376 protein-coding genes, 3 tRNA genes, 1 pseudogene and 1 riboswitch (1 of these 381 only partly in view) are annotated in these 461373 nt (G+C 50.9%); of the genes and pseudogenes, 156 read left to right on the forward strand and 224 right to left on the reverse strand.

Features of this window, described 5'->3' with window-relative positions:
* From EDC56_RS09110 to pgi (EDC56_RS09145), 9 genes are all read right to left on the reverse strand, one after another.
* Window positions 1-1242, reverse strand: partial view of a mechanosensitive ion channel family protein gene (locus tag EDC56_RS09110; protein ID WP_211333628.1) — the 5' portion only. 318 nt of this gene lie to the left of the window's left edge; 1242 of the gene's 1560 nt are visible here — the first part of the coding sequence; it begins with the start codon at window positions 1240-1242; its stop codon lies off the left edge, out of view.
* A 500-nt stretch (window positions 1243-1742) separates the two neighbouring features.
* On the reverse strand, window positions 1743-3176 hold the full coding sequence (gene pyk / locus EDC56_RS09115; protein WP_123712866.1) for a pyruvate kinase: 1434 nt from the start codon (window positions 3174-3176) through the stop codon (window positions 1743-1745).
* Between the two features lie 103 nt (window positions 3177-3279).
* On the reverse strand, window positions 3280-4311 hold the full coding sequence (gene gap / locus EDC56_RS09120) for a type I glyceraldehyde-3-phosphate dehydrogenase (protein ID WP_123712210.1): 1032 nt from the start codon (window positions 4309-4311) through the stop codon (window positions 3280-3282).
* A 166-nt stretch (window positions 4312-4477) separates the two neighbouring features.
* Window positions 4478-5113, reverse strand: coding sequence for a bifunctional 4-hydroxy-2-oxoglutarate aldolase/2-dehydro-3-deoxy-phosphogluconate aldolase (locus EDC56_RS09125; RefSeq protein WP_123712211.1), 636 nt, complete (start codon window positions 5111-5113; stop codon window positions 4478-4480).
* Entirely contained in the window at window positions 5110-5244 is a 135-nt protein-coding gene (locus EDC56_RS19945) for a hypothetical protein (protein ID WP_281273345.1), read from the reverse strand. Before EDC56_RS19945 ends, EDC56_RS09125 begins: the two co-directional genes overlap by 4 nt.
* 55 nt (window positions 5245-5299) lie before the next feature.
* Window positions 5300-6001, reverse strand: a complete 702-nt coding sequence (gene pgl / locus EDC56_RS09130) for a 6-phosphogluconolactonase (protein WP_123712212.1) — start codon at window positions 5999-6001, stop codon at window positions 5300-5302.
* Window positions 6001-7473: a glucose-6-phosphate dehydrogenase gene (gene zwf, locus EDC56_RS09135; RefSeq protein WP_123712213.1), complete on the reverse strand. Its 1473-nt coding sequence runs from the start codon at window positions 7471-7473 to the stop codon at window positions 6001-6003. Before zwf ends, pgl begins: the two co-directional genes overlap by 1 nt.
* A gap of 96 nt (window positions 7474-7569) precedes the next feature.
* Window positions 7570-9378, reverse strand: coding sequence for a phosphogluconate dehydratase (gene edd / locus EDC56_RS09140; protein WP_123712214.1), 1809 nt, complete (start codon window positions 9376-9378; stop codon window positions 7570-7572).
* Window positions 9379-9486: 108 nt separating this feature from the next.
* Entirely contained in the window at window positions 9487-11142 is a 1656-nt protein-coding gene (gene pgi, locus EDC56_RS09145) for a glucose-6-phosphate isomerase (protein WP_123712215.1), read from the reverse strand.
* Window positions 11143-11581: 439 nt separating this feature from the next.
* On the opposite strand from pgi (EDC56_RS09145), the gene EDC56_RS09150 reads away from it, so the two are divergent.
* The 5 genes from EDC56_RS09150 to EDC56_RS09170 all read left to right on the forward strand — a co-directional run bounded on the left by EDC56_RS09150 (window position 11582) and on the right by EDC56_RS09170 (window position 16501).
* The gene (locus tag EDC56_RS09150; protein ID WP_123712216.1) at window positions 11582-12607 is read left to right on the forward strand and encodes a LacI family DNA-binding transcriptional regulator; all 1026 of its coding nucleotides are present in this window, start codon (window positions 11582-11584) and stop codon (window positions 12605-12607) included.
* A gap of 277 nt (window positions 12608-12884) precedes the next feature.
* Window positions 12885-13949, forward strand: coding sequence for an SIS domain-containing protein (locus tag EDC56_RS09155; RefSeq protein WP_211333629.1), 1065 nt, complete (start codon window positions 12885-12887; stop codon window positions 13947-13949).
* Window positions 13949-15091: an N-acetylglucosamine-6-phosphate deacetylase gene (gene nagA / locus EDC56_RS09160; RefSeq protein WP_123712218.1), complete on the forward strand. Its 1143-nt coding sequence runs from the start codon at window positions 13949-13951 to the stop codon at window positions 15089-15091. The genes EDC56_RS09155 and nagA overlap by 1 nt, the downstream gene beginning before the upstream one ends.
* Before the next feature lie 88 nt (window positions 15092-15179).
* Window positions 15180-15461, forward strand: a complete 282-nt coding sequence (locus EDC56_RS09165) for a hypothetical protein (RefSeq protein ID WP_123712219.1) — start codon at window positions 15180-15182, stop codon at window positions 15459-15461.
* 101 nt (window positions 15462-15562) lie between these two features.
* Window positions 15563-16501 (forward strand): dihydroorotate oxidase, encoded by a 939-nt coding sequence (locus EDC56_RS09170; RefSeq protein ID WP_123712220.1) that lies wholly within the window; start codon window positions 15563-15565, stop codon window positions 16499-16501.
* 139 nt (window positions 16502-16640) lie between these two features.
* Here the strand turns inward: EDC56_RS09170 and EDC56_RS09175 are convergent, their stop codons facing one another.
* The 9 genes from EDC56_RS09175 to EDC56_RS09215 form a co-directional block, all read right to left on the reverse strand.
* Window positions 16641-17711, reverse strand: coding sequence for an acyltransferase family protein (locus EDC56_RS09175; RefSeq protein WP_123712221.1), 1071 nt, complete (start codon window positions 17709-17711; stop codon window positions 16641-16643).
* 122 nt (window positions 17712-17833) lie between these two features.
* Window positions 17834-19669 carry a sodium:solute symporter family protein gene (locus EDC56_RS09180; RefSeq protein WP_123712222.1) on the reverse strand — a complete coding sequence of 612 codons (1836 nt, stop codon included), beginning with the start codon at window positions 19667-19669 and terminating at the stop codon, window positions 17834-17836.
* 91 nt (window positions 19670-19760) lie between these two features.
* Entirely contained in the window at window positions 19761-21983 is a 2223-nt protein-coding gene (locus EDC56_RS09185; RefSeq protein WP_162844135.1) for a glycoside hydrolase family 20 protein, read from the reverse strand.
* Window positions 21984-22118: 135 nt separating this feature from the next.
* On the reverse strand, window positions 22119-23036 hold the full coding sequence (gene nagK / locus EDC56_RS09190; protein WP_123712224.1) for an N-acetylglucosamine kinase: 918 nt from the start codon (window positions 23034-23036) through the stop codon (window positions 22119-22121).
* A gap of 330 nt (window positions 23037-23366) precedes the next feature.
* Window positions 23367-26177 (reverse strand): TonB-dependent receptor, encoded by a 2811-nt coding sequence (locus EDC56_RS09195; protein WP_148059365.1) that lies wholly within the window; start codon window positions 26175-26177, stop codon window positions 23367-23369.
* Between the two features lie 299 nt (window positions 26178-26476).
* On the reverse strand, window positions 26477-27367 hold the full coding sequence (locus EDC56_RS09200) for an acyltransferase (RefSeq protein WP_123712226.1): 891 nt from the start codon (window positions 27365-27367) through the stop codon (window positions 26477-26479).
* 156 nt (window positions 27368-27523) lie between these two features.
* A complete protein-coding gene (locus tag EDC56_RS09205) occupies window positions 27524-28102 on the reverse strand; it encodes a heme-binding beta-barrel domain-containing protein (RefSeq protein ID WP_123712227.1) in 579 nt (192 codons plus the stop codon).
* A 93-nt stretch (window positions 28103-28195) separates the two neighbouring features.
* Window positions 28196-29425, reverse strand: coding sequence for a multidrug effflux MFS transporter (locus EDC56_RS09210; RefSeq protein WP_211333630.1), 1230 nt, complete (start codon window positions 29423-29425; stop codon window positions 28196-28198).
* Between the two features lie 116 nt (window positions 29426-29541).
* Window positions 29542-31062, reverse strand: coding sequence for a succinylglutamate desuccinylase/aspartoacylase family protein (locus EDC56_RS09215; RefSeq protein ID WP_245980674.1), 1521 nt, complete (start codon window positions 31060-31062; stop codon window positions 29542-29544).
* A gap of 140 nt (window positions 31063-31202) precedes the next feature.
* Here EDC56_RS09215 and EDC56_RS09220 point away from each other — a divergent pair, with 140 nt between their 5' ends.
* Window positions 31203-31703 (forward strand): NUDIX hydrolase, encoded by a 501-nt coding sequence (locus EDC56_RS09220; protein ID WP_123712229.1) that lies wholly within the window; start codon window positions 31203-31205, stop codon window positions 31701-31703.
* 24 nt (window positions 31704-31727) lie between these two features.
* Here the strand turns inward: EDC56_RS09220 and EDC56_RS09225 are convergent, their stop codons facing one another.
* Window positions 31728-32669: a hypothetical protein gene (locus EDC56_RS09225; RefSeq protein WP_123712230.1), complete on the reverse strand. Its 942-nt coding sequence runs from the start codon at window positions 32667-32669 to the stop codon at window positions 31728-31730.
* A gap of 270 nt (window positions 32670-32939) precedes the next feature.
* On the opposite strand from EDC56_RS09225, the gene EDC56_RS09230 reads away from it, so the two are divergent.
* Window positions 32940-34028, forward strand: a complete 1089-nt coding sequence (locus EDC56_RS09230) for a metalloprotease (protein ID WP_123712868.1) — start codon at window positions 32940-32942, stop codon at window positions 34026-34028.
* Window positions 34029-34129: 101 nt separating this feature from the next.
* Window positions 34130-35647, forward strand: coding sequence for a TrkH family potassium uptake protein (locus tag EDC56_RS09235; RefSeq protein ID WP_123712231.1), 1518 nt, complete (start codon window positions 34130-34132; stop codon window positions 35645-35647).
* 89 nt (window positions 35648-35736) lie between these two features.
* Here EDC56_RS09235 and EDC56_RS09240 read toward each other — a convergent pair whose 3' ends face one another.
* Complete coding sequence (locus EDC56_RS09240; protein WP_123712232.1) at window positions 35737-36411, reverse strand: DUF2959 domain-containing protein; 675 nt, start codon at window positions 36409-36411, stop codon at window positions 35737-35739.
* 196 nt (window positions 36412-36607) lie between these two features.
* Here EDC56_RS09240 and EDC56_RS09245 point away from each other — a divergent pair, with 196 nt between their 5' ends.
* The 5 genes from EDC56_RS09245 to EDC56_RS09265 all read left to right on the forward strand — a co-directional run bounded on the left by EDC56_RS09245 (window position 36608) and on the right by EDC56_RS09265 (window position 41549).
* Window positions 36608-37666 carry a patatin-like phospholipase family protein gene (locus tag EDC56_RS09245; protein ID WP_123712233.1) on the forward strand — a complete coding sequence of 353 codons (1059 nt, stop codon included), beginning with the start codon at window positions 36608-36610 and terminating at the stop codon, window positions 37664-37666.
* Between the two features lie 409 nt (window positions 37667-38075).
* Window positions 38076-38831, forward strand: coding sequence for an acetoacetate decarboxylase family protein (locus tag EDC56_RS09250; protein WP_123712234.1), 756 nt, complete (start codon window positions 38076-38078; stop codon window positions 38829-38831).
* 104 nt (window positions 38832-38935) lie between these two features.
* Window positions 38936-39736 (forward strand): hypothetical protein, encoded by an 801-nt coding sequence (locus EDC56_RS09255; RefSeq protein WP_123712235.1) that lies wholly within the window; start codon window positions 38936-38938, stop codon window positions 39734-39736.
* 103 nt (window positions 39737-39839) lie between these two features.
* The gene (locus EDC56_RS09260) at window positions 39840-40580 is read left to right on the forward strand and encodes a hypothetical protein (protein ID WP_123712236.1); all 741 of its coding nucleotides are present in this window, start codon (window positions 39840-39842) and stop codon (window positions 40578-40580) included.
* Window positions 40581-40697: 117 nt separating this feature from the next.
* On the forward strand, window positions 40698-41549 hold the full coding sequence (locus EDC56_RS09265; RefSeq protein ID WP_123712237.1) for a hypothetical protein: 852 nt from the start codon (window positions 40698-40700) through the stop codon (window positions 41547-41549).
* Between the two features lie 20 nt (window positions 41550-41569).
* Here EDC56_RS09265 and EDC56_RS09270 read toward each other — a convergent pair whose 3' ends face one another.
* The 4 genes from EDC56_RS09270 to EDC56_RS09285 form a co-directional block, all read right to left on the reverse strand.
* Window positions 41570-42745 (reverse strand): lipid-transfer protein, encoded by a 1176-nt coding sequence (locus tag EDC56_RS09270; RefSeq protein ID WP_123712238.1) that lies wholly within the window; start codon window positions 42743-42745, stop codon window positions 41570-41572.
* Between the two features lie 2 nt (window positions 42746-42747).
* A complete protein-coding gene (locus EDC56_RS09275; RefSeq protein WP_162844136.1) occupies window positions 42748-43158 on the reverse strand; it encodes a Zn-ribbon domain-containing OB-fold protein in 411 nt (136 codons plus the stop codon).
* A 236-nt stretch (window positions 43159-43394) separates the two neighbouring features.
* On the reverse strand, window positions 43395-43856 hold the full coding sequence (locus EDC56_RS09280) for a DUF6491 family protein (protein WP_148059366.1): 462 nt from the start codon (window positions 43854-43856) through the stop codon (window positions 43395-43397).
* 135 nt (window positions 43857-43991) lie between these two features.
* Window positions 43992-44888 carry a LysR family transcriptional regulator gene (locus EDC56_RS09285; protein WP_162844137.1) on the reverse strand — a complete coding sequence of 299 codons (897 nt, stop codon included), beginning with the start codon at window positions 44886-44888 and terminating at the stop codon, window positions 43992-43994.
* Window positions 44889-45044: 156 nt separating this feature from the next.
* On the opposite strand from EDC56_RS09285, the gene EDC56_RS09290 reads away from it, so the two are divergent.
* On the forward strand, window positions 45045-46796 hold the full coding sequence (locus tag EDC56_RS09290; protein WP_123712242.1) for an FAD-dependent oxidoreductase: 1752 nt from the start codon (window positions 45045-45047) through the stop codon (window positions 46794-46796).
* Window positions 46797-47399: 603 nt separating this feature from the next.
* Here EDC56_RS09290 and aptA (EDC56_RS09295) read toward each other — a convergent pair.
* The 5 genes from aptA (EDC56_RS09295) to galU all read right to left on the reverse strand — a co-directional run bounded on the left by aptA (EDC56_RS09295) (window position 47400) and on the right by galU (window position 54282).
* Window positions 47400-48704 carry an omega-aminotransferase AptA gene (aptA, locus tag EDC56_RS09295; RefSeq protein ID WP_123712243.1) on the reverse strand — a complete coding sequence of 435 codons (1305 nt, stop codon included), beginning with the start codon at window positions 48702-48704 and terminating at the stop codon, window positions 47400-47402.
* A gap of 24 nt (window positions 48705-48728) precedes the next feature.
* Entirely contained in the window at window positions 48729-49931 is a 1203-nt protein-coding gene (locus tag EDC56_RS09300; RefSeq protein ID WP_123712244.1) for a CaiB/BaiF CoA transferase family protein, read from the reverse strand.
* 42 nt (window positions 49932-49973) lie between these two features.
* The gene (locus EDC56_RS09305; protein WP_123712869.1) at window positions 49974-51176 is read right to left on the reverse strand and encodes an acyl-CoA dehydrogenase; all 1203 of its coding nucleotides are present in this window, start codon (window positions 51174-51176) and stop codon (window positions 49974-49976) included.
* Between the two features lie 668 nt (window positions 51177-51844).
* Complete coding sequence (gene pgi / locus EDC56_RS09310; protein WP_123712245.1) at window positions 51845-53365, reverse strand: glucose-6-phosphate isomerase; 1521 nt, start codon at window positions 53363-53365, stop codon at window positions 51845-51847.
* Window positions 53366-53412: 47 nt separating this feature from the next.
* A complete protein-coding gene (gene galU, locus EDC56_RS09315; RefSeq protein ID WP_123712246.1) occupies window positions 53413-54282 on the reverse strand; it encodes a UTP--glucose-1-phosphate uridylyltransferase GalU in 870 nt (289 codons plus the stop codon).
* Between the two features lie 194 nt (window positions 54283-54476).
* Between galU and EDC56_RS09320 the strand changes: the two genes are divergently transcribed.
* Entirely contained in the window at window positions 54477-55358 is an 882-nt protein-coding gene (locus EDC56_RS09320; protein WP_123712247.1) for a LysR family transcriptional regulator, read from the forward strand.
* Window positions 55359-55467: 109 nt separating this feature from the next.
* Window positions 55468-56301, forward strand: coding sequence for a helix-turn-helix domain-containing protein (locus EDC56_RS09325; RefSeq protein ID WP_123712248.1), 834 nt, complete (start codon window positions 55468-55470; stop codon window positions 56299-56301).
* A gap of 71 nt (window positions 56302-56372) precedes the next feature.
* On the opposite strand, the gene EDC56_RS09330 is transcribed toward EDC56_RS09325, so the two are convergent.
* Both EDC56_RS09330 and EDC56_RS09335 read right to left on the reverse strand, forming a co-directional pair.
* Window positions 56373-57383, reverse strand: a complete 1011-nt coding sequence (locus tag EDC56_RS09330) for a Kelch repeat-containing protein (RefSeq protein WP_148059367.1) — start codon at window positions 57381-57383, stop codon at window positions 56373-56375.
* Between the two features lie 179 nt (window positions 57384-57562).
* Complete coding sequence (locus EDC56_RS09335) at window positions 57563-57850, reverse strand: ArsR/SmtB family transcription factor (RefSeq protein ID WP_123712250.1); 288 nt, start codon at window positions 57848-57850, stop codon at window positions 57563-57565.
* Window positions 57851-57895: 45 nt separating this feature from the next.
* Between EDC56_RS09335 and EDC56_RS09340 the strand changes: the two genes are divergently transcribed.
* Complete coding sequence (locus EDC56_RS09340) at window positions 57896-60385, forward strand: ATP-binding protein (protein WP_123712251.1); 2490 nt, start codon at window positions 57896-57898, stop codon at window positions 60383-60385.
* A gap of 23 nt (window positions 60386-60408) precedes the next feature.
* Here EDC56_RS09340 and EDC56_RS09345 read toward each other — a convergent pair whose 3' ends face one another.
* Window positions 60409-61599, reverse strand: a complete 1191-nt coding sequence (locus tag EDC56_RS09345) for a type III PLP-dependent enzyme (RefSeq protein WP_123712252.1) — start codon at window positions 61597-61599, stop codon at window positions 60409-60411.
* A gap of 287 nt (window positions 61600-61886) precedes the next feature.
* Here EDC56_RS09345 and EDC56_RS09350 point away from each other — a divergent pair, with 287 nt between their 5' ends.
* Window positions 61887-62306 carry an Lrp/AsnC family transcriptional regulator gene (locus EDC56_RS09350; RefSeq protein WP_123712253.1) on the forward strand — a complete coding sequence of 140 codons (420 nt, stop codon included), beginning with the start codon at window positions 61887-61889 and terminating at the stop codon, window positions 62304-62306.
* A gap of 77 nt (window positions 62307-62383) precedes the next feature.
* On the opposite strand, the gene EDC56_RS09355 is transcribed toward EDC56_RS09350, so the two are convergent.
* A complete protein-coding gene (locus EDC56_RS09355; protein ID WP_123712254.1) occupies window positions 62384-63766 on the reverse strand; it encodes a glutamine synthetase family protein in 1383 nt (460 codons plus the stop codon).
* Between the two features lie 206 nt (window positions 63767-63972).
* Here EDC56_RS09355 and EDC56_RS09360 point away from each other — a divergent pair, with 206 nt between their 5' ends.
* The gene (locus tag EDC56_RS09360) at window positions 63973-65337 is read left to right on the forward strand and encodes an aspartate aminotransferase family protein (RefSeq protein ID WP_123712255.1); all 1365 of its coding nucleotides are present in this window, start codon (window positions 63973-63975) and stop codon (window positions 65335-65337) included.
* 110 nt (window positions 65338-65447) lie between these two features.
* On the opposite strand, the gene EDC56_RS09365 is transcribed toward EDC56_RS09360, so the two are convergent.
* The 7 genes from EDC56_RS09365 to EDC56_RS09395 all read right to left on the reverse strand — a co-directional run bounded on the left by EDC56_RS09365 (window position 65448) and on the right by EDC56_RS09395 (window position 74460).
* Window positions 65448-66200: a dienelactone hydrolase family protein gene (locus EDC56_RS09365; protein ID WP_123712256.1), complete on the reverse strand. Its 753-nt coding sequence runs from the start codon at window positions 66198-66200 to the stop codon at window positions 65448-65450.
* 120 nt (window positions 66201-66320) lie between these two features.
* Window positions 66321-67319, reverse strand: coding sequence for an ABC transporter ATP-binding protein (locus EDC56_RS09370; protein ID WP_123712257.1), 999 nt, complete (start codon window positions 67317-67319; stop codon window positions 66321-66323).
* A complete protein-coding gene (locus tag EDC56_RS09375) occupies window positions 67316-68353 on the reverse strand; it encodes an ABC transporter ATP-binding protein (protein ID WP_123712258.1) in 1038 nt (345 codons plus the stop codon). Before EDC56_RS09375 ends, EDC56_RS09370 begins: the two co-directional genes overlap by 4 nt.
* Window positions 68353-69759 carry an ABC transporter permease gene (locus EDC56_RS09380; protein ID WP_123712259.1) on the reverse strand — a complete coding sequence of 469 codons (1407 nt, stop codon included), beginning with the start codon at window positions 69757-69759 and terminating at the stop codon, window positions 68353-68355. The genes EDC56_RS09375 and EDC56_RS09380 overlap by 1 nt, the downstream gene beginning before the upstream one ends.
* Complete coding sequence (locus tag EDC56_RS09385) at window positions 69759-70691, reverse strand: ABC transporter permease (protein WP_123712260.1); 933 nt, start codon at window positions 70689-70691, stop codon at window positions 69759-69761. Before EDC56_RS09385 ends, EDC56_RS09380 begins: the two co-directional genes overlap by 1 nt.
* Before the next feature lie 3 nt (window positions 70692-70694).
* Complete coding sequence (locus EDC56_RS09390; RefSeq protein WP_148059368.1) at window positions 70695-72434, reverse strand: peptide ABC transporter substrate-binding protein; 1740 nt, start codon at window positions 72432-72434, stop codon at window positions 70695-70697.
* Window positions 72435-72648: 214 nt separating this feature from the next.
* Window positions 72649-74460 carry a DUF885 domain-containing protein gene (locus tag EDC56_RS09395; RefSeq protein WP_123712262.1) on the reverse strand — a complete coding sequence of 604 codons (1812 nt, stop codon included), beginning with the start codon at window positions 74458-74460 and terminating at the stop codon, window positions 72649-72651.
* Between the two features lie 331 nt (window positions 74461-74791).
* On the opposite strand from EDC56_RS09395, the gene EDC56_RS09400 reads away from it, so the two are divergent.
* The 9 genes from EDC56_RS09400 to EDC56_RS09440 all read left to right on the forward strand — a co-directional run bounded on the left by EDC56_RS09400 (window position 74792) and on the right by EDC56_RS09440 (window position 88836).
* Window positions 74792-75292: an RNA polymerase sigma factor gene (locus EDC56_RS09400; RefSeq protein ID WP_123712263.1), complete on the forward strand. Its 501-nt coding sequence runs from the start codon at window positions 74792-74794 to the stop codon at window positions 75290-75292.
* Window positions 75293-75488: 196 nt separating this feature from the next.
* Window positions 75489-76541 carry a FecR family protein gene (locus tag EDC56_RS09405; protein WP_123712264.1) on the forward strand — a complete coding sequence of 351 codons (1053 nt, stop codon included), beginning with the start codon at window positions 75489-75491 and terminating at the stop codon, window positions 76539-76541.
* Between the two features lie 103 nt (window positions 76542-76644).
* Window positions 76645-79635: a TonB-dependent receptor gene (locus EDC56_RS09410; RefSeq protein WP_123712265.1), complete on the forward strand. Its 2991-nt coding sequence runs from the start codon at window positions 76645-76647 to the stop codon at window positions 79633-79635.
* 333 nt (window positions 79636-79968) lie between these two features.
* The gene (locus EDC56_RS09415) at window positions 79969-82836 is read left to right on the forward strand and encodes a TonB-dependent receptor plug domain-containing protein (RefSeq protein WP_123712266.1); all 2868 of its coding nucleotides are present in this window, start codon (window positions 79969-79971) and stop codon (window positions 82834-82836) included.
* A gap of 66 nt (window positions 82837-82902) precedes the next feature.
* A complete protein-coding gene (locus EDC56_RS09420; RefSeq protein WP_123712267.1) occupies window positions 82903-83352 on the forward strand; it encodes a hypothetical protein in 450 nt (149 codons plus the stop codon).
* Window positions 83353-83435: 83 nt separating this feature from the next.
* Window positions 83436-84026 (forward strand): MarC family protein, encoded by a 591-nt coding sequence (locus EDC56_RS09425; RefSeq protein WP_123712268.1) that lies wholly within the window; start codon window positions 83436-83438, stop codon window positions 84024-84026.
* Window positions 84027-84655: 629 nt separating this feature from the next.
* Window positions 84656-87451 (forward strand): TonB-dependent receptor plug domain-containing protein, encoded by a 2796-nt coding sequence (locus EDC56_RS09430; RefSeq protein ID WP_123712269.1) that lies wholly within the window; start codon window positions 84656-84658, stop codon window positions 87449-87451.
* A gap of 66 nt (window positions 87452-87517) precedes the next feature.
* Window positions 87518-87976: a hypothetical protein gene (locus tag EDC56_RS09435; RefSeq protein ID WP_123712270.1), complete on the forward strand. Its 459-nt coding sequence runs from the start codon at window positions 87518-87520 to the stop codon at window positions 87974-87976.
* Window positions 87977-88245: 269 nt separating this feature from the next.
* Window positions 88246-88836, forward strand: a complete 591-nt coding sequence (locus EDC56_RS09440) for a MarC family protein (protein ID WP_123712870.1) — start codon at window positions 88246-88248, stop codon at window positions 88834-88836.
* An 81-nt stretch (window positions 88837-88917) separates the two neighbouring features.
* Here the strand turns inward: EDC56_RS09440 and EDC56_RS09445 are convergent, their stop codons facing one another.
* Both EDC56_RS09445 and EDC56_RS09450 read right to left on the reverse strand, forming a co-directional pair.
* On the reverse strand, window positions 88918-89397 hold the full coding sequence (locus EDC56_RS09445; RefSeq protein ID WP_123712271.1) for a peroxiredoxin: 480 nt from the start codon (window positions 89395-89397) through the stop codon (window positions 88918-88920).
* 101 nt (window positions 89398-89498) lie between these two features.
* Window positions 89499-89825 carry a DUF6804 family protein gene (locus tag EDC56_RS09450; RefSeq protein WP_148059369.1) on the reverse strand — a complete coding sequence of 109 codons (327 nt, stop codon included), beginning with the start codon at window positions 89823-89825 and terminating at the stop codon, window positions 89499-89501.
* 701 nt (window positions 89826-90526) lie between these two features.
* On the opposite strand from EDC56_RS09450, the gene EDC56_RS09455 reads away from it, so the two are divergent.
* The gene (locus EDC56_RS09455; protein WP_123712273.1) at window positions 90527-93055 is read left to right on the forward strand and encodes a TonB-dependent receptor; all 2529 of its coding nucleotides are present in this window, start codon (window positions 90527-90529) and stop codon (window positions 93053-93055) included.
* A gap of 629 nt (window positions 93056-93684) precedes the next feature.
* Here EDC56_RS09455 and EDC56_RS09460 read toward each other — a convergent pair.
* The 6 genes from EDC56_RS09460 to EDC56_RS09485 all read right to left on the reverse strand — a co-directional run bounded on the left by EDC56_RS09460 (window position 93685) and on the right by EDC56_RS09485 (window position 102116).
* Window positions 93685-96738 (reverse strand): efflux RND transporter permease subunit, encoded by a 3054-nt coding sequence (locus EDC56_RS09460; RefSeq protein ID WP_123712274.1) that lies wholly within the window; start codon window positions 96736-96738, stop codon window positions 93685-93687.
* 9 nt (window positions 96739-96747) lie between these two features.
* Window positions 96748-97836 (reverse strand): efflux RND transporter periplasmic adaptor subunit, encoded by a 1089-nt coding sequence (locus EDC56_RS09465; RefSeq protein WP_123712275.1) that lies wholly within the window; start codon window positions 97834-97836, stop codon window positions 96748-96750.
* A 494-nt stretch (window positions 97837-98330) separates the two neighbouring features.
* Entirely contained in the window at window positions 98331-99608 is a 1278-nt protein-coding gene (locus EDC56_RS09470; RefSeq protein ID WP_123712276.1) for a TRAP transporter large permease, read from the reverse strand.
* Window positions 99605-100090 (reverse strand): TRAP transporter small permease, encoded by a 486-nt coding sequence (locus EDC56_RS09475; protein WP_123712277.1) that lies wholly within the window; start codon window positions 100088-100090, stop codon window positions 99605-99607. Before EDC56_RS09475 ends, EDC56_RS09470 begins: the two co-directional genes overlap by 4 nt.
* Window positions 100091-100145: 55 nt before the next feature.
* On the reverse strand, window positions 100146-101171 hold the full coding sequence (locus EDC56_RS09480) for a TRAP transporter substrate-binding protein (RefSeq protein WP_211333632.1): 1026 nt from the start codon (window positions 101169-101171) through the stop codon (window positions 100146-100148).
* 78 nt (window positions 101172-101249) lie between these two features.
* Window positions 101250-102116 carry a TRAP transporter TatT component family protein gene (locus EDC56_RS09485; RefSeq protein WP_211333633.1) on the reverse strand — a complete coding sequence of 289 codons (867 nt, stop codon included), beginning with the start codon at window positions 102114-102116 and terminating at the stop codon, window positions 101250-101252.
* Between the two features lie 211 nt (window positions 102117-102327).
* On the opposite strand from EDC56_RS09485, the gene EDC56_RS09490 reads away from it, so the two are divergent.
* The gene (locus EDC56_RS09490; RefSeq protein WP_123712279.1) at window positions 102328-102543 is read left to right on the forward strand and encodes a hypothetical protein; all 216 of its coding nucleotides are present in this window, start codon (window positions 102328-102330) and stop codon (window positions 102541-102543) included.
* Window positions 102544-102548: 5 nt separating this feature from the next.
* On the opposite strand, the gene EDC56_RS09495 is transcribed toward EDC56_RS09490, so the two are convergent.
* Entirely contained in the window at window positions 102549-102797 is a 249-nt protein-coding gene (locus tag EDC56_RS09495; protein ID WP_123712280.1) for a hypothetical protein, read from the reverse strand.
* A gap of 138 nt (window positions 102798-102935) precedes the next feature.
* Between EDC56_RS09495 and EDC56_RS09500 the strand changes: the two genes are divergently transcribed.
* Entirely contained in the window at window positions 102936-104636 is a 1701-nt protein-coding gene (locus EDC56_RS09500; RefSeq protein ID WP_123712281.1) for an amidohydrolase, read from the forward strand.
* 284 nt (window positions 104637-104920) lie between these two features.
* The gene (locus EDC56_RS09505) at window positions 104921-105118 is read left to right on the forward strand and encodes an Rmf/CrpP family protein (protein ID WP_123712282.1); all 198 of its coding nucleotides are present in this window, start codon (window positions 104921-104923) and stop codon (window positions 105116-105118) included.
* A gap of 101 nt (window positions 105119-105219) precedes the next feature.
* Here EDC56_RS09505 and EDC56_RS09510 read toward each other — a convergent pair whose 3' ends face one another.
* Window positions 105220-106629, reverse strand: a complete 1410-nt coding sequence (locus EDC56_RS09510; protein WP_123712283.1) for an APC family permease — start codon at window positions 106627-106629, stop codon at window positions 105220-105222.
* A gap of 215 nt (window positions 106630-106844) precedes the next feature.
* Window positions 106845-108308, reverse strand: coding sequence for an NAD-dependent succinate-semialdehyde dehydrogenase (locus tag EDC56_RS09515; RefSeq protein ID WP_123712284.1), 1464 nt, complete (start codon window positions 108306-108308; stop codon window positions 106845-106847).
* 102 nt (window positions 108309-108410) lie between these two features.
* On the opposite strand from EDC56_RS09515, the gene EDC56_RS09520 reads away from it, so the two are divergent.
* Window positions 108411-109334, forward strand: coding sequence for a LysR family transcriptional regulator (locus tag EDC56_RS09520; protein ID WP_123712285.1), 924 nt, complete (start codon window positions 108411-108413; stop codon window positions 109332-109334).
* A gap of 208 nt (window positions 109335-109542) precedes the next feature.
* A complete protein-coding gene (locus EDC56_RS09525) occupies window positions 109543-110094 on the forward strand; it encodes a DUF4136 domain-containing protein (RefSeq protein ID WP_148059370.1) in 552 nt (183 codons plus the stop codon).
* Between the two features lie 87 nt (window positions 110095-110181).
* On the opposite strand, the gene EDC56_RS09530 is transcribed toward EDC56_RS09525, so the two are convergent.
* Both EDC56_RS09530 and EDC56_RS09535 read right to left on the reverse strand, forming a co-directional pair.
* Window positions 110182-110781: a DUF4136 domain-containing protein gene (locus EDC56_RS09530; RefSeq protein ID WP_162844138.1), complete on the reverse strand. Its 600-nt coding sequence runs from the start codon at window positions 110779-110781 to the stop codon at window positions 110182-110184.
* Between the two features lie 128 nt (window positions 110782-110909).
* On the reverse strand, window positions 110910-112280 hold the full coding sequence (locus EDC56_RS09535; RefSeq protein WP_123712288.1) for a sigma-54-dependent transcriptional regulator: 1371 nt from the start codon (window positions 112278-112280) through the stop codon (window positions 110910-110912).
* Window positions 112281-112707: 427 nt separating this feature from the next.
* Between EDC56_RS09535 and EDC56_RS09540 the strand changes: the two genes are divergently transcribed.
* From EDC56_RS09540 to EDC56_RS09575, 8 genes are all read left to right on the forward strand, one after another.
* A complete protein-coding gene (locus EDC56_RS09540) occupies window positions 112708-114207 on the forward strand; it encodes a WecB/TagA/CpsF family glycosyltransferase (protein WP_148059371.1) in 1500 nt (499 codons plus the stop codon).
* Window positions 114208-114390: 183 nt separating this feature from the next.
* Window positions 114391-115680, forward strand: coding sequence for a glycosyltransferase family 4 protein (locus tag EDC56_RS09545; RefSeq protein ID WP_123712290.1), 1290 nt, complete (start codon window positions 114391-114393; stop codon window positions 115678-115680).
* Between the two features lie 67 nt (window positions 115681-115747).
* A complete protein-coding gene (locus EDC56_RS09550; protein ID WP_123712291.1) occupies window positions 115748-116920 on the forward strand; it encodes a glycosyltransferase family 4 protein in 1173 nt (390 codons plus the stop codon).
* A 107-nt stretch (window positions 116921-117027) separates the two neighbouring features.
* Window positions 117028-118188, forward strand: a complete 1161-nt coding sequence (locus tag EDC56_RS09555) for an alkaline phosphatase family protein (RefSeq protein WP_123712292.1) — start codon at window positions 117028-117030, stop codon at window positions 118186-118188.
* A gap of 12 nt (window positions 118189-118200) precedes the next feature.
* The gene (locus tag EDC56_RS09560; RefSeq protein ID WP_123712293.1) at window positions 118201-120192 is read left to right on the forward strand and encodes an exopolysaccharide transport family protein; all 1992 of its coding nucleotides are present in this window, start codon (window positions 118201-118203) and stop codon (window positions 120190-120192) included.
* On the forward strand, window positions 120170-121273 hold the full coding sequence (locus tag EDC56_RS09565; RefSeq protein ID WP_123712294.1) for a polysaccharide biosynthesis/export family protein: 1104 nt from the start codon (window positions 120170-120172) through the stop codon (window positions 121271-121273). The genes EDC56_RS09560 and EDC56_RS09565 overlap by 23 nt, the downstream gene beginning before the upstream one ends.
* A 28-nt stretch (window positions 121274-121301) precedes the next feature.
* Entirely contained in the window at window positions 121302-123092 is a 1791-nt protein-coding gene (locus EDC56_RS09570) for an O-antigen ligase family protein (RefSeq protein WP_123712295.1), read from the forward strand.
* Window positions 123089-124639 carry a polysaccharide biosynthesis C-terminal domain-containing protein gene (locus tag EDC56_RS09575; RefSeq protein ID WP_123712296.1) on the forward strand — a complete coding sequence of 517 codons (1551 nt, stop codon included), beginning with the start codon at window positions 123089-123091 and terminating at the stop codon, window positions 124637-124639. Before EDC56_RS09570 ends, EDC56_RS09575 begins: the two co-directional genes overlap by 4 nt.
* Window positions 124640-124671: 32 nt before the next feature.
* On the opposite strand, the gene EDC56_RS09580 is transcribed toward EDC56_RS09575, so the two are convergent.
* Genes EDC56_RS09580 through EDC56_RS09595 form a run of 4 tightly spaced genes read right to left on the reverse strand, consistent with a single transcriptional unit; the run spans window position 124672 to window position 128812 of the window.
* The gene (locus EDC56_RS09580) at window positions 124672-125550 is read right to left on the reverse strand and encodes a glycosyltransferase family 2 protein (protein ID WP_245980695.1); all 879 of its coding nucleotides are present in this window, start codon (window positions 125548-125550) and stop codon (window positions 124672-124674) included.
* Between the two features lie 17 nt (window positions 125551-125567).
* Complete coding sequence (locus EDC56_RS09585) at window positions 125568-126410, reverse strand: polysaccharide deacetylase family protein (RefSeq protein ID WP_123712298.1); 843 nt, start codon at window positions 126408-126410, stop codon at window positions 125568-125570.
* A gap of 16 nt (window positions 126411-126426) precedes the next feature.
* Window positions 126427-127644: a hypothetical protein gene (locus tag EDC56_RS09590; RefSeq protein ID WP_123712299.1), complete on the reverse strand. Its 1218-nt coding sequence runs from the start codon at window positions 127642-127644 to the stop codon at window positions 126427-126429.
* On the reverse strand, window positions 127634-128812 hold the full coding sequence (locus EDC56_RS09595) for a glycosyltransferase family 4 protein (protein ID WP_123712300.1): 1179 nt from the start codon (window positions 128810-128812) through the stop codon (window positions 127634-127636). Before EDC56_RS09595 ends, EDC56_RS09590 begins: the two co-directional genes overlap by 11 nt.
* Before the next feature lie 104 nt (window positions 128813-128916).
* Here EDC56_RS09595 and EDC56_RS09600 point away from each other — a divergent pair, with 104 nt between their 5' ends.
* Window positions 128917-129537, forward strand: coding sequence for an AAA family ATPase (locus tag EDC56_RS09600; protein ID WP_211333634.1), 621 nt, complete (start codon window positions 128917-128919; stop codon window positions 129535-129537).
* Here the strand turns inward: EDC56_RS09600 and EDC56_RS09605 are convergent.
* The 5 genes from EDC56_RS09605 to EDC56_RS09625 all read right to left on the reverse strand — a co-directional run bounded on the left by EDC56_RS09605 (window position 129467) and on the right by EDC56_RS09625 (window position 133104).
* Window positions 129467-129910: a PEGA domain-containing protein gene (locus EDC56_RS09605; protein ID WP_123712302.1), complete on the reverse strand. Its 444-nt coding sequence runs from the start codon at window positions 129908-129910 to the stop codon at window positions 129467-129469. The two genes, EDC56_RS09600 and EDC56_RS09605, sit on opposite strands and share 71 nt — an antisense overlap.
* 147 nt (window positions 129911-130057) lie before the next feature.
* Window positions 130058-130666 (reverse strand): YajG family lipoprotein, encoded by a 609-nt coding sequence (locus EDC56_RS09610; RefSeq protein ID WP_123712303.1) that lies wholly within the window; start codon window positions 130664-130666, stop codon window positions 130058-130060.
* A gap of 32 nt (window positions 130667-130698) precedes the next feature.
* The gene (locus EDC56_RS09615; protein WP_123712872.1) at window positions 130699-131745 is read right to left on the reverse strand and encodes a DUF2333 family protein; all 1047 of its coding nucleotides are present in this window, start codon (window positions 131743-131745) and stop codon (window positions 130699-130701) included.
* Between the two features lie 106 nt (window positions 131746-131851).
* Window positions 131852-132301, reverse strand: a complete 450-nt coding sequence (locus tag EDC56_RS09620; protein WP_123712304.1) for a copper chaperone PCu(A)C — start codon at window positions 132299-132301, stop codon at window positions 131852-131854.
* Window positions 132302-132360: 59 nt separating this feature from the next.
* Window positions 132361-133104, reverse strand: a complete 744-nt coding sequence (locus EDC56_RS09625; RefSeq protein ID WP_123712305.1) for a hypothetical protein — start codon at window positions 133102-133104, stop codon at window positions 132361-132363.
* Between the two features lie 215 nt (window positions 133105-133319).
* Between EDC56_RS09625 and EDC56_RS09630 the strand changes: the two genes are divergently transcribed.
* From EDC56_RS09630 to coq7, 12 genes are all read left to right on the forward strand, one after another.
* A complete protein-coding gene (locus EDC56_RS09630) occupies window positions 133320-135083 on the forward strand; it encodes a protein-disulfide reductase DsbD family protein (RefSeq protein ID WP_123712306.1) in 1764 nt (587 codons plus the stop codon).
* Between the two features lie 271 nt (window positions 135084-135354).
* A complete protein-coding gene (gene aroQ, locus EDC56_RS09635) occupies window positions 135355-135795 on the forward strand; it encodes a type II 3-dehydroquinate dehydratase (RefSeq protein WP_123712307.1) in 441 nt (146 codons plus the stop codon).
* Between the two features lie 41 nt (window positions 135796-135836).
* Complete coding sequence (accB, locus tag EDC56_RS09640; RefSeq protein WP_123712308.1) at window positions 135837-136292, forward strand: acetyl-CoA carboxylase biotin carboxyl carrier protein; 456 nt, start codon at window positions 135837-135839, stop codon at window positions 136290-136292.
* Window positions 136293-136319: 27 nt separating this feature from the next.
* Window positions 136320-137660 (forward strand): acetyl-CoA carboxylase biotin carboxylase subunit, encoded by a 1341-nt coding sequence (gene accC / locus EDC56_RS09645; RefSeq protein ID WP_123712309.1) that lies wholly within the window; start codon window positions 136320-136322, stop codon window positions 137658-137660.
* A 184-nt stretch (window positions 137661-137844) separates the two neighbouring features.
* On the forward strand, window positions 137845-138753 hold the full coding sequence (prmA, locus tag EDC56_RS09650; protein ID WP_123712310.1) for a 50S ribosomal protein L11 methyltransferase: 909 nt from the start codon (window positions 137845-137847) through the stop codon (window positions 138751-138753).
* Window positions 138754-138870: 117 nt separating this feature from the next.
* Entirely contained in the window at window positions 138871-140040 is a 1170-nt protein-coding gene (locus EDC56_RS09655) for a DUF3426 domain-containing protein (RefSeq protein WP_162844181.1), read from the forward strand.
* A gap of 194 nt (window positions 140041-140234) precedes the next feature.
* Complete coding sequence (dusB, locus tag EDC56_RS09660; RefSeq protein WP_123712312.1) at window positions 140235-141206, forward strand: tRNA dihydrouridine synthase DusB; 972 nt, start codon at window positions 140235-140237, stop codon at window positions 141204-141206.
* Window positions 141207-141216: 10 nt separating this feature from the next.
* Window positions 141217-141531, forward strand: coding sequence for a DNA-binding transcriptional regulator Fis (gene fis, locus EDC56_RS09665; protein ID WP_123712313.1), 315 nt, complete (start codon window positions 141217-141219; stop codon window positions 141529-141531).
* A gap of 110 nt (window positions 141532-141641) precedes the next feature.
* Window positions 141642-143210, forward strand: coding sequence for a bifunctional phosphoribosylaminoimidazolecarboxamide formyltransferase/IMP cyclohydrolase (gene purH, locus EDC56_RS09670; RefSeq protein ID WP_123712314.1), 1569 nt, complete (start codon window positions 141642-141644; stop codon window positions 143208-143210).
* 121 nt (window positions 143211-143331) lie between these two features.
* The gene (purD, locus tag EDC56_RS09675; protein WP_123712315.1) at window positions 143332-144627 is read left to right on the forward strand and encodes a phosphoribosylamine--glycine ligase; all 1296 of its coding nucleotides are present in this window, start codon (window positions 143332-143334) and stop codon (window positions 144625-144627) included.
* Window positions 144628-144707: 80 nt separating this feature from the next.
* Window positions 144708-147488 carry a response regulator gene (locus tag EDC56_RS09680; protein ID WP_123712316.1) on the forward strand — a complete coding sequence of 927 codons (2781 nt, stop codon included), beginning with the start codon at window positions 144708-144710 and terminating at the stop codon, window positions 147486-147488.
* A gap of 40 nt (window positions 147489-147528) precedes the next feature.
* Entirely contained in the window at window positions 147529-148170 is a 642-nt protein-coding gene (coq7, locus tag EDC56_RS09685; RefSeq protein ID WP_123712317.1) for a 2-polyprenyl-3-methyl-6-methoxy-1,4-benzoquinone monooxygenase, read from the forward strand.
* Between the two features lie 53 nt (window positions 148171-148223).
* Here coq7 and EDC56_RS09690 read toward each other — a convergent pair whose 3' ends face one another.
* Window positions 148224-148643 (reverse strand): OsmC family protein, encoded by a 420-nt coding sequence (locus EDC56_RS09690; RefSeq protein ID WP_123712318.1) that lies wholly within the window; start codon window positions 148641-148643, stop codon window positions 148224-148226.
* 390 nt (window positions 148644-149033) lie between these two features.
* Between EDC56_RS09690 and crp the strand changes: the two genes are divergently transcribed.
* Window positions 149034-149663, forward strand: coding sequence for a cAMP-activated global transcriptional regulator CRP (gene crp / locus EDC56_RS09695; RefSeq protein ID WP_425452460.1), 630 nt, complete (start codon window positions 149034-149036; stop codon window positions 149661-149663).
* A gap of 76 nt (window positions 149664-149739) precedes the next feature.
* Here the strand turns inward: crp and trpC are convergent, their stop codons facing one another.
* From trpC to EDC56_RS09735, 8 genes are all read right to left on the reverse strand, one after another.
* The gene (trpC, locus tag EDC56_RS09700) at window positions 149740-150534 is read right to left on the reverse strand and encodes an indole-3-glycerol phosphate synthase TrpC (RefSeq protein WP_123712319.1); all 795 of its coding nucleotides are present in this window, start codon (window positions 150532-150534) and stop codon (window positions 149740-149742) included.
* 23 nt (window positions 150535-150557) lie between these two features.
* Complete coding sequence (gene trpD / locus EDC56_RS09705; protein WP_123712320.1) at window positions 150558-151595, reverse strand: anthranilate phosphoribosyltransferase; 1038 nt, start codon at window positions 151593-151595, stop codon at window positions 150558-150560.
* A gap of 71 nt (window positions 151596-151666) precedes the next feature.
* On the reverse strand, window positions 151667-152260 hold the full coding sequence (locus EDC56_RS09710) for an aminodeoxychorismate/anthranilate synthase component II (protein WP_123712321.1): 594 nt from the start codon (window positions 152258-152260) through the stop codon (window positions 151667-151669).
* Window positions 152261-152283: 23 nt separating this feature from the next.
* Window positions 152284-153765 (reverse strand): anthranilate synthase component I, encoded by a 1482-nt coding sequence (trpE, locus tag EDC56_RS09715; RefSeq protein WP_123712322.1) that lies wholly within the window; start codon window positions 153763-153765, stop codon window positions 152284-152286.
* 230 nt (window positions 153766-153995) lie between these two features.
* Window positions 153996-154673 carry a phosphoglycolate phosphatase gene (locus EDC56_RS09720; protein WP_211333636.1) on the reverse strand — a complete coding sequence of 226 codons (678 nt, stop codon included), beginning with the start codon at window positions 154671-154673 and terminating at the stop codon, window positions 153996-153998.
* A 2-nt stretch (window positions 154674-154675) separates the two neighbouring features.
* Window positions 154676-155344, reverse strand: coding sequence for a ribulose-phosphate 3-epimerase (gene rpe / locus EDC56_RS09725; protein WP_123712324.1), 669 nt, complete (start codon window positions 155342-155344; stop codon window positions 154676-154678).
* Window positions 155345-155478: 134 nt separating this feature from the next.
* Window positions 155479-156147 carry an N-acetylmuramate alpha-1-phosphate uridylyltransferase MurU gene (gene murU, locus EDC56_RS09730; protein ID WP_123712325.1) on the reverse strand — a complete coding sequence of 223 codons (669 nt, stop codon included), beginning with the start codon at window positions 156145-156147 and terminating at the stop codon, window positions 155479-155481.
* Window positions 156144-157145 carry an aminoglycoside phosphotransferase family protein gene (locus tag EDC56_RS09735; RefSeq protein WP_162844139.1) on the reverse strand — a complete coding sequence of 334 codons (1002 nt, stop codon included), beginning with the start codon at window positions 157143-157145 and terminating at the stop codon, window positions 156144-156146. Before EDC56_RS09735 ends, murU begins: the two co-directional genes overlap by 4 nt.
* Window positions 157146-157322: 177 nt before the next feature.
* Between EDC56_RS09735 and EDC56_RS09740 the strand changes: the two genes are divergently transcribed.
* The 10 genes from EDC56_RS09740 to EDC56_RS09785 all read left to right on the forward strand — a co-directional run bounded on the left by EDC56_RS09740 (window position 157323) and on the right by EDC56_RS09785 (window position 171076).
* Entirely contained in the window at window positions 157323-160076 is a 2754-nt protein-coding gene (locus EDC56_RS09740; protein WP_123712327.1) for an LPS-assembly protein LptD, read from the forward strand.
* The gene (locus EDC56_RS09745; protein ID WP_123712328.1) at window positions 160066-161376 is read left to right on the forward strand and encodes a peptidylprolyl isomerase; all 1311 of its coding nucleotides are present in this window, start codon (window positions 160066-160068) and stop codon (window positions 161374-161376) included. Before EDC56_RS09740 ends, EDC56_RS09745 begins: the two co-directional genes overlap by 11 nt.
* Window positions 161377-162369 (forward strand): 4-hydroxythreonine-4-phosphate dehydrogenase PdxA, encoded by a 993-nt coding sequence (gene pdxA, locus EDC56_RS09750; RefSeq protein ID WP_123712329.1) that lies wholly within the window; start codon window positions 161377-161379, stop codon window positions 162367-162369. It abuts the gene before it with no gap.
* A gap of 70 nt (window positions 162370-162439) precedes the next feature.
* A complete protein-coding gene (gene rsmA / locus EDC56_RS09755) occupies window positions 162440-163273 on the forward strand; it encodes a 16S rRNA (adenine(1518)-N(6)/adenine(1519)-N(6))-dimethyltransferase RsmA (protein ID WP_123712874.1) in 834 nt (277 codons plus the stop codon).
* 68 nt (window positions 163274-163341) lie between these two features.
* A complete protein-coding gene (gene apaG, locus EDC56_RS09760) occupies window positions 163342-163713 on the forward strand; it encodes a Co2+/Mg2+ efflux protein ApaG (protein WP_123712330.1) in 372 nt (123 codons plus the stop codon).
* Between the two features lie 20 nt (window positions 163714-163733).
* Complete coding sequence (locus EDC56_RS09765; RefSeq protein WP_123712331.1) at window positions 163734-164546, forward strand: symmetrical bis(5'-nucleosyl)-tetraphosphatase; 813 nt, start codon at window positions 163734-163736, stop codon at window positions 164544-164546.
* Between the two features lie 407 nt (window positions 164547-164953).
* Window positions 164954-166876, forward strand: coding sequence for a PrkA family serine protein kinase (locus tag EDC56_RS09770; RefSeq protein WP_123712332.1), 1923 nt, complete (start codon window positions 164954-164956; stop codon window positions 166874-166876).
* A gap of 13 nt (window positions 166877-166889) precedes the next feature.
* Window positions 166890-168188 (forward strand): YeaH/YhbH family protein, encoded by a 1299-nt coding sequence (locus EDC56_RS09775; RefSeq protein WP_123712875.1) that lies wholly within the window; start codon window positions 166890-166892, stop codon window positions 168186-168188.
* Between the two features lie 41 nt (window positions 168189-168229).
* Window positions 168230-169747: a SpoVR family protein gene (locus EDC56_RS09780; RefSeq protein ID WP_123712333.1), complete on the forward strand. Its 1518-nt coding sequence runs from the start codon at window positions 168230-168232 to the stop codon at window positions 169745-169747.
* Window positions 169748-169834: 87 nt separating this feature from the next.
* A complete protein-coding gene (locus tag EDC56_RS09785; protein ID WP_123712876.1) occupies window positions 169835-171076 on the forward strand; it encodes a multifunctional CCA addition/repair protein in 1242 nt (413 codons plus the stop codon).
* On the opposite strand, the gene EDC56_RS09790 is transcribed toward EDC56_RS09785, so the two are convergent.
* From EDC56_RS09790 to EDC56_RS09800, 3 genes are all read right to left on the reverse strand, one after another.
* Window positions 171073-171828, reverse strand: coding sequence for a TSUP family transporter (locus EDC56_RS09790; protein WP_211333637.1), 756 nt, complete (start codon window positions 171826-171828; stop codon window positions 171073-171075). The genes EDC56_RS09785 and EDC56_RS09790 overlap by 4 nt on opposite strands.
* Window positions 171829-171968: 140 nt before the next feature.
* Window positions 171969-174872, reverse strand: a complete 2904-nt coding sequence (locus EDC56_RS09795) for a hybrid sensor histidine kinase/response regulator (protein ID WP_148059372.1) — start codon at window positions 174870-174872, stop codon at window positions 171969-171971.
* Window positions 174873-174956: 84 nt separating this feature from the next.
* Entirely contained in the window at window positions 174957-175985 is a 1029-nt protein-coding gene (locus EDC56_RS09800; protein ID WP_123712335.1) for an AI-2E family transporter, read from the reverse strand.
* A 361-nt stretch (window positions 175986-176346) separates the two neighbouring features.
* Here EDC56_RS09800 and EDC56_RS09805 point away from each other — a divergent pair, with 361 nt between their 5' ends.
* From EDC56_RS09805 to EDC56_RS09830, 6 genes are read left to right on the forward strand one after another with little or no spacing between them, the layout of a single operon-like run.
* Complete coding sequence (locus EDC56_RS09805) at window positions 176347-176502, forward strand: periplasmic nitrate reductase, NapE protein (RefSeq protein ID WP_123712336.1); 156 nt, start codon at window positions 176347-176349, stop codon at window positions 176500-176502.
* 29 nt (window positions 176503-176531) lie between these two features.
* Window positions 176532-177071 (forward strand): ferredoxin-type protein NapF, encoded by a 540-nt coding sequence (napF, locus tag EDC56_RS09810; protein WP_123712337.1) that lies wholly within the window; start codon window positions 176532-176534, stop codon window positions 177069-177071.
* Window positions 177058-177393 carry a chaperone NapD gene (locus tag EDC56_RS09815; RefSeq protein ID WP_123712338.1) on the forward strand — a complete coding sequence of 112 codons (336 nt, stop codon included), beginning with the start codon at window positions 177058-177060 and terminating at the stop codon, window positions 177391-177393. The genes napF and EDC56_RS09815 overlap by 14 nt, the downstream gene beginning before the upstream one ends.
* Before the next feature lie 2 nt (window positions 177394-177395).
* Window positions 177396-179906 (forward strand): nitrate reductase catalytic subunit NapA, encoded by a 2511-nt coding sequence (napA, locus tag EDC56_RS09820; RefSeq protein ID WP_123712339.1) that lies wholly within the window; start codon window positions 177396-177398, stop codon window positions 179904-179906.
* 10 nt (window positions 179907-179916) lie between these two features.
* Window positions 179917-180357 (forward strand): nitrate reductase cytochrome c-type subunit, encoded by a 441-nt coding sequence (locus EDC56_RS09825; RefSeq protein ID WP_123712340.1) that lies wholly within the window; start codon window positions 179917-179919, stop codon window positions 180355-180357.
* Entirely contained in the window at window positions 180357-180944 is a 588-nt protein-coding gene (locus EDC56_RS09830) for a NapC/NirT family cytochrome c (protein WP_123712341.1), read from the forward strand. The genes EDC56_RS09825 and EDC56_RS09830 overlap by 1 nt, the downstream gene beginning before the upstream one ends.
* A gap of 410 nt (window positions 180945-181354) precedes the next feature.
* Here the strand turns inward: EDC56_RS09830 and EDC56_RS09835 are convergent, their stop codons facing one another.
* Window positions 181355-182845, reverse strand: coding sequence for an oligopeptide:H+ symporter (locus tag EDC56_RS09835; RefSeq protein WP_123712342.1), 1491 nt, complete (start codon window positions 182843-182845; stop codon window positions 181355-181357).
* A gap of 798 nt (window positions 182846-183643) precedes the next feature.
* Here EDC56_RS09835 and EDC56_RS09840 point away from each other — a divergent pair.
* Genes EDC56_RS09840 through EDC56_RS09850 form a run of 3 tightly spaced genes read left to right on the forward strand, consistent with a single transcriptional unit; the run spans window position 183644 to window position 186176 of the window.
* Window positions 183644-184528 (forward strand): radical SAM protein, encoded by an 885-nt coding sequence (locus tag EDC56_RS09840; protein WP_123712343.1) that lies wholly within the window; start codon window positions 183644-183646, stop codon window positions 184526-184528.
* Between the two features lie 3 nt (window positions 184529-184531).
* Window positions 184532-185743: an MFS transporter gene (locus tag EDC56_RS09845; RefSeq protein ID WP_123712344.1), complete on the forward strand. Its 1212-nt coding sequence runs from the start codon at window positions 184532-184534 to the stop codon at window positions 185741-185743.
* 52 nt (window positions 185744-185795) lie between these two features.
* Window positions 185796-186176, forward strand: a complete 381-nt coding sequence (locus tag EDC56_RS09850; RefSeq protein WP_162844140.1) for a PPOX class F420-dependent oxidoreductase — start codon at window positions 185796-185798, stop codon at window positions 186174-186176.
* 243 nt (window positions 186177-186419) lie between these two features.
* On the opposite strand, the gene EDC56_RS09855 is transcribed toward EDC56_RS09850, so the two are convergent.
* Window positions 186420-187301, reverse strand: a complete 882-nt coding sequence (locus EDC56_RS09855; RefSeq protein WP_123712346.1) for an ATP adenylyltransferase family protein — start codon at window positions 187299-187301, stop codon at window positions 186420-186422.
* A 306-nt stretch (window positions 187302-187607) separates the two neighbouring features.
* Between EDC56_RS09855 and cmoA the strand changes: the two genes are divergently transcribed.
* Both cmoA and cmoB read left to right on the forward strand, forming a co-directional pair.
* Window positions 187608-188339 carry a carboxy-S-adenosyl-L-methionine synthase CmoA gene (cmoA, locus tag EDC56_RS09860; RefSeq protein ID WP_123712347.1) on the forward strand — a complete coding sequence of 244 codons (732 nt, stop codon included), beginning with the start codon at window positions 187608-187610 and terminating at the stop codon, window positions 188337-188339.
* Entirely contained in the window at window positions 188336-189310 is a 975-nt protein-coding gene (gene cmoB / locus EDC56_RS09865) for a tRNA 5-methoxyuridine(34)/uridine 5-oxyacetic acid(34) synthase CmoB (protein WP_123712348.1), read from the forward strand. The genes cmoA and cmoB overlap by 4 nt, the downstream gene beginning before the upstream one ends.
* Window positions 189311-189758: 448 nt before the next feature.
* On the opposite strand, the gene EDC56_RS09870 is transcribed toward cmoB, so the two are convergent.
* A complete protein-coding gene (locus EDC56_RS09870) occupies window positions 189759-190799 on the reverse strand; it encodes a phospholipase A (protein ID WP_123712349.1) in 1041 nt (346 codons plus the stop codon).
* A gap of 143 nt (window positions 190800-190942) precedes the next feature.
* Between EDC56_RS09870 and EDC56_RS09875 the strand changes: the two genes are divergently transcribed.
* The gene (locus tag EDC56_RS09875) at window positions 190943-191668 is read left to right on the forward strand and encodes a GntR family transcriptional regulator (protein WP_123712350.1); all 726 of its coding nucleotides are present in this window, start codon (window positions 190943-190945) and stop codon (window positions 191666-191668) included.
* Window positions 191669-191689: 21 nt separating this feature from the next.
* On the opposite strand, the gene EDC56_RS09880 is transcribed toward EDC56_RS09875, so the two are convergent.
* The 19 genes from EDC56_RS09880 to EDC56_RS09970 form a co-directional block, all read right to left on the reverse strand.
* Window positions 191690-192637 carry a LysR family transcriptional regulator gene (locus tag EDC56_RS09880; protein WP_123712351.1) on the reverse strand — a complete coding sequence of 316 codons (948 nt, stop codon included), beginning with the start codon at window positions 192635-192637 and terminating at the stop codon, window positions 191690-191692.
* Window positions 192638-192891: 254 nt separating this feature from the next.
* The gene (locus EDC56_RS09885) at window positions 192892-193044 is read right to left on the reverse strand and encodes a DUF2986 domain-containing protein (protein WP_123712352.1); all 153 of its coding nucleotides are present in this window, start codon (window positions 193042-193044) and stop codon (window positions 192892-192894) included.
* 103 nt (window positions 193045-193147) lie between these two features.
* On the reverse strand, window positions 193148-194380 hold the full coding sequence (locus EDC56_RS09890; RefSeq protein WP_123712353.1) for a beta-ketoacyl-ACP synthase: 1233 nt from the start codon (window positions 194378-194380) through the stop codon (window positions 193148-193150).
* An 85-nt stretch (window positions 194381-194465) separates the two neighbouring features.
* A complete protein-coding gene (locus EDC56_RS09895) occupies window positions 194466-195194 on the reverse strand; it encodes a 3-ketoacyl-ACP reductase FabG2 (RefSeq protein WP_123712354.1) in 729 nt (242 codons plus the stop codon).
* Window positions 195191-195658: a hotdog family protein gene (locus tag EDC56_RS09900; RefSeq protein WP_123712355.1), complete on the reverse strand. Its 468-nt coding sequence runs from the start codon at window positions 195656-195658 to the stop codon at window positions 195191-195193. The genes EDC56_RS09895 and EDC56_RS09900 overlap by 4 nt, the downstream gene beginning before the upstream one ends.
* Window positions 195655-196875 carry a beta-ketoacyl-ACP synthase gene (locus EDC56_RS09905; protein WP_211333638.1) on the reverse strand — a complete coding sequence of 407 codons (1221 nt, stop codon included), beginning with the start codon at window positions 196873-196875 and terminating at the stop codon, window positions 195655-195657. Before EDC56_RS09905 ends, EDC56_RS09900 begins: the two co-directional genes overlap by 4 nt.
* A 20-nt stretch (window positions 196876-196895) precedes the next feature.
* A complete protein-coding gene (locus EDC56_RS09910; protein ID WP_123712356.1) occupies window positions 196896-197459 on the reverse strand; it encodes a DUF3261 domain-containing protein in 564 nt (187 codons plus the stop codon).
* On the reverse strand, window positions 197459-199801 hold the full coding sequence (locus tag EDC56_RS09915) for an MMPL family transporter (RefSeq protein ID WP_123712357.1): 2343 nt from the start codon (window positions 199799-199801) through the stop codon (window positions 197459-197461). Before EDC56_RS09915 ends, EDC56_RS09910 begins: the two co-directional genes overlap by 1 nt.
* A complete protein-coding gene (locus tag EDC56_RS09920) occupies window positions 199794-200441 on the reverse strand; it encodes an outer membrane lipoprotein carrier protein LolA (RefSeq protein ID WP_123712358.1) in 648 nt (215 codons plus the stop codon). Before EDC56_RS09920 ends, EDC56_RS09915 begins: the two co-directional genes overlap by 8 nt.
* Window positions 200441-200860, reverse strand: a complete 420-nt coding sequence (locus EDC56_RS09925; RefSeq protein WP_123712359.1) for an acyl-CoA thioesterase — start codon at window positions 200858-200860, stop codon at window positions 200441-200443. The genes EDC56_RS09920 and EDC56_RS09925 overlap by 1 nt, the downstream gene beginning before the upstream one ends.
* A 2-nt stretch (window positions 200861-200862) precedes the next feature.
* Window positions 200863-202398 (reverse strand): HAL/PAL/TAL family ammonia-lyase, encoded by a 1536-nt coding sequence (locus EDC56_RS09930; protein WP_123712360.1) that lies wholly within the window; start codon window positions 202396-202398, stop codon window positions 200863-200865.
* Window positions 202391-204085, reverse strand: coding sequence for a glycosyltransferase family 2 protein (locus EDC56_RS09935; RefSeq protein WP_123712361.1), 1695 nt, complete (start codon window positions 204083-204085; stop codon window positions 202391-202393). The genes EDC56_RS09930 and EDC56_RS09935 overlap by 8 nt, the downstream gene beginning before the upstream one ends.
* Entirely contained in the window at window positions 204082-204432 is a 351-nt protein-coding gene (locus tag EDC56_RS09940; protein ID WP_123712362.1) for an ApeI family dehydratase, read from the reverse strand. The genes EDC56_RS09935 and EDC56_RS09940 overlap by 4 nt, the downstream gene beginning before the upstream one ends.
* Window positions 204433-205800 carry an AMP-binding protein gene (locus tag EDC56_RS09945; RefSeq protein ID WP_123712363.1) on the reverse strand — a complete coding sequence of 456 codons (1368 nt, stop codon included), beginning with the start codon at window positions 205798-205800 and terminating at the stop codon, window positions 204433-204435.
* 71 nt (window positions 205801-205871) lie between these two features.
* Window positions 205872-206444 (reverse strand): COG4648 family protein, encoded by a 573-nt coding sequence (locus EDC56_RS09950; protein ID WP_211333639.1) that lies wholly within the window; start codon window positions 206442-206444, stop codon window positions 205872-205874.
* Between the two features lie 8 nt (window positions 206445-206452).
* Window positions 206453-206698 (reverse strand): acyl carrier protein, encoded by a 246-nt coding sequence (locus tag EDC56_RS09955; protein ID WP_123712365.1) that lies wholly within the window; start codon window positions 206696-206698, stop codon window positions 206453-206455.
* A 1-nt stretch (window position 206699) separates the two neighbouring features.
* Complete coding sequence (locus EDC56_RS09960; RefSeq protein WP_123712366.1) at window positions 206700-206954, reverse strand: phosphopantetheine-binding protein; 255 nt, start codon at window positions 206952-206954, stop codon at window positions 206700-206702.
* Between the two features lie 12 nt (window positions 206955-206966).
* On the reverse strand, window positions 206967-207773 hold the full coding sequence (locus EDC56_RS09965) for a lysophospholipid acyltransferase family protein (protein WP_162844141.1): 807 nt from the start codon (window positions 207771-207773) through the stop codon (window positions 206967-206969).
* Window positions 207763-208455, reverse strand: a complete 693-nt coding sequence (locus tag EDC56_RS09970; RefSeq protein WP_123712368.1) for a beta-ketoacyl synthase chain length factor — start codon at window positions 208453-208455, stop codon at window positions 207763-207765. The genes EDC56_RS09965 and EDC56_RS09970 overlap by 11 nt, the downstream gene beginning before the upstream one ends.
* Before the next feature lie 220 nt (window positions 208456-208675).
* Between EDC56_RS09970 and EDC56_RS09975 the strand changes: the two genes are divergently transcribed.
* The 13 genes from EDC56_RS09975 (at window position 208676) to EDC56_RS10030 (ending at window position 221066) form a co-directional block, all read left to right on the forward strand.
* Entirely contained in the window at window positions 208676-209737 is a 1062-nt protein-coding gene (locus tag EDC56_RS09975; protein ID WP_211333640.1) for a methyltransferase, read from the forward strand.
* The gene (locus EDC56_RS09980; protein ID WP_123712370.1) at window positions 209722-210498 is read left to right on the forward strand and encodes a 4'-phosphopantetheinyl transferase family protein; all 777 of its coding nucleotides are present in this window, start codon (window positions 209722-209724) and stop codon (window positions 210496-210498) included. Before EDC56_RS09975 ends, EDC56_RS09980 begins: the two co-directional genes overlap by 16 nt.
* Before the next feature lie 126 nt (window positions 210499-210624).
* Complete coding sequence (locus EDC56_RS09985; RefSeq protein WP_123712371.1) at window positions 210625-212007, forward strand: YecA/YgfB family protein; 1383 nt, start codon at window positions 210625-210627, stop codon at window positions 212005-212007.
* 212 nt (window positions 212008-212219) lie between these two features.
* Complete coding sequence (locus EDC56_RS09990) at window positions 212220-213674, forward strand: DEAD/DEAH box helicase (protein WP_123712372.1); 1455 nt, start codon at window positions 212220-212222, stop codon at window positions 213672-213674.
* Window positions 213675-213834: 160 nt separating this feature from the next.
* Complete coding sequence (locus tag EDC56_RS09995) at window positions 213835-214314, forward strand: acyl-CoA thioesterase (RefSeq protein ID WP_123712373.1); 480 nt, start codon at window positions 213835-213837, stop codon at window positions 214312-214314.
* A 315-nt stretch (window positions 214315-214629) separates the two neighbouring features.
* Complete coding sequence (locus EDC56_RS19595; protein ID WP_162844142.1) at window positions 214630-214794, forward strand: PA1571 family protein; 165 nt, start codon at window positions 214630-214632, stop codon at window positions 214792-214794.
* A 196-nt stretch (window positions 214795-214990) separates the two neighbouring features.
* Window positions 214991-216019 carry a DUF2804 domain-containing protein gene (locus EDC56_RS10000; protein ID WP_123712374.1) on the forward strand — a complete coding sequence of 343 codons (1029 nt, stop codon included), beginning with the start codon at window positions 214991-214993 and terminating at the stop codon, window positions 216017-216019.
* Window positions 216020-216112: 93 nt separating this feature from the next.
* Window positions 216113-217849, forward strand: a complete 1737-nt coding sequence (aceK, locus tag EDC56_RS10005; protein WP_245980675.1) for a bifunctional isocitrate dehydrogenase kinase/phosphatase — start codon at window positions 216113-216115, stop codon at window positions 217847-217849.
* Window positions 217850-218259: 410 nt separating this feature from the next.
* A complete protein-coding gene (locus tag EDC56_RS10010; RefSeq protein WP_162844143.1) occupies window positions 218260-218988 on the forward strand; it encodes an AsmA family protein in 729 nt (242 codons plus the stop codon).
* A 96-nt stretch (window positions 218989-219084) separates the two neighbouring features.
* A tRNA-Asp gene (locus EDC56_RS10015) sits at window positions 219085-219161 on the forward strand.
* Window positions 219162-219246: 85 nt separating this feature from the next.
* Window positions 219247-219323 (forward strand) — tRNA-Asp (locus EDC56_RS10020).
* Window positions 219324-219503: 180 nt separating this feature from the next.
* A complete protein-coding gene (locus tag EDC56_RS10025) occupies window positions 219504-220346 on the forward strand; it encodes an MmyB family transcriptional regulator (protein ID WP_123712376.1) in 843 nt (280 codons plus the stop codon).
* A gap of 33 nt (window positions 220347-220379) precedes the next feature.
* Entirely contained in the window at window positions 220380-221066 is a 687-nt protein-coding gene (locus EDC56_RS10030) for a class I SAM-dependent methyltransferase (RefSeq protein ID WP_123712377.1), read from the forward strand.
* Between the two features lie 120 nt (window positions 221067-221186).
* Here the strand turns inward: EDC56_RS10030 and EDC56_RS10035 are convergent, their stop codons facing one another.
* Both EDC56_RS10035 and EDC56_RS10040 read right to left on the reverse strand, forming a co-directional pair.
* On the reverse strand, window positions 221187-221474 hold the full coding sequence (locus EDC56_RS10035) for a DUF6388 family protein (RefSeq protein WP_148059374.1): 288 nt from the start codon (window positions 221472-221474) through the stop codon (window positions 221187-221189).
* A gap of 252 nt (window positions 221475-221726) precedes the next feature.
* Entirely contained in the window at window positions 221727-223487 is a 1761-nt protein-coding gene (locus EDC56_RS10040; RefSeq protein ID WP_123712379.1) for an acyl-CoA dehydrogenase, read from the reverse strand.
* Between the two features lie 522 nt (window positions 223488-224009).
* Here EDC56_RS10040 and EDC56_RS10045 point away from each other — a divergent pair.
* The 5 genes from EDC56_RS10045 to dxs all read left to right on the forward strand — a co-directional run bounded on the left by EDC56_RS10045 (window position 224010) and on the right by dxs (window position 230806).
* Window positions 224010-226466, forward strand: a complete 2457-nt coding sequence (locus tag EDC56_RS10045; protein ID WP_123712380.1) for a DNA polymerase II — start codon at window positions 224010-224012, stop codon at window positions 226464-226466.
* Between the two features lie 187 nt (window positions 226467-226653).
* Window positions 226654-227106, forward strand: coding sequence for a hypothetical protein (locus EDC56_RS10050; protein ID WP_123712381.1), 453 nt, complete (start codon window positions 226654-226656; stop codon window positions 227104-227106).
* 530 nt (window positions 227107-227636) lie between these two features.
* Window positions 227637-227879, forward strand: a complete 243-nt coding sequence (locus tag EDC56_RS10055; protein WP_123712880.1) for an exodeoxyribonuclease VII small subunit — start codon at window positions 227637-227639, stop codon at window positions 227877-227879.
* Window positions 227876-228793, forward strand: coding sequence for a polyprenyl synthetase family protein (locus EDC56_RS10060; RefSeq protein ID WP_245980677.1), 918 nt, complete (start codon window positions 227876-227878; stop codon window positions 228791-228793). Before EDC56_RS10055 ends, EDC56_RS10060 begins: the two co-directional genes overlap by 4 nt.
* 141 nt (window positions 228794-228934) lie before the next feature.
* Complete coding sequence (gene dxs, locus EDC56_RS10065; RefSeq protein ID WP_123712382.1) at window positions 228935-230806, forward strand: 1-deoxy-D-xylulose-5-phosphate synthase; 1872 nt, start codon at window positions 228935-228937, stop codon at window positions 230804-230806.
* A gap of 60 nt (window positions 230807-230866) precedes the next feature.
* Here the strand turns inward: dxs and ribA are convergent, their stop codons facing one another.
* On the reverse strand, window positions 230867-231457 hold the full coding sequence (ribA, locus tag EDC56_RS10070; RefSeq protein WP_123712383.1) for a GTP cyclohydrolase II: 591 nt from the start codon (window positions 231455-231457) through the stop codon (window positions 230867-230869).
* A gap of 101 nt (window positions 231458-231558) precedes the next feature.
* Entirely contained in the window at window positions 231559-232230 is a 672-nt protein-coding gene (locus tag EDC56_RS10075) for a retropepsin-like aspartic protease family protein (protein WP_123712384.1), read from the reverse strand.
* Between the two features lie 152 nt (window positions 232231-232382).
* Here EDC56_RS10075 and EDC56_RS10080 point away from each other — a divergent pair, with 152 nt between their 5' ends.
* Together EDC56_RS10080 and EDC56_RS10085 are read left to right on the forward strand one after the other, a co-directional pair.
* Entirely contained in the window at window positions 232383-233306 is a 924-nt protein-coding gene (locus tag EDC56_RS10080; RefSeq protein WP_281273351.1) for a lysophospholipid acyltransferase family protein, read from the forward strand.
* Between the two features lie 303 nt (window positions 233307-233609).
* Window positions 233610-234245, forward strand: coding sequence for an outer membrane beta-barrel protein (locus EDC56_RS10085; protein ID WP_123712386.1), 636 nt, complete (start codon window positions 233610-233612; stop codon window positions 234243-234245).
* 104 nt (window positions 234246-234349) lie between these two features.
* Here EDC56_RS10085 and thiE read toward each other — a convergent pair whose 3' ends face one another.
* The 7 genes from thiE to EDC56_RS10120 form a co-directional block, all read right to left on the reverse strand.
* Window positions 234350-235864 carry a thiamine phosphate synthase gene (gene thiE / locus EDC56_RS10090; protein ID WP_211333641.1) on the reverse strand — a complete coding sequence of 505 codons (1515 nt, stop codon included), beginning with the start codon at window positions 235862-235864 and terminating at the stop codon, window positions 234350-234352.
* A 28-nt stretch (window positions 235865-235892) separates the two neighbouring features.
* Window positions 235893-236693 carry a thiazole synthase gene (locus EDC56_RS10095; RefSeq protein ID WP_123712388.1) on the reverse strand — a complete coding sequence of 267 codons (801 nt, stop codon included), beginning with the start codon at window positions 236691-236693 and terminating at the stop codon, window positions 235893-235895.
* 1 nt (window position 236694) lies between these two features.
* The gene (gene thiS / locus EDC56_RS10100) at window positions 236695-236904 is read right to left on the reverse strand and encodes a sulfur carrier protein ThiS (protein ID WP_123712389.1); all 210 of its coding nucleotides are present in this window, start codon (window positions 236902-236904) and stop codon (window positions 236695-236697) included.
* Window positions 236905-236925: 21 nt separating this feature from the next.
* Complete coding sequence (gene thiO / locus EDC56_RS10105; RefSeq protein WP_123712390.1) at window positions 236926-238041, reverse strand: glycine oxidase ThiO; 1116 nt, start codon at window positions 238039-238041, stop codon at window positions 236926-236928.
* 90 nt (window positions 238042-238131) lie between these two features.
* The gene (gene thiC / locus EDC56_RS10110; RefSeq protein ID WP_123712391.1) at window positions 238132-240036 is read right to left on the reverse strand and encodes a phosphomethylpyrimidine synthase ThiC; all 1905 of its coding nucleotides are present in this window, start codon (window positions 240034-240036) and stop codon (window positions 238132-238134) included.
* An 87-nt stretch (window positions 240037-240123) separates the two neighbouring features.
* Window positions 240124-240247: riboswitch (TPP riboswitch) on the reverse strand.
* Window positions 240248-240317: 70 nt separating this feature from the next.
* Window positions 240318-241346, reverse strand: a complete 1029-nt coding sequence (locus EDC56_RS10115; protein ID WP_123712392.1) for a DUF2955 domain-containing protein — start codon at window positions 241344-241346, stop codon at window positions 240318-240320.
* 9 nt (window positions 241347-241355) lie between these two features.
* Window positions 241356-242423 (reverse strand): HlyD family secretion protein, encoded by a 1068-nt coding sequence (locus EDC56_RS10120; protein ID WP_123712393.1) that lies wholly within the window; start codon window positions 242421-242423, stop codon window positions 241356-241358.
* Between the two features lie 130 nt (window positions 242424-242553).
* Here EDC56_RS10120 and EDC56_RS10125 point away from each other — a divergent pair, with 130 nt between their 5' ends.
* On the forward strand, window positions 242554-243414 hold the full coding sequence (locus EDC56_RS10125; RefSeq protein ID WP_123712394.1) for a LysR family transcriptional regulator: 861 nt from the start codon (window positions 242554-242556) through the stop codon (window positions 243412-243414).
* 630 nt (window positions 243415-244044) lie between these two features.
* Here the strand turns inward: EDC56_RS10125 and EDC56_RS10130 are convergent.
* From EDC56_RS10130 to EDC56_RS10180, 11 genes are all read right to left on the reverse strand, one after another.
* Entirely contained in the window at window positions 244045-244596 is a 552-nt protein-coding gene (locus EDC56_RS10130) for a ProQ/FINO family protein (protein ID WP_162844145.1), read from the reverse strand.
* Between the two features lie 107 nt (window positions 244597-244703).
* Window positions 244704-245210 carry a phosphatidylglycerophosphatase A family protein gene (locus EDC56_RS10135; RefSeq protein WP_123712396.1) on the reverse strand — a complete coding sequence of 169 codons (507 nt, stop codon included), beginning with the start codon at window positions 245208-245210 and terminating at the stop codon, window positions 244704-244706.
* 16 nt (window positions 245211-245226) lie between these two features.
* Entirely contained in the window at window positions 245227-246186 is a 960-nt protein-coding gene (gene thiL, locus EDC56_RS10140; RefSeq protein ID WP_123712397.1) for a thiamine-phosphate kinase, read from the reverse strand.
* Between the two features lie 109 nt (window positions 246187-246295).
* On the reverse strand, window positions 246296-246757 hold the full coding sequence (gene nusB, locus EDC56_RS10145) for a transcription antitermination factor NusB (RefSeq protein ID WP_123712398.1): 462 nt from the start codon (window positions 246755-246757) through the stop codon (window positions 246296-246298).
* 57 nt (window positions 246758-246814) lie between these two features.
* Window positions 246815-247288 carry a 6,7-dimethyl-8-ribityllumazine synthase gene (gene ribH / locus EDC56_RS10150; protein WP_123712399.1) on the reverse strand — a complete coding sequence of 158 codons (474 nt, stop codon included), beginning with the start codon at window positions 247286-247288 and terminating at the stop codon, window positions 246815-246817.
* Window positions 247289-247336: 48 nt separating this feature from the next.
* Window positions 247337-248467 carry a bifunctional 3,4-dihydroxy-2-butanone-4-phosphate synthase/GTP cyclohydrolase II gene (gene ribBA, locus EDC56_RS10155; protein WP_123712400.1) on the reverse strand — a complete coding sequence of 377 codons (1131 nt, stop codon included), beginning with the start codon at window positions 248465-248467 and terminating at the stop codon, window positions 247337-247339.
* 141 nt (window positions 248468-248608) lie between these two features.
* On the reverse strand, window positions 248609-249268 hold the full coding sequence (locus EDC56_RS10160) for a riboflavin synthase (RefSeq protein ID WP_123712401.1): 660 nt from the start codon (window positions 249266-249268) through the stop codon (window positions 248609-248611).
* Window position 249269: 1 nt separating this feature from the next.
* Window positions 249270-250442: a bifunctional diaminohydroxyphosphoribosylaminopyrimidine deaminase/5-amino-6-(5-phosphoribosylamino)uracil reductase RibD gene (ribD, locus tag EDC56_RS10165; RefSeq protein WP_123712883.1), complete on the reverse strand. Its 1173-nt coding sequence runs from the start codon at window positions 250440-250442 to the stop codon at window positions 249270-249272.
* Between the two features lie 10 nt (window positions 250443-250452).
* Window positions 250453-250926 (reverse strand): transcriptional regulator NrdR, encoded by a 474-nt coding sequence (nrdR, locus tag EDC56_RS10170; protein ID WP_123712882.1) that lies wholly within the window; start codon window positions 250924-250926, stop codon window positions 250453-250455.
* Window positions 250927-251094: 168 nt separating this feature from the next.
* Window positions 251095-252354: a serine hydroxymethyltransferase gene (gene glyA, locus EDC56_RS10175; RefSeq protein ID WP_123712402.1), complete on the reverse strand. Its 1260-nt coding sequence runs from the start codon at window positions 252352-252354 to the stop codon at window positions 251095-251097.
* A 160-nt stretch (window positions 252355-252514) separates the two neighbouring features.
* Window positions 252515-255886: a bifunctional diguanylate cyclase/phosphodiesterase gene (locus tag EDC56_RS10180; protein WP_123712403.1), complete on the reverse strand. Its 3372-nt coding sequence runs from the start codon at window positions 255884-255886 to the stop codon at window positions 252515-252517.
* Window positions 255887-256267: 381 nt separating this feature from the next.
* Between EDC56_RS10180 and ettA the strand changes: the two genes are divergently transcribed.
* On the forward strand, window positions 256268-257932 hold the full coding sequence (ettA, locus tag EDC56_RS10185) for an energy-dependent translational throttle protein EttA (protein WP_123712404.1): 1665 nt from the start codon (window positions 256268-256270) through the stop codon (window positions 257930-257932).
* A gap of 14 nt (window positions 257933-257946) precedes the next feature.
* Here ettA and EDC56_RS10190 read toward each other — a convergent pair whose 3' ends face one another.
* Entirely contained in the window at window positions 257947-259041 is a 1095-nt protein-coding gene (locus tag EDC56_RS10190; protein ID WP_123712405.1) for an NAD-dependent epimerase/dehydratase family protein, read from the reverse strand.
* A gap of 84 nt (window positions 259042-259125) precedes the next feature.
* Window positions 259126-260496 (reverse strand): DNA repair protein RadA, encoded by a 1371-nt coding sequence (gene radA, locus EDC56_RS10195; RefSeq protein ID WP_123712406.1) that lies wholly within the window; start codon window positions 260494-260496, stop codon window positions 259126-259128.
* 286 nt (window positions 260497-260782) lie between these two features.
* Here radA and EDC56_RS10200 point away from each other — a divergent pair, with 286 nt between their 5' ends.
* The 6 genes from EDC56_RS10200 (at window position 260783) to EDC56_RS10220 (ending at window position 267412) form a co-directional block, all read left to right on the forward strand.
* Entirely contained in the window at window positions 260783-262147 is a 1365-nt protein-coding gene (locus EDC56_RS10200; protein WP_123712407.1) for a DnaT-like ssDNA-binding domain-containing protein, read from the forward strand.
* Window positions 262053-262733 carry a replication protein P gene (locus EDC56_RS10205; RefSeq protein ID WP_245980679.1) on the forward strand — a complete coding sequence of 227 codons (681 nt, stop codon included), beginning with the start codon at window positions 262053-262055 and terminating at the stop codon, window positions 262731-262733. Before EDC56_RS10200 ends, EDC56_RS10205 begins: the two co-directional genes overlap by 95 nt.
* 308 nt (window positions 262734-263041) lie before the next feature.
* On the forward strand, window positions 263042-264514 hold the full coding sequence (locus EDC56_RS10210) for a NarK family nitrate/nitrite MFS transporter (protein WP_123712409.1): 1473 nt from the start codon (window positions 263042-263044) through the stop codon (window positions 264512-264514).
* Window positions 264515-264822: 308 nt separating this feature from the next.
* Window positions 264823-265005 (forward strand): hypothetical protein, encoded by a 183-nt coding sequence (locus tag EDC56_RS19445; RefSeq protein ID WP_148059376.1) that lies wholly within the window; start codon window positions 264823-264825, stop codon window positions 265003-265005.
* A gap of 43 nt (window positions 265006-265048) precedes the next feature.
* Window positions 265049-266263, forward strand: coding sequence for an alginate export family protein (locus EDC56_RS10215; protein WP_123712410.1), 1215 nt, complete (start codon window positions 265049-265051; stop codon window positions 266261-266263).
* A gap of 216 nt (window positions 266264-266479) precedes the next feature.
* On the forward strand, window positions 266480-267412 hold the full coding sequence (locus tag EDC56_RS10220; RefSeq protein ID WP_123712411.1) for a hypothetical protein: 933 nt from the start codon (window positions 266480-266482) through the stop codon (window positions 267410-267412).
* A gap of 141 nt (window positions 267413-267553) precedes the next feature.
* Here the strand turns inward: EDC56_RS10220 and elbB are convergent, their stop codons facing one another.
* The 5 genes from elbB to EDC56_RS10245 form a co-directional block, all read right to left on the reverse strand.
* On the reverse strand, window positions 267554-268213 hold the full coding sequence (gene elbB / locus EDC56_RS10225) for an isoprenoid biosynthesis glyoxalase ElbB (RefSeq protein WP_123712412.1): 660 nt from the start codon (window positions 268211-268213) through the stop codon (window positions 267554-267556).
* Between the two features lie 100 nt (window positions 268214-268313).
* Window positions 268314-269120 carry a helix-turn-helix transcriptional regulator gene (locus EDC56_RS10230; RefSeq protein ID WP_123712413.1) on the reverse strand — a complete coding sequence of 269 codons (807 nt, stop codon included), beginning with the start codon at window positions 269118-269120 and terminating at the stop codon, window positions 268314-268316.
* 205 nt (window positions 269121-269325) lie between these two features.
* Entirely contained in the window at window positions 269326-270318 is a 993-nt protein-coding gene (locus tag EDC56_RS10235; protein WP_123712414.1) for a porin, read from the reverse strand.
* A 143-nt stretch (window positions 270319-270461) separates the two neighbouring features.
* Window positions 270462-274814: an AMP-binding protein gene (locus tag EDC56_RS10240; protein WP_211333642.1), complete on the reverse strand. Its 4353-nt coding sequence runs from the start codon at window positions 274812-274814 to the stop codon at window positions 270462-270464.
* A gap of 377 nt (window positions 274815-275191) precedes the next feature.
* Window positions 275192-275746 (reverse strand): YbhB/YbcL family Raf kinase inhibitor-like protein, encoded by a 555-nt coding sequence (locus tag EDC56_RS10245; RefSeq protein ID WP_123712416.1) that lies wholly within the window; start codon window positions 275744-275746, stop codon window positions 275192-275194.
* 271 nt (window positions 275747-276017) lie between these two features.
* Here EDC56_RS10245 and EDC56_RS10250 point away from each other — a divergent pair, with 271 nt between their 5' ends.
* On the forward strand, window positions 276018-276758 hold the full coding sequence (locus EDC56_RS10250; protein ID WP_123712417.1) for a 4'-phosphopantetheinyl transferase family protein: 741 nt from the start codon (window positions 276018-276020) through the stop codon (window positions 276756-276758).
* Between the two features lie 895 nt (window positions 276759-277653).
* Here EDC56_RS10250 and rbsK read toward each other — a convergent pair.
* Genes rbsK through rbsD form a run of 5 tightly spaced genes read right to left on the reverse strand, consistent with a single transcriptional unit; the run spans window position 277654 to window position 282409 of the window.
* Entirely contained in the window at window positions 277654-278568 is a 915-nt protein-coding gene (gene rbsK / locus EDC56_RS10255) for a ribokinase (protein ID WP_123712418.1), read from the reverse strand.
* Window positions 278568-279488, reverse strand: a complete 921-nt coding sequence (gene rbsB / locus EDC56_RS10260; protein WP_123712419.1) for a ribose ABC transporter substrate-binding protein RbsB — start codon at window positions 279486-279488, stop codon at window positions 278568-278570. Before rbsB ends, rbsK begins: the two co-directional genes overlap by 1 nt.
* Before the next feature lie 34 nt (window positions 279489-279522).
* Entirely contained in the window at window positions 279523-280491 is a 969-nt protein-coding gene (gene rbsC, locus EDC56_RS10265; RefSeq protein WP_123712420.1) for a ribose ABC transporter permease, read from the reverse strand.
* 20 nt (window positions 280492-280511) lie between these two features.
* Window positions 280512-282002 carry a ribose ABC transporter ATP-binding protein RbsA gene (gene rbsA, locus EDC56_RS10270; RefSeq protein WP_123712421.1) on the reverse strand — a complete coding sequence of 497 codons (1491 nt, stop codon included), beginning with the start codon at window positions 282000-282002 and terminating at the stop codon, window positions 280512-280514.
* Complete coding sequence (gene rbsD, locus EDC56_RS10275; RefSeq protein ID WP_123712422.1) at window positions 282002-282409, reverse strand: D-ribose pyranase; 408 nt, start codon at window positions 282407-282409, stop codon at window positions 282002-282004. The genes rbsA and rbsD overlap by 1 nt, the downstream gene beginning before the upstream one ends.
* 588 nt (window positions 282410-282997) lie before the next feature.
* Between rbsD and EDC56_RS10280 the strand changes: the two genes are divergently transcribed.
* Window positions 282998-283615, forward strand: coding sequence for a LysE family translocator (locus EDC56_RS10280; RefSeq protein WP_123712423.1), 618 nt, complete (start codon window positions 282998-283000; stop codon window positions 283613-283615).
* Between the two features lie 79 nt (window positions 283616-283694).
* On the opposite strand, the gene dnaB is transcribed toward EDC56_RS10280, so the two are convergent.
* The 7 genes from dnaB to rnr all read right to left on the reverse strand — a co-directional run bounded on the left by dnaB (window position 283695) and on the right by rnr (window position 291118).
* Window positions 283695-285077, reverse strand: coding sequence for a replicative DNA helicase (gene dnaB, locus EDC56_RS10285; protein ID WP_123712884.1), 1383 nt, complete (start codon window positions 285075-285077; stop codon window positions 283695-283697).
* Between the two features lie 283 nt (window positions 285078-285360).
* Entirely contained in the window at window positions 285361-285807 is a 447-nt protein-coding gene (gene rplI, locus EDC56_RS10290; RefSeq protein ID WP_123712424.1) for a 50S ribosomal protein L9, read from the reverse strand.
* Between the two features lie 67 nt (window positions 285808-285874).
* Window positions 285875-286753, reverse strand: a complete 879-nt coding sequence (locus EDC56_RS10295) for a hypothetical protein (protein ID WP_123712425.1) — start codon at window positions 286751-286753, stop codon at window positions 285875-285877.
* A gap of 45 nt (window positions 286754-286798) precedes the next feature.
* A complete protein-coding gene (gene rpsR, locus EDC56_RS10300; RefSeq protein ID WP_123712426.1) occupies window positions 286799-287029 on the reverse strand; it encodes a 30S ribosomal protein S18 in 231 nt (76 codons plus the stop codon).
* A 49-nt stretch (window positions 287030-287078) separates the two neighbouring features.
* Window positions 287079-287504, reverse strand: a complete 426-nt coding sequence (gene rpsF / locus EDC56_RS10305) for a 30S ribosomal protein S6 (protein ID WP_123712427.1) — start codon at window positions 287502-287504, stop codon at window positions 287079-287081.
* Between the two features lie 240 nt (window positions 287505-287744).
* The gene (gene rlmB, locus EDC56_RS10310) at window positions 287745-288482 is read right to left on the reverse strand and encodes a 23S rRNA (guanosine(2251)-2'-O)-methyltransferase RlmB (protein WP_211333643.1); all 738 of its coding nucleotides are present in this window, start codon (window positions 288480-288482) and stop codon (window positions 287745-287747) included.
* The gene (gene rnr, locus EDC56_RS10315; RefSeq protein WP_123712429.1) at window positions 288482-291118 is read right to left on the reverse strand and encodes a ribonuclease R; all 2637 of its coding nucleotides are present in this window, start codon (window positions 291116-291118) and stop codon (window positions 288482-288484) included. The genes rlmB and rnr overlap by 1 nt, the downstream gene beginning before the upstream one ends.
* Window positions 291119-291654: 536 nt before the next feature.
* Here rnr and EDC56_RS10320 point away from each other — a divergent pair.
* The 3 genes from EDC56_RS10320 (at window position 291655) to EDC56_RS10330 (ending at window position 296837) form a co-directional block, all read left to right on the forward strand.
* Window positions 291655-293121, forward strand: coding sequence for an MFS transporter (locus EDC56_RS10320; RefSeq protein WP_123712430.1), 1467 nt, complete (start codon window positions 291655-291657; stop codon window positions 293119-293121).
* Between the two features lie 569 nt (window positions 293122-293690).
* Entirely contained in the window at window positions 293691-295379 is a 1689-nt protein-coding gene (gene leuA / locus EDC56_RS10325) for a 2-isopropylmalate synthase (protein ID WP_123712431.1), read from the forward strand.
* A 165-nt stretch (window positions 295380-295544) separates the two neighbouring features.
* Window positions 295545-296837, forward strand: coding sequence for a cation:proton antiporter (locus EDC56_RS10330; RefSeq protein ID WP_123712432.1), 1293 nt, complete (start codon window positions 295545-295547; stop codon window positions 296835-296837).
* Window positions 296838-297252: 415 nt separating this feature from the next.
* Here EDC56_RS10330 and EDC56_RS10335 read toward each other — a convergent pair whose 3' ends face one another.
* The 3 genes from EDC56_RS10335 to EDC56_RS10345 form a co-directional block, all read right to left on the reverse strand.
* Window positions 297253-298836 (reverse strand): isocitrate lyase, encoded by a 1584-nt coding sequence (locus EDC56_RS10335; RefSeq protein WP_123712885.1) that lies wholly within the window; start codon window positions 298834-298836, stop codon window positions 297253-297255.
* 212 nt (window positions 298837-299048) lie between these two features.
* Window positions 299049-300128 (reverse strand): patatin-like phospholipase family protein, encoded by a 1080-nt coding sequence (locus EDC56_RS10340; RefSeq protein WP_148059377.1) that lies wholly within the window; start codon window positions 300126-300128, stop codon window positions 299049-299051.
* Window positions 300129-300240: 112 nt separating this feature from the next.
* Window positions 300241-300720: a hypothetical protein gene (locus EDC56_RS10345; protein ID WP_123712434.1), complete on the reverse strand. Its 480-nt coding sequence runs from the start codon at window positions 300718-300720 to the stop codon at window positions 300241-300243.
* 277 nt (window positions 300721-300997) lie between these two features.
* Here EDC56_RS10345 and EDC56_RS10350 point away from each other — a divergent pair, with 277 nt between their 5' ends.
* Window positions 300998-301741: a pteridine reductase gene (locus EDC56_RS10350; protein ID WP_123712435.1), complete on the forward strand. Its 744-nt coding sequence runs from the start codon at window positions 300998-301000 to the stop codon at window positions 301739-301741.
* Here the strand turns inward: EDC56_RS10350 and folK are convergent.
* From folK to tsaD, 3 genes are read right to left on the reverse strand one after another with little or no spacing between them, the layout of a single operon-like run.
* Window positions 301738-302250 (reverse strand): 2-amino-4-hydroxy-6-hydroxymethyldihydropteridine diphosphokinase, encoded by a 513-nt coding sequence (gene folK, locus EDC56_RS10355; RefSeq protein WP_123712436.1) that lies wholly within the window; start codon window positions 302248-302250, stop codon window positions 301738-301740. The two genes, EDC56_RS10350 and folK, sit on opposite strands and share 4 nt — an antisense overlap.
* Window positions 302251-302607: a dihydroneopterin aldolase gene (folB, locus tag EDC56_RS10360; RefSeq protein WP_123712437.1), complete on the reverse strand. Its 357-nt coding sequence runs from the start codon at window positions 302605-302607 to the stop codon at window positions 302251-302253.
* A gap of 24 nt (window positions 302608-302631) precedes the next feature.
* Complete coding sequence (gene tsaD / locus EDC56_RS10365; protein WP_123712438.1) at window positions 302632-303678, reverse strand: tRNA (adenosine(37)-N6)-threonylcarbamoyltransferase complex transferase subunit TsaD; 1047 nt, start codon at window positions 303676-303678, stop codon at window positions 302632-302634.
* Window positions 303679-303913: 235 nt separating this feature from the next.
* Here tsaD and rpsU point away from each other — a divergent pair, with 235 nt between their 5' ends.
* From rpsU to EDC56_RS10390, 5 genes are all read left to right on the forward strand, one after another.
* The gene (rpsU, locus tag EDC56_RS10370; protein ID WP_123712439.1) at window positions 303914-304129 is read left to right on the forward strand and encodes a 30S ribosomal protein S21; all 216 of its coding nucleotides are present in this window, start codon (window positions 303914-303916) and stop codon (window positions 304127-304129) included.
* Window positions 304130-304241: 112 nt separating this feature from the next.
* Window positions 304242-304688: a GatB/YqeY domain-containing protein gene (locus EDC56_RS10375; protein ID WP_123712440.1), complete on the forward strand. Its 447-nt coding sequence runs from the start codon at window positions 304242-304244 to the stop codon at window positions 304686-304688.
* Window positions 304689-304694: 6 nt separating this feature from the next.
* Window positions 304695-306791 carry a DNA primase gene (gene dnaG, locus EDC56_RS10380; RefSeq protein WP_123712441.1) on the forward strand — a complete coding sequence of 699 codons (2097 nt, stop codon included), beginning with the start codon at window positions 304695-304697 and terminating at the stop codon, window positions 306789-306791.
* 143 nt (window positions 306792-306934) lie between these two features.
* Window positions 306935-308734 (forward strand): RNA polymerase sigma factor RpoD, encoded by a 1800-nt coding sequence (rpoD, locus tag EDC56_RS10385; protein ID WP_123712442.1) that lies wholly within the window; start codon window positions 306935-306937, stop codon window positions 308732-308734.
* A 111-nt stretch (window positions 308735-308845) separates the two neighbouring features.
* A tRNA-Ile gene (locus EDC56_RS10390) sits at window positions 308846-308922 on the forward strand.
* Window positions 308923-309305: 383 nt separating this feature from the next.
* Here EDC56_RS10390 and EDC56_RS10395 read toward each other — a convergent pair.
* The 3 genes from EDC56_RS10395 to kynU all read right to left on the reverse strand — a co-directional run bounded on the left by EDC56_RS10395 (window position 309306) and on the right by kynU (window position 314629).
* On the reverse strand, window positions 309306-311621 hold the full coding sequence (locus EDC56_RS10395) for a TonB-dependent receptor (protein ID WP_123712443.1): 2316 nt from the start codon (window positions 311619-311621) through the stop codon (window positions 309306-309308).
* Between the two features lie 287 nt (window positions 311622-311908).
* Window positions 311909-313285: a sodium-dependent transporter gene (locus EDC56_RS10400; RefSeq protein WP_123712444.1), complete on the reverse strand. Its 1377-nt coding sequence runs from the start codon at window positions 313283-313285 to the stop codon at window positions 311909-311911.
* 99 nt (window positions 313286-313384) lie between these two features.
* A complete protein-coding gene (kynU, locus tag EDC56_RS10405) occupies window positions 313385-314629 on the reverse strand; it encodes a kynureninase (RefSeq protein ID WP_245980680.1) in 1245 nt (414 codons plus the stop codon).
* Between the two features lie 333 nt (window positions 314630-314962).
* Here kynU and EDC56_RS10410 point away from each other — a divergent pair, with 333 nt between their 5' ends.
* Entirely contained in the window at window positions 314963-315874 is a 912-nt protein-coding gene (locus tag EDC56_RS10410) for an acetaldehyde dehydrogenase (acetylating) (RefSeq protein ID WP_123712445.1), read from the forward strand.
* 37 nt (window positions 315875-315911) lie between these two features.
* Complete coding sequence (gene dmpG, locus EDC56_RS10415; RefSeq protein WP_123712446.1) at window positions 315912-316940, forward strand: 4-hydroxy-2-oxovalerate aldolase; 1029 nt, start codon at window positions 315912-315914, stop codon at window positions 316938-316940.
* Between the two features lie 109 nt (window positions 316941-317049).
* Here the strand turns inward: dmpG and EDC56_RS10420 are convergent, their stop codons facing one another.
* The 7 genes from EDC56_RS10420 to EDC56_RS10450 are packed head-to-tail and all read right to left on the reverse strand — an operon-like array spanning window position 317050 to window position 323973.
* Complete coding sequence (locus EDC56_RS10420) at window positions 317050-318807, reverse strand: LVIVD repeat-containing protein (protein WP_162844146.1); 1758 nt, start codon at window positions 318805-318807, stop codon at window positions 317050-317052.
* A gap of 35 nt (window positions 318808-318842) precedes the next feature.
* Window positions 318843-319841, reverse strand: coding sequence for an amidohydrolase family protein (locus tag EDC56_RS10425; RefSeq protein ID WP_123712448.1), 999 nt, complete (start codon window positions 319839-319841; stop codon window positions 318843-318845).
* Window positions 319842-319844: 3 nt separating this feature from the next.
* Entirely contained in the window at window positions 319845-320360 is a 516-nt protein-coding gene (locus tag EDC56_RS10430; RefSeq protein ID WP_123712449.1) for a 3-hydroxyanthranilate 3,4-dioxygenase, read from the reverse strand.
* A 25-nt stretch (window positions 320361-320385) separates the two neighbouring features.
* Window positions 320386-320820, reverse strand: coding sequence for a RidA family protein (locus EDC56_RS10435; RefSeq protein WP_123712450.1), 435 nt, complete (start codon window positions 320818-320820; stop codon window positions 320386-320388).
* Window positions 320821-320851: 31 nt separating this feature from the next.
* Window positions 320852-321634: a 2-keto-4-pentenoate hydratase gene (locus EDC56_RS10440; protein ID WP_123712451.1), complete on the reverse strand. Its 783-nt coding sequence runs from the start codon at window positions 321632-321634 to the stop codon at window positions 320852-320854.
* 20 nt (window positions 321635-321654) lie between these two features.
* On the reverse strand, window positions 321655-322440 hold the full coding sequence (mhpD, locus tag EDC56_RS10445) for a 2-keto-4-pentenoate hydratase (protein WP_123712452.1): 786 nt from the start codon (window positions 322438-322440) through the stop codon (window positions 321655-321657).
* Between the two features lie 27 nt (window positions 322441-322467).
* Window positions 322468-323973 (reverse strand): 2-hydroxymuconic semialdehyde dehydrogenase, encoded by a 1506-nt coding sequence (locus EDC56_RS10450; RefSeq protein ID WP_123712453.1) that lies wholly within the window; start codon window positions 323971-323973, stop codon window positions 322468-322470.
* A 228-nt stretch (window positions 323974-324201) separates the two neighbouring features.
* Between EDC56_RS10450 and EDC56_RS10455 the strand changes: the two genes are divergently transcribed.
* Window positions 324202-325167: a LysR substrate-binding domain-containing protein gene (locus tag EDC56_RS10455; protein WP_245980681.1), complete on the forward strand. Its 966-nt coding sequence runs from the start codon at window positions 324202-324204 to the stop codon at window positions 325165-325167.
* A 17-nt stretch (window positions 325168-325184) separates the two neighbouring features.
* On the opposite strand, the gene EDC56_RS10460 is transcribed toward EDC56_RS10455, so the two are convergent.
* Window positions 325185-325817 carry a pyridoxamine 5'-phosphate oxidase family protein gene (locus tag EDC56_RS10460; RefSeq protein ID WP_123712454.1) on the reverse strand — a complete coding sequence of 211 codons (633 nt, stop codon included), beginning with the start codon at window positions 325815-325817 and terminating at the stop codon, window positions 325185-325187.
* 325 nt (window positions 325818-326142) lie between these two features.
* Here EDC56_RS10460 and EDC56_RS10465 point away from each other — a divergent pair, with 325 nt between their 5' ends.
* Window positions 326143-327636, forward strand: a complete 1494-nt coding sequence (locus EDC56_RS10465; RefSeq protein WP_211333644.1) for a phospholipase D-like domain-containing protein — start codon at window positions 326143-326145, stop codon at window positions 327634-327636.
* Window positions 327637-327727: 91 nt separating this feature from the next.
* On the opposite strand, the gene EDC56_RS10470 is transcribed toward EDC56_RS10465, so the two are convergent.
* The 4 genes from EDC56_RS10470 to EDC56_RS10485 all read right to left on the reverse strand — a co-directional run bounded on the left by EDC56_RS10470 (window position 327728) and on the right by EDC56_RS10485 (window position 333596).
* Entirely contained in the window at window positions 327728-329851 is a 2124-nt protein-coding gene (locus tag EDC56_RS10470; RefSeq protein WP_123712456.1) for a PGAP1-like alpha/beta domain-containing protein, read from the reverse strand.
* Between the two features lie 572 nt (window positions 329852-330423).
* Window positions 330424-331368: a hypothetical protein gene (locus EDC56_RS10475; RefSeq protein ID WP_123712457.1), complete on the reverse strand. Its 945-nt coding sequence runs from the start codon at window positions 331366-331368 to the stop codon at window positions 330424-330426.
* A gap of 85 nt (window positions 331369-331453) precedes the next feature.
* A complete protein-coding gene (safD, locus tag EDC56_RS10480) occupies window positions 331454-332824 on the reverse strand; it encodes a sulfoacetaldehyde dehydrogenase SafD (RefSeq protein WP_123712458.1) in 1371 nt (456 codons plus the stop codon).
* A gap of 22 nt (window positions 332825-332846) precedes the next feature.
* Window positions 332847-333596, reverse strand: a complete 750-nt coding sequence (locus EDC56_RS10485) for a sulfite exporter TauE/SafE family protein (protein WP_162844147.1) — start codon at window positions 333594-333596, stop codon at window positions 332847-332849.
* Window positions 333597-333792: 196 nt separating this feature from the next.
* On the opposite strand from EDC56_RS10485, the gene aptA (EDC56_RS10490) reads away from it, so the two are divergent.
* Window positions 333793-335097, forward strand: coding sequence for an omega-aminotransferase AptA (gene aptA, locus EDC56_RS10490; RefSeq protein ID WP_123712460.1), 1305 nt, complete (start codon window positions 333793-333795; stop codon window positions 335095-335097).
* A 124-nt stretch (window positions 335098-335221) separates the two neighbouring features.
* Here the strand turns inward: aptA (EDC56_RS10490) and EDC56_RS10495 are convergent, their stop codons facing one another.
* On the reverse strand, window positions 335222-336361 hold the full coding sequence (locus EDC56_RS10495; protein ID WP_123712888.1) for an aminotransferase-like domain-containing protein: 1140 nt from the start codon (window positions 336359-336361) through the stop codon (window positions 335222-335224).
* A 145-nt stretch (window positions 336362-336506) separates the two neighbouring features.
* Here EDC56_RS10495 and EDC56_RS10500 point away from each other — a divergent pair, with 145 nt between their 5' ends.
* A complete protein-coding gene (locus EDC56_RS10500) occupies window positions 336507-337379 on the forward strand; it encodes an AraC family transcriptional regulator (protein WP_123712461.1) in 873 nt (290 codons plus the stop codon).
* A 114-nt stretch (window positions 337380-337493) separates the two neighbouring features.
* Here the strand turns inward: EDC56_RS10500 and EDC56_RS10505 are convergent, their stop codons facing one another.
* The 12 genes from EDC56_RS10505 to tauA form a co-directional block, all read right to left on the reverse strand.
* Complete coding sequence (locus EDC56_RS10505) at window positions 337494-339491, reverse strand: LamG-like jellyroll fold domain-containing protein (RefSeq protein ID WP_123712462.1); 1998 nt, start codon at window positions 339489-339491, stop codon at window positions 337494-337496.
* Between the two features lie 46 nt (window positions 339492-339537).
* Entirely contained in the window at window positions 339538-343281 is a 3744-nt protein-coding gene (locus EDC56_RS10510) for a hypothetical protein (RefSeq protein ID WP_123712463.1), read from the reverse strand.
* Window positions 343278-345524: a hypothetical protein gene (locus EDC56_RS10515; RefSeq protein ID WP_123712464.1), complete on the reverse strand. Its 2247-nt coding sequence runs from the start codon at window positions 345522-345524 to the stop codon at window positions 343278-343280. The genes EDC56_RS10510 and EDC56_RS10515 overlap by 4 nt, the downstream gene beginning before the upstream one ends.
* Window positions 345525-345539: 15 nt before the next feature.
* On the reverse strand, window positions 345540-348416 hold the full coding sequence (locus EDC56_RS10520; RefSeq protein WP_148059378.1) for a DUF6603 domain-containing protein: 2877 nt from the start codon (window positions 348414-348416) through the stop codon (window positions 345540-345542).
* A 914-nt stretch (window positions 348417-349330) separates the two neighbouring features.
* Window positions 349331-349720, reverse strand: coding sequence for a VanZ family protein (locus tag EDC56_RS10530; RefSeq protein ID WP_123712467.1), 390 nt, complete (start codon window positions 349718-349720; stop codon window positions 349331-349333).
* Window positions 349721-349771: 51 nt separating this feature from the next.
* Window positions 349772-350176 (reverse strand): MAPEG family protein, encoded by a 405-nt coding sequence (locus EDC56_RS10535; protein WP_123712889.1) that lies wholly within the window; start codon window positions 350174-350176, stop codon window positions 349772-349774.
* 513 nt (window positions 350177-350689) lie between these two features.
* Complete coding sequence (locus tag EDC56_RS10540) at window positions 350690-351598, reverse strand: DMT family transporter (protein ID WP_123712468.1); 909 nt, start codon at window positions 351596-351598, stop codon at window positions 350690-350692.
* Window positions 351595-352308: an SDR family NAD(P)-dependent oxidoreductase gene (locus EDC56_RS10545; RefSeq protein WP_162844148.1), complete on the reverse strand. Its 714-nt coding sequence runs from the start codon at window positions 352306-352308 to the stop codon at window positions 351595-351597. Before EDC56_RS10545 ends, EDC56_RS10540 begins: the two co-directional genes overlap by 4 nt.
* Complete coding sequence (locus tag EDC56_RS10550) at window positions 352298-352990, reverse strand: 2OG-Fe dioxygenase family protein (RefSeq protein WP_123712470.1); 693 nt, start codon at window positions 352988-352990, stop codon at window positions 352298-352300. The genes EDC56_RS10545 and EDC56_RS10550 overlap by 11 nt, the downstream gene beginning before the upstream one ends.
* A 915-nt stretch (window positions 352991-353905) precedes the next feature.
* Window positions 353906-354820: an ABC transporter permease subunit gene (locus EDC56_RS10555; RefSeq protein ID WP_211333645.1), complete on the reverse strand. Its 915-nt coding sequence runs from the start codon at window positions 354818-354820 to the stop codon at window positions 353906-353908.
* A gap of 2 nt (window positions 354821-354822) precedes the next feature.
* Window positions 354823-355662, reverse strand: coding sequence for a taurine ABC transporter ATP-binding protein (locus EDC56_RS10560; RefSeq protein WP_123712471.1), 840 nt, complete (start codon window positions 355660-355662; stop codon window positions 354823-354825).
* A gap of 39 nt (window positions 355663-355701) precedes the next feature.
* Window positions 355702-356724: a taurine ABC transporter substrate-binding protein gene (gene tauA, locus EDC56_RS10565; RefSeq protein ID WP_211333646.1), complete on the reverse strand. Its 1023-nt coding sequence runs from the start codon at window positions 356722-356724 to the stop codon at window positions 355702-355704.
* Between the two features lie 329 nt (window positions 356725-357053).
* On the opposite strand from tauA, the gene pdxR reads away from it, so the two are divergent.
* Entirely contained in the window at window positions 357054-358538 is a 1485-nt protein-coding gene (gene pdxR / locus EDC56_RS10570; protein WP_123712473.1) for a MocR-like pyridoxine biosynthesis transcription factor PdxR, read from the forward strand.
* Window positions 358539-358607: 69 nt separating this feature from the next.
* Here pdxR and EDC56_RS10575 read toward each other — a convergent pair whose 3' ends face one another.
* A complete protein-coding gene (locus tag EDC56_RS10575; RefSeq protein WP_123712474.1) occupies window positions 358608-360233 on the reverse strand; it encodes a phosphoethanolamine transferase in 1626 nt (541 codons plus the stop codon).
* A 547-nt stretch (window positions 360234-360780) separates the two neighbouring features.
* Here EDC56_RS10575 and EDC56_RS10580 point away from each other — a divergent pair.
* Window positions 360781-361350: an outer membrane beta-barrel protein gene (locus EDC56_RS10580; RefSeq protein WP_123712475.1), complete on the forward strand. Its 570-nt coding sequence runs from the start codon at window positions 360781-360783 to the stop codon at window positions 361348-361350.
* A gap of 70 nt (window positions 361351-361420) precedes the next feature.
* On the opposite strand, the gene EDC56_RS10585 is transcribed toward EDC56_RS10580, so the two are convergent.
* The 12 genes from EDC56_RS10585 to glpD all read right to left on the reverse strand — a co-directional run bounded on the left by EDC56_RS10585 (window position 361421) and on the right by glpD (window position 372264).
* Complete coding sequence (locus EDC56_RS10585; RefSeq protein ID WP_123712476.1) at window positions 361421-362308, reverse strand: LysR family transcriptional regulator; 888 nt, start codon at window positions 362306-362308, stop codon at window positions 361421-361423.
* An 83-nt stretch (window positions 362309-362391) separates the two neighbouring features.
* Window positions 362392-363318, reverse strand: coding sequence for an alpha/beta hydrolase fold domain-containing protein (locus EDC56_RS10590; RefSeq protein ID WP_123712477.1), 927 nt, complete (start codon window positions 363316-363318; stop codon window positions 362392-362394).
* 71 nt (window positions 363319-363389) lie between these two features.
* Complete coding sequence (locus EDC56_RS10595) at window positions 363390-363728, reverse strand: YkvA family protein (protein WP_123712478.1); 339 nt, start codon at window positions 363726-363728, stop codon at window positions 363390-363392.
* A 136-nt stretch (window positions 363729-363864) separates the two neighbouring features.
* Entirely contained in the window at window positions 363865-364839 is a 975-nt protein-coding gene (locus tag EDC56_RS10600; RefSeq protein ID WP_123712479.1) for an XdhC family protein, read from the reverse strand.
* Between the two features lie 355 nt (window positions 364840-365194).
* Window positions 365195-365344 carry a hypothetical protein gene (locus tag EDC56_RS19600; RefSeq protein ID WP_162844150.1) on the reverse strand — a complete coding sequence of 50 codons (150 nt, stop codon included), beginning with the start codon at window positions 365342-365344 and terminating at the stop codon, window positions 365195-365197.
* A 350-nt stretch (window positions 365345-365694) separates the two neighbouring features.
* Window positions 365695-365841: a hypothetical protein gene (locus tag EDC56_RS19605; RefSeq protein WP_162844151.1), complete on the reverse strand. Its 147-nt coding sequence runs from the start codon at window positions 365839-365841 to the stop codon at window positions 365695-365697.
* A 220-nt stretch (window positions 365842-366061) separates the two neighbouring features.
* A complete protein-coding gene (locus EDC56_RS10610) occupies window positions 366062-366379 on the reverse strand; it encodes a hypothetical protein (protein WP_123712481.1) in 318 nt (105 codons plus the stop codon).
* Window positions 366380-366498: 119 nt separating this feature from the next.
* Entirely contained in the window at window positions 366499-367080 is a 582-nt protein-coding gene (locus EDC56_RS10615) for a TetR/AcrR family transcriptional regulator (protein WP_162844152.1), read from the reverse strand.
* Between the two features lie 80 nt (window positions 367081-367160).
* Window positions 367161-368705: an SMP-30/gluconolactonase/LRE family protein gene (locus EDC56_RS10620; RefSeq protein ID WP_123712891.1), complete on the reverse strand. Its 1545-nt coding sequence runs from the start codon at window positions 368703-368705 to the stop codon at window positions 367161-367163.
* A gap of 126 nt (window positions 368706-368831) precedes the next feature.
* On the reverse strand, window positions 368832-369434 hold the full coding sequence (locus EDC56_RS10625; protein ID WP_123712483.1) for a pentapeptide repeat-containing protein: 603 nt from the start codon (window positions 369432-369434) through the stop codon (window positions 368832-368834).
* 144 nt (window positions 369435-369578) lie between these two features.
* Window positions 369579-370607 (reverse strand): hypothetical protein, encoded by a 1029-nt coding sequence (locus EDC56_RS10630; protein ID WP_123712484.1) that lies wholly within the window; start codon window positions 370605-370607, stop codon window positions 369579-369581.
* A 157-nt stretch (window positions 370608-370764) separates the two neighbouring features.
* Window positions 370765-372264: a glycerol-3-phosphate dehydrogenase gene (glpD, locus tag EDC56_RS10635; RefSeq protein ID WP_123712485.1), complete on the reverse strand. Its 1500-nt coding sequence runs from the start codon at window positions 372262-372264 to the stop codon at window positions 370765-370767.
* A 169-nt stretch (window positions 372265-372433) separates the two neighbouring features.
* Here glpD and glpK point away from each other — a divergent pair, with 169 nt between their 5' ends.
* The gene (gene glpK, locus EDC56_RS10640) at window positions 372434-373912 is read left to right on the forward strand and encodes a glycerol kinase GlpK (RefSeq protein WP_123712486.1); all 1479 of its coding nucleotides are present in this window, start codon (window positions 372434-372436) and stop codon (window positions 373910-373912) included.
* Window positions 373913-373946: 34 nt separating this feature from the next.
* Here the strand turns inward: glpK and EDC56_RS10645 are convergent, their stop codons facing one another.
* Window positions 373947-375329, reverse strand: a complete 1383-nt coding sequence (locus EDC56_RS10645) for an MATE family efflux transporter (protein WP_245980682.1) — start codon at window positions 375327-375329, stop codon at window positions 373947-373949.
* Window positions 375330-375994: 665 nt separating this feature from the next.
* Between EDC56_RS10645 and EDC56_RS10650 the strand changes: the two genes are divergently transcribed.
* On the forward strand, window positions 375995-376897 hold the full coding sequence (locus EDC56_RS10650) for a DMT family transporter (RefSeq protein WP_123712487.1): 903 nt from the start codon (window positions 375995-375997) through the stop codon (window positions 376895-376897).
* Here EDC56_RS10650 and EDC56_RS10655 read toward each other — a convergent pair.
* Window positions 376887-377444 carry a PadR family transcriptional regulator gene (locus EDC56_RS10655; RefSeq protein WP_211333647.1) on the reverse strand — a complete coding sequence of 186 codons (558 nt, stop codon included), beginning with the start codon at window positions 377442-377444 and terminating at the stop codon, window positions 376887-376889. The genes EDC56_RS10650 and EDC56_RS10655 overlap by 11 nt on opposite strands.
* 137 nt (window positions 377445-377581) lie before the next feature.
* On the opposite strand from EDC56_RS10655, the gene EDC56_RS10660 reads away from it, so the two are divergent.
* Both EDC56_RS10660 and EDC56_RS19450 read left to right on the forward strand, forming a co-directional pair.
* Entirely contained in the window at window positions 377582-379207 is a 1626-nt protein-coding gene (locus EDC56_RS10660) for a phytoene desaturase family protein (protein ID WP_123712488.1), read from the forward strand.
* Between the two features lie 172 nt (window positions 379208-379379).
* Complete coding sequence (locus EDC56_RS19450) at window positions 379380-379607, forward strand: hypothetical protein (RefSeq protein WP_148059379.1); 228 nt, start codon at window positions 379380-379382, stop codon at window positions 379605-379607.
* A gap of 71 nt (window positions 379608-379678) precedes the next feature.
* Here EDC56_RS19450 and EDC56_RS10670 read toward each other — a convergent pair whose 3' ends face one another.
* Window positions 379679-380107 carry a secondary thiamine-phosphate synthase enzyme YjbQ gene (locus EDC56_RS10670; protein WP_123712490.1) on the reverse strand — a complete coding sequence of 143 codons (429 nt, stop codon included), beginning with the start codon at window positions 380105-380107 and terminating at the stop codon, window positions 379679-379681.
* Between the two features lie 168 nt (window positions 380108-380275).
* Here EDC56_RS10670 and EDC56_RS10675 point away from each other — a divergent pair, with 168 nt between their 5' ends.
* Window positions 380276-380809: an SRPBCC family protein gene (locus EDC56_RS10675; RefSeq protein WP_123712491.1), complete on the forward strand. Its 534-nt coding sequence runs from the start codon at window positions 380276-380278 to the stop codon at window positions 380807-380809.
* A 39-nt stretch (window positions 380810-380848) separates the two neighbouring features.
* On the opposite strand, the gene EDC56_RS10680 is transcribed toward EDC56_RS10675, so the two are convergent.
* The 6 genes from EDC56_RS10680 to EDC56_RS19610 form a co-directional block, all read right to left on the reverse strand.
* A complete protein-coding gene (locus EDC56_RS10680) occupies window positions 380849-382006 on the reverse strand; it encodes an acyl-CoA dehydrogenase family protein (RefSeq protein WP_123712492.1) in 1158 nt (385 codons plus the stop codon).
* 89 nt (window positions 382007-382095) lie between these two features.
* Entirely contained in the window at window positions 382096-384108 is a 2013-nt protein-coding gene (locus tag EDC56_RS10685) for an acetyl/propionyl/methylcrotonyl-CoA carboxylase subunit alpha (protein ID WP_123712493.1), read from the reverse strand.
* The gene (locus EDC56_RS10690; protein ID WP_123712494.1) at window positions 384105-384950 is read right to left on the reverse strand and encodes an enoyl-CoA hydratase/isomerase family protein; all 846 of its coding nucleotides are present in this window, start codon (window positions 384948-384950) and stop codon (window positions 384105-384107) included. The genes EDC56_RS10685 and EDC56_RS10690 overlap by 4 nt, the downstream gene beginning before the upstream one ends.
* Window positions 384951-384988: 38 nt before the next feature.
* Window positions 384989-386605, reverse strand: coding sequence for an acyl-CoA carboxylase subunit beta (locus EDC56_RS10695; protein ID WP_123712495.1), 1617 nt, complete (start codon window positions 386603-386605; stop codon window positions 384989-384991).
* A 4-nt stretch (window positions 386606-386609) separates the two neighbouring features.
* Window positions 386610-388439 (reverse strand): acyclic terpene utilization AtuA family protein, encoded by a 1830-nt coding sequence (locus EDC56_RS10700; protein WP_123712496.1) that lies wholly within the window; start codon window positions 388437-388439, stop codon window positions 386610-386612.
* A gap of 24 nt (window positions 388440-388463) precedes the next feature.
* Complete coding sequence (locus tag EDC56_RS19610) at window positions 388464-388631, reverse strand: hypothetical protein (RefSeq protein ID WP_162844153.1); 168 nt, start codon at window positions 388629-388631, stop codon at window positions 388464-388466.
* Between EDC56_RS19610 and EDC56_RS10705 the strand changes: the two genes are divergently transcribed.
* Window positions 388630-389259 (forward strand): TetR/AcrR family transcriptional regulator, encoded by a 630-nt coding sequence (locus tag EDC56_RS10705; protein WP_123712497.1) that lies wholly within the window; start codon window positions 388630-388632, stop codon window positions 389257-389259. The genes EDC56_RS19610 and EDC56_RS10705 overlap by 2 nt on opposite strands.
* Window positions 389260-389486: 227 nt before the next feature.
* Window positions 389487-390200, forward strand: a complete 714-nt coding sequence (locus tag EDC56_RS10710; RefSeq protein ID WP_123712498.1) for a glutamine amidotransferase-related protein — start codon at window positions 389487-389489, stop codon at window positions 390198-390200.
* 87 nt (window positions 390201-390287) lie between these two features.
* Here EDC56_RS10710 and EDC56_RS10715 read toward each other — a convergent pair whose 3' ends face one another.
* Window positions 390288-391049 (reverse strand): SDR family NAD(P)-dependent oxidoreductase, encoded by a 762-nt coding sequence (locus tag EDC56_RS10715; protein ID WP_123712499.1) that lies wholly within the window; start codon window positions 391047-391049, stop codon window positions 390288-390290.
* A 109-nt stretch (window positions 391050-391158) separates the two neighbouring features.
* Here EDC56_RS10715 and EDC56_RS10720 point away from each other — a divergent pair, with 109 nt between their 5' ends.
* Complete coding sequence (locus EDC56_RS10720) at window positions 391159-391497, forward strand: winged helix-turn-helix transcriptional regulator (RefSeq protein WP_123712500.1); 339 nt, start codon at window positions 391159-391161, stop codon at window positions 391495-391497.
* A 111-nt stretch (window positions 391498-391608) separates the two neighbouring features.
* Entirely contained in the window at window positions 391609-392034 is a 426-nt protein-coding gene (locus EDC56_RS10725; protein WP_123712501.1) for a DUF3010 family protein, read from the forward strand.
* 423 nt (window positions 392035-392457) lie between these two features.
* Here the strand turns inward: EDC56_RS10725 and EDC56_RS19795 are convergent, their stop codons facing one another.
* Window positions 392458-393297 carry a hypothetical protein gene (locus tag EDC56_RS19795; protein ID WP_211333649.1) on the reverse strand — a complete coding sequence of 280 codons (840 nt, stop codon included), beginning with the start codon at window positions 393295-393297 and terminating at the stop codon, window positions 392458-392460.
* Window positions 393298-393479: 182 nt separating this feature from the next.
* Between EDC56_RS19795 and EDC56_RS10735 the strand changes: the two genes are divergently transcribed.
* A complete protein-coding gene (locus EDC56_RS10735) occupies window positions 393480-394361 on the forward strand; it encodes a PA4780 family RIO1-like protein kinase (protein ID WP_123712502.1) in 882 nt (293 codons plus the stop codon).
* 143 nt (window positions 394362-394504) lie between these two features.
* On the opposite strand, the gene EDC56_RS10740 is transcribed toward EDC56_RS10735, so the two are convergent.
* The 5 genes from EDC56_RS10740 to EDC56_RS10760 form a co-directional block, all read right to left on the reverse strand.
* Entirely contained in the window at window positions 394505-395299 is a 795-nt protein-coding gene (locus tag EDC56_RS10740; RefSeq protein ID WP_123712503.1) for a PhzF family phenazine biosynthesis protein, read from the reverse strand.
* A 101-nt stretch (window positions 395300-395400) separates the two neighbouring features.
* Window positions 395401-395916 carry an RNA methyltransferase gene (locus tag EDC56_RS10745; protein WP_123712504.1) on the reverse strand — a complete coding sequence of 172 codons (516 nt, stop codon included), beginning with the start codon at window positions 395914-395916 and terminating at the stop codon, window positions 395401-395403.
* 185 nt (window positions 395917-396101) lie between these two features.
* Entirely contained in the window at window positions 396102-396668 is a 567-nt protein-coding gene (locus tag EDC56_RS10750; RefSeq protein WP_123712505.1) for a DUF1415 domain-containing protein, read from the reverse strand.
* 373 nt (window positions 396669-397041) lie between these two features.
* On the reverse strand, window positions 397042-398082 hold the full coding sequence (locus tag EDC56_RS10755) for a DUF7802 domain-containing protein (RefSeq protein ID WP_123712506.1): 1041 nt from the start codon (window positions 398080-398082) through the stop codon (window positions 397042-397044).
* Window positions 398083-398159: 77 nt separating this feature from the next.
* Window positions 398160-398972 carry a sterol desaturase family protein gene (locus EDC56_RS10760; RefSeq protein WP_123712507.1) on the reverse strand — a complete coding sequence of 271 codons (813 nt, stop codon included), beginning with the start codon at window positions 398970-398972 and terminating at the stop codon, window positions 398160-398162.
* Window positions 398973-399166: 194 nt separating this feature from the next.
* Here EDC56_RS10760 and EDC56_RS10765 point away from each other — a divergent pair, with 194 nt between their 5' ends.
* From EDC56_RS10765 to EDC56_RS10830, 14 genes are all read left to right on the forward strand, one after another.
* Window positions 399167-399835 (forward strand): TetR/AcrR family transcriptional regulator, encoded by a 669-nt coding sequence (locus EDC56_RS10765; protein WP_148059380.1) that lies wholly within the window; start codon window positions 399167-399169, stop codon window positions 399833-399835.
* A 76-nt stretch (window positions 399836-399911) separates the two neighbouring features.
* On the forward strand, window positions 399912-400235 hold the full coding sequence (locus EDC56_RS19455) for a hypothetical protein (RefSeq protein WP_148059381.1): 324 nt from the start codon (window positions 399912-399914) through the stop codon (window positions 400233-400235).
* Between the two features lie 322 nt (window positions 400236-400557).
* The gene (locus EDC56_RS10775; protein ID WP_123712510.1) at window positions 400558-403143 is read left to right on the forward strand and encodes an MFS transporter; all 2586 of its coding nucleotides are present in this window, start codon (window positions 400558-400560) and stop codon (window positions 403141-403143) included.
* 407 nt (window positions 403144-403550) lie between these two features.
* Window positions 403551-404273, forward strand: a complete 723-nt coding sequence (locus EDC56_RS10780) for an outer membrane protein (RefSeq protein ID WP_123712511.1) — start codon at window positions 403551-403553, stop codon at window positions 404271-404273.
* A 634-nt stretch (window positions 404274-404907) separates the two neighbouring features.
* The gene (locus EDC56_RS10785; protein ID WP_123712512.1) at window positions 404908-405537 is read left to right on the forward strand and encodes a porin family protein; all 630 of its coding nucleotides are present in this window, start codon (window positions 404908-404910) and stop codon (window positions 405535-405537) included.
* A gap of 334 nt (window positions 405538-405871) precedes the next feature.
* Complete coding sequence (locus EDC56_RS10790) at window positions 405872-406498, forward strand: porin family protein (RefSeq protein WP_123712513.1); 627 nt, start codon at window positions 405872-405874, stop codon at window positions 406496-406498.
* Between the two features lie 317 nt (window positions 406499-406815).
* Window positions 406816-407442, forward strand: coding sequence for a porin family protein (locus tag EDC56_RS10795; RefSeq protein WP_123712514.1), 627 nt, complete (start codon window positions 406816-406818; stop codon window positions 407440-407442).
* A 334-nt stretch (window positions 407443-407776) separates the two neighbouring features.
* Window positions 407777-408406 (forward strand): porin family protein, encoded by a 630-nt coding sequence (locus EDC56_RS10800; RefSeq protein ID WP_123712515.1) that lies wholly within the window; start codon window positions 407777-407779, stop codon window positions 408404-408406.
* A gap of 405 nt (window positions 408407-408811) precedes the next feature.
* Entirely contained in the window at window positions 408812-409474 is a 663-nt protein-coding gene (locus EDC56_RS10805) for a porin family protein (RefSeq protein ID WP_123712516.1), read from the forward strand.
* Window positions 409475-409638: 164 nt separating this feature from the next.
* The gene (locus EDC56_RS10810) at window positions 409639-410073 is read left to right on the forward strand and encodes a hypothetical protein (protein ID WP_148059382.1); all 435 of its coding nucleotides are present in this window, start codon (window positions 409639-409641) and stop codon (window positions 410071-410073) included.
* Between the two features lie 340 nt (window positions 410074-410413).
* Complete coding sequence (locus EDC56_RS10815; protein ID WP_123712518.1) at window positions 410414-412147, forward strand: hypothetical protein; 1734 nt, start codon at window positions 410414-410416, stop codon at window positions 412145-412147.
* A gap of 71 nt (window positions 412148-412218) precedes the next feature.
* The gene (locus EDC56_RS10820) at window positions 412219-412944 is read left to right on the forward strand and encodes a hypothetical protein (protein ID WP_148059383.1); all 726 of its coding nucleotides are present in this window, start codon (window positions 412219-412221) and stop codon (window positions 412942-412944) included.
* Between the two features lie 372 nt (window positions 412945-413316).
* Window positions 413317-414063 (forward strand): hypothetical protein, encoded by a 747-nt coding sequence (locus tag EDC56_RS10825; RefSeq protein WP_123712520.1) that lies wholly within the window; start codon window positions 413317-413319, stop codon window positions 414061-414063.
* 377 nt (window positions 414064-414440) lie between these two features.
* A complete protein-coding gene (locus tag EDC56_RS10830; protein WP_123712521.1) occupies window positions 414441-415070 on the forward strand; it encodes a porin family protein in 630 nt (209 codons plus the stop codon).
* A gap of 53 nt (window positions 415071-415123) precedes the next feature.
* Here the strand turns inward: EDC56_RS10830 and EDC56_RS10835 are convergent, their stop codons facing one another.
* Window positions 415124-417580: a beta-1,3-glucanase family protein gene (locus EDC56_RS10835; RefSeq protein WP_123712522.1), complete on the reverse strand. Its 2457-nt coding sequence runs from the start codon at window positions 417578-417580 to the stop codon at window positions 415124-415126.
* Between the two features lie 1017 nt (window positions 417581-418597).
* On the opposite strand from EDC56_RS10835, the gene EDC56_RS10845 reads away from it, so the two are divergent.
* From EDC56_RS10845 to EDC56_RS10865, 5 genes are all read left to right on the forward strand, one after another.
* Window positions 418598-419893: a dicarboxylate/amino acid:cation symporter gene (locus tag EDC56_RS10845; protein WP_123712524.1), complete on the forward strand. Its 1296-nt coding sequence runs from the start codon at window positions 418598-418600 to the stop codon at window positions 419891-419893.
* Between the two features lie 192 nt (window positions 419894-420085).
* The gene (locus EDC56_RS10850) at window positions 420086-420574 is read left to right on the forward strand and encodes a nuclear transport factor 2 family protein (RefSeq protein ID WP_123712525.1); all 489 of its coding nucleotides are present in this window, start codon (window positions 420086-420088) and stop codon (window positions 420572-420574) included.
* Between the two features lie 320 nt (window positions 420575-420894).
* Window positions 420895-421383: a nuclear transport factor 2 family protein gene (locus EDC56_RS10855; RefSeq protein ID WP_123712526.1), complete on the forward strand. Its 489-nt coding sequence runs from the start codon at window positions 420895-420897 to the stop codon at window positions 421381-421383.
* 200 nt (window positions 421384-421583) lie between these two features.
* The gene (locus EDC56_RS10860; RefSeq protein WP_211333650.1) at window positions 421584-422342 is read left to right on the forward strand and encodes a helix-turn-helix domain-containing protein; all 759 of its coding nucleotides are present in this window, start codon (window positions 421584-421586) and stop codon (window positions 422340-422342) included.
* A gap of 110 nt (window positions 422343-422452) precedes the next feature.
* Window positions 422453-423643: a multidrug effflux MFS transporter gene (locus EDC56_RS10865; RefSeq protein WP_123712894.1), complete on the forward strand. Its 1191-nt coding sequence runs from the start codon at window positions 422453-422455 to the stop codon at window positions 423641-423643.
* 74 nt (window positions 423644-423717) lie between these two features.
* Here the strand turns inward: EDC56_RS10865 and EDC56_RS10870 are convergent, their stop codons facing one another.
* The 4 genes from EDC56_RS10870 to EDC56_RS10885 all read right to left on the reverse strand — a co-directional run bounded on the left by EDC56_RS10870 (window position 423718) and on the right by EDC56_RS10885 (window position 426515).
* Window positions 423718-424392: a hypothetical protein gene (locus EDC56_RS10870; protein ID WP_123712528.1), complete on the reverse strand. Its 675-nt coding sequence runs from the start codon at window positions 424390-424392 to the stop codon at window positions 423718-423720.
* Between the two features lie 153 nt (window positions 424393-424545).
* A complete protein-coding gene (locus tag EDC56_RS10875; RefSeq protein WP_123712529.1) occupies window positions 424546-425007 on the reverse strand; it encodes a chorismate--pyruvate lyase family protein in 462 nt (153 codons plus the stop codon).
* Entirely contained in the window at window positions 425007-426182 is a 1176-nt protein-coding gene (locus tag EDC56_RS10880) for an MFS transporter (protein ID WP_123712530.1), read from the reverse strand. The genes EDC56_RS10875 and EDC56_RS10880 overlap by 1 nt, the downstream gene beginning before the upstream one ends.
* A gap of 63 nt (window positions 426183-426245) precedes the next feature.
* Window positions 426246-426515: a hypothetical protein gene (locus EDC56_RS10885; protein WP_123712531.1), complete on the reverse strand. Its 270-nt coding sequence runs from the start codon at window positions 426513-426515 to the stop codon at window positions 426246-426248.
* Window positions 426516-426529: 14 nt separating this feature from the next.
* Here EDC56_RS10885 and EDC56_RS10890 point away from each other — a divergent pair, with 14 nt between their 5' ends.
* Window positions 426530-427435 carry a LysR family transcriptional regulator gene (locus EDC56_RS10890; protein ID WP_123712532.1) on the forward strand — a complete coding sequence of 302 codons (906 nt, stop codon included), beginning with the start codon at window positions 426530-426532 and terminating at the stop codon, window positions 427433-427435.
* An 82-nt stretch (window positions 427436-427517) separates the two neighbouring features.
* On the opposite strand, the gene EDC56_RS10895 is transcribed toward EDC56_RS10890, so the two are convergent.
* From EDC56_RS10895 to EDC56_RS10960, 13 genes and pseudogenes are all read right to left on the reverse strand, one after another.
* On the reverse strand, window positions 427518-428891 hold the full coding sequence (locus tag EDC56_RS10895; RefSeq protein ID WP_211333651.1) for an MFS transporter: 1374 nt from the start codon (window positions 428889-428891) through the stop codon (window positions 427518-427520).
* A 765-nt stretch (window positions 428892-429656) separates the two neighbouring features.
* Window positions 429657-430388, reverse strand: coding sequence for a glucose 1-dehydrogenase (locus tag EDC56_RS10900; RefSeq protein WP_123712534.1), 732 nt, complete (start codon window positions 430386-430388; stop codon window positions 429657-429659).
* Between the two features lie 100 nt (window positions 430389-430488).
* Window positions 430489-432420, reverse strand: coding sequence for a hypothetical protein (locus tag EDC56_RS10905; RefSeq protein ID WP_123712535.1), 1932 nt, complete (start codon window positions 432418-432420; stop codon window positions 430489-430491).
* Window positions 432421-432518: 98 nt separating this feature from the next.
* Window positions 432519-434735, reverse strand: a complete 2217-nt coding sequence (locus EDC56_RS10910; protein WP_148059384.1) for a hypothetical protein — start codon at window positions 434733-434735, stop codon at window positions 432519-432521.
* A 175-nt stretch (window positions 434736-434910) separates the two neighbouring features.
* Window positions 434911-437832: a LamG-like jellyroll fold domain-containing protein gene (locus tag EDC56_RS10915; protein WP_123712537.1), complete on the reverse strand. Its 2922-nt coding sequence runs from the start codon at window positions 437830-437832 to the stop codon at window positions 434911-434913.
* A 45-nt stretch (window positions 437833-437877) separates the two neighbouring features.
* Window positions 437878-441894, reverse strand: a complete 4017-nt coding sequence (locus EDC56_RS10920; RefSeq protein WP_123712538.1) for a hypothetical protein — start codon at window positions 441892-441894, stop codon at window positions 437878-437880.
* Window positions 441891-444248, reverse strand: a complete 2358-nt coding sequence (locus EDC56_RS10925) for a hypothetical protein (RefSeq protein WP_123712539.1) — start codon at window positions 444246-444248, stop codon at window positions 441891-441893. The genes EDC56_RS10920 and EDC56_RS10925 overlap by 4 nt, the downstream gene beginning before the upstream one ends.
* A 91-nt stretch (window positions 444249-444339) precedes the next feature.
* Complete coding sequence (locus tag EDC56_RS10930; RefSeq protein ID WP_123712540.1) at window positions 444340-447564, reverse strand: DUF6603 domain-containing protein; 3225 nt, start codon at window positions 447562-447564, stop codon at window positions 444340-444342.
* 605 nt (window positions 447565-448169) lie between these two features.
* Window positions 448170-448892 carry a hypothetical protein gene (locus EDC56_RS10935; protein WP_148059385.1) on the reverse strand — a complete coding sequence of 241 codons (723 nt, stop codon included), beginning with the start codon at window positions 448890-448892 and terminating at the stop codon, window positions 448170-448172.
* A 617-nt stretch (window positions 448893-449509) separates the two neighbouring features.
* Entirely contained in the window at window positions 449510-450433 is a 924-nt protein-coding gene (locus EDC56_RS10940; protein WP_162844154.1) for an alpha/beta fold hydrolase, read from the reverse strand.
* Window positions 450434-450631: 198 nt separating this feature from the next.
* Complete coding sequence (gene truA, locus EDC56_RS10945; RefSeq protein WP_123712543.1) at window positions 450632-451417, reverse strand: tRNA pseudouridine(38-40) synthase TruA; 786 nt, start codon at window positions 451415-451417, stop codon at window positions 450632-450634.
* A gap of 51 nt (window positions 451418-451468) precedes the next feature.
* Window positions 451469-451858 (reverse strand): annotated as a pseudogene (locus EDC56_RS10950) (N-acetyltransferase family protein); the annotation flags it as partial.
* Between the two features lie 686 nt (window positions 451859-452544).
* Window positions 452545-453351, reverse strand: a complete 807-nt coding sequence (locus EDC56_RS10960; protein ID WP_148059387.1) for a hypothetical protein — start codon at window positions 453349-453351, stop codon at window positions 452545-452547.
* 608 nt (window positions 453352-453959) lie between these two features.
* On the opposite strand from EDC56_RS10960, the gene EDC56_RS19460 reads away from it, so the two are divergent.
* Window positions 453960-454304, forward strand: coding sequence for a hypothetical protein (locus tag EDC56_RS19460; protein WP_148059388.1), 345 nt, complete (start codon window positions 453960-453962; stop codon window positions 454302-454304).
* 16 nt (window positions 454305-454320) lie between these two features.
* Here EDC56_RS19460 and EDC56_RS19950 read toward each other — a convergent pair whose 3' ends face one another.
* The 6 genes from EDC56_RS19950 to EDC56_RS10995 all read right to left on the reverse strand — a co-directional run bounded on the left by EDC56_RS19950 (window position 454321) and on the right by EDC56_RS10995 (window position 461140).
* Window positions 454321-454443: a hypothetical protein gene (locus tag EDC56_RS19950; protein WP_281273358.1), complete on the reverse strand. Its 123-nt coding sequence runs from the start codon at window positions 454441-454443 to the stop codon at window positions 454321-454323.
* A 51-nt stretch (window positions 454444-454494) separates the two neighbouring features.
* Window positions 454495-455028 (reverse strand): GNAT family N-acetyltransferase, encoded by a 534-nt coding sequence (locus EDC56_RS10975; RefSeq protein ID WP_162844155.1) that lies wholly within the window; start codon window positions 455026-455028, stop codon window positions 454495-454497.
* Between the two features lie 93 nt (window positions 455029-455121).
* Entirely contained in the window at window positions 455122-456576 is a 1455-nt protein-coding gene (locus tag EDC56_RS10980) for a protein adenylyltransferase SelO (RefSeq protein ID WP_123712550.1), read from the reverse strand.
* A gap of 273 nt (window positions 456577-456849) precedes the next feature.
* The gene (locus EDC56_RS10985; protein WP_123712551.1) at window positions 456850-457536 is read right to left on the reverse strand and encodes a lytic polysaccharide monooxygenase auxiliary activity family 9 protein; all 687 of its coding nucleotides are present in this window, start codon (window positions 457534-457536) and stop codon (window positions 456850-456852) included.
* A 519-nt stretch (window positions 457537-458055) separates the two neighbouring features.
* The gene (locus EDC56_RS10990) at window positions 458056-460224 is read right to left on the reverse strand and encodes a S8 family serine peptidase (RefSeq protein WP_162844156.1); all 2169 of its coding nucleotides are present in this window, start codon (window positions 460222-460224) and stop codon (window positions 458056-458058) included.
* Between the two features lie 283 nt (window positions 460225-460507).
* Window positions 460508-461140, reverse strand: coding sequence for a DUF4136 domain-containing protein (locus tag EDC56_RS10995; protein WP_123712553.1), 633 nt, complete (start codon window positions 461138-461140; stop codon window positions 460508-460510).
* Between the last annotated feature and the right edge of the window lie 233 nt (window positions 461141-461373).

The raw sequence follows: 461373 nt of genomic DNA on the forward strand, positions 1-461373 counted from the left end.
GCGACGCCCTTCAATAGTCCGGTTATTAATCGTGTCACACCAAATTCTATTATTGGGGATAATCAATCGCTGATTATCGAGCGTCTTTACAATGGTTGAAACTAAACTCATATGGCTGACAACGCCTGTGACACCACCGGTACTGATCAGGTCGCCAACATCATACGGGCGATAGATTAATATCATCAATCCCGAGGCGAAATTAGCCAGCGTATCCTGCAGGGCAAAGCCAATAATCACACCGACCACACCGAAACCGGCGAGCAACGCCCCCATCTGAATACCCAACTGAGAGAGGGCGACCAGAGCGCCGATCACCAGCACAATCTTGCGCGACAGCGAAACGATAAACTCTACCAGCAAGCGGCTGAGTCTCATTTTGGAGTGGCCAACCACCACACGAACCATTTTCCCGACACCTTTACTCAACAAATAGGTGGCAAAGAGGATCGAAATAAAGACAAATAATTTAAAGAGCGCATCGGGGCCATGCTCTATTAATAGCGTTGAAAGCGAATCCAGCCAACCATCAGCAAGGCCTTTAACAACCTTAACGTTCAATACGTCTTGCGTAATTTCGCCCGAGGCGCTCAACAAGGCCTTCTTTAACGCCGAGGTATCTTTGTCTGAATCATCAAGCAGATCGATCACAAGACTTAAGCTGGCACTGGTCTGTGCCAAGCGCTTGGTCAACTGTGCCACCAGCGTCCGCTGTGCATCTGTCGCCTTTTCCCCGGCTTTACTCAGCTCTTTGGTCGCTTCCTTGAGCTTTTCTTGGGTAAAGCGTGCCATGCTGCTGAATCTATTACCTCGCCGCATGAGGGTGGTTGTTAGTCGCTCGGTTTCGTCGCCGACCTCAACACCCAGCTTGCCAGCCCACTCCAGGGCAGCGTATCTCGCGCTATAAATCACATCTCGCCGCCCCTCAAGCGTCGATAGCTGCATCATAATATCGGCATCGTCGGCCTGACCACTATTGATACCGAGCTGTTTTCTCTGCTCCCAATAATAATCATTCACTTTCTTGAGCTGTGCGAGATAGCCACTCACCAGAGGCATCAACAACTCTTTATTCTGATGTTTCTTATTCATCAGGTCTTTTAGCTGGCTGTGGAAGCGATTGACATCACTATTCAGGCGGTACTCCGCAAAGCTTGCCAACTCTCCCTTCTTAACCCCCAACGTTTCTAAGTCATTGGTTATCGACCTCTGCAACGTCGCCGCCTCTGCGAAATCCTCCATCGTGTCCGCTTGAACCGATGAATTATTAAACAGCAAAGTAAACAGAAGTAAGCAAGAAAACAGACGCAGCATAGATAAGCCCCTAATAAACGACAAAGTGCGGCGGAATATTACTGGATTTGCTTGTCATCATATCCAAACCACCTCAACGAACCGGCAAATAATGTCGACCGCGCCCTCGTCAACCCGGGCTACAGCCGTGCCTTCACCTGTCGTGAAACAGCTAATCAGTGACAGACAGTTCACTATAAGCCTAGCAAGTTCAGAGAAACCTATAAGCCAACACAGCAATCACCGGCATCAGCAGGCCTTGCGAGTTAGTCCATACTCGCAACGCTTGTAATAGCGGCTATTAGCTCGCCAAACGATCAGCACAAACACCTGAAACATAGGAAGAAAAAGAGGAGACAACAAGACATTAAAAAGCCCTCCTCCCTAGGTACGGTAGCAACCTAGAGAAGAGGGCCAAGCAAATTAACGAGACAAGATGGGTTATAGCATTAAAGGCGAATAATACTCATCGTATTCGTACCGCCATGACAATGATCATTATGTCCGTTAGCGACGATCACCAAGTCGCCTGCGCTCGCCGTGCCGAGCCGCTGCAGTGTCGCACTCACCCAACGCTGCAACTCTTCCGTAGAGCTTGATAGCATATCAGCATCAACCGCTTGCACGCCGCGGCACAGCGCCAGTTGATGCCGAGTACGTGCGTGACGAGCAAAGGCAAAAATGGGTAGACGAGAACTGATACGTGACATGATTCGAGGCGTGAAACCCGACTCTGTCATGCAGACAATCGCCTTGACGCCCTCGAGATGATTGGCCGCATACATCACCGACATCGCAATCGATTCGTCGACACGGCTGAACCCCTGATGCATCCTGTGGCCAGACTGCCCTACCGCCGGGTGCTTCTCCGCACCGAGAATAACCCTGGTCATCGCCTCGACCGCCTGCACCGGATAGGCTCCCGCCGCCGATTCCGCCGATAGCATCACCGCATCGGTACCGTCGATTACGGCATTCGCGACATCAAACACCTCCGCCCGCGTCGGCATCGAATTTTCGATCATCGACTCCATCATCTGCGTCGCCGTGATGACCATCCGATTCAAAGTACGAGCACGGGAGATGATGTGTTTCTGTACACCAATTAACTCTGCATCGCCGATCTCGACACCCAAGTCACCACGCGCCACCATCACCGCGTCAGAGGCTAGAATAATCTGATCGAGCACATCATGATCGTTGACCGCCTCAGCGCGCTCCAGCTTCGCCACGATCAAGGCGGCGCTGCCTGACCGACTAAGGTGTCGGCGAGCAATCTCGATATCTTCGGCAGAACGGGGGAACGACACTGCTAAATAGTCAACATCGATAGCGGCGGCCAAACAAATATCCGCCAAGTCCTTCTCCGTTAACGCCGGCGCCGATAAACCTCCCCCCTGACGGTTGATCCCCTTGTTATTCGAGAGCGGACCGCCGACAGTCACCCGGCAGTCAAGCCGCCCAGCATCGATCTTCTCAACCACCAACTGCACTCTGCCGTCGTCTAACAATAAGGTATCACCCAGCACACAGTCATCAGCTAATGCCGCATAATCTATCCCCACTTGCCGCTGGTCACCCATCGTCCGATCGAGGTTCGCGTCCAAGCTGAACTGATCGCCACGAGTGAGCTCAATACGCTGTTCCTTGAAACGTGCCACACGAATCTTCGGCCCTTGCAGGTCACCCAACACCGCTACAAATTGACCGAGCTTTGCCGCCTCTTCTCGCACTATCTGGGCACGTAATGCGTGCTCCTCAGCACTGCCGTGGGAGAAATTCAAGCGCACGACGTTAACGCCGGCGCGAATTAAATCGCGAATCACCTCACGCGATTCGCTTGCCGGTCCCAAGGTAGCGACGATTTTACTGCGCTTTTGCAGCGCCTGTGGCTGCATTCTAGTCGCGGTTAACTCCTGCTCAATCACCGTCACCTCTGCGCTCGTCGCTACTGCGTTAATAGGGGCTGCGCTATCTTCTGAAGCATTATGCTGCTGCATCGTTAGCCACCGCTGCCGAGGCCATCAGAGCCAGTGTCGTATCGAGCATTCGATTAGAAAAACCCCATTCATTGTCATACCAAGACATCACCTTGACCCAGCGCCCGTTGACCACGGTCTGGGTGGCGTCAAAGTTTGACGAAGCACTGGAGTGATTGAAGTCAATCGATACGAGGGGCTCGGTATTATAATCCAACACCCCCTTAAGCTGCTGTGTCGAGGCCTCCTGCATCAGCCGGTTAACCTCTTCCACCGTCGTATCGCGACTGGCAATAAAGTGAAAATCAACCAGCGATACATTGACCGTCGGTACCCGCACCGCCATACCATCGATCTTGCCCTGTAATGCTGGTAGCACCAGACCGACAGCGCTCGCCGCACCAGTTTTTGTTGGGATCATCGACTGCGTCGCCGAACGCGCACGGTAAATATCTTTATGGCTCACATCGCTGAGGTTTTGGTCATTGGTGTAAGCGTGAATCGTCGTCATCGCCCCTTGTTCAATTCCAATACCCTCATCTAAAACTTTCGCCATGGGGGCTAGGCAGTTTGTCGTACAGGAGGCATTAGAGATGATCCGGCTAGATGAGGAGAGCTCTCCTTGGTTGACGCCAAAGACGATAGTCGCATCGGCATCAGCCGCCGGCGCGGAAATAACCACACGCTTTGCGCCTGCCTCAAGGTGCTGTGCCGCCTGCTCTCTGCGCGTAAACAGCCCGGTACACTCAAGCACCACATCCACCTCGAGTTCAGCCCAGGGCAGCTGCTTCGGATCACGCTCCGACAACATCTTCACCGCATCCCCCATGATCATCATTTCACTGCCTTCATAGCAGACTTCACCGGGGAAACGACCGTGCACCGAATCGTATTTCGTTAGGTGGGTTGCCGTCTCCGGAGAGCCCAGATCATTGATAGCGACGATTTGTACACGTTCACGGTAATTGTTTTCATAGAGAGCACGAAGAACATTACGACCAATTCGACCATAACCATTAATTGCAACTTTAATAATCATTTTACAATCCTTTATTACTCTGACGTTGTTATTTTCAATGCCCGAGCAACCAGCGCATAAGCTCAGGCAAAATCGCGGGTGAAGAGAGGCCACCCTCGGACATCTCAACGATGCCCGCCTAAAAAATTAAATTCTTTTTTTCGTTTACTAGCGCTAAAAAACTGAGCTAGTTCTTTAATGCAACCGCTGCCGCACTATCGGCACTGATCTTTTGCCACTGTTTCTCTGCGACCAGCGCTCCCGATGCCATCCAGGAGCCACCAATGCAGGCAACATTATCGAGCTGCAAATAATCACCGGCGTTAGACGGGGAGATACCTCCAGTTGGGCAAAAACGTAACTGAGGAATAACAGCACCGACCGTTTTAAGAAACTTTGCACCGCCGTTAAGCTCTGCCGGAAAGAACTTCAGTGTTTGATAGCCTCTGGCCAACAGGGCCATCATTTCCGATAGCGTGCTAGCACCAGGCAACAGCGGCACGTCATGTTTCTCCGCTTCCTGCAAAACTTCTTCACAGACACCAGGGCTGACAATAAACTGGCTACCTGCCGCCACCGCTTGGCGATAGTGTTCAGAATTTAAAATAGTACCTGCCCCAATAATTAACTCGGGGCAAGCTGCACGCAACTCGGTGATTGCCTGCAATGCCGCCTCGGTACGCAGCGTCACCTCTAACACTTTTAACCCGCCCGCGCTCAGCGCCCTGGCTAACGGTAGCGCATCTTCAATGTTATCGATCACCAGTACAGGTATGACTGGGCTTATCGCCAATACTTCATCCAATCCATGTTGCACGCTCATTGCTTTCTCCTCTTACCGTCGGCAGGATCACCCCCGACATTCTTATCTCGTTTAAACAGTACCCTCTTGTCATGACGCGATAACGTCGCCGATACTGCCTCGTCACCAACAGTCAGTGTACTGTCGATCACTGAATAAAAAGCCTCGCTTACCCTGGTAGACGAGGTAAACCTAGCGGCACCAACGCTAGGGGGACCAATACACATGTACATCGGTGTGCTGCTGCTGTAACACTGCCGCCACCGGCGTTTCTATACTATCCGCAGCGGACTTTGCTGCTTGATAAACGGCGAGCTTCTCCTCTCCGGTGATTAATAAAATAAGATTATTGCTATCAATAATGGCGTTGATGCTCAATGTTGCCCGCTGCACGTGGCTGCCGGTCACAGCAGACGGTCTCGCCTCGATCGCGCAAACACGTTGCTCGCAGTCATCGGCCAGGGCCTGCTTCAAGCCTGCGGCCTGCGGAAACAACGAGGCTGTATGGCCATCGGGCCCCATACCTAAGATACATATATCGGAGCGAGACTTTACCGCTTGATATGACGCCTCAAGTTCGCGCAAACCTGCCGACGGATTAGGCTGAGAATTTTTCATTCCCCGCAACGCGAAGCCGCTAGCGCTACTAAAACAATCGTCGATAAAACGCTGGTTGCTCGCCTCGTGCTGATAGTCAACCCAGCGTTCATCCACCATCAACCAATCGATAGCAGAAAAATTAAGCGGCGAGTTAGCCAGAATCTGATAGAGCGGTTTCGGTGTACTTCCCCCCGAAAGAAACACCAAAGCTCGATCAGATTCCATGTTCTGACTAATCGCCTTAAGACAGTGCCGTGACAGCGCATCAAACAACTGTGCTCTGCTGGCATAAAAATGTTCATGTAGCATTAACGTTCTCCACCGCAGTACCAGCGTCGACCATCATCGAGTATCAACTTGTCGGCGGCGCTCGGGCCCCAACTACCGGCACGATAAAGATCTGGGCTATGGTCTGTTTTCACCCATTGCTCGATGATTGGGTCAATCCAGCCCCAGGCACAATCAACCTCATCACGATGAATAAATAGCGCGGGATTGTTCGCTGCCACATCAAGCAACAAACGCTTATAAGCATCACTCTTAAAGTCCTCGTAGGTATCGGAGAAATCTAAGTTAAGACTGACAGGCTTAAGCTTGGTCTCGAGGCTCGACAGGTCTTTAGTCATCATAGTCAGCTTAATATTCTCATTCGGCTGCAGACGAATAATCAGCTTGTTCGGCGCAAGTGCACCTACCGAATCATCATAAACATGGTGCGAGACATCTTTAAACTGAATAACAATCTCTGCACTGCGGCTACGTAAACGCTTTCCCGTACGCAAGTAGAACGGTACCTTCGACCAGCGCCAGTTATCGATTTGGGCTTTGATGGCTACAAAGGTCTCAGTATTGCTATGCGGTGCTCCGAGCTCCTCCAAATAGCCAGGGACTAGGTCATCACCGTGTGCCCCCGCCACATACTGACCACGAACAGTATGCTTTTCTACATCCTCACCAACCAGTGGCCGAAGAGCTTCTAACACTTTGAGTTTCTCTGCTCGAATACTATTGGCATCCAGCTTGTTCGGCGACTCCATTGCGACCAAGCACAGTAGCTGCAACAGGTGGTTTTGCACCATGTCACGCAACGCACCCGCGCCGTCGTAAAAGCCAGCTCGCCCCTCTAAGCCCACCGTCTCTGAAATACTGATCTGCACATGATCGATCGACTTCGCATCCCACAGCTGCTCAAAAATCACATTAGTGAATCGTAGCGCCATCAGGTTCTGTACCGTCTCTTTACCAAGGTAATGGTCGATACGATAAATCTGCTGTTCCGTAAAAAACTCCGCCACCGCATCGTTAATCTGCGCCGCCGTTTTGCCGTCATAACCGATCGGCTTTTCCACCACCACACGGGCACTGTCATTAATCAAGCCTTGCTTCGACAGATGCTTACAAGCCACCCCGTAGATCGCTGGCGCAACGGCCATATAGAAAATACGCGACTGATGATCCGCCGCAGAGAGCGTGTCGGCCAGCCCTTGCCAGTGCTTATCATGCTTGGTGATATCGACCACACAGGGCCTCACCAACGCAATGAACTTCTCAACCAGTGCCTCGTTGTACTCATCGGCTGAAAGATGTTGCTTCAACGCCACCGTCAATGTCGTCGTGAAGCCGTCCACATCTTTTTTATTACGGCAGGTGGGAACAATGCGACAATCATCGCTATAGCTTCCCTCCAGGTAGCCTCGGTATAGTGCCGGCATCAGCTTGCGTAGCGACAGATCGCCGCAGCCGCCGAAGATTACTATGTCAAACGCCTCTACTTTCGCCATATCTATACTACTTATTCTGAGAGTATTGAGCCCTTGGCTAACACTCAGTTTTAATATTGATGTTTCATTATCAGCGCCTGCTTCGGCGCCCAATCGCTACCAACGGAAAATCGTCGCGCCCTGCTCAGCACCATTCATCAAGCTGCGCATGGGCGCAAATAACTCTCGCCCCATACCTGTATTGTTCGACACTAAATCTGGGTGTTTAACCTGACGTTCAGCCAACTGTTCTGCTGTTACCTCTATATTTAACTGCCCGTTCGCGGCATCGAGCGTTACTAAGTCACCCTCTCGAATCTTGGCAATCACACCACCGGCAAGCGCTTCCGGTACCATATGCATCGCCGCCGGCACCTTGCCCGAAGCACCCGACATGCGACCATCGGTGACCAATGCAACCTTGTGTCCAGCATCCTGCAACGCTCCCAACACTGTCATCAACTGATGCAGCTCTGGCATACCGTTAGCTTGCGGCCCCTGATAACGCACCACAGCAATAAAGTCACTATTCAACAACCCCTGCTCGAAGGCATCTTTCAGCGCCTGCTGCGACTCAAAGACCTTCGCCGGCGCCGATACTCGATGATGCTGTTCCGCTACCGCCGACAGCTTGATCACACTGCGGCCAATATTACCCTCGAGTAATTTCAGTCCACCACTGCTGTCAAAGGCCTCTGCTACCGTCGTCAGCACCGCCTTATCGGCACTCTCTGCAGCAACCGGTTGCCAAACTATTTTGTCCGACGGACCGACACTAGGCTGCTGTCGATAGGCATCTAAACTCTCGCCTCGGACAGTCTGTACGTCGTTATGCAATAGACCGTTGTCTACCAGCTCACGCATCAAGAACGGCATACCACCGGCCTGCTGAAAATGGTTAATATCGGCAGAGCCGTTAGGGTAAATTCGACAAAGCAGAGGGACCGCAGAAGAAAGCTCGGCAATATCCTGCCAATCAATCTGAATGCCGGCGGCAGCAGCGATCGCCACCATATGAATCAGGTGATTCGTCGAGCCACCTGTGGATAACAGCCCGATGAGGCCGTTAACAATCGTTTCTACACCGACAATCTCGGCGAGAATACGGTCGTTCTCGATATTTTCTAACAACTGCTCTGTCGCTAAGTCTGTCAGCAGAGGTCGTAACTCCGAGACCGGCGACACAAATGAACTACCCGGCAATTGCAGCCCCATAATCTCCATCAACATCTGATTACTGTTGGCTGTGCCGTAGAAAGTACAAGTACCTGCGGAGTGATAAGAAGCCGCCTCCACTTCCAGCATTCGCTCCTTGCTCACTTCACCTTTAGCGTACTGTTGACGCACCTTTGCCTTCTCGGCATTGGGGATACCCGAACTCATCGGCCCTGCAGGTACAAAAATCGTTGGTAGATGACCAAAAGACAGCGCCCCCATCAACAACCCTGGGACAATTTTATCGCAGATACCCATCATCATCGCGCCATCAAACATGTCGTGAGATAGGGCAACCGCAGTCGCCATCGCCACCACTTCGCGGCTCATCAGCGACAGTTCCATACCGTCACGCCCCTGCGTGACACCGTCGCACATCGCGGGTACGGCTCCGGCAAACTGACAACTGGCACCATGCTGCTGTGCCACCCGCTTGATCTGCTCAGGGTAATCAAAATAAGGTTGGTGGGCCGAAAGCATGTCGTTGTATGCAGAGACTAAGCCGATGTTGGCCGCACGGTTCACGGCCAAAAGTTCTTTCTGCGGCTCTGCGCAGGCAGCAAAACCGTGGGCAAGATTACCGCAGGATAAACGCTCACGGCTAACGCCGCTATGACGCGCTGCCTGCACCTTCTGTCGATAGCGCTCCAGAGTACCCTCACTACGCTGTGCTATGCGTTTGGTCACTCTATCTATCGTTGTATTCAACATCTCGAAAACCCCGTATTCTCGCTATTAATCGGTGTGTATAATCATACACCGAGTACCATTACCGTTGTTTTTCACAGCACCTTTCACGCTGTTAATTTTAGCTAACCCCTATTTCTTAGCCTCGCCCTTCACTCGTTTATAACGATCGATCAGGTTACGCGTCGAGCTATCGTGATCGGGGTTTAGAGTCTCATCATGCAGCTCTTTTTCGATGCGCTTGGCTAACATCTTACCGAGTTCCACACCCCACTGATCAAACGAGCACACCTGCCAGATAACACCTTGAACAAAGATCTTGTGTTCATACATTGCCACCAGCGCACCGATCGACTCCGGGGTGATCTTATCCAGCAAAATCGTGTTTGAGGGGCGATTACCTTGATGCACTTTATGGGTCACCAGCTCAGCAATACGCTCCTCCTCTGTACCACCGGCACGCAGCTGATCAGCCACCTGGCGTTCATTAACGCCATCCATCAGCGCTTGCGTCTGGGCAAAAAAGTTCGCCATCAACAGGTCGTGATGACCATCGACCGGATCAACACTTTCAACCGAGCCAATAAAATCTGCAGGGACAACCTGTGTCCCTTGGTGCAACAACTGATAAAAAGCGTGCTGACCATTAATGCCAAGCTGCCCCCAAAGAATCGGGCAGGTCGAGTAGTCGACTTTCTCACCACTCCAGCGCACAGACTTGCCGTTACTCTCCATCTCCGCTTGCTGAAGGTAGGCGGGTAACATATGCAGCGATTGATCGTAGGGTAAAATAGCGTGACTGCCTCGTCCCAAGAACGTGCTATTCCAAATACCCACGAGTGCCAACATCACCGGCGCATTCTCGGCAAACGGCGCCGTCTGAAAGTGCTTGTCCATCATGTTGGCACCGTCGAGTAAACGGGCAAACATATCAAAGCCAAGCTCCAGCGCTATTGGCAAGCCAATAGATGACCACAGTGAAAAGCGCCCACCCACCCAGTCCCACATACTAAAAATATTATCGGCGCTAATGCCAAAGCGAGTCGCTCGTGCTGCATCAGCGGTGACGGCGACAAAGTGATTTTTGATGTCGCCTTGATTCGCACCACACTGTTCCAACCAATGCTTGGCCGTATTGGCGTTGCGCATTGTCTCGGCAGTAGTAAACGTCTTCGATGAAATAATAAAAAGCGTGGTATGCGGGTTTAGTGTCGTTAATGCATTGTTTATCTGCACACCATCAGCATTAGAAACGTAGTGCACCTGAAACCGATTATCGCTATACCCACGCAGCGCTTCACTGATCATCTGCGGCCCAAGGTTTGAGCCCCCTACACCGAGGGTCACTACATCGGTAATCCATTTTCCGGTGTAACCACGCCACTCACCGCTGCGAACTTGACGAACAAAGTTCTTCACCGCGGCGAGCTCGTTATTCACCAGCTCACTAATATTATCCTCATCGATGCGCAACGACTCATCGACGCTGCCACGCAGAGCCATGTGCAGTACCGGACGTTGTTCCGTCTTATTAATCGACTCCGCATTAAAGAAACGACTGCGCCATTTAACTAGGTCCGACTGCTCGGCCAACTCGATTAACCGCGACTTGACCTCGTCGTCGATACGGTTCTTCGAGTAGTCCAGCAACATATAAGGCAGCTCAATAGCATACTTATCGAAACGCTCTGGATCCTTCTCAAACAGTGAAGACAGCGACACATCGGCCGATTTCTGCGCTAGCACTTCTAGCGCCTTCCAACTGGATAACTGACTGGGACTACTCATTAAGACTCTGATAACCTCGCTGTTGTTGTTATGGCGACAGGTAACATAAGTTCAACAATAAGCCCAAATGACAACGCTGTCAACCGCAAATGACAACGCTGTCAAAAAGCCTTTGCCGCCTCGCTAGGCGCTCACCATCAACACTGTGCCCCACACAAAGCTTTTGTTAGAATCACGAGGTTAATATTGACGGCGATAAGTTTATCGTTCATAAATATGCCTGATGCGAGCCCGCCAAACATCTAACCGCGCGCTAATTTATGCCTCTGCATAGCATATCGTAATGGTGCTGCGATTATTACACGCAGTGCCGGCGACAAGGCATTAACGAATCATCATCCGTCGGCTATTGGAAGCAAAGCCGTACGAAGACACCGGGTAATTGACTCACCCTCATCTCGACCGCTAGCGGATAATACCGGTAGACAATAGGAATAGAATGAAAGCGACTATCAATGACGTAGCAGCCCTAGCCGGCGTATCGATCAAGACCGTTTCACGGGTCATCAATAAAGAACCTACCGTCCGCAAGCAGACTGCCGATAAAGTCTGGGTCGCAGTCAAAGAGCTCAATTACCAACCCAACTTAGCTGCACGCAACCTAGCAGGCAACAAGTCCTACGCTATTGGCTTCATCTATGACAACCCCAACGCCTACTACGTCATCGATATGCAGAACGGCATCTTAAACGAGTGTAAAAATAGAGGTTATGACCTCATCATTCACCCCTGTAGCGCGCGCTCGGAAACGATCATTGATGAACTCAAAGAGATGGTGCGCTCCTCCCGTGTGGCCGGCCTAGTACTCACGCCGCCCTTCTCTGAATCCCCAGATATTCTCAACGCCCTAGAGCAACTCGATGTCGAGCTCGTACGCATCATCTCGGGCGATGCTAAGACGCACCCGCATATCGCCCACATTTCCATCGACGATGCCAAAGCCGCCAGCAACATCACCGAGCACATGATCAACTACGGTCACGAAAGAATTGCCTTCATCTCTGGCGACAAAGGCCATAAATCTACCGGCGAGCGCTTCAAGGGCTACCAAGCCGCCCTCAAACAGAACCACATCCGCTACGACAAAAAGCTCGTGATAGAGGGCAGCTATTCCTTCGAGTCCGGTGTCGAGGGTGCGAAGCAATTGCTCTCTGGCAAACAGAAAAAACCCAGCGCCATCTTTGCCTGTAACGATGAGATCGCTGCTGGCGCCCTCTTCGCCGCCCGTTTAATGGGTGTCGAGGTGCCAGAAGAGGTCTCCATCGCCGGCTTCGAGGATAGCCCCTTCTCCCGACAGACCTGGCCTAAGTTAACGACCGCCCAGCAGCCCAATAACGAGATTGCCCAGCTTGCTACCTCAATGCTGATCAGCAGTCTTCGTCGCACCGCAAGTGGCAAAGAGCAGCCAGAGAACCGCCACTTCGAACCACAAATCGTTGTACGCGACTCTACCGCCGCTCACTAAGCACTTACTACGCTTAAAAACATGCTATAACAATAGCCTAGCAATACATATCAACGTCAGAGATCGCCACCATAGCGAACTAATCAACAGTCATTTGCATCTTTCGACTTTACAAAGCAGCAATAAAAAGCCAAAATGACAGCGCTATCATTTTGGTTTTGTCGTTACTTTCGCTATGACTCTCCAACGATAGCAACGAGGCAAGACCTCGAGCACTTATAAGAATTATTGCGGCGACTAACTCGCCCCCAAATCTTGGCCAATGGAACCTACTACGATGTCAGTTACTAGCACCCACAGCTCAGCCCCACTCGCGGCCGAAGATACGCTCATGTACCAAGAGGCCGCCTCCGCCGCCGCCGTCGTACAGCGTCAGCTCGCCGCAAACCAAACCGCGATTGTTGCCGCCGTCGAGCGACTTAAGGCCCTAGCCCCACGCGCTATCGTTACCTGTGCCCGCGGTAGCTCTGACCACGCGGCGACCTACGCCAAATACGTATTCGAGTCCCAGCTGGGTATACTAACCTCCTCGGCTTCACCCTCGATCAGCTCCGTCTACGGTTCTAAGCAGAACTTAGATGGGGTGCTATATATCGCCTTTTCCCAGTCCGGCGCCAGCCCCGACCTGTTACACAATGTCGATCAGGCACGCGCTAACGGCGCCACCATCCTCGCCATGGTCAACGTCGCTGACTCACCGCTTGCTGAGCGAGCCGACATTTTAATTCCGCTGCACGCCGGCCCAGAGCTCAGTGTCGCCGCGACTAAGAGCTATATCGCCACACTCAGCGCCATCATGCACCTCGCCTCAGTCTGGTCTGATAACACCGAGCTACAAGAGCACTTACACGACCTGCCCGCACAGCTCAGCAAGGCCTGGCAGCTCGACTGGACACCCGCCCTCGCGACGCTGCAAGATGCCACCAACATGTTCGTCATCAGCCGTGGTTTTGGCTATGGCATTGCTCAAGAGGCCGCCCTAAAGTTCAAGGAGACCTGTGGCCTACACGCCGAATCTTTCAGCTCTGCCGAGGTCAAACATGGCCCGATGGCCATCGTTAATGAAGGCTTCCCGATTCTGATGATGTCCCAGGAAGACGAAACCCAGTCAGGCATGCACGACCTGGTCGAAGACTTCCTCGCCCGTGGCAGCAAATTACACATCGCCGCACGTGGCGAGCCAGCCCCTTGGCGCCTACCCGTTGTCGGTGACTACCACCCCGCTATCGAGCCCATCTTACTGGTGCAAAGTTTCTACAAGCTGGTCAACGCATTGTCCGTTGCCCGCGGCTATAACCCAGATACCCCACCACACCTCAACAAGGTGACGGAGACGATGTAATGAAACAGGCCTTTATCAACGGCGCCATCTTCACCGGCGACGAGGTACTGCATGGCTACACGCTCTACTGTGAGGGCGAGCGTATCAGCGCCCTCACCAGCGGTGATCCTGCTTCTGAATACGACGGTGAGATCATCGACCTAGACGGTAAGCGCCTCGTGCCCGGCTTCATCGACCTTCAGGTCAACGGTGGTGGTGGCGTGTTATTCAATGACGACACCAGCGCCGCAGGCATCGAAGCGATCGTCAAGGCGCATCAGCCCTACGGTACCGTGGCAATGCTACCGACGCTGATCAGTGACAGCCATGATAAAATCGCCGCGGCAGTACAGGCTACCGACGATGCGATCGAGCAATCGGTTGCCGGCGTACTCGGTGTCCATCTGGAGGGCCCTTTCCTCAACCCCTGTCGCAAAGGGGTGCATAACCCTGATTATTTCTCAGCGTTAGAACACGACTTTGTCCCCATGCTGAGCGCCCTGCGTCATGGCCGGACGCTGGTGACAATGGCACCTGAACAGTCCGAGCTTGCCGTTATCCGACAGCTTACTGAACGTGGTGTGCTGGTCTTCGCCGGTCATACCGGCGCCGACTATCAACAGACCAAGGCCGCCCTCGAGCAAGGCCTCTGTGGTTTTACCCACCTGTTTAACGCCATGACACCGATGCAAAGCCGTGAGCCCGGCGTCGTCGGTGCCGCCTTAGAAGACAAACACAGCTGGTGTGGCCTGATCGTCGATGGCTATCACGTCAGCAATGCCACGCTCAAAGTCGCTATTGCCGCCAAACAGAACGGCAAAATGGTGCTGGTTACTGATGCAATGCCCAGTGTGGGCGCCGAGAGCAAGAGCTTCACGCTCAATGGCGAGCTGATCACCGCCAGCGAAGGGCGCTGCGCCACCGCAGCAGATACGCTCGCAGGCTCGGACTTAGATATGATCAGCGCTGTACGCAACTGTGTGCAATGGCTCGATCTTGACTGGCAGGAGGCTATTCGCATGGCCAGCCGCTATCCAGCGGAATGCCTAGGCGTACAAAATGACTACGGCTCGATCCGTGCCGGCTTCAAAGCCTCTTTTCTCTGTGTCGACGAACAACTGAACATCTCAGGGGTATGGGTCGAGGGCAGCCGCGTCAGCTAAAACCTTTGCTGCGCGGACATGATCGGCTATCATTCGGCCAACAACGGTCTCAGCACCGTACATGTCCGCCTCTACCTAGGATCAAGCCATGCTCGTCATCCAACATTTCGGTATGGAATTCCCCCGCCTCGCCAGCCACCTCAGTACCGAACTACTGCTCGACATCGCTGAGGCGATTGACTGCCAAGATTTTGCCTACATCCATTTTGAAAATAAAAAGAAAAAAAAGTACTACCATAACAAGGCATCGCTAATTCGTGCCGTGCGCCACAGTTACCACGAACACAAACGCTGTCGAAACATCATCTTAGAGCAGCTACTAAACAACAAAGAACTTATTAAACAATCAATTAGGCGTGGAAAGAAGTAATTCAGCAGACTGCATTCCTGCCCTACATCATTCTTCTCCAGCGGTGAATAGACTAAAATTGCTTCTCAGGCATCCCCCTTTTACCGCGCGAGAACTCTGCTATGACACGCCCCACCACGCTGCAATCCAGCATCGGTCAAGTTACCCTAGACAGCTACGTCATGAACGCCTCTGGACCACGCTGCAGCAGCGCCGAAGAGCTGCACCTGATTGGCCGTAGCAATGCTGCCGCCATCGTCACCAAGTCCTGTACCATACTCCCCCGCGAAGGCAACGCCGAACCACGCTATCGCGACCTCGAGCTCGGTGCCATTCAATCAATGGGCCTACCGAACCTCGGCTATAACGCTTATCTCGATCTCGTTCCAGAACTGCTCGAGCATAACAAGCCCGTCGTTGTTAGCATCTCCGGCCTCAGCCTCGCCGATAACGAGACCATGGTAAAAGCCTTCGATGGCAGTGACGCCAGCCTCTTAGAGGTCAACTTTTCCTGCCCCAATATCGCTGGCAAGCCACAGACGGCCTACGACTTCGAGCAAGTTGAAAACTCGCTAACCCGCCTCTGCTCACTGACCGACAAGCCACTGGGTATTAAGCTGGCCCCCTATTTCGATATGTCGCACTTTGACTCAATGGCCGAGATCCTCAATCGCTTCCCCATTGCCTTCATCAGCACCATCAACTCTATCGGCAATACCCTCATCATCGACCCGCAGACCGAGCGTGCGGTGATTAAGCCTAAGGGCGGCTTCGGCGGGCTCTGTGGCCAATACGTCAAACCGATTGGTCTAGCTAACGTACACGCCTTCAGACAGCGTCTACGCGACGATATCGATATTGTTGGGGTTGGTGGTATCTACAACGGTACCGACGCCTTCGAATACGCCCTCGCCGGCGCCAGCGCCGTACAGGTCGCCACCAGCTTCCAGCAACAGGGTGAAGGCTGTTTTCAGCGTATCAACGATGAGCTCGCAGCGCTATTAGAGGCTAAAGGTTATGCGTCAATAAAAGAGGTGATCGGTCAGCTCAAGGCCTTTTAAAAGCCTCGACCGCCCTCCTTTCAATCCAGCACTCCGCGAGGCTAACACTCACCAGCCTCGCTTTGCTGCATCTCCTCCCCTCTTTCATCGGCATAAAAAAGACGGCCTCAGCCGCCTTTTCCTGCTAATACGCACGAGCCTAAATCTTAATAAAAATACCGCGTCGATAGAGCCATCTCGCCAATACGCCAAATAAGGCAATATGCGCCATGGCAAATAGCAGCGAAGCGAGATAAGGGTCTGCTATCATTGCATTAAAACAAGCGTATAAGTAATCATAAAACGGCTGACCCGCAATGGAGAACTTATAATACGTCACTGTCCAGGCCCAGGAAATCACATACAACGCCATCGGATTGGCGCCAAACCACAGCAGCGGTCGCCCCCAGCGCTGTAGGCCGAGCACATCCACCAGTAAAACGAATACAGCCAACACGGCAATCGCCCATGCACCGCTGATTAACACATACGATGGTGTCCACAGGTTCTTATTGATTGGTACCGAGCTCGCCACCACATAGCCCATCACCAACATCACCAGTGCCGATGCTAACAAGACCATTACTGCGCGCAGGCGGTCGCTGGAAACACTCAAATAGTACGTTGTTTTATAGCCAATAATTATCGTCGCGATCACCGGCAAAGTACTCAGCAAGCCCTCCGGATCAAAGGCTACACCGTCTTTCTGCCACATATGTGCCGCCCCCAAGATATAGCGATCTAACTCAGCAACAACATTGCCCGATAAACTATAGGGGTCGTCAGAGCCTAGCAACATTAACGAATAAGCCAGCAGAATAATAATCGACATTAACGCTGCCCGACGGTGATCCAGACAGATAATTAAACTTCCTGCCAGCACGTAGGCTAAACCTATACGCTGTAAGACCCCCATAATACGTAACGAGGAAAAATCAAATCCACTCGCATAAAAGTGCAACGCTAGACCGATGGCAAAAATCTTTGCACCACGGGACCACAGCTTCTTCAACCTCAGCACCTTACTGCCAGTGTCACGCGACATCGACAGGCACATCGCCGAACCAACAATAAAAAGGAAAAATGGAAAGATCAAATCAGTAGGGGTATAACCATGCCAAGAAGCATGTGACAGTGGTGCGTAAACGTAATCCCACGAACCCGGTGTATTCACCAAGATCATCGCTATCACAGTCAAACCACGCATAATATCGATCGAAAGATAACGCATAAAAAACCATTTATTATTTCAATACAAAATTTACAACAACAAATTGACCAACTTTAAAAAAACCATATGGCCAATATCAACCAAGGCCTACTATACGCAGGCCTTGTGCTTTAAGAAGATCGTTAGTCCTGCAATCTGTCCCACCAGAACTTTTTCAACGACAGGGAACATAGCCCAAATACCAAGACACTGATCGCCAAACTATCGTAACTCCTAATCACCAAGAACATGGGGATCACCACCAGCGTCATTTGCCAGGTGATGCCCACGGCAATATTAAACATGTCTCGCCCGAAGTCATTATTCTTCACGAAGCTAGGGTCATCTGCCATCACCTTATCGTGTATGGGGCCCCAGAAGCCCCAAGGGCGCGTCTGCTTATAGAAGTTCTTCAACACCTGCTCATCATCGGCCGGCGTCAGTAGGCAGCCCGCTAGCGAACCTACAATTGAGAAGGCGAATAAAATCGGGAACTGCTCTATCGCCAGTAGGTTAAGGTCTAACAGTGTCATGATCTCTGGCAGAATCGCCACACCCAACATCCCAGAGAGCATGCCAAAGAAGAAGCCGTAAGCATTAAAGCGCCACCAAAGCCACTTCAACACATTCGAAGCCACATAGCTGCCGTACAATAAGCCGACAATCCAGTCGGTGCGCCCCTGGATGTTGCCACCCAGCAAGCCAAAGCTAACACCGACAATCACTAACGCCGCGGTGACGATATAACTCATACGCACATAACGCTTATCTGGTGCGGCATCGTTAATATACTTGCGATAGATATCGTTGACGATATAAGCCGAGCCGGCGTTGATGAAGGCGGCAAAGGTCGACATAAACGCGGCCAGCAGGCCAGCCAACAGCAAGCCCTTAAAGCCCGGACCAACGTATTCACTAATCGCAAATGGCAGCACTCGCTCGAAGTCGATCTTCCCGTTGCCCTGCACCAACTCCGCCGGATCCATATAGACCAGAGCCAAAACGGTAATACCGGCGATCATGAAGTAGCGCGGGAAAGACAACACCATCGGTGTCAAACCGAACATCTTAGCCGCTTCACTCGGTGACTTAGTACCGAGGATTCTCTGCATATCATAACTCGGCACCGGGCCAGCCAAGCTGGCGAAGACGCCTTTGAACAGCATTAGCATGAAGAGGAAACCAAACATCTCATAGCCGTCGTCCTGAATACGCTCGGCAGCGGCCGGCAGTTTGTCAGACCAATCGATACCAATTTCCCAGCCAAACCAAAGACTGTCCCAGCCGAGTGGCACCGCCGCCTGAATCTGTTCGGCAGAGGTCGAAAAGAAAGCGATGAAACCTACAATCAAACAGGCAACCGTCATAATAAGGAACTGAATCACCTCTGTACCGACGACACTATAGAAGCCGCCCTTTAAGGTATATAACGTGGTCAGGGCAATAATAATCAGCGCATAGCTGTCCTCACTGGCCAAGGTGTGACCGGCGATGGTCACCGCCAAATCCCAGGGGAGGAACTCTGTCGCAAACTTGCCTATTCCCTCTACAAAGTAAGCCATAAAAGCAATAACGATAACGACGGCGAAAACCACCGTGACAATATGCGAAACCTTACCGCCAAGACTCTCACCAAAACGGAAGGTGATCCACTCTGCCCCCGTCATCACATTGGAGCGTCGCATCCATATTGCCAAAAAAACCATCATGAAAATTTGGTTCCAGACTGGCCATAGCCAGGGGATCCAGGCACTCTTAATGCCATAGACAAAAAGCCAAGCAACTGCAATCATCGTACCTGACACATCAAACATTCCCGATGCGTTAGATAAGCCTAGGTAGTACCAGGGAATATCGTTGCCGGCGAGGAAATAACTCTGCATATTTCTCGTTGCTAGCTTGGATAGCCAGAGCCCCACGCCAACAGTAAGCAGGATAAAGACCGCGATAATCACTATATCTATTGTTGCAAGCTTCATAATTTGACCACTTGTTATTTTTTGATGCCCGTACCAGATAGCAAATATTTAATATCGACCAACCAGTATTAAACCAAGGTGTTTCTAGTTATTAATGCAACACCAGCTCATCGATATGAACAGTCATTGCGATCTCTCGCTTCTCTTCAGCACTATAATCACGGTTATTGTTTTCGGCGACAACACGTACATAGCGTGCCGTTAACAACGGCCATTTTAAAGTTAACGATCTGTCAGCTAACAGAATCGCCTCATTCGTCGCTGCAGCGACTTGTTGCCAATCCTTTTCATTATTAGATATATAAACGGTTATCGCCGTCGGGCGGTAAAGACGGCGATGCAAGCCGGTATCAAAACCAATACGTAAACTTTGCACAGTCGTTGGCTCTTGTAGATCGATAGACGCATCCATCCCCCGCTCATCGAAGCCCCCCCACTCGTGATATTGAAAGATTCGATCGGTCGCTAGCATACCGCTCACCAGCAGCTGCCCACCAAGCGGATTGCCGGTGACCTCTGGCGTATTCAAGTAACGTACGGGCTTTGCCAGTGCCTTATGCGGCTCCACCGAGACGACCTCATGACCAAAGCGCTCACCGCTATCACGATTGATTCCGACCGCATAGTAGGTCTCCGCTTTGGTAGCCAAGATAGGCTGGCTATAAAGCTTCTCCGGCGTGTGATCGGTCCATACATAAATATCGATGTTAGGGCTATCGACAGAAAAACTCACGACAATACGCCCCTCGCTATCAACCGTCGTCATCGCTAACGGTTTAAAGCGCGCTGGTGACACCTGATAACCCTGCTGTTCTAGCTGCGAGAGAAAGGCGGGTAGGCGACGGCTAAAGTCATCCCAGTCTTTGTTTTCATCGCGGGACCACAGCGCCTCGGCTAGCGCTGTCATTCGTGGCAAGATCGCCGTCTCGACGCTCGCCTCTGTTGGCAAATATTCCGTCCACACATTACCCTGACCGCCCTTAATAAACTTAGCCTCGGTAGGACTTAGCACCTCTGGGGTCAACTCAAACTGATACACCTTACTCAGCGGTGTCAGGCCGTGAATCCGCTGCGGCGAATCCAACGAGGTCGATTGATAAAAATCGAAATACACATGACTCACCGGCGTCATCACCACATCATGCCCGGCCTTGGCGGCAGTAATCCCCCCCTCCATACCGCGCCAAGACATGATGGTGGTGGAGTTAGCCACATCACCTTCTAACACTTCATCCCAGCCGATGAGCTTCTTACCATATTTCGCCGCGGTCTCACCGATACGCGAGACAAAATAACCCTGAATTTTACGTAGACTGGTTAAACCCTCACGCTTCATCAATGCCTGACAGGCATCACAGTCGCGCCAGTGATCTGTCTTCACCTCATCGCCACCGATATGCAGGTAGGGGCCGGGAAACAGAGACGACACCTGCTCTACAATATCGTCGATCAGCGTAAACGTCTCTTCCGTCGGGCACAGCACATCGACGAAAATGCCGAAACGCGTCTGCGCCTTATACGATTTTTTCAGGCAGCCATATTGTGGATAAGCCTCCAGCAACGCAGAGACATGACCAGGCACATCGATTTCAGGAACGATCAATATATTTTTATCTTGCGCGTAAGCGACAACGTCGCGAATCTGTTGCTGTGTGTAATAACCACCATGACGCTTACCATCGTAGACTGGGTTTTTATTCGAGGTATGACCTACCACAGTCTCATCGCGATATGCCGCCACACTGGTCAGCAAGGGGTAACCTTCTATTTCAATACGCCAGCCCTGATCATCGGTAAGGTGCCAATGAAAGACATTCATCTTGTGCATCGCCATCAGATCGATGAAGCGCTTGACGAAGTCGACGCCGTAGAAGTGTCGACTCACATCCAACATCATGCCTCGCCACGGGTAACGCGGCGCATCGTGCAAGGTTAAATACGGCAGACTAAGCTGTTGCTTCTCTGCCTGCACGGCAAGCTGGCGCAGGCTCTGGTAAGCGTAATAAAAGCCCGCCCCCGAGGAAGCCCTGACGGTTACTCCATATTCGTCAACGAGCACGCTATAAGCTTCGGCGGCCAACTGCTGATCAAGCGCCAGCAGCACACGGTTCGCATTAACAGGGTCATGCTGACTCTGTCGTAACAGCAGGCTTTGCTCGACCAGCAACCAGCTGCGGACCTCCTGTGGCAGGGTAGCCAACACGTCAGTGTTGGCTACAAGCGCCGTATCTTTATTAAAAACAAAAAAACCGTCGCCGAGAGTTATGCTCTCGGGCGACGGTATCAGATTATTTTTACTGTTTATATTCGCCATCGTATTATTCACCGCTACCATCAGGACTATAAAAAGAAAAAGGTATTTAAAACTTAATATTTGTCCCCTAGCTGTAACGATGCTACCTCTGTTAGTCGAGTTCATTGTATGGTGAGCTTACGCTAAGCACTCATATTATGATAATTGCTTTCGCCATGTCGCCGAAGAGTTTTTAGCAAAATAAATGCCGCCAAACTCCGGTTGAGCAACAGGATCGACCACCTTCTCTTGCACCTCTGGCGATAGTAGTGGGCGGATTTTTTCCGCCACTCCGCCAATCAGCGCAAGTTTAGGTGGATTTTTATCCAGCAAACATTTCGCCAACGCATCAATATAAGCAACTCCGTCCTCAATAATGCGGCAGGCAACAGGGTCTCCGGCCTCCGCCGCCTGAAAGACACTGGGCGCAAGACGTGCATAAATCGACGACGGCTTAGCTGCTACCCACTCGATTAGCGAGACGATATTACCGTTGAGCTGATAAAACTCATCAACCAGATCAGTCAGTAAAGTCGAGGGGCCTAAGTGGTCGTGGGCCAGCAGTACCGCCTTAATCGCCTGTAAGCCGATCCATGCACCACTGCCCTTATCGCCATAGGGAAAGCCGTGGCCTCCAAGCATCGATTGCTCTCCAGCAACACTGACAAAACCACAGGAGCCGGTACCGACAATGATCACCGCACCATCCTCACCACTATGTGCACCGAGACAGGCGATATGCAGGTCAGTCGTTAGGAACATTTTACAAAAAGGGTGTGCCCAGTCATTCATCTGTTCATAGTAGGAAGGCACATTGACACCGGCGAGGCCAACGCCTGCAACTAGGTCAGCGATGCGTTCTGGCGCCAGATTCGCGTCATCTAACGCCTTTAAAGTCGCATCTTTAATCGAATAAACCGTTTGATCAAAGCCATGCACTGGGTTGGCGGGACCTGAGATACCCTCGCCAAGCAACAGGTTGTCAGCACTGACTATTCTTGCGCGACATTTACTGCCGCCACCATCGATACCTAGGTACAGTGTTTTATTATTATCAACAGGCCTTGTAGGCATTACTTAGTCCTCACTCGGTACACGCTAGCCAAATAGGCTACGGAGTTTTCACAGTTAAGACATTATAGGGTTTAATTAGGCAAATGACAACGCTGTCATTGATTATTTTTGAGGCTAGAAAAAGGAGGGAGGTAAAGAAAAAAGGCGGAACGTACCACACGCGATAGACAGTGCCAAAATTGGATCGCTGTCCGCCAAAGGGTGTTAGAGAATAAATCCACCCAACCCAGGGAGGGTTAGGGAGAGAAAAACATAACCGAGATAATAAGGGCCTCGACACACGGTATCGTGGTGAGGCCTCAATCCATCAGGTTATTACTGTACTAACTACTAGAAGGTGTAGTTCACACCCAACAACCAGCGTGCACCGTTATCATATTCCGAAGACTTGCGGTCTTTATCGATGTGGTACATATCGAGAGATTCTTCAAGAATATTTACCCCCTCTAACGTCACGCTCAACCCCTCGACACCAGGAATATAGATCGACGCACTCATATCAACCTGACCATAGTCGTTGATATACTCCTCAGAGCCAAAATCACTCAAACCGGCGTAGTACTCGGTACGGTAGTTATACATTAAGCGAGCACTAAACCAATCGTTCTCGTAGTAACCCGTCAGGTTAGCCATGTGATCTGAGCTACCAGCAACCAAACCAGAACCTGGATTATTTACTGCATCACGGTCATCTTTACTTTTTGCATCAGTATAAGTGTAGTTAGCAATCACACCAAAATCACCGAAGGCCTGTTGATAACTAACCTCCAGACCGGCAATTGAAGAACCATCACCGTTTTCAAAAGAAGTGAATGGTATCATAATCGTGGAGTTACTGGCCGGATCGATGACTTCGTAATCCTTGACTGTATTAACAATAGTGCCGTCGATATCCTTATAAAATAGCGCCGCAGAGACCAGCGATTGATCAGCAAAATACCACTCCCATGAAGCATCTATCTGGTTCGCGTATTCTGGGTCCAACTTAGCATTACCGACAGAGCCATCGAACGCAGTATTCTGCCAGTGCGTATTAGCTAAGCGAGAATAATCGGGACGCGCCATTGTACGAGCGATAGAGCCACGAAGAACCTGATCGTCAGTTAAGTCATATGCAACGTTCAAGTTAGGCAGTATCGAGGTGTAACTATGATTTTCAGTTTCTTCACGTAGATTCGAATCAACAGGGTTCGCACCTACAGCACCGACCCACAAATCATAGCCGCCCTGCTGTTGAACAATTGCCCCAAAGGCATCGCCCTCATACTGATAGCCTGTCGACTCAGACTCTGTTTGGACGACACGCACACCGACATTACCGCTTAAGCGATCAATCTCAAAGTCGCCGCTGAAGTAGGCCGCATAAATACGCTCCTTCACGTCCCAAGTCTGTGATGGATCCATCACAGTGATTGTCGGATAGGCATAGGCAGCAGCCGGGTAAATATCGGGATTCATCGCATCCGGATCAACGACAGGGAACGGGGCGTTGTTACCATCAGCCAAATAATCCCGCATCTGCTGCGACTTCATCTGCCCCGGCCACGACAACCAAGTAGGGAAGCCGTTTGCTTCAACATCGTAGTTATCATTCATTACGCCCCACTTACCAGCATTTCCACCCTCGTGTTGGCCATCCGCCAGAAGATGGAAACGAGTCGAGGTGCCCTCTTGACTCTTCTGGTGGTCACGCGCCATCACACCGGTTTTAAAGCCTGTAAACACGCCAACTTCTGCCGGGATATCAAAATCAACCATGGCATAGTTTTCACTATCTTCCATGGTGCGACTCCCCTCCTGAATCCAACCAACACTTCGGCCCAACAAATCGTCTGTTGTTTCAACAGCACCATCATTAGTACGCACTACATTTAAATCTTCATCGAAGCTCGCAGAGCCAGCTCGTGTATCAAAGTTATAATGACGGTCATTACTGGTACCACCATCAGCGTTAGTATGGCCTACATTAACAGCCATATTGAAGGTATCGAACTCTTGATCAAACTCGAGGTTAATCGACTCTGTGTTAGAATTTGACTGTCGATCAATAACATAGTACTCAGAGTAAGCATTTAAAGCCGTGCCTGCAACGACACCGCCTCCAGAAAAGGTTGCCGAACCATCAATCACACCTTTCTCAAGAGCCTCATTGTCAGCCGTTTTTGGATCATCATCAGCGCCTGTATTCTTTGTATCCAAGAACCAACTATAATTACTTATATTGGTGTTATTAGCACCGAGGCTTGAATTCAAGTAGTTCAATGTGATTTCAGAGCGGTCACTTGGACGCGCTTGCGCAGTGAACATGTAAGTCTCACGCTCACGCTGTTGCTCAAAGTAAGCGTCACCCATGGCGCGTGGCGCCCAAACATCTTGACCATCGATTTCCTGTTGGCTAAAACCGTAAACTTCTTTACCACTACGAACTAGGTTACGCTCTTGATAGGTGTATGAGCCCATCAAACCAAAGGTTTCGTCGTCATTCTTCCAGGAGTACATACCGCTGAACTGAGGGTCTGTCTCTTCCGACTCAGTTGAGTACTGCCCCTGAGCATTAATGTTACCCGAGTTTGCTTCCATCTCTAAAGGTTTGCGAGTACGGATGTACGTGGTACCGCCGATAGAGCCTTCTTGAATTTGCGCCTGCGGTGTCTTGTAAACCTCTAGCGAAGAGACAATAGCAGAAGGGAGTAGAGAGTAGTTAAACGCACGCGATGGCGTATCAAGTACAAACCAGTCGGCAGAAGCGACGGCATGGCCGTTTAACAAAGTACGATTCTGGTTAGGCGAGGTACCACGCACGGCGATTTTCTCACCTTCACCAAAGCCTCGAGTGATCGACACACCGGTAATACGTGCAAGGGAGTCAGCCACGTTCTTATCAGGAAACTTACCTAAGTCTTCCGCGTTAATCGCATCAACGATTGATGTTGCATTTCGCTTAGTCTCGAGCGACTCCTGCAAACTTCCACGAATACCCGTAACGACGACCTCTTCCAGCGTACCCGCATCGGCTGTTTCTGCATCAGCCTGAGCCATCACCCCATTAGTCATTGACATCAGAGCGCACATCGCTACCGACTTTGACAACAATCCATGACGATTCACTACACGAACCATATTTCTGATCTTATTAGACACGACAAGCCCCTTGTTGGTCTGATGTTGTTATTGTGAGCGGTACCACTTACCACTTTTGCAACCGAGGTTGTCCTTTAAAATGACACCGCTGTCATCAAAATTTAACAAAAGTTTGACAACGCTGTCAATTGTGTAGGAAAAAATACTTACTACCAGATGGTAATTGAGGGGATTTCACGTATAAACAAATGAGCTAGAAATATTCGCAAGGCCTTGCTTTTTAACGGGAGAATTCGCTTTTTAACAATAAAAAAAAGAGGCTCAAGGCCTCTCTCTTTTACTTTTATTGCAATGTCGCATTAATTCAATTCTTGGCGTAATGTAATTAAACGTTCATCCTTTTGTTGCCAAATTTCATTCAACCAAGACTGAAATTCGACCCGAAACGCCTTGTCTTCACTGTAGTCACCGGCACAGATATAAGCGGGAATCGGCTTGTGCTGAATATCGATGATGACGCGGTCGATACGGCCGCACAACATATCGATGAAGCTCGGTACTTCACCGTCTCGATAGGCAATAGAGACATCCAAGATTGACTCAAACTGCCCGCCCATCGCCGCCAAAACAAAGGCAATACCACCCGATTTTGGCTTTAACAGCGTACGATATGGCGACTGAGTTTTTTGGTGCTTATCCGCACGAAAACGCGTGCCCTCGACAAAGTTCATCACCGATACCGGCTGCGTTTTAAACTTCTCGCAGGCCTTGCGTGTCAGCTCCAAATCCTTACCTTTAAGGTGGGGGTTCTGCTTGAGGAACTCTTTCCCATAGCGACGCACAAACGGATAGTCCAGCGCCCACCACGCCAAGCCGAGTAACGGCACCCAGATCAGCTCCTTTTTTAGGAAAAACTTAAAGAAAGGCGCCCGCCCAGTAAACGTCTGTAACAGCGCAGGGATATCCACCCAGCTCTGATGATTCGCCAAGACTAAATAGGAGTGCTTTTTGTCTAAGTCGCCGAGCCCACGTACATCCCAAACCGTGTTGGTGGTGGTGGCAAAGATAAGCTTGTTGATCGTCGCCCAAGTCTCTGCAATCCAGGTTAACGAGAGGCTGCAAGCATGCTGTATAGGGCCGATACGCAGCAACACCTTCACCAATGCGATGAACATCAGCGGTATCACAAAGATCACGGTATTAAAAAAAAGTAGTAGAAAACTCGCTACACCAGTCACAAATGCTTTCATCTGACAACTCAACAAATTCTCCGGCCTTCGACAGCCGTGGTAAGTAGGTTAACTGCCTTATAATAACACAGCAGAATTCTCTAAATACAACAGAGCCGGGACTTGCCCGGCTCTGTATCAAGTGCAGTAGATTAACAACACCTATATCCGCGGCGACTAGCCCACCACACGTGTCAGCCTGTTACGGTCGGTGTGGTCGTATTCCTTGTTATAGATATCGAGCATCGTCGACTCAGAATAGACCATCTTATCGCCCTCAACACTCACCGTGTGGCAGAAAGATAAGGTCTTTGCATTCTTCTCCATAAACGGCTGCTGCACGATGCCGAAGGTCGTTTCACCGGCTGTCGCCTTCACCTCGAGTACGATCTCTTTGCTGGTATCAAACTCAGTGACCGAACCACCGGCCAACAGCGCTACGCCACGTGGAATTGACAACGACTGCATGACGGTGCCCGTTGCAGCATCCCACATCCAGTAACCCGTCTCGTTGTGAAAAACCTCGTCATTGCTCTTACGACTGACCACCTGGTGATAACGCAATACCGCCAGATTCTGAGTCTCAGCATTATCGACATCGCCGATAGCCTCATAGATGATTGTCTCGTAATAGAGATTCTTCTCTTCGCCATCGGGCTCGGGAGCCTTATCTACGCCCTTGTCACCCTTCCAGGTACCCACTAGCGCCGCGAGAGGACCGTAATCTATGCCATCGATAACGTTTACATCACTCATAATCTTTTCCCTATATTCTCAGTTTTAGCAGTCAACAACTGTCGCGGCACACTCTAACCTGTAAGCCCGCTTTTCTTTACTGCGCCATATCAATTAATTACCGTGAGAGGCGCTTTTTCCCTCTTGTATGGCACCACGATAGTCCGCATAAGCAGCGACAAGCCGTGCCAGCAGACAACATACCGCCATCGCCACTACCACATGCGTCACACCTCCCTCGTATTGTCGGCCAACCGTGACCCCGATGGGGATAGAGATAAACATACTCAGCGCACCGACAATGCCTGCGCCAATGCCCGCGACATGCCCTAGCGGTTGCATCGCCAAGCTATTAACGTTGCCAAAAAGTAAGCCAATACCAAAAAAGGCCACTAATAAATATAGCATCGTCAAGCTCAGCGGCGGCACACCGGAAAAATAGTAACAGACAGGCAAAAATAGCAGAGACCACACCCCCACCCCCGTCATGGCACTGCCTGAAAGCTGCCGCATACCGTAGCGCATCACCAGCCTCGAGTTGACCAGCGATGAGAAGCCAATAGACAGCGCCACGGTGGCAAAATACACCGGGAACATCTCGGCGAGACCATAAGTGTCCTGAAAGATCTGCTGTGATGTCGTTAGATAACCGAGAAAAGCCCCGGTAAAAATCCCTGTCGCAATGGTATAGCCTAAGGCCACTGGTTCCGACACCACTATGACCGTGTTGCGCCAAATAACGGCCAACGATAAAGCGTGACGATTTTCGACCGCTAAGGTCTCATGCTGACGCACTGCAAACCAAATTAAAGTCATCAAACCAAAGGCGATAAAAACCAAAAAAATTAGCCGCCAACTGCCCGTAAACAGAATCAGTTGGCCGAGCGTGGGCGCCACCACCGGCATCAAAATAAACACCGTCATCACTAACGACATGACCTTCGCCATCATGACCCCTTCATATTGATCACGAATAATCGTCGTGGCCAATACTCTCGGCGCGGCAACACCAAACCCTTGTAAACAGCGCCCCAATAACATCACCGTCATATCTTGGGCCATGTAGGAGATAAGACAGCCGATAATAAAGAGTACAAAGCCGAGATAGACCACCGGTTTTCGCCCCCAGCTGTCCGCGAGAGGACCATATATCAGCGTGCCGAAGGCAAGGCCGAGGAACAACGCCGAGACAATAAACTGCGTATCATTGGCATGGGCCGCGGATAAATCACGGCCAATCTGCGGCAGCGCTGGCAACATGCTATCAATGGATAGCGCCACCACCGCAATCATCAGCGCCATTAAAATTACTGTCTCAACAAAACCCATACGTTGCTGTGTCATTACTACTGTCTTTATCTAACTAACATACATTTCAGCCATAAATGGCACTGCGAAGAATCTCGCTCGCTCTGCCCTTTACTGCACTTTTCTATCCGCGATTGACGACCAGCCGCTGACTATTTACTACTTTCCACGGGCGCTTCTTCCACCTTTTTGGCGGCCTGTGTCTCTACCGCTCCAGACACCGTCTCAACCTCATCCGCCGACTGAGCGGACTCTGCAGGCTTTGCCTCCTGGTGATGAATAGTGACGGGGCTCGGTTTACTTACCTGCTCTTCTGGTGCCTGAATCCCGACGTGGTAAGCAGCAAAGCCAGGCTGCACCACCTGATTGAGCGCAATGCCTAGCACTCGCCCGTGATGTTTCGATAAAATTTCCGAACGCACATTGGTAATCGGGTCGGTGATCACTCCCAATAGCTGCCCCTCTTTCACTCTCGCGCCTAGCTTAACGCGACTGAATAAAATACCACCCTGCTCTGCCCGCTCCCATACCGAATTATAATAAACGGGCTCAGGATCCCCCCAAAGACTGAACTGTTTCAACATATCCAACTGATTTAATAACGTCCTAATCGCCTTGACCCCATGACTCACCGAACTCTCATCCAGTAACATCGGCCCACCCGCCTCGAGTGTCACCGTCGGGATGCCCACAGCGACGGCTTCGTGGCGCAAGGTGCCTGAAGACCCCTCACCGTGGAGAACGACCGTCGAACCAAAGCCTTTGGTCAGCTTAACCACCTGCGGCTTAGTTAGGTCGGCGCGTAGCTGCGGCAGGTTGGTCCGGTAAAATGAGCCGGTATGCAGGTCCACCACAGCATCACAATGGGCAATTACTTCATGAAAGAAAGAATAGGCAATTCGAGCTGCCGAGCTGCCGGAAGGATCGCCAGGGAAGTAACGATTGAGGTCTCTACGATCCGTCAGGTAACGCGTTCCGCGATGAAAGCCCTGCAAGTTAACGATGGGGACACCGATCACCGCCCCCCTTAACTCATCCGCATCAAGGCTGTACATCACACGCCGTACCATCTCAATACCGTTTAACTCGTCGCCATGAATGGCTGCAGTCAAACAGAGTGTCGGACCATTATGGGCACCATTGACCACCAGCACGGGTGTCGGGCTATAGAGTCCTGCAAAGCCCTGACTTGGCGACCACATCAAGCGCGTCGAGGTCGCAGGCGGTACCTCGGCTCCGAGCAACACTAAAGGATTCGCTAACTCAGATGCAGCTGTCGCAACCTCCTTAGCTGCCGGTGCGCCCTCATGCCCCGCGTCATCGCCGCGACCTTGCTGGTTTTCTGCCTCGGCATTAACCGCCTTAACCTTCATCGCACCGAGCTGACTCTCCACATGAGGACGAGCCTTCACTGAGCTGTCACCCTTTTGTATAGCCGGCTCAACCTCGGTTAGGGGTTTGCCCAGGTCAATACTCTCAGCCCTCTGTAAAACGGCATGCTGCTCAGCAGCTGTCAACGTTACCGGTGCAGCAGCATCCTCACCATTAGCTGTCGTCGATACCACTACTGCCTGCTCGTCATCAAGGGGTTCTGCCGCCTGCGCGTTAAGTAATGGCAAAAGGGCGCAGGACAACAAAGCCGGCATGCAATATGACTTTAGTGGTATTTTCATCAAGATAAGTCCTAGCAAAAACAAACAATCAATAAAAAGCGGTTAGAATATCCAGCTTACAGGCGGAGAGTATAACGTTATTCGCCTAACCAAACAGTGATTTCAATATGTTAGCAATGATCTAAAGGGATTTATCAACAATGTTTAATGGATTTGGCCAGGCAACTCAGCAGAATAAGGCGAAAAATAATACCGCTGCGATAATGACACTGCTATTACTCAGCGGCTGTAAAGGCAGTATCGAGTGCAACACGACTAGCGCCCCTGCCTTAAATGGCAACGCGGGATGCCTCAGCGTGCAAGACGGAAAGATTCTGTTGGTTAAGCAGCGTAGTGGGAAATACTCGATTCCGGGTGGCACTCAATCAGGTGACGAGAGTGCACAGTGCACAGCAATGCGGGAAACCGCAGAGGAAACCGGTCTCACTCTCGCAGTGGGGGAGCTGCTCACTCAGTTCGACAATGGTTTTTACCTGTTCCAATGCACCGCTACTGACGACACCGCTCCCTTCGCCAACGACCTCCTCGAAGTCTCTAAGGTTATGTGGCTCGATATAGACGAAGTACCCAGTGAAAAGTGGCGCTATCAAGCTCAATGGCCGATTATCGAAACGTTAGCGCGTAAGCTAGACCGCCCTTAACTTAGCGCGCCCCAAGAGAAAGAGTTAGGCACAGAACTCTTCTTTCACGCGTAGCGCATCTGCCGTCAATGTTAGCCCGCGTATTTGCGCATGATGATAAAGCGCCTCACCACCGGCGCCATAACACACTTCTCCAGCAGCCAATAATCGACGACACAGCGCTGCGGTGTGCCGATCTTGGTCAGAGCTATAAGGCGCTAAGCTATAGAGTGACAATGGCCCTCCCCAATATTTAAACAAATACTCTAGACACTCACGCCAAGGTAACTCTCTCACGCGCGCCGCTGCTAAGTCCTTCCAGTCAACCTCCGACGGCACCACAGGCGCCATATCGTATGCGGCTCGCACCTCCTCCCGACGACTATGGCACTGGTAGATATGACGCACCACCTCATCGACGCTCATGCCGCGCCCGCCGAGAAACATATTTTTCGCGTACCATCGAAACATCGAAAAACGCTTACTCGCTAATGCCGCCAGCAATCCCTGACGCTCACCATACTCGTCAACATCAAGACTCATGGCCTGATGGATATAGTCTGCACAATCAATATCACCTCGCTCCATCATCGCAAACAGATGAGCGTGGCGCAGACGCGCTCCCTGGATCACAAAATCCCCTAACAGATTGCGCTTTTGTTCACCGCTAAGTAAAGCAAACAAGCTCAAAGCAACCTTAATACGAAGAATCTCAAACTCACTGTAAGCAACACCGTGCTCATCCGTTGAAAAGTCATAATACCAGTGCCGCGCACTGGTTTGTTCTGGAAGCTTCTCCGCTAACAGCAAGTAATCTAGTAGTGGAAAGAGCAGACACCCCTCCTCGGTAACCTCCTGGTAATGCCCTTTTAAGGCCTCAGTATAGTCCGCTAGTGGTGCCGTTTTTCCACACCGCACGGCACGCTCAATAACTAATATAGCCCTAGGAACGATAATCCTGCGCACAATAACACTGTCATTTTCCATAATATTCACCTTCGATATGCGGCCATGCCATCTGAGCAACCTGCTTAACCTTCCCCTGATAAGCGTTTGTTGTTCGAGTGCGACGTATTATGCCAATCAGTCAACCAAACAACCTCCCCTCAAATGAGGGGGGGAGTACTGGGCGAAGCGCCCACAGGGTTGATGCAGATCATTAAAAATGGATTCGCACACATTTCACTCTAACCATGGGATAATGCGCCCTCCACTCGTATGCAAACGTTAGCTTTCAACGCATTAAAGAGATCGCCTGTGCAAATACTTTGTTTGAGCCTCTATGGCCGCCCCCTAACACTAGAAGCCTCTATGGCTGGCTGGCAACAACTCAGCTGGGGTAGCGACATTGTCAGTCAATTACATACTGATACCGCCAGCAACAACAAGGGCCAATGCGAACATAGCTTTATCCTGCAGAACAGCAGCACGAACATCACCTGCAAGCTGATTATCGATTATCAGTGGCGACCGATGTGCTTCAACTATCGACTGCTAGTAGATGAGCAAGAGGTCGACAACGGCAGCATAGAACAGAGCGCACTTGAGCAAGTACCCAGCCAGCCCCGTCCCGCCGAAAAAACGAAACCGAGCTTCATCGGCCTCATCTCGCTAGCCTTCAAACTATTAAAAAGTGCCAAGGTGATTAAAGTCGTGCTCGCCGGGGCCAGCCTAGCGGCATACTCCTGGCTGTTTTCTATTCAATTTGCACTCGCGCTTATTGCCTGCTTAGTTTTTCACGAGTACGGGCATGTACGAGCCATGAAGCATTTTGGTATGCGCACCAAGGGTATCTACCTTATTCCCTTCATCGGCGGCCTTGCTGTTAGTGACGAGAAAATAAGCAGCCGCTGGCAAGATGTCGCTATCTCGTTAATGGGGCCGGTTTTCGGTCTAATTATGTCTATTGCCTGCCTACTGCTTTACTGGCTAACAGATAATTTATTCTTTGCTGGGCTATCCACCTTTAGTGCTCTGCTCAACCTCTTCAACCTGCTGCCTATCCTACCGTTAGATGGGGGGCATGTATTAAAAAGCATCAGTTTTTCTCTACATAGCTATACCGGCTTAACGGTCTGTATTATTACCGCTCTTGCCGGGGTTTTACTGAGTCATCAGCTAGGGCTTCATTTACTGACCTTCTTACTCATCATCGGTAGCCTCGAAATTCTGCTAGAGTGGAAAAATCGTTATCACAGCCACCTTATCCCCCTCGACCGTTATGGGCAGTTATTCTCAGCATCGTGGTATTTTCTCACCGTCGCAGGCTTGGTCGGAATTATCTATTACTTTGCCGGTAGCGGTGATGCCATCCTAGGCCTACCGTTACAGGTTTTACAGAGTTAAGGGTAGGTCAAAAACACCAGCGCTATAGTTATAGTCCGCTATTTACCTAGGCCTCAATTAAGCACTACACTATTGATTAATCTATAAAGATACCCGACACAATGCAGCACGCGCCTCCAGAACTGTTTCGAGCCCCCAGCCATGCGACCAAAAAGCGTCACGTACGCCATAGCCGTAGGCGCGCTCTGCTATTTTTACAATCTATTCTGTTATACAGCATCACTATCGCCGCTTTCATACCATCGGTTATCCTCTATTTTGAAGGAGATGCTGACTGGCAAGGCTTCTTATACTCCTCGGCGATCACAGGCTTCATTGCCACAACGTGTTACATCGCTAGTCGTGGCGACCACCACCCACTGCAGCCGAAGCAGATGTTTCTAGCGACAACACTAAGCTGGCTAAACATTAGCTTCTTCGCCTGTCTACCCATGGTGCTTGGCAGTAGCCATATGAGCTTCACCGATGCGGTGTTTGAGTCAATCTCCGGCATCACTACCACGGGCGCCTCTATTGTCTCAGACATTGACGGGCTCTCCATGGGGATCAAACTGTGGCGTGGCATTCTGCAATGGATCGGCGGAGTCGGCATCATCGTGATGGCCATCGCTATTCTGCCGTTCCTGCAGATCGGAGGCATGCGTATGTTCAAGACTGAATCGTCTGATACCTCTGACAAAGTACTGCCCCGCGCAGGCAGTGTCGCCATCGCCACGTCCATCGTCTATGTGATTTTAACGGCTGCCTGTATATTCTGCTACTGGATCGCCGGCATGCTGCCCTTTGACGCTTTAGTACACGCCATGACGACGGTCTCCACCGGTGGTTTTGCCAACTATGGCACCTCCTTTGCCATATACGATCAAACCCCTTGGATTCTCTGGCTGAGCTCAGCCTTCATGATCATCTCAGCGCTGCCCTTCGTCCTCTATATCCGCTTCTATCACGGTGATCGCACCTCGCTATTCAACGACATGCAGGTGAGATCTTTCGTCAGCTTCATCGCCATTATTACCCTCATCCTAACGACTCAACTCTGGATGACGACTGACCGTAGTTACTTCAGCAGCCTTACCCACACCCTGTTCAACCTCGTCTCCGTGATTACTACCAGCGGCTACGCCAGTGAGGATTACACACAGTGGGGGTATTTCGCCCTTATAATCTTCTTTTACATTACTTTTATCGGTGGCTGCTCAGGTTCAACCGCTGGCGGTATAAAGGTTTTTCGTTTTCAGTTGGCCCGTATCATCATCAAAAACCAGCTGCGAGAACTCGGCCATACTAGCGCCGTCGTACCCTATCGATATAATGGCAAGACGCTCGACGACAGTTCTATACGCTCGACTATCGCCTTCTGTGCACTCTTCTTTGCCACTATTGCTGTTCTCGCCACACTGCTCGCCCTGGTCGGCCTAGACCCCATCACTGCCTTAACCGGAGCTGCCACCGCCGTTGCCAACGTCGGCCCCGGCCTCGGTGACGTCATCGGCCCTGCAGGCAGCTTTGCCAGCCTACCCGATGTTGCCAAATGGTTGCTCTGTATCGGTATGTTACTGGGTCGCTTAGAGATTATTACTGTACTCATCCTATTCACCCCCTACTACTGGCGGCAATAAGCTTAATCGCTAACATTAAAAAACCCAGCAACTATGGCTGGGTTTTTTATGACGGATCTTAGCGCGTTAGCAGTCGCGAAGGGCTTCTACTAACTTGACTGCAGATGATTAATAAAGGACTGCGACTCCTTGATCGAGTCCTGCATCCGACGATTCAACACCTCAACATCACTCTTTATCGCCGCAGCCTCGCCTTTCAACGCACTGATCGCATTCGCATTGAGGTTATGCTTTAGATACAAGACTTGATCATGCATCGCCGATAGCACTGGCTTAACTGAGGCTTCCGAGCGTCGCATAGACGCCATCAGCTTAGTATATTTTGCCTTCGTCGCTGACAATTTACGACGACTATCTGCACGCAGGCTAGCACTACCGTACAGCTCTAACTCTTCTTCCCACTCACTAAACAGCGCCTCTGAGACATTCTCAACGGCGTCAATACGTTCGCTAATTTCTGCGGCCGCCTCGGCGCTATCCTCATACTCATCTGACAACCCATCATAAACCGACTGTAATTCAGAGGGACCTACCTTTACGATGCTAGAGAACTGCTCAAGCGCCGAGCTAAACTGCTCCTGCCCTTCGGTCTGCGCCTCTGTAACGCTTTCAATGCGATCGACCATGATATCGCGTTTGTGCACACCAACCTTCTCCATGGCACCATAATAGGCACTCTGGCAACCTAGCAACGTCGTCAATAACGCCCCCGCAGCCAATGCCTTCACTGTTGTTCTTGTCGGTATAAGGCTACGATGGCCCATCACGCTTCCCCTTCATCCAGTTAAAAAGCCAGATTAGCACGACTATCGCCCCGCAAGCATTAGTGTATAAAAATTATCTATAAATCAACTCCCATCAATGATATACCACAAAAGATCACAAGGACTTCTAAGCTGCTATCTCGAACGATAAAATAGCCCTACCATTAAGGCGCCAAGTGACTATTTAAGAGGCTTCATGTCGACTATCTACCGTGTGAACAAAAACAGCATTACCGTCAAACGTCCACAGCGACAGCTGCCGAGGAAACTCAAAATAGCACTCGTAGCAGAGGGTGGCGGACAGAGAGGCATCTTCACCGCCGGCGTACTCGATACTTTCTTAAAGCATAACTTCACCCCCTTCGATACTTTGGCCGGCACCTCTGCTGGCGCGCAAAATATTACCAGCTATTACCTGCGACAACATGGCTACGCTCGCCGAGCAATACGTGAGCTCAGTACTCAGAAAGACTTTTTTAAACCGACGAATTTGTTAAGAGGTGAGAATAGCTTAGATTTAGACTGGTTCTTTAAGCATGCCAACGCAGATGGTTACCAGCTACCACTGGAGAACCTTGAGCACGCTAGCGCAGAAGAGCTGCTCATTGTTGCTTCGGATAAAAACACGCTAGAGACTGTCTGTCTTAACCCGAGCAAAGACAATATCTTTGAATTTCTCAAAGCTTCGAGCTCTATTCCCTACCTCTATCAAGGCGTAGAGTATCAAGGACGACACCTAGTCGACGGCGGTCTAACAGCGCCAATACCGTTAGAAGAAGTGCTTAATCAAGGTGCCAACCTGGTGCTGATCATTCGCACAGTGCCGAGCAACAAGGCTAGCGAATCGCTATGGAAGCAAAAGGCTGCTGATAGTATTCGTGAGATGTTACCTGAAAATATTGGTGAGAGTTTCGCCATGGCGGTCAACGATCATCTCAACTTACTCCCTAAAGTCATCAAAAATAAAATCAGCAAAAGTAAGCTATCAAATCCACTTCATACTTTTTATGATCGCCACCCCCAATACAAAGAAATGTACGCCCTGATGAAGCACCATGATAAGCAATACGCAGAGACCTTGAGACTGATCGACACGCCACCTGAAGATACCGTCATCGTAGAACTCTCGCCTGTAACGGCACTAGCCAGTCATTCCCTTGGCAGCAGCTTCAAATCACTCGATGAAGATTACCGTCTTGGCAAACAGACGGCAGAGTTTTTTCTAAAAAACTTTCGCAATTTTTTCATCTGCTAAGTTAACACTAAAGGCCAAAAAAAATCGCTAATGATACAAACTATAAAATATACGCCTCGATAAATATCAGTAAACCGAGCATCAAGATTCCTGTTTTTATTAAGCACTCAGAAGACTTTCTTGTCACCATGATTTTTATCACCTCCAGACGCAATGATAACACTCATGTTACAACGCTTAACTTCAACGACAAAGCTCACGAGCCTTACCATAAAGTTAACTTCCTGACCTTGAATCACAAGCTTAACAAACAAACTCAGTCGTCACCGTAATGTGTGAGGACGATAAATTAACAAAGCTGTAAGAATAGGTAGGACTAATCTGGCGACTTAAAATGAGCTACGCTGATTTCACCTGTTCATCAGACAAGTGCTGAGAATAATAACAACATACATGAAAGGAGTTTACGATGGGCCCCCAAACCAACCCCGGCGAGATTTGCCAATGGCCAATGCTGAAGATAGCCTACCGCACCGATGCAGACAAGATTGCCGCATTGCTACCCGCCGGTATTGAGCCTGGCGACAACCCCAACGTCTACATCACCATCTACAACTTCCCCGTAGGTGGCGAGCCCGAGTACGGTTATGTTGTCAACGTCGAAGCAAAGTATCAAGGCATAGCAGGTGAATTTACCCTTGCTATCGGTATCGACCAAGAAAACGCCGTGCACATCAGCCAAGAGCGCTGGGGGCAACCAAAGTTCGTTGCCGAAACACAGTACTATCGTCTCGGCAATATGGTTAAAGCCAAGCTGAGCCATCAGGGTTATACCTTTCTTGAGTTCACCGGTGAAGTGACTGACGTTCTTCCTAACGGTGACGAGTTCGAGCAAAACGAGTGGTGGATCAAATCTTCACGTGCTGTCGATGGCACCCCCGAGAAATATGATTTCCCTCCTCACGTTGTTCGCGTTTACAGTAAGTATGGCACTCAATATCAAGAGGGCTTAGCTGGCGAGCTCAAGTTAATGGACAGCCCCTGGGACCCAATTGCCAACTTGCTACCAATGCGTGAGCAACTCTCAGCCAAGCTCTGGAGCCCAATATTCCTCGACCGTCGTATCACCCTCGAAGGCGAGCTCGATGGTCAGGCCTTCTGGCCTCACGCCGACACCATTGGCGGCTCTCGCTGGCCCGGCACCGATGGCGGCCCAAAGAAGTAAGCCAACAAGCTCATAGAGGGCCCCCTCTATGAGCAATACCATACTGAGCCACTATTTGTTACTATTCTCGACCGCCTGCCTCAACCCCCCCAGTCAGCACCATTATGTCCAACAACGACAATTCACTTCGCTATCGACGTATTCACGCCTGTCTTGCCGAGTTTTTTCATACTTGTTACTACTGCGGTGATATTGCCAGCACTGATGACTTCATACCGCCAAAGACACGCAGCCAAACAAGCGGCAGCTACCCCGACGGCCAGTTTTTCATTGTCCCCTGCTGCCCTGAATGTAAACGGCTAGGTGGTGATCAACCACACAGCCACATTGAAACCAGGAGCGAGTATATTCGTAAGGCGTTGCGCAAGAAGCATTACGCTACCTTTAAGAAGACGCAGCTATGGACCCAAGAAGAAGTTGCACTACGTATCGAAGAAGATGGCCTAACCAGTATCAACCGATCATTGCTCGCAGTGCTTAACGCTGAACAAGACCTCACCAGCCGCCTCAATTTCACTGGCTATGACTTCGAGGTGGATGGTAGCCGCTACCAAAGCGTCATAGAGGAAAAGGGACAAACAAGCGTTTTTGGCCAACTTTACGACAACCCAAAGCAGGCGCTACACGCTGTTGCCAAACAATATTCACTAAAAGTTGCCGAGCTACACCAACAAAGCGAAATCCACAATGGCAATATTGAGTTAGCCGCTGAAACTCTCATTACAGAACATCGACAACGCCAGCAAGAAAAACAGTTAAAAGAGTTAGCCACAGAGCTTTCCGTGCGTTATAAGCAACCAAAACAATGGCTAATTAGAAGCCTGACCAGCTTGGCAAAGCAGTCACCCGACGCTAATTTAGAAATGATTAGTAAAATATTGATCGAGCGCTATTTTTCTCGTTAACTTTGAGTAAATAGCCGTACTCCATGCTTCTTAATTAGATATATTCTCTAAAGGGTTATATTCTAGCTCTTTAACCCTTTCCCCAAAGCGTCCTTAGGTTGTCATGTTTAATCGCCCTAACAACAAAGCGGCCCTTATCCTTGCCGTCTTCCTCATCACAATATTTTCCGTTATCGCCCTTTTACTTACCTCAAATAAGGCGGTGAACACATTCGCTAAACTGGCGATGTACAACACACAACCCAACTGCTCCGACACGATCAAATCACAATATCTACGCCGTATATTGCACGAACATAGCCAAGGGAAACCGTTAACCTGGGAACATTACCGTGACAGTCTCTCCACTCTGACACCACGTACCACACGTACCCTACGACTTTATTTAAATGAAAGAATACACCACTTTGGCAGCCACCAGGTGGTCGATGCAAGCGAAGACAAGATGCTCTGCCTGCTCGATAGGATCTATGACAGTAATATTGACTTCGATGGTATCGCCAGTCACAGAGAAAGCGACCAATCCGCGCTACAGCTTGCCTTCGTCAATCCAACCAACCAGTACCCAGCACTGCAGGGAAAGCAATACGGCTACCCCAAAACTGATAAACGCTGCCCACAGGCCGACCGTGACTATCGACAAAATGAATGGGCGCTCAATCAGTTACTCACTGGCGAATCGACTTGGTCAACTTGGGCCGAGATAGCTCCTTTACTCAGTCATCGCAATAAAGCAGAGATTCAGCAAGTCATTACGCAGGCGAAAACACGCATACCGGTGCTTACAAATACCCCCCAACAAATTGAAACGCTCACATGCTTGTTTGCAGCGAACAAAAGCTGATCCAGATCAATATCATAGATGTTTCTTCCCCCTTACTTAACAATCCTTTGAATTCACACGGATGAAATAATGTTAATCTTCTCAGTAACTTCGCTAAGCATTTAAACGACTTAATTGATGGACAACCCTAAAGACAAAACACATAGTAAGTCGAGAACCCTTGTTCTCACCTCTCTATTTGCCTTATTGCTCGTGATAATTGCCCTAATCAGCTTGAGTCTGTGGCTGTCAACAGCAGGAAAGAAAATAGCTTTCACCAACTTTGCCGCCATGCTCTACACAAACAGCGCTTGTGACACCAGCTCGTACTCCTACCAAGAGTTTCAGCAAATCTTACACCACTATTCCAAGGGAGAGCCCGCCACCTGGAATGATTATCGCGACGCCGTTGACCTGCTCCCTATTACCACCGGCGCACCGATACGCTTCTACCTAAACATGATGATTCACAACCACGGCGCCGATCAAGTTGTGGCACTTGATGAAGAGACCATGCTCTGCCAACTCAGCCATATGCAGGATGAATACATCGGCTTTCAGGGCATCGACATTCATAATGATCCCGCTCTCGAACATTTATTGCGCGAATACATAGCCTATAGCCGGCAATATGCAGAGCATCACGGTAAAGAATTTGGCTACAAGATTGATAAAAATTGCCCAAAAGGGGGGGTAGGGTTACACCAGGTAGTCTGGAATGTTACTCAACTGACCAAAAACCACACCCATAACTGGGAGATGTGGAGCGCTATCAGCGAGCTGTGGAGCCACAACGGTGTTCCTATATTGCAAGCTCAAATTGAGGCTAACAAGAAGGCTGGAGTCGTCATAAACAACAGCCCTGAAAGCATTTATAAAACCGCCTGCGACTTACTCTCCTCGACCTACGAGAACGCAGGTGAAGTTTATGGCGACCTCTACGATGAAATCGAGCAGGAGCTAAAAGAAAGCAGCAGCAAGCAGCAATAGTTCACAGCCTCTCCAGGTCGTTAGTCGTCAGCACCCAAGATTAAAGCCCCTGTTGGCACCCCAACGCCGCTAGAGACAAGCGCATGATTAATAGGCTTCGGGGGCTGACTTGTCGATGTACCGCGGATTAGCCTTACACCCTCCGCTATATTATTCACGCCGTGAATATACGCCTCCGATAACAATCCCCCATGGGTATTGTTAGGTAACCTACCATCTATACGCAATGCTCCCTCTTGTACAAAGTCTTTCGCCTCACCACGGCCACAAAAACCAAAAGACTCTAACTGCATTAATACTTCAGGCGTAAACGCATCATAAAGACAACTCGCATCGATATCATCGGCACTGAGACCAGACATTTCATAGACTCGGCGCGCTGCTAACTCCATCTCCGGCAGGGAATTTAGATCATCGCGATAAAAGCTCGTCATCTGTTCCTGCCCCCGTGTCGAAGCCTGCGTCACCGCACGAACAATCGCCGGCTTCTGCCGTAAGTCTCGAGCACGCTCCGGCGTGGTAATTAACAGGGCGACACCACCGTCTGTCTCCTGACAGCAATCGTATAAGCGCAGAGGTTCGGAGATCATCTTAGCGTTCATATAATCATCCATCGTCAACGGCTTACCAAAGCCTGCTGCTACAGGATTATTTAATGCGTAGTTACGTTGTGCTATCGCTATTTCGGCCAAGTGCTCACTACCAGCACCATACTCCGCCATATAGTTACTGGCAATCAGTGCCACCCATGATGCAGGCGTGAGCATGCCGTGGGACATGTACCATGACCAGTGAATCAAATCACTACTGATAATCTCTCCCGATACCCCTTGGCCCATGCGTTGACCTGAGCGGCCATTCATCGCTCGCCACACCACAACATATTTGCAAACTCCGGTCGCCACAGCCATTGCAGCTTGCTGAATCAAGCCCACCGCAGCGCCACCACCGTAATTAATTTTTGCAAACATGTGCAAATCACCAAGACCAACCGCGCGCGCGAGCTCTACCTCATCGGTAGAATCAAGAGTAAAGGTAGAAAGCCCATCCACCTCAACAGGATCTAAACCCGCGTCATCGAGGCAGTTTTTTACTGCCTCGGCTGCCAGTGCCAGCTCAGAAACACCGGAGTTTTTACTGAACGCCGTCTGGCCAATACCGACGATTGCCGCCTCATTATGTAGTGTTATCGCCACCGTTATTCGCTCCCAGTTGCCGGTCGAAAAACCGGTATCTTAAACCCATCATCATCCGTCTGCGTTGTTACTTGCAGCCTCATCCCTCTGGTAATACGCTCAACATCACAGTCGATAAGCTCGGCAATATAACGCGTCCCCTCAGCCAGCTCAGCTAACACGATAGGCAAGGGGTAACTATAACCAGGGAACTTGGGGTGATGTAAGACAGTAAAGCTAATGACCTTAGCCTCACCTTTGGCAATAATAAAATCCCACTCCATAGAGCGACATCGATCACACATAGGCCTAGGCGGATGACGCAACACCTGACAGCCACTACAACGCTGTATTGCAAGCTTATCTTCGGCAGCCTGCTGCCACCACCATGCGTTATCATGCCCCATAGGAGGTTTTATTCGTCCTGGTTTCATCGTCATTTCTCTATAATTATTATGACTAACCTAACAGTTAAAGCGACAACCAACGCCATTCTTTTGGGCGAAAGATAATCATTTTTTATGAGAAGAGAATAACAGGAAGCTTAAGCGCTATGCCAGATACATGCAGCTGAGGATAGAGAATTATACATAAAGTTAATTTAACTAAGCGAGAAAAATATGCCCCTAGCAACCTAGTAATCTAAGGGCATAGATAAGTTTTCGGTCGCCTAATTAGCGGGGGCTAACTGCTGCTGAAAAAGCTTTGTCCTGTTTTCAATCTCTGCCTTCACCGCTTTCTCCTCGTCACGACTACTGATTTTATAAATCGCCGATATGGGCACGGGGATATTTGTGGCACTCTTGCTGACGACCGATACAGTATCAAAGTTAGCGTTAACACTTCCCGCCGTAGAGCTAATCATAAGCGCATCATTAAAGCGCAAATCGGGGTTCGGATAAGCCAGTACCATAAGGTAGGACTTACTTGGAGAAGAACGTACGATAAGCGATCGATTGTCAATTTTAACCCAGCCATCTAGACGAAAGTTATTAACACTTTTCACCTGCTCTAAATTATCAAACAGGTATACAGAATCGGGGATTTTCGGGGTCGAACTACAGCCAGACAACACTACTGCGATGAATAAAGTGGCGATTATAACCGGGTTAAAAGCATGTTTAATCTTCACACGACTCTCCTTAAATACTGCATGATTAAATAGAAAACAATCCATTTCACTTATCACAAGCACGGCACCTCCTAAACATAGCAGCAAACAGAAAGCACAACATCGGTAATACTGCCTATCAGGCAACAAGCAAAATCACACCGTATCACCTAAGGCTTCCGCCATATAACGCATGAAAGCGTTGACCCGTTCAGAGTGGCGAAGATCACGATGCGTTAACAACCATAAGCCTGCCCGCTCAAGTCTCGCCTCCGCCACCAGGCTATCAAAAGGCATTAGCACTAACTCCTCATATTCTCTCGCCGTCTGATGCGAGAGCAGACCGACACCAGCCCCAGTGCGCAACATCGCCAACACCTCCGCCATGCTATTACTGCTCAGCGTAACTTTAAGGTCTGGCACCACACGACGTAATAAATTAACCGGTTGATTAACCTCTGGTTTCGGGCTGGCATCGCTACCGCTCCATAAAACCCACTCACAGCTCGCAGCCCCCTCCCCCTTCGAGGCAAGCCAGTGCCGCTTATAATCGACATGCGCATAAGCGCCAAAACCGACGTCACGAACACACTTACCAACCAATAACTCCGGCGGTTCGTTAGTCAGGCGCATGACGACATCAGCCTCTAGCCTGGCCATGTTAGTAATTCTTGGGGTCGATAACAGCTGCAAAAGGACCTGGGGATAAGTCTCTCGGAAACCTTTTAAAGCGAGGCTCATATCAATAAAGGCGCTTTCAGGCATAGAAACCTTTAATACCCCTGCCGCGACATCCACACGACTCTGTGCTACACGAGAAAAACTTAACGCTGCCGCCTCCATCGCCTCAGCCTCTGGCACGAGCATCTGCGCAGCCTCCGTCACCCTGTAACCGCTCTGTAAGTGGTCAAAAAGACGCACCGACAAGTTCAGCTCAAGCTGCTTAATACGCCTGATTACTGTCGCATGATTCACATCGAGGGTCTTCGCCGCCCCCGTCGCGGAGCCATTACGAACAACCGCGAGAAACACCCTAATCAAATCCCAATTCATATTTTTATCACCACATGAGCGGAGCATATGTGCACAGTCATTGTGCTATTTCGCACAAGTAATCATCGCTAACAGTTGTTAGAATGTCTAGCCATAAGATGATTGATCAGCACAACTCGATTAATAAAAAGCAGCATCATTCAGGAGAAAATAATAATGTCATGGGATCATGAAGTTGATGTATTAGTCGTCGGTACTGGCAATGGTGCCATGACTGCCGCACTCAGTGCCTACGAGATGGGCTTACAAAACGTCCTTTTACTCGAAAAAGCCGCTAAATTTGGCGGCACCAGCTCCGTCTCTGGCGGCGGCATCTGGATTCCCAACAGCCACTTTTCCAAGGCTGCAGGTGCTAGCGATAGCTTAGAGGACGCCCGCGCCTACCTAAAAGATACTATTCCTGCAGATGAGGTACCCTGGCAGCTGGTCGATAATTATCTACAGAACGCCCCAAAGATGCTCAAATTCCTCAGTGAACGCAGCTCACACATCGACTATATCTCGCTTGGCCACTACCCTGACTACTACATGCAGAGCCCCGGAGCCCGAGACGGTCATCGCTCCCTAGAGCCTCAGCCCATTAATAAGTCAGATCTTGGCGAAGATATGCACGACCTTGTCGACACCCATCACATGATCTATATGATGGACCGCATCGGCATGACTCAGGAAGAAGCACAGATATTAATGACTCGCGCCAAGGGCTGGATCGCCCTCACGATGAAACTGTTTGCTCGCTACCTCACCGACTTCGGCTGGTTATTTAAGCACAAACACTCACGCCGTATTACCTGCGGCAGCGCCGGTGTCGCCCGGCTTTTCCTTTCCCTGAAAGATCGTAACATCCCAATTTGGCTCAACACGCCAATGCAGGAGTTAATTGAGGAAGAGGGTAAAATCGTTGGTGTCATTGCAGAAAAGGATGGCAAACCCTTCCGAATTCATGCCAAAAACGGCGTCGTACTCGCCGCCGGCGGCTTCGAGCACAACCAACAGATGCGTGATCAATACCTGCCAAAACCTACCAATACTGCGTGGTCCGGTGGTGTCAAAAGCAATACTGGTGACGCACACCAAGCAGGCATGAAGGTAGGTGCAGACACCCGCCTGATGAATTCTGCTTGGTGGTGTACGACGATATCGGCACCAGACGAACCTTCCCCTCGCTTAGCCATTATCGAGAAATCAATGCCGGGATCATGTGTCGTTAACATGCGCGGGGAGCGCATCGCCAACGAGTCGCAAAACTACATGGCCTATCAACGCGAGCTCTTTGAAAAACATTCCGACGACACTGCGCAAGTTCCCGCCTACATGATTTTCGATAGTCGATTTCGCAAGGAATATGTCGTGGGCCCACTATTAACCAAAGGTCTACGTCCAGACAGTAAACTCCCTGAAAGTTATTTTGAGAACGGCTTTATGGCCATCGCCGATAGCATTGGTGAGCTCGCTGATAAATTGGGAATCGACAAAACTAACTTGGGCACAACAGTCGCGAACCTGAACCAAGACTCGATCACAGGCAAAGATCGCGAATTTGGTCGGGGCGACACCGCTTATGATCAGTATTATGGTGATGCTGCGGTAACCCCAAATCCCTGCCTTGCCCCGATCGATGAAGGCCCGTTCTATGCGATTCGTATCGACCCAGGTGATTTCGGCACCCATGGTGGATTACAAATTAACAGTAACGCCCAGGTTCTTCGCGCCGATGGAAGTAATATCGAGGGGCTTTATGCCTGCGGTAACTGTGCCGCGGCAATCTTACCCACCTATCCTGGCCCCGGTTCAACCCTCGGCCCTGCCATGACCTATGGCTGGCTAGCAGCCAAACACATGTCAGGGATTACAAACGATGCGGCATTAGCAGAGAAGACAGACGAAACTGAGACAGCTACCGCCTAACTACCCTCCCTGAATAAAGCGGCATATTATCTATATAATATGTCGTTTTTACTTTTAATAATCCCGCCCTTCCAGGGCAATAAAAATAATTTAGCCATCTTAGGGTAAATTACATTTACGACAAACAAGAATTACAACCCACTATTAAACTAGCTGCATAAAAACAAAAACCAGCACAAGGCTGGTTCATATCATAAAATTAAAAACGACTATACTGCACAGTCAGATTAAATTATTACTCAGTAAATTGAGGAATATAATTTAGTAAATTAGCTGCGCGCCCACTCAAAACAAGAGATACCTAGTGAGCATAAATGATTATAAAAACGATGCTGCTCCATTGCGCTACGGAATACGCGTGTGACGGGGGTAAGAGTCTGATCGGTAGATACAAAATACATATATTTACTCCATAATTCAGCTGTGATTATATTTTTAAAGACATCTACTATTGCTAAGCAGTGCAGCTATATTAATGACTAAACTGTCATAATATAATCGGGAAAATTACCTAGACGCCTAGTCTAACGATCACCTAGACGGAGTTTGGAGTTTTTCCTTAAGGAAAAGCCGCTCTAGAATGCGGCTTCAAGCAGCTTTCACCTACAGAGACTCATGTAAAACCTTTCGAACTTTTTTCACAATCAGGTCGATATGGGGCTCTTCTACGATTAATGGCGGCGACATGGCGATACTGTCGCCCAACCCTCGCACCATCACCCCCGACTCCCAAAGCTGCTGCATTACCTGCCCCCCTTTGGTGCCATCACCGCGCAGTTGAATAGCCCCCATTAAACCGTAATTTCTTACATCAATGACCTGCTCTATATCTGCCAGGCTGTGAAGCGCCCGCTGCCAATACTCACCAATACCGCCAGGTTCCGAAGCTCGAGTTAGCAACCCCTCTTTCTCATAGATATCTAGAGTCGCCATACCCGCCGCACAAGCCACTGGATGGCAGGAATAGGTATAACCGTGATAAAGCTCCACTGCAGATTTAGCGCCCTGCATACAGCGCTGATAGATTTCATCATTAACAAATACCGCAGAGAGCGGTACGGATGCATTCGTTATCCCCTTAGCCGACGTTATCATATCGGGCGTGACACCGAATTCAACTGCCGCAAAAGCACTGCCGGCCCGCCCCCAGCCAGTTATCACTTCATCGAAAATCAATAAAACGGAGTACTTATCACAAATAGCTCTTATTTTCGCTAAGTAGCCCTCCGGTGGCGGGATAACACCTCCGGCACCGACAATAGGCTCTATAATGACCGCAGCCACCGTCTCTGCGCCATGAAACTCAAGCAGCTCCTCTAGCTCATCGGCCCACTCCGCGCCGTAGCGGGGCAGCCCTTGACTAAAGGCGTTGCGTTCAATATCGAGAGTGTGCCGCAAGTGATCTACCATCAACCACTGGCCAAAGGGCTGGTGATTATTGGTGAGGCCGCTCATCGCGACACCACCAAAATTAACACCATGATAACCTTTCTGTCTCGAGATAAAGCGTTTACGCTGGCCTTCCCCCCTCGCATTCCAGTATTGCATCGCGATTTTGAGCGCTGTATCTACCGCCTCACTGCCTGAATTGGCAAAGAACACATGATCTAACCCCGTCGGGGTGTGTTCAACCAAACGCTCGGCATAGGCAAAACCTAGGTCATGGGCAAAGTTAAAGATCGAAGAGTAATCGAGCGTCATCAGTTGCTCGTGAACCGCATCGGCAATTTCCCGGCGGCCATGCCCTGCGTTGACGCACCACAAACCCGCCGTAGCATCGATCACCTCCCGACCGTCATTCGTCGTCAGCATCATTCCCGACGCAGACTTAATCATCCTCGGGGCTTGTTTAAAATCTCGGTTCGCCGTAAACGGCATCCAAAAAGCGTCACTAATTGGCTGACTCATATTATTATCCTCTATCAACAGCGCTCAAGACTGAGTTTTATTTATTGATGATAGTGCTGACAGCACCGTATCGCTATGTTCACCTAGGCGTGGCGGTGGCCGGGAATATCGAATCGGCGTTCGAGAGAATTTAATTGGGTTGGCAACCAGTTTTAACGCGCTGCTCTCCGGGTGCTCCATCTCAACGACCATTTCCCTTGCCTTTATCTGCGGGTTTTCAAACACCTCATCAATGTTATTAATAGGGCCGGCCGGTACTTGCACCTGCTCAAATAAAGCCAACCACTCATCTCGAGGCCGCTCTAACATCGCTCGCTGTAATTTCGGAATCAAACGATCACGGTTAAGCACACGCTGAACATTACTACGATAACACTCTTCCTCAGCGAGCTCAGGCAGACCTAGTACATCGACGAAGCGAGCAAACTGCTGATCATTACCTACAGCCACAATGCAATGACCATCGGCAACGACGAAACTCTGATAAGGGACGATATTAGGGTGCGCATTACCTAAGCGCTGAGGAATTTGGCCCCCCACTAGATAGTTGCTCGCCTGGTTAGCCAGTGTCGCCACGGTGACATCAAGTAAGGCCAAGTCCACTTGCTGCCCTTGCCCCGAGTGAAGCCTTTCTGACAGTGCCGCTTGAATACCAATCGTGGCATATAAGCCAGTCATTATATCGGTCAGCGCCACACCGGCTTTCTGTGGTCCGCCGCCCACTTGTTCACCGCTAGCATCAGGCTCACCGGTCACACTCATTAAGCCGCCCATCGCCTGAACGAGGAAGTCATAACCTGGCCGATCAGCATAGGGGCCGGTCTGCCCGAAGCCTGTTATTGAGCAATAAACAAGCCGAGGGTTTATTTTTGCAAGACTCTGATAATCTAATCCGTACTTTGCCGCACCACCCACTTTAAAATTCTCAATAAGCACATCACTGTCGGCAGCTAACTGACGAATCTGCGCCTGTCCCTCTGGTGTCGTCATATCGATACAGACCGACTGTTTACCGCGATTGGCGCATAAATAATAGGCCGATTGCTCTGTCTCCTGCCCCGCATCATTGGCTAGATAGGGAGGTCCCCAGTGCCGGGTATCATCACCGGAAAGGGGGCGCTCGACCTTAATCACCTCGGCACCAAGGTCGGCTAAAATTTGTCCTGCCCAAGGCCCCGCCAAGACCCGGGATAAATCCAGTACCTTCACTCCACTCATTGGCATCATCACAGCCTCCTTCTACTCATCTCGCGCCCTCAAATCAAAGCGCTAAAATGCGGCAATATCTGTCTGGCTACGACCAAGTATCAAGCCGTGTATGTCATGGGTGCCCTCATAAGTGTTAACCACCTCAAGGTTATTCATGTGGCGCATGACTGGGTACTCATCGGAGATACCATTCCCCCCCAGCATATCCCGTGCGACGCGCGCGATATCTAGCGACTTGCCACAAGAATTACGTTTTATCATAGAGATCAGCTCGGGGGAGATGTTGCCATTATTCATCAACTCTCCAGCACGATGACAAGACTGTAACGCAATGGCAATCTCTGTCTGCATATCAGCCAACTTCAACTGTACCAACTGTGTCGCAGCAAGCGGCCGGCCAAACTGTTGGCGGTCTAGAGTATACTGTCTCGCCGTGTGCCAGCAGTCTTCAGCTGCTCCCAGTGCTCCCCAGGCAATACCGTAGCGAGCGTTATTCAAACAGCCAAATGGCCCCTTTAGGCCAGAGACATTAGGCAGCAAGTGCTCATCCGAAACGAATACCTCGTCCAGCACAATCTCACCGGTTACCGAGGAGCGTAGCGCCTGCTTACCTAAGATTTTAGGTGTCGATAATCCCTCCATGCCACGCTCTAGAATAAAGCCTCGTATCGCCCCGTCATCAGTCTTCGCCCACACCACCAGTACCTCGGCAATCGGGCTATTAGTAATCCACATTTTAGCGCCGCTAAGACAGTAGCCTCCCTCAACGCTGCGTGCTCGCGTTATCATGCCTCCAGGGTCAGATCCATGATCGGGCTCGGTTAAACCAAAGCAGCCAATCCACTCACCACTCGCCAACTTTGGCAGATATTTCTGGCGTTGATGCTCACTACCGTAAGCATAAATAGGGTACATCACCAATGAGGATTGCACGCTCATCATCGAACGGTAACCGGAGTCAACACGCTCGATTTCACGGGCCGCTAAACCATAACTGATATAATCGATGCCGGGACAGCCATAGCCCTCGATAGTCGCGCCCAACAGCCCCATCTCGCCCATCTCCCGAAACAGTACTGGGTCTGTCTGCTCATCTCGATAGGCTTGGCGAACTCTAGGGGCTAATTTATTCTGTGCGTATTGCCTGGCAGTATCACGTACCATGCGCTGCTCATCCGTCAGCTGTTGCTCGAGTAAAAAAGGATCCTGCCAATCTAACTTAGCCCATTTTCTTGCTGTTGCTGTTGCTGTTGCTGTTGTCATCATTGCTACCTTATCGATAAGACTTATCCTATCGATAAGGTAGCAAACAGCCTTGGATTGATAAAATATATATTTTATTAAAAAATCATATATTTTTTATATACCAACTTTATCTCCACCTATTGCCTCTCCCCCTTGTCGCCGGCTCCAAACCGTTGACACCCAGCACAGTAAGCCCCCGACACAAACACCGGCAAGATTAGCTAAAACGTCATAAGAATCAAAGCGCCGATGTGGCAACAATATCCCCTGCATATATTCCAGTAATATGGCGAGTAGCAACCACAGCAGCCAGTAGACAAGCCTACGTCGGGCAGGAATAAGACTCCCTCCAAGTAGAGAGACTGTTGCGAATGCAATAACGTGCTGATATTTATCAAGGTGACGCAGAGAGCCTAGCAACGGTTCTGGGCTAAAAAGCCCCCAGAGCATGAGCAATAACGCAACAAAGAAAAAATAACCTCGGGAAAAACAACGTTGTAACACAAGAAAGACCTAAGCTAGTGACTTCTTCAGGGCAATGCCGAGACAGAAAAGCACATGCTAACACTGAAAGATCCACCAACTTAATCGAATGTTGACACTGTGACTAAAGTTTCACCTCTGCCACAAAGCATGCGACAACTCACCGGGGACGATAAATATGCCATTATAAGTAAGAACAGTGATTAAAACTCACTATTGGCCAGGCTCTTACCGAGCTCTACTCCGTATTGATCAAAGGGGTTAATGTGCCAAATGACCGCCTGAGCATAAACCTTATGCTCATAGAGCGCGATAAGCGCCCCAAGCGCCTCCGGCGTCAGCTCCTCGAGTGTAATCAAGCTTGCCGCCTTCGAGCCCGCCACTTCCCCATACCCTTCAATATCACGCTGCTGAAAAGTTCCCACGCGCAGTGCAGTCATCTGCCCTTTCAAGTTAGCATTTAACCACTGATGATGATCATACAACTCCCGCTCTGCTTGCTCGATGCACACAAACTCAATTGGCATCTCTTGTGTACCCTGATGCAATAACTGAAAAAAGGCATGTTGACCGAGCGTGCCAACCCCACCCCAAACACTACAGGCTGTTTGATAATTCACCGGGCGACCATTGCGGTCGACTGACTTACCGTTAGACTCCATCTCCAACTGTTTCAAGTATTCACTGAAAGCCCCCAGGCGGTGGCTATAGGGCACGACGGCTCGCGTCGTCATACCACGATAATTAATATTCCAAATATCGACAAGGGCCAATAGTACCGGCATATTTTCCGCGTGTGGCGCCTCGTAAAAGTGCTCATCCATACTGTAGGCACCCGCTAACAAGGCATCAAAAACCTCGCTTGAGGTTGCCAGCATCAACGGCAAGCCGATAGCAGACCACAATGAAAAGCGTCCACCAACCCAGTCCCACAAAGAAAAGATATGTTCATCTACAACGCCAAAATCACGTGCTTTTTGTTTGTCCGCTGTCACCGCGACCAAATGTCTACTAAGGGTCTCCTCAGTCACTCCACCCTCGACTAGCCACGCCCTTAAGGCTGTCGCGTTCTTCATGGTTTCAAGCGTCGTAAAAGTCTTCGAGGCCACGACGACAAGCGTCCTCTCCGGGGCGAGCCCATCGGTCAAATCATAGAACTCACAGGGGTCAAGATTCGCTAAGAAGTGCAGTTTAATCGAGCCATGATGATAAGGTTTGAGTGCCTCATAACAAAGCTTAGGGCCAAGATATGAACCACCAATGCCTACCAAAACAACGTCTGCGAAACCTTCTCCACGATGATTACAATAGTCCTCAGACTGAAACTGCTGACAGAACTCTTTCATGCGAGCCTGCTCAAGCTTGGCTTGTCGGATATACTCCTGAGGAATAGGCAAAGCAGTGTCTAAGGGCGCCCGTAAGGCCATGTGAAGGGCCTCCCGCTGCTCCGTGTTATTCACTTTCTTACCAGAGAACAACGATTCGATCGCGCCGGAAAGGTCGGCTTCCGCGGCGACTTGCTGTAATTGCTCTAATACCGACTCATCGATACATTGCCCCGAGAGATCGAGTTTTAGCTGCCTATATTGGAAAGAGAAGCGCGCCTGGCGTTGTTGGTCCTGAGCAAAGACCTCGCTCAAGTGATAACTCTTCCAACGTCTGACTTCCTGCAGCAGACCTTCATCTAAAGCACTAAAGGGGAGTCCCTGTTCCACATTAAGCATCCACAAACCTCATATACCTTATCCCCCCAAACTATAACGGCACTCGTTTATTGTGACAGCTCCTTCAAATAAACCTCAAGCGCGCTACCAATCTCACTATGGCGTAGCCCATACTCAATATTAGCTTTCATATGCCCTAGCTTACTGCCGCAATCGTAGCGAGTGCCATCAAACTTATAACCTAGCACATCTTGTTCATTAAGCAGTTCAGCAATCGCATCGGTTAGTTGGATTTCACCACCTGCCCCTCTAGGCGTCGATTTTAGCAACTCAAATATTCTCGGCTGCAGGACATATCGCCCCACGATGCTGAGGTTAGAAGGGGCATCTTTAATCGCCGGTTTCTCTATAACACCTTTCAGTTTGTAGACAGTGTCACTCTGCTGCACAGGGTCAATAACACCATACTTATTCACCCGTTCCATCGGGACTTCTTCGATAGCGACCACAGAGGCGCCAGAAGCCGCCATTTCGACCATAACGTTTAAAGCAGGCTCTTTTGGGCTATAAATCATGTCGTCTGCCAGTAAGATCGCGACAGCCTCATCACCAATAATATCCTTAGCACATAGTACTGCATGCCCCAAACCTAAGGCTTCAGGCTGACGCACATAATAACAATTCACATGCGAGGGGATAATCCCCTTAACCAACTCAAGAAGTTCCTGTTTACCTGACTCATTAAGCTTATACTCGAGCTCAAAGTTCTTATCGAAGTGATCCTCAATTGCACGTTTCGTCGATGAAGTGACAAAGACTAAATCAGTAATACCCGCCGCCACAGCCTCTTCCACGGCATATTGGATCAAAGGCTTATCGACCACCGCCAACATCTCCTTCGGACATGCTTTTGTTGCAGGCAGAAACCGTGTCCCCATACCCGCCACTGGAAAAATGGCTTTCTTGATAGGTTGCATAAAGCGGCTCTCTTTTCATTACAGGTAATAATATAGGACAACAAACTTAGGTTAAATTAGGCTGAAATGATACAGTAATTCTCGAATAGGCCAAGTACCCTCTATTCAGTAACCCCTTAATTTGCAAGCAACAACGATAACATTGCCAATTTAAACCACTAAACGAGCTCATAGAATACGGCCAAAGGGCTTCAATGGACCTTCGAAAGCTACAGATTTTTCTTGTTGTCGCCGAGCAGCTCAGCTTTAGTGCTGCCGCCAAACAGCTGCACATGGCACAACCGGCAGTCAGTATTGCCATCAGAAAGCTAGAGGAGGAGCTTGGTACCCTTCTACTCGAGCGTGCTCATCGTGGCATCCGCCTCACAGAGGAAGGCCTTGTCACACAGGCTCGTGCTCGCGACATTCTGCAACAGGTCAAAGAGCTTAATCATTGCGTGGGAGAAATGGCTAACCTATTACGGGGGGAGGTTCGTATCGCCTGCCCCTCTATGGTGGCTACGTACTTGCTGCCTGAACTGCTTGGTGACTTCCTGCTCACTCATACTGGCCTCACCGCCTCTGTTACTCAGAACGGCACTCAGCACATCGAACAGATGCTTCTCGATGACCAAATCGAGCTCGGCGTAGTCACCATTACAGACGGGCAAGAAGGGCTTGAAACACAACCGCTCATTGAGCAAGAGGTACAGCTCTGCGTTGCCTTAGACCATCCGTTAGCAAAACATCAGGTCATAGAGCTCCCCCAACTGAGCAACCTCGCCATGGTCATCTACGAATCTGACTACTATATCCGTAAGCTACTTGACGCAGCATGTGCGACCCACAAGGTCAGCCCGGATATTCGCCTACAAACTAACTTTCTCCCCCTAATCAAAGGCATGGTTAAGCGCGGTATCGGAGTAACTGTAGGGCTAAATATGATGGCAGAGCAAGAAGATAGCCTAGCTGGAATACCGTTTCAGCCCCCCATACATATCCAAATGGCCATTGCCAAGCGTCGTGGCCGTGTCATCTCACGAGCCAACCAGGCACTGCTCGACTGGCTCGCTCACGCGCCACATGTGGCGCCATAATGGTACATCGCATAATGTATGCGCACTAAGCTGTACGACTTAATGTTGAAATAGAGGGGGATATGACTATTATTGGAGCGCCTATCATCATGGAGTGTCGAGTCAGTATATGTCTACCCTTGCCAATTTTAGTCAGCACCTTAGCAACGTACTGCCCTCCATACAGAGTAAACACTTTGCACCCGCGCTGGCATCACTATTGCGAAGCCTGGTAGAAGCAGACGACCTCACCTTTATTCTCTACCTCGGTCATCAAGCGCCAAAGATTGACTACTTCATGCAGCCTGATGAACGCGAGAGCAAACTCCAGTTATTTCAACAGGGAGCCTTCTTAGTCGATCCTTTTTATCTAGCGGCAACGAAAAGTGAGAAAAAAGGCTTTTTCACCCTCAAAGAGCTCGCCCCCGAAGGCTTTAAAAATAGTGAATACTATCGTAACTGGTATCGCCTTTCCGGTTTGCAAGATGAGTGCGGCTACCTCATAGACATTGCCAATGGCTTCATCAACATTTCACTGGGCCACACTGCCAATGTGGCAAAACTTAACAAGAGCCAACGGCAATCGCTGCGCGACATTGAACCAGCCATCGTCACACTTTGTCAGCAACACTACGGCAGCCCTGATAGCAACGTCGCACTCCCCTCCGCCAATAAGGCGGATGAAACACTACGATTACAACTGCAAACAGCCCTAGACAGCTTCGGCCGCACAGTCTTGACTGATCGCGAATGCCAGGTCATTAATATGCTCATGCATGGCCACTCCACCAAATCAATTGCCGAACTATTGTGCATATCAACAGAGACCGTCAAGCTGCACCGCAAGAAAAGCTATGCCAAGCTCGACATCAACTCTCAATCTGAACTGTTTTATTTATTTATCGACTCACTCATGAGCGTCAAGGATTACAAGAGTGGTGATACCTTGAGCAACTACTTATAAGCAGAGGCACGGTATAACCCTCCAGTCCGCTCACCACAAGACTATCAGCTCTCATACATCTCGTTGGCTTGCTACTTTCCCTCCGGGTGATAGACACTATGCCGAGTCGAGACTTTTGCACTACCGGCCTTTTCACTGCCGCCGACAAGATGAATACCATCAACCATACTGACAGCGCCCAGAGCATGACGCGGCACAGGCATTGGCGGCATTGACTGCCAACGATTCAAGCTAGGGTCGTACTGCCAAACCTCTTTTGAAACACGTCGAGGAGCAATAACACCCTCACCACCGAATAGATAAATCATCCCCCCATACACTGCTGCCGCACAATCCGCATGTGTTTGAGGCAATGGCGCTAGGCGATACCAGCGTCCACTCTCAGGGTCGTATACCTCGTGATCAACGAGATTGCGCAACCTCTCCTCACCCTTTAAAAACACCTGTTGCCGACCACCAATAACATGCATTCTTCCCTCTAGCACAACGGTTGCACAGTGGCTCCTTGGAGTAGGCATCGGCCTAGCCGCATGCCAATAACCGGCATAATAAACAAATGTTTCTGCCGCGTTAACATAGCGCGGTAGCAAGTCAACATTACTCACCATCAACTTTCTACCACCACTAATGATGAGTCGACTATCGATCGCAGCCGCTGCAAACGCCGCTCTCGCTTCTGGTAGCTCTAGATAACGTTGCCAGCGAGCAGATAAGCTGTCGAGGCTGAGAACCTGTCGAACACTCCCCTCGGTTTCATGGTAGCCACCAATAGCGAGTAACTTCTGTTGGTAATTCACTAGATAAGGACGCGACAACGCCGAAGGTAACGCAGGCCCCACACGCCAACTATCCTCACGCAGACTATAAATGTAGCTGTGGTTGCTCGAGGCTGGCTGTAACTCTAAAGAGACTCCCCCCCCACAGACAATCAACTCACCCTCAAACAGCGCTGGGTAAATACCCTGTAACGGCTGTGTTAATGGCGCCCTTAATCGATAGAGCCCCTTTCTCTCTGCTCGTGCAGACACCCAAGGGCAAAGCGCCAGCATCGTCATAGCGCCAACAAATTCTCTTCGTCTCATGAGCCGACTTTCAGCTGCATTTTCATTGACCTCCCTGACAATGACGCCGCCCACAAATGCGCCTACTTTTTACTCTAGTCACTGAGACAAGTTTCACAAACCTGCATCAGATCGCGCCCCCTCTCTAAAAGGTTATCCCTCCTCGGAGCTAAACACTAAAAGCGCGAGCTGTTAAAGCATTATATAGTCTGCAGTAACATGATAATTTCCCTTACCTCCGGCCTACTAAGACGGTAATACACGACCTGAGCTTCCCTTCTCGTCGTCACAATGTCGTGCGCCCTCAAAATCGCTAGGTGCTGCGACAGCGCCGACTGCGATAAAGGCAGCTGTCTGTTTAACTCCCCTACTGACAACTCATCGAACAACAAGAGATAGACGGCAAGTAATCGATGAGGGTTCGACAAAACCTTCAGTAGCGCAGCAGCCTCGCCGACATTCAGCTTTCGCGTTTCAATAGCAGGCATCGCCCCCTCCAATAATCGCTCATATATGGCTAAAGATTAACCGATATGACAAACCGTTTGAAGCCGCTCCTTCTCATCACAATGAACGGTCTCGCTTACTCATACCGACAGAACGATATGACCTACAATAAAAAGATATCTAACGACAGCCGGTACTGCAGAAATATGCCCTCCACAGGCTCCATTCAATCGCCTCATCACAGCTTGCCAGTATGGCTGACTACTGCCTTCATCCTTGCCTGCCTACTCCCCACCCTACTAGCCATCACTGATATCGTTATTCCTTCGCAATTTATTCCTGTGCTGAGCAATCAAAGTCACGCAACGCCACACCCAGGCCTTTTTCAACAATATATACTGATACTCTGGGTGGTTTTTCTTGTTGCACTTTTCACTACTATTATTGCCATTAACCGTTATTTGCTGATCCGTGATCTAAACAGCATTCTACTCGCCGCCGCGCTATTAATAGCCGCTAGTTTCAGCATCATCTACTTATTTATCGGTGAGAGAGTAACCTCGCAACAACTCCCCAACCACGCCGTCGCCACCCTATCTTGGAGTCTAGAACGTAGTTTCAGTGCCGTTGCTCTCATCACTGCCGCCACCCTTATTTTGCACAACAAACTCTCCTGCCAACTTAATAACGGTTCTACAGCAACGCAGAAAATAAACAACAGACAATTATTCAGCACCCTCTGTTTCATCACTATTATTATCGGCTATCTTCTTGCCAGTCACAGTACTAATGTGACTCAGTGGTTAATAGAGTCACGTTATAGCAGACGTTTTTTTTCCTTACTACCTCTACTACTCTACGTTGTTGCTGGTCTTTACCTATTGCCACAGATCTACCGTAAGCAACACTCGATATTCGTCCAGACCTTAGTCATCTCGATGCTGGCCCAAGTGCTCGCGGAGCTGCACATGAGCTTTGCCAGTCGGGAACTATTCGATAAGCATTACAACACCGCCTACTTTTTAAGAGCCTTCGCCTTTACCCTTCCACTCTTCGGGCTACTATTCGATCACTTTCACCTCTATAAAAACATGGCAGGCGAACTGATCCTGCGACAGCGAGCCGAGCAACACATGCAAGATGAGATTGCAGAACATGAGCGTACCGAGGCGCGCTTGATCAAAGCACAGACAGCCGCAGAGCAAGCCTCCAGAGCAAAGAGTAACTTTTTAGCCACCATGAGCCACGAGATCCGCACACCGATGAATGGCATTCTGGGCATGAGTAAGTTATTGCTACGAACCAACTTAGACCACACACAAAAGGGCTTCGTCACGACGCTCGCCGAGTCAGGCAATGGCTTAATGATGGTGCTCAACGATATCTTAGATATCTCCAAGATTGAGGCCGGGCGCATGGAGTTATCACACGCCCCCTTTAATCTTCAGCAACTCGGCCGCAGCGTCTATCGTTTAATGCTATCAAGTGCCGAAGATAAAGGCTTAAAGTTCAACTACCACTTCGACAATAACTGCCCGCAAGAGCTGCTCGGTGATATCGGTAAAGTTCGGCAAATGATGATCAACCTGCTGAGCAATGCGATTAAATTCACCGACGAAGGCAGTATTCATTTTTCAATTCGCGGCCGCCCCCTGGAAGACAGCAAGCAACCTCTGCAAACCATCATTATCGAAGTGAGCGATACCGGCATCGGCATCGACTCTGATGCTATAGAACAGCTTTTTAAATCCTTCTCACAAATCGACAATAGCTCAACGCGTAACTATGGCGGTACTGGTCTTGGCCTTTCTATCTGTCAAAAGCTCGCGCATTTAATGCAAGGGGAGATTCGTGTCGACAGCCGCAAAGGGGCGGGTTCAACATTCACCATCGAAGTGAATATGACGCTTGCCTCAGTGAATGATGTCATTGCTAACGCAACCAAAACAGGCGCTACCCTCAACCCACACAACATCAACCTCTCCCCGTTGATCGATCCCACTCACCTCGTCATGCAGGAGTTGCAGCAGAGCGCCGCACAACAGGCCGTTTGCCAACCGAACACTAGGCTACCGCCGACCGAGAAAAGCCCCGAACGTTTTAACTGCGGCAACAACCAATGCAGTGATCGACTGCACCTTCTACTGGTGGAGGACACCGTCATCAACCAGCTCGTCGCAAGTACATTATTAGAGGATGAAGGTTACATCGTTGATGTTGCCAACAATGGCCTAGAAGCACTCGATATACTCAGTCGACAGTTTTACGATCTGGTATTAATGGATTGTTTGATGCCCGTGCAGGATGGCTATGAGACCACGCGTGAGATCAGGCGTATTGAGTCATCGCTGCAGCTAAGCCCTGTTCCTATCATCGCACTCACTGCCAGCGCACTCACTGAGACGCGTGAGCGCTGCCGCACCGCCGGTATGAATCGCTATGTTTCGAAGCCCATCGATGAGGCCGAACTACTCATGCTAATTAATGAACTATTGACCGAACACCCCGCCAGACCCGAGGCCCCCGAGCTGCAGGCAATGCTAATCGCCAACACCACCAACCCATCAAACCACTAGCAAAAACACCGTAACTCAGCATGCTATTCCATTACCACCTTTGGCAGCGGAAAGCCGTTGAACTCGCACGCACAGGCGTTACTATAGGCCCCTGCACACCCCACCATCACCCAATCACCGGCTTGCAGGCTCGCAGGCAACCTATACTGATCACTACAAATATCGATAGAGTCACAGGTGGGGCCAGCCAACACCCAGCTCTGCTCAGGGCCACTGGCAAGCGTGGTAATCGGGTACTCCAAACCCTCCTTAATTTCCAGGAGTCCGCCATAGAAACCGGCATCTAAATAGAGCCAATTCTGCTGATCTCGCCGACTCGCCGCAACTACCTGACAAACAAACAGCCCCGCTTCTGCGACAAGAAAACGGCCAGGCTCTGCGATCACCGTTATATTGCCAAACTCTACTAGTAGCGGCTGTAGGGCACTGTGAATCACCTGAGCGATCAACTCCAAGCTCGGCGCCGCCTGATCAATACTCACCGGATAGCCACCACCAAGGTCGAGTAGTCGTGGCTCGAGCCCTGCTCGGTGCATCTCTCCAAATATCTCCGCTGACCTTTCGATGCCTAAACGCCAATTATCAACGTTGCAACATTGCGAGCCAACATGGAAGGTCACGCCTGCTAAGTCAGCGCCCAGCGCTGCCGCTCTTGCGATCACCGCACTAACATCTTCTCGGCTCGCACCAAACTTGGCAGAGAGTTCAATAGAAGAACCTTTATTCGAGGTATAGATGCGTAAATAAAGCTTGGCAGCCGGTGCGATACGATGAATTTTCTCCAATTCCTCAACGCTATCGAGGGCAAACCACTCCACCCCCATGCTTGCTGCATAGGCGATGTAGTGTGGGGATTTGACCGGGTTACTATAAAACACCTTGCTTGCCTGCACGCCCATCGCCAGCAGTTGATCCAGCTCTGCCTTCGACGCCACCTCAAAGCCCGTTCCGGCCTCCATCAAGCAACGCAACACATCGGGATGAGGATTCGCCTTAACGGCAAAATGAGGGGCTATCGTCGGCAGCGCAGCCTGAAAGCGAGCCACCTGACGCGCCAATATCTGTCGACTCATCAAGACCAAAGGCTGTTGATAATGTGCCTGCAGGCTAGGCAGTAACTGTTGTAGCTTGTCTCGCTGTGGCGATGAGAACGTATGTAATGTTGCCCCCTTCGCTGCCACTTGCTGCACGCTGTGCGCGTAATTCTCTGCCATGTGTCCTCCCGACCCACTCGCTGCTGATGGGCGAATCTATTTTATTAATGAATATTTTTTATCCCGCTAATATTCATTATTCTAGGGAGTGACATATAAATATTGAATATCTACAATGTATATAATGATAGTTATTTTTTTACATAAAGATAAAAAATACATACATATTGATAAGTAGCATTCGAACCAACCTGGTCGTCGATAAATAATATGACACGCTGTCTCCGCTATAGCAGGCGAGCAGTGTCAACACTCAGCAAATACGCAGACAACAGGAAGAGCCTGCCATGAGCATCAACAGCCGTTTACTCGTTTTATTGCAACAGAATAGTCGCGCGACAGTGACCGAGTTAGCCAGCCAGCTGGGGGTCAGCCGCATCACTGTAAAAGAACATATGCAACGCTTAGAAAAAGAGGCTATCGCCAGCTATACGGTAAAATTGAAAGACGAGATTACCGCCCAGCAAGTCCGTGCACTGGTACTCATTGCCGTCGATCAAGGCATGATGAAGCAGCTGAGCAGCCAGCTGCGGGGTATCCACTCTGTCGTTGCCCTGCACTCGATCAGCGGTGAATACGACTACGCCGCGACGCTTTGCGCCGATAATACCGCCCTTCTCGACCAAGATATCGACAGAATCAGCGAGACCGAGGGTGTCCTGCGGACGATGACCTCGGTGATCCTCTCTACGAAATTCTCCCGTTAAAGCCTGCTGCCCAAACGAACGCCTGTTAACCACCCTGCCACGACGCTAAAACAGGGCAATAACGGCTAACTCGGCAACTACAAGTAACTGTCGTATTCGAGTGCCGTCACCTGTCGATCAAACTCCGCCAACTCCTGGCGTTTGACGACGGCAAAGTGACGATAAAAATTCGTCCCGAGATAATTTGGTAGAATTTTCGAGTTAGCAAAGCGCTCAATGGCATCCGGAAGGTAGCGTGGCAGGGTTGCCGTTAACTGATCGTAGGCATTGCCCTCGATTGGCGCGGCCGACGCCAACTTATTCTCGATACCGTAGAGCATGCCGGCCAAGATCGCACAGATCGATAAGTAAGGGTTCGCATCGGCTCCGCCAACGCGATGTTCAATACGCATCGCTTTCGTCGATCCCGCTGGTATACGCAACGCGCAGGTGCGGTTCTCATAACCCCAACTCGGTGCGAGCGGCGCGTGTGAGCCACACTGGAAGCGACGATACGAGTTAACATTAGGGGCAAACAACAACATTGACTCTTCCATCACAGCCATGCAACCCGCGACCGCATGGCGCAGCAGCTCACTGCCCTGCTCGCTGCCATCATCGAAGACATTATTCCCCTGCTTATCTAGCAGGCTGCAGTGTACATGCATACCGTTACCTGCCTGCTCGCCAAACGGTTTGGCCATAAAACTGGCACTGTAGCCATGCTCCCTCGCCACACCTTTAATCGCACGCTGTAACAACACTGCCTGATCGGCAGCCAGAAGCGCATCGGGCTGATGGTAAAGGTTAATTTCGTATTGTGAGGGGCTGGCCTCTTTAATCAAGGTATCAATGGGTAGCTGCTGCTCGACACAGGCATCTCGTACGGCGTGCATAAAATCCGCCATCTCCTGCATCGCATCGATACCATAAGTCTGCCCGGCTTGAATGCCCTGTAGCCGAGTATTGCCCTCGGTATGACGCGGCGTACCATCGCCATCACGCTCTTGCTGCAGCAAAAAAAACTCCATCTCAGTGGCGAGTACCGGAGTCAAACCCTGCTGTTTAAAGCGCTCTAATAGTGAGGCCAGCATCGTTCGTGGGTCGTAGTCACAATCGTCACCATCAATGTCGCGCAACGAGATTAGCAGTTGCGCTGTCGGACGCTTCAGCCAAGGCACCAACGACAAGGAACGTATTGATGGCACAGCAATACCGTCCTCATCGCCGTGTTCAAAGACACTGGCTTCAGGGTCTCGTCCCCAAATATCGAAGAGTAAGGTGCTCAGAGGCAGCTTGAGGCCACCACAACAGAGTTTGGCAATGTTGGCGCGCTCGACCCACTTACCCCGCAGACCACCGCTGACATCGACCAGAATAACCTCAAACACATCAACCTGTGGATTTTTCTCCAAAAACCGGGCTAAAAGTGCCGAATCTTGGATACTACAACTGCTCTCTGCCACGCCATCAACTGCCATACCAAGCTCCTGTTATTCTATTTTATATCAGCTTAACCTAGCGCCAACGTAAAGGTAACTCCCCCTAAAGGGTAAAAATAATTACTGCCGCCCACTCTCACGCACCGTGCAAAACACCCCCATCGGGGTAAACACTATCATTGTGGGCTGTGCCAAACTGGCAACATGCTCAACAATTCATTCACCCTTTGTCCGGGAACGCGTTTATGACCAAAGTAACCACTGCTCAATTGCAACAATTTGACCGCGCTCATCACCTGCACCCGTTCACCGACTTCAAGCAATATCAAAAACAGGGCGGACGCATCGTCTCACGCGCCGAGCATATCTATATATACGATCACGACGGCCAACAGATTCTCGACGGCATGTCTGGTCTCTGGTGTTGCAATCTAGGTTATAGTCAACAGCGCATTGTCGAAGCCGTTAATAGCCAGCTGCAGCAACTGCCCTACTACAATAATTTCTTCAATTGCTCTAACCAACCCGCCGCAGAGATGGCTAAGGCACTGGTCGATATCAGCCCCGACGGCTTCAACCATGTCTTCTTTACCAACTCTGGTTCCGAGGCGAATGACACCAACATCCGTTTAGTACACCGCTACTACGACCTACTCGAGCAACCACAGAAAAAGCTCATCATCAGCCGGCACAACGGCTATCACGGCTCCACCATCGCCGCCGCCAGCCTCGGCGGCATGAGCTTTATGCACGAGCAGTTTCGTGGCATCGACTATGTCCATCATATTGACCAACCACACTGGTATGCCGAGGGTGGCGATAGCGATCGCAACGAGTTCGGCCTACAAGTCGCCCGTCAACTCGAAAAGAAAATCGACGAGCTCGGCGAAGAAAATGTCGCCGCCTTCATCGCCGAGCCCATTCAGGGTGCCGGTGGCGTCATCGTCCCCCCAGAGACATACTGGCCAGAGATCCAGCGGATCTGCGACGAGCGCGATATCCTGCTGATCAGTGACGAGGTAATCTGTGGCTTCGGCCGTACCGGCGCTTGGTTTGGCTGTGAGACCTTTAACTTTAAACCCGACCTGATCACCTTTGCCAAAGCGGTCACCAACGGTTATCAACCGCTAGGCGGCGTCATGGTCGGCGACAAGGTCGCCAGCGTGCTGCTCGGTGGCGATGGCGAGTTTGGTCATGGCCTTACCTACTCCGGCCACCCCGCCAGCTGCGCTGCCGGCATAGCCACCCTGGCGATCATGAAGGAGCAGCGCATCATCGAGCGTACCGCCTCTGACATCGCACCCTATCTGCAGCAACAGTTGCGCCAATTTGAGGACCACCCCTGTGTCGGCGAGGTACGCGGCAGCGGCATGGTCGCCGCCCTTGAGCTGGTCGGTGATAAACACAGCCGCGCTAAGATTGCCGACAACTCTGCGGCCGCCACCTTCTGTCGTGACCAAGCGATTGCCAACGGCTTAATGGTTCGCGCTGTCGGCGACGCCATGGTCACCGCGCCACCAATGGTCTGTGATCGAGGCGAAATTGACCTACTCGTCGACCGCTTAGGCCGTGCCTTGGATGCCACTGCGAAAGAGTTTGCCGTCAAGTAGATATACTTTAGCCAGTAAAAAAGCCCTCACGGCACTGCCGTCGAGGGCTTTTCTATATCTTGCAAGCACGCGCAAACAGGCGACAACGATAAAATTAAAACGATGGGGAGTTAGTGGATGTGGTGATCGTGTCCACACTCGGGGCCACAGCTGGTTACAAACGCATCGAGTAAAAATAACTGCAGCGCCTCCCAAGCCTTGCTCGCCACCGCTTCACTGTAGAGGAATCCATTTTCCTCATCATCGGCCTCCGGGTTCATAAAGGCGTGATAAGCCTGTGCGTAGACCGTCAGCTGCCAATCAGCATTCACTGTATTCAGCTCATCCCGTAAGCTGGCGACATCTTCGAAGGGGACCTGAGTATCACGATCACCATGTAGCACTAAAATAGGAGCTTTGATCTCTGTCGCCGGCACCGCCGCACTGGCGTTGAGCGCGCCGTGAAAACTCGCCACCCCCTGTAGCGTCGCGCCGCTGCGAGCCACGTCTAACACCGTCATGCCTCCAAAACAGAAGCCAATCGCAACGATATTATCGGCATCGATACAGTTCAACGCCTTGGCAGCGCTAATCGCCGCCTCGCTGATCGACAGCAGGCGGGCACGATCATCGACAAGCGGCTGCATTAATGCGAGTTTATCCTGTTCAGTGTCTGCTACTTTTCCGTCACCGTAGAGATCTACCGCGATACCGGCAAAACCAAGTTCTGCGATAGCTGCCGCATAGTCCGTCGCCATGCTATTACAGCCACTCCAATCGTGAAACACCAGTACCGCTGGCGCGCCCCTCGAGTAACTCTCTTCCGGCAGTACCAGCTTACCCTTAAAGAGCTGGCCGTCGACGCTATAATTGAAGTCTTGCATGATGGTCTACCTATATCGCATTGCTCGAGATGCCGTAGCATAGCGATATTTTACTTAGATCGGCCAGCGTTTTACTCGACAATCAGAAATAAAACGCATCCGACTCACTCAAGTAATAGATCAGTCAAACAAGTGACAGGCAATGCGGCGATTATCCACTGCCACTAACGTTGGCGTCTGATCCTCACACTGAGGCATCACCTTCGGGCAACGCTTGGCAAAACGACAGCCCGGCTTGACGTTAATCGGCGAACTGACCTCACCGATAATAGCGTCGTGCTCAAACTCGCGCTCACGCTTCGGGTCCGCCACCGGATTCGAGGACACCAACAACTGGGTATACGGGTGCTGCGGATTAAAGAACAACTCGTCCGCCGGTCCCTCTTCCACCATCGCCCCCATGTACATGACAATAATACGATCGGAGATATAGCGAACCATCGATAGGTCGTGGGCAATGAACAGCAAGGTGAGATCCATTGAGTCTTTCAACTCGCCCAACAGATTCACCACCTGTGCCTGCACCGACACATCGAGTGCAGAGATTGGCTCGTCACAGACGACAAACTCAGGCTCAACGATCAATGCTCTGGCGATACCGACACGCTGTCGCTGTCCACCGGAGAACTCGTGTGGATAACGCGACATATGATCGGCCTTCAAACCAACCTTCTCCAGCCAGCTGGCGACCAACTCTCGATCCTTGGCAATATCTCTACGCCCTTCACCCTGTAGCATCAGCGGCTCACGAATGATATCGAAGATGGTCATTCGCGGATTGAGAGAGGTATAGGGATCCTGAAAGATCATCTGTATCTGTTGCGAGAAGCGCTTGTAATCATTGCCGGTATATTTTGCCGGCAGCATCTGCCCCTGGAATAGCGCCTCACCGGCAGTCTTAGGCGTCAAACCGACGAGGGTCTTACCGAGAGTCGACTTACCAGAACCACTCTCACCGACCAAGCCGACGACTTCACCCTTATAGATCTCAATATCCATTCCATCGACGGCATGTACCATGCGGCCGCCACCGATATTAAAATGTGTCTCCAGCGCCCGGGTCTCGAGGATGACCTCTCGCTGCTCAGTCGTTGCTAACTTTTCTGCTTGCTGATTCATGGCGCTACCTCTACCGCTGTCTCGTCTCGCTGGGCACTCTTATAATCATTATCTGGGGCATTCTCATGCTGCAACCAACAGCGTGACTGATGTCGCTCTGCCACCGAGAAAACCGGCGGTAGGTCCGTGGCACAGACACTCATCGCGTGTGGACAGCGAGCACAATAACCACAGCCGGCAGGCGGTTTAAACATGTCTGGCGGTGAGCCCTCGATCGCCATCAACGGCACATCATCGCTCTGCTCCATCGCCGGCATCGAACGCTGCAGGCCAACGGTGTAAGGGTGTGATGGTTTATAGAAGACATCGTCCACTGAACCACTCTCAACGATCTGTCCGGCATACATCACCGCCACATCATCGGCCATGCGCGCCACAACACCGAGGTCATGGGTGATCAATACAATCGCCATCCCCTCATCACGCTGAATCTCGCGCATCAGCTCCAACACCTGATTCTGAATAGTGACATCCAGTGCCGTCGTCGGCTCGTCGGCGATCAATAACGTCGGCTTACAGGCCAGACTCATCGCAATCATCACTCGCTGTAGCATACCGCCGGAAAACTCGAACGGGTACTGATTGGCCCGCTGCTTTGCCTCGGGGATATGGGTCCGCTCCAACAGGCGTATCGCCTCTTGCAACGCCTCTTGTTTACCCATGCCACGATGTACACGCAGCGATTCGGCAATCTGCACACCGACCTTGGTCGTGGGGTTCAGGCTGGTCATCGGATCCTGAAAGATCATCGCCATCTTGTTGCCGCGCAGCTTGTTCAGCTCTGCCGTTGATAGGCCAATCAATTCCTGACCACAAAGTTTGGCCGAGCCCCCGACAATGCGTCCCGGTGGCGTCTCAATCAGCCCCATAATGGCCTGTACGGTGACAGACTTACCACTGCCGGACTCGCCGACCACGGCAAGCGTCTTGCCCGCTTCCACCTGGTAGCTCACACCGCGTACCGCATGCACGGTACCGCCGTGGGTAGCAAAATCGACTTGTAAGTTATCGACCTCTAGAATGACTTCGCTCATTACTTTTGCCCTCTCATTTTAACATCCAAGGCATCGCGCAGACCGTCACCGAGTAGGTTAAACGCCATCACAGTAATACCAATTATCGCCGCTGGGAATAATAACTCATGCGGGTGGGTCAGCATGGTGCGCATACCGTCATTACACATCGACCCCCAAGAAGGTGTTGGTGGCGATACGCCCATGCCGATGAATGACAGGAAGGCCTCGGTGAAAATCGCCGAGGGAATGGCAAAAGTTAACGACACCAATAATACCCCCATCACATTCGGCAACATATGGCGGAAGATGAGGTAGCTGGGGCGCGCGCCCATGAGCATCGCCGCCTGCACATAGGGCTCCTCACGAATCTGTAGTACCTGGCCACGTACCAGACGCGCCGTGCTCGGCCAACTGAGTAGAACCAAGGCGATGAGCATCGGCATAATACCGCTCTCACCTGGGCCGATACCAAAGCCGACCTTGAACAAAATCATGAAGAGTAGGAATGGCAGGGCAATAACGAAATCGACGAAGCGCATCATCACTTCATCCGTTTTACCACCGACATAGCCGGCGATACCACCGTAGACGAGGCCGAGACCAACAAACAATAGTGGAGAAATAACGCCGATAAAGAGTGAGGTCTGCGCCCCTACCATCAGCCGAACCAACATATCACGCCCGAGATAATCCGTGCCTAACAAGTGACTGTGCATCGTAATTTCAGTGCCGATGGCCGAGGTATCGCCTGGCTCGATCAAACCGTAACGCACCGCATCTGCATAGGTAATCGCCTGCTCAACATCGACCGCTAACGTGGTGTATTTCTCTGCTTCTACACCATCAAAGATCGCCACTACCGAGTAGTAGTAACGAATAGACTCAAGTTTCAAACCATCGAGGTAACTGACATTCTCAGCACCTGCAACCTCGGCTAACGGTACACCTAAATCATGGCGTCCGTGCGGCTGATACTCGTGACGATAGATGGCATAGCCTTCACTGCCGGCGACAGGCTGCCACTGCAGCTGTATCGACTCAGTATTGGCGGGCTTGATCAATGTAAAACCGGTGGGGGCAACACCGGGTTGCGGCGACCCTCTAGGTACGGCAACCACCGGTGTATAAGCAACGGTGTCATTGACCAGCTCGGCCTTAGGCTGCCAGCTAGGTCCACGGGAGATCTGACTCAAGTCTTGGCTCGAGGGGTCAACCCCTATCAGACTAGGGCCTGCCAATGTGAACACCATCAAGCCAATGACAACCCACAACGACACTGCCGCACTGCGATTGGCGATCAAGCGACGCCAGGCATCCTGCCAGTAAGACAGTGAAGGACGCACCACCTCGTGGCCACTATCGCGTTGCAATAGCGGGGCAAAATCGGCGGCCGTTAAATCTTTACTACTATTTACAAAAGCCATTATTTTGCCACCTGTATGCGCGGATCAATAAAACCGTAGAGAATATCTACCAGAATCACCATCAAGACCAAGAAGGCCCCATAGAAGACTGTCGTCCCCATGATCACGGTGTAATCGAGCTGCTGTACCGCCTGTACAAAGTAGCGGCCAAGACCTGGGATGGCAAAGACCAGCTCAACCACGAAGCCACCGGTGGTAATCGCGGCGATAGCGGGGCCTAGTACGGTCACGACAGGCAAAATGGCATTACGTAACTGATGACGCCAGAAGATCCGCTGCATCGACAAGCCCTTGGCTCGCGCAGTACGAATATAATCAGCCCCGGTCACCTCCAACATCGAGGAGCGCATTAATCGGGTTAAGTAGGCCATCGTGCCCAAACCGAGCACCAGCGACGGCACGATCATATGACCAATTGTTCCCCAACCGGCAATAGGGATGCGAGTCCCGAACAAATCATTGAAATGCATGATGCCCAGCTGGCCAAAGGCGGCAAAGACAAAACTTGGCACCGAGACGCAGAGCACCACGACAAACATCGTCACATAATCCGGCCAACGATTACGATACAGCGCAGTGATAGCGCCAAACACCACACCACCGATGGTGGCAAAGATCACCGCCAACAGCCCTAGCATCGCAGAAACAGAAAAATGCTCCTTGATAATATCGTTAACCTTGCGATTTTCCTGGGTAAAAGAGATACCAAAGTCGCCCTGCGCCATATTGGTCAGGAAGATCTGATACTGCTTCAACAAAGGCTTATCGAGGCCGTAACGCGCCTCAAGGTTTGCGCGTATTTCCGGGCTGACGGCCTTATCTCCCATCAACGGATCACCGGGTACGGCATGCATGCCAAAGAAGGTCACCGTGGCGATAAACCAGATCGTCACGAGGCCTGAAAACAGGCGTTTCAGTGTATATTTCAGCATCGGCTACTTCTCCTGCTCTTCTTCAATATAGGCGTATTTAAAGACCGGGTCGCCGCCAAATATTCGTCTCACCACACCTCTGAGGTGGGTATTCTGCAGGTAAACATAGCCACGCTGGTACTGATTAATGATCGCCGCGTCGTCGATCAACAACTGCTGTAATTCACCAAAGGCATGCGCGCGGGTTTTTGGGTCGGTTGTCGACTGCGCCAATCTAACCAACCGGTCATATTCTGGGTTACTGTAGCGTCCACGATTATTCTTATTCCAGGAGGCAAACAGCTCCGCGAAGGTCATCGCATCATTAAAGTCTGGCCCCCAACCTGAGCCCACCAGATCAAACTCACCGGTGCCCATCTTGGCGAGACGCTGCTTGAAGATCTGTTTATCAATCTTAATATCCAAGCCCAAGGTACGCTTGAGTAAGCTCTGCACGTACTCTGATTGCTTATTAGCACCAGGGGAATCTGTCGACAACAAAATAAGCGGCGGAATCTGCTCTAAACCCAGTTCCTGCTTGGCCTTTTCCAAGTACTCACGAGCGAGCTTTTCGTCATTAGCAGGAAACTTCGGCGGGTATTCTTTATAAAGAGGCTGTTCGGCGCCTCGAACCCAGTCGGGAAACAGGCTGTAAGAGGGCTTGTTGCCTGGGCTCGCAACGACCTTATTAGTAAACAGTTGCTGATCAAACACCAGCTGTATCGCCTTACGCAGATTGCGGTTACTGGTCAGGCGATCTGGACGATGATTAAACTCCATATAAAAGTTGCTGCCGTCATTAAACTTTCTCATCGGCAGGTGATCAGCCAACGCCTTCTTAATGGTATCCGGACCGATACCGGGCACCACCTTCATGGCAATTTCACCATCCTTAAATAAGTTATACAGCGCAGAGGTATCGGAGGTGATGTAGGGGACATCGATTTCCTGTAGCTTTACGACCTCTTTATTCCAATAATGCTCGTTCTTTTTCATATTGAGTGAAGCGCCGTGCACCCACTTGGTTAACACGAACGGGCCGTTATAGAGCATCTTGTCAGGGTCTGAGGCGTAAGCACGGCCGTACTGTTTAAAAAACTCTTCTTTTACCGGGCGATAACTGATGAAAGCGGTTAAGTCGAGGAAGTAAGCACAGGGCTGAGTAAACGTCACCTCTAGGCGATAGTCGCCCACCGCACGCACACCCAACTGATCACTGCTCAATTCACCCTTGTTCACCGCCTCGGCATTCTTAATCGGATAGAGAATGAAGGCGTATTCCGATGCCGTCGCGGGCTTTAATACCTCTCGCCAAGCGAAGACGAAGTCGTGCGCCGTCACCGGGCTACCATCGCTCCACTTGGCGTCTTTACGCAACCAGAAAGTAGCGCCATCGTCGCGCAACTCCCAACGCTTTGCGATAGCACCAGTCAATGCGTTATTTTTGTCGTAGCCCATCAACCCTTCGGTTATATGATCGATCAGCCAAAAACTCACTTGATCCGTTCCCAATAGCGTACTCGCCGAGGGGGGCTCTGAAGTTAATGCCAATGTCAGTGTTTGTGTCTTTTCATTGACAGCGCCCTGAGCGCTTGCCTGAGAAGGGGCCAAAAGTATCGCCAAGCTGAACAGTGACGCCAGCGCAGATCGTCCGACCAGCGCCCGCAGCCGCCCAGGCCGCTGCAACCGTAAGGGTAATGTCTTCCACAACATAAGGTATAACTCATCAATAATTGTTATTGTCGGTGACTGTTGTTTAAGCACAACTATTCCCACCTAGCTACTTATTTAACACGACCGAACAGGCAGACCCCTCAAGTTTTATTTTATCGGTGCCGTCGATCCACAACGCCATCATAGACTGTAGATCGACTAGAGAGAAAGCGAAAAAAACAATATTACCGAGCCGTAAGAAAGCTCTAAATGCGCTCTCTCCTTGAGCGCAAACGGCACAATAAAACCACAACACCTCACACGATTAACGCTGTCGCTCAACCCAACGCCTAACCTTATGCTCCAGCATCGGCAACGGCAGAGCACCATCGTTCAATATCTGGCTGTGGAAGGCACGAATATCAAACTTATCTCCCAGCGCCTCTTGCGCCTCGTCACGCAGACGCTCAATGGTCATCGCTCCGATCATATAAGACAGTGCCTGACCGGGCAGTACAATATAGCGTTCCACTTCCGCCACCGCATCGGTCTTCGACACCGGCGCATAGGTCATCATCCAGTCGATCGCCTGTTGACGCGTCCAGCCATAGTGATGGATACCGGTATCTACAACCAAACGGTTAGCACGCCAGATAGACAGATAGAGCGAGCCGAAGTACTGATAAGGGTCGGTATATAATCCTAGCTCATCACCCAAGGATTCCGCATAGAGCGCCCAGCCTTCGGTATAGGCGGTGTAGTGCCCCCAGCGGCGAAAGGCAGGCAGCTCACCCTGCTCCATGGCGATACTGATCTGAAAATGGTGCCCGGGCTCAGCCTCATGCAACGACAACGCTTCACGCTCAAAGTTGGGCCGCGACGGTAAATCGTAAGTATTCACATAGAAAACACCGGGGCGCGAGCCGTCAGCTGATGGCGACATGTAGCTCGCTGCTGCTGCCGACTTTTCTTGGAACGACTCAACGGGCTTCACCTCATAGCCCGCCTTCGGGATATGCTCGAACAGATCCTCTAATCTCGGCTCTAACACCGCCTTCAAGTCTCTGTAACTATTGAGCAGCTCTTCTCGTGTCTGGTAGTAGAATTGCGGGTCGGTGCGCACGTAGTGGAAGAAGGCCTGCATATCCCCCTCAAAACCCACCTGCTGCTTCACTTTTTCCATCTCCGCAAACAGGCGTTTTACCTCGCGCTTACCCAGCTGATGAATCTGCTCCGCCGTCATATCCGTTGTGGTGTAATCTGCAATCAGGAAACGGTACCAGGCATCGCCGTTAGGCAGTGCGGAATAACCAATACTCTCTCGACTGTTTGGGCGATACTCGTCACGCACAAACTCATACAGCTTCTTATATGTAGGCTGCAACGTCGTGGTGATCATCTGCCGGTACTCTACTGTTAAACGTTTCCGGTCTGCCTCGGCAAACGTCTCGGGCATATTGACAATAGGCTGATAGAAAAGGCTCTTGTCGACATCGCCAGCAACAAACGGTGCCAGCTGCGGCAACATCTTATCGACGATAATGCGTGGCTGCACGACACCCACCTCGATACCACGGCGCATATTAGCAATAGCCTGATCAACCCAAACTGGAAAACGATCGGCACGCTGCCGCCAGTTGTCATAATCTTTCACCGTGTCAAAAGGTTGAGCACTCTCACCACTGCCTAACTGCGCGATCATGCCGGGAAAGCTAAAAAACTGACTAAAAGGCAGCATTTGCTCCTCTTGAACAAATCCCTCGTCGTACTCCCGCAGCGACATATTCATCTTGTAACGAAACAGCGCATAGCTGGTGTGGTCTTGCTCACTAAGCACCGCTGGATTAATCGCCAGCAGCGCGGCCAACGACTTTTTTTGCAGCTCATAATGGCTACGCGCATACTCCTCACTGATGTCGATCGCCAAACGGTCGTTAAAGCTATTATCACCACGAAACGTCGCCGCTAACGGATCCAACTCAAGCTCCGCCGCATCATAGTCGGCAAAAAGGCTGTGTAATTGCTCAGCCGCTCGCTCGGAGTGACTCTGCCCGGGTAATAGCTGACAACCCGCTGAGAACAGTCCAGCGATGACTAGGCCGATAGCAAAAATCATCGGGGGGTAATTAGACTTCATCGTTCATAGATCCCTTATTGTTGTATTGCTACTACAACGATTGAACGCACCCCCCCCTCAAGATAAACACAGACAGAGCGAAGCTTTCAGCCGCCAAAGTCCTGCGAAAAAACACGAACTCAAGGCAAAGGCGAGTACTTGCTAGCCAGCAACCACAGCAGCTCTCATTACTGCAAAGCATCGACAAACATTACGCTCTGATGACAGCACCCCAGCCAATACGCTATTATTGCGCCCATTGTGTTATATTTCACTCGACTAACCGGACCGTTTAAGAAACTAGAATTCTTTGGCTCCCCCTAAACTAGCTAAGGTTATAACTCACGGCTCGATGACAAAAGCAAATATGAAGTGGCTGGAACACCTGATTCAGCAACACGGCACCGCTCTCGAACGTTTTTTGACACGCAAACTCAATAACGCCGAAGACGCCGCCGAGGTTGCCCAGGAAACCTTTCTCAAGCTGCACAACCTAGAGCACGCCAACGAACTCGATGACGCCAAAGCCTTCATGTACCGCATGGCGGGCAACATGGCTATCGATCAGATCCGTCGTCGTGATGTACACGACAAATATATTAGCTCGGAGATGCATGACGAGAGTAAATACCACGACACCTCGCCAGAACAACTCATCAGCGCCCAACAACAACTGCAACGAGTCGAGCAGGCAATGAACGGCATGTCAGTCAAGGCCCGCCAAGCCTTCCTATTACATCGAAAATCCGGCTTAAGCTACGCACAGATCGCCGAAGAGATGAACACTTCTGTCAGTAGCGTCGAGAAGCTTATCATTCAAGCACTCAAACATTGCCGGCAGGCTGCAATCTAACGGTAACAGAAATTGGATAGGGTGACTGTCAGACAAAAACTGTTACAATTACATAGCACTAAACTAGGAATAGAAGTCCGCCAACAAGCTTGATGCTCAAACATAGGATTATTGTTAACTATATTTGAGGGACTCGCGGCATCATCCGTGTTAATGGGTAGAGCGCGCTAACGCGCCCTATCGGCGAGAGAGAAAGATGGATAAGCAAGATAACGAGCAGATTGCAGAGCAATACCTTGAGGCCGCCGAGGCCTGGGTCGCACGCCTGCAATCACAACAGGTCAGCGAGCAGGACTTGCAGCAGTTCAGCCTGTGGTTACAGCAGAGCGAACAGCACCAGGCAGCCTACGACCAGACCGTAGCGCTCTGGCAGACAATGGGTCTGGTCAAGTTTTTAGACGAACAGCCCAGACAGTCGACACCCGCAGAGGCACTACCCACGGCAGCCAGTAATGATGCAGGCCCCTCTATGCCTGCGCGCAGCGAACAGCCGGCAAGGTCACGACGCAACCGCCGCCTCGGTCTCGCCGTCGCCGCCTCCGCCTTGATGCTAGGCTTTTTTGTCAATCAACAGCTGCGCACCGCCGACGACGATAACGTACAACATTACGCCTCTGCTGTGGGCCAACTCAAGAGTATCGATCTTGCCGATGGCTCACGTATCGAGCTCAACACCAACAGCCGCGTCGAAGTACGTCTAACAGCGGGTCGTCGCGACATCAACCTCGTGCAAGGCGAAGCCTATTTCGACGTCGCCAAAGACGCTGAGCGCCCATTTATCGTCAGCTCCTGCGCCAGCGAAGCCATGGCCGTTGGCACCGAATTCAGCGTACGCTGTAGCGGTGACGAAGGGACGGTCACCGTCACCGAAGGCATCGTTCAGGTCTCCCGCCACATCGATAGTGAAGGCAGAACCAGCCAACAGAACGTTGTTGTCGGCGAACAAGTACACACCGACCCCGTCATCGGCGTCACCCTGCCGGAGAAGATCGATGCCGCGCTCAGCACCAGCTGGCTGAAAGGTGAGATGGTCTTCGATAACACTCCACTCGCCGATGTCGTTAGTGAAGCCAACCGCTACAGCCGTCACCCGATCATCCTCGGCAGTGAACAGCTGGCATCGCTTCGCGTCTCCGGGCTCTTCACTAACAACGACACCAAAACCTTAATCAGCGCCCTCGAGCGCAGCCTGTCGCTCCGCGCCGAGAAACAAGATGATGGCAGCACGGTATTGAATCCTGCCCCATAATAGGCGTAAACTGACCGTACTATAATTAAATAACGGTTGCGAAGGAGCGGCGCCAGGCTTAAGCGACGCTACTTCACCGTCACTCTCGAGCCGGCATCGCCCCATGATGTCGATGACTTCTTTATCTTCATACCAACGCATGCGTCAAGCGATGCATTGCATAAAGTTTCTACCCTGGGTCTTCGCCAGCAACCTACTGCTGACGCTGGACAGCAGCACCTGCCACGCCGAAACAGTTAAAAAGATCGCCTTCAAACTGAGCCCCTTACCACTCAACCAGGCGCTGATCGAGCTCGGCAAACAAGCGGGCCTACCCATCATCTTTGCACCGGAGATGGTGGTAGATAAGTTCTCACCAGAGCTTACCGGAACAATCTCCCTCGCGGACGCCCTCACCACCCTTCTCACCAACAGCGAGCTGGCCTACGAGGTGGTCGAGTCACGCTTTATCGTTATCACCGAGGCTGCCAACAAGGCTGAGGAGGTCGTCGATAACCGCCGTAACGCCCCTCAGCCCCTGGAAAACATCTATGTTTACGGCAACTATGTCACCGGCTCACGCATTCGCCGCTCCGATTTTGAAGGCTACAACCCCGTCGACATCCTCGACCGCAGCGAACTCAACCTGATCGGCACACCGACCGTCTCGGCACAACTAAGATCGTTGCCGGCAGTCACCGGCAAGCCCAGCAGCAGTGCCGTCACCAACGGCGGTGACGCCAGTGCCAACGTCACTTTACGCGGCCTACCAGCCAACAACACACTGGTGTTAGTCAACGGCCGCCGAGTCGCCAACAACGGTCTCGACGGCGACTCCGTCAACCTCAACACCATCCCTAACGCCGCCATTGAACGCATTGAGGTATTAAAAGACGGCGCCTCAGCAATCTATGGTGCCGACGCCATCGCCGGCGTCGTCAATATCGTGCTACGCGAGCAGTTCGATGGCCTAGAGATCAGCACCTACGGCGGTCAAACAGGCCAAAACGACCTGCAGACACTGAACACCGAGCTACTATGGGGCAAGAACTTCGACCGTGGCTCCATCGTTTTTTCTGCCTCGCTATTCGATCAGCAGGGCATCATGAGCAGCGATCGAGACTATGCCGCAAACAGCGATGGTCGCTCCTGGGGCGGTAGTGACCAACGCTCCGCGGCCACCCCCGCTGCGCGCATCAAACTGAGCGACGGTCGAGTAGTTACCGCCAACAACGTCGGCAACGCCAACAATTTGGCTGGCTACCGCCTCGCCGAAACAGAAGACCTATACAACTATAGCGAGCAGACCAGCGCCTATCGGCCGCGCCAGCAGCAGAGTCTCTACAGCCACATGCAGCTCGACCTCAGCGATCAGCTCACTGCCTTTATCGAGCTTGGCTACGACAGCACCGAGAGCGAAAATCAACTGGCGCCGACACCGATATTCACCAAGTTTGAAACCCAGCGTACGGTCGTCGCCGCCGACAACCCCTATAACATCTTCGGCGAAGAGCTCGACGATGTGCGCCGTCGCATGACCGAGCTAGGGCCTCGCCAACAATACGACAGAGAGATCAGCAAACGGTTCAGCACCGGGCTCAGGGGACAGAACGGCAGCTGGCTGTGGGATGCCGGGTACAGCTGGAGCCGCTCCGACGCCGAACAGCAATTCCACAATCTCGTCGATGGCGAGCGCCTGCGCAGAGGCCTAGGCTCGGCAGCACAGTGCACTGGCGACTGCATTCCAGTTAACCTGCTAGGACCTGCTGGCAGCCTCTCTAGGGCTGAGTCCGACTACCTGAGAACAACCGCTCGCAGTGAAGGCTCCAGTAAAATCGATAGTCTAACAGTCAACCTTTCTGGGCCTTGGTTTAAGCTGCCCGCGGGCACCGTCGACGTGGCAGCGGGAGCTGAGCTGCGCAACGAAGCCATCGATAAAACGGCTGACCCGCTGAGTAGTCGAGGCGGCGTCATAGGCGGTAATAACTTCGTCGGCGCCAAAGGCCAGCGCACTATCCAAGAGTTCTATGTCGAAGCCAACCTGCCAATATTAAGACACCAGCTCGGCCTACAAAGCCTCGAGCTACAGACCGCTGCCCGCCACTCTTACTACAGCGACTTCGGCGCCACCACTACGCCGAAGCTAGGCCTTAAAGCACGCATCAATCCCAGCTGGTTATTGCGCAGCACCTACTCGAAAGGTTTTCGCGCCCCCTCACTGAAACAAATGCATCAAATTGACAGCCAAGACTACGTGTCGTTTACCGACCCCTGCGCCGAGGCAGCGAACGTCGGTCGCCTGCCGGGCTGCCAACAGCAGGCCGACGGCAGTCGCAAGCAGTTTCTCGCGCTGTTCGGTGGCAACCCACAACTCAAACCGGAGACATCGACCAGCTACACCTTCGGCGTGGTCTACACCCCCACCTACCTGAGTGGACTACAGGCTGCCGTCGACCTCTACCACATCAAGCAACGCGATGTCGTCGACGCCAACGCCATGTATATCGCCTACAGTAACGCCGAGACCGGGGCCTTTAATGAGCTAGTGCAACGCGACGAGAATGGCGACATAAAACAGATCATCGCTCGTTACAATAACGCCGGCAGCCGCGATGTGTCCGGCCTCGATATCAGCACCCGCTACCGCTGGCCTGAGACATCTCTCGGTAACTTCGCGATCAACCTAGATGCCTCACATATCCACCGTTTTGAGCGCCAGCTTTTCGCCAACAGCCAAAGCCGAAATATCGCCGGCAGCTTCGTCGACGACGCCACCAACGGCCTCGGCGCCCTGCCCAAATGGAAGGGGAGAATAGGCGCCAGCTGGCAACACCTTGCCTGGCAGGCCAATTACACCCTGAACTATGTTGGTCACATGACGGAGCTGCACCCCGACGGTGAAACAGAGCGCGAGATAGAAGCCTGGACCACCCACAACCTCCAGCTCAGCTACACCTTGCCGGTCCTGGCTGGCTTAAAGCTGCTCGCAGGTGTCGACAACCTATTCGATGAGAAGCCCCCCCTCATCGCCTCAGCGCTAAACGATAATATCGACGCACGCACCCACAATCTTAAGGGTAGATACTTCTATCTGAGTGCCACTCAGCGGTTCTAGTCAATAAAATTAATAACGTTCTAACTGTACTTCCCCCACCCGCTTTTTAGTCTTTCGAACTGAAAAAAAATCATCTACCCTAAAAAATAAAATCAGTCACATGAATCATGAGTAATATTTATGATGAATAATATTTATATTCACATACTTACAATATAAATGCCGTTCTAAAGCATTAAGATTCTAGAAGTCCTTAAACAATCATTTGTTAAATTAATTTAACTTTCTTTTGAGGGCAATCTAAAGGCCTACGTCTAATAGATAAGAGCTACAAAATAATAAGCTCATAATTTAATAAAATGACCAAAAAAAAGACCTCTAGAGGACCTACGGATGATTGCACAAAGACCCCTGGTGCGCGCAGTTAAGCTTGCCTTAAGCAGCGCCTTTATCACCGGCGCCACCTTGCCCATGCACATGGCTAACGCACAAGAAGAACAAGCCATCGAAGAAGTTGTTATTACCGGCTCTCGTATCTCGCGAGACGAATTCTCCTCCTCCAGCCCGATGGCCGTCTACGATGCCAACGACCTAGCAAACTCCAATGCCTCTAGCATTGATGAGTTCCTAATGAAAACGCCAGAGTTTACAGGCTCCAACTTGGGCGGCAGCACCAATAATGGAGGAAGCGGCGGCAAGATGGTCAACCTACGGGGACTCGGCTACAAGCGCACCCTGATTTTGATCAATGGCCGCCGCCAAGTCAGCAGCTTTGTTGGTGGCGCTAGCGACCTCGGTGCCGTCGACCTAAACACCATTCCTATGGGCATGGTCGAAAGAGTAGAAGTTCTTAAAGATGGCGCATCAACAGCCTATGGTTCGGATGCTATCGCTGGTGTTGTAAATATTATTCTACGCAAACGTTTTGATGGCGTGAAATTAACTGGCGGCAGCGGTGCTGGCACCGAAGACTGGGACGGTAAGAACAAAGATCTATCTTTCTTAATGGGTACTTCTAGCGATCAAGGCGGCATCGTCTTTGGTCTTGAATATCACAAGCAAGAGGAGATCATTCAAGAGGCTCGTAAATGGGGTAAAAACGCCACCTGGGCTGTTCGCAATGAAGCGGGGCAGTTTATAGACGAAAATCAAGGCTCATCCAATAGCCGAAAAATTAGTGTCGGCAAAGATGCAGCCGCACAAATCGTCGCCCAAGATCCTTCCTTGCAAGGTAGCAAATACATTGTCGACGCGGGTACCGGACAAGCACGCGCTTTCACCGGATCTGATACCTATAACTATGCCCCCGTCAACGCCCTGATGACTCCCAATGAGCGCTGGCAGATGAGTGCCGCTGGTGATCACGAACTATTTTCAGATAGCATCATCGGTCAAATTAACACTCACGCCGAACTCTCCTACACTAAGCGTACCTCTCATCAACGATTGGCCCCAGACGCCTCTTTTAGTGTTACTGATTACGATGGTAACCCCAATGAGTTCGTACCCGCATCAAACCCTTACAACCCGTTTGGCGATAACGCCAGCAACCCTTGGGGCGTCAGCGGTGAAGATGTACAAATTAACCGCCGGTTTGTCGAATCAGGTGGGCGAGTTTTTAACCAGAACGTTGATACCTTCCGTATGAATCTCGGTTTTGATGGTGAACTAGATAACGGCATCAACTGGGACGTCAATTATGTCTTTGCAGACAATAGTGAGATCTATGAAACTCAGGGCTATCATCGCTTTGATCGCTGGGCCACTGCCGTCGACCCCGACAAGTGTGCAGCTGACGCAGCCTGCGCAGCAGCTGGCGTCTTAAACCCCTTCGGTGATTACGGTTCCATCAGCAGCGAGCAGATGGCCTACCTAACAGCTGGCTCACTCAAAGATCAGTATGACACTCGTATGGAGCAGCTCGCCTTCAACATCAACGGCGAAATGCCTGGACTACCCGCTGGCGATATCGGCTGGGCAGCTGGTGCCGAGAAGCGGACCGACTCTGCCGAAATTAAGCCGGATGAATTCTCTGCCGGCGGTCTTACTACAGGCGGCGCAATCGACGCGCTCAAAGGCGAGCAAAATGTTAAAGAGTTCTACGGTGAATTATTAATACCCCTTGTTTCTGATCTCCCCCTAGCGCAACAGGTGAACTTAGAAGCCTCTGTTCGACACTCAAGATACGACACTAGTGCAGGTGACAATACATCGTACCGCCTCGGTCTAGACTGGATGTTCAACGAAGACTTACGTGCCCGTACAGTACTGTCTACCGGCTTCCGCGCCCCCAACACTGTTGAGTTACTTACCCAAGCTGTTGGCTTTCCCGTCGCAGAAAACTGGTGTGAATTCACCGATCTTCGTAACGATATCAGCGACACAGCCAAAGCTAACTGTGCCGCCCTTGGCTACGATGGCATGTATCAGCAGGGTTTCCAATATCAGCCAAGCATCGAGCAACAAGAGGCCGTCAATAACCTTGGACCGGAAGAGTCAAAAACCTTTACCTTCGGCCTAGTCTGGACACCGGAGGCAGTTGAAAACTTACGCCTAAGCGTTGACTATTTTAATATCGAAATCGATTCATATATCGAGCTACCCGATATCAATGCAATGTCGCTAACCTGTCTTGAGTCGGAAAACTTCTCTGCACCCGCCTGTAGCAAATTCTACTCAGCCTACGGTGGCGCTCCCGCGACCGGTATTGATGACGCCGATGTTGGGGTCACTCAGATGGCCACAACACCGTTAGGTAACTTAGGCTTACTAACCACCTCAGGGCTCGACTTTGCAGCCGATTATGCCATGGATGTAAACTTCATTTCGGCGCACTCTCTGCAATTCGGTCTCGCGGGCACCTGGTTACACGAGTATAAGAAAGACTTTGGCGAGCTTGGTAGCATCGACTATGTTGGTACTGCAGGCCCACAGGATGTTTTCCCTGAGTTCCGTATCAATACTAGTGTAGGTCTCATCTCAGATGATTGGTCGGTGCAGTGGATGATGCGTTGGATGGATGAGTCGAAAGACCTCTATCGTCCCGCCTCAATCACGACCGATGCGGTTGCTGAAGCTGTTCTTTACCACGATCTAGTCGCGTCTTACAGCTACAAGAACCTTGACCTAAGCGTCGGCGTCGACAACCTCACGGATGTTGCGCCTCCGCAGTATCACAGTGGCTTCGCCATGCACACGGCCCCGGGTGTTTACGACACCATAGGTCGTCGCGCTTGGTTCAAGGTAGGGATGAACTTCTAATAATAAGCTCCGTACACCGTTACAGCGCAAGCTGTAACGGTCACCAACAACTAAACGGTGAATACCATGCATCGATTATTGCTCGCTATATCCATAGCTCTAATGACTTCGCAGCAGCTCGTTGCCGACACGACAACAAGGCTACAAATCTGTCAAACCATCGCCAACGACAGCGAGAGACTAGATTGCTATGACGCAATAGCAGCAAGCCCAAAAAACACAGAACAGCAGAACCTCAAAACAGAACTTCAGAAGCAGGATTTCGGAAAAGAAACCTGGTCAAAAGATAATGACAAGATCACACAAATCACAGCGACAATTGAAGCCGTCAAGAAATCCAACTATGGCAAACAAATCATCAGCCTGAGCAACCAACAAACCTGGAAGCAGCAGGCAAAAAGCAACTTCAAATTACGAGTTGGCGACAAGATTACCATAGAGAGAGGTAGCTTAAACGCCTTTTTCCTCAGCAAAGATAGCTCATCAAAGAAAGAAAAGTTTATACGTGTTCATTGATATCGACACTGTCGACAAAGTCATTCTTTGCCTGTCACACTGACAGGCTTTTTTTTACCCGCTATATATAATAGGTAACGCCCATGGATCCCATCTCAGCCTTCTTTACCCTGTTATTTGTGATGGACCCACTGGGTAATATTCCTGTCTTCCTCTCCGTGCTGAAAGATGTTGACGAGAAGCGGCGAATGAAAATCATCGCCCGTGAGATGCTGTTTGCCCTCTGCATCATGCTTTGCTTCCTGTTCTTCGGTAGCCATTTTCTCGGCGCCCTGAACCTCGACCAGCAAGCGGTACAAATTAGCGGTGCAATTGTCTTGTTTCTGATTGCCCTGCGGATGATCTTCCCGCAAGAAGGCGGCATCATGGGTAGCCACAATATTGGTGGCGAGCCCTTCATCGTGCCATTAGCGATTCCCTGTGTCGCCGGTCCCTCTGCTCTCGCCATCCTGATGTTGATGACCCATAACGAAAATGAAAGCATGTGGGTCTGGAGCGGCGTGATGATCAGCGCCTGGCTGGTCTCATCCTTCGTCTTTCTACTGTCACCCTTCTTTTATAGGCTATTACAGGAGCGTGGCCTCATCGCCATCGAACGCTTAATGGGTATGATTCTGGTGATGATCTCTGTACAGATGGGCCTTGAAGGGCTGAAAAGTTTTCTCAGCATCTAAATCGACGACTAAAAGATTCCGCAAGATCGTTAGGCGCATCCAGAACAATCAAGGCGACATAAACTAAATTCGTTAGGCAAAAAATACAGACCTATATTGTTATAGACAACAAAGACGACTGCACTCAACCTCGAACCTCTCCCGCAGTGGCAACAAAAAATAGCTGTTGCCACGAAGTTAATCCCCCTAAATGACCCGTTTGTGCCGCCAACTACCGCAGCTAACATAGTTTGCCATTAAAAAAACTAGCGAGAAGTAGAGCATGGGGTCTGCTTATAGACCGACAGAAGAAGCTTGAAAATAAGAAAATAATAGAGCCAAATGCCGAACAAAGACGATCTTGGCGCTCTCCCAAAGGTTAAAAGTAGGCGAACAAAACACTAACAAAGATGGTCTTACGCATTACACTTTATTCATTAAACAAAGGTAATAGTTACGTAGTAATGCCTACAACCCCCGTCCTAAAGCCCTCGAATAAAACCCGCAAAAATAACTACGAAGAAAATTCAAAACAGAGTGGAACTTTTTTTTGAGGGCAATAATGCTGGCCGCGTCTGTATTGGTAAGAGCTAAATAATAATACGCTCAGAATTTTAAGAAACGACCAAAAAAAATTAGAGGACCTACGGATGACTGCACAAAGACCCCTGGTGCGTGCCATTAAACTCGCCTTGAGTGGCGCATTTATCGCTGGCGCAACCCTGCCGATGCATGTAGCTAACGCGCAAGAAGAAAAAACAATGGAGGAGGTCGTTATTACTGGCTCTCGCATCTCAAGAGATGAGTTCGCCTCCTCCAGCCCAATGGCCGTATACGACGCCACTGACTTAGAAAATTCCAATGCCTCAAGCATTGATGAATTCCTGATGAAAACACCGGAGTTCACAGGCTCAAATTTAGGCAGCAGCACCAATAACGGCGGCAGCGGCGGCAAGATGGTCAACCTACGCGGCCTCGGTTACAAGCGTACGCTTGTATTGATTAATGGCCGTCGTCAAGTCAGCAGCTTTGTTGGTGGCCCAAACGACTTAGGGGCCGTCGACTTAAACACCATACCAATGGGCATGGTTGAGAGAATAGAAGTTCTTAAGGACGGTGCCTCAACCGCCTACGGCTCTGATGCAATTGCCGGTGTCGTCAATGTCATCCTGCGCAAGCGCTTCGACGGCGTCAAACTCACCGGTGGTGGCGGTGCTGGCACCGATGGCTGGGACGGTAAGAACAAAGACCTCTCATTCTTGATGGGCACCTCAAATGACCAAGGCGGCATGGTCCTTGGCTTGGAATACCACAAGCAAGAAGAAATCATTCAAGCAGATCGCAAGTGGGGTGAGTACTCAACCTGGGCAATACGTGATCCTGATACAGGCCGCTTCGTTGACGAAAAACAAGGGTCATCTAACAGCCGCACAATTCTCCCTGTAAGTGGCGGTGCATATGTTGTCGACGCTAAGACAGGAAGTGTACGTCCATTCAACCCTGCCACAGACACCTATAACTATGCCCCGGTTAACGCACTGTTAACGCCCAATGAACGCTGGCAGATCAGCGCGGCTGGCGATCATGAGCTATTTAGCGACAGTCTCGTCGGCCAAGTTAATGCCCATGCCGAATTGAGCTATACCAAGCGCACCTCTCATCAACGCCTAGCCCCTGACGCATCATTTGGCAAAGGGTCTTATGCTGACAAGGCTAGCAACTTCGTACCTGAAGCGAACCCTTACAACCCTTTTGACGAGGACGTCACAGTGCGTCGTCGGTTCGTTGAGTCTGACGGCCGTGTCTCTAACCAAAGTGTCGACACCTACCGCATGAACCTCGGCTTTAATGGTGAGCTAGATAATGGTATCAACTGGGATGCTAACTACGTACTTGCCGATAACAGTGAGATTAAGGAATACAAAGGCTCACACCGTTATGACCGTTGGGCCACCGCAGTCGACCCTCAGAAGTGTGCCGCCGACGCAAACTGCGCAGCAGCAGGCGTCTTAAATCCTTTCGATGATTTTGGCTCAATTACCGGCCAACAGATGGACTATCTGTTAGCGAATTCACTGAAAGATCAGTACCACACCCGCATGGAGCAGTTAGCTTTTAACGTTAACGGTGACCTGCCTGGTTTACCTGCCGGTGATATCGGCTGGGCCATCGGTGCCGAGAAACGTACCGATTTTGCAGAGATCAAGCCCGATGAATTCTCCGCTGGCGGCCTCACAACTGGCGGTTCCGTCGCACCATTGAGTGGCGAGCAGAACGTTAAGGAATACTATGGCGAACTGTTGCTGCCGTTAATTTCGGACCTACCACTGGCACAGCAAGTAAACCTAGAGGCCTCAGTACGACACTCGAAATATGACACGAGCGCCGGTAGCAACACTTCATACCGTGCTGCTGTCGACTGGATGTTCAACGATGACTTCCGTGCACGTACAGTGCTATCGACGGGTTTCCGCGCACCCAATACTGTCGAATTACTCAGCCAAACGGTCGACAATCCAATCGTAGAAAACTGGTGTGAGTTCACCGATCTACGTAACGACATCAGCGATACAGCCAAGGCTAACTGCGCCTCCCTCGGATACGGTGGCATGTATGAAACAGGCTATCAGTATCAGCCAGAATATGCTCAAACAGCATCAACTGGCAAGCTAGGACCAGAGGAATCTAAAACTTTCACCTTTGGCTTAGTCTGGACTCCTGCGGCGATCGAAAACCTCCGCTTCAGCGTTGACTATTTCGACATTGAAATCGATTCATACATCGAGAAACCCGACATCAACGCAATGTCACTCACCTGTCTTGAGTCGGAGAACTTCTCATCACCCGCCTGTAATAACTTCGCTACAGATAAGGTTCAAGGCACTGGCATTGGCAATAAAGAGACATTGGGCGTAACTCAGGATGCGACCTCACCTCTGGCCAACCTTGGTACGCTCACCACCTCTGGCCTCGACTTTGCAACCGACTACGCGATGGATATCAACTTCCTTAGCGCTCATACGCTGCAAGCTGGCCTTTCTGGAACATGGTTACGCGAATACAAGAAAGACTTCGGTGACCTAGGTAGCGTCGATTATGTTGGTACAGCTGGTTCGTCAGATGTATTCCCCGAGTTCCGTATTAACGCTAATATAGGCCTCGTCTCCGACGACTGGTCGGTACAATGGATGATGCGCTGGATGGACAAATCGGAGGATCTGCTGCGCCCTGCTGCAATCACCACCGATGCTGTTGCTGAAGCTGTTCTTTACCATGACCTCGTGGCAACTTACAGCTACAAGAATCTTGACCTCAGTGTTGGTGTAGATAACGTTACTGATGTTGCACCTCCGCAATATCACAGTGGCTTTAACATGCACACGGCTCCTGGCGTCTACGACACCATCGGTCGTCGCGCATGGTTCAAAGTCGGCATGAATTTCTAATCCGACTATATACGAACAGTTACAGCGCAAGCTGTAACTGTTTTATAAGCCAAAAGGGGAGCTATCATGCACCGACTATTGATCATTGTATCCATGCTGCTAGTAAGCTCACCACAGTTAAAAGCTGACACGATAACAAAGCTACAGGTCTGCCAATCGATCACCAGCAACAGCGAGAGATTAAGATGCTTTGACAAGCTTGAACTAGGTAAAGCCTCATCAATTAACGCAGAGCAAGGTAAGCTAAAAAGAGCGTTTCATAAACAAGAGTTTGGTAAAGAGACTTGGTCAAAAAGCAGCGATAAAGTAGATGAAATTATAGCCACCGTTGAAAAAGTACAGAAATCCAGCTACGGCAAGCAAATAATCACACTAAGCAATCAACAGACTTGGAAGCAGCTGGCAACTAGTCATTTCAAACTACGAGTTGGCGATAGAGTATCTATTGAAAGAGGCAGTTTGAACTCTTTCTTCCTCAGTAAGAGCAACTCATCAAAAAAAGAAAAGTTTACACGTATCAACTAGCACTAGAGGCAGCAACACTGAACAGCACAATATCTCGCTTCGACAGCTACACGGGACAGCCGAACCAATAGGTAGCCTGTGTTATTCCCAACAGCTCATTCAATGATTCTAGTAAACGATCAAAAGAGTCACTAATTCCACTCACTAACCCCCCCTTTGAACGAACGGGGCATAGTCTGTAAGTCGTTTGACGCAGTTGCACCCCCCCCTAAGATTAACTATTTTCTGTCTTTATGGCGGATTTTAATGTGCTTCAAGCAGGTAAACCCATGGATCCCATCTCAGCTTTCTTCACCCTATTATTCGTCATGGACCCGCTGGGAAATATCCCCGTTTTTCTCTCCGTATTAAAAGATGTCGACGAGAAACGTCGCAGCAAGATCATCGCCAGAGAGATGCTCTTTGCCCTCGGCATCATGCTCTGCTTCCTGTTCTTCGGCAGCAATTTTCTCGACGCCCTGAATCTCAATCAGCAGGCAGTACAGATCAGCGGCGCGATTGTGCTATTCCTCATCGCCCTACGGATGATCTTCCCCCGCGAAGGCGGCATCATGGGCAGTCATAATATTGGTGGCGAGCCCTTCATCGTGCCGCTGGCCGTGCCCTGTGTCGCCGGTCCCTCAGCCCTCGCCATCTTGATGCTGATGACCCATAACGAAAATGAAAGTATGTGGGTCTGGAGCGGCGTGATGATCAGCGCCTGGCTGGTCTCATCGATCGTATTCTTGCTCTCACCGTTCTTCTATAGACTACTGCAGGAACGCGGACTGATCGCTATCGAACGCTTGATGGGCATGATCTTAGTGATGATCTCAGTGCAGATGGGCCTAGAGGGGGTGAAGAGCTTTCTCGGCCTCTAACCGCCCAAAAAAAAGGGCGCCAAGATGGCGCCCAAGAATTATAAAAAGACTGATAACAAGCGGTATAACAATAGTTACATACTACAATAAGGTGAGGATTTTCTCCGCCGCCGACACATCGATACCACCTTTTGGCTCGACCGCAATATGTGTCACCACGCCGTCCTCGATAATCATCGCGTAACGCTGGCTGCGCGCCCCCATCTGATAACCACTGGCATCCATGGTCAAGCCCATCGCCTCCGTTAACTCGCCATTACCATCAGCCAACATGATCAGCGCCTCAGCATTCTGCGCCTTACCCCAGGCACCCATCACAAAAGCATCGTTGACCGAGAGGCAAACAATGTGATCCACACCCTTAGCCTTAATCTCATCGGCAAGTACCACATAACCCGGTAGATGGGTGTTCGAACAGCCCGGTGTAAAGGCACCTGGTACGGCAAACCAAACAACTTTTTTAGCCGCTGTAATCTTCTCGATACTAATTTCTTCTGGCCCCTGATCGCCCATCACCTTCAAGGTCAAATTAGGTAGCTTATCCCCGACATTAATCTGCATGTGTTCTCCTGTTTATTCGTTCATGCTAACTGTTTTGTTCATGCTATAGAGCGCTATCGCCTTGGATGATAGCCGAAGCAGAAGACAAAACAAGATGCTAGCTAAGTATCTAAACAGCGACGCAACACCACTATCTTCCTTTTGCAAATTTTATGATGACTGACAACTAATAGTACCAGGGCAAAGATGTCGATGAAGGAGCGAGAAAGGGCATAAAATTGCTCACTCACCGCAGGGACAAATAATAGCGCCACAGCAAGAAAGGCCCAATACATCTCAGAGTAACCGTTATGCTTGGCGGCAACGGCCGCCCAAACAAAGCCGGCAATCACTAACAGCCTAGCGACCAAGAGGCTTTCGTAGTAACCCTCAAAACAGGCCATCACCAATAGCAGCAGTAACAAGCTTATTAATATTATACGCGCCAAAACATTCCCAACCTTAGTCAACTAACTCGCATGACCCGATGTAGTTACAATAGCGATCACCGAGAGCTGTAGGTAGTTATACCTACTAGTCAGCTCCGCGTCTATTACAAACTAACAGTGCGAGACGCCTTTTAACAAAAGGATAGTGACAAGAAAGCGAAAGCCATATCCCCCGCAGGCTAATGACTGCGCTGTCATTACAATATGGCAAGGTGTGACATCAATGCTTTTGGCGTCATTATTGCGTGGATCTAAATCACTGCGTTAGATGATATAAATCAACAATCTTACGGTGAGCGCACACTCGCTTTAGCAACTTCACCCTTCTTTCGGCAGCCATATCAGAAAACTCTAGCCATCAGCTCTAACGAAATAAGAAAACACAGCTGAACCTCGTCTTGCGAAAAGATAACAAAATCACTGCGTCGCATTAATTCAATACGAAGATAGACCGAAAATCTATGCGATTTTTAAATTATATCTCGCATTGAATTCCGCATTGAGAAACGAGAATAAAAAGGTATTTTTATAGCCGCGTCCATTATATATTGAGCAACAGCTATAAAATAATAATATTTACTACCGCCCCTCATTGAGGCGGAGCAGCATGATACCGGAGTTGTTATCAGCTGAATAAGAATCATAGCCTCGCACCGATTCTGCCTTAAAAATAAAAAATAAATACTTAGGGACATTTAGATATGATATCGACGAGAAAACAGCACCTGAGCACAGGTTTCTACTTCGCGGCACTCCCCTTGGCTATTGCCGCAGCCCTGCCCGTCAGCGCCAACGCCAATAGCGGCGAAGAAGTTGTGCTCGAAGAACTGATCGTCACCGCACGTAAACGCGTTGAGAACGTACAGGAAATCCCCATCGCGGTATCGGCCTTTAGCGCCGACAAACTCAATGAAGGTGGCATCACTAATCTGGCCAACTTCGGTGATCGTGTACCTAATATCGAACTTGAGAACGGTAACGGCAGTACCGGCGACGCCAATGTCTATATTCGCGGTGTCGGTCAGCGGGAAACAAAATCCAATCTCGACTCCGGCGTGGGAATTTACTTAGATGGCGTTTACATCCCTCGGGCTTCCGGCGCCCTGCTCGACCTCAACGATGTCGAGAGTGTGCAAATCCTGCGCGGGCCTCAGGGCACATTATTTGGCAAGAACACCACCGGTGGCGCACTGGTCATTACCACCAATAAGCCCGACGATCAGCTCGGCGGCACAGCGATGCTACGCGCCGGCAACTACGACCGCCTCGATTTCCAAGGCACCATTAATGCGCCACTGATCGAGGACAAGCTGCTCTCGCGCGTCACCTACTCCAGCATCAACCGCGACGGCACGACAGAAAATGTCTACGACGGTAAGGATTATAACGATGAGAGTCGTCAGGCCGTGCAGGTACAACTACGCTGGCTCAACAGCGAGACCATCACCACAGACTTCAACTTCACCTACACCAAGACCGACCAGCGTTCTCGTGGCGGTCCCTGCGTCTACTCCGGCACAACGCCTGGCTCCAGCCCACAGGAGCAGTCGCTGCTATTAATCAATAACGGCCCTACGCCTCAAGGCCTCGCACCCGGTATCACAGCAGATGGCCAAGCCATGAACCTCTACGATGCCTGCAACCAGTCGAGCGGCGACGCACTCGATGACTGGCAGTTCGCCTCCGATGCCGTCGGTGGCTACAACACCTCCGCCTTCGGTGCCTCAGCCACTGTCGAGTGGGAAGTTAACGACAATCTCACCTTTCGTTCGATCAGTGCCTACCGCTCCCTCGATGAAAAGGTTCGCGATCAGGAACTCGACTTCACGTCCCTGCCCATACTCAGCCGCCATAACACCGCCCCTACTACCAACCAATACATCAGCCAAGAACTTCAGTTAATCGGCGATCTATTTGATAACAAGGTGCAGTATGTAACCGGTGTCTTCGCCTTCAAAGAGCAGGGCAAAGAAAACTATAACAGCACCACCGGCCCTAGCTTCGGTAACTATCTGCTTAACCCCAACGATGGCAGCCTCACCGATATCAACGCTATCCCTGGATTGGAAAACGCCAATGCAATGCTACTACTTGACGCCGAGACGCGACTAAAGACCGATCACTTGGGCGGCGCCATTTTCGGTCAGGCCGACTGGCGAATCACCGAAAACCTGACCCTGACAGCCGGGGCACGCTATACCTATGAGCAGCGCAAATTAGCGTTGAGCAAGTCGTCTCCTAATGTCACCGACTTCGGCATGTTTGTGCAGGATATGAATACTTTCAACCCCGCTATACCAGCCAATTTAATCTATATTGATCCACTCGGTAGTGGCTTCAATACCGACAACTACGGCTATGGCACCGACGCCTATCAAGTCAAAGACAGCATTACCGATCACGCCGTCACACCGATGGCGAGCATCCAATACGCCTTCAGCGAAGAGGGTTTAGCGGGGCTGCACATCGATGCCGCCAACACTTACTTGTCGGCAAGCAAGGGCTTTCGCGCCGGCGGTCTCAACGAGGGTGTCGATCAAGACCTGCTCGACTTTGACCCAGAGACTGTCGTTAACCTCGAATGGGGACTTAAGATCGATGCCCTCGACCGGCGCCTGCGCGCCAACCTAGCGGTCTTCCACATGAGTTATGACGACATCCAGCTGACCAGTATTCGTACCGGTGGCGGTGGCCGTCCGGCGCCAATTACGATCAACGCCGCCGGCGCGCAACTACAGGGTGTCGAGCTGGAGCTAACGGCGATCCCCTTTGCTAACTTTGAGGTGAGCTATTCCGGCGCTTTCCTCGATGGCGAGTACGACGATTTTAACGATCTCGACAGCAGCGGCCAGGCCATCGACCGCTCTCATGAGGATATGGTGCGAGCCCCCAACTACAACCACTTCCTCAGCGCCCAGTACTTTATCCACAGCGCCCTAGGCACCTTTGTCCCCAGGGTCGAAGTACAGCGCAAGGGCGAAACGGCCTACCACCTCACCGCCGAGGGCTGGGATAGCGGCCTGTGGAATTCCGGCTCCGCCACTATTTATAATGCGCGCCTGAGTTGGAGCAATATCGATGACGACCTAATGGTAACACTGTACGGCCGCAACCTCGGCAACACCTATTACGTCACCGGCGGTACCGATGTCACCAACATGCTAAATGTCGGCAACCTCACCTATGGCGATCCTCGCACTTACGGTGTTGAGGCACACTACAGCTTCTAAGCTCAAGCAACAACACGTAGCCACCACAGCATCACCCCGTCTAAGCGGCGGGTGTGATGCTCGACCTCTATTCTTTATAGCCCCTATCTCTACGTTACCGTGCCACCCAATTCTCCGCGCCAACGTCACGCTTGCAGCGCCAAAAGTAACAAAAACCTCCCCCCCACAGCCAAGTCAAAAAAACATTCAAATAACATTTGCAGAGCAAAAAAAAGCGTATATAGTCGGAGTCAGTTACATAGGTACATATACCTAGATAAGGCCTCAAGGCCAATAATAATAAGCCGGATAATAACAATAATAACGGCAACACTAGGTTAGACCCTGCGTTATGTAACGATGAGAGGTACCGTTTAAAAGACAAAATTATCCGCAGAGGTAATGTAGCTTGAACGGTAATGCGACCAACATAACAATAATAAACGGCCGACCTCTCTACTATTTTTTCTTTCCTTAAGCGGCAACCTCCAGTCAACTCCCTGTAGTTTATCACTACGTTCCTACTATCTTTCTAGCTCATCATAGCATCACCCCTAACGCCATCACTGAGTGACTTGCAGCAATTTCTGACAAAAAAAATCCCGCCTCAGAGGGCGGGATTCGTCACTCGTGAACTCACACGGCTAACACTAATCAAACTCCGCTATTTGATGCGAGCCTTGACGCGCCATCAGCGAGTACATTACAGGGACTACAAACAGCGTGAATAGCGTTCCCACCGTCATGCCGACAGTGATCACGAGACCAATGTTAAAGCGTGACTCAGCACCGGCGCCAGTGGCCAATACCAGCGGCATCACGCCCAACACCATCGCCGCCGTCGTCATCAAGATTGGCCTCAAGCGCAGTGCTGCTGCCTCGATCACAGCCTCTGTACGCTGACGCCCCTGCTCCTGCAACTGATTGGCAAACTCGACAATCAAGATACCGTGCTTCGAGATCAACCCCACCAAGGTGATCAAGCCCACTTGGGTATAGATATTGAGCGTGGCCACACCGAGAAACAGCGGTACCATTGCCCCGAAAATCGATAAAGGCACGGTAATCAACACCACCACGGGGTCTCGGAAACTTTCAAACTGTGCCGCCAAAACAAGATAGATGACCACCAAGGCTAACAAGAAGGTCGTCACCATCGCCGAGCCCTCCTGCTCAAACTGACGGCTTTGACCGGCGAAGTCGAAGCTGAAGTTGTTGCGATTTAACTTCGCCAGCTCCTCTTCTAGAAACTTATGCGCATCAGCCACGGTAGCGCCACCGGGCATTGGCATTGCCTCAATTGTCGCGCTGTTCAATTGCTGGAACTGCGACAAATCATTAGCAATCACCTCTTGCTTTAAGGTGATTACCGTCGATAACGGCACCTGCTGGCCGCTCGCCGTGGTCACGTAGTAATTATTAATGTCTTGCTGAATCGTACGGAAGCGCCCCTCTGCCTGGGCAACCACCTCGTAACTACGTCCTTTGATATCGAAGTAGTTAGTGCGGAAGTCCCCCAGCTGTGTCGCCATTGCCGAGCCGATCGAGGCCATGCTAATCCCCAACTGCCCTGCTTTATCACGATCAATCTGCACATCAATCTGCGGCTTATTCATCTTCAGACTATTATTGACGATAAGGAACATACCGCTATCTTCAGCCGCCTTACGCAACTGCTCCGCCACGGCAAAGAGCTCGTCGTAACCTTCTGTCGTGGTCAAGACAAAATTAACGGGCAGGCCATTCGCTGTGCCAGGTAGTGGCGGCGGATTAATCACATAAATATCAAAGCCGGCAATTTTTCGTGCCTCGTTCTGCAGGTAGGTCTGTATCTCTAGCTGTGAGCGCTCACGCTCAGCCCAAGGCTTGAGAATCAAACCCGACATCATGCCACTCTCACTGGGCATACCGGTGAACATAAAGTTCTGATCATACTCCGGCAGCGCCGACATAACCTCTTGATATTGCTGGGCGTACTTCTTCGAGAAGTTGATGCCAGCATTCTCAGGGCCAGAGGCGATATTGAAAATAAAGCCCTCATCTTCAGTGGGCGCTAACTCGGTACGCGTCAGCATGAACATCGCTCCGATTACCACTAACAACAGCGCTGCCGAGATAGCCACACCTAGGCGATAGCCCTTTAACACTTTGTGTAAAAGCGCCTCGTAGCGGTCTTTCAGTCCATTAAACACCTTGTCGATACGCTTGACTAACGGCGCATCAAGGGCTGACTTATTCAGCAACGCACCGCTCATCATCGGCGACAAGGTCAAGGCAATAAAACCAGAGATCAATACTGCGCCCGCCAGAGTGAAGGCAAACTCACTGAACAAGGAGCCTGTTAACCCCCCCATAAAGCCGATCGGCGCATAGACAGCCGCCAACGTAATCGTCATCGCAATTACCGGCGTCGCAATCTCTCGGGCACCCACCACCGCCGCGCGTATCGGCGTCAGCCCTTCCTCAATATGACGGTGCACATTTTCCACCACCACAATGGCGTCATCAACCACCAACGAAATCGCCATCACCATGGCAAGCAAGGTTAATAAGTTAAACGAGTAGCCCATCATCAACATAAACAGACAGACACCGATCAACGACAGCGGAATTGTAACGATAGGAATCAACACTGAGCGCATGGAACCGAGGAATAAAAACACCACCACGATCACAATCGCCACAGCCTCGATCAACGTACTCACCACCTCGTCAATCGACTCTTGAATGAACTGCGTACCGTCGTAGCTCAACACCTGCTTCAGGCCCGGGGGCAGCCCTTTCGCGATCTCTGGCAATAACTTATGCACATCCTTCGCGACATCTAACGGGTTGGCGTCGGGGGTGCCATTGATAACAATGAATATTGCGTGCTGGCCGTTGGCACTTAACATCGATTTATCGTTCTTTACGCCCAGCTTAATGCGCGCAACATCACGTAGACGTACGACCTGCTCACCGGTTGTCTTCACGGGAATATTACCGAAGGCATCGGCATTTTGCAGCGATGTGCTAGCGCGGATCGGTGTCACGGTATAGGAGTCTCGCACCTCACCGGCAGCGGATTGAAAGTTATTCTTCGACAGCGCATTATTAATATCGTCGGTAGTAATATTGAAGGCGCGCATCTCTACCGGATTGAGCCAAATACGCATCGCGAACTCTTGTGCCCCAGCCAACTCTGCCTCGGCAACACCGTCGACTTCATTGAGCTTCGGTTGTACCACTCGACGCAGATAATCGGTAACCTGTGGCCCGCTCATATCTTCGCTGATATAAGCCATATACATGATGGCATCGCCGCCCGCCTCTGACTTGGCGATAATCGGATCGTCGATATCCTTCGGTAGCCGCCCCTTAACCGCGCTAACCTTGGTGAGGATCTCGGCCATCGCCACATTGGCGTCGTAACCGGCGTTAAGATGAATTTCGATCTGCGACGTTGAAACCTTAGAGCTTGCCGTCACATAATCGATGCCCTCGGCACTCGATATCGCCTCCTGAATTGGCGTGGTGACGAAACCCTGCACCAGTTCAGCATCAGCGCCGGGATAGACCGTCGTGATATTGACCTGACCGGTTTCGATCTCCGGGTATTGACGCACCTGCAAGTCGCCGATGGCGCGCGCACCAAAGACCACGATAACCAGGTTAACCACGATCGCAAGAACGGGGCGGCGAATAAATATATCGGTAAATTTCATCGCCTAATCCTATTTATCACTAACGATAACGGCCGCGTTATTGCTCAGTTTCTGTACCCCTGCATCAACCACTAAATCACCCGCGATAATGCCCGACGTTACCGCCACATAATCGCCACGGCGCTCGCCTAGGCGTACAAAGACCTGTCGCACCTTCTTACTAACGCTACCGTCCTCTGCCTTTTCGCCATCCTCGACAACAAACATCGAGTCACCGAACTGGCTATAACTCACCGCTGTCGAAGGCACTACGACTACCGCCTCACTCTCGCGCATCAACAGTTTAATGTCGGCGTACATGCCTGGGCGCAACGTACCAAATTTGTTATCCACATCCGCACGCACGGCAATATTACGAGTACCCTCATCGATTTTAGCTTCTATCGCTAACACTTTACCGTGAAAGACGCGGGCACCGTAGGCTGTCACTTTGAACTCGACATCTTGACCGACATAGAGCCGTGGTAAATTCTGCTCTGGCACAGAAAAGTCAACATACAGTCTCGATGAGTCCTGCAGCGTTACCAGCTTAGTGCCGCTACCGACATAGTCACCGACATTCACCTTCCAAATACCTAACGTGCCACTAAAGGGGGCTAAAATATTCTTCTTGGCTATCGCCGCCTCTGTCTGCAACACACCCGCCTCGGCTACGGCCAAATTTGAACGCGCCTCATCGAAGTCAGTCTCGGAGATATTACGCTCTTTGTACATTTTCTTATTGCGAATAAATAGCGTCCGAGCTAACTCTGCCTGAGCCTCAAAGCTGACTAAGTTAGCCTGTTCCATCTCATCATTAAGCTCAACTAACAGCTGCCCCTTCTCCACCTTATGGCCAGAGGCAAAGGGTAACGATTCAATAATACCTGAGACTTCATTTGAAAGATCAATCCCCTCGCGCGCCGTCAACGTGCCAACCGTCGACACCATCGGTCGCCAAGCCTCTTGCTGGACAACAGTAGCCGTCACTGTCGCAACGGGCGGAGCAAAGTTCGCCAACTGCGCTTTCCCCGCTTTTACTTGGCCGTAGAAGAAGAATCCGATAACGGCAAGGATGACAAGCAGTCCGCCAACCACTAACGCTGTGCGTTTAAACATAACTCTGAGACCTACTGAAAGACTTTAAAAAGTGAATAGTCAGTCAATAAAAACCATCCACTGGGCATAGCCGAGCAATTCGCAACTGAGGCAAACTAATCGGTTTATTTTGTTAATGCTAGTTGAATCTCACACTGAAACAGCTCAACCCTGACCACTATATACTGTTATTTATTGCTATAGAGGCGCCTATAATAACGCCATTCTACATCCTGAGTTTTGACCGAAGGCAACCCCATGCGCGAAGCCTACACAAGCCATTCAAACAAGCAAAGTGAATAATAGTTAACAAAATAAAGGCTTATATTTAGAGGGGTTATTAACTGAGCGTGCCGAAACCACTGCCTCGCTACTTGTTTGGAGCAGCATCGACGGCCGCTGCAGCACACCCAGTATTGATGTCGCTATTGGCAGCCTGATTTAAAACAAATGAACGAAAACGAACGATCGACTATGCCGCTCCGCCGATGCCCAAGCACCGGCAGAGAGCAAGACTATAGCAGCGCCAAGGTAATGGCAGGGATATAAGTAATCAACAACAGCGCAAAGATCAGCACCGCCATAAAGGGTAGTGCTGCGCTATACAGCTCGGTAACCGGCTTGTTAAACCGGTAACTCGCGATAAACAGGTTCATCCCTACAGGCGGTGTGAAATAACCGATCTGCATATTGGCGAGGAAGATAATGCCAAGATGCACCGGGTCAATGCCATAGGAGATCGCCACCGGCAAGATGATCGGCACCATGATGACAATGGCCGAGAAAATATCGAGTACAGCACCGAGTAACAACAAAAATATATTCAACAAGATCAGAAAGGTATATTTGCTGTCGACATGCGACTTGATCACTTCGAAAATGCGCGTAGGTATCTCTGCATCGATCAGCACGCCAGTCAACGCCAGCGAAACCGCCAGAATCAAGATAATGCCACCCACCATCGTCATTGCCTGACGAATGATCTGCGGCAACCTGCGCAGAGGGATTTCGCGATACAGCACTACCTCGACTAGCAGCACATACAAAACGATCACCGCCGCCATCTCCGAGACAGCAAAGTAACCACCGTAGATACCGCCAATCACGAAGAGCGGCATCGGTAACTCCCAACGCGATTGCCAAAGGGCACTCTTCAGCTCTTGCAGATCGAAACTCTGCATGGCGATAGGTCGGTTGCGATTACTCCAGAGGCTGTAAAAGGCCAACAGCGATATCATCAACAGCGCCGGAAAGATGCCCGCGAGAAACAGGTCTTTTATCGTGAACGGGTTATCGAGATTCATCTGCTGCGCAATGATGCCATACAGGATGAGCGGCAGAGAAGGCGCCAACAACAAGCCTAGGCTACCGGAGGTTGTTACCAAACCAAGGCCGAATTTTTCACTATAGCCCACCTGTTTAAGGGCGGGATAAAGCAGGGCACCGACAGCGACAATGGTAACGCCACTCGCCCCCGTAAAAGCAGTAAACAGCGCACAGACAATCAGCGCAATGATCGACAGGCCACCGGGCAACCAGCCAAACAACGCCTGTGTCAGCCGCACCATACGCTGTGAGGTCTGGCTCTCGGCCATTAAGTAGCCACTCAAGGTAAAGAGCGGTAACGCCAGCAACAATGGCGTTTCACTGATGCGATAGAGCTCGATGCCGATGACCGTCAACGGCACATCGGCAATATAAAAGCCCAACATCGAGGCGGCGAGTATCACCGCAAAGATCGGTGCGCCGCTAACCGCCATGACAAAGATCGCAGCAAACATTAAGGTCGTCATTTCGCTTCCTCCTCCGGCACACCCAGCACCATTTGTGCTAGACGGAACAGAAAACGCACGCCGATAATAAACAAGCCGATAGGGATAATAATCTCGCACAACCAAGCAGGCACCTTGGCAAACGCGTAATAGCTGTCCTCCATCTCGAGGGCTACAAACTGCCAGCTGTACCAAGCGCCCGCTAGACACACTGCCGCCGTCATAGCGCTGGCAATGATGGCCATCACTTTCTGCGCGACACCACGCAAGTAATGGCTAAGTACGTCGATGGCGATATGGCTATGCTCACGCGTCGCAATCATCGCCCCGAGCATGGCCAACCACAATACCATCACACGCAGTGCGTTGTCGGCCCAATAGATGCCGCTATCGTTGACATTACGCAGCCAGATTTGACTGACGCTCAAGCCAATCATAACCAGCACCAGCAACACCAAGGCACTATCTTCTAAGCGATGTATAAACTTTAAAATTGCCGACATTACAGTGTGCTATTCCCCGCTAACTGGCGATATAAAAAGGCGCTCGTCATCGCGATCAATGACTCGCGACCGTGCCGCGATACTCCGTCAGCAAGCTATCGACCTTATCGGCCATCTCCTGTGACACGACGCCTTTCTTAATAATGGTCTGCTCCGCATCGGCGGCTAATTTATACCAGCGCTGACGCTCTTCGGCTGACAGTTCTATGATCTTCACCCCCTGCCCCTGTAAGGCATCAAAGGCGGCAAGGTTATCCTTACGGTTAGCACTATCGATACGCTTGAAAGCCGCCGTCATCACACTGTCGACAATTTTCTGGTCGGCAGCACTCACGCGCTTATAGGCCTTCTTATCAATAGCCAAGACCGCATAGAAATACAGCATAGGTACGTCTGTCATGGTCGAGATCTGTGTGTGCCACTGTAGCGCGATCGCGCCGATCGGAGAGGTCGCCACCGTATCGACAAGGCCGGTTTGCAAACCTGCAAGGACATCGGCAACCTGTAGCGGAATAGGTGCAACACCAAAGGCATCGGTCGCCTGTTGAGCTCCCTTGTCATCATTGGGGATCCATACTTTGCTGCCCCGCAGACTCTCTACACTGTCGATGGGGTGCTTTGACATTGTATAAGCCAAGCCTCCCTCCGCCAAGCCGAAGGTGACGAAACCACCTTCGTGGATCTTCTGCTCAATGACGGGGTCAAGACGCTTACGCACATAATCGACCTCATCGAAGGAGCGAAATTTCAGCGGCAGGTTATAGGCCTGTGAGTCAGGGGCAAAACGCGACAGACTACCGCCAGTCATGGCGCCACCGTTGAGCTGGCCAATGCGAATCTTGCGTAGAACCGCATCGTCACTGCCCATCACCCCACCCGGGTAAAACTTAAAAACGACTCGTCCGTCGGTCTGCTGCTTGATGTCTTTGCCGGCTTGGCGCATCTCACGCATCCACGCCGAGCCATCGGGTGAGAGCGTCGCGATTTTCAGCGTCGTCGCTCCAGCAGCACCCACCCATAACGTCGCAGAAGTCACAGCCATCGCGCCGACAAACAGCGACTTTTTAATCCAGTTGAACATAAATTACGTCCTTCGTTAAAAGAGAGTCTCGCGGTGTAGGCTAACCGACAGACGTCGATCGCCCCTCACTGACGAGTTCTAGAAATAATCGGCTTCACTGGCGAGCAAGGCTGTCGCCTGCTGCTGCGCCACAGCATTAATCAACACGAAGCCCTCACTGTTCGGGTCGGCCTCGAGTACCTCTGTAAGCAATCGGTGATGCAGTTCTTGATCAAAGACTAGGCGAGCATACTGCTGCGCATAGACGACCTTCGCCATGAGGTTTTTACCCTCACTGAGGGCGATAGCACGCTCGAAATGCTCTCGTCCAACATCGGGCTTGCCACCCAGTGCTGGCGGCAGCAATGTCGCGATACCACCGAGATAGAGGTGCGCCATGCCGTGATCATAGCCATCGTCGAGTTCGACCACACGTTCCAACAATAGTTGCGCCTTAGGTAGTTGAGCAACCGCATTCCAGTCGCCACTGTGCACCTGTAACCAACCCAGCCAACTGACCCCCAGCGTATAAAGAACAGGAAGATCATCCGCATCAGTCTCAGCAACCACGCGGCTAAACTCATCGAATGGGCGCTGATCTAGAGCACAGAGACTGTCCGACTGAGCACAGGCCGCACGCAACGCATAGGCACGACTCTTATTCACCAAGCGCTGCTTTCGCGCCATGTCGTCGACACTGACAAAATTGGCCGCCATCGCACCATTCAACGAAGCACCGGTACTCAACAAGCCAACACTTTCCGGGCTACCCTCAATAAGGCCGTCAACCATCACTATAAAGGTCGGTAGTGCCGTCTCAACCGTCGCGAGGTCATCATTGTTATAAACAGCGTTCGACAAGTTATCGGCCAACTGAGAGGTCTGTGATTCGATGAGCGATGAGCACCCGGCTAAGGTGGTCAAACCCAGCACGACAAAAATACGAAACATTCTATAGATCAACAAGTTAATGTCACCTTTTAGATTAAAAAGTAATCAAATGAAATAAAGTGCTGCGCATTATACCTTAACTTATCGGTAAGGTGTTGCGATGAGACAGGGGCTGCCTCGATTTGGCTGCGATCAGCAGCCACGAGGTCTGTAGCGATAAGACTGAAAAAGCTGGCTATAATTTAAGCGACATAAAGCAATAAACAGAACCTGCAGCGGGGGAAACGTGATCGCGCCAATAACACTCTATATCGGCGGTAAAAGCATCGATGGTAACCTCCTCTGCTTACAGCTGGACGTTGAGATCAACCAATTGCAGAGCTTGATTAGTAAGCTACTCAAGCAGCAACTGTGTCATCGTCGTGAGCTCCCTCACATCAAACAATTGCAACGGCAGCTCTCACTGCGCCGCACACTACGGTTTTGGCTGGCGAGCCAATAGGGACTTTAGGGCTGGTCATTCATCTGCTGCTGCGCTGCTAGGTCACGCTGGCAGCTGCGTAACTGATAATCAAGGTCGGCTACTTTCTGCTTATACTCGGCCTCCATCTTTTCCGTCGCTTCCAGCTTGCCCTGCTGCTGCGCCATCAACTCCGATGCCTCAGAAAGCGCCAGGCGCACCTTTCTGCGCACTAAAAGCAAAGTAACCATTGCACTCAACAGCGCCGCCATTGCAGCAACAAGCAAATATATCATCTGTCTCCCCCGTAAAGACTCATTGTTATCGATGATGGAAACACGATGTTTCTTGCCTCACCAACGAACTATTTGACGATACAATACCCTCCTACAAGAAAAATTTCACGCTGCGCAAAAGCCTTGAGATTAATAATAATGAAAAAAGTCGCCCTTGCTCTAACACTATTCCTATGCATCTTGATTGCCGCTTTAGCCTGGTTAGCCCACCCCATACAACCCCCGGCTAAGCAGGTGTTCATCAACGGCAATATATTGTCGATGAACAACACCAACGCAACCTTCGATGCCGTCGCCGTCGCCGGCGACACCATTGTCGCCACGGGTACTAACGAGCAGATCAAACAACTCATCGATCAGGACACCGTCGTTCACGACTTAGCTGGACAGACACTACTACCTGGCTTCATCGATGCCCATAGCCATTTTCCAGGCTCCGGCATGCAGAGCCTCGGCGCTGATGTGAACAGCCCCCCCATCGGCACGGTTACCAGCATGGAGCAACTGCTCAACAACGTCGCAGAACAAGTTGCCCGTACACCGGCGGGAGAGTGGGTACTCGCTTTCGGCTATGACGATACCTTGCTCAGCGAACAGCGCCACCCCACACGCAAAGAGCTCGACGCCATCTCGAGCGAAACGCCCATTTTTGTCTGGCATGTCTCGGGCCATATGGCCGTCGTCAACTCCAAGGCCTTAACGCTCGCGGGCATCACCGACAGCAGCAAGCCGCCCCTCGGTGGCCACTACGGTCGCGACTCAGAGGGGCGACTCAATGGCCTGATCGAAGAAAACGCCGTCACCCCTTTACAAATACTCGCCCTGGACTTTTCTCCCTGGCAGTTCCTGCAGATGATCGAGCAGGCTAACTTGGAATACCTTTCCGCCGGCGTCACCACCGCTCAAAGCGGTGCCGTCGATAAAAAGATGAGCCTAGGCATGAAGCTAGCATCCCTTTTCAACAGGACGCCACTACGACTCGAGCTATGGCCGATCTTCGACAGCTACGGTCGCGACCTGCTTGAGGGCAACGAGAGCCGTAGCTCGATAAATGGCGAGCGGGTGCACGTCGGCGCCATCAAACTCTTCTCCGATGGCTCTATCCAAGGCTTCACAGGCTATCTCAACCAACATTATCATGCGCCCTATCAGGGCAAAAAAGACTTTCGTGGCTACCTGCGTTTCAGCCAACAGAAACTCACTCAGCAGATCGTCAACTTCCATAAAGCCGACATGCAAATCGCCGTGCACGCTAACGGCGATGGCGCCATCGATGCCGTCATCAACGCCTTCCGTGAAGCGCAGCGACAACACCCAAGGGCGGATCCTCGGCTCATCTTGGTGCACTCACAAATGGCGACAGCCGCACAGCTGGCACAGATGAAAGAGCTGGGCATTACACCGAGCTTCTTTTCCGCCCATGTCTACTACTGGGGCGACCGACACCGCGATATTTTTCTCGGCCCCGAACGAGCGGCTCGCATTAGTCCCGCGAAGAGCGCGGAAGACATTGGCCTACGCTATAGCCTGCATCTCGACACACCTGTCGTGCCGATGGCGCCTCTCCTCGCTGCCTGGTCCAGCGTCAACCGCCAAACCTACGGCGGTAGCGTACTGGGCCCAGCAGAGCGTATCAGCGTGATGTCTGCGCTTCGCGCCATCACCATTGATGCCGCCTGGCAAGTTTTCCAAGAAGGTAACCGCGGTTCCATCGAGGCAGGCAAACTAGCCGATTTCGTCATCCTCAAGCAGAACCCACTAGAACATGCCGAGACACTGAACAAACTCATCGTCCAGCAAACGATTATCGGTGGTGTCAGTCAATATAAGCGCCAGTAACCCGCCCTCCTCCGCGTTCAAATAGCCGCCGCTGACAACAGCGGCAGCCATTCAGCCTGCTCGATATAAAACCCAGTCACACCGCAGCCCCACCACCAATACCCAAAGTCTATGCGTAACCATGACAGAGGCCGATGCTCTATATGGATACAACCATACTGGCTCTCTGCGATAGTGCTTCAGCAATCTTTTCAGACTGACCATGGCAGGAGAAGGATTTGCATCACAGCACCAAATACTGTATAAATAGCCAGTATCAACATATTCCACTAACAGAGAGTTTGATGAAAGCTAAGTATGATCACCATAGAAGTGGTGCTGACGTGCCGGCTGCAATGCTCGCCTACTACAATGCGGGGAGTCTCGCCGCACGACGCGGAGAAACCACGGCGAGCTGCCCCTATGAACTCGGGCAATTTAAAACGTTTTGGCTGGTCGGCTTTACTGACACCGCCTTAACCTTGCAGCAGCAACTCATTTAAAATAACAAAAAAGGGGAGCCCAATGGCTCCCCCTCTTATTTATAGTCACGCTTGCCTAACCGTTATCAAGACTCAAACAGGCGCACCATGACAAGCACAAACTACTCACTAGCTGTGGTTTGGGTTATCCGTGACGCTGCAACCTCGCTATGTTTTTTACTCTCCTTATTCAGTGCCAACAACAACCCGCCTAGGCCAAACCAAGCGGCAACCATCGCCCACTCTTTAGCCGACAGTGCGGAAGGACTGAACGGCATATAAAGCAGCAACATCCCCGCAGAACATGCTAACGCGAGCCAAGCAACGGCCTTACCATAAGCCACTTTGAAAGGGCGTTCCATCTCGGGCTCTTTATTGCGCAAGACAATAAAAGAATAAACCACAAAGATGTAGGCGATGATAATCCCCACGCCACTGGCATTAACCAACCAGACTAAGGACTGTCGCCCCATTAATGGCGCCAATGTTGAGAAGGCGCCAATCAATAAAATAGCATTTGTCGGCGTTTTATATTTCGGGTGTAGCTTAGCAAAACAAGCTGGTAAATCGCCCGATTCTGCCAATGCATAGATGGCACGACTACCACCAATAAAAAAGGCGTTCCAGCTGGTAATAATACCGGCGATTCCAGCAAACACGATCAATGTCCGCCCCCATTCAGCACCGACTATTTCACGCATAGTGTCGGCCACCGCCAAACTTGACCCCTTTAGAGCCTCGGTATCAAGCACCATAGCAACAGCCAGCGATAAAAACATGTACCACAAGATTGCCACGACAACGGAGATAACGAGCAGTTGGCCAATTTTCTTTTTCGGCACATCCATCTCACCGGCAGCTTGCGGAATAACGTCGAAGCCAATAAACAAAAATGGGATCATCAGTAACACACTAAACGTGCCGCCAAAACCATTGGGTAGAGGCGATTCAATCGTCGCAATGCTGCCCTGGAAAAACGAGCCAGTAATTAACATCACACCGGCTACCAAGATGAGCAATGTGACCGTTTTCTGAAGCAGTGCCGCTGTCTGCACCCCGATATAGTTTATCCACGTCATCGCGATGGAGCCGATAACACCCACCATCACCCAGCTAAAATAAACATCCCAGCCAGCAATGGTCCACAGGTAGCCGACGCTATATGAAGGCAGAATATAATCCACCACCGTCGGTAGCGCTACCGCCTCAAAAGCGACCACCGAGACATAGCCAAAAATGATCGCCCAGGTACAGATAAAAGCTGGCTTACGCCCCAAAGCACGATAGCTATAGACATGCTCACCACCGTTTTCCGGCATTGCCGAGGCCATCTCCGCATAAACCAATCCAATCATTATCACCACAGCACCGCCGACGAGGAAGGCTAACAGAGTGCCTACAACTCCAGCCTGCAATAACCACCCCCCTGCCAGCACGACCCAGCCCCAGCCAATCATCGCGCCAAAAGCCAACGCCAATATATCTTTAGTTTTTAAACTCGCCGTGGGTTTTTTCGCTGTTGATGTACTCATAAAGGTACCTGCTCTTATTTTATTTGCATTACCAGAGCTAATCACTAGCTCCTTGTTTATCAATTGACATCGCGCTTATATTTATCGTTTTACGCCACCCTGTAAGCACCTGTGCGAGGCAGCCAAAAGCTGCCTGCAATCAGAGTGACGTCACCGTTTGACAACGACATCGGAGGCGATTTCAATCTATCAGATGCGACCTACCACTTTCTAAATTAGGCTGATAGCCCCCCCATACAGAGATATTTCACTTCCAAATAATCATCTAAGCCGTATTTAGAGCCCTCCCGACCGTTACCCGATTGTTTAACCCCGCCGAAGGGCGCTGCTGCATTGGAGATAATCCCCTCGTTAATCCCCACCATGCCGAAATCTAATGCCTCGGCTACGCGCCAAATACGGCCAATATCACGGGTATAAAAATACGCCGCTAAGCCATACTCAGTATCGTTCGCTAGCGCGATAGCCTGTGCCTCATCCTCAAAGCTGATAATGGGGGCGATAGGAGCAAAGGCTTCTTGATTGGCAACGGCCATCTCGTTGGTCACCTGCGTCAATATCGTCGGCGGATAAAAGCACTCCCCTTGCGGCGAAGCACTGCCTCCCAAGAGCAGTTTCGCACCAGCGGCAACCGCCGCATCAACGCGTCGCTGCGTCGCCCGCACTGCCGAGGCACTAATCATGGGACCAACATGCACCCCATCATCTAGGCCGTTACCAAGAGTCAGCGCCTCTACAGCCTGGCTAAACTTCTCAGTGAACTGCTCGAGCACACCGCTCTGCACCAGAATACGATTGGTACAGACACAGGTTTGCCCTGCATTACGGAATTTCGAGGCGATGGCGCCGGCAACAGCCGCATCGATATCGGCATCGTCAAAGACGATGAACGGTGCATTACCGCCCAGCTCCATTGAGACTTTCTTCACCGTCGTCGCGCATTGAGAGATCAAGGTTTTGCCAACGGCCGTTGAGCCCGTAAAGGTGAACTTGGCGATATCAGTATGATCGGTCAACACCTTGCCCATGGCGATCGCGTCTTGCCCAACAATGACATTAAACACCCCGGCAGGAATACCGGCACGCTCGGCCAACTCCGCCAGCGCCAAAGCCGAGAGCGGCGTCTCTAAAGCCGGACGTACTAGGAACGTACAACCCGCAGCCAGGGCAGCCGCCGCCTTACGTGCAATCATCGCATTCGGGAAATTCCAAGGAGTAATCGCGGCAACCACGCCGACCGGTTGTTTGATGACAATAATACGTTTATCTGCAGCGGGGCTGGGTATTGTGTCACCGTAAACACGCTTGCCCTCTTCAGCAAACCACTCCACGAAGGAGGCACCGTAGGCAACCTCACCCTTCGCCTCTGGCAAGGCTTTGCCCTGCTCTAGCGTGAGAATACGCCCCAAATCCTCTTGATGCTCCATGATCAAATTGAACCAGTTGCGCATCAGCTGTGAACGCTCTGCCGCAGATTTAGACGACCACGCCGGCAGGGCATTGTTAGCCGCTTGCACAGCTAGCTCAACTTCCACCACCCCAGCGTTACTCACTTCGGCGATCGACTCGCCAGTTGCGGGGTTAACAACGGCCACACGTTCGGAGCTACGCTGCCACTGCCCATTGATATAGGAATGTTGCTTTAACAACGCCTCATCGCGTAACGCAAAGTCTGTCATCTCTACCTCGGTATAATCGTTATTGTTAGGTTGATTAGATAACAAACTGTCTTTAAGATAAATATCAAACTTTCAAACTAATGTTAAATAAAATTAAAACTTATGAAAGCTTCATCGATCATTCCAAAGCCGGTAGCAGAATACGACCTACGACTACTCAAAGTCTTCATGGCCGTCGTAGAGAACAGTGGCTTCGCGGCCTCCGAGCAGGCATTAGGGGTCGGCCGGTCAACAATCAGTATTCACATGTCTAATTTAGAGAACCGTTTGCAGCTAAAACTATGCTCACGCGGCCGCTCTGGTTTTGCCCTCACCGATGACGGGCAAGCGGTCTATCTCGCCTGCAAAGAGTTATTCAACTCATTGAACGACTTCTCTCTACTGGTAGGCTCGTTATCAGAGCGACTCAGTGGCGAGATTGTGATCTTATGCTCCGATCAGGTCATCAGCCCGCAGATGCAACAGCACTACACCCAGGCAATTAGCTATCTGCACCAGCAGGCTCCTGACCTGCATATCGTTTTTGATGGTGATTCGATAGACAATATTGAACGTATGCTACTAAAGGAGAAGGCCCATATTGCCATCTACCCTTATTATCGCCATATCGAAGGTTTGGAGCAGCAAGTCGTATACAGCGAGAAGATTTATCTCTGTTGTGGCAATAAGCACCCCTTCTTCTCCCTGACAGACGAACAGATTAGCGATAAACAACTCGCCAGCTCTGCCGCCATTCATCCGGGCATGGATATCGGTACACTGGGCAAGGAACAGTTAAGCAAACTTAACCTCGCCGCCAAGTCCTATCAATTCAGTACACGTAAATCAATGATCATGTCAGGCAGCTACATTGGCTATATGCCCGGCAGCTATATCCAAACGGAGATAGAGCAAGGTGAGATTCGCATCATTAAACAAGACTCGCTCAGCTACCCGTTCAACCTGTACGTCGTTAATAAAAAGAACGCCAGAGAGCATAATAAAGTTGAATTAGCGAAAGCCTCTTTTATTAAGCCATTACAATAACCAACAAAGCTAACGCTACTTTTTAATCGATTTCTTTGTGAGCGATGCTTTTGTAAGCGATGCACAGCGCAACCACCGACAAAAGAGCGTCAGTCGATATTTCACCGTCAATCTATTAAGCTGCTATAGCCTACTCTTTATTCGCATCATAAAGCGTCTAGCAGCTGGTGCTCGCAGTGAGCAGCACCTCCCTAACCGAGGATCAAGCATGAAAACACCTGTTCTAAAGCGCCTTCCCAGCAGCGCGATATACTGTGCAGCCATTATCACCAGCCTGCTATTAAGCGCCTGCGCCAGTAAGCCATACTACGACTACGACCAGAGCGTCGACTTTAATCACTTTGAATCATTTAGTATTCAGGCAGCAGACAACAAACACCCACTGATGGCTGAGCGTATCGACGAAGCAATAGAGGAGCAGTTGGTTGCCAAAGGCTTGGTGGTGGCCGACCCCGTGAACGCCGATATCAACATCCGCTATCAAGTCGAACGCGAAGCAGTACCCAGTAACAACAACGGCGTTCAGTTGGGCTTAGGTGGTGGTAGCGGCGGAGTTGGCGGGGGGATCTCCATCCCGATCGGTCAGTCGAGCAGACAAGTCAGCATCATCCAGGTCGATATATTTCAACACAGCGATGGCAAGCTGGTCTGGCGAGGACGCAGCTCACTGATGGACGAGGAGGATGCAACAAAAAGACAACAGGTCATTTCAACCGTGATCGAAGAGATTCTCGCCAACTACCCCCCGGCGACACCCTAGACGCTCAATAAAAAGGGGCGCGCGCCCCTAACAACAAAAGCCCCCGCAGGAAGCGATCCTGCGAGGGCTCTAGTCGATCAAGATTAGCTACTTAACCGCGTCGGGAAACTCCCCGAACAATGTATCGATCGCTGCGCTCACATTCTTCTCGACATGATCCAGCGAAGAGGATTCATCGCTGACCGTTTGCTTAGCCACACCCTCCCAGACCATGCGCTTACTCGCGGTATTAAGCACCGAGAAAATGATACCTTCGACACGAACCGTATCTGATGTTGGGTGGTTATAGAACGCTGTTTCAGACTCGTTCAGCCCTACAGAGGTATCAAAGGCGCGGTCCATATAATCACGCGGCGAGTTAGATTCTTTATTGTTCATATGTGACTCGCTACCAAAGCGATAGTCAACACTGATATCACCTGGGGTGCCCGCCGCACTCAGTTGATAGCCTTTCGCCGCCATCTTCTTATCGACCGTTGACCTTAACCAAGCATCAAAGGTGACGAGATTCGCCGCAATATTCTCTTTCGCCACAATCGGCTCCGATGTCCAGCTGTAAGTTTTCCAGCCACCCATCGCCGCCTCATCATGAACATATGTCTTGGTCTTCATACCGCTACAGGCAGACAGCGCCACTAGCGTCGTTACCATCACCAACCTTAAACACCAGTGTCGATGTATTCTCATTCTATGCATCCCCTCAACTAACAATTTATTGCTATAAGTTATTGGCTATCGATTTTTCTCGAGTGTAACACGCTGTTACTAATCGGCTCCATCTTTCACTGGATAAGCTCACGCAACTCTACGTTAAATCAACATGGCAGCTCTCGAGACGCCCAAGCTTGTTTTTTCCGGTAAATAGTCGAGGCACTCACTTCAAGCATCGCCGCTGCCTTAGGGATATTACCATCGCACTGTGCAACCGCCCTTTCTATATAGTCCTTCTCCATCAGCCACAGCGGCCTTAAGCTATCATCCTCATCATCAACGGCAGTCACTGTAGCCTCTCCTCGCAACACCGATGAGCCACTACGTACCTGCGCTGGTAACATACCTGCCGTTACCTGGCCCGACACATTCAAGACCACCATCTGACGAATCCAGTTTTGCAATTCACGGACATTACCCGGCCAACCATAAGCGCTAAGTAGCTGCATCGCATCAGACGAGATAATGCTAAAGTCTTTTCCCTCTTCACGCGCATACTTAACCAAGAAGTACTCTGACAGCATCGCAATATCATCGCCCCTTTCTCGCAGCGGTGGCAGGTGCAGTGGAATCACATGTAGACGATAATATAAGTCTTTACGGAACATGCCTGCCTGTACCTGTTCAAGCGGGGTGCGATTACTGGCACAGACTATGCGAACATCGACCTCCTGCAGATCGCCCGAACCTACACGATGAAAGTTACCCGTCTGCAAGAAACGCAGTAATTTCACCTGTAAATCTAGGCTCATTTCACAGACTTCATCCAAAAATAAAGTGCCGCCATCGGCCTGCTCTACCGCCCCCTGACGATGATGAATCGCGCCAGTAAACGCCCCTTTAACATGACCAAAAAGCTCGCTCTCCATCAAATCCTTTGGAATCGCACCACAATTAATCGCGACGAATTCCCCCTGTTTATTACGTCCACTCTGCCGATGTATCGCCAGCGCACAAACCTCCTTACCAGTACCGCTCTCACCGGTAATAAATACCGTCGCCTTACTCTCAGATGCACTCTCTACCACACGGTAGACATTCTGCATGATTTTACTACTGCCAATAAAACCATGAAAGCGGCCGGCCAGTACATCGATCGTTGAAGACTCGTCCGTAGAGCCAAGACGTGACAGACGCTGTACCGCAGCACGAAGGTGGCGACCATCATAGGGAGGCGTAATATACTCGGCGACGCCCAGCCGCAGCATATCCATTTTGTTAGGCTCGATACTTTCACGACTAAAGAGCATTATGGCGGCATTTAGCTGCTGTCGTTGCAGCGCTCGTAAAATCTCCATCGCATTTGCCAACTGCAAATCGAGCAAAATAACATTCGCCTGAAGCAATGCATTAACACGTAGAGCCTCCGCCCCGGTGGTAACCACCACCAAGTGATACTGATGCGGCAGGGCTGCCTTGCGCCACAAAGCGGCGATGACACCCGTTGCCTCGACTAATAAAACCTCGACTGCCATACGACTGCCTCACTGCATGATGAGGATAGCTGAGCGTGATGGAAATTTTGCGCAGCACTACTCTAAACGTCATAACCATGCGCCAAATATATTCCCCGACAACTTCAGTATAGTCTTTTTGCATCGCAGATGAAGAACCGTCTCATCATGAGCTTAGCAAATAAAAAATGATGGATAATATCAAAAGGATAAACACTATTTTCACGCTTCGTCGCAGCATCAGAAATTGCAAATCGCAAAATCAATTTTGCAATTTGCAATAAGCTACCGAATAGAAATATAAATATTGAATAAAGACCCACTAAGCTGCTGATTAAAGACTTAGATGCATACAAAATCAAGGTATCGATCTTGCTTGAAAAAGTAGAGTGGTGAGAAGGTTTAGAACTAGTTAACACGTTGTTTTTTCATCAAGGGAGCATCCCGTTTGAATATACACAAGACCAGGCAACAGCATGATACACCGCATAAGCAGCTTGTAATGAACTACCAGCAGCCGAATAGCACCTACCGTCAAGAACAGGCCAGCGAGCGAGGCTTCGAGCTCTTCGGGGTGCACATCGACAACGTTAGTGAAAGCGAGGCCCTCGACTGGACCCTACAATCAGCGGCAACGGGTGATAAGCGCAGCGCCTATTTCGCCAATACCCATCTGCTCAATAATGCCTATCAAGATCCTAGTTTTGTCGAGATCATCAATAGCGCCGACCGTGTTTTTGCCGATGGCAGCGGTGTTAGAGTCGCGGCGAAGCACCTACGACAACCGCTGCAAGATAATATTAATGGTACCGACCTTTTCCCTGAATTATGCCGCCGTGCTGAACAGCAAGGACATAGTATTTTCTTTCTAGGCGCCACACAGACAATACTCGATGATCTGGTCAAGCACATTAAGCAACAGTATCCAAACATTTGTATTGCCGGTACTCAGCAGGGCTACTTTAATCATCAACACTGTGACGAGGTTATTCAACGCATCAACGATAGCCATTGTCGGATTTTATTAGTCGGTTTTGGCGTCCCCTTACAAGAGCGTTGGCTAGCACTTAACCGGTATCGCTTGGCCGTCCCTGTCACCCTTGCCGTTGGCGGGTTATTCGATTTTTATTCTGGTCGTATCAGCAGAGCGCCCAAACAGCTCCGTCAGCACGGTACAGAATGGCTATGGCGTTTAGCGATGGAACCAAAACGGTTATGGCGTCGATACCTTATCGGCAACCCCCTATTTATCTATCGCCTTTATACTAGACCGATGGGCAGCAAGAGCGGCACAGGCTTAACGGTAAGGCCCCGGCAGCACAGTGGCTGGTGGCTTGGAGCGAGTAGGCGCCACCCCCTGATCAAGCGCAGCTTCGACCTCAGCGTTGCCGCTATCGGTCTTGTCGTCAGCATGCCACTCCTCATACTCATCGCCCTCGCCATCAAGTTCGACAGTCGTGGCCCCATTATTTACCGTCAACAACGAGTGGGAAAGAAAGGGCAACTATTTACCATGTACAAGTTTCGCACTATGTTCAGCAACGCCCAGCGTATTGCGATTCGTCAGCGTAACGAAAGCAGCCGACAGGGGCTCTGTTACAAATCGAAATCAGACCAACGTATCACCCGTGTAGGCCGGTGGCTGCGACGCAGCTCTCTGGATGAACTACCACAGCTCTGGAACATCTTGCGCGGCGAGATGACTCTCGTAGGGCCGCGCCCCGCCCTACCACAGGAGGTTGATAAATATGGTCAATTAGCTAAAACTCGCCTATGCATGATGCCTGGCCTGACCTGCTATTGGCAGACGCAAGGCCGCGCTGAACTCTCTTTTGATGAACAGGTACAGCTCGATATTAAATACCTCGCAGAAAGATCTCCCATGACGGACCTAAAAATAATCGCTAAGACCATATCTGCCGTTATCACCGGTAAGGGAGCCTATTAAACCCGCTTCAAACACGGCTCTCTGAAAGTGATTTTTCTTAGCAAAGAGAGCCCTTACGGCAAAAACAGGCTTATAGATCGTCGACAGACCAGCAACAACCACTAATATAATAATAAGAGAGTGTTTTTTATCAAACTCTTGAAAGTTTTAGTTTACCGTTAGTGTCTAGACGTAATCGAATTTATGGCAGATGTCTTGAGGCGAAAAGCAACAGCAAAAACTGTTATTCATGTCATTAGGCGCTTTGTTTTTGCAAAGTGGGGCGGCACCGAGTCCGTCGTTTGGCACAGTATCGAACGACTAAAAAAACACCAAATACCGAGTCAAATTGTCGCCACTGCCGCTCTCGATAAGGCCGGCAAAGAGGTTATCGATGGCTGCGAAATTTATCGCTACCCTTACTTCTACCCTCATTTAGGTCTACGCGCCGCTGACCGTCTCAACCTCGATTACAAAGGAGGCAACCCGTACTCTCTGTCAATGGCACAACACCTGAGAAAGGCTGACTGCCGTCTCATCCACTGCCACTCAATGCAACGTGTTGCTGCAATCTGCCGAATTATCGCCAAAAGAAAGGGGATTCCTTATATTATCTCGCTACATGGGGGGTATTTTTTAGTACCACAAAGTGAGGTTACACAGATGTGTCGGCCACTCAAGTTCACCTTTAACATCGGCCGACTACTCGATGCTTATACACGCCCAGAAAATATATTGGACGATGCCTCCGGTATCATCTGTGTCGGCGACGACGAGCATCAACTGGCCTGTAAACACTACCCATCAAAACCTATCCTGCGACTCCCTAACGGCGTCGATATCGCCGCCTTTAAGCATGGCGATGGTAATCACTTTAGGGAGCTATATGGCATCCCCAAAGAGCAACATCTGCTGATGTCCATCAGTCGTATCGACCCACAAAAAAACCAACTGCTTGTACTACAGCTACTATTAAAGCAACGTCAAGAAGGTGCCTGTAAAGTTCATGCAGCCATCATCGGCCCTGTTACCTCCGACGAATATTACACTGAGCTAAAAGATTTCTGTCGTCAGCACCAGCTCATCGAGCAAGTCACATTCATTGAAGGGATTGCACCAAACTCCCAAGAACTTGTTGATGCTTATCATGCTGCCGATACCTTCATCCTAGCCTCGATCCACGAGCCTTTCGGTATCGTCGCACTCGAAGCCTGGGCCTCTAGCACCCCTATCATCGCCACACGCGTCGGTGGTCTAGGCCTACTGATAAACGACAACGTTGACGGTTTACTCTTTGAGTCTGGGAATTTAGAGCAGCTCAGCACCCTTTTCGACCGTTTGCGCAACGATCAGGCTCTGCACGACAGGCTCTGTAAACAAGCACTTGAACGAGTAAGCTCAGAGTTTTCTTGGGATCACATGGTAGAAAAGCTCATTGCTTTCTATGATCAAGTCGAGGAGTTTTACTATGCCGACAAACAAAAAAAGCCATAGCGACTTATAACAAGCAAATAAATAATCTTATTTCAATGTTACCAACATTCATCTCAGGGCGCGGAAGATGAGAGAAGTCCAGCGGCGAAAGAGCAGCACAGACAGACTTAAACCGATTTTTATTAGCGCCTTCGCCTACGATAACGGGCACTCCGGGATTGCAGAATACATCCGGCAAATATGCCTTCACCTAAGTAAGTTCAGCGATATCACCATCGCTGTCACGGCGCAAGAAAAAAGTCTTTTAAAAAAGCACCTGCGTGGTAATAGCCACTTACAAATTCGTTACATTACCGCCCCCAGCTACTGCAACACCCCCCTGGGAAGCATCTTTTGGCACACTGTTATCCTCCCCTTATTCACACCTTGGAAAAATTACCGCTGCATTATCTTGCCCGCCGCAAATCGACGTTTATTTTGCTTTTATCCGCTATTAACCATTGCCACTGTTCACGATCTTGCGCAATACCATGTTGACTGTAAGTACGACTGGAAAAGAAATTATTACGTGAAACGTCTATTACCAAAGTTGATCAAAGGCGTTGATCAAATCATCGCGGTGAGTCATTCCAGCCGTCGAGACCTGGAGCGCTATTGGCATATCGACAGCGAAAAAATTCAAGTTGCTTATAACGGCTATGACCAGCTACGTTTTAGGGATAGGTCGCCTGAAAACATGCTGCAAGTAAAAAATAAATATAAGCTAAAGAAGGCCTTTATCCTCTATGTCGCAAGGATCGAGCACCCTGGTAAAAACCACGTCAAACTCATCGAAGCCTACGAGCGTCTACCTCAGGCAATCCAACAGCACTATGACCTCGTATTCGCCGGTAGCCCATGGCTCAACGCCGAAGTTGTCACCACAAAAGTTGCCAACAGCCTAATCCGCGAAAATATTAAGCTGCTGGGGTTTGTTGCGGCCGATGAGTTACCCGCCCTCTATCACCTGTGTAGCCTGCATGTGATGCCATCACTCTACGAGGGCTTCGGCATCCCGATTGTCGAGGCCTTTGCCTGCGGCACACCGACCATTTGCTCGGCCAACAGTTCACTCAGCGAGATAGGTGGTGATGCTGTTCTTACTTTCGACCCCCTAGATACCGACAATATCAGCGCGACAATAAGGCGTGTTCTACAAGACCCGCAGCAACGTCACATCATGATAACGAAGGGTTTACAGCGCTGCGCACTCTTCGACTGGCGGCACCATACCGACAAGATATTAAAACTCATACACTGAGAATAACTCACTCTGTTATAGAAAGCTGTCGGCCAACCCGAGACCGTCTATAGTATATATAGGCTGGTCGCGTGCCAAAGTTGTAAACGGATTTAGGTTGTCATCATATGGAAAACAAACCGTTAACTAAATATAAACGTATCTCCATTTTCACTTTTGTCGATGCTTTCGGCTGGGAGATCTATCGTCATTACGACTTTATGAACGACCGGTTACCCCACGCTAAAAGACTTAATACAGTATTTGGCTACTCCTCTGCCGCGCTACCTTCAATTCTTACCGGTCGCTACCCTCGTGAGCACAAGCACTGGTCCTCATTTTACTATGCTCCGAAGAGCTCCCCCTTCAAACATCTTCGCTGGTTATCGCCTCTACCAGCATTTCCTTTCAATAACTGGCGTGTGCGTAATTTGCTCAGCCGCTGGGTTAGCAAACGAGAGCATTTTACCGGTTATTTTGAACTTTATAACATTCCCTTCAAGAAGTTACCCTACTTCGACTACGTCGAGAAGAACGACTACTTCCAACCCGGTGGCATCGTCAAAACAGACACTATTTTTGACTGGTGCGAAGAGCATGATATTCACTATTACTGCGCCCATTGGTCAACACCTGAACAACAGGTCATTGACAGCAGTATCACTTATTTCGAAGCAAGAGAGACTCCCTTTATCTTCCTTTATCTACCTAAACTTGACGCTGAACTGCATCGTTACGGTACTCGCCATCAAAAAATAAAAGAAAAAATTAGCTTCATCGAACGTAATCTTAACCAGCTAATCAATCGCGCCGAAAATCATTATGAGGAGGTCAATGTCTACACTTTCTCAGATCACGGCATGGCCGATGTTACTACCAGCATCGACCTAATCAAAGATATTGAGACACTAGGCTTAGTTTTTGGCGTTGATTACGCCGCGATGTACGATTCAACGATGGCACGATTCTGGTTTTTAAACAAAGTAGCAGAACGCTCTATCTTGCAGCACCTCAAAGGCCGCGATGATGGCGGTATAGTCAGTGAGGAGCAAGCTTGCGATTGGGGAGTCAACTTCGATGACCACCAGTTTGGAGACTGTATTTACCTACTTAAGCCAGGTTCAGTTATTTGCCCGAGTTACATGGGCAAAAAAGCATTGGCAGGCATGCACGGCTATCACCCGGACGATAAAGACTCCTATGCCTTTATCTGCTCCAATCTTCCGTTACCAAAGCATGTAGACTCGATTACCGATATACGTAGTCTCATGCAACAACACTTGCAATAGCTTCAACACGATATGTCAAACGACGACGAAGATGACAAAGGATTCGACTTCGACCCACGTACCCTCTGGTTAGAGATACGCTTTAAGCTTCTCATCGCCCTGATGGTAGCCGCTTTCGTTACCGTACTGCTCAACTATTTCATACTCAAAGACGCACTACCAAAATACTCTGCAATGGCCGTGATCATTCGTCACCAAAAAAATATGGGTTACACGCAGAACATTCCCTACCTCTATCTTCAGCTTGACGCTAGCACCGTGATAGAAACCTTTCTGGTCGAGCAGAATGTGCGCCGTATTGCTGATCGGTTAGGTGAGCAATATAGTGCAGAAGCGCTAATCGGTAAAATCAAGGTAGAAAATGTTGGTCGCTCCGCCATTATTAACGTCAAGGCTAAATGGCACACCGCACAAGGAGCTGCTGACATAGCCAACGCCATTTCTGAGATTTTTCTAGAATCCTACCGAAAAATACAGAATGCCTCAGCAGAAAAAATACGTCACTATTATCAACAAGAGCTGATTATTGCCAAAACAAACCTCAGCAAACTAAACCAAAACATCGACAAATTTAAAAAGAAAAATAATATTTACTCCTACAAAAACAAAGTAGCATCGTTATACGAAAAGCGCACCGAACTAGAAATAAAGCTTGTTAAGCTAAAACTAACCAAGACAGAGATGGAGGAGAACACCAAGGGCATTGCTCTTAAACTACAAGGACTTCCTGAGATAGTAGTGATATCCACCCTGAACCGCTCCAACGACGAAGAGCTGATGGCAAGCCTCCGAGATGAGCTCGACACAATCCAACATCGCTACACGCGAGAAAACCCAAAAGTACAAAACCTGCTAAAGAAAATTGAGCTTTTTGAACAACAGCTGCAGCAGCGAAAAGAAACAAAAAACGACAACAAGAAAGCCTCTATCCAACACACCACTGGCAAAAATGACCTATACCTCGAGCTAGAGGTGCAGCAAATACGCTATCAACTCGCCCTCGAGGCCGTTTTACTACAAACAGAGCAGCTCACCAATGAAATCGACAGCATAAATTATGAGTTGAATAAAATAAGCAGTCTAACTGAGCAATACGATAACCTGGTTATTCTTGTCGAAAGCGCTAAAAGACATGTCATCAGTATGGACACCCGGCTGACGGAGGCCAAAATCGCCATCGAGGCTAACACCAGCGACTACGACATCCTAGAGCGTGCCAAACCTTCCGCTGAAACTGATTTATCACTCCGTTCCTTTCTCGGTCTTACTGGCGGTATTGTCTTTGCCCTCGGCGGCTGTGTCATCATCGTGTTGCGTGAGGCACGCAACAGCACAGTGAAAACCAATTTTGAGCTCAACCGCCACCTGGCTGTAGAATCATTCGGGACACTACCAGACAAGAGCACTGTGGATATCACTACTTTCTACAGCCACTTCCAACTGATATCAGAGGCGATACAACAGCGATTGGACAGCACAGAAAACCACCTCAACCTGATTGCAAGCCTCTCTGGCGGCGAAGGGAAAAGCTTTGTCATAAATGAGCTCGCAGAAGCCTATAGTCGCCAACAAAAAAAGATACTCATCATAGAGACCCTTTACGAGCAAAATACACAAGAAGAACAGTATTCAATTAACAAGGCTCTTTATAGTCTTGATCGGCAGCAAAAGTTACACTTTATCAACCTTAGCAGCCAAGCCGACAAAGGCTACTTTCATTTCGATCAGGCCGTTTTTCTCGATACGCTCGATCACGAACGTATTGCTTTTTTCATCAAAAAAATGAACCAGCATTACGACATGATTCTTTGGGAATGCTTTATTCCCACTAATCATCTACAGCTATTCTCTAGCTTGTGCCGCCACGCTGGCGTCATCACTTTAATCGCCAAAAGCCGATCCACCGAACGGGATGATATTAACCGCCTCTACAATCACCTACAGGCCAACGATGCGCCTCAACTCGGAGTAATCGTCAATCATGTTAAAAAAGACTATCTCTGAAGGCTCAATTATCAACCATAACGGCAGTAAATTTCACCTCAGGGTCTGCCTGTTTCAGCTCAGTACCTTTCTACTTTTGTTCGGCTGTAGCGCCAACATCAAACAGGTCACAAGCGACGAGCCACCAACCCGTTTCATTCCCGATGCCGTTGTCATTGAGCAGGTTAATATTGACGATAGTTCAATTAAGAAGCGTCTCGCCGAACTGCAGATGGTCAAGAGAGAGACCTATAGAGTCTCCCCCGGTGACAAATTTAACATGGACGTCTACGGCGAAAAGGACCTCGAGATCAAAGAGATCATTGTAAAGTCTGACGGCACTATGAGCTTGCCATTAATCGGTGATATCAACGTTGCTGAACTCTCGATACCTGAGGCTGTCGCCAGTATTGAAAGCGCATATAGAAAGTATATCTATTACCCTAAGGTCACTCTGATGCCTTACGAGATGAAGAACTCTCGTTTCACCATCATCGGCAAGGTGGTCATGCCCGGCGTCTACTACTTCGACGGAAAAATACGTGTACTCGATGCTATCGCAAAATCCAAAGGTTTAGCGACCGGTCTCTTCGATTCAAACACCGTCGAGTTAGCCGACCTAGAACACAGTTTCATTAAACGTGGATCCGAGCTATTGCCTGTCGATTTCGCCGAACTTGTTCATCGTGGCGGCATGCTGATGAACATTCCTATTATGGACGGGGACTACATCTACATCGCCTCCGCTGTTAACCGTGAGTACTACATGCTCGGTGAACTCAGCGATCCCGGCTACTATGGTTACATCGAGGGCTTAACTGTCAGCAAGGCAATCGCCAAAGCCAAAGGAGTGCTTCGCTCCGCCTCCAAACAGCTGGTTGTCATACGCGGTAGCATCACTCACCCACAAGTCTACAAGATCGACTATAACCGGATTTTATCGGGTGAACAGCGTGATTTTCAGCTCAATGCCTCAGACATCGTCTACATTCCAAAATCAAACTTTGCTAAATGGAACGACATTATGATTCAGCTCATGCCAACCTTCTCCAACCTGTTCTTTGCTGCCTCTATGTTCGATGCGCCAACGCCGGAAGAATAGCTCAAGCAGGGCCATCTAGTGATGCCTTATGTCAGAGTTTAAATACGTTATTTTCTTCTTCACCTTATTTGTCGCGGTACCGGCCGGATACCTCCTTGCGAGCCAATCAAAGGTTGTCGAACGGCTCGTTATCTTTTTCTATGTTTTCTTCGGCTGCCATATGGCCGACATCAACTTCATCTCACTGGAGGCCTATCGCGGGACTTCCAAGGGTTTTGAAATCGGCATGATCGACATGGTCATGTACATATTGGTACTGTTGGTCATTAAACGAAAACAACAATACCCCATCGTCTGGCTACCACCGGGATCAATACTCTATTTCATTTACTTCTTCTTTAGCTGCCTTTCAACAGTTAATGCGGAAGAACCTATTTACTCCGCCTTCGAAATGTTCAAAATGGTTCGCATGTATATCTACTTCTGGGCTTGGTACAACTACTGCCAGAGTGAGGAGCAGCTAGACACGCTGTTACACAGCTTCGGTGCCATCATTTTTTACACTTGGTTTGTTGTCGTACAACAAAAATACCTTCATGGCGTTTTTCAGTCGTCTGGCCCCTTCCCGCACCAAAACACATTAGTTCTCTATATGGCTACCCTCGGCTCCGTCGCCCATGCCTTAATACTCAACCGTCGTTCGGCAAGACCTCTTTTATGGTTCGTTTTATTTGCCATGTGCGGTTTCTGTGTGGTCGCCACACTCTCGAGAGCCGGGCTCGCGCTATTCTTGCTCAATGCCGCTATTATTTTCACTATCTCAATATTTATCCGTAATCGCGGTAACAAGCAGCTCAGCAAACGAAAGACTGTCTTTGCCATTCTCATGCCCATCATCGGCATTTTAGCGCTATTTAAGGCGGCCGATAGCATAATAGAAAGGTTCGAGACGGCACCTGAACAGTCGAAGCAGACACGGATTTTGCTCGCAGAAGCCGCCATCAAGATGGCCAACGATAAAACGATGGGCGTAGGCTTGAATAACTTTGGTCTTGTTATCAATCCTCCATACTCCTACGGTAGCCACATACCGATGATCAACGAAGACGACCTCTATGAGACTCACGGCCTCGTTGAAACCGCCTACTTACTAGTAGCCGCAGAAACAGGCTGGCACAACCTCGCCGTATTCGTCACAATGCTATTTTACTTCTATTATTTAAACATCAAGAACTTCTTCCGCTATAAGGGTCAAGAGTACCGTTTTTTAACGATTGCTTTTATAGGCTGCCTAAGCCAAATTTATCTGCAATCAACACTCGAGTGGGTGCTAAAACAGACCAATAATTTTTTTCAGATCATGTTAGTTTTCGCCACTATCGGCGTCATGCAAAAACTCTGGCTGAGACAAGAGTCCATGCGAAAAAGCCTACAACACACTAAAAACCTACTACCGCCTATCGCTCCACCGAAAGTATCAGCGAAAATAAGTGTGCACAAAGAACTGTCGCCAACTTCCATAAAAATTAACAATCAAGAGATCAAAAAGAACGATATCAGCAGATATAAGGAGCTAATTTTTAGCTATTGCAAGAGCTTATCACTCACCCAAGTACTCAACACCCCATCAACAAAAAGATATTCTCGCAATACAATGCTATTCTTTAAAAAAATCACTAAGCCTTCCCGTAATCAACAACAAGCTAACAGCCATCAAAAACGATTAATAAAAGACCGCTATCCATTGCGTAAAATAGCTTCAACACTGCTTTTTCTGGCCGCCGCCATCATATTCATGATCACCTGCTATCAGCTACTAAAGAGTTCTAATATAGAGTTCATCAACCTTCTCTATAACACCCTGCCATTTCAACAATGAAAAAGTATAACCTTCATCGTCTAGTAACAGCCGCCGCATCAAATTACAGCGCCTTTATTATTCGCATGTTAATCATGGTCTTTCTGACACGCCTGTTGTTTCTGGGACTAGATACTGAGGACTACGGCTTTTGGGCGCTACTATGGTCGATTTTTGCCTATTCACTTCTGCTTGATTTCGGTTACGGTACAACACTAATGAAAGCAACCAGTGAGGTCACTGTTCTCCAGCATTGGCAGCACTACAATCAACTATTGAGCACTGTGCTCATCAATTACCTACTGATCGGGCTGATCATCGCTGTAGCCAGCGTGTTGCTCAGCTGGCAGCTGCCTCGGCTATTTAACTTCGACGCTTCAGCAAACGAGGACTATTACCGACTCGCCCTACTCGTCTTCGGTTGCGGTACCGGCCTCGTCTTCCCCTTCGGTGTGTTCACTGAAGTATTGCGTGGCCTGCAGAAATTCCACCTGCGCAACGCGCTATTGACGCTACGTGAAGTATTAAACTTTATTGGCATGTTCTACGCCATCAGGCAGGAGAATCCGCTTGTCAGCATGGCCATCGTCGCCGTTGCCAGCCAACTTATCTGCAACCTGCTCATGGCTATTGCCTGCTTCAAGGCAATGCCAAAGCTGTCCGTTTCGGTGAGGCTATACAGCACAAAAATCAATCGTTCAATTACTCGCTTCTCCCTACTCGCCTATATCATCACCTTGGCCAGTCTGATCTGTTACAAGAGTGATCAGATTGTCATCTCAGTCTTTTCTACCTTTACTGTCGTCGCCTTCTACCATGTTGCCCTACGCTGGTCAGAGATATACCGAATGTTAGCATCACAAATGCAAGACATTCTCGCACCGATGGCCGCTGCGCTGAACAGTGAGGGTAGCGTTAATGAAAGCCAGCAGTTGATCGTTTTTTCCAACAAAATCATCACAGCTATCGCCACCGCCTTTGTCATCCCCATTACTTTTTTCGCTCAACCGCTACTGTTTATCTGGCTAGAGATCGATAATAAAGATACGTTAATATGCAGCTATATATTGTTGTTCTGCACTTGGTTCACTGTAGTTTTTCGTCATACTTCGGCACAGATATTACTCGTATCTGAACACCAGAAGTCACTAGCTATCATCGCCGCCGTCGAGTGTACGAGCAACTTATTACTAAGCATTTACCTCATTCACCTATATGGAATCATCGGCGTGGCCATCGGTACCTTGCTGCCTAGCTTACTACTCGGTCTGCTGGCAAACATCCCTCTCGCCGGTCGTTTTTGCCACCTCAGCATAGCTCGCTATCTTCAACTAAGCTTCCTCAGCCCAATCATTACTGGCTTAATCACCGTTACTCTGACGTATGGCCTTATCTACACCTTCGAGCCTCAACACTTATCGTCTATTATTGCCTGCAGCCTCATAGCGATAGTATTTTATGTCGCGCTATTCTTCTTTATGGGCTTCAATCAACAAGAACGAAACAGTGCCCACCATGGACTGCGAGACTTTATTCGAAGCACCCATCGCTCCTCCTCTAAAAGATAAAAAACAACTCACCACGACAATAATTATATGGCTTATTTTTGATAACGTTTCAAGGCTTCGCGCTGACCGTACTTAGCATCTTTAACATCGCCTCTTTGTCTCTGCCACGCCAAGCGCTGGCCACTATAGTATGCCCAATGATAAACCCATGCTTGCGCGGGAATCATAAAAAGCTCTCTCCACGCTCGCCCAAGAAAACAGCAGAAAAAATCCTTAACACACTTTTCTAATATTCTTTTAATTGTTTCAAAAAGAGAGACCTTACTTCTATCATAAATGAATAAATCGGCCTCTCCCTCGACAAATCTACGGCCATAAAGCTGACTTAAGGTATAGTTGTGCGAGTGCATCGCCATCGCCTCGGCAACATATTTTACTTTATAGCCATTCCTTTTCGCCCACTGCCCCCACTCAGTATCTTCAGACGCCCAAGCCTCCGTATAAAAGCGGTGTTGCAGCCAAGCACTACGCCGAACGGCTGCCAACGGCAGCGATAAACCTATCCAGCAAGGGGGCGGGCCTTTGTCTGGAAAACTCAACTGATAATCACGCTTCACCCAAGCTTGCGCCTCCGGACGCGCTAGCTGCCGCCCCAACACAGCACTAACCTCTGGATCATCAAAAGCGGCAACAATTCTGCCCAAGCTAGTTGGTGTTAATAACACGGCGTCAGAATTAATAAAAACAATAATATCTTCATTACATCCTTCGATGGCGTTATTTAAAACTTCGCCTGGAAAATAACTCTCAGCTGAAATAGTTAATAGCGTGGTTGCAAACGGCGCAGCCATCGCCTGAGTAGAGTCCGTCGACGAACAGTCGACGAGATAAAGATGATAGTCACAAAACTGTTGTGAATCGATCGCGGTCAGCGCTTGATCGATCACCCAGGCACTGTTCCGTGAGCGCATAATAATAGCGACAGCCACTAGTGCAGCATCCGTGAATTAAGACGCTGTTGCTCACTCATCGCGCGAACCTCACGTACCCATACTGTTTCACACTGGGCGATAAAGGCCAGAATATCTTCAAACCGTTTCAATCGATCACAGAGATGCAAAGTAATAGGGTGAATAATCAGGTGTGATAATTCACCGTTTGCCTCTCGCATCGACAGTTCCTCCAGCACTTTATCCGTCCACTCATCAATATAGTAGGATTCTGTACCGTAATCATCCCTCCACTGATAGCGTTGCTGCCACTGTTCAACCCATTGTTCAGTGCGCTCGGCATGGTAGAGGTGCTCGTGATCGGGCATGATATTAATCGGAAAATTATAGATACCCTCTCGCTGCCAATACATACCACGGCCCTGACGACTGACACCGTCACAACAACTCTTCAAGCCACAGTCTGCCAACACCTGCTCTGTATGCGGTCCATGCATATACATATGATTACGCCAGCTCTCAATTCTATAGCCCGTATAGCGTTCGATTATCTCGATCGTCCTCATCGCATCTCGACGCTGATACCATTGAGGACCGTTGTAACTATTACAGAGTTTCTGACAGATTCGGTGCCACCATACCGGTGTCAACGCGGAGTAATTATGACCGGCAATTTCCACCAATGGGCTCTGACAGATCGAGCGAATATCAGCCCACTCGTCATGGAAACAGCGGCCGGTAAAAAAAAAAGTCGCCTTAACGCCCACCTCTTGTAGCCTCTGCGCATACGCCGCCGCGATACGACATTCGCTATGGTAGGCATGCTGCTGATTACCCGTTTTTAAACCGGCATGATGCACATCTGTGGTCAAACAAATCATCGACGTCACCTCTTAATCATAAGATACCGTACCGCTCGAACACCTTAATCGCATTGCCATCAAAGTTCTTCGCCCAGGCTCGAAGATAAATTCGCCGCGCCGCCGCCATATCGTCGACACCGACAATTCTCCGCGCCTGCCGTTGCAGCTCATCCGCAACAAATGGGTACACCATCCCCGGAAACAGTAACGGTACCAACCGCCTCTCGGAAAGTAGTCGTTGTCGAAACCCCAGTGCAGAGTAATTCAGCAGCTCGTTAGCACTAAAGCTTTTGGCGAAGGCCAACAGGGCTGCCATTGTTTGCCGATAACCATCCCGCAAACAGCTCCTCTGCTCTCGCCTCACCGCATATGGCCAATACTCCAACCAGCTCAGCTCACTCCGCCCTAGGCGGCGACGCTCACACTGTAGGTGAACATCTGCCAATAGACCCAAAATACCTGCCAGCCAATGCGCAAGCCCTTCTGCGGGGTAACGGTGATAATCTGGTTTAAAACGAAACTCTATCGCTTCATCATAGAGCGACTTAAAGGTATCACTCACCACTGCAAGTTGGCGCATCCTGCGCTGTTTTTCTAAATACGACCAATGGTAATTATTACAGCTATACAATAATGCATCGCCATAGCCAATAACGGCCTTCATCGTATGCTTTATTAACAGCCCGGTATTGAGCAACGCTCCCTCTTTCCGCTCTAGCAATATCTGGTTGATCAATAATAATGTGCCACGATTAACCAATAAGTTACGCATATCCCAGTCGGGAATAGCGTCTAAGCACTGCCGCCGTAAACCACGCACAAAGCTCGCATCACCAGCGATTGTTTTATGCCCGTAACGCATATCATACCAAATGAGCCTAGGCTCACTGCGCGATAAATGTCTCGCATCAATCACCGACAGGTCGAGGCCCACCACCGTCGAGGACTCAATTGACAACATCTCTGCCGCCAGTGCCGACTCTAACCGGCGCATCTGTTCATCACTCAATGACTCCGTAATTAAAAGGAAGTCGAGATTGTTGTGCGGTCGCTGTGCGTTATCGACCAACTGCACCCCTCCTTCACCCCGACCATAGCCCCCTAACATTACTAGAGCGCGAGTGTGGCGCGCGCAGCCAAGCTTTGACCACGCCGCTACGACGCGACGCACCAAGGCGGTAATATAACGTTCGACAGAAGCATCGCCATACGCGGTAAAGCGCCCCCAAGCCCCTCTATTATCATTGCCCATCAATCAACCTAGTAAAATAAGCGAGCAGGTGCTCTAAATGATACTGCGGCTTAAAACGCTCTAAGTAGCGCTGTCTAGCACAGCCACCGAACCGCTCAAGCTGCGCTCTATTTGCAACTGCTGAATCTAAAGCAACGGCCAATGCTCGCACATCACCCGCCTCAACTTGAAAACCATTTTCTCCATTCACTAACCAATCAGGTATGCCCCCAACAGCGGTGGCTACCACGGCCAGACCATGGCTCATTGCCTCTATGCCAACGAGCCCAAATGTCTCTGGCGTTCGTGCCGGTAAAATTAAACAGCATGCCCGCGCATAAGCATCGTCCAATAACTCCCCAGATAACCTACCCAAAAAGTGGACTCTGTCGGCAACGCCCAGCTTCATTGCCATTGCCTGCAGTGATCGCTTGGCATCGCCATCGCCACAAATATCGAGCTCCATTGGCTGGCACATCTTCGACATTGCCTTCAAGAGAAGATCAACGCCCTTGCCGACTTGCAACTGCCCAACAAAGAGAAAGTTACCCGCCTCCGCCAGGCTTCTTGTTGCAGCCACCTGCGCAAATCCCCCCCCTGGATAAGGGTCGCGACAATACAGTGGTATCACCTCGATCATTGCCGCATCAAAATGATGAGCAATCACGTGTCGACGCATATAAGTAGAGCCCACAACAATCCCCTGCAAACGTCGATTCAATTGCAGCAGCTGATTCGCCCTTGCTAAGCTATTCAGTTTTACCCCTGGCCATTGATTGCTCTTATTGATAAAGCCCAAGCAGCTATAGCAGTGCTGACCTATCGGTCTGTTACAGCTTTGGCGAGTAATCGTGGTGTATTTATGCTCGCGCAAACAAAATAATTTATGGTCGTGAAAAAAGCGCACGCAAACAACACCGCTAGCAATAAATTCATCAACTACCGCCTCGTCAGTGAGCCGATGAATATAGATAAGATCCGGTGCTAACTCCGCTACTTGAGCTGCTATATCGACGAGGGGGAAGCTATGCGTAAAAGGCTGGCAAAAAACCCTTTCAACACGACTCTTCACGCTATAGAGCAAGCTGTTGACAACACCTTCTTGCTGTAGCATCGCCGCCGTTTCGCTGACATAACGCTCGCAACCACCGACGCATTGAGCCCACTCGTTCACCCATAAAACATGCATGAAATTGCCTTACGAAATACTCTGCGATCATTTTCTTAAATATTTTTGAGCACGAAAAAAAACGACTATAATCGAGTATAGACCAAACAATGATGGTTAATACTATGCCTATCACCGTTCTCACCGGACCGCCTTGTAGTGGAAAATCGACGCTCTGTAATGCGCTGCATAAGGCCGGCTACAATGTCGTAGAAGAATCAGCATTAGCGGTGATTCGCTCGCTCTGCCAACGTCTCGGGATCACCGAGCAACATCAATGGCAACAACAGAACCCACTAGCCTTCCACCAACTTATTCTCGAGCAACAGGTCTGCAGTGAACGGCAGGCCCTACAGCGTAAGCCTTCATCGACGCGAATTCTCGATCGCAGTCGCCTCGACATACTGGCTTACTTACGCCTAGCTCAATGCCGTCCCAGCAAAGAATTTCTTCGCCTAGCACACGCACAACAGTACGATCAGGTGCTCTTCCTCGAGGCGCTACCACGTTTTATCGATCGTCATGACAGCGGACGCACGGAGGATAAAGATAGCCAGTCGAGGATCGCCGATCAACTACAGCTGGTCTATCAGGAGCAGGGCTACCACCTCAATTACCTTCCTGCCTCAAGCCCCCGACGCCGTCTTGAGCAGGCCCTAGCAGTCATTAACCAGTTCACTGCTGACTCCCCTCTTGCTGCCGCTGTAGGTAACTCTCTACGGATTCCTCCACCACGCCACTGTTGAGCTGCTCCCGCTCTAGCGTCGCCTTGGCACCCTCGATATCACTCAAATCGATTGCCTCTTTGAAGCTCATGTCGATAGTGATTAATTCGGGGATATCCGGTGTTTGAATCTGAATATCCTGCCGATTCTGCCCCGCATACATAGGCATCGCCGTAATAGTGATTTTTTCATTGCCCTGATAGGCTATGTCGATGGTAAATGGCGTGTTCGACATTTTCACCCCATCAATATAAATCATTGCCGAGGTCGGCACCGAGCGGATCTCGATCACATCAAACGACTTACCATAGGGTATATCTGGGCGTATATGCTTACCGCAAGCTGACGGCAACATCAGCGTTAATAGCAACAAACTCCTGCCTAAAGCGTTCATACAACTCAGCGCTCCTATCGGCTCTCTGTCTATTCAGTGTAGTTTGAATAGCGTTGCGTGCGTCAGCACGGCCAAAACGCTATCGTTAACAGCAAAAAAAAAAGCCCTGCGATGCAGGGCTTTTTCCATAACAATAGGCTCACAAATTTAGCCAGCGACAATAAACTGATTCAAGCCCTCATCGACCACCGCTCGCCGAAGTAGTTCATTAAACAAATCGTCGACCAGTGCCTGGTTTTTACTGTCACTAGGGACCTGAGGCAGCTTATGTGTCTGTGTCACAGAGTAACGATAGGTTCGCTTCTCTCCACCCCTAACCGCCTCAATAGAGATCTGTGCACTGTAGCTAATCTCAGGAAGTACACTGCGTTCCGGTGTCGAGATAGCAAACTTATTCAAGGCAACGGTAATCTGTAGAGGCGCTTCTGCTTGCAAACTGACAGCACCACTTTGTTGTAAGGCCGTCGCATAGGCATCGGCCAATCGTTGCGCAAAGTCGTCTGGTGTCGTAATCAGACTCGATTGCTTATAAACACCGCCTCTAGAACCGACCGTTTCTGTGCCTCGATCATCACGACTATGTACGGTAGCAACAACGGCAGCATTCGCCAGCGCCACGGCTGCCACATCAGGGTTCAGTGACAGCTGCTGTGGGCTCTGTGCACACCCCGTCAGCAACACTGTACAGACAGCTAAAAGAGGTAGGCATTTTTTAAGGTGGTAATAAAATGCCCTGTGCTGATTTTTTCTACTCATATCAAACCTACTCTATCATCGTGTAAAACTAACTAACCGCGATTCATCAGATCCTGCAGGTCGATAATCGCTGCATTTGCGCGTGTAATATAAGAGGCCATTGCCAGCGAGTGGTTCGCCATCAAGCCAAAGCCACTGCCGTTCAAGATAATCGGGCTATAGATGGCGCCCTGAGTCTCCTCCAACTCTCTAATAATCTGACGCAGACTTACCGCAGCATTCTTCTTCGCCAAAACTGGCGCAAAGTCACGCTCGATAGCTTTGAGGAAGTGCAGTAATGCCCACGACGTGCCCCTCGCCTCATAGAAGATATTATCAATCTCGGTCCAAGGCGTTTTTACAAACACCATGTCACCGCTCGCAGTAGACTGGGTCGCTTCACTATCACCTTGTAGCGAGGTATCGATTCTCGTTTTCACCACACTCGCACTCAAGCGCTGCGACAAGCTACCTAGCCGGCTAGAAACCATCCCCAACCAAGCGACCAAGTTATCAGAGCGAGCGTAAAACTGCGCATCCTTACTCTCGCTGTCAACCAACCGCTGTTGATAATGCTGCATCAGCCGTACGCCTTCTCGGTACTCTGACTCAGTCGAAGGTAATACCCAGCTGTTCGGCTGAAAGTTAAACCTCGGCTCCGCATGTATCAGGTCTTGGTCTTCGCGTGACTGTGATTGTGAGCGACTAAAATACTCCCGCATCGCTCTCGATAGGTCTCGTACTTGGATCAAAACGCCGTATTCCCAGCTCGGCAAGTTGTCCAGAAGCACACCGGGGGGCATACGATCATTACGCAAATAGCCACCTGGCTTATTCAACACAACCTCCATCACCTCAATCAAGGCGCCACTGGTTGCTGCACCAGTCACCTGCTGCTGCTCCGGCGACAGGTTCGAGAGACTCTCCTCTATGGTAAACGTCGCCGGCTCCCGACTCCAATACCAACCGATCATCAGCATCACTACAAGGAATAAAATAACGAGCCATTTAAGAGCACCGAAGAAGTGGCTTTCCGCAAGCCAATCCTGCATCCCCTCTCGCCAACTGCCGAACTGCTGGCCTATCTTTCCAGAATTCATAATCATCTCTATTTTGTTTGTCTTATACCAAAGTCAGCTTAGCCTGATGTCGGGCACCGAAACACTGCGCCCAGTATATAATGAATGTGTGTACAGGTCGCCGACATTAATAACCTTGCACAGGAAGGAGCCGTTTCACAACTTCACCATTAGCAAGCTGCAGCTGCAACGCTAACAATTGCCCCACCGACGCCTGTTTCACGCCTATTAACATCACATGATAACCACCAGGGGCAAACTCAAAGCGCTCGCCAGCAGCTATTGTTACCTTGTTTACTGCCTCCATTGTCATACCTTGCGGGCGATGAAGGTGCTGATGTAGCTCGACACGCTCGACCCCTGCTGCCGTCACCGCGAGTATGACTTGTTCCTGATCCGTGTTATTTACCAGCGTCATAAACGCGGCGGTATTGTGCTGACCGGGAATGAGCTCGCGTACATACCCGTCCTCAACCAGCACTGCTGACGCTGGCTCCGCCAATATCGGCATCGACAGCAATAGCAGCAATAAAGCAACACTGAGCCGTCCAGGCCTGCGAATCAATTTACTCATCATAATCGGTTACTCCATTAACGCCACTTGCTTTAATCTACTAGCCAGCACCACACGCACGATCACTGCAGCGGCTGGTCCAGCAGGACAATTCTAGGGGGCTGGCCATGCTCGATATTAGCCCGGAAGCGATAGCCATCGGCCATCTCTTTCAGTTGTTGATAAATCCATCGCCCCTCGGCATCGTTACGACTCACGATCAGCAGGCGAGACTGCCATTGACTCGCCAGGGCTGCAATCTTTTCGAGAGAAACCTTGATCGCATCATCGCGCGCAGTCAATTCGGTGACCTCAAGCAAGTATTCGTTGGCCGCCACACTCTTATGATGAGCAAAGTATCGAGTCATTGCAGCCGCACCAACATAATCGGGCTGCAGCGCTTTCGAGCGCGCCAGAAAATCCTCTGCCCGCGCATAGCTACCATGGTCGAAGGCCTCTTTCGCCAACACGAGGTATCGACGACTAATACGTTTCACGCCAATCTTTGCATCGGCATTATCCGGTGCAATATCTAGGATTTCACGATAGCGGGAATACGCATTATCCTCTTTCGGACGCATCAGGCGATTGCTCACCAAAGCCATTTCCGCCTCCGCTAACGTATTATTGATCCATACATTCTTTCGCCGCTCAGCCAATTCCGCTGTCGAAACGGGCGCCTTATCAGTCGCCTCGACAACCGGCTCCCCCATTTGATTCTTCGGCAACCAACTGCAGCCTGGGAGCGCTAGCGATAGCACAAACCCGCCGACGACAAGGCTGAAAAAACGATATCTACGCTGCAATCGTCTATGATTGACCTTCATTTAATGCCCACCTCATCGCTCTTCATAATAATTGACAATACCTCTTTAGCGCACTGCCGGCATAGACGAGATCTGGTACTATTACCGGCTGAATCGTGCAGTTGCATACATTAACAGTTTAACCGACTTCGTTGTTTTATCATCGTTTTGGGAATGTTTTTGCGAGCACGTGGTCATATTTCTACCGGCCGCAATTAAATACAGGATCCGTTATAATGCATTTGGCTCGACTCTCCCTCTTATTACTCTGTCTTATCTCCTTCGATACGGCCTATGCCAGTAGCGATCCCTTTACCAGCGGCAATACTTTTTCCAACAGTACAGCGAGTGGCTTTAGCAACAACACGACTGCCGAGTTTCTCACCGTCGATCAGGCCTACCAACTCAGCCCCGTTATCACCGCCCCTGAATCGCTGCGCCTCGAATGGCAGATGGTTGATCACTACTACCTTTATAGGCATGCCTTTAAGGTTCTCTTAGATGGCCGAGACGTCACCACAGAGACGATGATGAATGAGGGCTTGAACAAACACGACGAGTTCTTTGGCGATGTCCAAGTGTATTACCAAAACCATGACATCTTGCTCGACAATATGGCTCCCGGCGCACACAAGCTAAGCGTGACCTATCAAGGCTGTGCCGATGCGGGGCTCTGTTATCCACCGAAGACCGTGCACTACGATATCGACAGCAATAACAACACGGTGAGTGCCGCCGCGCCTTCAAGCAAGAGCGCGTTACCTAACAACGGCCTAGTTCTACCTCCCCAGCTCGACAGCCAGCAACCCGGTGCCTCGTCTCTCATCGTGATCTTATTCTTCGCCCTCGCCGGCGGCCTGATCCTCAACCTCATGCCCTGCGTATTACCCGTACTGTCTCTAAAAGCACTGTCGATCAACAACCAAAACATTCACAAGACTCGCGTACAAAGTTGGTACTATACCCTGGGCGTGGTCTGTAGTTTTGTCGGTATCGCCGCCTTACTGGTCGCACTTCGCGCCGCGGGTGAAGCCATCGGCTGGGGCTTCCAGCTACAGTCCCCCTGGTTCGTTGCCATTCTCGCCTACTTATTCTTACTCCTTGGCCTCGCTATGTCGGGCTATACCGAACTCGGTTCCTCCTTAATGGGGGCCGGCCAATCCCTCACTCAGGGTAACACTAACCACAGTGCCTTTTTCACCGGCGTACTAGCGACCGTCGTCGCCAGCCCTTGCACGGCTCCCTTCATGGGAGCGGCTACCGGCTATGCGCTCGGCCAACCTTCTGCCGTGACCTTTCTTGTCTTCGCCGCACTCGGTTTAGGCATGGCACTACCTTTCTTACTAATCGGTTACATCCCTGCTCTACACAACCTGCTACCCAAACCTGGGAATTGGATGGTTCGCTTCAAGGAGTTTCTCGCCTTCCCGCTCTACGGCACCGCCCTCTGGTTGCTCTGGGTCGTCGGGCGGCAGGTTGGTATCGACGCAGCCATGATCATTCTCGGTGGCGGTATTCTCATCGCCTTCGCACTCTGGCTCTGGCGTGGCGGCAGACTTGCCAAAGTACTCGGTGTCATTGCCATTGCCACTGCTATTAGTTTCTTAAGCAGTCATAGCCTAAAACCCAACAGCACCACTAGTATTTATCAAGAGGATGGCTACCAGCCCTATAGCGACGCACTATTAACAGACCTACTACAGCGGGATGAGGCTGTCTTTGTCAATTTCACCGCAGATTGGTGTATCACCTGCCTCGCCAATGAAAAGACCACTCTCCACAGTGTCGCGACGCAACAGCTGTTTGAGCAAAACAATATCAAGCGCTTGAAAGCGGACTGGACCTCCTATAACCCTGAAATCACCGCGGCCCTAGGCAAGCATGGCCGCAGCGGCGTCCCTCTATATTTATATTATCCTGCCGGTAGCCAAAGCCCCATCGTCTTGCCGCAGATCCTCACCAACAGCATCATGTCCAACGCCATAAAGGGTTCACCGTAAACATAGGGCAAAAAAATAGCGTCTAACTTCGATGAAAACCTCGAGACTTTGTCGCTATTTTCGATAAACCTTCAGAATAACTATTTTTTAGTTGCAAAAACCCTAAAAAATGGGGCAAAATCGCTGCATCATGTCAAAAACGCAGAATTGCGAGGCTTATTTCGCGAATTCTTAGAAGATAGCGACTTAATTAAGTATTTTAATCTGCTTTTTTGATCTAACTCCAAACTTGACGAGCCAGAAACTGCTCGTCTTGCCCAAGAGGTTCGCGATGGCAAAAATTCTCTTACTGAACGGCCCCAACCTAAACCTATTGGGCACACGTGAACCGGAAATTTACGGCAGCACCACCCTCGCCGATATCGAGCAACGACTCGCTAAGCAAGCTAATGCGGCAGGCCACCAGCTCGACACCCTACAGAGCAACGCAGAACACCTGATCATCGAGCGAATTCACGCCGCCAGAGATGAAGTTGACTTCATTATTATCAACCCCGCTGCCTTTACCCACACCAGCATTGCCATTCGCGATGCGCTGGCCGGCACCGCCATCCCTTTTATCGAGATACATCTCTCAAACGTGCACGCACGTGAACCTTTCCGCCAACACTCCTACCTTGCCGACATCGCCACTGGCGTCATCTGTGGCTTAGGTGTGGATGGCTACGATCTTGCGCTCCAGGCCGTCATCAGACGTCTCGAGCAACACTAAACTGCGGTACATTCATCGCCAATAACCATAGGTAATCTTTCATGGATATCAGAAAAGTAAAAAAACTCATTGAGTTGCTAGAAGAGTCAAATATTGACGAGCTTGAGATAAAAGAGGGTGAAGAGTCGGTTCGCATCAGTCGCCGTGGTTCTGCCCCTGCCGCTCCTGTCTATAGCGCGCCCGTCGCTCCCGCACCTGTTGCTGCCGCCGTTGCACCCGCAGCAGCCGCTCCTGTTGCTCCTTCTGCCCCTGCGGCACCGGCAGGCCATAGCGTTAACTCTCCGATGGTAGGCACCTTCTATCGCTCTCCTGCCCCAGGTGCGTCGGCGTTTGTTGAAGTTGGCCAACAAGTTAAAGAAGGCGATGTCATCTGCATCGTCGAGGCAATGAAGATGATGAACCAGATCGAGGCCGACAAGTCCGGCACCGTTCAAGCGATTCTTGCCGAAGACTCTCAACCTGTCGAATTCGATCAGCCACTCATCACCATTGGTTAATCGGTAGATACAACGAGGATCTCCACCATGGAAAAAGTTGTTATTGCCAACCGCGGCGAGATTGCACTGCGCATACTCCGCGCCTGTAAAGAGTTGGGCATTAAAACTGTCGCTGTACACTCTACCGCCGACCGCGATCTGAAGCACGTTCGTCTAGCCGACGAAGCCGTTTGCATCGGACCCGCTCAGTCGACGGAAAGCTACCTCAACGGCCCACGTATCATCAGTGCCGCAGAAGTCACTGGCGCCGACGGCATCCACCCTGGTTATGGCTTCTTAGCCGAAAACGCGGAGTTCGCCGACCAGGTTGAAAACAGCGGTTTCACCTTCATCGGCCCCACGGCGGACACCATCCGCATCATGGGCGATAAGGTTGCTGCGATCCGCTCGATGATCAAGGCTGGCGTCCCCACCGTACCGGGTTCCAACGGCCCCCTGACCGAGGAATCTGACCGCTCGCTACGCATCGCTCGTGAGATTGGCTTCCCCGTCATCATCAAGGCGGCAGCAGGTGGTGGCGGCCGCGGTATGCGCGTCGTCAACGAAGAAAACGACCTACTGAGCTCAATCCAGCTCACTAAGTCCGAGGCGCGCATTGCCTTTGGTGATGACACGGTTTATCTAGAAAAATTTCTCGGTAACCCCCGCCACGTCGAAATCCAAGTGCTGGCCGATGGCCAGGGCAATGCCGTTCACCTCTTCGATCGCGACTGCTCACTACAGCGCCGCCACCAAAAGGTTATCGAAGAGGCACCGGCACCGGGCATTCCCGACGATATTCGCGAGAAAGTGGCGATGGACTGCGTAAAAGCTTGCGTCGAGATCGGCTACCGTGGCGCCGGCACCTTTGAGTTTCTCTACGAGGATGGCCGCTTCTACTTCATCGAAATGAACACCCGCGTGCAGGTAGAGCATCCTGTAACCGAGATGATCACCGGTGTCGACATCGTCAAATGGCAGCTTCGCATCGCCAGTGGCGAGAAACTGACCTTGAAGCAGGAAGATATTAAAATCAACGGCCACTCCATCGAGTGTCGCATCAACGCCGAAGATTCCAAGACCTTCATGCCAAGCCCAGGTATGGTCACACACTATCACGCCCCAGGCGGTAACGGCATCCGTGTCGACTCCCACCTGTACAGCGGCTATAGCGTGCCACCACACTACGACTCACTCATTGCCAAGCTCATCACTTACGGTAGCACTCGTGAAGAGGCGCTAAACCGGATGAATAATGCGCTCGACGAGATGGTCATAGAAGGTATTCGCTGCAATGCTGCTCTGCACAAAGAGCTCATTAACGACCCAGGTTTCCGTCGTGGTGGTGTCAATATTCACTACCTAGAAAAGAAGCTTGGACTGCAGTAACCGCTAGAACGCACCAGTGTTTACTCCCCAGCCCTGCGCTGGGGAGTAACACCTCCCTTTTCTTCTCCAAGCTTATTCTCTGTCAGTAACAACATCATCCTCGCTAGATTCGATACGGATTCATTTGCCTTTTACACCCGGCGCTATAGAATCGCACCCACTCTCTCTGCTAGCGGATATCTCCATGCCTTGGATTCAGATCAACTTCGACACCGACCCAGAACACGCCTCAGGCCTCGAAGATGCCTTACTAGAGGCTGGCAGTGTCGCCGTTACCCTGCAAGACAACGCCGACCAACCGCTATTCGAACCCGCCCTCGGTGAAACCCCACTGTGGTCACAGACACGAGTAACAGCACTATTCGATGCAGAAGTTGATCTACAGATGGCGCTGCGTATGATCGAAGCCTGCTATCAGCAACCACTACCACCACATCGCAGTGAAATTCTCGAAGACAAAGACTGGGAACGCGAGTGGATTAAAAGCTATCAACCAATGTGCTTTGGTGACCGCCTGTGGATTTGCCCGAGCTGGATTGAGCCCCCCGAGCCTACAGCCGTCAATATTCTACTCGATCCCGGCCTCGCCTTCGGTACAGGCACCCACCCAACCACAGCCCAGTGTTTAGAGTGGCTTGACGCCGCCGAGCTGAAGGACAAGGTGGTCGTCGATTACGGTTGCGGCTCCGGCATCCTCGCTATTGCCGCATTATTACTCGGAGCTAGTAAAGTCATCGGCGTCGATATCGACCCTCAAGCCCTGCTTGCTAGCCGCGATAATGCCCGCCGTAATAACATCGAAGACGAGCGCTTCGAACTCTATTACCCCACACAAATGGCCGAGCACCACCCCGACCTAAAGGCTGACCTCGTGCTCGCCAATATCCTTGCTGGCCCTCTCGTTGAGCTCTCGGACACCCTCATCGAGCTAGCCAAACCTGGTGCCGACATCGTTCTCTCCGGTGTACTCGACGTACAGGCAGACAGCATTCGCGAGTGCTATAGCAAGCGTTGCGAGGTACTCAAGATCGTCAACCAGGAGGAGTGGATCCGTGTCGATGCCAGAAAACCAGCGGACACATTGCCCAAGTAGCGCACAAAGCAAACACGAAGCACTGGAAGTCAACGAAGCTTAACGTGATAATGAAGGCTTCGACCTTATTTTATCACTCTACGTACGAATTATATGGATCAGGATACTAGCCTCACTATGGACACGAAGGTCACTCAGTGCCCCAACTGCCAAACCGCCTTTCGAGTGACCGGTCAACAACTCACGCTCGCCGCTGGCAGTGTGCGCTGCGGCTCGTGCCTGCATATATTTCAAGCTGACACTCACTGGCTGGACGAGGAAGGTAACGCCCCTCTATTAAGCAACGACAGTGATAAAGACGACCCACTATTTGATTTCAAAATTGGTGACGACACGGTTATTCCCGACCACCTTAGTCACGAGTTCGCATTCGATGATGACGAAGACGCCGCCGAGGATAAGCCGAGCCAGTTTAGCGATAGCTTCATCAATCTAAAGGGCATCGGCGAGAGCCACAGCTTTAACGATATCGACGTCTTCGAAAGCAACAGCGACAATGAGGACGAAGGCGATGAAGACGAGGCTTGGGCGAAGGCCCTACTCGAGGAAATCGAGCAGAGTAGTGCAGAGGAGTTGCGTGCAGAGAATCACGTCGCCCCTCCCAGCACCCCCCCACCCGCTACCGCTCAAACGAGCAACAGCAGCAATATCGCACCAGCGCCAGAAGGGGGAAAAGAAGAGGGAAAGGAAGCAACTTGTGACAATAGCCTGCTCAGCGCCAGCGCCCCGATCAGCGAGCGCCAAGCATTAGTCAATGCTATTGAGAGCGAACCATTAGAGCTACATCACAGTCGGGAGTCACGGTTCCCTCAGGCTATCTGGGGTGGACTCAGCATCCTCGCACTCGTTGTACTGCTCTTTCAGTACGCCTGGTTCAATATGACAGAGCTCGCCCACAATCCCAAGCTGCGCCCCTGGTACCAGCAAGCCTGCTCCTTCATCGGCTGCGAGCTACCTCGCCTACAAGACACGAATAAAATAGCGAGCCACAACCTCGTGGTTCGCCCCAGTGCCGACAACCCGAAGCTATTAAACCTGGACATGATCATTATTAATAATGCTACATTTGCTCAGCCCTACCCCAATATCCGCATAACTTTCAGCGACATGAACAACACCCTTGTCAGTAGTAGAGCGCTGTCACCGGGTCAATACTTACGCGGTGAGCTCGACGGTAGTCGCACCATGCCACCACAGCGACAAATTCACATTGCGCTCAAGATCATCAGCCCCAGTGATGACGCAACCAATTACCGAGTCAGCTTCGAACCGACAGAAAAGAAATAAGCAAGCCCCTAAACGGAAAAAAACGTACAAAAAAACACCAACTTTTCCCCCTTAGAGTCTTTTACCTCCCTGTCGGAAACGGTATCATAGCGCCCTCCTAAACAGCCTTGACCTCCCTAACACTAACAGAGTCGCTCTGCGACGCTTTGTTAATGCTGTATATGTCCTTAATCGACGAGTAAAGGTAGTTGTTGATGTATATCGGCACATACAAAATTGACGGGAAGGCGGTGCTTGCGCCGATGGCTGGAGTCACTGATCGCCCATTTCGGCAGCTCTGTAAACAGCACGGTGCCGCGCTTGTTGTATCGGAGATGGTCACTAGTGATACGCGATTATGGAACACCCGAAAGTCTAAGCTGCGCTTAGATCACAGTGGAGAAATCGCACCACGAAGCGTGCAGATTGCTGGCGGAGACGCCGCCATGATGGCCGACGCTACACGCCAGAATATCGCTCTAGGTGCTCAGATTATCGACATCAACATGGGCTGTCCGGCAAAGAAAGTGTGTAAAAAAGCGGCTGGCTCAGCGCTATTAAAAGATCAAGGGTTAGTGCAAGAGATTTTGCTTGCATCCGTTGAGGCGGCAGGGCCCGTGCCTGTCACACTAAAGATACGTACCGGCTGGTCTCCTGAGCATCGCAACGGGGCAACCATCGCCCGTATCGCAGAGGATTGTGGCATCAGCGCGCTGGCGGTACACGGTCGTACGAGGAGTGACGCCTACAAGGGCGAAGCAGAGTACGACACTATCGCCGCCATCGCCGCCAGCGTCGACATCCCCGTCTTCGCCAACGGTGACATCGATAGCCCGGAGAAGGCCGCACAAGTGCTGGCTTATACCGGCGCCGACGCTGTCATGATCGGGCGAGCAGCACAAGGCAAGCCTTGGCTGTTTGAACAAATTAATCAATACCTTAGCCAAGGGATAAAGTTGGCCGATCCTACTAAGGATGAGATTTTTAATATTATGAGCGGCCATATCCAGCAGCTCTATGCCTTTTACGGCGAATACATGGGGGTACGCATAGCCCGCAAACACGTGGGCTGGTACTTACAGCAACACCAGATTAACCGTCAACTCAAGCAACAATTTAATCAGCTTGAGAGTGCCAACGAGCAGCAGAGGCTACTGGCACATATTTTTGACGTCGAACTAAGCTAGGAGCAACAGCATGACCCAAACAGATTCTCCAACTCTCACACCAGAGAGCCCTGGTAACGAACTGAAGAACAACTTTACACAGGCCCCCGTTGCCTCTGCACAGACTCTACGCGACAGTGTCGAGACGGCGCTCAACAACTACTTCGCTCACCTCGATGGGCAGCCAGTAACTCAAGTCTACGACATGGTATTAGCCGAAGTAGAGGCACCACTGCTTGAGCGGGTGATGAAGTACACCCGTAATAATCAGACTAAGGCCTCCGTCATCCTCGGCCTAAATCGCGGCACCCTGCGCAAAAAACTCAAGCAGTACGACCTGCTTTAACAGATAGAGAGGCGAGCCTAGGCTCGCCTCTTTTGTAACTAATTATAGAAAGTAGCACACCTACTCGCCCCACTGTTCCACATAACAAACTCCTGCATAAGAGATTAGCCATGAGCAACCTACATCCCGTTAAACGCGCATTAATCAGCGTTTCCGACAAGAGCGGAATCGTCGAATTTGCCACTGAACTCAGCGCCCAAGGCGTCGAGATCCTCTCGACTGGCGGCACTTATAAGCTCCTCAAAGAAAACAATATCAATGTTGTCGAAGTCTCAGAGTACACCGGCTTCCCCGAAATGATGGATGGCCGCGTCAAGACATTGCACCCGAAAGTGCACGGTGGCATCCTCGGCCGTCGCGGCACCGATGAGCAAATAATGAGCGAACACGGTATCGACGCGATCGACATGGTCGTAGTGAACCTATACCCCTTCTCCGCCACCGTCGCCAACCCTGACTGCTCGCTCGAAGACGCCATAGAAAACATCGATATCGGTGGCCCAACCATGGTACGCGCCGCGGCCAAGAACCATGCGCACGTCAACATCGTCGTCAACGCCGGTGACTACACCGCCATTATCGCCGAGATGAAAACTAACGACGGCGCTACCAGCCTAGAGACCCGTTTCGATCTCGCTATCAAAGCCTATGAGCACACCGCCGCATACGATGGCGCCATCGCCAATTACTTCGGCAAGAAAGTACCCGGTGGTAACGAGAACTTCCCGCGTACCTTCAACAGCCAATTCATCAAAGCGCAGGACATGCGCTACGGTGAGAACCCACACCAGAACTCGGCCTTTTATGTCGAAGCCTCTCCGCAACAAGCCTGTATCGCCACGGCGAAGCAGCTGCAAGGTAAGGCCCTATCCTACAACAACATCGCCGATACCGATGCAGCCCTTGAGTGCGTTAAGAGCTTTGATGCGCCCGCCTGTGTCATCGTCAAACACGCCAATCCGTGTGGTGTTGCCGTTGCCGACAACATTCTAGATGCCTATAACCTCGCTTTCGCCACCGATACCGAGTCCGCCTTCGGTGGTATCATAGCCTTCAACCGCCCCCTTGATGCCGCCACGGCACAGGCCATCGTCGAGCGCCAGTTCGTCGAGGTCATTATCGCCCCTAGCGTCTCTGCCGAGGCCATTGAGATTGTCACCGCTAAAAAGAATGTGCGCCTACTCGAGTGCGGTCAATGGGAAGAGGCAACTCACTCCTTCGACTATAAGCGCGTCAACGGCGGACTATTAGTGCAAGACCGCGATCAAGGCATGGTAATCGGTGCCGACTTAAAAGTCGTCAGTCAACGCCAACCTTCAGAAGAAGAGATCCGCGACCTGTTATTTGCTTGGAAGGTGGCCAAGTTCGTTAAGTCTAACGCTATCGTCTTCGCCAAGAATTGCCAGACTGTCGGTGTCGGTGCAGGCCAGATGAGCCGTATCAACTCCGCGCGCATCGCTGGCATCAAAGCCGAACACGCTGGTTTCGAAGTAGCTGGTTCAGTCATGGCATCCGACGCCTTTTTCCCCTTCCGTGATGGCATCGACAATGCCGCACAGTCGGGCATCAGTTGCGTGATTCAACCCGGCGGCTCTATGCGTGACGAAGAAGTCATTGCCGCAGCCGACGAAGCTGGCATGGCCATGGTCTTCACCGGTATGCGCCACTTCCGCCACTAAATCGCCCACACTGAATGATCTAGCCACCATAGCGTCTAGCGAAACACCGCTGGCGCTATGGGCAGGGTGCGGCCAGCCTCGTAGCGCGACCGCACCTAGGCAATGACACGGAGTTATAACCATGAATGTACTAATAATCGGTGGTGGTGGACGCGAGCACGCCCTCGCCTGGAAGGCCGCTCAATCACAAGACGTCGACACCGTCTTTCTAGCCCCCGGCAACGCCGGCAGCCTGGCAGAAGCTAAGCTAAAAAATGTTGATATCGACGTGATGGACTTTACCGCCCTCGCTGATTTCGCCGAGAGCAACCATTGCGCGCTCACCATTGTCGGCCCCGAGGCCCCCCTCGTCGAAGGTGTCGTCGACTATTTTGCAAGCCGCCAGTTACGCTGCTTTGGTCCTAGCCAAGGCGCCGCTCAACTCGAAGGCTCTAAAGCCTTTACCAAAGACTTTCTACAGCGCCATAACATCCCTACCGGTGCCTATCAGAACTTTACCGAAGTCGAGCCTGCCATCGCCTATCTGCGCCAGATGGGTGCCCCGATTGTAGTCAAGGCTGACGGTCTTGCTGCCGGCAAAGGCGTCATCGTCGCCGAGACCTTAGAGCAAGCCGAAGAAGCGGTCCGCGACATGCTTTCCGGCAACGCCTTCGGCGATGCAGGCTGCCGCGTCGTCATCGAAGAGTTTCTCGCCGGCGAAGAGGCGAGTTTCATCGTCATCGTTGACGGTGAAAACGTTCTCGCAATGGCTACCAGCCAAGACCACAAACGCGTTGGTGAAGGTGACACCGGTCCCAACACTGGCGGCATGGGCGCATACTCACCAGCCCCTGTGGTCACTGATGTTATCCATCAACGCATTATGGATGAAGTCATCTACCCAACCGTTCGCGGCATGGCTAGCGAAGGCAACGACTATACCGGCTTCCTCTATGCCGGCTTGATGATCGACGCCGACGGCACACCAAAGGTAATCGAATATAACTGCCGCTTTGGCGACCCCGAGACCCAGCCCATCATGATGCGCCTGCAGTCCGATCTCGTCGCACTGTGCAACGCCGCCCTCGACAAGAAACTCGACCAAACCACAGCGCAATGGGATCCTCGCCCCGCTGTCGGCGTTGTTCTCGCCGCAGGCGGCTATCCCGCCGCCTACGACAAAGGCGACATCATCAGCGGTCTCGATACAATCGATGAGAGCATTGGCAAAGTCTTTCATGCTGGCACCAAGCTGATCGACGACAAGGTGACCACCTCAGGCGGTCGTGTACTCTGCGCCACAGCCCTCGGCCAAGATGTCACTACTGCACAGCAACAGGCTTACCGTCTCGTCAAGCAAATTGACTGGCCGGGCGTATACTACCGCACCGATATCGGTTATCGTGCTATTAAACGCGAATCAGCCTCTAAAAAATAACAACCAGCAACTTTAAGCAAGGCCGCCATCGACGGCGGCCCTGTCAGCCCGTTAACTGCTGGATTCAGGGAGAATGCAGCTTGAACCGGCTTCCAACGATCATCGCCACTCTTATCATCAGCACAATTTTCTTCCTCAGCCAAACGATTGCCTCGCCACATGTCGAGTTGAGCAGCAAGCAACAAAAAGTCGACCTAAAAAGCTATATCGACCTCTTCTTCGAGACGGGCACCCCGTTAGCCGTAAACGAATTACTGTCCCCGGAGATTCAGCAGCAATTCACGCCGTTCAATGGCTCTACATTACGCTTATCCTCACCAGACGAAACGCTTTGGCTACGCTTTAGTGTCCACAATCCCGGCAGCAACCACCACGTCGTTCTGCAGTTACTTCCCGACACCGTTAGCTACTATTCACTTTATCGTCTCGATAACAATCAACCGGTCCTTATTGGCCATGGTGGTGTCGCCACCCCTTTTCACCAACGAGCCATTACCATCCCGCCGCTACTGGAAAATATTTACCTCGACGAACACAGCCAAAACGACTTTCTTATACGCCTACAATCAGATCAACCCAGCGATATTCATCTGCTGCTACACGATGGCAACGCACTGTATCACCACCTTTCATATCGAAGCTGGCTAACCGGAGCCACACTCGGCATTTTTATCGTACTGCTCATCGCCAACCTCATATTCGCCCTACTACGTCGCAGCCCAATCTACCTTTTACACACTGGCTATATTTTTAGTCTAATAGGTCTGCTCAGCTCACAGTGGGGGTTTGGTTATTACCTCTACGGCCAAAACAACGACGGCTACTATAATAGCTTTATCTTCTTCGCTTACGTTGCATTCATACTCACCCTAGAGATGACACTGTTCATCTGCCGCCTACCGAGAAGATGGGGGTACAATGCTCACACGCTGATCAGAGGCCTACAGACAGCGAATATTACCGCCTTCCTTAGCTTACTCCTCTTCGGCCACACCGCCACCATAAGCCTTGGTTATCTGCTTGCAATTATTACCTCCCTTAGCATTATCCTTGTCTGCCTAACCAGCTATATTCAACAACAGAACCGCTACGCCTTATTTTTTGCCATCACCCGCCTACTCAATATCTGCGCTATCATCATCTACGCATTCAACAACTCATTAAATAGTGACGCTTATTTTGCTGGCGGCCTGATCATTGCGTCGATTGCACTAACTGAGATTTGCCTGATCAATACCACCTTGCTCACCCAATCCTTTCATCGTCTACGCCGCGACACCGCCCACGAAATAAACCGCGCCGTGCTCTACAACCAAAAGCAACAGCACAATATGTTACTGGGTGATATCAACACGCAGATAGGCACCCCCTTGAGCGATATGATGGCCATGGCAGGGCTATTACGCAAATCAACACTCAACGAACAACAGGATAGCCTACTCGCTCAATTACAAAACAATGTTCAAGCTCTACTCAACAACCTTGACGAGGTCATCGACGACAGTCGTATCAATAACGGCGAGATCTATCTCAATGACGACATTTTCGAGCTCAACCAACTCATCGAGCAATGCTGTGAAGGTTACCAACAAACTGCTGAACAGAAGCGTATTGAGCTGATCGCCAACACCCAACAAGCTTTCGCTCTACGCTGCCAAGGCGATAGGCATAGAGTACGGCAAATTTTACTCATCCTAATCAGCAACGCCATCAACAACACTGAGAATGGCGAGGTAGTCGTCAGCTGCAAGACCGCTTTTGTTGACGACGATAACGCCAATATTGCTATCACCATCAAGGACAATGGCCGCGGACTCAGCTACAACCAACAAAGGCGACTCTTTCAGCACACCAGCCCCTCACAGTATGACGCTCCGCTAGCAACAATTCATCGACTAGCCGAACTCATGGGCGGTAAGCTAAGTGTGCAGAGTCAAATTGGTAGCGGCTGCATCTTCCATCTATCACTACAGCTTCCTGCAAAGGCTTATGAAATCGATACCAGCGAGGCCACCAACAGTCTTTATGGTATCAAAGCCCTACTCGTCGACGACAACGAAAATAGCCGAGCTATCATGACGGACCTACTGCGTAGCTGGAATGTGCAAAGTGACTGGGCCAGTAATGCTAGTGAAGCCTTGGCTAAACTACGTAACAAAGCCAATATTCAAGACCACTACAACCTTATCCTAATCGACTACGACCTGCCTTCACTGAACGGCCTACAGCTCGCCGAACGCATCAAAGACGACCCTCAGCTAAATCAGCTCGATCACATCTCCCTCTTACTGACCTCGCCGCTGATAACGATCGAGGTAAGCCGCTACCGGGAAGCAGGTATCAGCCGTCGTATCGAAAAGCCCTTCGACCCACTGCAACTAAAGCTACTCCTCGCTGAGTTGATAAGGAAGCAAAATGCCATACGCGCAGACATCCAGCGAGCAACGTTGCAGCAGAATCATTTTGATAGTGAAAAAATCAATGTATTAGTCGCCGAAGACAATATTGTTTCTGCCAAAGTCATGTTGGGCATGTTGAAAAAGCTACAGGTCAACTGCCAAATCGTTAGCAACGGCCAAGAGGCGGTCGACAGCATAACTAACGGGCACTATCACCTAATTTTTATGGATTGTGAAATGCCCGTTATGGATGGTATCGCTGCGACGCGACGCATTCGTCAATGGGAGCACAAAAACGCGTTGCCGGAAATCCCCATTATCGCACTCACCGCCCACGTACAGAGCCACTATAAACAAGATAGCTTGGATGCAGGTATGAACGACCACCTTGCTAAGCCGGTGGACATACATCAGCTCCAACTCACGCTCAAACACTGGGCACCACTATTAGTCAATGACTGATATAATAGCCCCTCACCTCGCCCAACTAACAGGTATCAGTATGAGCCAGCGTCACTTTTCATTACTCGACAGACTCTGCATGGGGGCGGATACTGCGTTGCGCACTATCACTCCTGGCGCAGCCAAGGCTTTCCGTCATAACCCTGCCGATACAGCCAGCGAAGGTATCTCCGAAACGAGCCGTCAACATACTGCTGGCCTAATGCGCATCAACCATACTGGCGAGGTCTGCGCCCAAGCGCTCTACCAAGGCCAGGCCGCGACAGCAAAGCTTGTCGAGGTACGAGAATCAATGAATCAAGCTGCCGAAGAAGAGATAGACCACCTCGCCTGGTGCGAACAACGCGTACGTCAACTCGGCAGCCGCCCCAGTCTGCTCAACCCGGCCTTCTACGGTCTATCATTCACCATCGGCGCACTCGCTGGCATCGCGGGAGACAAGTACAGCCTTGGTTTTGTTGCTGCGACAGAGCAGCAAGTCTGCAAGCATCTCTCAGACCACCTCAAGCAGCTCGATGACGATGATCATAAGAGCCGCGCCATCCTCGAACAAATGCTCATCGATGAGGGGGAGCATGCTACCAGTGCACTCGAGGCCGGTGGTATCGATTTCCCGCAACCAGTAAAAAAGCTCATGAGCCTTACCGCCAAAGTCATGACAGCAACCACATACAGAATTTAACGCACTGACTTATCGAGCTTCAGCACGGTCTGCCGCATCTGAGCCCAGCGGCGCTAAGCCTCATGCATTTCATAGTCGTGACTAATCTCGACACCCGCAGCCTCAAGCATGATCGACGCCGAACAATATTTTTCTGCCGATAGCTGTACCGCGCGCTTCACCTGACTCTCCTTTAACGCCCTGCCTGTGACGATAAAGTGTAGATGCATCTTCGTAAACACAGCAGGGACTGCGTCGGCCCTCTCGGCTTTGATCTCCACTTTACAGTCAGTCACCTGCTGGCGTGACTTCTTCAGAATACTGATCACATCGTAATTAGAACACCCCCCCACCCCCAACAACAACATCTCCATTGGGCGAAAGCTCATATTACGACCACCATGATCTTCCGGGCCGTCCATTACTACGCTATGACCACTGCCGGACTCTCCGACAAACATCGCCCCATCGACCCACTTCACCATTGCTTTCATTATTTATACTCTTATCGAGACTGTATTATTCTATGCCTATTAACAGCTTACTAAGCCTGCCATTGACACGGCCATCATTAGCTGGGGATTAGTATACGAAAATCCGCAGCAGGAATCACAAGCAATCGCGCCAAAAGATCAACCCAATCACAGCAACCATCGCAGTGATGAAGTGAACAGGCAAAAGATGAAGGGGGTCACACTTCAACAAAACGTCACCCACATAACGCCCATCACACCTGTTTTTACTGGAAGAGTGGTGTATATTGGAGACAATACGGGGGAGGCAAGCAACCCTACTTAGTGTGCTAAATAACAATAAGAACGGTGCTAAGAGACACTATGTCCTCTATTTTGTAACCTATTTTTTTAAGGTTGATGTTTTTGGTTATGCTAGCTTTACAACCCGATCTACAACATCTCGATGACTTTCTACAACACTGCCATAAACGCCGCTACCCTGTTCGTAGCACGATTATATATGCCGGTGATAATAGTGACTCACTCTACTTCATCATCAGCGGCTCGGTCACCGTGGCGATCGAGGACAACAGCGATGGCCGCGAAATCATTGTCGCCTACCTTAACAAGGGAGACTTCTTTGGTGAGATGGGACTGTTCGACCAAGACTCGCGCAGCGCTTGGGTGCGCGCCAAGACAGAATGTGAAGTAGCGGAAATCAGCTACGCCAAGTTCAACGAACTTCGTGATCGCTACCCGGACATCCTCTTCGCACTCAGCAGCCAGATGGCCGAGCGCTTACGCTATACCACACGCAAAGTTGGCGACCTCGCCTTCCTTGACGTTACAGGTCGCGTTGCCCGCGCCCTACTTGACCTGAGCAAGCAACCCGACGCCCTCACTCATCCGGACGGCATGCAAATCAAGATCACTCGCCAAGAGATCGGCCGCATTGTCGGCTGTTCTCGCGAGATGGTCGGCAGGGTGTTAAAAACACTGGAAGAGCAAGGCCTTGTCCATGTGAAAGGCAAGACAATGGTGGTCTTCGGTACCCGATAGGCGACCACTTAAGACAAAAAAGCCGCCACAACGTTGTTATGGCGGCTTTTTTTATCCTAATTCACAATAGCTAAGACTAAAAGAATAAGCGCATCAACTGCTCACCCGGGTCGTCTGCGCGCATGAACGACTCTCCAACGAGGAAGGCGTTAACATCATGCCCCCGCATCGCCATCACATCGTCGATACTATGAATACCGCTCTCCGTCACGATAATACGATCGTCAGGAATCTCATCTAATAGATTGTAAGTATTGTCGAGACTGCATTCGAAGGTATGCAGGTTACGATTATTGATACCGATTAGACGCGTATTCAACGGTAGCGTGCGCCGTAACTCTTCTAGGTTATGCACTTCGATCAGTACATCCATACCCAGCTCTGTAGCCAAGTCAGCCAAGCGCCTCATCTGCCCATCAGACAGACAAGCGGCAATCAATAAAATACAGTCAGCGCCGATCGCCCTCGCCTCCACGACTTGGTACTCATCGACAATAAAGTCCTTGCGAATAACGGGCAGATCACAGGCATTACGCGCTATCTGTAAATACTCATTGCTGCCCTGAAAGAAGTCTGTATCAGTCAATACCGACAAGCAGGCCGCCCCCCCTTTCTGGTAGCTCTTGGCAATCATTTCCGGGTAGAAGTCTTCACGAATAACCCCCTTTGAGGGCGAGGCCTTCTTGATTTCAGCGATTACGGCGGCCTCACCAGCAGCCAGTCGTGCCTCCATGGAGGCAATAAAACCTCGCGGCTGCGACACCTCTACAGCCACTTCCTCCAGCTCGCGATAACTGCGCACAACCTTACGCTCTGCGACCTCTTCATGTTTTCGCTGAACGATAGTTTTTAAAATTGTCGGTGTACTCATAATATCCTCGGGCTCTCGGCCACTCAATGTTGGGCCTCAGCCACCTTTAGCGCCTGTGTAAACGTGACCAATTCGTCGAGTTTGCAGCTTGCAGCGCCACTACCGATGGCATCCTGAGCCATCAGCACACCCTCCGCTAAACTATCCGCTATATTGGCACAGTAAATAGCCGCACCGGCATTAAGCGCCACCATATCTGTCGCCGTGGTATTCTGCTGTTTGAAAGCAGAGCGGATCATTGCCAGACTCTCTTCCGGCCCACTGACGACGAGATCTGTTAAACTACCTCGCTGTAGCCCAAAGTCTTCTGGCGTAACACAATACTCACTAATAACACCGTCTTTCAGCTCTGCAATATAAGTCTTAGCGCCGATGCTGATCTCGTCCAAGCCATCTTCTGAGTGCGCAACCAGCACATGCTCAGCACCCAGCGCCTGCATCGCCTCTGCATAAGGGCGAACCCACGCCTTGGAGAAAACACCCAGCGATAAGTTACTCACCGCTGCCGGGTTAGTCAGTGGGCCGAGCAGATTAAAAATTGTTCGCGCCTTCAACTCACGGCGCGCTGCAATAGCATGCTTCATGGCGCTATGGTGATTAACCGCAAACATGAAGCCGATACCGACGGCCTGTACAGACTGCGCAACCTGCTCAATATTCAAGTCGAGACGAACACCTGCCGACTCGAGCAAATCCGCACTGCCTGAGCGTGAAGTTACCGATCGATTGCCGTGCTTCGCCACTCTAGCGCCGGCCGCCGCGGCAACAAAACTCGACGCAGTAGAGACATTAAACAAGCTCGATGCATCACCACCTGTGCCGACGATATCAACAAGATTATCACCGCTGAGTTCCACCTTAGAGGACAGCTCCCGCATCACGGAGGCAGCACCGACCAGCTCATCAACCGTTTCGCCTTTCATACGCAAGGCCACTAGCAGCCCACCTATCTGAGCGTCAGTAGCCGCCCCAGTCATTACTAGACGCATCACATCGGTCATTTCTGCCGTGCTTAAGTCCTCTCGCTCCATCAACCTGGCAATGGCTTGCTGTAAATCCATACTGCCTCCTAAAAGTCTATCTCGGTTATCGACACCGCTTCGGCATCATAATAAAACACGCTCAGCCGCAACTAGCGTCGGCCGCCCTTATAGCGCAGAAAGTTTGCCAGCAAATCATGCCCCTGCTCGGTCAGTATCGACTCGGGGTGGAACTGCACCCCCTCAATCTGTAGCTCTCGGTGCCGAACCCCCATGATTTCCTCGACACGACCATCGTCGTATTCTGTCCAAGCCGTCACCTCCAGACACTCAGGCAGCGTCTGCTGATCAATCACCAACGAGTGATAACGGGTGGCATTAAAAGGGTTGCTCAAACCAGTAAAAACGCCTTGATTATTATGTTTTACTGGTGATAGTTTGCCGTGCATAACACGACCGGCGCGAATCACATCGCCACCAAATACTTGACCAATACTCTGGTGCCCCAGGCAAATCCCCAGAATAGGCAGCTCTCCGGCAAAAGCTTCGATCACTTGCATCGAAACCCCGGCCTCGTTCGGCGTACAGGGACCCGGGGAGATCACTATTTGCTCGGGCGCTAACGCACGTATCTGCTCTACGCTAATTTCATCATTGCGGTAGACCACGACCTCGGCACCAAGTTCGGAGAAATATTGCACGATGTTGTAGGTAAAGGAATCGTAGTTGTCGATCATTAATAGCATGGCTTTATCCTCTGGCGGTGGGGTTATTGTGGTTGGGCCATAATGGCTGCGCGCATCACTGCACGTGCTTTATCCATGGTTTCCTTCCACTCCAGCGCCGGCACAGAGTCGGCAACGATGCCCGCCCCCGCCTGGACATTGAGAATGTTATCCTTAATCACCGCTGTACGAATCGCAATCGCGGTATCCATGTTACCGTTCCAAGACAGGTAGCCTACGGCTCCGCCGTAAACACCGCGCTTCACCAGCTCAAACTCGTCGATGATTTCCATCGCACGAATCTTTGGCGCGCCACTCAACGTTCCCGCGGGCAGTGTCGCCCTCAGTACATCCATCGCTGTCAGCCCTTCTTTTAACTGACCTGTCACATTAGAGACGATATGCATGACATGGGAATAGCGCTCTACCACCATCTGCTCTCCCACGTTGACACTACCAGTCTGCGAGACCCGACCTGCATCGTTACGCCCCAGGTCAATCAACATCAGATGCTCGGCAATCTCTTTCGGGTCGGCAAGTAAGTCCTTCTCTAAGGCAAGATCTTCCTCTTCATTGTGACCGCGCCTGCGCGTACCAGCAAGCGGGCGCACCACCACCTCACCATTCTCAAGTCGCGCTAAAATTTCCGGCGACGAACCCACTATATGAAAATCGCCCATATTTAAGAAAAACATATAGGGCGAGGGGTTTAGCCGACGCAGAGCACGATAAAGGTTAATCGGTTGCGCCGTAAACGGCGCACGCAGGCGCTGTGATGGCACCACCTGCATCACGTCACCAGCGTGTATATACTCCTTAATACTTTCAACCGCCTGCTCGAACGCTTGCTGACCAAAAACAGAGGAGAAATCGGCTTCACTCAAATTCCCGCCGGCACAGTCATTGACCGCCAGCTTATCGAGTTTTGGCCCCGGCTGTGGCAGTCTATTTTCCAGTTCATCAAGACGCTCTAATGCACGCTGATAAGCATCTGACTCCTCGGGGTTGGCGTGAGTAATCAGGTGTAAGATACCAGAGAGATTATCGAAGATAAGCACATCTTCCGACACCATCAATAGGATATCCGGCGTGCCAATCTGGTCGTCAGGGCAGCTGTCACGCAGCTTCGGTTCAATATAGCGCACCGCATCGTAGCCGAAATAACCCACTAAACCGCCATTAAACATCGGCAAGCCTTCGAGAGTAGGTACCCTATAGCGCTGCTGAAATTGCTCAATAAATTCGAGTGGGTCGATACAAGTCTGTGACTCAACGACCTCACCATCTGTGACGACCTCAACCAGCTGGTCGGTCACCCGCAATAACGTTCGACAAGGAAGGCCAATAATAGAGTAACGCCCCCACTTCTCACCGCCTTGAACAGACTCGAAGAGGTAAGAATAGGTGCCGTTAGCCAGCTTTAGGTAGGCGGATACTGGCGTATCCATGTCGGCTAAAACTTCACGTACCACTGGGATACGGTTATAGGACTGAGCGGCGAGCTCAGCAAATTTTTCTGGTGTCATGGGTGTTCCTATTAGCAAGATATTAATCGCAATGTTCTATTGCCTGTGCTGTACACAAGCCTTGAGCATTACCATCGCCAACAAGTTATATCTCGCATCGATTGAGCCACGTTTAGCCCACCTGTGGAAAACACCACCCTAGTCACCTTCAATTCTAATCATTTATGTTGCGGCTATTGTACCCACGCTCTTGTTACCAATACAAGCCCGGGGGCCTCAGCAGAAAGACTTCAAGACCAGTCCGCCACCAGCTCAAGCAGGTTATCCGCCACTCTATCGGGGTTATCCTGCGCGATCGGTCTACCGTGGTTATAACCATAGGTTAAACCGACCACCGGCATCATGGCCGCTCGCGCCGCTTTGATGTCATTGCAGGAGTCACCAATCATTAAACTGTCCGTCGCTGCCACACCCAGCTGACGACAGGCTTCTAGTAGCATTTGAGGGTGCGGCTTGCCATTGGCAACACTATCACCGCCGAGCACTACGGAGAAATACTGCTCAATCTTGAAACTCTTCAACAACGCAGGCACAAAGGCGATCGGCTTGTTCGTCACGATAGCCAGCGGCACCTTGCGAGCCTGCAACCAAGGAAGAAACTCCGCCACTCCGGGATAGAGCACACTCGCAGCGTTTAGGTAGCGACTATAGGCTGTCTCGAAAAGCGCTAGCGCCGCCTTGACCTCACCCTCAACAACCTCATATTCCTCTGCATCGCGCGCGTCCGCTAGGGCACGATGGACAAGAACATAGGCGCCCTTGCCAACCCATAAACGCACCTTATCCTCCCCCGCCGCGGCAAAGCCTAGCTGCTGCAACATGGCGTCAACGGCCATCGCCAAATCGGGCACGCTGTCAACTAGCGTGCCGTCTAAATCAAATAATACTGCCTTCGGTAATGTCTGCATTATCATACTTTTGCCAGCTCGCTGCGCAGTGCGTCAATAGCCTGTTTATAATCTGGCTTATTAAAGATGGCCGAGCCCGCAACAAAAGTGTCTACACCGAGCTCGGCAATTTCACGAATATTATCGGCACTAACACCGCCATCAATTTCCAGGCGAATATCGAAACCACTAGCATCGATAAGCTGGCGTACCTCGGCAATCTTCGGCAGTACGCTAGGAATAAACTTCTGCCCGCCAAACCCTGGATTAACCGACATCAACAAAATCATGTCCAGTTTATCCATCACATATTGCAAGGGCTCTAGCGACTCCGCAGGGTTCAGCACCAAGCCAGCCTTGCAGCCCAGTTCTTTAATCAGTTGTAATGAGCGATCGAGGTGCTCACTGGCCCCCGGGTGAAAGGTGATGTAGGTCGCCCCCGCCTTGGCAAACTCAGTAATCAAGCTATCGACAGGGCTGACCATCAAATGCACATCGATAGGGGCCATAACGCCGTAGTCACGCAACGCCTTACACATCATCGGACCAAAAGTCAGGTTCGGCACATAATGGTTATCCATCACATCAAAATGTACGATATCTGCTCCCGCCGCCAGCACATTACTAACATCTTCACCCAGGCGAGCAAAGTCTGCTGAAAGTATTGAAGGAGCTATTTTATAGTCGGCCATGTAAACCTCAAATGTGAACAGTGTAATGGGCAGCGCCCGAGCAATGATGAAATTTTCAGCGCAGTTTACTCCTCTCCACTGAAGAGTTCACCCACCCCCTAACAAATAACCCTGTAGAACTTTTCTACTTAAGCTTAAGCGTCGAGCAACCGATTCAACTCTTCTAGGCGCTGTGGCGTGCCAATATCATACCAGCGCCCCCCATGTCGCTCACCGCTCACCCGCCCCTCGGCTATCGCTTTGCGCAACAACGGCCCCAGCGGTCCTGTCGTTGACGACAAGCCTGAAAATAGCTCCGGTGAGAGTATGCTAATACCAGAAAACGTCAGACTAGCCCCTACATTACCGATCGTTCCATCATCAGCGAGTCGGAAGTCACCAAGCGGATGCTGCACGGGGTTATCGACAAGAACTAAGTGCGCTAATTCACCCTCCGCCAATGAGCGTCGGCTGATCACCGACAGTGAATAATCGGTCCAGATATCCCCATTAACAACAATAAAGGGGTGATCACCCAATAACGGCAATGCCTTTAGAATACCGCCCGCTGTTTCCAGCGGCGTCCCCTCATCAGAGTAATGTAACCTCACGCCCCATCGCGCGCCGTCACCGAGAGTCCGTGGAATCTGCTCACCAAGCCAGCCAAGGTTAATCACAATATCGCTGATGCCCGCTGCCGCCAACGCCTCGACGTGATATTCAATAAGCGGCTTTCCCGCCACCTGCAACAAAGGTTTGGGGCGATGTAAGGTCAATGGCTGCATCCGTTTGCCAAAGCCCGCAGCTAAGATCATTGCCCTCATGAGCGCTGAAACCAAGGTTGTTGCTCGGCCAGCGGCAGAATAGTTTCGCTAAACCACTTCGAGAAACTCTCAAGCTCCGGATAGAGGCCCGCTACCTCTTCGACATAGGCAATAACGCGGGGCAGGTCGACTAGATAAGCTTCCTTGCCATCGCGCAGCCACAGCCGGCAAAATATTCCTAGCACTTTTATATGGCGCTGCAGGCCCATCAAGTCAAACCAACGCAACCACTGCCCAGTATCAAAACTCTGGCCTGTCAGAGCTTGATAACTTAAGCGGTACTGCTCAACCCACGCGACCACCTGCTCCCTTGGCCAGCGCACATAACAATCCTTCAGTAACGACACCAAATCGTAACTAACGGGACCTAATACCGCGTCCTGAAAGTCAATGACACCCAGTTGCTTGCCAACAATCATGATATTTCTCGCATGATAGTCTCTATGCACGACGACCTGAGGCTGCTGCTGGGCGGAGGCAACCAGGATGTCATTCAGTGACGCCAGTAAGGCACTCTCCTTTGCACTCAGCGTATAATCCAACTCACGACTGACGAACCACTCGGCAAACAAGGCGAACTCGTTGCTTAATAACGATACTCCATAGACTGGCAAGTCACTTAGCGCACTCTGCGACAGCCTCAGCATCGAATCCATCGCCTGCGCATACCAGCCATCAACATTGCCCTCATTGAGCAGGGGTAACAACAGTTGGTCACCCAAGTCCTGCTGTAGAATAAAGCCCTGCTGGTAGTCAACGGCAATAATCTCGGGAGTCAAAACACCCGAGGCTCGCAGACCGTCGGCGATGGCGACAAATTCGTGATTCTTCTCCTTCTCCGGAGGCGCAGAAACTACGATATAGCTGCGCCCATTACTTTCTAAGCGATAATAATGACGAAAGCTAGCATCGCCGGAGACTGCCGCCCAGCAGTAGTCATCATTTGCTCCTATATTTAACTGAGCTAGAGTCCAATTTAATAGCTTGGCAACAGACAAATTGCGCCTCCGACGATTTCGCTTGTGGGAACAACGACAATAATGCTTTATTATCGACCATTTAGATGATTACAAATTGCCGAAGGTGTCGCTGCCGTGTTTCGTGTTTCAATATGCGTCACACCATAAAGCAGTGACGGCCCAGACTTCAATCAGAACTTGGATATTTTATTAACCATGGTGTCGAACACCCCACCCCGGTCAAAATTACGTGCAGGTAGCCCTCTTCATCCTGGCTTCCAACGACATCGACTTGCCATCGCAGTCAGCCTCACTCTCCTCTCCTCCGGTGCCAGCACGGCTTTCGCCGCAACACCGGCCAGTGCTTGGCAATGCCAGGCCGATGGCCACGGTGGCTGGCAGTGCGATGGGGCTAACAGCAAGGCTTCTCTAACGCCCACTAAGCCAACCGCTAAAGCAACGGCTTCCTCAACGGTAGACGCCTCCAACAAAGGGTCCTCAATAGAGAGTAGCTCGCCCGTTAACGAGACTCCACTAAGCTCAGCTGTCGAAGCTGCTCCTACACGCTCTTTAGCGACTGCACCTGCTGCCGTGCCCCCTGCAAGCGCTGCAGAAGAAGAGCCCTCTAACTCCAGTTGTGGCAACAATCGAGAGCTGGACTGGGTGCCGGCCTCCGAGCTCACACAGGCGCAACTGGCGACAGTAAAGCGTGGCTGTAACGGTATGTATGTTGAGCCTGAGAACGATTCCCCCGAAGCCGACCTAAAACCAGAAGAGTCTCCCATCCGTGCCAGCGCCAATAGCTCCGAGACCGTGCGTCGCAACCGTACCCGCTTCACCGGCGACGTTGCCATCAGCCAGGGGAGTCGCCGTATCTTTGCCGACTCCGCAACTGCGGAGAGAGATCAGCAGCTACTTGAACTCGATGGCAATGTCGTCATTCGCGACAACGGCGTACTCATGCGCGGCGACAGCGGCTCCTTCAATTCCGCCGACGGTACCGGCAGCCTAGACAATGCCGAATTTGTTATTCACGAGGTCAGCATCCGTGGTGATGCCAACCTTCTGACCAAAAGTGGCGAGCAAACAATCGAGCTCTACGATAGCCGCTATACCCGCTGCGCCCCCGGCAATAGCGATTGGTATCTACAGGCTAATGAGATCGACCTCGACCGGGAGGAAGGCTTTGGCAGCGCCAAACATGCTAAGATTTACGTCAAAGATGTGCCCATTGCCTATGTGCCCTACATGACGTTCCCCATCGACAATCGTCGCCGCTCCGGCTTGTTGCTACCCACCCTATCAACCTCTAAAACAGGCCGAGGGCTCGATATCACTCAGCCCTATTACTTTAATTTGGCTGAGAATTACGATGCGACGCTCTCCCCTCGCTATATTGGCGGGCGAGGTCTTGCCACAGAGTTAGAGTTGCGCTATCTGAACCAGTATAGCGAGTGGCGCCTCAGCGGCGCACAGATCAATGACAAATACGAGGGCGACGAGGACGAGGGCGAGGGCGAGAAGAATGAAAAAGGCGAAGAGATAGTCAACCATCAGGGTAAGCGCTGGCTGGTTGGGGTCAACGAAGAAGGAGCTATTGGCCGTGTTGGTCATAGAATCGACTATACCAAAGTTTCAGACAACGACTACCTCAACGACATCAGTGCAGAGAGCCTTGATGTACAACGTCAAACCCACCTCGATCAGAAAGCTGAGTTTTGGACCAGCGCCGCTGGCTTTACTTATCGCGGTGAAATCCAACAGTACCAAACTATTGACGACACCGTAGCAACGCCTTATCAGCTGCGTCCTCGCTTAGAGATGGAAAAGAGCGGCCTAGAGCAGAGCAACCAATTCAACCTACTCTTCCTATCTGAGTACAGCGATTTCGTCCACCCTGACGATAAGGTTCAGGGGCAGCGTATCTATCTCGAGCCTGGCATTAGTTACCCTCTGGAGTCTCGTTGGGGCTTCCTAACCACCACAGCCAAAATGCGCGGCATATACTACCAACTTGACGAAGACCGCGGCCCCGAACTCGACAACACCTCTCCTTCGACAACCTCGGCCATGGCCAGTGTTGATGCAGGGCTATTTTTTGAACGCGACCTCGAGCTGTTTGGCGGCAGTTTCACACAGACACTTGAACCACGTGTTTTCTACCTCTACAGCCAATATCAAGAGCAAGATGAGAACCCACTCTTCGACACCGCTGAGCTGACTTTCTCTTACAATCAATTGTTCCGCGATACTCGCTTCAACGGCCACGACCGTATCGATGATGCCAATCAAGTCTCAACCGGCATCACAACCCGCTTTATCGATAAAGCAACCGGTGTTGAACGCGCCAGCTTCTCGCTAGGACAAATTAATTACTTCGACGACCGCAAAATTGGCATCAGTGAATGGAACGAAACTGACTATGACACCAACAGCAGTCATTCGGATATAGCCTCAGAAGTAACCTATCGCCTCAATGAAAGCTTCCGTATGAGTGGCGACATACTCTGGGACAATGAAAACGATGAAACCAAACAAGGGAGTCTGACCCTCCGCTACAACAACGATGGCAAGCTCATCGTTAACGCCAGCCTTCGTAAGTCACAGAGTGCCGACATCTATGCCGAAGACATTAATGGTAACCCTACAGACGAGATATTATGGAAGGGGGATGTTAACCAGAGCGACCTCTCTGGCGTAGTCCCACTCAACGATCGCTGGGCACTGATTGGCCGCTATAACTACGACCATACGAATAATCGTTCTCTCGAGGAGATCGTCGGTATAGAATACAACAGTTGCTGCTGGAAGACCCAACTGGTCTATCAAGAAGGCATCGACGGAAACAACGAGAGAGAGCATGGCTTATATCTCTATTTTCAGCTGAAGGGCTTAGGCGGTGTCGATAACGGCCTAGACCTCGACGACAGTATTGTTGGTTATAAAGAGCGTGAACAAGATGACAGATAAAACCCTGCAACTAACGCAGCGATTCATTCAAAGCGTAAAGCGCTGCACTCACATTGCAGCGCTTAGCCTGCTCCTCCTACCCGGCTATAGTCAGGCAGAGGTCAAAATAATCGACAAGGTCGTCGCCGTCGTCGATGATGGCATCATCATGGAGAGCGAACTCGACGAGCGCATCGAGCAGGTCCAGTACAACATCAAGTCTCAAGGGCGCCCATTACCTGCCAAAGACACCTTGCGCAAAGATATTCTCGACACGATGATCGTCGAAAATCTTCAGCTGCAAATGGGGCAACGCGCTGGCGTACGTATTTCTGATCAACAGCTCAACCAAGCAATGGCGACAATAGCCAAGCAAAATGGCATGCAGCTTAAGCAATTCCGCAAGGCACTCGAGAAAGATGGCTTAAGCTATAAAGCCACTCGCGAGCAGATCCGACGTGAGATGATCTTACAGCAGGTGCAAGCAGGTAATATCAATAACCGTATTCAGATCACTGATCAAGAGGTTGAAAACTTCCTCACCTCGAAACAAGGCAGCGCATTGACGGCTACCCAGTATCACCTCGCCCACCTCTTCTATAGCCTTGAAAACGGCGGTAAAAAAGAGGCTGGTATGGCAGCGTTGAACAAGGCCAAACGAGCGATAGAAAAGGGCCAGAAGCTCGGCGCTTGGCAGAAAGCGCACAGTGAAGCTGGGCGTATTCAGGGCGGAGATTTAGGCTGGCGACGCAGTGAAGACCTTCCCGGGGTCTTTGCCGAAGTCGCTCCCACACTCAAGGTTGGCCAGGTCTCCGCACCATTCGCCAGCGAGAGTGGTGTCCACCTCGTTCAACTGCTTGAGAAGCGTGGCGCTGGCAAAATGATAGAGCAGACTAAGGCTCGTCATATCCTGCTCAAAACGTCTGCAATTCGCAACGATCAGCAAGCGCAAGATCAGCTCAACAAGCTTCGTCAACGCATCCTCGACGGCGAAGACTTCGCGGCTCTAGCCAAGAAATACTCTGAGGACATCGGAAGCGCAAGCGAAGGTGGTGACCTCGGCTGGTCACAGAAAGGGCAGTTCGTTCCAGCTTTCGAGAAAACGATGGCGGCCAGCGCTCCTGGAGACATCAGCAAGCCCTTTAAGTCTCAATTTGGCTGGCACATTCTGCAAGTCGAAGAGCGCCGCCAACACGACGCTAGTAGTGACCAACAACAGAGAGCCGCACGTAACTATATTCATCAGCGAAAGTTTAAAGAGGAGCTCGATGCCTGGCTACTGAAGATTCGCGATGAAGCCTATATCGATATCAAATCCTAAATGAGTAAAACTGAACTGCGCATAGCAATAACGCCCGGCGAGCCCGCCGGGATTGGGCCTGAGCTAGTCGTTGCTCTCGCCCAGCAGTCTCTCACAGTAGAACTTGTCGTTATCGCCGACCCTGCTCTGCTGCGGCAACGAGCCGAACAACTTGCACTTCCCTTACAGCTGCATGACTTCTGCAATGAGCACTTTCGCGTCAGCGGTAACGGTCAGGTCAGCATACTACCCTGCAATCTTGTGAACGACTCTATTGCTGGCACACTCGACCCCGACAATGCTGCTTATGTCTTACAGACCCTAGAGCTCGCTATCGACGGCTGTATCGGCGATGATTTTCAGGCGATGGTAACCGCTCCCGTGCACAAAGGGGTGATCAACGAAGCGGGTATCGAGTTTAGCGGACATACTGAGTTTCTTGCGACAAGAACCCGCAGCGATAAGGTGGTAATGATGCTGGCTAGTGCGGAGATGCGTGTCGCTCTAGCCACCACCCACCTCCCTCTCAGGGACGTTGCCGACGCCATTACACAGCAATCTCTGCGGCGCGTCATCGAGGTTTTGCATCGCGACCTAGTCAATCACTTCTGCATTACTAAGCCACGCATCATCGTCGCGGGCCTCAACCCCCACGCAGGGGAAAGCGGGCACATGGGTAGGGAGGAGATTGATACCATAGAGCCTGTCTTAGCCACCCTAAGACAAGAAGGCATGGACCTTATCGGACCACTACCTGCCGACACCTTGTTTACCCCCAAGTATCTCGATGACTGCGATGCCGTATTGGCGATGTACCACGATCAAGGCCTGCCCGTACTGAAATACCAGAGCTTTGGCCAAGGCGTCAATATCACCCTCGGCCTGCCTATCATCCGTACCTCTGTCGACCACGGCACCGCCCTCGACTTAGCAGGTACCGGTCAAGCGAGTGCCGACAGCTTACGCGTCGCACTTGATTACGCCATTTCCATGGCGGAGAATCGTACCCAATAGTTCGCCGTTTAGCGTATAATCCGCCGCAGCGCCCAACGGCGCACCTCCTCACGTGCAAATTGAGAGCGATATGTCCAAGTCTGACAAACCCAATTACGGTCACCAGGCCAAAAAACGTTTCGGCCAAAACTTCCTAAGTGATCCCTCTATCATCAATAATATCATCGCCTCTATCCGCCCTAAGACTGATCAGCACCTGGTGGAAATTGGTCCTGGACAAGGTGCCCTGACCGGCAGCCTGCTCGACAGCGGTGCCCGCTTAGATGTTATTGAGCTCGACAACGACTTGCTACCGATCCTCAAACTCCACTTCGGCCTCAAGGAAAACTTCACCCTACACCATGCCGACGCCCTACGCTTCGACTTCAACGCCTTAGTTGATGACGAAAAGGATTTACGCGTTGTCGGCAACCTGCCCTACAACATCAGCACACCGCTGATCTTTCACCTACTGCAACACTGTCACAACATCACTGACATGCACTTTATGCTGCAGTATGAGGTCGTCAAACGCCTCGCCGCTAGCCCCGACAGTAAAGCTTTTGGCAGGCTGACCGTAATGACGCAATACTATTGCGACGTCGAACAACTCTTTATTGTCCCCCCGGGCGCCTTCCGACCGGCACCAAAGGTCGACTCTGCGATCGTCCGCCTAGTTCCGCATAAGCAGCTGCCCTATCCTGCCCATGATGTGAAACTGCTCGAACACGTCGTCGGCACAGCTTTTCAGCAACGTCGCAAGACGCTGCGTAACACCTTAAAGAAGCTTTGTAGCGAAGCATTTATCGTAGCCCAGGGCATTGACCCGAGTGATCGTCCTGAGAACCTGAGTCTAAAGGAGTATGTCATTCTAGCTAACGCCATCTTTGAAGCACGTAAAAACGATGAAGATGTCTTCGCCTAAGACCAAATACAGCCTTTAACCGGTGGCGACAAACAACATTTGTCTATACCCATAACGATACCGACACCATGAACTATCCTATTACTATTGAGGTCATCAGCGAGTTCCTCACCGAACAATCCGATCCTCGACGACAGCGCTTCGCCTTCAATTATCAAGTAAAAATCACCAACAATGGTGATGAGTCCATTCAGCTATTGTCACGCTATTGGCAAATTACTGATGGTAACAACAGTATTAAAGAGGTTCACGGTAGCGGTGTCATCGGTCTACAACCCTACATCGCCGCCGGGGAGTCCTTCGAGTACATTAGCGCAGCCACTCTCGACACAGAAGTAGGCAGTATGCAGGGTTACTACCAAATGATCACAGACTCTGGACAGTGCTTTGACGCACCGATTAGCGCCTTTCAACTCGCCGTCCCCATGGCGGTTCACTAAGCTCTATAGGTGCTCCTGTTGTGTCTCACTATGCCGTCGGCGATATTCAAGGCTGTTTTTCTGCTCTACAGCGCTTACTTGATAAGGTTGGCTTCAGCGCTAGCCGAGACACACTATGGGTTGCAGGCGACCTCGTCAATAGAGGCCCCGAATCACTTGAGACACTGCGTTTTATCCACAGCCTCGGCAGCTCCTCCCGTTGCGTCTTAGGCAATCACGACCTACACCTCCTCGCCATAGCCCACAGTGACCGACTGCCTAGTGAATATGACACCCTCGACGACGTCCTCAACGCCCGTGACTGGCCTACACTCGAACGCTGGCTGCGGCAACAGCCATTAATGCAACATCATAGCGAGTACAATATCGTCATGGTTCACGCAGGTATCGCACCGCAATGGCACACACAGCAGGCCCTGCAGCTCGCAGATGAGGTTCACACGACCCTAAGCAAAGGGGATTATCGCAGTTATTTTGCCGCCATGTATGGTAATCAACCCGCCTGCTGGGATGACGCCCTCTGCGGGCAAGACCGATTACGCACAATCACCAACTATTTCACCCGTATGCGTTTCTGTAACAATAACGGGAAACTCGACTTAGAAGACAAGGGACATAAAACCAGTCAGCGACCGGGTTACCAGCCATGGTTCGAATTTCACCAGCAAATGCAACCGAATAGCCCGGAAATCGTTTTCGGCCACTGGGCCGCACTCGAGGGCGAGAGTAACAACTCACATTACCATGCTCTTGACACGGGCTACGTCTGGGGCGGTCGCTTGACACTGATGGAATTAGAAACAAAAAAAAGAGTTTCAATAAGTAACACGTAAAGCACCCCCCATACTCCTGCCACCATACCCGTTTGTTTTCTAAAGCGAGTTATCACCCTTCGGATGAAAAAAAAAGCTATTAAAATTGCTTTTTATCTGGCCTCAAGCGGCAGAGATACTATGCTTCATACAAAGCAAAAAGACAGTATCGTCATAACTAACAAGATAATAAGCTGTTTGATACACGCCTAAGTGCAGTATTTTTTGCGAACACGGTCTCCTAGCCTTATTCCGCCACGCTATCACGGGCCTGCCATCATCAGCATAATTTTCTAGCTATGACTCACTAGGAGTAGCAGGCGTCGACAAGCGCCTTTAGCTCCTGATGCTACCACTCTATATTTATTCGTGGTGCCAAGCCCGCCACCGCAAAGCAATACGCATGGAATCGCCAGCAGGGAGATGAGATGAGCATTTTCAATCAATTTCAAGACCGTTACAGCAACACTAAAGAAGAGGAATACACCCTGCAGGAGTATCTAGATCTCTGCAAGAGTGATCCAAGTATCTATGCCACTGCTGCGGAGCGCCTGCTACTGGCGATAGGCGAGCCCGAGCTGGTTGATACTTCACAAGACCCACGTATTAGCAGAATTTTCTCCAATAAAGTCATCAAGCGCTACCCCGTCTTCGACGAATTCTTTGGCATGGAGGAGGCGATTGAGCAGATGGTGTCCTTCTTCCGGCACGCTGCACAAGGCCTCGAAGAAAAGAAACAAATTCTCTATCTACTGGGCCCTGTCGGAGGCGGAAAATCTTCACTGGCAGAGAAGCTCAAGCAACTGATTGAGCGAGAACCGATTTACTGCATAAAAGGCTCTCCCGTGTTTGAGAGCCCACTCGGCCTCTTCGACCCTGATGAAGACGGTCAGATCCTAGAGGAAGATTATAATATCCCTCTTCGTTATATTAAAAATATCATGTCCCCATGGGCTGTGAAACGGTTACATGAGTTCAACGGTGACGTCAGCCAATTTAAGGTCGTCAAGGTTTATCCCTCGCGTCTAGATCAAGTTGGCTGCGCCAAAACAGAGCCTGGTGATGAGAATAACCAAGACATCTCCGCTCTTGTCGGTAAAGTTGATATACGCAAGCTTGAAGAGCTGCCGCAAAACGACCCAGATGCCTACAGTTACTCCGGTGCCCTGTGCCGTGCCAACCAAGGCATCATGGAGTTTGTGGAGATGTTCAAGGCCCCCATTAAGGTATTACACCCGTTGCTCACCGCGACCCAGGAGGGGAATTACAACTCAACAGAAGGGCTCGGTGCCATCCCCTTCGACGGTATGATTCTCGCTCACTCCAATGAATCTGAGTGGCAGTCCTTCAAGGCCAACAAGAATAATGAAGCCTTTATCGATCGTGTCTATATCGTCAAGGTTCCCTACTGCCTAAGGCTACATGAAGAGGCTGAGATTTATCAGAAGCTACTTACCCACAGTTCACTGATTGATGCCCCCTGCGCACCAGACACACTGTCTATGCTGGCGCAGTTCACGGTATTGTCACGCCTAAAGGAACCCGAAAACTCAAACATCTATTCTAAGATGCGCGTCTATGATGGCCAAAACCTCAAGGACACCGACCCGAAAGCCAAGTCGATGCAGGAATATCGTGATGCGGCCGGCGTTGACGAAGGCATGGATGGACTCTCCACTCGCTTCTCTTACAAAATACTCTCTAAAGTATTCAATTTCGACCCAACTGAAATTGCTGCTAACCCAGTACACCTACTCTATGTACTCGAACAGCAAATCGAACAGGAACAATTTCAGCCCGAGGTTCGTGACCGCTATCTACGCTTTATCAAAGAGTACCTAGCACCACGCTATGTGGAGTTTATCGGCAAAGAAATTCAAACCGCCTACCTCGAGTCTTACTCTGAATACGGTCAAAATATCTTCGATCGTTATGTCACCTATGCCGACTTCTGGATTCAAGACCAAGAATACCGTGACCCTGAAACCGGCGAGATCCTCAATCGCGCCTCAATCAACGAGGAGCTCGAGAAAATAGAAAAGCCCGCCGGCATCTCGAACCCTAAAGATTTTCGTAATGAAGTCGTTAACTTTGTACTGCGTGCTCGCGCCGGCCACAACGGTCACAATCCCGCGTGGAATAGTTATGAAAAGTTACGCAGTGTGATCGAGAAAAAGATGTTCTCGAACACAGAAGACTTACTCCCGGTAATCTCCTTCAATGCCAAAGCCTCTAATGAGGATCAAACCAAGCATAACGACTTTGTCGACCGCATGATTGAGCGGGGCTATACCGACAAACAAGTTCGGTTACTTTCAGAATGGTATCTGCGAGTAAGAAAATCACAATAAAGAAGAGGTGCCTGTGAGCTACATCATCGATCGTCGCCTCAACGGCAAAAACAAGAGTACGGTGAATCGGCAGCGCTTTCTCAAGCGCTACCGAGCTCACATTAAACGCGCGGTTGCCGAAGCGGTAACTAAGCGATCAATCACGGATATAGAAAAGGGCGAGCAAATCAGTATTGCTGATAGCGATATCGAGGAGCCTATTTTCGGGCATGGTAAAGGGGGGCGACGCACGGTTATCCACCCCGGCAACAAGGAGTTTGTGGCCGGTGATAGAATCCCTCGCCCTTCTGGTGGCGGGGGCGGCGGGGCTGGTGAGGGTAATGCCAGTGACAAGGGCGAAGGCGAGGATGACTTCGTCTTTCAAATCACCCAGGATGAATTCCTCGAGTTCATGTTTGATGATTTAGAATTGCCCAATTTAGTCAAACGTCAATTAGCCGGATCAGAGTCCTTCACCTATCGCCGTGCTGGCTACAGTTCCGTTGGCACACCGAATCAAATTAACATTGTCCGCTCATTACGCAGCGCACATGCTAGGAGGATCGCACTTGGCGCCTCCAGTAAGCGGCAGCTAAAAATTCTACTGGCAGAACAACAACAACAACAACAACAGCAGCAGAGCACGGGCGATCTGCTACGAGACAACGAACGTCTCGAAATTCTTGAGCAAGAGATTACTCGGCTAAAGAAAAAAATTCATAAAATCCCCTTCATCGATGACTTCGATATACGCTATAACCTGCATGTCAAAACACCACTGCCCAGCTCTAAAGCCGTCATGTTTTGTATCATGGACGTATCTGGCTCAATGAACCAAGCAACCAAAGATATGGCCAAACGATTTTTCATTCTGTTATATCTTTTCTTACAACGAAATTACGACCACACCGAAGTCGTCTTTATTCGCCACCACACTAGTGCCAAGGAGGTCGATGAGCAAGAGTTTTTCTACAGTCGAGAGACCGGCGGTACAATCGTTTCCAGCGCCTTAAAATTAATGAAAGAAATTATTGAGGAGCGCTACCCAACCTCCGACTGGAATATTTACGGCGCCCAAGCTAGTGACGGAGATAACTGGAACGATGACTCATCAACCTGCTACAAACTGCTCACCGATGGCATCATGAAATATGTTCAACACTATTCCTACATTGAAATTACACCCCGCGAGCACCAGGCACTATGGCGCGAATATGAACAGGTTGCCAGTGACTTTCAAGAAACTTTCGCGATGCAACAGATCATCAACGCCAGTGACATCTACCCAGTATTCAGAGAGCTATTCAAGCGCCGGGTTAGCCAACAACCCTAACAAAAATTTCAACCTTTTATCATGACTGCGAGGTAACTAACATGGCACGTCAGCCTCTATCGATTGATTCAGAGTGGACCTTTGAGCTTATTCAGGAATATGAATACGAAATTGGCAAGCTAGCTGCCGAGTTCGGCCTGGATACCTACCCCAACCAGATAGAGGTCATCAGCTCAGAGCAAATGATGGATGCCTATGCCTCACACGGCATGCCCCTTGGCTATTCACATTGGTCATACGGTAAGCACTTTCTAGGTATTGAGCGCAACTATCAGCGCGGCCAAATGGGACTCGCCTACGAAATAGTGATCAACTCTGACCCCTGTATCTCCTACTTGATGGAAGAGAACACCATGGCCATGCAGGCCCTCGTCATTGCCCACGCCTGCTTTGGCCACAACTCTTTCTTCAAAGGGAATTACCTATTTAAAACTTGGACCGATGCCGGCTCAATCATCGACTACCTACTCTTCGCTAAGAATTACATCACCAAGTGCGAAGAACGTCACGGCCTCGAAGAGGTCGAGAAAACTCTAGACTCCTGCCATGCGCTAATGAACTACGGTGTTGACCGCTACAAAAGACCTGCGCCGATCTCCGCCGATAGAGAACGTGCACGACAACAGGAAAGGGAGAAGATTTTACAGCGGCAAATTAACGACCTGTGGCGTACTATCCCTCGCCGCCAGACCGAAACAGAGGAGGAAAACATACGCTTTCCTCCCGAGCCACAGGAAAACCTACTCTACTTTATGGAGAAAAACTCTCCGTTACTGGAGCCGTGGCAACGCGAGATCATTCGCATCGTGCGCAAAATTGCTCAGTACTTCTATCCTCAGCGCCAAACTCAGGTCATGAATGAGGGCTGGGCCTGCTTCTGGCACTACACGTTACTCAATGAGATGTATGACCGCGGCTTAGTCAACGAAGGGCTAATGTTTGAGTTTTTGCAGTCGCACACTAGTGTTATCCATCAGCCTGACTTCGATAGCCCGCACTACAGTGGCATCAACCCTTATAGCTTAGGCTTCAGCATGATGATTGATATCCGTCGTATCTGCGAACACCCGACAGAAGAAGATAAATACTTCTTTCCCAGTTTCGCTGGCAGCGACTGGCGACAGACTCTACAGTTCGCGATGAGAAACTTTAAAGATGAAAGTTTTATCATGCAATTTCTTTCACCTAAGGTGATGCGCGATCTAAAGCTATTTTGTGTGCTCGATGATGACGATAGAACCGATATTGAGATCGAAGCGATTCACGATGAGCAGGGCTACAAAACAGTGAGAGAAACCCTAGCCGGCCAGTACAACCTGGGGGACCGTGAGCCCAACATACAAATTTGCAATGTCGATCTGCGCGGCGATCGTGCGCTATACCTGCGTCACAGTCAGCACAGTCGTAAGCCTCTCGATAAACACACGGACGAGGTTCTCAAACATCTGCAGCGACTATGGGGCTTCGATGTTCATCTAACCACGATAGGCATCGACAACGAGACGAAGAAGGAGTTTCACTACAGCGCTCCGCAAAATACTGCCGCCTTCAAGCCCTGAGCGTAAACAAAGGCTGAATTATTTGTTCATACAATACTGTTTTTCAGTATCATAACCGCCTATTTAATAGCAATGACAGACGGTACGATGGATATTTACAGTGTAGGCGGCGCAGTCAGAGACAAACTATTAGGCTATCCGGTCAAAGATCGGGACTGGGTCGTGGTCGGTGCCACCGCGCAACAACTGCTCGAACAAGGCTTTCAGCAGGTCGGCAAAGACTTTCCTGTCTTTCTTCATCCCGAGAGCAAGGAGGAATACGCGCTCGCTCGCACAGAGCGTAAGCTCGGTCACGGCTATACAGGCTTTAACTGTTATGCCGCTAGCGATGTCACCCTTGAGCAAGACCTATTACGCCGCGATCTGACTATCAACGCTATGGCCGAAGATGCCGACGGACAGATATACGACCCCTACCATGGTCGCGACGACCTTGATAAGCGCCTCCTGCGCCATGTCTCTCCCGCCTTTGCAGAGGATCCACTGCGGGTGCTGCGTATCGCCCGCTTTCACGCACGCTACGCCCACCTTAACTTTAAAGTAGCCGATGAGACCATGCTTTTAATGCGTGAGATGGTTGCACAGGGTGAGCTAGAGCATCTCGTCAAAGAGCGCATCTGGCAGGAGAGCAGTCGCGCGCTGCTAGAGAAGACGCCTAGCATCTACTTTGAAACCCTGCGCGAGTGCGGCGCACTCGCCGTTATCATGCCTGAGCTGGACGCCCTGTTTGGCATCCCACAACCACCGCAACACCATCCCGAGATAGACTGCGGCATACACAGCTTGATGGTGCTGCAACAGGCAGCAAAAATGAGTGAAGAATTGTCGGTTCGCTTCGCCGCCCTCTGTCATGACCTTGGTAAGGCCCTGACACCCGAACAGAAATGGCCGCAACATATTCAGCACGAAACACTCGCAAAAGCTCCCATTCAGGCACTCTGCCAGCGCCTTGGCGCACCCAATGAATGCAGAGAGCTCGCTCTCATCGCGGCCGAACAGCACACAAATATCCACCGTACCCACGAGCTACGAGCAAACACCGTCGTCAAAATCCTCGAGAAGACCGATGCCTTCCGGCGTCGTGAACGCTTCCATCAACTTCTCGTAGTCTGTGAGGCCGACGCGCGTGGTCGATTAGGCTTCGAAGATAAAAACTATCCACAACGACAATTGTTCAGCACACTCCTTACAGCCTGTGCACAAGTCAACCCCAGACCCTTTGTCGAAGCGGGCCTCAAAGGACAAGAAATAGCCGTCGCTGTACGTAAGGCACGGGTCGAAGCCGTCAAGCAGCTTCAGCAAACACTCGATGAAAACGGATCGTGTTAGAGTTGTTTATAAATTAGGCTGACACTCATCGCCACACAAACGACGACGGTGATGATACGAACAAAGCTGGCGCCTTTGTTGATCACCATACCCGCACCGATACGGCCACCGAGAAATGCACCGATGGCCATCACGATACCAACCAACCATAATACCTTACCGCCCACCACGAACACCGTCAGAGCGGTAATATTCGAAGTGAAGTTAAGCACTTTCGCATGTGCCGTGGCCCGCACAAACGCCATCCCCTTTAGCTTCACGAAGCTGATCGCCAGAAAGGTGCCCGTTCCAGGGCCAAAAAAACCGTCGTAGAAGCCAATTGCGGGGGCCGCAGTGACACTAAATTGACGATCAGTCAGCTTCGCCGCCGTCTCCGTCTTACCCAACCCCTTACTAAAAAACGAGTACAGTGCTATCGCGATTAAACCAATAGGCATCAACGTCATTAGGAATTGATTATCGACACGCTGTACCGCCCAACTTCCTAGTGCCGCAGAGAAAAATACAGTCGTAATCATCAGCGGCATACGTCGAATATCCAGCATGCCACTGCGTAAGAAATGAAATGCTGCAGAAAAAGACGCAAAACTACCCTGCAATTTATTCGTTCCCAACGTCTGCACCGGAGGCACACCAGCGAAAATCAAAGCTGGGATAGTCAGCAACCCACCGCCGCCAGCAACCGCATCAATAAAGCCGGCTAACATAGCAACGGCAAACAACAACACCAGCATTTCAACCGCAATATCCATAGACAACAACCGAGAATAAAACTAGGGGAATAAAGATCGCATGGCGATCGTCAGGTTAAGCATAAGTATACCTCGATCCAGTCACCCATCATGCCTATATAATCAACACTAGACCTATCTAAACATTATTTAACTTATTGCTATTGCTGTTTACCGTAACGAGCAATTGCTTTTGCCAGAATGCCTAACGATACAGGCTTACTCAGATGATCATTCATCCCGACATTAAGCGCATGTTCCAGTTGTTCTGGCAGGGCATGGGCTGTCAAAGCAATAATTGCAATAGTATTAGTACCCAAACAAAAGCGCTCTTCCAAATCACGAATAGCATGGGTTGCGCTATAGCCATCGAGCACAGGCATTTCACAATCCATAAAGACTAAATCGAAGGGGTCAACATCACTATCAATATTAGCCTCTTTAAAAGCCCTCATTGCCTGTTGGCCATCGTTCACAATCACACAACGCTGCCCCAAACGCGCTAACATTGCCTCGATTACACGACGATTAACCTGATTATCTTCTGCCACCAAAACACGATTAACTGCCAACCGCGCCAACGGCTCTGCTGCTATCTGTGCCTGCTGCAAACTTGGCACTTTCTGATCAGGCAGAAGCAATCGATTGAGTAGCTCACCTATCTCATAGCTATACAACGGGCTCCGCACCGCGACGACACTGTACCGACTCTCTATCGACTTCAGCGTACTGCTTTTAGCTGTTTTGAAAAATAAAATCACACGAATTTTTGCCGTCAAAAAGGAGCATATATCATTCTCCAATAACTCTAGAGCCTCTTCTTTACATCCATCGATACAAAGAAAATCTAGTTTATTGCCTTTATTTACACAGCAATCTAACGGCTCTACACAAGTTAACCAATGGTGAAATTTCACCCCCCATTTTTCCATCTGAGAAGCGGTAAAACGCGCCATAAGATTATTAGCGGTAACCAAGCCTACTCGCACGCCCTGTAGCTGAGGCCAGAGCAAACCCTCGATTTCACGCTCTTTCGCCACCGGCAATGACAGCTTAACAATAAACGTCGAGCCAATACCGAGTTCGCTCTCAACAGAGATACTGCCTCCCATCAACGTTACCAGCTGACGACTAATAGCCAGGCCCAGCCCCGTCCCCCCGTAACGCCTAGAAATGGAGTTATCTGCCTGCTGAAAAGACTCAAACAGCTTATCCAGCTGTTCCTTCGAAATACCGATGCCAGTATCTTGCACGGTAATTCGAAGCTCATTCTGCTCGGCATCCTCGCTAATCAACAGCAGAACCTCGCCCTGTTCTGTAAACTTCAGCGAGTTACTGAGCAGGTTTATAATAATCTGCCGCAATCGTAACGGATCGCCAATGTAACATTGGCCGCGTGTTGAAATATCACAGTAGAGGTGAAGATCCTTATCTTGCGCGCGGAAGCTAAACAACGATACTGTTTCGAGCGCCAAACTATCGATATCAAACTCGACCGACTCCAGTGACAACTTACCTGCCTCAATCTTCGAGTAATCCAAAATGTCATTAATAATTTTCAATAACGACTTTCCTGAGTTGTATATGATGTCATTATATTGCTGCTGTTCCTTCGTCAATGGTGTATGCGATAACATCTCCGACATCCCAAGAACCCCGTTCATCGGCGTTCTAATTTCATGACTCATCTTGGCAAGAAATTCACTCTTCGCACGATTCTCATTGACTGCTCTCTGCTCTTTTACGCGTAACAGGTTTATACGGTTACCCAGCGACACAGAGATCAAGGTTACCTGCAGAAGGTAACTAACCTCCATGTAATAGCCGTGATAGTAGCCCCAAATCATCACATCCAACATCACCACAACCCCAGCACCGAGCAATATTAGCCAGGAAATAAAATAGATCTTTGCGCCTGTTACGCCTGCACGCCACAACCTTAAGCTGTGCCACAGAATCACAGCAAACATCACCAGGCTGACAGAAAAACCAACATACAAACCCACGCCAGTAGCCAGATCGATTGAGAAGAAGCTGACCAGTGCCAAGAGCAAAAGGCCATAACACAGAACACGAATATACTGGTAAACCCTTGGCTGACGTCTCTCTAACTCAAGAAATGCAATACTAAAAAAACCAAATATTCCCAACAACACATAAGCAGAAGGCAGTAATATATGTGAATCAAACCAAGTAAACCGCCCCCATATTAGCTGCGATCCATAGCCATCAACAGCGAATAAGTTAAAAATTACAGCACAAATAAAGGCAACGTAGAGACTGTATATCCGCTCGCGTGTGATCACATAAATAATTAAGTTATAAAACATCATCACCATCAAAACACCAAAAGTGAACCAGTCAAACCAGGCGCGATGGCTAGGAAATTTTGCTAGCAGGTGATCAGTTGTGACATCGGTTCGCTTGAAAACATACTGTGGCCTTCCGACCACTTCAATCAAAACCGCAACGCTCTGCTCTGGACGCAGCGGGAAGCCAAAACGGTAATGGCGATGATCATAGTCACGGCTACTAAAAGGCTGACTATTCCCTGTCATTCTCTTATAAAGCAGCCCCTCCTCAGCAATAACATAGACATTTAAAACCTTTTGATAATGATCCTTATAATTAATCGTGACTCGTTCAATATCCTTCTGATCATTCTGTAGTGGAAAGAAAAACCAGAAACTGTAGTGGCTAAACCCTGGCAGGTTGGTCTTTAGCCCAGGCCGACGCCAAAAGTCTTGAGCTGCGATTTCAGCAGGTGAAAGAGGGAGAAAAAATGACAAGTCTAGCTGATGCTTAGGGTCAGGGAAAAAGCGCAGACCGGAATGCTGCGACAACCGTATCGTTAACTCTGAGACCTTAACCGGTTCCGTGGCATTTCCATAGCCGCTAGCATTCTCGGCGACGCATACCGTCGCCGTTACGCAATACCAAGCTAGGAGCAAAGAAATGAGTAAGCCTTTGCAGCAACTTCGCCCACAGCAGGTACTTATAGCATGCCACAGCATTACTGACAGCAAGGTACTTCCCGCTAACCGCGTCTCTAAAATACGAGCCAACTGATATCAGCCCGTCACATCTATTTAGTGTAGCCGCTAGCACTATCATCGCCCACAACAGTAGCAAGTCCCTGCTTCTCCTACTCAATCCTCGCAACCGAGTAGGTCGGCCAACCAACGGGATTTTTCATCTGTCTCTGCCGCAATCTTCACAGTCATCGTCAAGGGCACTGAAAGAAACATACCAATAGGCCCCAATAGCCAACCCCAGAACACTAAAGAAACAAAGACAACGAGTGATGAGAGCCCCAAACTACGCCCCATCAGTTTGGGCTCAATAATATTACCAACGATATTATTCACCCCGAAATAAACAGCAATCAATATCCCTGCGGCATCTGGCCCGTGTTGAATCAACGCCAACAATACAGCAGGGATAGCGGCCACAATAGAGCCGATATTGGGAACGAAGTTAAGCAGAAAGGCTAAAATTGCCCACATCACAGGATAGTCGACATCGAGAATCAGCAATGCCGACAACACCACCAGCGCGGTCAGTAAGCTCATCATCGACTTGATGACAATATAGCGATTCAGTGTGCTCGAAAAGTGCTCAAAATGGGCGAGAGCGCTGACCGGAGAACGGGATATTTTCATCACCTTGGTCTTAAAACTGCCCAGTTCCATCAGTATGAAGGCAACCGTCAGTAGGATAAGAAAGGTGTTCGCCAAGGTGCCTAAGACACGATTAAACGTGCTACCGACAAGGCCCATCACCGCGCTCAGGTCGAGCAATCGTTTCAGCTCTGAGGCCTCCACCGTAATACCATGCCCCGATAGGAAACCGACCAACTGCACGCTAATACCAGTCAGCCGCTGCTGATACAGCGGTAAGTTCTTGCTGAAGCCATCTAAGGAGGCCCCCATCATCGATGACAGCAGCAGGCCAAAGGCCACGATCACAAGCATCACAATCAGTAGAGCCAACCCCTGCGGCACACGGTAGTCCGTCAATATAAACATCAACGGCGCGCTAATCGCCGCAATAAAGATAGCAATCAAAAACGGGGCCACCACTGCCTCGGCAGTTTTCACTCCCGCAAGAATAATAATAAGGGCAGCCAATGCTACTAGGGTTCGGGTCGCAGTCGCCTCTGCTGGTAAGCCGGGCATAGTTCAATCCAATGTTATGAGTGCAGTGATGAATAGTATGATGATTGCCAATAAAAAACTACGCTGTGTTAAACAGCTCGCACTTACATCATAACGATTATGACGCATCAAGGCTTATCACTAATTATAGATGGCAATACTATAAATAAAGATCGAAACAATATTAAGCAGCCTTCAATATCGTAACTATGATCTCCTAACAGGACTAAAATCGAGCTCCTAAAAACAGCCGAATGCCAATCATTCTCGTTTAAATATTTTCGTATAAATCAACACTTTTTCACAAACATTGATCTAGTCTCTGCGTGCATTACAAGCAATAGCCCTATAATAGTAGGGTGATTAACCACGAGTGAGCGTAATGAAAGAGCAAATTGATAGTTCAAGGACCGAAGAGCTTGGTCTTTTCTTTATAACAACAGCTATTGTCGCCCCATTGTTGACCGTCATGATTGTGGCTGGTTACGGTTTCACCGTCTGGATTTCACAGCTATTAATGGGCCCACCTGGCGTTTAACCTAGTTTCCTGGAAGTTACGTTATTGCAATGAAAACTGAGGATGTCGATCTCAACCGCCGCTCTTTCGTGTCGGGTAAGCTTAAAGAGATTGCGACAACAAAAACGGTAACACCTCCTCGCCCTCCCTGGGTGACGGAGTCGAGCCTGTTGGATGCCTGTAGTCGCTGTGGCGACTGTATTACTGCCTGCCCCGAAAAGATCATCGTACACGGTAACGACCAATATCCAGAGCTCGATTTTACACGATCTGGCTGTGACTATTGCGGTGACTGTGCCGCCAGTTGCCAGCAGGAAGTGTTTCTACCACAGCAACAGCGTCGCCCAGCTTTAGCGTGGCAGCAACGCGCGGTACTCAACGAACGATGCCTGAATTATAACCAGGTGATGTGCCAAAGCTGCCAGGACAGCTGTCAGACAGAAGCTATTCATTTTAGCTATCAAGACCGTATACCTCGCCCTGTGATCAACCTCGAGCGCTGTGACGGCTGCGGCTTCTGTCTCTCTGTCTGCCCCACTCAAGCCATCGACCTACTCAACCCCGAAGACGTCGCCTATGAACACCTTTGAACACATCCCCGCCGAACAGCAAGAGTGGCACATTGCCAGCCTGGTTGTACAAGGCCTACCCAAGGATCTAGACAGGCTCCAGGCGACGCTGAATAACTTAGCCAACGCCAGTGTCGCCGCTTGCGACGGCGAGAAGGGAAAGATCATCGTCATCGTTGAGGCCGATAACGCCAAGGCCCTAGCCAACACGACAGACCAGATCCGCATCACCGAGCACGTCCTTGATGCTCACCTGGTCTACCACCAGATCGCCGATAAGAACACGCTCGATGATGTCATCGATGATACCGAAATCTCACTTCCTACTGACCTACTGGAATAGCCATGAAACTAGATAGACGCCAATTTATTAAGGCCCAGGCCGCTGCCACCGCCGCTGCCGCTGCAGGTCTCAGCCTGACGAGCCAAGCGAGTAACTTGATCACCAGTTCGAAGGACACCGACCTCGAGTGGAACAAGGCGCCCTGTCGATTCTGTGGTACCGGCTGCTCTATTCAGGTCGCAACCAAGGATGGCAAGGTCGTCGCCACCCACGGTGACATCAAGGGTGAAGTCAACAAGGGCTTAAACTGCGTAAAAGGCTACTTCCTCTCCAAGATCATGTACGGCAAAGACCGACTCACTACGCCCATGCTGCGTATGAGCAACGGCAAATATGACAAGAACGGCGACTTCACCCCGATCAGCTGGGACGCCGCCTTCGATATCATGGCAGAAAAGTGGAAAGCTAGCATCGCAGCCAATGGACCGGAAAGCATCGGCATGTTCGGCTCGGGCCAGTGGACTGTCTACGAAGGCTACGCCGCCTCTAAGCTGATGAAGGCTGGTTTCCGCTCAAACAACATCGACCCTAACGCTCGCCACTGCATGGCGTCTGCCGTCGGCGGCTTCATGCGTACCTTTGGTATCGATGAGCCCATGGGCTGCTACGATGATTTCGAGCACGCCGACCGGTTCGTACTGTGGGGCTCCAACATGGCTGAGATGCACCCCATCCTATGGACGCGCATCACCGACACACGACTCAGCAACCCCGACACCCGTGTTGCAGTGCTTTCAACCTATAAACACCGCAGCTTTGAGCTCGCCGACACACCGATCGTGTTCGAGCCACAGACCGATCTAGCGATACTCAATTTCATCGCTAATTACATCATTAAAAACGGTAAGGTCAACAAGGACTTCGTCAATAAGCACACCCGTTTCCGCGTCGGCAACACCGATATTGGTTACGGTCTGCGTCCTGAGCACCCATTGCAGAAGGCGGCTAAGAACGCTGGCAATGCAGGCGGGTCAGAAGCCACAACCTTCGAAGAATACGCCAAGTTCGTCAGCACCTATACCGCAGAGTATGTCTCCAAACTCTCCAAAGTGCCTGTCGATCAACTCAATGAAATCGCCAGCTGGTACGCCGACCCTAAGCTCAAGGTCACTTCACTCTGGACCATGGGCTTCAATCAGCATACCCGCGGCGTCTGGGCGAACAATCTCGCTTACAATATTCACCTGCTTACCGGTAAAATTTCTCAGCCTGGCAACAGCCCCTTCTCGCTGACAGGCCAACCCTCAGCCTGTGGCACCGCACGCGAAGTCGGCACCTTTAGTCACCGCCTTCCTGCCGACCTTGTCGTCGCCAACCCCGCACACCGCAAGATCGCAGAGAAAATCTGGAAGCTACCCGCCGGCACGATTCCCGCCAAGCCAGGACTACACGCTGTCGCTCAAAACCGAGCACTAAAAGATGGCAAAATTAACGTCTACTGGGTACAGTGCAACAACAACATGCAAGCTGCCGCCAATCTCAACGAAGAGACCCTACCCGGCTACCGCAATCCCGATAACTTCATCGTTACCTCGGACCCTTACCCAACAGTTACCGCGCAAGCCAGCGACCTGATTCTACCGACAGCGATGTGGGTCGAAAAAGAAGGCGCCTACGGTAATGCCGAGCGACGCACACAGCTTTGGCACCAACTCGTCGACGCCCCAGGCGAAGCCAAGTCCGATCTATGGCAGCTCGTCGAGTTCTCTAAGCGTTTCACAACCGATGAAGTCTGGGATGCCGAGATTCTCAAGGCCAACCCTGAGTACAAAGGTAAAACACTGTACGAAGTACTTTACAAAAACGGTCACGTCAATGAGTTCCCTCTGACTGACATGACCGAGAAGTACCCCGGTTACAACAACCCCGAGTCCGAAGAAGCCGGTTTCTACCTGCAAAAAGGCCTATTCGAGGAATATGCTAGCTTCGGCCGTGGTCATGGCCACGACCTCGCACACTTCGACCACTACCACGAGGCCGATGTCCGTGGGCTACGCTGGCCTGTCGTCAATCGACAAGAGACACGCTGGCGCTTCAAAGAGGGATCTGACCCCTATGCCAAGCCGGGTACTGACTTTGACTTCTACGGCAACAAAGATGGCAAAGCCGTAATCTGGTCACTGCCTTACGAGCCTGCCGCCGAATCACCTGACGAAGAGTTCGACATGTGGTTGTGTACTGGCCGAATTATTGAGCACTGGCACTCAGGCTCGATGACACAGCGCGTACCCGAGCTACATAAAGCGTTCCCCAACGCCGTCGTCTTCATGCACCCTGATGACGCCAAGAGCCGAGGCCTGCGCCGCGGCGACGAAGTGAAGGTTGTCACTCGTCGCGGGGAGATCAAAACTCGCGTTGAGACTCGCGGCCGTAACAAGCCCCCCATCGGCCTGGTCTTTGTACCCTGGTTCGACGCCAGCCAGCTCATCAATAAATGCACCCTCGATGCCACCGACCCGCTATCTAAGCAGACCGATTACAAGAAATGCGCCGTTAAGATTGTCAAGGTGTAAGGAGAGTACTATGAAAAAAGCCATCATCTTTATCTGCGGCGCGCTATTGAGTTCACTCCTGCTAGCCGACACGATTACGACGCTACGTTCTAGCCCGATCGATCAAGAGGCAACGCCACCGGCGCTTGGCAACTACGTCAACGACGACAGCAAACAGCACCGTAACTATCCGATGCAACCCCCTATCATCCCGCATCACGTCGATCATTATCAGACCGACCTGTTTGCTAACAAGTGCCTATCTTGCCACGCGCGCAAACGCACCTCAGAGTCACAAGCGCCTATGGTCAGCGTCACCCACTACATGGATCGCTTCGGTAACTTCAGAGCCGACGTATCTCCACGTCGCTACTTCTGTCGACAGTGTCACGTACCGCAAACCAGTGCCGACGCTACAGTTGAGAACACCTTTATCGATATGGACGACCTACCCAGCAACGAGGCCAAGTAATGATCGATAAATTAAAACGTTATTGGCAAATTTTCTGGCGGCCCGCCAGACACTTCAGCTTCGGTATTATTATCGTTGGCGGCTTCATCGCAGGCATCATCTTCTGGGGCGGCTTCAACACCGCACTGGAGTTTACCAGTACAGAGAAATTCTGTACTGGCTGCCACGAGATGCAGGACAATGTGTTTGCCGAGCTAAAATCGACTATTCACTACAGCAACCGTTCCGGTGTCCGCGCCATCTGCTCTGACTGTCACGTTCCTCACAACTGGACAGACAAGATTGCACGAAAGATGCAGGCATCAAAAGAGGTTTACGGAAAAATCTTTGGCACTATCAATACACGCGAGAAGTTCCTTAACAAGCGTCGTGAACTGGCCGAACACGAGTGGAAGCGCATGAAATCCAACGATTCACTGGAGTGTCGTAATTGTCACCAGTTCGACTCGATGGACTTCACCCGTCAAAGTCCACGCGCCGCCGCCCAGCACTCAACGGCACTCGCCAGCGGCGATAAAACCTGCATAGACTGTCACAAAGGGATTGCACACCAGCTCCCTAACATGGACGGCGTAGAAGGCTGGTAACGACTGCCTTCACTATCAAAAAAGGCGCTACTGTCTCAGTAGCGCCTTTTTTATTGCTGATGATTTCAGCATCGACAGCTCTTAACCACGCCTTCCTTCACCCGCCACTCTTTCGCCCAACAAGAAACGTCGTTCTGAAGCAACGTATTCTATGGCTGATGGCTACCTTAAACTTATGCGTGCCGAGCAACACCATCTCCCCTCATTGCACAACTGGGTGAAGGACCTTGACGAAAGCCTGAACAGTCAGTCAGTCAGTCAGTCAGTCAGTCAGTCAGTCGGGCTAAGATTACTACCTCACCCCTCAGCTACAATGATATTTTTCTCTGCAACGACCACAAAAAAGCCCGCCTCCCAATCAGCAATCTGACAGGGAAGGCGGGCCAGAAACGACCGACTATTGTCGAGAGTTAAGCGATAGCAGCCTCTGGTTCTCCAACTGGCACATCTGCATTGATATAACGCGTCAGTATCGGTGCCGCCATAAGAGTGATAATGGCAATCACAAACGATGCCACACCAATTTGTAGGAAGACATCAGAATACAGAGGCAGAGTCTGCAGCGGATCAGTGACGCCTTTAGGCGCCGCAGTCATCGACGAAATATAACCACCGATGACTGCCGACACGGCCGATGTCAGGAACCACATACCCATAACTAAACCCATTAGGCGCTGCGGTACTAGCTTAGCGACCATCGACAGACCAAGACCACTAATCATTAACTCACCAACGCTCTGCAAGAAATAACTTAAGATAATCCAGTTTGACGAAACAATCCCCTGCGAGTTAGCGTAATGAGCACCTAACGGTAAAACTAAGAAGGCAAAAGAGCACAAGAACATGCCTACAGCAAACTTAAAAGGCATCGATAAGTCTTTGCCCTGTGAGCCAAAGTGAGAATAGAAAAACACCAAAACGGGGCTCATTACCACAATCCAGAAGGGGTTCAGCGCCTGAAAAGATACAGGGTTGATGCTATAGCCTAGAATATTGTGTTCTACGTTATTAATCGCAAAGAAGTTCAGCGACATAGGCATCTGTGCATAGAGCACAAAGAACACAACGCCCACCAACATCAAAATAAACGCAACGATCATCTTGGCTCGGTAGCCTGTATCATCGCGCGCTACTTCGTAAAAATAATAAGCAACCACACTGACACCGATAACAACCAACGTCCAGTGAGCGATCGATAGATTCTGTATCAAAAAGGCTGCAACAAAGGCCCCAATAGCAGTACCGATAATAACAATGGCGTACTTAACAAAACCTGGGGAAGCTCCGCCCGCCTCAGAAGCAATGTGCGCAACCCAGCTACGGCAAGCATAATAATTTAGAATGGCACAAACTAGACCGATACCACACACTAGATAAGCGACACTCCAGCCATAGTGTTCATGAACGGCAGGTACAAAAGCTGTTGCCAAAAAAGAACCGATGTTAATCGACATATAATAGAGTGTGAAAGCACCATCTAGCTTCGGGTCTCCCTCCGCATAGCACTTTGATAATAAGCTCGATGGATTCGCCTTGAATAAGCCGTTACCGATACAGATAGTACCCAACGCAATATACACAAAATCCTGATGATCGACCGAGTAAGCTAGTAAGAAATAGCCCGTTGCCAGGACCGCCGCGCCCAGAACCATCGTCCGCTTCGCACCTAGCACACGATCGCCGATGAAGCCTCCAACGCTGATTAAAGCAAACGCAAGAGCCATGAAAGCCGCTGTCGTGCCGAATGATTGGTCCTCACTCATTCCTAGAGCTTTAACAAAGTACAGCGAAAGCAGAGCCTGAACACCGTAGTAACCAAAGCGCTCCCACATTTCTATAAAGAAAATCATATAGAAAGGTTTCGGCTGTTTAAAATTATCCAACATTGAAGGAGACGTCATAAATACAAATACCTATTTTTCACATAGATGCAAAGATCTTCGGAGTTCTACTCCAACCACGCAGGGGCATGATCACGAGCCAAACGATAAACTATATTCGAGCAGCTGCCGTATTATGGGTTTAGTGAAGCTAATAAGCATTGACTAAGCAGAGGAGCATGTTAATTGAGCGCTCTAACTCAACCCAGTTCAATTCATTTCAGGGGCTTATTTGCTATTACGTCACAGCTAGAAGTAGGGGTGCTTAATCACCATAACCCAGGAAACGCAGAATAAATAACGGCAAAACCAAGCGGTTAAGAACTCACCGCTTAACTGTAACTTATCACAATGATGCGATGAAGATTAGTAATTAATCTCCTCTCAATTAGAGGCAAATTAGACCAGCCGGCAGTGTTTTTTGTCGCCTTGACCCCAATCAAAACTACCGTGTTAAAATTAAAGAAAAATAGCTGTTCGATCAAAAAACAGTCAGTAGAAGATTTCTTTAATTAATTGTAATAAAGCGAGTCGCCCTAACTAACAAGCGAGCTGTTGCACATTGTCCAGCACAATAATGGTCACATTTAACGGTAGAAAAACTGTAGAAGCTATTTTTGTTCGCCATCCGTTCAGCTTTAAATGGCTAGCTAACAATAAAAAATTGATGCTTAACAAGTAACAAAGCCTGAAAGCAATACTCACGCAAACGACCTAAAAACGGTCTCGCATCACTGCCAAAGGCTGCGCTACGGCTATTGCATACCAAGGAAACACGCCAAACCTGATATAATTAGCCTCCCTTTACTAGGTACCGCCATGTTCAACTATATCGAGCCCGTCTTTCGCCCCCCATCAGAAGCTAACTCGCTGATCTTACAGGTTACAAACGGTTGCTCCTGGAATCAATGCAGCTTCTGCGAGATGTATAGCGAGGCACAGAAACGCTTTTCCGTGACAGCCAGCGACATTGTCGAGCAACACATTATTGCCGCCAGTCAATCTGGTCGACGTATCGATAAGGTCTTCCTCGCCGATGGTGACGCCATGGCACTCTCCTTCAGGCGACTAGAAGAGATCTTGCTGCTCATCCGCCAATACTTACCCACTGTGCGACGTGTCTCTAGTTACTGCTTACCACGCAACCTACTGAAGAAGACGCCCGAGCAGCTGAGCGTGCTCAATTCGCTCGGTTTACAGTTGATGTATGTCGGCTGTGAGAGTGGAGACGACGAGATTCTCACGTTGATTCACAAGGGCGAAACGCTACAGTCCTCTATCGACGCCCTCGTAAAGATCAAACAAGCCGGCATGAAGGCTTCCGTAATGATTCTCAATGGCATGGGTGGTGCTCACTATAGCGAGCAACACGCTCGTCACTCCGCCGCACTCGTCAACGCAACTCAGCCCGAATTTCTCTCCACTCTGGTACTATCATTCCCCTGCGGCCCAGAGCGTTACCAAGAAAGCTTTAAGGGAAGATTCATCGCGCTAAGTCAACAACTGCTATTCAACGAAATCCGCCTTTTCTTGAGTCTGCTCGAACTTGAGAAGACCGTCTTCCGCAGCGACCATGCCTCCAACTACCTGGTGCTAAAAGGGATCCTCGGCCGTGATAAGAGCAAGTTACTTCACACAATTGACCAGGCGATTGCTCACCCTGATCGTACCCCGCTCAGAGAAGAGTGGCAGAGAGGCTTATAGTCGGTGAGCAAAAAAGATCTAGCTTTGAGTGAAAATACGCTCATCTGGCTACTAGCCGCTGTTCAGTTCATCAATGTCATCGACTTCATGATGATCATGCCCCTTGGCCCCGACCTCGCCAAAGGGCTCGGCATGAACAGCAGTGATATTGGCTCTATCACCGCCGCCTACACCTTTTCTGCTGCCACTGCTGCGATCTTAAGCGCTAGGTTCATCGATCGATTCCGTCGCAAAGCCGTCCTCACCTTTACCTTGCTGGGTCTCTCCATCGGCACCCTCGCTGCCGCCTTCAGTCAAAATACCGAGCAGCTCATCGCCTGCCGGGTTATCGCGGGTGGGTTTGCAGGCCCAGCCACCTCCATTGCCATGTCCCTGCTGATCGATCATATCCCTGTCGAGCGCCGTGGCCGCGCCATGGGAAAGGTCATGGGTGCCTTCTCTGTCGCAGCCGTATTGGGCGTACCTACGGGTATGCAGTTGAGCATCTGGTTTAGTTGGCATGCGCCTTTTCTACTCATCGGCAGTATTGGCCTCATCGTCAGCCTACTCATTTCACTGATACTGCCCAAGGGAGAGCGGCCCGCAACGAAAGAGCAGGCCGTTTCACTGCCAACCCTGCTCGCTCATCCAGGTGTGATGATCAGCTATCTGATGACCGCTGGCGCGATGTTGGCTGGCTTTCTTTTAATTCCGAACTTTTCTAGTTACTTTCAGTTTAATCTGGGCTTTCCCCGTGAGGATATCGGTAGCCTTTATCTTGTCGGCGGCATCGCCAGCTTCTTCAGCATGCGTATCGCCGGTCAAATGGTCGACCGTTTCGGCTCTACTCCTATCGCCTGGGCTGCTTGGTTGAGTAGCGCCAGCATCGTCTTTGTCGCTTTCATACTGCAATTACAGGTGCCATTATGGCTTGTTTTCATCATTTTCATGTCGGCCAATGCCACCCGTAATGTCGCTATTCAAGCCCTCGCCAGCCAAGTTCCGCCCGCCGCTTTGCGGGGCGCCTATATGTCACTACAATCAGCGACCCGGCATATCTCTACCGGCCTCGCCGCCTCAATCGCCAGCATGGTACTTAGCAGCGGGCCCGACGCCCGCCTACAACACTTCGACAGCTTAGCTTGGCTCACCATCTTCATTTCAATCCTCGTCCCTATTGCCATGCACTTAACACAACATGCATTATCACAGCGCAAAAGCCACCCTCTACAATAAGAGTTATCTCCCCTTATGCTCGGCCATAATAAAAAGACTGAAGGTAAATACGATGCCCTACTCCCCTGAATTAAACAACGCTCAATATATGAGTTTCACCACCTATCGTAAGACTGGCGTTGCCGTTTCAACCCCTCTCTGGTGCGCAGGTGATGGCCATCATTATTATATTTTCTCGGCAGCAAACGCTGGCAAGGTCAAGCGTTTAAAAAATAGTACAAAAGCAGCACTAACCCCCTGCAACTTCAAAGGTGACACCTACGGCAACACGCTACCAGCTAGCGCCGAACTCATTTCAGAAAAAAGTGATATTCTACGCGCCCAGCAAGTCCTACTAAAAAAATATGGCTGGCAACTGCGCCTCACCGACCTGTTATCGCGTCTATCCGGCAAGTACCATAAGCGCCAATACATTCGCGTCACTATTAATTAAACGGCGAATAATTAATGACGTAAAACGCTTTTTCAGCACGCCTGTACGGAGCAAAACATAAACAGCAGACGATAAAAAGCCAGCATTAAGCTGGCTTATAAAGAGCAACATCCTCTGTCTTGGTCACATCCTGTAACCATTCGCATCATCCTAATGCGTAGTAACATTATTCATTTCTTTAAGGCCGTTGAACAGACGCATAAACCTAGATGTCTGTAGGACATATCCTACGTGAGCGCCGTATTACTTCGCTGCTTGTCGCAACAGCGCCGACACGCCTATGCGTTTCAATGTTTGCAGCTGCCCACGATCCGTCAGCAGTATCGCACCAGCATACCCCAGCGCATTAATACCAATACCCTCTACCTCTGCCGTAGTACGCGGCACCAACCATAGCCAGTCACGATTAATCAGTAGGTTATAAGGTGGCAGGGCACCGTTGATATCGCAGATCAAACCTAACCGAGCGACCATACGTAAGTACAATTGATAAGCTGATTTGGCACGCTCTGCCACTGTCGCCATCTTCGGTAACCGCACCACCAAGTTATCAAAGGGCAGCTCAGCCACACAATCAATTCCCTCTACAGGGCCATATTTCTCTAGGATATTGAGGAAGGGGAAATCTCCGTGGTCACCGAGAGGAGAAGCAATCAGCTGCAAGTGTTTGTGATTAACACTGGCGCCTGCCTGCGCTGATGAGTTATAAAACCCTAAACCGCCCAGCGCGCCAATAGTAAAGCAGAAAGCATGAAAATCGGCCGGAGTGAGGGGCATCGCCTGCGCCTCCTCATGTTTTGCAACCATCAAGACATGACGAGGCATCACATTGTATTTGTTTAATAGGCAAACATGTGTCGCCGATATATCCCCGACACAGAGCCCTTCATCATAGGGCAAGAAAGGATTGCCAGACTCTACGCCAGTCGACGAGCTTCGTTGCCGCTGTTGTTTGCACACACGAATCAATACCGGCAAACCATCGGATTGCGCCATGGCTCCGGCGGTAGCAATTGTCTTTAAGGCTTTATGGTGCCGGGCATAGGCAACACTCTCCTTCACCCTGTCAGACATATCGTCAAGAGACAGCGGTAACGCTACTTGTTTTCCCTCAATCACAGCCATAAACAACCAATACCATTAAGTTTTATTATTTCGGATCATTGTTTGCGTTGCCCCCTTTCGCCACCACCAAGCCTTAACAAGGGTCATATATATTCAAGCACATAGCAACAATATTCAATGCTTATCTAAACTCTGTCGGGATAATTTACGACACGACAAGCAGCTGAATAGTGACAATGGCACGAAACCAACAGCTAGACCCCTCCCGACTCCCCCTAAAGCGATTAAGTCGATGCGCAATAGTACGAGCATACCGAGACGAAAAAGCCTGTATAATGGCCCAAAGCACTCATTTGAGCCTATGTGATGACGCCAAAAACAGATCAGATATACGCCGCGGCTAGCGGCAGGCCTGCCGACTTTCGCTTCGATAGCAAAGTCGCCCAAGTCTTTGCCGATATGATCGCTCGCTCCGTACCCGGTTATGGACTCACCCTCGACATGATTGGCGTCATCGCCAAGCACTACGTAACCGATGGCAGCCAGTGCTACGACCTCGGCTGCTCACTGGGGGCTTCTACTCTCGCTATTCGCCACAATATTGTCGCCAAAGACACTCACATCATTGGCATCGACAATTCCTCGGCGATGATCGATCAGTGCCGTCAGAATATCGCCGACAACCCCGAGCTTCCGACCGTCGAACTGAGAGCCGAAGACCTTTTAGACAGTCAGTTCGGCAACGCCTCATTGGTGACCATGAACTTCACCTTGCAGTTTATCGCCGCCGAACAGCGTCCTAGCTTACTCAAACGCATCGCAGACGGCATGAATGAGGGCGGGGCAATGATCCTGTCAGAAAAAATAGCGCTTACCGGCAGCATGGAGCAGGAGGTCATGACCGACCTTCACCACGGTTTCAAGGCCGCCATGGGCTATAGCGAAATGGAGATCGCTCAGAAACGCCAAGCTATCGAAAACGTCCTCATCCCGGACACCGTCGACACCCACAAAGAGCGTTTACACGACGCAGGCTTCAGCCACGTCTACCTCTGGTTCCAGTGTTTTAACTTTGTCTCATTATTGGCGATAAAATGATCGATTTACACTCTTTCTACCAACATATATCCAACCCCGATCATCCCCTTGAGCCCTATGTCGAGGCGCTACGCAAAGCTATCGAGCAAAGTTACACGCCCAACGCACACGGCGATGAAAAGATCTGGCAAAGCATCGTAGAGCAGCTACCCTCGCTCAGCGGTAGCACCGACCTCAGTGGAGATACCGTCAGCGTGCGTGGCGACTGCAACATCGAGCAGCGACAAGCACTCAAGCAGACGCTGCTACAGCTGCACCCCTGGCGCAAGGGACCCTTCGAACTGTTTGGCATGCACCTCGATACTGAATGGCGCTCCGATTGGAAGTGGCAACGCGTGCTACCTCACCTCGGTGAGCTGCGCTATAAGAATATACTCGATGTCGGCTGCGGCAGCGGTTACCACTGTTTGCGCATGGCAGGCGCAGGTGCCAACAGCGTCGTTGGTATCGACCCATCGCTCAAGTTTCTCTATCAATTTAAGGCGATCAACCACTACGCTAAAGTTGATAATGTGCATCTGCTGCCGCTGAAGAGCGAACAGCTCCCCGCGCGCATGCAATGCTTCGACACCGTCTTCTCGATGGGCGTGCTCTACCATCGTCGCAGCCCCTTCGACCACCTTGACGAGCTCAAGTACGCCCTCAAACCCGGCGGCCAACTGGTACTCGAAACTCTTGTCGTCGACGGCGATGAGCATACGGTGTTAGTGCCTGGTGATCGTTATGCGCAAATGCGTAATGTCTGGTTCCTACCCAGTGCCAAGGAACTCCTACGCTGGGTTGAGCGAACTGGTTTTATCGACGCAAAGATTGTCGATATCGATACCACACAGCTAGAGGAGCAACGCAGCACAGAGTGGATGCACTTCCAGTCACTAGTGGACTTCCTCGACCCAGATGACAACAAAAAGACTGTTGAAGGCTATCAAGCCCCCACTCGCGCCACCATCATTGCCACTCGCGGCCGCTAGTATCTATTCCGTGCAGGGACGCCGGATTTGCTTCATCGAAAAAGCTCTGCTAGGGTGTCTAAACACTACCCGCTAAAGTAAAGTGCGTAGAAACAACAGGGTAGCAACAATAATTTTTAAATTAATCGCGCCATAAAGAAAAAATAAAGATTAGATTTGTAGGATTTACCATGGGCGCATAACCCTGCGTCAGCTAACGATTCCACTGTACACGGAGCGACTCAGTCGGGGTAGCAACGGAGACCGGCAAGCTCTTGTCCGCATACAAGGAGAAGCACCATGAAAGACCAGCAAGGCTCAATCATCATCAATATCTTCGCCGCCCTATTTGTTATTAGCCTATCAACTGTCTGGGGGCTAGCCTTCTTATAGAGGATCGTAGCAGTGCACAGAGCGAAACCCTCTGCTCAGCACAGAGGGTTTTCTTGCTAGACTCTAACGAACTGCCTTATAGCCAGTCCGTTAGCATCACACCGACACTCAAGCGATTCGTATAGTTATCATAATCGATTAAGCTTTCGCCATAGCCGTTATAAAACTGCACATACCCTTTCAATCGCCCTGGTATTGGGAAGGTGTAATCCACCTGCACCGCCCCTTTATTTTCCGACTCCAAGTTATTACGCAACATCACCGTCACCGCCTGCTCGTTATCAAACTGATAACGTCCCGAAAGCTCACCGTAACCCATGTATTTATACAGATCCGGGTTATCGTCTCCCTTACTCGACCCCGGCTTCTTTTCGTCTTCAGGTAATCGGTACCAAGGACGTACCGATAGGTAGAAGGGACCGTTCTCAAAGATAAAGTCAGCAACAATGCGGTTCCAACTTCTCGAGTTGCCGCCGTCACGACCATTCGATTGATGGTTAAAGCCAAAGTTCACCAGCTGTAAATTCCAATCCCCGATACTATAGTCCGTGCGAAACGCAGCCCACACCTCAGGCTCATGGTTAATCTCACGAAAGGGCGCCGAGGCTTTATTGTTGTAGGCCTGCCACCAAGAGACAGAAGTATAGCCAACATACAAACTGCCTCGATCACCAATCAGGCCATCGATTAAACGCGCCTTCAAGCTAACCTGAAACTTCACCTCAGTATTGTCCACCGCATCTTCATCTAGATTCTCTGTTCTGTGCGGTGGTCTCATATGACTGTTGTAGCTGACAGGGAGAATATAGTTCGGCTTGTGCGGCAAGATCACATATTTATCATCGGCGAGACGGTCCTCCTCGACAATGCGCTCTTTCACAGCATATTTCTTTCCTTCGACTTTGGACAATTTACCCTTGCCAATAATCTTCTCTTCATCGCCTAAGAGGCTAGCCTCACAGTGTTTTCTAACCTCAATCAACGTCGTCTCCGAGGATGCGTGACGCATTTGATCTAATAGGCATTCGTCATAAGAGGCGTCTGCAAAAGAAGATAAACTAATAAGAAGCCCGGGAATTAACACCCAGCACTCACGACTAGTTAATTGATTTTTCATTATTTTAACTTTCCCATTCAGTAGTACACAACATCGATCTACTTGCACATTTCACCATCTATGCCATAACAAATATAGCCCCAACGGTTATTTTTCCATCACATTTTTGTCGCTTTGTTCCAAAAGTCGTAGTGAGTATCCCCATGGACGCGAGTAACACCCCCCACACACAAGCCCAGCCACACAGTGTACGAAGAAACACTGTAAACCATATCTATCAGGAGCTTAAAGAGCAAATATTGCGCTTTGACATCCCCCCAGGAGCTCGCCTCACGGAAGTCCAAACCGCACAAAAGTTTGGCGTCAGCCGCACCCCTATCCGGCAGGCATTGCAACATCTAGAAACAGACGGTCTATTGGTTATTCGCCCAAAGCAAGGTTGCTTCGTGCGCAGCGTCGAATTAGATGCCATTAAACATTACTATCAACTGCGAGAATACCTAGAACAGATGGCCGTTCGCACCGCCTGCAAAAACATGAGTGACCAGGCGCTACAAGCTCTCGCTAACCAATGGCAACCCAATACACTGGCTCTACGCAACTCCGACACACTGCTAGAGCAGGATGAGCGATTTCACTTACAGCTAGCTCGAGGCGGCGGCAACAAAGTCTTACCGAGATACCTGCGTGAAATTAACGGTCACATACGACTTATTCGCCTCGGTCTACTCCAGCAGGATCAACACCCCGATGACATGGCCGAGGAACACTTTGCCATTATTCAAGCCCTGCTCCAGCGCAATGAAGAGCTCGCCTGCCAAAGAATGGACAGGCACATCAATACAAGGACTCTCCTGCTCGACAGTCTTGATCTGACGACCATCACTCAGAGCCATACAGTGACAACACCGCCCAATACCTTCAACTAAGGAGCCCAATAACAGTCAGCATTACTGACCGTAACCTTCTGCCTCAGCAACCAATGTCATCTGTTCACGCAGCCAACGGTGATCCGGGCTGTAGTGTAATAACGGGCTCCACACCATCTTCAGCTCAAAGGGCGGTATCGCAAAAGGCACCTGCCGAACCACAAACATCGGTGAATCCGCGTACACCTTTGCTAGCTTACGCGGTAGTGTCGCCACCAGATGCGTCTGTGCCGCCAACAAGCCTGCTACCTGATAATGACGGGTGAACACCGATATTTTTCGCTCCTTCCCCATCTGTGCTAACGAATCATCGACACGCCCGAGACGCTGTAATTCACGAGGATTCATCCCCATGCCCTTGCCGATACCAGTCTTACTCACCCAGATATGGTGGGCCGATAGATAGGCTTCAAAACTAAAATCCTCTGCCAGCGGATTGTCTTTATGCATCAGGCAGACAAAATTGTCATACCACAGCGCCTTCTGATAGAAGGCGTCGGGCAGGCTGCTGAAACGGTTAATCGCCATATCAACCTTACCCTGCTCTAGGTCGCGAATACTCACGTCCGAGGGAGTCATGATATCGAGGCTAATATCAGGTGCTACCTTGTGCAGATGGGCACAGAGCCGAGGGAGTAATGTCGCCTCTCCGTAGTCACTGGCCATAATACGGAACACCCGATCACTGGTCGCACCGTCAAAGCCTTCTGCCGGTTGCACGGTTTTTTCCAGCATCGTCAGCGCCTCCCTGATAGACGGCTGAATCTGCTGCGCCCTCTGTGTCGGCTGCATCCCCTCGCTGGTTCTGACCAATAACGGGTCGTCAAACCAGTCCCGTAAACGACGTAGACTATTACTCATCGCCGGCTGAGTGATACCTAGCCGCTCGGCAGCGCGTGTAACACTGCACTCATCCAATAAAACATCGAGGTAAACCAATAAGTTGAGATCCATCTTTTGGACATTCATATAGATGATACCTGTAATGAAAAATATAAACTTTATCAATCATATCAGAATCTATAAAGTTGGCACCAGTTACTTTGGTCACCCTCTTCTGAGTAGCTCATTGATAAGCTGTGCTTTTACACGGTGATCATATCGTCTCACTCTGCCGGGCTTTCGAGCCCTTCTGCCATCGCCTTGTGCGATGGTTTTTTACTCTATCCCTAACCCACTCGCTCTCACTCTGAAGACAGCAACAGGCGTGTTAACGCGGATAATTATACTGGCTCATCCGACGATTTTGGCTCCACGACCTCGAGCTTCAGTCTATCTGCTTTACTAATGTACTTTGGCTTATTGCTGTTCTGGGCAGCCTTGCCACGTGCATCTTTACGTTTAATAATCTGTTTTAACTTCTTACGTCTATTCATCAATAGCCTCTCAAACTCATATCACAAGCTTCATATCACACAGAGCTGAGACGAGGGAGGCTGTACGTGTAAAAAGCCGCGACAACCTCGATCTCTCATGCCTTTAATCCTTCACTCGACCAAAGATCAACGAAGTATTAATGCCACCGAAGGCAAAATTATTATTCATCACCACATCAGTTTCCAGCTCACGCCCCTCCCCCATGATGTAATCAACCTCACCACAGTTCTCGTCAACCTCACTGAGGTTAATGGTAGGTGCAAACCATCCGCGGCGCATCATCTCAATACTCAGCCAAGACTCTACCGCCCCACAGGCACCTAAGGTGTGACCAAAATAGCTCTTCAGGGAACTCATCGGGGTCGTGTTACCAAATACCGCTGCCGCCGCTTGACTCTCGGCGATATCGCCCTTATCGGTAGCCGTGCCATGGGCGCAAACATAACCGATATCATCAGCCTCAAGGCCCGCCTCCCTCAACGCCATCTCCATGGCGATCTGCATGGTCTCTTTACGCGGCTGCGTCACATGGGCCGCATCACAGTTGGTGCCAAAACCAAGCACCTCCGCATACATCGTCGCCCCACGCGCCTTAGCGTGCTCATACTCTTCTAGAACCAGCGTGCCAGCCCCTTCTCCGATTACCAAGCCATCACGGCTCGCGTCGAAGGGGCGCGGGCTTGTCTTCGGCTCCTCATTATATAAGCTGGTTGCATAAAGCGTATCGAAGACGGCAGACTCCGAGGGACATAACTCCTCTCCGCCGCCCGCCACCATGATCGTCTGCTGACCGTACTTGATCGCCTCATAGGCATAACCGATCCCCTGGCTGCCAGAGGTACAGGCGCTGCTCGTCGTAATCACCCGTCCTCGTAGACCGAAGAAAAGGCTGATATTGACCGGGCTCGTGTGGGCCATCATTTTAATATAGGTCGACGAGGTAATCGCCTTGGTCGTAGACTCCGCCAACATCGTTCCAAAGGCCATAACCGCATCCGTTGACCCCGTAGATGAGCCATAGGCGACACCGACCTCACCACTTTCGAGAATAGGGTCATCAAGCAGACCGGCATCGGCCAGGGCTGCCTCTGAAGCGACAACAGCCATCTTCGACACTCGCCCCATCGAACGCACCTTCTTGCGAGGGTAGTGCTTAGGCAGCTCAAAGTCTGTTACCGGTGCCGCCAAGCGTGTGTTCAAACCATCAAACCGATCCCACTCATCCATCCTAACGACGGTATTTTCGCGTGCTCGCAAGCCCTGCTCGATCGATGGCCAGTCATAGCCCAACGAGGTCACACCAGACATCCCAGTGACAACGACCCGACGTTTCATGCTAAGCCTCCATTGACAATAAAAAGGCGCTCTACGAAAAATTCAGCACAGCAATATAGTCCATCCGCCAAAATACTCTCCCAACTCATACCATGCCACCGTTTACCGAGATGACCTGACGTGTGACATAAGCCGCAGTATCCGACATTAAATAGCTCACCAATCCAGCCACCTCTTCAGGTTGCCCCATACGGCGCAGCGGAATCATGCCCATTGCCGCATCCTTAACCTCATCATTAACCATACCGGTGTCAATCAAACCAGGAGCGACGCAATTAACCGTGATCTTACGTTTAGCAAGCTCTAAGGAGAGCGCCTTCGTCGCGCCAATTATCCCGGCCTTGGCCGCGGAGTAGTTCGTCTGTCCACGATTACCGGCAATACCAGAAACCGAGGCAAGTGTGACAATACGCCCCCCCTTACGCCCTCGCACCATCGGCATTACACAGGGGTGAATAACATTATAAAAACTATCTAAATTGGTATGGATCACCGAGTCCCAGTCATCCCCTGTCATCATAGGAAAGGCTGTATCCCGTGTGATTCCCGCGTTACTGACCAAGCCATAATAATAACCGTGCTGCTCTAGGTCGGCCTCAAGGGTGGCTCGACATTGCTCACGATCACTGATATCAAACTGTATAATATCGGCGCAACCTCCTGCCTCAACAATCTCCGCCCGCGTCTGCTCTGCTCCGGGTTTATCCCCCATATAATGCACTACAACACTAAAGCCATCACGGCCTAACTGTATAGCAATAGCGCGACCAATCCCCTTGCTCGCACCCGTAACTAAGACTCTTCGCTGTGTCATCGATCATCTCCATCCAGCATCTGCTGTAATTTTTCATCGGGGGGTAGATAAGCCGTTAGCTTCGCTTCAGCCAACACCGCCCCAGCGCAACTTATGCGACAGTCAAAGACCGACATATCATCACTATTTAACACCTCTTCACCACTCACTTCGAGCTGGCTCCCCAGTGCAAAGTAGTCACAACAACTATGATACTTACGTGTACCGAGCAGGAAGCCGATGCGCACAGGCTCGCCACGCTGCAGAGCACGAGCCCCTGACCACGCCGCGACAGACTGTGCCATTAACTCGATGCCAACCCAGGCGGGAAGGCCCTGCTCATCACTGAAACTTAGCGACTCTCGTACACTTACCGCACAGCTTACTCGTGTCTCAGAGACGGCGTCTAAGCTATCCAATAGAATCATTGGCGCACGGTGCGGCAAGACCTGCTCTAGACTAAAAGGCTGTATTACATCACTCACGCCTCATTTCTCCCCAGTAATATACTGATATTATTGCCGCCGAAGGCAAAAGAATTCGATAAGTAAAAACGCCCTGCCGTCGACTCTGCCGTCGCTAACCGCACCGGTGCCAACGCGGCATCAACAACACTCTCCTCTGGCCAGTGATGTGTAGGGGCGTAGGGCTGTTCATCCATCATCGCCAAATAACATAACACCAGCTCTTGAGCCGCCGCCGCACCCAGCGTATGACCAATAAGCTGTTTGGTAGACCCCACTGGGACTCGGTCCTCCACCAACCGATAGACAGCGGCAGCCTCCATCGCATCATTCAGTGGCGTAGCCGTACCATGGAGGTTGATATAGTCAAGCTGTGAGGCAGTGATGCGCGCCTGCTCCAACGCCTTCCTCATCGCAACTTCCGCACCACTACCTTGCGGACATGGCGCGGAGATATGATGCGCGTCAGAGCTATCACCGACGGCCAATACCGCACAGGGACTAGGCTCACGGCTCAACAACAACAGAGCTGCACCCTCGCCAATAGAGATACCGTCACGATCGGCACTCAGTGGACGACAGCGACGACGCGATAATGAGTCTAGGCTATCAAAACCATTGAGAGTTAACCGACACAGGCTATCAACGCCTCCGACAATAACAACGTCGACCAAGCCCGAGGCTAATAAACGTTGTGCGCTCAACACAGCTCGGCCACTCGAAGAACAGGCAGTTGAAATCGTATAAGCCGGCCCCGCCAGCCCGAGATAGCGCTGAATAAATATCGACAGGCTACCAATCTCGCACTGGCGGTAGTGAAAATCATCCTCCACATCGCGATAGAGTTGTTCCGCACGATCGATGCCTGAAGTGCTTGTGCCAACCACCACCCCGACTCGGTCCGCTCCGTAGCGAGCGATTGCATGATCTATCGGCTGCCTCATCTGCTCTAGCGCTGCCAAAGCCAAACGATTATTTCGGCAGTCAAAATTAGCGAATTCAGTTGGTAAAGTAGGGAGTTCAGCCGTCACTCGACCAACAAAACAGCGTTCATTTTGTAATAATAATGTCGCATCTTGCGTCAACGATGTGGGATCACCACTGCGCAAACGACTCGCCACCGATGCAGCATCATTACCCAACGCATTGAGCACTCCCACTGCGTGAATATAGGCTGCCGGCATTGCCTCAGTCGCATCTATAATCTCACCTTCGCTCTGAGTTTTCTCATTAGCCATAGCATCCCCTCTCAATGAATTCATTTCTTTGCGTTATCAAGTGGGGTGATTTGCAACTGATAACCATAGCGAAGATTGTGCAATGTTAACGTGCGGTACCAGGGATCGGTAGCTTTGCCTTGGTAGTCGATCTGATAAATGAGCTCGCCTTCACGGGTCAAGAGCTTACGCTGATCCTTGGTATCAACCAAGTACTGCTTACGCGGAAGCAACAATGGCTGCCAGCTCGTCGCCGGCCAGTAAGCCATCATGATATCGTTCAGGACTCGCTCCGGTGTAACAGGAACACCCGGCAGCGGCAGACTACTGGTTACAATCTTTTCGCCATCGTAACTGGCGGACAGTAGACGCACCCCGCTCGGGTGCATAATGACTACCACTAGTTTTTCCGGACTCAACTCCAGCTGTGCCAACAAAGGCTGCTCGCGCCCATCGTAACTTGCAGTAATTAGTTGACTAAAGCTCGCCGTCAGTGCCGCGGCAGAGGGCTCAGGTAACGGCAAATTCGCAGGCAAACGCGACTCTGTTGCACAAGAGGCAAGTAACAAAAGCAGCAAGCCTGTGGCAAAAAACCTACAACTCATCAAGCGTCCTGCCCCTGCTGAGATTGCGAGCGATTAACGACCGCAGGGCTAATCTGCTTGGCCGCCATTGGCGAAAATAGCCAGGCAACAACAATACCCAGCGCTACCGTTAAGCCGAAGTGACTGATCGCAGCCGTACTGCTTAAGGCTAACAATCCAAAAGACAATAATGTCGTTATCGCCGCCAACGTTGTTGCCACCAACGTCGACAGCTCCAGCTTCTTCGTCTCAGCAAAAAATAGTGTGTAGTCAATGCCGATCCCCAGCACCAGTATCAGCGCGAGAATTGTAAAGGCATTCACTTCAACACCCAATATGACTAAACACGCCAAAGCAATCGTCGAAGAAGCCACTGGCGCTAGCATCAGTTGCGGCAAACGTGAAAGCCCATAGCGCCCCGCTAACACCACCATCACAATGGCATAAGCCACACAGAGCAGCCCTGTCACTAAGGTGCGTACACGATGCAACATATCTGACAGCGAGCCCGCTCGATCAATCAGCGTCACCCCGTCAATATCACTATCGACATACTCTAACCAAGTTTTATTGTCGACACCGTATAACTGAATGACGCTGTATACCGTCTCACCACGTGCCAATTCCTCGTCCGACAACCACAACTGACGCCAGCTCTCCGAATTAGGGTGCGCCAACCAACTCTGCAGCAAGACCGGTGCATTACTCCGCGACACTCTCAAACTTTCAAGGCCTAACTGATCCATTACAGAAGTAGATTCTGCGGCATAGAGCTGCTGTTGTAATTGATAATTCTCTTGCTGACTCATTTGCGAGGGCACCGGTAGCGCACGAAAGCCCTGCAATTTTCCCTGCTGCTTTAGTTTCAGCAGCGCTGCAACGGCAAGTTCGTTGCGCTGCAACATCTCTTCCGTGCTCTCTCCTGCAACCAAAAAGAACATAGTAGAGATACGGCTACCTGTAGCAGCAGCAATCACTTTCTCCTGCTGGCGTAACTCTAACGACGGACTCTGCAACGCACGTACGTCATCATTAACATGCCAGCCCGGAAACACGGTAATAACAACCACCGCTAAGGCAGGCATCAACCATAGCCAGTGTCGAAGCTGAGCGACAAAACCACACCAACGCAACCATCCTAGTAACAAGCGCTTAAATGGCACTCCGCTGCTGCTCGGCTGAGTCACCCAATAAGGAAAACAACAAACGACCGTCACCCAGGCGCTAACCAGACCCACTACGGCAAATATCGCCATCTGCTTGATCCCTGGTAGGGGCGTAAGCACTAATGAGAAATAAGCCAAAGCACTCGTCAGTAATGCCAAGCTAATTGCGGGATAGATGCCGCGCATCGCACGCTGGGGCTGCCAATGCTCATCCCCACACTGGCGATCGGCGAAGTAATGGAACGCGTAGTCAATCGACACACCAATAATTCCCGTGCCGAATACCAGAGCAAAGATATGAATCTGGCCAAACACTAATACCGTCACCGTTAATGCCATAACAAAACCGACAGCGATGGCAACTAAGCCACAGGCTATCGGCATCAACGACCTAAACGCCACTAGCATTAACAAGATAATACCCAGTAAAGAGCCTACCCCGATACGACTAATATCGTGCTGCCCCGCCGCCATCCCCGTAGCGGTGTAAAAGAACAGACCACTCATGCTTAATTGATTAGCAGGATAGCGTCCAGCCACCTCGGCAACGGCGGCATCAATATCATCCAGCGCCTGCGTTGAGTTTAATAGCGAGGGTGCCGCCGCCATGTGCGCGCGCATCAACACCCAATATTTATTGTCATAGTGCGCAGTCAAATAACCATCATTCCAACGAATCCTTCCTCCCCCCTGATAGGAAGATTGAATGAAATCTCTGAACAACAGAAAGGGGTCTCCTTCTAACTCTCTGCCACCCACCCCCGTAAAACCAGAGTAAGTCTTGGCAACCGCCGACTGCGCCATTTCTTTAAAGCGCCCGTCACGCAGTGACTCTCGCTGCTCCGGTGTCAGCAATAAGCCTCGATAGGGGTACCAAAACTCATAGTTACTCACCTGCTGATCGATCGACCAAGTCAATTGTATCTGCTCAAACCAGGGGGTTTTCATCAACGATTGTCGATAAGCAGCTGCTGCTGCCTCGGCCTGCTCCAAGCTATCACCGGAGACAATCATCACAGCCTCTGGCGTCACGTTGTCGTTGTAGTGGTCTATTGCCTTGTTAATGACCGCGCTATCCTGATCTTGAGGCAGTAACGCAAATAAGTTGCCCTCGATAGGCAGGCCTCTTACACAGAGTACGATCAAGACCAGCAGCGTCGTAGCCACCACTGCCAACCACAGCCTCATCTTACTCATCACACCAACCCAATACCGCCGGCGGCCACTGCTCTGCGATCAATTTATTACTGTGAACGAGCTGACTAAACTCAATAATACTCTTATCGCCTCGCACCTCGTGCAACGCCAAACGACGCATCGACTGATCATCACCCTCGACAACAATATCGGTAAATATAGCGTTCAGCGGTGCCTGTTTAGGGATTAGACGCAACCGCCAATCAGCTTTTTCTAAGGTTTCAAAACGGGGACTAAAACTCTTTTCCAAAGTCGCCATATCCCCCACCATGATGGCGGAGAATAACTCAAGAATATTAAACATCATGGGGTTTTGTGCCGCCGCCTGTGTTTTTATCTCGCCTTCACCCAACTGCTCTTTCATGTTGTCGTCACGTATACAGAGCTTATTCTCAAAAGGTATCTGTTGATGCCAATAAAAACGCCCATCCTGAGCAACGTAGAATTCGCCCTCGGTAATAAGTGGTTTCGACAGCATCGCGATCCAGCGCGTCTGTTGAAAGTGTCCTGCCAATGGCAGCTGACTCGCCAGCCGCGCAGAGACCTGCGCCAAACCAGGCTGAGCAGCCTCGTTATCGTTAGCTTGCACCGAAGCCGATAGGACGGCTAACGCCAACCATAGTACTAATAACCGCAACATCAATAGAGCTCCTCTAGACCGAGACGCTCAAACAGCACCTTAGGCGAACGAAAACACATCTCGCTGGTCGCATTATTCACCGCAACCTGAATGGTGTAGCCCTTCGTAATCACCTCACCACTCTCCGCATCACTGACTAAATAACTCAGCTTCAAACGATTCTCGTACTCATCCAGCGTCGCTAACACACGCAGTGACTGCTCAAAGACCGCCGAGCGAATATACTTCACCCGTGTATCAACGACCGGCCAAGTATAACCAGAGTCCGTCATCGAGCGATAATTGTAACCGATCGAGTCGAGCAGCTCACAACGAGCTACTTCAAAGTAACGAAAGTAATTGCCATGCCACACCACCCCCATAGGGTCAGTATCGTGAAAAGGCACTTTAATGACGACTTCGGCACTGCGTTTTTTCATCGCTAGTAAAGCTCCCAGTGCTGCTGCTCAATCTGCTCAGCCAGCTGTTTCAGCTCATACTCTAATGGGCGATCCTCCGTGATGAGTTCGTGCTGAACACGTAGCTGATGATAGAAGTCTCTCACCTCTACGGTCAGCTGTGATTCATCAAGCTCGCCCTGGTTTATTCGCAATTCAAAAGCCTGCCTGACCGCCAACAGCTGAGCCGCAGCAACCTGCTCTGTTAGCTCTAACACCCTTAGACAATCTCTGGTGGAGATGGTGCCCATCGACACCTTGTCTTGGTTATGGCACTCCGTCGAGCGCGAGAACACGCTGGCCGGCATGGTGCCCTTAAGTGCCTCTGCCGTCCAAGCACTCGCGCCGATCTGCACCGCCTTCATGCCGTGATTAATCATCGCTCGTGCTGGTTCAGAACCACTCAGGTTCGACGGCAGGCCATTGTTGTAACGGGTATCCATTAATAGCGCCATCTGCCGATCAAGCAAGTCAGCTAGGTTAGCAACGGCTGTTTTCATGCTATCCATCGCCATCGCAATATGACCACCATAGAAGTGGCCACCGTGCATCACATGCTCACCTGGACCATCGATAAGCGGATTATCGTTGGCGCTGTTAATTTCGTTTTCAATCATCGAGCGAAACCAGGGTAGACTATCCTCCAACACGCCAATCACATGTGGCGCACAGCGAATCGAATAGCGATCCTGTAACCGGCTACTATTACGCGGCAGCTCTTCGGTGTGAATATCTTCACGAATGCGCTTGGCTATCTGCTGTTGGCCCGGATGAGGCTTGGCCTCGAATAGCTTCTCATCGAAATGAAAAGCATTACCCTGCAGGCCGATACATGCCATCGCGGTGATCCGAGAACAAAGCTTTGATAGATAATCGGCGCGGCTATACGCCAGTGCCGCCAAGCCTGTCATTACCGCAGTGCCGTTCATAATTGCCAACGCCTCTTTAGGGCGTAGCGTCAACGGTTTCAAGCCCTTATCAGAGAATGCCTGCTGAGTCGGCTGCCAGCGTCCACCGTGCCAAACCTCTCGCTCACCGATCAGCACTGCCGCCAAGTAACTGAGCGGCGTCAGGTCACCGCTAGCACCTACCGAGCCTTCACTGGGAATTCGCGGCGGAAGGTTCTCCACTAATAGCGCGACTAATAGTTCCAGCAACTCCATGCTGACGCCAGAATACCCCTGTGTCAGCGAAGCCAGCCGTGTCGCGATGACAGCCCGAGACTGCTCGAGACTAAGATCAGCCCCCATACCGCAGCCGTGAAAACGCGACAGATGAATAGGCAGCTCATGTACCAAGGAAAGCGGCACCTCGACGACACAGGAGTCACCATAGCCCGTCGTCACACCGTAGATGACACCATCCTCGTCCAGCAGGCGCTCAAGAAAACGGACTCCTTGAGAAATCTTTTGCTCAAACTCGGGCGCAGTATTTAACTTTGGCTCGAACTTACCTTGGGCTAACGCGACAATATTTTCAATGGTGATTCGCCCTGCACCAAAACATATCTGCTCAGTCATCTTTACTGTTACTCAATTTCCAAAAATCAAAAAAGTTAAACCATTGCAACGGGGCTTGCCGGCAATGGTGTTCTAATCTCGCCGCATAGCGTGCGGCAGCTTCACTCAACGCTTGCTGGCGCGTCGCTCTAGGTAATACTAGAGGGTCGGCAAAACGCTCAAAGCTCAACTGATAGCGCTCTCCCTGCTTTAAACCGAACATCAGATAGACAGGACAGGCCAATAACGAGGCCAATATAAACGGTCCCTGGGCAAACGGGGCAGGCTTACCCAGAAAGGACTGCCAAACCATCCTCGATGCCTTCGTTGTCGAGGTGCGATCTCCCACAATCACCACCCACTCACCTGCATCGACCTTCTGCTTCAACAAAATAATTGTCTCTGGGCCGATATCACTCACTGGCAACAGGTTGACGCTTGAGTTCGCATTAACCTTCTTTAGTACATTATTAAAACTCTCTGCATGCTCGGTAAAGACAACCGCATTCACCACTGCTCCCCGATGATTCTCCGACAGAGCGCGGCACACCTCTATATTCCCGAGGTGCGAGCCCAGCAACAACAAGCCCTCTTTCCTATCCACATGCGCTAAAATTTCATCTCGCACCAACGGCGTCATAATATCGACTTCGTAAAAACTAAGCTTGCCTGACCATGCCGCTAACTTATCAAGCATAGCCTCACCGAATGCGAGAAAGTGGTCGAAACTACTGAGCGCTCCCTGCCCAGGGTCATAACGTTGTAATTGCGCTATATAGTCTTTCGACGCACTGCGTGCAGTCTTTGAGGTTAAGTAATAATACCCCATCACAGGCTTCAAAAAGTAGGAAAACACTTTGCGGCCAAACAGATTATACAAGCCCAGCATCATGCGTATTCCCCAGGCGCTACCGCGTTCCGCCATACGCGACCAGTGCTGGGTTTCCTCCACATGGCTCGTCTCAGAACGCCTGCGCCATAGTAGGTAAGGCAGACGCGGTAACATGCCAAAAAACAGCCGGGTATGCATTCGACTCACCTGAATGTTGTCACGCACGACATCAAAATGAGAAAGGCCATCTTCAGGGTAGGTTACTCGCGTAGGCATAAAGACCGTATCGACGCCCTGCCAATAGAGTTTCACTAACACCTCGGTGTCGAAATCCATCCGACTACCTAAGCGCTGAGTATCAAGCAACAGTTCTATCGCGGGCAAGGGATAGACCCGAAAACCACACATGGTATCTTTCAGAGCAAGGGAGAGTGTCTCTATCCACACCCAAACATGGGTAATATAACGGCCGTAGAGCCGACTCTTCGGCACCGACTCGTCATAGATAGGTCGTCCTGACACGACCTGCCCAGGGTGCTGCTGCGACATTTCAATCAATCGCGGAACGTCATCGCTATCATGCTGACCATCGGCATCTATCTGTATCGCATGGCTATAACCCAGACTGCGCGCATGGCGAAGCCCTGTCATTACCGCTGCACCTTTGCCGCTGTTTTCCACTAGGGTTAACAGTTTAACGCGTTGATGACGCGCATTCAGCTCAGCTAATACCACTCGCGTCGGCTCACTAGAGCCGTCATCGACGATAATGACCGACAAATCAAACGCCAGTACCGCATCCACGGTCGCCGCTATCGTCGAGCCATGATTATAAATTGGGATAACGACACAGTAGCCGGCGTAATCAGCGCTCATGACGCTGCCAAGTGAATACGGCCACTGCTAAACACGGCATCACCATCAACATATCGAAAACGCAGCTGTCGCTTCGCCTCAAGCCACTCTAGCGTCAATTGACAATGCATACCGGGACGCAATAACTGCTGGAACTTGATCGCATCCATACCGGCAAAACGACCTTGCAAGGCAAGTTGTCGCCTCGCCAGCTGCATCACCCAGTCCACCTGAGCAACACCGGGAACGACACTAATATCCGGGAAATGCCCCTGCACGCAGGGAATATCCATATCGATGGCTAGAGCAAGGACTACACCGCCATCGACCTCGTCGCACGAGATCACCGTAGGTAATTGATTAATCATTTAAAATAGGTCTATTAAAAACTGTTTAGATAGTTTGCCTTGGCTATTGTACGGCAATGACGCCAGATAGCGAAAACGTCGTGGGATAATCGCAGGTTCTAAATGCTCACGCAGGGCCGCACGCAGGGCTCGAGCCAACAAATTTTTGCCTGCCTTAGCCAACTGCTCACGCCCTTGCTGACTCAACACGAGCACAGCAACGACCTCATCGCGCTCCCCCTCTAATAAGGCAATACTGTATGCCTGCTCAACCTGCTCTAAAGCATTCAATCGATGATTGATATCGAGTAACGAGACCCGTTTCTCGGCAATTTTCACCACACTATCACTACGCCCACAATGCTTAAAATGCCGATCATCGACTAACTCGATCAAATCATCTAGCAGGCGCGGGTTATCCTCTTCGGCAAGATAGGGCGAGTTCAATAGGAGTCGTCCATCTTCTGCTCTAGCGACTGTCAGGCCCGCAAAGCAGCGCCACGGCTTCCCCTCAACATCACTCTGACGCCAAGCGATACCGCCCGTCTCACTACTACCAAACACCTCTACCGGACGCGTGCCTAATGCTACCAGCGCTTGATCACTAGCTCCCTTCGCGAGAGGCCCGCCTGAGCTAAACACGCAAGTGAAGCCTTGCTCACTCACCCCGCCCTGCAGGCGAGACAGCAGGGCCGGGCTCGATACCAAAACGTGTCCATTACCACAAGTCTGCAGCTGCTCCGGGTAATTGACATTATGACGATGAAAAACACGACCAGCAGTCAGCGGCCACAGCAAACGAAAAAGCAAACCATAGACGTGCTGAGCGCTGACCGTGCTAACAACCGCACGGTCTGCCAACAAACCGCCCCACAGCAGCTCCAAATCCTCAACCTCGTACAATAATAACGCTAAAGGTTTATCGATAGGTTTCGGCTTACCGGTAGAGCCAGAGGTAAACAACCGCAGTGGCGGCGCCTCCACTCTTTCAGCCAACAGGCTCCGCAGCCAAGCGACGCTCGTCGAGTAACTGCCGCCCGCAAGCATCGGCAGCTGCAACGTCACGCCCCCCCGTAATGCTTGGTCGGTGATAACACCATCAATTTCAGGTTTCAGCTCATCAATACCACCTTGACTCGCATTGACCGGCAAGACCAGCGTCCCTGTATCTATCGTCACAGCTAACAACGCCACTAAAAAATTTACACTATCATCACAACTCACCAGCCAGCGCCCTGCCGTCACTGTCTGGCGCTGCTGTTGAATAAGCTGCACCACTTGCGGCCATAACTCGTCATAACAAAACTGACCGCCCTCAGCGTCTGTGGCGATCGCTTGTTCTGCTGGACGGGAAAGCAAACCCATTAACCAACGGCTAACAATATTCATAGTGTTCTGATTACTCTGTAAAGAACTCACCAAATAGGGGGGGGACAACGAAACCTAGAAGACCGCAAAGCTTAATCGTGCGTTCGGCGATACCAGCCCCGGACCAGCCACTCGCAGACAAACAACGTGCCCATTAATAAATAGCTGAGCAAGCCGTTATATAGCGTCCAAACCGACAGACTAGCCCATAGCGCAGTATAAAGAGCAACCGCGCCATTAATCGCAAAGAAGACAACCCAAACCTTAGTAACGGCACGGGTATAGACAACACCACTCTCAGGTAACTCAGCCTCATGTAGGCGTGCCAAGCGCTCAATAATAGGAGGGCCATGTCTCAAGCTGTGGATAAACACCGCCGCCATCAACCCGTTGACCAGCACCGGGTAATAGCGGAAAAACACACTGTCATTAAACAGGTAGCCGAGTAACGCAAGACTCGCTCCTAGGCCTGCGGCCAACACCATGACGGATAATAACGGCGAGGTGGTGTTATCAACAGACCGATCTAACCGCAACATTAGCAGCCGAGCCGAAAATAAAACGGCCAGCACCAAGGCCACCCGTTCAATACTCCCGTGCTGTAGACCAAAATAAATAGCTAGCGGATAGAGCAAGATAAACACTGCTCCTACGATCGACAACACAACTCGCATCACTCTGCCAGTAACGCCTTGATGGCCTCGACCACATCGGCAACCGTACGCACTTGTTTAAACGCTTCCGGTTGAATTTTTTTACCCGTAATATTCTGCAGCTGTACAACCAGGTCGACCGCATCAATACTGTCGAGATCAAGGTCTTCGTACAACGAGCTCTCTAGAGTAACGTCATCGGCATCAACTTCGAATAATTCGACCATGATGGCCCGTAGCTTTTCAAATATCTCTTGCTCGGTCACGTTAGTTACTCGCTGTAATTAATTGAGCTAGACTATGCACACTGGCAAAATGCTTGCGACTTTCTGCATCATCAGCATTCAATACAATGTTGTACTTTTTCTTCAGCGCCAAGCCCAGCTCTAGCGCATCAATAGAGTCTAACCCTAGCCCATCACCAAATAACATTTCCTGACTGTCGATATCACTAACTTCAATATCTTCCAGGTTCAAACACTCAATGATCAGTGCTTTAATTTCTTCTTCAAGCTGTTGCATCTAATACCTACATTATTTATCGGTCACACCCGGCGCAATACCACGCTGCAAATGCTCGGCGAACTGTCGTGTTAACTGCCTCGCCCCAACGGTTAACGGGGCCTGCGGGTCGACCAACGCCGAGACATCTAAGGTTTCACCTATTCTAACATTAAACGTAGACTTAGTTTTAGGAACATAATACCAGGGGTCGGTTTTCGCCAACATTCGAGGCACAACGGTGATATGGCACAACACAATCTGCGGCTGCACCCGCATCGCGACATTGCCTGCCCCACGCTGTAGGGTCATCGCCTCGCCTTCTCGCGAACGCGTTCCCTCGGGAAAGATCAGTAAGTTATCACCTGCCGAGAGCGTCCGGCGACACGCCTCCACCATCGTCACCCCCTCGTCATTCGCGATATAGCCCGCTGCACGCACCACACCACCGAGAAATGGATTCGACCACAGTTGGCGCTTAACGATGCAATTACAGTTAGGAAGTTGCGAGGCGATCAGGACATAATCAATTAACGACGGGTGATTACCGATGACCATCACACCACGCTGTTGACGTAGCTTCTCGAGCCCCTGCCAGCGCACCTCAATCACACCCAACAAGCGCATCATGCCAACAAAGGCTCTGAATGCCAGCTGAATGCAACGGCGCGCTCGATTGATGCCGTGCGAAGAACTACTCAAACGTGCAACAGGCAGTATAAACAAGGCCAAAAACAGCCCACCCAAACCAAAACAGGCGAAACTTACCGCTGTGCCACAGAGACGCCACAACCGACTAGCATATGAGCAGACAGCGCTGAAGGACGCATTAACAGGCATTTTCATTCCCCGGACACACCTCAACACTAAAAACCCCCGCTTCCCCCGTCAGCAACAACTGCCGTATCACTTCTGGAAGGTCCTCGTCGTTACGGTAGGGCAGCGACGGCGATTCCATCGCTGGCGACGCTTTTACCAATAGACCGAGCGCTAACGCCTCCCCTGGCTGCCGACAAAATGCTGATAACTTCTCAGGGACTGGCTCATCAAAATACTGCAATAAAACCGTCGCATGAGGGTGTTGACGTAGATAAATAAACGCCTCTAGCCAAGCTTGAGCAAAGCTTTGCTTACCTGCCGCCATCGAACTAATCGGAAGTTTCTGCTGACTAATAATCGTATGCAAGCCTGCCGCCGTGTTATGCACAGATTGGGCAAACCCCATCGGCGATAATAGATCATCATCTGCTAGGCTCTGCAACAAGCCTCCCGTACGCTGCAACTCGCCATGGCGGCTGGCAAAGACGGCATAATCGATATGTTCTGCTCGCTGCGCCAGACTCAGCGAGCAGCGCAAGGTCAGCTTAGTCAAGCCGGACATTCGTCGCCGCATCATTGCAGGCAGTATGACCACCTCACCCTCTTCCCGAGTCGGCAGGGAAAACTTCTGTCGCCAGGCGTTGCGATCATCACATTCTGTAGAGAGTGCGAACCAGTCCGCTATTGATAGGGCCACTTTCATCGTATTCTTTCGCACTCAACTTTTATTAACGATCTAAATACCGGGCGGGAATTGTAATCAATCCATGCTCTTTTTGCACAAACTTCTCAGAAAGTAACGCTTATTTATGTTAGCGCGTCAGGAATCATTGCTTGCAAAACAATTCATTGCTAGCTTAGTTCGCTGCGTTCCCCCTATTCCCACCATTCCACCTATTCCCCCTACACGAGGAGAGTCTCAGTTGTACGATTCCGATACGATGACGGCGTTAGAAGCGAAATCTCATAGCCAGTGGCTAGCCTTTGGCCCCATTCTCTTTCAGGCCGCCCGAGCAATGAGAGATCTCGGTATCTTGACCACTCTAGACAAGGCGCCAAAACGCAGCGCCAGCATCGAGCAGATTGCCGAGCAGTGTCGACTCACTATTTACGGCGTCTCCGTTCTCCTGGATGTCGGCTTAAGCGCCAAGCTTGTCTACCTCCGTGACGACCTCTATACACTCACCAAGGCCGGCTATTTTATGCTGCACGACACCATGACGCAGGTGAATATGGACTTCACCCAGGACATTTGCTACCGCGGCATGGACCATCTTCAGACAGCAATCACCGAAGGCCGTCCCGCCGGCCTTTGTGAGCTGGGCGAATGGGAAACCATCTACCCGGCTCTCTCTCTGCTGACGGCGCAGCAACAGAAAAGCTGGTTTCGCTTTGACCACTTCTATTCCGATCAGGCCTTCCCTGAATTGCTGCCGCTCGTCTTTGCCAGCCAACCGAAGAAAATCTACGACCTCGGTGGTAACACCGGCCGCTGGGCTGAACAATGCGTGCGCTATGACGAGCAGGTTGAGATCACCATCATCGACCTTCCTGAGCAAATAGCTCTAGCAAAGAAAAACGCCCTCGATAAAGGCCTTCAAGATCGTATCCTCGGACATGCCACCGATTTACTCGACCCCACCCGCACCATCCCCGGCGGAGCCGATATCTACTGGATGAGCCAGTTTCTCGACTGCTTCAGCGACGACGAGATCGTTAGCATTCTCAGTCGTGTCGCCAGCGCGATGACAGAACAGGCCGCCATCTACATCTTAGAGCTATTCTGGGATCGCCAACAATATGAGGCCGCCGCACTTAGCCTCAACTGTACCTCGCTCTACTTCACTGTACTGGCTAACGGCAACAGCCACTTCTATCATTCCAAGAAAATGATCGAGCTGATTCATCAGGCCGGCCTGAAGGTCGTCGAAGAAGTCGATCAAATCGGACTGGGCCACACCCTATTAAAATGCCAGCGCGTGTAGTGCGACCGCATATCGACACCTGGCTACTGCGACTCTCGCAAATTGAGTCGCTGACCGACCAGGAGCTACTCAACGGCTGCAGCCCCGCCGAGCGGCAGCGAGCCCAAGGCATTCGCACAACAGCTAGAGGCGACCACACAAAGCGTGCATCTCCACGCCGCCAGTTTCTCGCCGGTCGCTGGCTGGCCCGCCGACTCGTGAAAAACACACTGCAACAGGCCACCTCTACATCACCCCCGACAATCAACATCGCCGCTCAAGGCAAGCCCGAGGTCATCAGCCATCCCAAAGCAAAACTAACGATTAGCCATAGCGGTGACCACGTTATCGCCAGCTGCGGCCTACTAACAGATGCCGATATTGGTGTCGATATCGAGGTGCTTCAGGAGAGGGACACTATTGCCCTAGCGGAGCAGTTCTTCCACCCCGAAGAGCAGCGCTGGCTCAAACAGCAAGTAAACCATACTCCGCTATTCTATCGATTGTGGACCGCTAAAGAAGCCTACTTGAAAGCTGGCGGCGGTGACGATTTATTGAGCACCTTACAGCGACTCTACTTCATCAACAGCACGCCTCCTGAGGCATACTCACACCTTCCCGGCTACCTGTACCAGAGCGAAATCGACAGCAATCCCATCAGCCTCTGCCTGCTTGGTGATTATTCAACGCCCCCCAGTAACCTCGTTCTCGATTACATCGAACAGCGGCAGCTCCCCGTCAGCACGCTAAGACTGCTACCAACAACCCCATGCAATTACTAGTAACCAGCTCACAATTTCGAATACATCAATATTTTCAACACTTCCTCTAAAAGCCTGCACATAGGCTACAACCACCATAAGCTTTAGGATAGAATTGCGCGTTTTTTATCCAACGCAGAGGGTGTCATGTCAGAATCCAGTGTCACAAAACTTAACGCAACAGAGGCCCGCCAGCTGGGCGCTTACCTCCGTTCAAAACGTGCACCCAGCGGCAGCCTCAGTCTGAACGGTTTGAAAGGCTATCTCTTTGCCGTCTGCGCTTGTCCGCAGAGCACCCCTAGCGAACAATGGCTACCCGCGATCTTCGCTGGCGAGATGCCCAGCTTCGCCGACAAAGACCAGACGATTCTCCCCCTCATCGACCAACTGATGCGGCACACCCAGCAAGAAGTTAATAACGCCGAATACAAGCTACCTGCCAACTGCAGTTTTAAGAAAGATGATATCGAGAGTAATTTCCTCGCCGGTAGCGCCCTGCACGAGTGGTCGGCGGGATTCACCCTCGCCCTGCAGGCGAACATAGAGAGCTGGCGCAGCTTCGCCGACAGTGACGCGGAGCTGAAACAAGAGCTGCTTTCACTGTGGAGCTATCTCACCTTCTTCGGCAACCGTGAAGCCGCAGCACAAAGCGCTAAGGATAATAAGGCCGAAGACTTCGCCCGCTTCGCCTACGAGACTCGCCAACAACTCACTACGGTCATCAAACAGTACGCGGCGCACGCCGTACAACGACAAGGTCAGAGCACTACGGCGGAGAACCAATCGGTCGAAAACACCGACGAAGGCCTCGATGCCGTCGACAAGTTACTCGCGCGCGCAGCCCAGGCGAGCAGCAGCGCCGAAGTCGTCGAGTTGGCCACCGAAGCGTTGGCTATCGATCCTGAACGCGTAGACACACTGCTTTTACTAGCGCGCTACACCGCCAAAAACGTCACCGACTACATCACCAAGCTACGCGTCGCAGTGATCACCGGCGAGAAGAATCTCGGCGATGCCTTCTTCGACCAACACAGCGGCAATTTTGGCAGCCAAACACAGAGCCTAGATTACCTTGAAGCCCTTAGCAGTCTGGCCAATGCCTATATCATGGACAAGCAAATTGAAGAAGGCATTGCCACATACGAGCGCTGCCTCAGCCTCAACAACGACGATCAACACGCCAACCGCTACTCATTGATCAACCTCTACCTCGGCCAGCAAGCCATCGACAAGGCCGAGCAACTCCTCGGTCGCTACCCCGATGATGACAGCGCCTTTTTTAATTACAGCCGCACACTGCTGAGCTTCATGCGTCACGGCAATAACAGCGATAGCCGAAAGCTAAAAAAGGCGGCAATCAAGAGCAACAAATACGTGGCAAAATATCTCAGCGGCCGCAACAAAGTGGCGAAACAGATCCCACAACAATTCACCCGCGGCGACAGGGATGAAGCAATGATTTACTGCTTCGAGACCCAATCCACCTGGCGCAAAGCTGCAGGTTCCATCCCCTGGTTGCTAAAAAAGTAATCACCGCAACTCAATACGGGGATCGTCCCTGCTCCGTATTGAGCCATTACGCTCCGCCCCGATTCGGCTAGACTCTATTAAGACCCGCACTTGTAACCAAGCGCAGGTTAAGTACCTCTGAAGCTAGTCCATGGTACTTGCGTGCTAATTCGGGTAAGATGCACGCCCGCCAAAACTGGCGGCTCTATTTCCGCGCAATCACGAGATAATCTATGAGCTTTGCCGACCTGGGCCTTTCGGCCCCTATCCTGAAGGCCGTTGCCAAACAGGGCTACGACACCCCATCCCCGATCCAAGCTGCGGCCATCCCTGCCGTACTAGAGGGACGAGATGTCATGGCCGCGGCACAGACCGGTACGGGGAAAACGGCAGGGTTCACCCTGCCGATCCTAGAAAAGCTATCCACAGGCACTAGCGCCAATCCCAACCAAGTTCGAGCGCTAATCCTGACCCCGACTCGTGAGCTAGCGGCACAAATTGCCGAAAACGTCGAACAGTACGGTGCCAACCTAACGCTACGCTCAACCGTCGTCTTCGGCGGCGTCAAGATCAATCCGCAGATGATGAAGCTTCGGCGCGGTGTCGACATACTCATCGCCACTCCAGGCCGTCTACTCGACCTCTACAACCAGAAAGCGGTACGCTTTGATCAACTTGAGATCCTGGTCCTCGATGAGGCCGATCGCATGCTCGATATGGGCTTTATTCACGACATCAAAAAGATACTCGCCGTACTGCCGAAGCGCCGACAAAACCTATTGTTTTCCGCCACCTTCTCTGACGACATCCGCAACCTTGCACGCGGTTTAGTCAACGATCCTGTCGAGGTCTCTGTCGCTGCTCCCAACAGCACCGCCGACCGTGTTGAACAGTGTATCTACCCTGTGGATAAAAAACAGAAGACACGACTGCTGATCAAGCTAATTCTTGATAATGAATGGCAGCAAGTACTGGTCTTCTCGCGCACTAAGCATGGTGCCAACCGCATCAGTAAGACGCTAGAGGAAGCCGGCATTAGCTCCGCTCCCATCCACGGCAACAAGAGCCAGGCAGCCCGCACCAAGGCACTGGCCGGTTTCAAATACGGCAAAGTCAGAGTCCTGGTGGCCACCGACATCGCCGCCCGCGGCATCGACATTGACCAACTGCCACAGGTCGTCAACTTCGATCTACCCAACGTTGCCGAAGATTATGTTCATCGCATCGGCCGTACAGGCCGTGCTGGTGCCAGCGGCTGTGCCGTCTCTCTTGTTTCTAACGACGAAGAGCAGCAGCTCAGCGATATCGAGCGCCTGCTCAAGCGCCACCTAGAACGGCATATTATCGACGGTTTCAAGCCGGTACAGGAGGTCGCCGAGACCAACCTCAGCCGCAGACAAAAAAAGCCCAAGAAGGCCAGGACACCCAGAGAGCATCACGACGGCCAACGCAGTACCGGCAGCAGCAACCAACGCTCCCGTCACGCCAATGAACGCAGTGATGGCGGCCAGAGAGGCAGTGACCGACGCGGTAACAGTAGCGATGGCGAGTCAGGCGAAGGCAAACGCCCCTCACGAGCCCAGCAGAACCGCCCCGGTAATCGTAACGGCCAAAAACGTCGTCGCCCCCAGGGCGGCGGCAATCAGAGTAGCAGCCGGTCTGACAACAGCCCAAGCGGTAATCGTTAACAGCCGCTCTTCATTTAGCCTTAAGAAGCTCCTAATAAGAGCTGCCCTTTAAGGCTAAACTTTCCAGGTTCGATAGAGTACAGAGAGCCGATAGGCCCGCTGGCACACAGCATTGCAGCTTAATGCCGCCAAGCCCTCCCACTGAATAAGGCACTTAATCATGGATACACCACAACGCAGTATTACGCTAAGATTCTTAGCCGAGCCACAAGATGTCAATTTTGGCGGCAAGGTGCACGGCGGTGCCGTAATGAAGTGGATCGACCTAGCCGCCTATGCCTGTTCCGCAGGCTGGAGCGGCCGCTACTGTGTCACCGCCTATGCCGGCGGCATCCGCTTCATCGCTCCCATCCATGTGGGCAACTTAGTCGAGGTGGAAGCCAAGGTAATCCATACCGGTAATTCCTCAATGCACATTGCCATCGAGGTCAATGCCTGCGACCCGAAGTCTCTGAACAAACGCCAAACCACTCAGTGCATCGTTATTATGGTCGCCGTCGATGAGAGTGGCGAGAAAATCAAAGTCCCAACCTGGGTGCCTGAGACCGAAGAAGATATCAAGCAACACGAGACGGCGATCAAGTTAATGGCTATGCGTCAAACCATTAACGAAGAGATGGAAATATTCAGGGATAAGTAACGCCCTTTACCAGGCCCGACAGGGCCCTTTCTCCGCTGTAAAAGTATCTCCCCATAGCTCACCTGGCCATCACGTTACCGTTAGTATCATCATATTAGCTTTCAGCACACCATCTGACCGAAATTTACTCATTTATTCAAAAACGGTTACGTCGACCGTTTTTTCATCGTGAAACTCTTGTCCCAGAAATCATTTCATAGCAAGATGAAACCACATTGAGACGAGCGAATAACAACAACATTAAGCCTCGACCTCTCTGTCAATACCGTTGAGTATTTGTCGTAATAATTACAATAATTGATCGGGGAAATCATCATGGGAATACAGCAACAGAACTACGAAAAACTTGATGAAAACTTTATCTATCGCGCTACTGTTATTGATCAGCACGGCAATGAAGTTAGGATCACCAGCGCGATGATAGACGACGCCTGCAACAAGCTTATCGCTGCCGACAAGCAAAATAGCCAAGCCCGTTAAAGCCCTGCTTACTTATCAGCAAAACTAACACTGTATCGCCCTCCCTAGATACAGTGTTGCTCCTGCTCACGCAATCGCCACGAACAACCGCTGCAATAATCCCTCCCCATAGACACTATCTATGTTGGCACTGCTTTCATTGTTTATAACGTCACGATAAGATAATCGAAACGTATAAATAATAACGACACCCAGCATGCATAACAAAACGCAAAAAGCGCCAGACAGCCTCATCGACTCGTCGGGAAACCCCCTCTTTGGCTTCTTTGATGCCCCCATCGCAAACTTAGGTATCGATCGCTTTGCCTATACCGATGCCATGGACAAACCCGCTGGCGCAATCAGCAAATATTTCCATTACAAGCAGTTCCAGTTTGTTTGCATCAACACCGGCGATTTCCTCATTGGCTTAGCGGTTGCGGACATACGCTATATCGGCACGGCTTTCTGTTATCTCTACGATCTCAGCAACAACCAACTAGTTGAGCAGAGTTGGCTTCGCCCCATGGGTATCGGCTATCAAATGACGCCGTCGCCTAGACAGGGCTCGGCACACATAGGAACATCTGGCTCATCCATCCACTTCGATATTGACGATGGCCAATGGCGAGTCATCATCGACACCGCGAACATTCAGGCTGATCTCAGCCTCCTGCAACCTTGCGGCAGCCTGCCCCTCGCCATGTGCAGCCCTACCGGCTACAGCGGCTGGACCTACACACAAAAACACAACGCACTGAAAGTATCCGGTACACTCAAGGTCAACCATCACGCTATTCCCTTAGAATGCGCACTGGCCAGCTATGACTTTTCCGCGGGTTATATGCGCCGCGAAACTAGCTGGCGCTGGGCCAGCGTCAACGCTAGCACCCAAGACGGGTTACTGGGCCTCAACCTTGCCGCCGGCGTCAATGAAACCGGCTGCTGCGAGAATGCCTTCTGGCTCGACGGTGAGAGACACTACCTCCCCCCCGTACGCTTCGACTTTCCTCGACACAGTAGTAGAAGCGACAATAGCTGGCACATCTACAGCGATAACGGCCAGGTTGACCTACACTTCACCCCGCTCAACAACCGCAGTGAGAAACTCAACCTGCTATTGCTGAAAAACAACTTTCGCCAGTTTATCGGCTATTTCAACGGCACCATCCGCTCTCCGGATAAGCGCGAGCTGAAACTCAACGAGACCCTAGGAATCACCGAAGACCATTTCTCTCGCTGGTAAAATAACAAACAAACACGTGACCGCACACGGCTTGCTCCATACTCTCGGTATGTGTACTGTGACTACATTCGATAAAAAATGATGGCGACCAACATGACAACCTCGGTATATCTCGCACGCACAATCCTGAACAGCTTCGAGGCCATGTTCGCCGACTTTCAAAATGTCACGCTGGGTGCCAAGGCACGCTTCGAGCAGGCTGACTGGCTCGCCGTCCACTCTGCGCAGAAAAGCCGCCTAGAAATTTACAAGGCAAAGATTGCCCAGCTGACCGAGCTACTCCGCACTTTGGCCGGTGAGCGCGTCGATGAGGGTCTACTGTGGCGGCAGGCCAAGCGTGACTATCTCACCTTAATCAGCCACCACATCAACTACGAAATTGCCGAATCCTTCTTCAACTCCATCTACTGTTCCATCTTTAAACATCGTCATATTAGCGATAATGAAGCTTTTGTTTTATCTTCAAAGATGGCCGTCGACCCCAGCACCGACTTTCCGGTTTACCGTAGCTATAACACCTTCAGCAACGTCCCCAACATGATACGCAAGATCATCGACGACTACCCCTTCGATGTCGCTTACGAAGACTTAGACCGAGACATTCGTGCAGCCACACGCAGCGCTATCGAAAACATCACTCCCCAAATTATTGGTGATCACCACAATATTCGCGTCGACGTTTTAAACCCGGTGTTCTTCCGTAACAAGGGCGCCTACTTAGTCGGACGAATACTCAACGACGATACCGCTCCGATCCCCTTCGTACTACCCATCGTCAACGCACCAGAACGCGGCCTGCGCATCGACACCCTCATCTTCGCCCCCGATGAGGTCAGCGTCATCTTCAGCTTCACCCGCTGGTATTTTATGGTCGACTCGCAAGTGCCATCACAAATCGTCTCTTTCCTACACGGGCTGATGCCGCAGAAGCGCATCTCTGAGCTCTACAGCTGTATTGGTTTCCGCAAGCATGCAAAGACAGAGTTCTACCGCGATTTCATCGACCACCTTGCCAGCTCTGACGACCAGTTTGTCGTTGCTCCAGGTATCAAAGGTATGGTCATGGCCGTGTTTACCCTCCCCTCTCTCGACATTGTCTTTAAACTCATCAAAGATAAGTTCACCCCGCCAAAGGAGGTCACTGCCGATATCGTTCGTGAAAAATATCGCTTAGTCACACGCAGCGACCGGGTTGGGCGCATGGCCGACACACAAGAGTTTAAGCACCTTCGTATCCCCAAACACCGTTTCAGCGATGAGCTACTCGCCGAGCTTTATCAAGACGCACCATCACTGCTCTCCGAGGAAGATGGCGACATCATTATCAAGCACCTCTACACCGAGCGCCGTATGACACCGCTGAACCTCTATCTTCGCGATGCAAACGATCAACAGCTTTGGAGTGTGATGGATGAATACGGTAACGCTATCAAAGAGCTTGCGGCCGCTAATATATTCCCCGGTGACATGCTACTAAAAAACTTTGGCGTCACCCGCCACGGCCGTGTGGTATTTTATGATTACGATGAAATTTGCCACATCACCGACTGCCATTTCCGCAGTATTCCCGCACCGATGACTCCCGAGCAAGAGATGGCTTCGACCCCTTGGTACTCCGTCGGAGAGTTCGATATTTTTCCCGAAGAGTTCGGTCTGTTTTTCGCAGGTAACCGCAAGGCTCGACAAGCCTTCGACCAATTACACAGCGACCTCTACAGTGTTGAGTTCTGGTTAGAGCTACAGAAAAATATCCAACAGGGACAATTCATGGATGTCTTCCCCTATCGTCGTAACCGCCGCTTTATCCGCGACAGAAAGCCAAGTACCTAACAGGTAAACCTGTTATGTCGAAAAAGTAATCAATTTGTTCACGGCCATACCTCAGGCTAAGTTAAGCCATATAATCAGCACCTACACACAGACTTATCAACAGAAATGGTGGATAGTTATTACAACTCAGAGAAACTATTCACAACCCCGAAGGATTATATAGATCGCCTATTAGAACACTTTATTATAGATGTTAACGCCATCATCCCGGCCTAAGCGACTCCCTGTCAGCATTAATGAATCATTCTTGATTTATCAAACAGCTACATGTCTCGTCGCATTTAGTCCACAAGCTAGACTTCCCCTCCTACACAAGCTCAAAACGCTTCACATACCTTTCTATGTTGCTCTCAGCACTCGGTCTTCGCTATGGTTACGCAAACTTTACCAAAAGGCTTCGCAGCATCATCATGATAAAACTTTTAATTCGTACAATACTTGCCTTAGCTGGACTCGTTATTCTCGTCATCAGTGTTTGTCTGCTGGCCCCCAATAAAACACTACGCCCATTACTGACGCAGCAAGCCACACAGCTACTAAGTACAGACGTCAGCATTGCTAGCCTTGAGTTATGCCTGAGCTGCAACACACTGCAGTTCAATAAGATCATCATAGAAAGCCCTGAGGGCTTCGGCAATCAACCGTTACTGCAGATCACCCAGGCCACAATCGAACTAAGGCTCAATCAACTTTATCGGGAACCGATTTTCGTTGATAACATAGCATTATCAGGCGTGCATGTTCATTATCTAAAAACCGGTAAGCGTAGCAACATCACGAGCCTCTTGGCTCAACTGCCACACCAAGACTTCTTCTCTGATGAGCAGCCTATGCAAGAAAACACAGCTCACTCTGCCGGGCAGCAAAAATTATTGGTTGATCATTTGACTCTCACCGACGTCACGGTCTCCGCACACAGCCCAGAGATAGGAAGTGAGACACTAGAGCTGAAATTACCGCCCCTTGAGCTCTTCGAGCTTGGCGGTAAAAATGGCCAACCCGCTGGCGCTATCGCAGCGCAAGTGATCGCTCGCCTACAACTAGAGCTCGCTGCCGCACTGATCCGCAACCCCGCTTTCAGAGAGCGTATACGCCAGCAAGCTGCGCAGCGACTTCGCCTGCGCGCCTCCGAAAACTAATATTAATCGTTACGAAGAACACTTATATAAAAAAAAGCAGTCTAGGGGCTTGTCAGCACCTAGGCTGCGTGTCTATAATGCGCCCACTTTCGCAGAGGGCCGGTAGTTCAGCTGGTTAGAATGCCGGCCTGTCACGCCGGAGGTCGCGGGTTCGAGTCCCGTCCGGCCCGCCATATTTTTATGGCACGCGAAGAGTCAACTTAACTGTCTACAGTTATCGCATGCAGCAGCATCGACTAACTTTATTCAGCGCATTGCGGGCCGGTAGTTCAGCTGGTTAGAATGCCGGCCTGTCACGCCGGAGGTCGCGGGTTCGAGTCCCGTCCGGCCCGCCACTTTTCTTTATATTCTCCCTAAGCAATAACTTACTGCTTATCTGGTATTATAGCGCTCAAAGCATAATCACCATCAACCTCGTATCCCTTATTTACCTCACCTCGCTTAAACCGTAGAATAGCGCCAGCAGTTTATGCCGCTACAACGCAGTATATTCACGCCCCTCTTTCGCTACCGGAATGCACGACTTGTCTACTCCCGTCAAAAAAAACGCGTTCGGCCGACTCCTCAAGCTATGGCGTAATACACGCAACATGAGTCAAGAAGAGCTCTCATTAGAGGTCGGAGTTTCAAGCCGCCATATCAGTTTTCTAGAAACTGGTCGCTCTAATCCTGGACGCAAACTGGTCGGCCAAATAGCGGAGGTCTTCAAGCTATCTACACGTGATCGCAATAACCTACTGGTCGCCGCAGGCTTCACTCAGACCGAGCTGGAAGCTGATCAACGGCAGCACCACCTCATCACGAAGACGCTGCAACTCACCCTCTCTGGTCTCGATCCAACCCCCGCCTGCGCCAGCGACGCCTACGGCAACATCATCATGGTCAACCGCGCCTGGGTGAGACTATATCAACGCTACGGTATCGACCTCAGCAGCGACGGGCGTATTAATTCCTACCACCTCTATTTCTCTAACAAGGGACTAAAGCCCTACTTAGTGGGCTGGGATGACATCGCCTGCGCGCTACTTATGAACCTGCAGCAAGAAGTGTTACTAACCGATGACGCACGCGCCCTCGATATTCTTGAGGAGCTGCTCAACTACCCTGATATCCCCGAGAATTGGCAGCGACGCAGCGATCAGATTGGCTATCAGCACAGTTTTCGTGTCAGCCTGCGCGCCCTCGATGGCCTCTCCACCGAAGAGCTGGTCTGCGTCAATCACACCGTTGGAGCCACACCGTTTATCAGCGAGCCTCGCATTATTATCTCCAGCTTTCACCGCACCGATGGCCTACCAATAGAAGGCACCGAAGAGCTCAGCGCTATCGATCACCCTCTATTGTATAAATACTTCTAACCCCATTTACAACCAGAGTCTCGCGAGCTGATCATGCCTAAAAAAAAGCCTTCTCAAGACAAACAGCAGGACGTAAAAGAACAAGGCGCATTAGGTTTTAGCGAGAGCTACTGGCGCGAGAATTACCACAACCTCGACGATATGGACGGCATCTACAACGCGCGCGATCATGCACTGTACCTTAGGGCCGTGTTCGCCCTCGACCAGATCCAGATCCGTAGCGTCGCCGACTTTGGCTTTGGCCCAGGACACCTATTCGCCGCCGTCTTAGATACCTTTAAACCGTACAAATGCCTCGGCCTCGAGCCCAGTATTAGCGCCTTCACACGAGCGCAACAACTGCTCAAACGGTCTGGCAGTACACTGCTGCATACCGATCTACTGAGCTGGTGTCGCGATGAGAGCCAGCAGAAACGATTTGATCTAGGGCTCTGCACCTCGGTGCTGCAGTATCTTAACGACGAAGAGTTAGCACAGGTGCTACCGATCCTGGCGCAGCGACTAAAATACCTCTACCTCACCGTCCCCACCAGCCACGAACAACAACGCTTCATTGATGAGTACGACTTTATCGACAACTACGCCTATAGCCGTAGCCGTGAGCAGTATCTCGCCATGCTCAGCCCGTATTTCACCATCGTTTCAGGGCGTATCCTTGAAAGCAAACAACACTTTAATGAGAAGAACAGCGACTTTACTGAAAACCTCTATCGCTTCTAAAAAGCAAGGGCTCTCACAACAAGTAGGATAACTGAGGGGAGGGCAGAAAGCTGAAGTTACGCGGAGAAAGATAGACTTAACATGTCGCGAGGAGACCGCCTCCTCACGACAGGTACTCAATTAATTATCGCGCAGCGCCTCATCAATCTCACGCTGATACTCATCGCGCATCGCCTGTAGCTCCTCGGGGGAGTCGGCCAAAATCTTCAGGGCAAATTCAACAGAATCTAAACCCTCACTCTCTGCCTCTTCAGCAAAGGCGTTATAGAGCGTTGACGCTCGTAACCGGTTAATATCATCGGTACTGTCTTCAACAGCTAACCGATCTAGCTCCGCCTGTACGACAGGGTGCGTCGCAAGGAAACGGTCACATGCAACTTCATAACGCTTATTTTTGGCCACCAACATAACGAACTCCATTGAAAAATGTACTATTTCATTATTTTCCCTGTACTAAGCAGGGGACGGTCACAACTTTTTATACGATCCATCTATTAACTAATGGCACTTTCCTAGCACCGAAATTTTAGACTAGCAGAAATTTTTACCCCTGCCTATGCTCGTCAACATTAACAGTGTCGAACTAGTGGGTTAGCCTAAAAATGAAAAAAGGCGCCAAGAGGCGCCTAAATTACTGGAACATGCAGGTAAATCCTCGCGTTATAACTCCTCTTCCGGAATATCCATGATCGCTCCCGCACCGTAGCTCATTGACAACGCCAACGCTTCAGCGCGTGGAAGTAACTGCTCACAGAATACTCTCGCAGTCGTCACTTTGTTTCGGTAGAAAGGCTCTTGCTGCTGCTTCGGTGCCGCTATCGCCGCCGATTTCATCAGCAACCAGGCCCCCCAGACATAGCCAGACAACATCATGAAGTTCGTCGCCGTACTGCCCACCCAGATGGCATCCTGGCCATTGCTCTTAATATCCTCGAGCAACCCCTGATAACGCGTCAATGAAGCGGCAACGGCAGAGGTAATGTCGGCTATTTCAACGACCTGCTGCGCCTTCTCTAGATCCTGCTTAATATCTTCCAGCAGCTCTGTCATGGCCACGCCATTATCACGAAGGTATTTTCGGCCAATCAAGTCCGCCGCCTGAATCCCCGTCGTTCCCTCATAAATCGGTAGAATGCGCGCATCCCGCTGATGCTGCGCCGCCCCCGTCTCCTCGATAAAGCCCATACCGCCATGCACTTGCACACCCAGCGAGGTCACCTCTAATGACATTTCAGTGGCCCACCCCTTCGCCACAGGCGTCAGTAGTGCCACACGACGATTAGCACGAGCTTTCGCCTCAGCATCCAGTCCCGCATGCGCCTCATCGACGGCAGCCATTGCAGTATAGAGAATTGAGCGCGATGCCTCCGTCGCCGCTCTCATCGTCATCAACATTCGGCGCACATCGGGGTGCTTAACAATGCCGCCCTGACCACTCACGGTCATCCCCTGAACACGCTCCTTGGCATATTCAACCGCCTGCTGGTAAGCACGCTCACTAATCGCCACCCCCTGCATTCCCACACCTAAACGGGCATTGTTCATCATCGAGAACATGTACACCAAACCGTTGTGCGGCTCTCCGACTAAGTAACCCATAGCGCCTTCGTCATCGCCGAAGGCCATGACGCAAGTCGGGCTAGCGTGAATACCCATTTTATGCTCAATCGAGGCGGCGTAAGCATCGTTTCGCTCACCCAGACTACCGTCCTCATTGACGAGATACTTTGGTACCACAAATAAGGATATGCCTTTCACCCCGGCGGGGGCGTCAGGTAGACGCGCCAACACCAAATGAATGATGTTATCGGTCATATCGTGATCGCCCCAGGTAATGAAGATCTTCTGGCCGAAAATACGGTAACCGTCTCCATCTGGCTCTGCTTTCGTACGAATCGCGGCAAGGTCTGAGCCAGCCTGTGGCTCGGTCAGGTTCATCGTTCCTGTCCACTCACCAGTCACTAATTTTGGCAGATAGGTGTTTTTGATCTCATCACTGGCGTGCAGGGTAATCGCTTCAATACAGCCCTGGCTCAGCATCGGACATAGACTAAACGCGAGGTTAGCCGACTGCGTCATTTCTTGAATGCTGCCGCTCAGCACCTTTGGCAACCCCTGACCACCAAATTCTGGGGACTCAGAAAGACCACCCCACCCCCCTTCGATAAAGTGCTGATAAGCGCCTTTTAAACCGGGAGCGGCGGTAACGGCACGATCTGCAAAACCAGCCCCCGCTTGATCGCAGGAGTGATTGAGCGGCGCAATTTCCTCTCCACAGAGGCGCCCGGCCTCCTCTAGAATCGCACTAACGATTTCAGGGTCACAATCTTCGTTACCGATGGCCGTACAGACTTCAGCTAGATCAACCACTTCCTCTAAATTAAAGCGGATATCACGCAGGGGGGCTCTATAGTCACTCATTAAACAATCCTTCTTATCGGTCCTATGGGGCTCGCCATTTCTATCTTTAGGCGGCACTCTACTCTTAATTTATTTATTTCTATCTTTCACGACAGCATCGACTCTGTCTTATAAACGGGCAATGGTAGCTAGCAGAAACATCAACCCCCTTTCACTAAGAGCCAACAGCCACAAAGAAAATCTGTGTTTATTATCCTCCGGATATCACCGGTATATCTAGAGGACATGTTCTTGCTGGGTTTTATAGTGTCTATTCATCACAGTTATTATCGTGCTCTACCGCTAGGGCATTTAACGATCAAGGTTATCACTGACAACATTGCAATTCAAACCCCCAAAACAATCACTAAACGAGCATCATCGGTCTCTAATTATAGATGAGCTAGAGACTCTGTTAACCTCCATAATATAGACGCAAGCTTCGCGCCAGAAGTGCTTATCAGTTACACTAATCCCCCACTTCACGCTTATCGGCCACCATGACCCAAACCTCTTTTCGCCGCACTCTTAGGTCAACCTAACATGACAACGATAGATGGTTTCTTATTAAGTCGACAGTGGCGCGATATCAAGACCCCCACCGGCTCAGCACTACAGCTCAGCTACTGGTTAAGCACGGCAAAGGGACCTATACAGCTAGTCTTTGATGCAGAAAAGCCCCTATTTTTCCTCCCTCTGGTCAGCACAGAGCAAGCCCTAATAGCGTTGAAAAGCGCGGGCATTCCCCCCTGCAGGCAGCAATCCATCGCCCTTAAGGACTTTCAGCAACAGCCCCAAACGGCCCTCTACTTCAATTCACAACGACAACTTTATCAGGCGAGAAGGCTATTAAAAGAGCTCGGTCTAACACCCCTGGAAGCCGATATTCGCCACTGTGATCGCTTCCTGATGGAGCGCTTCATCACCGCGCCACTGTCCATACAGGGCGAGCTCAAACCTCGCAACGGCTATCTAAAGAGCGTTAACCCACGCCTTAAGAGCAGCCATTACAACCCAACCTTCAAAGTATTATCACTCGACATTGAAACAGCCATGCACCATGACGAGGTATTCTGTATCGGTGCGATTTGCTTCGACCAACAACACCCTGAAATGCATCGACGCTGGGTCTTTATGCGCGACGATGGGCAAACCGCCGTCGATAGCGACGAGCTACTGCACTACTCCAATGAGACGCAACTCATTGAGGCTCTACTCACGCTGATAGAGAACTTTGACCCCGACATCATCATCGGCTGGAACGTCATCAACTTCGACCTACGCTATCTTCAGCGCTGCAGCGATAGGCTAAACATCCGTTTTACCCTCGGCCGCGGCCGTAGCTTCGCCCAGTGGCATGAGTCCAGCAGCGGAGACGACCGCTTCACTTTAACATTACCTGGCCGTGTCGTGCTCGATGGTATCGACACCCTCAAGTCTGCAACTTACAGCTTCGAAAGCTTTTCCCTTAACCACGTCGCCCAGCAGCTACTCGAGCGCGGCAAGCTGCTTCAGTCCGAACAGCGTGGTGAAGAGATTGCCGAGCTATTTCAGAGCGACAAACCTCAGCTAGCCGCCTACAACCTAGAAGACTGTCAGCTCGTTTGGGATATATTCGAGACCACCAGACTCATTGATTTTGCTATTGAACGCGCTCGCTTAACCGGTCTAGCGATGGATCGTATCGGTGGTTCCGTCGCCGCCTTCGACTTCCGCTACCTACCGAGATTACACCGCCAAGGCTACGTCGCCCCCAACCTCAAAGAGTTTCCCGAAGGGGTCGGCAGTCCCGGTGGCTATGTCATGGATAGCTTCCCCGGCATCTACAATCACGTACTCGTGCTCGACTTTAAGAGCCTGTATCCGTCGATTATTCGCACCTTTAATATCGACCCTCTGGCACTGGTGGCCGGCCTGGAGCGTCAGCAGAGTGAAGCCGTACGAGACCGAAAGGAGACTCACAATACCGACACGACCAACCTCGTCGCCGGCTTCAACGGCGCCCTCTTTGATAAGAAGAGCGCGCTACTACCGGCCATTATCGCCGAACTCTGGCAGGCCAGGGATCATGCAAAGCAGCTGCAGAACGCCTCGATGTCTCAGGCCATCAAGATCATCATGAACTCGTTTTATGGTGTGCTCGGCACGCCCGGCTGCCGCTTCTTCGACTACCGCCTCCCCAGCTCCATTACACTGCGTGGTCACCACGTGCTGAACAAAAGCAAAGAGCTAATAGAAAGAGAGGGGCATCGCGTTATCTATGGCGATACCGACTCCGTCTTCGTACTCATTAAAGATGACGAACAGGGCCTCGAAAATACCCAGATTTCAGCAATCGGACGGCGGCTTGCCCAACAACTCAACGACTGGTGGACGCAGCATCTGCGCGAGCACTACCAACTGGAAAGCTTCCTCGAGCTGGAGTTCGAAAGCCACTTTACCCGTTTCATTATGCCAACCATTAGGGGCTCCGATGTCGGCAGTAAAAAGCGTTATGCCGGTACACTGCGACGGGGTGAAAATGAAGAGCTCATTTTCAAGGGCTTGGAAACGGTTAGAACCGACTGGACACGCGTCGCCAGAGACTTTCAGCGGGAACTCTATCGTCGCATCTTCCACGAGCTACCCTATCGAGACTATATTCAGGCTCTCGTCAACGCCATTCACAACGGTGAACATGACGAACAGCTGGTCTACCGCAAGCGGCTAAGACGCAAGCTCGACGAATATCAAAAACACATCCCGCCACATGTTCAAGCGGCACGACTTGCCGACCAGCAACGGGTTAATCAAGGCCTGCCACCGATCTATCAACGTGGCGGCTGGATCGCCTATGTGATGACACTCAACGGCCCAGAACCCGCTGACAACTATTCAGCCACACTCGACTACGACCTCTATATAGAGCGCCAGATAGAGCCCATTGCCGATGGCATCCTGCACTTTCTCGGTCTCACCTTCAGCGATATCTGCGGCAGACAGATCGGATTGTTTGACTAGCCAACTAAAACGTTACCGCCGCCGGACCTCAAGTACATAGAGATCAGCAAGCTATAACGACGACTAATGGTACACTTAAGTCTCCTATGTTATTGAATCCAGCAGTCCTAGGTAGTAGTGCCTAGATATTATTCGCAGCAGAAGGTCTATGCTAGTGCCTCATACCACCCTCGAGGTAACCACAACTATGCTTTGGACGAGCCTCATTCTCACTGTCCTCATGATCCTTCTGATCAGGAGCACACCACACGATCTCAGCACCTTCCGCCTACGCTGTATCGTCGGGGGGAGCGCCATCGGCTATGGTCTCAGCAGTATCGCTATGCACCAACAGGGAACGGTACAAAATATTGCCCTAGCGGGACAAATGATCAGCCTCGTGCTGTTTTGGCTAATCGCTGCCAAACTGCATTATCACAGCCTACACTTCATTCTCTTCAGCACGATCACTGCCTTAATGACTGCTACATCGATAAGTTACATTTCTTTTGCGCAACAATTCTTAGATATGCCAGAAGAGCTAGCAATAGCTATGGGGCTGGGCAGTAGCACGCTATTTTCCGCTATACTGCTGCTATTGATCACCCAACAACAAGACGAACCTACCGACCCCGTTAACGAGCCAACTCAAGTCTCGTAGCTCACCATAGAAAAATAAACGTTAGCTTCAACCTGACACTAGGTGCGCAAAAAGATATTAAAGTACATCCATGTACTAACTCGATCCATCTGCCAATGATTATCTTCTAACTGCCGCCTTCAACACAGCCGTTATATCGGCTTACCGCGTGAGATATTAACCACAAAAACTCAGCACAACCGACAGTATTTTCGACACATCGGTACCGATAACAAAAAACAAACCTGACTAACAAGCAGCTGAAAGAAAAGATAATCCATCAAGAAATACAGCCCACCTCTGGATAGCACACACACAGCAGCTATCTCACATATTCCTTCCCTCATTTCTTTATAAAGAAGCAACAATCAACAGACTTATTAGCCATTCGCGCACAGCGGAGATAATAGCTTCTACGACTCGGCTGCACCCGCTAACATTACAGTGCCGCAAATCCTCTCATAGTGTTGTATCATAGGCGCCAGCTAAAGTGGCTCAGTCTCATCAATGTCACTCGGTGAGAAACTATTTAGGGTGTGGAGTTTAAGTTCATGGCACGCAGCAAGAAGGTTAATTTCGAGAAATCACTATCAGAGCTGGAGACTATTGTCGAACAGCTGGAGGATAGCGAGCTCAGCCTCGAGGACTCTCTTAAACAATTCGAGAAGGGCATTAAGCTCACTCGCGAATGCCAGCAGGCTCTGGATGAAGCAGAACAACGCGTACTCGCTGTCACCGAACAGCAGGATGGCAGCGCCAGTTACACCCCCTTCGAACAGGAAGAGCAATCTTGAGCACCGAGCTTAAACAACAGCTTTACGAAGCTCAGCAACGTATCAATCAAACTTTGGAACAAGCTCTGCTCCGTACCGACTCACCTTTTCAGCATAACACCCAGGCCATGCTCGACGGCTTGTATCAGTCGATTCATTACAGCGTCATGAACGGCGGCAAAAGAATGCGCCCACTGCTGGTCTACGCGGCAGCGCAAACCATAGATAGCCAGGCGTCGCAAAGCGGCCTGGACCGCTGCGCCTGTGCCATTGAGTTTATCCACAGCTACTCCCTCGTTCACGACGACCTACCCGCAATGGACGACGACGACTTACGCCGTGGAAAACCAACCGTACACAAAGCCTTTGATGAGCCTACCGCCATTCTGGCTGGAGACGCCCTACAAGCACAGGCCTTTGAATTAATCGCTAACGCCGACGACCTAACCGCAGAGCAACGCATCGAGTTGATTAAATGCCTCTCTAGTGCCTCTGGGCCCGGTGGCATGGTAGGCGGCCAAGCGATTGACATCGCCGCCACCGGTCTGCATGTCGATCTTGAACACATGCAGGCGATGCACAGCCTAAAAACTGGCGCACTCATCCGCTGCGCTATTGCCTTAGGGGCTATTTGTGCACGTGCTAACAAGCAACAGCGACAGGCACTAGACCACTATGGCCGTGCCGTTGGCCTCGCCTTCCAAGTTCACGACGACATTCTCGATATAGAAGGTGACACGAAAATCCTTGGCAAGATGTCCGGTGCCGACATTGCGCTGAGCAAGTCCACCTACCCCGCTTTGCTCGGCCTCGATGGTGCCAAAGAGAAGGCCAGTGAGCTACTCGCCACAGCCCTCGAGGCCCTCAGCAGTTTTGACGAGCGTGCAGAGACCCTGCGCCAACTGGCCCGTTACGCCGTGACGCGAAAACATTAAATTTATATTACAATAGCGTACCCCTGCCTCGCTGGGGATACAAAGACAAGATTCAGGCGATAACTGAGCGAGTGCCCCTACTGCCAGTATGCCCTCTAACTTCGTGCTGGGGCCAGCCAACAACATGATGCTTAACTATTGATGTTTAAAGATATTCCAGAAACAAGACCGTCGACTCCGCTACTCGATGGTATCGACACTCCCGCCCAGCTACGCCAGCTTAACGTCGACCAGCTGCCTCAGCTCGCCGAGGAGCTACGTGCCTTCCTACTATTTAGCGTCGGTCAAAGTGGCGGCCATTTCGGTGCCGGTCTTGGTGTCGTCGAACTGACTATTGCGCTGCACTATGTCTACGAAACACCCGATGACCGCCTCGTCTGGGATGTGGGCCATCAAACCTACCCCCACAAAATTCTCACTGGCCGCCGAGAGCAAATGACAAAAATCCGTCATGCAGGTGGCTTATCAGGATTCCCAAAGCGCAGCGAAAGCGAATATGACACCTTTGGTGTCGGCCACTCTAGCACCAGCATCAGCGCCGCGCTAGGTATGGCCTTAGCGGGCAAAAAGAGCTGCGCTATCATAGGTGATGGCGCCCTCACCGCCGGCATGGCCTTCGAGGCCATTAACCATGCGGCCGACAAGAAAGCGAATATGCTGGTCGTTCTCAACGACAATCAGATGGCCATTTCACACAGCACCGGCGGCCTCAGTACCTACCTATCGAAAGTATGGGCCTCACCGAGTTACAACAGCCTTCGCCGCAGCGGTAAGAAAGTCTTGGCCAAACTTCCCTCTCCGGCCATGAGCTTTGCCAAGCGCACCGAAGAGCACATGAAAGGCTTTATCTCCCCTGGTACCATCTTCGAAGAGCTTGGTTTCAACTATATCGGTCCTGTCGATGGCCATGACGTCATCGAGCTGGTGGGCTATCTACGCAACCTACGTGAAATGAAAGGCCCCCAGCTACTTCACATCATGACCACCAAAGGCAAGGGTTTTGCGCCCGCCGAAGCCGACCCAGTGGGCTACCATGCCATCACCAAGCTAGAGCCACGGACAGAAAAGGTCGAGAATAGCCCGCAAAACCATCAGAAGAAATACCAAGACATCTTTGGTGACTGGCTCTGTGACACCGCCGCTGAAGATAACCGTCTCACCGCCATCACCCCCGCCATGTGCGAGGGCTCGGGTATGGTCGAGTTCGCCAAACGTTACCCCGACCGCTTCCACGATGTTGCCATCGCCGAACAGCACGCCGTAACCGTTGCCGCAGGCATGGCCTGCGACGGGCTCAAACCGGTTGTTGCCATCTACTCAACCTTCTTGCAGCGCGGCTATGACCAACTAATTCACGACGTGGCCCTACAAAACCTAGACGTACTGTTTGCCATCGACCGTGCTGGCCTTGTCGGTGCCGACGGCGCCACCCATACTGGTAGCTTTGATTTAAGCTTTATGCGCTGCATACCAAATATCGTCATTATGGCGCCAAGCGATGAGAACGAGTGCCGCCTCATGCTCAACAGTGGCTACCATTATCAGGGGCCTGCCGCCGTCCGTTACCCCCGCGGCTGCGGCCCCGGCACAGAGGTTGTGGCAAACGCAACAAGCATTGAGATTGGTAAGGCCCGGCTATTACGCGAGGGGCAACAAGTGGTCATTTTTGCCTTCGGTAGCCTTGTCGAAGCCGCCCGAGCAGCAGCCGAGGCGATCAATGCGACCCTCGTCGACATGCGCTTCATCAAGCCCTTCGACGAAGCGATTGTCGAGCAGCTGAGCCACAGCCATCAACTCGTCGTCACCCTCGAAGAAAACACTATCGCTGGTGGTGCAGGCAGTGCTATCAATGAATTTCTCGCCGCCCAGGGTATCGTTAAGCCGATACTCAACCTGGGACTCCCGGATAGCTTCCCAGAGCACGGCAATCATCAAGCCCTACTCATGGAGATGGGTTTAGATAGCGAGGGGATTTGCCAAAGCATCCGCAGCCGTCTAGAAAAGCTTGTTTAGGCGGCCGTAGATAGAAAAAAGGCCGCTAGTAGCGGCCTTTTTTCTATCTGCTTAAAAGCACTAATCATCCATCATATGACCGAGTTTACCCGCTTTCGTCGCAAGGTATTTTTCATTGTGAGAGTTTTCACCGGTACGCAGTGGAATGCGTTTAACGACATTAATCCCCATATCCTGCAAGGCCTTCACTTTGCGTGGATTATTAGTCATCAACTGCACCGCGCCAATCTGTAGGTGATCCAACATCTCACGACAAATACTATAATCACGCATATCGGCACCAAAACCTAGGGCTTCATTAGCTTCCACGGTGTCAGCGCCTTGATCCTGCAGTTTATAGGCTTTGATCTTGTTCAACAGACCAATGCCTCGTCCCTCTTGTCGTAGATAGAGAATCGCACCACGTCCCTCTTTGGCAATCGCCTGCATCGCCGCCTGCAGTTGCGAGCCACAATCACAGCGCAGGCTAAACAGCGCATCTCCTGTCAAACATTCAGAGTGCACGCGAGCTAGCACCGGCTCACCGTCGGCGATATCACCCAAAGATAAGACAATATGCTCTTTATTGTTGTCAATATCTTCAAAGCCATGCATCTCAAATACGGCCCACTGGGTAGGCAACTTAGATGACTCGATGTAACGGACCGGCATCCTAAAACTCCTCAGCCTGTCTAAAATGAAGGGGACGCATTCTACCAGTAAAGCACCTCAGTAGCTAACGCCGAGCACTGATTACTACCTACTACAAACGCTTACTTCGTTAAATACATGACACCATTCTCATGGCTAACCTGCACGTGACTTAAAAAACTCATTCCCAGCAGTACTTCTGACAAACCAGCATCACTCACCGCGGCTTCCACACCGCTCACTCTGATACCACCCACACTGACACTATTGAGTCTTATTATATGGCCATCAACAACCCCCCCGGCAGTACCAATTTTGATGGGTTTCCCCGCCTCGTAGTTAATGCCTAGGTGGCGCGCCATCGCAGCACTCATCGCAACGGAGGTCGCACCGGTATCAACGAGAAAGCTCACCGGGCGACCATTAATACTGCCGGGGGTAACAAACTGATTATATCCGTTATTCTTGATAGCCACCTTGATGCTTTCCGGCTTCACATAATTGTTGCTGATGCGACGGCTCAGACCTAACTCGTAGTTCTTTCCATCGATGAGCAGCTTCGCACGTTGCATATTAGCCGCAACAAGGGTAACGCCCTCTGGGCTCGTTTGCCCCGTACGCATCATGCGTTGCTTACCGCCAATATCAAGTATTGCCCCCCCCTTAAACAACCCCTTCACTTGTACACTGGGAGCAGCCCAACTTGCCGATACGGGGAGTAAAGACAAAAACGCACACAGCAATACAGCACATCTCAACTGCGGCAGATTCCAGCATCCTTGGAATAATTTCATCGACTAGCTTCCTATTGAAGAGCATCAGGGCGAGAAAAAACTGGCCCATATGTAATTGTTATTAGATTTTATACGCGAGTGATCGATAGTATAAACGCCCAACTATCTGTCATGCTACACTCGGCCTCCTTTTTCACAATCGCTAATATATCGTGTCGAATAGTAATCATCGTAGAAACACAGCCTCGCGCTACCATATCTGCTACTGGCCAACGTGGCTTGCAATGGGAATTTTAAAGTTCATCACCCTGCTCTACTACCCATTACAACTTACCTTAGGTAGAGGTTTAGGGCGGCTGCTGCTCATCGTTGCAAAGCGACGAAAGCATATTGCAGCAACCAACCTGCGACTCTGCTTTCCCGAATTATCCGAACAGGCACAACGCCAACTACTCAAGGAGACGTTTGAGGCTCAGGCTATCGGTTTAATCGAGACGGCCAACGCCTGGTTCACCGCCCCGGAAAAACTCCGTCATCGCGTCACCACCCACAATATCGATGTGCTACACCAGGCCGCCGAAAAAGGTAATGGTGTACTGATGCTAGGCGGTCACTACACCACGCTCGACCTCTCGGCGAGCCTGCTCTCATTATTTTGCCGTTACGACGCCATCTATCGTCAACAGAAGAACCCCGTCATCGAACATATTATGACGACAAGCAGGCAACGCTTTCTCAGCGGTGGTCAGGTCATTCCACAGAGCGACATGCGCGGGGTCTACAAGAGCCTAAAGAGTGGTCACACCCTCTGGTACCCCCCCGATCAAGACTACGGTGCTAAACACTCTGAGTTTGTCGACTTCTTCGGCGTCAAGGCCGCCACGATCAAGGCGCCGAGCAGAATGATAAAACAGTGCGCACCTGCAGTTATCCACTGCCACCACTACCGAGATAAACAAGGCCATTATCATATCCACTTTACTGACGGCTCAAACATCAACGGAAACGACACCCTCGCTGATTGTGCAAACATCAACGCTCATCTAGAGCACACGATCAGGCAACACCCAGAACAGTACATGTGGGTACATCGTCGCTTCAAAAGCCGCCCCGAAAACAGCAAAAAAGTCTATTAGACGAACAGAGCACCGCCTCAGCTCTCGAGCAATGAGGCGGAGACAGTTTGTGCGGCTCATCACATTTTAAGCCAGTTCACCGATAATCAACGACAATCGCCGATGATTATAAATCCCTGCAAAACATTACAAAACAGACATGTTGATCTAAAATCAACCAATAGATAGCTAGTCCCCCATGATTTGCTAGGTAAATATACTGGCCAATCTGCGGCAGCTACGAATAAACGTTTGGTAATAAACGCGCATAATAGGGCTCAGCTAAACAGTTAGCCTAATTATTCGAACGCAAGGAGTGACACTTTGAAAAAAGTACTAACCGCCCTCATCCTACCTGTAACTCTCGCCAGCAGCGCCGCAGTGCTTGCCGACTCGGGTTTCTATGCTAGCGGCGCCGTCAGCTACGCTGACCACACCGCCTCAATAAAAGAGAACGGTATCCATTCTGATGACCTCGAAGAGGCCGCAACCGGTTACAACATCACCGCCGGCTATCAGTTCAACACTTTCTTCGGCCTAGAGGCCAGCTACTACGACTTCGGTAGCGTCGATGGCAAGCAAACAGCCAACGGCAGAAACTACAAGAGCAGCTCTGACAGCAGTGCTTTCGGTGTCGCCGCCGTCGGTACTCTACCTCTAGGAGAGTCGTGGAAGCTCTACGGTAAGCTCGGTGCAGCACAGTCACGCAACAACCTCAAGGTTGCTTGGGAAGATCACGAGAATCCTGATGAGTCTGGCAGCACCACTCTCGAGGACAACGGTTTTACTCCTTACTACGGTGCCGGCGTATCTTATGCCGTCGTACCTAACGCTGAGATCTACCTCGAGGCGATGCAGTTCGCCTACAGCGGTGAAGACAATAGCGACCACCAAGAGCAGAACACTGAGTTTGACAGCGACGTGTTGAACACCAGCTTGGGTATCCGCTTACGCTTCTAAGAGTATACCTCTAGACCTATGAACGAGCAGGAAGCTGCTCATCTAGGTTGTAATAAAAAGCCAGCATCATGCTGGCTTTTTTGTGCTCTATGGTTACCCGTCTTTTACTGTGATGGAGCCCCACTACCTGCGCCCACTAAAGCGAGAAGTGCCTCCGTTGCGCCCTGCCAATCTTCTGCCTGGGTAATTGCACTGACTAAGGCAATACTGCCAACACCCGTCTGCTGCACGAGCTTCGCCCGCGTATAATCGATACCGCCAATCGCCACCACCGGATAACCTGGCTGCAAAACTTCAAGCCACTGCGTCAGCTGCTCAAGTCCCTGCGGACCGAAGCGCATCTGTTTCGTCGTTGTGTCATAGATAGGGCCAATGGCAATATAACTCGGCGCTATCGCATGCGCCCGGCACAACTCTGACCAACAATGTGTGCTGACCCCCAAGCGAAGCCCCGCCTGCGCAATCGCCTCGACACTGGCATCATCAAGATCCTCCTGACCTAGGTGCACCCCGTAAGCGCCGTGTTCAATCGCCAGCTGCCAGTAGTCGTTGATATAAAGGCGAGCATCGTGCTGCTTCGCCAATTCAACAGCGGCAGCCACCTCAGCGCTCAAGGCCTCACCCTGTAAGTCCTTCACCCGCAGCTGAATAGTCTTCACCCCCAGCGGCAGCAAGCGCGCTATCCATGCCACACTATCCACCACCGGGTAGAGCCCCAGTTTCGCCACCTCTTTAGGCAAAGACGACGCTAGAGTATCCGGATATGACTTAAAGAGCCTGGGCAACTGGCCAAGCTTCGACGGGAAACCCTGGTGCCCAATCGGGCCATGCCCTTGCCCTAGACGCTGCCCCGCGACAATACCCTCAGTGATATAAAACTTACCGACACAGACCGCATCCTCGAGCGGATAACCCTGCCCCAACAGCGCCGTAATCGCCGATGCCAAAGTGCAGCCACTGCCGTGATTGTTATCATTGTCGATGAGATCGCCCTGCAGCCAAAAACTCTGCTGGCCATCGCTAAAATAATCACAACAATAACGATCAGCACTATCGCTGTATTGGCCACTAAAGCTACTGTGTCCGCCTTTAATGAGCACCGCCTTGGTACCACTACTGAGCAGCTGTGCCGCCATTTGTTCAATATCGCCAGGCTTGCTCGCCACCAAGCCGGTCAGCATCTCTGCCTCAGGAATATTCGGTGTAATCAAAGTGCAACAGGGAAACAGCTGATGCAACAGCCCCCCCCTTGCCGCCTCATCTAACAGTGGCCGACCACTACTCGCCATCAACACCGGGTCACAGACTACCGGGACATTGAGCCAGCTAAGTTGCTCGACTACCGCGCCGATGATCTCACTATTGGCCAGCATCCCTAGCTTGATCGCCTGTGCAGGTAAATCATCGCTCAGGGTGCTCATTTCAGCCCGCACATGATCAGTATCCGTAACAGCAATGGCTGTCACTGCAACAGAGTTTTGCGCCGTCAACGCAGTAACGACGGAGCAGCCATGTACGGCAAAATCGTTAAAGGTAGCCAGATCGGCCTGAATGCCGGCACCACCACCGCTGTCTGAGCCTGCAATCGTCCACACAATAGGCTTTTTTAGCTCGGTCATAGCACGCGTCTCAAAAAGTAATAAGTCATCAATCATTGTGCCAAAACGGCACACCCACTACCGGCGAACTCGGTGCCGCGGTATCCCGCGCCGGCATCGCACCGGCACGATAGGCCGCACGCCCAGCGGCTACTGCCGCCGCGAAGGCCTGCGCCATCACCACCGGGTCCTGCGCTAGCGCCACCGCACTATTGAGCAACACCGCATCGTAGCCCATCTCCATCGCCGCACTGGCGTGTGAAGGCAAGCCGATACCGGCATCAACGACAAGTGTCAGCTCCGGTAAGCGCTGACGAATGGTACGCAAGGCGTACGGGTTTAATAACCCCTGTCCTGTGCCGATGGGCGCCCCCCAAGGCATCAAAATCGTGCAGCCGGCTTCCGCCAGCTTAGTGCAGAGAACCAGGTCATCGGTGCAATAGGGAAATACATCGAAGCCTTGCGAGACGAGCTCTTTCGTCGCCTCCAACAGCGCGAACGGATCGGGCTGTAGGTTATAGTCGTCACCGATCACCTCCAGCTTAATCCAGTTGGTATCGAACACCTCTCGTGCCATTAAGGCGGTATTAACGGCCTCTTTTACCGTCGAACAGCCTGCCGTATTCGGCAGCACGGCGACATCTAACGCTTTAATCTGCTGCCAGAATGCCTCGCCATCACTACCCGACTGCGCCGCCTGACGACGCAGTGAGACCGTCACCACCTGCGACTGCGAAGCCTTAATAGCCTCACACATAATTTTTGGTGAGGGATAAAGCGCGCTACCAATAAATAAGCGGCTCTGTAACTCACGCCCTAATAGTTTGAACGTATCCGAAAGTGTCTGCATCTCACCCTCCTGAAATTGGGCTAACGACATCAACCCGGTCATCTGCGATGAGTACTCTCTGCCCATACAAGCTACGGGGAACAAACTCACCATTCACCGCCACTGCGATCTTATGCGCCGTATCATAGCCCCAAGCCAACAATGCCTGACCAATATCGATGCCGCTATCGATAAGCTTGCGCTCACCGTTTACAAATATTTCCACCATCATTCTCCCTCTATCGATGCACGACTATGCGCCGGCATAGGGCTTATCTTGCGTGAATAATTCAGCAAAGTCAGATTGGTAGCCCTCACCTTGCTCGATACGCGCCACCAGCTCATCGCAAATCGCCGGCGCCATCATGTAACCGTGACGAAAGAGGCCGTTGACCCGCAGCACCTTCCCTGCACTAAAAATCTTCGGCTGATTATCCGGCAGGGCTGGGCGTAGATTAACGTCAGTCTTGATCACCCGCGCCTCGGCGAATCCCGGGTGGACACTATATGCCGCCGAGAGTAGTTCAAGGCTTGAGCGCACACTGATTTCACTGCGATCCTCACTCTCGATCTGCGTAGCGCCAATCAGATAAAGGTCATCCCGTCGCGGCACAATATAGATACGATAACGCGGGTGCATCAAACGCACGAGGCGATCAATTTTCACCCCAGGGGCTCGCACCCAAATGATCTCACCACGTACACCTCTTAACGCAGGCAAGGCCTCTCGAGCACCTAGACCACGGCTATCGATGACACAGTCAAACGCGTGGCGACGTTCACCGCTACGCCCGGCAACAACAATCTCACCGCCCACCTCATTGCCCGTTACTGCTGCGATCTCGCTATAAGTATGAAAAGGTACCTTAGCGGCAACCAATTGATCACCGAGCGTCGGCATCACACAGCAAGGACACAACCACGCCTCACCGGGCATATAGGCCGCACGGTGAAAACGTGCCGCCAACTCCGGCTCAAGCTCTGCTAACTGGGCCTGGTCAAGCATCGTCATCTGCTCAGCCGTTGGCTGCGCATTGCTCTCGACCGCCTGCAGGAAGCGATGATAATCAGCCTGGTCCTGACGATGTGCCACCACCAGGCTGCCACCCGTGTGATAAAACACCTCACCGTTGATCTGCTGGACAAGCTCCGGCCAGCGCCGCAACGAGCGCTGACCTAGGGCATACACTAAGGGCTCATAAACATCCGACTCACTCACCGGTGTCAGCATCCCCGCAGCGGTATAGCTGCAGGCACTACCGTTATCGATACCATCTCGATCAAACAAGGTCACTTGATGACCACGCTGCTGTAACAGCAAGGCACTGAGGCGACCTACAATTCCTGCGCCTGCAATTCCTATCTTCATCGAAGAGCTCCTCCTCGCCCTAACGACGAGGATGTAACACGAGGAAAGAGCTGCGTCGTTAAGACGACACAGCCCAGCTAAAGCAAGCTGTTAAACCTTCTGGTAGATCTCGCTACCGGCTTGCTTGAACTCTTCCGATTTCTTCTGCATTTCTGCGTCTAGGTCTAACACCTTAATCGTCTCTCCACGCACCTCAACACCCTGGGCCGAAGCGTAGTCTCGCACTTCCTGCGAAATTTTCATCGAGCAAAACTTCGGGCCACACATAGAGCAAAAGTGCGCCACCTTCGCCGACTCTTTCGGCAGCGTTTCATCGTGGTAGCTGCGTGCAGTATCCGGATCTAGACCGAGGTTAAACTGATCCTCCCAGCGGAACTCAAAGCGCGCCTTTGAGAGTGCGTTATCTCGTACCTGCGCACCAGGATGCCCCTTGGCTAGATCCGCGGCATGGGCGGCTAGCTTATAAGTGATAATGCCCGTCTTAACATCGTCTTTGTTGGGTAGACCAAGGTGCTCCTTCGGTGTCACATAACAGAGCATGGCACAGCCATACCAACCGATCATCGCCGCGCCAATACCGGAAGTGATGTGGTCGTAGCCAGGTGCAATATCAGTCGTCAATGGACCCAAGGTGTAGAACGGCGCCTCATCGCAGTGCTCAAGCTGCTTCTCCATGTTGGCCTTGATCATGTGCATCGGCACATGGCCCGGCCCTTCGATCATCACCTGCACATCATGCTGCCAAGCTATTTTAGTGAGCTCCCCTAGCGTCTCCAGCTCACCAAACTGTGCGGCATCGTTGGCGTCGGCGATAGAGCCTGGGCGCAAACCGTCGCCAAGGGAGAAGGCGACGTCATACTGTTTACAGATTTCACAGATCTCTTCGAAATGTGTATAGAGAAAGTTTTCTTCATGATGAGCGAGACACCACTTAGCCATGATCGAGCCGCCACGAGAAACAATACCTGTCACCCTTGTCGCCGTCATTGGTACATAACGCAACAACACACCGGCATGAATAGTAAAGTAGTCAACACCCTGCTCAGCCTGCTCAATTAACGTATCGCGAAAGACCTCCCAGGTGAGGTTTTCAGCAACACCATCAACCTTCTCAAGCGCCTGATAGATCGGCACTGTACCTACCGGTACTGGTGAGTTGCGAATGATCCACTCGCGTGTCTCATGGATATTCTTACCTGTGGATAAATCCATCATGGTGTCGGCACCCCAGCGGATACCCCAGCTCAGCTTAGCCACCTCTTCCTCGATCGAAGAACCTAGGGCAGAGTTACCAATATTGCCATTCACCTTCACCAAAAAGTTACGGCCGATAATCATCGGCTCTGACTCTGGGTGATTGATATTACAAGGAATAATCGCTCGCCCCCTGGCGACCTCACTGCGCACAAACTCCGGGGTAATCTCATCGGGAATTTCGGCACCAAAGGCTTCGCCAGGGTGCTGTTCATTGACCAGCCCCTGCTCTTTCAAATGCTGCAGCGTCATGTTCTCGCGAATCGCAATATATTCCATCTCAGGCGTGATAACGCCCTGTCGCGCATAGTGCATTTGACTGACATTCTTGCCCGGCTTAGCACGGCGAGGCGTCCGCTTCAGGTCGAAGCGCAGCCCATCAAGGCTATCATCTGCGGCACGCAGCTTGGCGTAGTCAGAGCTATCGCCCGGCAGCTCTTCCGTGTCATCACGCTCAAGCACCCAGCTACTGCGCATTGCCTCGAGCCCTTGGCGAATGTCGACACTGACTTCAGGATCAGAGTAAACGCCAGAGGTATCATAGACTCGTACCGCCTCGTTAGGCTCAAGACGAGTGCTACCATCTGGGTTAGAAACCGTCGTCGCCGTCAGCGAAATCTCACGCATCGGCACACGAATATCTGGGCGAGAGCCTTCGATATAGGTTTTCTCTGAATTAGGAAAGGGCTGGATTGAAGCTTCATCCACACGAGCGGTATTGCTGAGCTTACTGACGGTCATAATGCTGCCTTATATTGCCGCGATTAAACGCCAGGGCAGCATCACACGTCAAACATAAGGTAGTAGGATTGCGGTGAAGTAGTAGAGAAAGTCACCGACCTTGTTCCCTCCGCAGGTATTAACCTAACAGGTTCAACGGGTAAGCTCTCAGCTAAAAGAAGACAACAGACCATTTAAAGCCTGTGACTTGTTAGCACCCCGACAAGTTGCTGGCAATTCTAAAAGCTCTACTTACTTTTCGCAAGCGCGCAATTCATACAACGAAGATTACTATCATTGCTTTAGGGTACGTTAACGATATCAAGTTCATCCTGACTCCCACGACGCCATCGCGCTCGCTGCAGGCCTCGGTGCACCAACCAGATCAGCAGCGAGGTAATCGCCACCGCGCAGAGGATCGATGACAGACGATAGAAAATCGCGTAAACAGCGTCTTGTTGCCCTGGTACAAGACTACTGGTCAGCGGCACGATCAGCGCAGACATCGCCGAAAAACCGATGCCGACGCGTACTGCATCCCCTGCAAGCCAATGACTAAATAAGGCTGCCGCAATGGCGTAAGCCAGCACAAACAGCACGATATTATCGTACCAAGCACTAAGCCCCAGCTGAATCAATAATGCTGCCAAACAGCCGTAGAGAGTTCCCATCACTCGTATCTTTGCTGCCTGCAGCGACCCAACCAGGGTCATCGGCGACAATATGATCAGCATACTTGCTTGAGCAGACAGTGAGTCATTGAGATGCGCTATTTGAAAAATGAAAAAAATAACCATTGCCACCAGCCAGCCCAATACTGTTTGCTGCCACAGTTGCTCCGAGGTCGCCTCTCGCACCTCTAGCTCTACAGGTTCATTTTCTGCAATCGGCTCGGGAAAAATATAAAACGCCAAGGCACAAACCACTACCGCCACCCAGCTCGCCTGCCAAAAACCGACGGTGAAGTTCTCTAAGTCAACGCCGGGGTAGCTGCCGATATTAATAATGACCGAGCCAAATAGCAGGCCAATGGTGCCAAAGAGTGAGCTGGCCTTATGCTGCATAGCATAACACTTCGACAGCAACATAATAGCGACCGCGATGGACATCAATAGCGGATAAGGCTGTAAGAAACCAAGAATTACGTTAGTTTCTATCCCAACCCAGAATACCGCCAACACCATTTGCGCAAACATCACGCTATTCCAGCGCACCAGCCTCGATAACATGAGCATCGGCAGCAAACACACAAACATCGTGTTCGTCCAACCAAAAAACAGGCTCAGCGTCAGACTCAGCACACAGGAAAACCAAATTCGGTACGCTTTCATCGTCAACGCCTAATACAGGTAGTGGGCGATGCTAATCAGGCGAATCATCCCCTCGGCCAGCCAAGTAAATAGTGAATGGCTTTCCGTGTAGACGACGACGGTCGCCCTAGAACCAACGAACAAGTTCGCTGGAAGGGCCTCCTCGCTCTCAAGGTTCACCCGCACACGCTGTGCATCTCTCACCCAGCGGTTACTCGTCTCAACCGCTGACAAGCGGCCATTGGCCTGCTGCTGTGCAGAAGCGACACCAAAATCGCGGCTCAGCAAAGACAACGTAAAGACCTTACCGGGTAGTGCATCAAAGGCCACCTCCGCCGTCTCACCCGGCTTCATCAAAGCCGTCGCCTTTTCACGAAAATCCGCCACCAACCATAGCGAATCCGCAGGGATGAAGGTGAGTATTGGCTGATTAGCGCTAGCAAAAGCTCCCTCATGCAGCTGCAAGTTACTCACTACGCCGTCGCTAGGTGCTAACACCTGCGTACGCGACAAGTCCCACTTAGCTTGAGCTAAAGCGTTTTGTGCAGCCAGCACCACACTGCTATGACCAATACCGTCACCCAGCCGTACCTCTAAGGCACGCAGCTGTGCACGTGCGGCACGTAGGTTTGCCGCGCTTGCGTCTCGCTTGCTCTCTGCATTATCGAACTGCGACTTGGATACCGAGCCACTACGTGCAAGACGCTCGATACGCTTAAAGTCGCGCATTGCATTATCCGCCGTGACTCTATACGTCTCAATCTTCGCCTTCGCGGCGGTAACATCTGCGTAGCGCGCCGCCTCCTGCTCGTAGGCTTGACGCAGTGCCAGCTGCGCTCTTTCGTGAACTAGACGGTAGTGCGTATCATCGATACTAAAGAGCAGTTCACCTGCCTTAACGGCTTGATTATTTTCGCTGTAGACCGCTGTAATATGCCCCGAAACTTCTGTCGCTAACGGTACTACAAACCCTTGCACCCGGCTCTCTGTCGTCATCGGAGCGTAGCGATCAGCAAGCACAAAGTAGCTTCCTACGAGCACAAAAAACAGTAACAATGTCGTCATCCAGCGACGAAAGCGCGCCTCTGCAGCCTGCATAGTAATATCCTGTGTTTATCCAATAGCAGGCTAGTGTAACGAATCAAAAAAGTGGCATATAGAGTGTAAAACAAGTCGCTTGCGACCTACTAATAGGACAATATAGACTGCCGCCCTCGTAGGAAGCCACATGACCAGTCTCGATGACCTCAACCTTTTTGCCCTGACTGTTCGCCACCAGGGCATTAGCGCCGCTGCCGCCGCCACCAATATGCAGCGTTCTAAAATCAGTCGCCGACTACAGGCTTTAGAGCATGCACTGGGCTACCAACTACTAATACGCACGACACGACATATCGAGCTCACCGAACAGGGGCGCTGGCTCTACCGTCAAATCGAATCTCCTCTCAATACCCTACAGGCCGCCACTGAGCTGATGGTCGAGAGGGGAACGGCACCAAAAGGCCTAATGCGTATTGCCATCCCCCCTACCCTTGGTGTTACCGAGTTTTTCGCCGACACCATTGAGCGGTACATCAGTTTGTATCCGCAGGTACAGTTAGAAATAGAACACGAAAAAAGCGCCATCGACCTACGCCGCAGCAACACCGACCTACAATTACTCCCCGGCTTCATCGACAGCCTACACGACGATTACGTACAGCAATCATTGATTCAATTCCCTTACACCTTAGTCGCCTCACCCTGCTATTTAAGCAAGAAAGGAAGACCAAAAGCACTGGCAGAACTCGCTGACTACGACTTTCTTGCCAGTCGTTACACTCGCAGTCTCATGCCTGAATGTCGTAACTACCGGCTATTTAGCGACGACCTACGACTCTTGCATCAGCTGGCAAAGGCTGGCCAAGGCATCGCAATACTCCCGACCTCGATGATTGAAGAGGATCTCGCTAGTGGCGCGCTATCTAACATCGATTGCGCCGACCAGCTAACACCACCCAGCATCAGCTTAATCTATCCCGCTCAAGCCTACTTGCCGGAAAGAACACGCCTCATGGTGAAGATGCTCAGGGATAACTTTGCCCTCTAACCGTCAGCTCCTTCCGCGATATCAGCGAACGAATTACAGGCGATCTGTGATGTCCTTTTACCGGACACGGCAGGTCCTGCATAGACCGGAGTAATGCCAGTAGAACAGCGGCAACGCTAAGCATGATAGCTTGCTGCATAACAGCAGCGGGGGAGGTATGAGTAGCCTACAAGATAAATATACGAAAAGGTTCAGCCTGTTCGGCAAGGGGGGGGGGAACGAAAAATAGAGATAAGATTGCTGCGGCCCATCAGGCTAATCTATCTTGGTAGATTTTCTACCGCAACAATCTATAAACAACGATGGCCTTCCAACATCACAGGGTCGTTATTTTAGTCATTCTTATTAATTTGCTTTATTATTATTATGTTAAAGCTTGTTATTTTTTGAAAGTTGTTATTTTTTAGAGCTTGTTGTCTTTATGTGTGGCCAGTATACGTAAATTCCCGTAGTCGGCAAGTGATACAAATCAAGATAAGTGTTTTTACCTATTCGGTGAGAAATATACCTAGTGGTAACTGGGGTTTACAGAGGCAGGTAGAACGACAACAGCGCTTGAAAATTGATCTATTGAAAGGGGGCAGAAGGAACTGAGTGAGGCTGCTCTAGCCTCACCCTACCGAATCAACGCTATTGGCTGGCAACAAATTTAGCGATAGCTCGCTCTGACAGCGTCGTACCTGTTTTCTTTTTAATCTCTGCGGCATCCAGCCCTTTCTTTGCTAGCCGCTTAATTTCGCTACCCAACAGCATAAATTGCTGCTTCTGCTGTTTCTGCAGCTCCATCTCACGCTTACGATTATCCGCCTTCTGCCGTTTCTTCTGATTCACTTCCTGCATCAGCGCCTTCAACTTATCACTCTTAACGCCTCGGCCTGCCAATACAATGCCCGACAGGCGCATCTCGGCAGGCGTAATCTCAGTCGTTTCCTCCTGATCGAGGCTGACACGCATCCGCGGCTCGCCATCATTCCACACGGCACGATGGTACTTGCTAGAACGGGTATGCTTGGATAAGTAATACTCAAAAGCATCAACCAACTCTGGATGACGGGTACAAAGCTCCTCGTAGATACCTATCGCCAAGGGCGCGACCTCTTCACCGAATAGATGAGGGTAGTTAACCTCTAAAAAGACAGAGGTGACTTCGATGATTTCTTTAGTAGGGATCGGCCGTGACACGGAGACTTCCTTTAACAAAACTATTGGGGGGCGAAGGATAGCAAAAAACAACCGCTGTTCACACTTTAAGCGGCCTAATAGCCACGCTATTCGCCCGTTCGAGGGTTTTAAAGAACCAGCAGCGCCGTCAACTGCAATAAAAGCATGGCAAAGACACCCGCCAATATGTCGTCGACCATAATGCCAAAGCCACCCTCAACCCTTTTATCCAACCAGCTGATCGGCCAGGGCTTTAGAATATCAAAACAGCGAAAGTAGACGAAACCCAAGACGATCCACAACCAACCTGACGGCGCTAGAAACATGGTAATCCAGTAGCCGACAAACTCGTCCCAAACAATACCGGGATGGTCATGCACCTGCAGCTCCGCCGCAGTACGATGACAAAGGTAGATGCCTACAGCAGTCGTACTCAGCAGCATGATCAAGTACCACCAGGGTGACCAGCCCTGCAATAGCGCAACATAAATGAACACCCCCATTACTGTACCAAAGGTACCCGGCGCCTTCGGCGCCATGCCGCTACCAAAACCAAAAGCCGCGTAGTGGACAAAATTGTTATGCGGTAGCGGCAGTTCTGACTCTGACTGCGTGACCGATTCCTCGTTACTCATGCTTTCAATACACCTGTTAGAAATGTTTAAAGCCGTTCGCACTCATAGGCAAGGCAGAAAGAGCCTCATCGCCATCATGCACGCAAACACCACTGCCAGCGACCATACGCCCTATCTTGGTCAGCGGCCAATCTCGAGACGAGAATTGCGCCGCTAGCGTTGACCAATTTTCCCGTGCTACGGTCACGCATAGCTCATAGTCATCACCACCGCGTAACTGAAACTCTAGCCGCTCATTACTATTAACCGTGGATAACGCGCTAGAACAGGGCAACAATGCCGCCTCAATTTCTGCACCAAGACCGCTGCCAGCACAGATATGACCGAGGTCAGCCAACAAACCATCGGAGATATCGATAGCACAACGACTATAGTCTCGGAGCAGCAGGCCCTCCTCAATACGTGCCGTTGGTCGCTCAAAACGCCGCAAAAGAAAAGCTTCTTCTGCCGTCTCTGCGAGTGACTGTCGCTGTGCAACGCGTAGACCGGCAGCGGCATCACCTAGACTTCCCGTTACGGCAATAATATCACCCTCTTCCGCTGCTGCACGAGAAAGATATTGCCCTCGTGTAACAACACCATGCACCTGTATAGAGATCGTCAGCGGACCGCGGGTCGTATCGCCGCCAATCAACGCCATCTGATGCTTATCGGCCAGCTCGAACAGGCCCTCGCTAAAACCAGCCAACCAAGCCTCGTCAATCGCAGGAAGGGTCAACGCCAAAGTAAACCAACGCGGCTGCGCGCCCATTGCCGCTAAGTCACTCAACGCCGTCGCCAACGCACGGTAGCCAAGGTCTCTAGACGGCATACTAGCGAGGAAGTGCACACCAGCAACCATCGTATCAATTGAAACGACAAGCTGCTGTTCGGGCTCTATATCGAGCACCGCACAATCATCACCGTTGTCGAGCACCACCCCCTCGCCATCATGTTGACGTCGAAAGAAGCGTGCGATCAAATCAAACTCGTTCATGCTGGATTACTCAGCCACTCTCAGAAAAAGGTTTGCCACAAATAAAATAAGCCTCATGGAGAGGCTTATTCTTTAACAATATTACGCAAATGATCACGCAGCCACTGCTTTAGCTTGCCGCACACTCGTCTGGGCGTAACTGCTGAGCGAGCTTATCAAGGATTCCGTTGACATATTTGTGACTGTCGGCAGCGCCAAACTTCTTCGCCAAACCAACGGACTCGTTAATCACCACTTTATAGGGCACATCGATGCGTTTCAGCAACTCGTAGGTGCCCAAACGTAATAACGCCATCTCTACCTGGTCGATATCAGCTAGCTTACGATCGAGCAGCGGCTCAAACAGGGCCTCTATCTCAGTTAGGTTCGCTGGCACACCGTGCAATAGATCATGGAAGTAATGTACATCCACTTTACTCATATCGTACTCGGCACGGAACTGAGCCTCGATAGCATTCACGGCACTGCCGGCCATCTGCCATTGATAGAGCGCCTGCATCGCATAATGACGCGCCTTGTGGCGAGTTTGCGATAGCGGTGGCTTAGGGGTGCCGTTAGTTTGCTTGCTCATGAATACTCTCAATCAAACAGCCGGGCAACGTGCCCAGCCTTATCTACAGTTTAGGGTTTACAGCTGATCCAGCAAGCTGACCATTTCAAGTGCAGAGGCAGCAGCCTCCTCACCCTTATTGCCCGCCTTTGTTCCCGCTCTTTCAATCGCCTGCTCGATAGTATCGACAGTCAAAACACCAAAGGTTACCGGAATCTCACTTTCTAGATTCACGTGTGATAAACCTTTAACACACTCACCAGAGACGTATTCGAAGTGTGGTGTGCCACCACGAATCACAGCTCCCAATGCGATGACCGCATCAAACTTACCCGTTTGAGCGACTTTTTTGGTCGTTAATGGAATCTCAAAAGCTCCGGGGCAGCGGATGATAGTGAGATCATCTTTGTCGATGCCGTGACGCAGTAAATAATCAATAGCGCCCTCCAACATGCTCTCTACGACAAAACTATTCCAGCGACCCACAACGAGGGCGAACCGCTTCTTAGTACCGCTGACAAAATCACCTTCGATTGTCTTAATATCTTTCATCACGTTCTCACTATAGCTTTTATATCAATTAATTGTTCGAGGCTGACTTTATTCAGCCGCTCTCTCGACCGGCTCATACTCGACGACCTCTAAGTCGAAACCCGAGATCGCATTATACTTAATCGGTGGCCCCATCAGGCGAATCTTAGCAACACCCACCTCACGCAGAATCTGTGAGCCTATACCAACGGTAAAATAGGTGTTCTGGGTGCCAACACCTTCTGGTTTTGGCTTCGGTTGATTGCCCAATGCCACCTCGACACTAGCCAACAACTCCTCTTGTGATTCAGGGTTATCAACCAACAGCACCACGCCTTTACCTACTTCGGCAACCCGCTCTAAGCAACGGCGCACATTCCAGCCCTGCTCTTTTCCTGGGATCTTAGCACTCATTAAGTCTCGTACTGTAGAGCCGAGGTGAACTCGAACCAATGTTGGCTCATCGGCCTTAATGTCACCTTTGACGAGGGCAAAATGCAGTTTTCCCTCACTGGTGTCACGGAAGCTATGCAAATTGAAAGGGCCGAAGTCAGTGTCAATCTCACCGACACTGACTCTCTCAATAGTCTTCTCATTGGCAACGCGATAGTGAATCAGGTCAGCAATGGTACCGATCTTTAGGTCATGCTCAACGGCAAACACTTCCAAATCTGAACGACGCGCCATGGTACCGTCTTCGTTCATAATTTCAACTATTGCTGCGGCAGGCTCAAAGCCGGCAAGACGAGCGAGGTCGCAACCCGCCTCAGTATGACCTGCGCGCGAGAGGACGCCGCCCGGTTTAGCCATCAGAGGAAAGATGTGCCCCGGCATGACAATATCGCTCGGCTCCGCATTACGAGCAACCGCGGTACGAATAGTATGAGCACGATCAGCGGCACTGATACCGGTAGTGACACCGCTAGTAGCCTCAATAGAAAAGGTAAAGTTAGTACTAAATTGCGCACCATTATCCCGCACCATTAGTGGTAGGTCTAACTGTGCACAGCGCTGTTCACTCAGAGTCAAACAAATCAGCCCTCGTGCATGCGTCGCAAAAAAGTTGATCTCGGCGGCATTGACACATTCGGCGGCGATGACTAGATCACCCTCGTTCTCACGGTCCTCATCATCCATCAGGATGACCATCTTACCGAGACGAATGTCGTTAATAATTTCTTCGGCGGTGTTTAAAGCCATTGTTATACCCATTTACTTTTAAATAATTGCCCGTGCCCCTTGCGCGTCTGTTGTACTACAACCTGTACTACAACCTGTACTACAACCTGTACTACAACCTGTACTACAACCGAACGCGGGATGGCCCCAGCTGCGTCAAATCTACTTTAGAAAACCACTTTCTGCCAGTTTAGCGAGAGTCATCCCCTCGTCAGTTGGCGCTGACTCCTCTTTACTTGTTAATAATCGCTCCAAATAGCGCGCAATCACATCGACCTCTATATTCACTCGTCTCCCCGGGCGATAACTCATCAACAGGGTACGTTCGGCGGTGTGAGGTATAATATTAAGTTCAAAGCGTGCACCATCAACCTTATTGACGGTTAGACTCACGCCGTCGATGGTGATTGAGCCCTTATGGGCAATATAGCGAGCCAATTCTGCAGGGGCCTGGACCCACATGCGCACCGAGCGAGCATCGTCAAAGCGCTCAATGACCTCACCGACACCGTCGACATGGCCACTCACGATATGGCCACCCAGGCGACTCGTCGGCATCAACGCCTTCTCGAGATTAACCGAGCTGCCCGCCTGAAGTTGACCGATACTGGTATAGTCCATCGTTTCAACAGAAACATCGGCAGAAAAACCTGTCCCTTGCAGCGCCGTAACGGTAAGGCAGACGCCATTAATCGCGATCGAGTCCCCTAACTGCACATCATCGAGGCTCATGTCAGCGCTGGCGATCTCCAAGCTAACATCCCCTTCGCGCCGCAGCAGTTGCCGGACAGTCCCCATCGTTTCGACAATACCTGTAAACATATCAGTGACTCTCTGCTTCGTCCGAGGGTGCCTTTACAGCACACTGCTCATCGATAATCTGTGGCTTAGCGCTAATTAACCAGTCGTTGCCCACGGCACGAATATCACTAATATCTAACGCAACCTGCTCTTTCATCGTATCCAACGGTAGGGAAAACAGCGGGCGCGCCTTACTACCCAGCAGCTTAGCCGCCATGAACAACTGTAGTTCGTCGATCAAACCTTGCCCGAGCCAGTTTCCCGCTAGCTGGCTACCTGCTTCCAATAATACCTCATTACACTGTTGCTCACTCGCCAACCAGCGCAGCAACGCCCGCCCATCAACCCGATCATCACGGCACGGTAGCTGTATTAACTCGGCTCCCGCGGCCACCAGCGCGGCTCGACGCTCTTGGTCATCACGACAATAGGCAATCACCGTTCTGCCCGGCTGTTGAAGAATTTTCGCCGTTACGGGGGTGCGCAAACCACTGTCCATGATAACGCGCAGAGGCTGGCGCCGACAGATCTGTTCGGCATCGTCTAAGCTCAGCTCGGACACACGAACTGTCAACGAGCTATCGTCGTGTAATATGCTGCCGACGCCGGTAACAATGGCACAGCTGCGCGCACGTAATCGCTGCACTTGACTGCGAGCCGCAGGACCCGTGATCCATTGACTCTCACCACTCTGCATCGCCGTTCGACCGTCGACACTCATCGCCAACTTAGCGGTAACCAATGGCAACCCACTAGTCATTCGCTTGATGAAACCAGGGTTGAGCGCTCGTGCCGTAGCCTCCTGCACACCGCAGACAACGGCAATATTATGTGCCCGAAGAAAGTGTGTGCCACCGCCATCGACAGCCGGGTTTGGGTCTTGCATCGCCACCACGACACGCACCACACCGGCCTTCACTAAAGCCTCGCAACAGGGGCCGGTTCGACCGGTATGACTGCAGGGCTCTAATGTGACATAAGCTGTCGCCCCCTTAGCCTGCTCTCCGGCGACAGCCAAGGCGTTCACCTCTGCGTGCCCCTCACCTGCGAACCGATGAAAGCCCTCCCCGACAACCTCATCGTCGCGCACCAAGACGCAACCGACACGAGGGTTCGGTGAGGTGGTATAGAGCCCTTGCCTGGCTAGGCGAATAGCGCGCAACATGTAGTAGTCGTCACGCTCTGAAGCCTGCATCGTCAGCGGGCTAACCATCGCTGCCGCCCTCATCTCCCGCGGAGAGACGGTCGATCTCCCTGCGGAACTCGTCTAGATCTTGGAAGTCTCGGTAGACTGAGGCAAAGCGTACATAGGCCACATGATCGAGGGTACGAAGACGCTCCATTACCTTTTCGCCGACAATACGCGAGTCAATTTCTCGTTCGCCAGTCGCCTGCAGCTGATGCTTAATCTGCGCGACAGCGGCCTCTATCGACTCCATGCTAACAGGCCGTTTCTCCAACGCCTTTAAGATGCCAAAACGTAGTTTGTCTTCATGAAACGGCTCACGAGTACCATCACCTTTGATAATCCGAGGCATCAACAGCTCAGCCATCTCATAAGTTGTAAAACGATCACTACAACTTAGGCATTCACGGCGTCGACGCACCTGATCGCCTTCGGCAACTAAACGAGAATCGATAACCTTGGTTTCAGCTTCAAAACAAAATGGGCAGCGCATAGAAAACCAGAACAGTGTGAATATGAATAGAGGCGCTGATTCTAACACAGCCTTCCCCTGAGCCGTTAACCCATCGTTCAGCAGACTAAATACAATGGCAATGAACACAAAAAAGGCCGCAGGGTGCTACCCTGCGGCCTTTGCTTTAACGCTAAATATCGCTTTAGCTTACTTTTCGTAAACCGGTAGACGAGTGCAAATGCTCAACACCTTACCTTTGACGTCATTCAGCACAGACTCATCACCCATGTTATCAAGGATATCAGCAATCCAGCCCGCTAGATCAGCACAGTCTTGCTCACTAAAACCACGACGTGTTACCGATGGCGAACCAATACGCAGACCGCTAGTCACGAAAGGTGAGCGAGGGTCGTTGGGCACTGAGTTCTTATTCACAGTAATGTTCGCTAAACCAAGAGCGGCGTCAGCGTCTTTACCGGTGATGTCCTGCTTAATTAAGCTCAGCAGGAAAAGGTGGTTCTTGGTGCCGCCAGAGACGACATCATAGCCACGCTCGATAAAAACTTTTGCCATAGCTTGAGCATTCTTCACGACCTGCTGCTGATAGCTCTTGTATTCGTCGCACAACGCCTCTTTAAAACACACTGCCTTAGCGGCAATAACGTGCATTAATGGGCCGCCTTGACTGCCGGGGAATACCGCAGAGTTAAGCTTCTTCTCTAGCGCTTCATCACCACCTTTGGTAAGAATCAGACCGCCGCGAGGGCCACCGAGAGTTTTATGCGTTGTCGATGTCACCACATCGGCAAAGGGCATTGGGTTAGGATAGACACCTGCAGCCACGAGACCGGCAACATGCGCCATATCGACCATTAGGTAAGCACCGACTTTATCGGCAATCTCTCGGAAACGTGCCCAATCGGCCACCAAAGAGTAGGCAGAGAACCCAGCCACGATCATCTTTGGTTTATGCTCTAGCGCCTTTGCCTCAACGTCGTCGTAGTCAATCTCGCCCGTTTCGGCATTGAGACCATACTGTACAGCGTTGTACATCTTGCCAGAAAAGCTAACAGAAGAACCGTGCGTCAGGTGGCCACCTTCGGCAAGACTCATTCCCAAAACAGTGTCGCCCGGCGCACAGAGTGCCATATAGACAGCAGCGTTAGCCTGAGAGCCAGAGTGAGGTTGGACATTGGCATAACCTGCATCAAAGAGCTCTTTCGCCCTATCGATGGCAAGCTGCTCAACGACATCCACATGCTCACAACCACCGTAGTAGCGCTTACTAGGATACCCTTCCGCATACTTATTCGTTAGCGCAGAACCCTGGGCTTCAAAAACCCTTGGTGAAGCGTAGTTTTCAGAAGCGATAAGTTCGATGTGCTCTTCTTGACGCACAACTTCTCTATCCATGGCTGCTTGCAGTTCCGGGTCGAAACTTGCGATAGTCATATCTTTATTAAACATCAGTTGTATCCCCTTACAAAGATAAGGTCGTTATAGGATGTGGAAGCCGCGCATTCTACACAAAACACACCCGCTCCGCGACCGTCAAAACTCATTCAGAGAGAAACAATATGCAAGAAATACACGGGAAAAACTGACCACGCAATCAGCATTTATCGATTTACTCACCCCTGATAACCTTCTGTAACTGGCGATCGAGTGGCGCACTATCCTCAAGCAAGCGACTAATATCCTCTGCAGACATCGGCTTACCATAAAGGTAGCCTTGACAACTATCACAACCAAGCTCCTCAAGATAAAGCGCCTGCTGCTCGCTCTCCACCCCCTCGGCGATCACTGACAGATCAAAACTTTTCGCCATGGCAATAATCGCCGTAGTAATCGCCTTGTCCTGCTCGCTATCGAGTACGTTAGCAATGAAGCTACGATCAATTTTTAGATGATCGATTGGAAACTGCTTCAGATAACTCATCGACGAGTAGCCGGTACCAAAATCATCGATTGAGACATTCACATCCATCGCCTTCAGATCTGCCAGCATACCAAGGGTATAGGAGACATCCTCCATCAGTAAGCTTTCAGTAATCTCTAATCCCAGGCAGTGACTCGGTAAACCGCTACTTTCCAATGCGTTGATAATATGACGAAGCAGCCCCCCCTCTGAAAACTGTAGCGCCGAAATATTCACCGCGATACGCTGCAGGGCAACACCTTCTCGACGCCATTCGGCCATCTGCATGCAGGCTTCATTCAACACCCAGTTACCCACACCGACGATCAGTCCTGCTTCCTCCGCTAGCGGCACAAAAACCTCCGGACGTATATTGCCTCTCTGCGGATGAAACCAGCGTACTAAAGCCTCTACAGAAACCACCCGTCGCGTCGACAAATCAACGACCGGTTGATAGTAGAGTTCAAAATCTCCCGCTGCGACAGCGCGATGTAAGTCATTCTGCAGCTCAAGCTTATCCAGTGACGCACTATTCATCAGCCCGGCATAGTATTGATAGTTATTCTTGCCCGCCGCCTTCGCATGATACATCGCAGCATCGGCATTCTGCAGTAGCGTCATGCTATCACAGCCATCGGAGGGATAGATTGCCACGCCAATAGAGGCGCTGAGAAAAACCTCTTTTCCCTGCACAAAAAACGGCGCAGAAAGTATTGCCAGTAACGACTGCGCAGTACGCTTCGACAGCGCCACAGCCTCGTCGTGGTTATCGCACTGCCCGAGGGTAACCGTGAACTCATCTCCGCCCATACGAGCAGCATCACTGCGCTCATCCATACTCATCTGTAAACGCTGCCCCACCTGACTCAGCAGCAAGTCTCCGGCACCGTGACCAAGGGAGTCATTAATCGCCTTAAATCCATCCATGTCGATAAACAGTAACGGCTGCAACAATTCATTCTGTTGAGCCAACTGTAGACGCGACTGCAGCTTTTCCTGAAACAGACTGCGGTTGGCCAGCCCCGTCAACGAATCATAAAACGCCAACTTTCGAATACGTTCCTCACTGCGCTTACTCTCAGTCACATCGCTAAAGGAGGTAATATAACCAATATGCTCGCCATGCTTCCCGCATACCGAAGTCACACCAATCTGCGCAGGAAAGACCTTACCGTTCTTTCGTTTACTGTCCAGTTCGCCTTGCCAGAAACCATTTTTTTGTAGTATCGGGGCGATTGTACGGCCAAAGCTCACCTTTGCCTGACGGCTGCCCGACAAAAAAGAGGGGCGACAACCAATGGCTTCTTCGGCACTGTATCCCGTGATTTCGGTAAACACCTTATTCACTTGCGAGATGGTTCCATCGGCCGCCGTGATATAGATCCCCTGCAGGCTATTATCGAACACTTTAGCCGATAAGCGCCGGTCATCTTCCGCCTTCAAACGCTGAGTAATATCTCGACAGATGATCAACAACCCCTGTAAGCGACCATCATCCTCCCACATTAGGCTGCTCTGCAACTCTAACGACACTTTATGTCCCAGGCAGTGCTCAACCTCTAACTCATGTAAACGTAGATACTCTCTTTGCTCTTCTAGAGGCTGAAACTCATCACCGACCAAGCCAAAAAAGTCATCGGCCAACTGGCGCATAATCAGTGCCAGCGCGGGGAATTGCACCGCCATTTGGCGCTGTTTATCAATAAACTCACTGGCGGGAAAACCTAGGGTTTTCTCAACACTGGGGCTTATATAGTTAATACGTAAGCGGGTGTCAGTCGTACAGATGATGTCACTAAAGTTCTCTGCCAACAGGCGATAATTGCGCTGCTGGTCATCGAGCTTATCTTTAATTTTTTGCCGTTCAGTAATATCGGTCGCAATAGTGACGCTGTAGGTGGTGCGCCCAAGATGGTTAACAATACCGCTGGTACGAGTGGCATAGCGTCGCCATTCGCCACTAATATGACGCAGCCTCACCTCCTTCTCTACCACCTCACCACTGGACAGCCTCTTCAGGAAATCGACCAACTCATCCCTATCTAGGTGATCATCGAAGTGTAAGTAATGCTCACTATCTCTATCTTCTAAGTGCTCACAATCCGCCTCGACAACACCGAAGTGCTCTCTGGCCAATTGATTAATAAATCGTACCTTCGCACCATGATAGTCATAGACGAATAATAGATCAGGCACAGCAGTCAGCGTCGCCGACAAGAAACGCTCGCGATGCTCTATATCCCTCTGAATTTCTTTTAACTTTCCAGAGTCGAAACCGGTAAACAAGATCCCTCGATCAAGATCGCCGGTCTCGGGCAGCGCCGCGATGACGTTACAGCAATACACCTTGCCATCCGCGCCCTCACCACCCACCTCAAAGCGATACTCCTTCATTCCCTCAATCATGGCAACGACCGCAGCGGCGCAGTAGCTAAGGTAACGATCTGGAAACGAGGCCAATGCAAGCACTTTATCACTGGATGCGGCCCCCATATACTTCAAGGCTGACTGATTAACTTCTATCAGCGTTATGCACTGCCTAAAATGTTCGATAAAGGGCTCATCGCTATCGAGGCGTCGCTTTAAGTCAGCCTGACAACGAATCCCCGTCGCCAGCATCATATGATAAGCAGGCTCAATGGCGAGCACCCATTGAGGTGCGATGGAGACATCAAATAGTGTCTTATAGCGATTGGCCTGCATCGCGACGTCGGTCACCGTATGCTCTTCGACTAACGGACGAAAATACCACATGATTTGCGCCACACTACCCACCTGCTGAAAAGGGTAGTTACCGACAAGGTAGCGCCTGTTGCCCTCTTTGACTCGCAGGCTATACATCTGTTCAGCGACCACACACCCCTCAGCCAACAAATTGAGACTGTCCAAAAAGCGCGGGTAGGTTTGCGGGCTAAATATATTTTGCCACTGATTGGGCACGCCCTCCGTTAGCGGCTGCGCAAAAAGAGACTCTGCTGCTGCGTTTTGATACAGCACAACACCGCCTGCATCTGTCACCACGAAGGCTTCCGCGTGATCTGCAATTAGTGAGCCTAAGCTAATATTAAAAAAATCCTGCATGCTACCAAAATTCTTATAGTTATTATCTCTCTGCCCCGGAGAGCAAGGAACCACTTAATCAATCCACTGAAATAAGCCAACCATGGAGAAAGGTGGCCCTATTATAATAGTAGCTCCCCTCAGTACGTTGCTTCCCTCTTAGCTTCCTCCCCTAACTGCGCTGAGCCAAGCCAATACATTGCACAACCTAAGCAACATTCACCATATACCAGTCACTGGGACGGGGGCTAGCAGTGACGGTATCTTTTACAGCTAATCACCGCATCACGAGCTAATAAGCACAGGATTGATTCCAGCCATATTGTTCTACTGCTATAATGCGAAAATCCCAGCTAAGTAGTTAGTTTAAAAACAGCTTTCATCCTTTAAGGACACCTATCGATGGCTCAATACGTCTACACTATGAACCGTGTCGGAAAGATCGTTCCACCAAAACGACAAATTCTTGCCGACATCTCTCTGTCTTTCTTTCACGGCGCCAAAATCGGTGTACTCGGTCTCAACGGCTCGGGTAAGTCCACGCTGCTACGTATCATGGCTGGCATCGATCAAGAGTACATCGGTGAGGCACGCCCGCAAGCTGACCTAAAAATTGGCTATCTCGCTCAGGAACCTCAACTCGACGCCGCTAAAGATGTTCGTGGCAACGTCGAAGACGGCGTTCGTGCTGCCGTTGACGCCCTCGCCCGACTCGACCAAGTCTATGCCGAATACGCCTTAGAAGATGCCGATTTCGATGCCCTAGCAAAAGAGCAGGGACAGCTAGAAGATATCATCAATGCTTGGGATGGTCACAACCTTGAGCACACCCTCGAAGTGGCTGCTGATGCACTCCGCCTGCCACCCTGGGATGCCGATGTCACCAAGATTTCCGGCGGTGAGCGACGCCGTGTCGCGCTCTGTAAGCTACTGCTATCAAAGCCTGACATGCTGCTGCTCGACGAACCAACCAACCACCTTGATGCAGAGAGTGTCGCCTGGCTGGAACACTTCCTCACCACGTTCACCGGCACCGTCGTCGCCATCACCCACGACCGTTACTTCCTCGATAATGCTGCAGGCTGGATTCTCGAGCTCGATCGCGGACGCGGCATCCCCTACGAAGGCAACTACTCCGACTGGCTGAACGCCAAGGATCAACGACTGCTAATGGAGGAAAAACAGCAGAAAGCTCACGAACGCTCCATGGCTGCAGAGCTCGAATGGGTTCGCTCCAACGCCAAAGGCCGTCAATCGAAGAGTAAGGCACGCATGGCCCGTTACGATGAGCTCAGTTCGCAAGAGTTCCAAGTTCGCAACGAAACCCAAGAAATCTATATTCCACCCGGGCCGCGATTGGGTGATGTCGTCATCGAAGTTGAAGGAGTCAGCAAGTCTTTTGGCGACAAGGTACTCATCAACGACCTCAACTTCACCGTACCTCGAGGCGCCATTGTCGGCATCATAGGCGGCAACGGTGCCGGTAAGTCAACGCTGTTTAAGATGATCATGAACCAAGAGCAACCTGACGCAGGCAGCATTCGTATCGGCGAGACCGTTAGCCTAGGCATGGTTGATCAGAGCCGTGACGACCTCAATGATGACAAGACCGTCTGGTCAGAGGTCTCCGACGACCAAGATATTATTCGCGTAGGGAATTATGAGATTAACTCACGCTCCTACGTCGGTCGCTTTAACTTTAAAGGCTCCGATCAACAGAAGCGTATTGGCGACCTTTCTGGCGGTGAGCGTAACCGCGTCCATCTCGCCAAGTTGTTGCGCGGTGGCCACAACGTCTTACTGCTCGATGAGCCCACCAACGACTTGGATGTCGAGACCCTTCGTGCCCTCGAAGAGGCCATTCTCTCCTTCCCCGGCTGCATTATGGTCATCTCACACGATCGCTGGTTCCTCGATCGTGTTGCCACACACATTCTCGCTTATGAGGACGAATCAAAAGCCATCTTCCACGAGGGCAACTTCAGTGACTACATGGAGGAGCGACTGGCCCGCACCGGTGTCAAAGAGCTCGTACCCACACGAGTGAAGTACCGCAAACTAAAATAGCACTCCCCCACGGATCAGGCCCGCCCCCGGGCCTGTTTCGCCTCGTGATAGACAGCGCTGTAGTAATCGATGCTTATCGCCTGCGCCCGCTCCGTTGAGTATTCAGGCTGATAACCCAGTTCTCGCTTCGCCTTGGCGATGCTATAAAAGTTATCCACCGTAATCCGCTGCAACGCGATCGTCGTCAAGACCGGCTCCGCCCCCCCAAAGTACTCATACATTCCCCGCCAGAATCCAACCATCACCTTCAACACCATCTCCGGTAGTAATAGCGTAGGCAGACGGTGATTAACCGCCGCCAACAACGGCTCAGCAAACTGCATCATATTCACCGGTTCACCGTCGTTGATAAAGTAAGCCTGACCCGCCGCCCCACCCGCGGCACAAAGATGAGTGGCGGCCAATAACTCTGCCTGCACTAAGTTCAACACAAAGCTATTATCGAGACGCGCTCGCGGACTGCCGATACGACAGCGCAGCCAACCCGACGCCGCCATCACCATCAAACGGTTATAGACGACTTTGTCCCCCTCACCCCAGATGCCACTCGGCCGCAGGGCACAACACAGCATCCCCTCCACCCCATTAGCCGCCAACACTGCCCGCTCAGCCATCATCTTGCTGCGACTATAAATATCTAATCCAGGGCGGCTGGCATAGGGCAGTGTCTCATCACCATCGACGATCGCGCGACCATCAAAGACGACACTGTTTGAGCTGGTATAGACAAAACGACTAACGCCGGCACGTTGGCAGGCTGACAGTAGCCGATCAGTGCCCTCGACATTCACTCGCCAACAGCGACGATCCTCCTCGCTAACGAGTTCCGCATGTCCCGACATCGAGATCACACCTGCGGCGTGAAAAACGGTATCAACCCCCTCACAAGCCTGCTGCAAATCACTCTGTTCATTCAGCGAACCTTCGAGAAGTTCCAACCGTTGGTGCTCAATAGATTGATGCTGCTGATCAAACGAGCGCACCCGATAACCATTCTCCAGTAATTTTTGCACTAGCTGGGAGCCCAGCATCCCCGCTCCGCCGGTCACCAACACCCGCCCTAACGGCACCGTCTTCAATCGCTGCCGATCGTGGCTCTGTACACTCATCTAGCGTACCGTTCGATATGCATCGACACGCCCTCAGGTCCCATCACTGAGGCAAAGTATAGTCCTCTTAAAGCTTTTCGACCGCTAGCTCAACGCCTCAATCGCCTGGCTAAGCTTGTCGACAACCACTACCGTCATGCCCTCGATCGGCGACCTCGGCGCATTGGCTCGTGGCACGATGGCGCGCGTAAAGCCGTGCTTTGCAGCCTCGCTTAGCCGCTCCTGCCCGCTAGGCACCGGTCTTATCTCACCCGATAACCCCACCTCACCGAAGACCACTAAATCTCTCGGCAGCGGGCTATCGCGAAAGCTCGAAACCACCGACAACAATAGCGCCAAATCGGTCGCAGTCTCGAGCACCTTTACACCGCCGACAACATTGATGAAGACGTCTTGGTCACCAATCATCAGGCCACCGTGACGATGCAACACAGCCAACAACATACCTAAGCGGTTCTGGTCGAGGCCGACAGCAACACGTTTCGGGTTTGCCCCCTGGCTCTCATCGACAAGCGCTTGCAGCTCAACCAGTAGCGGCCGAGTACCCTCCCAAATCACCATCACGATGCTACCCGAGCTAATCTCCTTGCCACGTGAGAGAAAGATGGCCGACGGGTTCTTCACCTCTTTCATGCCCAGCTCTGTCATCGCAAAGACACCTAACTCGTTGATCGCACCAAAACGATTCTTCTGCCCACGTAACGTACGATATCGGCTATCACTACTGCCCTCCAATAAAATAGAGCAGTCAATCATATGTTCCAGCACCTTCGGTCCCGCCAGCGAACCGTCCTTCGTCACGTGCCCCACGAGAAACAAAACCGTGCCGGTCTGCTTGGCGAAGCGGGTGAGATAGGCCGCCGACTCCCGTACCTGCGATACGCTTCCCGGAGCAGAGCTGATATCCGCCAGGTGCGTCGTCTGAATAGAGTCGACCACCAACACCTTCGGCTTATGTTGCTCGGCGGCAAAAATAATCTGCTCGACACTAGTTTCCGTGAGCATCTGTAGCTTAGCGGTCGGCAAGCCCAAACGATTGGCACGCATCGCTACCTGCTGCAAAGACTCCTCACCGGTGACGTAAAGCGCTGGTATTTGCTCCGCTAGGTAGCACATCGTCTGCAATAACAGAGTGGACTTTCCTGCCCCCGGGTGGCCACCGACGAGGATCGCAGAGCCAGGTACCAGACCACCACCAAGCACACGATCGAACTCAAACATGCCACTGGAGATACGCGGCATCTCAGCTAGGTTGATCTCCGCAAGAGTCGCTACTTTCGCAGAACTCACTCCGGCATAACCGCTACGACTTGCGCCTGCCGTCGTTGGCGCAGGACCTATACGTACTTCGCTCAAGGTGTTCCAAGCGCCACAATCGCCACACTGCCCCTGCCACTTGCTGTAGTCCGAACCACAGTCACTGCAAACATAGGCCGTCGTCTTTTTCTTTGCCACTTAAATCACCCTAGACTATCCATCAATCGCGCTCATACTCGACAACTGTACCAGCGATGTCAACTGCCGCCACTCAGCTCAACCGCCATGATACTAGAACGAGTTGAGAGAGAGGGTAACCCCCTTACATCTGCTTACTGCCATAAACTGGAAAAACACCTATCGCCAGCATAGTCTACAATCTGTTCAAGACATGTCATCTGTCAGTCAATTTTCACTCTCTTGGCTGGTATCGAGATGAAGCGCATCGTAGAATACGCGGTTCGAATGTAGATTTCCGGGCCCCATGAATATGCCACTTTCTCTAGTGCAGCAGCGCAACATTGTTATCCCAAGCCGCCTAGCCGAGCAAATAGGTCTAGAGTGCGCCGTGCTGCTGCAAGCGCTAAGTGATTATGCGCTGCACGCTGAGAACCCTGAGCAAGGGGGCTTTCGTTGGCTGCAGCTACCTAAGAGCAAGCTGCTCGCATTACTCCCCTTCTGGACAGAAAATGATATTCAGCGCATTAGTGACCAGCTTCGTGACGCTGGTCTCATTCGCTTAGACTCTCCACAGCTGGCCCTAACTGACCACTACCGTTTTGCCCTCAACCAAAGCAGCACACCCAGCAAGAATCGCAGCACTAGCACACGCAGCACCATAAGCCGTAACCTGCCCAATTTTACACCGCGCAAGCGCCAGCTAACGCCAAACGCCACGTCTCCCCCCCCTATGCGAGATAGCCATAACGCAGTCAGAGATACGCAGACTTCAACAGGAGAGTCCGAGCACCGCTATTCAGCCCAACAGCGGAATAATAACAGCGGCGTTAACAACCTCCAGCAACGTACTATTGCCCCCAGCTGGCCAACACTCGGGGCCAAGAATAACGGCCAGTTAATTCCCTCCGACTGGCGGCCCAGTGAAAGTAAGATTCAACAACTCAGCGTCATCCATGGCGTACCTGTCGAGTTCTGCCAACAACAGGTTGGCGAGTTCGTCACCTACTGGCTCGATGCCGCCGAGCGACACGTCAGCTGGGAGAGTAAGTTTCACCGTCACATCGTTAAAGAGTGGCAGTATCAGCAGGTTCGCAACAATCAGCAACAGCTCAAAAAACAGAATAAACAAGAGCGCCAAACGGCCGCCGCCGCCGACCTTAACGACTGGCAGCCCAATGCTGAAGCCGTTGAGATCATGCTTCGCGATGGTGTCGATCACGACTTCATCTTCAACGCCGTGCCAGAGTTTATTCTCTATTGGCGCGAGCGTGATTCCGGCGCTGGTCAGTGGAACACCAAGTTTCTACAACATATTCGCATCACCTGGGCGCGCTATAGCGCCACCATTGACAACGACAGCTTGCCACAACTAATGCCCGGCAACTGGTCTCCGAGCGCCGACGCTCTCGACGTATTACGCATGGCCAACATCGATCTCACCTTCGCGGAGAGCCTGATCGGTGAATTCGTGATATTCTGGCGTGACAGCCAACAGCCACAGCGCTCTTGGAACTCTAAATTCATTCAGCACGTGAAGCACCACTGGGCGCGACGCCACCAACTGGAAGCGAAAAATGTCGGATCCCAAGGACATCAAAACTTTACTGGCAAAGACCAACGCAGCCTTGTCGAAAAACACACCGACTCAAGCTGGGCCGACGACCTCTAAAAGTAAGCAGCATACAGCTCCCGACAAGGATGCTGTCATTGCCGCAGTCAACCAGATGTTCGCCGAATTCGACTTGGTCTACCACAACCAGTTTCGCAACGCCTTCCCAACGGCAGAAAAGCTGCACTACGCCAAGAAACTATGGTTCAACAACCTAAAGCACCTCAGCGCAGAAAGCATTATTCAAGCCACTCATCAGGCGATCAGAGAGTCCGATTTTCTACCGACTGTGCACGGTATTTTAAAACACTGTAGCGCCCTCGACAGCTTGGGCCTACCGGACGTCCGCTCCGCCTACGTCGAAGCCTGTAACGCACCGAAGCCCCGACGCAGTCATCAATGGAGCCACCCTGCCGTCTATTTTGCCGGCCAGCAGACCGACTGGTTCTTGATCGAAAGCGGTAGCGAATACAAGGTATTCCCTATCTTCAAGGGACATTACGATCGTCTCTGCGAGAGAGTCAGGCAGGGCGAAGAGCTCGTCGTCGAGCCGCCTCTTGCGTTGCCAGAGACGATCAATCGCCCTCTCAACAGCGAGCAGAGACGCGCCGCCCTCGACAAACTAAAGCAAGATACCGAACTTTAGCAGCCTGCCCCCGCCCGGGGGCCTGCCTCAGCCTAACTATCCTCAGCCCCCTTTCTTTCAGGCCCCCCTGCCCCCTCTAGTTCTCGCTAAAGTCACTCACTCCTATAACAATGCCTAAAAATAGCGCACAGCAATGGTGCATGCACAGTGCCGTACCGCCAACGGCCCCCTACGACGCTCTATCTCCCTCGGGGAAAAATGTAAGCACTTATAAAGTAATGAGAAATTATGAGTGGCACAATTTCTGCTTTATATCTAACAATAACAACTTTAAACAAATAATGATTAGCCCTAGAGGACCTTCAATAATGAGCGAGCAAAAATTAAACTTGCTGAATTTTTCAGACAGTTCGATCAAGACGCTGCACATCTCCTGGTTTGCCTTCTTCCTTACCTTTGTCATGTGGTTCAGCTACGCACCGATGAAACCCTTCATCGTCGAGGCCTTCGACCTCTCCAACGCACAGTGGAAGGCGTTACTCATACTCAACGTCGCACTCACCATCCCCGCCCGCATCATCATCGGCATGCTTGTTGATAAGTTTGGCCCACGTATCGTTTACAGCTTATTACTAGCAATTTCCGCCGTGCTCTGTTGGTGCTTTGCCTTCGCGCAGACTTATGAGCAACTGGCTCTATTCCGCTTCCTCTGCGGCTTTACTGGCGCCGGTTTTGTCATCGGTATCCGCATGGTCGGTGAGTGGTTTCCGGCTAAGAGCGTCGGCCTCGCCGAAGGCGTCTATGGCGGCTGGGGCAACTTTGGTTCCACCATTGCTGCCTGGACACTGCCCGCCATCGCTGCCTACATCTACGGCGGTGACGATGGCTGGCGCTACGCCATTGCCACCACCGGTGCCGTGGCTATGGTATACAGCGCGATATTCTATAGCGTAGCTCGCAACACCCCCGCCGGTTCCACCTACTTTAAACCGAAGAAAAGTGGCGGCTTAGAGGTTAGTAACAAACGAGATTTCTGGTTTTACATCGCGATGAACATCCCTATGTACATCGCTCTAGCCGTGTTGACCTGGAAACTATCTCCCACCGGCGTAGGCTTACTCACCGCAGTAACCGCTAACATTCTCTGGGCTATCTTGGCTGCTATCTTTTGCTTTCAGTTCTACCAGATCTATCAAGTTAATAAAGCTATCTTCTCGCAACCTGCAGCGGAAGCTGACAGCTATTCCTTCAGACAGGTGGCCATCCTCGACTGGGCTTACTTCGTCACCTTCGGCTCTGAGCTCGCCATGGTCTCAATGCTACCTGCATTTTTCATGGAGACCTTCCTCTTAAGCCCCGTTCAAGCTGGCCTACTCGGCGGCGCCTTTGCCGTCATGAACTTAGTCGCACGCCCCGGCGGCGGCTACCTCTCCGACAAGCTCGGCCGCAAGTTGACCTTGTCAGTCCTCGTTGCTGGGCTCGCGTTCGGCTACCTCACCCTCTCCACCATCACCAACGCATGGTCTATCCCTTTTGCCGTCGCAGCTGTGATAGTCTGCTCATTCTTCGTGCAGGCTGGCGAGGGCGCTGTATTTGCCATGGTGCCACTGATCAAGCGTCGCATGACCGGTCAAATTGCCGGCATGGTCGGCGCCTACGGTAACGTCGGTGGGGTAACCTTCCTCACCGTCTACTCCTTCGTCGACACATCAACCTTCTTCATGGTCATCGCTGGCGCTGCCATCATCTGTTTTCTTATGGTGCAGTTTATCACCGAGCCCAAAGGTCATATGCATGAGGTCCTCCCCGACGGCACTGTAGAACTAATTAAAGTCAGCTAATACGTTTACTGTTGCCACACCGCGAGGGTGTGGCAACGCAAGCCGCCTCTCTACTCTATATACCCCATCGAGCTGTATACCCCCCTCTATAGAGCAATACTTTCTAAAAGTTAACTCGATTAATTCTAATATGAAAAAATAAATGCAGTAAATCAACAACCACCTGCACATCCCACTTTTTCGGCAACACGCTATTGACCCCACACACCACTTCAATAGATCATTAAAAAACGGACATTCAATAAAAATAGAAACACTTAAGACGACAAGAAAGATACACCTATCTTGACGTTCAAAGTATACGGAATATGCAACCAACACCTTTTTTCAAACGAAAAATAGAAAATGAACGCCAGCAACAGGCCAGGCAGGCTATCAACCCCCATCGTCTAAAACAACGAACAAAAGTATTCGCCATCGATCGCTCTGTCCTTTTTCCTCGTAATAAAGGCAGCAATATCGTGCGTCATTTAATCAACCAAAGAAGTTGACCGCTAAAACGCAACCATTAAAAACAGAACCTAGGAGAGAACAATGAAGTTCCCATCATCACGAAAGCCATTATTTTGTGCTATCAGCATGATTATTACCGCCGTCAGTACGACTAAAGCTTTAGCCGAAGACGCTTTTTACGAGGCGCTCAGCTCAGGTGAAACAAATTTTGACCTACGTATGCGCTACGAAAACGTCGACCAAGATGGCATAAAAGATGATGCCGATGGCCTTACCGTGCGTACCCGCCTCGGCTATACCACCGGCGGCTTCCACGGGGTCACCGCTGTAGTCGAACTGGAGGACTCTCGTACGGTGATGAGCGTCGATGAATTTTCACCGAACAAGTCGGGCTATCCTGTCATCGCCGACACCCCCGCCACGAACCTCAACCAAGCCTATCTTAAGTATCAAGCAAGCAACGAACTCGCCATCAGTGGCGGCCGTCAGCGTATTATTTTAGATAACGCACGTTTTGTCGGTAATGTTGGCTGGCGCCAGAACGAACAAACCTTTGACGCCGGTAATATTGCCTTTAAAAACGACGCGATCAGCGCCAATCTTATCTGGATCGATCAGGTCAATAATATCTTTGACCAGGCCATCGATACCGACTCTCTCTTAGCTAATGCTAGCTACCAGTTTACCGGCATAGGCAAACTGACCGGTTACTATTACGACTTAGAGAACGAGGATACTCCCGCAGCCTTGGCAACAAACAGCGAGACCCTCGGCATCCGTTTCGCCGGTGACACTGCCCTTAGCGATAGCGTCAAACTTAACTACGCAGCTGAGTATGCCCAGCAAGACACTAACGCAAGTAATTCCAGTAACTATAGCGCGGACTATCTGCTCGCCGAGCTCGGCGCCGAACTCGCCAGCTTCAACTTCGGTGTCGGCTACGAACTACTAGGCTCCGATAACGGCGACTATGGTTTCAGCACGCCGCTGGCAACCGGCCATGCGTTCAACGGTTGGGCGGATAAATTTCTAGCAACACCAAGCGCAGGGCTTCAGGACATCTACTTTAAAGTCGGCACCGAGCTCGCCGGCATCCAACTTGCCGCGGTCTATCACGATTTCAGCGCCGACGACTCATCAAGCCAGCTTGATAACTACGGTGATGAGATCGATTTACTCGCCGTTAAAAACTTTAATGATCGCTATAAGCTAGGCTTTAAATATGCCAGCTACTCTGCCGATGACTATCAAACAGACACCAACAAAGCTTGGTTATGGGGCGAAATGAAGTTCTAGTAAACGCTTCTCTCCGAAAACTAAAAACGCGCTTAAGAGCGCGTTTTTTATTTTAAGCAACCTAAAAATAAAATAGGCATGATTCATGCTTTAAATAACTAGTTAACAGGATTATTTACGCAGCAGAGGGGGGCACACAGAACCGCATTCACTTTACGCACCATACCAGTTCAACAGCAGCCCTTTTTTAGAACGCCCAACACAGAGGTAACGAAGATGAACGCACAGACGATACAACATAGCTTCCGCCAACACCGCCTGTGGTTGAGCGTTGTTGCTACCATCAAATGCTTACAGTCACTTTGCTATGATATCAGAACTCATCGCGGCGCAAGCACGGCGCACCTGGTCGGCGATGATTTCTTAAACTCAATCGCCTTCCGAGAAAACCATAACGTCGAGAAAAAGCTTAAACAGATCCAACGCTTTAGTGACCAGCAACCCGATATTATTCAGCGCGGTGAATACTTGGCGATTCATCGAGAGTGGCAACAGTTACAACAACACTGGACAGCCCTGACTCCACTCGACTGCTTCGGTGCGCACTGTAAGCTACTGATGCGTGTTAATAAACTTAGCTGGAAGGCGATTATTCGTAGCGATCACGAGATTCTCGCCAACAGTACTGGAGAGCGATCGCGGCTGTGCCACTACGTCTTTAATCAGCATATACCACTCATCGAGTCGGCTGCGACTCTTCGCGGCATGGCTTGCTATAGCAGCGCTAAAGAAGCCATCGATACAACCGACAGGGCGCGTATCGGTGATCTCTGTACAGACTTATTCGAGCACTGGAATCAACAGCAACATGGCCTCATCGACCTACCTTCGCACTGCCGCCAACAGATCGAAGAGCAGGCAAGCAGGAGCGCAATGTCACAACATCTTCTGAGCTTTATCGATGTCATCAAGCCGATACAGAACCCCGATGAAGAACTGCCGAATAGTGCCGAAATATTCATCGGGGCCGCCGACTTTCTCTCTCAACTGAAGAAGCAGTACGACCTTCTCGCCAACCAGCTCGCTAGCAACATGCCCAGTGAGCTAGCCTCCTGGGTCAACGGCGAGAATGTAGTAGTGAGTGAGCAGGAGAGCGCGCACAACAGGTGTCATCGCGCAGCCCCCAATCTAAGCATGATAACAGCGTGAGGCCTAGTCGTGATTAACAAGCCCCAGTAACGTACTTGGCAGAGTGATCGCTGGTGCCGTGGCATAATATACAGCACATATTCTATGACGTTGCTCTCCCCCCGCTGGCGCCACTTACCTCAAACAGAAGAGTTGGGCAACTCACGTCAGTTGGATCACGCTGCTAATCAGCTTGCTAATACCAGCATAGACATCGGCCAAATTGGCATTATCGTCCATATAAGCCGGTGTGGTGACGACTTTATTCGCGACATCGACAACGCAATCTGATGTTACGCACTCCTGGTGTTTGGCGCCCAGTTTAACGAGCTCACCGGCGGTACCTTCATCGGTGCCAATGGTGAGGGTAGGCTGCTTATTACCGATAGCCAAGGCGACCAACGCTGGAGCGATACAAACCGCACCAATCGGCTTTTTGGCGATGTTAAACGCCTGTATCTTGCCGACAACTTGTTCGTCAACAGAGGCAGCACTGCCATCGAAAGCAAATGAACACATATTTTTAGCAACACCAAAACCACCAGGAATAATCAATGCGTCAAAGTTATCTGGCGATAATTTGGCGATATCTTGTACGGCACCACGAGCAATACGGGCAGACTCTTCTAAGACATTTCTGCTCTCGCCAACAACCTCATCGCCTGTGAGGTGGTCGACCACATGATGTTGATCTTTATTCGACGCAAAAATGCTGTATTTTGCACCGGCAGTATCCAGGGCCAAAAGTGTCAATACCGACTCTCTGATTTCGGCTCCGTCGAGGTAACCACACCCAGCTAAAATAACGGCCATATTCTTCATTGTTTTTTTCCTTCAGGTGAATAATCTCTACTATCTATAGCCTATGATTTTAGAGTGATTAAACCCAGTTAGAAACGCCTAAAACCGTCAATTTTTCGCCTCAATCATGCAAACGTGTTTTTCGCAGTTCCGAAGGCGTAATGCTGAATAACTGCTTAAATTGGTCGGTAAATCGCGATTGCGACTGGTACCCACAACGCTCTGAAATACGCCCTATTGGCTCCATCGTGGTTTGAACTAGGTGAAGGCCGTGGCCCAGCCGGGTGCGATTTCTTATCGCCTTTATATTAGTACCTTCGTCTTTCAGTCGTCGACGTAACGTCGATTCACTCATAGTTAAATAGGCTGCGATACGCTCGCCCCCCCATGATGCGGCGGGATTATCCTCGATAATGCCATAAATTTGATGGCTGAGCGTGGGAGCTTCAGCCATCGCACCAACACAATCATAGCCAGCAAGAAAAATGATTTGAAGAAGCTCTTGCCGTCGAAGATGCTGTGTTTCCTTCGGAGAGAAAGCCGACCATTCAATAAATTGCTGCAGCGCCTTATCCAACGGATGGTTGATCTTGCCTTGAAAGTAGTTCTTCTTGCGGTTCTTTTTGTCTTTAAACTGGCTAAAGTCACTGTACTCAAAGGGAATAAGTAAGGCGAAATACTCCTCTTCGCTGGGAATATTTCTCATTTCCGTCGTTGGACTGTTAGCTAAAAAGACAAAACTCCCCGCCGAACAGGTTATTCTTCGATCAGCACCGAGATATTTATGGCCACGGAGGACAAAGATCAGTAGCGGCTTTACTACCGGTACATTTGTAATATGTTGCTCATGTACGGAGGAATAAATGGAAAACGGGAGATCAGTATTCTCTGAGACAATTCTTTTTGCTAACTCTATTAATTCTTTCATTATTCAGCCAATATTTCACACAAACAGCAGTTCGACCACGTTTTGAATTGTTGCGACACACCGAGAAGGTTTGTTGCTCGCATCTTACATGATCTTTGGGCTGAGCGTCTATTACCAAGGACTCCGTTCGCGAAGTCGATGGCAGCAGTAAAGAAAAACTGTCTATTATTGCGTAAAAAAATCCGGCACCTGGTAAAACTGAAACTTAATTAATATGAAAGTTTAAGTTAAATCCGATAGCGATAGTCTTTTGCTGTATATCACCATCAAAATCGATCACAGAAGTGAGAAGGTAGGTTTCAAGATTGTCGGTGACATCGAAAAAAACACCGGTACTAAAGCCTGTACCATCCCCCTCTACACGAGAACCATCAATTAGTTTAAGTAATGTATTCGATACTTGGCCGTAAGATAGCGCCACGCGACCGAAACCCGTAATTTTTCGATCCAAGGATAGGTTATAAAAATTAGCCTTAGCTTCGCTTTGTTTTTTGACATCTTCGAATGACCCACTGATGATCCATTGTCCTAACGCGTACTGACCGTACAGCCGAGTTGCCGCCTTATTGCCGTTATTATTAGCAATATACGGACTACTTCCCATGTCGATATATTGCACACCTAAGACAATAGCGGCTTTTTTATACTCAATTCCAGCTTGAACATCACCGTTAGAATCATCCCCACTATAGCCCAGAGTTAATTGAATGCTGTTAATAAAGGGGCTGCGATAAACCGCGGACCGATTGGTAAACCCCCTAGTCATATCCGATAAACCGAAGTTATTTCCTGCACTGGTAGTACCCGCCGGAGTATCCCAAAACGGGTCGCCTTTTTTACCGGTGAGTTTATACGGCGTGCTAATACGGCCAATCACTAACGACCCATACTGATCGTTAGTAAAAGTGATACTATTGATATACTTCGATGTTGTGATACCAGCATCTGTGTAATCAACGCCCGTGTAATAGGTATATTTTAACTCATTATTGCCGCAACGATACCTCAGATTTCCGCCAACACTCGAGGCGTTGTTATCTGTCTTGGTGTACTCGACATCTTCGTCTTGATGGTGAATATCAAAGCTGCCTTCAGAGAGGCCGACGTAGAGCCCCGCGTCGTAACTCAACCCACAAGAGTCGCTAGCAGCAACCGCTGCCGATAATAGTAATAATGGAACAGCTAATAAAATCTTCATGGCGCTATATCTCACATTGGTTTTTATTATATTTAAGTAGCTTGGGGGCGACGCTTATCGATACCTGTGGCCCCCTCACTGGTTTTCCCTCTCGTCAACACATCCTACATATTGAAAAAGCTTTCGCATTGTTAGTCATCGTACTAAGCCATTTGTGGTGTCCCTGCCTTGCTGGGCGACAACTGTTCTCGCACCTCACGTCTAGCGTTGTCGACAATAACAGCAATGCCATGGATGTCAGCGGCCGTCATGATGTCGGCAACAGCCAATTTAATAGGATGAGTGGCGGTGGAAAACTCAGCTTCAAGGGTGTTGGAAAATTGCACCACACCGAGAGAGGCGAGACCACACTCATCCAAACTCTGCTCAGGCTCGACTTCCATGCCGACCACACTTTTAACAATATCTAATATTCGTGTTGTAGTGTCCTTATCAGATGTTTCGGTGTTTTCCGTAGCAGCTCTATGGCCTTTTATCGTACCAACAATGGTGGCGAAGCCGCGACGGAGGAGTGGATCGACGGGTTGAACAATTTTTGAAAAAATCACAACCAGGCCAATCACATAAAAATATTCATACCATTCGACTGGCACAGGTTGAGGACTAAACCAATAGAAGTCTTTTTGATAGGCCCACCAGTTCCACCACTCACCGTTTCGAGTAGCGGCGTAGTACCACTGGCCGACCATCTGGTGAAACAAGAAGCAAGCATAAGCGGTAGGCGCCAGTATATTAACGATCGGATTTAGTCGTAGCACACGAGCAGTAACCCCTTTACCGGTACACAGGGCAAAAATCCAGAGCAGTGTTATCGGCGCAAACAAGCGGCCATAAATGTTGTCCCATATACGATTAACCGTAGCTGGATCGGCGAAGGTATTTGCCGCCTCTGGACGCATGAAAAACGGATCTAGAGAGACCGCTGCCATTGACGCATCATGGGGTACATAGCCCTGAGCGATGTGGGCCACACTGACGACAATCATGATTAAGGTTATCGTATCAGCGATATAACCCCAGATATAGCTACGTCTTTGCTCGCTAGGGCGTATGGCATCATAAACAAAAGCGGCACACATACCAGCGGCGAAATAGATAATCCAAAACGGCGAGAACAAGTAGAAACCAAGAATAACCGCATTATCTTTTCCTGCAACTGCGATTTGAGATTCAGTTGGAATAGTTTTTAGGCCCGTCAATGAATCAAAGAAACCGTAACCTGCTGCATCGATGGCATAGCCATACCAGAACGCAAGTATTACTAGTAGATTAACGCCAAGACCTAAGGCCGTAAACATCAGTAGTTTTTTGGTATTACCTCTGTGTTTATACAACGCGTTGTACAGCATGGGGAAGATGATCAGGCACTGGAAATACATCGAGATGAACCATAGGTAGAAGCCTAAGAACCATGATGCCCCCCAGAGCGGTGTCGCCTGCAACCCCGTCAAATAAATCCCAAAAGTGAGCAATACGTTAGCCAACCATGAATCATGCAGCAAGGGTGTGCCCTGACAAAAGAACTTAGAAGAATCCTCCAACATAGGCACCCAATGAAACACCGAGGAAAAAGTCGACGGCTGGCAACTGACTAACAAGTTGCCCAAGGCAATAATCACGGCAAAGAAGTAGAGTGGATACATTCCCGATATTCGTGCAGTAATGAACGACATTTTTTTCATTATCATAGTGGGCATGATGATCGCCAACGAAAAACCAGCGACGGCAAAGAATGTGTGCACATGCCAGGGAAACTGCCGTAAATTAGCAACAGCACCCCAGGACTCATTCGACCCAATATGCATAAACATTACATAACATGCGAGTAAGAAGCGGAAGCCGGCTAATGTTTCCCAATCAATTTTGGGCTTACTGAGTAGTTCAACAGGCTTAAATGACGAGGGCGCTGACTGCTGTGATCCACTATTTGTGGATGTTACAACAGAATCACTTGTCGCCGTGGCCACCTCCCGTGACGTGACGCCAAGTATCTCAGCCAAACCGTTACGGATCAGCTTACGACTGGCCGTCATCGGTAAGTCGTCGTGTTCAGCGATGGTCCATACCGACGGAAATTTATGCGCTGCGAGCCCTTTCTTACGGAGCAGTGCTTTCATTTCACTCTCAATCGTACGAAGCGATTGAGCGTCGGCGCCTGCCTCCATCACAAGGGCGCATCCGACTTCTTCACCATAGACCTCGGAGGGAACAGAAAAACAGACGGCGGTTTCAACGCTGGGGTGTTGAGTTAATATTTCTTCGACCTCAGCTGGCGCCACTTGCTCACCGCCACGTTTGATCAATTCTTTCAGACGCCCTCGCAGCGTGAGTGTACCAATGCGATCCACTTCACCTATGTCACCAGTTAAAAACCACGACTGATGTGTCTGGTCTTGAGGCGTTACCATCAAGAAACGGGATTGCTGATTAGCTTCTGGGTTATTAAGATAACCGTCAAATACGGTAGCACCAGAGATGGCGACTTCACCTTCTTCGCCAAAAGGAAGCGGACGTAGTGTAATAGGATCGACGATGGCTATGGAGGCAGCAACAGGAACACCGACGGAACCCGGCTGCAGCATCCACCCCCCCTCATTGCGAGAGGGTTGAGCTATCGGCATCAACTCCGACATACTGTAGGTTGGAACGACGTCACAACCGAATGTTGCTTCGAGCACACTACGGTCAGCCTCTTTTAAAGCGGCAGCACCTGAGCGAATCATTCGCAAGTGATGATCACCCCATACACCGTCTTGATCAAGATATTCGTCGGCGTTATCCTGAAGGTGACGGACAGTGGCATTATGGATTGTCGGCACAGCCGAATACCAAGTGGGCTGAGGGTTCGATTCGACCAAAGCCTCGACCATACCCTGTGGGTAGTAAAAATCATCACAAGTGATCGCAGCACCTACGGCAATACTCGATAAAATAGAAGCACTAATACCACCTATATGGTCTAGGGGCATCACACTATAAGTCACATCATCGGCGCTAATTCCAATACTATCAGCTAATATCGCGCCGTTAATGACCAAATCTTTTTGTCGTAATGGCACCACTTTAGGCTGCGAGGTTGTACCTGATGTACGTAGTAATAAACCGTGGCCATCAGCAGGGTTGACTAACGGAGGCTGCATCTCAATATCGACGAGCGACTCAAGATAGCAGAACAGCCCTGGCGATGGGTTATCTTGCGCGGAGGCACGATGCAACCGAGCATTACCGGCACTGGCATAGCGCTCGAAAGCAGACTGCACACCTTGGGCAGACACGCCATCAAACATCACCATGTGCTTAACACCATATTGTCCGAGGGCCGTCAACGCATCTTTTTCACTCATATTCGCGGAGAAAGGCACTGCACAAGTTTGTGCCGCGATAGATAAAAAAGCTGCAGCAGCGACAGCACTCCCACCTGCGGGGGCAAGATAAGCAACGGCCTCACCGGGGTGTACGCCGAGCCGTCGTAAGTCACCCTCACCGCCAGCCTGGCTAAATGCCAGTAACTGGCCATAACTAGTGAAGTTCATCGGATCTTGTGTGCGTGCTAAACGCAGCAGAGGGGCATTCCTCGGTTGTACACTCAAGACATCTAGAATGGTATCAGGCAATCTCTCAGTAGCTTGTTTAACCGAGACAATTTGTTGATCAGCGGCGGGGATACGTGCACTCAGTTCACCCGATGGTAGCCATGTCTGGTGGTCCTTAGCTGTAGACCGTGTCAGAGCTCCCGGTGCGGCGTGTATTGCTACGCCAAGCTGTGTCGCGAGAGTGGTATTCTGTCGCTGCTGACGGCTGATCTCGTGACCATCATCAAGGTAGTAGATATGATTACTGGGCGAGTCCATGGCGACGGCCAGAGCTTCAGACCAGATACGATTGTTGTCTTGACGACCAATCAGATGGATTGTCTGTACGATTGGCGTAACTGTGGGCGATAAGGCCAGGCCGGGGCACTGACTAAACCGCAAAAACGTCAAGGGCGCGGCGGCGCAGGCAATAATCTCAGTTCGGAAAGGTGGTTCCGTCGGCTGAATAAACGGCTCAGATTGCCCCAGGGCGTCTCGCAAGCTAGTAAACAGTACGTCATCATGTGCCAAACGATTCACCAGAGTCGCAATGACACCGCCCTGACTAAAGCCATACACTGCATCAAAGGGGCCCTCCTTTTCAACCACGTTGAGCACATACTGAGCAGCATTGGCGATAGCAGTGAGTAATATCGAGCCTGTTTCATCATTAGGCCTACTGTAATCGCTATCGGGTAACCAAGAGTACCAAGGACCAGAGAACAAATTATCTAATTCCCTCGATGATAAGCCTGGACCAGCTTGTGAAGCGATGATAGGGCCGTCTATAACGCTAATATCGTATTCTTTGCTTGTTAGCCCGAGGTTATCTAATTGCATCACAGTAACATCTGCGTTACTGCCCCTACCGTGTAAGGCTAAAATTTTAGGCTTAACCGTCAGGCCACCTTGTATTCTACTCACATCCATTCCCTCTGAAATATAGGTATATTTTTTGTAAATAAACCTTGTTTATTGCAAAAACCACAGTCCTTCACTAATATCTTTTAACGCTATAAAAAAGATGATGCAGCGCTGATAAGCATTAACAATTTACTGTACTGCCGTGCCTTCTCCTTTCCCATGCAAGAAATAATATTTTCGCCTTAAACAATTTTTAACGATGAATAGCTAAGTGAAAAACGACTTTTTAGGGCCACCATCCACTCATTTAACAACCTGTTTTTTCACCTTATATTTGGCAACCCTGCAAGTAGGCAGGAGATAAAATCCTGAACTTACAGGGCTAAAATAATCACGCTATTCCTTAGCGCTAATATTTCAAATAAACCTGACTAATCCTACCGCTCATACGTGGCCTCAATAGTGCTAGAAACCAGCGAGTGGCTGTTGATCATATAGCCAGCCAATGCATTAGACGCACCTTCAGGTAATTCAAGCTTTTTTGACAAGGCATGTATCGTATACTGGTAGCGGTGAGTACCGTGCCCTTCAGGGGGGCATGCGCCGCCGAAACCAGCAACACCATAGTCGTTAGTAATACTAATGCTTCCCATGGGTAACATATTTTTGCTGGAATCGCCGACACCTGCTGCCAAGCTATTAACATGCTTAGGAATATTCACCAATTGCCAGTGCCACCAGCCACTGCCTGTCGGCGCATCGGGGTCATAAACCTGGATAGCAAAGGCTTCTGTGCCTTCTGGTGCACCGCTCCACGACAGCTGTGGTGAGACGTTACCCCCGCTACAGCCAAACCCTTCAAACACCTGGGCTTTGCTCATTACTTTCCCATGCGCCACATCAGTACTGGTCAGGACCAAAGTGTCGGCAAAAGCAGGTGACAACAGACTAAACGATATCGGTAGAGTTATAACTAAAAGTGTTTTTTTCATTTTATTCTAAATCCATTTAATTTGAGAACAAAATAATAAAGACTACAACCAAAACTGTTAGTTCAGAAACCGCTATATTTTCGCCTTATTCAGTCAACCAGACTTTTTTCTTACGTTTTAACACGAGAACTTGCCACACTGACAATATCGTTAGATAATTATTTATAACAATATCTAAAAGTCGTAATTCAAGGACTTTAAACCACCTTACTACTGGTGACATGCTACCTTAATAGCATTTATAATAATGAAACAAACGAAGTGAGTCTGCATGATCGACCTTCAGAAACGTTATCATCAGTACCGACAAGGAAACCGCAGCATTACTCACGAAACGATATTAACGCTGGCTGATTTTGACGGTTTTGCAGCCCAGTGTGATTTCAATTGCGACCAGTTCCATCTTCGCCAATGCACACGCAGTGGCATTCTATTGCCCGATACCCTGATGACTGCTTCAACTAAGCGTCAGGCCGCATACTTCGCCGGGCGCTATGCAGCGATGCTGGCTTTACGCCGTATGATAGGAGGCAAAGTAACGGTAGGTAGAGGGGTAGATGGGGAGCCATTGTGGCCAGAGGCGGTGGTTGGCTCAATCACCCACACCAATGAATCGGCCTACTGCGCCGTCTCAGGCAATCAACATTATCAGGCCATCGGTATAGACATGGAGCCATATATTGACGCTAAGACAGCGGCAGAGCTACATCCTCGAATTCTTTCAAAAAAGGAGAGTGATTATGTAAACTGTATCGACGCACCATTCGAACATCTTCTAACTTTAGTTTTTTCTGCCAAAGAAAGCCTATATAAAGCGCTGTTTCCGCTCTGCCACCAGCACTTTTGTTTTCTAGACGCCGAAGTCACTTTAATTGATTATGCGAACAAATCATTTGAATTAGCTTTGCTACGAGATTTGAATAAAACGTTAGCTTCCGGTGGTCTATATAACGGTGCATTTGAGTGCCGAGAAAAGGAGGTACTTACTATCCTGCTATATAAGAATAAGTAAAAAGAGATAGTCTCGCTTATTTCGAACAATTCATATAAACCGTACCGATAATTTATTCAACGGCAACAACACCAAATTCAAATCGATTACGACGAAAAATATTCGCCTCAGAAACTCACATACAATGTTCTTACTGTCATAAATTAATGCTATCAGGTGAAATATACTACGGCGGTAAAACTATAACACCGACGCCCCCTTTCTCGAGTTGATGTCGATTCCCCCCCTCAATATCTGTTACGCGTTATTTAGTGATCAGCAACCCGATATTATTCAGCGCAGTGAATACTTGGCGATTCATCGTGAATGGAATAGATTACAAAGAAATGGGCAGCTCTGACCCCACTCGACTGCTTTGATGCCCACAGCAAGCTGCTGATGCGTATTAATAAGCTAAGCTGGAGAGCGATTATTCGTAGCGATCCCGCCTGCGACTCTTCGTAGCATGATCTGCCATAACAACGCTAAAGGAGCTATCGATACAACCGACAGGGCGCGTATCGGCGATCTCTACACAGACTTATTCGAGCACTGGAATCAACACAACATGGCCTAATCGACCTACCTTCGCACTGCCGCCAACAGATCAAAGAGCAAGCAAGCAGGAGCGCAGGAGCGCAAGGTCACAACATCTTCTGAGCTTTATCGATGTCATCAAACCGGTACAGAACCCCGATGAAGAGCTGCCGAATAGCGCCGAAATCTTCATCGGTGCCGCCAACTTTCTCTCTCAACTGAAGAAGCAGTACGACCTTCTCGCCAACCAACTCGCCAGCAACATGCCCAGTGAGCTAGCTTCCTGGGTCAACGGCGAGAATATAGTGGTGAGTGAGCTGGCGAACGCACGCAGGCATCATAGCCCAGCCTCCCGCCTGAATATGATAACAGCATAGGCTTACCCCTGATTAACGAGGAAAGCCTCTATGGCATCACGATCGTGCACCGATGGCTGAGCACCGTGCTTGGTCACCGATAGCGCCGCCGCAGCATGAGCGAAGCGAAGCGCCGCAGTGATGCTCTGCCCCTCTACCAGTGCCGTCACTAGCGCACCGTTAAAAGTATCTCCCGCCGCCGTGGTATCGCGTGCAGCAACCTTAAAGCCGGCAATCAGCATCGATGACAATGACGATGAATAGAAGGCCCCCTGCCCCCCCATGGTGATGACCACCTCGGGAATCAAGCGGTGCAGCTGCTCACTCGCCAGCCGTGCACTCACCTCATCGACTACCGCAATCCCTGTCAATAACTCCGCCTCCGTTTGATTCGGCGTGATCATATCGACGAGCCCCAATAGCGCATCGGGCAGAGCCGTCGCCGGCGCTGGATTTAACACCACCTTAACGCCCGCTGCTCGAGCAATTTTCGCCGCCGCAACCAGCGTCTCGATGGGGGTCTCCAGCTGCATCAACAGTATCTCACTACTGGCAATCAAACTGCTCGCAGCCTCGACATGGGTGGCGCTCAAACAGGCATTGGCACCCGCATAAATACTGATCATATTCTCAGCGTCGTCGCTGACAGTGATCATCGCAAGCCCTGTCGGCTCGCCGTCAAGCAGGCTGAGGTGCGAGACATCGATGCCATCGGCAATAAAGTCATCGCGTAACTGCACCCCCATCGCATCGTTGCCGGCACAGGCAATAAACTGCGTCTTGGCGCCGCTGCGCGCTGCAGCGACAGCTTGATTTGCCCCCTTGCCCCCCGCCGCAATCTGGTAATCACTGCCAGTCAACGTCTCACCTGGTTGAGGAAAGCGTGAGACGCGCATCACGTGATCAACGTTGATACTACCGACAACCGTGATCGTCATTACTGAGCATCCTGAGTAATCAGCTGTAACTCTACCGGTATGCTTGCGGGGATTTTCTCACCATCAATCAGCTTCACCGCCGACTCCACACCGGTACTACCGATCAGCGCAGCCTGCTGCGCAACCGTGGCGGCGAGCTTACCTGACTTAGCCGCTGCAACGCCTTCCTTAGTACCGTCGAAACCGACGATAAGTATATCGAGGTTACGCGCTTGTGCCGCCTTCAGTGCCCCCAGTGCCATTTCGTCGTTCTGGGCAAAAATCGCCTTCACATCCGGATTCGCTTCCAAAAGGTTTTCCGCGACGTTTAGCCCCTTAGTACGATCAAAGTCAGCAGGCTGGCTCGCCACTAAAGAAATCTTACTTGCCTCGATCGCCTTGAGAAAACCCTGGCCACGATCACGTGAAGCAGAAGCGCCCGGTACACCTTCCAACTGAATAACCTTACCGCTATTACCTAACTGATCGACAATAAACTGACCGGCTAGCTCGCCACCAGCAACGTTATCCGAGGCAATATGGGTCGCCACCTCACCGCCGTCAGCACCACGGTCGAGGGTAATGACTGGGATGCCGGCACGATTGGCGTTAAGTACCGCACCCACCACCGACTGTGAATCGGTTGGGTTGATCATGATCGCCGCCACATCCTTAATGATCAGGTCCTCGACATTAGCCAGCTCCTTGGCTGGATCGTTCTGTGAGTCGAGTACCAACAGGGTGTAACCCAGCTCTTCAGCCTTCGCCTCAGCTCCCTCTTTCAAGGTCACGAAGAAAGGGTTGTTAAGCGTGGAAACAACCAGCGCTATGCGCTTATTGTCGGCACCTTTATCGGCACCCTTGTCTGTAGGATCCGCCGATTTACTACAACCAGCTAATGCCAAAGTGGCGGCCATCACGGCAACTAATAATGCTTTCATAATGTATTTATCCTATGTAGATATCACTAACGTTTTACGATTTAGAGGTACGTGTATCGACCAGTACGGCCAACAGAATGACGAGAGCCTTGGCAATCATCTGATAGTAAGAACTCACATCCATCAGATTGAGAGCGTTGTTTAAGATGCCAATGATTAGTGCGCCAATCAGCGTACCAATTATCTTGCCCCGGCCACCCGCTAGGCTGGTGCCACCGAGAACAACGGCTGCAATGGCGTCCAACTCATAAGATGCGCCGGCAGTAGGCTGAGCAGAATAAAGTCGAGAGGTCACCAGCATTCCCGCAAGAGCCGCAGCGACACCGCTAATAGCATAGACGGCAATTTTCACCCGGTCGACGCTGATTCCTGACAGTCGAGTCGCCGCTTCATTGCCTCCCAGGGCATAGATGTAACGCCCCAGACGGGTGTGATTCAACAGATACCAGGCGACAATAAACACCACCGCCGCAATGATAATAGGCACCGGAATGCCGGCAATATAGCCACCACCGATATAGCTGAAAGCCTCTGCGCTCGCACCACTACCCAATGAGATTGGTCGGCCATCACTGTAGACAAGCGTCGCACCGCGCAGCAGCGTCATTGTCGCCAGCGTCGCGATAAACGGTTGCACCAGCCCCTTGGCAATCACTAGACCACTACCAGCGCCGAGCAGACCGCCCAACACCAGAGTGGTCGGGATGACGATCCAAATCGACACATCGGCACTCACCATGGTGGCACAAACGGCGCCGGTGAGCGCCAACACTGAGCCCACCGAGAGATCGATACCTGCGGTTAAAATAACGCAGGTCATACCGACGGCGATAATCGCGTTGACGCTGGTCTGCCTTAAGATATTCAGTAAGTTGGCGACACTGAAGAAGTGCGGGTTAATCATGCTGACGATGGCAACAAACACCAACAAAGCAATCAGTGACTTATATTCCAGCAAAACGGCTTTGCTGATGAATCCTGTCTGACGGGCGCTAGATAACATGTAGTACTTTCCAATTGGTTTTAAGCGGCTGACTTGACGGCGGCGGCTAAGAGTTCTTCCTGACTGGCATCGGCGGTAAATTCACCGCTGATACGCCCCTCGTGCATCACTAAAATACGGTCACTCATGCCAATAATTTCCGGCATTTCACTAGAGACCAGAATAATAGCTAGCCCCTGCCCTTTGAACTCGTTGATTAACTCATAGATATCTTTCTTCGCCCCTACGTCTACACCACGGGTAGGCTCGTCGAGAATGAGAATCTTCGGTGCCGTCATCAGGCCACGAGCGATAGAAACTTTCTGCTGGTTGCCGCCAGAGAGGTTGCCGATCACCTCATCAATACCGGGCGTCTTCACACGAAAAGCATTCACATACTCCTCAACGGCAGCGCGTTCTGCCAACGTATCGATTCTACCGCCACGACCGCAAAACTTGCTGAGACTGCTCAAGCTCATATTCTCAGCCACCGACAACCCCAACACTAGACCATCACCCTTCCTGTCCTCGGAAATATAAGCGACACCCTCTCTAATCGCCTCACGCGGTGTGCGGGCACGATACAGCTCGCCGTTGAGTAGCATATGCCCCTCGGTAAAGTCGCGAGCCCCATACAGCGTCTTCACTAGCTCGGTTCGTCCCGAGCCCATCAAGCCGCAGATACCCAAAATTTCACCGCGGTGCAGGTTGAACGAGATATCATGTAAACCCTGCCCCGATAGCCCCTCGACGGTCAGCGCTGTCTCGTACATATGATGATCGACACGTGGATACTGCTCCTCGAGCTTGCGCCCCACCATCTGCTCGATAAGGTCGTCTTCATCTAGCTCACTGATTAAACTCTCAGCGATAAACTGTCCATCACGTAAGACCGTAACACGGTCGCAGATTTCAAAAATCTCTTTCAAGCGATGCGAAATATAGACAATGCCACAGCCGTCACGGCGCAGCTGATCGATTACCTTAAACAACGCCACCGACTCTTTCTCCGTCAACGCATCGGTAGGTTCATCCATGATAATCACATTGCATTCAAAGCTCAGCGCCTTGGCAATTTCTACCATCTGTTGCTGCCCCATGCTCAACTCGCCAACTAACATAGCGGGATCATGATCGACATTGAGGCGACTCAACAGCTTTGCCGCGGCAGCATGCATCTGTCGCCACTGAATCTTGCCAAAACGATTAGTGAGCTCTCGTCCCAAGAAGATATTCTCGGTAATCGACAATTCACTGATTAGGTTTAACTCTTGATGAATAATACTAATGCCCGCGGCCTGGGATTGACGCGGGCCATCAAAACTCACCCGTTCTCCGCGATGCTCTATCTCTCCGCTATCGCAGGTATAAATACCGGTGATCACCTTCATTAACGTTGACTTGCCTGCGCCATTCTCTCCCATTAAGGCCATCACCTCGCCGGGATAGACATGTAAACGCGCCTCATCAAGGGCGCGTACACCGGGAAATGTTTTCACCACATCGCTTAATACTAGGATAGGCTCACTCATCAAAAGCTCACTCCGGAATGCAGAATAATATTAGCGTAAGGTGTACATTCTCCGCTGCGGATAATGACCACTGCCTCACTACTAAGCTCCTTGAACTGCTCGTGACTCAAGACGTTCGTCTGTGGCTGCGGTGACCACGTCGCGATCTCATCAAGCAACTGACGGTGAAAAAGCGGGCTAGCTTGCGGTAGCTCCGTCGCCAGCGTGAACTTTTCTACACACAGCTCACTCATTACCGCCTGCAGCACCGACAGCAATGTCGGCTGACCACGCAGCAAGCTGAGATCTATGCAGGGAACATGTTCAGGGATGGGCAAGCCACAGTCGGCGATAACCAGCATCTGACCATGGCCCATGGCAGCGACAACCGCCGATATCTCTCTATTCAATAATGCCGTTTTCTTCATAGCTTCACGCTCAAGAGATCAATACCAATAGCATGCTCCGTAACCGCAGCCTGCCTTTCAGAATAGTGCATAGCGGCACGCATCGTTAACCCTACCCTGACGAAGAAGCGGTGAATGCTTGGACGGCAACACAGTTAGAGCCGTAAGATAGGAGCTATGAGGGGCGCATAGTAGCGCAATGACATATCGGCGAAGATGAGCTAAGTCAAGATTACCCAGAAGCCGAGCGACCTCAACTAATATGGCTGCTTCTGCTTTTCAAAAACAACAGTAGAGCGGGTATTTACACCTTTCTCGTCGACTAAATCCGAGCAGCTCATGGCACTCATCGTGCGACAAAAAGCGTGCAGGAAACGCTCTTCCAACGCCCGTATCAACGATGCTAGTCGCAGAAAAAATGCGCAACATCAACAAAACACAGCTGTAACGACCAGATCATCGCCTGCTGATAAAAGTCTCTTCTCTCGCCACCGCAAAGGCCTTAACATGCAGCGAATATCAGCACTACAGCTGCCGATAGATCATTAACAACTCACCGAGAAGCGCCCCCGTCTTTTTATAGTGTCGCTCTCACCTACGAGGTAGCCCATGACTTGGCTCAACGCTGTCGCCCTTGCCACGACCATGCTTATTCTTGTGACGACACCCGGCCCCGGCGTCTTCGCCGTTGTCAGCCGCGCGCTCGCCAGCGGCTTCCGAGTTACCATGCCACTAGTTTTCGGTATGGTCTGTGCCGATCTCATTTTCCTCTGCATCGCTATCTTTGGCCTGTCGTTGATCGCAGGCGTACTCGACGAGTTCTTCGTCATCGTCAAATACCTCGGCGCCAGCTACCTAGTCTGGATGGCCTACAAGATATGGCGCTCTAAACCCACGACTACCATCTCAGAGGACGACGACAGTAACGAGCGCTGGCCCGCCACCGTCGCCAGTGGCCTGATGATCGGACTATCAAACCCCAAGGTCATCCTCTTCTATCTTGGCTTGCTGCCCACCTTTGTTGACCTCGGCTCACTAGACCTTTTCGGTGCCGGTATTATTGTCGCGATCATCTTCACCATCGCCTTCTCGGTGCTCACCGGCTACGCCTATACCGCCGCGAAGGCGCGCCACCTATTCCAAAGTGAACGAGCCAGTATTCGCCTTAACCGCCTTGCCGCTAGCGCAATGACCGCCACAGCCGTCGCAATACTACTGCGCCAATAAGCCCCCCTCAAAAAACGCACGCAATAAAAAGGGGGCCTAGCCCCCCTTTCCCCCCCTAACCTAAGCAACTTGAATCAGCTTATTCACCATAATCGCCGGTGTACTGACCCGGCGCCAGATCATCAAAGCGCGAATGGGCACCATTAAAGGCGAGGCGACAGGTGCCGATGGGGCCGTTACGCTGCTTACCTATGATGATCTCGGCAATTCCCTTATCGGGACTATCCTCGTTATAAACCTCGTCGCGGTAGATAAAGGCAATAATATCCGCATCCTGCTCGATCGCTCCCGACTCACGTAGATCAGAGTTGATCGGCCGCTTATTTGGCCGCTGCTCCAACGAGCGGTTGAGCTGCGACAGGCAGACGACCGGGCACTCAAACTCCTTAGCCAACATCTTCATCGATCGAGAGATCTCAGAGATCTCAGCCGTGCGCCCCTCTGACTGCCCGGAGACCTGCATCAACTGCAGGTAATCGATCATTACCATAGCGATATCACCATGCTCTCGGCTGATTCGACGCACTCGCGAACGCACCTCCGTTGGTGTTAAAGCTGCAGTATCATCGATAAATAACTTCTTATCCTTCAGTTTATTAATCGCCGTGCTTAACTTGGGCCAGTCCTCCTCATCGAGCTGACCGGTACGCACCTTGGTCTGATTGATCCGGCCAACCGATGCCAAGCTACGCATCATCAACGACTCACTCGGCATCTCCATACTGAACACCACGACGCAATTCTCCTGCGACAAGATGGCATTCTCCACCAAGTTCATCGCGAAAGTCGTCTTACCCATCGAGGGACGGGCTGCGACGATCACCAGGTCCGAATCCTGCCAGCCCGAAGTCATCTCGTCGAGATCGGCAAACCCCGAGGTCAAACCGGTGATACCCTCACCTTGATCGACCATTTCATCAATCTTAGCGACGGTATTTTTCAGCAGAGCGTTCATCTCTACCGGCCCACCCTCCTTCGGACGGGCCTCGCCAATCTTGGTAATATTACGCTCAGCCGCCTCCAACAACTCGTCGGCAGCCCGCCCATCAGGGTCAAAGCAAGCCTCGGCTATCTCGTTGGCAGCGCCAATCAGCGAGCGACGCGTTGAGCGCTCACGCACAATCTCCGCATAGGCTTTGATGTTAGCAACACTGGGGGTATTACGCGCCAGCTCACCAAGATAGCCCAGACCACCTGCCTCATCGAGTTCAGCACGGTTACTCAGATGCTCGGAGAGGGTGATGATATCGAGTGGTTTTTCTGCCTTGATGAGCTCTTCCATCGCCGCAAAAATCAGTCGATGGTCACCACGATAGAAATCAGTCGGCCCAACATTCTCGTTGACCGCATCCCAATTATCAGCAGACAGCATTAGGCCGCCAATTACAGACTGCTCAGCCTCAATCGAGTGCGGCGGCACTTTCAGCCGCAGTAGCTCATCATCACCATCATCGACTACCATTGCAGATTCATCATCCAACAATAGATCGTCACTCAGAGGGGGTAGTTCATCTTCCATTGGGTTATATCCGCTCACGAATGTGAGTCTAGCTTACTCATGGGGTTTTTAGTCGTTCAGTATACCGCTAATAACGACGATATCCACAACCCAGCGCAAGCCGATGGTATCGAAGGCCGGCACTTACTAACGTGTCGAAAGTACTTCGTAGCAGGCAAAAAAAAACGCCGCGGACTTAGCCGGCGGCGCTTTCTAACAATCGCCGAGGCGATCAACTGTCTATCGCTTACTCAGCAACAACAGTTACGGTAACAGCAGCTTGAACATCGCTGTGCACCTGGATGTTGATCTCAAACTCACCAATTTCACGGATTGGACCGTTAGGTAGGCGAACCTCAGACTTGCTTACTTTGGCACCGGCAGCAGTAATCGCTTCAGCGATATCACGTGCGCCAATAGAACCGAACAGCTTACCTTCGTCGCCAGCATTGGCTTCGATAGTAACAGCCGTTGCGCCGATTTTCTCAGCACGCGACTCAGCACCAGACAACTTTTCAGTCGCTGCGGCTTCAAGCTCAGCACGACGTGCCTCAAAGCTTTCAACGTTTGCAGCAGTTGCTGGAACAGCCTTACCCTGCGGAAAAAGGAAGTTACGACCGAAACCAGCCTTAACGTTAACCTGATCACCCAGGCTACCTAGCTTACCAACTTTCTCGAGTAGAATGACTTGCATCGTTTCAACCCTCTCTAAATAATATGTGTACCGAGTACTTATGCACCCAGCGTTATTGTCGGCGACCTTAGTCGCTCTCACCCTTAGCAGCGATTCGCTTTCTTAAGTTTAAGAAGCTATCAGCTAGGGCACCTATCACCAATATCTCTACTACCAGTAGGCCTTGCATCACGCTTAGCAGTAGTAAGATGTAAAAAAGTATCAGCCACTGTTTTGACCAGCCTTTCACTGAGACCCACCAGTGTACGAGGCCTATACCGGCGAGCAGTAACGGCATCATCAGCACTAAAGCCCAGATTCCGTACGCACCACCTTGGGCGACTGTCGCCATCGATAGCACTGTCAATAACAGCGCCAACTGTGGCGACAAGCGTAACTGATGAAACTCCTGGCCAAACCCACCGGGGTTGTACAGCATAGCTTGCCAGTAACGCCCCATCACAAGACTCAGCACACCGAAAAGCATTTGACTCAATGCCAACGCCCCAGTAATAAATACTGGGTCGCTCAGTAATTTGAGCACCTCATGACGAACTTTCTCGTCTACCTGAGTCAGGCTCCCTGCCACCATCTGCTGCTGCATGGCCATCAACTGATTGACAAAATTGTTGTCGATCGTCAATAACAAGGCTGCAAAGCCGATGCTAACAATAACCTGTGAGAGCAACGCTATCGACCAAGAGCGTGTCATACCAAGAGCGTAGCCCCCCATATAACCGGCGATGATCGTGGTCAGCGGTAACGGATTACCCTGCCAAGCCATAGCCAGTGTCGGTAACGACACCCACATGGCGACGATCAAGCCCTCACTCCTGCCGCGACTCAACGTCACTAGGGCGACAATTGCCGCTCCCACCCAGGAGAACATCACCGTCACGATCGCTAGGATTGCGGCGGCGATGGCCTGTATGCGCCCACGCATAATAAATTCAGCTAATGCACGCATATATATACTTTTTACCTCTCGCTACTTAACCTACTGATGCCGCGACTATCTGTCGTGGGCGTCAGAGTAAGGCAGCAATGCTACGAAACGAGCGCGCTTGATAGCGGTTGCTAGCTGGCGCTGGTACTTAGCCTTGGTACCGGTAATACGGCTAGGAACAATCTTGCCGGTTTCGGTAATGTAAGCCTTCAAAGTTTCTAGATCTTTATAGTCGATCTGCTTAGTGCCTTCTGCAGTAAAACGGCAGAATTTACGACGACGGAAGAAACGAGCCATGAGAACTCTCCTTCAAAAAATTGCGTTATGCCCGATGAGGGGCGGAAAATTATTCGCCTTGCTCTTCTTCAGCTGCTTCAGCTTCTTCAGAGGCAGCTTCTTCAGCAGGAGACTCGGTCTTAGCAGCACGGCTAGCGCGACGCTCACGACTCTCTTTCTCACTCTTAAGAATCGGAGACTCTTCGGTGATAGCTTCATCTTCACGAATAACCAAGTTACGCAATACCGCATCGTTGTAACGGAAAGTTGTAGTCAACTCATCGATGGCAGCTTGATCTGCTTCTACGTTCATTAGCACGTAGTGAGCTTTGTGAACCTTGTTGATTGAGTAAGCCAACTGACGACGGCCCCAATCTTCAAGACGGTGTACCTGACCACCTGCCTCAGTAACGATAGCAGTGTAACGCTCGATCATAGCCGGTACTTGTTCGCTTTGATCTGGGTGTACCAGAAAAACGATTTCATAGTGACGCATATAAATGCTCCTTACGGTTTTAACAGCCTCAACATCGAGGCAAGGAGAACCCAATAAAAACTTGTAACCCAGACATTCCGTGGCCTGTAGATACTTAACCAAGCACTACAAACAGATCATCTAAAACACAAGGAATCCACCGAGTTTTCGGGAAGTGCGGATTATACAGAGTTAGCAAAGAAGAGGCAAATCATTAGCGGCTGCAAACAGAACTGTTTGCAGCCAGCTCAGCACCAGAACTCAAACACTGCGCTGCCGTACAGCCTCAAAGAGGCAGACACCAGCCGCCACCGAGACATTCAGACTGCTGACAGTGCCAGCCATCGGAATATAAGCCAAGTAGTCACAGCACTCTTTCGTCAAGCGGCGCATGCCATCACCCTCAGCCCCCATAACAATGGCGCGAGAGCCACTAAGCTCGGTCTGATAGATCGACTCCGTCGCCTCACCGGCCGTGCCCACAATCCAGCAGCCTTGCTGCTGCAGCCATTTCATCGTCCGCTTCAGGTTTGTCACCGTGACAAAAGGTACCGTCTCCACAGCCCCACAAGCTACTTTAGCCACTGTATTGGTCAAGCCAACTGACTTATCCTTGGGCGCAATCACAGCCGCCACACCGGCAGCGTCCGCGGTACGCAGTAACGCACCGAGGTTGTGCGGATCGGTGACGCCATCGAGAATCAGCAGTAAAGGCTCAGCCTCCCTGGCAAAAATGGCTTGCAGATAGTCCTCACTAAAGCCCTTGGCCAACTCACAGACCGCCACCACCCCCTGATGCTTACCTCGCACCAGATCGTCTAGCTCGCGGCGCTTAACCCGCTTGCATTTGAGACCGGCTACTTCTGCCGCCTCGAGCACTTTACTCAGCCGCTGATCTTCACGCCCCTCTTGTAACAGTACTTGACGCACCCGCTGCGGCTGCTTTGCCAACAAGGTAACAACGGCATGAATACCGAATACCGTATCAAACTCACTCATTATTCATCACCACGAAGCGTCGACATAAACTTTTTCGCCATCGAGCGAACAGTCCTGCGCTTGCGCTTAAGCTTTGGCTTAGCAACCGGCTTAGCTTCAACTCTACGCGGCTGAGCACTCTCCTCGGCCACCCGCTCGCGCTTCGCAGGCCTCTTTCGCGGCTGACGAACCGGACGTTCCGCCTTGTCCTCGACGATCGAATCCTGCTTCACAGACCTCTTTCGTGGCTGACGCGCAGGACGCTCTGTCGTTTCACCCTCCGCCGACTGCTTAGCGCGAGCAATACGGTCGTCGGTACTGCGCCCTCGCCCCTTACCTGCTGCCTTGCGCCGCTTCTTAGGAGCGTCGCCCTCATCAGTCCATCTAGGCGATTTAGCCTCACCAGAGGCCTCCTGTCCGGCCATACAAAGGTGAATCTTACGCTCCTCCATATCGACACGGGCAACCTGTACCACCAATTCATCACCAAGCTGGTAGCTAACACGAGAGCGCTCACCAATCAGGCGCTGCTTCGCTTGATCGTACTGATAATAGTCCTTATCGAGAGCTGTAATATGCACTAAGCCCTCGACATAGATATCGGTGAGTTCGACAAATAAACCAAAGCCCGTCACCGCCGAAATAACGCCAGAGAAGGTGTCACCAACATGATCGCTGAGGTACTCACACTTCAGCCAAGACATGACATCCCGGGTCGCCTCGTCGGCACGGCGCTCCGCCATCGAGCACTGCTCACCGAGCACCAACATCTTCGCCATGTCATAAGGGTATATTTCTGAAGCAGCCAGCGGTGTCGCCCCGGCCACTGGGCGGACGTGCTCACTCACTTTAGAGCGCATCACATAGCGTATCGCACGGTGCGTCAACAGATCCGGATAGCGACGAATAGGCGAGGTGAAATGGCTATAGGCTGGATAGTTAAGACCAAAATGACCTTCGTTCTCCGGCTGATAAACTGCCTGACTCATCGAGCGCAACAGCATCGTCTGCACGACCAGCGCATCAGGGCGCTCTGCAGTCTCAGCCAACAACTTTTGATAGTCACTCGGCGTCGGCTTATCGCCGCCACCAAGGTTAAGCCCTAGCTCTCCAAGATACTGTCGCAGACTCTCCAGTTTCTTCTCTTTCGGTCCCTGGTGCACACGATAAAGAGCAGGCAGTTCATGCTTCTCCAAGAAGCGGGCCGCCGCCACATTGGCGCACAACATGCATTCCTCGATCAAACGGTGTGCATCGTTACGATGTACCGGCACGATCTGCTTCACCTTACGCTGCTCATCGAACAACAACTTTGTCTCAACGGTGTCGAATTCGATCGCACCACGCTGCTGACGCTGAGCTAACAGCGCCTGATACAACTCGTTGAGCGTATCGATATCTTCCACTACACCACGATAGCGCTCACGTAGCTTATCCCGCTTGCGACTGTTGCTATCCAGCATCGCCCCAACCTGGTTATAGGTCAGACGCGCATGCGAATGCATCACCGCTTCGAAGAAGGTATAACCTGTGAGCTTGCCCGATTCACTGATCGTCATCTCACAGACCATGCAAAGCCGATCGACTTCCGGCATTAACGAGCACAGGCCGTTGGAAATCACTTCCGGCAACATCGGAATGACATTTTCAGGGAAGTAGACCGAAGTAGCGCGGTTTACCGCCTCTTCATCGAGGGCCGAGCCAGGGGTTACATAGTGCGAGACATCGGCAATGGCTACCCACAGGCGCCAACCTCCTTCCTCGTTGCGCTCCGCCAACACAGCATCATCAAAATCGCGCGCATCCTCGCCGTCAATGGTGACAAAATGCTTATCACGAAGATCGATACGGTGCACCTTATCCTGCTCTTCAACCTCTGCACCGAGGCTAGCGATCTCATCGAGCACTTCCTGCGGCCACTCATGGGGGATATCGTGACTACGAATAGCAACTTCAATCTCCATTCCTGGCGCCATATAGTCACCCATAATCTCGAGCACCTCACCCTCAGGGCTACGATGTGGCGCAGGATGTTCGACTATTTTAACCTGTACATACTGACCGTCTTCTGCGCCAGCGGAGAGTTCCGGACGCACCGTGATCTCGTGACAGATGCGGGCGTTATCGGGCACCACAAAGCCTGCCTTGCCACGGCGGAAGTAGCGTCCTACCAACACCTCGGTATTGCGCTCAATAACCTCGACAATCTGCCCTTCTCGCTTACCCTTGTAAGCGTGCCCACTATCGCGGACCTTGACGACATCACCATCAAACACCCAGTCCATCTGGCGATTATGCAAGAACAAATCCTTGCTGCCATCCTCAGGGACCAGGAAGCCAAAGCCATCGCGATGCCCCTGTACCCGCCCAATGACAATAGGTACTGACTCTATCGGAACGTAACGTCCCTTGTGTATGCGCACAGCCTGGCCGTCACGCTCCATCGCGCGCAGACGACGACGAATGGCTTCGATGGAATCTTCATCTTCTAGGGCAAAATCTTCCGCCAACTCGAGGTGGCGCCGCCCCTCCGGGAAACTTTTTAAGTGCTCGAGGATATATTCGCGACTCGGCACTGGGTTACTGTATTTATCCGCTTCGCGCTCCGCGTGCGGATCAACGACTTTTGTTTTCGCTTTATCTTGGCTTGTTGCCATTAACTTTCTATTCCTACTTCTTTTTCAACAATTTTTATCGCGGCCACTCTAGTTATTCACACCGCCATCTATTACTTAACAATTAGCCTCCCCACACTATTTATTCCAATAGCCTAGCCTAATTCCCGATTGACCGACGCACGAAACGCGCTAAAACGACCACAAACAGCCTGATTTTTCACCACTGTCGACAGGGTGATGCTGAATAGAGTGAACTTGGATCTCGGTCTTGGATTCGCGCTAGACATAAGGGAGGTCCGGGGGATTATACCGCACCTAACCCAGATGGCCTAATTTCAACCAAAAAGTCAGTATTTCCCAGCCGTTCGCCGCCTATTCCCCGCACTGGCGGCGACAAAAGCACACGCTCTGTTTTGGTTCGAACCGCCTACATATAGTGCAGAAAGAAAGACAATGCCTGCACAAAAAGAGTGCGAAAGAAGCAATGTGCTCCGCCAAGCAATACTTTCAAGCGCATGGCTCAATTCTTGCTCATTTGAGCAGCCTTCAATATCACTGCTTGTGAGAAAATAAAAATGAACGACACTAGCCTAAAGGCAAACTTCCTCTCCTTCACCGGCAGAGCCAAGATTTTGCACATGACCTGGTTCGCCTTCTTCGTCACCTTCTTGGTCTGGTTTAGCCATGCGCCACTGCTGTTGGCGATCCAGGAATCGATGGGGCTTTCTGACCAGCAGATCAAAACACTGCTGATCCTCAATGTCGCACTGACTATTCCCGCTCGCATCATTACCGGCATGCTGGTCGATGTCTACGGACCACGCAAGACCTACAGCGCCATGCTCGTCGCCACCGCAGGCCTATGCTTCTTCTTCGCCGCCGCCACCAGCTTTGAAGCCCTCGCACTCGCCCGTTTCCTAATGGGCTTTGTCGGCGCAGGCTTCGTCATTGGCATCCGCATGATCAGCGAATGGTACCCAGCCAAGCAACTCGGCCTCGCGGAAGGTATCTATAAGGGCATGGGCAACGTCGGCTCCGCCGTCGCTGCCATCACCTTGCCGACACTTGCCATCATGTTCGGCGGCGAAGATGGCTGGCGATACGCCACCGCCGTAACCGGGGTCATCGCCCTACTTTATTCTATCGTTTACTACAAATCGGTCTCGGACACACCGGTAGGCTCCACCTATTTCAAACCCAACAAATCCGGCGGCCTAGAAGTAACCAGTAAACGCGACTTCTTTTTCTATCTCATAATGAACATCCCCATGTACGGGGCGCTCGCAGTGCTCACTTGGAAAGTCAGCGGACTTGGCCTATTAAGCGAGCTAAGCGCCAATATCGTCTATGGCCTGCTAGTTGCCATTTACCTGTTTCAGGCGCGCCAGATCTATAACGTCAACCGCGAGATATTTCACACCCCCGTCGAACCGGTCCTACAATACAACTTCAAACAAGTCGCCATTTTGAGCCTTGCCTACGCCGTCACCTTCGGCTCAGAGCTCGCCGTGGTTTCCATGTTACCGCTATTTTTCAAAGACACCTTCCTTATACCGATGTCTCTCGCTGGCATCTTCGGTGCCTGCTTCGCTATTACCGACGTTCTTTCCTGCCCTTCCGGCGGCTTTATCAGCGATAAATTTGGCCGCAAAACCTCACTTGTCATACTGCTATCCGGTGCTGCCGTTGGCTTCTTTGCCATGTCACAGATCGGCAGCGACTGGCCCATCTCCCTCGCCGTCGTCGTGATGGTTATCAGCTCTTTCTTCCTCGGCTCAGCGGCGGGCTGCGTCTTCGCCGTTGTACCATTAATCAAGCGTCGTCTAACAGGCCAGATCGCCGGCATGGTCGGTGCCTACGGCAATATCGGGGCGGTACTATTCCTCACCGTATTCTCTCTTGTATCTCCCTCCGCCTTCTTCATGACTATTGCCGGCGGCATCGCACTAGCCGCGATCACCTCGATGTTCCTAGAAGAACCCAAAAACACCCTCGCCGAAGTCATGCCTGACGGCACTATCCAGCTGATCGAGGTGCATTAACCCTCTCCCTCGCAAGCCAACAACTCCCGAGGCCGCCCCTCGGGACCCCTCCCCACTTTACTTCCGATAATTTAAAACGCGACAAAGCTGCCCTTACAACGACAGAGGTAAGATCACCCCAGTATCAAGAAAAAATAAAACAAAACACCACATTAATAGCTATAAGTAGCGACCCATTGCGTAAATAGCACTATAAAGAGAAAACTTAGCAATCCTATCGCGCCCTTTACGCCCTATAATATTTCCACAATATGCAAAACGGCAGGCCACCCCAAAAGAGCGGCATGCGGCAACTCAGTCAGCGCCTACCGGCTGCTGTCAACGAGCATTCAAGCCTACCAGGCAAGAAGCGCCAAACGGCATCGGTTTACCCAACTAAGCCAATAACAACGAGAGTTTCACAACAAGAAACCAGCTGGCAAACGATTTCTGTCGCCGCTAGGGCCACCCTAGCGGCGACTCTCGTCCCACTCTTCAAAAGTACTACGACTTAAGCCCGCAACATGGCTTTTAAACACAGCAAAAATTTATCGCCTAGCCAACAACGACGTCGAAAGGGAATCATCAGCATGAGCTTCAACCATAACAAATACCGCCCCTTTGCCCCGATAAAACTAGCAGATCGCCAATGGCCTAGCCGCACGATCGATATCGCCCCCGATTGGTGCAGCGTCGATCTGCGTGACGGCAACCAGGCCCTCATCAAGCCCATGAGCGTCGAGCAAAAACTGGTAATGTTCAAGCTACTTGTTGAGGTAGGGTTTAAGCAGATAGAGGTCGGTTTTCCTGCTGCCTCGCAGCCTGACTTCGATTTCGTCCGCTGCCTGATCGAACAAGATTTGATCCCCGAAGATGTGACCATCCAAGTACTAACGCAGGCTCGTGAGGCCTTGATCGCCCGCAGCTACGAATCACTCAGGGGGGCGCGCCGAGCCATCGTTCATGTCTACAACTCAACCTCGACAGTACAGCGTGAACAGGTCTTCAAACAAGATCGAGACGCCATCAAACGCATCGCGACCCAAGGGGCTCGCTGGGTACAGCAGTACGCCGCCCAACAACCAGAGACTCAGTGGCAATTCCAGTACTCCCCCGAGAGTTTCACCGGCACAGAATTAGATTATGCCGTCGAGGTCTGCAACGCCGTCATCGACATCTGGCAGCCCAGCGTCGAGCAACCCTGCATCATTAACCTTCCCGCTACTGTCGAAGTTGCCAGCCCCAATGTCTATGCCGATCAGATTGAGTGGTTCTGCCGTCACGTCGACAGCCGCGACGCCATCATCGTCAGCCTACACACACACAACGACCGTGGCTGTGGCGTCGCCGCCGCCGAGCTAGGTGTTATGGCGGGCGCTGATCGCATCGAAGGCACCTTACTCGGCAACGGCGAGCGTACCGGCAACATGGACATCGTTACGATGGCAATGAACCTCTACAGCCAAGGCGTCGACCCAACACTTAACTTCTCCGACATGAAAAGGATCATCGAAGTCGTCGAGTACTGCACTGAAATCCCCGTACACCCCCGTCACCCTTATGCGGGCGAACTAGTCTTCACCGCCTTCTCCGGCAGCCACCAAGACGCCATCAAAAAATGCCTAGACTTACGCCAAGATGATACAGACGAAGCCGCCTGGGAGGTCGCCTACCTTCCTATCGATCCCGCAGACGTGGGTTGCAGCTACGAGGCCGTCATTCGCGTTAACAGCCAGTCAGGCAAGGGCGGCGTCGCCCACCTTCTCGCCGCCGATCACGGCATCAACCTACCCCGCTGGGCCCAGGTCGACTTCAGCCCTATCGTGCAAGCCTATGCTGAGACACAGGGCGGCGAGGTCGATAGCAGTACTGTGCTCGCGCTGTTCCGCCAGCACTACCAACTCGACAGAGAGCTACAATCCGAGCAGTACCAGATCAGCAGCTACCAGATAGAACACGGCGAACACGATACCGTGGCAATCACCCTTAGCAATGGCAACAATGAGGCGATCATTAAGGCCACCGCCGACGGCGTGCTCGCCAGCTTTGTGCAAGGGCTAAGTCGCTTCAGCGGCCACACTATCGACATCAATAATTATGTCGAGCACGCGATAGAGGGTGGCAGCGACGCTCGCGCCATCGCTTTCGTCCAACTCTGCATCGAAGGTAGCGAAATTATCGGTGCCGCCGAAGACGGCGACATTGTTACTGCCTCACTCACCGCTGTCTTGGCTGCCTTCAACCGCCGGCAAAATAGCAACATCAAAGCAACCGCCTAAACTCGAAAGCCGCTTTCAGAGCAAACTGATAGCGGCCCCCGCCCCCTAAACTAATGCACATCAATCTTTCTATTTTTAGTGATCTGTCGCAATTTTTCATTCGAACTTAGCGCTACACTCCAACCCCCAATTAAAACAACGTCCACACAGCCACTAGGCCCCTCTATGTCTATCTACGAGATCCTCTGCTTTTTCTCCGCCGCCGCTATGCTCATCGCCTTCGTCAACAGTAAAATTGGCAAGATGCAGACCACCATCGCCATCACCGCTGGCGCACTTATGCTCTCGCTCATCATTGTCGTCGTTGGCCACCTCGGCTGGCTTCACCTCAACGAGGTCGCCACCTCCGCGATTAGCCAGATTAACTTTGAAAACTTTCTCCTCAAAGGCGTACTCGGCTTCCTACTGTTTGCCGGCGGCCTTGGCATCAACCTGACTAACATGAAAGATCAGAAGTGGGAGATCACGACACTCGCCCTAGCCGGCACGCTGATCTCAACCTTCTTCATCGGTTTTGCGCTGTACGGACTCTGCCAATTATTTAGCATTAATCTCAGCCTCATTTATTGTCTGCTATTTGGTGCACTGATCTCGCCCACCGACCCTATTGCCGTACTCGCCATCGTGAAAAAACTGCACGCTCCGCGTCGTATTTCCATTCAGATCGAAGGCGAGTCACTCTTCAACGACGGCTTTGGCCTAGTCATCTTCGTCACCTTGTTTACGATCGCCTTCAGTGGCGGCAACCCTACTGTCTGGGATGTCACTGCACTATTCCTACACGAAGCGATCGGCGGCATCGTCTACGGCCTCGCCCTCGGCTTACTCTTCCACTACCTGATCAGCGCCACCAACGACCACTCAATGGAGCTATTACTAACTCTCTGCATACCCACCGCGGGTTACGTACTGGCCGACAGAATTGGCGTCTCCGGGCCGCTAGCAATGGTGGTATCAGGTATTATTATCGGCAATTGGACCCGCCACACGGGCTTTTCACCGGAAAGCCAGGATCACCTCGACCACTTTTGGGAGCTGGTCGATGAGTTTCTCAACGGCGTCCTATTCCTGCTGATCGGCCTGGCGATGCTGACATTCCCATTCCATAGCGAAGACCGATTGTTGATGGCACTAGCCATCCCCCTCGTCCTCGCGGGGCGCTACTTGAGCGTTCGCCTGTGTTATTTCGGCTTTAATCGCTTTCGTAGCTACAACCCATTCTCGGTCAAGATACTCGTGTGGGGTGGCCTGCGGGGCGGTCTCGCTCTCGCGATGGCGATGTCCATCCCTGCCGGCTACATGGTACTGCCCGAGAAAGGTATCGATGTACGCGAAATCATGCTGGTAATGACCTATTCCGTAGTGATGTTCTCCATTCTCGTTCAAGGCAGCACCATCACTAAACCTATCGAGCGCTCGAAGCAACTCGAAGCCGAGCAAGAGCCAGAGAAGCCATAAGCACATCGAACAAACGCCAACGCCCCACCCACGTGGGGCCTCTGGCGCCACATGAAAGCTCTCCACCACGCTAGAAAACAGCCACCGCTAACTCCTCCTCGGCCCTGCGCCCCCCTCTTAGATCAGTCTCTCCAGCAATCTACCGCGAGCAACCAATACTAACCTCTGCCCCTTGCCGGTATCGCAAACAATTAACAGTTCACCTTCGCACCCACTCATTAGCCACTGCTCACTCGCACAAGAGTACTTATCCACACAATTTATTCATCCACTGGCGTTACTTACCCCGGCAACATGACACCCAGACCAAGCTGCTCACTTACAGAACATTAGTGCCCAGACAAAAAAAGGGCGAAGATTTCTCTTCGCCCTTTTTGGTGAGGAAGCCTCACCAGCATTTAATAAACCGAAAGACTTAGAACTGGTTCATGGTGTTATCTTTACCAGAAGCCTTCAGTGCCGCTTCGCCAGCGAAGTATTCTTTATGGTCATCACCCATATCAGAGCCGGCCATGTTTTGGTGCTTAACACAGGCAATCCCCTGACGGATCTCCTTGCGCTGTACGCCAGCTACGTAACCCAACATTCCCTGATCACCGAAGTACTCCTTCGCAAGGTTATCGGTAGATAGCGCCGCCGTGTGGTAAGTCGGCAGGGTAATCAAGTGATGGAATATTCCCGCTTCACGTGCTGCATCAGCCTGGAAGGTACGGATCTTCTCATCGGCAAGCTTCGATAGCTCTGAGCAATCATACTCTTCGCTCATCAAGTTATTACGGTCGTAAGCGCTAACATCATCGCCCGCCTCAACCATTGCGTCGAAAACTTGCTGACGGAAATTCAGCGTCCAGTTGAACGATGGGCTGTTGTTATAAACCAGCTTCGCATTAGGTACAACTTCGCGAATACGGTTCACCATGCCACCAATCTGGGCAACATGTGGCTTCTCGGTCTCGATCCAAAGCAAGTCCGCACCGTTTTGCAGGCTCGTGATACAGTCAAGTACGCAGCGATCTTCACCCGTGCCAGCACGGAACTGGAACAAGTTGCTCGGTAAGCGCTTTGGACGAACCAACTTGCCATCACGGTTGAGCACAACATCACCGTTACCGAGTTGATCCGCAGTCACTTCTTCAACGTCAAGGAATGCGTTGTACTGGTCACCCAAATCACCGGGCTCATTAGTCACGGCAATCTGCTTGGTTAGGCCTGCACCCAAGGAGTCTGTACGCGCAACGATAACACCGTCGTCAACACCGAGCTCAAGGAAGGCATAACGAACGGCACGAATCTTAGCGAGGAAGTCCTCATGCGGTACGGTTACCTTGCCATCCTGGTGACCACACTGCTTCTCATCCGAAACCTGGTTCTCTATTTGGATACAGCAAGCACCAGCCTCAATCATCTTCTTAGCCAGCAGGTATGTCGCCTCGGCATTACCAAAGCCGGCATCGATATCGGCGATAATGGGTACAACGTGAGTCACGAAGCCATCAATCTTGGCCTGTATCTCCGCCTTGGCTTCGGCAGTCTCAGCATCGTCCAGCTGACGGAACAAGCCACCCAGCTCTCGTGCGTCCGCCTGGCGTAGGAAGGTATAAAGCTCTTCAATCAAACCCGATACAGAGGTCTTCTCATGCATCGACTGATCGGGAAGCGGACCAAAGTCAGAGCGCAGCGCGGCAACCATCCAACCCGAAAGGTATAGGTAGCGACGATCGGTATTCTCAAAGTGCTTCTTAATTGAGATCATCTTCTGCTGGCCGATAAAACCGTGCCAGCAACCGAGCGACTGTGTGTACTTTGACGAGTCAGCGTCATAGTTGTCCATGTCATCACGCATGATCTTAGCGGTATATTTGGCAATATCCAGGCCTGTCTTAAAACGATTCTGCGCCTTCATACGAGCAACAGACTCAGCATCTATTGCTTCCCAGGCTTTCCCCTGTGAATCGATCAAGTTAGCGGCGGTATCGATGTCTTGTGTGTAGTTTGACATGATCATTTCCTTACAATGTTTTATGACAGTAGTGGCATTTCAATCTGCAGACTTCGCCGCAGTGGCTTGTTGACATTAATAGTAATGACAGCCGCCACATAAATGAACTCAATGGGATTTATAGACTCCATCACCAAACTAAATGTTCATCGAGAAAAACGCACCAAGCTCAACAAAAACAATAAGATAAACTAAAAACAAGAAGGGGGAGATCAATCCACAAAAGGCTCGACGCGGCTGGCTATATCCCCACTATCCACCAGCGCCATAAACTCGTCACCCAACTCCTCGCTCCGTTGCACCGCCTCTCGCCAGCGCTGCTGCCTCAAAGCCGGATTATGGCTCAAACGGGCGAAATCCCGACGATCAGGAATAGCACCCTCAGGCAGCGAGGCGACGAACTCACGACTGGGCGAAACCATCAGTACATTTTTCAGCCGTGCTGCCGCAACCTTGCGCCACGGGGCAAATTTATCAAACCAACCCTCCGTAAAGCCGTCATAAAAATGCGGATAAAGCACAATACCGTCATCGGGGGTGCGCAGATTGTCCGGTAGCGGATGATAGTCAATCACTCCGCCATCTCGATAACGAACCCCTTCATCGCGATTATCAAACGCTCCGACACCATACATTGCCAAGGGAATTGAGCCCGAGGCACGCAACGCCTTGTGAATATTTTCTTCGCTCAGCGCCACACCCGTGGTTTTAAAGCAATCCCTTCCGGCAAAGCGCGGTAGCGAATCAACAGCACCGAAAACCGTCCGCCGCCATGCTGTCGCCTGCGCCCTCCGACCTGCGGTCGCCAACACAGCTGCGTGTAACATCCCTAGGCGCTGTGTTGCCAGACGCTCACTCGCCAGCCTACCTCGACAACTGACAGCGGCGCAGTGAAAACTATAGCGAGAGTGATTAAGCACAGCTTTACTGCCTCCATCTTTCAACACACTAGTCAGTATGCGCTGAGTCTCCCTGTCAATATCGTCGCGGCTCGCCCCCTCAGTGTAATCCTGCTGGATATAGCATTCGGCAAGATTAGCCAGTGCCGCCACACTGTCAGCCTGCATGCCCGCCGCCAGTTTAAACGCCCCGACAGAAGTGCCAAATAAGTCTATCGGCTGCTCAGAGGCTGGTAAAAATCGTGAGAAGATCGCCTGATCAAGGCCGCAAATGGTTAACCATTTAGCGGCACCAGAGGCAGCAAATACTGCTGCAATACGGTGAGCCGGAAGCCCCTCGGCGCGAATTTGATCAATTACCGAGGTGCCGGCACGAATACAGAGCTGAGACATAGCGCGGACCATACCACCCAGTTATTAACAATAGTCTGTCGACTATAGCAGAAGGATCCAAAATACATTGCCGAGCAACACAAATGCACGTCACCGAGCAGGCGACAAAAACCTAGCGCCTCAGATTAAGGCTTCCAATATCTTTGAAATATGCTTCACAGGCGATATAAATAGCTTTCATCGCTTTTCTTCCACCCGCTTTATGGCGGTACTTTTTGAAGCAGGCATCGATACTTTTCGGCTTAAGTTCGAGACCTATCAGCCCCCCTCTGTCATTCGAGTGATTTTTAAGACAGACATACTGCAGCCTATCGACCATCTTCTCAGGCATTTTCTGCGAGATATTTTTCAAAATACACTGCGAGTAACTTTTCGGCTTATTGAACCAGCGGATCAGCGCCCAATCCGATGACTCTTCATCGACAATCAGCTCCTGCACAGTCTTGTCGCCTGGCACCAGCTGAGCCTGCTTTTGAGCGCTAGCGGGCGAGACGATCACAGCACAACACAAAAACAGCACAACAATCCTCGAAATAGCCAATAGCGACCAAAATCGTCTCATCAATAAGGGAAGGGGGTATTGCATCGTCATCGGTATGCCCGTTGTTATTTTTAACTCGAGTAGCTCAAATATAGGGTTAGAGTCCCATAGTACCCAAGCCTGGAGGTGAGCGCCAATCTATCACCCATAACACCCTCAAACTGTGAACGCAGGCCGCAATACTCGTTGCAAAACGGAAAATAAAGACGACAGCACAGTCACCGACAAGTAGCACTGAGTTATTTATTAACCACTACATCGATCACACTGTTCATCAGCAATATAATCCGTACTATGGACGTACCCTGACCGCGACAGACCGAGAGCCATGCCCGAGACATCACCTACTCTACTCATCACCGGTGCCGCCGATCGTATCGGCGCCGCTATTGCCGAGCATTTCCACGCCGCCGGCTACAATATCGCGCTGCACTACCGCCAATCACGGGCACAGGCCGATGCCCTCGCCGCAAAACTGCAACAGCGGCGCGAAGCATCGGTACTGTTATTGCAGTGCGACCTGGCCGACACTGAAAAACTTCAGCGCCTGCCAGAGCAGACCGTACAGCACTTCGGGCGACTGGACATACTGATCAACAACGCCTCAACATTCTTCCCGACCCCTCTCGACACCGCCGACAACCTGCAGTGGCAACAGCTGATGGATGCCAACCTAAAAGGCCCCTTCTTTCTCGCCCAAGCCGCAGCCAAACTCCTAAGACAACATCAAGGCTGCATCATCAACTTGGTCGATATCTATGCCGAGCATCCGCTACAGCAACACCCCATTTATTGCATGGCCAAGGCAGGTAATCAGATGATGGTGAAAAGTCTAGCGGTTGAACTCGGCCCCGAAATCCGCGTCAACGGCATTGCCCCTGGCGCCATCCTCTGGCCGAGCCAGGCCGGCATCACTGAGCAGCAACGCCAGGCCGAGATACTCGCACAGACCCCTCTCAAGCGCTGTGGCGCGGCCGACGACATTGCTCGCACCGCACTGTTCTTAGCCACCGACAACTTCATCAGCGGTCAGATCATCAAAGTCGATGGTGGGCGCAGCGTGCAGCGTTAGGCCGCCTTCGATATTAACTGGCCGCGCCACTCAAAATCGATAGCCCATAACTTCTGTTCACTGTTATAGGCCTGCCACAACTGCCGATAGGAGCGCCCATCTGCCGGGTGAGCAACCTCTGGCGCAATATCAAACAGCGGTTGCAACACGAAGGCGTTGCTGAGTATCTCCGCCCTCGGCAATACCACCCCATCGACCTCGCCCACCGCATCATCGACGGTCAAGATATCAATATCGAGCGTCCTGGCGCTGAACTTCGGCCCCGTACGCAAACGACCGTTAGCATCCTCGATAGCACGGCAGACCGATACTAAGCTCGCTACCGAGAGCCCTGTACTGAAACCAGCAACAAGGTTATAAAAGTTTTCCCCGTCGAAACCGACCGCCTCACTCTCATAGATCGGCGAGATCTGCAGCTCCCCAAAACGGTCCGCCAACGCATCGAGCGCCGCGGTGATATAGCGATGGCGATGAATATTACTCCCTATGCTGACATAAATTTGTGCCATCTAAGACTTTTCACCTCGCTCGATCACTACACCAACATCGGCCGCCGCCGCTATCGCCCCCGGCTTACCCAGCTTCAGACGCAGCCAGGGCACGCGAAACTCCGTCATCACTAACTCGGCTATCTGCTCGGCCATCTTTTCGATGAGAAAAAATTCCGAGCCTTCGACAAACGCGGTCAGTCGATCACAGACGTCTTTATAGCTTAATGCATGTGCGATATCGTCGCTCTCTGCAGCCGTATGGATATCGTGCGCCATCTGCAAATCGATGGTAATCGTCTGCTTAATCTCCCGTTCCCAGTCAAAAATGCCGATAACGGTATCGATCTTCAGCTCGTGAATATAAACAATATCCATCAAATAACTTCCTTCAACATGCTCTTACAACTCATCTTTCGCCGATACGGCAGGTAACTGTTCCAGCGGCCAGCGAGGCTTAATGGTGACAGCTAGCGGCTCTTGCTGCCCCGCCACTAAGCGCTGGGCGCCGGCGTAGGCGATCATCGCACCATTATCCGTACAATACTCTGGTCGCGCATAAAAAGCCTTGCCGCCCTGCGAAGCCAGCACCCGCTCTAGCCTCTCTCTCAACCGCCTATTGGCGCTCACGCCGCCGGCAACCACCAGGGTCTTCAGGCCTGTCTGCTTGATCGCACGCTTACACTTCAGCGCCAGGGTATCCACCACCGCCAGCTCGAATGCATCGGCAATATCGGCCTTAATCTGTTTCTCAACCTGCCCCTCGGCATCACGATGCGCGGCAACGGTATTCAAGGTAAACGTCTTCAAGCCGCTAAAACTAAAATCGAGACCAGGCTTCGTCGTCATCGGACGCGGAAACTTAAAGCGATCGCCATTGCCATCGACCGCTAGCTTGGCAATATTGGGGCCACCGGGGTAGTCAAGTCCCAGCATTTTTGCCGCCTTATCAAATGCCTCACCGGCAGCATCGTCCAGCGACTCACCCAGTAAGGTGTACTCACCAATACCTTCTACCTCGATCAGCTGAGTATGCCCACCGGACACCAGCAGGGCGATAAAGGGAAATGAGGGGGGGCTCTCCTCAAGCATCGGCGCCAACAAGTGCCCCTCCATATGATGAACACCGATCGCTGGCACGCCCATCGCCATTGCCATCGAACGCCCCACACAGGCCCCCACCATCAGCGCTCCCGACAGACCGGGCCCAGAGGTATAGGCAATGGCATCGATATCGTCACGACAACAATCGGCCTCCGCCAACACCTCTTCAATGAGTGGGATAATTTTCCGCACATGATCGCGCGACGCCAACTCGGGTACCACGCCACCAAACTCTTTGTGCAATTCGATCTGACTGTACAGGGCATCTGACAGCAATCCACGATCACTATCGTACAGCGCTACACCGGTCTCATCACAGGAAGTTTCTAGGCCTAACACAAGCATTTTCAAACCCTTAGCCCGTATCACGAAGCTATCGTATAATGGTAATAAAAGCCGCATGATAAAGCGCGTTGCAGGTCAATGCCAGCAGGCTTTGCATTTTGATTTGTTTATGGGTAGAATCCGCCACCTCGAATGAACTGTGTTTGCTGTGCCTGAAGTTTGCCAGCATCTACAAATTGATTGAAAGCATAGCCGGATTTTTTAAACCGCAGCCAACTTAATAGGTACTTATTTAATGCCATCAGTAAAGCTTAAAGACAACGAACCATTTGATATCGCCCTACGTCGCTTCAAGCGCTCTTGTGAGAAAGCGGGCGTTCTTTCTGAAGTACGTCGTCGCGAGCACTACGAAAAGCCTACCACCGTACGTAAGCGCAAGGCTGCAGCAGCCGTTAAGCGTCACGCCAAAAAGCTACAGCGTGAAAACCGCAAGATGCAGCGTCTTTACTAATAGCCTGACGCTATTAGTAAAACCTAGCGGTTTACCGGTTTAAAAGCTCTGATGGCGCGCCATCAGGGCTTTTTCCGTTTCAGGATTTCAGCAATATAAGGCGACAAGAATCATGTCAGAAATAAAAGCAACCATCAAAGCCGCCATGAAAGAGGCTATGCGAGCCAAGGACAAGGCCCGCCTGACCACTATTCGCGCCATGCAGGCAGAATTTAAGCGTATCGAAGTCGACGAGCGCATCGAAGTCGACGACAGCCGCATCCTCGCCATTCTCGATAAGATGCTCAAGCAGCGTCGCGACTCGATCAGTCAGTTCGAAGCAGCTGGCCGCACCGATCTAGCCGAGGTCGAAATAGCAGAAGTAGAAGTGATTCAGGAGTTTCTGCCCGAGGCACTAAGCGCAGACGAGATCGACCAACTCGTCACTGAGGCCATTGCCAACAGCGGCGCTAGCGGCATGAAAGACATGGGTAAAGTCATGGGCATGTTAAAGGGACCGATGCAGGGCCGCGCCGACATGGGCGAAGTCAGCAAACTCATTAAAGCCAAGTTGGTATAACCGACAGTGGCGGGGCGCATCCCACAAGGCTTTATCGACGACCTGCTCGAGCGGGTCGATATCGTTGAAGTCATCGACGCCCGCACCGTACTGAAGAAGGCCGGACGTAACTATAAGGGGCTATGCCCCTTCCACGACGAGAAAACCCCCTCCTTCAGCGTCAACGCCGACAAGCAGTTCTACTATTGCTTCGGTTGCGGTGCCGGCGGCAACGCCGTCAGCTTTATGATGGATTACGAACGCCTCGATTTCCCGCAAGCCGTCGAAGCCTTGGCCGCCAGCATCTCCATGCAGGTGCCTCGCGAAGAAGACACCGCAGTTAGCATCGCCGCAAGCGCTAATAAGGCTCTCTACGCATTGCTCGAAAAATGTGCCGAGTGGTTTCATCAGAACCTTCGTCTCGAAGCTGGCGGCCAACCTGCCGTCGACTACCTCAAAGGACGCGGCCTCGACGGCCAGACTGCCAGCAACTTCCAAATTGGCTATGCACCACCCGGCTGGGATAATCTGCTCAAGAAGTTCGGCGACACCCCGGATCAGGTCAAGCTGCTGATCGAGGGCGGCATGCTGATTGAGAAAGACGGTGGCGGCTGCTATGACCGTTTCCGCGAACGCATTATGTTCCCCATTCGCGATCATCGAGGCCGCGTCGTAGCCTTCGGCGGTCGCGTACTCGGCGATGACAAACCCAAATACCTCAACTCGCCTGAGACCTCAGTCTTCAGCAAGAGTCGCGAGCTCTACGGCTACTTTGAGGCCCGTAAGAGCAAGCAGGCTGTCGAGCGCATTGTTGTCGTCGAGGGCTATATGGATGTGGTCGCACTAGCACAGGCCGGCATTCCATACGGCACCGCCACGCTCGGCACCGCCACCAGCAGCAGCCACCTCGAGCGCATCTTCCGACTGTGTCCCGAGGTGGTCTTCTGCTTTGATGGCGACAAGGCCGGCCGCGCCGCGGCCAACCGCGCATTAGAGAGTGTGCTGCCGCTGATGCGAGACGGCCTACAGGCGCGCTTTCTCTTCCTCCCCGATGGTGAAGACCCCGACACCTTGGTGCGGCAAGTCGGCGCAGACCGCTTCGAACACCAGATAGAGAGCGCACAGCCGCTCTCCGAATACCTCTTCGAGCATGCGGCCGACGGCCTCGACATCAGCTCCATGGACGGTCGCGCCCGGCTATCGACCCTTGCCCTGCCGATGATCGACAGCATCCCCGCCGGTGTTTTTCAGAGCCTGCTGCACAAAGAACTCGCCACCCGCACCGGCCTCGAGGCGGAAACCCTCGAGCAGATTCGCCTACAAGCTAAGCAAAGTCAGCAACAAGAACAGCAGCGCAAACAGCAACAGGACCGGCGCGCCGAACAACGTTATCAACAACAGCGTGACGGTAGCACCGCGACGTCGCAGCCAAAGCAAGGCGCCGACAACACTAGCACTGCTGCCATCGAAGGCGCCGACGAGGCTATCGGCTACCTAAACGCTGAGCAGGCGAACGACTATAACAACTACCAGCTACCCGATGGCGACCCTTACGCCGACGCACACAACAGCTATCGCGACGACGACTACACGGGCAGAAGCTACAACAACAGCAGCGGTGGCTATCGCCGTAAAGACGGTGACAAACCCTGGAAGAAAGATCGAGGCCCAAAACAGCGCGCACCACGCAGCGAGCTGCCGCAACCACGCTGCAAGATACAGCAGGCAATCACACTATTGCTGTTTTACCCCATCAACATCGACGCCATTCACTCGGCCGAAGTTCTCGATCAACACCCGGGGCCAGACAGTCTATTGCTAAAAGAGATGGTCGAGTTCTTGAAAAAGCAGCCCGACACCCCCACCTATACATTACTGGGCAACTGGATAGGCACCGAGCATTACGGTCGACTACAGCAACTGCTGAAAGACGACCAACTGATCACTGATCAGCTAGGCGCCCGAGAAGAGTTGGCCGATATATTTGCCTTCCTCGACAAACGACAAAGCAGGAGCCAACTTGAAGAAGAGCTCAATCAGCTCGCCGCCATCCCCTTCAACGAGATGAGCCGGGAACAGAAGCAGCGCTATGGCGAATTACTGCTCACTCACTCGAAACACTAGACCCTAGCTTCACCAAGGCGTGACAAAGGGTGTTTATTTCGACTAATTTGATGTTATCGCCGTGAATTTATAGCGGGGAGAGACCAATCTCCGTTATAATATACGGCTATATTTTTTGTAAACAGGCAGGGTACTAAACTCCTATGGCTGATTCAGCACAGCAATCACGATTAAAAAGCTTAATCGCAAGAGGTAAAGAACAGGGCTACTTAACCTACGCACAGGTTAATGACCACCTGCCTGAAGATATATCTGATCCCGACCAAGTCGAAGACATCATTCAGATGATCAACGATATGGGTATCAAAGTCTTCGAACAAGCGCCCGACGCCGACGACCTGATGATGGACGGCGGCGACAGCAGCTCCGACGACATCGCCGCCGCCGAAGCCGCTGCCGCACTGGCCGCCGTGGAGAACGAGGCGGGACGTACCACCGATCCCGTGCGCATGTACATGCGTGAGATGGGCACCGTCGAGCTATTGACCCGCGAAGGCGAGATCGTCATCGCCAAGCGTATCGAAGAAGGTATCCGCGAGTTGATGGCTGCCGTTGCCTACTGGCCCGGCTCTGTACAGCGCGTGCTCGATGAGTACGACCTGATCGCCAAAGAGGAGCGTCGCCTACCCGATATCATTAGCGGTTACCTCGACCCCTACGATCAAACTCCGACGCCGCCCCAGCCAAAAAGCGAAGACGACGACTCTGACGATGATGATGACGAGCCCGGTGGACTCGACCCTATCGAGGCCGAGGAGCGCTTCAGCGCCTTGCGCAAGCAGAATGAACGGACCAATGAGGTGGTCGAGAAACACGGCCGCTACAGCAAAGAAGCGGCTGTCGAACTCGAAAAGCTCGGCAACATTTTCAAGTTCTTCAAGCTATCACCCCGTCAGTTCGAGCCTCTGACCGAGACTGCGCGCAATAACCTTGCACGCATTCGTAACGAAGAGCGTCAAATCATGAACTGGTGTATTCGTTACGCGAAAATGCCACGTAAAGATTTCATCGCCGAATTCCAAGGTAACGAGACCAACCAAGACTGGATTCTCGAAGTCATCGCCAGCGGCGAGCCCTATGCCGAACGCCTGATGACTTACCAGGAAGATATCATTCGCGCCCAGCGTCGTATTGGTACTCGCGAAGCGATGATCGGCTTGACCGTCACCGATATCAAAGAGATCAACCGTCGCATGTCGATCGGCGAAGCGCGCATGCGTCGCGCCAAGAAAGAGATGGTCGAGGCCAACCTCCGTCTCGTTATCTCTATCGCCAAGAAGTACACCAACCGCGGCTTACAGTTCCTCGACCTCATTCAGGAAGGTAACATCGGCCTGATGAAGGCGGTCGACAAGTTTGAATACCGTCGCGGCTACAAGTTCTCAACTTACGCGACCTGGTGGATTCGACAGGCGATCACCCGCTCGATTGCCGACCAAGCACGGACTATTCGTATTCCCGTGCACATGATCGAGACGATCAACAAGCTCAACCGTATCTCTCGCCAGATGCTTCAGGAGATGGGCCGTGAGCCAACTCCCGAAGAGCTCGGTGAGCGCATGGAGATGCCTGAAGATAAGATCCGCAAGGTACTGAAGATCGCCAAGGAGCCCATCTCCATGGAGACGCCGATCGGTGATGATGAAGACTCCCACCTAGGCGACTTCATCGAAGACACTACCATCGACTCGCCGGTAGACAACGCGACTGTTGAAGGGCTGCGTGAAGCGACCAAGGGCGTACTCGGCGGTCTAACCGCACGTGAGGCTAAGGTCCTACGCATGCGCTTCGGTATCGACATGAACACCGACCACACGCTAGAAGAAGTGGGCAAGCAGTTCGATGTTACACGTGAACGTATCCGTCAGATTGAAGCCAAGGCACTGCGTAAACTGCGTCATCCTTCTCGCTCTGAACAATTACGCAGCTTCCTCGACGAATAAGTCGAAAAAAGCGTAATCCTAGCGGTAGCAAAACCCGCAGCGGCGCTATATAATGGCGCCGCTGTTGTGTTCAAGCTCTTGAATACAGCACCGTTTGCCTCAGCAAACACCGGCCCCTTAGCTCAGTTGGTTAGAGCACCCGACTCATAATCGGTAGGTCCACAGTTCAAGTCTGTGAGGGGCCACCATTCTTTCTCGCGAAACCTCTTGCTCCCCCCTGTAAAACCTTCGTGCCCCCTAAGCTTATCTAATTCAACCATCGCTTTATTGCTCATAGCGACAACGTCGACCTATGCACAGCTCTCTTATAGCATCTGCAACACGCTTATCCACGTAACAAGCTTCGGCCAGCTCATTCCTGCCTCAAGGCACGATAACGCAAAGTAATAAAGGTTGCTTCAGCTGAGCCCATACGAGCACACAGCGCGAGACAATAGAGCCGAGAAAGGAGAAGGAGAAGGAGAAGGAGAAGGAGAAGGAGAAGGAGAGCGATTGTAGATAGAAGAGCTTTTAAAAAAGCTCGGCAGCATCGCCCTGCCGAGCAAAAACCTAACGTAGGGCTACTAACAGACTAGTAACGCCAGGTTACATTAGCACCGTAAGTGCGCGGCGCGGCATATGTCTCGTAGAGGTTGCGCCACTCGGTAACCGAGCTCACGGTCAGCTCATCGGTGAGGTTTTTCGCCCACAGCTTCGCCTCCCAGTTGCCATCGGCGGTAACATAACGCAGTGCTGCATCGACAGAGAACTGGCTATCCACCTCGGTGATCGGCGCGTTGTTGTTTTCATAGAAGTAAGCATCCTGGTAACGATAATCTGCTCTGGCGTTGACCAGCGCACCACTCGCTAACTCCCAGTCATAGGATAACGAGACACTCACTGTATTCTCGGGCGAACGACGCAGGCTGTTGCCCTTCAAGTTAACATCGCTCTCAGCAAACAGGTCGCCGGTGATCTCCGTATCCAGGTAACCGTAGGTCCCCGATAGCGTCAGCCCCTCGCTCAACAATGCGATCAGCTCGAGCTCCAGCCCGCGTGAGCGCGCCGCCTCGGCGTTGGTGGTGATAATCGCTGGCGCACCCAACGCATTATCGACCAGCTGATCCGTCTGCAGGTCTTCATAGACGGTGTTAAAGAGCGCACCATTAAGCTGGATACGGTTATCCAGCCACTGTGTCTTGGCGCCTAACTCAAAGTTAGTGGCATGCTCTGGGTCGTAGGAGATAGTCGCTACATCGCCGGCGGGAACGAGGACCTCGGCATCCCAGCCCTCCCCCTCTTTGATCGGCTTAGCATCTTCACCATTCCAGCCACCAGCCTTATAGCCCTGCGATACCGTCCCGTAGATAAAAATCTCATCGGTGGCCTGGAAGTTTAACGTCGCATTGCCCGTCGTCGCCCCCCAGGTCTCACTGCTCTCAACATCGTAGGTGATGTCATCGGCCGGCGCATCACGCTCAGCAGAGAAGTCTTTTTTGTCAATACTATGACGCACTCCAACGGTTAGGCTCCACTGCTCGTCAAAATGCCAACTCCCCTGAGCGAAGGCCGCATAGGTATCGGTCTTCACACCGGTAGCGTTACTCTCATGACCAAATTCGCCGAAGGTGTACCATTCGTGGATATCAAAATATGACTCAACCTGTTCTTCGCGCGCCACCTTCTCGCGGGCGTAATAAACCCCTGCTAGCCAATCAAGCTTCTCATCAAAGCCGGCGCCGTTAAAGCGAAACTCTTGCGAAAACTGACTCGAGTGCTCGGTCTTATGCTGGTTCCACATCAACGACGGATAGTCATGCGGGTTCTCGCCACTGGCACTAGGGTCGTAGTCCCAGTTATTTTCATTATCATCGAGCTGGTAATTGACCGCATGACTAACGTAAGTGCCCGCGGCATTATCGGCGGTGATATAGTTATTCTCTCGATAGGCCGTTATCGACGTTAGCATCACGCTATCAGCATCCCAGTTGACGGTAAACGCCGCGCCCTTAAGGTCGACCTTCTGCTGACCGTCCATGCTACTCGCACCTTTGCGCGGATCCGTCGCCTGCCACGGCTTATCACTTCTATCGCCCTCGCCGATACTGGTGTCAGCCACCGCCAAGGAACGCCAGGGTGCCGTAGTATTTTGCTTATACTGATCGACGCTCAGGTTCACATCGAGGCTATCCGAGAATTCATAAGCCAACTGACCGCGAGCCGTTAGGTTTTCCCTATCATCGACCTTGTTACCCGTGTGCGTGTTTTCAGCAAAGCCATCACGGTTTGTCGAGGAGACGCTGATTCTACCTGCCAAGCTATCGGTTAAGCCACCGTTCACAAACCCCTTGGTCTCAACCAGGCCATAGTTGCCGACACCAATATCAATCATCGCCTCGGTCTCTTGACTAGGCTTGCTAGTGATATAACTGATCGCACCGCCGACGACGTTTTTACCGTAGAGCGTACCTTGGGGGCCACGCAAGACCTCTAAACGTTCGAGGTCAAAAATCTCAGCTGCCGCAGCAGCGCCGCGTGACATAAAAACGCCGTCGACATAAAGACCGACCGCGGAGTCAGAGCCGGCGCTCTCCATATCGCTGCCGATACCACGAATAAATAGGTTGGGTTCGCTGGCACTCTCCGTGTTGATTTGAAAACCGGGAACGCGCCCCGCCAAATCACCCAGCCCCTCGATTTTAGAGTTTTTTAGTGCCTCACCGCCAAACGCACTCACCGCAATCGGTACTGATTGTAGATTTTCAGATTTATGACGCGCGGTGACCACAACCTCCTCGAGTGCTAGTGCTTGCGCATTAGCAAGCGAAATGGTTGAGCCCATACAGGCTGTTACCGCTGCCACCATCGCCGGGATTTTTCTCAGACATAACGCCCTACTCTTTTTCATTGGACTCTCTCTCTTGGAAATACAGGCTGTCGCACATATTTTTATTTTAATTTTTCAGCGAAGGCATCCACCAACGCTTAACAGATAACTTATTGCAGTTAAGCAATACAGTGAAATATCATTTTCAGACACTGCCATAGCAAAAAAACTATAACCAGAAACACAGCTAAACAAGACCCTTCAATATCGAGAATTAATTTTACTGATTGTTCAGAAAATAATTTTTACAAAATAAAAGCCACCGCTAGCCGAAGCTAACGATGGCTGGAGGGGACTCTTTCGAGGTACTAAGCGGTCAATAGGCTATAACAAAGAGCAGCCAATACCAGCGGCACCAAAAAGCGCACCGCATAGAGCCAGAGCATAAATAGTATGCCTGTTTCCTTCATTGCAAGTTCTTCAGCGCAGATTTTCTTCGTGACCACCCAACCGACAAACAGGGCAATACAGCTACCGATCAGTGGGGCCGCGATGCGCGTGGTTATAAAATCAAACAAGTCGAAGAATGTTTTCCCAGCAAAGTAATCGAACATGCCCAGCGGATAGGTACTCGACAGTAAATTAAATGAGAACACGCAGAGCAAGCCAAGCACCCACACGACCCCGCCCATAATAAACACTGCCCGACGACGCGACCAGTGGAATAAATCACAGACCCATGCAACCGGTGCCTCCAACATACTCAGCGCCGAAGTGAGGGCAGCAAACGCCAGTAGCACGAAGAACAGACTACCCAATATCGCTCCGCCGGCGATCTCACCGAAGGCGATAGGCAACGTCATGAAGACAAGACCAGGGCCACCACTAGGCTCGAGATTATAGGCGAATATAATCGGGAATATCGCCAGGCCCGCCAACAACGCGACCAACGTATCAGCCGTCACAATCACCGCACATGAACGGGGAATGTTCACGTCACGCTTTAGATAGGCACCATAGGCCATCAAGTTTGTATAACCGACACTGACGGAGAAAAAGGCTTGCCCGAATGCATCTAACACGACCGATGAGGTTATTTGCGAGAAGTCAGGGGTAAACAGAAAGCGTAAAGCCGCAGCGAAATCACCATAGATGGCGGCATAGACCACCATCGCTAGCAACATCACAAACAACGCAGGCATGAGCACTTTAGTCGTGCGCTCAACCCCTGACTGAATACCTTTCGAGGAAATAAAAACCGTTACAGCGATAAATACCGAGTACGCTAACAACAGCATCCAAGGGTCGCCGTTCACTTGATCAAATACTCCACCAAGCTGCTCACCAGATAAGCCACTCAGGCTGCCACTGCTCATCTTGATGACGTAGGTGATCGTCCACCCCCCTACGACACCATAGAAGGCCAGTATTAACAACGCAGCAATACTTCCGCCATAGCCCATCAACACCCACCGCGAGCTACCCGAGGACTCTTTTGCTACTGCTGCGATCGACCGAGGCGGACTTGCCTGCCCCCGGCGACCAACCATAAACTCGGCAATTAATAACGGTAGCGCCAGCGTCAGCACCGCCAGCAGATACACTAAAACAAAGGCCCCACCACCGCCCTCACCCACCGCATAAGGAAAACGCCAAATATTTGCTAGTCCGACCGCCGAGCCAATCGCGGCCAACATGAAGCCCCAGCGAGATGACCACTGTTGCGTATTATTATTTGCTGCCATAGTACTACCTTATTTTTATTTTATTGCAACGACACTAACGGCACTCTCTATTTATAATAGTCATTATTGAATGCCGTTTTAACCGATCAGCTAACTCACTTAAGTGACCGCTCCACGCTGGTTAAACTCACTGTCACGCCACAGCTCTTTTTCCATAATATCCACGAGGCGATCGACGGCGTCCCAGACATCGACATAGCTAGTGTAAAGCGGTGTAAAGCCAAAACGAACATTGTCTGGTGCTCTAAAGTCGCCGACGACATCACGACTAATCAGCGCTTGCATCACCGGGTAGCCATGCGTATGGCTAAACGAGACTTGGCTGCCGCGGCACTCGGCATCTTCCGGGCTGACCAGAGTAAAGCCATACTGACTACAACGCTGCGTCATTAACCTAATAAATAGCTCGGTGAGTTTTTTCGACTTCGCTCTTACCGCCGCAACATCCGCCCTGAGGAAAATATCCAGCCCCACCTCTGCAACGGCCAAGCTGAGAATAGGCTGTGTGCCGCTGAGCATTTGATTGATGCCGGGCGCCGGACGATAGTCTCGCTCGAAGGCGAACGGGTCGGCATGCCCCCACCACCCGGTCAGCGGTTGTAACGCTTTACCCTGATGGCACTTGGCAGTAAAGATAAAGCCGGGACTACCGGGACCGCCATTGAGGTACTTATAGGTGCAACCAACAGCAAAGTCGACGTTACAGCCGTTGAGATCTACGTCTAACGCACCGGCACTGTGACACAAGTCCCAGATCGACAGCGCACCCACCTCATGTGTCTTGGCGGTAATAGCCGCCATATCAAAAATACGCCCGGTCTTATAGTGCACGTGAGTCAGGCAGACTGCGGCAACATCTTCGGTAATCGCCGCCTCCATATCATCATGCTCGGCAAAGCGAATCTCATAACCGTCGCCCAACTGCGCCAATAAGCCCTGCGCCATATAGTTATCGGTAGGGAAATTGCTACCGTTCATTACAATAACCTTGCGCTCGGTACGCTGAGTTAACGCCGCCGCTAGCACCTTGTAGAGGTTAAGGCCGGTCGAGTCGGTGACCACCACCTCATCGTCGTCAGCACCAATCAACTTTGCTAACTTATTACCTAGCCGCTGCGGCAAACTAAACCAATCGGCCTGATTCCAACTCTTGATTAAACCAACGCCCCACTCCTCTTCAACCACCTCCACAGCACGCGCGAGGGCGGCTTTCGGGCGCACTCCCAGCGAGTTTCCATCGAGATAAATCATTCCCTCTGGAATGGCGAACTCATCGCGAAACTCACTTAGCGAGTCCTCTAAATCTAGCTGTTCACAGGCGGCACGGCTGTATTCATTCATCATCGTCACTCAACTCATTCGTTAGTACTACTGCAGGCGATCTAAAATTAAAGCGATTTACAGTTTTTTATTAAAATTCAACCTCAGTATAGGTAAAACAGCCATAATCAGCTTATAACAAATATTGACAAGGCCATAACTTTTTCACTATAGCTGGATAGCGTAGAACAGCATAAACAAGTTATAACGTTAGCGTTATATCTCACCTTCAAAATTCTATTTTTATCGTATAACAGCAACGCTTATAGTCAGTAAAGCGCTCTCCATATCTTATGGATCTTTACGCTCCCCCCTAATTAATAGCTTCGAAATCAAACGATAAATATGGAAGTAATAATGACTAAGAAAATTAAAGCCGCCATCATTGGCCCCGGCAATATAGGTACCGACCTATTAATGAAAGCTATGCGCAGTGAATTCATCGAACCGAGTTGGATGGTAGGCGTCGTCGATAGCTCGCCTGGTCTTGCTCGCGCAAAAGAAATGGGTATAAAAACCACCTCCGCAGGGGTCGATGGCCTACTACCTGAAATGCAGGCTGACGGCGTGCAGATCGTCTTCGATGCGACCTCCGCTTACGCGCACGCCGAAAACTCTCGTAAGGTAAATGCCCAAGGGGCAATCATGATAGACCTCACACCCGCCGCCATTGGCCCCTACTGCGTCCCCGCCGTCAACATGGCCGATGCCGTCGCCGCTCAGGCAATGAACGTCAACATGGTCACCTGTGGTGGCCAGGCAACCATCCCCATGGTCGCCGCCGTCAGTCGTGTACAAACCGTCGACTACGGCGAGATTATCGCCACCGTCTCGTCTAAGTCCGCCGGCCCAGGCACCCGGAAAAACATCGATGAGTTTACCCGCACCACCGCCGGTGCCATCGAAAAGGTCGGGGGTGCGAAAGAGGGCAAGGCGATCATCATCATCAATCCCGCCGAGCCACCGCTGATAATGCGCGACACCGTACACTGTCTCGTACAAGGGGAACCTGACCAACAAGCCATCACTGACTCCGTGCTGGCGATGGTCGCCGAGGTACAACAATACGTGCCCGGCTATACGCTGAAAAACGGCCCGGTATTCGATGGCAACCGCGTCTCGATCTACCTTGAGGTCGAGGGGCTTGGCGACTTCCTACCCAAATACGCCGGCAACCTCGACATAATGACCGCGGCCGCACTGAAGACGGCCGAGCGCTATGCCGAAGAGATCCTCGCCGGACGCCTGCAGCCTCGCAGCACCCTATAACCTCGCCCCCACTCACCACGAATAAGAGACAGAAATAATGGACCTAAAAGCAAAGCAAGTAATATTGCACGACATGTGTTTGCGAGACGGCATGCACGCCAAACAACATCAGATCAGTATCGAGGAGATGATCAGCGTCGCCAGTAGCCTCGACCAGGCTGGTGTGCCGCTGATCGAGGTCACCCACGGCGATGGCCTCGGCGGTCGCTCGGTCAACTACGGCTTCCCTGCGGCGAGCGACGAAGCCTATCTCAAGGCAACGGTAAAGGCGGTCAAGCGCGCAAAGATATCCGCACTGCTATTACCGGGTATCGGCACCATAGACCACCTGAAAATGGCCTATGACTGTGGCATCAGCACTATCCGCGTTGCCACACACTGTAGCGAAGCCGACGTTGCCGAGCAGCATATCGGTCACGCCGCAGAGATGGGGCTCGATACTGTTGGCTTCCTGATGATGACACATATGATCTCTGCCGAGGCCTTAGTTAGCCAGGCGAAGCTGATGGAGTCCTACGGTGCCAACTGCGTCTACTGCACTGACTCCGCGGGCTATATGCTACCCGACGACGTCAGCGCCCGCATTGCCCTATTGCGCGCCGAGCTAAAGCCAGAGACAGAGATCGGCTTCCACGGTCATCATAATCTCAGCATGGGCGTGATGAACTCACTGGCCGCCGTCGAGGCCGGTGCCAACCGTATCGATGGCTCCGTCGCGGGCCTCGGTGCCGGTGCCGGTAACACACCGCTGGAGGTCTTCGTCGCGGTATTAGAGCGTATGGGCGCACAACACGGCGTCGACCTCTATAAAATTATGGATGTTGCCGAAGACATCGTCACGCCGATGATGGACCGCCCCATTCGTCTTGATCGCGATGCGCTCACCCTCGGTTACGCCGGGGTCTACTCCTCGTTCCTACTATTCGCACAGCGCGCGGCAAGGAAGTACAACGTCTCTTCCCGTGATATCTTAATGGAACTGGGTCGCCGCGGCACCGTCGGTGGCCAGGAAGATATGATCGAAGATCTCGCCCTCGATATGAGCAGGGAAAAGATAAAGCGTTAGATTTTAGCGACCACGCTCAGCAACCGTGGTCACCAATTCAACCTCTATTTTAAAAACAAAAAAGCCGCTCAATTGAGCGGCTTTTTTATCACACGATAAACCTCAACAATTATCGAGCAGGCCAAGGCGTCTTGGGGGCGCCAAAGTTTGGCTCACCCAGTACAGGGCTCGATAACAGATAGATACCGTGGTTGGTAAACTCCCAGAACAGGTTACGATCGTACTCGATATAAACGCTGTGTGAGAGGTTACCGCGGGCATATTCCGCCACGTTTTCAGTATCAAACGGCGGTACGAAATAGGCAACAATCTCTGGATTTTCGAGGTCGCTGACATCGAAGACCTGCAAGCCTGCGTTGTAGAAGTTAAACGGCAGGATGCCCTCTTTCGGTGTGCCCGGCTGGGTATAGTAACCGGTACGCTTGGGACCAAAACTACCCCGACGCTGACAGAAGTCGGTAAAGGCGGCATCGGCCGGTGGCTTAGGGCGCGGTAAAATACCGATTTCGACAGGTTTTTCTGGCTGGCGAACATCAATCATGTGCACGTTTTTATACGGTTCCCAGCAGTCTTCGTTGAGCGGGTAACCACTGAAATAAACAATGCCGGTCTTCTCCACCTGCGAAACATCGATAAAGTCCCCCTCAACGCCCGCAACATTCGGTTCGAAGGCCATATGACTAACAATCTTCATCTCCGCCGGGTTAGTGATATCGACAACATAGAAGCCGAGACCTCCCATTGCCGCGTAGCCGTACTTGCCACCCTTCTCAACCGGGGTAGGGATAAACAGCGACATGCGCGCGCCCATCCATGAGGTGCGATTGCCGGCACGCGGATTAGCCTTGTACGCCGCCTCGTGCTCCGCATCACCGGCTATCTGCCCGGCAACGTTCAGCTGTTGCAGGAACTTCGGGTTAGCCGGGTCCGACATATCCCATGACTGGTAGCCTGCTGAGTAGAGGTCGTTGGGGTATTCTGTCAGTGAGTGCGAGGCCTCAGGTGCCGCAGCCACAAACATCGTATCACCACCAAAGTAAACCGGGATATCCCTAACGCCTGATCCCTGCTGCTCGCCTATCGGTGCATCAGGGTGCTTATAATCGGTCGTTCGCTCAGCCAACAACTCCCAGTCTTCTGGCATCGGGCCGTTCATCGCATAGACTTTAAAGCCTTTTAAGTGCTTCGCCTTACGGATTGCCTCGACCTGCTCGGGCTTATGGTATTTATCTTTGAGCAAACCAAAACGGCGTATCTCAAACGATTGCACCATGATGTTCTTACCCAGCTTCTCATTCCACTGAATAGAAGCTGCGCCAAACATGTCATCTTCAGGGTAAGGGTTTACCTCCTCGCCCGGCCCGTCGATACCCCAGGTATTTCCCTTGGTGAGTAACAACTTTAATTCTTTGGGCTTGGTAATATCGTAAATTTTTAAATCGCGTCGAACATATTGGTAAAGGTAGCGACGACCATCGAAATCGACAATATTTTGCCAGGTATGAAATGGCTCAACGACGATAGGATAAAACGCCTCAACCTTCATATTTTTAATGTATTGTTCGCTATCCCAGTAATCGAGGATACCGTCAAAGGGGACTTGATCGTGTGAGTCACGAGTAGCCACTGGGTGAGTGAAGCTACCGTCCTTATTCATGCCATAACTGCTTGGCAGAGGATCTACCGGCGTTTTGTCTTCGGCCATATCGACCTGTCGCTGCACAAAACGGTCGGCAATATTATACGGTGCCGAATGCCCCTCTGCCGCAGCGTGTTCCTCGACCGTATCATGGCTGGCCGAGCAGGCCACCAACACACTCGAGGCGAGTGCAATCAGTGCCGCCATCTTCGGTGTTCTATTGCTCATACATTGTCCCTCTCTTGTTATCGGAGTTATTATGGTTATTTTGCCAAGTTAAAGAAGTCTATGGTGTTGCTGGAAAGTATTTTATGTTTCGCCGCCTCGCTTAGCACAGGCTGCTCCCGCACTAACTTGCCAATCTGCTGCTCGCCGAGGGGAAACGGATAGTCAGAGCCCAATAAAATATTATCTTCCCCCATCACTTTCACCAAAAGCTCCAGCGCATCGGGATCGAAGACAGCCGAGTCGACATAAAAGCGATTAACGTAGCTCGACGGTTTTTGCGGACAATCTTCACGCACAATATCACGGTGCTGCCAGGCGTTATCAATACGCCCCAACAAGTAGGGGAAGCTACCGCCACCATGCGCAAAGCAGATGCGCAGGCTCTCAGGCAGACGTTCAAAGGCACCCGATAAAATCAGCGACAAAATCGACAACTGTGTCTCCGCCGGCATCGATACTAACCAGGGCAACATGTATTTCGGCATGCGCTCCTGCGCCATCATATCCCAGGGGTGTACCAACACCGCCGCATCGACACTGGCACAGTGCTGTAAAAAGGTGACTAAACCCTCGTCATCTAAATTCTTAGCGCCGACGTGATTACCGATCTGTACGCCAATGTGGCCGCTGTCCATCGCCCTCGTCACTTCCGCACAGGCGAGATCGACATCCTGTAGTGGCACCTGACACAACGCCTTCAGGCGCTGATTATCATGGGCACAGATCTCCAGTGCCGCATCGTTAAAGATCTTCGCACACTCTGCTGCCTGTTGTGCGGGACGATCGTAGGCAAAGAGGATCGGCGTGGCCGACATCACCTGGATATCGATACCGTGTCGGTCCATTTCCTCGAGGCGAATAGCAGGGTTCCAACAGGCCTCATAGACCGGACGAAAGTCTTCACTGCCTCGCATCAGCATCGCCTTACCCGGCTCGGTATGACGCATCCACGGCCAACCTGTGGTGCCGAAGCGTTGCTCTAAGTTCTCCCAGCTTTCAGGCAGAAAGTGCGAGTGCATGTCGATTATTTTCATGAGCTATTTCCCCGGGTGCAATTCGCCACAATGATTGCAGCGACGCAGCTCTTCATTGTCAGCAAACGCCTTAAATAAAGGCGGCAAATCGTCGACGATCGACTTCAGCTGCACCTCTACTCGATGCACTAAATAATTACAGCTCTCGCAGTACCATTCGAAGGCATCCAGCTGGCCGTCAGGGCGCTTGGGCTCGATCACTAGGCACAAGCTGCCCTCCTCTGGGCGCTGTGGCGAGTGCGGTACACGAGGCGGCATTAAGAAGATATCGCCTTCTTTTAACGGCATATCATAGGGACCATCGTCGCCCATGATGCGTACAAAAGAGTTGCCCTTGAACTGATAGAAAAACTCTTCGACTGGATCGATATGGTAGTCAGACCTGCTATTTGGGCCTCCGACCACCGTCACCATCAGATCGGTCTCCTCCCAAACCAGCTGGTTGTTTACCGGCGGCTTGAGCCTGTGCTCGTTTTCTTTCAGCCATGCCTGGAAGTTAAAGGCTGCCAACTTTCCCATTACTAGATCCTCTCTAACGATCAATTTATAGCGGCTTGTAAGCCACCGCTTTTATTTCTATCAATAGGTGTGGGTGCGGTAACTGATGCACGGCTACCGTTGTCCTCGTCGGACCACTCTCGGTAAAATATTCGGCATAGGTCTCGTTATAACCGCCAAAGTCATTCATATTCACCAGAAAGGCGCTGACCTCCACCAAATCATCCAGGCTCGCACCAGCCTGCTGTAAAATATCGGCAATATTCTCGATGACCGCGCTAGTCTGCTGGCGGATATCCAGCGCTGTTGTGCCCATCTCATCGACCGATACGCCAACGAAGCTGTTATCGGGGCGACGCGAACTGGTGCCAGAGACATAAATAAAGTCGCCGGCACGCTTAAAATGAGGGAAGCGCCCACGTGGCTTTGCCTTGCCCTCGATGACATGGCCCGATAGCTGTTTATTACTCACGTCGCTCATAGCCTACTCTCCCCGTCCATTTTATCCACAGTCATTGCGCCGCCTGCTCGCCAACATTAATTTCTGCGCAACCTAACTGCTCAGTCACCACCCGCACATGCACGCCAGGCTTGAGTGCCTGTGCCGCCGTCGCGGCGCCGGCGAGAACAACCCAGCCCTTCTCAAGGGTCAGGCCAGCCTCGCCGGCCAAGCGCGAAGCCGCCACCAGCGACCGGTAGGGGTTGCCCATGATTGCCGCACTCGAGCCGATCTCTACCGCCTGGCCGTCAAACTCTAACGACATACCTAAATTTTCGATATTACAGTCCGCCGCCTGCCAGGCACCAATCACGACGCCAGATGAGGATGAGTTATCGGCAACGACATCTTGAAGGGAAAACTTAAAGTTTTCATAGCGCGAATCGATAATTTCCATCGCCGGGGCCACCGCCTCTACTGCCGACATGGCCTCTAACAAAGTCACTTCGCCAGACAGTGGCGCCGATAGACGAAAGGCTATTTCTGGTTCGATACGAGGGTGTACATAGTTTTTTAAATCAATTAAACCGCCCTCCTCCAGCAGCATCGCATCGGTCAGACGCCCCCAGATCAAGTCGTCGACGCCCATCTGTATCATCTTGGCACGACTGGTAAAGCCCATCTTAATGCCGACCAACTGCTCGCCACGCGCCAAGCGACGATCGATTGATTGCGCCTGCACCTGATAGGCCTCTGTCAGACTGAGCGGATAGCCATTCTCAGAAAGCTGACCAATAGCCTCAGCACGCTCTGCAGCACGATCGACGATTTCTGCTATTTTTGCTATATCTGTCATCACTACTTCCTCTTAAATTGCTATTGACCAAAGGCCGCTCGTACCGAGCCTAAGCCCGATATCCGCGCCTCGATAATGTCGCCCGGCTGTACTGTGACCATCGGGCCTAGCGCCCCCGTTAGAATGATATCGCCCGCTCGCAGTGGTGAACCATTTGTCGCCATGGTCTTCGCCAGCCACAGCGCCGCATTAAGTGGGTGTCCGAGGCAGGCCAGCCCGGCACCGACCGACACCTGCTCGCCGCGACACTCCATCACCATGCCGCAGTGACGCAGGTCGAGCTGCTGCAATTTTTTCGGTTCATTGCCCAGCACAAACAAACCCGACGAGGCGTTATCGGCGATGGTATCGACAATATTGATATCCCAGTCTTGAATGCGACTACCGACAATTTCGATGGCCGGCAGAGCGTAGGCAACAGCAGAGATCAGGTCGGCGACGGTAGGGTGCTCTGTGTCAATATCACGCTCGAGTACCAGTGCCACCTCGGCCTCGACCTTTGGCTGCAGAATGTCACCCACAGCAATGAGCTCGCCATCAGCGACGGCCATATCGGCATATAACATGCCAAAGTCAGGCTGATCGACACCCAGTTGCTGTTGCACCGAGCGCGAGGTTAAGCCCGCCTTACAGCCGACGGGGCGACGCCCCTGCTGTATCCAGTGTTCAGTGTTGAGCTGCTGTACAGCGTAGGCGCTCTGTACATCAAGTTCGGGCAGTAAGTGACGCACCGGACTACAGGGCTGACCACTTTCGTAGGCCTGACGTATTGCCTTAGCGGCAGTTTCAATAGCAGTTTTATTCACGATTTATCATTCTCTTGCTATGAGCGATTAGTTTAACTTGATACAAATATTCATTGGCTCGGAGTAAAAGTTCAGCGAATGCACGCCGCCCTCACGCCCGACACCCGATAATTTCACCCCGCCGAAAGGCGTGCGTAAATCTCGCAGGTACCAGCTGTTGACCCAGACGATGCCAACCTCTAACTGCGGCGCTATGCGGTGAGCACGCGATAAATTACTGGTCCAGACGGTCGCCGCCAAACCGTAATCACTGTCGTTAGCCATCGCTACTGCCTCCTCCTCACGATCAAAGGGCGCAATATGGCAGATGGGGCCAAACACCTCCTCCTTGATACAGCGAGCGGTTTCCGGCAGCCCGATCAATATGGTTGGCTGCACAAAGGCGCCATCATCCCGGCGGTCGCCGAAACGCGGCACACCGCCGCCGGTGACTACCGTCGCCCCCTCATCCTTCGCTAGCTGATAATAAGACAACACTTTCTGTTGATGCTCATGGGAGATCAGCGGTCCCATATCGGTGCTTTCGTCCTCTGGCCAGTCAATCCTCAGCGCCTCTGCCTTCTGCTTCAGCGCCGCGACAAACTGTGGATAGATCTCGCGTTCGACATAGACACGCTCGGTACACAGGCAGACCTGGCCACCGTTGGTAAACACTGACTTCGCCGTTCCTTCAACAGCGGCATCAAAGTCGGCGTCGGCAAAAATAATCGCCGCGTTTTTCCCCCCCAACTCGAATGACAGTGCCTTCACGTTATCGGCTGCTGCCCGCATGATCGCCCCGCCGGTGCGGGACTCACCGGTAAAGGTCACGGCATCGATGCCGGAGTGCTTACTGAGAAACTCACCGGCAGAGTCAGGGCCGAAGCCATGCACGAGGTTGAACGCACCGGCGGGAATACCCGCCTCGTGCATCACCTCCGCTAACAGCGTCGCTGTAGCTGGAGTATCTTCCGACGGCTTAGCAATCACCGCATTACCCACCGCCATCGCAGGCGCCAACTTCCAGGTCAGCAGCAACAGCGGTAGATTCCACGGTGCAATCACCGCCACTACCCCCAACGGCTTATTGACGGCGTAGTTCAGTGCCTGCTGTCCATCGGCAGTCTCGGTCTGAAAGCACTCGCCAGCACGAGAGCTCGCCATGTCGGCAAACACCCTAAAATTCGCCGCTCCGCGTGGGATATCGATATTCTCGGCCTGCCATAACGACTTGCCTGTGTCCGCCATCTCAGCCGCGACAAAATCGTCGAAGCGTGCCTCGATACCGTCGGCAACCTTATGCAATAGCGCACTACGGTGAGCCACCGACATCTTGCCCCACTCACCCTCGACCGCGGCTCTCGCCGCCTCCACTGCACGATCAACAACCTCCGCCGACGCCTCTGCTACCTGATTAATTTCGCTGCCGTCAACGGGGTTGATGTTGGCAAAACGCTTATCTGACGCGACAAATTCACCACCGACATAGTTATTCAATACGCCACCGAAGTGGGGTGTTTTACGTGGTGTTTTACCTGTGGTTATCGCCGTCATCTTGCACCCTGTCTATTGTCTATGTGGTTAATTCACCACCATCTTGTTTTAGGCAACTCTACGGCAAGATCTCATAGTCTAAAAATCACTTTTTAATGATCAGCTATAACGTATTTCATATAGCCAACCACCTAGCCAACAAGCGATAACGTTATAACGGTTTGACCGGCTATAACCTTTGAATTATATTAAAAAATAAATATAACAATGAAAATGGGTCGGCTCACTATGCTCGAAACCTCTATCAGCCCCGAGATTCTCGAGCGGCACTTAGTCTCCCGGATGAAAATAAAACACCTTCGTTTACTGGTTACCGTTGGTGAGCAAGGCAATATTTTCAAGGCCGCACAGCTAATGAACATGGTGCAGCCCGCCGCCACCAAAACCATTCGCGACATAGAGAACGCCCTCGGCATTGTATTGTTTAACCGCTCCTCAAGAGGCGTCACTATGACCCCCTATGGTGAAGTGTTAGTTAAACATTCGAAGCTGATTCTCTCGCAGATAAAACACGTCAGCGAAGAACTGAGTTCAATCAAGGAGGGGGTACTCGGCCGCGTCACCATCGGCACTCTGCTAGCCGCGAGCCCCTCGCTACTACCGAAGAGTCTCGCCGCCCTCAAGGCCGATCGCCCCGGCGTCTCCGTCGAGGTCATCGAGGGCACCAACGACATGCTGCTACCTAGCCTACAGATGGGCGATATCGATATCGTCGTCGGTCGCCTACCCGAGATACAGGAAAACGAAGGCCTTATTTCAGAGGTGCTCTATTACGAGCCTGTCGCCCTAGTGGCGCGTACTGGTCACCCGCTGGCGAGCAAGAAAAGGCTCACTCTAAAAGACTTGATCGACGAACAGTGGATCCTTCCCTCCAGCGGCACCACGCTGCGCCGTGAGATCGACAATGCCTTCCACAAGGCTGGCCTTGCCGTGCCGCAAAACGCCATTGAATGCGTCTCGATTCTGACCAACCGTACACTGCTGATCGAGACCGACATGATCGCCGCCATGCCCTATCAAGTCATCCGCAGTTACGAGGATATTGGCCTGCTCGCCCAACTGCCGGTGAAGATTAAAGCCGACCTCGGGCCTGTCGGTTACACCATTCGCGCCAACACCGAACTCACACCGGCGGCCAACCATCTACTGGGCATCCTGAAAGCCACCGCCCAGCAGATGAGCGACAGAGAGTAGGCCGTCAGCCAGCCCAGCTAATAGAGCGAGCGCTCCTTTTCCGCCACTGCCACTGCCTGCTCCAGATCCCTGAGCTCTTGCTCCGGTTTTTGTGGGTCAATTTGCCCCATCAAGATGCGCGTAAAGCTTGGCATCAGCGCTCGGTCTAGCTGCGCCTCGACATCCCACAGATTAGCGCGGGTAATCGCCTTGGTGCAGTGGAAATACACCTCCTCGACACGCACCACTATCACCGACTTGGGGAGTTTATTACGCTGTTCAAAGTCAGCCAACAATGCCTGATCGGTAACAAGCGATGCGCGGCCATTGATTCTCAAGCACTCCTTGAAACCCGGCACCAAGACCAGCAGGCCGACGTTGGGGTTTTGCACAATATTGCTCAGGCTATCGAGGCGATTATTACCTGGTCGGTCCGGCAGCGCGATGGTCTTATCATCCAGACAATGGATAAAGCCGCCGACATCGCCACGCGGCGAACAGTCTTGCACCCCCTCGCTATTAGCGGTCGACAACAGCGCGAACGTCGACAGGCTGAGAAACTGCTTACTGTAGTCATCTAACTGATCCTGCTGCTTCTGCAGAGACACCTCTCGCGGCTCGCCATAGAGTTCACGTAACTGTGCTAACGAAGTGATCTTTTCATACGCCATTCAAGACTCCTTAGCGTCAACCGGCAGCGCACAAACCTGACACAAAGCCACACTGTAATGAGCTGCCAATCAACATACATTTTATAATTTTCGCCGCCAGACTATATGCTGCGACCAGTGTGATTAGAAGATTTGAGGCGTTACCATATGGTAAACGACTATCGTAGCAAGTCGATGAGACCGATAAGTAATAGCGCCTATGCCGGTTTCGCATCATAGTTTTGCAGACTGTTTTGCGGTATAAACGAGCACTAACTACGCTAAATATTAGCGATTCGGCACATCCACAGCGGTCACAATCAGCGTGACGACGAGGCAAAGTATCTTGATTAAAACACTCACCGGCTGGTTATTGTGCGCGACCATCATGCTGACGGCGAGCTGCCGACTGATCTACCCCAATGAGGATTTTGACTCCTACCACAACCTCTCCGCCAGCAACCCCTACCCCTTTCACGAAGTACAAGTCTACGACCCGAAGACCGGCCACAACCACAATGAATTTACCCTACTCGACAGTGGCCTCGTAGCCCTACAGGCCCGGTTAGAGATGATCCGCCGTGCCAAACACAGTATCGCGGTCGAATACTTCATCTTTAGCCCGGACATCAGCGGTAAGTTATTAGTTCATGAGTTGATCGACGCCAGCCGACGCGGCGTCAGCGTGCGAATACTGATCGACAAGTCTTCGACCGTTTTCCAATTTGATGAGTACTACGCCGAGGCATTAAAGGCCGAGGGTATCGAGGTACGCTACTACAACGCCGCCCCACTCTACTTCTTCTCCACGATCAATTTCCGCAACCACCGCAAGCTGCTACTAGTCGATGACCGCGAGGCTATCACTGGCGGCCGCAATGTCGAGAACGACTACTTCGATCTGTCAGAGCAATTCAACTTCCTCGACCGTGATGTGCTCGTGCAGGGCGATATCGTCAAGACCATGCGCCTCTCCTTCGACGCCTTCTTCGAGCATGAGATCAGCGAGCGCCCGACGCCCCCCAGTGCCAACAGCAACCGAGAGCGCGAGGTGAAGAATTTCCTCGCCAGCAGCGAACAAGAGAAGCAGTATCGGCAGCAGATCGCGGCCATCGCCCAGCCACTGCTGGCTAAGCTGCCACAGTATGCCTGCCCGGTCACCACCTTCACCTCTGACGCGCCTGGCGGTAGTTTTTGGTCACGCTTCCGCGATCCCTACAGCGACGATTATCGCTTCCTGCGCAAGACACTCTTTGATAAGGCCGTGGCCGTAGAGCATCGCCTCACCGCCGCCTCGCCGTATATGATTCACAATAAGAAGTCCGCCGACCTGATGCAGCGCATGCAGGACAAAGGCGTCGATATCACACTCTATACCAACTCGCTGGCTTCCACCGACGCCAGCTACGTCGCCGCCCGCCTCTATGACAATGTCTACGACTGGCAGCGCAGCGGCATCAAGATTTATCTGCATTCCGGCCTCTGGGCGGCCGAAACGCCGGCCGTCAGCCCCGCCGTCGAGGCCGCAACCTGGGGCATGCACGGCAAAACCCAGGTCTACGACTCCAACGAGATCATGGTCGGCACCTATAACCTCGACAACCGCTCCAACCACTACAACAGCGAGATGGCGATTTTCTGTAGCGGTAATAAAGAGCTTGCCGCCGCCGTCGAAGACAGCATCATGACACGCGCCCAGCAGGGCTATCAGATCGTCGGCGATCAGCGTGCCGTCGATGCCGACGGCAACGAGGTCAGCGTCTACGGTGCCGGCGACCCCGACACGCGCAAGATGCGCTTCATGTGGCTACCCTCTTGGTTGTTCGAATTTCTGCTGTAGCCCCTAGTTAGCGTTAAGGCTAGATCGGCCTTTTTCTACGCAAAAAAAAGGAGCGATAATCATCGCTCCCTTTTTGTCGTAGTCCGCTCGCTTAGTTCGCGGCAACCACATTTTCTCCTGTACTTAACTTGTTGCAAATATCTTCGTCCAGCCCCAACGCATTGCAACCCTCTTTGTCAAAGTCAGACAATAACGCCACCATCTCGTAAGACTGGGCAATGTTGGCAGCAGTACCTGCGATAAGTTCTTCACTCATGCCTAAGGCTAGTAAAACATCTACAGAACCAAACTTCCCGCCAGTATATGAGTGCGTAACCACCGCCATCAATAGCGGTGTCGGAACCAGGCCTTCACCTAGCACACTCTCAATAGCGGAAATAATATCAGGCCAATTACGATTGGGTTGCGACAACCAAACCAGTAATTTATCAGTCGCCGACAGAGGATCGAGATTAAGACCATCAACCAATGTGGACACCAACCCGCTATCTGCGTTTAGTTGAACATGGTAGTAGTTATCATCCACCTTAGGGAAGTTAGTCTCAAGTAGTAAGCCATCAGATTCATCCGCCACAAAGACATGATCCCACTGACTTTCGTTAATGACACTATCCACATCGAGGGGCTCGTCGAGCTGGTCCTGGGCCACAGCAATATCCAGCGCCGAGAAGGTCGGAATGAAGGTAAACTTACGCTGGTTATAGAAGTGGGCGGGCGAGGTGATGTCATCACCCGTGTAGTTATCGCGCTGATTGAAGATCAGCTTGCCATTTTTATCGTATTTATTATCCTTATATGAGGCAGATAATAGAGCATTCAGATGCATATAGCTGCCCGCCACCTCATCATAACTTACAACTTCGGACGGTGTCCTACGAAACTCAGGGAAATCCTTAAACAGCCTGACTTCTCCAGCAACAAAGATGAAACTGCAAGTCATCAAAGCATTCACACCGACATTAGTCTGCAGGTTAACCTCCCCTGGCACCGTCGGGAACAACTTAAGATTCATGAAGGCATAATCATCAGTGGCCTTAGAAAGGCAGCTAAGAAACTTGAAGTCCTTGGTCAAACCACCACGACCGTCGAATAGAAAATACGAACCGTCTGGGTTAAGAGGATACGCCGAGTTGTCGAGTGCAGTACCATAGATGCTGCCGTTAGTCACCGCGACGTTAACCGTTGAGGCCGGATAACCGATTTCGTCGAGTTTTTGCTGAAAGGTGTACTGAGGCAGTGTATCGATCACGCTGTTTAGTAGTAACTGCGAGCCCATCTTGCTGGTCAAGGTCTGCCCTGTCGCCTCATCAATCGAGGCCTTAATTTGATCGGTTACGCCGCCATCACCGATGACCGCGTCCAGCTTAACATCGAAGCCACCAATCTTCTTGACCGCCGAAAAGTTTTTATTCACATAACCGTTGACCTTGCCAATCGTCGAGCTCATCACCGGTAAAAGGTTCTGAATACTTTGTGGAATGTTAGCACCACGATGCGGCGCATCGTAGGAGATATAGGTGCCGACATCGTGATACTGACCTTTGTTTTCAAGATCGGCGAGAGCGTAACGCGCGACAACACCACCAGAGGAAACACCGACTACGGTAATGTTCTTACGTAGGATACGATTTTCACTGGCGAATTTTAAAATGTCCTGTACCAGATAGGCGTTATCTTCGATCGAGTCACCGCCGTGTACCATGCCGTCGGCCAATAAGATGATGCTGTTGGACAAGGCTGCGAGCTCAGCCGCATTTTGAGCGCTACTCTTCATCGTATTATACATTCCGCTCGCCGCCTCTTTCAGGCGCTGGAAACGACTGGTGACAGTCTCTTCGCCATCCGGGTTGAGACCATCGACGAAGATAACCAAACGCTCCATGGCCCCATGCAACTGCTCTTCAGTGTAACTAACAGGGACTAGGCTTTGTATTGGGCTCGTGTAATCTCCTGCCTCATACCCCCAATAGCCTGGTTTAGAGCTATCAGTCTCACTAAAGTCACGTTCGACAAGGTGATAACGGTTAATATTATCGCCCTTAAAAATCTTAATAACACTTTTGGCCACTTCATCATCAAAATTTTTGGCAGTAATAGTACAACCAACCTGGGCATCTAACAGCGTCTCACAAGCCTTACTCAGCGCTGCATTGGCACTATTCATTAGACCCAGCGAGGCGAGAGCCACCGCTAGGGATATCGTCTTGATCTTCATATTTCCATATACCGTTATAATTAAGTGTGTGTTTTTGAATCATCCAAAGCATAAAACCAGCGCGACTATACTAACGAGATCAAAAGGGAGCAGGTATCGGTCAAAAGTTATATTTAGCCGAAAGATAAATCACTCATATCGGTATAGGAAACCGGCGTTACAACAAGGAATGAACACTACAATACGACTTTAGTACTATTTAAAAGTCATCATTAAACAGTGCACCAAAGTCACTAGGTAGAGGCAGACTAAATGAGTATTGTCGCCTTACCATAACCGCTGACCATTTAGACAAGCTTCATTGAATAAACAAAAATATCTGCATCAATCATAATTTTTTTTAAATAAACACGACATTCTAGAACAGCAAGCTCTACAACAACGGCAGGTATATATCGTCCTAACCCATTCTAGCAATGAGTTCACAGAACACTTATTCACGCAGCATAGCATCAACTCAGAAATTATTTCGCTATTTTTCAAAAATAACTTAATAGCTTAGTACTATTTAAAAGTCATGGTGTACAGCAGTCGTACAAACTAGCGAAGGTCACACGCGCGATGTGGGCCATTTAGGCCTTACTGTCACAGTTGTAAGTTCGATGCCTCTCATCGATGATGTCACGCTCGCTATTGAGCTGGTAGAGATGATCAACACGGGCCGGCAACGTCACCAGCATGTGCTCGGTGAGGCGTTGAAAAAACTGTACGAAACGGTCGATCTCATCGACGCTCATCAACGCAGCCGCTTCTTCGTTTTGCTCCCTAAGCTTTCCCTGCTGTGGCCCTGAGCTGCGCAGCTTGTCTGCCAGTTTCTGCTCCTGCTGTAAGCGCCACTGATAGACCACCTGAAAAGAGGGCGCACGTAACATTACCCAGCTGTCGACCTGTTCAAAGATGCGCTGATAATCACCGCCTAAACTATCGTTGCTATAACGGCGCCAGCGCCCGTCGCTATCGGCATGGCGCTCAAACTCATTGACCGGTGCCAATAGCATCTGTGCCGGCTGCGCCGTCGCCCCAAGACACCAGCCCTCTAAGATAATAATATCGCATGGCGTCTTCACCTCATCACAGGCACCCGGAGCACAGCGATCATCTGCCGCCTTATCAAAGCGCGGCACCCGCACAGAGGCGCCGACACCGCTTCGCAGCCGAGCCAAGGTGCGCAGCATCAAGCGTGTGTCATGGGTACCGGGTACACCTCGGCTAGCCAGCAACGGATGCACGGTATCGGCTAAGCTCTGTCGCTGGCCCTTGGCCAGGTAGAAGTCATCTAACGATAACACCACCGTCGACAGTTGGTGCTCACTCTGCAAGCGTACACGTAGGTACTCTGCCAATGTCGACTTTCCCGAGCCCTGGCACCCGTTGATACCAACAACAACGCAAGCGCCACGCTGACAACGTTCGACCAGCTCCTCAAGCAACGGCGAGAAGTGCTTGGCGGCGGTGGCTAGATAATCTTCCGGCAGCACCTGAGTATCGATGAATTGGCGAAGCTCTGAGCTCGGCATGGGGGCCTCCTAGTGAGTGCATAAAAACTTGCCCCACACCATAAACAATAGATCACCAATAGGCTATGGCTAAACATGCCAGCAACTACAACACCAAGGTTTTCTGGTAGCTCATCTCGCGAATCGCATACTTGATACCCTCTCGCCCGACACCGCTCGACTTAACACCGCCAAATGGAAAGTGCTCCGTCCTAAAACCTGGCCCGTCGTTGGTCGCCAAGGTGCCCACCTCTAGGGCTTCAAACAGGTAACGCATGGTCACTAAGTTCGTGGTGAAGACGCCGGCCTGCAGCCCGAAAGCCGAGTTGTTCACTAATGACACCAGCTCCTCAAGGGTGTCGAAGGCGCGCAGCGGTATCACCGGGCCAAATGTCTCCTCCACCATCAGCGCCGCATCATCGTCGACACCTTCTAGAATAGTAGGGTAGAGAACATTACCCTCGCGACGATTACCCAGCAGCACGGTCGCTCCCCCGGCAATAGCCTGATCAATACGCGACTGCACCGTGTCCGCCGCCGCAGCATTGATGACCGGGCCGACAAAGGTCTGCTCAGAGGCAGGGTCACCGACCACCAGCTCAGACGCAGCCGCCAATAAGCACTGTCGAAACTCGTCATAGACCGCCTGCTGGACAAAGACTCGCTTGGCCGCAGTACAGCGCTGCCCGGCAGTGGCAAAACGTTGGTTGATTGCCGCGGCAACGGCCGCCTTGATGTCGCCGTCATCCATCACGATCAGCGGATCGTTGCCGCCCAGCTCCAGCAATAACTTCTTATAACCTGCCGCGCGGGCAATCGCTTCAGCTGCCCCGGTGCCACCGGTGAAGTTCACCGCATCGACGAGAGGGTGTGCAATCAGACCTGCCATATCCGTCAGCGCCGGCACCGCCAACTGCAGCACCTGCTCTGGCATGCCAGCCCGATAGCACAGCTCAACCAGTAACTGTGCAGAAGCCGTGTTCTCTGGGCTAGGCTTAAAAAGTATGCAGTTACCCGCGGCAAAGGCCGGACCGATCTTATGCATGGCGATATTGATGGGGAAATTAAACGGTGTAATGCACAGGATAGTGCCCAGTGGCCGCCAACAGACCACTCCGATCTTGCCACGTGTCGGCGCATAGGCGTCAGAGTCGAGCGCCTCACCGCTGATCTGTCGAGATTCCTCCGCACTGGCAATCGTCGCATTGACCGCCCGCTCCATCTCGATGCGGCTATCGGCTATAGTCTTACCGGTCTCCTCGGTAATCAGTTTCGCCAACCCCTCAGCATGCTCCTCCAGCAATTCAGCGAGACGATACAAGATCGCCGCACGACGATGCGCGGGGAGCTCTTTTTGATGGCTCTGCCCCGCCTTTAAGCATCCGAGCTGCAACTCAACCTCGGTCCACTCAGTATGTTGATAGCTCGCGATAACACGATTGCTATAGGGGTTAACGACATCGTAGTTATTACTCATTAGATTGCGCCTCTTGTGCGTGTCAGCCGACGATCAGTTGATAAAAAACACGGAAGCCGGCCAGCAAAAGCGCCGCCTTCATGGTAATAAAAAAAACTCGGGGGTCGATTCTTGCGAGTATATAAACGCCGATTCGTGTACCAACGACCGCCGAAAGAGAAAAAACAAGCAGCAGCTGCCAGTGCTCGAGAAAGGAAAACCCCAAAAAAATAAACGCCGGCACTTTGCCTAGATGGACAAATAACTGCATCAGCGATTTGGTGGCAACGATCTGTTCCTTGCGCAGGTCATCGCGCAGCAAAAAAGCACCGAGCAGCGGATCGACGACGCCAATCAGGATCGCCATAATACCGGTGACGATTCCCAGCCAGAAAAAGTGGCGATGGCTGATTTTAATTTGCGGCATCGACTTCGGTTTAAAGACCGAGTAACTAATCAACAGCAACAATAGTGATAACAACAGTGTCTCACTGAGATAATGCACTAGAAATAGTGTCGCCGCCGTCATCCCCACCACCGCACCAAGACAAAACGGCCGGCACATAGCCCAGCAAACCTCGATGCGCAACAACCAACAACGCGCTGCGTTATTGAAAATTTGTACCACGCCATGGACTGCCACCAGCGGCCGTAAGGGCATAAACAAACCCATCACCGAGAACATCAAAACACCGCCGGCCATCCCCGTCACAGAGGAGATAATGGCGGAGAAAAAAATGGCGACAATAATAATACACGAGGCAAAAACATCGAGATCTATCGTTTCTATCACGCCCCTACCCCGCTTATCCATGAATCGTTTAAGGGCAATTTACACCGATTCAGCTATCAGACTTAGAGCCAATAAAGCACACTGCATGGGGCCAACTGGCACGATACAATCTGCCCGTTGGCCCTATAAATCGCCATCAGCGCCTCGCTAAGATGAAATCATTCACTCACCTTTATGACTTTCTAGGAGCAGGCCGATGAGCACACTGAATATGGACTACCACTGGCTTCCATTTACCAACAACAAGGAGTTTAAGGCCAACCCGCAGCTAATCGTTCGCGCCGAGGGCATTCACTACTACGACCAACAGCAACGCAAGATTCTAGATGCTTGCTCCGGCTTGTTTACCACACCCGCCGGACACTGCCGCCCGGAAATCACCGAGGCAGTGTCGAAGCAGCTTGCCACCCTCGACTTCACACCACATTTTTTACGTGCCAACCCCGCCTCGTTTGAGCTCGCCGAACGCATCGCTGAGTTAACCCCCGAAAACCTCGACAGGATATTCTTTGTCAATTCGGGCTCCGAGGCGATCGAGACCGCGATAAAAATTGCCTATGCCTTCTTCGCCGCCCGCGGCGATGGCGGTAAACAGCGACTGGTCAGCCGCGAGCGGGCCTATCACGGCGTCAACTTTGGCGGTGTCGCACTCTCCGGCATGGTAAAAAATCGCGATATCTACGGCGCAGGCCTGCCGGGTGTCGCCCACATGCGACACACCTGGCTCGCAGAAAACAGCAACACCCTCGGTGAGGGGGAGCACGGTATTGAGCTAGCTGACGACTTGCTGCGGATGATTCAACTGCACGGCGCACAGAGTATCGCCGCCTGTTTCGTCGAGCCCATCGCCGGCTCAACCGGAGTGTTAGTGCCGCCCAAGGGATACTTGCAGCGCCTGCGTCAGCTCTGCGATGAGCACGACATATTGCTGGTGTTCGACGAGGTCATTACCGGCTTTGGCCGCACCGGTGCTAACTTTGCCGCCGATAGCTTTGATGTCACACCCGACATCATCACCATGGCCAAGGCCATCACCAACGGCGCCCAGCCGATGGGGGCGGTGGCAGTGCGCACCGACATCTACGACACGGTCATTGAGGCAGCACCGGGTGTCGCCCCTGAGTTTTTCCACGGCTACACTTGGTCTTGCCATCCTGCCGCCTGCGCCGCCGCCCTAGCCACGCTGAACATTTACCGCGACGAATCGCTGTTTGAACGTGCACGCGCGCTCTCACCACTGCTCCTCGATGCAGTCGCCAACCTCGCTGAACTCGACATTATCAACGACGTAAGGGGCTATGGCATGTTGGCGGGCTTTGACCTCGCCCCCTGCGAGCAACCCGGCCGCCGCGGCGCGCAACTTCAGCTCGATCTATTTAACGCCGGGCTACACCTGAAAACCACCGGTGATGCCGGCATCATCGCCCCTGCCTTCGTTACCACACCGCAACAGATCGAGCAGATGTTCGAGATACTGACCAAGGTATTGAAGCGCTACTAAGCACTCATCGTGTACATGAGTCTGGTTCGATTCAGGGGGGGGCACTATGGCTCACCTCTGATAATATCAACAGACGCTTTATTCAAGCTTAAATTTTATGGGTTATTTGAATACCTTAAGGTATTCAAATAATGTTATTCAAACGTTTGATCGCGACGACTAGCTGCTCGGGACTACAATGACTAAAGTTAAGTCGCAGCGCTTTTGAGGCTGCATTCGTTCCCGGATAAAACGCCGTTCCTGGTACGACGGCAACGCCTTCTGCTAATGCCTTCCGAGCTATCTCTTCCGGGTTTCCTTTCGATAATTCTAACCAAATGAACATGCCGCCTTCGACAGTATTAAATGATACGGCTGATTGAATATGTTTATTAATTCCATTGACGAGAGCGTGATAGCGTTGTTGATAGTGCATTTGTACATTTTTAAGGTGGTCGGCAAACTCAGCGTGCTTAAGTATTTCTAACAAAACAGCCTGCATCGGAAGGCTACTGTGTAAATCGGCGGCTTGCTTAATTCGAACCATAGGTATGAGCCAATCACGTGGCCCGGTGACCACACCTAGACGAAGTCCTGGGGCAGATGTTTTTGAGAAAGAACGTAAAACAAACGCACGAGCCGAACAGAATGAAGACACCAAAGGCAGCGATTCGCCACTAAACCTGAGTTCACGATAAGGCGCGTCTTCGATCAAGCTGACGCTATACTTGTCGCATAGCTCGGCCACCTTTAGCCGAGTCTGCAACGACCAACAAACTCCCGTTGGGTTATGAAAGTCTGGTACCGCGTAGAAAAGTTTAATATTGCCCGTGGCAAAGACACCTGCAAGCGCGGCGAGGTCAGGGCCTTGCTCGGTTTGTGGTACTGTCTCGATACGTGCCTGCGCCACAGTAAATACCTGTAGCGCGCCCAAATAACTCGGCGCCTCCATGACAACGCCATCTCCCGGGTTAATATAGGCTCTCGCAATCAAATCTAAGCCCTGTTGTGAGCCCGTAGTGACTAAAACGCTTTGCCTTTCATCGAGCTGATAGGTTGACTGAAGGTGCGCAATAAGAGGGGCGTAGCCCTGTGTTTCGCCATACTGAAAAACATTTTTTTGCGTCGCAACCGTGGTCATCGCCTGCTCAAGCAGTGAACAAGGAAAGAGCTCCGCCGCAGGTAACCCGCCCGCTAGCGATATAACGCCGTCAGCGGAAGCCGCACTGAGAATCTCGCGGATGTATGAAGGTTGTAGCGTTTCGATGTGTGTAGCCGGTCTCATAATCATCTCCTTTAGATTCTGCATATTAGCGTGATTTAAGCAGAGCTATAGGTTGATCTATGCGCTTATAGCTGTTCATATATGCTCTCATTCCTACTCATATAAGAATAACGGCAGGTCAATAAACGATGTCACTTGTATCACGATGAATTACCAACAACACTCTCGCATCAACGATGTACTCTACGAGATTCATCGAGACATTTCCGCTGTTTTAACCGCAAACAAGTTGGCTAAGGTTGCCTCATATTCTGAGCAGCATTTCCACAGGGTCTTCCATCAGGTGGTCGGAGAGACGCTTAATCACTATATACGCCGAACTCGCCTCGAGCATGCGGCCAATCAATTGATGTTTGATAGCAGCAGCAGTGTGCAAGTAATCGCTGAGAAATGTGGGTTTCACTCTCTATCATCCTTCAACCAGTCTTTTAAAAAAGCCTTTGCTGTTTCACCGGGTAGATGGCGTACTGTTGATCGCGTTAACACGAAAGCACCGAGTTACCTACAAGATGCAGAGATTGCAGCGGGTTATCAGCGTATTCAGTCGCGGCAGCTGCCTTTACCCGAGTTACTGCAGTTAGATGATCAGTGGGTCGCTTATGTTAGGCACCAAGGTTATGGACGCAGTATTCGCCTTGCCTGGCAAACCTTGCAAGCTTGGGCTGCGATGGAGGGACGGTCTGCTGCAAAGCAGCTAGCGTTACACCACAGCAACCCAGCTTGGGTCCCGTTACCACAGTGTCGCTATGTCGCGTGCCTCGGCATCGATTCACCGTTAGTTAGACGCGGTGTCGTCAACAGTATGATGATTCCCGGGGGCTTGCATGCAGCGTTTACACTAGAGGGTTGTTATGGAGATCTACTGCCCTACTTAAGTAAAATCATGGAGGAGTGGCTGCCAGAATCTGGCTTTAAGATGCAAACCACACCGGCGTTAGTCTGCTATGAAAAAAATCAGTTCTTAGCTGAGGATAGTTGTTTCAAGCTAACTTTTTACCTGCCTATTTCACTGTTATAGGGGTAAAGAGTAGCCACAATAAGCTAAAGCGCTGTGCTAGACAGCGATAATGCTTGCTCATTAGAGGATGAGTACCCGATGCGCTCGAGTACTCTCCGCTAAGCTGACTAGTAATTAATAACCGTCGGATAGTTGTCGACTAACAAACATCACATTCACCTCCCAGTCAGCGGCATCATTATGCGTAGGCTTAGAGGCGCAGATAGCCCAACGTCCTTCATATTCAACCATTTTAACCCTTAACATTTGGTGGCTGTCAAATTCATTTATATCACCGTAACCAGAGTCAAAACCGACAATAGCGGCTGTATATTCTCTCGGGGTTAAACTGGAATCGGTATAGTGGCGCAACCAATTACTGTTTTCACCTAATGTATATTTCTGAAATATTATCGGTTTTTTATTATTACTATCTTGTATTACAGGGGTTTTTAAATTACTAACCACCTCGAGGGACTGTGCTTTTAGATTAGCGCCAATATAGGTGTTGCGCGCCACATGAAAATCAAATCCATCGACAGTCAAGTCGGTAAAAAGCCCCACTTTTTGGTCGCCGACGTGGTTGGCCAGATTGCAATCAACTTTGGTAACAGGTAAGGATAGTGTTGTATCGCCATGGTCATCGATGCCGTTTAAGTCAACATCAATAAACGCCGTCCCCCTTACACTATTGGGCACAAAATGCTTAATAACGAATTTAACAAAGCTACGAGAAGGTATCTTTTTGTGCTGACCAGGCGTCCACTCAAAGATTGATAAAGCACCGTTCTGAGCAGTGATTTTTTCGAACTCATCAACACCGAGCTTAGTATCCCCGATATACGACTCGATGGCTACCCCCGTCTCAAGGTGTGCGTCAGCAAAGTCAGATGCAGTGTTACCGAAAGGGATCTTAATCTGTATATTACCCTGGTCAGAAAAACAAATTTCCTGCTCACTACGGTTATAAACGTATATTGTAATATCATTATCGTGGTGCGTATTATTAAAAACAATACCGTGTGTCGACGAATAACTGACGCATAAGGGATAGACGATACTAGAGGGTAGATTAAGAATATCCAAGCGTTTATTACGCTCGCCTGCGATATTACCACCACCTTCGTACGCTAGGTCTTTGTAAGCCAATAATTGATGAGTACTACGCTCACCGAGAGCCCCGTCGGCAGTTCTGTAGGAGTAATCAAGGTTAATCGACTCACCCGCCTTGAGTGTTGTATCGATTGTTTTGCTCATATAAATCGACCAACTACCATCGTCACTGTTAGCTGTTGAACTACGGTTAATGATCCAATTATCATTACTAGCAATCTTAGGGTATGTACTTGGAAAGGCGAAAACAGCATTACGTATGCGCAATTCAAAATGATGATTTTTCGCCGTCGCTTCATGCTTCGCCGTTAACAGGATCGACTTTTCGGTGATATTGCTAATATTCAACTGTTGCTTTACGTCTGTCACGCCGTCAGCAGTGGTATCGATAACAAATAGCTTGTTATCAGAGTAATGCTTACAAGGTCCCTCGATATTCTGAACATTAACATCGAGAGGATAATAGTCATTAAAAGACTGTGTTGCTGGCTCAAAATACATCATCTGATCCACGAGAACCTCTGGAATCGATAATGCTCTTGCGTAATTATGCTGGTGAGCCATTTGCACAGATAAAGCTGCCGTTTTAAATACGACACTATCACTACTAACTGCAGTAAAGCCAACACTTGCCGTATTGATTAGTTGGCCATCAAGGTATAATGATTGCTTATTTTTTCCTTTGATCCAGCAGATATGATGCCAATTACCCACTGTAATCGACACTTCGCTCGGCGATGCAGAGTCAGTTAATTGTAGTTTTCCGCCAGCTTTCAACGACCAGCCTCTATTGCCGACCAAAAACTCTAACACTGCAGAGATGTCGTCAAGCTTAACCCACAAACTACTGGTAAAGTATCCACCATCCAAGTTTTCTGCGCTCGCCGAGCCAATCGTGCTCGTGGTATTGGCAGAGAGCTTTGCGCACCAGCCAAAACGCTCACATTCAAGCATCTCGACAGTCGTCACGGCTTCTGTTTGCGATTCAAAATGTTCTGATATAGGCGATAATAAAGTCATGATTTCTTTCCTGTTGATTCAACGTGTAGTAATTAAGGGTTAATGGTTATGCATCATCCTGATTCGGTACCGACTCAATCCACCCCTCTATCGCACACACGCGTTGACTGAGTGGCAAAACATTTTCTGGCGGCACAATACCGCCAGCACAACAACTCATCAGAAGTGGCTCTAAACGTAGCCATTCATCTTTAATATCAGCTAATATATTTTCTGCTGGAGAGATAAAGTAAGCCTTTTCACCTTGCGTACCTTTAACGGGTATCAACAAGCTTTTATCCAACAACAATTGCCAATCGCCCTCTTTGTAAGTGGCGGCCTGAATAAATTCTGTTTTATTCACCTGAGGAATGCTGCAGGTTTGCTCATACTCACCGTCACTATTGATTTGCTGTAGAGACCAAGTGTCCTGACGAGTCAACGGTAGGCTCATCGTCGACTGCGGTGTTAACAGCGGCGCAGCGAAGTAACGCTCATGCATTGCCTCTAAACTATGCACATAAAGCATCGGGTCTAAACATAGGCTTTTTTTAGGCACAATACCTGTCGTGGCATGGACGACGCTCTTTGGGTCCATCAGCATCAACAATTCAATCGGTTCATCATTGAGGCTTTGCTCGATATTATTAACACCCTCTTCATCAACAGAATCAATATAATCAAATTCTTCAGGCTTGAAATTGGCACCGTCAATCCATCCATCGACATCTTGCATATCTGACTGAGGAAATGATCCGTGCTTATCTAAAGCCCCATTTCTATTGACCTGCCAGTAGGCAACAAGGCCGTCATCGAGATTGCGGTACTCACCCAGCTTGATCGGAAATTTAACATCGCCATAACAGCGAGAGCTTCGTTTATTGGTCGCTAAGTCCTTAGATAGAGCAGACCAACTTTTGTTGATCTCCGAAAAACCATAAAGCTGCAAATCCAATACCGCACTCACAACCGCCAATGGCTTAATGCTAAATCCTTGCGCTTGCTCATTCTCAACATCGGGTTCAATATTCTCTTGAGCGCGCTGTATCGCCTTCTTCAACAAGGGCAAATAATTCTTACCAGTATTAACTAAGCGATTATCAGGGTGAAAACTTAACAACTTACTAATGAAGATTTTTAATTTCACATCCTTAATCACCGACAGTGATTGCTTGACGCCAAATTGATCGTTCCATTCGCCGTCAGAATTGATACTGCCGATACAGTCTCCGGCAGCACTGTAACAAACAATCGTTTCATCGAAGACGTTATAGTTTATCCAGCCACAGATGGGTGTCTGTTGCTGAGTCACCGCCTCCAGATGGTTTTTCCAACGAAATGCCAAGCGTAGTGGTTGCAATATACGCGGTGGCGTAAACATATTATTGCCGATGACATCTCTTTGTGGCTGAGTCACTCTAGAGCAATCCAAATCTTTAAAGCGACCAAAACTATCGATGATCCGCACGCCATTCAATTGCGTTACGCCACTTTTTATCGGGGTGAATTCATGTCCCAGTGAAGGCTGCTTATAAAAGCCATTGCCCAAGGCTTGATTAACACGATCAGAAAAGTTTTTATCCTGACTAGCTACTGCAGAAAAAGCTAACGGGTCATCAACACACAATGAAGTATCTTCGCTATACATCAGTAAGTTTTCATGGAAACCATTCAGTTGCTGCGTAAGAATATGATTCTTATCATCATCTATATACGCCAAAGCCGCTTTCAGCGTAGTGATCAGCTCGCTTGTTTCGTCAGCCTCAACCTTTGAAGTATGCTCTAATGCCTCGTCCAACTTATCTCTTATTTGATCTTTTACCTTAAACGTTAACAATGAGCGGCCGTAGACCACATTGGGGTTATCATCGATGACAATGCCCTGTTGTTTTTTGTAAAAGTAATCAACTGACGCCCCCGGTAATGAAAATTCATTATCATTTAATGGCACCCGATAGCGTGAGGTGATGTAATCGGGCTTATAGTTAGCTTGATGACTCGTCGAGGCCAATTCATCCTCGGATTCAGCGTGTAAATCCAAGCGCCACTCAACACACAGCGGGTTCCATGGCTGGCTAGTCCACTCCGTCAGTGAAGCTCCAGACCATGTGACGGTATCAAGCGTGTTGCTTAACCAGTCGATTATTGCCTCTTGACTACTGCCTCCCTCACTACCCTCATATCCAGTGATGCTATGGTGCTGACAGTCCAACTTGCCATCGGCACCATGACGTGTCGATGGCTTAGCTACATCCCCTTCGATCATCAACGATGGCTCTTTAGCGCGCCAATATCGCGAACCGGGCGAAACCAGTAAAACCCCTTCGATCAGTTCACTGTTTTCTGAAACGTTTTGCTCCCGACAAAATAGCGTGAATGCACTTAGTAAGTTCTGCTTCTGAATTTCAGCCTGCTGCGTCATTTCATCGATAAATGAAGGTAACACCTCGATTGACGGTAAAGTTTTTTGCTCCATCATATGACGAACTAAATCTGCATCAGGTATTTTCGCATCAGGGTTAACAGGGTAACGACATTGCATGTATTTGCTCCAGTCGCAATATAAAACCTGGCGTAAGGAAGCAAGCTGTTGCGTTGATTTATCGACTTGATCTAAAGATTCATTCAACTCATCCAGTGTGGATTGATTATCTAGACAAAAATTCTCATAAGCTTTTTTAAATTCATCCTTTCTGTCTTTAGGAAATGTCGCGCCTAACAAACTACTAAACGGCGTGTAACACCATGTGATTGCCGAGGAGACGGGGGTGAAGCCTTCCTTATGGCGAGCTATCTTCAGCCGATTAACAAAATCAATGTTTTCACCTGCCATCGCCTCACTGAATAATGCGGCTTGCAGTTGATTCTCGATACGTATTGCATCCTCTTCAGAGGTTGTAATATTCTTTGATAAGAAAGTAGCAACCGCCTCAGTGCTGGTTTTTGCAAAGCTAAGGTGTGAGTTGCCAATCGCAACATTATCGTTAAGACTCAACTCAGAGCTAAATATAACACTGCCAAAATAGACTGCTTGATTAGCAACAGGCATATCGTCAGGCAAACACCAGCTGGCAACATCATCCGCTAAGGCCTGTTGAGAAATGGCCTCACCACCTTGTTCTGGCTGGAGATATTTACGTACAAAATCATTATTTATATCACTATGCCAGCCATAGACACGATACTCATAATCGGCAACGTCCGCCGTCGAGATTTCGTCATCATAAGCACCAAAGACGCTATAGCACTCAGTGTATAATGTCGAAAAGTAAGGCGTCCCCCACCCCAATACCGTGAGTTTATCGACATATTCATGTTTGGCATTAACAGCCTGATCAGACTGCCACTGCTCTAACGTTAGCTGTCTACCAAGATAGCGGTAAGGTGGCATCCCTTTTATTCTTTTATTCGGCTCTGGGATTTGCACTGCGCGCTCAGGTGTCACATGCGGCGGGTATAAATAGTCACTTTCAACCACCCACTGTTTGATCGTTTTGTCTGAGGTTTTAATACGCTGTATTAGCCATCGATTAGGGACCTCGGGCATATCAAGATCGCCCGCATGATTGTTACCCTTAGTCAGAGCATCAGGAAGCGCCCAATGAAAATGCACACCTTTAGGTAAGCTCGCCATATTATTAAAGGCACGACGCGCTACAGTTGACGATAAAAAAGCTTGCTGTGAATTAACGTCAATATTATTAATGTTTTGATATGGTAGTTTTTCAAAGGTTTCAGATGCGCCAACAACAGGTTCTACATCACTGGCAACCAGAGCATCAACCTGGATCGGGATACAGAGAAGGTTCATCCGTTTTCTCCTAACTTATAAATCGCTTTGGGCTCACCTTCAATTAAGTAACGCCCAAGTTGGGCAGGGCTGATTGAAGATGTATTTGAGTCTAATGTTTTTTTGTAATCTTCACTAACTTCATCAGAACCATCAAGAGTGCTATAAAAAAGACTGCACAACACACCTACGTTGATGATTTTTCGGTTAGAGTCATAAAAAGGGACAGCGAACTTATCAACAGTATTTACCCCTTGCACCACTGACTTATTTAAAGGATCACCCATGTCAACACCGTAGTGCAGACTCTCTAATGGCAGCGCCAAGGAAACACTTTTAAATGGTTCTTTGGCAAGGTAAACCTGTGCATCATGCGCAAGACGATGTTCAATTAAAAAATCTTTTTCATTACTCGCCTGTGTATCTGACGAAAACTTAGCATCTAATTGCGGATACGACCAAACAACATCCGAACGCAATATCATGCCATGACTAGGAATTTTTTCTTTCAGCGTATTATGCATATCCGAGAACAGTTGATAAGTCGACTTAGGTCGACCGCCTAAACTAATCGCGCCAAGCCACAAACTTTGTACCCACTGAGCGTCAATATTGAAGACACGTATAGTCCGCCGTGGTAATAAATGATTATCAGGCAATAAATACCACGAAGGGATACTGTTCAGGTGGGCCAAATCAAATAACCAGCGCTCTATCACTGATCGTTCCTTTGACGATGTGTCTTTATTTAGTTTGGCATACGGCAATTGTTTAATCGTAATGCCGGCAGCAAGCGCTGACTCTTTACGGTATTCTTCATCTGTATTCAGTCGTACATAGCGCTCTTTTTTACGCTTGTAATTCATTAATGCTTGCATAAAGCCAGGCTTAGACAAGGATAAAAAACGCCCCAACTCATAGGCGGCGGCATGACTGATATTAAACATGCCATCCTCTTCCATATAGACCAACAATTTATCAGCATCCGTTGCCTCGTATTGATCGTCGCCTGTACGCCCTCGCTGCTCATCACTTAAATGTATCTTACTGGCACCGCCTACATCACAGGGTGCTAGAGGCCCTCGGTACCAAGAGACTGAATGATCACCCAAACGGAATTTGTGCGACATCCCTGTTAAACCCGATTCTAGACGCGCACGAAGGCTACCAGCGTCAGCAATCTTATCAACGGGAAGACGCAGGGAGTCGACATCCAACTGTTTACAGCGGGCAGAGAAATTAATTGGATTCTTTATACAGCTAAACCACCAATGATAAGTTACTAGTAGACGGACACGTTTGACCTTCTGATCATCCATCTCAGCTAATATCGTTTCATCTAAGTAATTCTCCAGAGAAACGAGCAGTGAATAATGACGCATACCCTGGGGATAACATTCAGTATCCGTTTGAGCAAAACGGTTGGCAATGAGAACGGAGCTTTCTCGTAACAAGCGAAAGCAAGATAAATTATTACTCGCTAGAGTGTCATCGAACTCCAACATATAATCTTCTTCAACCGTCTTTACCAGCCAGCTCATCCCCTCCTTGACGACTGCTATTTTGCTTGAGGCAGACGGAATATGAAGCAGATCAAGAACACTGGTTTGCATTAGATCGAGTAAACCGACCTCTTTATCAGATATGGTTACGACGACTTTATCAGAGACTGTATCCGGGACAAATCGACGGCGAATATGAGCAAGTTTTTTAAGCTCAAGCTTTTGCTTAACAACCATATCCTTAAACAAACCGATATCGACATCGATATAACTCATTACTTGTTCATGACCTGACAAACTGTCATCCGTTGCTAATGAGTTATATTGATTCGTCGGAAAATAAACCCCATCAATTGGTTGTCTAAAGTCTGCAATACTCCCAGCAACAGGCGCAGTCGCCAAGCCCTGGTCAATGTCAGCCTGATTAATCAACATTAGAAACAGCCAAGGCTCATAATCTTCACCCCCATCCGAATAGGCCGATCTGGCCCATGGTAACGAGGGTTTTTTGAGCGCAATATGTGGGATGGTATCGGAATATTCTCCGGTCTCACCTTTCGGTGGATATTGCGCATAAATATCTTCAGCGTTGATCGCTACACGCTCACACCTAACGCGAATGCTTAGCTCTTCCAACGTATCACTGTATTGCTCAAGACCATCAGGCGAGCTATAACGGTGCGATGTGGTAAATGTGTAGTCACCCATTTCTAGCTGGGGCTTACGGTAATCGATAAATTGTAGTTGATCTTCAGACATCATCTTTTCCTATCCCCATCAAAGGGCAGCCGATTGTGTTAAAGGCGTGCCAATAAAGGCCGATTCAAGGTCATTTTTCATCAAGTTAACCGTAGGTTGGCAATCAAGGTCGAAGAAATCGACAACCTTCTTTCTTTGATCTTTTACCGCCTGAGTGGTTAATGTATTCTTTATTTTTTCACTGTTTTTTGTAGCGTCATGACAAAAATCACCCTTGATAGCTTCTCCCCACTGCCAATTAGCATCGCTCTCTTCGAGATCAGAAAAACTAAAGTCACTGGCATTAAGCGCTTCAGTAAAGCCCGGAGGAGCTGTCAGTTCAGGGGTAATAACTAGTCCAGATAGCAAGTCAACCGTTGTCCCTTTTTCACTAATTTTAGCGACTAAGTCTTTTCCCCAGACAGCTTTTGGGTAACGTTTATTTTCCGGGCTTATAACAAACGATGACGCACCTGATCCGGTCACTTCGACATCAATCTCCCAGTCCTCTTGGCTTATTTTAACGCCCCCCATAGGCGCGATATTGACGGCTTTAGCATTATCGAAATGATTATTGCCATTAAGGCTAATGTTATTGAGCGGAATTATGCTGCTGACTTTTAATTCGAATATATCGGGATCAATGAGACTCCATGCTTTACTCTCTTCACGCACTCCCTTAGTGATACTCGCGTCTAACTGCTTATCTATAGGAGGAATCTGCTCCGTCTCAAACTTTCTCCAGGTGATTGCTTCAACGGCTTTATTAGACCTGCTTCCAAAGTCAAAACTGAAACTAAAGATAATCCAATGGACTTCTGCTTCGCCAGAAAAATCGGGGCCATAAACGTCAAGTTTGGCCGATAATTCAGCCCTAAAAGTTTTTGAAAGCCAGCCCCACCCCAGTGTCACCTCAGCGCCAATTGCAACACCAAAGTGCGCCTGGTAATGGAAGGGTTGCCAATAAATAATAAAATTCATATCGGCATTGAACCAAGCCTTGACCCTGCCGCAGGATAAATTAGCACTAACTCCAGCGCCCGCCATAATCGCAATCGGCGTTAATGCCGCATACATTTCGCCCTTAAAATAAATACTATCAGAAACCTGCCAACTTATACCCAAGCGCGGCACAGACGGATAATGGTCGGGCACATAAAAGTCCGGGTGATAGCCACCCATTGAAACAACGAAATCGCCCTTATGCTCTCCGTTAAACCAGCTACTAAATGCAAAACCGCCGGTCAAACGACAACGGCGCGATAATACGTAACTGTTATCAGTAAGCTGAGCCTGCAGACTAACAACACCCTCCGCCATATCAAAAGACATTCGATACGCCATTTCAATCGCAATAACGGGGTTATCGACCGCCATAGGCAAACGCATATCCGATATGCCGACAAGATGAATTCCTAGGTTCTGCCCGAACTCAACCATTAGTACCGCTGTGGATTCAACCTGTTTATAAGTATTGAAATGTATGCCAGCACAAACTAAATACTGGCCAGACACCGCCGGTAAGTATTTGCTTAACGCATCAAAACGCTTACGGACAATCGCCAAGGATTTACTGTCATCAACGCCTGAGTCTCCTATTGGATCACCACCTAAGGCGGTCACCAACGGGAACTCATTGACCTCATTAACTGGCGGTACTAGCACATCTCGGTTATAACCAAAGCCGAGCGCAAGGCCTTCAACAAAAAAAGCAGGATCTCCACCGATGGGCATATTCAGTGCAAGATAAGCAAATAGGCTCTGGTCACCGTTGTCTAATTGCGAATAGATACCTAAGGCTGTTAAAGAAAGCGCCTTAGTCTTTAGCGATAACTGCCCTAAATATTCATCACGGGAGGCGCCGTGACCATCATCAATAGTTTTACGTAAGAAACCGCCGCTCAGAGAAAAACCTGACGTCTGTAAATCAAGGTACAAACCAGAAAGATCAAAGCTCAAGCCATCTAGGTCGCCACTCATCAACGCTTTCACGTTTAGCTTCAGATTCATATCCAGAAGATACATTTGGAAGTTAGCTAGATTCAAGGCACCATCCATACCTAGGATCAGCTCGCCATCTTGGTAAGCAAGCCCTAAACCGTTGACGGTAATAGGGCCTAATGAACGGCCAACACTTGCGGATGTATTCGATGATTTAGGAGTATCATCAGAGCCGTCGAGTGGATTTTCGGCCGCGCTTATTTTAGCATCCGCTAACGCTTTGCTTTTCGCCGTACTTCTCTGCAAGGGAAGCACAAGAGGAATCGTCATATCATCAAGGTCAACCTCAACAGCAATTGAGAACCCTGGGTTAGACTTTGCCGACAATCCGCCTCTTATTTTTTCTGGCAAGTACTCTTCGAGCTTTATTGATTGATCAAAATTACTGCTCGCATAGATGATTGAAGCATTCTTCAACTGCATCGTCGGCAGCGATTTCGCATCCACCAGCGGCATAATTTCTGTTAAGTCTTGTTCATAGGTTGACGCTATCGACAATAGTGTATGACGCTTATCGCTAACAGAGTTACTAGAAGTTTCTGTTGTTGATTTTTTTACAGAGAGCAAGGTAACTGATAAATAGGCTGTACTAATATGTAACCAACCGGCTTCGTCTTCCGGGTACCAGCCAAAATCAAGCTCGCTAATATCAAAATCGACGATTTCTGCTAAAGACTCTTCAAGCTCAACATCGAAGTTTTTCAACAGCGTTGCCAGATTTATTTTAGAATCTTTAGCATCAATCCCATCAATATATTTAAAGAAATCCCCTCCTGTAAGCGACCCGTAATAATATTTTTTATTATCGAGAAATTTTTGCTCAACAGATGGCGTAATGATTGAATCGCCAATCTCAAGACGTAGAGCCAGTGAGGTGCCAGGGGTATTCGAATTACTTTTCTCTATATTATTCATGTTAAAATCCCAATCAGTATCCATCCCAGCAAAGCTGAGATGTTAATGTCTTACCACCAAGGTATCGCCGTTTAATATTTGCTTTGATTAGAGAGTTTGAAACAGGCACATCAACGTACAAATCCTTGCCCCCGAACAGAGCAACTGCATCACTTAATAGCGCAGTATCCACAAGCTTCTTACCGTACGATTGACACGCAATAGCAGAATAGTCAGCTGCTTCAGGTGGCTGGGTTAGCTTCCCTGTCATAACAAGTCTCACACACCATTAGTTAAGGTTTACCAAGCCGCCAAACGGCACATTTGATCAGCCACTATGTTATAAGTGCGGTGGGTACAAAACTTGGTATAATCAGGAGGCATTTAAAGGCTAACATCTTATTTTTTAGACAAGCACTTGCTTCTTAAATTTTTGTTAACTTTTAATAAGATAGAAGCCCTCATATAACATGAGCAGACAGAGCTATAACTCGGATCATTAGACTCTTCGCCTGCTGAACACAACCTCATGTAGTGATACATTTCGGTATATACAAGAAGCACTGAATGTTTTCGCGAGTACGAGGGTAGTATGTGAGACTCTGTGGCATGCGCACGTAGCACATCGAGGAATAGAGAGGAATAATTGAGCGATGCAGATTGTTACAGTAATTTAATGGCAATCAAAAAACGTCTTAGCAACAAGCTCAATTGAAGCTAATTACCTTTGAGATTCCGGATAATCAAAAGTGCGACAAATTTCCAATCGCTAAACAAGACCACACGAATCACCACAAAGCCAAGGTCTTATTTGCTTAAGGGGAAGAGTGATGTACTAGTAGCAAGGTGTGACATTGAAGGGCTACCGTGATTGTCGATAGCCAGATGAGGCAAGGATGGACAACCTCTCTTTACATGTGAATATATACGGCAGACTAGCTATGAGTGACTTTATTCTTGGCTAAAATAACTGAAAGCCCACTAAACAGTGAGACACCTGCTATATCAGCTATGAAATCATATAAGTCTAGAGTTCTTGTTGGTATGAAATACTGGCTTAACTCCTCAATTGTGAGAAAAACAAAAACAATAGCGCTTCCCCAGAATATTTTAAGTTTTCCGATTGAGAATACTTTTAACTTACTCGCTAAATTCACCGCAAGAGCAAGCAAACCAAACAGGAAGAAATGACCTACTTTATCGCCATATGGGATTAATCGAACACCATCAAAAAACAAGCTTTGCTGCCCCGTATTCGTCAGATAGATCACCCATAAAATGAATAGAAACAAAGCGCTAGACACCACCATCATTAGCTTATGCATTATTTTTACAACTTATGAAAATCAGGCTTCAAACATGATCACGATATTTTCCTACAGCCACGCTAACACTCCAACAATAAAGATTGCCATCAAGCCGAACAAGCTGACTGCAAACGAAATACTTCGGAGCAACTTTAAGTTAAAATAGTAGAATAACATATGAGCAATACGAGCGAACAAATATACCAAAGCGGATGTATTTAGCCATTGCGGATTAGCCGAGGATAAAATTGAAAAGGCGACGAACAAAATAAATATAGCGACACTTTCATTGGAGTTTGAAAGAGCTCTTGATGCACGAAACAGTAGCTCATTGTGACTGGCAGGGATTGGGTGACCCGGGGTATGGTTGTTCTTAAAGCCAACAACATCCAATACGACTAATTGTATAAAAAACGTCAACCCTGACAAGCCGAGGACTAAAACTGTAATTTTATATGGTTCAATAAATTCCACCTGAAACTCCTTTTCTTTGTTTTCGTGATAAATCAATTAGCTCAGACGCGCCCCATAGTAACTATGCCTAACACAGTTCAGCTGCGCTACTAATGAGTAGCGGAATATCACCACGCTAACGGCCGCTACACCTACCTGTTAATTATTCGAGCAATACATTATCGTACTCACAACATGATGGAAAGTTACAAACAGCTGAAAGGTGTAAGAATTTACGACAGCTATGGCTAGATTAGGGGCTTATCATACTTGGCTGTATGAGGGATGATAGCTTAACCAAAACCGCATACTGAAGGATGCGGTAGATTGATTGAGTGTATTTATCGGATTAACTATGGGTATCTTGCTAAACTTCTAGAGCACATAGAGCATATAGAGCATATAGCCTGGTATTAAGTAACGTTTTGTCTGCGAACATAAACGCCAATATAGATTCACTATAGCTAAAATTTGCTTATTTATTCACCTATTCAATGCAGACGCATTCGAAACAAGCAAGATAGTTATACTATGTTACTTTGTTGAATAGACTTTTGACTGCTCACCTATCACCGCTATATCTTCATCCGGCTTGGGAGCTCTGACAATCAGATAACTACTGAAAAGAGTCAGTGTAATCCCCACAATCTGCACTGTGTCTAACTGGTGGTTGAAGAATAATACATCTGTGAAGACAGCGACTATAGGATCAATATAACTAAGAATAGCAATCATTGTGATAGAGACTTTTTTAATGCCCTGATAATAAAGCACATAGGCTATAGCAGTATGGACAATACCAATGACCAATATACACACCAGAGTAGTATCATCATTAAAAGGTGCAGACAGATCTTGTACAAAGGGGAGTAGAATCACAGCGCCTACGGCAAGCTGCCATAAAGCAAGTTGCGTTGCCGGAATACTCTTTAAAGGCTTCGCTATTATAGTCACCAATGCGTATAAAACACCTGCAATAATTGCGAACACCAAACCCATCACAACATTATCACCGCCCCCCGAAAGACTAACCTTCCCTGAAAACAGCCCAGCCGTCATTAATACGCCGATAAACGAAGCAAAAATCAGTAGCCATTGCTTGCCAGAAACTGAATTCCTAAAAAAAACGATACCTAAAAGAACAAGGAATATTGGTTGCAAGTAATATGAAACGTTTCCCAGTGTTATAGATGCTAGCTCGAACGACCAAAATAAAAATAGCCAATTAGCCACAAGGAGTACACCGCTCAGCGCAACAAGTGCTGCTGCTTTATAAGTCAACCAATTTAGATTAAGCTCTTTACGATAATAACAAAAAAATGCTAGTGGGATGACTGCCAGTAAGCAACGATAAAACGCCACATCTATCATCGACATGTTTGCCCAAAGTGTAAACATGCCAACAGTCCCCCAAAGGAACATGGCTAAAGATACCTGAATCATAAGTCTTTCCCTATCGTCCAGCCGCCATCAACCACTAATGTGGAACCCGTTACATAATCGTTATTTATTAGATAATCTACAGATTTCACAATATTGTCGACCTGTCCCCAGTGATTTAACGGTGTATTTTTTAAGATCAATGCGCTTGTCTCTTCATTTTCAAAGTATGCACTTGTAAGCTCCGTCTCGACAATCCCTGGCGCTATAGCATTGACACGGATTCCCTTGCCACCTAACTCGAAAGCCATCGCCTTAGTTAAGCCGATCAAGGCATGCTTTGAAGCAATATACGCGTTTCGGTTAGGTTCTGCCTGAAATCCAGATATAGATGCAATATTAATGATCTGGCAACTACAGTTTTCATCGATAGCGCGTTGCGATGCGTATTTAGATATCAAAAATGGCGCATCGATATTTACACTCATAACATTCCGCCATGTATCAAAGTCCAGCTCAGTAATTGGGCATATTTCACGTATACCAGCACAATTAATCACTAGGTCAAATCGGTCTGAGTCATGTACCAACCAGTTCTCGAGCTCATCGCTATCTGAAAGGTCAACACAAACACAGACTACATTATTTGAGTAGGACTGGGTAAATACTCGATCTAAAGCGCTTATCTGTAAATCCAATGCTTCAAAATGTTTAACAAGCGCGTACCCAATTCCCGAGTTAGCCCCTGTTATTAATACTCGCTTAGCTTGCATTTTGAATAGTATCCTCAACAGTAAACAAAATAACGTCCCGCTTAGACTGCCCATTTTTAGAGCTCAGAGGGGTTACTGCATGCTGTACACTTTTATCCAGTATTAGGGTATCCATAAAATTCTCTAACCTGACCACATGAGTGGGATTAGAATTGCTATCAGCAATGATATTGTCTCCGCCAATAACGCTGAGCGAAAGATCAATTAAGTGCACAAAGACAAGTGGCTCATTATCAACATGCAACCATACTGGAGAGGCATATGATATATCACCTTCCAATATATCATAGCGTATTAAATGTATCCCTAATGTCATTTCCTCTAAGCTACTTTGCTCTGAATATCTCTCAAGATACTCTTTGTTATTTTTCAACAGAACCCTGAACAGCTCAGTATCAATGAACTCGCTTGGTGTCTGATGAAACTCTCTTATTTTTCCACCATCAGCAACATTCGCATCTCCCGTCTGGAAGTATTGTTGATTATCAGCAACAGACACTAAACCCGTGGTTATATTGTACCTGAGCTTAATATAACTTCTCTTTCTTACTGAGGAGAAAGGATCTATCTCTATAGCATGATCAAAAAATGGGATAAAATGATTTCTCACCCGACTTAACTCTACATTACAGTCAAACTGATCGCGTCCATTAAGGAACTTAAATCCATTTACTATATTCATTTCCTACTAACCCTACTTGACGTCACTTTATCTTAATTTATTCTTTATGCCACCGTTAACGCAGCGCTTGGCCCCGTGCTACCGTGCCAACAATAGAGCCTACTAACTACGGTTTTAATTAATCATCAAGTCAAAGCCCACATTTAACAGGACGCCGACTACATTAATTTAAATTAACCAAAGCTACGATCTTCTATGACCACTACGCCAGGCAGTACAAGATAGTTTTACTTACAATTACAGCTTATCAGTGATAACTATTCTCCCTAAAAAACTCACTCCTTAAGACCAATACCGAAAATAACGATTCAACGCAGTCAACATCTTTCCCTGTTATAGGCTGGATGCAGCATCGATGATAATGTGAACTTAGCACATACCAACTACCGCAATGCCATGCTGCTAATCATTTGAGGCGTACATTACCTGACTATAATCACGATTAAAAGTGACATATTTTTGACACTATTAAGAATTTACGGCGCCTCTCTGAGGCTTTAAATACAGATAAATGTCTGGAGTAACGATATTATCTTTAAATACATTAACACGATTAATAAGAAGCAAGATTAAACAACACATCATTAGAACGCGGTATATGAATAACTATTGCAGGAAGGCATGGCATTGTTGCTTAAGTGCCGCGACTAAAGGCTGGACGTATGTACTATGGGGAGTGAATAACTTGTAGTTTTATTTTAAATTCAACGTTTAAAGTAAGTTTATCATCAATAGATAACGGTATTAAGGCTGGCTTGCTATGCTTTTACATTCTCTTCTGAGTAAAACAGGGCGGCTTATCTATGAGAGTTTTTTGCCGTTTATTTACACTTAAACCGCACATTGCCCTATTTTTATCAACAGCAGCTGGTCAGCGAGTCACGCGCCTGGGCGCGTGACGCCAGTTCAACACGCTCAATAACCTTTCCAGGGTACTAGCTTGCGCTCTATAAACAGCATACCGCGATCGAAGGTGTAAGCGATCAAGCCGATTAGAATAATGCCCATTAGCACAACATCGGTGGCTAGAAACTCTGAGGCGTTGAGTACCATAAAGCCAATGCCCGCTTCCGCCGCCACCATCTCGGCCGCCACCAGCGTGGTCCAACCGAAGCCGATGGCGATACGCATGCCGGTGAGAATCTCCGGTAGCGCAGCAATGACAATGATGTGACGGATCACCTGCCAACGACTAGCGCCCATGGTATAGGCCGCCTGTATCTGCTCAATACGTACCGACTTCACCCCGGCCCGTGCACTGATCGCAATCGGCGCGAACATCGCCAGATAGATCAGGGTGATTTTACTGCCCTCATCGATGCCCATCCAGATGATAATCAACGGCAGATAGGCCAGCGGCGGCAGCGGCCGATAGAATTCTATCAGTGGGTCGAAGATACCCCGCACCCAGCGACTGCAACCGATCATAATACCAACGGGTACCGCGGTCAGTACCGCCAACGCAAAGGCGCCAAAGACACGGCGCATGCTCGCTAGCAGGTGCTCTAACAGCGAGGCACCGGCGAAGCCGTGCTCGGCAATGGCAACAAATTGCGCCAACACATCCCGCGGCGAGGGCAGAAACAGCGACGACACCATGCCCTTCTCGGTCACCAGGGTCCAGACCGCGAGCAGGCTCAACACGGTGACCACACTCAGTAACCGGCTATTGCCAGCCCCTGGCGTACCGTAGGGCTCGTCGGCTGCGCCAGTGAAGAATAGGTTTTTTCTCGCCGCCGCTAACGGTGCCGCTGCCTCTCCCTGCTGTTCACGCTGCTGTTCTGCTGCTGCGTCTTTCATCGCTAATAGCGCGTTCACATTACTCGTCATCGTTACACAGCCTCCTTCTCATCATTATAAATAATATCTAACACGGTCTCGCGCATACGGATAAATTCCGGTAACGACTTAATCTTGCGCGCATCACGCTCGGCTAAGAACTGTCGATTAAAATCCAAGTCAAAACTGTGGGTAATGCGACCGGGGCGCGGCGACATGACGATCAATTTAGAAGCCATAAACAACGCCTCGTCGACACTGTGGGTAATGAAGAACATCATCTTGTTGGTCGCCGCCCAGGCATCTAACAACAACTCTTGTAGGTTTTCCCGAGTCAACGCGTCGAGTGCCCCCAGCGGTTCGTCGAGCAGTAATATCTCCGGATCGTTAGTCAGCGCCCGAGCAATGCCGACACGCTGCTGCATGCCCCCCGATAGCTGGTAAACTTTGTGTTTTTCAAAGCCCTGCAGACCAACTAAGTCGAGATACTTTGTCGCACGCTGCAGGCGCGTCCGTTTATCGACACCGCGCATCTTCAGACCGAAGGCAATATTCTCAATGACATTCAGCCAGGGCAACAGCGCGTGCTTTTGAAACACCACCCCTCGATTGGCATCGGGCCCCTGAATCTGGTCGGCTAGGTTGACGCCGCAGGCGACGCGCGGCAAGCCCTCGATGTTCGAGCCACCCAGGGTGAGATAGCCCTCAGTAGGACGAATAAAGCCGGCGACCAGGCTTAGCAGCGTCGTCTTACCACAGCCCGAGGCACCGAGCGCAACAACCAGCTCGCCCTGATTAATATCCAAGTTAATCCCCGAGAGCGCGCGTACCGCCTCGCCGCCATCGCTGGACGGATACACTACCGAGACATCTTTGATCGACAATCTATTCATCGTATTCTTTCACTCTTAGGGATTAACGCCATCGGCGAGTTAAAGGTTCGACTGTGCTTGTTGTGCATAGGTCGGGTTAACAAACTGGCTATAATCCTGCTGCAAGCGATTTATTTTTCGCTGCTGTTTCAGGAATTCAGAGGTGGCTTTCAGCGCCTTAGCTGCGCCGCCATCCTGCTCACACTGCAACCACTCACACGACAGCTGTCGATCGAGCGAGGGGAAGTCATACAGCGCCAGCGCCTCGGTCACCGCATTCGGCGTACTGCCAGAGAGTTTGGCGATTGCCGCAATCATTGGATTGTTTGTCCCGAGGTTGTCACGGGTGGCACGGTATTTCTCATCGACACTGGCAATCACCTTAATCAACTTGCTAACAAATTCTTGGTGCTCTTCGCCAAACGCTTTATCCACAACCAAACCATCAAAGGTGGGCTTGCCCCAGCTGCTCAACATCGCCGAGCTGATCAGCACCTTTCCGTTAGTTTTAATTTTTTGTAAAACGGGGTCCCAGATAAAAGCCGCATCGATATCGCCACGCTGCCACGCCGCCGCGATGGCGCTCGGCTGCATATTAATCACCTTCACATCCTTCTCACTGAGGCCAAACTGTTGCAGTGCGAACAGGGCGTGGAAGTGGGTGGTCGAGACAAAGGGCACCGCCAAACGCTTACCACGTAAATCGCTCGGACTCATGATCCCCGCGCCCTCTCTCACCACCAGCGCCTCCGCATCGGCAATATTTTCTAGAATCCACACCAGCTGTATATCGACGCCACGACTGACGGCACTGGCGATAGGGCTGGAGCCAGCCACCGCCACCTGCACATTACCCGAGGCTACCGCAGTCATGGCCTTTGCCCCCGAGCCGAAACGACGCCACTTAATCTCGTAGCCCGTTGCCTTTTCAATCATTTTTTCTTCTATCGCGTACTTCCATGGATTAAACATGCCCTGGTAGCCAATGGTGACCTGCTCCGCCTGCGCCACCTGGGTAAAGACTGCCAGCAGCGTGACCAGCAATAATTTATCAACGACGTTTCGTTTTATATATTTTCTCACGATGACCTACCTCTTCTATAAATGATCAGCTTTTTAACTCACAATACGGAAAAAAATATTGCTCCCGTTAGGGCCAGATTGATGCAAACATGGGGGCAACGCCTCGCGGCACAATAAACCGTCACAGCCATGCAGACTAATCGCCGCTTCCACCCTAGTCAGCTTCACAATGACTTGATTCGCGGTTTTCAAGGCGTTTTCTTCACTAAAAAAATAATGTCTTAATCAGAAAAAGTCATTTGCCAAACTATAAAAGCAATTTCTTGGCCAACAAATTGCAAATACATTTACTAACAGAATAATTAAGTTAATTTAATGGACGTGTATTTATGCCTTCATACGACTGCCTCGTTCAACTCGAGTTAAACCAAAGCGATAATTTACAGCGACAAATCAGACAATACTTACTGCAGTTAATCAGCTCTGCACACTTTATGGCCAAGCCTCTCCCCTCCTGCCGCAAGATGGCAAAGTTACTCGGCGTGTCGCGTAACACCATCGTGCTGGTCTATGAAAGCCTCGTCGATGACGGCTATCTGCAGTCGCGCGAACGTAGTGGTTTCTATGTTCACGAAGATATCTATAAAGAAGGAGCAGCAGCTTTTCCCGTGCCGCAACCGCAAGCACATAAACCCTCAATATGGGGCGAGCGACTAGAAAAACGAACCACTATGGTGCAGAACATCGAAAAGCCCAGCGAATGGTTTCGCCAGCCCTACCCGTTTATTTATGGCCAGATCGAACAACACTATTTCCCCATTCAACACTGGCGCGCTTGCTCCAGGGTGGCACAGCAGCGTGATGGCTTAAAAGACTGGCTCGATGATTACGTCGACTCGGACGACCCTATGCTGGTCGAACAGATTCGCCAACAGCTACTGAGTAAGCGCGGCATCGCCTGCCACAGCGACGAGATCCTAATCACCATCGGCACCCAAAATTCACTCTATATTCTCGCCCAGCTACTCGTACGAAAAGACAGCACCTTCGGCATCGAAGAACCGGGCTATACCGACGCGAGAAACATCTTCGCGCTGGCCGGCGCCCAATTACAACCATTAGAGATTGATGCCCACGGCGCCAAGACCAATCACATGGCCGGCTGTGACTGCGTCTTTCTTACCCCGAGCCACCAGGTCCCGACCAATATCACCATGTCACCAGATCGACGACAGGCGGTGTTAGCTCAGGCGAAAGCACATGACTTTATTATTATCGAAGACGATTACGAGAGCGAAATTAACAGTAGCCACGCCCCGTCGCCAGCACTAAAGAGCCTCGATAGTGAAGGCCGAGTCATCTATGTCAGCAGCCTGTCGAAGTCGTTATCGCCCGGCCTACGCCTAGGCTTTCTCGTCGCCGATCGCGAGCTGGTTGCCGAGGCGCGGGCATTAAGGCGGCTGATGTACCGCCACCCCCCCAGCAACAATCAACGCACCGCCGCGCTCTTCATGGCGCAGGGGCACTACGATAGTTATTTAAGGGGATTGCGGAATAAACTGGCAGATAAGGCCGAGGTGATGCGCCGCGGCATACAGCGCCACCTCAACCAATGCAACATCTTCGGCGACACCGACGGCAGCAGTTTCTGGCTGCAAGCCCCCGAGTTTGTCGACTGCGCTCTATTAGCCAAACGTGCCCTGCAGGCCGGCATTGTCATCGAGGCCGGTGCCGTACACTTCCACCGCAAACCGGCGCCGCGCAATTTCTTTCGCCTGGGCTTTGCCGCCATCCCCATCGAGCGCATCGACGAGGGGCTGGAAAAACTCGGCCAGCTAATCGAGGACTATCGACAACTGACCTTAGTCAGCTGATCTTAGCTAGCTGAACAGGGCCACTAAAATTGGCACTGAGAATAACCAGGTAACGATCAAGCGTGTTCGCTAACTGTCGTCTGTGCGGCAGGCGGCAAAAAAGTCCATCGATGGCTGGTAAACCTTGGTCGACACATTCATCAACCCGAGTATCGAGTGGAACCAGTTATCGTGGCTATAGCTCTCAGTCTCCGCATGACGACGCAGACAGGCTTCATCGAGGTGATTATCGCGGTAGAACGACGGCGACATCCAGGTCATCCACGGCACGTGGGTCTGCTCCTTCGGTGCCATAAAATAAGGGGCACCGTGCAGGTACATGCCGTTTTCACCCAACGACTCACCGTGATCTGAGACGTACATCAGGGCGACATTATACTGCTGTTGATACGACTTCAACTTATCCAGCAACTTACCCACGACATAGTCGGTGTACACCAGCGTATTGTCATAGTTATTGATCAGCGCCTGGTGTTCACAATTCTGAATATCGCTGCGCTGACAGTCAGGCTGAAAAGTCCTTGTGGCTTCGTTATAACGCTGATAATAAGTTGGACCATGGCTGCCCTGGGTGTGGATAAAAATAGCCCCGGCCTGGCGCTGCTTCATCACCGTGGCCACATCGCGATCGAAATGCGCGATTAACGATTCATCGAGACACACCGGCCCCTGACAAAACTCACTGCTGTTCTCCTTCGTCGCCGTCCAGGTCGGCACGCGATCACAGACGCCTTTACAGCCCTCATCATTCTCGTTCCACTGCACGCCCACGCCCGCATCGGCCAATATATCCACTGCGTTCTGCTGGTAGCGCACTTTCTTTTCATCTTGATTCTCTCGCGTCATCACCGAGAACATGCAGGGTACCGAGACGGCGGTCAAGGTGCCGCAGGAAGCGACGTTTTGCAAACTGATCATATTGTTAGAGATCATGTTCGGTGTCGTCATACGCTCATAACCATTCGCAGGGAAATGATCGGCACGCGCCGTCTCTCCCACGACCACAACAACTAGCGTCGGTTTCTCTGTCGGGTGCAATACCGCGTCATCGGCAATCGTCTCAAACTCTGGCGGTGTGCTCAGATAACGCTTATTCACGTACTTGCTCGCGCCCTTAATAAAATAGTAGGGCACGATATCCTGATCCAGCGTATGGTTGTTGCGAGCAATCGCCGCGACATCGATCGCGTAAAAACAATAAACGCCGCCGATGATCACCAGCGACAAGGTGACGCTCAATAATTTGTAGGCCAACTCCTTGAATACGCTTTGGTAGCGTATGCCAACCCAAGACAACAACAGCGACGGTACGATACCGGTCACTAACAACCAAAAAATAAACGAGCTGTTTAAGTAGCTACTCGCCTCCGCGCTATTGGTTTCCGTCATCGTCTCGATCATGCGCCAGTCATAGACCACGCCATAGAAATACATCGAGTAGGCGGCCGCCGCAGATAATAGGATTAACACCACAAAGAAAGGCTTAAAAATATAGGGCCATGAGAGCAGGGTGAATAACAGATTAAACAGCGCGAAGAAAACCGCCGCCAATGCCAGCGCGATGCCGACATTCATCTCACCACTCTCTGTGAGGATGTGATAGAGCTTAAACGATAGCGGGTAGTTGAGCACCAGCGTAAAAAACAGGGCGATCAACGCCGTCAAATAGACGGACTTAATAGTGGGTTTTTTCATGTTAACTCTTACGTTGACGGCATCCTCGCAGACGACAAAGCCGCGAATGATGAGATGATGTGTACTAACAACCGCAGTATTGGAATCAAAAAAGGAAATTAAAGAGCCGATGCCTGTTTATGAAAAGGACATTAGCCAACAGCGCGCCATTATAAGCGCAATCTGCAATGCAAGATATGTCTAAATGTTAACCTGTACAAATCAGGCCCCTGCCACACCACCAGATCGAGTAATTCCCCCTTCTCTCAAAGTACTTCTACCAATGCAGGAAGCGTCATCGGCTTAGCCGTTATCGACAGATAGCATTCCTTTTAATAAAACAAAAAAAACCTAACAACGACACTATTTTCAACATGTATAAAAGTTAACGGAACTTTAAAAAAAGAAAAAGTCGCCTTTTATTAATGAAATAGGATGCACCATCGGCATTCCCGACGCGTCCTGATTATTCCAGAAAAAGTCGCCTGATTACTATGGCCGCACCTTCCAAGGCACAGCCCGACCAGCCGGTCGTAATATTATTATTTACAATGGGATTCTCTCAACAATGAAAAAAGCCGCTCTTTTACTCGCTCTACCACTCCTCTCCTCGATCGCAGGTAATGCACTTGCCGCTGACAAGTCTGGTTTCTATGCGGGCGCAGGTATTGGCCATGGCAAGATGACCCTCAAAACCGACGGCGGCGACCTGGATTCGAATAATACCCGCGTTAACATCCATGGCGGCTACCGCTTCAACAACTATATCGGCACAGAGATTGCCTACGAAGACATTGGCGAATTTCATCAATCAAATGGTAGCTACACAGCGCAACTTCTTAGCCGAAACCTTTCGGCCGCCGCCGTTGGTTATCTGCCGCTGAGCAACCGCTTTGAACTTTACGGCAAGGCCGGCCTTGCGCTGGTACAGAATACGACAAAAGGCGAGTATAAAGGCGAGCCTGACTATCGAGACACTAGCGAGGACGTCGCTGTATTCGCAGCCCTCGGCAGCAACTTCGCGCTGACTCAGCAAGTCGATCTCTTTGCCGAGGCACGTTTCATGTATGCCGAACCTGAAGATCAGCTAAAAGCCTACGACACTTCGATGACCGTCGGCGCACGCTACCGCTTCTAATTATACGCACCTCCCCTCGGTCGCGTTAGAGGCCGTCGATGGCAGGTCTGCCATCGACACCTCCCTTGCATTATCGCAGCTTGGCAAAGTATTGCGCTGACTGCTCTATCACTCGCTGTTTGACCGCCTTCACCTCCAGTTCACTCTGCCAGATTAGGTCGATCGCCAACCTAGGCTGCAACGCCAAGAACTCCGGCTGCAATACTGCAAAGCCCCCTTTTTCGACTAGTGCCTCGGCATCTTGTGACGCCAAAATACTCCAGTTATCCGTTTGCGTTAACACCTCCTGCAACACCTCTAAGCTCTCCACGAACGACCAGTTCGGTGATTTCAATCCTCGCGCCATAAACGATTTAGAGTAGCCGGCGCCCAAGAACAGCTGTGGATAACAACTCAACTGCGCAGAGGAGCATGATTGACCATTCAGCGGGTGATGCTCTGCCACCACATAGTGTTGCGAGAAATAACCGACCTGCTTAAAACTTAACCCCTCATAGGCATCGGTGGTCTTAGATAAAACAAAAGCGACATCGGCCGTATCGCCTACCGCCAATTTGACCTGCTCGCCAAAGCAGCGGTGTAAGTTAACCCGGGTGTGAGGGAATGCCTGCTTCAACGCCAGCGCGAGGCCGGACAATGCAGAAACAGGAATGTGCCCGTCATAGGCGATGGTAAACTCTGACTCCTCTTTCGCCAGCACAGAACTGGCTAACTGACTGAGGCGTTGAAGATGCATGACCGCGATCTTTGACTGAACCAGGATCGCCTGTGCATTCTCCGTCAGTGCAATATCGCGGCGGCTGCGGTCGAGCAACGCAAAGCCAAGATCCAGCTCGAGATTGGCAATACTCTCGCTCACCGTCGCCCGCGATTTTTTCAGCTGACGCGCCGCCTCGGCAATACTGCCGAATTCCGCCACTTTAACAAAGGAAAGCAATTGTTCTGTCGATAGGGGCATAGTCTCACTCTTGAAAACGGATACGGGGCGCAGGGATAGCTAGCAAATACAAGGCGCATTTGGCGCGCACCTTACGTGAAAAACTAGCGAATCACCATCTTCTCAATCAATGAATAAATCGTGTTACTCGCCTTCGGGCAAAGTTTCTCGAGATTCAACGCAGCATGTATTGAGTTTTCAACAATATCGATTCTGACCGGGCGGTTTTTCGTCTTTAATTTCTCTGCCCACTGCCGCGACTCATCCACCAGCGGGCAATGATCGGCCGCCACAATCGACACCGGCGGTAAGTGTGGGCCGACATCCATATACAGCGGCGAACAAGCTCGCCGGTCCTCGCCGTTTTGCAGGTATTGATCGAAGTACCAGCGGACCCGATCGCGGGTGAGCATATAACCCTCCCCGTAAGTCTCTATTGCCGGCGTAGAGAGAGTGTAGTCCAGGCTCGGATAGATCAAGCCGAGGCCACTAATCTGATGCTCTTGCCAACTGCTCTCGATCGCCAGTGTCGCCGCCAGCGCACCGCCGGCAGAGTCGCCCACCAGATAGAGCTCCTCGGTACTCGCTACACCGATCTTCGCCAGCGCCTGATGCACCCCCTGTAGGGCACATCGCGCATCATTCAAGCCCTGTGGATAAGCATGTTCAGGCGCCAGCGCATAGTCTACAGCCACCACACGGCAATCAGTCAAGCGAGCGATCTTGCGTAGAATACCCTTATAATCGCCGACACTGCCTGCGACGTGGCCACCGCCATGGAGAAATAGCATGATAGGCTTGGCTTCGCCGATATTCTCACCGGCGGCAAATAATTGGCAGGACACACCATCGATCGACAGTGGCTGCTCCAGCGGCAGTGGCGACTGCTTCGGACCAAAGGCATAGGTAAGTCCTGTCAACGCCACCCGCGCGTCGGAGGGGGTGACAGTAAAACCCGCCTTTATGCGCAATTCTGTCGCACGCTGTATTTCACGCAGCCATTGCGTCAGCTGATCTGGTAAACCTAACATCAACGTCACCTCTTCCTGAGAAAATTAGAGATTAATCGCAGTGTAGCTCGAAGTCTAGATCGCCCTGCGCGTTAATGCGTCGACTGACCAAACCACTGTTGCAGGCGCTGGCTCGCTCGCGACTTCACCGTGTCATCAATACACAGCGCTACCGCAGTGATCGCCGCAGCGATCAGACCCATGTCATCGGTATAGCCCAGTAGCGGCGTGAGATCGGGGATCGCATCGAGGGGAGCGATAAGATAGGCCAGTGCGCCGTAAATAATACTCTTCTGCTTCAGCGTACACTGCTCAGAATCGAGGGCGTAATAAAGCCACAACACCTTTTCCATCGACTCATAACCTATCGTTTTAGCGTAGGCCTTACACTTGGCCCAAAAACCTTGTTCTGAAAAATCGTCTATCTGCATCGTGTTGCTCGCTTTCGTCTGCCCATGCGCAAAGGGCGTGTTGCTGCGCTCCCTGCTACTATACCAGCAGCTGTGACTTCGGCTATACCAGCACCTTCGTCTATACCAGCACCTTCGTCTATACCAGCACCTTCGCCTATACCAGCACCTTCGATTTTGCCAAAATCAAATCAGCCATAATCGAGATCGCAATTTCCACCGGCGTCTTGCTGCCGATATCGAGCCCGATCGGCGCATGCAGGGTATCCAAGGTAGCATCATCCAGCTGACAGATACGCTGCAGCCGCGCGCGCCGGTTGCGCGTCGTCGCCTGAGAACCGAGTGCCCCCAAATAAAAGTTAGGGCAATTAAACGCCGCCATCAAGCCAACATCATCAACACGGGGATCATGGGCCAGCGCCAATACAGCGCTTCTCGCCGTCGTGTGGCGTTCAACAAATTGCGCCGGGTCGGCCCACTCAACATCGATACCGCCCTCACTCGCGTTAAAGTTCCAGCTCTCCGCCATCTCCTCACGGTTATCACACAGCCGCACTCGGTAACCGGCCATCAACGCCAACCGTGCCACGTGTTCACTGACCGCACTAATACCCAATATCACGATGGACCACACCTGGGCATAGCGCAGCGTCACCATCGCCGTCGTCAACACCACCTCACTGACCGGTGCACTGGCCAATGTAATCAACGTAGCGCCACCATGGCCCAGGCCGACACTGCGTTCGAAAGGTTGGAAGCTCTCCGCCAACTGCAGCCAAAGCATCGCGTGCTGACGGTTGATCGACGTCGCCTGCAGCCGCTCCACTAACAACTGAATACTGCCGCCACAGGGTAGTTCGGAGGGACGGCCACTGCGATTAAGCTGGCTGTTATAGTCAAAGAGCTGTGCTGAGTCAGCAAATTCGCCGGCGATTAACTTCTCGAAGAATGCCTGCTCCAGGCACCCCCCTGATATCGAGCCCACACGCTGACTGCCGTTGGTCGCAAACAGCGAGCCCACCGGCCGTGGTGCAGAGCCATAGGTCGAGACGACACTACAGAGCCAGACATCTTCGCCGGCCTGTAGCCAGCGGTTGAGTTGTTGTAATACCGTCAGATCAGTGAGCTGCATTATCGTTATATTTCTCCGTCACCCCACCTTGGTCACTTCTTCAGCCATCACTGCGGCCACCCTTGCACCCAGGTTTGGTCTCTATCGTTAAGCAAAATATGCCAACTGCTAAGCCAGCAGCCAAACTGCTATCGTGAGCATGACATAAAACAGCCCCGCTTAAACTATACCGTTGACGAGGAAGGCCTTTCAATACTGTATAGGGGGGATTATCACTGCCGTTAGATCATCACCTCGTTGACAGGGGAGGCAGCAAGCGACAAGCCTCGCTAGGCGGGTTATTCTGCGCACCGACAAAAAAGGGCGATATCTTGCGATATCGCCCTGTTCAGTACTGCTTCAGACGGGGTTAGTACTATTTTGTCGGGAAAGCCAGGTTATGCATATTAGACTTAATGCCCTTGGCTTTGGCGACGGGCTGCTTACAGTGCCAGGCGTAACGTCCGCACTGGCTAGTCGCTGTATGGATGGCACCGTTTGCAGTCTTGTTCGGAATTAATTTCATCTTGTGCTCCCAGGCTCGTCGCTCTCTCATTGGTTGAACTGTCTTTATACTGTCCTGTCCACTCAGCGGTGGACTTGCTATTTAAGTTACCGAGTTCACGGCAATAGCTCCAATTCGATTTACCTATAGTTGCATAAGCCAAACTTATGTTTAGTCGAGTCAGTGACTTAACAGTATTATAGGGCCTAGCTTGTCGGCTTTTTTAACAGCAACTCAACACAATAGCAGTAAATACCCGCACTGCCAGACTTACCCACCTCCTCGTTGAATCGCCAAGCTATAGACACAAAAAAGGCGATACCGCTAGGTATCGCCTCTCTTCGTACTCCCCTCAATAACGCTGTTAAGCATTACTTGGTTGGCAGCACCATATTGTTCATGTTGGACTTGATGCCCTTAGCCTTGGCGACGGGTTGCTTACAGTGCCAGGCGTAACGTCCACACTGACTAGTTGCTGTATTGATGCCGTTAGCAGTCTTATTAGGAATTAGCTTCATCGTGTACTCCCAAGCGCTCGTCGCTTACATAGTTGATGACTGGTCGAACACGCTTAATGCTGTCCTTACTCACCCATCGGTTGGCTTGGTATTTAAGTTACTCCTCTCCCTTTCATTCGGCTAATTCGATTTACTGATAGTTGCATAACTCAAATTAATGTACGACTTGAAGGTGACTCTAATCGGTTAGCGCCCCTTATCAACTGGCCGTTCTAATCGACTAGTAATGTCCCCTGAAGCCGCCGCCAGAACTCTGCTCTTCATCCTGCGCTTCGCTAGGCTCTTCAGTCACTTTTGGCTTTGTTATTGGCTTTGGCGCTGACGGGGTAAAGTTCACCGCCAATATTGACTCGATTTCCGCCAAATATTCCCGGCTCTGTTCGTCCTCTGTCTTCTGTTTCACTTCTGCTAATGCCGCCGCTAAGTTTTCATCACTCAGCTTCAAACTTATGCCCAACTCACGCTTGACTCGGCCGCGCAGCTGTTGCAATAACTTCAGCACGCCGGGCTTGAACGCCCAATCTTCTATCAGTTCCATTTTGCTACCTCAGCTTTAGTAGAGCCCAGCAGCATAATCTATCGTGTTAGACAGCACAATTACTAGCGCCTAATGTCAGTAAGTGGCAGCGTCGACATCGATCGTATTAGACAGCGCTATTACGAGCGCCTAATGTCAGCCAGTGGCAACGAGTTTGCCAGCCGACTGGCCCAACAATCAGCGTCGACACCCAGCGCATTACTGCCCAGGGTCAGCTCCGTGATGGCGCCGTGCATCGCCGCGCCCATCACTAACTGCGCCACCGCTTCACAGTCAACGCTGGCGGCGATCTCATCAGCGCACTGGCGCTGGCGCAGTTTCGCCAACAGCGGCCGGTAACCACTATAAAGCTCACTACCGCTCTTGGTCGCCTTCTGCTGGGTCAATAAAGGCAGAGCCACCAGGGGCAGAATCACCATAAAGTAGCCCCTCGCAGCGACTAACACCTGTTCCATCCACGGCACCGGCGGCAGCGCCAGGGGGTTTTCTAGCGTCTGCTGGAATGCCGCAAACTGCGGCAATTCCTCTTCGATCAACAACCGTACTAGACCGGCCTTGTCACCAAAGTTATTAAACACGCTCGCCTCAGTGACACCGGCGGCGGCAGCCACTGCCTTCGTAGTCATCGCCGTAGCGCCACCCTGTAAAAACAGCTGTTTTGCCGCCACTAAGATTTTATCCCTGACTCTCGGTCGCGCCATACAGCCCTCGTGATCACTCATTTTGTGCCGCAATCAGTGCGGCAGCATCCGCTTATTTTATCTAACGCATAATAGAAACGTTAGCTTTTATCCCATATCGCCACCAAACCTTTAAAGGTGCCAATATAGGCGGTGCCATCGGGCCCGAGTGTCAACGGTGCCCAATTATTATCGAAATTGGAACTGCTACCGGTGAGGATTTTCAGCTGAGTCTTACCGGTCTCGACGTCGAGGGCAGTCAAATACCAGGCATTCTCACCGTTTTGCTGCGGAATGAAACTATAGAAATACGCTAAGCCATTGCCGGCAGCGACCTTCGGCACGACTGAGGGCGAGTGCTCTTGCGAGGTCCACACCAGATCGCAGCCACTGTCGTCGGCGCGAATATCAACTCGACTAATCCCCCCGCCTGCCGTTGACCAGTCACTCTGCTCGAAGGCACTGCTATAGCCCGCATTGTTTTCCAAAATAATGGTTCTATTAAAACCGATCATCGAGTTATCGGTCACCGAGTGCTCATTATCAAACAACGGCACCGAGCAGATCTTTCGCTCGCCCTGATAATCCTGCTGACGATGATAGACCACCAGATTCATCCGCCCATCGGCGTTGTCGGTAATGGTGACATACTCCTCGCCGAGCAGCGTCGGTGTAGTGCCGCTGCCTTGATTGATGGTACCGACCTTGCGACGAGTACCCCGATCATAGGTCTCGCGCCAGCCAACCTTCGGCTCGCCGTTAGCCGCACTATAGAAGCGATACATGGCGTGATCGGAGACCACGTAAACACCATCGGCGGCTACCGAGAAGCCGTTTTGAATTTCCTCACCGGCCAACTGCATGCCACGTACCTCGCCACTATCGGGGTCCAGCGTGCCAATGCGACCACGCCGCGTCACCCACCAAATATAGCCCTCGTGATCAGGCATCACCGCGGTAATCGGATCACACTCGCCCTCCGGCGACCAGTTGGTGAGACTGGTACAGTCGTGGGGCACGTCGTCGCTAAGATCCCAGGAATCTTCCAGTGTGAACGACCAACGGCCCTGCTCATCCTGCTGGTGAGAGATGCGGCGAATGGTCTGATCACTCGCCGCCATTACCACCCTATCCTGCTCATCCAGATAGAAATACGCACCCGAACTGTCTTGCATGATCTTGCTCTTATCCGCGTGCAAGAAGGCATCGTAAGTCGAGGGGCGTATCGGTAGGTTGTATTCCGCCAGCAGATTCAAGCTGCGCGGCTCTAATAGGTGGATATTAAAACCGGTCAGCGCGGCACAGAGTGCAACAATGCGCCCCTCGCTATCGAAGGTGACGGTGGCACACTGGCCGCCCGGCATCACCGTCCCCACCCGCGAGCGTCGCTGCACATCCACCCCCAACGGCCCGCCGCCAGGGTGCACGTCGGAGCTGTAGCCATCGCCGTGCATCGCGTTCACACCCTGCGCCGACATATAAGGGTGAGGCGGTACGCTGAAGTCGATGGGTTTGGCCGTCGCCGGCTGCCCCAACAACAGTGGCGCCGCCGTCTCTGCGCTTTCTATCGGCGTCGGTTCGATAGGCTCGCTGCATGCCGCCAATAGGAGCGTGGCCAACAGGGTACCGCCGTGCAAGATCTTCATTGCCGTCATCTCATCATTATTATAGTGTCACTATAATAACAAGCTAAACCCCTGCGCAGTCAAGGGTAAGCAGAGAATTTAATAACAGCCGTGTGAATACAGCGACAAGGCTACCTCGCCACAGAACTAGTCGTTCAACTGCAGCCCTAACACTTCCAGCATATGGCTGGCCTCGTAACGGTCGAACCGTGCCTGCGTTAAGGTGTTGTTACGCAGGTCGATCGTCAAAGACGTCGCCCCCGAGAAGTCAGCCTCCGTCAGATTGCTGTTGGCAAATAGGCTGCCGGAGAAGTCGCTGCCCTTGAAGTCGCCACCCGCAAGGCTGGCCTGCTGGAAATCGACTTCCCTGAGCCGGCATTGCTGAAGTGTCAGGCCGGACAGCTCAAGGCCGTAAAACGACGCGTTATCCAAGGCGCAGCTAATGCAGCTGATATCGCTGCCTGAGCCCAGCGGCGATTGCTCCAGCTTGGTCCAATCGATACCGACCATCTTGCAGTTGGTAAACGTCACATCACTGAGCCGACTGTAACTGAGATCCAATAAACTGAGGTTGCAATTATCGAAACGACAATCACGAAACAGACAGCGGCGTAGCAGCGCATCACTAAAATCACAGGAGCGGAATTCGCAATCCTCAAATTCCAACTCGTTGAGCTCTTCATAACTCAACGACAGCTCGCTGAACTGACAACCAACATACTCTCGCCGGTCACTGCTTAATTGTTTCATCGACACCGCACTCCCTCCCTAACGTCTGCTGGCCTAGATAAGACGTCCTCATAGACCGTGATGCCGCCATTAGACACATTAAACTCGCCGATAACAATCATCTATTGTGATGCTTAACTATAACGGTTAGATCGCAGCACTCGATCAGCCGGCGCTCAGATCAAGCATCCGCGGCAGCGGCAGGTCTAACGGTGACAGCAGCCCCGGTGCGGCTGCGCAGACAAAGGGAATGGCGTTGATAGCCTTCGTCCCGGTCGACCAGGTACCGAGACTGTCGTGTTCAAACACCACCTCATGGGTAAGTCGGCTGCCGGGGTTGCCACGCACATCTACTTCGATCCACCCCTGCTTCGGCCGCCCCTCGAGAAACTCTGCACGCACATACTCCTCACCGAGCAGAAAACGTAACTCTATCGTCGCCACGGCGACATTATCGCGCACGGTTTCTGCCTTTACTAACAGCCCTGCCATCGTGCCAGGCTCGACCACAATCTTGTCGCGATAGGCCTGCGTCGCACCCTCGAATTCACAGACCAAACGACTGCCGTCGTGGGCTATATTGAGTTTTTCACAGAGCAGATCGGTAATCTGTAACAGGTTTTCGAAAATAGAATAAGCCGGGTGATTGCCGTTCAATAAATTTTCTTCGGTCTGGCCAAAGCCGAATACCTCGAGAAAAATAGGGCTGAGCGAAGCCTGAGGCTCACAGGTTTTTATGTATACCGAGTCGACTTGCGTACAGATCGAGGAGCCGAGCAGTGCCAGCTCGTAACTTAGGCCTGGATTTAACCCCGTACCATAGAGCGAACTATTGCCCTGTTCACAGGCCTTGACGATATCAGGATAACAGGGCAGCTTTTTCGGGTTCCAACCCGCCATAATGCTGATCACATTCTTGCCGCTGGCCAAAATAGCAATAATCTCGTCGTAACGCTCATGGGGCGGATTATACAACACACAGTCGGCCTCCAGCGCCAAGACTTCCTCCATCTTGCTGCTGGCATAAATACCCTGCGGCTCAATACCGGCAATCTCTCCGATATCGCGGCCATGCTTTTCTTCGTGGAAGACAAAAGCCCCCACTAACTCCATCGAGGTGCAGGCACTGAGCACACGAATTTGATGCCTGGCAATATCGCCGGTGAACCACTGAATAACTTTTATTTTTTCCATGACGCCGTCCCTGTCGTTGTTCTTGAACTGGTATTGAGCTGTTATTGAACTGTTGTAGAGTTGTGATGCGCTATTACCACCTTGACACGCTAAGTCATCCCCCTGAGAAGAGGAAGACCCGGAGGGAGTAGATATGTTGAAACAAGTAGCAACGACGCTAGCGCTTAAGACTCATCGATGAGGCCGCCATATAATTTTCCAGTGACGTCGTGTCACTCATCTGCAAGCCCAGCTTGGTGCGTCGCCACAGTATATCTTGCGCCGTCACCGCCCACTCCTGCTGCATCAAATAGTCGACCTCTCGGCGGTACAGACCGGCGCCGAAGTGCTCGCCGAGATCATCGAGACAGCGGCTGGCCTGCAACAACTCGACGACACGAGTACCGTAGGCCGAGAGGTAGCGTTGCAATAAGTCATCGGGCAGAAACGGATAGCGCCCAGCAAACTCGCGCTGTAACTCAGCAACATCGGTAAAATCGCCGCCCGGCAACACTGTCGACGCCGTCCACGCCCCCGTCATCGAAGGCAGATAGGCCGCCAAGCTATCGACTACCGCCTCCGACAGTTTTCGATAGGTGGTAATCTTGCCGCCAAATACTGAGACTAAGGCCGCCTGCCCCGGCTCGCCATCAAGTTCAAAACTGTAATCCCGACTCAACTCTGCAGCCGCCACCTGCCCCTGGGTAGCGAACAGCGGCCGCACGCCGGCATAGTGACTGACAATCTCTTCGCGGCGAAGCCGACGCTTGAAGTAGCGCGCCACCGACTGAATCAGATAGTCGATCTCCACCTCGGCGATACAGGCTGCCGCAGGATCCCCCTGGTAGTCTTCATCCGTAGTGCCGATCAACGAGTAATGCTGCTGATAGGGAATGACGAAGACGATACGGCCATCGGTATTCTGCAACAGATAGGCCTTGTCACTGGCGTTTAACCGCGGCACCACAATATGACTGCCCTTAACCAGACGCATTTGCTTTGGGCACGGCCGCTGTAACACCTCATCATAAGTCTGCTGCAGCCAGGGCCCGGCTGCGTTAACTAACACCTTACAAGTGATCTGTTGTAGCTCATCTTGCCCTCGGTGCTGCAACCAAAGACGCCAGTGACCGTCACCCCGCTGCGCCTGCACACAGCGACAGTAGTTGTGGATATCGCCGCCATTACCCCGTGTCGCCAACGCATTCAGCAGCACCAGCCGCGCATCATCGACCTTGGCATCGGCGTATTCGAAGCCATGCTGCAGCGAGTCAATCAAGCCCTCAGGCTCGGCCAACAACACCGATTTAGAGGCCGGCAGACTCACTCGTCGACTGAGGTGGTCGTAAAGAAATAAGCCTAGGCGTATTAACCAGCGGGGGCGCAGATGGGGGTGGTGAGGCAGGCGAAACAGCAGCGGCGTAATGATGTGAGGCGCCTTTTTCAACAACACCTCGCGCTCGGCCAGCGCCTCACGCACCAAGCGAAACTGGTACTGCTCAAGATAGCGCAGGCCGCCGTGAATCAGCTTACTGCTCTGTGAAGAGGTGCCCGAGGCCAGGTCGTGCATCTCACACAAACCGACGCTCAGCCCTCGACCACTGGCGTCACAGGCAATACCCACACCGTTGATGCCGCCGCCGATCACAAATAGGTCATAGTCAATTGGCTCACTCATCCATCGCTCCACGACAGTGTCTGATCGCGCCGCTGCAATACACGCATCGCTTAAAAGTCATGCTCACTAGAGAAAACAGCCCAGCCTGAGTATAGTTAACAACCACAGTGAAACACCTATCTCACTGGCATCTCATTACAACCATCAGCACGGTAAAAAAGATCTCTTCATGGCCGACTATATCTTAGCGATCGATCAAGGCACAACCAGTTCCAGGGCAATTCTTTTCGATAGCGACGCCACTGCCGCGCACAGTGCCCAGCAGGAGTTTCCGCAGCACTTCCCCCAAGACGGCTGGGTCGAGCACGACCCCGAAGACATCTGGCAGAGCGTCATCGATTGCTGTCACCAAGTCATCAACCAGCTCGGTGATGGCGAGCAGATTGCCGCCATCGGCATCACCAACCAGCGTGAGACAACACTGGTATGGGATAAGCTCACCGGCAAAACCATCTACCCCGCCATCGTCTGGCAGGATCGCCGCACTAGCGACTACTGCCAGCAACTGAAAGACCGGGGCCTAGAAGAACGCATCAACGACATTACCGGGCTGCTCATCGACCCCTACTTTTCCGCCACCAAGCTGCGCTGGATTTTAGAGCAAGTACCCGGTGCCCGCGCTCGCGCCGAACGTGGCGAGCTCGCCTTCGGCACCGTCGACAGCTACCTGCTCTGGCGGCTCAGTGGCGGCCGAGAGCACCGCACCGACGCCAGCAACGCTTCGCGCACCATGCTGTTTAATATCCACAGTCAGCAGTGGGATGAGGAATTACTCGAACTTTTCGATATCCCCGCCGCACTGCTGCCAGAGGTGATGGATTGCGCCGATCAATTCGGCGTCAGTGACGCCGCCGTGCTCGGCCGACAGGTGCCCATCCTCGGCATGGCCGGCGATCAGCAGGCCGCACTATTTGGCCAGACCTGCTTTAACAAGGGCATGGCCAAGTCGACCTACGGCACCGGCTGTTTCATGATCGTCAACACCGGCGACTGTGCCTTAAAATCAAAAAACCGCCTACTCACCACCGTCGCCTACCGGCTTCGGGGAGAAGTAACTTACGCCTTAGAGGGCAGCATCTTCGTCGCTGGCGCGACCATCCAGTGGCTGCGCGACGGACTCATGCTAATCGATAACGCCATGGAGAGTGAGCCGCTTGCCGAGCAAACCGACCCCGATCACGGCGTCTATATGGTGCCCGCCTTCACCGGCCTCGGCGCGCCCTATTGGGACCCCAACGCACGCGGCGCCATCTTCGGCCTATGCCGAGACACCGGCATCAAGGAAATTGTCACCGCCGGCCTGCAATCGGTCTGCTATCAATCGAAAGACCTGCAGAAAGCCATGGAGAGCGATGGTGAGCGCCCCATCGCACTGCGTGTCGATGGCGGTATGGTCGCCAACAACTGGGTGATGCAGTTTCTCGCCGATATCCTCGGCGCCACCGTCGATCGACCAACGATTATCGAGACCACCGCACTCGGCGCCGCCTATCTCGCCGGCCTAGAGGCGGGTATCTTTACCTCACTGGAGCAGCTCGAGCAAAAGTGGCAGTGCCAACAACGTTTCGAACCTCAGATGAGCAAGTCGCGACGCGACGCTTTTTACGCTGGCTGGCAGCAGGCGATTCGTCGCGTGCAGAGCGAGTAATCATCACTCTCTCTGCACCGGTCAAGCACGGCGTTTAAGCGTGCTTGGCCAACATCCCCGACATCACCTCCTTGTCCTGCCAGCGTCGCTGACTCAAGCGCCACAAATAGACCACTGCCGTTGTCACAATCATCATCACGAAGAGATTCCAGGACGCCTGCGGGCCCCACTCCAAGATACGTATGACCACGACCTGCGCCAATAGCATCAACCAGTGCAGACTCACCGAGACCACCATCATCCAGCGTGTATCGCCGATACCGCGCAACACGCCACCGGATACTAGAATGATCGCATCGGCAACGGTATAAGAGACCAGCCCTAGCATCATGTGCCCCGCCATCACTTTAATCTGCTCCGCCTCCGGTCCCTCTATGACGAAGATAGCAACCAGCTCATGGCGGAAAATCAAATACAATAATCCCAGTACCACGGAGTAACTAATGCTGAGCATAAAGCCCGAACGTATCACCTGGTTAATGCCATCGACGTTGCCGGCACCGACAGAGCGCCCCACCATACTGACGATCGCAATACTCAGTCCCATCATCGGCACGAACGACATAATATCCCAGTTTAAGACGATCGCCGATGACGCGCCTTCCACTACACCGTACGACTGAAACATCAGCAGAAACAGGTTAAACGCCGCCACATTCAAAAACGTCTCAATCCCCGAGGGCAGGCCCAAGCGAAGATAGCGTCGCAAGATGCCGCGATCAATACCCCAGGAGTCGGCAACAGCAAACTGCCGACGATGCTCCGGATGGAAATAAAACAGCGCATAAACCGCCAGCGAAAACGCCATACTAATCGCCGTCCCCAGCGCCGCCCCCAAGATGCCTAATTCCGGTAATCCCCAGACACCAAAAACGAAGCCATAGGAAAGTGGGATATTCATTAATACCCCCAGCGTATCGGCCGCCATTACCACCTTAGTGCGACTAATGCCGGCAAAGTAAGAGGCAATTGAAACCTTCAACAACTGCAGTGGGGACATCAACAGCAAGGCAAAAAAGTACTGTTTTTCCAGCACTAACTGCTCTTTCGCGTGCCCCATCGCCGCAAACAAATCTGCGACAAAATAACCGATCAGCATCAGTATCGGCAGACTAATCAACGACAGTAAAGCCGCCTGCGTCATCACTTTCGAACATTTATGAAAATCTCCTGCGCCAAAATTATGCGCCACAATTGCGTTGCCATAAGCAAGCACACCAATAAAAAGTGATTGGCAAAAAAATACCGCCACACCACCACCTAACGCCGCCGCCATGTGCGTAGGACTAACCTGCGACAAAAAGTAGCGATCACAAAAAATCATTACAGCAAAGGCCCCCTGCGAGACGATCATTGGTGCCGCCAACACCAACAAAGCTTGCAGCGTCCTCATTTCCTTTGTTATTACTTTAAACATCATTTATCCATGAAATTAATTATTACTTAAAACCGCAACGGTCTCTATTTCTTCATCGTGATTAGACATGGCTGTCCCTCCTTTATTCTTCTATTTAGCGTTACGGTGCTGCCGAGCACCTCCGTCACGGGCGTTTTTTAAGCAAAAAAAACCCGCAAGGCGATGAGCCTTCCGGGTTCTTTAGAAAAGAGTGGGGAGGCTGATTCGCCTCCCATTTCATGGAGACTTTAGCTGAGAATAAACGCCACCGACGAACACGCCAGCACAAGGCTGTTACGCATAACGCAGGTGATATGTTGTTTCAGTAAAGGCTTCATGGAATTTCTCTCTCAAAATAGTTAGCAGAATTGAAGGGGCTATGTTCTTACCAATAACAAAGTAAGTCAACGTGTTTCTCTCAAAAAAATGTAAAAAAATAAACTGAGAGGATTTCTTGTTACCTTCTTGCACAGTGGGTAGTTTTTTCCGTAAGTAGAACTACCTACAGAGTCGCGACAGTCAATGCGGTGATTACATTTACAGGTTAATAAAACTTTATTATTTCCGTAAAATTATTCGTCACTCTTGTTCAGAGAATTATTTACATATTGTTTTCGTTTATTTAGGCTGCGCCTTTACGCAATCACAACAAACTTTGTGATTGTTCCCTCCACACGGGTGCTGTTATGACGCAACAAAGGAAAGCTTATTGTTTCGGCCTCGCCGCGGTGCTCTGTTGGTCGACCGTTGCCACCGCCTTTAAAATCAGCTTGAGCTACCTCAGCCCGGCACAGATGCTGCTGATCGCGAGCTTGGTCTCAACCACGGTATTAACGGTCACGCTGCACTATCAGGGTGGGCTGAAGGCGCTCCGTCAACTGTCTCCTCGCGATATCGTCACCTCCTTCGCCTTCGGAGCCCTCAACCCGACACTCTACTACTTAGTGTTATTCCAAGCCTATGACGTGTTAAGCGCGCAGCAGGCCCAAGCCATCAACTACACCTGGGCCCTCACCATGGCCCTACTCGCCGTCCCCTTACTCGGACAGCGACTGCGCCGACAAGACATCATCGCCGCGCTGCTGTGTTATTGCGGCGTGCTCTATATTGCCACCGGCGGGCAGCCCTTGGCGCTCCAGTTTGATAACACCACTGGGGTATTACTCGCTCTCGCGAGCACGGTCATCTGGGCGCTGTACTGGATCTTAAACACCCGCGATAAACGGCCTGCGCTACTGGGCTTGCTGCTAAACTTTGCCTGTTCACTACCATTAATCGCCCTCTACTGCCTCGTTCACGATGAGTTTCACGCAGTCCCTTGGCAGGGGGTCGTCGGCGCTAGCTATATCGGCATCTTCGAGATGGGGCTGGCCTTCGTCTTCTGGCTACAGGCGATGAAGCTCACCGACAGCACCGCCAAGATATCCAACCTTATTTTTATCTCACCGTTTCTCTCGTTACTGCTTATTGCCGGCCTACTCGGTGAGGTTATCCTGCCCAGTACTCTCTTTGGCTTGGCCATGATCATTGTCGGTCTACTCTGCCAACAGGGCGTGTTTCGGCTACCGCGTAAGTCCACTAGTCAGTGAGTAACGCCAGCGCCTCTTTGCTCCAGGCCAACCAGGCCTGCTCGCCCAGAATACCTTTGCGTAGCGTCATATAGGGCAGCTTGTAGGAGGAGCGCTGCGCCGGATCGAGATCGAGATACTGGCGCTCCAACAGCTCGAATGTCGCCAACAGCTTACGGTGGTATTCCTGCTGCTCGACAATCTTCGCCAACAGCACCTGGTTGTCCACGCAATCACCCGCATAGAGCTTAACTAGGAAGGCGTCGTTGACCTTGCTCGCCTTGCAGGGGCTCTCGATCCACTGCCGCAGCACTTCTTCGCCGAGCGCAGTAATTTGATAGACCTTTTTATCCGGCTTGCCGACCTGCGGCATCTCGCGGACATCGATCAGTTGCTCCGCCAACATCTTTTTCAGCTGTTGATAAATCTGCTGATGGCTAGCACTCCAAAAGTAACCCAGGCCGCTCTTAAATCGCTTGGATAGGTCGTAGCCACTCCCTTCCTCAGCCTGCAATAAGGCTAATACGGCATGTTTTAGGGACATATTTTCCACCCGTTGATCACTCATGAAGTCTCGTCATCGACGAGGGTTAGACATTCTACTCATCCAGTATAACCATCAAAATATGAAAAAACTTGCATATAACAGTTTAGACACATAACCTATATGCAACTTTATGCATAAGAGACGACTCGAGGTTAATCATGGCTCAAGTACGCACCGGCCGCCGCTACCGCACCAAACGTGCCGACTCCCACTACGATGCGATCGTCATCGGCTCCGGCATGGGCGGCCTCACCAACGCTGCCCTACTGTCACTGCTCGGTAAGAAAGTCTGCGTCTTAGAGCAACATTACACCGCCGGTGGTTTCACCCACGCTTACGAGCGCAACGGCTACGAGTGGGATGTCGGGGTGCACTATATCGGTGAGGTCCACAAGCCATCGACTCTCGGTAGAATCTTCGACGTGATCAGCCAGGGGCGGCTGAAATGGGCGGAGATGGACCCCGTCTACGACAAGATCATCCTCGGTGACGAAGAGTTCGATTTTGTCGCCGGTCGCGACAACTTTATCGAAGAGCTGTGCAAGCACTTCCCCGATGACCGCCAAGTCATCCAAGACTACATCGAGCTCATTCGCAAGATGAGCCGCCTGACCCCCAAGTTCTTCATGGGCCAGGCGATGCCGCGCGGCCTGGGTAACTTTTACAACCGCTTCCTACGTCGTCTATTACTGCCCAAGGAGTTCTTCCAGACAACTCGCGTCGTGTTAGAGGGGCTAACGAACAACCAAAAGCTTATCTCCGTATTGACGGGACAGTGGGGTGACCACGGCCAGGTGCCAGAAGATGCCTCGTTTGTGATGCACGCGCTGATCGCCAAGCATTATCTCGCCGGCGGCGCCTACCCGGTCGGCGGCGCCTCGGAAATTGCCCGCACCATCATCCCCACCATCCAACAGGGCGGCGGCGAAGTCTTCACCTATGCTGAGGTCGATGAACTACTAGTCGAGAACAATCAGTGTGTCGGCGTCAAAATGGTCAACGGCGATGAGATTCGCGCCGATCAGGTAATCAGCAACGTCGGCTTTATGAATACTGTAGAGCGTATACTTCCTGCCGCTCAGCGCCAGCAATATAACGTCAACAAAGAAGCCGAAAAACTGCAGCGCTCCAGCGCCTCGCTGTGCATTTACGCTGGTTTTAAGGGCACCGCAGAAGAGCTTGGACTGAACAGCACCAACCTGTGGATCTACCCCGACGGCGATCACGAGGGCAATATGAAGCGCTTCCTCGACGACCCGGACGCCGCAGCGCCGCTGATCTATGTCTCCTTCCCCTCCATCAAAGACCCCGACTGGGACAACCGCTTCCCGGGCAAATCAACCGTCGAGATCGTTACCCTCAGCAATATCGACTGGTTTAAAGCCTGGGACGGCACCACCTGGCAGCAGCGGGGCGAAGACTACGAGCAGTACAAGCAGCAGCAGGGTGAGCGGCTGATGGAGGTGTTGTTTCAGCGCATGCCACAGCTGCGCGACGCCATTGACTACTACGAGGTATCAACGCCACTGTCGACGCAGTTCTATCAGCTCAATAAAGAGGGCGAGATCTACGGCCTCGATCACTTCGTCGAACGCTTCGGACAGAGCTGCCTGCACCCGCAGACCAAGCTGAAGAACTTCTACATGACGGGTTCCGACGTGATGACGGCCGGTGTCGGCGGTGCCTTGATGGGCGGCCTGTTCACTACCATGTCGATGCACGGCTTACGCGGTAGCAAAATCGTCAAGCAACTCCTCAAAGACTATAAGATCCCCGAGGCATAACCGACCAACTCTGCGCGGCAGCCTGCGCTGCCGCGTTAACAACAGCTAAAAAATCCTCGTCAACCATCTATTTAGTGATTAAAACGCCCTCTCTCAAGAGAAAATGCCATTAACCAAAGTACGTTACACCGAGTAAGCTTAGAGAGACATAAGCCGACATGCAGGTGTGACGATGCGAATACTTTTTCTGCTCATCGTCATCGTCTCGTTTTGCAGTAATGGTCGCGCCAACGAGCCTCCCCCATCGACGCCACAAGCCATGATCACCCTCACCGTGACGATTCCTGCTCGCCACTATATCGCCGCCGTCGACCGCCATCTTTACGTCCCCCAAGACAGCGTCGTTGTTACCCAGAAAGTTAGCCACAGCCTGCACTACAAGATTGTCTGCGCCCAGTAGCGCTCAACTGTCACGCCTTGTCGCTGCACTAATCCCTTAAATCTTATCGCGCACTCTACCCTGCTGTAACATCACCCTGTAACATCACCCTGCAGCGTCACCAACAATGTTCTATCACCGGCGTAATCACGGTGCTCGCAGAGATAGATGCCCTGCCAAAGTCCTATGTTCAAACAGCCATCGGTGATTGGCAGCGTCACACTGGCCCCCAACAAGCTACTCTTCAGGTGCGCCGGCATATCATCCTCCCCCTCATCGACATGGCGATAATACGGCGCGCCCTCCGGCACCATGCGATTGAAATGGCTCTCAAAGTCCTCGCGTACCGTGGGATCGGCATTTTCATTCACCGTCAACGAAGCGGAGGTATGCTGAATCCACACATGCATCAGCCCCACGCGGTAGCGTTCAAGCTCCGGCAGCTGAGCGAGTAACTCGTCGGTGATCAGATGAAAGCCGCGTCGACGCCTGCTGAGTGTTATCTGCCGCTGCAACCACATTGTTTTTCTCCCCCTGCCGCCATTGCTGGCAGCACCTTCCGCTCACCCCTCGGCTGACTTAATCGGCCACTGGCTCGAGCTGTTATGCCATTGTGTTTGCCCATCATTCAATTACAGTAAACGCTGAGCACTGTCCTTAAGATCATAACAACGAACCAGAAGGCCATCATGAAAAAATTCCCCTGCACACCCGTCGGCACCGACTTCATCAACACCGCACGTCATGTCTACAAGGCCGAAGTGATCATCAAAGCCAGCCCTAGCCGCATCTTCGATTACCTGGAAGACGCCCACAGCTGGACCGTCTGGGCCGACCCGATCGAGCGGGTAGAGTGGACCTCGGCCAAACCCTTCGGTATCGGCACCACACGCACCGTCTACATGCAGGGTGGCATGGTCGGTTGGGAGACGTTTATCGCCTGGGATCGCGGCCGTCACATGGCCTTCTGTTTTACCGATATGAGCAGGAATATGGCGGAGAAGTTCGCCGAAGATTATAAGGTGATCGATATGGGCGATGGCAGGTGTCACGTCACCTGGACCATGGCCATTGAGCCCAAGGGCGCAAGCCGCTTCATTCTGCCTCTGTTCGGACCGCTGATGGGCATGATGAATAGGCGCTGGTTCAAGAAGTTTGGCGCCCTGGTCGAACAGGACAAGCTGGTCACTCAAACTGACGATTGCGAGGCGACCGCCGCCTAAAGCAAGCGGGCCTCAAACCAGGGGCCCGCCCGTCATCGCTTACTTTTTCTTCTTCGACGGTGCGATGCCCATGTACTTGCAGATGATGCTCAGCATCACCTCGTCGGCACCGCCGCCGATCGAGAGCAGCCTGTTGTCGCGGAAGAACTGCGACACGGGGTTATCCCACATGAAACCGTTGCCGCCCCAGTACTGCAGACAGGCGTCGGTGAGCTCACGGCTCAGGCGGCCAATTTTTAATTTCGCCATCGAGGCCAGCTCGCTGACATCGTTACCCGCGACGTACTCATCGGCGGCACGATAGAACAGCGAACGCAGTAATTCGATCTCGGTCTTCAGTTCCGCCATGCGGTAGTGCACCACCTGGTTATCGATCAGCGGCTGACCGAATATCTCACGCTCACGACAGTAGTTGATGGTCTCTTCGACACACCACTCTAGGCTGGCCAAGCTGCTGATACAGGACAATCGCTCCTCCTGGAACTGAATCATCTGGTAGATGAAGCCCTGGCCCTCTTCGCCGACCAAGTTGCTCTTGGGAACGCGTACATTATCGAGGTAGATCGGCGCGGTATCAGAGGAACGCATGCCCAGCTTGTCGAGCTTCTCGCCGACACTAAAGCCCGGCAAGTTGGTGGGCACTACGATCAACGATTTATTCTGATGCGGCTTGCCCTCGCTGGTATTACACAGCAGGCAGACCCAGTCCGCCTGCGTCGCATTAGTGATCCACATCTTGCTGCCGTTGATGATGTAATCATCACCGTCGCTAACTGCCGTCGTCTTCAGTGCTGCCACATCGGAGCCGCCGGAGACTTCGCTGACGGCAATGGCGCAGACCTGGTCACCGGCGATCGCCGGGGCCAGAAATTGCTCACACAGCTCGGCACTGCCGAACTTGGCCAGCGCCGGTGTCGCCATACAGGTTTGGACGTTCAGCGCCATATTGACACCACCGCAGCGGATGCGGCCCAGTGCCTCGTTGGCCACCATGGCATAGCTATAATCGAGCCCCAGGCCGCCGTATTCGACCGGCTTATCGATCCCCAATAGACCAAGCTCACCCATCTTCTTGACGATGTCGTGCATCGGGAACAAACCCGCCTGTTCCCACTCGGCGATGTAGGGGTTGATCTCGGTATCGACAAAATTATGAATGGTGCGAATTAACTCTTTATGTTCTTGGCTTAGCTTCATCTTGACGCCTTAATTTATTCAGTTATTCAGTTATTCAGTTATTCAGTTATTCAGTTAAAAAAACGTTAGCACGGTGGCGCAGTGAGCTCTTACTCGTCGGCGCTCAGCACAATCACGGTCTGACGAATGCTCACCTGCTCGCCCTGAGTGATTTGCACCGCCTCCACCACGCCGTCACAGTCGGCCTTCAGTGGGTGTTCCATCTTCATCGCCTCGAGTATCGCCAGCGTCTGCCCCTGGCTAACGCGCTCACCCTGCTCGACCAGTAGCTGATAAATGCTGCCATCCATCGGCGCCACAATGCGACCACTGGCAGCACCAGCCCGCGTCTCCGGTGCCGCTAATGTGACATCGTGAAAGCTGCTGCTATCGCCCAGCATCGACACAGAGATCGTACCGCTGCTCGCGACATAGTGGATATAGGCCTCGGCATCGACGAAGACCTGCTCCGCCAACGACAGCGCGAAGCGACAACGATAGGTCGCCGCCGCGCAGCTAACCGGCACCTGCCAGCGCAAGCGCAGTTGTTGCTCGCCAATCTGGCAGCAATAAACCGCTTGCTCACGGCTGACGCTGATCTCGGTACGGCTGTCATCCTCACCCTGTAGCAGCAAACGATGCGGCTGCCTGAGACCGTTACTCCAGCCACCCGCCTCCGTTGCAGAACCGCCTTGGCTAGCAAGGAAGACGGCTGCGAGTGCCTGCGCTAACGCCTGCTGTCCCTCTGCCGGCGCTAACAGCGAGGCTAAGTCGAGCTGATGGTCGATATAGTCGGTGGTGGCCTCACCGGCGATAAACACCGGGTCTTGTAACAGCCGCGCGAGGAAGCTCTGGTTACAACGCACCCCGGTTAACACGCTATTTTGCAGCGCTCTCAGCAAGCGCCGGCGCGCCATCTCGCGATCCTCGCCAAAGGCGATCAGCTTCGCCAGCATCGGGTCGTAATACGGACTCACTGGCTGGCCGGCACTGATACCGGCATCGATGCGCAGCCCCTCGTTCGCCGCCGGCAGCCAGGCATCGACGACACCGGTCTGCGGCATGAACTGCTGAGCGGGATCCTCGGCATAGAGGCGCACCTCGATCGCGTGTCCGCTCAAACCAATCTCATGCTGCTGCTTCGGCAGCGCATGACCCGCCGCCACCTGTAACTGCCAGGCGACTAGATCCAGTCCCGTCACCCATTCTGTCACCGGGTGCTCGACCTGTAAGCGTGTATTCATCTCGAGGAAGTAAAACGCACCGTCGGCATCTAACAAAAATTCTATAGTGCCAGCACCGATGTAATCACAGGCCTTGGTGGCGCGTACTGCCGCCTCACCCATCGCCTGGCGTAGGGTCTCATCGACCGCCGGCGAGGGAGCCTCTTCGACCACCTTCTGGTGGCGGCGCTGTAGCGAGCAATCACGCTCACCAAGATAGACGGCATTGCCAAAGCGATCACCGAACACCTGCACCTCGATATGACGAGCACGGACCAGCGCCTTCTCCAGGATAATCTCATCGTTGCCAAAGGCGTTCAGCGCCTCACTGCGCGCCATCGCCAGCTGCTCGATAAAGCTGTCGGCACTGTCGACCAGACGCATGCCTCGACCACCGCCACCGGCGCTGGCCTTAATCATCACTGGCCAACCAATGGCTTCAGCCTGACGCAGCAGCTCATCGTTAGACTGCTCCGCCCCCTCATAGCCTGGTATACAGGGCACACCGGCGGCAATCATCTTCAGCTTTGCCTGACGCTTACTGCCCATCTCGACAATCGAAGCAGCGCTCGGACCAATGAAGACGATGCCTTCGTCAGCGCAGCGCTCGGCAAACTCCGCATTCTCGGAAAAGAAGCCATAACCGGGGTGAATGGCATCGGCAGCCGACGCTCGCGCCGCAGCAAACACCTGCTCGATATTAAGATAGCTGGCGTCGATCGAATTACCTTCGAGACGCACCGCGCTATCGGCAGCCGCCACATGCGGGCTATCGGCATCAACCGGGCTGTACAACGCTACCGTCCGGTAGCCCTGCTGCTTGGCACTCTCGATGACGCGCAGCGCGATCTCACCACGGTTGGCGACTAAGACACTGGTAAACGGCTGGCAGCGGCTCATGCGTCACCCGCCTTCGCCCACTCGGGCAAACGCTTACCGACGAAAGCCGTCGTCCCCTCAACCCCTTCATCGCTCTGCACTGCCTGCGAGAAGGCCTCTGCCGCCTCATCGAGCAGCTGCTCTAAGGGCTGGTGGCCAACGGCCTGAATAATCTTCTTCGTCACCCGGTTGGCATTCGGCGCACAGCTGCGTAATTCCGCCAAGGTATCGCGCAGCTTGCGCTCCACCGCCTCGTCGTCGTCACAGACAAAGTGTACCAAGCCCAAGCGGTAGGCTTCGGCTCCGTTGAAACGTGTACCTAACAGGGCTAAGCGGCGGGCCTGGGTCAGGCCGATACGCTGCACCACAAAGGCGGCGATCTGCGCTGGCGGAATGCCCAGCCCCGATTCCGGCAGACCAAACTGCGCCTTGCGGTGACAGATCGCCACATCGCTGACACAGGCGAGGCCGAAGCCTCCGCCGAGTACCGCGCCTTCCAGTACCGCGACCACCACCACTGGGCAGGCATTAACACGGGTGATCAACTCACCGAAGCGGCGGTTCAGACGATAGAACGCCTGGCTATCTTCGCTGACCGCCTGACGCGCCTGCGACATGTCTTTAATATCACCGCCGGCACAAAAGTTGGCCGCCGCACCACGCAAGATCACCGCGCGGATGTTGGCGTCATCTTCGATCGCCGCAAACACCTCCAGCAGCTCATCGACCATGGTCATATTCATCGCGTTGCGGGCATTCGGTCGGTTCAATGTTACCGTCAACACCTGCGCCTCGAAACCTAGCTTTAGGGTGTTTAGTTTCTCGCTCTGTGTCGTCTTGAGCAGTTCTACTAACTTAGTCATCGATCATTCTCTCTACAATCTATCGGTCACTTGGACCGTTAAAACCTTGCTACGCCGAAGCTCGAGGAGCGCAGTGAACGGCGCTCCGAGTCTCGGCATAGATCCAATACCATGCCTAGTAAGGTGCGTGTATCACGGGGGTCGATCAGGCCATCGTCCCACAGGTGAGCGGTACCAAACAGCGCTGTCGAGCCCGCCTCTAACATGTCTTTCACACCGTTTTCCAGCTGATCCAGCATCTGCTGGTCCGGTTCCTGCCCCATCTTTAGCTGCTTCTCTTCGGTGACGATCCGCAGCACCTTGCCCGCCTGCGCGCCGCCCATCACCGCCGTCTTGCTATTAGGCCAGGCGAAGATAAAGCGAGGGTCGAAACCGCGGCCGCACATCGCATAGTTACCGGCACCATAGGAACCGCCGACGACAATACTCACCTTCGGCACCCTGGCATTGGCCACGGCCTGAATCATCTTCGAGCCGTGCTTGATAATGGCGTTGCGTTCGGCATCGGTGCCGACCAGAAAACCGGTGGTGTTATGTAAGAACAACAGTGGCGTATTGGACTGCTCGCAGAGCTGAATAAACTGCGCCGCCTTGGTCGCACCCCGCGTCGTGATTGGGCCGTTATTGCCGATGATACCGACGCTGTAACCGTGGATCTTGCTCCAACCACAGACGGTGTGATTGTCGTACTCGTTCTTAAAATCGAGGAAGCGCGAGCCGTCGGCGATGCGGGCGACAATCTCTCGCACATCGTAGGGCTGACGGGCCTCGCACGGTACCACCCCCAACAGCTCCTGCGGTGAATAGAGTGGCTCGTCAAACGCCTGCGGGGCACGGTGCTCGCTCTGCTCATCCCAGGGCAGTGAGCCGACGATGTTGCGGGCCTGACGAATACCATCGCGGTCATCCTCGGCGAGAAACTCGACGGTGCCGGCAATCTGCGCGTGCAGCTCGGCGCCACCCAGCTCTTCATCACTGGCGATCTCTCCGGTCGCCGCCTTCAGTAGCGGCGGGCCGGCGAGGAACATCTTGGTCTTGTTGCGTACCGCAATCACATAGTCCGACAATCCCGGTTGATAGGCACCGCCGGCAGTGGCGTTACCGTGCACCACCGTCACCTGCGGTAACCCAGCCGCCGACAATCGCGCCTGATTGGCAAAGCCACGGGCACCCTGAACAAACACCTCGGTGGCGTAATTCAAGTTGGCACCGCCACTCTCGGAGAGGTTGACGATCGGCAGTTTATTTTCCAGCGCAATCTGCTGCAGGCGCAGTGTCTTATCGAGACCGGTCGGCGAGATAGTACCGCCTTTGATGGCGCTATTGTTGGCCATGATCATGCAGCGCACACCGGCCACGTAACCGATGCCGGCAATGAGGCCGCCACCGGCCTGAGTGCCATCTTTATCGTCGTGCATCTGATAACCGGCCAGCGATAACAGCTCGACAAAGGGCGTGCCCTTATCGACTAACAGGTCCACTCTGTCTCGAGGCAATATCTTGCCCTGTGCGGCAAACTTCTTTGCCGCCGCCTGTGCCTTATCCAGCACCCGCTGTTCAATGGCTCTAAACTCGTCGATGCAGCCCTGCATGAAGTTGCAGTTGGCGGCGAACGCCGCACTATTCACATCGACTTGTGACTCTATAACATCCATCGTATTAACCTTCTTCGGACATCAGGCGCTGTGCTAGCGCCATGGGAACGTTGATCGGAAATTGTAATAACTGCTGTGCATAAGCCTTACCCTGAGGGTCGATGCGGAGGCTGCTGATGCCGCCACCGCCCAGGCTGTTTTCGAGCAGATAATTGCGCGCCGAGAAACCGGGCAGACGCCAGCTCTGCACGCGACCGTCGTCCGCCAGCACATGGCTAAAATACGCCGCCACCGCACTGTCTGTCAGACTCGCCTCGATATAATTTAAGAACTCTGGCTCACGGGCGATGACACCAATATTGCTATGGTTGCCCTTGTCGCCACTGCGCGCCCAGGCCAGCTTCACCAGCGGCACCGTCGACGTCAGCGGTTCTGTAACAGCCAGCTCAGGCTCGCTGTACGCAGCTTCTGGCTCTGCCTCGACGTGCCTCAAGGGCAACGGCCAGCGCTGCTCGCCAAGGGTGACTGTCGGCTGGCAGTCGGACTTATCCACAAGCGCTGAGAACAGACCGATCTTTGGCGTCACCGAAGGCCGACCACCGACGAGACCGGTCAGCCCCGGCGCCATCGCCGTGGCAGCCTGGGCAATCTCTCGGGCAAATAAACCGAGCGCTTTCTTGTCCTGGTGGGCGACACTGATCTTGACCACAATCTCTCGGCCCAAGCGTGCCAGCTGCTGATTATCCTCGGCAAACTGGTCGTCGTTATAGGTCGCATTGCTGCCGAGCAACTCAACATCTGTCGCACTGTAGGCCGCCAAACCGCGCTGATCAAACAGCCTGCTGGTCTTGCTGAGAATCGCCTCACTCACCGCCTTAGCCTTGGCGCGTGCATCGATACCGGCCAACAGGAAGCTGGCGGTACACTTATAGCCATCTAAGTAGGTCAGCGACATCTTGTAATAGGGGCTCGGCGCTCGACCCGTGGCACCGCTGACCGCGACACGATCCTTGCCGAGCTGAGTTAACTGCACCGCAGAGAAGTCGCAGACCACATCCGGCAGCAGGTAGTTATGGGGGTCGCCAATCTCGTAGACGATCTGCTCTGCGACGGTCGCACAGCTGACTAAGCCACCGGTGTGTTCGGGCTTGGAGACGACAAAGGCACCGTTCGCCTCGACTTCCACGATCGGGAAACCCATATTGGCAAAGCCGTCCTCGACCAACTGCCAATCGGTAAAGTTACCACCGGTACAGTGGGCGCCACACTCGATGATATGACCGGCGAGGCTCGCCTGAGCCAACTTGTCGTAGTCGGTCATCGACCAACCGAACTCGTGCACCAGTGGCGCCACCGCCACGGCACTATCGACGACGCGGCCGGTAATCACTACATCCGCGCCCTCGGCCAGCGCCTTGACGATCGCCTCGACGCCCAGGTAAGCATTCATGCTCAGTACCGACTCGGGCATCGCCGCACCGCTGAACATCTCCCGCAGGTCGGCCTCACGATAGGCCGGCTGCTGCGCCGACAGATCGTCACCGTCGACCACGGCAATCTTCAGTGCCACCCCCTGTCGCTCCGCTTGCTCTTGCAATGCTGCGGCACAGGCTTGCGGGTTAATGCCGCCGGCATTGCTGACCACCTTCACTCCCTGCTGTTTGATCTGCGTTAACAGCGGCGCCATCACCGGGCGCACGAAATCAGCGGCGAAGCCACTCTCCGGGTTGCGCAGCTTCTGTCCGGCCATGATCGCCATGGTAATCTCAGCGAGATAATCAAAAACCAAGTAGTCGAGCTGGCCGCCCTCGATCAACTGCTGGGCGGCGGTCTCGGTATCGCCCCAGAAGGCGGAGGCACAGCCAATACGAACGGAGCTAGGTGTAGCGCTCATGATGTCTTCCCATGTATGTTCAGCCTAGTCATCGACCCGTCTACAGACAAAAAAGTCGACAATGTTATTGTTGCCAATAAGACTACCAAGCAAGCGCTTGGTTTGTAAAGCATCAAAGGGCTGGGTATACTCACAGAGCCACTGTTCGACGCTGAACGGCCCTACTATCGACGATAAATGTGACTTTCTCATGACGGTAAATCAAGCAATGTCTCTAACCCTGAAGCGACAACTGATAAAAGATGAACTGATTAACGATCCGAGCAGCGCGCGCGGTAAATTGTTGACAGAGGCCGCCAAGTTATTCCGTCAAAAAGGCTACGATAAGACCACCGTGCGCGATTTGGCCGCAGCGCTCGGTATTCAGAGCGGTAGCTTATTTCATCACTACAAGAGTAAAGAAGCCATTCTGCACGCCGTGATGCGTGACACCGTGATCTACACCACCGCCAAGCTCAAGCAAGCGGCCGAGCCAGAGCAGCAGACACGTGGCAAGCTATTGGCGCTGATTGAGTCAGAGCTGGATTCGATCAACGGCGATACTGGCGAGGCGATGGCGGTACTGGTCTTTGAGTGGCGCGGCCTCAGCGAAGAGAGTCAGCGGGCGATATTGAAGCTGCGACAGGAGTACGAGCAGCTGTGGCTAGACACCCTCAGCCAGGCGAAGCAAGAGGGGCTGATACGCACCGATGCCGCCCTCACCCGCCGGCTGCTTACCGGCGCCTTGAGCTGGAGCCAAAACTGGTACGACAGCGAGGGCGACATGAGCATGCGCGCACTCGCCGAAGAGGTGCTGACGATGATCAGCGCCAACGGATAGCGCGTCACAAAACGCATTAGAAAAGCGGCTTTGGATAACATAAAGCGGCGATAAAATAGCCGTCAGCACTCGCTACACCTCGCTTAAAAGCAACGCGATTTTAACCTAGATCAACCGCCATAATATTCGCTATCACAGCGTTCATTTAGCGGCCAAGTCGCGCTTGCCCTAATAATCAATTCGGCGTAAAAATAAAGCTTCGAGTTATCCCTAATAGCAGGTGAACGATGCGAATTAATATTATCGAATGCGATGAATTAAGCCCTGAGTTGAAGCCAGAATATCACTCCTACGGCACCATGTTTAAGACCTTCTTCAGCGCCCTTGATAGCCGCATTGAAACCCGCTTTTTTGATGCTCTACAGCAGCAACTCCCGCCGCAACCTAAAGCCGGTGAAATCTACCTGATCACCGGGTCCAAGGCCGCCGCCTACGAAGACCACGCCTGGATTAAGCATTTAAAACACTGGGTACAGCAAGCCCACAGCAACGGCGCCGCCCTACTTGGGCTCTGCTTTGGTCATCAACTACTCGCCGCCGCCCTAGGGGGGGAGGTCAGTAAATCCAGCAAAGGCTGGGGTATCGGTGTGCGCGAGCTGAACACCACGACTCAATCAAGCGCATTATTAGCCGACAAGAACACACTGAAACTGATCTATTCCCACCAGGATCAGGTCACCGCGCTACCGGCACGCGCAGAGCCATTACTCACCGACGAATTCTGTCCCTATGCCGCCTTCTCGCTTGGCACGACAGTCATCGCTTTTCAGGGCCACCCCGAGTTCAGTGTCGAGTATACTCAGCGCTTGCTCGAGCGAAGAAGGGCTGAGTTTAGCCCGGCACATTTCAGCGAGGCGGTGGCCAGCCTAGCGCAACAGACTGATGCGCAGTGGCTAGGGAAGCGCTTGCTACGCTGGATGCAGGAGCAAACGAGGCGCTAAGAGAGCGAGCGTATCGCCAGTTGCCGACCCTCAATACCCTAGCCTCTATACCCTCGTCTCTAACCCCTCCCCTTTAAATAGGCGGGACTAGTTACGTCCCGCCATCACACCGCCGTCGACATCCCAGATTGCCCCCGTCACCCAACCAGCCTCATCGCCGAGCAGAAAGGTAATCACCGCTGCCACATCATCGGCGCTGCCGGTGCGTCCGATCGGATGAAAACTATCGAAGCTCGCCATCGTCTCCTCGAGTGCATCGGCGGCAATAAAGCCCTCATAAATAGGCGTATTGACCACCGCCGGCGAGACAGCGTTGACGCGAATACCGTCGTCGGCCAACTCCATCGCCATATGCTGGGTCAGCGCATGCAAGCCCGCCTTCGCCATCGAGTAGGCCGAAGAGGGGGTGGCCTTGATCGCCTGCTGCGCCCACATCGAGCCGATATGGACAATGCTGCCTCCGCCCTGCTGCCCCATGTGCCGCGCCACCGCCTGTGAGATGAAGAAACTGGCGCGATTAAAGCCCATGTAGAGATCATAGTCTGCACGGCTGTGTGCCAGAAAGTCCGTCGGTTTAAAATAGCCCGCCGCGTTGACGAAATAATCGATACGGTGGTCAGCCGCCTCAATATAACCAATCAGCCTGTCGACGTCGGCACTGTCTTGCAGGTCGGCCTGCACCCTCTCCACCTGACCAAACGTTGACAGGTAAGCCTCGGCTTGCGCCAATTTATCCCCCTTTCGCCCGACAATAGTCACGTTGACATCACGCTCTAATAGTCGCTTTGCCGTCGCCAAACCCATACCGCTGCTACCGCCGATGATTAATGCCTGTGTGCTATTTTTCATGCTACTCTCGCCTACTGTTTGTTGAAAAGCTGCGGCCAGAGTAGGCGGCACCGCGTTAGAAAAAAAGTAAGTACTTTTTAGTCAGGTACTTACCAGGGAGTACTTGTTAATGAAAAACAACGAAAAATTATTTTCGCGTCGGTCTGCACCGGAGCGCTCGGCGCGCATGGTCGAGACCATCTGTGGCTGCAAGTGGTCGCTGACTGTCTACCAGCTGCTCAAGCACGAGATCAATCGCCCCGGCGAAATGGTGCGCAGCGTCGAAGGACTCACCACCAAGGTGCTCAATAACTGCCTCAGGCACAACACCGAATACGGCATTATTGAACGCCACGCCTTCAACGAAGTGCCGCCCAGGGTGGAATATCGTTTCACCGACTTTGGCCGCAAATTCGTCGCCATTCTCGATCAGTTAGAGGAGCTACAACAGGGTTTAGACGACGACTAGACTGAGCTAGGTGAGACCTCGCTCAACGATCACCGCACTAGTCACGCTAATATCCCTAGAGTCGCCTATGATTTGCTATAATCGCCCGCATCTATTGAACAGAGGTTTATCATGAGAGTCATTGGCGTAGAAATGAAAGGCAACGAGGCAAACATCTGCCTACTTGAGCAGACCGGCAACTTATTCAGCTTGCCCGACTGCCGGATCCGTCGCCTCAACCTAGTCGACATCAACAGCGCCGAGCAGCTACGCGACTTTCAGTTCGCCTTCAAGAAGCTGGTCGAGGATTACCGCGTCGATAAAATCGTCATCAAACAACGCCAGCCCAAGGGCAAGTTTGCCGGCAGCGCACACGGTTTCAAGATGGAGGCCGCCCTGCAACTGATCGGCGACAGCCCCGTCCATATCGTCTCGCAGAACGACATCAAGACGGCACTAAAAGAGCACCCGATGCCGATTCACTTCGCCGACACCGGCCTCAAGATGTTTCAAGAGACCGCCTTCATCAGCGCCTTTGTCGGCTGCTGGTTAAGCTAAGCGAAACAAGACAGTCCCCGGCCGCATTCACCATCACGAGGCGGCCCTCGTAACCCCCTCCCCCCGAACAATAACACCTGTCAGTATTTTTCATCGCACTGTCATCAAACTGCCACCGCGACGTCACACAGCCTTGCTAAATTGAGCTGCATAAATAAAGCAACTCAACCACGGAAGGAAAATCGATGTCGATCGCCACGATCCAGCTGACCGCAAACAGACCCGCGAAAGATTGCCACCCCGCAGCCAACAGATTCCGTCACAACCACTGCCTAACAACCAAGAAACTCGCCCGAGTGGCCCGCCACTATGGTGCCGCGAGTCAGTAACACGGCCCCCGGCAACCACTACCGTTACCGCCTGCGGTAGCAGAAATAATAACAAGCTGAGGCCACAGCCTCACCATACCCCCGCACACTGGCATCAGCGCCGCCCTCGCTCGATGCCTTTTTTGTCTCCGTCATCTGCGTCATCGCTCAACAAGACCTGTTCCACCTCTCGCTGCATCGCCTCGACCTGTTCCAGCCAGTACTGCAAGTCTGTCTCTATCGCCTGCATCGTCGTGGTCACCTGTGTGCGCCCGAACTGCCATTGTCGACGCCAGTCAGACTCCAGCTGCTGAAGCATCTGACGGCGCACAGTCAACTGCCGATCAAGCAGCGCCCGAGTCTCCGCGACACGCTCACCCAGCGCTTGTGTACCGCGCTGTCCCAGCTGCGCAAACTGTTGCCGGTTGCGGCTAAACTCCGCCTGCAGCCTCTCCCTCTGTCGCGACCAGCGACGCTCGAGCTCGCTCTCGTTCTGACCAAAGTCGGTCGTCGAGTGCTGTTCAAACAGCGCCAGTGCCGCCGCCGAGGGTTGCAGGTAGCGCACCTGTTTCTGCTCCCACGCGGTCAGGGTGTGATAGAGATGAGGGTAAGGCCAACCATAGCCCCAGCGAAAACTGGTCGGGATCAGCGGCGTTCCTCCGACCCGCACGCCGGCCATCATCAACAGGGCTAACTCGGGATCGGCGACCTCACTGACACAACGCTCCAGCTCTTGGTCGGCGAACAACCGCTCGCGATAACTGCCCCCGCGCCAATAGGCCAAGTCATGTGCCGCGCAACAGCGGTGCCAGAGGCGTCGATCGCTAAGTGTGCCATCCGGGAAGGCGCTGCAACCATCACTGCTAAACGGCTGCAGTGTAATCTGCCGCCCCGACGACTCCGCCCACAGCGGTGCGCACAGCAGTGATAGCATCAATATAGTGATCGATTTCATCTCTTCTCCAGCACAGCATTAACACAACTCATCAGCACACCTCATTGCCTCACCCGCCACTTTATAATAACCTTGCTAATCGACGATAACGAGCACCTCAGTAGCGTTGTCATGGAAGGCTGTCGATAGCGATTTGCCGGCTAGCGGTTCCATCACAAGGTATTCTAAGGTATAAGAGCGCTATGAAAACTCCCAAACGTATTTTACCCCTCATCGAAGACGGTCTCGTCGACGAAGTCCTCAGCCAGCTCATGAGCGGCAAAGAGGCGACAGTCTACACCGTACGCTGTGGTGACGAGATTCGCTGCGCCAAGGTCTACAAAGAGGCCAGCAAACGCAGCTTCAAAAAGGCCGTGCAGTATCAAGAGGGCCGCAAGGTTCGCAACAGCCGACGCGCCCGCGCCATCGAGAAGGGGTCCAAGTTTGGCCGTAAACAACAGGAGGAGACTTGGCAAAATGCCGAGGTCGACGCCCTGTTCCGCCTCGCCGATGCCGGTGTGCGCGTCCCTCAGCCCTACGGCTGTTTCGACGGCGTGCTATTGATGGACCTGATCACCGACGACGAAGGCAATGTCGCGCCGCGTCTGAACGATGTCTCCATGTCTGCCGAGCAGGCGCGAGAAGATCACGCCGAGGTGATGCAAGACGTCGCCCGCATGCTCTCTGTCGGCATCGTACACGGCGATCTCTCCGAGTTTAACGTCCTGGTCGACGACTACGGCCCAGTGATCATCGACCTGCCCCAGGCTGTCGATGCCGCCGCCAACAACAATGCCGAGGCCATGCTGACCCGCGACATCGACAACATGACTGATTACTACGCGCAATTCGCCCCCGATCTCGCCGACACACAATATGCCAAGGAGATCTGGGCGCTCTACGAAGAGGGACTTCTCGAGGGCGATACCGTCCTCACCGGGCAGGTCGAAGAGGACGACCACATCGCCGATGTCGACTCAGTAATGGCCGAGATTAAGGCCATCCTCGCCGACGAGCAGGAGCGTAAGGAGCGCCTCAACAGCGAGGTGATCGACTTAGCCGACAACAGCGAGTTCGACAAGTAAACCCTCTCGACGACGCTGCGATCGCCATAGCGACGGTCGCACCATCACGACGATCCAGCATCGCTACGATCTAACATCGCTACGATCTAGCATCGTTATACGCTATGACGTGCGCTCAGCCCGAGCCACGTCAGCAGGCTCTGCTAGACCTCTATCACCCCCTCTAGATATAACACCGCTCGCCCCGAAACCCGTATCGTCTGTTCACCAACGCGACAGTGCAGCTTGCCGCCACGCTGTGACGCCTGATAGGCGAGCAGCTCTGTCTTATCCAGGCGCTCCGCCCAGAGCGGCGCCAAACCGGTGTGAATCGACCCGGTCACCGGATCTTCGCCTCCACCACTGGCCGGCCAGAAATAGCGCGAAATAAAGTCGTAGTCATCATCAGCTGCCGCTGTCACCACTACATCGTAGGGCGCCAGCTGCCGCAGCAGTGCCAGATCTGGCTCCACCTCCCTAACGTCGCGAGCCTCATCGTAGATGACAAAATAAGCCTGCTCATTGCGCAACACCTCCACCGGCGCGATCGACAGCCCCGAGCGCAACGCCTCCGGTACCACCGCCAACGCCGTCGGGGGGCGGTGAGGAAAGTCCATGTCGATCAAGCCGTCGTCACCGCGCTGAATAATCATCTCGCCCACCGCCGGGGCACTGAAGCACAAGCGCTCAATCGTCGGGTACTGACCAAACAACACAAAGGCAGTGGCGAGGGTAGCGTGGCCGCAGAAAGCAATCTCGGTGATCGGAGAAAACCAGCGTAACTCATAACGATCTTCTGCTACCTGACGCGCAAAGGCCGTCTCCGAAAGATTGTTTTCTATTGCGATCGACTGCATTAAGGCCTCGTCGAGCCAGCTTTGCAAAACAATCACGGCGGCGGAATTGCCCTTAAATAACTCATCGGTAAAAGCGTCAACCTGTTGCATCTTCAATTGCATTTGTCACATTCCTTAGAAAAAAATTCTGCCGTTTAGCGGGCCGAGCGAGAGCTCAGTCGCAGTTCAAAACGACTGTCTATTAGTACTTGCCAATTTCTTCGTTAGCGAATTTTCGCCCGACTATTACGGTCTTTACTGTGGCTAATCAGCGCATCGTTGGCGAAGCTGAGATCGCCCTTAGCGAGACGATCATAGAGCACGACGTTGACCGTCGCCGCCAAGTTCATGCAGCCCTCTGTCGGTATATACACCACGCTATCGGCACGATCGACTACCTGCTGATCAGTCGAACCATCCTCTGGACCAAAGATATAAAGCGCCTTCGGTGGGTGCACAAACTCTGGTAGCGGCGTCGCCCCCTCGATCAGCTCGACGCAGACCACCTGCATATCGGCAGGTAAGTCGTCGCTGAGCACCTCGACACGGTTAAGCGGAATCGTTTCGGCACGGTTTTTGGTATCGGTCTGATACTGCGCCGCACGCGCATAGCGCTGGCCGGTATAACGCACCGCATCGACACGATAACAGCCAGCGGCACGCAATACCGCCCCTACGTTAGTCGGGCTCTTGGGATTCACTAAGCCGATATAGACGGCCGAGGATTTCTCTTCACTCATGGTTACTCATTACTCTTTTTGCAGCGCGCATTAACGTGCTTTTCACCGCGTATTCTACCGCTTTTTTATCCTGCTTTCTTTACGCTATCTCTTTCAATTCTTTTTCCAACATGTTTTTTCAAGATCTTTTTTCAAAATCTTTTTCAAGATATTTATAGACGCTTTGATAGCGCTATCAAGCGTCCCTATTGATGCTTGTTCATGCACTCGGCCAACAACTCGACAAAGAAATTCTGCCCTTTGGCTCGTGCAAAGTCGATGTTGCGCTCGGGAATGCCCTCGGGCTCTTTGTAGTTGCGTAGCGCCCGCTCCATACTCGACTCGCGGATAATATGAATCATCGGATAGGGCGAGCGGTTGGTGTAGTTAGCGGCATCGTCCTGCGCCTCTCCCTCGAAACAATAATCCGGGTGCATGCTGGCCAACTGGTAGACACTCTCGTAATCCTGCTCCAGCAACAGCTGGTTGGCGAGATCGACTAGGTGCAGATAATCGTAGAAGCCTTCGAAGCCGGACGGCAGAATAATCAGCGTCGTCTCTATCTCGTTGTGTTCATCGAGGCGACGACACTCATCGATCACCGCCTCTAACACCACCGACAGCTGCCGCTGCTCGACAATGGTGTAATGAATCGTATTATTCTGCATCTCTCGGCGCGCAAACGGGCAGACATTATGACCGACGATCAGTGCTTCGACCCAGCGCTGTGTCTGCTCGATAATCTTACTGTGATGCTCTGCTTGCTCTCTCATGATCGACCGCTCTTCGGCTATACAACGATGGCCTCAGCATACACCGGTTGTCGGCAGAGTAATAACGACAAATGTGCCATTAAAAAAAAACCGCACTAAAAAGTGCGGTTCAAGGTTCAACAGGAGAGAGGCCTGTCGTGAAAGTCGATCAAACAATAGACTGCAGATAACAGAAAATATGGCCAAAACAAAAGCTGTTAGGCGCTCTGTCACTCTATGCAAGAACAATATCGCAAACGAGAATAGTTATCAATAGCGTTTAGAGCCAAATTATCACTTTTCTTCACAGCCAGCGCTATATTGCCACTCAACAGGTGATTCACGGACAAAAAAAAGCCCGAACCGGGGTTCGGGCTTATGCATCTCCCTCGACCTAATGTCGCCTTTCCTCTGTCGGGTTCGCCGCCAACACCATCACAGTGCCCAACAGGATGCCAAACAACGCGGCAATGAGATTACCGATCGCCAAGCCGTCGGCAGTCATCCCCGTCGGTGTCAGCGTAAAGAACAAGTCGAACTTAGCGATATAGAGGTAGAAATGAACCGCCAAGAACATCAGCGGAAACAGCATCAATCCTTTATCCCGCGGCTGAGTGGGCCGGCGATAGTGAAACAAAAACACCAACCCAGCGATAAAGAAAGTCACCGCGTGCAACGCCCCTGCCGCTGTCAGCATCGGCGCCCAGGGCAACATATCCCAGGGCGGTACGCCCTTTGAAAATAAATTAAAGGGAATAAAGAGTACCGTGCCCAACAGGATCACGGTCACCGGCATCGCAGCGATGCCGCTATAGACGACGGCCTTACTCTTATTCTGCTGCGGCCACTGCCAACAGACCTTACGCGCGATGTAGGCAAAGGCGATCATGAAGGTGAAAAACCAATGGTAGCTGGTCAGCGGCACACTATTCACATAGGGCAGCGTGCTCGGGTCGCTGCGATCCCACAGCCACCAACCGACCTGCGGACCAAAGTTATCGAACACCTGATAGATGACACCGGCCATAAAGCCTGCGCTGACGGCCTCCACCACCGGGGTGAAATCAAACCGACGGATCAGCATGTAGATGTGGTACATGAAGGTGGGATAAAACAGCGCGATATAGAGTGGCAGGCGGTTGTACAAGAACATCACCGAGAACTCCCCGTGCCAGAAGTTCTCCACCGTGTAATAGGAGATAATATCCATCACGAGGCCATAGATTAAGGCGCCGATCAGGGTGTAAATAGCCGCCGGGCTATTGTTGTCGCGACTGTGCTTGATCGCGTGCAGCACTGTTAGTATAAAACCGATGATAAACAGCCACTCCACCGCCAGAAAACTCCAATCCTTCAGCGCCGAGGGGGCGTTAAAGAATACGAGGGCCTCCGTGGCCGCGGTATTATTCATCGCATAGGCAATATGCTCAGACATAACTCTTCTCTTTTGTTTTTTATTTTATTTTAACGATCTCTCGGCGGGAGGACTTCCCCCTACCAGGCGATGCGCTGCTAATACTCCATCAACGGCCCGACGGCACGTTCGCCGAGTTCTTCCGGCTTACGCACCTTGCCTTTGCCGCCATTGAAACTCAGTTCGTTATAGTGGTGGCCATCGCGACGTACCGTGTCGTGAATGCGATCGAACAAGCTACAGGTAAAACCAAAATTAACATGGAAGTATTTGTGGTGATCATCGTGGAATTTGTTGGAGCCGTGCAGCGGAATGCGTACAAACTTGATGCCGCAGTGATCCCAATAACCGAGAATAAATACCAGCGACACCATCATCGCATAGACACCCAGGTGCATCGGAATAATGAAGGCGGGCAACACGATATAGGAGCTGTGCAGTACCCATTCTAAGGGGTGCATCGCCGAAATCGTCCAAAACGTCGGCGCGCTGTAGCGGTGGTGAACACTGTGAATATGCTTATAAAACCAGCCAATATGGCCGCCGGCGTGCAAGTAAAAGGCAAACGTCTCGATGAACAACCAACATAAAAACATGCTCAGCAGCGTGTAGTCCCAGCTATAGGCATCGAAATCGTAATAGAGCCGCGACCAACCGTGCTCGAAGACCCCCCAGGCGATGACGCCAAAGCCCGCCGAGGCGATATTCATATTCAACGTCCCCAGCAACATGGCCTCGCGATCAAGCTTCTTAGAGAGGAACTTGTCCGACTGAATTTTCCAGCGCTTCGCCTTGTGCTTATTTTTGACATAGTAAAACCAGTGCACCAGCCCGCCCAGGCCCACATACAGGGCGTTGACACCCGCTAGGGCCAGCAACACGTACTGCCACAACGCTAATCCAAATTGCATAACCGCCTCTCTTATTGACTATCCATCGTTCATTTTATTATCAGTAGCTCGCAGGCGAACGGCACTCACATCGTACGCTTCACCAGTAATTTACAACCATGTAACTTACTATGAGCCACAGTATCCATAGACAATAAGTTACACGCAAGTAATTTCTTGCTACTCTGCGGGTAAAGCACAGCTTATTCATCCAAGTGGGTATATCGATGGCCAGCGCCAGCAGTAACAGCCGCCTCAGCGAAAACAACAAGCCAACACGCACGGGGCGGCCAAGAGGCAGCAACAAAGGCGAGACCCTCGCCCGCCTGCTACCGGCGGCGCGCAAGCTGTTCGCCGAGAAGGGCTTCGCGCAGACCACCTTCAAAGATGTCGGCAAAGCCGTGGGCATGAGCCATGCGGCGCTCTACGCCTACTTTCCTGCCAAGCTCGATCTCTACCTCGCTACGCTGGCTGACACACAACAGGTATTGATGCCGCGTTATACCGAGGCGATCGAGCATGCCGCCAGCCTGAGAGAGGCCATCACCGCCATCCTGCTCGCCTCCGCCGATGCCCACGACAACGACGCCACCATCACCGGCTTCCTCGCCGCCGTGCCCATCGAGATGCGCCGCCACCCCGAACTCATCGAGCCACTCACCACGCAGAACAATGCCGTACTCGTCGCCTTGACCAACTTGCTAGAGAACGCCCAGCTCAGTGGCGAGCTGAAGAGCCAGGCCTCGGCGATGGACATGTTCAACGCCGTGCTCGGCAGCGGTGTTGGCGTCGCCCTGTTCCAGTACGGCCTGCAAGCCGGTAGCCTACGTAACTCGATGCAGGTGTTGGTGGAAATTATCGAGGGCCAATTCTTTCGCCATTAAGCCGCAGCAAGTGCACGCAACACAACGATAAGACAGCAGAAATTCTTCACTACGGCACTCCAGAAAATAGTAAGCTTTGCCTATACTGAACAACATGACGGATCTACACCTGCTGATCATCCTGGTCACGGCCCTCTCGGCAGCGGCCTTACTGTATCGCTATCGACACAACCGACGGTGCATGCAAATCGTGCGCGCCTATGCCTTCCTCGACCTCTGCCACAATGGCCGCTCCCCCGAGGAGAGCCGGCTCACCGTCGCCAGTCTCGATCGGCGAACCTGCCTGGATCTTCTCGATCATGCCGAGTGTTACGCCAAGGCACGCTTTGATGGCGACCTCGACGCCATGATCGCCTGCGCGCACCAACAGGGGCTCAACGATCAACACGCACGCCACTGACCGCTGCAAGGTCTGCAGCATAACCCTTGCTAGCCATGCGCTAACGGCAGCTTGATGATATTTTTCACGCGGTTCGACGAATCAAACCAACACCTTCTTTGCTGGCAAGAGCGCAGCGTCTAGCCCCCCCTCGAGCAACACCGTGACAATCGCGCGCTATCTTGACGCACAACAACATTCCTATCGATACGAGGTGAGAATATGTTCGCCCTTGCAGGTATTGGAGTGCTGTCTGCTCCGCCCCGCATCGACGCAACTTTTCCACCCCTTCTATACTAAATAGATCTGCTTCTGCGGTGTCACACAGATAGGGCTTTACTGAGTGCAAAAGAATCTTCTCGCGGCGAGCTCATTACTCTCCAGCGCCTTCATCTTCATGCTGGGCAACGGCCTGATCAACATCCTGCTGCCGGTGCGCCTGCGCATTGAGTTGCTCGATACCACCACCATCGGTACGGTGCTCGCGCTCTACTCCGTGGGCCTGCTGCTGGGTGGTCTGTACAGTAAATTCCTCATTCGTCGTGTCGGTCATATACGCATGTTTGCCGCCTGCGGTGCCCTCGCCGCCGTCGGTATCCTCGCCTGTAGTTTGCTCGCCAACGCCTGGCTGTGGGCGGCTATGCGCATCCTTGGCGGTTTCTGTAACGCCAGCGTCTTCACCGCCATCGAGAGCTGGCTCAGCGGCGGCTCGACACCGGAAAATCGCGGTAAAATTCTCGCTATGTATCAGGTAGTGATGCAGAGCGCCGGCTTCTGTGGCCAGTTCATGATCAACATCAGCGACCCCGCCGGCGACACCCTGTTCGTCCTCAGCGGCATGCTGCTCTGCCTCTCCATCGTGCCCATCGTCATGAGCCGACAACCCGGCCCCAAGGTCGCCGACATCAAGCCGATGTCCTTCGTCACCATGGCCAAGCTCAGCCCCCTTGGCTTCACCGGCTGCTTCTTCTCCGGCATGATGTATTTCGCCATGTTCAACATGCTGCCGCTATTTGCCAGTAACTACCAGGCCTCCAGCCTACAGCTCTCTATCATCATGGCTGGCAGTGTCTTGGGCTCATTCATACTGCAAATTCCCGTCGGCTACCTCGCCGACCGTTTCGATCGTCGCGGCGTCATGGTGTCGCTGCTGGCGCTCGCCACACTGCTCGCCCTCTCAGTGCCGAGCCTAATTCACCTGCAACTGTTCTGGCTGCCGGTCGTCATCAACGGTGTCATCTGCGGCATCATCACCTGCTGCTACCCGCTGTCGATTGCCGAGGCCTACGACAAGCTGCGCCAAGAACAGATCACCGCCGCCATGGGCACGCTGCTCGTCGCCTATGCCACCGGCGGTATCATCGGCCCTATTCTCATGGCCAAATTCATGGCGCACTGGAGCGACGATGCGCTGTACTACAGCATCGCCTGCATCCAGGTGCTATTTGCCGCCGTCGTGCTGTTGCGCATGCGCATGCGCAAGGCGCTGCCTATCGATCAACAGGAGAGCTTCGTCTATCAGAGTGCGGCGATGCCCAGCGCCACCAGCCTCGACCCTCGAACCAAGTTTCGCGAGGCCAAGTTCCCCCTCTCCAAAGAGGCCCGCGCCGCCATCTCCGTCGCCGAGAGCGACCCCTCGGCGGCGGTTCGCATGGCCTGCGCACTGGCCAAGAAAAAGCCCAAGTACAGCTATGAGATCGCCGGCGCCCTCGCTACCGTCGAGCAGGTCGATGTGCTGCGCCTCGCCTACGCCCTCTCCGAGGCCGTGCCGTGGAACCGACGCCGCATCTTCCAGGCCGTGCTCGAGGCGCGCGAAGGGCAGGCCCAAGAAATTATTAGTTTCTTTGCCGAGCACTACATCGAAGACCTCGCCGATTTTGCCTACACCATCAGCGTCAAGATGCCGCAGCTGCGCCTGATCATGGCCAAGATTGCCTTCGAGACGCTCCCCGAGTCGACCGATGAGATCGCCGAGTTCTACGCCCAAGAATTCTCCGACGACCTCGACAGCGCCCGCCCTGCCGATGCCGCCAGCGGTGAAAACGAACAAAATGCCGCCGACCTGGTCAACCAGGTCACTCCCGACAAGGCGATGGATGTGGCGGTGAAAGTCGTCGAGAGCATGCCCGAATCGGCAGCGAACATCGCCAAGGAAATGTCCAGCACACTGGCCGACAACTATATTAACAACGACGACAACCATACTGACACCGACGACGCCGGCAACGAGCAAGAGTACAAGCCCGCCACCGGCGATGAACGCCCCCACTCTGGCACCGACGAACACATCGCCCCCCACAGCGGTGACGAAACCGACGACCACATCAGCGTCGACAGCGCGGCGGATAGGCAACAACAGCGTGACGACTACACCGAGGCCCTCGGCGAAGCGATCTCCGAACGCGTCTCCGAGAGTGCCGTCGATATCGTTCAACGCCTGTCCGAGGCGGCACCAGAAAGCTCCATCGACATCGCGGTCGCCGTCGTCGCCAACGTGCCTGAGAGTTCGACGCAAGTCGCCGAAGCGATGCTCGTCGACGCCGCCGACCAACTCCTCAATGCCGACATCGAGGAGCAGGCCGAGCCGGAAGCTCACTCGAACCCGGCGCCAAATGAAGCTGCTGAAGATAATACAAGCGATGACGACAATGAGGACGAGGAAACGCCCTCACCCGCCACACCCCACGATGGCGCTCTGGAACTATTGACGCGGCTGAAGCTAGCGGCCCCCGAGCAGGCCGAAGAGATGAGCCATGCCGTGCTTAAGATGATCAGCGACATCAACCCTGCCCTGGCAGAGACGATCGTTCAGCAACTTAGCGATCAGTCAATGGTGGTTCCCGAGAGCGCCGTGCCAACAATGGAAAAAACCACCGAGCAACCTCCTGAGAAGTCGCCGCCAGACAATCATAAACCCGGCACGGAATAATTTGCCGGCAACATACCAAGTAAGGTCGCGCCAAGCTGACGAAATATATAGATCGCTCAGCACAGCTCATACGCCGACAAAACTGCGCCACTAGCAATAAATGTTAGCACTAACACTTCTTAACCAAGGACGGTTAATTTCACACGCACTTTGCCCGAGCAGCAACAAAAAACTATCAACAAAAAAACAAACCATAAACATTTATTAATATATTCGTAACCATTACAAAATCTTTATGTTAGTGTAATAGGCAGTCATCAGCAAAAGCCAATCCATCAACTTAGCTAAATGACCAAAAATAAAACTGTGACTTAATATCTAGCAACCACTTATAAAAACAACCCCCCTATAAAAACACATAAAAATATGCGCGCAGTAGCAGCTTGCTTATTTATCGAGGTAGTAGAATGAGCGTTTTAAAAACAGCATTAATCGTTAGCGGCACAACATTACTCTTCGCCGCAGGCACCAACGCAGCCGAGAACAAAAGCGGGTACTATGCAGGCTTCGGGCTCTCCTCTTTCGACATGAAACAGGATATTTTGCCTAGCTGGTGGGAAGGCGCGCTCGATCAGGACCTTAAAGATCAATATACAGTAAACAACTTCAATACCACGTCAGATGGTCGAGGCTTTGTATTCAATGGCGGCTACCGCTTCAACAACTATATCGCCTTCAACCTCGACGTGGCCCACAAACGCATGGACAGCACTGCCGACCTTTATAGGCCAGAGACCAATGAGCATTACAGAGGCTCTTTTGATGTCGATACCATCTACATAACACCAGGTGTACACCTGCTATACCCCGTTAGCCAGAACATTGATGTTTACGCCAAGCTAGGTGTTTCGATCATTTTGTCAGAGTGGGACGCAGATTCAAACATAAGCGGTCCCAACTACGACTACACGGAAATAATAACGGAAACAGAGCATGAGGGCGGCAGCGACTGGCAGATTGCTCCAACGTTCGGCATCGGTGCCGAGTGGAAATTTGGCCAAAACTGGGCGGCGCATGCCGAGTACAGCTACACAGAATCAACCGTAGAACTCTTTGAAGAAGATGACGGGACCAGTAAAGTTGATTTTGAAGACAACACCTTTGTCATCGGCTTACGCTACCACTTTTAACCACTCGTTTAATGTCAGAGATAAGGGGGCAAGCCTCTTTATAAGCAAACTATAGTGGTTTTTGCCATGGTTGGATCCTCCAGCCATGGCTCGATAATACAGCGCGGCCATCTCAGCTGCCGGCGCGAACAAACCACCTACTCACCTCACTCGACCTCTCCTCCGCTCGCCCAGAGCAACAACAAAAACTGTTCTCGCCTAAAAAGCTCCAATCAACGTCCTCCACCCTCCGCCGCGCCCCTCCGCCACGAAAGAGGCTAACGATAACCTCAAGATAATTAACGGAGCGGCGCGCTAGCGCCTCCCTCAAATCAAGGTACTGCTTTCATTTGACTGATAATCATCAGCATTCGAGCAAAGAACATATAACAAATAGCAATACATTAAACCAATTAAACTTTATTTATTGTTATGTATTTGGATCGTAGAATGATTACATCAAGTCAAGCACTGGCCTGACGCGACAAAAACTACAAACAAAGAAATAAAGAAATAAAGAAATAAAGAAATAAAGAAATAAAGAAATAAAGAAATAAAGAAATAAAGGCTGCAGTCACTGTTCTCAGACACTCCAGCACGACGACAAAAGATACCGTTAGACCAACTTAAACCATATATTTTAGGGAATATATTTATGAGCATTTTAAAATCAACGTTAATCGCTAGCGCCTCTCTACTCATCGCCATCAGCCATGCCAACGCGGCTGAAAACCCAGATACCGGCTGGTACGTCGGCGCCGGTGTTGTCAGCAGCCAAATAAAAATCAAGGATAGCGACTTCGACGAGTCGTATACCGGCGCCGCATTGACCGCCGGCTATCAATTCAACGAGCATCTCTCCCTTGAACTCGGCTTGTCCACCCTACATATCGATGAGACAACCGGGGACGATGAGTACAAGATGGAAACGACAGTAAGCCCAATCTTTCTGACACCGGCTGTAAAATGGTCCTTCGCCGCCAGCGAAAGCATCGATCTATATACCAAGCTCGGTGTATCCATTGCATTTACGGATACCACTGTTGTCACCACCCCGAATCACGAGAACTCAAGTGTGTACGAGGCTCGCTCAGAGTGGGACATCAACCCAACATTCAGCGTTGGCGCCGAGTGGGAACTCGATCACAACTGGGCCGTTAATGCCGAGTACACCTACAGCCCCACCGCGCTAAATGTAGAGTCTGAGATTGACGGCACCAAATACAACGACGACCTCGACCTAGAAGTACAGAGCTTTATGCTGGGCGTAAACTACCGCTTCTAGCCATCGCTAAGGCGTAACAGCGAGCGCAGGTAATAATTGCCGACACTTGTGGCTGGCCCCCCAGCCATCGACAAAAGGCCTGCACTCGCCGCAACACATCACAAAACCATATGTCTCGAAGTAATTTCACTTTATTTATTGTTATGTGTTGAGATCGTAGAATGATTACATCAAGTCAAGCACTGGCCTGACGCGACACAAACTAGAAATAAACAAATAAACAAATAAACAAATAAACAAATAAAGGCTGCAGTCACTGTTCTCAGACACTCCAGCACGACGACAAAAGATACCGTTAGACCAACTTAAACCATATATTTTAGGGAATATATTTATGAGCATTTTAAAATCAACGTTAATCGCTAGCGCCTCTCTACTCATCGCCATCAGCCATGCCAACGCGGCTGAAAACCCAGATACCGGCTGGTACGTCGGCGCCGGTGTTGCCGTCAATCAGCTTAAAGATGACGACGGCAGTAAAGAAACCTATAACGGCCCCTCATTCAATGCCGGCTATCAACTGAACCAACATCTAGCCCTTGAGCTAGGCATATCTGGCTTTGACAGCAAGCAAAGCTCCGAAGATGTCGACGGGAGCTACAAGGCTGAAACAGACGTCATATTCCTAACGCCTGCGGTGAAATGGTCTTATGCCGCCAGCGAGAGAATCAACCTGTATAGCAAAGTCGGTGCATCTATTGCTTTTGTAGACTATCAAAACACCAATGTGGATGACGGAGAGACATGGAGCAACAAGGCGAGCTCTGAATGGGACGTCAGCCCAATGATTAGCGTGGGCGCGGAGTGGGAGCTTGATAGCAACTGGGCCGTTAATGCCGAGTACACCTACCGCCCCACCGCTATCGATGTCGACATGGAGCTTGATGACGGGTCTACATTCAGCCACGACCTCGACCTAGAAGTGCAGAGCTTTACGCTGGGCGTAAACTACCGCTTCTAGTCATCGCTAAGGCGTAACAGCGAGCGCAGGTAATAATTGCCGACACTTATGGCTGGCCCCCAGCCATCGACAAAAGGCCTGCACTCGCCGCAACACATCACAAAACCATATGTCTTGAAGCAATTTCACTTTATTTATTGTTATGTGTTTAGGTCGTAGAATGATTACATCAAGTCAAGCACTGGCCTGACGCGACAAAAATTACAAATAAACAAATAAAAAAATAAAGGCTGGAGTCACTGTTCTCAGCGACTCCAGCACGACGACAAAAGATATCGTTAGACCAACTTAAACCATATATTTTAGGGAATATATTTATGAGCATTTTAAAATCAACGTTAATCGCTAGCGCCTCTCTACTCATCGCCATCAGCCATGCCAACGCGGCTGAAAACCCAGATACCGGCTGGTACGTCGGCGCCGGCATTGCCGTCAATCAGCTTAAAGGTGACGACGGCAGTAAAGAAACCTATAACGGCCCCTCATTCAATGCCGGCTATCAACTGAACCAACATCTAGCCCTTGAACTAGGCATATCTGGCTTTGACAGCAAGCAAAGCTCCGAAGATGTCGACGGGAGCTACAAGGCTGAAACAGACGTCATATTCCTAACGCCTGCGGTGAAATGGTCTTATGCCGCCAGCGAGAGAATCAACCTGTATAGCAAAGTCGGTGCATCTATTGCTTTTGTAGACCATCAAAGCACCAATGTGGATGACGGAGAGACATGGAGCAACAAGGCGAGCTCTGAATGGGACGTCAGCCCAATGATTAGCGTGGGCGCGGAGTGGGAGCTTGATAGCAACTGGGCCGTTAATGCCGAGTACACCTACCGCCCCACCGCTATCGATGTCGACATAGAGCTTGATGACGGGTCTACATTCAGCCACGACTTAGACCTAGAAGTGCAGAGCTTTACGCTGGGCGTAAACTACCGCTTCTAGTCATCGCTAAGGCGTAACAGCGAGCGCAGGTAATAATTACCGACACTTGTGGCTGGCCCCCCAGCCATCGACAAAAGGCCTGCACTCGCCGCAACACATCACAAAACGATATATCTCGAAGCAATTTCACTTTATTTATTGTTATGTGTTTAGGTCGTAGAATGATTACATCAAGTCAAGCACTGGCCTGACGCGACAAAAATTACAAATAAACAAATAAACAAATAAACAAATAAACAAATAAAGGCTGTAGTCACTGTTCTCAGCGACTCCAGCACGACGACAAAAGATACCGTTAGACCAACTTAAACCATATATTTTAGGGAATATATTTATGAGCATTTTAAAATCAACGTTAATCGCTAGCGCCTCTCTACTCATCGCCACCAGCCATGCCAACGCGGCTGAAAACCCAGATACCGGCTGGTACGTCGGCGCCGGTGTTGTCAGCAGCCAAATAAAAATCAAGGATAGCGACTTCGACGAGTCGTATACCGGCGCCGCATTGACCGCCGGCTATCAATTCAACGAGCATCTCTCCCTTGAACTCGGCTTATCCAACCTACATATCGATGAGACAACCGGGGACGATGAGTACAAGATGGAAACGACAGTAAGCCCAATCTTTCTGACACCGGCTGTAAAATGGTCCTTCGCCGCCAGCGAAAGCATCGATCTATATACCAAGCTCGGTGTATCCATTGCATTTACGGATACCACTGTTGTCACCACCCCGACTCACGAGAACTCAAGTGTGTACGAGGCTCGCTCAGAGTGGGACATCAACCCAACATTCAGCGTTGGCGCCGAGTGGGAACTCGATCACAACTGGGCCGTTAATGCCGAGTACACTTACAGCCCCACCGCGCTAAATGTAGAGTCTGAGATTGACGGCACCAAATACAACGACGACCTCGACCTAGAAGTACAGAGCTTCATGATCGGCTTAAGCTACCGCTTCTAGTCAATCACCAAATCGCAACAGAGGAGGGGGGTAGACGATTCCCCCCGATAAAACCAACCACGACGGTAACAGACTCACTAAAGCCTCATTACTCCCCCCCTTTCGCGTAACAACCTCTGAATTTAAAGACGTTAAAGCGAACGCAAGATCCTGCAAGACTAATCAGCAGCCAGTACTTCCGCACAGCGCTACAAGCCCCCAGAAAATTTCAGCTCGCCCCATTTCAATATATAAATAATTGTGATGAAAGACCCAAACAACGCTTTATTTAAAAGCACTGATTAAGCCGTAAAATGACGCCACGCACCATCGTCAGGCCTGGCCATGATTTTAACTCAGCAGTCCACTAACGACTGACACCATGACGTCGCGATAGATCTCCGAAAATATTTCCAGAGGTAGCCAATGGCTGCAATAAAATCCGCCTTGTCCACTGGCGTAGCTTTTTTAATCGCCATGGCAAATGCCAGCGCCAGCGAGAATAGTCCGGGATGGTACACTGGCTTTGCAGCCTCCACCAACATGGCTGAGCTCAAGCAATTAAACCGCCTCAATACAGACGACCTTCGCGAGGAGGATGAATACAATGGTAAATCCACCAATTTTAGCGCCGCCTTCAGTGCCGGCTACCGACTGAATGATTATTTCGCACTGAACATCGATGTCTCAAACACCGATATTGAAGGTGATATAACAAACGCAGACCTCAACAGGAGAGTACGCGTCGAAGCAAAGCCTGTCTCGATCACGCCCGGCGTCAAATTTTTCTATGCCGTCAACCACAAGATGGATCTGTATGCCAAGCTGGGTGCGGCGATAAGCTTTGCTGAGTATCATTGCAGCGATAGCGACAACAGAGAGTACTACCAAGAACGCGGCGAGGCCAGCTGGGACCTCAGCGCTGCGCTGAGTGTAGGCACACAATGGAGACTGAACGCGCATTGGGCTATTAATGCTGAGTACACTCGCAACAATTCCACGCTAGACTTCGATTCTGAGCACGGCAATGAAATAAAGGTGAATTATGACAACCGAAGCGTCGCCCTCGGTTTGAACTACCGCTTTTAACCGCCCAGCACAATCAAAAGTGGCCGGGCACGACCTCCCCCCGCTGTCGTTTAGCATCACCACTAAATCGACACTTATAAAATATAAAAAAAACAATGAGCTTATTAGCAGGAAGGCATCAGCCAAAAAAAGCCATCACTGCAAGGTATTTTTACGGACAACATATGCAGCATATAATAAAGCACGTCGTCATTTGTAGCGGCATTCTAATACTCTCCGCCAACAGCCATAGCGTGAAAAATGCGTGCGCAGCCACTGTTGTCGAGACATCAGCGCAACACCAACAAGACAACAGCGACAATGAGCAAAAGCCTTTTGCCACGTCATTCCCTGCTGGCTACCGGCTTATTGAAGAGCTTGCCCCCGAAGCCTCTGCGCCGAATAGCACGACTGTATTTTCGCTGGCACAACAAAGCGCTAACGACGTCGCGAAGAAGGTTATTAACCAGCACGAGGACGCATCAAATACCTTCCTCTTCAGTATAAAATCAACGACAAGAAGTACGAGGTCATCAATACAAACAGAACAGCTGACAGAGATCATCGCTAAAGGCAGTGCCGAAATACTGTCAGCAAGACGATCAAACAACTCACTGTAGCGCCAAAGCGACGCAATATAGAAGCAATATAGAAGCAATATAGAAGCAATATAGAAGCAATATAGAAGCAATAATAAAGTATCAATGATACCAGCTAGCGCCATTTTCCACGGCGATTTTTTCCTCTTCGTTAAGATGAGTAAAACGATATCGACAGCGATGCAACCAAAAAGCAGCGTTAGCGAGACCTAAAACAGGGACTAACCAATCAGTCTGCAATGCACCTATAGATAATTGTTATGATTCGACTAAAGTCCCGTTTATTTTTCATCACCGTTAAAACCGCCACAATTATCGAAGTTAGTAACGCTGTGTTACTAAAATATAGTGAAGGAAGGATATGATGGAAAAAAAGGTATTAGGCCAGAAAAAAATTCTCGCCGTGAGTGTCGCACTCTCTTTATCCGCGATGGTGTCATCGGCTTACGCCGTCGAAGCAGGCGTTAAGTGCCAGCTAGACAGCGATGCAGAATGTGCAGCGATTTTACCACCGCTGCAGGATAACCACTATGCAACAGGCACTGAGCTTGCAAGCTACGGCGGCGGTAACGGCGGCGGCGGTAACGGCGGCGGCGAAGAAGGCCCAGAATTCGGCCGCCCAGGCCTGCCCACCCCTCTCGATCCTGATTTTGGTGTCGACGCTGTCGAGCCCGGCCCTGACGGCCCAGATTTCGGTGTCGACCAAGGCATTGTCGGCACAGACAACACGCCACCACCGGCTTGGACACCTCAGACTGGAGACGTCAATTTCCAAGTTGTCAGCCTGGGCTCCTCTGATCTAAAATCGATCAAAGGGCTTACATTCGAACTAGAAAAGGGTGAAAACATTGTCATTGGGGCTAACGGCAGAGTCTTTGTCGATGGTCGCCCTAACCCCAACTATAGCGTTAGCATTGTGCTTCCGCCTGAAGAACCAAGGCAGGGGTCTGAAAGCTACCAAGCCATCGCGGTAACAGGCTACGATGGCAGCGTCGTCGCCAGCATTTATTATAATCCGACCACACAAGTTTACACATGGCATTATAACGGCGACCAAGGCCTAGTCACTGCCGAGTATGACCAGGACCAGGGCAGCGGCACTATTCATTTCGATGACATCGAGTTAACACCGACCCCCCCTAGCGTAGCGCCAGGCTTGGCAAACTCGGCAAAAATAGCTCTAAATCCTTTGCATACAACCATGACGATTAACCTAGACAATGGCGAGGTGTACTACATTCATCACCTGCGGCAGTTTGGCACCTCAGAGCCGATAATCACTAAACTGGACGACCACGGCAACGAAGTCCCATGCGAAAATTTAGCCGTTGATATAAAGGGAGACCTAAACGAAGGCGAAATGACGATAAAAAATACCGAGACCGGCGTGACGGTTGATATTGACGTTAGCAGGAATAAGCTGGGCGTAGTGGAGGCCACATGGTCTGCAAAAGGCATTGAGGTGGTGGGGTTAGAGCATACATACGTGGGTGATTTCACTTACTCCTACCTGCAAGAGACACTTTACTGGGGTGAGGATGTGGGCACCTATCTAACCATTGACAACACCTCCGTTAATGACAACCCCGACTCTACTTACGCTGGCGCCGTGACAATAACGACTGGCACAGGTGAAGAATACCAAATTAAAGAGAGGAGGGAGGACGGCAAACTCTTCATTTTCAAGAAAGATGACGAAGGCGATTTCAAAAAAGCCAAGCTTAACGTCGAGGTGGTCACCCGCGAGGATCGAGTAACTCAGTCCTTCCTTAGTCCTCTTGTCGTTATCACAGGAAATGGAAGCTCGGAGCTTGCGGGGCAAACAACCAAACTCGTTCGTGTCGGTAACCGAGTGTACTGGGCATCCGATATGGGTGGTGTTAGACAAATCGGCCGAATAGTCACAGAAGACGGTAAGTATTATTGGAAGACCAATGATGTAACCCCGATATCTCCAGCCCCGCTATCAGCGGATCAAAAAAGTGAGTTACAGCAACAAGTAGCAAGCCTATCACCGCAGCAGAAAAATAAGCTGCGCCAAAAGGCCGCTAATCTGCGTAATCGCATCCAGCAGCGTCTCGCATCTCGCCACTGATCCCATCTCCTGTGAAGCCGGCGGCCGCCACAGCGGCCGCTGGCCCTATTACCGAAATTGAGCGACTTATTATGAAAAAAATTATTTTAACCGCCGCCGTGATGGCTGCAACGCTGGCGGCCACCACCGCATCGGCACAATCCTCACTGTTAGATGAAGTACAGAGTGGCAGTAATTACAAGAACACCAACTTTAACGCCCAGGTCTATCAGATTGACGACGACTACGATACCGTCGCCGCTTTCACCGCCAACGTCCAGGTAAACGACGCGTTGCGCATGTCGGCTCAGCTCGACACCGAAGGCTATATGGAAGTCAGCGCCGGTTACGGTTTTGCCTTTAATAACGGCATCTACCTCGAGCCTTATGCCAACTACGGAAAAACGGATTTTCTCGATATTTACTCGCTCGGCGCCTTTAGTGGCCTCGCCATCACCGAGAAGCTAATGATGTTTGCCGACGTGTCGCACCAGTGGCGCAACGGCCGTGATATCGGTGACGTCTACGACGCAAGCTCGAGCAATCAGCGCGAGTTGCTAACGGCGATCGGTGCCAGCTACGACCTACTGGACTCGTTGAATGCCTCCTATACTTTCCACTACGACAATGTGATAGAAGATGGCGGCATGAAGAACGAGAGCGACAGCCGTACCAGCCATGAGATCAACCTAACCTATAGCGGTTTCGGCCGTTTCGAACCGTACGTTCAATACACTACCGGCGAGTACCGCGTCAGCGAAGGCGCCCAGGTGTCGAACGAAGAAAGCGTTGAGTTTGGTTTTAATTACCGCTTTTAATGCGTAGCCATAACGGCGACCGCCAGTAATATCCCGGCAGACAAACTACCTTCCTTCAGAGAAAGTGCGTCCCGCCGGGCAAAAAATAGCCCATCCCTAATGGGCAATTTTTTACCCGCCATCATCCGCGGGTTTTTTTTGCCAGCAGGATGCTAGCAACCTTCTACTGCTCCTCTTCTACTCCCCCTATTCTACTGCCCCAGCAACACTGGCAGCTTCCTCTGTTTCCTGACAATGCCTGCAGCACGCAGACAACACATCACTATTTGTGATAACACAACCCAACTTCCATGTGTTTTTTATCATCGGTTAACTCACCATAATAACCTGATTGTAGTTTCAGACTACCAATACACCTGAAGGAAGGTCATTATGAATAACATTTTATTGGTTCAGAAAAAATTTATTTTAACCGCCGCCGTGATGGCTGCAACGCTGGCTGCCACCACCGCATCGGCGCAATCCTCACTGTTAGATGAAGTACAGAGTGGCAGTAATTACAAGAACACCAACTTTAACGCCCAGGTCTATCAGATTGACGACGACTACGATACCGTCGCCGCTTTCACCGCCAACGTCCAGGTAAACGACGCGTTGCGCATGTCGGCTCAGCTCGACACCGAAGGCTATATGGAAGTCAGCGCCGGTTACGGTTTTGCCTTTAATAACGGCATCTACCTCGAGCCTTATGCCAACTACGGAAAAACGGATTTTCTCGATATTTACTCGCTCGGCGCCTTTAGTGGCCTCGCCATCACCGAGAAGCTAATGATGTTTGCCGACGTGTCGCACCAGTGGCGCAACGGCCGTGATATCGGCGACGTCTACGACGCAAGCTCGAGCAATCAGCGCGAGTTGCTAACCGCGATCGGTGCCAGCTACGACCTACTGGACTCGTTGAATGCCTCCTATACTTTCCACTACGACAATGTGATAGAAGATGGCGGCATGAAAAACGAGAGCGACAGCCGTACCAGCCATGAGATCAACCTAACCTATAGCGGTTTCGGTCGTTTCGAACCGTACGTTCAATACACCACCGGCGAGTACCGCGTCAGCGAAGGCGCCCAGGTGTCGAACGAAGAGAGCGTTGAGTTTGGTTTTAATTACCGCTTTTAATGCTTAACCATAACGGCGACCGCTAATAGTGTCCCGGCAGACAAGCATGCTTTAGAAAAGTATGCTCCATCGATTAAAAAATCGCCCGTCCCTATCGGGCAACTTTTCACCCGCCATCACCCGCGGGTTTTTTTATTAACGATGCACACGCCAAGCACGGCGACTTAGAAGCCACATAGCTTTTTATTATATTTCAAACAAAGATCTCTTTATTTTTTGTTATACATAGAAGCCATAAAATAATCACATCGAATCAAGCGCTGACCTGACGCAACGCCAGCTACAAATAAATGCATAGCCACTGAACACGGCCTCCCCAGCACGAAGGCTAAGCCATGCATTAGACATTCTGAAGCTATATTTTAGGGAATATATTGATGAAGATTTTAAAATTAACGCTAATCGTTAGCGCCTCGCTGCTCATCGCCATCAGCAATGCCGATGCCGCTGAAAAACAGCATTCTGGCTGGTACGCCGGCGCGAGTGTTAACAACAGCCAAATAAAAATTAAAGATCGCGATGACGACAAGACATTTATCGGCGCCTCATTTACAGCCGGCTATCAACTCAGTGAGCATCTTGCCCTTGAACTCGGCGTATCGACTCTCGATATCTCAGAGGGGGATGGCGACGAAGAGAGCAGCTGGGAGGTCAGAGTAAAGCCAATCTTTCTGACACCGGCGGTAAAATGGTCCATCGCCGCCAGCGAAAGTATCGACCTGTATGCCAAGCTCGGCGCATCCATCGCATTTACGGACAGTCAAGTGACTAACACTTCGACAGGCGAGGACTTAGAAATCCTTGAGGCTCGCTCAGAATGGGACGTCAACCCGACATTTAGTGTTGGCGCCGAGTGGCAGCTTGACCACAACTGGGCCGTTAATGCCGAGTACACCTACAGCCCCACCGCGTTAGGTGTAGAGACTGAATTTGACGGCAGCAACTACAATGACGACCTCGACCTAGAAGTACAGAGCCTCATGATCGGCTTACACTACCACTTCTAGCCGCTGCCGCCGATGCCGTCATCGCCCCGCACACACGAGGCAGGTGGCGGTTGCTAGTGGCAGTCAACCATCGCCGTCGCGGGCGGCGTACGCTCTTTGATAAAAGCACCATTAGCCCCCGGGCACGCCATGCCCGAGCCAGGCTTTTGGCTACAGATGGCGACCTGTGCCTTGGTCGGCGGCGTCACAAAGAATGACGCTGGGGCCTGATAGGTTATCGACCAGACGCCCGGCTGATAGCTGTTAGCCACAATCTGCATAAACTCATCGGCGAGCGTCGCTTCCATCGTCGTCGGGTAGCGATCAAACATCAGGAAATAACGCACCTGACTATCTGACTTCAGATAATCACTCTGTACCGAACTCCCCTCTAAAGTCACTGTTACCGTATTGCTAGCCGGGTCAAGGTGACAGCTCTGCGTCGTTGGAAAGCTCATATTACTGCCTCCAATATTTACCACTTTCTCGATACCGAGCTGCTGATCACCAGCGTTGGGTGCCTGAAACACAATTAATTCACTCACCCCTTCCTTCGAGGGTGTAACGCGTTGCGGCGAGAAGTAAATATTCTGCTTTTCACCGTTCACCAACAACGTCAAAGGCACCTGCACATTCGCCAGATCAAACGGCGCTGGCTGGCCATTTTCATAAGTCACCGTACTCAATGCATTCACACGCAAGCCGACATGATAAAGCGTCGAATCCGCAAACTGAGGAATCACCGTATTGGTCAAGTCCCCTAGACTAATAGTCAACGGGTGCGGCTGCACCATCTTACCGCTCGCAGTCGTGCTGTCCGCCACCATCGTGTCGTCGTTCAAGGTACCGTCCTGGGCAAGCGCGTCATCGTAAGCGAAGGTGTAAATAGGCTGCACCGAAGAAGCACCGCCAATACTGTGCAAGCCCTTCGAATACAGGTCATACCAAGGGCCAGTATTGACCGACGCCGGTAACAAGCTCTGCTGATAAAGTAGCCCCTGCGCTTGCGCGGCGGCGAAATACGGCTTTGACAGCGGTAATGCCTGCCCGCTGCTATCCAACAGCTCTGGGTAAGGCATTAAACCGGCCACCACGGCAGAGGTAAACTCGCGTACGATAATTGACTCTGGCGTATCCTTTGGCTGGTCAAAGCTCTCACCGGCACCACCGAAATACGGTTTAGCACTGTTCGGCAGCTTAATGCGAATCAGCTTGGTCTGCGTTTGATTATTAAAAACAAGAAAACCTGCATCGATATAACCGGTAAACAAGTAGTCGTTCAGCGGTGCGGCACTCGAGTTATTCTTCAGGTCAGCCTCGGTATTAATCACCATGCGGTGGCTCGAACTTTGAGCATAATAATTTTCTAGCTCAGCAAGATAATCAATCCCGTACTGGCTGGCGTCGTGCAAGTATTTTGTATCGAACGAGGGGTTACCATAGGCGCCGGTATCGGCCATCGCCTTACTGGGCGACACAATGCGAAGCTGGCTACTCGCTCCTGTCGTCGGTGTATACGTTAATGACAGTTTATCCCACTGCGCCGCACTGGATAGAGGGGCTGAACTCAGCACCTGCTGTTGCAGCGAAAAGATAGCACTACGGCTCGCCGTCAACCCCGACTGTGCCAACCGAGTCACACAGCCACCACCCGCACTGCCATTACAGTTATTGGCAACACTGTTGTCGGGCACCTGCTGCGATAAGGCTAAGGGCAGAGAGAAAAAATCAACCGCCGTCGGATTGGCCCAGCTACCGTTATTGGCCGTAAACGAGAATTCGACCTTATCAAACAGGTAGTAATAATTGCCGTCCCTGTTATTAAAACCATCGGGGTCGGCAATCGTCGGCTCTCCGGTCTTGGCATCGGCGACGATATCAAAATCCACCGGGTGCTCTAACGAAACATATAAGCGGCCTGACTGCAGTAGTGGTAATTTTAACTGGTGCTGCGTCACCGACACCCCTTCGACCAGTGTGTCGACACGCAGGTCTGCTAGTTTGAAAGCGTATTGGCTGCTATCTGTGCCGGCAGTGACAACTTCACAACGACTCTCACCAGTCTGAAAGTCCGTCACCTTAACGAAGCAGTGCTTAGCGTTAGGGCCAGGGGTTTTTGCCTTAGCTATAATATAGACCTGATCATCGCCCACCCACTTATTACCGGCAGGGCCACTGTTGTTCTCGATATTGACGGGAAACCAAGGCCCCGTATACGTGCCCGGTGCCGACAGTCGCGTACAGCTTACCGCAATATCATCGACGTGCCCCGCATTCACAGCCCCCTCGCCGTTAGATACTTCACAGCGGTGGTCTTCAGGCTGCTGAGCAACGGTGACCGCATAGCTGGTTAAGTGTGGATAACTCTGTTCAAAGGTAAAGCGACCGTTGTCAGCGACATGAAGCGCATTGCCCTGACCATCCTCCAACACCACATGGCTTTCTTCTAAACCGCTCAACTCACCGCCCAGCTCATAACAACCGCCGAGAGCGGCGACAAGCCCTAATAAAGATACTTTCTTATACATCATAAATTCCCTATTATATATCGCAAAAAATAACGCCCAATCATTCCAGACGTACCATCCCTTTTTGTGCAGCGCATATTATATTTATAATTTTAAAAATAGAAATGAAAATAAAAAAGAATTTAACGTGGTTTCATCGACAACATTAACAGGCAGAATAAAAATTAAAAAGGCGACACAAAACCTGACAGTGACAACAATTTGAAGATTTATCACCGTAACAAGCAACGATAGCAAGACGCAATACAGCAATACAGCAATACAGCAATACAGCAATACAGCAATACAGCAATACAGCAATACAGCAATACAGCAATACAGCAATACAGCAATACAGCAATCACAAACCACACCCAGCAACACAGAAAAAAACAAGCGATAATTTTTATATTGATTAGATACCCCACCTATTTGTCAACGACGCCCTAGCTCGCAATGCCAGCGATTAATAACTCGCTACTGCAATCAACGATCAGATAGCCGTTTATCTTCACTCGTCGTTAGTGCTAACAGAGCATTATTACCTGCTATTTTACCTTTCTCTACGCTGTGAGCGTTTGCCTCCCCCCTCGCGGACGAGCTCAAATAACAGCCTGCCACACGGCGTGGCATAGATTTCTCTGTTACGACGACAAGCTTATTACCAGCCGGGATGTTATAGACAAGATAAAAAAGGCTCAACACTCAGAAATAGAAACTCATTAACCGACACAAACAACATCAACACAAAGTTGAGAGACAACTCAACATAACACTTAAAATACAGCACCATAACGATCATTCAGCAATCTAACCCACAACCAAAAACTAATGTTAAATTGAAAGAATAAAGTAACACCGATTCAACAAGCGGTTTAACTTTAATAATAGTTAACCTGCTAGTTAGCATATATTGATATGAGACAAACATAGCGGCAAGCGACACTGGTATAAGTATAAATACCATAAGAACAGAGGGCGATTACAGCTCTCACCAATATAGATATAACTAAAATTGCTATTCACCTGCTGGACTATTGTATGAATAAATCACTCTCTACAAAAATATTTATCGGGCTATTTTCAGGCCTGATACTTGGCTCCATCATCCAATACCTACTCTCGGGATTCCCCGTCTTCGACCAGTACCTCGTCGGCACCGCCTCCGCCGTCGGCACCATGTTCGTCTCGCTGATCAAGCTGATGGTTGTACCACTGGTTTTCATCTCCATCGTCACCGGCGTCTGTGAGCTCGAAAACAGCTCCAGTCTCGGTCGCCTCGGTGGTAAGATCTCCGGCTTATACCTGATCAACACCTTGCTGGCGATCACCACCGCGCTGGTCATCACCTACTTCCTGCAACCCGGTGCCGGTGCCAACCTCGGCGTCGCGGCCAGCGGTTCCAGTGCACTGACCGAGCAGGGCCTTCCTGACATCGGCACGATGATCGTGCAAATTATCCCAACCAACCCGTTTGCCGCTTTCGCCAGTGGCAACATGTTGCAGATCATCTTCATGGCCATCGTCGTCGCACTCGCCATTAAGTCTCTCGGACAGTACGCCAAGCCAGCACAGCATGCCTTCTCGCTGGCAAACGACATCATGATGCGTCTGATCACCATGGTTATGTCGCTGGCTCCCTACGGCGTGTTCGCACTGATGATCAATCTCGGTGCCACCCTCGACATGAACGCGCTCTCCTCGGTCGCTGGCTTCGTCTTGATCTGCGTATCCATCATGTTCTTCTGGATCTTTGTCGTCTACCCTCTCGCCGTCTGGGCACTGACTGGCATCAAGCCTAGCGTCTTCCGCGCCAAGACACGCGAGCTCGTCTTGTTCTCACTGTCGACCGCCTCCTCTAACGCCTCGATCCCTGTCACCACTCGTACGCTGGTAGAAAAGCTTGGCGTCTCTAAGGCACTTGCTGGCTTTGGTGTGCCTCTCGGCGCCACCGTTAACATGTCCGGTGCCGCTATCTATATCGCCGTGGCAGCCGTGTTTGCCACCAACGCCTACGGCGTACACCTCGACGTAGCGGACCTGGTCACTATCGGCCTCACCGTCTGTCTGATGGCCGTGGGTGTCGGCGGCGTTCCCGGCGGTGCAGTCGTGATGATTGCGGTACTCATCCAGCAGTTTGGCCTGCCTGCAGAGGCACTGGCTATTATCGCCGCGGTCGACCGTATCAACGACATGGTATGTACCTCCTCTAACGTAGTCGGCGATGCCGCCGTCATTACCGTCGTCGCCGGTACTGAGGGTGAACTCAACCACGACCACGCCAAGGATATCAACGCCACCACCGGCAACACCGAGGCGGCTACCGAAGTCAGCTAAGTCGCTCAGCACGTTAAATAAGCCGCCCTATCGAGGACGGCTTTTTTTTGTCTGAAAATCGCCAAGCAGACCAACCATTGCGCTGCCAATCTATAAACGTGGCGCGAAGACAGCCTGTTTTGGCGCTTCCTCGAAAGCTAGCTGCCCACCTAATCGATACAATTATCACCAGCAACTTTTGGAGAGACAGCTATGAAGACCTATTTCCACGCACAATTACTTGCCGCCTCACTGCTGGCCGTTAGCGCCTTCAGCCAGGCCGCGCCAGTAGAGTTCAGCTTCGATGATATGAGCCACCCAAAGGCCAACGAATTTCTACAACAATCCTTCGATGCCCTGCTCAACGACCACCAGAAACTAGAGGGCAGCCTTGCCGATGATTTTGTGCAGGTGTTTGGCGCGACGATCAATAGCCGTGAAGATTTTCTAGACCATAGTAAAGCCCTGCAGAAATCAGTTGCCAGTGCAAAGGTGCATTTTGAAGACGTCAACGTCGACGAAGATGGGACTATCTCAGAGATACACACCGTTGCTATACGCAAAAAGGACGGCTCTGAGGCGGTGCTGCGATTTTTAGCCTTCTGGTCTTTCAAAGATGGCAAGCTGAGCAAGATCGACGAGCTAAGTGCGCTCATTCAAGGCAGCAGTGCTGACAAAGACATCGGCGCACGGACAAAGTAGTTACTGTTAAAGTCGCTATAATCAAGAGCGCTAGGATTAAAATAGGGGCACAAGCTCTGCCCCTACCCCCCGTTCATCACACCTCCTGTTGACGTTTATTGTTTTTAAAATTTCTATAACAGCGGTGTTTTAAACCTCTTAAAACACCGCCAAAAATGGACATAAAACACTCTCGAGCAAACAGTTCTGGAATGACAGACAGGGACTTCAAGCGATTATTTCAGACAATGGCGAGTAGACCATAGTCGATGGCGTCACCTCGAAAGCTTAACCACCGATTAACACTTACATTAAGCTGACATTAACCATGAGGATTCATCATGAAAACATTTTTTCGCAGCCAACTAATCGCCCTAACATTGCTCACAGGTAGCGCGATGACGCAGGCAATGCCAGTCGAAATGAGCTTCGACGATATTGGTCACCCAGAAGTCAACCACTATCTCCGTCAGACCTTTGGAACATTTTTCAATAACCCAGAGGCAATGGAAAGCGAGCTTAGCGATGACTTCGTACAGGTCTTTGGCGGCAAGATTAATAGCCGTGCCGATTTCTTAGCGCACGTCAGCGTACTACAGCAGTCGCTAACCGGCGCCAAAATACGCTTTGAGGATGTCAGCATCGACAAGGACGGTGTCATCTCTGAGATTCACACCATCGCTTTAAACAAGAAGGATGGCTCGGAGGCAGTCTTGCGTTTCTTGGCTTTCTACTACTTTAAAGACGGAAAGCTGAGCAAGGTCGACGAACTGAGTGCCGTTGTGCAAGGCAGCAGCGAGGACCGCGACCTGGGCTCACGCATAAAGTAATCGCCAGACCTCCCTCAGCACGCCTGCCCTGGCCTATCATGATGATCAGCCAGAGCAGGCAGCATCTGTCTCGCCTTACGCTCCCTTTTTACTTTTTACTTTTTACCTTTTACTTTTCAATCACCGCTTACCACCTTTCAATTTTTCACTTCCCCCCCTCCAGTTTTCGTCATTCGCCAGTGCGGGCGCACTGACATATAATGACACGATCACCCATCGAACGTTCAGGCCCGTCCATGCCGCTAATTCATCACCTTAGATCCTACGCCAAAGCCTTCGAGAAGCACTTTCATCAACACGATGACAAGGTGCAACTGGCCTATATACATTCCGGCTGCTGCATCATCGCCACTCGTAGCGACAGCACTCTCGCCGTCAGTGGTCAGCTGCTCTGGATACCAAGCGGCGTCGAGCATCGTCTCGAGGTGCTAAAAAACACTCGGATCAGCGTGCTATACACCCAAGCTGAAGAACTGCCAAGCTTCAGCGACACCATGTGCACGCTCACCGTCGACGGCCTATTTGTGCAGCTAATGCGCTATATTAACGAGGCCAAGATCGATAACAACGATGAGATCCCCGCACACTATTTGGCGGTAGTGAAAGACCAGCTAAGCCAGCAGACAGTCAAGGATGATGGCTGCAAAGCGACCGGTGAGGTCGACAGACGCCTGCTGCCGGTTATTCAGCGCCTCACCTTAGAGCCCGACATCAAGCTGTCACTCGAGGATTTTGCCGAGAGCTGTGGTGCCTCGGCAAGGACGCTGAATCGATTATTTCAAAAATGCTTCGGCCAGCCCTTCCGCAACCTACGACAGCAGATCGTGATGGAGAAGGCACAACAACTCAACCGACAGGGTATCGCGCATACCGAGATTGCCCTCGATCTTGGTTACAACAGCCTCTCTGCCTTCTCCACCGCCTTCAATAAGTTCCTGCGCGGGCAGAGCGCTCACTAGCTCACCCTCGAGCAGTTGGCGCGAAGGCGCAATCAGCTGTCGCCTCGACCAAAGCTGCAAAGAGTTAATCCAAGTAAAATAACGGCATGTTCAACAAGGGAGGGTTTATCATGCCTTTATTTCAACTCGTGGCAATCAGCCTATTGATGGCAAGCAGCTATTTCTTCGCCTCAGACATGTACGCCCCCAGCCTGCCACACATGGCCAGCGCACTACATGTTTCCGGCGGCACCGTGCAGCAAACCGTCAGCATCTTCTTCATCTTTGTCGCCATCAGCCAGCTGTGCTGTGGCCCATTGTCAGAGCGCTACGGCCGTCGCCCCATCGCTATCTTTGGCAGCCTACTGTTCGCCCTGGGCTCGCTAATCTGCACCAGCAGCCAAGATATTAACGTGCTTATTCTGGGACGTTTGGTGCAAGGTGTCGGCGTCGGCGCGCTCTATCTACTGTGCCGCACACTGCTGCAAGATTCGCTGACGAAGGAGCAGCTCATCGGCATCATGTCGTGGTTTGGCATTCTCTTTTTAACCCTACCCGGCCTAACACCAACGATTGGTGGTGTACTACAGAGTCATTTCGGCTGGCAGGCAAACTTCTGGTTTATGCTCGGCTTGGCGACGACAATCTTCCTGGTGGTCTTGCTGTTTCTACGCGAAACAAATCAGCAGAAAAATGTGCACGCCGTCAAGCTGAAGAACATTGCACAAGACTATTGGATGATCGCTTCCAACGGTGCCTTCTTGCGCTACCTGTTGCTGATGATCGTCTCAAACGGCGGCATTATCGTCTTCTATCTGATGGGCGCCTTTATCGCCCAGCAAGATTACGCCATTGCCGCGCACAGCTTTGGTTTCACCTCGCTGGTGCTGATCGGCAGCACCATCAGTGCACGGTTGGTGTTTAACAACCTGCTAAAGCAGCGCTTCAGCGAAAGACAGCTGTTACTGGCGGCAAGCATCATCATGGCCATCGGTAGCCTCGGCTTGGTCGGTAACCTGGGCATCGGCAGCTTTGCCCTGATGCTAACCAGTGTCGCCGTCTATTGCTTCGGTGCCGGTCTCACCACCAGCATGGCCGCCGTCAGTGCGCTCTACCTGTTTCCTCAACACAAGGGACAGACCGGTGCAATCTACGGTTCGCTACAGATGGGCGGGATGTTTTTACTCACGCTGCTGGTGAGTCATATCGCCAACACCGAGCTCGCCATGGCCTGCGTGTTCGTGATGATGGCGACACTAAGCCTCACCCTACAATGGCGTCGACGAGAAAAAGCAAAACTCGTTAACGGCAGCCGTTGGTAACCCGTCGCACGATGGTTGAGTGGAGATACCGCTCAACCATCATACGCCCCTGCACACGATCAGCCGACACGATGTTACTTCTGTAGCTGTTTCGCGCGATCGATTATTTGCTCGGCAGTCTTCCCCGCCAGCGCCTTCCTAACCTCTTCGTTCACCAAGAATTGCTCTGGGCTGCTGAGGCCATCGATGGCACCTGAGGATTCTAAGTTTCTCAGCACAACATCCATCGCCGCGAAAAACTCTTTCCCCTTATTCTCAGGCAGCTCATAGCGCATCTTCAACACAGAAGCCTTGTAGTTAGACAGCGATGAAAGATCAATTACTCTTGCCTCCCCGGGGGTCTTAGCCTGCTCGATTATCTGCAGGCCAGTCTTCCCCGCCAACTGCTCCTTTACCGTCTTATTACTGAGAAAGGAAACCTTATCCTCCCAGTCAAAGTCTTCCTCAGTAAGCGCAATTTTCCAAATCGCGCCCTCCAGGGATTGCTCAAATTCAAGCTTTTCATCTTCCGACAATCTCGCGCTGATATCGACAACGGACTGCTCGTAGCGACTCCACGAAGAGAGATCGATAACTGGCGCAGGAGCCTTCTGCTGCATCCCGCTATCGACTGATTCGCGGACGTTGCTAACCGTCACGTCATGTGCAGCACTGGCAACGCTATCACCAGCCACCCGACTATCAGCAGTGCTGCAGCCCGCCAACATCGCCACCAATAAAATGACTTTACTCAACGTTGAAATTTTCATTTACACACCCCGAGGAAATAACCAACGTATCGTTCTATATCAGAAAACTCTAGTTACCATGACCGTGTATCGCCCCCTCTTACAGACAGATCAAAGTTCTCCCGCCTGCAATCCCCCCTTACTCGCTATCTGCCAGAGCAAATTCCATTCATGTTATCGGCACGCCAGCACACGGTGCGCCTCTGGGAAGAAAACTTCAAATAAACTCAGTGACTGCTGTGGCCAACAAAAACGCGAATAGCGCCCGTACAACGGCCGACCGGCGGCCAACTCAGCGTACTGCTCCGGCAGTTGATCGACAGTATAAAACTGCAGTGGACTGCGCTGTATCGACGGCTCGACAAACAGCAGCTTTTCTCCCAGCGAGCCCCCACGCAGATGGCAGAAGCGATCGATCGTCTGCCGCTGCTGCGAGCGCAGGCGGGAGTAAGCCCAGATCAGCACTCGATCGTCACTCAGCAACAAGCTCTCACGAAAATAACGCTGGCCTGGCCGCTGCCCCTCAGCCAGCGGACGAATAATGATGTCGTCACAGCGCGCCCTTAACAACTGCGTCAGCGAGCCCGCTTGCTGCATGGTCACGGGGGCGACATCCCCCACTCGCTGCAGTTGCATCAGTATTGCTCCAACGGCTGCGCGGTAATCATCGTCGCCTTACCGAAACCCTGCAGCCACAACACCGCGGCGACAACGACGGCCAGCAATGCCAAGCCCATGAACAACCAGCCCGTAGGCAAGCTAGACTGTAGCTTCAGCACCACCGCACTCAGCGCCTGCCCCAGGAAGTAAGCCATCACGAAGCCGCTGACCATACGCGCACGCTGTGCCGCGCTACAGGAGGAGATCACCAGATGGCTGAGCGTCGGCAATAACAGCCCGAAGGCGACGCCGGCAAAGGCAATCGTCACATAGACGCCCCACAACAAAGAAGTTAGAAACAAGAACAGCAGTGCAATAGCAAAGCAGGTAAAGCACACCACCATCAAACAACGATCACCAAACTTCGCCAAACCATGTCGAAAGAGGTAGGCCACCAGCGCCGATAACACGCTCATCACCCCCATTAACATGCCAGTGTGCGCGCTATCAAAGGCCAACCGAGCATGCAGCGTAAACGGCAGCTCAATGAGAATAATGTAATAGAGCAACATGCCCAACAGCGACAGAAAATAAAACGGCAGCATGCGCCTAATATCACGCAAGCGAAGACGCGACTGAGTCGTTAGCGACAGCTGACGAGGGTTGCTGATACCCTTGAACGACAACAGCAACACCAACAGTGCCAGCAGATAGATCGCAAATGGCAGGCGCCAGTGCTGCGCCGCCAACGCACCACCGATGGTGACGAAGATAATGCCCCCCAGGTTCACCGCCACGCCCTGCAGGGAGAGAAAGTGCGTGCGCGCACGCCCCTCGAAATAGTCACCAATTAAGTGATTAATCACCGTCATACAGAGGGCGATACCGACACCGAAGAGCAGACGGAAGGCCAGCAGCACGTTCAGAGAGTCGCACCACAGCCCGCTACTGCCCGCCAAGCCATAGATCAGCAAGCCCAACAGCAGCGTCGCCCTCTCCCCCAGCAACTGCATCAGCCGCCCGACAAACGGCGCACAGATAACCACCGCGAGTGCGGGCAGCGTCATCAATAGCGAGACGGCAAAGGGATCGTGAAAAACCCGATTCAACTCGGCCAACGATGGCCCGATGGCGGCGTTGGCCATCACCAACAGGCTGCTGCCCAACAGCAGACAGAGACGCGTTAAGCCGCTAACCTTAGCACTGCTCATGACCGCCTCCCCCTCTGTTCAGCAGTAACAACAGCCCGGCACGGGGTTATGGCAGCAATGTATTCATGCAGCAATGTATTCAACGGCAATGCGCTCAACGGCAACGTTCTCAACGGCAACGTTCTCAACGACAAGGTATTTTTCAATCTTTACTCTCCTGCTAAGCCTATAGCCGCTATTGTGCGAGCTTTGCCAGCTGCGCAGTAGTTGTAAAATCACAACGCTGCGTTGCAGCAAACGTATTCGAGCTGCGAATATAGGGCCGCTCAGTTGCCACAGCGCTGCCGCTGGCCGAGTGCCAGACAATGGCTTAACATAGTGTTCATCCTCCACAATAGAGCGCCGTTATGGATTGGAATCTCAACGACCTTCCACTGTTTGTCGCCGTCGCCGAGCAGCAGAGCATCTCTCAGGCTGCACTCCGGCTGAACATGCAGAAATCCAGCGTCAGCCGCGCCATGACACGGCTCGAAGACCGCCTGGGGCGCCGCTTGCTCGAGCGCAACAGTCGCCACCTTCGGCTCACTACTGACGGCCAGCAGCTCTACCAACAGTTACAGCCGCTACTGGCGAGTATCGACGCCGTTGGCGCAGAGCTGGGGCAGCAGGCGCTCAGCGGTGAGTTGCATCTTGCGGTGACACTGGCCTTCTCCCGCGAGGTGATGGCGCCCCGCCTAGCCGATTTCAGCGCACGCTACCCCGATATACGTCTGCGCCTCAGCGTGATGGCACAGACCCCTAAACTGTTTGAGGATAAACTCGATCTGGCAATCCAGCTGGGGCCACTGGCCCCCTCAGGCTTCTATGCCAAGCGCCTCGCCCATATACAGCTCTGCTGGATGTGTTCAACAGACTATTTAGCCGCTCACCCGCAACTGGCGCACGGCGACTGGCCAGAGCTGCAGCAACACGTGCAGTTTTATCACGACCAGCAAAACTACCCATCCAGCTTCCGCCTACAGACGGCTGAAGGTGAAGAGCGCCCCGTGACATTCCCACAGGCCAACCAGTTAGAAGACGTGTTGATGGTGCGCGACGCCGTCGCCATGGGGGCCGGCGTCGGGCTGCTCCCGGACATCTACTGCCAGCCGCTCGTGGCGACAGGGCAGCTTACCCAGATAGCGCCACAGCTCGTGGTCAGCCCCGATGTGGATATCTACGCCGTCTACGCCAGTAAGGCCGCACTGTCACCACGGCTGCGCGCCATGCTAACCTTCATGGAAGAGATTACCCAACAATACCTGCAGAAGTAGCTCGGCAGCACGCTACGACCACGGCGAGGGAAAAGAAAAAGAAAAAGCTATGACACTACTCACTAGGGCAGCGTTACGGGGGTTATTCACAGGTAGAGGCGGTCACGGCTCGTAAACCTAATGTACTGAGAATTAAAGCTATAACCAATGATAACGAGGCCAGTGCTAACGCCGAGCTCAAGCCGCTGACAAAGTGGTCGGATGAGACACCGCCAACAATTAGCCCCATGGTGGCCACTCCGAGTAGACCGCCGACTTGCCTTGAAGCGTTGAGCACCCCCGATGCAACACCGATATAGTCGGAGTCAACAGAATTAATCATCGCGTTGGTCATCGCGGGCACCATCAAACCGATGCCGATGCCCGCCGCTACGAACTGCAACAAAATATAGCTGAAGTTGCCACTACCCATGAAGGGAATAATGCACAGGTAACCACCGGTAGCAATAATTCCACCGATGAACAACACCGAGCGATAACCCAGATTAACAATCATTTTTGCCGACATTAAGTTGGCGATCATGATCGCCCCCGTCATCGGCAAGAACGCTAAGCCGGTCTCCAGCGCACTATAATTCCACGCATATTGAAAGAACAGACTAAAGAGAAATATCAAACCATAAAAAGAGAAGTTAACCAACACGCCGATCAAGGCTGAAGATGTAAAATGACTATTAGAAAACAACCCCAGTGGCAGCATCGGATCACTATGACGTTTCTCAACGATGATAAATAAAATCAAACTAACGATGCCGATGACAAGACCCGCGAGTACTTCCGGCGACAACCAGCCCGACTCATTCGCCTGAATAATAACAATGGTAAAACCACCAAGGGTTAATGCATTGAGCACTAGACCGGCCACATCGATCACGCGCTTTTTACTCGGAAGTGTATTTACGGTATAAAAGTAGGCTAGAGCAACACCGACGATAGCGATCGGCATATTAACGAAGAAAATAGCTCGCCAGTTAATCAGCGATATCAGTAAACCACCGAACACTGGTCCCAACGCTAACGCCATACCGCCGGCGGCGGCCCATAAGCTAATTGCTTTGGTTCTCTCATCCTTGTCGGTAAAAGTGTGATTGATAATAGCCAGCGATGTGGGCACCACCAACGCCGCGCCAATGCCTTGTAAGAAGCGAAAAACAACCAGAGTGGGCAGGTCGTTGGCCAGGCCACAGAACAGCGAGGCAACGGCGAACAAGATAAAGCCCAAAATGAAAATGCGCTTGGGGCCATAACGATCACTCAGCGCCCCTGAGGTCAGCAGAAAGGCGGCGAAAGTTAACGTATAACCATTAACGACCCACTCAAGGGTAGATAGCGTACCCTGAAAGTCACTGTGCAGTTTCTCTAGCGCAACATTCACCACACTCACATCCAGTATGACAATAATAAAAGCCAGGCAGGATGCCAACAGCGCTAAATTTTTCCTTAATTTCGATTGCATAGGAACTGCCTCCATGAAGCAACAGCTTCATATTTTTATCATGATCGACAACATCACGCTGTCATTAGCTAGCCAGCCTTCTGTTTCATATATGTCACCTCGGAGGCAGCTCAACAGCGTTTTTCCGTTCTTTGAGTAGTAAGACCACAAGTCGATCGAGCAGCTTTGTCGCGATAAAAGAATCGGGAACCACATGATTGCGAATAAAATAAAAGCATGTACTATCCTTGATAACAGATACTTTTTACCACCGTAATGGCCCTGGTATCGACTGCGGATCTAGGTCCTGGAAGGTACAACGTGAGTGACAACCAGTGTATTTCCCGTCGGCTCACTTTGCATCAGATAAAATGTGCTTTCAACATTTCTTAACCTCCCTATCAACTCCATGCCCTCTGCTACATTAGTACTTTACAGTTATTGCAATTGCACGTTATCTTCCTGTAACAATTGCTTACTTAACAAAGCATTTAAACTGTCAACGCCAAGCTTGATCATATCGTCGCCTCTCAGCATAACCCGCTGATAAAACCCGCCCAATCAGGCGCTTTCCTTCGACGAAATATTATTATTTTTTAACTATGCCGATCACTACAATGACAGCAACAAGAATAAAATCACTGAATTACTTCTACGACAGGGCTCACAACCATGTTAAAAAGCCAGTATATTTAGAATAAATATCGCAGGATAATTAAGGAAGAAAAGAAGAGACAGCGAACCTACCATCAGCGCAGGCTCACCGTCATTCAGTCAGCAGTGCAATCACTTACCGCCGGCAATATCGATAAACGAGCCGGTTACGTATGAGGCCTCATCAGACAACAGCCAGGCGATGGCCGATGCCACCTCTCGAGCAGTGCCGCCACGCTGCAGTGGGATCAACGGGGCTAAGCGCTCGACACGGCCGGCCTCCCCGCCATCCGCATGCATCTCGGTAGCAATAAAGCCCGGACGAACCGCGTTGACACGAATATTTCTTGCCGCCAGCTCCAGCGATAAGCCCTTGGTCAGCGAATCCATTGCCCCCTTAGAGGCCGCATAGTCGACGTACTCATTCGGCGAACCGGTGCGCGATGCCGCCGATGATACGTTGACAATAGCGCCACCGTCGTCCATGCGCCTGATAGCTTCTCTACTGCACAAGAAGCAGCTCGACACATTCGTCGTGAGTACCTTATTAAAGCGTTCGAGGGTGAGATCAGCGAGCGTGGACTGGGTAAAAAGAATGCCGGCATTATTGACCAGGTGGGTTATCTTGCCCAGCTGTTGCTCAGCATGATCAAACAGCGCAACCACCTGCTGTTCATCAGTAACGTCGGCGGCAAAGCAGCATGCTCGGCCACCTTTAGACTGAATGGCAGAGACCACTGCCTCCGCCTCCTGGCGGCGCTGACGGTAATTAACACACACGGCGTAGCCCTGCTCAGCCAATAATATCGATGTGGCAGCGCCGATACCACGGCCACCACCGGTAACAATGACAACTTTATTCACTGATCTCTCTCCTTTACTTGCCGTCCAGCTAGATTAACAAATTTTCGTCAACCGCACTATACCGCTTGATAAGGGAGAGATAAGCTAACAGTTTATCTTGTCACTTACTTTTTAAAGATAACCTAAATCGTGATGTCCATTGTTTCAGCGCTTGTTCCATCAAGTCTTTATACTTAACACTATTATTCTTCATCCTAGCTGCAGCAAACAGTTCAATAGCGCTCTTCCAGCTTGACACACCATCTTTTAAAGTAGTTAACCGCTTTATAATAGCGACACGATTAGCACCGTTAATCTTAGCACCGCGACCGTCATTATCTTCTTGTAGGTAACTCCTTTCATATTCGTCTATAGCAGCATTGATATTATCACAAATGGCATCGGCATTCGAAGACTGCAGCATTCCACTTTCCCTGTTCATATTTCTAGCCTCCGAATAGTGAGGTTTGAGAGCATCACATAGGTTCTTAAATTCATTATTCTGATTTCCATTCAAGCCCATTTGACCTACAGAATCTTTCAGACCTTCATAGGATTTTAATGCATTATTAAAATTGGCTTCAACGATAGGATCTATAGCACGATCCCATAGATTAATAGCCTCAGCATATTTCCGACGAATATTACGATCATCATTTTTAGAGTTAATGTAAACGATCAGAGGCGATATAAACAGACTAGCAGTCTGATCAGTTTTATTAGCAATATAATCGTCATACAATGCTTTCAAACCATCATTTTCAAGTTCCGACTGATCTATAGCCGTCATAATTTTTTTCTTTGTTGCGGACAGTTGTACAACATTATCTTTGCTTAGGTTTTGTATTGCTTGTAGGGTTTCAAGGCATTGCTTACGATGCTTGAGCAGCGTATCACAGTCATTGCCGTACTTCTCTATCAGCCCATAACACGCTAGATCATTAAGCTTAACTTGCAATCCTTTGATATCAAGATCAACAAGATCTATTGCACTCTTAATTGCCGAGCTGGTCGGGCACTGATCTATCTTAAGTAGGTTTTTATAGTGTACCGACCTCGGCTGCAGACGGTAGTATTTGAACCAGCCACCACCTTGCTTATCACTATAGCCTTCAACAGCACTCGTCAAGGAACTCTTTTTCTTCTCGTTATCGACGTTATGGATATTGACTGATTCTATTTTAACGTCTTTATTTTCATTATCTTTATCTAATAAGTTACGTCCTATTGCTAGATTCGTCAAATAGGTGGCGTAGAGCGGATTCGGTGCAATATCCTCCGCGTAGAGGGCATACTTTTTCATTCTCAGTTTAATCAAAGTATTCACACTATGCTCGACCAGCTTGGAGGCGCTGCTGATGTGTGACAATACTCGCCTTGACTGCTGAAGAGTCGATTTTTTTTCATTGAGCCCGTCATCTTTTCCACCAAAAATGCTAAACAAATATTTTTCATGAAGGATGTTTTTATAGAGGTAATCAAACGTATCCTTGAGCGCCCCAATTGTTTTGCTACAGAGATAATATTGTTCCAACGCTAGATCTTGTTGACCCTCAACAAACGTTACGAATTCTTCTTTGGTATACGTTCCTCCAGAGTTAATGACAATCGGTGACGATTGTTTATCGGAACCAAGAACGCTTATCGCGCCATCAATCCCGTCATCGCACATTGCCAATTTATCCAACGTATTTACATCCTCAATCTCTTTAAGGCCTCCGAGGTTTATATAATAATACTCCTCTGGCTTACTAGCACCACCACTTTCACTAACGACGGCACGACTCTTTTTTATATAACGCTTATGCTCTATGAGCAGGCCATAATATTCCCAGCACCTCTTTTTGTCCTGTAAATCTTCCGCCAATAGAGCCTTGTTGTGCTCCTGCTCCGTCGCCACAATCTCAAGCGCTGTATTCAATGCGTTAGAAGTAGAGGCCAATATGCCACTCACTACATCGCATGAATGCTCGACACTATTACGGCGCATTTTCCGGTTCCAGCTCTCACTGGAGCACGCTAAGGCGTTACCGAGCTCTTTTTCTAAATCCATGGTATAACTCCTTTCTTATCTTTAGAGGAAACGCACTCAATTAATGAGCGCGGAGGGTGGCGAATTTTCTGCCCTACAGTAGAAGAGGGGCAGCATAATTAGCTTGGCGGTGCCGGCTGTGCCGCCAATACATCAAGCAATAGCATCAGCAATTGATCAACAACCTTGCTCGGCAGTGCAAACAACAAGCACAAGAGATTAACGTTGTTGTCGGAGAACAAGACATTACAAGGCCAGCTTGTAATAACGACATCGGGAAACCTGCAATGCCTCAGCAGTTTAATCAGATTTTTCAGTACGTCTGAGGCTAGGTCAATCGAGCGCTGCAGTAACGTAACAAGCGATATTAGCGCCTTGCCGACAAAGCTCTCGAGATAATTAATCAAAGTGGCGATAGATAGCTTAGCAGGGAGGTTGGCAAAGGGGTTGTCCTGTTGCAACTGCTGACCAAACTGCGTATAACTTGCTTGAAATTCGTCACCATATTTATCTTTCCAATAACGCCAGGGGTCGCCTTTTAATAGATCGACCACAATCTCTGCAACCTCTTCATCTTCAATAATATTATCAAAATAGCCCGCTTGATCTAACATGGTGATGGCAAAATTCAACCACTGTTTCGTGGTGTTTGAGGATTCGATCGCCCCTGCAATCTGTTGCTGCATATCTTCTGCTTGCGCGTTAAAATCACTGAGAGCAGTATCAACAGTATCGTGACCAGTATCGCCATCAGTACCACGCTCATTAAGCCCACGATTATCACCATGAATATCAGACAAAGCATCCTTTTTAGCGCCATCGGTATCTTCTTTATTATTTTTATTTTCTTTATTATTGGCATCTTCTTTATTATTGGCATTGTTATTAACAGCTTCATTATGATTGTTATTCGTTTGCTGTGTGCTTGCTTTTTGAGCATCGTTAGGCCCTTTCATTACCACGAGCTCTCCATCATCCCTAATATCTGCCGCTCTAAACATAGCCTCAATATCAAACTCATCCAGCATCTTATAATTGACTGGAAGCTGTTTAAGGTAGCTAAGCACTGCTTCTATTTTTTCAACAAAACCAATCGCCCCCTCCTCACCCAAATAACAATTGACCGAATCGGGCAAAAAACGTTCTATCTCAGTTGAGAAACGCTGCAAGAAGAACTTTAATAGCAGCACATATGAGCTTAAATCAACACCCTCGGTATCTAACTTGCCGAGGGTTTCAACGGTGTAATGCCGGAAAATTTCCGGACAAGACATCGCCATAAGATAGCTATTAACCTCATCTCGCGAGTGATAAAGCTGGTCAAAAAGTGACTCGACACTATCGACATCCCGAAAATCAACCAGAAGTAAAAGCCCCTCGATAACATCATCGGGTAGCTTTAACAGTATCGCATCAACGGCAGCCGGCAATTGAGCGACAAGCTCTGCTGCTGCCCCAGTCAGCATGTTAGACGCTGTATTGGCCAGCATCAATACCCAGCTGCTCACCAAGTCTTTTAGTGATTCTGGCGAAACAGACTCTTCCTTAAAGCTGTATTTTTCACTGTCCGCCTTCACTGTTCGCTCAATACTACGGTAGCACTCCGTCGCTTTCTTTGCCTCTGATGCCAATGATTGCAGCCGCTCATTATCGGTGCCTTCAAGCTGACTGACACTCCTCTCGATCTTATCAAGCGTGCTATTTTTTTCATCTTCGTCTTCGTCCTCCTGACCCTCCGCCATCGCCACATCGATCGCCACATCGCTGACCTCTTGTAGCGACTTGACTGCGCGCTGATAGGCATCACGCGTAGCGCCGCCAAAGCGAGCAGCCAAGAGTTCAACCAACAGCTCATCAACACAATGACTGAGCTGGGCAATCTTAAGCGCCTTACTACTCTTGATCGCCTCGGCGTCGTCGAAGTTAAGCCCACTAAAATCGAGCGCTTGCTTAATATTTTCTTGCAGTTGACCTACATCTTTTAAGCCAACGGCTTCGATAACTTCTCTCAAGGCATCAAACAAAGCGTCAATATAAGCAGCGTCTTCTGTCGAAAAATCAATAGACTCTAATGCCGCCACATCAATTTCAACACGACTGTAATCTCTGTATAAAGCGAGTGACTTAAACCTATCAATAATGGCAACAACACTGCGCATCAACTCCTCATCTGGAAAATAATTGTTCAGAAAATCCTTTAAAACCAGTGCTTTTTCTCCAACAAGCACGTCGACCACCGACAGCTTCGCCTCCAGTCCGCGCGCATCATGTAAAATATCATCCCAGGCTTCTGGCACAATACTCAGTAACCTCATTAAAAAATCATTATCAGCCATACAACCCCCTCGCCCACGCCCTCATATAGATTTCAGAGATGACTTACCCCTGCCGCCTAAAGACAGCAAAGTTAAGCGACCGAATCAAATAGGTGTGTTATTAACTCAACTTTCAAGATAGCCTTGCAACGACCGACACGTGCTGCAAGGCTAATTTACAGCATTCGATGATGCTTTAACTTACCCGTTTTATGTAATACAAGGCGTAGAAGGGCGGTCGATTTTCATGGGCTTCGCTCCCCCCCTCCTCAACGATACTAATACCAGTAACATTATGATTCACATGATTATGCCCATCTGACCTACCATCACCACCGGTATCACAGCTGTGCGTATCCGAGTTCCAGACTTCGTATGGTTTGTATGTCAGATGATGATGACCTGGATCGTTAACACCGTGTGTATGCTTTGGCATTTCACTCGTCTTAAGCTCGATCGCCTCCCTCCCCCCTTCACTATCTAACGAATAATCATCAGCTGCACTGTAATCATTTTCCGCGCCAACGATAAAACGACCTCTAAGGTCAGGCGTGCCATGCTCGCCATTGCAAAACCTAAAGCCTGTCGGGATGTCACTCTCATAACCGTGCCACATGATGACGGCACCAATAGGGACACCGAGAACCTGACCATACTCATCGTGAATACGCTCCTCAACAACAAGGCTTTTCTTGATGTTAAGCTGACCATTTGACGAAAATAAATCGCCATTAATTTCGACGTTATTGTCTGTTTTCAGGTTACTGATCAGGTTAAGTGTGCCATCTGCCGCAGATAATCTGCCGTTAATTTCGACATCTTGCTCCGCTGCCAACTTACTGGTCAAGTTGAGTATGCCGCCACTCGAAGACAGGGCACCACTGACCTGCAGGTCTCCGCTGACCTCTAGGTCACTGCTTTTTTCGCCGGCACCTGAGCCAATGCATACTTTGCCATTCCCTGCCAATAGCGCTAAATCATTAGTCGTCTTTAATACTGGCATAGTCAGCGAAGAGTCCGCGTAACCGCTTAGATTCATTATCTCAATTCTTAACGGGCAGTGACCAGGTTGATCGTTTATAGGAATGTCGTCGATTGAAAGCTGGATAGAGCCACCTTTTGGCAGCGTAAAGGGCTTAGTAACCTTCCACTCAAAAGTTATAGCTAATTCAGATTTCCCCGTGTACTCAAAATCATAGTAAAGATTATCAACATTCGTTACTTTAGCCTGCTTAGCTGAAGGAAGGCCGCTAGAGTTCGCCAGAGAATGCTTATCACCATGGCCATAAGGTAGGTGTATCTTAATAACTACTGCATTATATTTTTTATCGTCATACTTCTCATCAGTATTAAAAGTTAAGTCACCAGCCGTTTTATTCAATAGTGTAATAACAATTGAGGAATTTCCACTGCATACCAATCCTCTCGGGGCATCATAGTAAACCCCTAAAGGTTGCTTCTTCTCAGCAGCATCTATTTCAGCATTAAATACTTTCGCTCGAGTATCAACTTCCTTATCCAACTCAGAGGTAAATTCAAAAAGCATAGCCAAAATATTTCCTATATTACTATCGTTAGGATCTGCTTCAATAGTGTACCTCGTATTTTGCTTACACAATTTATCGTAGTTTTTTTTCAGAGTTTCATCTGCCACAGAGATTTTCCCGATATCTTCCAGCAATCTAGATTCAATCAGATCAACCTTTTTGTTCGCATCTATTACACTTCTATTTATATTCTCAATATAAGGATTGTTACTCGATAAGTTAAGGATATCGACCTGCTTAAGCCTATCGCCTTTTATTTCACCGCCACCATCAAACTTCATCCCCTTATAGAAGAAGGCCATCTTAGTACTGCGGGCACCGAGTGCGCTATCTGCAGACTCATACCTTAAGGTAAACGATAGCGTCTCACTTGCCGCTAACACTGTCTCCTGCTTCGACAAAAAATAGAACGCCCAACCGCCATCCTCAGGGCATGGCTCTAACGATGATACATGCCAGTTGTCCATATTCTCATTATCAATAACAATCTCAGGTATATCATTAGACATAACAAAGGTGCCGTAACGAAATCGCAGCTGTAAATGGTAGTTATCCGGGCCAGCAACTAAATTTTCCGGCTCTACTGTTTCATCAAAAGCAAAGGGGTAAAATACGATATCAATGCTATTTTTATTTTCAAAAACAATACCATGTTGCTGCGTATGATCGGCCTCTATATAGAGCTTATTGTAGACCTTACTTTGCAACGTTGAAACAACGCCCTTATTCGTCGTAACGATATTAACATCTAGTGGACTGGCATCTTTTGACGTCATCAACACCGGCGGTAAATTACTATAGTAATCTTGGTAGGCCTGCTGATCGTTCAATAAACAAGGGTACATATGCTGCTGAGCTAAACGAATTTTTCCCTGCGAAACACGATAAGTGAAGTCGTTGGATTGCTCATTCAATTTCAACCAACTTCCCGAGGGTTCATCGATTTCAACCCACGGATTTAACTCCCCCTCCTTGGCGCCCTCGCCTCTCGGTATGTCTCCTCTAGCCCAGCGTGTCGCCTTAAAAACACGCGGCTTCACATCATCCCCAATAGTCACCATGCCCGTCCAAAGTGCTGATTCATAGAAGGGGTTTATCAAGTCATACATTACAACAATGCTGCCCTGCTCATAAACTCTATTAAATCGCCAATTATCAGGTATATAAAGTGAGCCGACCTTCTTACCATCAAGGTATAGCTCAGCACTACTAGCACTTTTCCTCAGCAGAATATGATGCCACCGCCCAACATCAAGCATCGCCTGCTGCTTTTCCCAGAGAAGCGAGAGTCGGCCATATCCGTCACATGAGAAACCTTCCTCACCCAGAAAACTAAAAGCACTACCGACCTCTGTCCGCTTAACCCATACGCTTGCCGTGAACCCTTGCTCGCTCATGGTTGTGGAGCGCTCTGCCGATGCCGCATGAGTTACATCAGCTAACGATAACTCTGAACCACCACCTATTAACTCTGCACATTGCTTAAATCGCTCATCAGCTACGACGCTCAAGCCTGTCAATTGGTCACTTGAATTAAGCGGGTAGATCTCAACATCATTTACGCTGCTCATTGCTTCACCTTTCACTATTATTTGATTATTAAAACTGACTAGACTCTACTTCCGCAAAGGGGGAGACAGTGGTGTCAACCAACCTTCTACAATTTTCGTTCTAACATCGAGTGGGGGCAAACTATCTGGCGTCGTGATATCGCGCTCACTCACCGCCATAATGTGCCCTCGTATAGCCTCCCACTCCGCCTCTAAATCTTCCTCCAGCTCAGCAGCATCCACTTCGTAAAAGTAGGCATGGCCAGGCCATTCCGGCACATCTAGCAATACCTTAGCTTGTTGTAATTTCTGCCAGTGGAGCTCTTCATAGCCACCACTAATAAACTTCTCTCTGCTTACCACCTTTCTACTAACCGACATATCAAGACCACCGAACCGGTTACGCTGTAACCACTGCCATGTTTTCTCTTGTGGCAGCGGCAAAGAGAGACCGCTCACCGGCGTAATCATTGGTGCCGCAAAATAGTAAGAGCGAATACTCTCCAGTGCATCGATGTACCAATGCATCTCTAGACTAAGAGTTTTCCGTGGTACAGTTCCCGACGTAATATGTGTACATGCCTCCGGGTCAAGAAGCATTAACAGCGTCACAGGCTCGTCATCAATGCTGTGTAGGATATTTTCAACGCCCTCATCAACGGCATCATCAACATAAGCTATTAAGTCGTTTTCATTGAAGTTTGCGCTGTCGATATAATCTAAAATATCTTCCATCCCTGATTGTGGAAAATAACCCCGTGATGACAGTGAGCCGTCATTATTCTCTCGCCAATATGCCACCAGCCCATCATCAAGATTATTATACTCACCAACTTTTATTGGGAATTTCACTTTGGTAAAGCCACGATTTATTCGATAGTTATTTGTGATGTCGTGGTTTAATGCCGACCAACTTTTACTCACTTCGGGCTGACCCATCGTCTGTAAATCAATATTGGCCTTGACAATAGCCAGTGGCTTTAAGGTGCCTGCCTCCACCACTCGGCGCACAGAGTCCGGCTCGATATTATCCTGTGCTTTCAGTATCGCTTCCTTTAATGCTGGGAAGTGGTTGCCCTCTGACATCGCCTTTTCAAGTTGGCCCATTACTATTGAGAAATCTCCGACTGACGCTGGCCAATCCTTTGGCGACACTGGTTGTAAATAAGCCTTCTCACCGCCATCGAAAGCCCTCAGTATCTTCAATTCAACTAGAGCATCCCACAACGCCCCGCTGTCATTTGCCACCTCATTCAGTGTCGCTTTTACAATACGATTTCGCTGATGAAAACTAATAATTTTCAACACAAACTGTTTTAAAGAACGACTGTTAATATCGTTAAGGCCGGCGAAACTCCCTGTAGGGTCAAGCCACTCACCGTCCGAATTCATCGCCCCTTGTTCAACACCATCAGCATCATAAATTACCAACGTCTCATCGAAGTGGTTATAACACAGCCAACCCACAACGGGTGTTGATAAGTCATTATTTTCGATGTCGATATCATTTTTCCAACGGCAATACAAACGTAGTGGCTGTAGCACTCGAGGGGGCATTGAGAATACCTCAGGTTTATTATCAGCCCCCCCTTTTTTATTACACGATACATCTTTGAAACGACCAAAGCTGTCGACGATCCGCAGCTTCTGCAATGAACACTCACCACTTTTAATCGGTAGGAATGCATGATCAATAACAGGCAGTTTAAAGTTTTGTCCCTTTGTCGCTTTGGCGACACGTTCTGTTAAGTTATCCTTAAAGCCAGGCGGTGAAGAGAATCCTAAAGGATCTTGCACTTTTAACAAAGTGGCATCACTGTACATCAACATATCATCATGCAGCGTATCTAAACTCTGCATCATCACCTCTGTATTATTGAAGGTATCAATTGCCTTAGTTATTTTTTTATACTCCTCCTTCACGTCTAGAGAAGCGAACTTGTCCAGCTTTTCTTTGATCTCTTTCTTGTTAGAGAAAGCCAATAGCGTGCGACCAGTTATTGAAACAGGAGTATCCATCACTTCTTTATCTGGATTTTTTAACATGAGGTCAACAGAGGAGCTAGGCAAACCATACTGAGCGTCATTGAGACAGATTCGATAATTATCACTGACTACGTTTTCACCATAGAATTCTTCACCAGCGATCCTGTCTGTATTTTTATTAGCGTCAGAGTAGATATCCATTCGCCACTCCATCAGCAACGGCGACCATGGCTGACTATCCCATTTACGTATTGCTTTAGGCCATCCCGTCAAGGTGCTAATTTCATCGTTAATAAGCCACTGTTGTGGGGATGTTGAATTACCTTCGGCCACCAACCTGCATTCCAATATATCGTCGCCCCGCAGATGCTTAGGTTGCTTAGCCACATCGTCTGCCGTCAGATTTTTATCGACCTCATGCCAATCAGGCTGCTTGATCACATCGCCTGCAATGAGCAGGGAAGGCGGCTGAACCTGCCAATAACGGGGTGCCGGTATTTTCATCAATGGCGATGCAATAGTCACACCGTCAACACCGGCTTCGATCATAAACTCTGTAAAATCATTTGCAATCAGCGTAGTTAGGTAGTTGTTTACCGCCCCAACTGAACCCAGTTGATCGTCAGTACCCGCTATTTTTTCCTGCAATACATGAATATCGTTATTGCACTTTTCCACCATAGGCAAGGTGTCTCGCTCAATCATATGCCTTATATGATTCGCATCGGGATAGGCCGAGTTAAGTGCTTCGTCTGGATGTAAACACTGCATGTATTTACTCCAATCACTATACAATAGACGTAAATAGTACTGCCGATTGTTCACAACCTCATTTAACTCTTGCTGCAAACTATTCAGCTTATCCAGCAGCGGCTGACAATGTTTTTTAAAAAGCAGGTAATGCTTTTTTGCTCGCTCCTTCATCTCATCATCGATTGCCTTAGCCTTAGCGTTTTCAGGGCAGGCTTTACCCTCCATTAACCGCCCTTCATCTACGTAGCTCCACAACACGCCTGAGCCAACAGGGCGAAATTCCTCTTTGTGACGAATGTTCTTCAGGCGGTTAATGAAATCAATATTCTTCCCTTCAATATCTTCGCTATACAGCATTGACTGCATTTGATTTTCAATAGCTTGAATGGACTGTTCATCATCACCACACTTATTGGCCAAGTATTTAGACACCACCTCCTTGGCTGTTTTAGCTAAGGTTACTTCTGTATCATTAAACTGCCCAAGGTTATCAAGCGATGTGTCATCGATATTTTTGCTGTGACTAAAATCTACCTGCCCATAGCAAATCATACCGTTGACTTTCTCACCTTTGAGATCAGGTACCAACCATTTGGCAATCGACTTTGCATCGTCAACGAAATTTGATGACGCCTTTTCAACACACTGTAACGCATAGTCATTATCACTATCTGAATACCAGCCGTAGACTTCATAGCGGTATTTTTTGACGTCGTTAGGCAGTATCAACTCGTCATCGTGTGCACCAAAGACACTAAAACAATCAGTGTATAAGGCAGAGAAATAGGGCGACCCCCAGCCAAGAACGGTTAAATTCTGTAAATATTTATGATCGCTACGATCAAGTTCATTTTTCCACTCATCGAAGGGGAGCTGGCGGCCCACATAGCAATAAGGCTGTTTCCTTTTATCTTGTAGCTGTCGAGGCATGCATACTGCATTATCAGGTCTCTTATCTGCAGGGTGTATATAGTCGCTTTCTACAACCCAGCGCCTCTTCTCACCTGTTTTGACAAGCGTCCTTACAACCATCCACCGGTTGGGCACCGTTGGCATATCAATAGAGGTTAAGTCGTCGCCTTTGCCATATTCCGTATTAACCACGCCTTTCGTCAAAGCATCTGGCATCCTCCAATGCAGATGTATACCTGGTAAAAGGTCCATTCGATTATTAAAAGCTTTACGTGTGATTGTAGAGGCTAGGTTGGCAGCATCACTCGAGATGTCATGTCCTTCATCATTTTTATAGGGCAGCTCTTCAAAATCATCCTGTGTTGTCACCGCATTGGTAACATTTTTACAGACCAACGCTTCAACCTTAATAGGTACACATATAATACTCATGATAATTTCTCCACCGAGAACTCAACCTGCGGCTCTCCCTCTAGCATAAATCGACTAAACCTGGCTGATGAGAATCCGTCCTCTCGCAAACTAAAGGAAAATTTATCATCGCTATTTTCCATTAGTAAGTTAGTTAAGTTATCGGCCAAAATCGTTGCATTAATGATTGATTTTGTTGCGTGGCGCATTTTAATATCGACGGGTCCACCAACGCTTTTCCCTTTATACTTAACCGATTTTGTATAGTTATTTTTTTCATCAACATTTGCACCGTAGTGTAAACTCTCTACAGGCAGCGACAGCGAAAGATAGTCGAAGCTTTCTTTGCTTAAATAAATTTCAGCATCTCTCGCGATACGCCTGTGACTATAGATGTTTTTCGGATGAAAGCTCGATATATAAGCCATATAATCACCATGTTCGGCGGTTATTTTCGTCGGATCCAAATCGATGCTATCGCTAATATTGTCTTCACCGATATTGCGAAATTTAATCTCTCGCTCAGGATATGCCCAGACAATATCTGAACGAACAAAGGCACCATACCCAGGGATTTCTTTATTCAACCTTTTATAGCACTCAGTAAACAGCCTATTTGTAATTTCTGGACGGCCATTCAACGACAACGCACCAAGCCACAGGCTTTGCACCCACACAGGGTCTACACGGAATGTTCTCAATGCTTTTTCTGGTAATAAATCAGGGTCCGGCAGCAAGTTCCAGACCGGTATGTTTTCAAAACTTGCCAGGCGCAATAGCCAAGCTTCTATCTCCTTGAGCTGCTGATCTGTCACGCCTTCCTCTAGCTGTGCGTAGGGGAGCTTCTCGATAAATATACCTTTGTTTATCGCACTCGCCCTTCTCTCCTCATCACTCAGCAATTGTCTATAGCGTGATTGCCCCTGCTTATATTTACCCAAAGCATTGTTGAAACTTGTATTCTTAAATGACATGAATCGACCAAGCTCATAGGCGACAGAATAACTCACATCAAACATGCCATCTTCAACACAGAAGCTCATCAACCTGTCTGCATCAGTCGCGACAAAGCCCCCCTCGCTCTCGCCACGCTGATTTTCACTCAGCGCAATAACAGACATATCGCCAACCAGTGTCGGCGCAAAGGGGCCACGGTACCAGGAGATTGACTCATCACCTTGACGAAATTGGTGTGGTAACGCAACGTATCCAGCCTCTAACCGTCGCTTTAAACTTCCCTCTGTTTTTTTTAGTTGTTTGGTAGAATAGCGCAGGCTTTCTACATCTAATGCTTTCGCCCGCTCGCCGAAGTCGACTTTTTCCTGCGAACAGTTAAACCACCATGAGGTCAAGACAACCAAGCGAATCATTTCATCGTCACCCAGCTTTTCTATTGCCTCAATGCTATCGTCTGTGAAATACCCCTCTAACGAAACAAGCAAAGAATAATTACGCATACCGCCTGGGTAGTTAACCGCATCTGCCTCGCCAAAACGATTGGCAACTACTACGGCAAGTTCACGAGACAATGTTGATATTCTGATACTATGCACACTGTCATTTTCTACAATTCGCTCTAGCAATACATCGCCTTCATGCGGGTCACTCACAAGCCAAGTTTCATTCTTAACGATTTCATCTAGCTTTATCGCGGTGGCCTTCAAGCCCAGCCGTTCATTGATGTCGCAGTCAAAAATGTACTCTTTTTTGTTGCCAATTTTATTCACCAGCTCATCTAGAAGTAATTTTTTATCACTTTTATCCCTATCAATCGGTGCCGTCCAACGCCGACGAAGATGTGCCAGAAGATCCGCATCCTGCGCCTTATTAAAGAAGAAACTATCAAATAACGACTTCTTTATTGTTATTGTCTTCACACCTTCCGGCATCGCCACCAATGAGTTATTATCTCTTTCCTTTTTCAATGACTTAAGCTGTAACGAGGGGAAATAGGCGCCCTCTGCCAGATTATCTATTTTGCAAGTTTTCAAGGCTGTCGCATCGCCCTGTTCAATATCTTTTTCAGTCACCCCAATTAATTGCAGCCATGGTGAGTTATCCTCTGCTACAAACTCACCATTGATGTCTGAAGAAGAAGAACGCATCCACGGTAAAATACCCTTTTTTAAGGATAGGTGCGGGAGTACATCGCCATACTGACCGGTCTCTCCAGCCGGCGGGTACTGAGCATAGACAGTGTCGGGAGCAATCATCACCCGCTCAGCGTGCGCCCTGACGTGTATCTTTTGAGCCTCGCTAATACCATTTTCGCCTTGCTCCGGGTCTGGTATTTTATGCTTTACGGTAAAGATGTAGTCTCCAGCATTCAGCGCCGGCTTTCTATAATCGATAAACTGTAATTGGTCGTCGGTCATAATCACGCCTTTTTATTCGTCAAATACGTAAATATTAACTAGTTATGTTCGCAAGAGAGTTTGCCTAAACACAGGTTATAAGTTCTTATTTTTATCGCGCCACATCTATTACACTAGGGTTACCGATAAACACAGACCTTATCTCTCGACACATGCCTTCGGTTGTTATGATGCCGGCATCATAATTAAAAAAGTCGGCAACAGATGCCCTGTGCTGCTGCACCGCCACATCGCTTAGTGTTATTTGAATAGAGCCCAAGGCATCGGGATCGCTGGTACTTGCCAACCACTCCCTGTCCAGTTCATCGCCCCACTGCCAGTGCGCATCATCTTCTTTAATGTTCTCATAAGAAAATTCATCGACATCAATAGCATCACTGAAACCAGGCTTTTTACCCGGTTTACTGACAATTCGACCGCCTGATGGCAACATCAACATCGTTTCATCTTGCTCAATAGATGGCTCAGATGAATTTCCGTACACTGCTTTTGGGAAGGCCTTTTCGATCGGCTTAACAATGAACTGTCCGCCTCTATCGCAACTAATATCCATTGCCCAATCATCAACTGAATGCGCCCCCATAGGAGCCAGATGGAATCCTGCCTGCTCTGCCTCGAGCTTACTTTCTCCATCGATGGTAATCAGACTCAATGGTACCGGGCTATCTACCAGCAGCTCAAAATTATCGAGATCGACAAGATTCCACTCAATCTCACGCACTCCTAACTTCTCAATTGCTGTCCCTTGACTCCCCTTAAGGACATTTATTTCAACAAATTCAGCGTCAGAATTTTCATCGGGTATATTGATATAATTATCTATAAACTCCTGCCAGCTAATCGCTTCTTTCGATAGAGAGGAGGCCGCACCAAAGTCAATATTTACCTCAAAACACAATAGCTTAACTGCTGCTTCACCAGCAAATTCTGGTCCCCATATCCTTAGGTCTGCACCGAACTCGCCGCTGATAGACGTTGAACCAAGCCAGCCCAGATCGATATCTAACGAAGCCCCGATATTAACAGCGATCTCGGCTTCATAATAAAATGGTTGCCAACAAATGATAAAGTCGACTCCAGCATTGAAGTGTGCCTTAAGTGCACCTGACTCATACACCGCGCTCAAGCCAGCACCGGCCATAATCGCCACTGGTGTCAATGCCGCATACATCCCCCCTTTGATTGATACCGTATCTCCAAGCTGCAATAAAAAACCTAAGCGTGGTACATCAGGGTAGTGTTCTGGCTTGTTAAATTTCGGATGATAGCCTCCCATCGTCACGACGAAGTCGCCTTTATGATCCCCTTTAAACCATGAGTAGAAAGCAAAACCTCCTGTTAGCTTGCACTCTCTGGAAAACAAATAACTATTATCATTTAACTGCGCTTCTAGCTGTAGCGTGCCTTTTTCCGCCTCGTATGACACACGATAATTCATGTCAATATTTACGATAGGCGGTACAGGTAGAACTTTCTTTCCTGCGAATGGAAATGCAACGACCGAATTGCCTAACAAATGAATCGAAAAATGTTGGCCAAACTCGACCATTAACACGCCGATTGAGTCGATCAGTTTATAGGTGTTGAACTTGATGCCTGCGGCAACCAGGTACTGGCCAGCACTAGCCGGAAGATATCGGCTGAGGTTACTTGCCTGTGTCCGTAACGTCACTAGCGGATCGACATCGTCTTCATTCTCATCGTCCTCTCTAAACACCTCAATCAAGGGAAACTGATGCAACTCACCAATCGGCGGTAATTCAATCCCCCTGTTATAGCCAAACCCCAACGCCAAGCCTTCAACAAAAAAAGCGGGGACACCACCGAGCGGACACTCAATCGCCAAGTAGGCAAACAGAGATGTCTGACCGTTCTTCATTGTTGAATAGGCGCCTAGCACATTCAGTGAAAACAACTTAGTTTCCAATGCAAGATGCCCGACGTACTCATCGGCGCCATCGTCTTCTGATGGAAAACGCATGAGCCCTCCACCGAGTGATAAGCCACCTGCAGCGAGCGTTATATCGACACCATCGAGACTAAAGTCCAGTGCCTTGGCTAAATCGCCCTTCAGCACCTCATCGACGTTAACGCGCATAACAAAGGCTTGCAGTACTAATTGAAAGCTTGCCATTGAAAGCGCAGCATCCATGTGCAGCTGTATCTCTTGCTCGCTGAACCCCACCGTCAAGCGATCAACACTAATTGGACCTAACTGCTTGCCACTAATATCACTGCCAGCCTTACGTACTACCGTTTTATCCTGTGCCCCCTTAGATGAAGGGTGATCGTCATTTTCATCTTCATTGGGCTTTGTTACTGGCTCATTATCATTTGCTAGCTGCTCTCCATCGCCCTGTTTTCCGTCCTCTTCTGCTTTCCGGCTGCTCCCTGCCTTTCTCTCATCTTCTTCCCCCTGTAGCGATATATATAGCGGATATTCTTCAGTATTTAAGGCGACATTCGCCAATATTGACACGCCTTTATTTATGCAACCGCCCTTAATCTTATCAATCAAAGTATGGTCGGCTAGACCTGACAGCAAAGGCTGTGAGTCTACACCGTTAGGTTTTAAGGCCATCAGTCGAGCGATATCGTTAGCCGACATTCTGGTAGAGGCACAGATAAAGCAGGCATCCAGAGAAAAGTTAGGCACCAACTCCGTATCAACCAACGGAATAATTTCTCGTAGCGCCACAGCATCTTTTGGTTTGGCGAAAACAACCATCTTAGATGATGTTTTATAGACAGGCTTTCTTCTTTTATCTATCCCTTTTGCTAAATTGTGATCAGTATTCTCATATCCAGACTTATAAGCTGACTTCTTATAAAACAACTGAATAGCAAGATATTCCGTCTCTAACGAAAAGCTCAAGGATGTCACTTTCTGCTTGCTTCCGCTTAACGGATTAATCTCTTTTCCAAATCCTATAGAAAACTCAATATCTGAAAAATTGACATCTACCAAGTTAGCAAAGCAACTCTTAAATCGCTCGAGGTAGCCATGCACGCCACTTAGGCCTGCACTGCTATCGCCGTCTAGACTGCTAATAATGTTATTCCGTAAATCAGTCAAAAAGTCACTGACTTTTGGCATCACTGCCTCTCGGCCGAGATTTAACTCAAGGGTATCGACAAGCTCCGGAAACAAGTGCTGCTTACCCAGCTTACCGGTGACAATAAACTCATCACCTCGACGAATGACACTCAGTTCAGGCGCCACCCCTTGTTTATCATTGCCACTATTACCCCCGTATGGAAGCAGGAAAGATAACCCAAGCCCTTGACTTATAGCTGCCTTATTCTCTGTCGTCATTTTATTATCCACACATTTTATTAAGATAGATTTTTATTAGAATGGCTTCCCGAAACAATCAACAGGAAAAATAATTGGACGTATAAAAAATTCGACCATCCATATAACATCTGCATTAACTTTTACAATTTAGAACAGATCGTTCATATTCAGTGCTGAAATAATTATTCGCTTTTTGATAGCGTCTTGAAGTAGCTATCCTAGGCTCAGACAAATTCAAACACTTGTAATAATCTATCAACTACACGCCACAGCTTTCACCGGGTTTCAGTCAATTAATACGAGGAGATGCTCAAACAGATAAAAATGCGACGAACTAGCGACACAATTAGGTGTGGATGCTAAAAATTAGCCTTCGACGTTTTCCTTTTTATCTACTTCTAACGATACCGTAATGTATATAGAGCTATATAATTACAAAATGAGGCAGACAAAAACAATAATAGACAGCTTATTTTACTGTCCAGCGTGCGAATGTTTTTGCTCACAAGAAGAGAGCGCGAAGGTATAAGGATAAGAAAGGAGTGGTGACAGAGGGGGGGGGATCCTAATAAAACCGTTAGGCGTTACTTCGCTGCAGCAACGCCCTGAGTGTCACCTTTCGACTAGCGAACAATATTAATCACTTGCTCATCAGAGGCAAGAATTGGAAATTCTTCATCGCTGCCTGCGGGGTACATGAGAACGTACAAGCTATAGGCGTCATCTCCTTGGTAGCGACGCGTATGGTTCACCGTGATAGAGCCACTAGCAATATCGCGATCATCCACCAAGATTGTTTCATCGCTGTTGATAATCGTTCGTTCACCATCATCCGAGGTAAACGCTATCGCCAACTCCGCCGAAATATCCGCCACCCGGTAATCGAAGTTGACCACGAAGGTTTGCTCGACACCCAGCACAGCCTCTGTTGGGCTAACATAAGTAATCTCAACCGCATTGCCGTTACATGCATCCGGCATTGCCGCTTGTTGTTGATAATTAATTTCCTCAATACCTGCGATTAAGGATAGCTGCTCCCCGTTACGCATTAGCTTGACCTCGCCCTCATCACCACCGTCATGCGATAAGGTCACGATGTCGCCACTGACTTGCAGAGAAACTCGCTCATCAGCTCGATAGCCGTCGTAAAGGCTACAACGGTAGATACGCCCATTACCGTCGTCTGTTATTTTTAGGTAGTTATCTGCTTCAGCTAAATACCATACCCCCGCATACTCATTCACCTGTAGCGCTTCGATCCTATCACCCGAGCTGGATGAGCCACCGCCGCAGGCGCTCAATATCATGGTTGATGCCAGTAATGGCATAGCGAGTATCTTCTTCACAACAAAGCCTTATTTCTATTTATTGATTACTGCTGTTTATTCATTATTTCTGTATGACGAACTTCCACGAACAAACCCAAGGAAGCCTCAACTATATCTCAGTCTTAATTACTTTTTATGAGCGCGTTTCGACGCAGGCCAAATCAGCACGACACAAGCTAGCTTATTCGTCTCAAGGTTTTTCGTTGACGAAGGTGCTAATTTTATTGTTTTCAATCGGCGCTACATTAGCAAATAGGCATAGTTACGGCAACGAACAGAGCTAACGTGGAGACTTAGCTCTTTAGTTGGCGACGACTCACAAACTCACTAAAGCCTAGACAGACAGTGTTTTAACCAACTTCTCGTTCAAGCTCTCTAGCTATTCACGTCATATTAATTATTGTTCACACAAGGGGTTCACTCCCTTCTACGGCATCAAAATATAAGACCGCACTCATACATTACTGCGTATGAGGCAGCCCAACCGGCCAAATACCTGCTGTCCAAGGTCGGCATCGGTTACCGAGTCTGGCTCAGTGCCAGCGAGGGCTAGACTAGCACCCCGCAAGCTGCCCTGAAAACAGCGCCTCAAAGCTATAACGAGTCAGCCAGGAAGCAATCACTGCGCACGAACGCTATCGACGTGGTCCGTACTGTCGCAACCACTTTTTCATCGCCTTATTAACGGTCTCGGCTTCCTCGTGATGCGACCAGTGGCCGGTCTGCGGCAGCGTCAGCAAGGTGTAGTTATTATCCAGCCACTGCCAGGTGCCGTCGAGGCCGCCCGGGTGTAGCGCGATATCCTCGAGACCATGGACCTGCAAAACGGGCACCTGCACATTATCTAAGTCTTGAAAAAACTCCTTGCTAATCTTTGGCAAGTTTTGGCGGTAATAATTCATCATGCCATTGAAGCTCGAGCGATCAAAGGCGGCACGGTACTGCGACTCTTTTTCGCCGTTAGGGTCAACAATGGTCAATAATAAATCAGTACTGAGTGAGAGGTGGGACTGGGGGTGCGTGAAGCTCCTCGCATAGTCCAGCATATTATATTGTTCCTCACCCTTGGCGACTTCGCGAGCGATACCCAGCGGGTGGGGAAAGTTCACCACAACCAAGCTATCGGTCAAGCTAGGCCGTGTCATCGCGAAGTACCAAGCGATAGCGCCGCCCCAATCATGGCCGACGATGGTCGCACTCTCGCGCCCCTCTGCACGTATGATCACTTCAACGTCCGCCGCCAGCACAGCGAGATCATAATCCTCGGCAGCCTCTGGCTGATCACTCTCATTGTAGCCACGCGTATCGAGGGCGACGACGCGATACTGCTTCTTCAAGCCATTCATCTGCGCAATCCATGAGTACCAGTAATCCGGCCAGCCATGTAAAAAGACCACCAGCGGCCCCTGCCCCATGGCAGCGTAATGGAGTTTCACACCCTCGTTCTCAGTATAGTGATGCTCAACATCGTCGACATTCGTGAGGTCTTTAGCACTGGCGCACAGCGATAAAAAACCAAGAACTACCGCACAAAGTAACCGACTACTCTTATTCTTCATAAATCCATCCTGATTAATTTTCACAAATTCCATATTTAAATATAGAGCTGAGGAACAACTCATCAGTGCTAACATAACGCCTGCGTCAGACAGATAAAGCTTTTTCCCACTCAATATTACTCAGCATCATCTTGATAGGCGATAATCTACAAAAGGACAATATTAAAAAATCAAATTTAATACGACGACAATATATCGTCACTCTTTTATCGCTATCAGATGCAAGCCCTTTGCCTTGGCCTTGCCGCTCAGCTTGCTCTCATGGTGCCGAGAAAGGTGGCCGACGATATCATCGAGACTAATCTTACCCTTTGCCAGTGCAATTAAAGTGCCGACAAGATAGCGAATCATAAATTTTAAAAAGCCGTCACCGACAATCTTCAGGTAGTAGACATCGTTGGCTAACGGCGAGAGGTTCGCCGGCAGAATATCGCAGTAAAAGATCTCTCGGACGTAACTGGACAAAGATTTATCACGCTGACAAAAATTATAAAAATCATGCCGACCGACAAACAGCTGGCAGGCATCACGTAACAGCTGTATCTCCTCCGGCTCGCCGCTAATCATCGGCAGATGCTGCGCGATATCGGCGGTAGCGACATTGTCCACCGCCGCCGCCGTAAAGTAGTAGTGGTACTCCTTGCTGATACTGCTTCTGTTGGGTTGATAGCTCTTCGTCGCTGGCTGACACGTCAAAATGCGAATATCATCGGGCAACGCAGCATTAAGCCCTAACAACAAGCGCTCGGCATCGAGTTCAAGGGATAAGCTCAGCTTTGCCAACTGCCCCTGCGCGTGCACGCCTGCATCGGTTCTACTGGCCGCCGATATCGTGCAAGGCTGATAGTTTGTTATTTTACTTAAGGCGTTACGAATACGCCCCTCGATAGTCGGCTTTTCCTCTGCCTGCGTCGCCGTCGACTGTGCCTGCCAGCCAAAGTAGTTGCTGCCCTTATAAGCAATGGTCACGCGGTAGTAGTACATTCGGCCAGCTCCAGGGCATCGAGAAACACTGCCCAGACGATAACCGCTTGTCTACGCTGACGCAACCGCCGGCGATAGTCTGGCCATATAATACTCATCAACCCGTGTCCCCTCGAGATTGATCGAGCCACGCCGCTCTCCCTCAATGACAAAACCGAATCGTTGATAGAGCTTAACTGCTCTCGCATTGGTGCTATGCACCGTCAGCTCTAGGCGTGTTATCGCCGCCGCCTCAGCGATGCTTAAGATACTGTCCATCAGCAGCGAACCGACACCGCTTCGCCAATACGCTTTTTCCACACCAATCACCAGTGAGGCGACATGTTTATTTCTGTTTAAACTGCCCCCCTGTAAAATACACAGACCACAAATTTGCTGATCATCTTCAGCAACACACATTCGCTTTCTCGTATCCTGTGCAAACGAACGGATCATCGCCTCTTGCTCGCAAACGGTTGCTTACGTTCACGGGTTAAAACAACATATAATCGTTCATGCCTCTGAGATACGCTTCTTTTGCTGTCAATGCAGTACCTATTACATAAGCCCCATGCGCTTTGGCTATTTGTACGGCAAAACTGCCTACACCGCCGGCCACATTATGAATCTACATTTTTCCCCAGCCTTTAATTGACCCCCTTCCAGCTGAGATTGCCATGTGGTGGTGGAAGCCAATGGCACGGCGGCTGAGATTAGCGTATCCAGAGATTTTGGCTTGACTGCCACGACTGTGCTATCGACAGCAATATACTCTTTGTATGCACCTCACCCCTATTTCGATAACATGGCATACTCAACATCAGCGCGACCCAGAAATACTGTGGCTGAGAGAGGAACTGTTAGCCTTTAAACAGCCGCTTATATACCAATTTACACACTTGCTCCTTTCAATAGCAAAGAACGATGGAAGAAACATTATAGGAGCTGCCAGCGTTATTATTTTCTATCGACAGGGCTTATTAATATTGTTGCGAGAGATGGGGCTAGCGAGGGTTGCGCTGTAACTGAGTCGTTACAGCGCAAACCTTATGTTGACAATAAACACCTCGGTTAAGAGATGTATTTTTATCAATTAAGGCTTTGAACATTATTTCTGCTCTTCTCGAGAGCTTGGTGAGCTGCCTTTATTAAAATTTATGGTGATATCCTGCAAGGTGTCCCGGGCTATAATAAACGTATGGCATAGGGTCATGCTTGTTCCATAGTAGTAAGTTATGGAGATGAAGGTCATCATTTGAGCTCTTCTCAACATGGCACCAGCCTGCTTTTAAACGCTCCAAATTGGTGGTTGCTAAGCCTTGCTGTTGCCTGGCAACAGCATACTTATCCCAGTTTTCTTTGCACGAATATGCGTCTTTAACGGCACTCCAATCTTTAGCTGCCTTCTTACGGTTTATCTCTGCTAGCTCCCATAGCTGTGCTCGCTCTGCCTCTGCAGCAGCATTTTCACGCGCTTGAGCTGCATCATTCCACTTATAGTGATCGTATTTACCGTTTCTCGCCCAGACGACGTTGACTGTCGCGACATAGCCCCAGTTTTGAATTTTTACTTCCGGAGAACTGTTGGACTGAGCCGCTTGCGTGTAGTGTTGAACGAGATCATCCAAACTGTGTTTGGCTGTCTCTTCTGCACTGCAGTGAATTTTTTTATCTGCTTCATATTTACTTGCCAATCCAGTAAATAAATTATAATCATTCATGTTATCGGTGTACTTTACTGAGCCTTTAATAGAGCGATATAATGCCTCAGTTTTCGCATAATTCGCATGCCATTGGGCATTATCTAAAGACCATTTAGCATCGGCACAGGCAACTTGCTCCTTTGTCATTTCGGTGACTATCTGTGTAGCGCCATCTTTGACTTCAGAGGCCTGAGTGAGAGCGCTACTTGTTGCGAGTAGTGCGGCGATATACGTGATTTTATTCTTTAACATTTTCATTCCTTGAAAGTGTTGTTAGCTGATTGCTTTTATATTTTTTAATTTTTTCGTTAGTGTTGACGAAAAATCAATAATGTCATACTCCCCCTATTTAGTATAGTTGTTTTTTTCCTTCCATTGTTTGTTGCTGTTATTTCTGTGTTTTTTTATTTATGTTATTTAGTGCGCTATGACTGCAGACATGTATCTTCCATACATTTTATATTGTTTTATTTGTGATACGCGCCTCTGATGAGCGCCGCCTTACTCCATCTATAGCAGATGAGGTGCAGTAGATAAAACAACAACAACAAAACACCCATAGGTGTCGGTTATTTCTTTATTTAATCATCTTGTTATATGCTTTACGTGTGTTACCTGTAAATTAAAAACATAGGAAACCCCGTCGTTAATTAACAACCACCCGAAATAAATAATTAATGTAGTGAAGAAGAAAAATTCGCAAAGCACTGGCCAGCAAAGTGTTTCTTAGGTGAGGTTGTCGCAGTAATCGATGACCTTTATTTTATTGGTAGGTAGAATAATATAGCGTTCAATACAACCAATAGAATCATGACGTAACTGGCCAAGGATTTGTCACGCTGACAAAAATTATAAAAGTCATGCCGACCGACAAACAGCTGGCAGGCATCACGCAACAGCTGTATCGCCTCCGGCTCGCCGCTAATCATCGGCAGATGCTGCGCGATATCGGCGGTAGCGACATTGTCCACCGCCGCCGCCGTGAAGTAGTAGTGCTACTCCTTGCTGATACTGCTTCTGTTGGGCTGATAGCTCTTCGTCGTAGGCTGACAAGTCAAGATGCGACTATCATCGGGAGCGCGGCATTCAAGCCTAACAACAAGCGCTCAGCGTTGAGTTCAAGGGATAGGCTCAGCTTCGCCAACTGCCCCTGCGCGTACACGCCTGCATCGGTTCGACTGGCCGCCGATACCGTGCAAGGCTGATAATTTGTTATTTTATTTAAGGCGTTACGAATACGCCCTCGATAGTCGGCTTTTCCTCTACCTGCGTCGCCGTCGACTGTGCCTGCCAGCCAAAGTAGTTGCAGCCCTTGTAAGCAGTAGTCACATGATAGTAGTACATTCGGCAAGCTCCAAGGCATCGAGAAACACTGTCCTGGCGATAACCGCTTGTCTACGCCGACGCAACCGCCGGCGATAGTCTGGCCATATAATACTCATCAACCCGTGTCCCCTCGAGATTGATCGAGCCACGCCGCTCTCCCTCAATGACAAAACCGAATCGTTGATAGAGCTTAACTGCTCTCGCATTGGTGCTATGCACCGTCAGCTCTAGGCGTGTTATCGCCGCCGCCTCAGCGATGCTTAAGATAGTGTCCATCAGCAGCGAACCGACACCGCTTCGCCAATACGCTTTTTCCACACCAATCACCAGTGAGGCAACATGTTTATTTCTGTTTAAACTGCCCCCCTGTAAAATACACAGACCACAAATTTGCTGGCCATCTTCAGCAACAAACATTCGCTTCGTCGTATCCTGCGTGAACGAGCGGATAATCGCCTCTTGCTCGCAAACGGTTGTCGTACGTTCGCCGGGCTCGAACAACATATAATCGCTCTCAACATCTAACTTATGGAATAGCTGCAATACTGCAACGGCATCCTCCAACCTTGCCTCTCTACAGCGCATTAAAGCTTTCTCCCTCATTACCATGCCACATTATTATATTGTTAGAATACTGGATCATATGTAAACCTACCACCACAACGGGCGCACAGCAAAAGCTCATTAAAAACCAAGCTAAGTACCGCAAAAAGTGCGATAGCCGCGGTCAAAATCCTCATCGACAGATTGGTATTTCGCAGTCTGCGGCGTCTCCTCATAAGGGGAGCGCAGTGCTTCGAGGAACGGCTCCGCCGCCGTCGCTTGGCCGCTCTCGGTGCAACTCTGTAGCACCTGTTCCATGAGATGATTACGAGGAATCAGCCGCGGATTTTGTCCGCGCATCAAGACATACACCTCATCGTCTGTAGTCGCCTGACGGGCCAGCCGCTGCCGCCACGCCGGAAACGCCGAGCCCAACAGCTCTGCGGCCTGATCTGCCGCCGCCTCACTCTGCAGCGACTCCGTCAACCGATCGAAACCGATGGTGTAATCAACCTGGCGCTGGCTGAAGCTATCAAGCAACGAACGAATCAGCTTGTCGTCATCCGGCTCCGCTATCGCCATACCGAACTTGGCCGCCATCATCGCCATATACTGCTGCTGAAAACGGCGGGGGAAGTCGCTGATCAACGGCTCGACCTGCTGAAATATTGCCTCATCACCCTGCTCGTACAACGCCAAAATACATTCGGCAAAACGTACCATATTCCAGTGTGCAATATCCGGCTGGCTGCCGAAGGCGTAACGACCACTAGTGTCGATCGAGCTATAGACCGTCTGCGGGTCATAGACTCCCATCATCGCACACGGACCAAAGTCGATGGTATCACCACAGATCGCCGTGTTATCGGTATTCATCACACCGTGAATAAAGCCCACCCGCATCCACGCTACCACCAACGTAATCTGCTTCTCAATGACCTTGTCCAGCAGCAATACATGGTCATTGCCCGCTAGCTCACGCACCTCTGGATAATGGCGATCAATCGTGTAATCGGCCAGTTTAGTCAAGGACTCACGATCACCTCGAGCGGCAAAGTACTGAAAAGTACCGAGGCGAATATGGCTCGACGCCACCCTGGTTACCACCGCCCCAGGCTCCGCCGTTTTACGGTATACCGACTCCCCAGTAGTAACCACCGCGAGACACTGCGTCGTCGGTACGCCTAAAGCCTGCATCGCCTCACTCATGATAAACTCACGCACCGCTGGACCGATAGCACAGCGGCCGTCGCCATTGCGCGAAAAGGCGCTACGCCCTGAGCCTTTCAGCTGCAGATCCCAACGACAGCCCTGGTCATCCAGCAGTTCACCCAATAGATGCGCCCGACCATCACCCAGCTGTGGATTAAAGTTACCAAACTGATGGCCGGCGTAAGCGCTCGCTATCGGCTCTGCCCCTTTTGGTAAGGTGTTACCAGAAAATATCGCCGCTAACGCCTCGGCATCCGAGGCCGGCTTTTGCCTCAGCGACAACTGCTCCGCTAGACGAGTATTCCACAGCAACAGCGTCGGTGACGACACCGGAGTGGGCTCTGAGCGCTGGTAGAAGCGCTCACCTAACGCCACATAGGTATTTGCAAAATCCATTATTCGTGCCCTGTTATCGACCAGTTATTACGCTTATTCTAGCGCTTGCAGTCAATGGCCACAAACGAGCGATATTGCCGACAGCAATGACTGGCAACGACCATCAATCGTTGTCAGCTAATCTACGCTAACAAACGGGGCTAATAATAAATGACGACAACTAGCCCTAAGCGTGCGAACACAAACACTTTGCTGTTATTCGCCCGCCCATACAAGAAAAAAAAGCGACTAGAATACTCTAGACGCTATTTTCTTCTCCACATATCGCTCTTTTTAGGGCGCAGAAAAGGTGATGTCGCTGCAATTATAAAAACCTTCTCCTGCTGGATCATCTCTCTGCCAGCGAGTCACCAAGACTGCATTACCTGTTCGTTCGGGAAGCGGTACCGACAAGGTAAAGTAACTTTTTTCATCATCACCCACCCATGCCTCTAAATTTTTATAATCAGCCAAGTCAATTTTAGTCAAATCATCCCAGTCTAGCTTCTCGTTTGATTCGTCATAATCAGGCTTGGAGATATAAACCTCCCAATAGCTTGGGTTATGCACCGTCGTCGCCATGAACTTAAGCTCAATAGTCGCCCCTGATGCTACCTCCGTACGCTTCCAATCGGCTGACGCTACATCGATGCCACTGAGAATATCATTATTAGCGGAGCATACCGTGCCACCACTAATGGCCTTCTTAACCTCTTCCATATCCGTGTACTTAGCCACGTTAATCGCATATTGATCAATCTGATCGATGATAGTACTGCCTGATTTATCGTAGGCAGCCTTACAGGCGGCATTAGTGATCCCCGTGCCACCCGCGGGCCAATAAAACGCCTCACTTTCTTCATTACAATAAGCCTGACGAGAAGGAGGATCGACGGTATAGCCATGCGCCTGAACGAGCGAGGGCAACATCGATGCGCAGAGAATTGAACAGCCAGCCACTAGCGATAATTTTTTTATCATTTTATTGTAAGTCCTGTTTAATTATTTTTAGCTCCCACAAACAAGCTACTGCGTTGGCGGCGGCTTTACACATTAAAGATGGGCAAGGTGCGATAAAAAAAGAGAAGCTTCAGCTGCGTAATATTCTCGCCTGAAGCCTTCAACAATAAACAGAATTAAAAAAACCGACCAACAACCACCGACAGGGCGACCAACAACACATTGTTTTAAAAGAAAACAACAGCAACATACAACAATCAGCCACAATATGGGCTGCAAACACAAAGCGACAACTTTATTTTACAACGAGAGAATATTAAAGAGTGGACATACTTTCACAGCAAAGAAATGAGACACAAACCACAGAAGAAATCTAAATCAGAAACTCGGCAAAAAAACCAGAGCAAAACATCGTCACAACACCACAAAAAAATAAAAACAAAAAACCAACCAAAACTACCGACAATAAAAATCACCAATGGTATGTCATGAGACAAACGAGAGAGCAGTAGTACCCTCTCGCAGAGCCAGGCTAGCTTTTTATAATGCTATGCTTGTCGCCACACTCACTTGCTGGCCATCACCCTGGTTAATAGCACCTGTAATATAGGCATTCCAATGGCCGGGCTCTGGATTGTTAACGAGGACTTGCTCTATATTATCGACGTTATTAATCCCTCTTGTCGCCGCGCTGGCAGGGCTGTTCGAATCTTTTACCCAGGGGTAAAAACGCTGGCCGGATGGTGAGACTAACACCACATCAAGATCGTTAATCAAATTGCTTGCCGAACTGGCAGCGCCCTTAGGGTCGGTCCATACCATCGTCAATTTGAACATCGACTGCTGCGCAGGAACCACAAACGATAAATTTTCTGCCGCCTCGTTAGTGATCGTGCGAGCAAACAGGTGATCACGCCCTTGATCGACTAAGTCAATCGCCGCCTCAAGATCAACAAGCCCCCAGCCAGTATCATAATCTGGCCCCGGGTTGCCCTGATCCATCGCTGTGTGTAACAACGCAGCCTTTAGCTGCGATGCCTTAGGGGCCTCATCAAACACCTGACGGAAGCGCTCAACGAGCAGTGCTGAGGCGCCTGAAACGACGGGTGCCGCCATAGATGTGCCTGATATCCTAGTATAATCATTGTCAGTACCAGTAGATTTAAGCCAAACGCCATTAGCCACAACGTCGGGTTTTATTCTGCCATCGTTACTGGGTCCCCAGCCACTAAACTTCGTCATCCTGCCGCTATCATATACAGCGCCGACTGTAATAATATTCTTCGCATTGGCATACGAGGAGATAGTACTAAACCCTGTACCCCCTCCATCTGCCGGTTGCTTTTCACTTGCCGTGGTCAGGCCATCGTCACGGTCGTTGCCCGCTGACTTGACAATAATTAACCCTGTATCTTTAACAATTTCATCCCATAATCTTGCTTTGGTACTGTAATTACCAAATCGATATTGGTTGTCAACGAAGTACCAATCGCCCGTTTTTTTGTCGAGCACCCAGCCCACTTTAGTGCCATAAGAGTGATTGCTAATAACAATTTTAAGGTCTTCGGCGGCATGACGCATTTCTATACTATCGTTAGCCATATCATAAGCTAGCAGGGTCGCGGCAGGTGCCATGCCTTTCGCCCTCGCATCGAGACTACCATCACCAACCATGGTGCCTGCGACATGAGTCGCATGCTCTGATAGATCACCACCATCCTGCACAGTAAGGCGCGCTATGAGGTCGTAATGCCCAGCAACCTCACCAACATCCCAAATAGCCAAACGAACACCTGCCCCCGTTAAGCCTAAGCCATGGCGTACAGTATCAATATTAGAGAGTTTAGCGGCGTTACTATTATTGATCATCTCCTCACCGACTGCGTTGTCAATCCAGGCCACGCTGTTGATATTCGCAATCGCGTTAAAATTCGCCCCGGCAACCTCAACATGCAGGGCCGTCTTACCGAGGGGCTTGATATTTTCCGGCCCCTCAACCAGGGCCGTAGACAATAAATATTGCTCAAGCTCACGGCGCTCATCCGCCGTTAACACCTCAACGGCTACCACATAACCACTCTCGCTAGCCTCCCTTACCCCACGCTCAAGGATGCTGGGCGACACCTTATCTTTCACATCACGCTCCCCCATGGCATAGACCTGATCCAACAATGTGAGCTGCTGGACCTGCTCATTTGATACCTCGATCAGCCAGGTGTTGTTGTCGATAAACTGCTCCAGCACCACCCCGGTCGTAGCGAGTTGATCACGAGTCTCCGCGGTCAGCCCATCAGTCAGCTGCAAGTAAATATACTCACTCCCCGAGCCAATATTAGGGACGTGCTCAGGGTCTAAAACAAAATTAGCCCCCTTCAGGCGAATCACACTCTCGCCAGGTTGGGTGACATAGCTTTGCAGGGCATTCGTCGATAAATAACGACGCCCAGCTACATCCTGATCCGCCAAGAAGGCAAGCTCAGCCACTTGGTTAGTTAGCCGGTAACCGTGCTGTTCATTCGCCCGAGTCTCGCCCCCGCCAAACGTCGCCGCTTTATCGCCCGCGACATCAAGCACGGCCGGCGCATTATTTTCAGCAGCCGTAGCTTCACCTGCAGGGAAAAGCTCTCGCTGGGGCGAATAATGCTGCAGATAGTAGTAACCGCTCGCTGATACGAGGGCAATAGCAAAGAGGGTTTTGCGGGTGTTCATGGTCGTCGTCCTTAACGTCATCAGTCACATAAAGCAGGGCTAATTTACTTATTAGCTTACTCTTGACCTTCGGCAGCGCTCTTACTTGAGCTGGCCATATAAGCTTGAAGCAGATCCATAGCGCGTCGTTACGCACCATGTTATTGCCTGTTATGCGGCTACACTAACGCATTGGACTATTGATGAAAAGGGACAGGACGAAGATCGCTGTAAGGATTTACGACAGTATTAGGGCGGCCGGTGCATCACGGCCCACTCCCAAAGAGTGGGCGAACACCTAAGGCTAATTCGTCAACTGATGAGTGACAGGAGCCTCCGCCTGCTTGGCGAATAGCTCTTCAAATACAGCTTCAACCGCGCGTTCCGTACGATGCTGACGCGTTTCGGCATCCACATTCTCATCAATGAAAACCTGTACGATGCCACGCCATAACAACACCCCCTGCGCATCTGTCACGCGAATAGCTAAGGCGCCTTTATCATAATGGGTGCCCGGCCCACCCACCAGCCCGGGATCGACACCGAAGCGTAACACCAGGTTGGGTGCCTCAGCACCATCCTTACCGAGTGCGGCAATAGCTGAGACTTGATAATCACTCTGCTGCTGTTTATCACTGATAAACTCATGACCATGCGCCTTGATGGTACTTTCGATCTCACTCGTTAAACGCCTTGCCGTTGCCTCTTTAGCCTCCTTGGTGTCCTTATCAACACCGACAATAATAAGGTCATCGTGCCACTTAAAGGTGTCCGTTGGCTTGATCTGAATATTGGCCACATCGAGTGCTAATACAGAAATTTTCGACATCGAATCCTCTGGCTGAACAGACTCAGTCGTCGTGGTCGTACAGGCTGTGAGCATTAGCGCGGCAAGCGTCAACGAAACCCCCGCTTGAATAGTCTTTAATCTTGTCATGATAACATCCTCTTTTACATACAGCGCTTATTCAGCGCCTGCCTCTGCACACATAATATGATATCTATCGCGCGAATATTGAACACTCGAACAAATTTGCTATTTGCTTCTCTTATTAAGCAAAAAAACAATATCACACATCAAATATTCCAAACGACATACAAAAGCTCAATTCAACAAATTTCATTTATTATCCAGCCATACCGTTCGAATTATATTAACAATCTCCCGAG

Source organism: Sinobacterium caligoides (genome assembly GCF_003752585.1).
In the GTDB taxonomy this organism is placed as follows: Bacteria; Pseudomonadota; Gammaproteobacteria; order Pseudomonadales; family Sinobacteriaceae; genus Sinobacterium; species Sinobacterium caligoides.

Excerpts from the sequence above, each read along its gene's own strand:
- gap (WP_123712210.1), bottom strand. The coding sequence starts at position 4,311 with ATGATTATTAAAGTTGCAATTAATGGTTATGGTCGAATTGGTCGTAAT.
- EDC56_RS09125 (WP_123712211.1), bottom strand. The coding sequence starts at position 5,113 with ATGAGCGTGCAACATGGATTGGATGAAGTATTGGCGATAAGCCCAGTC.
- pgl (WP_123712212.1), bottom strand. The coding sequence starts at position 6,001 with ATGCTACATGAACATTTTTATGCCAGCAGAGCACAGTTGTTTGATGCG.
- zwf (WP_123712213.1), bottom strand. The coding sequence starts at position 7,473 with ATGGCGAAAGTAGAGGCGTTTGACATAGTAATCTTCGGCGGCTGCGGC.
- edd (WP_123712214.1), bottom strand. The coding sequence starts at position 9,378 with ATGTTGAATACAACGATAGATAGAGTGACCAAACGCATAGCACAGCGT.
- pgi (WP_123712215.1), bottom strand. The coding sequence starts at position 11,142 with ATGAGTAGTCCCAGTCAGTTATCCAGTTGGAAGGCGCTAGAAGTGCTA.
- EDC56_RS09150 (WP_123712216.1), top strand. The coding sequence starts at position 11,582 with ATGAAAGCGACTATCAATGACGTAGCAGCCCTAGCCGGCGTATCGATC.
- EDC56_RS09155 (WP_211333629.1), top strand. The coding sequence starts at position 12,885 with ATGTCAGTTACTAGCACCCACAGCTCAGCCCCACTCGCGGCCGAAGAT.
- nagA (WP_123712218.1), top strand. The coding sequence starts at position 13,949 with ATGAAACAGGCCTTTATCAACGGCGCCATCTTCACCGGCGACGAGGTA.
- EDC56_RS09165 (WP_123712219.1), top strand. The coding sequence starts at position 15,180 with ATGCTCGTCATCCAACATTTCGGTATGGAATTCCCCCGCCTCGCCAGC.
- EDC56_RS09170 (WP_123712220.1), top strand. The coding sequence starts at position 15,563 with ATGACACGCCCCACCACGCTGCAATCCAGCATCGGTCAAGTTACCCTA.
- EDC56_RS09175 (WP_123712221.1), bottom strand. The coding sequence starts at position 17,711 with ATGCGTTATCTTTCGATCGATATTATGCGTGGTTTGACTGTGATAGCG.
- EDC56_RS09180 (WP_123712222.1), bottom strand. The coding sequence starts at position 19,669 with ATGAAGCTTGCAACAATAGATATAGTGATTATCGCGGTCTTTATCCTG.
- EDC56_RS09185 (WP_162844135.1), bottom strand. The coding sequence starts at position 21,983 with ATGGCGAATATAAACAGTAAAAATAATCTGATACCGTCGCCCGAGAGC.
- nagK (WP_123712224.1), bottom strand. The coding sequence starts at position 23,036 with ATGCCTACAAGGCCTGTTGATAATAATAAAACACTGTACCTAGGTATC.
- EDC56_RS09200 (WP_123712226.1), bottom strand. The coding sequence starts at position 27,367 with ATGAAAGCATTTGTGACTGGTGTAGCGAGTTTTCTACTACTTTTTTTT.
- EDC56_RS09205 (WP_123712227.1), bottom strand. The coding sequence starts at position 28,102 with ATGAGTGATGTAAACGTTATCGATGGCATAGATTACGGTCCTCTCGCG.
- EDC56_RS09210 (WP_211333630.1), bottom strand. The coding sequence starts at position 29,425 with ATGACACAGCAACGTATGGGTTTTGTTGAGACAGTAATTTTAATGGCG.
- EDC56_RS09215 (WP_245980674.1), bottom strand. The coding sequence starts at position 31,062 with ATGAAAATACCACTAAAGTCATATTGCATGCCGGCTTTGTTGTCCTGC.
- EDC56_RS09220 (WP_123712229.1), top strand. The coding sequence starts at position 31,203 with ATGTTTAATGGATTTGGCCAGGCAACTCAGCAGAATAAGGCGAAAAAT.
- EDC56_RS09225 (WP_123712230.1), bottom strand. The coding sequence starts at position 32,669 with ATGGAAAATGACAGTGTTATTGTGCGCAGGATTATCGTTCCTAGGGCT.
- EDC56_RS09235 (WP_123712231.1), top strand. The coding sequence starts at position 34,130 with ATGCAGCACGCGCCTCCAGAACTGTTTCGAGCCCCCAGCCATGCGACC.
- EDC56_RS09240 (WP_123712232.1), bottom strand. The coding sequence starts at position 36,411 with ATGGGCCATCGTAGCCTTATACCGACAAGAACAACAGTGAAGGCATTG.
- EDC56_RS09245 (WP_123712233.1), top strand. The coding sequence starts at position 36,608 with ATGTCGACTATCTACCGTGTGAACAAAAACAGCATTACCGTCAAACGT.
- EDC56_RS09250 (WP_123712234.1), top strand. The coding sequence starts at position 38,076 with ATGGGCCCCCAAACCAACCCCGGCGAGATTTGCCAATGGCCAATGCTG.
- EDC56_RS09255 (WP_123712235.1), top strand. The coding sequence starts at position 38,936 with ATGTCCAACAACGACAATTCACTTCGCTATCGACGTATTCACGCCTGT.
- EDC56_RS09260 (WP_123712236.1), top strand. The coding sequence starts at position 39,840 with ATGTTTAATCGCCCTAACAACAAAGCGGCCCTTATCCTTGCCGTCTTC.
- EDC56_RS09265 (WP_123712237.1), top strand. The coding sequence starts at position 40,698 with ATGGACAACCCTAAAGACAAAACACATAGTAAGTCGAGAACCCTTGTT.
- EDC56_RS09275 (WP_162844136.1), bottom strand. The coding sequence starts at position 43,158 with ATGAAACCAGGACGAATAAAACCTCCTATGGGGCATGATAACGCATGG.
- EDC56_RS09285 (WP_162844137.1), bottom strand. The coding sequence starts at position 44,888 with ATGAATTGGGATTTGATTAGGGTGTTTCTCGCGGTTGTTCGTAATGGC.
- EDC56_RS09290 (WP_123712242.1), top strand. The coding sequence starts at position 45,045 with ATGTCATGGGATCATGAAGTTGATGTATTAGTCGTCGGTACTGGCAAT.
- aptA (WP_123712243.1), bottom strand. The coding sequence starts at position 48,704 with ATGAGTCAGCCAATTAGTGACGCTTTTTGGATGCCGTTTACGGCGAAC.
- EDC56_RS09300 (WP_123712244.1), bottom strand. The coding sequence starts at position 49,931 with ATGATGCCAATGAGTGGAGTGAAGGTACTGGATTTATCCCGGGTCTTG.
- EDC56_RS09305 (WP_123712869.1), bottom strand. The coding sequence starts at position 51,176 with ATGACAACAGCAACAGCAACAGCAACAGCAAGAAAATGGGCTAAGTTA.
- pgi (WP_123712245.1), bottom strand. The coding sequence starts at position 53,365 with ATGCTTAATGTGGAACAGGGACTCCCCTTTAGTGCTTTAGATGAAGGT.
- galU (WP_123712246.1), bottom strand. The coding sequence starts at position 54,282 with ATGCAACCTATCAAGAAAGCCATTTTTCCAGTGGCGGGTATGGGGACA.
- EDC56_RS09320 (WP_123712247.1), top strand. The coding sequence starts at position 54,477 with ATGGACCTTCGAAAGCTACAGATTTTTCTTGTTGTCGCCGAGCAGCTC.
- EDC56_RS09325 (WP_123712248.1), top strand. The coding sequence starts at position 55,468 with ATGTCTACCCTTGCCAATTTTAGTCAGCACCTTAGCAACGTACTGCCC.
- EDC56_RS09330 (WP_148059367.1), bottom strand. The coding sequence starts at position 57,383 with ATGAGACGAAGAGAATTTGTTGGCGCTATGACGATGCTGGCGCTTTGC.
- EDC56_RS09335 (WP_123712250.1), bottom strand. The coding sequence starts at position 57,850 with ATGCCTGCTATTGAAACGCGAAAGCTGAATGTCGGCGAGGCTGCTGCG.
- EDC56_RS09340 (WP_123712251.1), top strand. The coding sequence starts at position 57,896 with ATGACAAACCGTTTGAAGCCGCTCCTTCTCATCACAATGAACGGTCTC.
- EDC56_RS09345 (WP_123712252.1), bottom strand. The coding sequence starts at position 61,599 with ATGGCAGAGAATTACGCGCACAGCGTGCAGCAAGTGGCAGCGAAGGGG.
- EDC56_RS09350 (WP_123712253.1), top strand. The coding sequence starts at position 61,887 with ATGAGCATCAACAGCCGTTTACTCGTTTTATTGCAACAGAATAGTCGC.
- EDC56_RS09355 (WP_123712254.1), bottom strand. The coding sequence starts at position 63,766 with ATGGCAGTTGATGGCGTGGCAGAGAGCAGTTGTAGTATCCAAGATTCG.
- EDC56_RS09360 (WP_123712255.1), top strand. The coding sequence starts at position 63,973 with ATGACCAAAGTAACCACTGCTCAATTGCAACAATTTGACCGCGCTCAT.
- EDC56_RS09365 (WP_123712256.1), bottom strand. The coding sequence starts at position 66,200 with ATGCAAGACTTCAATTATAGCGTCGACGGCCAGCTCTTTAAGGGTAAG.
- EDC56_RS09370 (WP_123712257.1), bottom strand. The coding sequence starts at position 67,319 with ATGAATCAGCAAGCAGAAAAGTTAGCAACGACTGAGCAGCGAGAGGTC.
- EDC56_RS09375 (WP_123712258.1), bottom strand. The coding sequence starts at position 68,353 with ATGAGCGAAGTCATTCTAGAGGTCGATAACTTACAAGTCGATTTTGCT.
- EDC56_RS09380 (WP_123712259.1), bottom strand. The coding sequence starts at position 69,759 with ATGGCTTTTGTAAATAGTAGTAAAGATTTAACGGCCGCCGATTTTGCC.
- EDC56_RS09385 (WP_123712260.1), bottom strand. The coding sequence starts at position 70,691 with ATGCTGAAATATACACTGAAACGCCTGTTTTCAGGCCTCGTGACGATC.
- EDC56_RS09395 (WP_123712262.1), bottom strand. The coding sequence starts at position 74,460 with ATGAAGTCTAATTACCCCCCGATGATTTTTGCTATCGGCCTAGTCATC.
- EDC56_RS09400 (WP_123712263.1), top strand. The coding sequence starts at position 74,792 with ATGACAAAAGCAAATATGAAGTGGCTGGAACACCTGATTCAGCAACAC.
- EDC56_RS09405 (WP_123712264.1), top strand. The coding sequence starts at position 75,489 with ATGGATAAGCAAGATAACGAGCAGATTGCAGAGCAATACCTTGAGGCC.
- EDC56_RS09410 (WP_123712265.1), top strand. The coding sequence starts at position 76,645 with ATGATGTCGATGACTTCTTTATCTTCATACCAACGCATGCGTCAAGCG.
- EDC56_RS09415 (WP_123712266.1), top strand. The coding sequence starts at position 79,969 with ATGATTGCACAAAGACCCCTGGTGCGCGCAGTTAAGCTTGCCTTAAGC.
- EDC56_RS09420 (WP_123712267.1), top strand. The coding sequence starts at position 82,903 with ATGCATCGATTATTGCTCGCTATATCCATAGCTCTAATGACTTCGCAG.
- EDC56_RS09425 (WP_123712268.1), top strand. The coding sequence starts at position 83,436 with ATGGATCCCATCTCAGCCTTCTTTACCCTGTTATTTGTGATGGACCCA.
- EDC56_RS09430 (WP_123712269.1), top strand. The coding sequence starts at position 84,656 with ATGACTGCACAAAGACCCCTGGTGCGTGCCATTAAACTCGCCTTGAGT.
- EDC56_RS09435 (WP_123712270.1), top strand. The coding sequence starts at position 87,518 with ATGCACCGACTATTGATCATTGTATCCATGCTGCTAGTAAGCTCACCA.
- EDC56_RS09440 (WP_123712870.1), top strand. The coding sequence starts at position 88,246 with ATGGATCCCATCTCAGCTTTCTTCACCCTATTATTCGTCATGGACCCG.
- EDC56_RS09445 (WP_123712271.1), bottom strand. The coding sequence starts at position 89,397 with ATGCAGATTAATGTCGGGGATAAGCTACCTAATTTGACCTTGAAGGTG.
- EDC56_RS09455 (WP_123712273.1), top strand. The coding sequence starts at position 90,527 with ATGATATCGACGAGAAAACAGCACCTGAGCACAGGTTTCTACTTCGCG.
- EDC56_RS09460 (WP_123712274.1), bottom strand. The coding sequence starts at position 96,738 with ATGAAATTTACCGATATATTTATTCGCCGCCCCGTTCTTGCGATCGTG.
- EDC56_RS09465 (WP_123712275.1), bottom strand. The coding sequence starts at position 97,836 with ATGTTTAAACGCACAGCGTTAGTGGTTGGCGGACTGCTTGTCATCCTT.
- EDC56_RS09470 (WP_123712276.1), bottom strand. The coding sequence starts at position 99,608 with ATGACGACCTTAATGTTTGCTGCGATCTTTGTCATGGCGGTTAGCGGC.
- EDC56_RS09475 (WP_123712277.1), bottom strand. The coding sequence starts at position 100,090 with ATGTCGGCAATTTTAAAGTTTATACATCGCTTAGAAGATAGTGCCTTG.
- EDC56_RS09480 (WP_211333632.1), bottom strand. The coding sequence starts at position 101,171 with ATGTTCAACTGGATTAAAAAGTCGCTGTTTGTCGGCGCGATGGCTGTG.
- EDC56_RS09495 (WP_123712280.1), bottom strand. The coding sequence starts at position 102,797 with ATGATATATTTGCTTGTTGCTGCAATGGCGGCGCTGTTGAGTGCAATG.
- EDC56_RS09500 (WP_123712281.1), top strand. The coding sequence starts at position 102,936 with ATGAAAAAAGTCGCCCTTGCTCTAACACTATTCCTATGCATCTTGATT.
- EDC56_RS09505 (WP_123712282.1), top strand. The coding sequence starts at position 104,921 with ATGAAAGCTAAGTATGATCACCATAGAAGTGGTGCTGACGTGCCGGCT.
- EDC56_RS09510 (WP_123712283.1), bottom strand. The coding sequence starts at position 106,629 with ATGAGTACATCAACAGCGAAAAAACCCACGGCGAGTTTAAAAACTAAA.
- EDC56_RS09515 (WP_123712284.1), bottom strand. The coding sequence starts at position 108,308 with ATGACAGACTTTGCGTTACGCGATGAGGCGTTGTTAAAGCAACATTCC.
- EDC56_RS09520 (WP_123712285.1), top strand. The coding sequence starts at position 108,411 with ATGAAAGCTTCATCGATCATTCCAAAGCCGGTAGCAGAATACGACCTA.
- EDC56_RS09525 (WP_148059370.1), top strand. The coding sequence starts at position 109,543 with ATGAAAACACCTGTTCTAAAGCGCCTTCCCAGCAGCGCGATATACTGT.
- EDC56_RS09530 (WP_162844138.1), bottom strand. The coding sequence starts at position 110,781 with ATGAGAATACATCGACACTGGTGTTTAAGGTTGGTGATGGTAACGACG.
- EDC56_RS09535 (WP_123712288.1), bottom strand. The coding sequence starts at position 112,280 with ATGGCAGTCGAGGTTTTATTAGTCGAGGCAACGGGTGTCATCGCCGCT.
- EDC56_RS09545 (WP_123712290.1), top strand. The coding sequence starts at position 114,391 with ATGGCAGATGTCTTGAGGCGAAAAGCAACAGCAAAAACTGTTATTCAT.
- EDC56_RS09550 (WP_123712291.1), top strand. The coding sequence starts at position 115,748 with ATGAGAGAAGTCCAGCGGCGAAAGAGCAGCACAGACAGACTTAAACCG.
- EDC56_RS09555 (WP_123712292.1), top strand. The coding sequence starts at position 117,028 with ATGGAAAACAAACCGTTAACTAAATATAAACGTATCTCCATTTTCACT.
- EDC56_RS09560 (WP_123712293.1), top strand. The coding sequence starts at position 118,201 with ATGTCAAACGACGACGAAGATGACAAAGGATTCGACTTCGACCCACGT.
- EDC56_RS09565 (WP_123712294.1), top strand. The coding sequence starts at position 120,170 with ATGTTAAAAAAGACTATCTCTGAAGGCTCAATTATCAACCATAACGGC.
- EDC56_RS09570 (WP_123712295.1), top strand. The coding sequence starts at position 121,302 with ATGTCAGAGTTTAAATACGTTATTTTCTTCTTCACCTTATTTGTCGCG.
- EDC56_RS09575 (WP_123712296.1), top strand. The coding sequence starts at position 123,089 with ATGAAAAAGTATAACCTTCATCGTCTAGTAACAGCCGCCGCATCAAAT.
- EDC56_RS09580 (WP_245980695.1), bottom strand. The coding sequence starts at position 125,550 with ATGCGCTCACGGAACAGTGCCTGGGTGATCGATCAAGCGCTGACCGCG.
- EDC56_RS09585 (WP_123712298.1), bottom strand. The coding sequence starts at position 126,410 with ATGATTTGTTTGACCACAGATGTGCATCATGCCGGTTTAAAAACGGGT.
- EDC56_RS09590 (WP_123712299.1), bottom strand. The coding sequence starts at position 127,644 with ATGGGCAATGATAATAGAGGGGCTTGGGGGCGCTTTACCGCGTATGGC.
- EDC56_RS09595 (WP_123712300.1), bottom strand. The coding sequence starts at position 128,812 with ATGCATGTTTTATGGGTGAACGAGTGGGCTCAATGCGTCGGTGGTTGC.
- EDC56_RS09600 (WP_211333634.1), top strand. The coding sequence starts at position 128,917 with ATGCCTATCACCGTTCTCACCGGACCGCCTTGTAGTGGAAAATCGACG.
- EDC56_RS09605 (WP_123712302.1), bottom strand. The coding sequence starts at position 129,910 with ATGAACGCTTTAGGCAGGAGTTTGTTGCTATTAACGCTGATGTTGCCG.
- EDC56_RS09610 (WP_123712303.1), bottom strand. The coding sequence starts at position 130,666 with ATGAGTAGAAAAAATCAGCACAGGGCATTTTATTACCACCTTAAAAAA.
- EDC56_RS09615 (WP_123712872.1), bottom strand. The coding sequence starts at position 131,745 with ATGAATTCTGGAAAGATAGGCCAGCAGTTCGGCAGTTGGCGAGAGGGG.
- EDC56_RS09620 (WP_123712304.1), bottom strand. The coding sequence starts at position 132,301 with ATGATGAGTAAATTGATTCGCAGGCCTGGACGGCTCAGTGTTGCTTTA.
- EDC56_RS09625 (WP_123712305.1), bottom strand. The coding sequence starts at position 133,104 with ATGAAGGTCAATCATAGACGATTGCAGCGTAGATATCGTTTTTTCAGC.
- EDC56_RS09630 (WP_123712306.1), top strand. The coding sequence starts at position 133,320 with ATGCATTTGGCTCGACTCTCCCTCTTATTACTCTGTCTTATCTCCTTC.
- aroQ (WP_123712307.1), top strand. The coding sequence starts at position 135,355 with ATGGCAAAAATTCTCTTACTGAACGGCCCCAACCTAAACCTATTGGGC.
- accB (WP_123712308.1), top strand. The coding sequence starts at position 135,837 with ATGGATATCAGAAAAGTAAAAAAACTCATTGAGTTGCTAGAAGAGTCA.
- accC (WP_123712309.1), top strand. The coding sequence starts at position 136,320 with ATGGAAAAAGTTGTTATTGCCAACCGCGGCGAGATTGCACTGCGCATA.
- prmA (WP_123712310.1), top strand. The coding sequence starts at position 137,845 with ATGCCTTGGATTCAGATCAACTTCGACACCGACCCAGAACACGCCTCA.
- EDC56_RS09655 (WP_162844181.1), top strand. The coding sequence starts at position 138,871 with ATGGACACGAAGGTCACTCAGTGCCCCAACTGCCAAACCGCCTTTCGA.
- dusB (WP_123712312.1), top strand. The coding sequence starts at position 140,235 with ATGTATATCGGCACATACAAAATTGACGGGAAGGCGGTGCTTGCGCCG.
- fis (WP_123712313.1), top strand. The coding sequence starts at position 141,217 with ATGACCCAAACAGATTCTCCAACTCTCACACCAGAGAGCCCTGGTAAC.
- purH (WP_123712314.1), top strand. The coding sequence starts at position 141,642 with ATGAGCAACCTACATCCCGTTAAACGCGCATTAATCAGCGTTTCCGAC.
- purD (WP_123712315.1), top strand. The coding sequence starts at position 143,332 with ATGAATGTACTAATAATCGGTGGTGGTGGACGCGAGCACGCCCTCGCC.
- coq7 (WP_123712317.1), top strand. The coding sequence starts at position 147,529 with ATGAGCCAGCGTCACTTTTCATTACTCGACAGACTCTGCATGGGGGCG.
- EDC56_RS09690 (WP_123712318.1), bottom strand. The coding sequence starts at position 148,643 with ATGAAAGCAATGGTGAAGTGGGTCGATGGGGCGATGTTTGTCGGAGAG.
- crp (WP_425452460.1), top strand. The coding sequence starts at position 149,034 with ATGCTAGCTTTACAACCCGATCTACAACATCTCGATGACTTTCTACAA.
- trpC (WP_123712319.1), bottom strand. The coding sequence starts at position 150,534 with ATGAGTACACCGACAATTTTAAAAACTATCGTTCAGCGAAAACATGAA.
- trpD (WP_123712320.1), bottom strand. The coding sequence starts at position 151,595 with ATGGATTTACAGCAAGCCATTGCCAGGTTGATGGAGCGAGAGGACTTA.
- EDC56_RS09710 (WP_123712321.1), bottom strand. The coding sequence starts at position 152,260 with ATGCTATTAATGATCGACAACTACGATTCCTTTACCTACAACATCGTG.
- trpE (WP_123712322.1), bottom strand. The coding sequence starts at position 153,765 with ATGACACCAGAAAAATTTGCTGAGCTCGCCGCTCAGTCCTATAACCGT.
- EDC56_RS09720 (WP_211333636.1), bottom strand. The coding sequence starts at position 154,673 with ATGCAGACATTACCGAAGGCAGTATTATTTGATTTAGACGGCACGCTA.
- rpe (WP_123712324.1), bottom strand. The coding sequence starts at position 155,344 with ATGGCCGACTATAAAATAGCTCCTTCAATACTTTCAGCAGACTTTGCT.
- murU (WP_123712325.1), bottom strand. The coding sequence starts at position 156,147 with ATGAGGGCAATGATCTTAGCTGCGGGCTTTGGCAAACGGATGCAGCCA.
- EDC56_RS09740 (WP_123712327.1), top strand. The coding sequence starts at position 157,323 with ATGGTGTCGAACACCCCACCCCGGTCAAAATTACGTGCAGGTAGCCCT.
- EDC56_RS09745 (WP_123712328.1), top strand. The coding sequence starts at position 160,066 with ATGACAGATAAAACCCTGCAACTAACGCAGCGATTCATTCAAAGCGTA.
- pdxA (WP_123712329.1), top strand. The coding sequence starts at position 161,377 with ATGAGTAAAACTGAACTGCGCATAGCAATAACGCCCGGCGAGCCCGCC.
- rsmA (WP_123712874.1), top strand. The coding sequence starts at position 162,440 with ATGTCCAAGTCTGACAAACCCAATTACGGTCACCAGGCCAAAAAACGT.
- apaG (WP_123712330.1), top strand. The coding sequence starts at position 163,342 with ATGAACTATCCTATTACTATTGAGGTCATCAGCGAGTTCCTCACCGAA.
- EDC56_RS09770 (WP_123712332.1), top strand. The coding sequence starts at position 164,954 with ATGAGCATTTTCAATCAATTTCAAGACCGTTACAGCAACACTAAAGAA.
- EDC56_RS09780 (WP_123712333.1), top strand. The coding sequence starts at position 168,230 with ATGGCACGTCAGCCTCTATCGATTGATTCAGAGTGGACCTTTGAGCTT.
- EDC56_RS09785 (WP_123712876.1), top strand. The coding sequence starts at position 169,835 with ATGGATATTTACAGTGTAGGCGGCGCAGTCAGAGACAAACTATTAGGC.
- EDC56_RS09790 (WP_211333637.1), bottom strand. The coding sequence starts at position 171,828 with ATGGATATTGCGGTTGAAATGCTGGTGTTGTTGTTTGCCGTTGCTATG.
- EDC56_RS09800 (WP_123712335.1), bottom strand. The coding sequence starts at position 175,985 with ATGCCCGGCTTACCAGCAGAGGCGACTGCGACCCGAACCCTAGTAGCA.
- EDC56_RS09805 (WP_123712336.1), top strand. The coding sequence starts at position 176,347 with ATGAAAGAGCAAATTGATAGTTCAAGGACCGAAGAGCTTGGTCTTTTC.
- napF (WP_123712337.1), top strand. The coding sequence starts at position 176,532 with ATGAAAACTGAGGATGTCGATCTCAACCGCCGCTCTTTCGTGTCGGGT.
- EDC56_RS09815 (WP_123712338.1), top strand. The coding sequence starts at position 177,058 with ATGAACACCTTTGAACACATCCCCGCCGAACAGCAAGAGTGGCACATT.
- napA (WP_123712339.1), top strand. The coding sequence starts at position 177,396 with ATGAAACTAGATAGACGCCAATTTATTAAGGCCCAGGCCGCTGCCACC.
- EDC56_RS09825 (WP_123712340.1), top strand. The coding sequence starts at position 179,917 with ATGAAAAAAGCCATCATCTTTATCTGCGGCGCGCTATTGAGTTCACTC.
- EDC56_RS09830 (WP_123712341.1), top strand. The coding sequence starts at position 180,357 with ATGATCGATAAATTAAAACGTTATTGGCAAATTTTCTGGCGGCCCGCC.
- EDC56_RS09835 (WP_123712342.1), bottom strand. The coding sequence starts at position 182,845 with ATGACGTCTCCTTCAATGTTGGATAATTTTAAACAGCCGAAACCTTTC.
- EDC56_RS09840 (WP_123712343.1), top strand. The coding sequence starts at position 183,644 with ATGTTCAACTATATCGAGCCCGTCTTTCGCCCCCCATCAGAAGCTAAC.
- EDC56_RS09850 (WP_162844140.1), top strand. The coding sequence starts at position 185,796 with ATGCCCTACTCCCCTGAATTAAACAACGCTCAATATATGAGTTTCACC.
- EDC56_RS09855 (WP_123712346.1), bottom strand. The coding sequence starts at position 187,301 with ATGGCTGTGATTGAGGGAAAACAAGTAGCGTTACCGCTGTCTCTTGAC.
- cmoA (WP_123712347.1), top strand. The coding sequence starts at position 187,608 with ATGACGCCAAAAACAGATCAGATATACGCCGCGGCTAGCGGCAGGCCT.
- cmoB (WP_123712348.1), top strand. The coding sequence starts at position 188,336 with ATGATCGATTTACACTCTTTCTACCAACATATATCCAACCCCGATCAT.
- EDC56_RS09870 (WP_123712349.1), bottom strand. The coding sequence starts at position 190,799 with ATGAAAAATCAATTAACTAGTCGTGAGTGCTGGGTGTTAATTCCCGGG.
- EDC56_RS09875 (WP_123712350.1), top strand. The coding sequence starts at position 190,943 with ATGGACGCGAGTAACACCCCCCACACACAAGCCCAGCCACACAGTGTA.
- EDC56_RS09880 (WP_123712351.1), bottom strand. The coding sequence starts at position 192,637 with ATGAATGTCCAAAAGATGGATCTCAACTTATTGGTTTACCTCGATGTT.
- EDC56_RS09885 (WP_123712352.1), bottom strand. The coding sequence starts at position 193,044 with ATGAATAGACGTAAGAAGTTAAAACAGATTATTAAACGTAAAGATGCA.
- EDC56_RS09890 (WP_123712353.1), bottom strand. The coding sequence starts at position 194,380 with ATGAAACGTCGGGTCGTTGTCACTGGGATGTCTGGTGTGACCTCGTTG.
- EDC56_RS09895 (WP_123712354.1), bottom strand. The coding sequence starts at position 195,194 with ATGACACAGCGAAGAGTCTTAGTTACGGGTGCGAGCAAGGGGATTGGT.
- EDC56_RS09905 (WP_211333638.1), bottom strand. The coding sequence starts at position 196,875 with ATGGCTAATGAGAAAACTCAGAGCGAAGGTGAGATTATAGATGCGACT.
- EDC56_RS09910 (WP_123712356.1), bottom strand. The coding sequence starts at position 197,459 with ATGAGTTGTAGGTTTTTTGCCACAGGCTTGCTGCTTTTGTTACTTGCC.
- EDC56_RS09915 (WP_123712357.1), bottom strand. The coding sequence starts at position 199,801 with ATGAGTAAGATGAGGCTGTGGTTGGCAGTGGTGGCTACGACGCTGCTG.
- EDC56_RS09920 (WP_123712358.1), bottom strand. The coding sequence starts at position 200,441 with ATGTTGCGGTTATTAGTACTATGGTTGGCGTTAGCCGTCCTATCGGCT.
- EDC56_RS09925 (WP_123712359.1), bottom strand. The coding sequence starts at position 200,860 with ATGAAAAAACGCAGTGCCGAAGTCGTCATTAAAGTGCCTTTTCACGAT.
- EDC56_RS09930 (WP_123712360.1), bottom strand. The coding sequence starts at position 202,398 with ATGACTGAGCAGATATGTTTTGGTGCAGGGCGAATCACCATTGAAAAT.
- EDC56_RS09935 (WP_123712361.1), bottom strand. The coding sequence starts at position 204,085 with ATGAGCGCTGATTACGCCGGCTACTGTGTCGTTATCCCAATTTATAAT.
- EDC56_RS09940 (WP_123712362.1), bottom strand. The coding sequence starts at position 204,432 with ATGATTAATCAATTACCTACGGTGATCTCGTGCGACGAGGTCGATGGC.
- EDC56_RS09945 (WP_123712363.1), bottom strand. The coding sequence starts at position 205,800 with ATGAATATTGTTAGCCGTTGGTTAATGGGTTTGCTTTCCCGTCCAGCA.
- EDC56_RS09960 (WP_123712366.1), bottom strand. The coding sequence starts at position 206,954 with ATGCAACAGCTTGAAGAAGAAATTAAAGCACTGATCATTGAGTGTTTG.
- EDC56_RS09965 (WP_162844141.1), bottom strand. The coding sequence starts at position 207,773 with ATGCCTGTTAATGCGTCCTTCAGCGCTGTCTGCTCATATGCTAGTCGG.
- EDC56_RS09970 (WP_123712368.1), bottom strand. The coding sequence starts at position 208,455 with ATGAAAGTGGCCCTATCAATAGCGGACTGGTTCGCACTCTCTACAGAA.
- EDC56_RS09980 (WP_123712370.1), top strand. The coding sequence starts at position 209,722 with ATGCCAGCGCGTGTAGTGCGACCGCATATCGACACCTGGCTACTGCGA.
- EDC56_RS09985 (WP_123712371.1), top strand. The coding sequence starts at position 210,625 with ATGTCAGAATCCAGTGTCACAAAACTTAACGCAACAGAGGCCCGCCAG.
- EDC56_RS09990 (WP_123712372.1), top strand. The coding sequence starts at position 212,220 with ATGAGCTTTGCCGACCTGGGCCTTTCGGCCCCTATCCTGAAGGCCGTT.
- EDC56_RS09995 (WP_123712373.1), top strand. The coding sequence starts at position 213,835 with ATGGATACACCACAACGCAGTATTACGCTAAGATTCTTAGCCGAGCCA.
- EDC56_RS19595 (WP_162844142.1), top strand. The coding sequence starts at position 214,630 with ATGGGAATACAGCAACAGAACTACGAAAAACTTGATGAAAACTTTATC.
- EDC56_RS10000 (WP_123712374.1), top strand. The coding sequence starts at position 214,991 with ATGCATAACAAAACGCAAAAAGCGCCAGACAGCCTCATCGACTCGTCG.
- aceK (WP_245980675.1), top strand. The coding sequence starts at position 216,113 with ATGACAACCTCGGTATATCTCGCACGCACAATCCTGAACAGCTTCGAG.
- EDC56_RS10010 (WP_162844143.1), top strand. The coding sequence starts at position 218,260 with ATGATAAAACTTTTAATTCGTACAATACTTGCCTTAGCTGGACTCGTT.
- EDC56_RS10025 (WP_123712376.1), top strand. The coding sequence starts at position 219,504 with ATGCACGACTTGTCTACTCCCGTCAAAAAAAACGCGTTCGGCCGACTC.
- EDC56_RS10030 (WP_123712377.1), top strand. The coding sequence starts at position 220,380 with ATGCCTAAAAAAAAGCCTTCTCAAGACAAACAGCAGGACGTAAAAGAA.
- EDC56_RS10035 (WP_148059374.1), bottom strand. The coding sequence starts at position 221,474 with ATGTTGGTGGCCAAAAATAAGCGTTATGAAGTTGCATGTGACCGTTTC.
- EDC56_RS10040 (WP_123712379.1), bottom strand. The coding sequence starts at position 223,487 with ATGAGTGACTATAGAGCCCCCCTGCGTGATATCCGCTTTAATTTAGAG.
- EDC56_RS10045 (WP_123712380.1), top strand. The coding sequence starts at position 224,010 with ATGACAACGATAGATGGTTTCTTATTAAGTCGACAGTGGCGCGATATC.
- EDC56_RS10050 (WP_123712381.1), top strand. The coding sequence starts at position 226,654 with ATGCTTTGGACGAGCCTCATTCTCACTGTCCTCATGATCCTTCTGATC.
- EDC56_RS10055 (WP_123712880.1), top strand. The coding sequence starts at position 227,637 with ATGGCACGCAGCAAGAAGGTTAATTTCGAGAAATCACTATCAGAGCTG.
- dxs (WP_123712382.1), top strand. The coding sequence starts at position 228,935 with ATGTTTAAAGATATTCCAGAAACAAGACCGTCGACTCCGCTACTCGAT.
- ribA (WP_123712383.1), bottom strand. The coding sequence starts at position 231,457 with ATGCCGGTCCGTTACATCGAGTCATCTAAGTTGCCTACCCAGTGGGCC.
- EDC56_RS10075 (WP_123712384.1), bottom strand. The coding sequence starts at position 232,230 with ATGAAATTATTCCAAGGATGCTGGAATCTGCCGCAGTTGAGATGTGCT.
- thiE (WP_211333641.1), bottom strand. The coding sequence starts at position 235,864 with ATGACCGAGCTAAAAAAGCCTATTGTGTGGACGATTGCAGGCTCAGAC.
- EDC56_RS10095 (WP_123712388.1), bottom strand. The coding sequence starts at position 236,693 with ATGCAGACACTTTCGGATACGTTCAAACTATTAGGGCGTGAGTTACAG.
- thiS (WP_123712389.1), bottom strand. The coding sequence starts at position 236,904 with ATGATGGTGGAAATATTTGTAAACGGTGAGCGCAAGCTTATCGATAGC.
- thiO (WP_123712390.1), bottom strand. The coding sequence starts at position 238,041 with ATGAAGATAGGAATTGCAGGCGCAGGAATTGTAGGTCGCCTCAGTGCC.
- thiC (WP_123712391.1), bottom strand. The coding sequence starts at position 240,036 with ATGACCGTCAGTAAGCTCAGCAATACCGCTCGTGTGGATGAAGCTTCA.
- EDC56_RS10115 (WP_123712392.1), bottom strand. The coding sequence starts at position 241,346 with ATGAAAGCGTACCGAATTTGGTTTTCCTGTGTGCTGAGTCTGACGCTG.
- EDC56_RS10120 (WP_123712393.1), bottom strand. The coding sequence starts at position 242,423 with ATGCAGGCTGCAGAGGCGCGCTTTCGTCGCTGGATGACGACATTGTTA.
- EDC56_RS10125 (WP_123712394.1), top strand. The coding sequence starts at position 242,554 with ATGACCAGTCTCGATGACCTCAACCTTTTTGCCCTGACTGTTCGCCAC.
- EDC56_RS10135 (WP_123712396.1), bottom strand. The coding sequence starts at position 245,210 with ATGAGTAACGAGGAATCGGTCACGCAGTCAGAGTCAGAACTGCCGCTA.
- thiL (WP_123712397.1), bottom strand. The coding sequence starts at position 246,186 with ATGAACGAGTTTGATTTGATCGCACGCTTCTTTCGACGTCAACATGAT.
- nusB (WP_123712398.1), bottom strand. The coding sequence starts at position 246,757 with ATGAGCAAGCAAACTAACGGCACCCCTAAGCCACCGCTATCGCAAACT.
- ribH (WP_123712399.1), bottom strand. The coding sequence starts at position 247,288 with ATGAAAGATATTAAGACAATCGAAGGTGATTTTGTCAGCGGTACTAAG.
- ribBA (WP_123712400.1), bottom strand. The coding sequence starts at position 248,467 with ATGGCTTTAAACACCGCCGAAGAAATTATTAACGACATTCGTCTCGGT.
- EDC56_RS10160 (WP_123712401.1), bottom strand. The coding sequence starts at position 249,268 with ATGTTTACAGGTATTGTCGAAACGATGGGGACTGTCCGGCAACTGCTG.
- ribD (WP_123712883.1), bottom strand. The coding sequence starts at position 250,442 with ATGCAGGCTTCAGAGCGTGACGACTACTACATGTTGCGCGCTATTCGC.
- nrdR (WP_123712882.1), bottom strand. The coding sequence starts at position 250,926 with ATGCGCTGCCCATTTTGTTTTGAAGCTGAAACCAAGGTTATCGATTCT.
- glyA (WP_123712402.1), bottom strand. The coding sequence starts at position 252,354 with ATGTTTAATAAAGATATGACTATCGCAAGTTTCGACCCGGAACTGCAA.
- EDC56_RS10180 (WP_123712403.1), bottom strand. The coding sequence starts at position 255,886 with ATGCAGGATTTTTTTAATATTAGCTTAGGCTCACTAATTGCAGATCAC.
- ettA (WP_123712404.1), top strand. The coding sequence starts at position 256,268 with ATGGCTCAATACGTCTACACTATGAACCGTGTCGGAAAGATCGTTCCA.
- EDC56_RS10190 (WP_123712405.1), bottom strand. The coding sequence starts at position 259,041 with ATGAGTGTACAGAGCCACGATCGGCAGCGATTGAAGACGGTGCCGTTA.
- EDC56_RS10200 (WP_123712407.1), top strand. The coding sequence starts at position 260,783 with ATGAATATGCCACTTTCTCTAGTGCAGCAGCGCAACATTGTTATCCCA.
- EDC56_RS10205 (WP_245980679.1), top strand. The coding sequence starts at position 262,053 with ATGTCGGATCCCAAGGACATCAAAACTTTACTGGCAAAGACCAACGCA.
- EDC56_RS10210 (WP_123712409.1), top strand. The coding sequence starts at position 263,042 with ATGAGCGAGCAAAAATTAAACTTGCTGAATTTTTCAGACAGTTCGATC.
- EDC56_RS19445 (WP_148059376.1), top strand. The coding sequence starts at position 264,823 with ATGCAACCAACACCTTTTTTCAAACGAAAAATAGAAAATGAACGCCAG.
- EDC56_RS10215 (WP_123712410.1), top strand. The coding sequence starts at position 265,049 with ATGAAGTTCCCATCATCACGAAAGCCATTATTTTGTGCTATCAGCATG.
- EDC56_RS10220 (WP_123712411.1), top strand. The coding sequence starts at position 266,480 with ATGAACGCACAGACGATACAACATAGCTTCCGCCAACACCGCCTGTGG.
- elbB (WP_123712412.1), bottom strand. The coding sequence starts at position 268,213 with ATGAAGAATATGGCCGTTATTTTAGCTGGGTGTGGTTACCTCGACGGA.
- EDC56_RS10230 (WP_123712413.1), bottom strand. The coding sequence starts at position 269,120 with ATGAAAGAATTAATAGAGTTAGCAAAAAGAATTGTCTCAGAGAATACT.
- EDC56_RS10235 (WP_123712414.1), bottom strand. The coding sequence starts at position 270,318 with ATGAAGATTTTATTAGCTGTTCCATTATTACTATTATCGGCAGCGGTT.
- EDC56_RS10245 (WP_123712416.1), bottom strand. The coding sequence starts at position 275,746 with ATGAAAAAAACACTTTTAGTTATAACTCTACCGATATCGTTTAGTCTG.
- EDC56_RS10250 (WP_123712417.1), top strand. The coding sequence starts at position 276,018 with ATGATCGACCTTCAGAAACGTTATCATCAGTACCGACAAGGAAACCGC.
- rbsK (WP_123712418.1), bottom strand. The coding sequence starts at position 278,568 with ATGACGATCACGGTTGTCGGTAGTATCAACGTTGATCACGTGATGCGC.
- rbsB (WP_123712419.1), bottom strand. The coding sequence starts at position 279,488 with ATGAAAGCATTATTAGTTGCCGTGATGGCCGCCACTTTGGCATTAGCT.
- rbsC (WP_123712420.1), bottom strand. The coding sequence starts at position 280,491 with ATGTTATCTAGCGCCCGTCAGACAGGATTCATCAGCAAAGCCGTTTTG.
- rbsA (WP_123712421.1), bottom strand. The coding sequence starts at position 282,002 with ATGAGTGAGCCTATCCTAGTATTAAGCGATGTGGTGAAAACATTTCCC.
- rbsD (WP_123712422.1), bottom strand. The coding sequence starts at position 282,409 with ATGAAGAAAACGGCATTATTGAATAGAGAGATATCGGCGGTTGTCGCT.
- EDC56_RS10280 (WP_123712423.1), top strand. The coding sequence starts at position 282,998 with ATGACTTGGCTCAACGCTGTCGCCCTTGCCACGACCATGCTTATTCTT.
- dnaB (WP_123712884.1), bottom strand. The coding sequence starts at position 285,077 with ATGGTAGTCGATGATGGTGATGATGAGCTACTGCGGCTGAAAGTGCCG.
- rplI (WP_123712424.1), bottom strand. The coding sequence starts at position 285,807 with ATGCAAGTCATTCTACTCGAGAAAGTTGGTAAGCTAGGTAGCCTGGGT.
- EDC56_RS10295 (WP_123712425.1), bottom strand. The coding sequence starts at position 286,753 with ATGCGTGCATTAGCTGAATTTATTATGCGTGGGCGCATACAGGCCATC.
- rpsR (WP_123712426.1), bottom strand. The coding sequence starts at position 287,029 with ATGGCTCGTTTCTTCCGTCGTCGTAAATTCTGCCGTTTTACTGCAGAA.
- rpsF (WP_123712427.1), bottom strand. The coding sequence starts at position 287,504 with ATGCGTCACTATGAAATCGTTTTTCTGGTACACCCAGATCAAAGCGAA.
- rlmB (WP_211333643.1), bottom strand. The coding sequence starts at position 288,482 with ATGAGTGAGTTTGATACGGTATTCGGTATTCATGCCGTTGTTACCTTG.
- rnr (WP_123712429.1), bottom strand. The coding sequence starts at position 291,118 with ATGGCAACAAGCCAAGATAAAGCGAAAACAAAAGTCGTTGATCCGCAC.
- EDC56_RS10320 (WP_123712430.1), top strand. The coding sequence starts at position 291,655 with ATGAACGACACTAGCCTAAAGGCAAACTTCCTCTCCTTCACCGGCAGA.
- leuA (WP_123712431.1), top strand. The coding sequence starts at position 293,691 with ATGAGCTTCAACCATAACAAATACCGCCCCTTTGCCCCGATAAAACTA.
- EDC56_RS10330 (WP_123712432.1), top strand. The coding sequence starts at position 295,545 with ATGTCTATCTACGAGATCCTCTGCTTTTTCTCCGCCGCCGCTATGCTC.
- EDC56_RS10335 (WP_123712885.1), bottom strand. The coding sequence starts at position 298,836 with ATGTCAAACTACACACAAGACATCGATACCGCCGCTAACTTGATCGAT.
- EDC56_RS10340 (WP_148059377.1), bottom strand. The coding sequence starts at position 300,128 with ATGTCTCAGCTCTGTATTCGTGCCGGCACCTCGGTAATTGATCAAATT.
- EDC56_RS10345 (WP_123712434.1), bottom strand. The coding sequence starts at position 300,720 with ATGACGATGCAATACCCCCTTCCCTTATTGATGAGACGATTTTGGTCG.
- EDC56_RS10350 (WP_123712435.1), top strand. The coding sequence starts at position 300,998 with ATGCCCGAGACATCACCTACTCTACTCATCACCGGTGCCGCCGATCGT.
- folK (WP_123712436.1), bottom strand. The coding sequence starts at position 302,250 with ATGGCACAAATTTATGTCAGCATAGGGAGTAATATTCATCGCCATCGC.
- folB (WP_123712437.1), bottom strand. The coding sequence starts at position 302,607 with ATGGATATTGTTTATATTCACGAGCTGAAGATCGATACCGTTATCGGC.
- tsaD (WP_123712438.1), bottom strand. The coding sequence starts at position 303,678 with ATGCTTGTGTTAGGCCTAGAAACTTCCTGTGATGAGACCGGTGTAGCG.
- rpsU (WP_123712439.1), top strand. The coding sequence starts at position 303,914 with ATGCCATCAGTAAAGCTTAAAGACAACGAACCATTTGATATCGCCCTA.
- EDC56_RS10375 (WP_123712440.1), top strand. The coding sequence starts at position 304,242 with ATGTCAGAAATAAAAGCAACCATCAAAGCCGCCATGAAAGAGGCTATG.
- rpoD (WP_123712442.1), top strand. The coding sequence starts at position 306,935 with ATGGCTGATTCAGCACAGCAATCACGATTAAAAAGCTTAATCGCAAGA.
- EDC56_RS10395 (WP_123712443.1), bottom strand. The coding sequence starts at position 311,621 with ATGAAAAAGAGTAGGGCGTTATGTCTGAGAAAAATCCCGGCGATGGTG.
- EDC56_RS10400 (WP_123712444.1), bottom strand. The coding sequence starts at position 313,285 with ATGGCAGCAAATAATAATACGCAACAGTGGTCATCTCGCTGGGGCTTC.
- kynU (WP_245980680.1), bottom strand. The coding sequence starts at position 314,629 with ATGATGAATGAATACAGCCGTGCCGCCTGTGAACAGCTAGATTTAGAG.
- EDC56_RS10410 (WP_123712445.1), top strand. The coding sequence starts at position 314,963 with ATGACTAAGAAAATTAAAGCCGCCATCATTGGCCCCGGCAATATAGGT.
- dmpG (WP_123712446.1), top strand. The coding sequence starts at position 315,912 with ATGGACCTAAAAGCAAAGCAAGTAATATTGCACGACATGTGTTTGCGA.
- EDC56_RS10420 (WP_162844146.1), bottom strand. The coding sequence starts at position 318,807 with ATGAGCAATAGAACACCGAAGATGGCGGCACTGATTGCACTCGCCTCG.
- EDC56_RS10425 (WP_123712448.1), bottom strand. The coding sequence starts at position 319,841 with ATGAAAATAATCGACATGCACTCGCACTTTCTGCCTGAAAGCTGGGAG.
- EDC56_RS10430 (WP_123712449.1), bottom strand. The coding sequence starts at position 320,360 with ATGGGAAAGTTGGCAGCCTTTAACTTCCAGGCATGGCTGAAAGAAAAC.
- EDC56_RS10435 (WP_123712450.1), bottom strand. The coding sequence starts at position 320,820 with ATGAGCGACGTGAGTAATAAACAGCTATCGGGCCATGTCATCGAGGGC.
- EDC56_RS10440 (WP_123712451.1), bottom strand. The coding sequence starts at position 321,634 with ATGACAGATATAGCAAAAATAGCAGAAATCGTCGATCGTGCTGCAGAG.
- EDC56_RS10450 (WP_123712453.1), bottom strand. The coding sequence starts at position 323,973 with ATGACGGCGATAACCACAGGTAAAACACCACGTAAAACACCCCACTTC.
- EDC56_RS10455 (WP_245980681.1), top strand. The coding sequence starts at position 324,202 with ATGCTCGAAACCTCTATCAGCCCCGAGATTCTCGAGCGGCACTTAGTC.
- EDC56_RS10460 (WP_123712454.1), bottom strand. The coding sequence starts at position 325,817 with ATGGCGTATGAAAAGATCACTTCGTTAGCACAGTTACGTGAACTCTAT.
- EDC56_RS10470 (WP_123712456.1), bottom strand. The coding sequence starts at position 329,851 with ATGAAGATCAAGACGATATCCCTAGCGGTGGCTCTCGCCTCGCTGGGT.
- EDC56_RS10475 (WP_123712457.1), bottom strand. The coding sequence starts at position 331,368 with ATGCCGAGCTCAGAGCTTCGCCAATTCATCGATACTCAGGTGCTGCCG.
- safD (WP_123712458.1), bottom strand. The coding sequence starts at position 332,824 with ATGAGTAATAACTACGATGTCGTTAACCCCTATAGCAATCGTGTTATC.
- aptA (WP_123712460.1), top strand. The coding sequence starts at position 333,793 with ATGAGCACACTGAATATGGACTACCACTGGCTTCCATTTACCAACAAC.
- EDC56_RS10495 (WP_123712888.1), bottom strand. The coding sequence starts at position 336,361 with ATGAGACCGGCTACACACATCGAAACGCTACAACCTTCATACATCCGC.
- EDC56_RS10500 (WP_123712461.1), top strand. The coding sequence starts at position 336,507 with ATGAATTACCAACAACACTCTCGCATCAACGATGTACTCTACGAGATT.
- EDC56_RS10505 (WP_123712462.1), bottom strand. The coding sequence starts at position 339,491 with ATGACTTTATTATCGCCTATATCAGAACATTTTGAATCGCAAACAGAA.
- EDC56_RS10510 (WP_123712463.1), bottom strand. The coding sequence starts at position 343,281 with ATGAACCTTCTCTGTATCCCGATCCAGGTTGATGCTCTGGTTGCCAGT.
- EDC56_RS10515 (WP_123712464.1), bottom strand. The coding sequence starts at position 345,524 with ATGATGTCTGAAGATCAACTACAATTTATCGATTACCGTAAGCCCCAG.
- EDC56_RS10520 (WP_148059378.1), bottom strand. The coding sequence starts at position 348,416 with ATGAATAATATAGAGAAAAGTAATTCGAATACCCCTGGCACCTCACTG.
- EDC56_RS10530 (WP_123712467.1), bottom strand. The coding sequence starts at position 349,720 with ATGCATAAGCTAATGATGGTGGTGTCTAGCGCTTTGTTTCTATTCATT.
- EDC56_RS10540 (WP_123712468.1), bottom strand. The coding sequence starts at position 351,598 with ATGATTCAGGTATCTTTAGCCATGTTCCTTTGGGGGACTGTTGGCATG.
- EDC56_RS10545 (WP_162844148.1), bottom strand. The coding sequence starts at position 352,308 with ATGCAAGCTAAGCGAGTATTAATAACAGGGGCTAACTCGGGAATTGGG.
- EDC56_RS10550 (WP_123712470.1), bottom strand. The coding sequence starts at position 352,990 with ATGAATATAGTAAATGGATTTAAGTTCCTTAATGGACGCGATCAGTTT.
- EDC56_RS10555 (WP_211333645.1), bottom strand. The coding sequence starts at position 354,820 with ATGACGAGTAATGTGAACGCGCTATTAGCGATGAAAGACGCAGCAGCA.
- EDC56_RS10560 (WP_123712471.1), bottom strand. The coding sequence starts at position 355,662 with ATGAATAGATTGTCGATCAAAGATGTCTCGGTAGTGTATCCGTCCAGC.
- pdxR (WP_123712473.1), top strand. The coding sequence starts at position 357,054 with ATGCCTTCATACGACTGCCTCGTTCAACTCGAGTTAAACCAAAGCGAT.
- EDC56_RS10575 (WP_123712474.1), bottom strand. The coding sequence starts at position 360,233 with ATGAAAAAACCCACTATTAAGTCCGTCTATTTGACGGCGTTGATCGCC.
- EDC56_RS10580 (WP_123712475.1), top strand. The coding sequence starts at position 360,781 with ATGAAAAAAGCCGCTCTTTTACTCGCTCTACCACTCCTCTCCTCGATC.
- EDC56_RS10585 (WP_123712476.1), bottom strand. The coding sequence starts at position 362,308 with ATGCCCCTATCGACAGAACAATTGCTTTCCTTTGTTAAAGTGGCGGAA.
- EDC56_RS10590 (WP_123712477.1), bottom strand. The coding sequence starts at position 363,318 with ATGTTAGGTTTACCAGATCAGCTGACGCAATGGCTGCGTGAAATACAG.
- EDC56_RS10595 (WP_123712478.1), bottom strand. The coding sequence starts at position 363,728 with ATGCAGATAGACGATTTTTCAGAACAAGGTTTTTGGGCCAAGTGTAAG.
- EDC56_RS10600 (WP_123712479.1), bottom strand. The coding sequence starts at position 364,839 with ATGCAGCTCACTGATCTGACGGTATTACAACAACTCAACCGCTGGCTA.
- EDC56_RS19600 (WP_162844150.1), bottom strand. The coding sequence starts at position 365,344 with ATGAAATTAATTCCGAACAAGACTGCAAACGGTGCCATCCATACAGCG.
- EDC56_RS19605 (WP_162844151.1), bottom strand. The coding sequence starts at position 365,841 with ATGAAGCTAATTCCTAATAAGACTGCTAACGGCATCAATACAGCAACT.
- EDC56_RS10610 (WP_123712481.1), bottom strand. The coding sequence starts at position 366,379 with ATGGAACTGATAGAAGATTGGGCGTTCAAGCCCGGCGTGCTGAAGTTA.
- EDC56_RS10615 (WP_162844152.1), bottom strand. The coding sequence starts at position 367,080 with ATGGCGCGACCGAGAGTCAGGGATAAAATCTTAGTGGCGGCAAAACAG.
- EDC56_RS10620 (WP_123712891.1), bottom strand. The coding sequence starts at position 368,705 with ATGAAGATCTTGCACGGCGGTACCCTGTTGGCCACGCTCCTATTGGCG.
- EDC56_RS10625 (WP_123712483.1), bottom strand. The coding sequence starts at position 369,434 with ATGAAACAATTAAGCAGTGACCGGCGAGAGTATGTTGGTTGTCAGTTC.
- EDC56_RS10630 (WP_123712484.1), bottom strand. The coding sequence starts at position 370,607 with ATGGAAAAAATAAAAGTTATTCAGTGGTTCACCGGCGATATTGCCAGG.
- glpD (WP_123712485.1), bottom strand. The coding sequence starts at position 372,264 with ATGAGTGAGCCAATTGACTATGACCTATTTGTGATCGGCGGCGGCATC.
- glpK (WP_123712486.1), top strand. The coding sequence starts at position 372,434 with ATGGCCGACTATATCTTAGCGATCGATCAAGGCACAACCAGTTCCAGG.
- EDC56_RS10645 (WP_245980682.1), bottom strand. The coding sequence starts at position 375,329 with ATGTTTAAAGTAATAACAAAGGAAATGAGGACGCTGCAAGCTTTGTTG.
- EDC56_RS10650 (WP_123712487.1), top strand. The coding sequence starts at position 375,995 with ATGACGCAACAAAGGAAAGCTTATTGTTTCGGCCTCGCCGCGGTGCTC.
- EDC56_RS10655 (WP_211333647.1), bottom strand. The coding sequence starts at position 377,444 with ATGAGTGATCAACGGGTGGAAAATATGTCCCTAAAACATGCCGTATTA.
- EDC56_RS10660 (WP_123712488.1), top strand. The coding sequence starts at position 377,582 with ATGGCTCAAGTACGCACCGGCCGCCGCTACCGCACCAAACGTGCCGAC.
- EDC56_RS19450 (WP_148059379.1), top strand. The coding sequence starts at position 379,380 with ATGCGAATACTTTTTCTGCTCATCGTCATCGTCTCGTTTTGCAGTAAT.
- EDC56_RS10670 (WP_123712490.1), bottom strand. The coding sequence starts at position 380,107 with ATGTGGTTGCAGCGGCAGATAACACTCAGCAGGCGTCGACGCGGCTTT.
- EDC56_RS10675 (WP_123712491.1), top strand. The coding sequence starts at position 380,276 with ATGAAAAAATTCCCCTGCACACCCGTCGGCACCGACTTCATCAACACC.
- EDC56_RS10680 (WP_123712492.1), bottom strand. The coding sequence starts at position 382,006 with ATGAAGCTAAGCCAAGAACATAAAGAGTTAATTCGCACCATTCATAAT.
- EDC56_RS10685 (WP_123712493.1), bottom strand. The coding sequence starts at position 384,108 with ATGAGCCGCTGCCAGCCGTTTACCAGTGTCTTAGTCGCCAACCGTGGT.
- EDC56_RS10690 (WP_123712494.1), bottom strand. The coding sequence starts at position 384,950 with ATGACTAAGTTAGTAGAACTGCTCAAGACGACACAGAGCGAGAAACTA.
- EDC56_RS10695 (WP_123712495.1), bottom strand. The coding sequence starts at position 386,605 with ATGGATGTTATAGAGTCACAAGTCGATGTGAATAGTGCGGCGTTCGCC.
- EDC56_RS10700 (WP_123712496.1), bottom strand. The coding sequence starts at position 388,439 with ATGAGCGCTACACCTAGCTCCGTTCGTATTGGCTGTGCCTCCGCCTTC.
- EDC56_RS10705 (WP_123712497.1), top strand. The coding sequence starts at position 388,630 with ATGACGGTAAATCAAGCAATGTCTCTAACCCTGAAGCGACAACTGATA.
- EDC56_RS19610 (WP_162844153.1), bottom strand. The coding sequence starts at position 388,631 with ATGAGAAAGTCACATTTATCGTCGATAGTAGGGCCGTTCAGCGTCGAA.
- EDC56_RS10710 (WP_123712498.1), top strand. The coding sequence starts at position 389,487 with ATGCGAATTAATATTATCGAATGCGATGAATTAAGCCCTGAGTTGAAG.
- EDC56_RS10715 (WP_123712499.1), bottom strand. The coding sequence starts at position 391,049 with ATGAAAAATAGCACACAGGCATTAATCATCGGCGGTAGCAGCGGTATG.
- EDC56_RS10720 (WP_123712500.1), top strand. The coding sequence starts at position 391,159 with ATGAAAAACAACGAAAAATTATTTTCGCGTCGGTCTGCACCGGAGCGC.
- EDC56_RS10725 (WP_123712501.1), top strand. The coding sequence starts at position 391,609 with ATGAGAGTCATTGGCGTAGAAATGAAAGGCAACGAGGCAAACATCTGC.
- EDC56_RS19795 (WP_211333649.1), bottom strand. The coding sequence starts at position 393,297 with ATGAAATCGATCACTATATTGATGCTATCACTGCTGTGCGCACCGCTG.
- EDC56_RS10735 (WP_123712502.1), top strand. The coding sequence starts at position 393,480 with ATGAAAACTCCCAAACGTATTTTACCCCTCATCGAAGACGGTCTCGTC.
- EDC56_RS10740 (WP_123712503.1), bottom strand. The coding sequence starts at position 395,299 with ATGCAATTGAAGATGCAACAGGTTGACGCTTTTACCGATGAGTTATTT.
- EDC56_RS10745 (WP_123712504.1), bottom strand. The coding sequence starts at position 395,916 with ATGAGTGAAGAGAAATCCTCGGCCGTCTATATCGGCTTAGTGAATCCC.
- EDC56_RS10750 (WP_123712505.1), bottom strand. The coding sequence starts at position 396,668 with ATGAGAGAGCAAGCAGAGCATCACAGTAAGATTATCGAGCAGACACAG.
- EDC56_RS10755 (WP_123712506.1), bottom strand. The coding sequence starts at position 398,082 with ATGTCTGAGCATATTGCCTATGCGATGAATAATACCGCGGCCACGGAG.
- EDC56_RS10760 (WP_123712507.1), bottom strand. The coding sequence starts at position 398,972 with ATGCAATTTGGATTAGCGTTGTGGCAGTACGTGTTGCTGGCCCTAGCG.
- EDC56_RS10780 (WP_123712511.1), top strand. The coding sequence starts at position 403,551 with ATGAGCGTTTTAAAAACAGCATTAATCGTTAGCGGCACAACATTACTC.
- EDC56_RS10785 (WP_123712512.1), top strand. The coding sequence starts at position 404,908 with ATGAGCATTTTAAAATCAACGTTAATCGCTAGCGCCTCTCTACTCATC.
- EDC56_RS10790 (WP_123712513.1), top strand. The coding sequence starts at position 405,872 with ATGAGCATTTTAAAATCAACGTTAATCGCTAGCGCCTCTCTACTCATC.
- EDC56_RS10795 (WP_123712514.1), top strand. The coding sequence starts at position 406,816 with ATGAGCATTTTAAAATCAACGTTAATCGCTAGCGCCTCTCTACTCATC.
- EDC56_RS10800 (WP_123712515.1), top strand. The coding sequence starts at position 407,777 with ATGAGCATTTTAAAATCAACGTTAATCGCTAGCGCCTCTCTACTCATC.
- EDC56_RS10805 (WP_123712516.1), top strand. The coding sequence starts at position 408,812 with ATGGCTGCAATAAAATCCGCCTTGTCCACTGGCGTAGCTTTTTTAATC.
- EDC56_RS10810 (WP_148059382.1), top strand. The coding sequence starts at position 409,639 with ATGCAGCATATAATAAAGCACGTCGTCATTTGTAGCGGCATTCTAATA.
- EDC56_RS10815 (WP_123712518.1), top strand. The coding sequence starts at position 410,414 with ATGATGGAAAAAAAGGTATTAGGCCAGAAAAAAATTCTCGCCGTGAGT.
- EDC56_RS10820 (WP_148059383.1), top strand. The coding sequence starts at position 412,219 with ATGAAAAAAATTATTTTAACCGCCGCCGTGATGGCTGCAACGCTGGCG.
- EDC56_RS10825 (WP_123712520.1), top strand. The coding sequence starts at position 413,317 with ATGAATAACATTTTATTGGTTCAGAAAAAATTTATTTTAACCGCCGCC.
- EDC56_RS10830 (WP_123712521.1), top strand. The coding sequence starts at position 414,441 with ATGAAGATTTTAAAATTAACGCTAATCGTTAGCGCCTCGCTGCTCATC.
- EDC56_RS10835 (WP_123712522.1), bottom strand. The coding sequence starts at position 417,580 with ATGATGTATAAGAAAGTATCTTTATTAGGGCTTGTCGCCGCTCTCGGC.
- EDC56_RS10845 (WP_123712524.1), top strand. The coding sequence starts at position 418,598 with ATGAATAAATCACTCTCTACAAAAATATTTATCGGGCTATTTTCAGGC.
- EDC56_RS10850 (WP_123712525.1), top strand. The coding sequence starts at position 420,086 with ATGAAGACCTATTTCCACGCACAATTACTTGCCGCCTCACTGCTGGCC.
- EDC56_RS10855 (WP_123712526.1), top strand. The coding sequence starts at position 420,895 with ATGAAAACATTTTTTCGCAGCCAACTAATCGCCCTAACATTGCTCACA.
- EDC56_RS10860 (WP_211333650.1), top strand. The coding sequence starts at position 421,584 with ATGACACGATCACCCATCGAACGTTCAGGCCCGTCCATGCCGCTAATT.
- EDC56_RS10865 (WP_123712894.1), top strand. The coding sequence starts at position 422,453 with ATGCCTTTATTTCAACTCGTGGCAATCAGCCTATTGATGGCAAGCAGC.
- EDC56_RS10870 (WP_123712528.1), bottom strand. The coding sequence starts at position 424,392 with ATGAAAATTTCAACGTTGAGTAAAGTCATTTTATTGGTGGCGATGTTG.
- EDC56_RS10875 (WP_123712529.1), bottom strand. The coding sequence starts at position 425,007 with ATGCAACTGCAGCGAGTGGGGGATGTCGCCCCCGTGACCATGCAGCAA.
- EDC56_RS10880 (WP_123712530.1), bottom strand. The coding sequence starts at position 426,182 with ATGAGCAGTGCTAAGGTTAGCGGCTTAACGCGTCTCTGTCTGCTGTTG.
- EDC56_RS10890 (WP_123712532.1), top strand. The coding sequence starts at position 426,530 with ATGGATTGGAATCTCAACGACCTTCCACTGTTTGTCGCCGTCGCCGAG.
- EDC56_RS10895 (WP_211333651.1), bottom strand. The coding sequence starts at position 428,891 with ATGCAATCGAAATTAAGGAAAAATTTAGCGCTGTTGGCATCCTGCCTG.
- EDC56_RS10905 (WP_123712535.1), bottom strand. The coding sequence starts at position 432,420 with ATGGATTTAGAAAAAGAGCTCGGTAACGCCTTAGCGTGCTCCAGTGAG.
- EDC56_RS10910 (WP_148059384.1), bottom strand. The coding sequence starts at position 434,735 with ATGGCTGATAATGATTTTTTAATGAGGTTACTGAGTATTGTGCCAGAA.
- EDC56_RS10915 (WP_123712537.1), bottom strand. The coding sequence starts at position 437,832 with ATGAGCAGCGTAAATGATGTTGAGATCTACCCGCTTAATTCAAGTGAC.
- EDC56_RS10920 (WP_123712538.1), bottom strand. The coding sequence starts at position 441,894 with ATGAGTATTATATGTGTACCTATTAAGGTTGAAGCGTTGGTCTGTAAA.
- EDC56_RS10925 (WP_123712539.1), bottom strand. The coding sequence starts at position 444,248 with ATGACCGACGACCAATTACAGTTTATCGATTATAGAAAGCCGGCGCTG.
- EDC56_RS10930 (WP_123712540.1), bottom strand. The coding sequence starts at position 447,564 with ATGACGACAGAGAATAAGGCAGCTATAAGTCAAGGGCTTGGGTTATCT.
- EDC56_RS10940 (WP_162844154.1), bottom strand. The coding sequence starts at position 450,433 with ATGAAGAATAAGAGTAGTCGGTTACTTTGTGCGGTAGTTCTTGGTTTT.
- truA (WP_123712543.1), bottom strand. The coding sequence starts at position 451,417 with ATGTACTACTACCGCGTGACCATTGCTTATAAGGGCAGCAACTACTTT.
- EDC56_RS10960 (WP_148059387.1), bottom strand. The coding sequence starts at position 453,351 with ATGTTAAAGAATAAAATCACGTATATCGCCGCACTACTCGCAACAAGT.
- EDC56_RS19460 (WP_148059388.1), top strand. The coding sequence starts at position 453,960 with ATGCCGACCGACAAACAGCTGGCAGGCATCACGCAACAGCTGTATCGC.
- EDC56_RS19950 (WP_281273358.1), bottom strand. The coding sequence starts at position 454,443 with ATGTACTACTATCATGTGACTACTGCTTACAAGGGCTGCAACTACTTT.
- EDC56_RS10975 (WP_162844155.1), bottom strand. The coding sequence starts at position 455,028 with ATGAGGGAGAAAGCTTTAATGCGCTGTAGAGAGGCAAGGTTGGAGGAT.
- EDC56_RS10980 (WP_123712550.1), bottom strand. The coding sequence starts at position 456,576 with ATGGATTTTGCAAATACCTATGTGGCGTTAGGTGAGCGCTTCTACCAG.
- EDC56_RS10985 (WP_123712551.1), bottom strand. The coding sequence starts at position 457,536 with ATGATAAAAAAATTATCGCTAGTGGCTGGCTGTTCAATTCTCTGCGCA.
- EDC56_RS10990 (WP_162844156.1), bottom strand. The coding sequence starts at position 460,224 with ATGAACACCCGCAAAACCCTCTTTGCTATTGCCCTCGTATCAGCGAGC.
- EDC56_RS10995 (WP_123712553.1), bottom strand. The coding sequence starts at position 461,140 with ATGACAAGATTAAAGACTATTCAAGCGGGGGTTTCGTTGACGCTTGCC.